The following is a 454,946-nucleotide window of genomic DNA, read 5'->3' on the forward strand; positions in this document are numbered from 1 at the left end:
GCCAGGTGGTCGGCAGCCGCCCGCCCGGCTCCGCGTCGCCGAGGAGTACGTCGGCCAGTGCGGCCCCGCCCTCCTGCCCGGGGAACCAGGTCAGCAGCACGGCGGCCACGTCCTCGCGCCACGGGAGCTCCACCGGGGAGCCGGCGTTGACGACGACCACCGTGTTCGGGTTGACGGCGGCGACGGCGCGCACCAGGTCGTCCTGGCGGCCGGGGAGGGTGAGGTCCTGCCGGTCGAAGCCCTCGGACTCCACGCGCTCGGTGGTGGCGACGACCACGACGGCGGTGTCGGCCTGGCGCGCGGCGGCCACGGCCTCGGCGATCAGCTCGTCGGCGTCGCGCCGCGGGCCGAGGTGGAGCAGCGAGAACATGATCGCCCGGAGCGGCAGTGCGGACATGTCGGGGACCTGGAAGGTCAGGGACACCTCGACGGGCTCGCCCTCGGTGAGGGTGGCGCGGGCGCGCTCGTTGGGGGCGCCGAAGAAGGCCTCGAAGGGGTCGGCCTCGTTGCCCATCTCCTGGACGCCGCTCCACAGCCGCTCGCCGCCGACGGCCAGGGCGAAGGCGCCGAGTCCGCGGGTGCCGAAGGCGTGCTCGCCGCTCTCGCGGGGCACGAAGGTGCCGCGGACCTCGATGCTCGCCATGGTCTCGTACGTGGCCCCCGCGGGCAGGTCGTCGCCGATCCACTGGACCTGGCCGGAGGGCAGGGCCCCCTCGCCGAGGACGGTCCCGGCGGCGTCGCGGCAGACGGCATGGAGCTCGAAGCCCTGGCCTGCGGGGGTGAGCTCGTCGGAGGGGTCGGCGCCGATGCTGTAGGTGAGGGCACCCTCGGGGAGGGCGGCGGTGAGGCCGTCGAGCGGGGAGACGATCCGCTCGGGGAAGACGGTGGCACTGCCCCCGCCGAGGACGCGGGCGTCGCGGGCGGCGGCGCCGGCGAGGGCGACGGTGCGGCCCGCGGACCCGTCGAGCGGCAGCGCCCCCTCGTTGCGGACCAGGACGAAGCCGCGGGCGGCGAGCTCGCGGGCCAGCGCCTGGCCGTCGATCGGGGCCGGGGCGCTCTCCACGGCGGCGGGGGCGCCTTCCAGGGCGCCGACGCGGGCGGCGAGGCGCAGGACGTTGCGCACGGCCTCGTCCACGGCGGACCCGGGGACCTCGCCGGCGCGGACGGCCTCGGCGAGGGCGGGGCCGTAGACGGTGGTGGGGCCGGGCATGGCCACGTCCATGCCGCCCAGGATGTCGCCGGCGGTGGAGCGGGCGGCCATCCAGTCGGAGACGTTGCAGCCGTCGAAGCCCCATTCGGCGCGCAGGACCTCGTTCACGAGGTACTGGTGCTCGGTCATGGTCGTGCCGTTGACCTGGTTGTAGGCGGTCATGATGCCCCAGGGGTGGGCATTGGCGACGATGGCCTCGAAGGGCGCCAGGTACAGCTCGCGCAGCGGGCGCGGTGCGATGACGCTGTCGACGGTGAACCGGTCGGTCTCGGCGTCGTTGCCGACGAAGTGCTTGACGGTGGTGCCGACGCCGCCGTCCTGGACGCCGTTGACGTAGCCGGAGCCGACGGCGCCGGTGAGGTACGGGTCCTCGGAGTAGCACTCGAAGTGCCGGCCGCCGAGCGGGGAGCGGTGCAGGTTGACGGTGGGCGCGAGGAGGACGTGCACGCCCTTGCGGCGGGCCTCCTGGGCGAGGAGCCGGCCGGCGCGGCGGGCGAGCTCCGGGTCCCAGGCGGCGGCGAGCGCGGTCGGGGACGGCAGGGCGATGGACGGGTCGTCGGCGGTCCAGCGCACGCCGCGGACCCCGATGGGCCCGTCGGAGAAGACCAGGGACTCCAGCCCGATCGCGGGGACGGCGGGCAGGGACCACATGTCCTGGCCGGCCAGGAGCCGGGCCTTGGTGTCGAGGTCCAGTTTGCCCAGCGCCGCCTCGACGGCGTCGTTGCGCATCTGATCGCGGACCTGATCGGGGACCTGATCGGCATCGGTCACGGCCGTGCCTCCTCGTTGAGTGCGGTTGCTCGGTGCGGTGCCCCCATCGTGGACCTGTTACCTGTTGAACGGTAGGGTTCGTAATCTGTTCGTGATATTCGAATGCCGTACGGTCCTGTGGGCAGGGCACAGCGCGTGAACGGGAAGGGGTGCCGGGCCGATGGTCAGGGCGAGGAGCGAGGAACGCCGGGGGGAGATCGTCCGCGCGGCCGTCGAGGTGATCGCGGAGCGCGGCTACCGGGGCGCGTCCCTGGCCGCCGTCGCCGAACGCGTGGGCCTGACCCAGCAGGGGCTGCTGCACTACTTCCCGACCAAGGAGGCCCTGCTGGTCGCGGTGCTGGAGGAACGCGACCGCTGGGACACGGGCGGCGGCTCGCGCTCCGCCGCCGACACCTGGCGGCTGGACCTGCTGGACTCGCTGGTCGAGTACAACGCCATGCGCCCGGGCATCGTGCAGACCTTCTCGGCGCTGCTGGGCGAGAGCGTCACCGACGGGCACCCGGCCCGGGAGTTCTTCACCGAGCGCTACGCCCAGGTCCGCTCGGAGATGGCGGCGGTGCTGCGCGCCGAGTTCGGCGACCGCCTGCCCTCCGGCCTCACCCCCGAGCAGGTGGCCCCGCTGCTGACGGCGGTCATGGACGGCCTCCAGTACCAGTGGCTGCTGGCCCCGGAGTCCGTGGACATGCCCGCCGCCTTCCGTTCCTTCCTGACCCTGCTGCGGGGGCCGCAGGCCTGAGGGGCGTCTAGTCGACCTGGAGCTCGCCCATCCGGCTCCAGCCGGTCGCACCCTCGATGGTGGTGCTGACGATCTCGGGCGTACGGGTCACCATCGGCCGCATGGTCTCCAGCGCGGCGCTGAAGTGCTCGGAGGTGACGTGCGCTTCGGCGGCGTCGTCCTGGAAGGCCTCCACCAGCACGTAGGTGTTCGGCTCCTCCAGGCTGCGCGACCACTCGAACCACAGGTTCCCGGGTTCGGCGCGGGTGGCGCGGGTGAACGGCGCGACCTTGTCGGGCCACGCGTCGACGTATTCGGGCTTGACGGGGAATTTCACCACAATGAAGATCACACCGGCATTTTATGCAGGTTGATCCACACCGCGGGCGGACTTCCCCCTACCCCGGCCGGGTCAGGGGCGCAGGGCGGAGAGGTCCCGGGCGGCGAGTTCCGGGCGGGACGTCAGTACGGCGTGGACCGACTGAAGGATCGGCAGCGGCGCGTGGGCGGCGGCCAGGGCCACGTCCTTCGCGGCCAGGGCCACCGGGAAGTCCGAGGAGTCGGCGTACGCACGGGCCACCGCACCCGCCAGCGGCCCGCGGGCCAGCTGACCGCGGACCAGTTCCTCCGGCAGGCCCAGGGCTCCGCCCAGCCTCAGGGCCTCGGCCACCAGCGCCACCCCGCCGACCGCCGCGTTGATCAGGACCAGCTTCAGCCCGGCGCCCGAGCCGAGCGGACCGCACCGCGTGACCTCACCCAGGGCATCGAGGACCTCCCGCACCGGACCGGGCAGCGGGTCACCGCCCGCCAGCACCCACAACTCACCCGTGGCCGCCCGGTCCACACTGCCCATCACGGGCGCGTCGGTCAGCGTCACCCCCGCCGGCAGCCGCCCCGCGAGCTCCCGCACCGCGTCCGGCCCGACCGTCGAGGTGTCGATCCAGTGGACTCCGGGCCGCAGGGCGGGCAGCACGCCCTCCGCGACGGCCCGCAGGGCCGCCGGATCGGCCAGCATCGTGACGACGACGTCCGCCTCGCGCACCGCCGCGCCGGGCGTGGCGGCGACCACCGCGCCGGCCGCCTCCAGCGGCAGCGCATGCTCGGGCGTCCGGTTCCAGACCGTCAGCCCGTAGCCCCGGGCGAGCAGGTGACGGGCCATCGGGGCTCCCATACGGCCGAGGCCGAGGAACGCGATCTTCTGTGCTGTGTCCATGCCCGTGACGCTAGGCGGGGCCCATCCATGCGACAAGCGAATGTCTAGCATGGCTCCCATGCCCAGTTCGCACAGCTTGTACGAGGTCTTCCTGAGCGTGGCCCGCCTGGCCTCCTTCACCGCCGCCGCCCGCTCCCTCGGCTACACCCAGTCCGCGGTCTCCCGGCAGATCCAGACCCTGGAGGACGAATGGGGCACCCCGCTCTTCGACCGCCTCCCCCGCGGGGTCCGCCTGACCGAGGCCGGCCACCTCCTGCTCCCGCACGCCGAGGCCGTCGGCGAGCGGCTGCGCACCGCCCGCGCCGAACTCGACGCGCTGCGCACCCTCGGCGCCGGGCGGCTGCGGATCGGCGCCTTCTCCACCGCCGACGCCGCCCTGCTGCCCCGCGCGCTGGCCGCCTTCCGGGCCCGCCACCCCGCCGTGGCCGTCGCCCGCACCGAGGGCCCCTCCGCCCGGCACCTCGCCCTGCTCGCCGCCGGGGACCTCGACCTCGCCGTCGTCGCGGACACCTCCGCGGAGCCGCCCCGCGACTGCACCCCGCACCACCTGCTCGACGAGCGGATGTACGTGGCCCTGCCGGCCGGCCACCGGCTCGCCGGACGCGCCGTCGTACGGCTGGCCGAACTGGCCGACGAGGAGTGGATCGCGGCCGACACCCGGCCCGAGGAGACCCTCATGCACTCCGCGCTGGCCGGCGGCTTCCGCCCGCGCACCGGTTTCGTCGCCGCCGACTGGATCGCCAAGCAGGGCTTCGTCGCGGCCGGGCTCGGCGTCACCCTGATCCCGGCACTCGCCGCCTCCTCGGCCCGGGCCGACCTCGCGCTCGTCCCCCTGCACCCGGACGACACGCCGCGCCGCCGGGTCTACGCCGCCACCCCGCGCGGGATCGCCCCCTCCCCCGCCGCCCTCGCCTTCCTGGCCCTGCTGAAGGAGGTCGCGGCCGGGCTGGCATCCTGACCCGGTGAAGATCGCCGCAGCGCAGCTGACCTGCACCCCCGCCGATGTCCGGACCAACGTCGCGCGGGCCGCGGACCTCGCCGCGGCGGCCCGCGATCAGGGCGCCGAGCTGGTGGTGTTCCCCGAGCTCGCGCTCACCGGCTACGAGCTCGCCGCGCTGGCCGCCGACCCGGGCCTGTGGACGGCCGCCGACGACCCGCGGCTGGATCCGCTGCGCTCCGCCGGGATCGCCACCGCGGTGAACGTCGCCCTGCCCACCGGCGGCCCGCGCCCCGCGATCGCGACGCTGGTCCACGACGCGGACGGCGCGCACGTGACGACGTACGCGAAGCAGCACCTCTACCGGCACGAGCAGGAGGTCTTCGAACGCGGCCGGGACGACGGGCGCTTCGAACTCGGCGGGATCCGCTTCTGCCTGGGCATCTGCTTCGACAACCACTTCCCCCGACTGCCCGGCAGGGGCGCCGTCGACGGCTGCCGGGTCCACCTGGCGAGCTCCCTGTACGGGACGGGCGACGGGATCCACGAGCGCGCCACCGTGTACCCCGGGATCGCGCGCGAGCACGGCCTGTACGTGGTCCTCGCCAACCACGTCGGCCCGGCGGGCCCGTGGACCGGCTGCGGCCGCTCGGCCGTGTGGGCCCCGGGCGGCGCCCTGCTGGCCGAGGCGGACGACCGTACGCCCTCGGTGGTCACCGCCTCGGTGTGATGAGGTGGGCGCCATGAACGACTTCGAGACGATCACGGTGCCGGAACGCCTCCACGGCTACCCGGGGGTGGCCTTCGGCGGCTACGTGGCGGGCGTACTCGCCGCCCGGGCCGCCGCGAAGGACGTACGGGTGGACTTCCGGCGGCCCGTGCCGACCGGGGCTCCGGTGCGGCTCGCCGCGACCGCGGACGGCGGCTGCGAGCTGACGGACGGCGAGCTGCTGCTGGCCGCGGCGACGCCGGTCGGGGCGCCCGGTGCCCACTGCCCCGAAGCCCCGTCCTGGGACCTGGCCGCGGCCGCGGCCGAGGCCTTCCGGGCGGACCCGCCGGACGGTCAGCCCGACTGCTTCGGCTGCGGCCTGGACCGGACGCCCGCCACCGGGCTGCGCCTGCACTGCGGTGCGGTGCCGGGTCGCGAGCTGGTCGCCGCGGCCTGGACGCCCGCGCCCGAACTCGGCGGCGCGGACGGGCTGCTGCCGCCCGAGCTGGTGTGGGGCGCGCTGGACTGCCCCGGGAACGCGGCCGGGCGGCTGCTCGACGGCCGCGCGGCCGGTGCGGTCACCGCCGCGCTGGGCGCCCGGCTGCTGCGGCCGGTGCCGGTGGGCGAGGGGCTGATCTCCTACGCCTGGATGGTGTCGTCCTCGGGCCGCAAGTACACCGTGGGCACGGCGCTGGCCACGGCCGACGGCGAACCGTGCGCCGTCGCCGAGGCGCTGTGGGTGCAGCCGCGCACGTAGGCGCTCACGCGGTTTCGGCCAGCAGGTGCTTGCCGCCCCACGCCCCCAGGGGTTTCAGGGCCGCGTTCAGGTCCTGGCCCAGCGGGGTCAGGGAGTACTCGACGCGCGGCGGGACCTCCTCGTACACCTCGCGGTGCACGATGCCGTCGGTCTCCAGCTCGCGCAGCTGCGCGGCGAGCACCTTCTCCGAGATACCGGGGACGAGCCTGCGCAGTTCGCCGAACCGGCGCGGGCGCTGGTCCAGCTCCCACAGGAGCGACACCTTCCATTTGCCGTCGATCACGGACATCGCCGCGGCGATCCCGCAGTGATCCGCACCGGGCCTCCGTGCCACCGCCATCGCGCACCCTCCCCACCTGCTCGCTCACCTCGGGGTAACCACCCACTCCGAAGTGCGTACTTGAGCGCCCTGCCGCCTGCCAACAGGCTAAACGCCATGACCGACACCACAGCACACCGTTCCCTCACCCTCCTCGGCCTCGGCGACATGGGCACCGCCCTCGCCCGCACCTGGCTCGCCGCCGGGCACTCCCCGACCGTCTGGAACCGCACCCCCGCCAAGGCCGGGGCGCTGGCCGCCGAAGGGGCCTACGTCGCCGCGACCGCGGCCGACGCGGTCGCCGCGAACACGCTGGTCGTGGTCTGCCTGCTGGACGACGCCAGCGTCGGCGCCGCCCTGGACGGCATCGACCTGACCGGCAAGGACCTCGTCAACCTCACCACCGGCACCCCGGGCGAGGCGCGCGCCCGCGCCGCCTGGGCCGCGGAGCGCGGCGCCCGGTACCTGGACGGCGGGATCATGGCCACGCCGACGATGATCGGCGTCCCCGAGGCCGGCGGGTACGTCTTCTACAGCGGCTCGCGCGCGCTCTTCGACAGCAGCCGGGCACTCCTGGAGGTCCCGACCGGGTCCCGCTTCGTCGGCGAGGACCCCGGGCACGCGGCCCTGCACGACGTGGCGCTGCTCAGCGCGATGTGGGGGATGTTCGCCGGCATCTCGCAGGCCTACGCGCTGACCGAGGGCGAGGACATCGCCCCGAAGGACCTGGCCCCGCTGCTGTCCGAGTGGCTCGGCGCGATGGGCTTCTTCGTCGGCAACGCCGCCGAGCGGCTGACCTCGCGGGACTTCACCTCGGGGGTGGTGTCCAACCTGGCCATGCAGGTCGCGGGCAGCGGCACCATGCTGCGCACCGCCGAGGAGCAGGGCGTCAGCGCCGAGCTGATCACCCCGTACGTGGACCTGCTGCACCGGCGGCTGGCCGCCGATCCGGCCGCGCACGGCGGGGAGGACACGACGGGGGCCATCCTGCTGCTGAAGCGGTAGGCGGCTACCGGAGGCCTGTGGCTACGAGTACGCGGGCGGCGGCGGTCCGAAGCCCGCGGGGGTGGTTTCGGGGGCCGGAGCCTCGTCGCTGCGCATGAGGTCACGTGCCATGAGGGTGGCCCCGGCCACCGCGCCCGGCATCAGGAACACCGCGACGAGCGGCACCAGGAACGCCAGCACCAGCGGCACCCCGAAGCCCAGCACCAGCATCCGCCGCGAGCGCAGCAGCTCCAGCCGGTCGGGCAGCTCCACCTTGCGCCGCTGCAGGGCCACGGCGGTGAGCTCCTGGGTCAGGAAGTACCCGGAGACGCAGAAGCCGAGCACCGGGATCACCGTCTGCCCGATCACCGGGATGAAACCGAGGACGAAGAGCAGGATCCCGTACAGCAGGACCCGTACGAGCACCTTCACGCTGTCCCGGGCCGAGACCCACAGCTCCAGCCAGAGCGGGAGCCCCGACCGCGGCACGTCGCCGCCCTCGCTGCGGTCGACCTGCTCGGAGAGGGACTCGTAGAACGGCTGGCCGATCAGCAGGGTCACGGCGGTGAAGGTGATCACCGCGAGGAAGAGCCCCAGGCCGAAGAACAGGGCGGTCAGGAAGCCGCGGAAGAGCGAGAGCCAGGGCGCGGACCAGTCGTCGGCGAAGGGGGTGGCCCAGGCGGTCAGGTCGTCGGCTCCGTAGCCGAGCCCGATCAGGGCGCCGGCGTAGAGGACGAGCGCGACGAGCCCGGGCAGCAGCCCGAAGCCCAGCCACCGGCCGTGGCCGAACACCCATCGCTGTCCGGCCAGCAGATACCGGAAGCCCCCCGCAAGATCACGCATGGGGCCAGTTTACGGCGAAGGCCGCACCCCGGTCGGGGTGCGGCCTTCGCGCTGCGAGCGCCGGATCAGACGGCGAGCTCGACGGTGATGTTGCCGCGGGTGGCCTTGGAGTACGGGCAGACCTCGTGGGCCTTCTCGATGAGCTCCTTGGCGGTGGCGGCGTCCACGTTCGGGATCACGGCGGAGATCTTGACGATCAGGCCGAAGCCCTCGTCGTTCTTGCCGATGCCGACCTCGGCGGTGACCGTGGAGCCGGAGATGTCGGCGTTCACGTTCTTCGCGACGACGCCCAGGGCGCCCTGGAAGCAGGCGCTGTAGCCGGCGGCGAACAGCTGCTCCGGGTTGGTACCGGCGCCGCTGCCACCGAGCTCCTTCGGCGGGTTCACGACGACGTCGAGCTGGCCGTCGTTGGTGGCGACGCGACCGTCACGGCCGTTCTCGGCGGTGGCGACAGCGGTGTAGGCGACGTCGGACTGCTGGATGGACATAAAGGAAAATCCTCCTGGTAATCGCCGTGAGTCGCGCCCACGATCACGACGGTGTGCAGTGAGCCTAACCGGTGAAGGAAACGATCATCTTTCCGGTGTTCTCGCCGCGCAGCATGCCGAGGAAGGCGGAGGTGGCGTTCTCGACGCCCTCGACGACCGTCTCGTCGTACCGCAGCTCGCCGGAGCGCAGCCATCCGGCGACGTCCTGGACGAACTGCTGCTGCAGCCCGTTGTGGTCGTTGACGAGGATGCCCTGCAGGCGCAGGCGCTTGCCGATGACCTGCATCAGGTTGCGCGGACCGGGGGCGGCCTCGGTGTCGTTGTAACCGGCGATCGCACCGCACAGGGTGGCCCGGCCGTTCACCTTCATCGAGGAGATGGCGGCCTCCAGGTGGTCGCCGCCGACGTTGTCGAAGTAGACGTCGATGCCCTCGGGGGCCGCGGCCGGCAGCTGCTCGGCGACGGGGCCGTTCTTGTAGTTGAAGGCGGCGTCGAAGCCGTACTTCTCCGTGAGCAGCGTCACCTTCTCGTCCGAGCCGGCGGAGCCGATCACGCGGGAGGCGCCCTTGATCCTGGCGAACTGGCCGACGAGGCTGCCGACGGCACCGGCGGCGCCGGAGACGAAGACGGAGTCGCCCTCCTTGAAGGAGGCGACCTCGAAGAGTCCGGCGTAGGCGGTCAGGCCCGGCATGCCGAGGACGCCGAGGTAGGCGGAGAGCGGGGCGAGCGAGGCGTCCACCTTCACGGCGTGCGCGGCGTCGAGGTCCGCGTACTCGCGCCAGCCGAAGGGGTGCAGGACGTGATCGCCGACGGCGAAGCCCTCGGCGGCGGAGGCGACGATCTCGCCGACCGCGCCGCCCTGCATCGGCTCGTCCAGCTGGAACGGCGGGATGTACGACTTCACGTCGTTCATCCGGCCGCGCATGTAGGGGTCCACGGACATGTACAGATTGCGCACGAGGATCCGGCCGGCGGCGGGCTCGGCGGACACGGGCACCTCGCGCAGCGCGAAGTCCTCGGCGACGGGCCAGCCCTGCGGGCGACGGACGAGGTGCCACTCGCGGCTGACGGCGGGGATCTGGGACATGCGGCGCTCCTGGTCAGAACGAAATTGCTTCACTAGGTGAAACAACCATGCGCCTAGATATTTCATGTTGTCAAGTAAATGGGTACGCTGGTTCCATGCCCAGTCGTCGCGTAGACCCAGTGACCATCGAAGTCGTCGAGCTCATCGCCGACGTCGTGGCCCGCTATCACACGGAGTACGAGCACGCGGCCGCCAGCCACCAGCTCACCGGCGCCCAGGCCAAGGTGCTGAACATGCTCTCCCTGGAGCCCATGCCGATGCGGCGCATCGCGCTGAAGCTGCGGTGCGAGCCCTCGAACGTGACCGGCATCGTCGACCGCCTGGAGACCCGCGGCCTGGTCGAGCGCCGGCCGGACCCGGCGGACCGCCGGGTGAAGCTGGCCGCCCCCACCGAGGAGGGCACGCTGACCGCGGAGCGGCTGCGCGAGTCGCTGGACTTCGCCCGCGAACCGCTGGCCGGGCTGTCCACGGAGGAACGGACGGTCCTGCGGGACCTCCTCAGGCGCATGCTGGCCTGACGCCACCGACGGGCCCGGGCCGGCCCTGCCCGACGGCTCCCCCGTCCGGGTCTCCACCGCCCCGCTCACGGCCTGGCGGACGGTCTGGGTCGCCGCGTGGATCGTCGGGCGCTTCCCCTAGAACCAGCCGCAGAAGATCCAGCAGTCCTTGGTCGGCGAGGGTGAGGGCGTGGGCGTCGGGGGCGGCGGGGGTGACGGTGCCTGCGTGCCCCGGGAGCCGCTGGGCGACGGCTTCCCCGACGCGGTTCCTCCTGCGGACGACCCCGGGCCGGGGGTACGGGACGCCGGGCCCGAAGTCGCCGGGGCGGGGGCGGACGAGGCCGGACCCGGCTGCGCGACGCTCCCGGAAGGCGCCGCGGCACCGGTCTTCTTCGTACCCGCGACGGTGGCCTTCGCCGTGGACTTCCCGGGCCCCGTGGGCGCACCGGCCGTCGGGGCGTCGGGCAGCGGGGCGGGCTGCTGCGGGCCGTCGTCGGTCAGCACCACCGTCGCGGCCCGGTCGGTGCGCTCCCCGTCGGTGGCCATGCGGGCCACCGCCATGGAGCCGCCGACCGCGATCAGCAGGCCGAGCGAGAGCGACAGCACGGTCCGGCGGCGGCGCCGGTGCGTGACCCGGCGGCGGGCACCGGCGCGCCGCTCGTTCGGCGCGGACAGGACGACGACCGAGTCGGCGAAGACCTCGGCCAGTGCGGTCGGCGGTGCGGGGGCGGGCGGCTCGGCGGCGGTCACGGCGGCCGGCGCGGCACCGGACGCGGTGGGTATCAGGTACTCGGCGGGGGTTCCGCATCCGGCGCACGCCAGTGCGCCGTTGAGGTGCCTCCGGCAGGCGTGGCAATAGTTCATGGCGCCCGCAGGCTACGTGGTCTGCGGCAACATCCGGATCCCGAGAACGTAAGGATCCTGTGTGGAATCGTTCCCTCCATGACATCTTTCGGGCCGACCGGATTCCAGTTGGTGCTCTTGCGGCGGATGGCCGACTTCCAGCCGGACCTTGCCGACGAGGCCCGCCGCCGACTGGGTGCCTCGCTCGCGGACCAGCGGGAGGCGAACAAGCGCTGGCAGGCGATGGCGCGGTCGCCCCGCTCCCGCGGGGCGCTGGCCCGGTACCGGTCGGTGCTCGGCCCGCCGGAGTCCGCCGAGCACCGCACGATCGGCGATCTGGAGTGCGAGGCCCTGCTGTGGCCGCTGCCGCTCTGGCCGGACCTGCGCTTCGAGGTGCTGGCCGCACCGGACGGGGCCGTGTGGAACGAGTGGCTGGTGCGGGCCCCGGGCGCGCCGGGGCCCGTACTGGAGTCGCCGGACGATCTGCGGCCCTGGTCGGCGACGGTCGACGAGGTCGCGCGGGCCTTCGCCCCGGTCCGGCCGATGGAGGGCACCGCGCCGACCCGCTGGCGCCTGGCCTTCGCCGCGAAGGGGCGGCCCTGCGTGGCGGAGTTCACCTACGGCCTGCTGCAGCGGTTCTCCCTGGCCGAGGGGGAGGACACGGCCTAGGAAGAGAGGAAGGCGCGGACCCCGGCCGAGGTGGCGTCGTCGCCGAGCAGGTCGTTGTGTCCCAGGCAGCCGACCGGCGTGTTGGCGGCTCCGGTCAGCGGGACGCTGTCGTCCGGGTTGACGACCTCGTCGCAGTTCGACCAGAAGGTCGCGTACTTCACCGCGCCCGGGGTCTCGTCCCCGCTGTTCAGGTTCTTCACCACGTACGACCCCGGGGTCATGTCCCGGCACGCCTGGTCCCACAGCGCGCAGGCCCAGGCGGTGGAGGTGCCGCGGTTGGGTCCGGCCAGCGAGACCCAGTGGTCCACGGCGGCCGCGCCGCCGCCGAACTTGACGTACCAGCGGCTGACCAGCGAGCCGAAGGAGTGCGCGACGACGTCGACCCGGGCGGCGCCGGTCTCCCGGCGGACCTGGTCGACGTAGGCGCCGAGCCGCCCGGCGAGGACCTCGTTGACCGACTGGTGGGTGTCGTAGCCGAAGGAGAAGAGCTCCGCGTCGCTGTACCCGGCGGCCCTCAGGTCCGCGCGCAGGGCTCCCCAGACACCCGGATCGGCGTTGTAGCCGTGCACGAGGACCACCGGATGGCGGGCGGAGGAGGCACGGGCCGGGGAGGCCGCCGGCAGCGCGAGGCACAGCGTCAGGAGTGCCAGGAGCACCGGGAGCGCCTGGAGTCTCTGTCGGGCCGTCAGCATCGGGTCCCCTTTACCTTGTTACGCGCGAGTAGCGCGTGCGGTGGGCGCATGGTGCTGCCTGTCGGTACAGAAATCCACCCCCATGCAGCCTCGACACACCCCCGGCCGGAGCAGCCCAACGGGCCATAAGACCGAATTGCCCGCGATGATATGAAAAGTGGCCGACACTTCCGTCGGTCCTCTAGCGTCAGCGCTCCCGGGAGGATCTGCCGTGACCGTCAGTCTTGAGCAGTTGCGCCGCTGCCACGTCGCCGTCGACCTGGGGGCGGCGAGGACCCGCGTGTACGTCAAGGGCGCCGGCCTCGTGGTCGACGAACCCAGCGTCGCCGCGGTCAACACGCGCACCGGCGCACTCATCGCCGTCGGCTCCTTCGCCGAACGGATGACGGGCCGCACACCCGACTACATCCGGGTCGTACGCCCCGTCTCCGGCGGCACCGTCGTCGACATCGAGATGGCCCAGCGGATGCTGCGTCACCTCCTCGGCGAGAAGCTGCGGCGCGCCCTGCGCCGCAAGCCGCGGCTGCGGGCCGCGGCCTGCACCCCCCACGACGCGGACCCGCTCGCCCAGCGGGCCACCGTGGAGACCCTCGTCGGGCTCGGCGCCCGGCGCGTCGAACTGGTCGACACCCTGATCGCGGCGGCCGTCGGCTGCGGACTCCCCGTGGAGCAGCCGACCGCGACGATGATCATGGTGTGCGGGGCCGCGGCCACCCAGGTGGCCGTCCTCTCCCTCGGATCCATCGTCACCGCCCAGCGGATCCCGGTCGGCGGCGAGGCCATCGACCACGCGGTCGTCCAGCACCTGCGCCACGCGCACGAGCTGATGCTCCCCAGCCAGGCCGTCCGGCCGCTGCAACTGGCCCTCCACGGCAACGGCCTCACCGCCGAGGGGCCGGCCTCCACCCTGATCCACGGCCGCGACGTGGCCACCGGACTGGCCCGCTCCGTCCACGTGGACACCGCGGCCGTACGGGACGCCATCCACACGCCGCTGACCGCCGTCCTCGACGGGATCGGCAAGGTGCTGCGGGACTGCCCGCCGGACCTGGTGGCCGATCTGACGGACCGGGGGATCATGATGGTGGGCGGCAGCGCCCTGCTGCCGGGCCTGGACCAGATGCTGCGGGACGCCACCGGAATGCCCGTCGCCATCGCGGAACGGCCCGACGTGTGCGCCGTACTCGGTCTCGGCGCGATGCTCGAAGGGAAGATCGCCCCCATGGTCCTCAACCCGCTGGCCGAATGAGGCCCCAGGAACCGAAAGAGCCCAAGGAGTCCGAGGAGTCCGAGGAGTCCTACGAGCCCGGGGAGCCGGACGGGCCGGGCGAGGAGGCTGCGCGCCTTCCGGCGCTGCTGGAAGCCGTCCTCAACGTGGGGTCCGAGCTGGAGCTGCACACCACCCTCCAGCACATCGTGGATTCCGCGACCGAGCTGTGCGCGGCCCGGTACGGAGCGCTCGGGGTCGTCGACCCCGAGCGCGTCCTGCTGACCCAGCTGTTCACGGCGGGGCTCACCGAGGAGGAGCGGGCCGCGATCCTGCACCTGCCGGACGCCCGCTCCGGCGTGCTCGGAGCACTCGTCAGCGACCCGCGCCCGCTGCTCGTGGACGACGTCACCGAGGACCCGCGGGCCGCCGGATTCCCGCCGGGCCACCCGCCCATGCACAGCCTCCTGGGCGTCCCGATCCGCGTGCACACGGAGGTCTTCGGCAACCTCTACCTCACCGAGAAGCGGGGCGGCGGGCCCTTCACCGACGAGGACCTCGCCCTGCTGCGCGTCCTTGCCTCGCAGGCGGGCATAGCGATCGGCAACGCCCGGCTCTACGACACCGCGCGCCGCCGGGAGCGCTGGATCGACGGCGCCGCCGCCGTGACCACGACGCTGCTCGCCGGACGCCCGGCGGCGGACGCCCTGCGGTGCGTGGCCGAACGGGCCCGGCTGCTGGCGGACGCCGCGGCCGGGGTCGTGCTCCAGCCGACCCCCGAGGGCGGCATGGAGATCGTGGCCGCCTCCACGCAGGGGGACCCCGGGGACCTGGTGGGGACGGCGATCGCCCCCGGTTCGCCGGTGCTGGTACAACTCCTCGGCGGTGAGCCCGTCTTCATCGACGACTCGGCGACGGACCCCCGGATGACCACGCACGTCCGGGAGCGGTTCGGGCCGAGCATGATGCTTCCGCTGCAGAGCGGCGGCCAGCTGATCGGCACCCTGGCCCTGCCCCGCGCCCGGGGCGGCCCCGCGTACGACGCGGTGGACCGGCTGCTCGCCTCGCAGTTCGCCTCCCAGGCCGCGCTGGCCCTCGTACTCGCGGACGCCCAGCACAACCGGGAGCAGCTGGCGGTGTACGAGGACCGCGACCGGATCGCGCGGGACCTGCACGACCTGGTGGTCCAGCGGCTCTTCGCCACCGAGATGATGCTGGAGAGCACCCGGCGGCGGGCCGCGAACGCCCCCTCCGGGGACACGGTGGGCGACGAACTCGGCCGGGCCGTGGACGAGCTCGACTCCACCATCCAGGAGGTCCGGACGGCCATCTTCGCCCTGCAGCAGCCGCCGACCGACGCCCCGACGACCTTCCGGGGACGGGTGCTGCGCGAGACGGGCGGGGCAGCGGCCGTGCTCGGCTTCCAGCCGTCGGTGCACTTCGCGGGCGCGGTGGACGCCCTGCTGCCGGATCCGGTGGCGGTCGACCTGCTCGGTGCCCTGCGCGGCGCGCTGGCCGCGGCGCACCGGCGCGGCGAGATCACCTTCATCGACGTGCAGGTGGAGGCGAGCCCGTCCCGGGTCCGCCTGACGGTGGCGGACGACGGCCGTACGGAGTCGGGCGAGCGGGGCACGACGGTGACGTGGGAGTCGGCACTGTGACTGCTGGTCACCGGCGTCCGCTCCGGGGCTGTGTTTCCATGATCCGGTGAACGACGAGAGTGCTCCCGCAGCCGGCGAACGGGCGGTCCGGCAGGTCCGGCAGGTCCGGCGTCGGACGGACGCCGACCTCGGCGCGTGCGTCCAGGTGCTCGCCGAGGTCCACGAGCGGGACGGCTACCCCGTGAACTGGCCGGAGCACCCCGCCAGCTGGCTGTCCGGGCCGGAGCTGCTCGAGGCCTGGGTGGCGGAGCTGGACGGGCGGATCGTCGGTCACATCGGCCTGTCCCGCGCCGCTGCGGACGACGCAGCGCCCGCACTGTGGAGCGGCCGCGAGGGCGTGAGCGGTGCGGCGGCCGCCGTGGTCGGCCGCCTGTTCGTCGCCCCGGCGGCCCGGGGGCACGGGATCGGCGAGCTCCTGATGGCCCGGGCGGCGCGGGAGGCCCGGGAGCGCGATCTGCATCCCGTGCTCGACGTCGTGGCCTCCGACGCCTCGGCGGTGGCCCTCTACGAGCGGCTGGGCTGGGAGCTGCTGGCCACGGTCGAGCAGCGGTGGAGCCCGGAGCGGACGGTGACCGTGCACTGCTACGCGGCAGCCGGGTGCCGGTACACCCCTTAGTACTGCCCCGGCCGGGTGGCGGCACGCAGGGCGATCCGGGTGTTGGACTGGGCCACCCCCGCCTCCCGTTTCATCCGGCGGAGCAGCCCGTCGAGGGCGGCGGGATCGGCGGCCCGGGCGCGTACGAGGTAGTCGTGCTCGCCGGTCACGTGCACGACCTCGGTGATCCCCGAGAGCTTGGCGATCTGCCGCTCGAACTCCTCGTTGGTGGTGTCCTGGCGCAGGGTGACGTCGATGAAGACGACGAGCCCGCCTGCGGTGTCGGCCGCCGGGTCCACGATCGTGGTGAACCCGCGGATCACCCCTTCACGGCGCATCCGTCGTACCCGGTCGGCGGTGGCGTTGGCACTGAGGCCGACGCGGACTCCCAGGTCCCGGTACGAGATCCGCGCATCCTGCTGCAGGATGCCGAGGATTTCCCTGTCGAGGCGGTCCATACCGCGATTCTCGCAGCCGGGCCCGGTATGCGCTCTCGTCCCCCGAAGGCCGGGCCCGACGCTCGCCCCATGAGTGAACTGATGACACCGACGCTCGCGGGCGCGGCCGCCGGCCTGGGCGTGGCGATGCCCATGGGGGCGATGAGCGTGCTGCTGCTGCAGGAGGCGATGCGCGGCCGCCGCACGGCGGTGGCCGCGGCCGCGGGAATCGCGGCGGTCGACCTCGGCTACGCGGCCCTCGCCACCGCCCTGGGGCCCTGGGTGGCCTCCCACATCTCCCCCGTCGAGGCCTGGGTCCGGCTGGCCTCGGCGGTGATCCTGCTGGTCATCGCGGCACGCGGCCTGGCCGGAGCCCGCCCGCCCGGCGTCGGCGCCGCTGCGTCCGACTCCGGGCTCGGCGCAAGCGCGGGGTCCGGTACCGGTGCCGGGTCGGGCGCCGGGCAGGTGGGCGTGTTCGTGCAGGCGCGGCCCGGGAAGGCCTTCGTCCGGTACGTCGGGCTGACCGCCCTCAACCCCACCACCGCGCTCTACTTCGCCGCCCTCACCACCGCCCAGGGCGCCGCGCTGCGGACCGGTGCGGCCGGGGGCGCGTTCCTCCTCGGGGTCGGCGCCGCCTCGCTCCTCTGGCAGCAGGCCCTCGTGACACTCGGCTCCCTCGCCGGAACCCGGATCCCGGACCGCGCCCGCATCTGGACCTTCCGCCTCGGCTACGGGCTGGTCGCCGCGTACGCGGTGAAGATCGCCCTCCCCCTCCCGTGACCGACCGGCCGACCGGCCGGCCGAGGTTTGCCCCCTGTGCCCTCCGGCGGCGAGACTCGGTCCCGTGGACATGGGGATCTCCGGTTTCGAGCCGTCCTTCCTGGTCGGGGTCGAGGCGGTCCGGCAAGCGCACGGCGCCCGGCTGGCGGCGCTCGTCGGCCGACGGCTGACGGGGTTCGCCCTGGTGCGTTTCGCCGAGGACGGGGACTGGTACGCGGACTGCCCGGTGGTGCTCGACTTCGACGGCACCCGGGTCGAGGTCTGCCACACGAAGTTCGACGAACTCTCGATCGGCTGGGGCACCATCCGGACCACGGCGGCGATCACGGGGTGGGCCGAGTCCGGGCTGACGCCCGAGTGGTCGCACCGTGACGCGCGACTCGAACCGTTCGTCGGCCAGGAGCTGCGCGACCTCGCGCTGATCGAATGGCGGCCGGCGGGCCGTGACCTGGCGGCGGGGACCCTGGCGGTGGAGTTCGTCTTCGACGTCGGCCGCCTGCGCATCGCCAACGCACTCGACGAGAACGGCATCGAGACGGGCCCGGCCCGACAGACCCACCTGCGGCACGGACCCGAGCACTGACCGGAACCCCCCGACGGTACGGGCCTGCGGAGCGCCCCGGCTCATCGCCGATCCGGGCGCGCCCTATTTCCGTCCGGCACCGGATCGCCCGTCGGACCGCCCGGCCGGTCCCGCGCCGCGCCGGTCGCCACCGCCCGCCGACGCCGGCCGGATCCAGCGCCGGGCGCCACGGCAGCACCCCGTCCAAGTACTGTCGGCCGTAGACGACTTCGACGACCGTCGACCGACGACCGACGACCCGACCTGGGGTGACCCCGTGACGACCCGCCTCTCGGCCCGCGCGGCCATCGCCTCCGTGACCGACCCCGGCAGCTTCACCGAACTCCCCGCGCCCCGGAGGGAGTCCCCCGCCGACGGCCCCCTGGAGTGGACCGGCTACGACGACTCCCGCGCCCGCGCCGTCGAGCGCACCGGCGAGCAGGAGTCCGTGGTCACCGGCACCGCCCGGATCGGCGGGCACGAAGCCACCGTCATCTCCTTCGAGTTCGGCTTCCTCGGCGGCTCGCTGGGGCAGCGCACCGGGGACCGGCTCGAAGCCGCGTACACCCACGCCCGCGAGCACCGGCTTCCCCTCGTCTCGCTCATCGCCACCGGCGGCTCCCGGATGCAGGAGGGCATGCTCGCCCTCACCCAGCTCCAGCGCGTGGCCCGCCAGTGCGTCCTGACCCGGGCCGCGGGGCTCCCGCAGCTCGCCGTGCTGCGCGATCCGACCACGGGCGGCGGCTGGGCCACCCTGGGGGCCGGGGCCGACGTCGTCCTCGCGCTCCCCGGGGCCCAGGTCGGCTTCGCCGGTTCCCGCGTGCGTCCGGCGGACGCGGATCCGGCGGCGTACTGCGCCGAGGGCCAGTACGCCGCCGGTCACGTGGACGCCGTGGTGCCCGCCGCCCATCTGCTGGGCACCCTCGCGAGCTGGCTCCGCGTCCTGGCCGCGCCCCGCTCCGGCGGGCCGGTCGAGCCCCCGGCCGCGCTGGCCGACGCAGCGCCGCCCGCCACCGGCTGGGACGCGGTACGGCAGGCCCGCGACCCCGGCCGGCCGCGCGCCGAGGCGTACCTGGACGCGTACTTCGAGCTCCGCCTGCACCTCTCGGGGGACCGGGCGGGTGGCACGGACCCGGGGATGCTGTGCGGGTTCGGGCTGCGGGAGGGCCGGGCCGTGGCCTACGCCGCCCAGTGCGGCACCGCCACCCGCCCTGCGGGCTACCGTACGGCCGCCCGCGTCATCCGCCTCGCGGACCGGCTCGGCATCCCGGTGCTCACCCTGGTGGACACCCCGGGCGCGGCCAACGACGCCGCCGCCGAACACGCGGGTGCGGGCGCCGCCATCGCCGACACCTTCGCGGCGCTGGCCGCGGCGACCGTCCCCGTCACCACCCTGCTGATCGGCGAGGGCGGCTCGGGCGGCGCCCTCGCGCTGGCCGCTCCGGGGAACACCTGGGTCACCCCGGACAGCTACTTCTCGGTGATCGCCCCGGAACTGGCGGCGGCCATCCTCAAGCGGCCCCCGTCGGCCGCGCCCGCCACGGCGGACCAACTCCGCGTCCGCCCCCAGGACCTGGTCGCCCTGGGAGTCGCCCGCGGTATCGTCGGCCCGGCCCGGGCCGTATCGGGCTAACGCCGCCCGTCCCGACGCTGCGGCAGCCGGACGTCCACCCGGTACAGCCGCGTCACCTGCTGGGCGAGCTCGTTGTCGTCGCTGGCCGGCAGCAGCCGGACGCGCCCGCGCCCGTCGTGGTCCGTGACGCCCATGCCCTCGATGTTGTCCACGAGCGGGTGGTTCTGCGGCAGCTTCGACGGCGCCCCCGGCGTCGGGCAGTCGTCGAAGTCCCCGATCGCCGTCTTCCGCGCGACCCGCAGGCCCGCGCCCTCCGTCAGCGTCTCCACCCTTGAGGTGTCCGTCGCGCCCAGGGGATCGGCGACGTACAGCCGTACGGTGATCGCGAACTCCCGGGTGAAGCCCCGCTCCAGCACGATCAGCCGACCGTCGCGCGTCGGCGCGAGCTCCACCAGCCCGTGCCCGGGATCCACCGGGTAGGCGTACTGCCGGCCGAGGACGAACTCTCCGTTCCCGTGCCGCTCCCAGGTCTGGATCCGCTGCAGGGTCCGGCCCTGCGCGTCCTTGCCGTCACCGGCCAGCGCCCCTCGACGCCCGCCACCAGGGTGCGTCCGCCGGGCAGCAGGGTCAGCGACTCGAAGGTCTGGTTCGCGGTCGCCCGCCCCTGCGGTGCGAGCCGGAAGGCGTCCGGGACCGGCAGCGTGCCCAGCACCCCACCGGTCCGGCCGCAGCGCCGGATCGCGGGCGCGAACTCGTCCGTGACCAGGTACGAGCCGTCCCGGTCGACGACGATCCCCTCGGAGTCCAGGGGCTGCCCGGCGCCGTCCGTCAGCGACAGCCGCTTCGTGGCCGTGGCCTTCGGGATGTCACCGCGCCCGACCTTCAGCGAGTACAGCGCCGACTTGTCGGAGAGGGCGGCGATCGTGCCGTCCCGGTCGACGGCGAGACCGGAGATGCCGCCGACCAGGCGCCCGTCGATCGTGGTCTTGTCGAGCGCGTCGGAATGGCCCGCGACGGAGAGGTACGGCGAGCAGGACCGGTTCCGCTCCGGGGCCTCGGCCGCCACGGCGGGCGGGGCGAGCCCCTTCACAACCGGCCGGATCGGGCGAACCTCGCCGGGCTGGTCCCGACGTGCCGCCCGAAGTGCCGGGTGAGGTGCGCCTGGTCGTAGAAGCCCGCGGCCGTCGCCGCGTCGGCCGGCCCCATCCCCGCCAGCAGCAGCCGCCGCGCCAGCTCCACCCGCCGCCCGGTGAGGTACGCGTGCGGGGGCAGCCCGTACGCCGCCTTGAAGCTCCGGATCAGGTGCGTGGGGTGGAGGTGCCCGAGCTCGGCCGAGGCCTCCGCCAGGGTGATCCCCTCGGCCACCCGCGCGTCGAGCAGCTCGCGCAGCCGTACGGCCACCCGCGCGGCCGGCACCGGCACCTGCCCCGGGCCCGTGCCCGTACCCGGCCCTTCGGCCGCGCGACCCGCCAGTCGGCGGTGCAGCCGCTCCCGCACGAAGGCCAGGCGCGACTGCGCCTCGAAGGGGTCCCGCTCCGCGAGCGCCAGGTGCAGCCCGTGCACGCGCTCGCGGAGCGCGCGGTCGGCCAGCAGCGGGGTGTCGACGGCGGCCCCGGTCAGCCGCTCCGGGAGCACCGAGGCGTCCAGGTACAGCACGCGCTTGCGGAAACCGGCCTCGGTCACGGTCCGCCCGTCGTGGCTCACCCCGGGCGGCAGCAGGACCACCGTGTCCGACACCCCTAGGCCGTGCCGCTCCCCGTCGAGGGCGAAGTCCACCCGTCCGCCGTCGAGGATCATCAGCGCCCAGGTGTCGTGCACGTGGGCCGGGTACGCGTGCTCGGTGAACCGGGCGTGGAAGACCTCGGCGATGCCGGTCACCGGCGGCTGCCAGGCGGACACGGTGCTGGGCGGACGTATCGCGGCCATGTCAGGAACGTACAAGACCGCCCGCTGGGGTGCCGACAGGCTGTCCACATGACGACACACAAGGTCAACATCGCCGAGAAGCTGGCCGGTTTCACCGAGCAGTGGGCGCCGCGGCGCATCGCCCGCGTCAACGACTACGAGGTCAAGGCCGCCCGGCTCCAAGGGGAATTCATCTGGCACACCCACGAGGACACCGACGAGCTCTTCCTGGTGGTCGGGGGCACCCTGACGATCCGCCTGCGCGACGGGGACGTGGTCCTGGGCCCCGGCGAGATGTACGTGGTCCCGCGCGGGGTCGAACACTGCCCGGCGGCGGAGGAGGAGGCGCAGATCCTGCTCTTCGAACCGACCGGCACCCCCAACACCGGCACCGAGGGCGGCGACCGCACCCGGGAACCGGTGGACGCGTAGCCCACCGGCCGCGGCACGACCGGGGCCGGCACGGGTCGGCCCGGGCGTCGGCCGCCGCCCGAGGGCGGCAGCGCACCGTCCGGCCCAGCGGTCCCGGCGGTCAGGCCTGTGGGGAGCGGGCGTCGTAGCGGGCGAAGTTGCGCCACCGCAGCGCGAGCAGACCCAGCACCAGTACGCAGGCCAGCCCGCCGCCCGTGACGGCCACGGTCGGGGAGACCAGGTCCGCGGTGGTCCCGGCGAGGAAGTCACCGAGCCGGGGCCCGCCCGCGACGACGATGATGAAGACGCCCTGCAGGCGGCCCCGCATGTCGTCGGGGGTGGCGGCCTGGAGCATGGTCGTGCGGAACACCATCGACGCGGTGTCCGCGTACCCGGCCAGGGCCAGGAAGAACATGCCCAGCCACAGGTTCCGGGTGAGCCCGAACGCCGCGACGGCCAGCCCCCAGCCGGCGACGGCCAGCAGGATCGCCAGCCCGTGCCGGCGGATGCGTCCCTGCCAGCCGGAGAACAGCCCGCCGAGCAGCGCCCCGGCGGCCAGCGCGGCGACCAGCAGGCCGACCGTACCGGGGCCGCCGCCGTACCAGAGCACGGCGATGGCCGGGAACAGCGCCTTGGGCTGGGCGAGCACCATGGCGGCCAGGTCGGAGAAGAAGGTCATCCGGATGTTCGGCCGGGTGCCGAGGAAGCGCAGTCCGTCGAGCACGGAGGCCCTGCCCCGGGCGCCCTCGGCCCGGTCGGGCTTCATCGACGGCAGCTTCCACATCGCGTAGAGCGCGGCGCCGAAGGTGACGACGTCGATCAGGTAGGCCGTCCCGTAACCGGCGACGGTGACGATGACCCCACCGAGGGCCGGGCCGACCATCGACCCGAAGGTCATGGTCATCGAGTTCAGGGCGTTGGCTGCGGGCAGCTGTTCGACCGGGAGCAGCCGCGGGATCATGGCGGACCGCGCCGGTCCGGTGAGCGCCCCGCAGACCGCCTGGAGCGCGACGACGGCGTACAGGAACCAGACGCGGTGGAAGCCGAGCAGCGCGGCGGCGGCGAGCACGACCGACAGTGCGGCGGCGCCCATCGAGCTGTAGAGGCCGAGCTTGCGCCGGTCCACGGTGTCGGCGATCGCGCCGCCGTAGAGGCCGAAGACGACGAGCGGGACGAGCGAGAAGAGGCCGACGAGCCCGACGGAGAAGCTGGACCGGGTGATGTCGTAGACCTGGAGCGAGATCGCGAGGGTGGTCATCGCCTGGCCGACCCACGAGATGGTTCCGCCGAACCACAGCCGCCGGTAGTCCGCGGATGCGCTCAGCGGGGTGAGGTCGGCGAATATGCGCTGCCAGAGCTGAGGTGGGGCGGTCGTCGGGGTCACAGCGGATGATAACCACCGGCCGTCCGCCGCCCTCCTTGAATTTCGGCCCCGCCACACACCGGCAACAGTCGCCACATCCGGCTCCGGACTCCCGGACCGGGCGGCGCATTACCGGTAACTCGCCACTATCACCGGACATTTGACCGAATCGACGTGCGCTCCTCACCTCGGGTTCAGCTCATGATGAAAAGACTCGTATGTCCAGGGAGGCGTAGTGATCGAACCTGGCAACAGCACCACGAGCACCGGCACGACGCAGAACACGGTGCGCCCCACCGTCCCCCTCACCGTCGGCGTCGAGGAGGAGTTCCTGCTCGTCGACGCCCGCAGCCTGCGGGTGGTCCCCGCCGCCCCGCTGGTCCTGGCGACGGCCGGCGGGCTGCCCGGCGAGCTCCACCCCGAGGGCACCCGCTACCAGGTGGAGATATCGACCCCGATAGCCCACTCGGCGGCCTCGCTGCGCGCCGAGCTCGCCGCCCTGCGGCGCACCGTCGGCCGCGCCGCCCGCACCCACGGCTGCCGGCTGCTGGCCGCCCCCTCGCCGGTCGTCGCCGTGGAGGGGCCGCTGCACCTGACCGACGACCTGCCGCGCCAGCGCGAGCAGCACCGCCGCTTCGGCGCGCTCACCGACACGCTGGTCAGCTGCGGCCGCCACATCCACATCGGCACGCTCGACGTGGACACGGCGGTGGCCGTGTCCAACCGGATCAGACCCTGGCTGCCCACGCTGATCGCGCTGGCCGCCAACTCGCCGTTCTGGGGCGGCCGTGACACCGGCCATGCCAGCTGGCGGGCGATGGCCTGGTCCGGCTGGCCCTCGGCGGGCCTGCCCCCGCACTTCACGTCCACGGCGCACTTCCGGCGCTCGGTTCAGACGCTGCTCGGCTCCGGGGCGGCCCTGGACACCAAGATGGTCTACTGGGACCTCCGCCCCTCCGGGCACTGGCCGACGCTCGAGATCCGGGCGCCCGACATGTCCCCGGACATCGACTCGGCCGTCCTGCAGGCCGAACTGGCCCGCGCGCTGGTCTCCACGGCGCTGCGCGAGATCGCGGAGCGCCGCCCCGAACCGGCCGTACGGGACGACGTACTGCGCCTCGCGCGCTGGCGGGCGGCCCACGACGGCCTGGAGGGCTTCGGCCTCGACCCGTACACGGGGACGGAACTCCCCGCGGCGGACCTCGCGGAGGCCCTGCTGGACCTGGTCGCCCCGGAACTGGCCGCCGCCGGCGACCTCGACCACGCCGCCAAGACCCTGGCGACCCTCCTGCGCGACGGCTCGGGCGCCCACCGCCAACGGATGGTGTTCGCCCGCCGCCAAGACCTCACGGACGTCCTGCGCCACCTCACGGACGAGACGGAGGACTTCTGACCCACCCGGCCCCGCCCCCGTACCCCCGGCACTCCGGAGCCGGGGGTACGAGTCCGCGGGTCCGCGGACGCTGCGATGCCGAACGCCGGAAGAGGACCGGCGCACGGCCGACCGTCCCGGGGAAGGAAGGCGGCCTTCTCCGAGCGCGGCGAACGATCGTTTCCATGAGCTCCGCCGGCGGTCGGATCACCGCCCGCAAGAAACGCCGAAGCCGCAGGTGCGATCGTTTCTGCACCTGCGGCTCGCAGTGGGGCGGGTGGGACTCGAACCCACGGCCGACGGATTATGAGTCCGCTGCTCTAACCGGCTGAGCTACCGCCCCTTCACGGCGTGGCGCGTACACGTGTGCGCGCCGTCTGCCGCAGCATAGCCGCTCATACGATCTCCTGCCTCGGATGCCTCGCATGATCGGCTTCGCCTGCTCAGAGAGACCGCGCCGAGGGCTGTCCGGTTCCCGGACGGGGCGACAAAGAAAAGAAGAGGACCCCTCGGGGTCCTCTTCCTCTTCCTTGCTCCCCCGGCTGGACTCGAACCAGCAACCCTCCGGTTAACAGCCGAATGCTCTGCCAATTGAGCTACAGGGGACCGCGCTCCCCCGACTGGACTCGAACCAGTAACCTGCCGGTTAACAGCCGGCTGCTCTGCCAATTGAGCTACAGGGGATTGCTGCGGTGCATCGAACAGCCCACCTCCGGCGTTGCCGGGGGGCGAGTGCCCGTTGCGAGTCATAGATTAGCGCAAGCAGGGGGGTGCTCCGCCAATCGGTATCGACAGCGGGCCGGGCACCACACGACGAAGGGTGACAGGCATGCGGTACAAGGTCACGTTCGTGGTCGGACTGGCCCTCGGGTACGTGCTCGGAACCCGGGCCGGACGCGAGCGCTACGAGCAGATGCGGAAGTCCGCGCGGCAGCTCGCCCAGAACCCCGCGGTGCGCAACGCCGCCGAGACCGCGGGGCACACCGGGCGGGAGTTCGCCGGGAAGGCCTTCACCGCGGTGAGCCACAAGGTCGGCGACGCCGTCCCGGACTCGCTCAGCGGGCGGGTACGCGGGCTGCGCGGCCGGGCCGGCGGCGCCGGCGAGGACGACTGGGGCACCAGCAACACCTGAGCACCACCCGTCCGCACGCTGGGGCCCACGGGATCCATGAGGTTCCGGGGGCTCCGGACCGGTCGACTCCGGCCCGCGTGCGGCAGAATTCACCGCATGGGGATAGTCGCCGGGCTGGACAGCTCTTCCGCGTTCACACGCATCGTCGTCTGTGACACCGAGACCGGCGCCGTGCTGCGCCAGGGGTACGCGCCGCATCCACAGCCCACGGGTGAACCGGACGGCGGTGCGAATCCCCACGAGACCGACCCGCAGGCCTGGCTCCTCTCGCTCGGCGAGGCCGCCGGCGGCGGGCTCCTCGAAGGGGTCCAGGCCATAGGGGTCTCCGCGCAGCAGCACGGCCTCCTGCCGCTGGACCCGCAGGGCGCCCTGGTGCGTCCCGCCCTCGTCGGCAACGACAAGCGCGGCCAGGTCGCCGCCGCCGACCTCGTCGACGCCCTCGGCGGCCGGCACGGCTGGGTCGAGGCGGTGGGCTCGGTCCCGCACTCCGCGCAGCCGGTCGCCAAGCTGGCCTGGCTGGCCCGCAACGAGCCCGAGACCGCCCGCCGGATCGCCGTGCTGATGTCCCCGCACGACTGGCTCGTCTGGCAGCTGCTGGGCCGCCCGGTGCGGCGGACCACCGACCGCGGCGGCGCCTCCGGTACCGGGTACTGGTCGGCGGCCACCGGGACCTGGCGCCCCGACCTGGTCGAGCTGGCGCTCGGGCACCGGGCCCTGCTGCCCGAGGTGCTCGGCCCGGCCGATGCCGCCGGGACCACGCCGGAGGGGCTGCTGATCTCCGCGGGCACCGGCGAGACGATGGCCGCCGCGCTCGGGCTGGGGCTGGGCCCCGGCGACGCCGTGGTCTCCCTCGGCGCCTCCGGTTCGGTGATGGCGGTGCACCACGAGGCGGTGTCGGAACCGGGCGGGCTCGTCACCTCGCTGGCCGACGCCAGCGGCATGCACCTGCCCGTGGTGAACACCTCCAATGCCGTACGGGCGCTGCGCGGCACCGCCGAACTGCTCGGCACCGATCTGGAGGGGCTGTCCGAGCTCGCGCTGAAGTCGACGCCGGGCGCGCACGGCCTCGTACTCCTGCCGTACCTGGAGGGTGAGCGGACCCCGAACCTGCCGCACGCCGCCGGCACCCTGTCCGGGCTGCGCCGGGACTCGATGAAACCGGAGCACCTGGCCCGGGCCGCCTTCGAGGGCATGCTGTGCGGGCTGGTGGACGCGCTGGACGTACTGCGCTCGCGCGGGGTCGAGATCCGCCGGGTGTTCCTGCTGGGCGCGGCGGCCGAGCTGCCCGCCATGCAGGCCGCGGCCCCCGGGCTGTTCGGTACGCAGGTCGTCGTACCGGCGCCGGCCGACTACGCGGCGCTGGGCGCGGCGCGCCAGGCGGCCTGGGCTCTCGGTGTGGCGCAGGGCACCCTGTCCCCGCACACCCCGCCGGTCTGGCCGGCTCCCGCGGCCCAGGTCTTCGAACCGGGCGAGGAGTTCGCGGCGTGGCAGGGGGTGCGCCAGCAGTACATCGCGACGCGGGAGCAGATCCACCCCGGGGCGTTCTAGCGACGGCTCGGTCCGCGGGCTGGAGACGGCCTGGTACGCGGGGCGGGCTGGTCCTTTTGACCGGCCTTTGCGAAATCCGGTGGGGATCACAGGGCCGGTTGGCCCAAGATGGGTTGAACCCCCTCGATCATGCCGACCGGAGCCTGCGCGTGCTCATACGACTTCTGCGGACCCATTTGGGTACGTACCGGAAACCCATCGCGGTGCTGGTCCTGCTGCAGCTGCTGCAGACCAGCGCCAGCCTCTACCTGCCCACACTCAACGCAGACATCATCGACAACGGTGTCGTCAACGGCGACACCGGCTACATCCTGCGCTTCGGGGCGCTGATGCTCGGTGTCTCCCTCGTCCAGCTCGTCTGCAACGTCGGAGCCGTCTACTACGGCGCCCGCACGGCCGCGGCCTTCGGCCGGGACGTCCGCGCCGCGATCTTCGACCGCGTGCAGAGCTTCTCGGCGCGGGAGCTGGGCCAGTTCGGCGCGCCGTCGCTGATCACCCGTACGACGAACGACGTCCAGCAGGTCCAGATGCTGGTGCTGATGACCTTCACCCTGATGGTCTCGGCCCCGATCATGTGCGTCGGCGGTATCGCCATGGCGCTCTCGCTCGACGTGAAGCTGTCGGGCGTGCTGCTCGCCGTCGTCCCGGTGCTCGGGGTCTCGGTCGGCGCGATCGTCTTCAGGACGCGGCCGCTGTTCCGCCAGATGCAGGTGCGCCTGGACACCGTGAACCGGGTCCTGCGCGAGCAGATCACCGGCAACCGGGTGATCCGCGCCTTCGTCCGCGACGGCTACGAGAAGGACCGCTTCCGCGAGGCCAACGCCGACCTGACCGGCGTCTCCCTGGCCGCCGGCAAGCTCCTGGCCTTCATGTTCCCCGCGGTCATCGTGGTCGTGAACATCTCCAGCGTCGCCGTCATCTGGTTCGGTGCGATGCGCGTCGACAGCGGCGGCATGGAGATCGGCCAGCTGACGGCCTTCCTCGCCTATCTGATGCAGATCGTCATGGCCGTGATGATGGCCACCTTCATGTTCATGATGGTGCCGCGCGCCGAGGTCTGCGGGGAGCGCATCCAGGAGGTCCTGGACACCGAGACCAGCGTGGTCCCGCCCAAGGACCCGGTGCGCGAACTCACCCGCCGCGGCCGCCTGGAGCTGCGCGGCGCCGACTTCCGCTACCCGGGCGCCGAGGCGCCGGTGCTGCGCGGGGTGGACCTGGTGGCCCGCCCCGGCGAGACCACGGCGGTCATCGGCTCCACCGGAAGCGGCAAGTCCACGCTGCTGGGCCTGGTCCCGCGCCTGTTCGACGCGACCGGCGGCGAGGTCCTCGTCGACGGGGAGGACGTCCGCGCGCTCGACCCGGACCTGCTGGCCAGGACGGTCGGCATGGTGCCGCAGAAGCCGTACCTGTTCTCCGGGACCATCGCCTCCAACCTGCGCTACGGGCGCCCGGACGCGAGCGACGAAGAACTCTGGCAGGCGCTAGAGGTGGCCCAGGCCAAGGAGTTCGTCTCCGCGCTGGAGGGTGGCCTGGAGGCGCCCGTCAGCCAGGGCGGGACCAATGTCTCCGGCGGCCAGCGCCAGCGTCTGGCCATCGCCCGCACGCTCGTGCAGCGCCCGGAGATCTACCTCTTCGACGACTCCTTCTCGGCCCTGGACTACGCGACGGACGCGGCGCTGCGCGCGGCGCTCGCCCGCGAGACCGAGGACGCGACCGTGGTCATCGTCGCCCAGCGGGTCTCCACGATCCGCGACGCCGACCGGATCATCGTCCTGGACGAGGGCCAGGTCGTGGGCGAGGGACGCCACCACGAGCTGATGGCCGGCAACGAGACCTACCGGGAGATCGTGCTCTCCCAGCTGACGGAGGCGGAGGCCGCATGAGCGGGCCCGGAGGACGGATGATGATGGGGCCGGCCCAGCGGTCCATGGACTTCAAGGGTTCGGGCAAGCGGCTGCTGCGCCAGCTCGCGTACGACCGGGCCAAGATCTGGGGCATGGTCGCGGCCGTCGTCGGCAGCGTCGGCTGTGCGGTGGTGGGCCCGAAGATCCTGGGTGAGGCCACCGACCTGGTGTTCGCGGGGATCGTCGGCCGGGAGATGCCGGCCGGGATCACCAAGCAGCAGGCGCTGGACGGTCTGCGGGCCAAGGGCCAGGACGGTATGGCGGACATGCTCGCCGGGACCGACTTCACCCCGGGGCAGGGCATCGACTTCGGCGCCGTCGGGGTCGTCGCGATCTGGGCGCTGGTGGTCTTCACCCTGGCCGGCCTGCTGATGCTGGTCGCCACGCGGCTGTCGAACCACGTCATGAACGGCACCGTCTACCGGATGCGCGAGGAGCTCCAGGCGAAGCTGTCGCGGCTGCCGCTGTCGTACTTCGACCAGCAGAAGCGCGGCGAGGTGCTGAGCCGGGCCACGAACGACATCGACAACATCGGGCAGACGATCCAGCAGACGATGGGCCAGCTGCTGAACTCGCTGCTGACCATCGTCGGCGTGCTGGTGATGATGTTCTGGATCTCTCCGCTGCTGGCGCTGGTCGCGCTGGTGACCGTACCGCTGTCGGTCTTCGTCGCCGCGAAGATCGGCAAGAAGTCGCAGCCGCAGTTCGTGGCGCAGTGGAAGGCGACCGGCGCGCTCAACGCCCACATCGAGGAGATGTACTCGGGCCACAGCCTGGTCAAGGTCTTCGGCCGGCAGCGGGAGTCCGCGGCCGTCTTCGCCGAGCAGAACGAGGCGCTGTACCGGGCCTCGTTCAAGGCGCAGCTGGTCAGCGGCATCATGCAGCCGGTGATGTTCTTCATCTCGAACATCAACTACGTGCTGATAGCCGTAGTGGGCGGGCTCCGGGTCGCCTCCGGCACCCTGTCGATCGGGGACGTGCAGGCCTTCATCCAGTACTCGCGGCAGTTCTCGATGCCCCTGACGCAGGTCGCCTCGATGGCGAACCTCGTCCAGTCCGGTGTCGCCTCGGCCGAGCGCGTGTACGAGCTGCTGGACGCGCCGGAGCAGGAGCCGGACGCCGAGGTTCCGGAGCGTCCGCAGGAGCTGCGCGGTCAGGTCACCTTCGACAAGGTGGCCTTCCGCTACGAGCCGGACAAGCCACTGATCGAGAACCTCTCGCTCACGGTCGAGCCGGGCCACACGGTCGCGATCGTCGGCCCGACCGGCGCCGGCAAGACCACGCTGGTCAATCTGCTGATGCGGTTCTACGAGGTCACGGGCGGCGAGATCGCCCTCGACGGGGTGGACATCGCGAAGATGACCCGCGAGGAACTGCGCGACGGCATCGGCATGGTGCTGCAGGACACCTGGCTGTTCGGCGGCACCATCGCGGAGAACATCGCCTACGGTGCTTCGCGCGAGGTCACGCGCGCCGAGATCGAGGAGGCGGCGCGGGCCGCCCACGCGGACCGGTTCATCCGCACCCTGCCGGACGGCTACGACACCGTGCTGGACGACGAGGGCGCGGGGGTCAGCGCGGGCGAGAAGCAGCTGATCACCATCGCCCGGGCGTTCCTGTCGGAGCCGGTGATCCTGGTGCTCGACGAGGCGACGAGCTCGGTTGACACCCGTACCGAGGTGCTGATCCAGAAGGCGATGGCGCGCCTCGCGCGCGGCCGTACGTCCTTCGTGATCGCGCACCGGCTCTCCACGATCCGCGATGCGGACGTGATCCTGGTGATGGAGAGCGGATCGATCGTGGAACAGGGCACGCACGAGGAGCTGCTGGCCTCGGGCGGCGCGTACGCGCGGCTGTACGCGGCGCAGTTCGCGCAGGCGGTGGCCGAGGTCGACTAGCGGTCGCTGCCGTACGTCGCTTGGCGGAGGGGCACTCGGGTACGGGACACGTACCCGGGTGCCCCTCCGCCGTCGTTAGCATGACGGCATGGCAACGGACGTGGTGATCCGCCCTGCTCGGGCGGAGGACGAACGCGAGATATCGGAGCTGCTCCGCTCGGTGTGGTCGCGCGTGAGCGAGCCCGGCCCCGAGCGCCCGGCCGGCGCGGCCCTCTTCGACGAGCGGCGCCCCGTGGAGGGCTTCCTGGTCGCCGAACGCGGTCGGCGGATCGTCGGGTACATCACCCACGCACCGGCCAGCCCCCTCGAAACCAATCGGCACGTCCGTCACATCCAGGGGCTGGCGGTCCTCGAATCCGCCCGCGGCAGCGGGGTCGGGCAGGCCCTCGTCGAGGCCGTCTGCGCGGCCGCCCGGGCCGGTGGTGCCCGCCGCATGAACCTGCGCGTGCTCGGCCACAACGGGCCGGCGCAGCAGCTCTACCGGCGGTGCGGCTTCACGGTGGTCGGCGTCCTGCCCGAGGAGTTCCTGCTGGACGGGGTCTACGTCGACGACGTCTGGATGAGCCGGAGCCTGTCCGACCCCCACGAGCCCGCGCAGCCGTAGTCGTAGCCGTAGTCGTGGCCGTAGCCGCGGGCCGGGCGACGGGGTGGGGGCGCCTGGCGGGGCGCCCCCCTTTCCGTTGGCCCGTCAGTCCAGGTAGCCGCGGAGCTGGTCGGCGAAGGCGTGGTCGCGCAGCTTGTTGAGGGTCTTGGACTCGATCTGGCGGATCCGCTCGCGCGTCACGCCGAAGATCCGGCCGATCTCCTCCAGGGTGCGGGGCCGCCCGTCGGCGAGGCCGTAGCGCAGCTGCACGACCTTGCGCTCGCGCTCGCCGAGGGTCGACAGGACGGCTTCCAGGTGCTCGCGCAGCAGGAAGAAGGCGGCCGACTCCACGGGCGAGGCGGCGTCGCCGTCCTCGATGAGGTCGCCGAGCGCGACGTCGTCCTCCTCGCCCACCGGGGCGTGCAGGGAGACCGGCTCCTGGGCGAGGCGGAGCACCTCCAGGACCCGCTCGGGGGTCAGCTCCAGGTGGACGGCCACCTCTTCGGCCGTGGGCTCGTACCCGCGCTCCTGGAGCATCCGGCGCTGGACGCGGACGACCCGGTTGATCAGTTCGACCACGTGGACGGGCACCCGGATGGTCCGGGCCTGGTCGGCGAGGGCCCGTGACATCGCCTGGCGGATCCACCAGGTGGCGTAGGTGGAGAACTTGTACCCGCGGGCGTAGTCGAACTTCTCGACGGCCCGGATCAGCCCGAGGTTCCCCTCCTGCACGAGGTCGAGCATGGTGAGTCCGCGGCCCACGTACCGCTTGGCGACGGAGACGACGAGCCGCAGGTTCGACTCGATGAGCCGGCGCTTGGCCATCCGGCCCATGACGACGAGCTTGTCGAGGTCGAGGGCGAGCTGGGAGTCGAGGTCGGGGGTGTTGCCGAGTTTCTCCTCGGCGAACAGGCCGGCTTCGACACGTCGCGCGAGGTCCACCTCCTCGGCGGCGGTGAGCAGCGGGATCCTGCCTATCTCGCGGAGGTACTGCCGGAACAGGTCGGCGGACGGGCCCGCTCCGCCTCCGCTGTCGCCACTGCTGCGCCTGCGCGGCACGGGCACCGGCTCGATCAGCTCCAGTACCTCGGGCTCTTCGTCCACGGCCTTGGCCTCCGAGGACTCGCTCACGTTCACGGTCAGGGTCCGGGTCTGCACGGGGGCGACCTCCAGGGCTCCGAGGACGGGGGCACCGCACCTCAGTGTGGGGTACGACACATCGCGGCCACGAGGGGCGTGCGAGCACTTTCTGAGTCCGGTGCGTGACCGGATGGTTACCCCCCGGCGGGAATCCCGATGCGGATCGTACGCATGTCCGAGATGATCGACTCCATGGCGGAGTACGAGACCCATGTGACGGTGCGCTGCGCGGACGCGGCGGAGCTGGCGCGCCTCGACGCGTGGGCCGGGGCAAGGGAGTTGAAGGTCACGCACATCCTGCTGGCCCGCGGCCGGATGGTGTCCCAGCCGATGCTGACCCTGCCGGACCGCACGGGCCACGAGCGGCTGGTGCCGCGGCTGCGGGCGGCCGGCTTCGACCCGGTCCGGGTCAAGGTGGAGACGGTCCCGTGGACCACGGCCTCCCCCGGCCCGGGCGGCGGCTACTTCGAGCACCACCTGAAGCTGCTGCTGCCCGCGGACTTCGACCGCGCTGCCCTGGAGTCCCTGGTCGTCCCGCACGGGGCCCACCTGTCCTGGAACGCCCGCCGGGTCCTGGCCGGGGGCGCGCACGAGCGGTTCGTGACCCAGCGGTGGCGCGGCACGGCGGCGGAGGCGGGGGCGGCCTGCGACGCGCTGGTCGCCGCGCTCGGCTCCGCCGGGTATGAAATCCGTTCGGAGGAACGGGAGTTCGTGCTGTACGACAGCGACCTGTCGGTGGACGACGGATGGATCGGCGAAGGGGTGACGGCATGACCGGGACGGGCGGGCAGGACGCGGTCGGGGACGACTGGAGGCGGCGCCGGATCGGCCTGCCGCGCACCTCCACGGCCGGACTGGACGCGGCGGGCCCCGAAGCCCGGGTCTTCGACCCGGCGCTGAAGCACTTCGCGGACGGCTACCGGATCACGGACGCGGCCGTGGACGACGCGCTGCGCCCGGCCTGGCGGGCCGCCCGCCGGACCGCGCTGGACGTGGTGGCCCGCGGCGTCGCCAGGTCGGGCTGGGCGGATTCGCTGGTGCTGCGCGGCAGCATGCTCATGGCCGGCTGGTTCGGGGCGGCGGCGCGGGAGCCGCACGACCTGGACTTCGTGGTGGTCCCGCAGGACTGGGCGATCGAGGAGCCGCGCACCGGGAAGCTGCTGGCCGCCGTCGCGGAGGCGGCCGAGCGGGCCGCCGACGAGCACGGCGGGCTGGTGATGGCCGCGGGCGCGGCGGTCTCCGAGGACATCTGGACGTACGAGCGGGTCCCCGGGCGGCGTCTGGTCCTGCCCTGGTCGGCCCCGGGACTGCCCGGGGGCCAGGTCCAGCTGGACTTCGTCTTCAACGAGCGGCTCCCGGCGGCGCCGGAGCCGGCCGATGTCGCGGGGGTGCGGCTGCGGGCGGCCACGCCGGAACTGTCGCCGGCGTGGAAGCTGGTCTGGCTGGCCACGGACATGTACCCGCAGGGCAAGGACCTCTACGACGCGGTCCTGCTCGCCGAGCGCTGCACGGCTCCGTACGAGCTGGTCCACACGGTCTTCCGGGAGTCGGGCGAGTACTTCCCGCCGCAGGCACCCTCGGACACCCCGCTGACCCTGGAGGCCTTCTCCGAGGTCGAGCGGGCCGACTGGGACACCTTCCGGGCCGACTACCCGGGGATCCCCGGCTCCGCCGAGTCCCACGCCGAGCGGCTCCTGGCAGCCCTGGAGCCGACCTTCGCGGGTCGCGGCTAGGCGCCGCCTAGGCCGGCTCGACGCGGACCGCGCAGACCTTGAACTCCGGCATGCGGGACGTGGGGTCCAGGGCCGGGTTGGTGAGGGTGTTGGCGCGGCCCTCGCCCGGCCAGTGGAAGGGCATGAAGACCGTGTCCGCCCGGATGGTGTCGGTGATGCGGGCCGGGGCGACGGCCCGGCCGCGGCGGGAGGTCACGGCGAGGGGGCAGCCGTCGACGGCGCCGATCCGGGCGGCCAGCCGCGGGTGGAGTTCCACGAAGGGGCCGGGGGCCGCCGCGTTGAGCTCGTCCACCCGGCGGGTCTGGGCTCCGGACTGGTACTGGGCGACGACCCGGCCGGTGGTGAGCAGCAGCGGGTAGTCCGCGTCGGGGACTTCGGCGGCGTCCCGGTGGGAGACGGGGACGAAGCGGGCCCGGCCGTCGTCGGTGGCGAAGCGGTCCAGGAAGAGGCGCTCGGTGCCCGGGGATCCCGCGGCGCCTTCGGGGCCCTCGGGGCAGGGCCAGAAGACGCCCTGTTCGGCCTCGATCCGGGCGTAGGTGATGCCCGAGTAGTCCGCGGGGCCGCCGGCCGAGGCGCGGCGCAGTTCCTCGAAGACCTCCTCCGGCTCGGTGGGGAAGCCCTTCTCGACGCCCAGGCGGGCGGCGAGTCCGTGCAGGACGTCCAGGTCGCTGCGGACCCCCGGCGGCGGGGTCAGCGCCCGGCGGCGCAGCAGGACTCGGCCCTCCAGGTTGGTGGTGGTGCCGGTCTCCTCCGCCCACTGGGTGACCGGGAGGACCACGTCCGCGAGGGCCGCGGTCTCGGAGAGGACGACGTCGGCCACCGCGAGGAAGTCCAGGGAGCGGATGCGGTCCTCCACGTGGGCGGCGCGGGGGGCGGACACCACCGGGTTCGAGCCCATCAGGAGCAGGGCCTTCACGTCCGTACCGAGGGCGTCGAGGAGTTCGTAGGCGCTGCGGCCCGGGCCGGGGAGGCTGTCGGGGTCGACGCCCCATACCTCGGCGACGTGGGCGCGGGCCGCCGGGTCGGTGAGCTTGCGGTAGCCGGGGAGCTGGTCGGCCTTCTGGCCGTGCTCGCGGCCGCCCTGGCCGTTGCCCTGCCCGGTGAGGCAGCCGTAGCCGGAGAGCGGGCGGCCGGCCCGGCCGGTGGCCAGGCACAGGTTGATCCAGGCGCCGACGGTGTCGGTGCCCTTGGACTGCTGCTCGGGGCCCCGGGCGGTGAGGACCATGGCGGATTCCGGGGCGCAGAACATCGCCACGGCCTCGCGGAGCCTGGGGACCGGTATCCCGGTGATGCGCTCCACCAGTTCCGGCCAGTGGGCCATCGCGGCGGCCCGGGCCTCCTGCCAGCCGGTGGTGCGGGCGGCGATGAACTCCTCGTCGGTCCGGCCTTCCGCGACGATCAGGTGCAGCAGGCCGAGTGCGAGGGCCAGGTCGGTGCCGGGGCGCGGGGCGAGGTGCAGGTCGGCCTGTTCGGCGGTGCGGGTGCGGCGCGGGTCGATGACGATCAGGGTGCCGCCGTTCGCCTTGAGCTCGGTGAGGTAGCGCAGGGCGGGCGGCATGGTCTCGGCCAGGTTCGAGCCGACCAGGATCACGCAGCCGGTGCGCGGGATGTCCGCCAGCGGGAAGGGCAGCCCGCGGTCGAGCCCGAAGGCCCGCTGGTGGGCGGCGGCGGCCGAGGACATGCAGAAGCGGCCGTTGTAGTCGATCTGCGAGGTGCGCAGCGCGACGCGGGCGAACTTGCCGAGCGCGTAGGCCTTCTCGTTGGTGAGCCCGCCGCCGCCGAAGACCCCGACGGCGTCGGGGCCGTACGTGCGGCCGGTGCGGGCGAGTCCCCCGGCGACGGCGTCGAGGGCCTCCTCCCAGGTGGCCGGCTCCAGCCGCCCGGCGTGGGTGCGGACGAGCGGCTCGGTCAGGCGCACCCGGGAGGAGAGCACGGCGGGCGCGGTGCGGCCCTTGCCGCACAGTGCGCCCCGGTTGACGGGGAAGTCGGCCCGCTCCTCCACCGCCACGGTGGCGCCGCCCGGGTCGGGGCGCAGCCTCATCCCGCACTGCAGGGCGCAGTAAGGGCAGTGCGTGTCGGTGGCGGAGTCGGAGGTGTGCATACGGTCCAGCGTGGGTCGGCGGTGTTACGCCGGCCGCCGCTGCGCGTTACAAGTCGGGGTGCTCCGCCTCAGCGCCGCCGGACGGCAGCGGTGAGGCCCGGCGCAGCGGGGGGGCGGTCGACGAGCTCGACGTACACGATCCGGCCGTCGACGACGTCAAGGTTCAGGAACCCGTTGCCCGGATCGAGGGCCACCATGCGGTGACCGGGACCGTACGGCGTGCCGGGCGGATGCCGGTGGGTGCGGAAGCTCTGGCAGAAGGCGTTGCGGCAGTCGCACTCCGCCAGCAGGCGGAGGTCGTACGCGCAGACGGCGAGCCGGTGCTCCCCTTCCGCCTCCAGCAGCCGCACGAGCTGCGCCGTCAGGTCGGGGAAGACGTCACGTACGAGGGGTCCGTCCTGTGCCACGGCGAGCTGTTCCACGGCGTCCTGTTCCACGAGCGGACGGTAGCCCGGGATCCCTCCGGCGGCACGCGGATATGCGGCCGTCCCGCCGGGGGGCGGCGCAGGGGTGGGTCACTGGCCCGTCAGGTACTTCACCGTCAGGCCCGCGGTCCAGCCGCCGTCGACGGCGAGTTCGGCGCCCGTCATGTAGCCGGCGGCGTCGGAGAGGAGGAAGGCGATCGCCGCGGCGATCTCCTCGGGGACGCCGACGCGGCCGAGCGGGGCGCCTGGGTAGTTGCCCGCGCCCGCCTGGATGCCGATCGGGGCGGTCATCGGGGTCAGGGTCATGCCGGGGTGGACGGAGTTGACGCGGATCCCGGCCTCGGCGAGTTCCACCGCGCCGATCTTCGACAGGCCGCGCACGCCCCACTTGGAGGCCCCGTACCCGGCGGTGAGCGCGAGGCCGGTCAGGCCGGCGGCGGAGGAGATGTTGACGATGGACCCGCCGCCGTTCGCGCGCAGCAGCGGGATCGCGGTCTTGATGCCGATGAACACGCCGACCAGGTTGATCTCGAGGACCTGGCGGAAGTGCTCGACGCTCTCGTGCTCCAGGAACCGGCCGGTGGAGATGCCCGCGTTGTTCACGAGGCCGTCGATGCGGCCGAACTCGGCGACCGCGTGGTCCAGCGCCGCCTGCCACTCGGCTTCGCTGGTGACGTCGTGCCGGACGAAGCGCGCCGCGCCGCCGAGCTTCGCGGCCGTCTCGGCGCCCTCCGCCTCCAGCACGTCGGTGATCAGCACCCGGCCGCCGCCGTCGACGACGGCCTGCGCGGCCGCGGCGCCGAGGCCCCGGGCTCCACCGGTGATGACGACGACCTTGCCGCTCAGATCCACCACAGCCACGGTTCCACACCCCTGTCGCTCTCGTACGGACTGACCGGCATATGACTAATCGGCATAACCGGCGCGGCCGTCAGTGTGTCAGAGCGTCCAGGGCCCGCGACACCCCTTCCTCCTTCGGTCCCAGGAAGCGCGGGGCGGGCTTGAAGGCCGCGTCCAGCGCCGCCTTGCCCGCCGCGAAGACCTCGCGGGTCTCGCCGTAGTACCAGGTGGCGTCGTGCACGTCGGCCACCCCGACGCCGTACGACTCCAGGCCCGCCGCCTGGCACAGGGCGACGGCCCGGCGGATGTGGAAGCCCTGGGTGACCAGCACGGCCCGGTCCACGCCGAAGATCTCCTTGGCCCGCACGCAGGAGTCCCAGGTGTCGAAGCCCGCGTAGTCGCTGACGATCTGCCCGTCCGGCACCCCGTGCGCGGTGAGGTACGTGCGCATCGCGTCGGGCTCGTCGTAGTCGTGCCGGCCGTTGTCCCCGGTGACGAGGACGACCTTGACCTTGCCGGTGCGGTACAGCTCGGCCGCGGCGTCGAGCCGGTCGGCCAGGTAGGGGGTCGGCCGCCCCCGCCACAGGCCCGCGCCGAACACCACGGCCACCTCGGCCGAGGGCGCGTCCGCCGTGGTCCGCAGCCGGTCGGCGGCCACCGCGTGCATCCACGCCGAGGGCAGCAGCGCCAGTACGCAGCCCGCCATGACGGCCTGCACCGCCCGCCGCCGGGTCCGTACGCTGCGCAGCGCCGCCACCGCCCGGCTCCACTCGACTCTCGGCAGGCGCGGTCGGCGCATCATCCATCCCCTGGTGTCTCGGCTGCTCGTCCGCTGGTCAGGACGCGTACCGGGGCCGTGCGGTTCGCCCGGGCCCCGATCTCCGGCGGGTACGCCGCCGGCCGCGCGGGCTCCGAACAGCCGCGCCGGCCGTCCTGTGAGCACACGGCAAAGACCCGTCATCCCCGCGCAACGCACCGGCAACCTCCGAAGCGGAGGATCGGTTCATGACGGAGCCGGTGCACCCTCCCGAGTTTCCCGCCCTCCCCTTCGACAGCACGGCCGAGCTGCTCGGCCGCATCACCCTCCAGCTGGGCACCCAGCTCAGCGGCCTGCGCCGACCCGGAGTCCGCCCATGCAGCCCACCCTCGTCGCCGTGGCCCACGGCAGCCGTGACCCGCGCGCCCTGCACACCGCCCTCGCCCTCCTCGAACGGGTCCGTGAACTCCGCCCCCGGCTCGACGTCCGGCTCGGCCACATCGAGCTGAACGAGCCGCTGCTCGACGACACCCTGGACGGCTTGTCCGGCTCGGCCGTGCTCGTCCCGCTGCTGCTCGGCCGCGGGTACCACGTCAAGCGCGACCTGCCCGCGGCCGCCGCCCGGGCCGGCCACCTGCTCACCCGCGTCGCCGCCCCGCTGGGCCCGCACCCGCTGCTCGTCGAGGCCCTGTACGAGCGGCTGCTGGAGACCGGCTGGACCCCGGCCCCCGGTTCGGCCGTCGTGCTGGCCGCCGCCGGTTCCCGCGACCCCGACTCGGCGGCCGACACCCGCCGCACCGCCGCCCAGCTCGGCGAACGCCTCGGCGGCGTCCCGGTGACCTGCGCCTACGCCTCCGCCGCCGCGCCGAGCGCGCCCGAGGCGGTCCGGGCCCTTGCCGCCCGCGGTCACCACCGGATCGCCGTGGCCTCGTACTTCGCCGCTCCCGGCCGGTTCGCCGCCCAGACCGCCGCGGCGGCGGCGCCCGGCCTCGCCGCCGCCCCACTGGGCGATCACCCGGCCCTGGCCCGGCTCCTGCTGCACCGGTACGACGAGGCCCGCGCGCTCCCCGCCGGGGGTGCCGTGCCGATCAGGCCGGAACTCGTCTCCGCCTGATCCCGGTTTGTCAGTTGTTCCGGTTACCGTCTCTGCATGGAAGGCACCACGCACGCCCTCACCGACGACCACCGCGGCCTCTACGACGCGGTCGACACCGAGCGCTGGGCCGCCGAGCCCGACAAACGGCCCGGCCGGACCGCCTTCCAGCGCGACCGCGCCCGGGTGCTGCACTCGGCCGCGCTGCGCCGCCTCGCCGGGAAGACCCAGGTCGTCACCCCCGGCAGCCGTTCCTACGACTGGGACGCGAGCCCCCGTACCCGCCTGACCCACTCGCTGGAGTGCGCCCAGGTCGGGCGGGAGCTCGGCGCCGCGCTCGGCTGCGACCCCGACCTCGTCGAAGCCGCCTGCCTCTCCCACGACATGGGCCACCCGCCCTTCGGCCACAACGGCGAGGAGGCGCTCAACGAGTTCGCCAAGGACTGCGGCGGCTTCGAGGGCAACGCCCAGTCCCTGCGCCTGCTCACCCGCCTGGAACCCAAGCGGTTCGTGCCCGATCCGGCGAGCGGGGAGCTCGTCAGCGTCGGCCTCAACCTCACCCGGGCCTGCCTGGACGCCGCCACCAAGTACCCGTGGGCCCGCGGGGACCACCCCACCGACCCCGACTCGGTGAAGTTCGGCGCGTACGAGGACGACCTGCCGGTCTTCACCTGGCTGCGCCGCGGCGCGCCCGCGGACCGCAAGTGCTTCGAGGCCCAGGTCATGGACTGGGCGGACGATGTCGCGTACTCCGTCCACGACTTCGAGGACGGCCTGCACGCCGGCCACCTCGACCCCAACATGCTCTACGCGGAACCCGAGCGCACGGCGATCTGGCAGGTGGCCATCGGCCGGTACGTCCCCGCCGACACCGCGCCCGAGGAGCTGCGGGCCGCCCTCGACCGGCTGATGGAGCAGGAGTGGTGGCCGCACGGGTACGACGGTTCGGCCGTCGCCCAGTCCCGCCTGAAGGACGCCACGAGCCAGCTGATCGGCCGGTTCTGCCTGGCCGCCGAGGGGGCCACCCGCGAGGCGTACGGCTCCGGCCGCCTCACCCGGTACGGTGCCGAACTGGTGATCCCGCGCGAGGCGCGCAACGAGTGCGCGGTGCTCAAGGCGGTCGCCGACCTGTACGTGATGCAGCGCGACGAGCAGGAACGGATCCGCGCCGACCAGCGCATCGTCCTGGCCGAACTCGCGGAGGCGCTGAGCGCCCGCGCTCCCGAGGGGCTGGACCCGCAGTTCCGGGCGATCTTCGATGCGGCCCCGGACGACAAGGCCAGGAAAAGGGCGGTCATCGACCAGATCGCGTGCCTCACCGACGCATCCGCCCGTTCCCTTCACGCACGCCTCACCCGGCGCGGCCGACGCGCCGAAAGGTGAGCTGATCGAGCCACTCCCCCTTCACGCGGCAGGCTCGGTGCGGGACGCTCGCATGTGCTCGCATGTGGCGGCGAGATTATGAGGAGGCATCAGGTGGTCGACGCACACCGGACATTCGTCATCGTCGGAGCAGGGCTCGCCGGGGCAAAGGCGGCCGAAACTCTGAGGTCCGAGGGGTTCACGGGGCGGGTGATCCTGATCGGCGACGAGCGTGACCATCCCTACGAGCGCCCCCCGCTGTCCAAGGGCTACCTGACCGGCAAGGACGACCGGGAGAGCGTCTTCGTCCACGAGCCGTCCTGGTACGCGGCCGCCGACGTCGAGCTGCACCTCGGCCAGCCCGCCGTCCACCTCGACCGGGACGCCAAGAAGGTGGTCCTCGGCGACGGCACCGTCCTGTACTACGACAAGCTGCTGCTGGCCACCGGCGCCGAGCCGCGCCGCCTGGACATCCCCGGCACCGGCCTGGCCGGGGTGCACCACCTGCGTCGCCTCGCGCACGCCGAACGGCTGAAGGGCGTACTGGCCGGGCTCGGCCGGGACAACGGGCACCTGCTCATCGCGGGCGCCGGGTGGATCGGCCTGGAGGTGGCCGCCGCGGCCCGCGGCTACGGCGCCGAGGTCACCGTCGTCGAGCCGGAGGCCACCCCGCTGCACGCGGTGCTCGGCCCGGAGATCGGCCGGCTCTTCGCGGACCTGCACGCCGATCACGGGGTGCGGTTCCACTTCGGGGCGCGGCTGACCGAGATCGTGGGCCACGACGGCATGGTGCTGGCCGCCCGGACCGACGACGGGGAGGAGCACCCGGCGCACGCGGTGCTCTCCGCGATCGGGGCCGCCCCGCGGACGGCGCTCGCCGAGACCGCCGGGCTGGCCCTGGTCGACCGGGAGCACGGCGGCGGGATCGCGGTGGACTCCTCCCTGCGCACTTCCGACCCGGACGTCTACGCGGTCGGGGACGTGGCCGCCGCCCACCACCCGGTGCTCGGGACCCGGCTGCGGGTGGAGCACTGGGCCAACGCGCTGAACGGTGGCCCGGCCGCCGCGCGGGCCATGCTGGGCCAGGAGGTCGGCTACGACCGGGTGCCGTACTTCTTCTCGGACCAGTACGACGTGGGCCTGGAGTACTCGGGGTACGCGCCGGCCGGCGGCTACGACCAGGTGCTGATCCGCGGGGACGTGGGCAAGCGGGAGTTCATCGCCTTCTGGCTGTCGGAGGGGCGGGTCCTGGCCGGAATGAACGTGAATGTGTGGGACGTCACCGAGCACATCCAGGCCCTGATCAGGTCGAAGACCGCGGTCAACCGCGAGGCGCTGGCGGACCCGTCCGTTCCGCTTGACTCCCTGGTGCGGGCCGAGGGGGCCTGACCGGATTGCCGGCGCCCGGCCGTAGACTTCACGGGTGGCAGGACGGATCAACGACGACGACGTGAAGGCGGTACGGGACGCGGTCCCGATCGACGCCGTGGTCTCCGAGTACCTCCAGCTGCGCAACGCGGGCGGCGGCAACCTCAAGGGCCTGTGCCCCTTCCACGACGAGAAGTCCCCTTCCTTCCAGGTCAGCCCCAGCAAGGGGCTCTACCACTGCTTCGGCTGCCAGGCGGGCGGGGACACCCTCGACTTCGTCATGAAGATCGACCACCTCTCCTTCTCGGAGGCGGTCGAGCGCCTGGCCGGCCTGGCCGGCATCACCCTGCGGTACGAGGAGGGCGGCTACACCGCCGGCACCAGCGGCCGCGGTGACCGCATCCGGCTGGTCGAGGCGCACAAGGCCGCCGCCCAGTTCTACGTCGACCAGCTGGACAGCCCCGAGGCGGAGATCGGCCGCAAGTTCCTGGCGGAGCGCGGCTTCGACCAGGCCGCGGCCGCGCACTTCAGCGTGGGGTACAGCCCGGCCGGGTGGGACCACCTGACCCGCTTCCTGCGCGGCAAGGGCTTCAGCGACAAGGAGCTGATCACCTCCGGGCTCGCCCAGGACAGCCGCAGCGGCAAGCCGATCGACCGCTTCCGCGGCCGGCTGATGTGGCCGATCCGCGACATCAGCGGCGAGGTGGTCGGCTTCGGCGCGCGCAAGCTGCGCGACGACGACAACGGCCCGAAGTACCTGAACACCCCCGAGACCGCGATCTACAAGAAGTCCCAGGTGCTGTACGGCATCGACCTGGCGAAGAAGGAGATCGCGAAGACCTCCCGGGCCGTGGTCGTCGAGGGCTACACGGACGTGATGGCCTGCCACCTGGCCGGGGTCACCACCGCGATCGCGACCTGCGGCACCGCCTTCGGCGGGGACCACATCAAGATCCTGCGCCGGCTGCTGATGGACAACGCCACCGCCGAAGTGATCTTCACCTTCGACGGCGACGCGGCGGGCCAGAAGGCCGCCCTGCGGGCCTTCGAGGACGACCAGAAGTTCGCCGCGGAGACCTCGATCACCATCGCCCCCGGCGGCATGGACCCCTGCGACCTGCGCCTCGCGCAGGGCGACGCGGCCGTGGCCGGCCTGGTGGAGGCCCGCACGCCGCTGTTCGAGTTCGCGCTGCGGCACATCGTCGCCCGGCACAACCTGGAGAACCCGGCGGGCCGGGCGGCCGCCCTGGACGAGGCCGCGCCCGTCGTCGCCAACATCAAGAACATCGCGATCCAGCACGAGTCGGCGGTCCAGCTGGCGGGCATGCTGGGCATCCGGGACGAGCAGTTCGTGGTCAAGCGGGTCGCACAGCTGGCGCGCTGGGCCCGCGAGCGCGGCCAGGGCGACGGACCGCAGGGCGGCCGGCCCGGCGGGAAGCCGCAGCGGGGCCGCCCGTCCTACGAGGACGTCCCCGCGCCCCCCGCCCAGCCGGCCGGGGGCCCCGCGCTGAACCTGCGCAGCCCGGCCCACCGCACCGAGCGCGAGCTGCTCAAGCTCGCCCTCCAGCGGCCCGCCCTGGTCTCCCCGGCCTTCGACGCGTACGGGATGGACGAGTTCACCGCCCCGCCCTACGCGGCCGTGCGCCAGGCGATCCTGGACGCGGGCGGCGCCTCGCTCGGCACGGAGGACTACCTGGCCCGCGTCCGCGAGGCCGCACCGAACGACACCGTGCGCGCGCTCGTCACGGAGCTGGCGGTCGAGGCCATCCACGCGAAGACGGTGGACGAGATCTACGCGGGGGTCCAGCTGGTCCAGGTGCGGCTGCGCGCCGTCGACCGCCGGGTCCACGAGATCCAGGGCACCCTGTCGCGACTGGGCCCGCAGGCTCCGCCGGAGCAACTGGCGGCCGTCCAGGAGGAGCTGTGGGTGCTCCAGCAGTACGGCCAGCGGCTGCGCAACCGCGGCGCCGAGGGCCTCTAAGCCTTCTCTTCCGGATCTTGCCGCAGCTCAGCGGCGCGCGAACCAGTCGCCGCCGGGGATCTCGGAGCCCGATTCCCGCAGGTCGCGGGCGATCAGCGGGGCGGCCAGATAGACCCAGGCGCGGACCGCGGTGCCGTCGGGGCGCAGGGCGGGCCGGGCGATCCGGTCGTAGACGTTCCCCGGGCGGCCCGGCCCCTGGTACTCCTCCAGCTGGTCCAGCGCGGCCAGCAGCTTCCCGTACTCGCCCGGCGCCGCCGTGATCAGCTCGCCGACGACCGCCGTGCCGGGGCGGTGGACCGCGTACGGATATCCCGGGCCGTCGTAGAGCGCCGCGTCCGGGAGGACGGCCGGCTCCTCCGAGGCCGTGCGGCCCCGCAGGAAGAGGTCGTGGTTGACCTCGCCCGGGCGCAGGGTCCCGTAGACGAAGAACGGGAGCGGATCGCTCGGGTCCGGTAGCCGTTCGACCGATGTCACGGGGCCCTCCCTCGGGTATGGCGCGGCAGTGCGCGGGCCGGGCGGACGTCCCGGCTCCCCGCGCCCCACCACCGTACGCACCGCCGGGGTCACCCGGACGGCGCGGGGCGCTCCGATGGCCGTAGCACCTGCACTGACCTGCGAGGACGACCCCTTGGCGGGCTGCGGGAAGGCTTACCTGACGGAACATCAGCAGGCGGCCGGGGGGCGGGCCGGGTTTCCTCGGAAACACGACCCCGTGTCTCCAGGAGAGTCCCCATGCGCCGACGAACCGCACACCTGCTGACCGCGACCGCGCTGACCGCCGCCGCGTTCACCGGGCCGGTCGCCGGCGCGGTCGCCGCAGCGGACCTCGGCGTGGTGGGCTTCGCACCCGGGGACTTCGCGCCGCTGGAGGTATGGCCCAAGTCCGCCGCCCCCGGCGCCACCGTCACCGTGAACACCAACGCCTGCGGCAGCGGAAGCCACGCGGACGGCGATGCCACCACGGTGGGCGGCGGCCGGTTCAAGCTGGTCCCGGGCACCCACAAGGAGGTGGTCGTGGGGCAGTTCCAGATCGCCCACGGCACCCGCGGCGGCACCTACGGCATCGGTGCGACCTGCGCGAACGGCAAGTTCGCCACCGGCAACCTGACCGTCACCGAACGCGGCCCGCAGGGCCACGTCAACACCGGGGTGGGCGGTGGCACGACCACCACCACCGACCCCGCCAAGATCGCGGCGGGGGTGGCCGTTCTGGCCGCCGCCGCCGTCGGCGGTACCTGGCTCCTGCGTCGCCGGGCGAGCGGCACGCGGAGCTGACGGACGCCCACCGCGGCTCCGGCCGCGGTCCGACCGGTACCGTCCCCCGTCGCCCGCCCCGCGAGGTCCCCCCGTTCGCGGGGCCGGGCGACGGCCAGTCACCCCGAAACGGAAGCCGAGGGGGTACGCATGGGTGGCGATTTCGGTGGCGCGCGGGGCCGCGACCGCCCCGGATCCGCAGCGCACCCCGGGCGAGCGGCCGGCCGGGCCGTACGCACCCCCAGCGCCCGCCACGGCGGACTCGTCGCGCTCGCCGCCTGCGTCGGCATCTGGCTGGTGACCAGCGGTTCACGTGAGCCCGTCGGACCGCCGCTGCCCTCCCCCGCCGAATCGCTGACCGCCGCCGGTGTGGTGGGCCCCGGGATCGCCCCGCTCCCCGGTTCCCCGCCGGCCCGGATCCGGATCCCCTCCATCCGGGTCGACGCCCCGCTGACCGGACTCGGGCTGGATCCGCGCGGCAGCCTCGAAGTGCCGCCGCCGGACCGGCGCGACCTGGCCGGCTGGTACCGCGACGGCACCACCCCGGGCGCCACCGGCACCGCCGTCATCGCCGGGCACGTGGACGACGCCGCCGGGCCGGGGGTCTTCTACCACTTGGGCGCGCTGCGTCGCGGGGCCTCCATCGAGATCCCGCGCGCGGACGGCCGTACGGCGGTGTTCACGGTGCACGCGGTCGAGGTGTACGACGCCAAGGCCTTCCCCGACACCCGCGTGTACGGGCCTTCGGCGCGCGCCGAGCTGCGGGTGATCACCTGCGGCGGCGGCTTCTCGCCGCGCACGGGCTACCGCGGCAACGTGGTGGTCTTCGCGCACCTCACCGGGACGTACTGAGGAGCGTCACCTAGGGGGTGTCTTGCCGGTCAGGCCGGGCTCGCGGTGCCTGACCGGCAAGACACCCCTAGCCCCACTGCTCGAAGCCGAGCTTGAGCACCAGCGCGCCCACCACCGTCAGCAGTACGCCGCGGACGAAGCCGCTGCCCTTCTTGAGCGCCATACCGGCCCCGATCATGCCGCCGGCCAGGTTGAACACCGCCATCAGCGCGGCCAGCTGCCACAGCACCATGCCCTGGTAGGCGAACATCGCGAGCGCCCCGGCGTTGGTGCAGCAGTTCACGATCTTGGCGGTGGCGGAGGCGGTGACCAGGTCGAGGTGGAGCAGTGCCGTGAGCGCGAGCACCAGGAAGGTACCGGTGCCGGGCCCGATGAGGCCGTCGTAGAAGCCGATGCCGAGGCCCGCGAGGCCGATGGCGAGCAGCACCCGCTGCCGGCTGACGGGCGCGGTCGAGGGAGCGGTGCCGAAGCCCGGCTTGAAGATCACGACGCCCGCGACGATCACGAGCACCACCATGATCAGCGGGCGGAGCGCGTCCTTGCTGATGCCGCCCGCGAGCGCGGCACCGCCCATCGAGCCGGCGAGCGCGGCCAGGCCGATGCGGACGGCCAGCTTCACGTTCACCGGGGCCTTGCGGGCGTACGTCACGGCCGCCCCGGCGGTGCCGACGATGGCCACGGCCTTGTTGGTACCGAGGACGGTGGCGGGGTGGGCGTTCGGCAGGCCGAGGAGGAGCGCGGGCAGGAGCAGCAGGCCGCCGCCGCCCACCACCGCGTCGATCCAGCCGGCCGCGGCCGCGGCCACGCACAGGACGATGATCATGGTCGTTGATATGTCAGGCACGGGTCGACCCTATGAAGCGGTTGGGTGCAGTGACCATCAATCTCCGGAAACTTTCGCAAAGGTTGAGCTTTGCCGGGCCGGCACGCGGTCCGGGGCCACCGGAGCCGCCGGGTCCACGGTCGCCGTCAGCACGGTCGCGGCCAGCACACTGGCCGCCCCCAGCCCCGCCGCCAGCCGCCGCGCGGGCGGTACGGAGGCCAGCGCGGCCAGGGCGACCCGCACCGGCGAGGGGCGCCGCGGCTTCCGGTGGCGGGCCACGGCCGCCGCCGCGGGAGCCTCGGCGGCGACGGGTACGGAGAGGGCTACGTGCAGCGGGTGACGCATGGGGGCGGTGACTCCTCGGGGAACGCGGCTCAGAAGCTGAAGCACTCGGAATGGACACGACCGGCCGGTACCCCGGCCCGCAGCAGCGCGGCCCGGGTCGCCTCGGCCATCCCCGACGGCCCGCACAGGTATACGTCGTGCTCGGCCAGGTCGGGCACCAGCGCGGCCAGCGCCTGCGGGGCCAGCGGGTCGTAGGCCGCCCCCGACGGTCCGAGCAGGTAGTGCAGACCGGCCTGCCGCTCGGCGGCGATGGCCTCCAGCTCGGCCCGCAGCACCAGGTGCTCCTCGGCCCCGGCCCGGTAGAGCAGGGTGATGTCCCCGGGGCCCCCGGGCAGCGTCTCGAACAGCGCCCGCATCGGGGTGATCCCGACCCCGCCCGCGATCAGCAGCACCTTGGGCCGGGTCCGCCGGGCGGCGGTGAGCGCGCCGAACGGCCCGGTGGCCAGCACCCGCGTCCCGGGGCGCAGCCGGCGGATCCGGCGGGAGTGGCCGCCGAGCCCCTTCACGGTGATCCGCAGGGCGTTCCCCCGGACCGGCGCGGACAGCGAGAACGGCAGGGCGGTGTGCCACAGCCGCCGCTGGAGGAACCGCCAGCGCAGGAACTGGCCGGGCTCCGCGCGCAGTTCCGCGAGGTGCTGTCCGTAGACGACGACGGAGACCACCCCGGGCCCCTCGACCCGGACGTCCGCGACCCGCAGCGCGTGCCGCAGCGCCTGCCGTACGGGAACCACGGCGCGGTACCAGAGCAGCAGGACGGCGACCACGGTGTGGGCGAGCGCCCAGAACCAGGCGGCCGCGGCCAGATCGGGCCCGGCGAGCTGGTGCCCGAAGGCGAGGGCGGCGGCGAGGTAGACCAGCAGGTGCACCCCGCGCCAGGTTTCGTGCGGCACCCGGCGGCGTACCGCCCGGGCGGAGGTCACACCGACCGCGGCCAGGAGGACGGTCCCGGCCGCCGCGGCGGCGAGCGCGGGGTACCCGAGCAGCTCCGAGACGGCGGAGACCACGTCGATCCCCTCGTGCACGGCGTATCCGAGCAGGGCGAAGAGCCCGTGCCCGAAGACGAGCAGCAGAACGTACCGGCCGCCGAAGGCGTGCCAGCGGGCGAGCCGGTCGGCGCCGACCCCGTGCTCGACGGCGGGTACCCGGGCCATCAGGAACAGCAGCACCAGCACCCCGTACCCGGCGAGCAGGCCGGACAGGTGCGCGGCAGTGGCGAACAGCGCGTCGGGCCGGGCCGAGGACCGCACCTGCGCCGCCCAGAGCAGGATCACCACCCCCGCACCGCCCAGCATCCCGCCCCTCACCCGCACCACCGCATTCCGCATGCGGATCACGCTAAGGCCGCAGGTGGCGGCCCTGACGACCCTTAAGGCGGCCTTGAGGAAGGCCTCACCGGCCCTTAACCCCGGCGCTGAGGTCGGCGTTCCGTCCGGGTAACAGAGGCGATGCCGTGGGGAAACAGCGGCCCCGCACGCTCGTGGCATGACCTCGGACCAGCGTGTGGTGGTGATCGGCGGCGGCCTCGCGGGCCTGCGGCTCGCGCAGCGGCTCGGCCCGGCCGCGGCCGTGACCGTCCTCGGCGAGGAGACCCACGTGCCGTACAACCGGGTCCTGCTCGCCGAGGTCCTCGCGGGCCGGTACGCCCCTGAGGTGACGGCCCTGCCGGCGCCCGGCCCGGCGCTGCGGCGCGGGGTGCGGGCGGTGCGCGTGGACCGCGCGGAGCGGGCCGTGCACTGCGACGACGGCTCGGTGGCCCGGTACGACACGCTGGTACTGGCCACGGGTTCGAACGCGGTGCTCCCGCCGCTGCGCGGGCTGTTCGAGCCCGAGGGGCGGGACCTCCCCGACGGGGTGCACGCCTTCCGCACGATGGACGACTGCCTGGCGCTCTCGGCGGCCGTGCGGCCCGGGGTCCGCGTGGTGGTGATCGGCGGGGGCCTGCTGGGCGTCTCGGCGGCCCGTGCGCTGGCCGCCCGGGGGGCGCAGGTGGTCCTCGCCCAGCAGGGCGAGCGGCTGATGGAGCGCCAGCTGGACGCGGACGCCTCCGCCCTGCTGCACGCGCACCTGACCGCACTCGGCGTCGAGATCCACACGGAATGCCGCGTCCGCGGCCTGAGGACGGCGCATCCGGCCCCTGCGGCGTTTGAGGAGCGGGATCCGGGGCGGAGCCCCGGCAGCGGCGCCGCGCGGGGGCATCGCAAGGTCACCGGGGTCGAGCTCGCCGACGGCTACCGGCTGGAGGCCGATGTCGTCGTGCTCGCCTGCGGCGTCCGCCCCCGCACCGGCCTCGCCCTGGCCGCCGGACTGGAGGTCCGCACCGGCATCGTGGTCGACGACCACCTCCGCACCGGCGACCCCCGCATCCACGCCATCGGCGACTGCGCCGAGCACGCCGGCCAGGTGTACGGCCTCGCGGGCGCCGCCCTGGAGCAGGCCGACACCCTGGCCGCGCTCCTCACCGGCGAGCCCGCGCAGTACACCGGCACCCGCGCCCTCACCCGCCTCACCCTCACCACCGAGGGGGACCGCTCCCTCGATCTCGCCGCCTTCGGCGAGACCACCCCCCTGCCCGGCGACGACGTGGTCCGCCTCGCCGACGCCACCCGCCGCACCTACCGCAAGGTCGTCCTGCGCGGCGACCGCCTCGTCGGCGGCGTACTGCTCGGCGAGCTCTCCACCGTGGGCGCCCTCGCCCGCACCTGGGAGGGCGGGGAATCACCGCACGACCTGTTCCACCTGCTCACCGACGACGGAGGCCACTGACATGACCGAGCCCCTGCCCACGATCGTGCTCATCGGGCACGGCATGGTCGGCCAGCGCTACCTCGAAGCACTCGCCGAGCGCGGGGTCACCGCCACGCACCGGATCACCGTGCTCTGCGAGGAGCCCCGGCCCGCCTACGACCGCGTGCACCTGACCTCGTACTTCTCCGGCAGCACCGCCGAGGACCTGTCCATGACGCCCGCCGGGTTCATGGAGGAGCACGGCATCGCCCTCCACCTCGACGACCCCGCCGAGCACATCGACCGGGCCGCCCGCAGGGTCACCTCCCGGTCCGGGCAGGTGTTCCCGTACGACGTCCTGGTGCTGGCCACCGGCAGCTATCCCTTCGTACCGCCGGTCCCGGGCAAGGACGCCCCCGGCTGCTTCGTCTACCGCACGATCGAGGACCTGCTCGCTATCGAGGAGTACGCGAAGAGCCGCGGCTCCGGCGCGGTCGTCGGCGGCGGTCTGCTCGGACTGGAGGCCGCCGGCGCCCTCCAGGGACTGGGCCTGGCCACCCGTATCGTCGAGTTCGCCCCGCGCCTGATGCCCGTACAGGTCGACGAGGGCGGCGGCGCGGCCCTGCTGCGCACCATCGAGTCCATGGGGCTGACCGTCCACACCGGCGTCGGCACCCAGGAGGTGGTGACCGGCGAGGACGGCCACGTCAGCGGAATGCGGCTCTCCGACGGCTCCACCGTCGACACCGACCTCGTCGTCTTCTCCGCCGGTGTCCGTCCCCGCGACCAGCTGGCCCGCGACTGCGGACTGGACGTCGGCGAGCGCGGCGGGATCGCGGTCGACGCCCGCTGCCGCACCTCCGACCCGCACGTCTACGCCATCGGCGAGTGCGCCCTCGCCGTCGACGGCCGGGTCTACGGGCTGGTCGCCCCCGGCTACGAGATGGCCGAGACGGCCGCCGACGACCTGCTGGGCCGCGCGAAGGAGTTCACCGGAGCCGACCTCTCCACCAAGCTCAAGCTCCTCGGCGTGGACGTGGCCTCCTTCGGCGACGCCCACGGCGCCACCCCGGACAGCCTCGACGTCGTCTGGTCCGACTCCCGCTCCGGGGTCTACAAGAAGCTGGTCGTCTCCCCCGACGGCGTCCTCCTCGGCGGGGTGCTGGTCGGCGACGCGGACTCCTACGGGCTGCTGCGCCCGCTCACCGGAAGCGTCCCGCCCGTGGCCCCCGAGCAGTTGGTGCTGCCCGCCGGGGTCGGCGCCCCGGTCGCGCTCGGCCCGTCCGCGCTCCCCGACCACGCGGTGATCTGCTCCTGCCACAACGTCACCAAGAAGGCCATCGCCGCCTGTGCCACCCTCGCCGAGGTCAAGAAGTGCACCAAGGCGGGCACCGGCTGCGGCAGCTGCGTCAAGGTGATCGGCCAACTGTTGCCGGCCGCCACCGACAAGGGGCTGTGCGGCTGCTTCCCCTTCACCCGGGCCGAGCTCTACGAGATCGTCCGCACCCGCCGGCTGACCTCGTACGAGGAGATCCTCGACGGCCACGGCCGCCCGGAGGCCCGCGGCGGCGACGGCTGCGAGGTCTGCAAGCCCACCATCGGCTCGATCATCGCCTCGCTCGCCCCGACCCTCGGGGCCAGCGGCTACGTCCTGGACGGGGAGCAGGCGGCCCTCCAGGACACCAACGACCACTTCCTCGCGAACATGCAGCGCAACGGGTCCTACTCCGTCGTCCCGCGCATCCCCGGCGGTGAGATCACCCCCGACAAGCTGATCGTGATCGGCGAGGTGGCCCGCGACTTCGGCCTCTACACGAAGATCACCGGCGGCCAGCGGATCGACCTCTTCGGGGCGAGCGTGGACCAGCTCCCGCGGATCTGGGCGCGGCTCGTCGACGCCGGGTTCGAGTCCGGGCACGCGTACGGGAAGGCCCTGCGCACGGTGAAGTCCTGCGTGGGGCAGACCTGGTGCCGCTACGGGGTCCAGGACAGCGTCCGGATGGCCATCGACCTGGAGCTCCGCTACCGGGGGCTGCGCGCCCCGCACAAGCTCAAGTCGGCGGTCTCCGGCTGCGCCCGCGAGTGCGCGGAGGCGCAGAGCAAGGACTTCGGCGTCATCGCGACGGCGAGTGGCTGGAACCTGTACGTGGGCGGCAACGGCGGGGCCACCCCGCGCCATGCCGACCTGCTGGCCCAAGACCTGTCGGACGCGGAACTGGTCCGGCTGATCGACCGGTTCCTGATGTTCTACATCCGCACCGCCGACCGGCTGGAGCGGACCTCCACCTGGCTGGAGCGGCTGGAGGGCGGCCTGGAGCACCTGCGGGACGTGGTCGTGCACGACTCGCTCGGGCTGTGCGCGGAGCTGGAGGCCCTGATGGCCGACCACGTGGCGCACTACCGGGACGAATGGGCCGAGACGCTCCAGGACCCGGAGCGGCTGCGCCGGTTCGTGTCCTTCGTCAACGCGCCCGGCGCCCCCGACCCGACCGTGAAGTTCGTCCCCGAGCGCGACCAGGTCAAGCCCGACCTGGCCGTCCTGACCATAGGAGGACCCGTCCGATGACCGTGGAACTGCAGGTTGCGCAAGGCTGGCTGACGGTGTGCGAGCTGTCCTCGCTCATCCCCGGGCGCGGGGTGGCGGCGCTGCTGCCCGACGGGACCCAGGCCGCGGTGTTCGTCGACCGCGCGGGGCGCCCGTACGCCATCGGCAACCAGGACCCCTTCACCGGGGCGCACGTGCTCTCGCGCGGGCTGGTGGGGACGGCGGGGGGCCGGCCCTTCGTGGCTTCCCCGCTGCTGAAGCAGCGCTTCGACCTGGAGTCGGGGCGCTGCCTGGACGACGAGGAGACCGCGGTCCGGACCTACCCGGTGCGGACCGCCGTGACCTCGTGACCGCAGGCGTTGGTGCCGTCAGCTCTGGACCATCGACGGGTCCATCCACATGATCTCCCAGGTGTGACCGTCGAGGTCGTCGAAGGCGCGGCCGTACATGACGCCGTGGTCCTGGGCGGGCCGGGGTTCGGTGGCACCGGCCGCCAGGGCCCCGTCCACCAGCTCGTCGACCGCGGTGCGGCTCTCGGCGCTCAGACAGAGCAGCACCTCGGACGTCTTCGTGGCGTCCGCGATCTCCTTGTGGGTGAAGTCCTTGTAGCGGGCCTCGGTCAGGAGCATCGCGACGATGGTGTCGCTGATGACCATCGAGGCGCAGTTCTCGTCGGTGAACTGGGCGTTGAAGGAGTAGCCCAGCTTGCTCCAGAAGGCCTTGCTGGCGTCCAGGTCCTTGACCGGCAGGTTGACGAAGATCATGGTGGCGGACATCGAGGTCCCTCTTCTCTCGTGTGTGGTGCCCGGTGCGTGCCGCCCGGTGCTTTCGAGGGGTAGACCGCGGGTCCCCGGGAAACTCATCGCTGCCCGCGAAGTTTCTTCGAATTTTCTTGTCGGCCTACGAAACCACAGGTCAGGCCACTGGCACGGGCTCAGCTCCAGCACCGCCGGCGGGATGAAGCCGGCGGCGGTCAGCTCGCGCACCGCGTGCGGGCATAAGGCGCCGCGCCGCGGTCGGCGCATTGCACGTCGAGCGGTCGCCCCTGCGTCACGGGGAGTTGGCGCCACGGCAACTGGCGGCTCCTAGGTTCCTCCACGCGTGCGACCCCGTGTCCGACCGGCTGCGGGGCCTTCCTCCCACAGGAGTGACCGTGGAACGTCGTACCTTCCTGCGCGGCGCGGTGATCGGTTCGTCGGCCGCCGCCTTCGGCGGCACGTTGATGCACGGGGCCGCCTACGCCGCCCCCGCCCAGCCGGGTGCCGGACCCTACGGGGCGCTCGGCACGGCCGACGCCAACGGCATCATGCTCCCCAGCGGCTTCACCAGCCGGGTCATCGCCCGCTCGGGCCAGACCGTCGGCGGCACCTCGTACACCTGGCACAACGCCCCCGACGGCGGTGCGTGTTTCACCGACGGCTCGGGCTGGATCTACGTGTCCAACTCGGAGATCAACCCCTCCGGCGGCGCGAGCGCGGTGAAGTTCGACTCCTCCGGCACCGTCACCGGCGCCTACCGCATCCTGTCCAACACCCGGCAGAACTGCGCGGGCGGCAAGACCCCCTGGAACACCTGGCTGTCCTGCGAGGAGGTCAGCCTCGGCTACGTCTACGAGACCGACCCGTACGGGGTGAACGCGGCCGTGCAGCGGCCCGCGATGGGCCGGTTCAAGCACGAGGCGGCCGCCGCCGACCCGGTGCGCCAGGTGATCTACCTGACCGAGGACGAGACCAACGGCTGCTTCTACCGCTTCATCCCGACCACCTGGGGCAACCTCTCCTCCGGCACCCTCCAGGTCCTGAAGGCCGGTACGGCCACCTCCGGCTCCTTCACCTGGCAGAACGTCCCGGACCCGGACGGTTCGCCGACCGCGACCCGCAGCCAGGTCTCGGGCTCGAAGAAGTTCAACGGCGGCGAGGGCTGCCACTACGCCAACGACACCGTCTGGTTCACCACCAAGGGCGACAACCGGGTCTGGCAGCTGAACCTCACGAACAACACGTACGAGCTGGCCTACGACGACTCGCTCGTGCCCGGCGGCGCGGCCCCGCTGACCGGCGTCGACAACGTCACCGGGTCCTCGTACGGCGACCTGTACGTCGCCGAGGACGGCGGCAACATGGAGATCTGCGTGATCACCCCGGACGACGTGGTGGCGCCCTTCCTGCGGATCACCGGCCAGTCCTCCTCCGAGATCACCGGCCCGGCCTTCGCGCCCGCCGGCAACCGCCTCTACTTCTCCAGCCAGCGCGGCACGAGCGGCAGCTCGTCCGGCGGCATCACCTACGAGGTGACGGGCCCCTTCCGCGTCTGAGCCCCACCGGCGCCCCCTACCAGCCCCGCCAGGGGGCACCTCCCAGCGGTAGCTGGGGGAGTTTGAGGCGCGGGGTCTGGGGCGGAGCCCCAGCAACGGCGCCGCGCCCGCACACCCGACCGCGCCCCGACGGGTTCGACCCCGCCGGGGCGCGGCCGCGTTCACGACGCCACGGCCCCACCCTTCAGCAGCGCCGCCCCCAACGGCGTCACGGTGTGCAGCACCGCGTTCCCCCGCCGCAGCGTGGTCACCAGCCCCGCCTCCCGCATCACGCAGGCGTGCTGGCTCGCGGAGGCCAGCGAGACCCCGGCCCGGCGGGCCAGCTCGCTGGTGGTCGCCCCGTCCCCTATGGCCCGCAGCACCACCGAGCGGGTGTGCCCGACCAGCTTGCCCAGGGTGCGCTGGCGCTGCTCCTCCACGGGCCGCGCCGCCTCACCCCCCGCCGGCGCCGAGGCCAACTGCGCCGCGGCCGGGTAGACCAGCACCGGCGGCAGCTCCGGGTCGTGCAGGGTCACCGCCGTGCGCCGGCAGAAGAAGGACGGCTGGAGCAGCAGCCCGCGCCCCCGCAGCCGTACGTCACGGTCCACGGGGTAGTCGCATTCCAGCACCGGGGCCCGCCAGCGCAGCATCGGCGGCAGCGAGGACAGCAGTTCGTCCGCCCCGCCGTCCAGCAGGGCCCGGCCGCGTGCGGCCCGCTCGGCCTCGATCTGGGCCTGGATATGCGTCCAGTACGGCTCCACGGCGGCCCGGTGGTACGCGCGGAGCTCGCCCATGAGCCGCGGCAGCTGCTTGTCACCGGCGTCCATGAACTCCCGCAGCCGCGGGGTCATCGGCGCTCCGGCGCCCAGCAGCTGCAGCTCGCGCCGCATGCGCTCGGGACGGATCCCGCGCAACGCGTCGAGGCCCACGTCCCACCCGTACTGCCCCTCCACAGGGGTCAAGAAATCGGGGAAATAGCCACGACTCGGTATGAGCATACCGAGCGTACGTGTTTCACTATTCAACCTGCTCCGGGTTTCCGTACGCCATTCACCGAACAACCGGGCATCGCGCCGGTCTCTTAAGCGGTGAAAGCTCAGAATCGTTTCCCACAACGCATCGGGACGCCCTGCCATCCGTACGCGTGCCAGGTCCACTCCAGTGAAATGGATACGCAGCACCGAACCCCCACCTGTGCAACCGCAATCCCCCCGCTCCATGAGTATGCATGCCGTCACACGTTGTCACCACGCCCTTTCGGCCACAGTTGAAACCCCTTTCGGCGGGGGCGTGACAACCGAAATCCTGTACTCCGCCGGGCACACTCCGGTGCGACCGAAACGCTCCGCGAAGGCCGTGGGGGGCTTTGCGGGGCCTGGCGGTCGGTCGCACCGGGAAGCGCCGACGTGCCCGGCAGAATGACAGCGGCGGTGGACGGGTGGGGATCCGTCCACCGCCTGCTGGCGTAAAGATTTGTTGAACAACAAAAATAGGCGCGCCCGCCCCCGGGCAGTCAGGGAACCCGGGGACAGGCGCGGTCTATGGGGCCCTTGGCGGGCCGTGGGTCAGCGGCTGTCGCTGCCCTTCGCCTCGGCGGCCGCACGGCCGGCCTCAAGGCGCGCCACCGGAATCCGGAAGGGCGAGCAGGAGACGTAGTCGAGGCCGACCTCGTGGAAGAAGTGGACGGACTCGGGGTCGCCGCCGTGCTCGCCGCAGACGCCGAGCTTGAGGTCGGGGCGGGTGGCCCGGCCCAGCTTGGCCGCGTGCCGGACCAGCGATCCGACGCCGTCCTTGTCGATGGTCTCGAAGGGCGAGACCCCGAAGATGCCCTTCTCCAGGTAGGCGGTGAAGAAGCTGGCCTCGACGTCGTCGCGGGAGAAGCCCCACACCGTCTGGGTCAGGTCGTTCGTGCCGAAGGAGAAGAACTGCGCGGCCTCGGCGATCTGGTCGGCGGTCAGCGCGGCGCGCGGCAGCTCGATCATCGTGCCGATGGTCAGCTTGAGGCTGGTGCCGGTCGCGGCCTCGACCTCGGCGATGACCGCGTCGGCCTCGTCGCGGACGATCTCCAGCTCCTGGACGGTGCCGACGAGCGGGACCATGATCTCGGCGCGCGGGTCGCCCTTGGCGTTCTTGCGCTCGGCCGCGGCCTCGGCGATCGCCCGGACCTGCATCTTGAACAGGCCGGGGATGACCAGGCCGAGGCGGACACCGCGCAGACCCAGCATCGGGTTCTGCTCGTGCAGCTTGTGCACGGCCTGGAGCAGGCGCAGGTCGTTCTCGTTGTGGTCCTTGCGGGACTCGGCGAGGGCGACGCGCACCGACAGCTCGGTGATGTCGGGCAGGAACTCGTGCAGCGGCGGGTCCAGGAGGCGGACGGTGACGGGCAGGCCGTCCATCGCCTCGAACAGCTCGACGAAGTCCTTCTTCTGCAGCGGCAGGAGGGCACTGAGTGCCTCCTCGCGCTCTCCGTCGGTGTCCGCGAGGATCAGTCGCTCCACGAGTTCACGGCGCTCGCCGAGGAACATGTGCTCGGTGCGGCACAGGCCGATGCCCTGGGCGCCGAAGCGGCGGGCGCGCAGCGCGTCCTCGGCGTTGTCGGCGTTGGCGCGCACGCGCAGGCGGCGGACGCGGTCCGCGTAGGCCATGATCCGGTGCACGGCGGCGACGAGCTCGTCGGCGTCGTCGGCGCCGGCGTGCATGCGGCCCTCGAAGTACTCGACGACCGGGGACGGTACGACGGGTACCTCACCGAGGTAGACCTTGCCGGTGGAGCCGTCGATGGAGACGACGTCGCCCTCTTCGATGACCGTGTCGCCGACCGTCATGCGGCGGCGCTTGGTGTCGACGTCGAGCTCCTCGGCGCCGCAGACACAGGTCTTGCCCATGCCGCGGGCGACGACGGCGGCGTGCGAGGTCTTGCCGCCGCGCGAGGTCAGGATGCCCTCGGAGGCGATCATGCCGTCCAGGTCGTCCGGGTTGGTCTCGCGGCGGATCAGGATGACCTTCTCGCCGGAGCGGGACCACTTGACGGCCGTGTACGAGTCGAAGACGGCCTTGCCGACCGCCGCGCCCGGGGAGGCGGCGATGCCGCGGCCGAGCAGGGTGGTCTTCGCACCCTCGTCGAAGCGCGGGAACATCAGCTGGGCCAGCTGGTGGCCGCTGACGCGCTGGAGGGCCTCGGCCTCGTCGATCAGGCCCTGGTCGACGAGCTGGGTGGCGATGCGGAAGGCCGCGCCCGCGGTGCGCTTGCCGACGCGGGTCTGGAGCATCCACAGCTGGCCGCGCTCGATGGTGAACTCGATGTCGCAGAGATCCTTGTAGTGGGTCTCCAGCGTCGTCATGATCGTCATGAGCTGGTCGTACGAGGCCTTGTCGATGGCCTCCAGGTCCGCGAGCGGCACGGTGTTGCGGATGCCCGCGACGACGTCCTCGCCCTGGGCGTTCTGCAGGTAGTCGCCGTAGACGCCCGCGTGGCCGCTGGCGGGGTCGCGGGTGAAGGCGACGCCGGTGCCGGAGTCCGGGCCGAGGTTGCCGAAGACCATGGAGCAGATGTTGACCGCGGTGCCCAGGTCGCTCGGGATGCGCTCCTGGCGGCGGTAGAGCTTCGCGCGGTCGGTGTTCCACGAGTTGAAGACGGCCTCGACGGCGAGGTCGAGCTGCTCGCGGGCGTCCTGCGGGAACTCGCGGCCGGCCTGCTTGGCGACGATCTTCTTGAAGCGGGTGACCAGCTTCTTCAGGTCGGCGGCGTCGAGGTCGGTGTCGACGGTGACCTTCTTGGCGGCCTTGGCCTCGTCGAGGGCTTCCTCGAAGAGCTCGCCGTCGACGTCCAGCACGGTCTTGCCGAACATCTGGATGAGGCGGCGGTACGAGTCCCACGCGAAGCGCTCGTTGCCGGCCTGGGCGGCGAGTCCCTTCACGGACTCGTCGGAGAGGCCGATGTTCAGGACGGTGTCCATCATGCCGGGCATCGAGAACTTCGCACCGGAACGCACGGAGACCAGCAGCGGGTCGTCCGACTGTCCGAGCTTCTTGCCCATCTTCGCCTCGAGGGCGGCAAGGTGGGCGCTGACCTCTTCGCGCAGCGCGGCCGGGGCCGTGCCGCTCTCGAGGTAGACCTTGCAGGCCTCGGTGGTGATGGTGAAGCCGGGAGGGACCGGCAGACCCAGGTTGGTCATCTCGGCGAGGTTGGCACCCTTGCCGCCGAGAAGGTCCTTGAGGTCGCGGTTGCCCTCGGTGAAGTCGTAGACGAACTTCTGATCTTTGTTTTCCGACACGGGTCTCGACTCCTCGAGGCTCGGTGGCTGCCCTGACGGCCAGGAACATACCCAGATCGAAGGCTTCTGGGTACGTCCACTTGGTCGTCATACGGCTGTAACCACCCGTGCGCCAGCAGATCGAAAGTAACTCAGGGGTAATCAGAAAGTACGAAGAGCCTTCACATCCCGAAGGGTGAGGGGGCTCCTGAGGCCTGATCGCACTCGGATGAGCGATCATCGATACATTTGCGTTCAAGTATTGAACGCACAAAGGGTGGCACCCAGTGCCACCCTTTGGAAGTCTTACCCGTGACTTCTGTGCTCATCTGAGCGAAACCCTTCCCATGCGTGGCGTATATCACGCACCACGGAGGGCGATTTGTCAGCCTCCGGAGGTGTCCAGTTCAGCGTCCTCGCTCACACCCGCGCAGTCGTACGGGTCCTTCAGCCAGCCGTCCGGCAGGACAACTCGGTTGTTTCCGGACGTCCGACCGCGAGGCCCGTCCGCGCTCTCCGGCCACGCTTGATCCAGATCGAGCTCGCTCAGATGAGCGTCCAGCTCGGCCAGGGAGGAGGTGACCGCGAGCTTCTTGCGCATCTCGGAGCCCACCGAGAAGCCCTTGAGGTACCAGGCCACGTGCTTACGGAAGTCGATCACCCCGCGCGCCTCGTCGCCGATCCACTCACCCAGCAGCTGCGCGTGGCGGTGCATGGTGGTCGCCACCTCGCGCAGGGTGGGCTTGTGGAAGTCCTCGGGGCGCCCCTCGAAGGCCGCCACCAGGTCGTTGAACAGCCACGGCCGCCCCAGGCAGCCGCGTCCCACGACCACGCCGTCGCAGCCGGTCTCGCGGACCATGCGCAGCGCGTCCTCCGCGCACCAGATGTCGCCGTTGCCGAGCACCGGGATCTCCGGCACGTGCTCCTTGAGCCGCGCGATGGCGTCCCAGTCGGCGGTGCCGCCGTAGTGCTGGGCGGTGGTCCGGCCGTGCAGGGCTATGGCGGTGACGCCCTCCTCGACGGCGATCCGGCCCGCGTCGAGGTAGGTGAGGTGCTCGTCGTTGATGCCCTTGCGCATCTTCATGGTGACCGGCAGGTCACCGGCGCCGGCGACGGCCTCGCGCAGGATCGCGCGCAGCAGGTTGCGCTTGTACGGGAGGGCCGAGCCGCCGCCCTTGCGGGTCACCTTGGGGACGGGGCAGCCGAAGTTGAGGTCGATGTGGTCGGCGCGGTCCTCTTCGACGATCACGCGGACCGCCTTGCCGACCGTGACCGGGTCCACCCCGTACAGCTGAATCGAGCGAGGCTTCTCGGTCTCGTCGAAGTGGATCAGCTGCATGGTCTTCTCGTTGCGCTCGACCAGGGCGCGGGTCGTGATCATCTCGCTCACGAACAGCCCCTTGCCGCCCGAGAACTCCCGGCAGAGGGTACGGAACGGGGCGTTGGTGATGCCGGCCATGGGTGCGAGCACCACCGGGGGCTGCACGGTGTGCGGGCCGATCGCGAGAGGCGGAGGGAGCGTGGTCATCCGCCCATTGTCCCGCATGCCGAGGGGGTGGGGGGGACGTAGCATCGGCGCATGATCGAGTCGAGTCCCCGGCAGCGCACGCTCGTCCTCGCGATCTGCTGCATGAGCCTGCTGATCGTCAGCCTCGACAACACCGTGCTCAACGTCGCTCTGCCCTCGATGCGCCGCGACCTGGACGCCTCGGTCTCGGGGCTGCAGTGGAGCATCGACGCCTACACCCTCGTACTGGCCTCGCTGCTGATGCTCGCCGGGTCCACGGCCGACCGGATCGGTCGCCGGAAGGTGTTCGTGGCCGGCCTGGTGGCCTTCACGGGCGGCTCGCTGCTCTGCTCGCTCGCCCCCGGCCTCGACTGGCTCATCGTTTTCCGGATGGTGCAGGCGGTCGGCGGCGCGATGCTCAACCCGGTGGCGATGTCGATCATCACCAACACCTTCACCGATCCCGCCGAGCGGGCCCGGGCCATCGGTGTGTGGGGTGCCGTCGGGGGCGTCTCCATGGCGGCGGGGCCCCTCATCGGCGGGGTGCTGGTGGACTCCGTGGGCTGGCGCTCGATCTTCCTGATCAATCTGCCGATCGGTCTGGCTGCGTTCGCGCTGACCCTGCGGCACATTCCCGAGTCCCGGGCGGCCCGGCCGCGCCGCCCGGACCCGCTGGGGCAGGTGCTGGTCATCGCCCTGCTGGGCAGTCTGACGTACGGGATCATCGAGGCCCCGGCGGCCGGCTGGCGCTCGCCGCTGATCATGGGGTGCGCGGTGGTGGCCTTCGCCTCGTTCGTGGGGCTGCTGATCCACGAACCCCGTCGCGAGGAGCCGCTGATCGATCTCCGGTTCTTCCGGAGCGCGCCCTTCAGCGGGTCGACCGTGATCGCGATCAGCGCATTCGCCGGGCTGGCCGGTTTCCTCTTCCTGAACACGCTGTACCTCCAGGACGTGCGGGGGCTCAGCGCCCTGCACGCCGGGCTCTACATGCTGCCGATGGCCGGCCTGACCGTCCTGTTCGCGCCGCTGGCCGGGCGGCTGGTGGGCAGTCGTGGGCCGCGGATCTGCCTGCTGATCGCGGGTGTGTCGATGGCGTCGAGCGGGCTGCTGTTCGCCCTGTTCGAGGCCGAGACGTCCAACCCGCTCCTGTTCACCGGGTACATGCTGTTCGGGCTCGGCTTCGGCATGGTGAACGCGCCGATCACCAATACGGCGGTGTCCGGGATGCCGCGGTCCCAGGCCGGGGTGGCGGCCGCCATCGCCTCCACCAGCCGGCAGACCGGCGGCACCCTGGGCGTCGCGGTGATCGGCTCGGTGCTGGCGGCCGGGCTGGCGAACGGCTCGGACTTCTCGGGCGCGGCCCAGCCGGCCTGGTGGATCATCACGGTCTGCGGGCTGCTCGTCCTGGTCGTGGGCGCGGCGACGAGCGGCGCATGGGCCCGCGCGACGGCGGAACGCACCGCCCGCACCCTGGAGGAGGCGGTCGGCGCCGCTGCCGTGACGGGTTCGCCGACCCCCTAGAGTCCTTCGCCCTGGCGGCTACTCGCTGCAGTTGAAGTCCTCGGCCGAGGTGTTGACCCGGTCGAGGAGGCCGCGCAGGAGATCGCGCTCCGCGGCCGACAGGCCCGCGAAGATGCCGCTCTCGACCTCGTCGAGGGCGGTGTTCGTCTTATGGAGGGCCGCTTCCCCGGCGTCGGTGATGGCCACGTTGTGACGGCGGCGGTCGGCCGGGTCCCGGCGGCGTTCGGCCAGGCCCTCGCCCTCCAGGTCGTTCAGGATCCCGACGAGCACGCTCGGGTCCACCTCCAGCCGCTCGGCGAGCGCCCGCTGGCTCATGGGGCCGCCTTCCAGGTGCATCAGCGTCATCGCGTGCCGGGGGGTGAGCCCGGCCGCGCCGAGTGCGCGCTTCATCCGCGTCTGGGTGACCGATCCGTGCCAGGCCAGCAGCAGGCCCAGCCGCTGGCGAGGGTGCGGTCCGTCCTGATCTGCCGTCATGGTCCACATCGTAGCAACCGGGAAATGATTGCGTTCAAGATATCGTTGATGCGATTCAATGGTTTTACATCATCGACCGTTGGAGATCTTCATGTTCATCGCCTACTCCGTCGTCGGCGTCCTGCTCGCCCTCGTCCTCGCCGCCTCCGCCACCTTCACCCTCCAGCGCAACGACCAGATCGTGGCGAGCATGCAGAAGGTCCAGGTCCCGGACTCGTGGCTGCCGCGCCTGGCCACACTCAAGGCCGCGGGCGCGATCGGCCTGGTGGCCGGCCTGTGGGTGACTCCGCTCGGCGTGGCCGCGGCGGCCGGCGTGACCCTCTACTTCGTCGGCGCGGTCATCAGCCACCTCCGGGTCAAGGACTACGAGCTGGCGCCGGCGGCCGTCCTGACCCTGGTCTCGGCGGCCGCCCTGGCGCTGCGTATCCTCGCCTGACACTGACGAGTGACAGATATTGAAATCTGTCACTCGTCATGCCATTCTCGTTCCATGACGAAGAACGAGAGCACCTACGCGACCGCCGACCGCCGCACTCTCGGCAGCACCGGCCCCACCGTCTTCCCGCTGGGGCTGGGTTGCATGGGGATGTCCGCCCTCTACGGGGAGGCGGACCGCGCCGAGTCCATCGCGACCATCCACGCCTATCTGGACGCCGCCCCCGACGGCACGCACACGCTGCTGGACACCGGCGACTTCTACGGCATGGGGCACAACGAGCTGCTGATCGCCGAGGCCCTGCGCACGGCGCCCGCCGAGGCCCGCGAGCGGGCGCTGACCAGCGTCAAGTTCGGCGCGCTGCGCACGGTCGAGGGCGGCTTCACCGGCTACGACGGCCGGCCGGAGGCCGTCAAGAACTTCCTGGCCTACTCGCTCCAGCGGCTCGGCCGGGACCACATCGACATCTACCGGATCGCGCGGGTGGACCCGGACGTGCCGATCGAGGAGACCGTCGGGGCCATCGCCGAGGCGGTCGAGGCCGGGCACGTGCGCCACATCGGCCTCTCGGAGGTCGGCGCGGACACCCTGCGCCGGGCCGCCGCCGTGGCCCCGATCTCCGACCTCCAGATCGAGTACTCGCTGATCTCCCGCGGGATCGAGGCCGAGATCCTGCCGACCGCCCGCGAGCTCGGCATAGGGATCACGGCGTACGGCGTGCTGTCCCGCGGCCTGATCAGCGGCCACTTCACCCGCGACCGCGCACTGGCCCCGGGCGACTTCCGCGGCATGAGCCCCCGTTTCCAGGGCGACAACCTCGACCGGAACCTCGACCTGGTGGAGGCGCTGCGCAAGGTGGCCGAGGGCAGGGGCGTGAGCGTCGCCCAGACCGCGATCGCCTGGGTACTCGCGCAGGGGCCGCGGCACGGGGTCGACATCGTGCCGCTGGTGGGCGCCCGGCGCCGGGACCGGCTCGCCGAGGCACTGGGTGCCATGGACGTCTCGCTCGACGCCGCCGACCTGGCCGCCGTCGAGGAGGCCGTCCCGGCGGGCGCCGCGTCCGGCGAGAGGTATCCGGCGGCCCAGATGGCCCACCTCGACAGTGAGCACTGAGCTGACGGTACGGTCGTACCCATGCCTCCCGCTGCTGCCGAGCCCCTGACTCCCGAGCGCATCCTCGCGACCACCGAGGAGGTGCTGCGCCGCTTCGGTCCCACCAAGGCGACCGTGGTGGACGTGGCCCGCGCCCTGGGCGTCAGCCACGGCAGCGTGTACCGGCACTTCCCGTCGAAGGCGGCGCTGCGCGAGGCCGTCACGGACCGCTGGCTCGCCAGGAGCGTGGTCATGCTGGAGGAGATCGCCTCGGCTCCCACCGGGAGCGCCCCCTCCAAGCTGGAGGCGTGGCTGGAGGCCCTCTTCGAGGCCAAGCGCCACAAGGCGGGCGACGACCCTGAGCTGTTCGCCACCTACACCGTGCTGCTCGCCGAGAACAGCGGCGTGGTGGACGCGCACCTGAGCGAGCTGATCGACCAGCTGGGCCGGATCATCGCCGAGGGCGTCGCGGCGGGCTCGCTCGCCGCCGACGATGTGCCGGCGGCGGCCCGCGCGGTGTTCGACGCCACCGGCCGCTTCCACGACCCGCAGTACGCGGCCGACTGGCTCTCGCCGACGATCATCACCGAGTTCGAGGCGGTCACCGCGCTCGTGATCCGGGGCCTGCGCGCCTGACACGGAGGCCGCCACCGGCCGGAATCAGTCGACCCGCACAAATTTGATGATCATTTTGGCGTGTTCGGGTTGTTCGCGTCCCGTCAATCTCCTTACGGTCCCCCTACCGCACTTCATCAGGCACGATCCAGGGGGAACCTTGTCCACTCCGGCAACTCACAACGCACGACCGGCACCTCCGAAGCGCTCGGGCGGCGCCGCCGCCCTCGGCTGGATCCTGACCATCGTGTTCAACGTGGTCGCGCCGATCATCACGTACAACACACTCACCAAGGACCACGGCTGGAGCGAGTTCTCCGCGCTGATGCTCAGCAGTGCCTGGCCGGTGCTCGAAAGCGTCATCAGCCTGGCCTGGCGGCGCAAGCTCGACGAGTTCGCCGTCGTCACGCTGGTGTTCCTGGTGATCACCGCCGTCGTCTCGCTCATCGGCGCACACTCGGCCCGCGCGCTGCTCATCAAGGACTCGGGGGTCACCGGGCTCTTCGGGCTGCTCTGCCTGGGGACGCTGCTCGCGCCTCGGCCGCTGATGTTCTACTTCGGCCGCAAGTTCGCCACCGACGGCACCCCGGAGAGCACCGCCTGGTGGAACGGCCTGTGGCAGTACGAGGGCTTCCGCACCACCTTGACCCGGATGACCCTGGTGTGGGGCCTCGCGTACATCGCCGAAGCGATCGTCCGCATCGTGCTGGCCTACACGCTCAGCACCAGCACCATGGTGGTGCTCAGCCCGATCATGATCTACGCGGTGCTGGCCGCACTCGGCGTGTGGACCACCATGTACGGGAAGCGGTCCCAGGCCGAGGGGGAGCGCCGCGCGGCCGAGGCGGCGGCCCAGGCGGCGGCGGCCTCCTGATCCGGGCCCGCCCCGCGAAAAAAGACCGGTGGCCCGGTGCGCTGCGAGCGCACCGGGCCACCGGTCTTCGTACGGCAGGACCTAGCAGCCGAGCAGACGGCTGCCGAGGTAGCCCTGGATCTGGTCCAGGGAGACACGCTCCTGCTTCATGGTGTCGCGCTCGCGCACGGTCACCGCGTTGTCGTCCAGGGTGTCGAAGTCGACGGTGACGCAGAACGGCGTACCGATCTCGTCCTGGCGGCGGTAGCGGCGGCCGATGGCGCCCGCGTCGTCGAACTCGATGTTCCAGTTCTTGCGCAGGTCGGCGGCGAGGCCCTTGGCCTTCGGCGACAGCTGCGCGTTGCGGGACAGCGGCAGGACGGCGACCTTGATCGGGGCCAGACGCGGGTCGAAGCGCATCACGGTGCGCTTCTCCATGACGCCCTTGGCGTTCGGGGCCTCGTCCTCGTTGTACGCGTCGAGCATGAAGGCGAGCATGGCGCGGTTGACACCGGCCGCCGGCTCGATGACGAACGGGGTGTAGCGCTCACCCGACTCCTGGTCGAGGTAGCTGAGGTTCTGACCGGAGGCGGCGGAGTGGGCCTTGAGGTCGAAGTCGGTGCGGTTGGCCACACCCTCGAGCTCGGAGAACTCGCTGCCACCGAAGTTGAAGCGGTACTCGATGTCGGCGGTGCGCTTCGAGTAGTGGGACAGCTTCTCCTTCGGGTGCTCGTACCAGCGGATGTTCTCCTCGCGGATGCCGAGGTCGCGGTACCAGTTCCACCGCTCCTGCATCCAGTACTCCTGCCACTGCTCGTCCTCGCCCGGCTTGACGAAGAACTCCATCTCCATCTGCTCGAACTCGCGGGTGCGGAAGATGAAGTTGCCCGGAGTGATCTCGTTCCGGAAGGACTTGCCCATCTGCGCGATGCCGAAGGGCGGCTTCTTGCGCGAAGTGGTCTGCACGTGGGCGAAGTTGGTGAAGATGCCCTGGGCGGTCTCGGGGCGCAGGTACGCCTTCGAGCCGGTGTCCTGGGTCGGGCCGAGGTGGGTCTCCAGCATGCCGGAGAACTGCTTGGGCTCGGTGAACTGGCCCTTCACACCACAGTTGGGGCAGTTGATGTCGGCGAGGCCATTGGCGGGTACACGGCCGTGCTTGGCCTCGTACGCCTCTTCAAGGTGGTCCGCCCGGTGGCGCTTGTGGCAGGAGGTGCACTCGGTGAGCGGGTCCGAGAAGGTGGCGACGTGGCCGGAGGCCACCCACACCTCGGGGGCCAGGATCACCGACGAGTCGAGGCCGACGACGTCCTCACGCCCGGTGACCATCGCCTTCCACCACTGGCGCTTGATGTTCTCCTTGAGCTCGACACCGAGCGGGCCGTAGTCCCAGGCGGCCTTGGAGCCGCCGTAGATGTCACTGCACGGGAAAACGAAGCCACGGCGCTTGCTCAGGCTGACGATGGTTTCGATCTTGTCGGCGGCCACGGTGCTCTCTTCATTACGAGGACGAACGGCGAAGTCTTTAGATTACCGGCGCCCACACCCCCCCTTTCAAATCGGTTCCCCTTCCACGCCTGCCCACCCGGGCCTCCGACCTGGGTTTTTGACAATCGTTTCCATCTTTGATGAAAATGGATGTCATGAACGTACGACGCCTCATACCCACCGCCGCCCTCGCCGGAGCCGTCGCCCTCGGCGCCACGGCCCTGACCGCCTGCTCCGGAACCGCCGCCGGCGCCGGTGGCGGCAAGGACGGCAAGGTCGGCGTGACGGCGTCGTTCTATCCCATGGCCTTCCTCGCCGAGCAGATCGGCAAGGACCACGTGAAGGTCGACAGCCTGACCAAGCCGGGCGTCGAACCGCACGACCTGGAGATCACCCCCAAGCAGACCGGGCAGCTCGGCGAGTCCGACGTCGTCGTCTACCTCAAGAGCCTGCAGCCCGCCGTCGACAAGGCCGTCGCCCAGTCCGGCGTGAAGAACGTCGTCGACGCCGCGACCCTGACCGAGCTGGAGGTCCACGGCTCCGCAGGCCACGACCACGGCGCCGAGGAGGCCCACGCCGAGGGCGGGGGCCACGACCACGGCCACGGCGAGGGCGGCAAGGACCCGCACGTCTGGCTCGACCCGGTCAAGTACGCGGAGATCGCCAAGGGCGTCGGCGCCGCCCTGGAGAAGGCCGACCCCGGCCACGCCGCGGACTACAAGAAGAACACCGACGAGCTCGTCGGCAAACTGGCCGCGCTGGACACGGAGTTCAAGGACGGCCTGCAGAACACCGCTTCCAGGACCTTCATCACCACCCACTCCGCCTTCGGCTACCTCGCCGAGCGCTACGGCCTCGACCAGGAGGGCATCTCCGGCGTCGACCCCGAGTCCGAGCCGAGCCCGGCCCGGATGAAGGATCTTCAGGCCGTCGCGAAGAAGGACAATGTCACCACCGTGTTCTTCGAGACCCTGGCCAGCGACAAGACGGCCAAGACCCTCGCGACGGACACCGGTCTGAAGACCGATGTCCTGGACCCGCTCGAAGGAATCACCGGCACGTCCCAGGGCGCTGACTACTTCGAGGTCATGCGGTCCAACCTCAAGAACCTCCAGAAGGCGCTCGGAGCCAAGTAGATGACAGCAGCAACGGAGGCGCGAGCCATGCAGTCCACCCCGGGACAGGCAGCGGAACAGCCGCCCGTCATATCCCTGCGCGGGGCCACGGCCTCGCTCGGCTCGCGCCCCGTGCTGCGCGGGATCGACCTCACCGTCCACCGCGGTGAGGTCGTCGCGCTGCTCGGTGCCAACGGCTCCGGCAAGTCCACGGCCGTCCGCGCCGTGGTCGGCCAGGTCCCGCTGACCGACGGAACCCTCAATCTCTTCGGCACGGACTTCAAGCGCTTCCGCGACTGGTCGCGCATCGGGTACGTCCCCCAGCGCACCACCGCCGCCGGCGGCGTCCCGGCCACCGTCCGCGAGGTCGTCTCCTCCGGCCGGCTCGCCCGCACCCGCTTCGGCCTCCTCCGCAAGGCCGACCACGCCGCCATCGAGCACGCCCTGGCCCTGGTCGACATGGACTCGCACGCCGACGTCTCGGTGGACGCCCTCTCCGGCGGCCAGCACCAGCGCGTCCTCATCGCCCGGGCGCTCGCCGTCGAACCCGAGCTGCTGATCATGGACGAGCCGATGGCGGGCGTGGACCTCGCCAACCAGCAGGTCCTGGCGAACGCCCTGCGCGCGCAGGTCGCCGCCGGCTCCACCGTCCTGCTCGTACTGCACGAGCTGGGCCCGCTGGAGCCCCTGATCGACCGTGCCGTCGTCCTGCGCGACGGCTGCGTCGTCCACGACGGACCGCCCCCGGAGGCCGTGGGGCAGCACGCCCTGCCCGGCCACGACCACGTACACCCCCACGCGGCGCACGACGCCGGGCCCCTGCGGACGGGACTGCTGAGCTGATGGACATCCTCGACTACGCCTTCATGCAGCGAGCGCTGATCGCGGCGGCCCTGGTCGGCATCACGGCCCCCGCCATCGGCACCTACCTCGTCCAGCGCCGCCAGGCGCTCATGGGCGACGGCCTCGGCCACGTCGCCATGACCGGTGTCGCGCTCGGCTTCGTGCTCCAGACCAGCCCGGTCTGGATGGCGACGCTCGTCGCCGTCGTCGGCGCCGTCGGCATGGAACTGATCCGGGCCCGCGGCAGGACCAGCGGGGACGTCGCCCTCGCCATGCTCTTCTACGGCGGCCTCGCCGGCGGCGTCATGATCATCAACCTCGGGGGCGGGCAGACGGCCAGCCTCCTGGGCTCCATGTTCGGCTCGATCACCACCGTCGCCGCCGAGGACGTGACCGCGATGGCGATCCTCGCCGCCTTCGTCCTCGCCGTGGCCATCGGCCTGCGCAGGCAGCTCTTCGCCGTCTGCCAGGACGAGGAGTTCGCCCGGGTCACCGGCCTGCCCGTGCGCGCCCTGAACCTGCTGATCGCGGTCACCGCCGCCGTCACCGTCACCGTCGCGATGCGCATCGTCGGCCTGCTGCTGGTCAGCGCGATGCTGGTGATCCCGGTCGCGGCCGCCCAGCGCCTCACCCGCAGTTTCGCCGCCACGCTGGGCCTGGCCATGGCCATCAGCGTGACCGTCTCGCTGACCGGCACGGCGGCCACCTACTACATCAACGTGCCCTCGGGCGCGACGATCGTGCTGCTCGCGATCGGCGTCTTCATGGTGATGACCGCCCTCTCCGCCCCTCTGGCCAGGCGCCGGGCCAGAGCCGCGCTCGCGGCCGAAGAGGTCTGCACGCGCGACGATGTGAAGGTCTAGCGGGCTGGCACAATGGCCGCAGGCCTATACGAGGAGGAACCGGTGGCGACTGCGCCTGGCGAGATGAATACCGCGCCAGTACGAGGACGATCCACCCGGCAGCGGGCCGCGGTCGCGGCGGCACTGGACGAGGTGGACGAGTTCCGCAGCGCCCAGGAGCTCCACGACATGCTCAAGCACCGTGGCGACTCCGTGGGCCTGACCACCGTCTACCGCACCCTCCAGTCCCTCGCGGACGCCGGCGAGGTCGACGTCCTGCGCACCAGCGACGGCGAGTCCGTCTACCGCCGGTGCTCCACCGGAGATCACCACCACCACCTGGTCTGCCGCAAGTGCGGCAAGGCCGTCGAGGTGGAGGGCCCGGCCGTGGAGAAGTGGGCGGAGTCCATCGCGGCCGAGCACGGCTACGTGAACGTCGCCCACACGGTGGAGATCTTCGGCACCTGCGCCGACTGCGCCGCCGCGGTCTAGAGCCGCCGCAGGTTCGCGTCCAGGATGGCCCGCAGCGCGTCGGCGTCGCCCGGTGCCTGGATGCCCCGCTTGGGCAGGACCGTCATGGACACCGCCTGCTTGTCGTCGCTCAGCATGACGAACGCGTCGGCCGTCTCCACGTACCTCGGCTGCGCGGCCCAGCCGATGCGCGACTCGCAGGACGCCGCCGTCACCAGGGCTCCCGAGCCGTCTATGACGGCCCGGGTCTCCCCCGACCTCTCCAGCAGTCCGCGGAAGGCCCGGGCCTGGATCCGCGGACCGAACAGGGTGATCACCCAGAGCACCACGCCGGCGGTCATCAGGCCCGTCGGCGCTCCGGCGACGGTCCCGTCGGTCACGATCACCAGGACGCCGAGACCGATCCCGAACGTTCCGGCGAGGGGAAACGCCCATCGCCTGCGCCGCCCCGCGGCCGTGTGGGCGTCCCGGGCACGGAGCGCCTGCGCGATGTCCGCCGTGGTGGTCCGGTAGACGAGCTCGACCGTCCGCTCGTCCCGCCGAACCGCCTGGTCATTCGTGTTCATGACAGCGGACCCTACCGGCGTGGTCGGGTCCGGCGGCCACGCGCCCCCGTCAGGCCGTGGATTCCGGCTGGTTCGGGACTGCGCCGCCGAAGCGGCGGTCGCGCTGGGCGTACTCCAGGCAGGCCGCCCAGAGGTTGCGGCGGTCGAAGTCCGGCCACAGCACGTCCTGGAAGACCATCTCGGCGTACGCGCTCTGCCAGAGCAGGTAGTTGGAGGTGCGCTGCTCGCCGCTGGGGCGCAGGAAGAGGTCCACGTCCGGCATGTCCGGGTAGTACATGTACTTCGCGAAGGTCTTCTCGTTCACCTTCGACGGGTCCAGCCGGCCGGCCGCCACGTCGCGGGCGATCGCCTGCGCCGCGTCCGCGATCTCCGCGCGGCCGCCGTAGTTGACGCAGAAGTACAGGGTCATGGCGTCGTTGTCGACGGTCTGCTCCTGCGCGACCTGGAGCTCCTGGACGACCGACTTCCACATCTTCGGCATGCGGCCGACCCAGCGGATGCGGATGCCCAGCTCGTTCATCTCGTCGCGGCGGCGCCGGATGACATCGCGGTTGAAGTTCATCAGGAAGCGGACCTCGTCGGGCGAGCGCTTCCAGTTCTCCGTCGAGAAGGCGTACAGGGAGAGGTTCTTGACGCCCATCTCCAGGCAGCCCTTGAGCACGTCGAGCACGACGCCCTCGCCGACCTTGTGCCCCTCGGTGCGCGGCAGACCGCGCTCCTTCGCCCAGCGGCCGTTGCCGTCCATGACGACGGCGACGTGGTTCGGGACCAGCTCGCCGGGGATCTTCGGCGGGACCGCACCGGACGGGTGCGGCTCGGGAACCTTGTACTCCCGGCGAGAGCGTCCCAGAATCCCGCGTCGTACCATGTGCCCAGCTCCTATTTCTCGACGTAACGCAAGGAGCGTAGCCCGCGCTCCAGATGCCAGTGCAAATAGGCGGAGACCAGCCCGCTGCCCTCCCGCACGTGACGCGCCTCGCACGCGTCGGCATGCCCCCAGTCGCCCGTCAGCAGGGCGCTGAGCAGGGCGATGGCCTCCGATGAGGGTACGACGCTGCCGGGCACCCGGCAGTCCCCGCATATGACCCCGCCCGCGGCGACGGAGAAGTGCCGGTTGGGTCCGTGGATGCCGCACTTCGCGCAGTCCTCGAAGCTGGGCGCGTAGCCGTTGACGGCGAGGGAGCGCAGCAGGAAGGCGTCGAGGATCAGGTGGGGCTCGTGCTCGCCGCGCGAGAGGGTGCGCAGGGCTCCGACGAGCAGCAGGTACTGCTGCACGGCGGGCTCGCCCTCGTTCTCGGTGAACCGCTCGGCGGTCTCCAGCATGGCGGTGCCGGCGGTGTAGCGGGCGTAGTCGGTGACGATGCCGTTGCCGTACGGGGCGATGATCTCGGTCTGGGTGCAGAGCGGCAGGCTGCGGCCGATCAGTTCGCTGCCGCGGGCGAAGAACTGCACGTCGGCGTGGGAGAAAGGTTCCAGCCGGGCGCCGAATTTGGACTTCGTGCGCCGGACCCCGCGGGCGACGGCCCGGACCCGGCCGTGGCCGCGGGTCAGCAGCGTGATGATGCGGTCCGCCTCACCCAGCTTCTGGGTGCGCAGCACGATGCCGTCGTCGCGGAACAGACTCATGCGCCCATTGTCCCGTACGGCGGCGCGACCACGGGCAGCGCGTGCCCGCCGTACACGGCAGCGGCCCCGGCCGGGCGCGGGGCCCGGCCGGGGTCACCCCTTGGGAGGGTCAGGAGGCGGGCGTCCGGGCTGCTTCGCCCTCGCCCGACCGGTCCGGTACGACTGCCTCGGACTCCTCGCCCGCCGTCGGCTGGGCGGGCAGTTCGACCTTGGGGGCGTCGTGGGCGTCGTGGGCGCCGTCCTTGCCCAGGCCGTTGAAGACCAGGTTCAGGACGATGGCGGCCGTGGCACCAAGCGTCACACCGCTGTTGAGGAGCGAGGACAGGTCCGGGTCCATGTGCTTGGTGAAGAGGACCGGGACGGTCGCGGGGAGCAGGGCGAAGGCGAGGGAGACGCCGACGATCAGCGCGTTCCTCTCCTCCTTCAGGTCCACCTTGGCCAGGGTCTGGATACCGGCCAGGGCGACCATGGCGAACATGACGGTCGCGGCGCCGCCGAGGACTCCGTGCGGGACGGCGGCGACGATCGCGGCGGCCTTGGGCAGCAGGCCCAGGACGATCATGAAGACGCCCGCGGCGACCACCACGAACCGGCTCTTCACCTTCGTCATCCGCACCAGGCCGACGTTCTCGGCGAAGGCCACGTACGGGAAGGAGTTGAGGACACCGCCGAGTGCGGTCGCGGCGCCGTCGGCACGCAGGGCGCGGGCCACGGTCTCGCTGTCGACCTCCTTGCCGACGATGTCACCGACGGCGTAGGTGTCACCGGTCGTCTCGACCATGGTGATCAGCATGACGATGAGCATCAGGACGATCGGGAACCACTCGAACTTCGGGGCACCGAAGTGGAAGGGGGTGGTGACGCCGATCCACTCGGACTTGCTCACGTCGCCGAACTTCGCGTCGCCGAGCAGGAAGGCGGTGGTGGTGCCGACGACCAGGCCGAGGAGGATCGAGATGCTGGAGAGGAACGGCTTGCCGATCTTCATCAGGATCAGGATGAAGAGCATCGTGCCGCCGGCGTAGGCGAAGTTCTTCGGGTCTCCGAAGTCGGGGCTGCCGAGGCCGCCGGCCGCGTCGTTGAGACCGACCGGGATCAGGACGATGCCCAGAACGGTGATCACCGTGCCGGTGACGACCGGCGGGAACAGCCGCATCACCGTCCGGAACGCCTTGGCCGGAAGCCAGGCGAAGGCGAAGGTGGCGATACCGGCGGTGATCACCGCGCCGTAGATGACCAGCAGGGCGGCGGTACCGCCGCCGGCGCCGAGACCGATGGCGATCATCGGGGAGACGGCGGTGAAGGTCACGCCCTGGATCAGCGGCAGGCGCGCACCGATCCGGCCGATGCCCCAGGCCTGGATGATCGAGGCGATACCGCAGGTGAAGAGGTCCGCGTTGATCAGGTAGACCAGCTGTTCAGGGCTCAGCTTCAGCGCGTTGCCGACGATGATCGGGACGATCACCGCGCCGGCGTAGAAGGCGAGTACGTGCTGGAAGCCGTACAGCGCGAGCTTGGGGAGGGGGAGCACCTCGTCGACCGGGTGCGTGCTCTGCTCTCCGTCGGTGGAAAGCCGGGCGGCGACACGTGCCATCTCAGCCTTGCCCTTCAAGGTAGGTAAGTGAGAGGAGATCTGGTTGTCCCTGGGCGTAGTGGGTCGCTAACCCGTTGGTACGCCAGGGTTGTCAGTGCGTTCACGGTGAAGTGAATCGAAGCCGCGCTGTGTTAACGGCGCCGTCTTGTCGTGTGACCGGAATTGAACGCCTGTGGGAGGCCTCACACATATCGTCGACTTCGACAAACTGTTGACGCTCAGGCCTGCTCGATCTGTAGGTTTCTCCAGTGGTGCGGAGCCTTCGGCAGGCGTATGCGCACAGCGGTGCGGAGCCGCGCCTTCCCGCCGCGCACCCGTGAAGCAGCTGCCCCGTGACGTGCGGATATGGGGTTTGCAGCCCTTCGGGCAGGCAAACTCGAAGGCGCTGTTCCGCCCGTCCGACTGGTGGACACATCGGGCGCGGAGCGCGCGCCGGCGCCCTTCACACGGCGTTCACGCGTCCCGAAACAGGCCCTGCGAGGCCGGATCGTTACGTCGTGGAAGGCCGTTTTGGGCGGAACAGGCCCCTCCGGAGTCCACGGATCGGACACGAGCGGCCCTGCGCGGTGAATGCGCACAGGGCCGCTCGCGTGAGATCCGCGGGAACGCCCCCTCAGGGGGCGCGTACCGCCGACAGCAGTCGGGTCACCTCGTCCGTGTCGATCCGCAGCGCCGAGCCGACCGTCGCGAGCACCTCGCGCTCGGCCGGGGTGTACGGGCCGTCCGCGAGTGCGATACGGGCCCCCTGCAGCAGGATCGATTCACGGCCCGGGCCGGCCAGGTGCGGAGCCAGCGGCTCCAGGGCCTCGTGGAGCTCTATCGACAGCGCGGCCCCGCAGCACTCCGGGACGTCGTACAGCCCGAGCCGGCCCTCGTCCGTGGACAGCGCCTCCACGAGGGACTCCAGCTGCTCCTCGGTGCAGTCCTGGAAGCCCGCGGCCCGTACGGCGCCCGCCGCGGCCTCCAGCGTGCCGCGCGAGGCCGTTCCGCCCGCGGTGAGCACGGCCAGCGCCACGGTGTGCACGGCGTCGCGCAGGAGGGCCGTGAAGCGGGTCGTGGTGAGGTGGTCCAGGACGTCGGTGGCGAAGCGCGCGCGGCAGCCCTGGCACTCGATGACGGGCCCGGCCTGTCCGCGGGGCAGCAGCGGCACGCCGAGGACGGTGAACCGGCGCCGCCCGGTCCGCCTGCGGTAATTGCGGTCCCCACCGCAGGCGGGGCAGAAGAACTCCCCGTCCCCCACGGTGCTCCAGGTGGTACGGGTGCCCCAGACCGTCAGCTTCCGGCCGTCCCCACCCCGAACTGGCAGCACGTCGCACCTCCGTAACCTTCCGGCAACATCGCCGGGTGGGCGTGATGTTAGCCACATCGGTGAGGATGCGTCAGTCGTGTGACAAGACAACATGTGCCGGGCCCCGGACTTGGCCGGTCTGCGCCCCCGGGGTCCCACCGCGCCCTCCCCGCCCCCTCTAGGGTTCGCCGCATGAACGAGAAGTCCTGTCTGGTCACCGGCGCCGCGAGCGGGATCGGCCGGGCCACCGCCCTGCTGCTGGCCCGCTCCGGGGCCCGGGTGACCGCGGCCGACATCAACGGCCCCGGGGTCGAGGCCCTGCGTACGGAACTGGCCGACGAGGGGTACGCGATCACCGCGGTCGCCGGTGACGTCGCCGATCCGGAGGCCAACCGCGCGATGGTCGCGGCCGCCGTCGGGGCGTACGGGCGCCTGGACGTCGCCGTGGCGAACGCCGGGGTGCTCCCCCTCTCCGACGTACGGGAGACCAGTCCCGAGGACTGGGACCACGTCATGGCGGTCGACGGCCGCGGAATGTTCCTGACCTGCAAGTACGCCATCGAGGCGATGACCGCGCAGCCGCGCCCCGGTGGGGCCCTGGTCTGCGTGTCCTCGATCTCGGGAGTGGCCGGGCAGGCCCGCCAAGCCGCCTACGGACCCGCGAAGTTCGTGGCGTCGGGGCTGACGAAGCACCTCGCGGTGGAGTGGGCCGCGCACGGGATCCGGGTCAACGCGGTGGCGCCGGGAACCATCCGTACGGAGCGGGTGATCGCGCTGAAGGACGAGCCGGGCGGGCCGGAGTACCTGTCGGAGATCACGGGGGCGCACCCGATGGGCCGCCTCGGGGAGCCCGAGGAGGTGGCCCGCGTCATCGCCTTCCTGGCCTCGGACGCGGCCTCGTTCGTGACGGGCGTGATCCTGCCGGTGGACGGCGGCTACCTGGCCCGCTGAGCCCGCCCCTGCCCTGCTCCGCCCCCGCCGCAGCGCCGCCGGGCCGGGTCGGGCCGGCGTGGGAACGACGGAACCCCGCCCCTCCGGAAGGGAGGGGCGGGGTTCACGTACGAGGGGTCAGCGGCCCGCGCGGTTGACGGCGGAGATGACCGCCTTCAGGGAGGCGCGGGTGGTGTTGGCGTCGATGCCGATGCCCCACAGGACACGGCCGTCGATCGCGCACTCGATGTACGAGGCGGCCACGGCGGAAGCGCCCTCGCTCATCGTGTGCTCGGTGTAGTCCAGCAGGCGGGCGTCGACGCCGATGCCGGCCAGCGCGTCGAAGAAGGCCGAGATCGGACCGTTGCCGGTGCCGTCCAGGACCGTCTCCACACCGTCCACGACCGCCTCGACGGTCAGCGTGTCCGTGCCGTCCTTGTCGGTGGCCGTCGAACCGGAGCGCAGCTGGATGCGGCCCCACGGGTTCTCGGGGTTGGGCAGGTACTCGTCGGAGAACACGTCCCAGATCGCCTTCGGCGTGACCTCGCCGCCCTCGGCGTCGGTCTTGGCCTGGATGATCCGGGAGAACTCGATCTGCATGCGGCGCGGCAGGTCCAGCTTGTGGTCGTTCTTCAGGACGTACGCGATGCCGCCCTTGCCGGACTGCGAGTTGACCCGGATGACCGCCTCGTAGGAACGGCCGACGTCCTTCGGGTCGATGGGCAGGTACGGGACCGCCCACTCGATGTCGTCGACCGTCTTGCCCTGGGCGGCCGCGTCGGCCTCCATGGCGTCGAAGCCCTTCTTGATGGCGTCCTGGTGGGAGCCGGAGAAGGCGGTGTAGACCAGGTCTCCCGCGTAGGGGTGGCGCGGGTGGACCTCCATCTGGTTGCAGTACTCGCTGGTGCGACGGATCTCGTCGATCTGCGAGAAGTCGATCTGCGGGTCGATGCCCTGGGAGAACAGGTTCATGCCCAGGGTGATCAGGTCGACGTTGCCGGTGCGCTCGCCCTGCCCGAACAGGCAGCCCTCGATGCGGTCGGCGCCGGCCATCAGGGCCAGCTCGGCGGCGGCGACGGCGGTGCCGCGGTCGTTGTGCGGGTGGACGGAGATGCAGACGTGCTCGCGGCGGGTCAGGTTGCGGGCCATCCACTCGAAGCGGTCCGCGTGCGTGGACGGCGTCGAGCGCTCCACGGTGGCGGGCAGGTTCAGGATGATCTCGCGGCCCTCGGCCGGCTGCCAGACGTCGCAGACGGCCTCGCAGACCTCCAGGGCGAAGTCCAGCTCGGTGTCGGTGAAGATCTCCGGGCTGTACTGGTAGCCGAACGTGGTCTCGGAGCCCAGCAGCTTCTCGGCGTACTCCATGACCAGGCGGGTGCCGTCGACGGCGATCTGCTTGATCTGCTCCTTGGAGCCGCGGAAGACGACCCGGCGGAAGGTCGGGGCGGTCGCGTTGTACAGGTGGACGGTGGCGCGCTTGGCGCCGACCAGGGACTCCACGGTCCGCTCGATCAGGTCCTCGCGGGCCTGGGTCAGTACGGAGATGGTGACGTCGTCCGGGATGGCGCCCTCTTCGATGATGGAGCGCACGAAGGCGAAGTCGGTGTCGCCGGAAGAGGGGAAGCCGACCTCGATCTCCTTGTAGCCCATGCGCACCAGCAGGTCGAACATCTCGCGCTTGCGGGCGGGGGTCATCGGGTCGATCAGCGACTGGTTGCCGTCGCGCAGGTCGGTGGAGAGCCAGCGGGGGGCCTTGGTGACGCGGGCGTCCGGCCAGGTGCGGTCGGGGATGTCCACCTGCTCGTACGAGCCGTACTTGTGGATCGGCATCCCGGAGGACTTCTGGGTGTGGGTCGCGTTGGTGATGGGCGTGGGGCGACCGACAAAAGGCTGCTGGCTCATGGCGTTGGGCTCCTCGCGTGTCCGCGTGTAGTTCGCTGGGACGGCCGACGGCGGTAGTGAAAACCGCAACACCAAACTCCGCGGGGAGGGGGTCGGCCTACGACTACAGACCCTCGCCGCGGCAGCTAAGGAGAAGCAGCCCGAAACGCATGATGGGCCGAGCCTAGCCGAGCCGCGCCGTGACGCGAGGACCTGTTTCAGTATGCAAGACCCGAGCGTCCGATTTGCACCAAATGTGAGCCAAGCCTCCTTCACTCCGCCCGGGTCCGGCCTTTCCGTCAATCCAGCGCCGCCACTTTCAGACAAGTGAATGAATCATGGTCGCAGGTAGTGACACCGCCATGACCCACTGCCACATTGCCGGGCATGGATGCCTCCCACACCCACCGCCATCACCCCGTCTTCTGCACGGTCGTACCCCCGCACCTCCTCGACAAGGCCGCCCTGTCCGAGGACTCCCGCCGCGCCGACCTCGCCCAGCGCACCCTGGAGCGCGACTCCCTGCTGCGCACCCGGCGCCGGATCACCGCCGTCCGCGGGATCGTCCCCACCCTCACCGCGCCGGCCTCCGACGATCCGGACCGGACGATCTACGACGCCCAGCACCGCACCAGGCTGCCCGGGACGAAGGTCCGCGGGGAGGGCGACCCGCTGAGCAAGGACGCCACCGTCAACCGCGCCTACGCGGGGCTCGGGGCGACGTACGAGCTGTTCCTGAAGGGCTTCGGCCGGCGCTCGATCGACGACTCCGGGCTCCCCCTGGACGCGACCGTCCACTACGACGAGGAGTACAACAACGCCTTCTGGGACGGGCAGCAGATGGTCTTCGGCGACGGCGACGGGGACCTCTTCCTCGACTTCACCGTGTCGGTGGACGTCATCGGCCACGAGCTGACCCACGGGGTCACCCAGTACACGGCGAACCTGACCTACCGCGGACAGTCGGGCGCCCTCAACGAGTCGATGTCGGACGTCTTCGGCTCGCTGATCAAGCAGTACTCGCTGGAACAGACGGCCGAGGAGGCCGACTGGCTGATCGGGGCCGGGCTGCTCGGCCCCAATGTCACCGGGGTCGCGCTGCGCTCGATGAAGGCACCGGGCACCGCGTACGACGACGACGAACTCGGCAAGGACCCGCAGCCGGCCACGATGGACGACTACGTGAACACCCACAGCGACAACGGCGGCGTCCACATCAACTCCGGCATCCCCAACCACGCCTTCTACATCGTGGCGACCGAGCTGGGCGGCAAGGCCTGGGAGCGGGCCGGGCAGATCTGGTACGACACCCTGACCGGCGGCGACCTCACCCCCAGGGCGAACTTCGCGGACTTCGCCCGGCTCTCGACCGCGGCGGCCGTGACCCGGTACGGGGCCGGCGGCGCCGAGCACCAGGCGCTCCAGAAGGCGTGGTCCGCGGTGGGTGTCCCGCTCGCGGGGTAGAGGGCACCCATGCGCATCCAGGTGATACGGACGGGCGGCTTCGCGGGCATCGAGCGCCGGGCCGAGGTGGACACCGCGGGCCGGCCGGACGAGAGCGAGTGGCGGGCCCTGGCCCAGCTCGCGCTGCGGCCCGGTCCTCCGGGCGACCCGGCGGACCGGGTGCGGGACGGCTTCTCCTACCGGATCACGGTGGACGGGCGGACGGTGGCCTGCGCGGAGCCGAACCTGTCGGACGCCCAGCGGGCGCTGATCTCGCGCGTGCTGAAGGAGGGCGCCTGAGCGGGTCCGGAAAGGGGGTGCCCGCGCGGCGCCGCTTTGTTTGGATGGCCGGATGACCGACCACATGATCGATTCAACGCTGTCCGAGCTGGAGCGGTACTACGACACGGTGCCCCGGGTGGGCGGGGCCCGCGCCGAGGACTTCGGCCCCCTGACCCTGTTCGTCCAGGAGGGCGCGGGCTGGCCGTACTACGCGCGGCCCGCGCTCGGCGGCCCCGGGGCGACCCGGGCCGACGTGGAGCGGGTCTGGCAGCGCCAGCGGGAGCTGAAGGTTCCCGAGGCCTTCGAGTGGGTGGCCGAAACCAGCCCCTCGCTACGGGCCGCGGTGGAGGCGGCGGGACTCCATGTCCACGCGCACCCGCTGATGGTCCTGGACCCGTCGGCCGAGGCCCTTCCGCCGCACCCGGAAGTCCGTCTCTTCGACGCCGACGACCCGCTGCTCGCCGCCGCCGTGACGGTCCCGGCCCTGGCCTTCGCGGCCCCGGGAACGGCGGTCGGCGAGGCGGGCCCCGCGGAACTGGCGGCGGCGCTGACGGAACCGGCGGCCGAGGCGGGCCGGGCCCGGGTGGCCGGGAAGCTGGCGGCCGGCAGCACGGTCCTGGCCGCGGCCGTACGGGACGGCGTGGTGCTCTGCGCGGGCCAGTACAACCCGGTCGGGGACGTCGTCGAGGTGGTCGGCGTCGGCACGCTCCCGTCGGCACGCCGCCAGGGCCTGGCCCTCGGGGTCACGGCCGCCCTGGTCGCGCAGGCCCGAGCGCGCGGGGCCCGTACGGTCTTCCTGTCGGCGGGCGACGAGGACGTGGCCCGCGTCTACGCCCGCATCGGCTTCCGCCGGGTGGCCACGGCCCTGATCGCCGAACCGCAGGCGTGACGCGCCCGCTCGGGCAGCAGGCTGCGTTCCTCTTTGCCAGGTCGGCAACAAAATTTGCCGTACGCCGTCGGGCGGGCGGAGCATCGGCCCCACCGGCACCCGTACTGGAAGAGGAAGCCATGACCGAGCACGCGCACACGCACACCCACACCCACCACCACCCCGAGCCCGGGGCGGCGGCCGGCGAGGAGTTCTGGGACGGCCGGTACGGGGAGAGCCACCGCATCTGGAGCGGCGAGGCCAACGCCATGCTGGGTGCACGAGGTGTCCGACCTCGCCCCGGGCCGGGCCCTGGACCTGGGGTGCGGAGAGGGCGCCGACGCCGTCTGGCTGGCCCGCCGCGGGTGGACGGTCACCGGGACCGACATCTCCGGGGTCGCCCTCGGCCGGGCGGCCGAGCACGCGGCGGAGGCCGGGGTCGGCGACCGCGTCTCCTTCGCCCGGCACGACCTGACGGAGTCCTTCCCGCAGGGGGAGTTCGACCTCGTCTCCGCGTGCTTCCTGCACAACTACGGGGACTTCCCCCGTGACGCGGTCCTGCGCACGGCCGCCTCCGCCGTGGCCCCCGGCGGCACGCTGCTGGTGGTCGGCCACGCGGGCTGGGCTCCGTGGCAGGAGGACCGGGAGGAGGCGCACTTCCCCACGCCCGCGGAGGTCCTCGCGCAGCTGGAGCCGGTCACGGCGGGCTGGGAGGTGCTGCGGGCCGAGGAGACCGAGCGGATCCAGAACCAGCCCGACGGAACGCCCGGAACCCGTACGGACAACGTGGTCCGGGTGCGCCGGCCCGCATAGCCGGACGGGCCGGACAGACGGCCGGGCAGCCGGACAGCCGGAACGACGAACGGACGCGGCCCCCGTGCGGGGCGGCGTCCGTTCGTCGTCGCTTCGGCGCGGTCCGCGCCTCAGAAACCGAGCTTGCGCAGCTGCTTGGGGTCCCGCTGCCAGTCCTTGGCGACCTTCACGTGCAGGTCGAGGAAGACCGGGGTGCCGAGCAGCGCCTCGATGTGCTTGCGCGACTTCATCCCGACCTCCTTCAGGCGGGAGCCCTTCGGGCCGATGATGATGCCCTTCTGGCTCGGCCGCTCGATGTAGACGTTGGCGTGGATGTCGAGCAGCGGGCGGTCCGCCGGACGGTTCTCGCGCGGGATCATCTCCTCGACGACCACGGCGATGGAGTGCGGGAGCTCGTCCCGTACGCCCTCCAGCGCGGCCTCGCGGATCAGCTCCGCGACCATGACCATCTCGGGCTCGTCGGTGAGGTCGCCCTCCGGGTACAGCGGCGGGCTCTCCGGCAGCAGGGGCGCGATCAGATCGGCCAGCAGCTGGACCTGGGTGTCCCCGACGGCCGAGACGGGAACGATCTCGGCCCACTCGAAGCCGAGCTCGGCGCCGAGCTGGTGCACGGCGAGGAGCTGCTCGGCCAGCTGCTTGGACTCCACCAGGTCGGTCTTGGTGATGATGGCGATCTTGGGGGTCTTCTTGATCCCCGCCAGCTCCTTGGCGATGAACTTGTCGCCGGGGCCGAGCTTCTGGTCGGCCGGCAGGCAGAAGCCGATGACGTCGACCTCGGCCCAGGTGGTCCGTACGACGTCGTTGAGGCGCTCGCCGAGCAGGGTGCGCGGCTTGTGCAGGCCGGGCGTGTCCACGAGGACGAGCTGGGCGTCGGGGCGGTGCACGATGCCGCGAACGGTGTGGCGGGTGGTCTGCGGCCGGTTGGAGGTGATCGCGACCTTGGTGCCCACGAGTGCGTTGGTGAGGGTCGACTTCCCCGCGTTGGGGCGGCCGACGAAGCAGGCGAACCCCGCACGGTGCGGGGCGGTGGACTCGGGGGAACGATCGCTCATACGGGCCATTCTCCCCGATGCGGCTCCCAGCGCCGACCAGATCACGGCAGCAAGGGTCGGCACAGCCGTCGGCGAGGGGTACTCGGCGAGGCCCGCACGGCCCTGAGCTGTGGTTCCGTCGGCCCGGGCGCGCACCGTGACCTCGGCCCATTCCGCTCTGGGCGCGCCCTCCCAACGGGCGCTGAGCCGCACTTCCTGACCCGGCAGCAGTTCGGCGGGCAGCCCGCCGAAGTCGCGGGCGAGGAGCGAGCGGCCGAAGGCGCCGGTGGCGGTGAGGGTCGCCCGGGGGCGCAGGGTGACATTGCCGATGTTGTGGAGCGTGTACGAGACGTCCGCGCCGGGGCCGCGACGGTGCACGGTGACCCCCCGGACGGTGAGGGCGGGGGCGGTGGGGCCGGTCACCCGCAGGTACAGCCGGGCGGCGACGGCCTGCTGTACGCCGATCCCCCGGCCGGTGTCGGCCGCGGCCGCCGGCCGTTCCTCCAGGGCCACGACGGCGCCGGGGTGGTCCCCCGGTTCCGCCCGGTCGGGAACGGTGAGGGTGAAGCGGACGGAGACCGACGAGCGGGCCGCCACGGTGACCCGCTCCCGGTCGAGCCTCGCCCACGCGGCGGCGGCCAGCCGCGGCTCGTCGGTCCGCGCAGGGCGAAGCCGCCGTCGCGGGCGGTGTTGTAGGCGTCGGCGGCGTACAGCCGGAAGCTGCGGGGCCGGTCGGTGCGGTTGGTGAGGGTGACGGCGTCGGCGACGGATTGGCCGGGCGCGGCGGCGAGGTAGAAGCAGGGCCGCTGCCCGGCGCCTGTCGCGGCGGGCAGCACGGACCACGGGCCGTCGTCCGCGGACTCGGCGGGCGCGGCGAACAGGAGGACGAGCCCGGCGGCGACGAGAACAGCCCCGCCGCCCATCGAGGCGCGGGGTCCGGGGCGGAGCCCCGGGAGACGGGGCGTCACGACAGGGTCAGTGTCAGGACCGCCGTGTACGCACCCGGCGGGGTGTACGGCGGCACCCGCAGGGTGACCGTGGCGTCGATCGTGAAGGTGCCGCCGACCAGGGGGGCGTCGGGGGTGGAGGCCAGGAGGGCCCCCTCCGGGCCGACCACGCCCGCGCTGCCCGGCGTACAGGTGCTCCGGCTCCCCTCGGCCGCCACGCACCTCGGGGTCCAGGACAGGGAGGCGCCCGGGATGCGGATCCCGCCGGGTCCGGTGAAGTCGGTGACCTTGCCGATCAGGGACCAGCCGGCCGGTCCGCCGCGGGCGTCGGTGACGGTCACCGTCCCGATCCGGCCGGGAGCGGCGCCGCCGTCGCCGTACGGGACCGCGCCCAGGGTGATGTCCTCGCCGGTCTGGGTCATGCCCAGGACTCCCGCCTCGACGGTGGCCGTGACCTTCTGCGTGGCGGCGGACGGCGGCGGAGCCGCGTCGATGACCGTGTACGCGGCCGGGCCCGAGCCCTGGCGCGCCGACCAGGCGCCGCCCTCGTAGGCGATCACCGCGGTGGTGGCCCTGTCCGTGACCGGCAGCTCGACCAAGGCCCGGCCCAGCTCGTCGGCGGTGGCGCTCACCCGGTCGGCGGTCTCGGCGGCGCCGGCCCGGCCGGCCACCGTGACGGCCGCGCCCGGCGGGAAGCCGGCGGCGGTGACCTTGACCCTGGCGCCCGGCCTGCCCTGGGCCGCGCCGAGGAAGACGCTGCGCAGGTTGGCCGTCGGCAGCCCGGTCGCGGTCAGGCGGGCGGAGACGGGGGCGGCGGACGCGGCATCAGCGGTACAGGTGGTGTCGAGGTCCAGCAGGTGGCCGGTGTGCAGGGTGTAGCCGCCCGGGGCGAGCGTGGTCTCGCCGGGTGCGGTGACGGTGAAGGTGCCGGTCATCGTGACGGCGGGGAGGGCCGCGCCCGCCGGGACGGGGTCGTTGCGCTTGGCCCCGACCACGGTGACCTCGCCGCTCTGGGCGCCCGCCAGCAGGATCCGGCCGGTCGGGGTCAGCACGTCGGCGGGGAGTTCGCCGCCGACCGGGTTGAGGGCGGGGGTCCGGACCACCTGGTAGGTCACGGTGACGGTGTCGCCGACCTGCGGGGCCGGGTTGTCGACGGTGATCCGCGCGGTGGTCGGCCCGTCCGCGGGCGGGAGCCCGGCCTCCTGGGGCGCCGGGCAGTGGGTCGGGAAGTCCACCTGGCCCGGGGGCGGCTCCCCCTCGGCCGCGGCGGGTGCGCTCAGCGCGCCCCCGGTCGTGGCCGCCAGCACGGCCATGCCCACGGCCGCCGGCCATCTCCGCTTCCGCGCCCCGATCCGCACTGCCCGCCCCCTGGGTTCCCGCGCGCCCGAGCCCGGCGCTGGGGGCCATTCACGAGCGGGGGGCGGGAGAAGTCAATGCGCGGGTCCGGCAGTAACTGATGGCCCATCAGGAGATGGCAGGTTGTCCGTCCCACCGGCCGCACGGAAGGTGCGCCGGTAGGCCGTCGGACTCACTCCCAGCGCCGCCTGCACGTGCTTGCGCAGGGACTGGGCCGTACCGAAGCCGCTGTCCCGCGCCACCTGCTCCATCGGCAGCTCCGTCTGCTCCAGCAGCTGCCGGGCCCGCTCCACCCGCCGGCCGAGGATCCACTGGCCGGGGCTGACGCCCGACTCCTCGCGGAACCGGCGCGTGAAGGTCCGTACCGACATGGCCTCCTGCCGGGCCAGGTCGGTCAGCCGGAGCGGTTCGTGCAGCCGGTCCAGCACCCAGGCGCGGGCCGCCGTGGTCGTGGCGAGCTGCGGCTCGGGCATCGGGCGCGCGACGAACTGCGCCTGCCCGCCCTCCCGGTGGGGCGGTACGACGGTCCGCCGGGCCACCTCGTTGGCGACGGCCGCGCCGTGGTCGCGGCGCACGATGTGCAGGCACAGGTCGACCCCGGCGGCGACTCCGGCCGAGGTCAGCACGTCCCCGTCGTCGGTGTAGAGCACGTCCGGGTCGACCCGCACGGCCGGGAAGAGCTGCTGGAAGTGCTCGGCACAGGCCCAGTGGGTGGTGGCGGGGCGCCCGTCCAGATACCCGGCCGCGGCGAGCACGTAGCCGCCCGTGCAGATGGAGACGAGCCGGGTGCCGGGCCGGATGTGGGCGAGGGCCGCCGCGAGCTCGTCGGTCAGCCGGCCCTCCTCGTACACCGCGCCCAGCTCGTACGAGGCCGGCACCACCACCGTGTCGGCGGTGGCCAGCAGTTCCGGACCGTGCTCGACGTGGATCGCGAAGTCGGCGTCCGTGTGCACCGGCCCCGGGGCGAGCCCGCACGTGAGGATCTCGTACAGCGGCCGCCCGGCCGGACCCTTGGCCCGCCCGAAGATCCGGTGCGGGATACCGAGCTCGAAGGGCAGCAGCCCGGTGAGGGCGAGGACGACGACCCGGTGCGCCTTCTTCTCCGACTCCATGGCCCGATCGTAGCGAAGCATGACAGTCAAGCCACTTTCCCGCGGTCCCCCGGTGGCCGGAAGCTTTCGGCGTGCCCCAGACAGCCCCCGCCTCCGCCCCCGTGGACCGCCGCTCCCCGCAGCGGCCCGCCCGCGTCCACCGCGCCTGGTTCGTCGCCGCCGTCACCTTCGTGACGATCATCGGCGCGGCCGGCTTCGCCTCCCTGCCCGGACTGCTCATCGAGCCGCTGCACGCGGAGTTCGACTGGTCGCGCGGGACCATCGGCCTCGCCGTCTCCGTCAACCTCGCGCTGTACGGGCTCACCGCCCCCTTCGCCGCGGCCCTGATGGACCGCTTCGGCATCCGCCGGGTCGTGGCCCTGGCCCTGCTCGTCATCGCCTCGGGCTCGCTGGCCACGGTGTGGATGACCGCGCCCTGGCAGCTCGTGCTGTTCTGGGGCGTCCTCGTGGGGCTGGGCAGCGGCTCCATGGCCCTGGCCTTCGCGGCGACCGTGACGGGCCGCTGGTTCACCGCCCGGCGCGGGCTGGTCACCGGCATCCTGACCGCGGCCGGGGCCTCCGGCCAGCTGGTCTTCCTGCCGCTGCTGGCCTGGCTGGTCGAGCACCACGGCTGGCGCCCGGCGACGGTGACGGTGTCCCTGTCGGCCCTGGCCGTCGTCCCCTTCGTGTGGCTGCTGATGCGCGACCACCCGGCGGACGTGGGGCTCGCGCCGTACGGCGGCACGTACGCGCCGAAGCCGGCCCCGGTTCCGGGCGCGGCCCGGCGCGCGCTGCGGGTGCTCCTCGACGCGGCCCGGACCGGCCCGTTCTGGCTGCTGGCGGGCACTTTCGCGATCTGCGGGGCCTCGACCAACGGCCTGGTCAAGACCCACTTCGTGCCGGCCGCCCACGACCACGGCATGCCGGTGACGGCGGCCGCGGGGCTGCTGGCGGTGGTCGGCGTGTTCGACGTGATCGGCACGGTGGCCTCGGGCTGGTTCACGGACCGCTTCGACTCGCGGCGGCTGCTGGCCGTCTACTACGCCCTGCGCGGGGTCTCGCTGCTCTTCCTGCCGATGCTGCTGGCGCCGTCGGTTCGGCCGCCGCTGCTCTTCTTCATCGTCTTCTACGGCCTGGACTGGGTCGCGACCGTCCCGCCGACGATCGCCCTGTGCCGCGAGCACTACGGGGACGACGGCGCGATCGTCTTCGGCTGGGTCCTGGCCTCGCACCAGATCGGCGCGGCGGTGGTGGCCTTCCTGGGCGGCCTGACCCGCGACCTCACCGGCTCGTACGACACGGTCTGGTACGCCTCGGGCGCGCTGTGCGCGATGGCCGCCCTGATGGCGATGACGATCCGCCGCCGCCGCTAGCCTCCGGCGGCCCCTCCGCCCTTGACCCCGCCCGGCCGAATGCCGAGTCACGCCGCCTCCGCGGACCCCTCCAACCTCGCCACTTCCAGCCTCGCCGGCGTTTGAGGAGGGGGCACCTCCCAGCGGTAGCCGGGGGAGGTCCGGGCGGAGCCCGGTGCCCGGCGGAGCCGGGTTTCCCGGGGCTCCGCCCCAGACCCCGCGCCTCAAACGCCGGCGAGGCTGACTTTGGCCGGGCCAAGGCTGGAAGTGGCCGGGCGGGAGTTTTCGGTTGCCCCTGCCGGGAGGCTAGGCGCCGGCCGGGGTCGTCGACCTCAGGGTGCCGTCCGGGGCCGCCAGCAGGACGGGGGTGTCCGGGCCGCCGAGGTCGCGGACGGCCGCGCGGTCGGCTTCGGCCGGGGTGTCGGCCGTGCTGACGACGGCCGCCGCCTCCAGGGACCGCGCACCGCTCGCCACCGCCATCGCGACCGCGGTCTGCAGCGCGCTCAGCTTCAGGGAGTCGAGCTCCACCGTCCCGGCGACGTACGTGCGGCCCGTCTCGTCCCGCACCGCCGCCCCCTCCGGCACCGCGTTGCGGGCCCGGGCGCTGCGCGCCAGCGTGATGATCTTGCTGTCCTCGGGGTCGATCCCGGTGCTCTCCGTCATGGTCGAAAGCATAGGGAGCGCCGCTGTCCGGCCGTACAACGACCCCGCCGGGGCCTCCGATCAGGGCCGGTCGAGCTTCAGGCGCTCCGCCCGCGGCAGACCCGCCACCACCAGGTCGTAGGAGTCCTCGACGAGCTCACGCAACACCGCGTCCGGGACCCCGCCCACCGTCACCGTGTTCCAGTGCCGCTTGTTCATGTGGTAGCCCGGCACGATCGCCTCGTGCTCCTCGCGCAGCCGCACCGCCAGCTCCGGGTCGCACTTGAGGTTGACCTTGAGCGGCTCCGCGTCCAGCGCCGACAGCGCGAACATCTTGCCGAGCACCTTGAACACCGAGGTCTCCGGGGTGAAGGGGAACTCCTCCACCGCCGCGTTGAAACCCAGGCAGAACGTGCGCAGTTGCTCCGGGGTCATTCCCCCTCCTCCTCCGCGGCCTCCGCCGCGGCCACCGGCTCCACCAGAACCGTCACGATCTTGTTCCGCCGACCCGCCGGGGATTCGGCGGTCAGCCGCAGCGGACGTCCGTCCGGCAGTTCCACCACCGCGGAGGCGCCCGCGATCGGCACCCGCCCCAGCGCCTTCGCCAGCAGTCCGCCGACCGTCTCCACGTCCTCGTCGTCGAAGGCCTCGACCTTGAACAGCTCACCGAGGTCGGTGATGTCCAGCCGCGCGGTGACCCGGTAGCGGTCCTCGCCGAGGTCCTCGACCGGCGGGAGTTCCCGGTCGTACTCGTCGGTGATCTCGCCGACGATCTCTTCGAGGATGTCCTCGATGGTGACGATGCCGGCCGTGCCGCCGTACTCGTCGATGACGACGGCCACGTGGTTGCGCACCTGCTGCATCTCGCGCAGCAGGTCGCCCGCGTTCTTGGTGTCCGGTACGAAGACGGCCGGCCGCATCGCGGTCGAGACCAGGTCGGCCTCGGCCTCCCGGCTGATGTGCGTCTTGCGGACCAGGTCCTTCAGGTAGACGATCCCGACTATGTCGTCCTCGTTCTCCCCGGTCACCGGGATGCGGGAGAAGCCGGACCGCAGCGCGAGCGTGGTCGCCTGACGGACCGTCTTGTACCGCTCGATGCAGACCAGGTCGGTGCGCGGCACCATCACCTCGCGCACCAGCGTGTCGCCGAGCTCGAAGACCTGGTGCACCATGCGGCGCTCGTCGTCCTCGATCAGCGATTCCTTCTCCGCGAGGTCCACCATCGCGCGCAGCTCGGCCTCGGAGGCGAAGGGCCCCTTGCGGAAGCCCTTCCCGGGCGTGAGCGCGTTGCCGATGAGGATCAGCAGCTGCGGGATCGGCCCCATGATCCGGGCCAGCGGTACGAGGACGTACGCGGCCGCGGTCGCCGTGTTCAGCGGGTGCTGGCGGCCGATCGTGCGCGGGGAGACACCCACGGCGACGAAGGAGACGAGCACCATGACGGCGATGGCCACGAGCAGCGCGGTCCAGTTCTCGCCGAACTCGTCGAGGCAGACGTAGGTGACGAGCACCCCGGCCGCCATCTCGCAGGTGACGCGGACGAGCAGGGCCACGTTGAGGTAGCGGGTGGGGTCGCCGGCGACCTGGGCGAGCTTCTCGCTCCCGCGCCGGCCCTCCCGCACGGCCTGCTCGGCCCGGAAGCTGGAGATGCGGGCGATGCCGGACTCGGCGCAGGCCGCGAACCAGGCCACCACGACCAGCAGCACCGCCCCGGTGATCAGCTGCGGGGCGTTCACGAGACGGTCGGAGCCGGGGACGGACCGGTCATGCCGCGCTCACCGCGCCAGCCGTCGACGATGGCCGCCTGGAGGCCGAACATCTCGGCCTTCTCGTCCGGCTCCTCGTGGTCGTAGCCGAGCAGGTGCAGCACTCCGTGGACGGTCAGGAGCTGGAGCTCCTCGTCCATGGAGTGCTGCGTCGGGGCTTCCTCGCCCTGCCGCTTGGCGACCTCGGGGCAGAGCACGATGTCGCCGAGGAGCCCCTGCGGGGGCTCCTCCTCGTCCTTGGTCGGCGGACGGAGCTCGTCCATCGGGAAGGACATGACGTCGGTCGGACCGGGCAGATCCATCCACTGGATGTGGAGCTGCTCCATGGCGTCCTCGTCGATGACGATGACGGAGAGCTCGGAGAGCGGGTGGATCCGCATCCGGGTGAGCGCGTAGCGGGCGATGTCGAGGATCGCCTGCTCGTCGACCTCGGTTCCGGACTCGTTGTTGACGTCGATCGACATGGTGCGCTGGGTTCTACTTCCGCTGGTAGCCGTTCGCGGCCTGCTGGCCGTCGTCGTACTTCTCGTACGCGTCGACGATACGGCCGACCAGCTTGTGCCGGACGACATCCTCGGACGTGAGCCGCGAGAAGTGGATGTCCGGGACCCCTTCCAGGATGTCCTGGACCTGGCGCAGACCGCTCCTGGCACCACCCGGCAGGTCGATCTGGGTGACGTCACCGGTGACCACGATCTTCGAGTCGAAGCCGAGCCGGGTCAGGAACATCTTCATCTGCTCGGTGGTCGTGTTCTGCGCCTCGTCGAGGACGACGAACGCCTCGTTGAGCGTGCGTCCGCGCATGTACGCCAGGGGGGCCACCTCGATCGTGCCCGCCGCCATCAGCCGCGGGATCGAGTCGGGGTCGATCATGTCGTGCAGCGCGTCGTAGAGCGGGCGCAGATACGGGTCGATCTTGTCGAAGAGGGTGCCCGGCAGGAAGCCGAGCCGCTCCCCCGCCTCGACGGCGGGCCGGGTCAGGATGATCCGGCTGACCTGCTTGGACTGCAGGGCCTGGACGGCCTTGGCCATGGCGAGGTAGGTCTTGCCGGTACCGGCGGGGCCGATGCCGAAGACGATCGTGTTCTTGTCGATCGCGTCGACGTACCGCTTCTGGTTGAGGGTCTTGGGTCGGATGGTGCGGCCGCGGCTGGAGAGGATGTTCTGGGTGAGCACCTCCGCGGGCGTCTCGGCAGGCCCGTCGCCATTGCCGTTGCCGCTCGCCTTGAGCATGGCGATCGAGCGTTCCACTGCGTCCTCCGTCATCGGCTGCCCGGTGCGGAGCACCAGCATCATCTCGTCGAAAAGCCGCTGGATCAGGGCGACTTCCGCCGCTGCACCGATCGCGCTGACCTGATTGCCCCGAACATGGATGTCGGCCTTCGGGAAGGCCTTCTCGATCACGCGCAACAGGGCGTCACCCGAGCCGAGCACGGTCACCATCGGGTGCGTGGCCGGAACGGTGAAGTGGGCTCGCGCCTGCCCCGGCGCGGGGATGTGGGCTGTCGGTGTCTGAGTCATGGGCCGGCACTGTGGCCTGCGCATACCTCCCGCTGAGGGGCCGCGCCGATCGACGACCTCCGGAGTACCAAGCGTACGTCTCCGCCGCGGCTTCCCCGAGAGGTTTTACCGCCCGATCGCGCCGCCTACACCGAGTGCCGGAAGCCGATCGTGGGTACGGCCCTGCGCCGGGCCGCCGGGGTGCCGCCCGGCGGGACGAGATCGTCCAGGAAGCCGTACCGGCCGCGCAGCTCCTGCGGGGCGTCCCGCCACCAGTGGGCCACCTCCGGCCAGCCGGGCGCGGACAGGGAGCCGCCGAACTCCTGCACCGACAGGGCCGCCGTCAGCCCGGCGAAGGCCAGCCGGTCCGCGAGCGGCCAGCCGGCCAGGGTGCCGGTCACGAAGCCCGCCACGTAGACGTCGCCCGCGCCCGTCGGGTCCAGCTCGTCCACCGTGATCCCGGGGACGTGCGCGGTCTCCCCGGTGCGGCCGTCCACCGCGTACGAGCCCTCCGCGCCCATCGTCACCACCGCGATCGGCACCTTCTCCGCCAGCGCCCGGGCCGCGGCTCTCGGGCAGTCGGTCCGGGTGTAGCGCATCGCCTCGCCCGCGTTCGGCAGGAAGGCCTCGCAGTGCTCCAGGTCGGCCAGGGCTCCCAGGTCCCACCGGCCGCTCTCGTCCCATCCCACGTCCGCGAAGATCCGCGAGCCGCGCCGGGCGGCCTCGCCGATCCACTCCTCGCCGCGGCCGGGTCCCAGCGCGGCCACGGCCGCGCGGGCCCGTGGCGGGCACTGCGGGAAGGGCCCGGGGCCCGCCGGCGGAGGGGCCTCGTGGCCGTGCGAGACCATCGTGCGCTCGCCCTCGTAGGCCATCGAGACGGTGACGGGGCTGTGCCAGCCGGGGATGGTGTGCGACATGGACAGGTCGATGCCCTCGCCCTGTTCGAGGGCGTCCCAGCAGTACTCGCCGTAGTGGTCGTCCCCGAAGGCGGCGGCCAGCGAGGTGCGCAGGCCGAGCCGGGCCAGGGCGGTGGCCATGTTGGCGACGCCGCCGGGGCTGGAGCCCATGCCGCGCGCCCAGGACTCCGTACCGCGTACCGGGGCCGAGTCGAGGCCCGTGAAGATGATGTCGAGGAAGACCGTTCCGGTCAGGAAGACGTCACAGCCGGGTTCCTGGGGGTCACGCAGCGGACCGAGCGGGTCCACTGCTGCTGCGCGGATTTCGTAGTCCCGACCGGTCACGGCGATCTCCCCGTTGTTTCTCGAAGGCCCGTTCCTGCATGACGTTTTCCCGTGGAAAGCTGCCAGCCCTGCCCGCCCCGGGCGGGACCAAAACCCAGTGTGGCGCAGATCACTCTCGGAAGGCCCTTCGTCACTCGGACCGCTCGGGCCGCTCGGGCCGCCCGGCGAAACGGCCCCGGCCCGGTCGCGGCCGGGACCGGGCGGGGACCGGGCCCGCCCGTCAGCCCCGCTTGGGCAGGGGCACCCGCACCAGGTCCGCGGCCACCGTGAGCTCGCCCTCGAAGCCGGCCGCGCGGGCCTGGCGCTCGAACTCGGCCGGGTCGGTGTAGCGCTGCGAGAAGTGCGTCAGCACGAGGTGGCGTACGCCCGCGTCCCGCGCCACCCGCGCCGCCTGGCCGGCGGTCAGGTGCCCGTGGTCGGTGGCCAGCCGTTCGTCCTCGTCGAGGAAGGTCGACTCGATGACCAGCATGTCGCAGCCCTCGGCCAGCGCGTCCACGCCCGGGCAGAGCCGGGTGTCCATGACGAACGCGAACCGCTGCCCGGGCCGGGGCTCGCTGACCTCCTCCAGGGTGACCGTCCCGAGCCGTCCCTCGCGCTGGATCCGGCCCACGTCCGGCCCCTTGATCCCGTGCCGGGCGAGCAGCTCGGGGACCATGCGGCGGCCGTCGGGCTCGGTGATCCGGTAGCCGAAGGACTCGACCGGGTGCGAGAGCAGACGGGCCTCCAGCGTGTACGAGGACCCCTGCGCCAGCATGCCGTCCCCGGCCACCGGCTCCTCGCGGAGCGGGACGGTCTCGCGGTAGGCCGTGGCGTAGCGCAGCCGGTCGAAGAACTTCTGTCCCGAGGCCGGGTAGTGCGCGGTGACGGGGTGCGGGACCTGGTCGAGGTTGATCCGCTGGATCACCCCGGCGAGGCCGAGGCTGTGGTCACCGTGGAAGTGGGTGATGCAGATCCGGTTGATGTCGTGCGCGGCCACCCCGGCGCGCAGCATCTGGCGCTGGGTGCCCTCGCCCGGGTCGAAGAGGATGCCCTCGCCGTCCCAGCGCAGCAGGTAGCCGTTGTGGTTGCGGTGGCGGGTGGGCACCTGGCTGGCCGTGCCCAGCACCACGAACTCTCGTACGGACACGTGCTATCCGGGGGGCCACTGGAGGCCGCGGCCGCCGAGGACGTGCGCGTGGGCGTGGAAGACGGTCTGCCCGGCGCCGGAGCCGGTGTTGAACACGACCCGGTAGCCGTGTTCGACGATCTTCTCGTCGAGGGCGACCTGGCCGGCCTCGCGCAGTATGTCGGCGGCGACACCCGGCTCGGCCTCCACGAGGGAGGCCGCGTCGGCGTAGTGCACCTTGGGGATGACGAGCACGTGCGTGGGCGCCTGCGGGTTGATGTCCCGGAAGGCGACCGTGGTCTCGGTCTCCCGTACCACGGTCGCGGGGATCTGCCCCGCGACGATCTTGCAGAACAGGCAGTCGGCCTGCGGTTCCCCGGCCATTGCTTCGCCTCCCGTGACGGTGATCGGTCCGGGCATCGTATCCAGCCGGACGCCCGCCGCGGGCACGGTCGCGTCAGGACCAGCGGCCCGTGCGGGCCAGCAGCACCGCCGTGGCCGCCGTCCCGGCCGTGGAGGTCCGCAGGACGGAACGGCCCAGGCGGTAGGGGTGGGCCCCCGCGGCGGCGAAGACGGCCAGTTCCTCCGGGGAGACGCCGCCCTCCGGGCCGACCACCAGCACGACGGAACCGGACTTGGGGAGCTCGGCCGTGGCCAGCGCCCCGGAGGGGGTGTCGCGGTCCTCGTGGAGCACCATCGCCAGGTCGGCGCCGGCCAGCAGCGCCGCCACCTGCTTGGTGGACATGGCCTCGGCCACCTCCGGGAAGCGCACCCGGCGGGACTGCTTGCCCGCCTCCCGGGCCGTGGCCCGCCACTTGGCCAGGGACTTGGCGCCGCGGTCGCCGCGCCACTGCGTGATGCAGCGGGAGGCCTGCCAGGGCACGATCGCGTCCACGCCGGTCTCGGTCATCGTCTCGACGGCCAGCTCGCCGCGGTCCCCCTTGGGCAGGGCCTGGACCACCGTGATCCGGACCTCCGGCTCCGGCTCCTCCGCGACGCTGTGCAGGTCCATGACGACCAGCCGGTCCTTGCCCTCGGCGGCCTTGACCACGCCCTCCGCCCAGTGGCCCCGCCCGTCCGTGAGGACCACGTCCTCGCCCGGGTTCAGCCGTTTCACGGACACCGCGTGCCGGCCTTCCGGCCCGTCCAGGACGAACTCCGGCCCCGCGGGGACCTCTTCCACCACGAACACCGGGGCGGTCATGACGCACTCCTCATCTGCATTGCCTTCAACGTGCTCTGTGCCTGGGCCAGTTCGGCCGCCAGCACCTCCACCAGCTCCCCCGCCGGCAGCGGTCGTGCCAGCCGGTGCCCCTGGCCCGCCCACAGGGCCATGCCCTGCGGGTCCCCGGCCGCGGCCGCGGCCTTGCGCAGCCCCGAGGTGAGGTGGTGGACCTGTGGGTACGCGGCCGGGGCGTACGGCCCGTGCTCGCGCATGAAGCGGTTCACCAGCCCCCGCGCCGGCCGCCCGGAGAAGGCCCGGGTCAGCTCGGTGCGGACGAACAGCGGGTCCGTCAGGGCCTTCTTGTGCACCGGGTCCGCCCCCGATTCCGGGCAGGCCAGGAAGGCCGTCCCGAGCTGCGCCGACTCCGCGCCCGCCGCCAGCAGGGCCGCGATCTGCGCGCCCCGCATGACCCCGCCCGCCGCGATGATCGGGAGCGCCACGGCCTCCCGTACCTGCGCCACCAGCGCGAGGAGGCCCACGGCCGCGGTGCCGTCGATCTGCGGGTCGTCCCGGTGGGTGCCCTGGTGGCCGCCGGCCTCGGTGCCCTGGACGCAGACCGCGTCCGCACCGGCGTGCTGGGCGCTGCGGGCCTCCTCGGCGGAGGTCACCGTGACGACGGTGTACGTACCGGCCTTGCGCAGGGCAGCGAGGGCCGCGAAGGCGGGACAGCCGAAGGTGAACGAGACCACCGGGACCGGGTCTTCGAGGAGGATGGCGAGCTTGGCGTCGTAGCCGTCGTCGCTGGTGCCGATGATGTCCTCCTCGGCGAGCGAGATCTCGTACCAGCTCGCCTCACCGGCCAGCTGCCCGCGGTAGGCCTCCACGGCGGCCGGATCGACGTAACCGGTCTGCGGCATGAAGAGGTTGACGCCGAAGCGGCGCCGGGTCAGCGCGCGCACCTGCTTGATCTCCTGGTACATCCCGTCGGCGGTCTTGTAGCCGCCGGCCAGGAAGCCCAGCCCGCCCGCCTCGCTCACGGCGGCGGCGAGCACGGGACAGGAGGCGCCGCCCGCCATGGGAGCCTGCACGATCGGATACGGGGAGAGACCGTTCGGTGCCGAGGACATGGACTGCATCGTGCCACGTCCGGCGCATGGGGCCGAATCACGGCATTCGCCTGGCATAGTCCGCTTCCCGGCCGTTCTCCGGCCGTCGCCGGGCCCCTGTGACGAGCCCGGCCGGGGAATCCCCAGGCCGGGCTCGTGACGGTGGACCGCGGTCGGTCAGCGACCGTTGAACGCGTCCTTCAGCCGGCTGAACAGACCCTGCTGACCCGGCGCGAACTGACCCATCGGCCGCTCCTCGCCGCGCAGCTTCGCCAGCTGGCGGAGCAGGTCCTCCTGCTGGGCGTCCAGCTTGCCCGGGGTGGTGACCTCGACGTGCACGATCAGGTCGCCGCGTCCGCCGCCGCGCAGGTGGGTGACGCCGCGCCCGTGCAGCGGGATCGCCTGGCCGGACCCGGTGCCGGGCCGGATGTCGATCTCCTCCAGCCCGTCCAGCGTCTCCAGCGGGCACTTGGTGCCCAGCGCGGCCGCCGTCATCGGGATGGTGACCGTGCAGTGCAGGTCGTCCCCGCGCCGCTGGAAGGTCGGGTGCGCCAGCTCGTGGATCTCCACGTACAGGTCGCCGGCGGGGCCGCCGCCGGGGCCGACCTCGCCCTCGCCCGCGAGCTGGATCCGGGTGCCGTTCTCGACGCCCGCCGGGATCTTGACCGTGAGGCTGCGGCGGGAGCGGACCCGGCCGTCGCCCGCGCACTCGTGGCACGGGGTCGGGACCACGGTGCCGAAGCCCTGGCACTGCGGGCAGGGGCGCGAGGTCATGACCTGACCCAGGAAGGACCGGGTGACCTGCGAGACCTCACCGCGGCCGCGGCACATGTCGCAGGTCTGCGCCGAGGTGCCGGGAGCGGCGCCCTCACCGGAGCAGGTGTTGCAGACGACGGCCGTGTCGACCTGGATGTCCTTGGTCGTCCCGAAGGCCGCCTCGTCCAGCTCCAGGTCGAGGCGGATCATCGCGTCCTGGCCGCGCCGGGTCCGCGAGCGCGGGCCGCGCTGCGAGGCCTGGCCGAAGAAGGCGTCCATGATGTCGGAGAAGTTGCCGAAGCCGCCCGCTCCGAAGCCGCCCGCGCCGCCGCCACCGCCCGAGGAGGACAGCGGGTCGCCGCCGAGGTCGTAGACCTGCTTCTTCTGCGGGTCCGACAGCACCTCGTAGGCCGCGTTGATCTCCTTGAAGCGCTCCTGCGTCTTCGGGTCCGGATTCACATCCGGGTGGAGTTCACGCGCGAGGCGCCGGAAGGCCTTCTTGATCTCGTCCTGCGATGCGTCGCGGCGCACGCCGAGAACGGCGTAGTAGTCCGTGGCCACTTACGACTCCGCCAGGATCTGTCCGACGTAACGTGCCACTGCGCGTACCGCTCCCATCGTTCCGGGGTAGTCCATGCGGGTCGGTCCGACCACGCCGAGTTTGGCGACTGTTTCGCCGCCCGAACCGTAACCGACCGAGACGACCGACGTGGAGTTCAGTCCCTCGTAGGCGTTCTCGTGCCCGATCCGTACGGCCATTCCCGACTCGTTGGCCTCGCCCAGCAGCTTGAGGAGCACGACCTGCTCCTCGAGTGCTTCGAGCACCGGCCTGATCGTCAGGGGAAAATCGTGTCCGAAGCGGGTGAGATTGGCGGTACCGCCGATCATCAGCCGCTCCTCGGCTTCCTCGACCAGGGTTTCGAGGAGTGTCGCGAGCACGGTGGAGACCGTGCCGCGGTCCTCGGCCTCGAAGGATTCGGGGAGGTCCTGGACGAGCGGGGGCACATCGGTGAAGCGGCGCCCGACGACCCGGCTGTTGAGCCGGGCCCGCAGGTCCGCCAGCGAGGTCTCCCCGAAGGGGCTCGGGCAGTCGATGAGCCGCTGCTCGACCCGCCCGGTGTCCGTGATCAGTACGAGCATCAGGCGTGCGGGAGCGAGCGAGAGCAGCTCCACGTGCCGGACGGTCGAGCGGGTCAGGCTCGGGTACTGGACGACGGCGACCTGCCGGGTGAGCTGCGCGAGCAGCCGCACCGTGCGGCCGACCACGTCGTCGAGGTCGACGGCGCCGTCGAGGAAGTTCTGGATGGCCCGGCGCTCGGGCGACGAGAGCGGCTTGACCCCCGCGAGCTTGTCGACGAAGAGCCGGTAGCCCTTGTCGGTGGGGATCCGGCCGGCGCTGGTGTGGGGCTGGGCGATGTAGCCCTCCTCCTCCAGCACGGCCATGTCGTTGCGCACGGTGGCGGGCGAGACGCCGAGCCGGTGCCGCTCCGTGAGCGCCTTGGAGCCGACCGGCTCCTCCGTCCCGACGTAGTCCTGGACGATGGCGCGCAGCACTTCGAGTCTGCGTTCGCTGAGCATCGCGCACACCTCCAGCTGTGGTCCGTTGCCGTGTTCTGCCGTGTTCGTTGGCACTCTGATCGTTCGAGTGCCAGAGAGCCCCCGCTCAGTGTACGGCCGGGCGGTAAGCCCCTGGCAAGGGAGGCCCGCCAGGGTAGCGTCGCGGTATGGACGTGCGTTGGGAAGAGTCCGGCTGGGAACGGCTGACCGGACGGGCCGGCCGGCGGCGGCTGCCGGTGTGGGACTGCACCGTGGGGCTGGTGGTGGGCGAGGATTCGGTGCTCCTGATCGACCCCGGGTCGTGCCTGCGCGAGGGGTCCGAGGTGCGGGCCGAGGCGGAGCGGCTGACGGGCCGGAGCGTGACCCATATCGCATTCACGCACGGTCATTTCGATCATGTCCTGGGCGCGGCCGCCTTCGCCGGGGCCGAGGTGTTCGGGGCGGTCGGGCTGGCCGCACTGCTGTCGACGGGACGCGAGGAGCTGCGCGGGGACGCGGTACGGCACGGGCTCGCGGAGGCGGAGGCGGCGCAGGCGGTGGACCTGCTGGTGCCGCCCCGGCATTCGGTGTCGGGCGAGTGGACGCTGGAACTGGGCGGCGTGCAGGTGCTGCTGGCGAATGTGGGGCCCGGGCACACCGGGCACGACCTGGCCGTCTTCGTGCCGGGCGAGCGCGAGGTGGTCTTCTGCGGGGACCTCGTCGAGGAGTCGGGCGAGCCCATGGCGGGCCCGGACGCCACTCCCGGGCAGTGGCCCGCGGCCCTGGACCGGCTGCTGTCGCTGGGCGGGGAAGACGCACTGTACGTACCGGGTCACGGAGCGGTGGTCGGGGCGGACTTCGTCCGTGCCCAACGCGCCACACTGGCGGCCCGTTTCGGCGTGTCGGAGGCGTGACGCGCGCGGCTCTCCTACTGTCGGCCGGATGCGCGAGTACTCCCCCGACCTGACCCCGCAGTGGAAGCGACCCAAGGCCGTGCCGGAGGTGGCGGCGGACCCCGACCTGGTGGTCGAGGTGGCCGGTACGGACTTCTGCGGCGCGGTGGTGGCCTGCGAGGCGGGCACGGTGACCCTGGAGGACCGCTTCGGCAAGCGGCGGGTGTTCCCGATGGAACCGCGCGGGTTCCTGCTGGACGGCGAGGTGGTCACCCTGATCCGCCCCGCGCGCCGGCCCGCCGGGCCGCTCCGGACGGCCTCGGGCTCGCTGGCCGTGCCCGGGGCGCGGGCGCGGGTGGCGCGGGCGGGCCGGATCTACGTCGAGGGCCGGCACGACGCGGAGCTGGTGGAGCGGGTCTGGGGCGACGACCTGCGGATCGAGGGCGTGGTGGTGGAGTACCTGGAGGGCATCGACGACCTCCCGGCCGTCGTCGCCGACTTCGCCCCGGCCGCGGACGCCCGCCTCGGAGTCCTGGTGGACCACCTCGTCCCGGGCTCGAAGGAGTCCCGCATCGCGGCGTCGGTGACCTCCCCGGACGTCCTGATCGTGGGCCACCCGTACGTGGACGTCTGGCAGGCGGTGAAGCCGTCCGCGCTGGGCATCCCCGCGTGGCCGGTGATCCCGCCCGGCCAGGACTGGAAGACGGGCGTCTGCCGGGCCCTGGGCTGGCCGGAGAACACGGGCGCCGCCTGGCAGCACATCCTGTCCCGGGTGACGTCCTACAAGGACCTGGAGCCGACGCTCCTGGGCTCGGTGGAACACCTCATCGACCACGTCACGGCCCCGTAGACCCGCCCGGGCGACCTTTCAGCCCCGCCGGCTCCCTCCCAGCCCCGCCGGCGCTTGAGGCGACCTTTCAGCCCCGCCGGCTCCCTCCCAGCCCCGCCGGCGCTTGAGGCGACCTTTCAGCCCCGCCGGCGATTGAGGCGCGGGGGTCCGGGGGCAGCGCCCCCGGCAACGGCGCCGCAGGCTGGTCAGTCCACCAGGTCCCGAACCACCGCATCGGCCAGCAGCCGCCCCCGCAGGGTCAGCACGGCCCGCCCCGCCTCGTACGGGCCCGCGTCCAGCAGCCCGTCCGCCAGGGCCTTGCGGGAGGCGGCGAGCCCGGCCGGGGCCAGCAGGGTCAGCGGGACCCCGTCCACCAGCCGCAGCTCCAGCAGGATCCGCTCCACCCGCCGGTCCTCCTCGGAGAGGAGCTCGCGCCCCGCGCCCGGGGAGCGGCCCTCCGCCAGCGCCGCGGCGTACGCGCCCGGGTGCTTGACGTTCCACCACCGCACCCCGCCCACGTGCGAGTGCGCGCCCGGCCCCGCGCCCCACCAGTCGGCGCCGCGCCAGTACAGCTCGTTGTGCAGGCAGCGCCCGGCCTCGGAGGTGGCCCAGTTCGAGACCTCGTACCAGGAGTACCCGGCCTCGGCCATGACCGAGTCCGCGATCAGGTACCGGTCGGCGTGGACGTCGTCGTCCGTCATCGGGACCTCGCCGCGGCGGATCCGGCGCGCCAGCTGCGTGCCCTCCTCGACGATCAGCGCGTAGGCGCTGATGTGGTCCGGCCCGGCGCCCAGCGCCGCCGCGAGGGTCGCCCGCCAGTCCTCGTCCGACTCCCCGGGCGTGCCGTAGATCAGGTCGAGGTTGACGTGCTCGAAGCCCGCCGCCCGCGCCTCCGCGACGCACGCCTCGGGGCGCCCCGGCGTGTGGGTGCGGTCGAGCACCTTCAGGACGTGCTGCTTGGCGCTCTGCATGCCGAAGGAGACCCGGTTGAAGCCCCCGGCGCGCAGCTCGGCCAGGTACTCCGGGTTCACGGACTCCGGGTTGGCCTCGGTGGTGATCTCGGCGTCCTCGGCCAGGCCGAATTCGTCCCGGATCGCCGCGAGCATCCGTACGAGGTCCCCGGCGGGCAGCAGCGTGGGCGTGCCGCCGCCGACGAAGACGGTCCGGACCTGCCGCGGGTCGTCCCCGAGCACCTTCCGCGCCAGCCTGACCTCGTCGATCAGGGTGTCGGCGTAGTTCTCCCGGGAGGCGAGCACGCCGCCGGTGCCCCGCAGCTCGGTGGCCGTGTAGGTGTTGAAGTCGCAGTAGCCGCAGCGCGTGGCGCAGTACGGGACGTGCAGGTAGAACCCGAGCGGCCGCTCCCCCGCGCCCACCAGGGCATGCGACGGCAGCGCGCCGTCTTCGGGCATGGGTTCACCATCGGGGAGTGCGGAAGGCATACCCCCATCATCCCGCACGAGAACGGCCCCGCCGCCGTCACGTCCAGCCCCGCCGTCGTCACGTCCGGCCCCGCCGGCGTTTGAGGCGCGGGGTCCGGGGCGGAGCCCCGGGAGCCGGCTCGCGGCCGACACCCGGGGCCGCCCGGGAACGGCGGGGTCCGCGGGGCGGTCCGCCGCCCCGCCCCGCCGGGCCCGCGGCAGGCGCTACGCCTCGCGCGACCCCTCGTACATCTCCTCGATCAGGTGCTTGAACTCACGCTCGACCACCGGTCGCTTCAGCTTCAGGCTGGGCGTGAGGTCGCCGTGCTCGACGTCGAGGTCGCGCGGCAGGAGCCGGAACTTCTTGATCGTCTGCCAGCGCTGCAGGCCCTCGTTCAGGGTCTGTACGTACGTCTCGATCAGGCGGTTGGTCTCCGGAGCCGCCAGGACCTCTCCGTACGCCTTGCCCTCCAGCCCGTTCTCGGCCGCCCAGGTCAGGATCGAGGGCTCGTCGAGGGCGATCAGCGCCGAGCAGAAGTTGCGGTCGGCGCCGTGCACGACGATCGTCGACACGTACGGGCAGATCGCCTTGAACTGTCCCTCGATCTCCGCCGGGGCGACGTACTTGCCGCCCGAGGTCTTGATCAGGTCCTTCTTGCGGTCGGTGATGCGCAGGTAGCCGTCGGCCGACAGCTCGCCGATGTCGCCCGTGTGCAGCCAGCCGTCGGACTCCAGGACCTCGGCGGTCTTGTCCGGCTGCCGGTGGTAGCCCTGCATGATGCCGGGGCCGCGCAGCAGGACCTCGCCGTCGTCGGCGATGCGGACCTCGGTGCCGGGGAGCGGCTTGCCGACCGTGCCGGTGCGGTAGGCCTCGCCCGGGTTGACGAAGGAGGCCGCGCTGGACTCGGTCAGGCCGTAGCCCTCCAGGATGTGGACGCCCGCGCCGGAGAAGAAGAAGCCGATCTCGGGGGCCAGGGCGGAGGCGCCGGAGACGGCGGCGCGCAGCTTCCCGCCGAAGGCCTCGCGGAGCTTGGAGTAGACGAGCGCGTCGGCGATCTTGTGCTTGGTGGTGAGGCCGAAGGGGGCGGTCGCCTGGCCGGTGCGGCGGAAGTTGTCCTGCGTGACCTTCGCGTACTCGCGGGCGACGCCGACCGACCACTTGAAGATCTTGTACTTGGCTCCGCCGGCGGCGCGGGCCTTGGCGGCCACACCGTTGTAGACCTTCTCGAAGATGCGCGGGACGGCGGCCATGTACGTCGGCTGCACGATCGGCAGGTTCTCGATGATCTTGTCGATCCGGCCGTCGACGGCGGTCACGTGCCCGGCCTCGATCTGCCCGGAGGTCAGCACCTTGCCGAAGACGTGGGCCAGCGGCAGCCACAGGTACTGGACGTCCTCCTTGCCGATCAGCCCGGTGGCGACCATGGCCTTGGCCATGTACGACCAGTTGTCGTGCGGCAGCCGGACGCCCTTGGGGCGGCCGGTGGTGCCGGAGGTGTAGATGAGGGTGGCGAGCTGGTCGGAGGTGATGGCCGCGACGCGCTCGTTGACCGCCTCGGGGTGCTTGGCGAGGTACTCCTTGCCGCGCGACTCCAGCTCGGCGAGGGAGAGGACCCAGCCCTCGGGGTCGCCCTCGGCGGCGATCGCGTCGTCGGCGTCCAGGACCACGACGTGGGCGAGCCTGGGCAGCTCGGCGCGGCGCTCGCGCGCCTTCGCCAGCTGCTTGGCGTCTTCGGCGATGAGCACCCGGCTCTCGGAGTCCGAGAGGATGAACGCCGACTCGTCAGCGTTGGTGCTGGGGTAGATCGTGGTGACCGCGCCGCCCGCGCACATCACGCCGAGGTCGGAGAGGATCCAGTCGACCCGGGTGTTGGAGGCGAGCGCGACGCGCTCCTCCGTTTCCAGGCCGAGGGAGATCAGCCCGGCGGCGATGGCGAACACCCGCTCGGCCGCCTGGCCCCAGCTGAGTGATCTCCAGTCGTCGGCGCCGCCCTGGCCGCCGGCCGCCGGTACCGGGTACCGGTAGGCCTCGTCGTTCGGCGTCGCTGCGACGCGCTCAAGGAAGAGCACCGCCACGGTGGGCGGGCGGTTCTCGAGATAGGTCTGTGTGTCGCTCACGACATCCTCCGGACCGATCCACGCGGTAGTGCGTGGGCGTGGGGCGCTGGGGAGCGCTGGGGACTGGCGGGGTTTGCAGCCGGTGGCTTTTTAAACTGGCGAGTAACCGTCGAGCAGTGATCAGACTAGAGCGCGACCGGCGCGCGCGTAAGGGCCCGCGAGCGGCCGCTTCATAACGAAAGAGGCCCCCGCACCTGAGTGCGGGGGCCTGTCTGCGTCGGGTGACGGCGGGGCTGCTACTTCTTCTTGCCGCCGGACTCGTCACTGGAGAGGACGGCGATGAAGGCCTCCTGCGGGACCTCCACGGAGCCGACCATCTTCATCCGCTTCTTGCCTTCCTTCTGCTTCTCCAGCAGCTTCCGCTTACGGGAGATGTCACCGCCGTAGCACTTGGCGAGGACGTCCTTGCGGATGGCGCGGATGGTCTCGCGGGCGATGACGCGGGAGCCGATCGCGGCCTGGATCGGCACCTCGAAGGCCTGCCGCGGGATGAGCTCGCGCAGCTTGGCGACGAGGCGCACGCCGTAGGCGTAGGCGGCGTCCTTGTGCGTGACGGCTGAGAAGGCGTCGACCTTGTCGCCGTGCAGCAGGATGTCGACCTTGACCAGGCTGCCGGACTGCTCGCCCGTGGGTTCGTAGTCCAGGGAGGCGTAGCCGCGGGTCTTGGACTTCAGCTGGTCGAAGAAGTCGAAGACGATCTCGGCGAGGGGGAGGGTGTAGCGGATCTCGACCCGGTCCTCGGAGAGGTAGTCCATGCCGAGGAGGGTGCCGCGGCGCTGCTGGCACAGCTCCATGATCGCGCCGATGAACTCGGTGGGCGCGAGCACGGTGGCCTTGACGACCGGCTCGAACACGTCCGAGATCTTGCCCTCGGGGAACTCGCTCGGGTTGGTGACGGTGACTTCCTTGCCGTCCTCCATGACCACCCGGTAGACCACGTTGGGCGCGGTGGCGATCAGGTCGAGGCCGAACTCGCGCTCCAGGCGCTCACGGACCACGTCCAGGTGGAGCAGGCCGAGGAAGCCGACGCGGAAGCCGAAGCCGAGCGCCGCCGAGGTCTCCGGCTCGTAGACGAGCGCGGCGTCGTTGAGCTGCAGCTTGTCCAGGGCCTCGCGCAGGTCGGGGTAGTCCGAGCCGTCGAGCGGGTAGAGGCCCGAGAAGACCATAGGCCGCGGGTCCTTGTAGCCGCCGAGGGCCTCGGTGGCGCCGTTGTGCAGGCTGGTGATGGTGTCACCGACCTTGGACTGGCGGACGTCCTTCACGCCGGTGATGATGTAGCCCACCTCACCGACGCCGATGCCGTCGGACGGGGTCATCTCCGGGGAGGAGACACCGATCTCCAGCAGCTCGTGGGTGGCGCCGGTGGACATCATCCGGATGCGCTCGCGCTTGTTCAGCTGGCCGTCGACCACACGGACGTACGTGACGACGCCACGGTACGAGTCGTAGACGGAGTCGAAGATCATGGCGCGGGCCGGGGCGTCCTTGACGCCGACCGGGGCCGGGACCGTGGCGACGACCTTGTCGAGCAGCGCCTCGACGCCGAGACCGGTCTTCGCCGAGACGCGCAGCACGTCCTCGGGCTGGCAGCCGATGAGGTTCGCCAGCTCCTCGGCGAACTTCTCCGGCTGGGCGGCCGGCAGGTCGATCTTGTTCAGGACGGGGACGATCGCGAGGTCGTTCTCCATCGCCAGGTACAGGTTGGCGAGGGTCTGCGCCTCGATGCCCTGGGCGGCGTCCACCAGGAGGACGGTGCCCTCGCACGCGGCGAGGGAGCGCGAGACCTCGTAGGTGAAGTCGACGTGCCCGGGGGTGTCGATCATGTTGAGGATGTGGGTGTTGCCCTGGCCCTCGCCCGTGGTGGGTGCCCAGGGCAGCCGGACCGCCTGGGACTTGATCGTGATGCCGCGCTCACGCTCGATGTCCATGCGGTCGAGGTACTGGGCGCGCATCTGCCGCTGGTCGACCACACCGGTGATCTGGAGCATCCGGTCGGCAAGGGTCGACTTGCCGTGGTCGATGTGCGCGATGATGCAGAAGTTGCGGATCAGCGCCGAGTCGGTACGGCTCGGCTCGGGCACGTGGCTGGGGATCGCGGGCACGCAGTGTCCTGATTCTCGGTCGCAGTCGGAAGCGTTTGCGGAGCGTCGGTCGGAGCGAAAGTCCGGCTCCCGTCGCTGTCGGCGGCGCGATGTCGGATCTATACGCAGACTCCCATGGTCCCATGGACGGGGCAGTGCGCTCGGTTTGGGCCGCCCGCAGCGTGCCTGGTAGCCTGGGCAGCTGTGTCTCGTATGCCCTCTCAGCTGTCGGGACACAATCCGAAGATCAAACTCTGAACCTGAAAAGGCTCTTTCGTGGCGAACATCAAGTCCCAGATCAAGCGGAACAAGACGAACGAGAAGGCGCGCCTGCGCAACAAGGCCGTCAAGTCCTCGCTCAAGACCGCGATCCGCAAGGCCCGCGAGGCCGTCGTCGCCGGTGACGTCGAGAAGGCCACCGTGGCTTCTCGCGCTGCCGCGCGTGCGCTCGACAAGGCTGTCTCGAAGGGTGTCATCCACAAGAACGCCGCCGCCAACAAGAAGTCGGCGCTGGCCACCAAGGTTGCCTCCCTGCAGGGCTGAGCTCCCTGATGTGATCGCCGGAAGGGACCCAGTGGGCCCTCTCTCCCGCTCCTGACCGGCACCCCGCTCCGCACACGAAGCGTTCGCCACGCGGGTGCGGCGCAACCAGAAGTAACCGAAGGCCCCGGCCGCCGCCCTTCCCCAGGGCGGCGGCCGGGGCCTTCGTGCTGCCCGGCGCGCTGGCCGGCGCTGCCGCGGGCGCTCGGTCGCAGAGGTGCCGAGGCGGCGCACGCGGTGCGGACGAGGATCCCGCGGGCCGGGGTGCGCACCGCGCTCCAGGCCGCCTCGGCGGTCAGCGCGTCGGTCCACAGGACGGCGCGCGGCCGGGAACGTCCGGGGCGCCGAGGATCTTGACGCTCCTACCGGCGCTGGGGGCGGGCCGCGCGGGCCACCGCGACGACGGCCTTCTCCAGGGCGTACTCGGGATCGTCGCCGCCGCCCTTGACCCCGGCGTCGGCGGCGGCCACGGCGCGCAGGGCGTCCGAGACCCCGTCCGCCGACCAGCCGCGCATCTGCTGGCGGACCCGGTCGATCTTCCACGGCGGCATGCCGAGGTCCCGGGCGAGGTCGCCGGGGCGGGCTCCGCGCGGGGCGGAGGCGAGCTTGCCGATCGCACGGACCGCCTGGGCGAGGGCACTGGTGATCAGGACCGGCGCCACCCCGGTGGACAGGGACCAGCGCAGGGCCTCCAGGGCCTCGGCCGCACGCCCCTCGACCGCCCGGTCGGCGACCGTGAAGCTGGAGGCCTCGGCCCGGCCGGTGTAGTAGCGGGCGACGACGGCCTCGTCGATGGTGCCCTCGACGTCGGCGCACAGCTGCGCGGCGGCGCTCGCCAGCTCCCGCAGGTCGCTGCCGATCGCGTCCACCAGGTTCTGGCAGGCCTCCGGGGTCGCCGACCGGCCGAGCGTGCGGAATTCGCCCCGCACGAACGACAGCCGGTCAGCGGCCTTCGTCATCTTCGGGCAGGCGATCTCCCGCGCGCCCGCCTTGCGGGCCGCGTCCAGCAGGCCCTTGCCCTTGACCCCGCCCGCGTGGAGGAGGACCAGGATGATCTCCTCGTAGGGCGCGGCGAGGTAGGCCTTGACCTCCTTGACCGAGTCGGCGGACAGGTCGTGGGCGTTGCGCACGACCAGCACCTTGCGCTCGGAGAAGAGCGAGGGGCTCGTCAGCTCGGCGAGCGTGCCGGGCTGGAGCTGCTCGGAGGCGAGGTCGCGGACGTCCGTGTCGGCGTCGGCGGCGCGTGCGGCCGCCACCACCTCGCGCACGGCGCGGTCGAGCAGCAGCTCCTCCTGCCCCACCGCGAGGGTGAGCGGGGCAAGCGGATCGTCGGTGGAGTTCTTCCTGGTGGCCATCGGCTCCAGCATCCCACGCCGCACCGACAGCCCTCCGCCCCGCGTGCCCGAGAATGGTCGCGTGAATGTGCGACATGTACTCGTCCTGCCCGACCGCGACGCCGCCGAGGAGGTGGCCCAGGAGGCCGTCGACCGCTTCGGCCTCCCGGAGGAGCCGCAGTTGGTGCGCGACGCGCTGGCCGGCGAGGACGACGCCGAGGACGCCCAGTGGCTGGTGGTCGTCGAGGACCCGCGCGAACGGCTCGACACCACCTCGCTGGACGACCTCGCCGCCGAGTACGAGGGCTGGCTGGAAGCCCCGTAGGGGACGTGCGCGTCAGGCCTTGCGCACGGCCTGGACGTCCAGCGTCACTTCCACGCTCGACCCGATGGCCGCGATCCCGTGCGCCAGCATCGACTGCCAGTTCAGGGTGAAGTCCTCGCGGTGCAGCTCGGTGGTGGCCCGGCAGGCCGCCCGGAGCTCGCCCTCCAGGCCCGTGCCCAGGCCCAGGTACTGGGTGTCCAGGGTCACGGACCGGCTCACCCCGTGGAGGGTCAGCGCCCCGGCGACGGTCCAGCCGCTGCCGCTGCGGTGGATGAAGCGCTCGCTGTAGAACTCCACCGTGGGATGGCGGACCGCGTCCAGGAAGTCCCCCGACCTCAGGTGGTCGTCGCGCAGCCGCAACCCGGTGTCGATGCTCGCCGCATCGATGATCACGTGCATGGAGGAGTCCTCCATGCGCTCGGCGATCCGTACCGCCCCGGCGAACGTGGTGAACCGGCCGCGGATCCGGGCCAGGCCGATGTGCTGGGCCGTGAACCCGATGGACGAGTGCGTCGGGTCGAGCTCCCAGTGGCCGGGCTGCGGCAGCAGCGGCGGCTCCACCGTGTCGAGGATGATCTCCGCGGTGCCGGGCTGCCCCGGGTCCCCCACGAGCGTCACCCCGTGGAAGGGCGCGTACCCCTCCGCGGTCACGGAGAGCCGGTACTCCCCTTCCGGGACAGCCACGGCGAAGCCGCCGTACGGGTCGGTCTCGCCGCTGACGATGCGGCGGCCGATCGGGTCGGTCACCTCGAACGCGGCCTGCCGGACCGGTCGGTGGACGGTGTCGAGGACCCGGCAGCTGAGCAGACGCGCCGTCGGCGGCAGCGTCAGTGTCGCGGATGTGGATGGGCTGGAACTCCCGGCCGTCTCCATCCCCCGTCGGCGACCGAACATGACTGATGCACCCCCGTGCTGTGTGGACTTGGACCGTTCTGGCGAAGACGCATTCGATCATGCTGTCGGGTTGTGGGCAAACAGAGTGGTCGCGCCCGGTATGGCCGCGCCGATTCCGCCGCCGGTTGGCCGGAAATGACCGTAGCCCAACTCCACTTCCGGCGACGGCGATCGAGCCGTCGGTGTCGGTGCGCAGCACGGTCGCACCCAACTCCCGCAACCGGGCGAGCGTACGCGGCGCGGGGTGTCCGTAGCGGTTGCCCGCACCGACGGGAACGAGCGCGAGCCGTGGCCGGATCCGGGCGTACAGCTCCGGGTCCTGGTGCGCGGAACCGTGATGGGCGACCTTGAGGACGTCCACCGGACCGAGGTCGGGATGGGCCCTCAAGAGGCCCTGCTGCGCGGGAGGTTCGAGGTCGCCGAGCAGGAGCAGGGTCAGCCCCGCGCCGCGCACCAGCAGGGCGACGCTCGCGTCGTTGGGCCCCTCGGGCGGCGGTCCGGCCGGCGGCGGCCAGAGCACCTGCCACTCGAACGCCCCGGCCCGGCGCCGCTCGCCCTGCACCGCCTTCACGATCGGCACACCGGCGGCCGCCGCGGTCCGCCGGACGAACTCGGCCTGCCCCGGCGGATCTTCGAGTGCGGTGGCCTGGATCACACCCACGGACCGGCCCCGCAGCACCCCGGACAGGCCTCCCACATGGTCGGCGTGAAAATGCGTCAGCAGGAGCAGCGGCACGCGGTGCACGCCCAGGGCGCGCAGACACTCGTCCACCGGTCCGGGCTCCGGGCCGGCGTCCACCACCAGGGCTTCCCCCGGGCCGACGGAGAGCACGGCGGCGTCTCCCTGCCCCACGGCGCACTGGACGTAGCTCCAGTCGGGCGGCGGCCAGCCGGAGAGCGTACGGGTGAGCTGCGGCGGCCGCAGTACGGCCAGGAGCAGCAGCACCGCCAGGGCGGAACAGAGCCACCCGCGCCCGCGGAACCGGGCACCGGCGATGACGGCGACGGCCAGGGTGGCGGCGGCCAGCAGGACGCCGCCGGTGAGCCCGCCCGGCCACGGCAGCTCCGCGCCCGGAAACCGGGCCCCGGCCCGGGCCACGCCCGCGATCCACCCCGCCGGCACCCCCGCGCACCGGGCGAGCAGCTCCGCGGCGGGCATCCACACCGGAGCCGCCGCGAGCGCGGCGAAGCCGAGCACCGTCGCGGGACCGGCCGCCAGCTCGGCCAGGAGGTTGCACGGCACCGCCACCAGGCTGACCCGGGCGGCGAGCACGGCCACCACGGGCGCGCACACCGCCTGTGCGGCCGCCGCGGCCCCCAGCGCCTCGGCGAGCCGCGGCCCCGCCCCACGGCGCCGCAGGGCGTCGCTCCAGCGGGGAGCGAGGGTGAGCAGCGCCCCGGTGGCCACCACGGAGAGCAGGAAGCCGGGGCTGCGGGCCAGCCACGGGTCGTACAGCACCAGCAGCAGCACGGCCGCGCCCAGGGCCGGGATCAACGACCTGCGCCGCCCGGTGGCGATGGCCAGCAGGGTGACCGCCCCGCAGGCAGCGGCCCGCAGCACGCTGGGCTCCGGCCGGCACACCACCACGAAGGCCAGGGTCAGGGCCGCCCCGCACAGGGCGGTCACCCGCAGCGAGAGGCCGAGCCGGGGTGCCAGCCCGCGCCGTTCGGCCCGCTGCGCCCGGGCCGGGGGCCCGATGAGCAGGAACAGCACCACGGTCAGGTTGGACCCGGAGACGGCCAGCAGGTGCAGCAGGTCGGTGGCCCGGAAGGCCTCGTGCAGATCGGGCGGCACCCTGGACGTGTCCCCGACGACCAGCCCCGGCAGCAGGGCCCTGGCATCCGGCGCGAGCCCCTCGGTGGCCTCGCGCAGCCCGGCTCGCAGCCGCCCCGCGATCCGCTGGACGGTGTCCGGGCCGCCGGTCACCCCGGGCGGGCTGTCACCGGCCGGGCGGAGCAGCGCCACGGCCCGCTCCCCGCCGCGCGCCGGGGCCAGCCGGGCGACCGCCGCCACCCGGGTGGAAGGCTGCAGCCGGGCCCATCCCGGATGCCCGGCCAGCACCCGCACCGGGGTCTCCACCCGGGTGCTCGCCCCGTCGGGCCCGGTCACCCGGGTCACCACCGCGTCCAGCACCACCACCGGCGGCCCGCTCACGCTCCGGGCGGCCTTCGGGTCGGAGCCGACCGTGAACTCCGCGAGGACGCGGGCGTGCTCATGGGCCAGCCCGGTCACCGGCCCGGCCCGGGCCTCGGCCCGCTGGAGTCCGGCCACCCCGGCGCCGGCGGCTCCGCACAGCAGGGCGGCCGCCGCGATCGGCGCGAGCCGCCACAGCGGCCCCGGACGCCGGCACGCACCCAGCATCAGCACGCCCGCGCAGACCATCGCCAGGCCCACCCCGAGGGCGGTCCGGTGGACGGGCATGTCCAGGGCGACGGCGGCCGCCGCCCAGGCGGCCGCGGCGGGCACCACGAGGCGGAGGTCCGGCGGGACCGGTCCCGCCGGGCGGTTCACGGCCGCACCAGCGTGCGCAGGTCGGCGAAGCGCCGCTCACCGATGCCGTCGACCTGGCGGAGCTCCTCCACGGAGCGGAAGCCGCCGCGGGCGGTACGGAAGTCGACGATGTGCTGCGCCAGTACCGGCCCGACCCCCGGCAGGCCGTCGAGCTGGGCGACCGTGGCCGAACCCAGACTCAGCGGGCCGGGACCAAGGCCTGAACCAGGACCGGAGCCGCCGCCCGCCCCGGCGGCCGGTGGCGGCTGTGCCGGGGCGCCGACGACCACCTGCTCGCCGTCCACCAGCACGCGGGCCCGGTTCAGCCCGGTCGTGTCGGTGCCGGGACGCACTCCACCGGCGGCGGCCAACGCGTCCTCCACCCGCGAACCGGCGGGCAGCCGCCGCACCCCGGGATCCCGGACCTTGCCGCTGACGTCGACGACGATCCGCGCGGCCCCGGCGGCCCCACCGGCTCCCACACCCGCGGCCGGAGCCCCCGCCGATGCGGTGGCCGCCGCCGGGACGGCTCCCGGAGCGAGCACCGCGGGCACGGTCACCGCCCGCGGCCGGGCCGACCAGTACTGCTGCCCGGCGAAGCCGACCGCGGCGAGCAGCACCACCCCGACGGCGGCCACCGCACGCGGCCGCACCTCGCAGCGCTCCTGCAGCCACAGCGGCAGCCGCTCCCGCACGGCCGGCCTCCACGCAGCCCCTGAGGGCAGCCCGGACGCCTCATCGGACGGTGCCCGGACATCCGGCCCGTCCGGGGCCTCGCGCGGCGTCTGGAGCGCCTGGAGCACTCGGGGCGGCGGGGCCGGGGCATGCGGCGGACTGCTGCCGCCCAGCAAGGCCTCGGCCCGTCGGCGCACCGCGCCCGGCTCCGGATGAGGAACCCGCCGGCCACGCCGCACCGTACGACGATGCCGGAGGCGGCCGTCGGAGCGTCGGCCGTCGGAAATACGGCTGTCGGAGCGACGGGGGCGGCCCGGGCCGGCCGTGGCGCCCGACGGATGCGAAGCACGCGTTCGAAGAGTCATGCCACGACCGTAGAGGCCGATCCCGCCCCCGGTTCGGATCACTCAATTCCGGTGGAAAAAAGCTCCGTTGTGGAAAACCGCGCCACCCGTTCCGGTGATCAGCGGGGCGAGACGACCGCCGCCAGCAGCCCAGGGCCGGTGTGCGCACCGATCACCGCGCCGACCTCGCTGACGTGCAGCTCGACCAGCCCGGGGATGCGCTCACGCAGCCGCTCGGCGAGCTTCTCCGCCCGCTCCGGAGCCGCCAGGTGGTGGACCGCCACGTCGACGTCGGCGGACCCGGCGCGCTCGACGGCCAGCTCTTCCAGGCGGGCGATGGCCTTGGACGACGTACGGACCTTCTCCAGCATCTCGATCCGCCCGCCGTCCAGCGTCAGCAGGGGCTTCACCGCCAGGGCCGACCCCAGGAGGGCCTGCGCGGCCCCGATCCGGCCGCCGCGGCGGAGGTAGTCGAGGGTGTCGACGTAGAAGTACGCGGCCATGTCCGCGGCACGCTTCTCGGCGGCCGCCACGGCCTCGTCCACGGACCCACCCGCCTCGGCCACCTCGGCCGCGGCGAGCGCGCAGAAGCCCAGAGCCATCGCGATCATGCCGGTGTCCACGACGCGCACCGGTACGGGTGCCGTCTTCGCGGCGAGCGCGGCGGCGTCGTAGGTGCCGGACAGCTCGGCGGACAGGTGCAGGCTGACGATGCCGGTCGCCCCGGCGTCCGCGGCCGCCCGGTAGGCCCGGACGAACTCCTCCGGGCTGGGGCGCGAGGTGGTGACCGAGCGGCGCTTCTGCAGGGCCAGGGCCAGGCTGCGCGCCGAGATCTCGGTGCCTTCCTCGAGCGCCTCGCCGCCGAGCACCACGGTGAGCGGGACGGCGGTGATTCCGTGCCGCGCCATGGCCGGTCGGGGCAGGTAGGCCGTGGAATCGGTGACGATGGCGACATGGCGGGACATGAGCCGGAGGTTACCGCCCGTGGGGGCATGACGGCAGCCTGGCCCCACGACGCGACCGTCGGCGGGTGGTCCCAGGGCGGCGAGAGCATACGGGACGGGCCCCGGGACCAGCCCCGGTACGAGCCCTCGTGGCGGGGCGCCTCAGGTGGTGCTCTCCGGTCGGCGCGCCTTCTGCCAGGGGTACTGCGGCGCCGGAGCGGCCGGGTTCAGGGCCTGCGGCTGGTCCGCGCCCCGCGCCGGGCTCGCCGCCGCAGCGGGCTGTCCCGCAGCGTTCCCCGGAGCCTGCGCCGGACCCGCCGCGGCCCCGTTCGCCTGCGCCGCGTCCCACGCCGCGGCCGCCGCCGCGAGGTCGTCCGCCGGCTCCCGCTGCCAGTCCCGCAGCGCGTCGGACTCGACCTCGATCTGCGCCGACAGCGTGGACAGGTCGTCCTGCGCGAAGCGCTGGGCCCGGTCCCGCGCGGCCCACCGCAGCGAGTCCGCGGCCTGCTTGATCTTGCCCGTGCGCTCCCGCAGGTCCGGCAGGCGCTCCGCGATCCGCCCGCGGTCGGGGTCCTGCTCCAGCCGCTTCAGCTCGTCGTCGAGCTCGCGCCCGTGCGCGCTCAGCCGCTCGAACAGCGCGATCGACTCGTGCAGCGAGGCGTCCGCCCGGACCCCGTCCTGCAGTGCCTGCTCCGTGGCGCGCATCGAGGTCCGCAGGTCGAGCCGCAGCTGCGCCAGCGCCCCCGTGACCCCGACCTGGCCGAAGCTCTTGGCGCGCAGGGTGGTGTCCTCCACGGTCCGCCGCGCCTGCGTGATGGTCCGGTCCACGCCGCGCTTGGTCGCCTGCACCACCTTGACGGTCGCGTACACACCCAACCCCAGGAAGGTGAAAAGCACCATCAGCGCGAAGATGATCAACGCGGCCTCCATGAGCATCCCTTCCCCAGTACCCCGACGGCTCGTTTCCGTCCCCTCCACGGTAAACGCCACGGGCAGGCCAGGGGTTCCAATCGAACCCCCAACCTGCCCGTACGGGATCCCCCCTATGCGGGGGCGCGCCCTCAGATGACGATGTTCACCAGCTTCGGCGCGCGCACGATCACCTTGCGGATCTCCGCGCCGCCCAGCGCCGCCACGACGCCCTCATCGGTCACGGCCAGCTGCTCCAGGTCCGCGTCGGAGATCGTCGGCGGCACCTCCAGCCGCGCCTTGACCTTGCCCTTGACCTGCACCACGCACGTCACGCTCTCGTCCACGACGTACGCCGGGTCCGCCACCGGGAAGTCCTGGTGGACCACCGACTCGCTGTGACCCAGGCGGTGCCACAGCTCCTCCGCGATGTGCGGGGCCAGCGGGGCGACCAGCAGCACCAGGGCCTCGGCCACCGAGCGCTCCAGCGGGCGGCCGGCCTTGGTCAGGGCGTTGTTCAGCTCGGTGATCTTCGCGATGGCGGTGTTGAAGCGCAGCCCGGTCAGGTCCGAGCCGGCCCCGTCGATCGCCTTGTGCAGCGCGCGCAGGGTCGCCTCGTCCGGCTCACCGTCCACGACGGTGACCGCACCGGTCTCCTCGTCCACGATGTTGCGCCACAGCCGCTGCAGCAGCCGGTACTGGCCCACCACGGCCCGGGTGTCCCACGGACGGGAGACGTCCAGCGGGCCCATCGCCATCTCGTACAGGCGCAGCGTGTCCGCCCCGTACTCCTCGCAGATCTCGTCCGGCGTGACGGCGTTCTTCAGGGACTTGCCCATCTTGCCGTGCTCACGCTTGACCGGCTGGCCCTGGTGGAAGTAGCCGCCGTCGCGCTCCTCGACCTCGGCCGCGGGCACGTAGACACCGCGCGCGTCGGTGTACGCGTACGCCTGGATCATGCCCTGGTTGAAGAGCTTGTGGAACGGCTCCGCCGAGGAGACGTGGCCCAGGTCGAACAGCACCTTCGACCAGAAGCGGGCGTACAGCAGGTGCAGCACCGCGTGCTCGGCGCCGCCCACGTACAGGTCGACACCACCGTGCGGTGCGCCCTCGCGCGGGCCCATCCAGTACTGCTCGATCTCCGGGTCCACCAGGGCCGAGGCGTTGTTCGGGTCCAGGTAGCGCAGCTCGTACCAGCAGGAACCGGCCCAGTTGGGCATGGTGTTGGTCTCGCGGCGGAAGGAGCGCACGCCCCGGCCGTCGCCCAGGTCCAGCTCCACGTTGACCCACTCGCCGTTGCGCGACAGGGGGGTCTCCGGCTTGGAGGTGGCGTCGTCCGGCTCGAAGGTGCGCGGGGAGTAGTCCTCGACCTCCGGCAGCTCCAGGGGCAGCATCGACTCGGGCAGCGGGTGCGCGACGCCGTCCTCGTCGTAGACGATCGGGAAGGGCTCGCCCCAGTAGCGCTGGCGGCTGAACAGCCAGTCGCGCAGCCGGAAGTTGACCGTCCCCTCGCCGATGCCGCGCTCGGCCAGCCAGTCGGTGATCGCGGCCTTCGCCTCGACGACGCCCAGGCCGTCCAGGGCGATGCCCTCGCCCGTCGAGTTGACCAGCTTCGCGTCGTAGGAGACGAAGGCGTCGTCCCACTCGGCGGGGTCGGTGCCGCGCCCGTCCGAGGGCTCCACGACGCAGCGCATCGGCAGCTCGAAGGCGCGCGCGAACTCGAAGTCGCGGCCGTCGTGCGCCGGGACGGCCATGATCGCGCCGGTGCCGTAGCCCATCAGCACGTAGTCGGCGATGAAGACGGGGACCTTGTCACCGCTGACCGGGTTGACCGCGTACTCGCCGGTGAAGACACCGGTCTTGTCCTTGGCCTCGGCCTGCCGCTCGACGTCCGACTTCGCGGCGGCCTGCTTGCGGTAGGCGCTGACGGCCTCCGCCGGCGTGGCGTGCCCGCCGGTCCACACCTCGTGGGTGCCCTCGGGCCAGGCGGCCGGGATGAACTTCTCCACCAGCGGGTGCTCGGGCGCCAGCACCATGTAGGTGGCGCCGAACAGGGTGTCCGGACGGGTGGTGAAGACGGTGATGGCCTCGTCGCCCAGCGCGAAGTCGACGCGCGCGCCCTCGCTGCGGCCGATCCAGTTCCGCTGCTGCAGCTTGATGGCCTCGGGCCAGTCCAGCGCGTCCAGGTCGTCGATCAGCCGGTCGGCGTAGGCGGTGATCCGCATGTTCCACTGGCTCAGCCGGGACTTGAAGACGGGGAAGTTGCCGCGCTCGGACCGGCCGTCGGCGGTGACCTCCTCGTTGGCCAGTACGGTGCCCAGCCCGGGGCACCAGTTCACGGGCGCGTCCGAGGAGTACGCCAGCCGGTACTCGTTCAGTACGTCGGCCCGCTCGGCCGCGGTCAGAGCGGCCCAGGCGCGGCCGCCGGGAACCTCACGGGAGCCGTCCTCGAAGGCGGCGACCAGCTCGGTGATCGGCCGGGCCTTCTTCGCGTCGGCGTCGTACCAGGAGTTGTAGATCTGCAGGAAGATCCACTGGGTCCACTTGTAGTAGTCCGGGTCGATCGTGGCGAACGACCGGCGCTTGTCGTGGCCCAGGCCCAGCCGGCGCAGCTGGACCTTCATGTTCTCGATGTTGGCCTCGGTCGAGACGCGCGGGTGCGTGCCGGTCTGCACGGCGTACTGCTCCGCCGGCAGGCCGAAGGCGTCGAAGCCCAGGGTGTGCAGGACGTTGTGGCCGGTCATCCGCTGGTGACGGGCGAAGACGTCGGTGGCGATGTACCCGAGCGGGTGTCCGACGTGCAGGCCCGCACCGGAGGGGTACGGGAACATGTCCATGATGAACTTCTTGGGCCGTGCGACCACCGCGGGGTCACCGGCCAGGTCACCGGTCGGGTTCGGGGCCTCGTACGTGCCCTGCGCGTCCCAGACGTCCTGCCAGCGTGCCTCGATGTCGGCGGCCATGGCAGCCGTGTAGCGGTGCGCCTCGGCCGCCTCGGGGGCCGGGGTGTTCGTCTCGCTCATGATTTCTGAAGCTCCATCGATCGTCTTCGCCGTCTCTGCCTGCCCAAACGAAAAAACCCCTCGCACAGGAGGGGACGCCGCGCCGATGCCGACCTCTCGTGGGTCGGCGCTGATCAGCGCGGCTCGGTAAGCAGAAGGCGTACGGCACGCATGGCGTCAGGGTACCGCAGCGGCCCCTCCCGACGCTCGGCCGTTCCACCCGTCGACACGGCACACAGGGGTACGGCGGCACGACGAGAAGCGGGCCACCCGATCCGGGTGGCCCGCTTCTTCACTGTGGAGCTAAGGAGAATTGAACTCCTGACCTCCTGCATGCCATGCAGGCGCTCTACCAACTGAGCTATAGCCCCTTGTTGTGCTTGCCGCTTCGGTTTCCCTTGCCGGTTCCCCTTGGCGACGTCCCAAACATTACACGGTCATGGCCCTGGTCCAAAAATCGGTTTCCACCAACCAGAGACCATGTCCGATTTGAGCCAGTTCGTCACGCCCGAGCGAACTGGTAGAACCGCTTGAGCGTGCAGTGCTCGTCGAGCAGCCGCCCGTAGATCGGCTCCCCTTCCAGCTCACGGTACGTCTCGATCGGGTCGCCTTTTATGATCAGCGCCCGAGCGCATTCCTCGCACCAGTACTGGTAGTCGGGGTTGACCGGGTCCATGTCCCGCACGATCGGCGTGCCGTTGTTGCACCAGTCGCACCGGCGCCGGTGTGCACCCATCCGTCAGCGACTCCCTCCCGCGTCGGGCCGTCGTCTCCCCCTCCGGCGGTCACGATTCTGCCATGCCGGTGCGGGCGAGGTCAGCAAACGCAAAGGGTACAAAAGCAAGGATCCCGCCCCCTGTTGGGGACGGGATCCTGATTGTGGAGCTAAGGAGAATTGAACTCCTGACCTCCTGCATGCCATGCAGGCGCTCTACCAACTGAGCTATAGCCCCGCTCTCCGCGGCGCTCCCCCCGTCTCCGGTGTTCTGCGCTGCGAACAAGAAGAACTCTAGCCTGTGACCAGCCGGAAAGTGAAATCCGGGTGGAAGCCCCGCCGGGGAGCGGCAGAAGGCCGCTCAGTCGTCGTCGCCGAGCACCGGTTCCGGCAGCGTGCCGGCGTTGTGCTCCAGCAGCCGCCAGCCGCGCGCGCCCTCGCCGAGGACGGACCAGCAGCAGTTGGAGAGCCCGCCGAGGCCCTCCCAGTCGGACGCGTTCAGGCCCAGCAGGCGCCCGATCGTCGTACGGATGGTGCCGCCGTGGCTGACCACGACGAGGGTGCCGGACCCCGGCAGCCGGCCGACGTGTTCCAGCACCACCGGCGCGGCGCGGTCGGCGACCTCGGTCTCCAGCTCACCGCCGCCGCGGCGGACCGGTTCGCCGCGCTTCCACGCCGCGTACTGCTCGCCGTACTTCTCGAGGATCTCGTCGTGCGTGAGGCCCTGCCATTCGCCGGCGTACGTCTCGCGCAGCGCGGCGTCGTGCGCCACCGTCAGCCCCGTCAGGGCCGCCAGCTCGGCAGCCGTGGCGGAGGCGCGCCGCAGGTCGGAGGCCACGATGGCATCCGGCTTCAGCGAGGCGAGCAACCGCGCGGAGCGGCGCGCCTGCGCCACACCCGCCTCGGTCAGCTCGATGTCCGTGGAGCCCTGGAAGCGGCGCTCCAGGTTCCACGAGGTCTGGCCGTGCCGCCAGAGGACGATCTTCCTGCCGGACTTGCCCGAGGTGGTCGTGCTCAGAACAGATCACCGTCCAGTTCGTCGTCGCCCGCCGCCTCGCGCAGCTTGGCGTGCTCCTCGGCCTTGCCGATGGTGAGCTTGGCGTCCTCGGGGAGCTCGATCTCGGGGCAGTCCTTCCACAGGCGCTCCAGCGCGTAGAAGACACGCTCCTCGCTGTGCTGGACGTGGACGACGATGTCGACGTAGTCGAGCAGGATCCAGCGGGCGTCGCGGTCGCCCTCGCGGCGCACCGGCTTGGCGCCGAGCTCCTTGAGCAGGCGCTCCTCGATCTCGTCGACGATCGACTTGACCTGGCGGTCGTTGGGCGCCGAGGCGAGCAGGAAGGCGTCGGTGATCGACAGCACGTCGCTGACGTCGTACGCGATGATGTCGTGCGCGAGCCGGTCGGCCGCGGCCTGGGCGGCGGCGGTGATGAGCTCGATGGAGCGGTCCGTGGCGGTCACTGGCCATGCTTTCGGGTTGGCGGGCAGATCCTTACAAGGGTCTCATGTACCGCCGACACCGCCCGCGCGCAGCGTCGCGCGCGGGCGAATGCCTCCCTCGGGGGCGCTCCGGAGCCTGGTCGGGAGCTGGCCAGGAGCTGGTCAGGACGCCTTGTAGTCCTTGCCCAGGATCACCACGATCTCCGCGTTCACCACGTTCTCGGCCTTCTTCACGGCCGTCTCGGGCAGTCCCAGCGTCTTGGCGACCTCGATCGCGCGGTCCCGCTGCGCGTCGTCCTGGTAGGTGATCTGCGAGGTGGCCGCCGTCTTGTCGGCCTTGCCGCCGTCGACGAAGGTGTAGCCGCCGTTCATCAGCGCCGCCTTCGCCGCGACCTGCGCCTTCTCGTCGCCGGTGGCGTCCTTGAGGCCGACGCGGGGGGTCGCACCGGGCTGCGCCGCGGCGCCGGAGCCGCCCAGCACCTCCTTGACGACCGTCTTGTTCGCGTCGTCCGTGAGCGTGCCGTCCGCCTTCACCGCGAGGACGTCCGTGCGGTACGCGCCCACCTTGGCGTGCGCGCCGAGCCGGGACAGCAGGGCCCCGAGGGTCTGCGCGTTCAGGGCCGGATCGAGGATCTGGCCGATGCTCTCGACGGTCACGGCCGCCGCCTTCGGGTCGCTCGGGACCTTGCGCAGCACCGCCTGGAGCACCTTGCCCACGCGTTCCAGCTGCTTGGCCTCCGGTTCGCCCTGTCCGCGGTACGTGGCGTAGGCCACGGCCATCGAGCCGCTCAGGCTCTGCTTCTGGCCCTGGGCCACGGCCGGGGTCTTGGCCGCGTCGTCGGCCGGGACCGCGGTGTCGGTGTCGACCTCGATGCCGCCGACCAGCTCGACCAGGTTCTCCAGGAAGGGGGTGTCCAGGCGCCAGGTGCCGCCGATGTGGGTGCCGAGCACGGAGTCGAGGGCCTCGCGGGTGCCGAGGCCGCCTTCCTCGACCGACTTGCCGAGCCCCGTCGGCGTCCCCTCCTGGCCGGTGACGGCCAGGGCGTTCGGGAGCAGGACGGTGGCGCCCTTCTTGGTGGTGACGTTGTCGACGAGCAGCGCCGAGGAGGTGCCGCCCTTCTTGGTGTTGTGCAGGTGGACGACGATGATGTCGCGCTTCTGCGCGGCGGCGTCGGCGGTCGCCGCGGTCTTCTTCTCGCCGGGGCCGTCGAGGAAGGGCAGCTTGCCCGCGTACCAGAGGTAGCCGAGTCCGCCGACGACGAACAGGGCGAGGACGACGATCAGCGCCACCACCCGGTTGCGGCCGCGGCGGCGGGCCTCCTCGCGGCGTTCGGTGCGGCTCTCGGTGAATTTGAGCCAGTCGATGACGTCCTCGGAGTCCTCGTCCGGCTGGTCGATGAAGGCGAACATCTCGGTGCGGTAGTCCCGGTCCGCCCCGGGCTCTCGGTCGGGCTCGCCGTCGTGGCCGCGGTCGCGCTGGTCGCCCCGCGCACCGCCCTCTTCGGCGTCCGGCCGGCGCGGCTCGGGGACCTGGGGGGCCTGCCGTTCGGCGGGGGCCGGGGGCTCCGGGGCGGTCTGCTGCGGGATCCACTGCTGGGTCTGCTGCGTGTCGTACCCGTAGGCGGGCGCCTGGGTGTACTCCTGCTGCCCGTACTCCTGGGCGGCCGGCTGCTGCGACTGCTGCTGCGGGTAGTACGGCTGCTGCTGTTGCGGCTGCTGCTGGCCGTAGCCCTGGTAGTCGTAGCCGTACTGCTGCTGCTCGTACGGCTGCCCGTACTGCTGCGGGGCGGCCGGAGCGGGCTGGGCGGGCTGCGCGGGCACCTGGCCGTACACCGGCCGCCCGTACGCGTCGTAGCCGACGAGCTGCTGCTCCTGGGCGGCATACGGGTCGTACGGATCCTGTCGGTCGTTCACCGCGGGGCCCCTCTCTCCGGAAGCTCAGGCTCCCCGGTACAGCTCACGCTTGTCGATGTAGCGCACGACGCCGTCCGGCACCAAATACCAGACAGGATCCCCCTGGGCCACCCTCGCACGGCAGTCGGTGGACGAGATCGCGAGCGCGGGCACCTCCACCAGGGAGACGCCGCCCTCGGGGAGCCCGTCGTCGGTGAGCACGTGGCCCGGCCGGGTGACTCCGATGAAGTGGGAGAGCGAGAAGAGCTCTTCGGCGTTGCGCCAGGTCAGGATCTGTGCGAGCGCGTCGGCACCGGTGATGAAGAACAGGTCGGCGTCGTCGTTCTGCGCCTTCAGGTCCCGCAGGGTGTCGATGGTGTAGGTCGGCCCGCCGCGGTCGATGTCGATGCGGCTCACCGAGAACTGCGGGTTCGAGGCCGTGGCGATGACCGTCATCAGATAGCGGTCCTCGGCCGGCGAGACGGCCCGCTGCGACTTCTGCCACGGCTCGCCGGTCGGCACGAACATCACCTCGTCGAGGTGGAAAAGGGCGGCCACCTCGCTGGCGGCCACCAGGTGTCCGTGATGGATCGGGTCGAATGTCCCGCCCATCACGCCGAGCCGGCGCTTGACCGGACCGGTAGGCATCTCCTGCTCTCCCATGAGCGCAGAGCCTACTGGCCCGGGGGACGCGTCGTTCTCGTCGGGTTCAGCGGGTCCGGCCGGTTCAGCGGTCGCGGTTCAGGCGCGTGGTGACCCAGAGCATCAGGATCAGGATGACGAAGGCACCGCCGCCGGTCAGGTACGGGTTCAGGCTGTCGTGGTTGCCGCCGTGCTCGGCCCCCTCCGAGGCGAGGACGACCAGGTTGTGGGCGGTGGTGGAGAGGCTCATCAGGCAGATACCTATCGAGTCGGGGAGCGGGCGGAGACTTCGCTCACATCGTATGCGGGGGCCTGGGGCACGCTCACGCCGACTCAGGCGTTGGAGAGGATAGACGCAGGGACGAGCAGTTCATCCAGGGGAGGGCGCTATGACGGAAACAGGGTTCGAGAAAGTACCGGCGCGGGACCGCAGGCGGTTCCCCGGCATCTCGTCGCGGGCGTACGAGCATCCGGCGGACCGCTCCGCGCTGGTGGCACTGCGCAAGCTGAGCGGCTTCGACACGGTGTTCAAGGCGCTGAGCGGGCTGCTTCCGGAGCGGAGCCTGCGGCTGATGTTCCTGTCGGAGTCGGTGCGGGTGGGCGAGACGCAGTTCCCGCACCTGTACGCGATGCTGCGCGACGCCTGCTACATCCTGGACCTGGAGAAGGTCCCGCAGATGTACGTGCAGCAGGACCCGAAGCCGAACGCCATGTGCATCGGGCTGGACGAGCCGATCATCGTGGTGACCACGGGCCTCGTCGAGCTGCTCGACGAGGAGGAGATGCGCGCGGTGGTGGGCCACGAGGTGGGCCACGCGCTGTCGGGGCACGCCGTCTACCGCACGATCCTGCTGTTCCTGACCAACCTGGCGCTGAAGATCGCGTGGATCCCGCTGGGCAATGTGGCGATCATGACGATCGTGACCGCGCTGCGGGAGTGGTTCCGCAAGTCGGAGCTCTCGGCCGACCGGGCCGGGCTGCTGGTGGGACAGGACGTGCAGGCCTCGATGCGGGGGCTGATGAAGATCGCGGGTGGCAACCACCTCCACGAGATGAACGTGGACGCCTTCCTGGCCCAGGCCGAGGAGTACGAGTCGAGCGGCGATCTGCGCGACTCCGTGCTGAAGATCCTGAATCTGCTGCCCCGCACGCACCCCTTCACCACGGTGCGGGCGGCCGAGCTGAAGAAGTGGGCGGAGAGCCGCGACCACCAGCGGATCATGGACGGCCACTACCCGCGGCGGGACGAGGACAAGGACACCTCGGTGACCGACTCCTTCCGCCAGTCCGCCGCGCACTACGCCGATTCGGTGCGCACCAGCAAGGACCCGCTGTTCAAGTTCGTCGGTGACCTCGCGGGCGGGGCGGCCGACGTGGGTGGCAAGCTCCGTGACAAGTTCACGGGCGCCGGGGCCGGCACCGCCCCGCAGGACAAGGCAGGGCCTACGGAGCAGGGCTGACGGGGGCGGACTGCGGGGGCGGGGGCGGCGGTGCGGACGGGGTCACGGCCTGGGTCTCGGGCGAGGCCAGGACACCGCACAGCCCGGCCGTGCGCCGCGGTTGGCCGCTGGCGTACGGGTCGCTCGGGGCCGGGCCGACCGTGGTCGGGCCTGCTCCGGCCAGGAGCGGGTGGAAGGCTCCGGCCGGGTCGGCGGAGCAGTCCTGCGGCCCGGCCATCACATAGGCCGAGGCCAGCTCCAGCCGCCGGGCCGTCAGGTCCTCCCGGTCGAAGCGCAGCCGCAGCTCGCGCCGGACGGTGAAGAGCGAGGCGCCGTCGGCAGCGGCCGGGGATCCGGTGGCGGGCCGTACGGCGTACACGAAGGTGTGGTCGGTGGTGACCTCCAGCATGTCCGGGGCCACCTCCTCGAAGGCGAGCGTGCCGCTCACCCGGACCCGGGAGTCGGCCACGACGGCGGTGGCCTGGTCGAAGCGGACCAGCCAGCCGGTGGCCGCGTGGCGGCCGTCGCCGGAGGGCGAGGTCATGCTGCGGTCGAACTGCGCCAGCTGGTCGGGGTCGAGCAGGACGCGCACCGGGCGGGAGGCCGCTCCGGCGAGGATGTCGGGGTCGAGCGAGGACTGCACCAGGTAGTCCTTGGCGATGGACAGCGCGGCGACGACCTGGGCGTCGGTGAAGTGGTGCGTGCGGCGCACGGCGGGCAGGGTGATGCCGGCCGCTCCGACCCGGTAGTCGGCGGCGGGGCTCTTCGCGTACAGCTCGGTGGGGCGCCCGCCGGGCACGTCACTGGTCGGCGCGAGCGGGACCACGGTGCTGCTGAGTGCCTGGGCGGGTCCCCCGGACGGGGGCACGTAGGGGTTGCGCAGCCCCATGTAGACGGCGAAGGCGAAGGCCGTGGCGATGAGCAGCACGAGCAGCATGCCCTGCCGTGCGCCCCGGCCGGGGGTGCCGGTCCGGGACGCGGAGCCGCCGCCGGACCAGATGGACCGGCTGCGCACCGCACGGGCGTGTTCGCCCATGCGTTCCTGGGCGGAGTACTCCTGGAGCCGGGCAGCCCGGACGAAGTCCTCGTCGAACACCACGGACCGGTACTCGTCCGAACGGAAGTCGTCGGACCGGAAGTCGTCGTCGCCCCCGCCCATGCCCTCGGGGGTGCTGTTGGGTGGATCTCCTGGCACGGCCATCGCTTCTCCCCGCTGTCCCCGCTACAGAGAAGCCCCCAGCTCCGGCGTATGCGAGTGGGGTCGTACCTTCAGGGTTGGCGAACGGAGGGGTACGTAAACGCGCCGACACCGGTGACTTCACCCCTGGGGGTGCTGGCGGGGGCCGGGGCGGGGTCCGCCTCGCCCGAGGCACTGCGGTAGACGGCGCTGAAGGCGAGCGCGACCATGCCGAGGCCCATCACGAAGGCGAGCACCCAGGCGACGGGACGCAGCCAGGGTGCGCGGCCGCGGTAGGGGCGCAGGCTGCCGCCGTAGGCCCCGTACGGGCCGTCCGGGTACCCGTAGCCGCGGTCGTGGTCCCAGCCGTGGTCGTCGTCGTACCCGTCGGGATGGCCGTATCCGTAGCTGTCGTAGTCGTCGTCGCCCGTCCAGCCGCCGGCCACGGCACGGGCGGCTTCGGCCTCCGCGCGCGCTCGGTCGGCCGCCCGCTGGCGCTCGGCGGCGCTCGGTTCACGGATCTCGGCGTTCCGGACGAAGTCCTCGTCGAACACCACGGAGGCGAAGTCGTACTCCGCGCCTCCGCGGTCGTCGTCGGGCTCCCCGTCGTCCGGGAACGGCTTGCCCCCCACGTCGTCCGGCACAGGACCAGCCTAGACCTGGGGGGCCTCCTTGGGCAGGGTGTGCGCCGAATTCCGGCCACGCCGTGCTCGAGGTCTCACTACCGAACGTGACCGTCGCCGGTGACGATGTACTTGGTGGAGGTCAGCTCGGGAAGGCCCATCGGGCCCCTGGCGTGCAGCTTCTGGGTGGAGATACCGATCTCCGCGCCGAAGCCGAACTGGCCACCGTCCGTGAACCGAGTGGATGCATTCACGGCGACCGTGGTCGAGTCGACCAGCTGGGTGAAGCGGCGCGCAGCGGCCTGCGAGGTGGTGACGATCGCCTCGGTGTGACCGGAGGTCCAGCGGCGGATGTGGGTGACGGCGTCGTCGAGGGAGTCCACGACCGCGGCGGCGATGTCGTAGGACAGGTACTCGGCGGCCCAGTCCTCGTCCGTGGCGGGCAGCGCGGTGACCTTGCCGCCCTCGGCGGCGGCGAGGACCCGGGCGTCGCCGTGCACGGTGACGCCGGCGTCGGCGAGCGCGTCGAGGGCGCGCGGCAGGAAGGCGTCGGCGATGTCGCGGTGCACGAGGAGGGTCTCGGCGGAGTTGCAGACGGAGGGCCGCTGGGCCTTGGAGTTGATGAGGATGTCCACCGCCATGTCCAGGTCGGCCCGGGCGTCGACGTACACGTGGCAGTTGCCGGTACCGGTCTCGATGACCGGGACGGTGGATTCCTCGACCACGGTCTTGATGAGGGAGGCACCGCCGCGCGGGATGAGCACGTCGACGAGGCCGCGGGCGCGCATCAGCTCGCGGACGGAGTCGCGCGACTCGCCGGGGACGAGCTGGATCGCGTCGGCGGGCAGGCCGGCGCTCACGACGGCGTCCCGCAGGATGGCGACGAGCGCGGTGTTGGAGGAGTAGGCGGAGGAACTGCCGCGCAGCAGCACCGCGTTGCCGGACTTGAGGCAGAGGGCGGCGGCGTCGACGGTGACGTTGGGGCGGGCCTCGTAGATGATGCCGACGACGCCGAGCGGGACGCGGATCTGCCGGAGGTCGATGCCGTTGGGGAGGGTGCTGCCGCGGACGACCTCGCCGACGGGGTCGGGGAGGGCGGCGACGTCGCGGACGTCGGAGGCGATGGCGGCGACCCGCTCCGGGGTCAGGGTGAGGCGGTCGATGACGGTCTCGCTGGTACCGGCGGCGCGGGCCTTGTCCGTGTCCACGGCGTTGGCCGCGATGATCTCGGCCGTACGGGCCTCCAGCGCGTCCGCGATCGCCAGCAGGGCGGTGTCCTTGGCGGACCGCGGGAGTGGGGCGATCGCCGCGGCGGCGGTACGGGACCGCTGCGCGGTGGCGAGGACGGGCGAGGTGGCGGTGGCGGCATCGAGCGAGGTCATGCCGCCCAGGGTAATCCCCCGGCGGTACCCCGCCGCTGGGGTTCCATCCCCCGAGACGGTGGGCGCCGGCCGTCCGGGGGGACCCCCGGCCGGGCTCCGCCCGGACCCCGGTCCTCAAGCGCCGGACGGGCTGAATGGTCCCGGACCGGCTGGACGGCCCCAAAGGGCTGGACGGTCCCAGAGGGCTGGACGGTCCCAGAGGGCTGGAGGGTCCCGGACCGGGGCTAGTACGGGTGGACGCCTACCGGGTGGGCCGGGGGCGGGCCGTAGCCCTCCGCCACGCGCTGGTGGTAGGTGGCGCGGTCGATGACCTCCAGGCCGACGATCTCCCAGGGCGGGAGCTGCGCCGTGGAGCGGTGTTCGCCCCACAGGCGCAGGGCGACGGCCGCCGCGTCGTGGAGGTCCCGGGCCTCTTCCCAGTAGCGGATCTCCGCGTGGTCGTCGGCGTACCGGCTGGTCAGCAGGAAGGGATGGTCGTGGGCCAGTTGCTCCAGCCCGCGCCGGACCTCGGACAGCGGGGCCGGCTTGCCGGAGACGCTCAGGGTCACGTGCCACAGGCGCGATGCGTGATCCTGCTCCTCCCCGCCACCGCCGCCTTCACCGTCCCCTGTACCGACGCTGGTCAGCGCTCGTCTCACCAGTCGCCTCCTGTCTCCGCCACGCGGGTCCGCCCGCCCTCCACAGTTGACCAGTCCACGGGCCGCCGCGCTCCGCTTTTGCCGAACCTCAGCCCTCCAGCAGGACCAGATCGTCCCGGTGGACGACCTCCCGCTCGTACGCGGGTCCGAGTTCCCGCGCGAGCTCGCGAGTGGAGCGGCCGAGGAGCTGCGGGAGCTCCTTGGCGTCGAAGTTGACCAGGCCCCGGGCCACGGCTCGGCCGTCCGCGGAACGCAGCTCCACCGGGTCCCCGGCGACGAAGTCGCCTTCGACCGCCGCGATCCCCGCGGGCAGCAGCGAGCTGCCGCGCTCGGTGACCGCGCGGACGGCGCCGTCGTCCAGGACCAGGTGCCCCTGCGGGGTCGACGCGTGCTGGAGCCAGAGCAGCCGGTCCGCGGAGCGGCGCCCGGTGGCGTGGAACAGCGTGCCGGTCCCCCGTCCGGCGAGGGCGTCGGCGGCCTGGCTCGCGGAGGTCAGCACCACCGGGATCCCGGCGGCGGCCGCGATCCGGGCCGCCTCGACCTTGGTGACCATGCCGCCGGTGCCCACGCCCGCCTTGCCGGCGCTGCCGATGGAGACGTGCGCGATGTCCTCGGGCCCGCGGACCTCTTCGATGCGCGTGGTGCCGGGCTGGGACGGGTCGCCGTCGTAGAGGCCGTCCACGTCCGAGAGGAGCACGAGGAGGTCGGCGCGGACGAGGTGGGCGACGAGGGCCGCCAGCCGGTCGTTGTCGCCGAAGCGGATCTCGTCCGTGGCCACGGTGTCGTTCTCGTTGACGACGGGGAGCGCGCCCATGGCGAGCAGCTGGTCGAGGGTGCGGTACGCGTTGCGGTAATGGGCGCGGCGGCTGGTGTCGTCGGTGGTGAGGAGCACCTGGCCGACGCGGACGCCGTACCGGGCGAAGGAGGCGGTGTAGCGGGCGACGAGCAGGCCCTGGCCGACGCTCGCGGCGGCCTGCTGCCGGGCCAGGTCCTTGGGCCGGCGGCGCAGGCCGAGCGGGGAGAGCCCGGCGGCGATGGCTCCGCTGGAGACGAGGACGATCTCCTTCTCGCCTCCGCTGCGGGCCTTGGCGAGGACGTCGACGAGCGCGTCCACCCGGTCGGCGTCGAGTCCGCCGGCCGCGGTGGTCAGGGAGGAGGAGCCGACCTTGACCACGATCCTGCGGGCGTCCACGACACCTTGCCTAGCCGCTGACACGTCTGTCCCCTTGCCCCTTGCCGAAATGCCCGTCGGCGAAATGCACGTCGCCGAGATGCCTGCCGTCTCAATCTACGGGGTGGGCGCGCGCGGCTGCTCGGGGGTTTCAGACCCTGGACGAGGACCCCGCCTCCACGGGCGGGGCCTCCTCGGCCCGGGCGGCACCTGGGACGAGGATCTTGCGGGAGAGCAGGAAGGTGAACGGGATGGCCACGACCGCCGCGACCAGCGGGGCGATCCGGGTGTCCATCCCGGCCCAGGTCACCAGCGCGTAGAGGCCGACGGACTGGATCACGAAGTTGGTGATGTTCGTCAGCGGGAACAGGAAGAACTTCTTCCAGGTCGGCCGGGTGCGATAGGTGAAGTAGGTGTTCATGAAGAACGAGCCGACCATCGCCAGCACGAAGGCGAGCGAGTAGGCGGCGAAGTACGGCATCCACGGGTGCAGGAGCAGGTAGACGACGAAGAAGGTGCCGGTGTTGACTCCGCCCACGAGGGCGAATCTGAACACCTGGCCGAGCTGGTCCTTGCGGCTCATCGGGCGCTGCGCTCCACGATCGTAGGCTCTGCGACCGGGGCCGCCGGCCGGTCATCGGTCCGCGGGAGCGGCTGTGCTCCGTGCGATTCCTTCACCAGGAAGTGCGGCCTGCGCTTGGCTTCGTAGTAGATGCGGCCGATGTACTCGCCGATCAGGCCCAGCATGATCAACTGTACGCCGCCCAGCCCGGTGATGATCGCCACGAGCGTGACGTATCCCGGGGACTCCACGCCGTTGGTGATCGCCATGATCGTGATCCACAGGGCGTACAGACCGGTCAGGGCGACCAGCGACACGCCGAACCAGATCCCGACCCGCAGCGGCTTGTTGTTGAAGGAGATCAGGCCGTCCATGCCGTAGTTCAGCAGGGCGCCGAACTTCCACTTCGTCTCGCCGGCCTCGCGCTGCGCGTTGCGGTAGTCGAAGTGGACGGTGTCGAAGCCGATCCAGGAGAACAGCCCCTTGGAGAAGCGGTTGTACTCCGGCAGCGACAGCAGGGCGTCCACGGCCGGGCGCGAGAGCATGCGGAAGTCGCCGACGCCGTCGGTGAGCTCCACGTCGACCCAGCGGTTGACGCCCCGGTAGTAGAGGCTGCTGAGGGCGGAGCGGAGTTTCTTGTCGCCCTCGCGCGTGCGGCGGGCGATGATCTGGTCGTGTCCCTGCCGGTAGTGCTCCAGCATGGTGGCGATGAGCTCCGGCGGGTGCTGGAGGTCCGCATCCATGATCACTACGGCGTCGCCCGTGGCCTCGCGCAGGCCCGCGAGCATGCCGGCCTCCTTGCCGAAGTTCCGGCTGAAGGAGACGTAGCGGGTCTCCTCGCCGTGCTCGGCGGCGATCTTCCGGAGCTTGTCGAGGGTGCCGTCGCGGCTTCCGTCGTCGACGTAACAGACCTCGTACTCGACGGGGAGGGCGTCCAGAACCCTCCGGATCTCCGCGTCGAAGCTGTCGATGACGGCTTCTTCGTTGAAGCAGGGGACAACTACGGACAGCTTCGTCATGAACACTTCCTGCTGGATCCGAACGGGTGATTGTCGGCGGCCGGACCCGCCTCTCACCTCTTCCTTAGAAGTATGCACGGCGAGGGTCCGGCGGGAGTCGGGCTGCGGGAGTCGAGGGCGGCACACGGTAGCGTGGACGAGATAAGCGGAATCAGCTGAACGTAACGAAACGAAGGGATCGAGGTGCACGTGCCCGACGTCTCCGTGGTCGTCATCGTCTACAACGACGCAGAGCGTCTGCCGACAGCAGTCCGGTCGGTTCTGGACCAGACCCTGCACAGCGTCGAAGTCGTGATCGTCGACGACTGCAGCAAGGACCGCTCGTACGCGGTCGCCCAGGAACTGGAATCTGCACATCCGGGGAGAGTGCGCGCCTTCCAGCTGCCGGAGAACAGCGGCGGCTGCGGTGCGCCGCGCAACCACGGCATCCAGCAGGCCACCGGAACGTACGTGATGTTCCTCGACAGCGACGACGTGCTGGAGCGCAACGCCTGCCGGAACATGCTGGACGCCGCCGAGCGGACCGGATCCGACCTGGTCGCGGGCATGTGCGTACGCGTCCACCTCGACAACCGGTGGGGCAAGACCACCGAGTGGTACCCCTGGATCTACTCGCGCACCCGCACCCTGGAATCGATCACCGAGTACCCCGACCTGCTGGTCTACGACACCCTCTCCACGAACAAGTGCTACCGGCGCGCGTTCCTGCTGGAGCAGGGCCTGGAGTTCCCGGTCGGCATCCACTACGAGGACCTGCTGTTCTCCGCGCAGGCCTACGTGGCCGCCCGCCGCATCACGCTGATCCCGAACCACGTCTACTTCTGGAACGTGGTCGAGAAGGCCGCGGCCCTGTCGATCAGCAACCGGCGCCACGAGATCGCGAACTTCGTCCACCGGATGGAGATCCACCGCCGCGTCGACGCCCTGCTGGCCGAAAAGGGCCACACGGACATCAAGTCCGCGAAGGACGCCAAGTTCCTCAAGCACGACCTCGTACTGCACCTGCGCGACCTGCCGCTGCTGAGCGACGAGTACCGCCAGGAGTTCGCCCGCCTCGCCAACGGCTACCTCGCGGGGATCGACCCGGCCGCGTACGAGAACGTCACCTACCTCCAGGCGATCTGCGCCTACCTGCTGGGCAAGGAGGACTGGGACAACCTCCTCCCGGCCGCCGACGCCATGACCAACAAGGGCCGGCTCACCTCCCCGCTCGCCGAGCGTGACGGCCGCGTCTACTGGTGCGCGCAGCACATCGACGGTCCCGACGGCGACGAGGCCCGCCGGATACTGGACGTCACCGAGCAGGCCTTCCACACCACGCCGCTCACCTCCCTCACCCTGGGCAACCGGCTGACCTCCTACGAGGACGACGGCCGCGGCACGGTCACCATGTCCGGCTCCGTCGTGAACCCGCTGGGCCGGATCCCGGCCGACGCCGACCTGAAGGCCACGCTCGAATTCCGGGCCCGCCGGCAGATCGGCGTGCGCTCCTTCAGCTTCCCGGTGGAAACGGTCCGCCACGCCGGTGACACGATCGAGTGGACCGGCACCGCCGACGTCGCGAGCACGGTCCGCCCGCTCGGCATCATCGATGCCGTCTGGGACGTCCGCCTCAAGCTGACCGCGGGCGGCGAACGGCTCACCACCCGGGTCGCGATCGGCGGGGTCGACCTGGAGTCGGCCGCCCGGCTGCGCGTGCGCCCGCGGCTGACCCGGCTGGTCTCCGACCGCTTCGGGCCCCAGATGACCAAGAAGGGCAACCTCAGCTACGTGCTGAGCGCCGAGGGCGCCGCCGCCGTCCGCACCCAGTCGCTGATCAACAACGCCATACAGGGCAAGGCGGCCGGCGTGGTCAAGCGGGGCCTGCGCAAGGCACTGCGGACCCGCCGCAACATGGGCTCCGGCGAGCAGAAGGTGAAGATCTACCACGAGGTCTTCTCGAAGCTGCCGATCAAGAAGGGCACGGTCGTCTTCGAGAGCCACATGGGCAAGCAGTACAGCGACAGCCCCAAGGCGATCTACGAGGAGCTGGTCCGCCAGGGCGCGCCGTTCGAGGCCGTCTGGTCGTACGCGGGCGCCAGGCCCACCGGCTTCCCCAAGGAGGCCACCCTGGTCAAGCGCTGGAGCTGGCAGTACCTGCGCGCCCTCGCCCAGGCCGAGTACTGGGTCGACAACCAGGGCTTCCCGCTGGCGCTGGCCAAGCGCCCGGGGACCACGTACATCCAGACCTGGCACGGCTCGGCACTCAAGCGGATGGGCTTCCACGAGCCCCGGACCAAGGCGCAGGGCCGGGCCGGCCAGGCCCGTTTCCAGGCGGCCGTCGACCGCTTCGACCACTTCCTGATCCGCTCCGAGCACGACACCCGCACCCTCGCCAAGGGCTTCCGGCTGCGTGACGAGGTGCTGCTGCGCACGGGCTACCCGCGCAACGACGCCCTCGTCGAGGCGCACCGGACCGAGTCGCACAGCGGTGAGCGGGTACGCGGGCCCCTCGCGGGCGAGCTCGGCATCGACCCGGACAAGAAGGTGCTGCTGTACGCGCCGACCTTCCGGGCGGGCGCGGACGGCGCGGTGGAGGGCTTCGCCTTCCCCTTCGACGTGGAGGAGTTCGCGGACCGCCTCGGCGACCGCTTCACGCTGCTGGTGCGGACCCACTACCTCAACAGCGTCTCGCTGCCGCCGTCCGTCGAGGGCCGCGTCATCGACGTGTCCCGGCACCACGACATCACCCCGCTGCTGGCCCTCGCCGACGGTCTGATCACCGACTACTCGTCCGTGATGTTCGATTACGCGGTCCTGGACCGGCCGATGCTGTTCTTCGCGTACGACTACGAGAAGTACGCGACGGACATCCGCGGCACGTACTTCGACCTGAAGGAGAAGGCCCCGGGCCCGGTGGTGGCCACGGCGGACGAACTCCTGCAGGCCCTCGCCGCCTTCGAGGAGGCCGACGTCAAGTACGCCCAGGCGCGGCAGCGGTTCCTCGCCGAGTTCGGCGAGTACGACCGCGGGGACGCGGCCCGCCAGATCGTAGAGAAGTTCTTCACCAGGAGCGGCAAGTGAGCCAGCAGACCGCCACCCCGGGCGGCCGTGACATCTTCATCGTCTCCAACAACGTCGACGAGATCGGCGGTGTGACGACCTGGTCGCACCAGATGGCCCGGCAGTTCACCGACCGCGGCCACCGGGTGCACATCGTGGGCATCGCGCCGGTCGCCGACGACATCCGGCAGAAGCTGCCGCAGGGCCTGCCGTACGAGATGACCACGCTCTACGACGCCCACCCGCCGTCGGCCCGCCGGCTGCGCGGGATCAAGGGCCGGCTGAACGCGCCCGAGCGGCGCCGCCAGGCGGCCCGCCGGGCGCAGATGCGGGTCAAGGCCGAGCGGCTGAGCGAGCTGCTGCGGGGAGCCCGCCCGGGCGGTGTCGTCATCGTCACCCAGGTCTGGGCGATGGAGTGGGTGGCGCTCGCCGACACCAAGGGGCTCACCGTCATCGGGATGAGTCACGAGTCGTTCGAGGCCAGCCAGAAGTCCACCCGCGGGGAGCGGGTCCGCCGCTTCTACCCGCAGGTCGACCGGCTGCTGGTGCTGACCGCCGAGGACGCGGACCTGTGGATCCGGGCGGGCATGGAGAACGTGGGGAGCATGCCGAACCCGCTGCCCTTCATGCCCGACTCCCCCGCGCCCCGCACGGAGAAGGTCGTGGCGTGCGTCGGCCGCCTCGCCTTCGAGAAGGGCGTCGACCTGCTGCTCGACACCTGGGCGGACGTCGCGCCGCACCACCCCGACTGGACCCTGCGGATCTACGGGGCGGGCGCGGAGGAGGCGACGCTGAAGGCGTACTGCACCTCGCTGGGCCTGGACGACTCCGTGGAGTGGATGGGCAGCACCGACGACGTGCTGGGCGCCCTGCGCGGAGCCTCGGTCTTCGCCCAGGCCTCACGGGCCGAGGGCTTCCCGATCACGCTGCTGGAAGCGATGGCGGCGGGCGTGCCGGCGGCCGCCTTCGACTGCGCGCCGGGCGTACGGGAGATCGTCGAGCACGGCGAGGACGGGCTGCTGGCCCGGCTGGGCAACACGATGGAGCTGGCCGGGCACCTGCGCGAGCTGATGTCCGACCGTGAGCTGCGCGACCGGCTCGGGGACAACGCCTTCCACGCGGTGCAGCGCTACTCCAGCCCCGAGATCACCGACCGGTGGGAAGAGCTGTTCTCCTTCCTGGAGCGCTGACCGCACCCTGCACGGCACCGATGTGAAGCAGCCCGCCCCGGACACTCCCGGGGCGGGCTGCTTCACTCACGGAACACGGGGTTCGCTCCGGCCGGTCAGGCCTTGTGGACGTCCCGGTGGGCGTCCTTGCGGGCCACCTTGTTGGCCTCCCAGCCCGCCCAGGCGGAGGTGACCATCTCACGGACGTCGTGCCGGGCCTTCCAGCCCAGCTCCCCGGTGATCTTGTCGGCCGAGGCCACGACCTTCGCCGGGTCGCCGGGGCGGCGCGGGCTGATCACGGGGGCGATGTCGTGCCCGGTGCTCTTGTTCATCAGCTCGACCATCTCGGCGACGGAGACGCCCTCGCCGCGCCCGATGTTGACGGTGAGGTCCTTGTAGTCGCCGGCCGCGGCCCACTCGGCGAGCTTGCGGGCGGCCGCCACGTGGGCCTCCGCGAGGTCCTCGACGTGGATGTAGTCGCGGATGCAGGTGCCGTCCGGGGTCGGGTAGTCGTCACCGAAGATCTTGGCACCCTGGCCGGCGTCGTAGCGCTCGAAGACCATCGGGACCAGGTTGAAGACGCCGGTGTCGGCGAGTTCGGGCGCCGCGGCGCCCGCCACGTTGAAGTAGCGCAGACAGGCGGTGGAGATGCCGTGCGCCCTGCCCGCGGCGCGCACCAGCCACTCCCCGGCCAGCTTGGTCTCGCCGTAGGGGCTCAGCGGCTTGCACGGGGTGTCCTCGGTGACCAGGTCCACGTCGGGCATGCCGTAGACGGAGGCGGAGGAGGAGAAGAGGAAGTTGCGGATGCCCGCGTCGGCCACGGCCTGGAGCAGGACGGAAAGGCCCTGCACGTTCTCGTGGTAGTAGTACATCGGCTTCTCGACGGACTCGCCGACCTGCTTCTTGCCCGCCAGGTGCACCACGCCGGTGATCTTGTGCTTGCGGATGACGTCCTCCACCGCCAGCCGGTCGAGGACGGAGCCGACCACCAGCGGGACACCTTCCGGTACGCGGTCCTCGTCACCCGTGGAGAGGTCGTCGAAGACGACGACCTCCTCCCCCGCGAGCCGCATCGCGCGGACGACGTGCGCGCCGATGTATCCGGCGCCACCGGTGATCAGAAACGTCATGTGTGTCTCCTTGGTCCTGTCCGACTTCGGGATGAAGAGCGCGGCGGTGTGCAGGTCTGCGGCAGGGGCCGCCTCCGGGGCCTCAGCCCGCCCCACGGCCCGCCCGGGCCCGGTGGAGGCGGTTGCGTACGAGGTACAGCGCACCCTCGGCGCCGGGCGCGAGGCGCAGCGCGAGGGCGCCGGCCCCCGTCCGGTAGGGCTGCGCCAGCAGAACACCGTACCGGCTGCTGGGCAGCGCCCGACGGCGGAGCAGTCGGCCCCGGGGGCGCAAGGAGGTGAACACCGAGCTCCCGTCGGCACACCGCACGCCCACCCCGACGTTCCACGCCTGCATCCTGCGCAGCCCCTGACGGCGGCCCGTGACGGCCAGGTCGGCGAGGCGGAACGGCAGTACGGCGACCCAGCCGCCGCTGCTGTCGGGGTACAGCTCGACCGGCTGCGCGAGGACCGCCTCGCCGCCCGCACGGGGCATGAAGCTCAGCTGCGCGGTGACGGGACCGGCCTCGGCGAGGCGCCCGTACAGGTCGTGCAGGCGGATCCGGACGGCGGCGCGGCCGGCCGGCTCGGCGTCGACGGTGACGGGCAGCTCGCCGACCGGCAGCACGGGCAGATCCGCCAGCTCGACCGGGAGCTCCTCGCTCCAGACCGGGACTCCGGCGGGACCGGTCGCGTACGGGGGCAGCAGCCGCGGCGGTTCGGCCGCCAGCCGGGTGAGCCGCTCCACATCGGCGGGCGGGGTCGCGGTGGCACGCAGCACGGAGACGATCCAGCGGGCGTGGGCCGCGGCGGACTCGATGTCGGCCTCGGGGAAGGTGTCGACGTACTCGCGGGTCAGGGTCCACCAGGCGGCCTGGTACTCGGGGTCCCGGCCGAGCTCGCGCAGGTACATGCGCAGGTCGTACTCCAGGAACTTCACCCGGCAGGCGCTGCCCAGCACCGGGGAGGCCTCGGCGAGGATCCCGGCGGCCGTGCGGTGAGCCTCGATGCGGGAGCGCCAGTTCCCGACGTCCTTGCGGTCCAGGGAGATCGACACCTGGGCGGCGCTGCGGCGCACGTGCCAGACGTAGACGAGGTCGCCGGTGACGGCGATGCGGGGGGCGGCGGCGAGCACGCGGGCGGTGAAGACGAAGTCCTCGTAGATGAACCGGCCGTCTGGGAAGCGCAGACCGTGTTCCTGGAGGAAGGCGCGCTCGTACAGCTTGTTGACGCAGAGGGTGTCGCGGACGAGCTCGGGCCGGTCCACCGGCCGCTCGATCACCTCGCCCGGTGTGTGCAGTCCGGGCATCCACGGGACGTCGTGGTGCTGGGGCAGCTCGCGCCGCACCGCAGCGCCGACGGTGACCGGGGCGCGGTGCTCCTCGGCGGTGCGCACCAGGGCGTCGGCGGCCCCCGGCGGCAGGATGTCGTCGCTGTCGAGGAAGAGCACGTATTGGCCGGAAGCAGCCGCGATCCCGTCGTTGCGCGGGGTGCCGCACCCCCCGCTGTTCTCCGTCCGGTGCACGACCTTCAGGCGGGGGTGGACGGCGGCCAGCTCGTCCAGCACCCGCGCGGTGCCGTCGGACGAGGCGTCGTTCACCGCGATCACCTCGGCGACCACCGGGCCCTGGGCGAGGGCCGAGGAAACGGCCTCGCCCACGAGCCCGGCGTCGTTGTACGCGATGACCACGACGGACACGGTGGGTAGGTTGCTGCTGTTCACCCGGAAGATCCTAGGCGACCGACGTAAAGGCGCCTTCAAACCTTCCGGGCACAAGTCCCTCGGGAGGGGCTCAGAAAGGCCGGAATTCGTCGTATTCCTTCTGCGCCGAGTCCCCGCGCTGGGCTTCCTTGTCCTTGCGGCGGGTGGTGGCCGGACGCGGGGCGTCCAGACGGTGGTCCTCGCCACGGCGGCCCAGCATCTCCGCGCCGGCCATCACGGTCGGCTCCCAGTCGAAGACGACCGCGTTCTCATCGGAGCCGATGGCCACGCCGTCACCGGCCCGGGCGCCGGCCTTCTTCAGCGCCTCCTCGACGCCGAGGCGGTTGAGGCGGTCGGCCAGGTAGCCGACGGCCTCGTCGTTGTTGAAGTCGGTCTGGCGGACCCAGCGCTCCGGCTTCTCGCCGCGCACCTTGTAGACGTCCTCGACCTCGTCGTAGGTGACGGTGAAGCCGGCGTCGTCCACGGCCTTCGGACGGATGACGATACGGGTCGCCTCCTCCTTCGGCTTGCGGGCGCGGGCCTTGGCGATGACCTCGGCGAGGAAGTAGGAGAGCTCCTTCAGACCCGTACGGGCGACCGCGGAGACCTCGAAGACCTTGTAGCCGCGGGCCTCCAGGTCCGGGCGGACCATGTCGGCGAGCTCCTGGCCGTCCGGGATGTCGACCTTGTTGAGGACGACGAGACGCGGACGCTTCTCCAGGCCGCCGCCGTAGAGCTTGAGCTCCTCCTCGATGACGTCGAGGTCGGCGATCGGGTCGCGGTCGGACTCCAGCGTGGCGGTGTCCAGGACGTGCACCAGCACCGAGCAGCGCTCGACGTGGCGCAGGAACTCGAGGCCCAGGCCACGGCCCTGGCTGGCGCCGGGGATCAGGCCCGGGACGTCGGCGATCGTGTAGACCGTGGAACCGGCCGTGACGACGCCCAGGTTCGGGACCAGGGTGGTGAAGGGGTAGTCCGCGATCTTCGGCTTGGCGGAGGAGAGCACCGAGATCAGCGAGGACTTGCCGGCGCTCGGGAAGCCGACCAGCGCCACGTCGGCGACGGTCTTGAGCTCCAGGACGACGTCGCCGGTGGTGCCGGGGACGCCGAGGAGCGCGAAGCCGGGGGCCTTGCGGCGGGCGGAGGAGAGCGCGGCGTTGCCGAGACCGCCGCGGCCGCCCTCGGCGGCCACGTAGGTGGTGCCCTGGCCGACGAGGTCGGCGAGGACGTTGCCCTCCTTGTCGAGGACGACGGTGCCGTCCGGCACGGGCAGGACCAGGTCCTGGCCGTCCTTGCCGGAGCGGTTGCCGCCCTCGCCGGGCTTGCCGTTGGTGGCCTTGCGGTGGGGGCTGTGGTGGTAGTCGAGCAGCGTGGTGATCGCCTGCTCCACCACCAGGATGACGTCGCCGCCACGGCCGCCGTTGCCGCCGTCGGGGCCGCCGAGCGGCTTGAACTTCTCCCGGTGAACGGAGGCGCAGCCGTGGCCCCCGTTACCCGCGGCGACGTGCAGCTCGACGCGGTCCACGAAGGTGGTCATGGGTGTTCCTCCAGATACATACGGGAATGTCCCGGGCAGGCCGTATTACTACCCCTGCCCATTAAAACGTGGTCTGTATGACAACGCGCCGAGGGCGGACCTCTCTTCCCGGCCTGCGCCGGAAAGAGCTGAGATCCGCCCTCGGGAAGTTACGAACGCGCTAGATCAGCAGGAGCTGGATCAGGCGGCCGGAACGATGTTGACGACCTTGCGGCCACGGTGCGTGCCGAACTGGACCGAACCGGCCTGCAGCGCGAACAGCGTGTCGTCGCCACCACGACCGACACCCGAACCCGGGTGGAAGTGGGTGCCGCGCTGGCGGACGAGGATCTCACCAGCGGAAACGACCTGACCGCCGAAGCGCTTCACGCCGAGCCGCTGGGCATTGGAGTCGCGCCCGTTCCGGGTGGACGATGCGCCCTTCTTGTGTGCCATGTCTCAGTCCCTCTTACTTCGCAGCCGCGGGGATACCGGTGACCTTGATCGCCGTGTACTGCTGGCGGTGACCCTGGCGACGGCGGTAGCCGGTCTTGTTCTTGTAGCGCAGGATGTCGATCTTGGCGCCCTTGTGGTGGTCCACAACCTCGGCCGTGACCTTGATGCCGGCCAGGACCCACGGGTCGCTGGTCACGGCTTCGCCGTCGACAACGAGCAGGGTCGAGAGCTCGACCGTGTCGCCAACCTTGGCAGTGGAAATCTTGTCAACCTCAACGATGTCGCCGACAGCAACCTTGTGCTGGCGACCACCGCTGCGCACGATGGCGTACACGCGGATCTCTCTCTCACTCGGGACGGATGCTCCTGAAGCCAGCCGCTCAGGCAAGCCCCGCCGAGAAGACGGAACCGCACCGATCCGGATTGGACGAGCGGCCTCTCTCGCCCGACGCTTGCGCGTACGGAACGTGAGGAAGGTGCTCAGGAGCGCGGCGTTCTGCAAGACACGCCGACGGTCTAGGTTACGGGGCCGGTTCCGGAGGGTCAAACCGGGCCCGTACGGCCGTGGGCCCCACCACTCGGCGGGGCCCACGGCCGCTGTGTCACTCAGCGGTGGATCAGGCTTCGGTCGGAGCCGACACGGACGGCGGGGTCTGCTGCTCCGCCGCCGCGGTCTTCTTCGTCGTCCGCTTCACCGCGGTCTTCTTGGTCGTGGCCGCCTTCTTGGCCACGGTCTTCTTGGCGGCCGCCGCCTTCTTGGCCGGGGCCTTCTTCGCCGCGGTCGCCTTCTTGGCCGGGGCCTTCTTGGCGGCCTTCTTGGCCGGTGCGGCCTCCTCGGCCACCGGTGCGGCCTCCTCGGCAGGCGCCGTGGCGGCTTCCTCGGCGGCCGACGCGGCCTCGACGACCACCACGGCGGCCTCTGCCGCGCCTGCCGGGGAACCGGCGGGTGCGGTGGCCTTACGGGTGGCACGGCGACGCGGACGGGCCGGAGCGGCCTCCACGACGGGGGCCTCCTCGACCTCGGCGACGGCGACGACCTCGGGCTCCGGCTCGACGACGGGCTCCGGCTCCGGCACGACGACCGGTTCCGGCTCCGGGGCCACCTCGGCCGCGGGGGCCGGGGCGCCCGCCGGGGCGGTGGCCTTGCGGGTCGCGCGGCGACGCGTACGGCCCTTCGGCGCGGCCTCCTCGACCGCCTCCACGACCTCGGCGACCTCGGCGACCTCGGCGACCGGTGCGGTCTCGGCGACGAACTCGGGAGCCGGCTCCAGCACCGTCTCGGCCGGCTCGGTCACCGGCTCGTCCACGACCACGGGGGCCGGGGCCTGGACCGGAGCGGCCGCACCGCGCGGGGCGCCCGCCGGAGCGGTGGCCTTACGGGTGGCACGGCGCCGGTTGCGGCGGCTGCTGATGCCCGCGGCGGCCTCGGCCTCGGCCGGGCTGCTGTAGAGCTCCTCGTCCGCGACGAACTCCGGCTCGGGCAGGGCGCGCGGCGCGGCCGCCTCGGCAGCCACCTCCGCCTCGGACTCGAACGCCTCGGTGTCGACGGGCTCGACCGTCTCGATCTCGTGGTCGTGCTGGTCGAACTCGGTGCGGCCACCGCGGCGCTTGGAGCGCTTGCCGTTGCCACCGCCGCCGATCGCGGTCGGCTGTTCCATGTGCACGATGACACCGCGGCCGTTGCAGTGGACGCAGGTCTCGGAGAAGGACTCCAGCAGACCCTGGCCCACCCGCTTGCGGGTCATCTGGACCAGGCCCAGCGAGGTGACCTCGGCCACCTGGTGCTTCGTACGGTCGCGACCCAGGCACTCCAGCATGCGCCGCAGGACCAGGTCGCGGTTGGACTCCAGGACCATGTCGATGAAGTCGATGACGACGATGCCGCCCAGGTCGCGCAGCCGCAGCTGGCGCACGATCTCCTCGGCCGCCTCCAGGTTGTTCCTGGTGACGGTCTCTTCGAGGTTGCCGCCCTGACCGGTGAACTTGCCGGTGTTGACGTCGATGACGATCATCGCCTCGGTCTTGTCGATCACAAGCGAGCCGCCCGAGGGCAGCCACACCTTGCGGTCGAGCGCCTTGGCGAGCTGCTCGTCGATCCGGTACGTCGCGAAGACGTCGACCTCGGAGGTCCAGCGGGACAGCCGGTCGGCCAGGTCCGGGGCCACGTGGTTCACGTAGCCGTGGATCGTCTCCCAGGCACCGTCACCACTGACGATGACCTTCGAGAAGTCCTCGTTGAAGATGTCGCGCACGACGCGGACGGTCATGTCCGGCTCGCCGTACAGCAGGCTCGGCGAAGAGGTCGAGATCTGCTTCGACTTCTTCTGGATGTCCTCCCACTGGGCCTGCAGACGCTCGACGTCACGGCGCAGCTCGTCCTCGCTCGCACCCTCGGCGGCGGTGCGCACGATGACGCCCGCGTCCTCGGGGACGATCTTCTTGAGGATGGTCTTCAGACGCGCGCGCTCGGTGTCGGGCAGCTTGCGGCTGATACCGGTCATCGAGCCCTCGGGCACGTAGACCAGGTAGCGGCCGGGCAGCGAGACCTGGCTGGTCAGGCGGGCACCCTTGTGGCCGATCGGGTCCTTGGTGACCTGCACCAGGACCGACTGGCCGGACTTGAGGGCGGACTCGATGCGGCGCGGCCCGTTGGCCATGCCGAGCGCCTCGAAGTTGACCTCACCGGCGTACAGGACGGCGTTGCGGCCCTTGCCGATGTCGATGAAGGCGGCCTCCATCGACGGCAGCACGTTCTGGACCTTGCCCAGGTAGACGTTGCCGACGTACGAGGTGGCCTCTTCCTTGTTGACGTAGTGCTCGACGAGCACGTTGTCCTCGAGGACGCCGATCTGGGTGCGCTCGCCGGACTGGCGGACGACCATGACGCGCTCGACGGCCTCACGGCGGGCCAGGAACTCGGCCTCGGTGATGATCGGAACACGGCGGCGACCCTGCTCGCGGCCCTCGCGGCGGCGCTGCTTCTTCGCCTCCAGGCGGGTCGAGCCCTTGATGGACTGGACCTCGTCGGAGGACTCGGCCTTCTCCCGCGCGGGGCGCGGCTCGCGGACCTTGACGACGGTACGCACGCCGTCCTCGTCGCCCGCTTCGGCGGCCTCGGCCGGACCCTCGCCGCTGCGACGACGGCGACGGCGGCGACGACGGCTGGAGCTGGAGCCGAGGGCCTCGTCGGCCTCCTCGTCCTCTTCCTCCTCGGCCTCGGCGGTGTCCTGCTCGGCGGCCTCGTCCTCGGCGGACTCGTCGAGGTCGGCGGCCTCACCGCGACGGCGGCGACGGCCACCGCGACGGCGGCGGCGCGACGGGCGCTCGCCCGACTCGTCGCCCTCTTCGAACTCGGCGGACTCCTCGTCCAGCTCGGCGGCCTCGGCCTCCGGCTCCTCCTCCGCGAGCACCTCGGGAAGGGAGACCGGGGCGGTCTCGGCGACCGGAGCGGACTCGGCGGCGCCGCGCCCACGGCGACGGCGGCGGCCGGCGGGCTGCGCGACGGGGGCCGCGGTGGCCTCGGCCTCGAACTCGTTCTCCTCTTCCTCCTCGACCTCTTCGGCCGGGGCGGCGGCACGAGCGGCCGCGGCGGCCATGGCAGCGGTCTCGGGGGTCTGGAACATCGGCTCCGCGAAGACCGGGGCCTGGAAGACGGCCACGGCGGGGCGCGCGGCGCGGCGGGCGCGGGCCGGGGCGGCGGGCTCGGCGCTCTCGGCGACGGGCTGCGGGGCGGCGGCCGGAGCGGCGGAGCGGGTGGCGCGGCGGCGGCCGCCGCGCTTGGGCGAGTCCACGGCGTCGGCGACGGTCACGGCGCGGGCGGCCTTGGGGGCCTCCTCCACGACGGGCGCCGGCTCGGCGGCGGGGGCCTCGGCGACGGGCGCGGCCTCGGCGGCCGGGGCGGTCACGGCGCGGGTGGCACGGCGACGGGCACGCGGCGCCGGAGCGGCCGGAGCCTCCTCCTCCACCACGGGCGCGGCCTCGACCACGGCGGCCGGAGCCTCGACCACGGCAGCGGCAGCGGCCTCGGCGGCCGGAGCCGCGACGGCGCGGGTGGCACGACGACGGGCACGCGGCGCCGGAGCGGCCGGAGCCTCCTCCTCCACCACGGGCGCGGGAGCCTCGGCGGCGGGAGCCTCCGGGGCGGCGACGGCGCGGGTGGCGCGGCGACGGGTCCGCGGCGCGGGGGCGGCGGGCTCCTCGGCGACGGGGGCGACGGCGGCGGCCACCGGCTCGGCGGCCGGGGTCTCGACGACGACCTCGGCGGCCGGGGTCGCCGGGGCGGCCACGGCGCGGGTCGCGCGGCGGCGGGGACGAGCGGGGGCGGCGGCCGGAGCGGCCTCTTCGGCGGGGGCGGCCGGAGCGGCCTCGGTCACCGGGGCCGTCTCGGCGACGGCGCCACCGGGCGGGCCCGCGGGCCGGGAAGCGGCACGGCGGCGACGGCGCGGCGGCAGGTTGTCGCTGGGGCTGCCGCTGTCGGCGTTACCAGCAGGGGTGGTGTCGTTTTCGTTGTTGAGCATTGCGGGCGGTTCTCCCGTCACGCTCCCGGGCGCCGCGGCTGACTTCCGGTCCGGCACGGCTCCGCGCAATGAGCGCGGAACCGGCCTCCGGGGCGCGTTCGCCACACGGGAGCTGTAGTCCATGGCCGCCGGTTCCGTACGTATGGTCCGTACGGCCTGGCGGAAGTCTTCAGGTCAGTGCGCGGCCCGACCCAGGTGGCTCCCGAGTACCAGGGCTGCGCGACGACGGCGTTCCTTACGCGGCGGGACCTTCCGGCGCCTTCGCGTCGGCTGCTACGGCGGCCGTGGGTGGAGCGGCCGTGTCAGCCTCGCGGTCGGGCGCGAGCGGGTCGGTCACCGTGCCGGACTCCTCGTCGAAGAGCCCCTGCGCCAGCCTGGTCACCGCTGAGGGGACCGGCGGCGCCAGGTCGGCCACAGCTCGGAGACCGGACAGGACGTCGTCGGGTCGCACGGCAGGTGTCAGATGCCGAACAACCAGCCGCAGTATCGCACAGGCATTGTCCAGCGGCCTATCAGCCGGGGCGGGAAGCGCTTCGAGACTGACGACCGCGCCACGGGTGTCGAAGGTCCGCATTCCGTTCTTGGTCCGGCGCTGCACCTCCACGTTCTCGGCGGCGAGGAAGACCGACACGGCCCGCTCGGCCTCGGCGAGCTCCACGCCGTCCAGGCGCAGCTCCCACACGGAGGCGGTCAGCCGGTCCGCGAGGCCCGAGGTGCGGGCCTCGACGGCGTCGATGATGTCGAGTCCGGTGGGCATCGACTCGTCGAGCAGCTCACGGAGCTTCTCGGGGTCGCGGGGCTCGGCGAGGGCGATCTCCAGGTACTCGGCCTCGCTGCCGGTACCGGTCGGGGCGGCGTTCGCGTACGAGACGCGCGGGTGCGGGGTGAAGCCGGCCGAGTACGCCATCGGCACCTCGGCGCGGCGCAGGGCCCGCTCGAAGGCGCGCTGGAAGTCGCGGTGGCTGGTGAACCGGAGGCGGCCGCGCTTGGTGTAGCGCAGTCGGATGCGCTGCACCACCGGTGCGGGAGGCGGGCCTTCGGGCTGTCGCTTGCCCAGTGGTTCTTCTCCTTGTGCGGGGCTCCGCGGCTCGCGCGTCGCCCTGAGGTCTGTCGACCCGCTCCGGCTCACCCCTGCCGTCGGGGCAGGGAGATCTCGTCAGCGGGTGCCGCGTCGGCGGCTGTCGTACTACCCAGAGTACGCTCCCGTGACCTCGCCGGTTCCACGGGAGGAGTACCGAAGAGCGCGCGGCGCACTGAGGCGCGGGCCTCGCGGACCGCGGCGCGGCCGGTCCGCCAGACCTCGCGGACGGCGTGCCCGGCGGGCGTCAGCACGTGCCGGTACACCCAGGACGCGGGCCACCCGATCAGCACCCGGCCGACCCACTTGAGCCCGCGCCACAGCGCGGCGGTGATCAGCCCGGCCACGTGCCAGGCCCAGACGAGGACCCGTCCGACCGGAGCGAGCACGTACCGGTACAGGGCGACGGCCAGCCACCCGAGGCCGACCCCGACGGGCCGCAGCAGATACCGGTACCCCGCGACCACCAGCCACACGAAGCCCTGCCCGACGGGCCGCAGCACGTACCGGTACACGGCGACCACCAGCCATACGAGACCCAGGCCGACGGGCCGCAGCACGTACCGGTGGACCACCGCGGCCAGCCAGGCGATCCCGCGGCCTACGGGCGCGAGCACGTAGCGCCACAGCCCGACCCACGGCCAGACGAACAGCGCCATGCCGAGGGCCCATCCGATCCAGCCGACGCCCTTGGCGAGGGGCGCCAGCAGGTAGCGCATGCCGCCCCGGCCCAGCCAGGCGAGCGCCTCGCCGAGCGGACGCAGCACGTACGCGCCCAGGAACCGCCCGGCCGGAGCGAGCAGGTGGTCGTACGCACCGCGGCACAGCCACGCCAGTCCCTGGCCGACCGGGGTGAGGACGTACCGCCAGAGCCCGACCCACGGCCAGACGAAGACCAGCTTGAACAGGACGGTCAGCAACCACCCGAGCCCGCGGAACAACGGCTCGAGGACATGGACGTACAGCGGCCCGAGGACGTGCCGGTGCGCGGCCCGGCACCCGGCGACCAGCAGTTCCCAGACCACTCGTACGGGCAGTACGACAAGTACGGCGACGATCTTGACGGGGACCCTGATGACGCCCACCAGGCACCCGTCGCCGCCGCCGGCCGGAGGTCGCTTGTCCGTTTCCATGCAGTCAAGGACACGACGAAGGCCCCCACCCGTTGCGGGCGGGGGCCTCTCGTGACCCAAGGGTTACTTCACGACGGACAACGGCAGCAGCTTCTTGCCGGTGGGTCCGATCTGGATGTGTGTGTCGAGCTGAGGACAAACGCCGCAGTCGAAGCACGGGGTCCAGCGGCAGTCGTCGACCTCGGTCTCGTCGAGGGCGTCCTGCCAGTCCTCCCAGAGCCAGTCCTTGTCGAGACCGGAGTCCAGGTGGTCCCAGGGCAGGACCTCCTCGTAGGTGCGCTCGCGGGTCGTGTACCAGGCCACGTCCACGCCGTAGGCGGGCAGGGTCTTCTCGGCCGCCTCCATCCAGCGGTCGTAGCTGAAGTGCTCGCGCCAGCCGTCGAAGCGGCCGCCCGACTCGTACACGGCGCGGATCACGTCACCGATGCGGCGGTCACCGCGCGAGAGGAGGCCCTCGACGATGCCCGGCTTGCCGTCGTGGTAGCGGAAGCCGATGGAGCGGCCGTACTTCTTGTCGCCGCGGATCTTGTCGCGGAGCTTGCCCAGGCGGGCGTCCGTCTCCTCGGCGGACAGCTGCGGCGCCCACTGGAACGGGGTGTGCGGCTTGGGCACGAACCCACCGATGGACACCGTGCAGCGGATGTCGTTCTGGCCGGAGACCTCGCGCCCCTTGGCGATGACGTTGACCGCCATGTCGCCGATCTGGAGCACGTCCTCGTCGGTCTCGGTGGGCAGGCCGCACATGAAGTACAGCTTCACCTGGCGCCAGCCGTTGCCGTACGCGGTGGCGACGGTCCGGATCAGGTCCTCTTCCGAGACCATCTTGTTGATGACCTTGCGCATGCGCTCGGAGCCGCCCTCGGGGGCGAAGGTCAGGCCGGAGCGGCGACCGTTGCGGGTCAGCTCGTTGGCCAGGTCCACGTTGAACGCGTCCACGCGGGTCGACGGCAGGGACAGGCCCACCTTGTCGTCCGTGTAGCGGTCGGCGAGGCCCTTGGCGATGTCGGCGATCTCCGTGTGGTCCGCGGAGGACAGGGAGAGGAGGCCGACCTCCTCGAAGCCGGTGGCCTTCAGACCCTTCTCCACCATCTCGCCGATGCCGGTGATGCTTCGCTCCCGCACGGGGCGCGTGATCATGCCGGCCTGGCAGAAACGGCAGCCGCGGGTGCAGCCGCGGAAGATCTCCACGGACATGCGCTCGTGGACGGTCTCGGCGAGCGGGACCAGGGGCTGCTTGGGGTAGGGCCACTCGTCGAGGTCCATGACCGTGTGCTTGGACACGCGCCACGGCACGCCGGAGCGGTTGGGCACGACACGGCCGATGCGGCCGTCCGGCAGGTACTCGACGTCGTAGAAGCCGGGGACGTAGACGTTGCCGGTCTTGGCGAGGCGCAGGAGGACCTCTTCGCGCCCGCCCGGCCGCCCCTCGGCCTTCCAGGTGCGGATGATCTCGGTCATGTCGAGGACGGCCTGCTCGCCGTCGCCGATGACCGCGCAGTCGATGAACTCCGCGATCGGCTCGGGGTTGAAGGCCGCGTGGCCGCCCGCGAGGACGATCGGGTGGTCGACGGTACGGTTGCGGGCCTCCAGCGGGATGCCGGCGAGGTCCAGGGCCGTGAGCATGTTGGTGTAGCCCAGCTCCGTGGAGAAGGACAGGCCGAACACGTCGAAGGCGGAGACCGGGCGGTGGCTGTCCACGGTGAACTGCGGCACCTTGTGCTCGCGCATCAGTTCTTCGAGGTCGGGCCACACGCTGTAGGTGCGCTCGGCGAGGACGCCCTCGCGCTCGTTGAGCACCTCGTACAGGATCATGACGCCCTGGTTGGGCAGCCCGACTTCGTACGCGTCCGGGTACATGAGGGCCCAGCGGACGTCACAGCTCTCCCACTCCTTGACCGTGGAGTTGAGTTCACCGCCGACGTACTGGATGGGCTTCTGCACGTGCGGAAGCAGGGCCTCAAGCTGAGGGAAGACCGACTCGGTCATCACGCGACTTTCGTGAAGCGGGCAGGGGGCAGCTATCTAGCGTACCCCGAGGCTCGGCCGCCCCCACCCACATGATCATCCCAGGCCGGCCCGCAGCGCTGGGTCGGAGAGCTCGGCCCAGACGTCCGGAAGCTCCCTCTCGCGCCGCTCGGCCAGGGCTTCCTCGCGCGCGTAGAGCACGCCCCAGGTGAAGGCGGACTCCCCCGCGCCCGTCGCCTGGACGGCGAGGCCGCGCAGGGCGCCGCGGGCCACCACGCTGTCCTGGTGGTCGCCGAGCAGGTTCTGCACGGCCTTCCCCGTCTTGGCCAGGTTCTTCGCCGGTCCGCCGAGTACGGGCACGGCCGACTCGGCCGCGTACCGGACCCGCTTGGCGGCCTTGCGGGCGTCGTGCAGGGCCAGGTCGCGCTGCTCGCCCTCGTCGAGGGAGAGGGCGCTCTCGACGCGGACGGCGAGGCGCGCGTAGTCGCGGAGCACCGCCTTGGGCAGGACCGCCTCCGGGGGCCGGGCGGCGGCCTTCAGCAGGGGTGGCGCGTCCAGTACGGCGTCGAGGGCGTCCAGCAGGGCCACGTAGCGGGCGCTGTCGAGCACGGCCAGGGCCCGGCGCCGCGATCCGGAGCGGCGGGCGGTGTTCCACACCCGCAGCCTGCTGCGGACCGGGCCGATCACGAGGGTGCGGGGCAGCTCGCCGAGCCGGGTCTGGATCCGCTCCAGCAGGACCTCCTGGTCGCGGTCGACGCCGAGCTCGGCGGCGAGCCAGCGCAGTTCCTCGCCGATGGGGTCGGTGGCGGCCCGGTCGATCACCTTGCGGTAGGTCTTGAAGGCGCTGCGGATCCGGCGGCTCGCGACCCGCATCTGGTGGACGGAGTCCGGCAGCCCGCGTCGCACGGCCGGGTCCTGGGCGACGAGCGCGTCGCGCTGTTCGCGCAGGTACGCGAGCACGTGCGCGCCCGTGGTGCCTTCCGGGCCGCCGCTCGCGGGCCGGGCCGGGGGCTCGGCCGCGGTCTCGGCGAGGGCGCGGGCGAGCTTCGAGGGGGCGTCGGAGACCCGGAGTCCGGCCCTGCGGAAGGTCTTCTCCACGGCGTCGAGCAGTTCGGGGTCGACGCCGTCGGCGAGTTCCACCTCGACCTCGGTCCAGGCGGCGGTGGCCTCGCCGCGCTCGGCCAGGACGGCGTCGGTGCTCAGTTCCGCGAGCAGGGCCCCGTCGGCGTCGAGCAGGTGGCTGACGCGGCGCGAGGAGACCAGCCTGACCTGTGGCTGGAGCCCGGCGCCGCGGACGCGGGAGCGGACGAGGGCGGCGAGGGAGGGCGGGACCGTGTCGCTGAGCGCGGCCCCGATCTCGTCGCGCACGCCCGGGGAGACGGGGAGTTTGAGGTGCCAGCCCTCGTCCGCGCCGCCCGTTCTGCGCCTCAGGGTGAGACCGTCGGCGGCGAGCCGCTGGTCGGGGGTGTCGTAGTAGACGGCGTCGAGGTCGACGGTGCCCTGGTCGGAGACGGCCGCGATGGCGGCCGTGCCCGTCAGGTCCGGCACCCCGCGCCGGGCAGATTTGGCCTTGGAGAACTCGAATTTCCGCTCGATTTCGCGCTTGGTGTCCGCCATAGACCGAACTTAGTCCTGAACGGATCACGTCGGCAGGGTGAACGGAACATCAGGCTGACAATGGCCGTTGCACCTTGATCGACTGCAGGAGGCCGATCGCCACCCACACCGCGAACATCGATGATCCTCCGTACGAGACGAAGGGCAGTGGGAGCCCGGCCACCGGCATGATCCCGAGGGTCATCCCGATGTTCTCGAAGGACTGGAAGGCGAACCAGGCGATGATCCCGGCGCACACGATCGTCCCGTACAGCTCGGTGGTCTCCCGGGCGATCATGCAGGCCCGCCACAGGATGACGCCGAGCAGCAGCAGGATCAGTCCGGCCCCGACGAAGCCGAGCTCCTCCCCCGCCACGGTGAAGACGAAGTCGGTCTGCTGTTCGGGCACGAACTGGCCGGTGGTCTGCGAGCCCTTGAACAGCCCGGAGCCGGTCAGGCCGCCGGAGCCGATCGCGATGCGCGCCTGGTTGGTGTTGTAGCCGACGCCGGCCGGGTCGAGCTCGGGGTTGGCGAAGGCCGCGAAGCGGTTGATCTGGTACTCGTCGAGTACGCCGAGCTGCCAGATCAGGATGGCGCCGCTGGCGCCGGCGCCGAGCAGGCCCACCACCCAGCGGTTGGAGGCGCCGGAGGCCAGCAGCACGCCGAGCACGATCACGATCATGACCATCACGGAGCCGAGGTCGGGCATCAGCATGACGATGCCCATCGGGGCCGCGGCGAGGCAGAGCGCCTTGACGACCGTGCGGTGGTCGGGGTGGGCGAGGTCGCCCGCGTCCACCCGGGTGGCCAGCAGCATCGCCATCACCAGGATGATCGTGATCTTCACGAACTCGGACGGCTGGAGGGAGAATCCGCCGCCGATGACGATCCACGCGTGGGCGCCGTTGATGGTGGCGCCGAGCGGGGTCAGCACGGCGAGGATCAGCAGGAGGGAGAGCCCGTAGAGGATCGGCACGGCGCCGCGCAGGGTGCGGTGGCCGAGCCAGACCGTGCCGATCATCAGCACGAGGCCGATGCCGGTGTTGAGGGCGTGCCGGGCCAGGAAGTAGTACGGGTCCCCCTGGTTCAGCGTGGTCCTGTTGCGGGTCGCCGACCACACCAGCAGGGCGCCGATGCAGGAGAGGGCGGTCGCGGAGAGGAGTATCGGCCAGTCGAGCCGGCGCACCACCGAGTCGCGGGCGGTGAGCTTGGCCATCGCCCCGCGCTCGGGCGCGTACCGGGAGACGGAGAACTTGTTGGCGGTCTGCATGTCTTCCCTTAGGGGGTGTCTTGTCGATCAGGGCGGATCAGGGAGCGGTGGCCGGTGCCGTGCATCGCAAGGCGGACGAGGGAGGCGACGCGGAGCGTCGCCGACCGAGGACAACGCGGCGAGGTGCGGTGCCGGCCGCCGCGAGCCCGCCCTGATCGGCAGGACACCCCCTAATCCTGGCGAGCCGCGGGCGGTGCGGGCGGCCCGGCGAGCACGGCCGGCTCCAGATCCTCGGGGGACGCCGGCACGTACGGCCGGATCTCCGGGGAAATGATGGAGCCGTCGGGCTCGATCCGGGGCAGCTTCGCCTCGGGGCCCAGCAGCAGGGCCTTCTTGAGGTCCTGCTTCCCGTCCATGGTCAGACCGTAGATGGCGTTGTAGAGGTTGCGGACGGCGGGGCCGGAGGCGCCCGAGCCGGTGCCGCCCTGGGAGATCGTCATGACGATCGTGAAGTCCTTGGTGTAGGTCGCCAGCCATGACGTGGTCTGCTTGCCGTAGACCTGGGCGGTGCCGGTCTTGGCGTGCATCGGGATCTTGTCCATCGGCCAGCCGCCGAACCGCCAGGCGGCGGTGCCGCCGGGTTCGACGACCGAGCGCAGGCCCCCGTCGAGGTCTCTGATGGTCTTGGCGTCGATCGGCAGCCGGCCGTGCGACTGGGGCTTGATCATCTCGATGTGCTTGCCGTCGGGGCTGATCACGGCCTTGCCGACGGTGGGGTTGTAGAGGGTGCCCCCGTTGCTGATGGCGGAGTAGGCGGTGGCCATCTGGATGGGGGTGACGAGGACGTCGCCCTGGCCGATGGCGAAGTTGATGCTGTCGTAGGCCTTCAGCTGGTTGCCTTCGAGGCAGCTCTCGTACGCGATCTGCTCGACGTAGGTGCCGCCCCGCTTGCCCTGCTTGCACCAGGCGTTCTTGTTGGCCTTCCAGAAGTTCTGCTTCCACTTCCGGTCGGGGATCCGGCCGGTGACCTCGTTCGGCAGGTCGATGCCGGTCTCGGAGCCGAGTCCGAACTCCCGGGCGGTCCGGTAGAACCAGTCGTGGGCGTCCTTCTTGGGGCTGAGGCCGCCGTCGCGCTGCCACTCCTTGTGGCCCAGGGCGTAGAAGACGGTGTTGCAGGAGAACTTGAGGGCGTCCCCGAGGGTGATCGGGCCGTGCCCCTTGGACTCGAAGTTCGCGAAGCTGCGGCCGCCGAGGCTGTAGGAGCTGCTGCAGTTGTACTTGTCGTCGAACTTGTAGCCGGCCCGGACGGCCGCGCTCGCGGAGACCACCTTGAAGATGGAGCCCGCGGGCGCCATGCCCTGGATGCCCCGGTTGAGCAGCGGGTAGTTGGAGTTCTTGCTGGTGAGCTTCGCGTAGTCCTTGCCGGAGATGCCGCCGACCCAGGTGTTGGGGTCGTAGTCGGGCTGGGAGGCCATCGCGACGATGCGGCCGGTCTTGGCCTCCATGACGACGACGGCTCCGGAGTCGGCCTCGTACTTGCGGCCGGTGATGTTGTCGGTCTCGTTGCGGACGACCTTCATCGCGTCCTGGAGCTCGTACTCGGCGACGGCCTGGACCCGGGCGTCGATGCTGGTGACGAGGGTGGATCCGGCCACGCCCGGGTCGGACTTGGTCTGGCCCATGACCCGGCCGAGGTTGTCGACCTCGTACGAGGTGACCTCCGCCTTGCCGCGCAGCTGCCTGTCGTAGGTGCGTTCGATGCCGGAGCGGCCGACCTGGTCGGACCGCAGGTGAGGCGAGTCGGAGTCCTTGGCCTTCTGGATCTCGTCGTCGGTGACCGGTGAGAGGTAGCCGAGCACCTGTGCGGTACGGGCCCCGCCGGGGGCCGGGTAGCGGCGGACCGCGGTGGGCTCGGCGGTGATGCCGGGGAAGTCCTCCGGGCGTTCGCGCAGTTGCAGCGCCTGCTGGGTGGTGGCTTCGAGCGTGACCGGGATCGGCTGGTACGGGGAGCCGTTCCAGCAGGGCGCGGGGGTCTGGGAGTCGCAGAGCCGGACCTTGTCCATGACCTCCCTGGGGCTCATGTCCAGGACGTCGGCGAGGCGGGTCATGACGCCCTTGCCCTTGTCCTTCATCTTCATCAGCGCGGTGCGGCTGGCGGAGACGACGAGGCGGGTCTCGTTGTCGGCGAGCGGGACCCCGCGGGCGTCGAGGATCGAGCCGCGCACGGCGGGCTGGACGACCCGCTGCACGTGGTTGCTCTTCGCCTCGTGGTAGTACTCGTCGCCGTTGCGGATCTGCAGGTACCAGAGCCGTCCGCCGAGGGTGAGGAACATCGAGAGGACGAGCACCTGGATCATGACGAGCCTGATCTGCACCCGGGAGGTACGGCCGGTCTCCGGAACGTTGGTCACGACTGCTCCTCCCTTACAGCTTTTTGACGCTCTTCACACCCTTGACCGCCTTGACCCCCTTTATACGGACAGCTTTGTTGGCCCGCGAGCGCGCGGTCTTCAGGCGCAGGCCGCCGCGCTGGCTGCCGATGCGCAGGCCCGTGCCGCCGGCCAGCCAGCCGGCGGAGACGTCGGCGGCCTTGTTGGCGGGGCCGCCGCCGGCCTCGACGGCCATCGGGTCGTTCTCGGCCTTCCGCGCCAGCGCCATGATCCACGGCACGGTGAACGGCGCGAGCAGCAGGTCGTAGAGGGTGGCGGTGAACACCAGCCCGGTCAGGCCCACGTGGCGGGCGGCGGTGTCGCCGACGAGGGCGCCCACGCTCGCGTAGAGCAGGGTGGAGCCGATCGCGGCGGCGACGACGGTGAGCATCGGGCCCCAGGCGGAACGGAACCGGCCGCCGTCGGGGCGGGTCAGCCCGGCGACGTAGCCGATGACGCACAGCACGAGGGCGTACCGCCCGGCGGCGTGGTCGGCGGGCGGGGCCAGGTCGGCGAGGAGACCGGCGGCGAAGCCGATGAGCGCGCCGCTGACGTGCCCGTACACGAGTGCGAGCGAGACGACCGTGAGGAGCAGCAGGTCGGGCACGGCGCCGGGCAGTTGGAGCCGGCCCAGGACGGTGACCTGGATGACGAGGGCGACCACGACGAGGGTGGCCGAGAGCAGGATCCGGTTGAAGCGCATGCGTGGTCTGCTCCTAGTCGTCGGCCGGCTTGGCGGGCACGGACGGGGTGACCGTGACGGTGACCGTCGGGGTGGGCTTGGGTGCCTCGGGCTTGGGCGGCAGGACTGCGTCGCGGGGGTCCTCGCGCGGCGGCATCACCACGACGCCGACGATGTCCAGGCGCGAGAAGCCGACGAACGGACGCACCCAGACGGTGCGGGTCAGGTCGCCGCGCGAGGGGTCGACCTTGACCACCTCGCCGATCGGCACGCCGGGCACGAAGGGCTTGTTGCCGCGCGAGCCGAAGGTGACGAGTCGGTCGCCGGGGCTGACCTTGGCCTTGCCGTTGAGCATCTGGACGGACAGGGCACGGTCGCCCTGGCCGGTGGCGAAGCCGAGTTCACCGGTCTTCTCCAGCCGGGTGCCGACGGTGAAGTCGGGGTCGTTGGCGAGGACGACGGTGGCGGTGTCGGGGCCGACGGTGCTGACCCGGCCGACGAGCCCGTCCCCGTTGAGGACGGTCATGTCGCGTTCGATGCCGTCCTTGCTGCCGGCGTCGATGGTGACGGTCCACGAGAAGCCCTGGGCCGCTCCTATGGCGATGACCTCGGCGCCCTTGATGCCGTACTGCCCGGCGCCGGCCCGCTTGAGCATCTCGTCGAGCTCGTGGATGCGGCTGCGGGTCTGGTCCTCGCTGCCCAGCTTGGCCTTCAGCGCGGCGTTCTCGCGCTCCAGCGTGGCGACGCGGTTGTGGCGCTCGCCGGAGTCCCTTACCGCCCCTATGGCGTTGGCGACCGGATCGACCGCGGTCGCCACACCTTCCTCGACCGGGCCGAAGACCGCTGCGGCGGCCTGCCGGGCACCGTCGACCGGCGACTCCTCGCCTGCCCTGATGTCCACCGTGATCAGTGCGAACGCGATGGCGATCAGAAGCACCAGGAGCAGCCGGCTTTCTCGTGTGTCCCTCACGTGCGGCGGCCGTGCCTTCCTCGTCGGATTTCTCTTTTGCCTGTATATCAACGATCCGCCGCACGGGCCCGGTAGCACCCGTACGGCGGATCCTTGTGTGTTCCGCATGGCCCCTCCGGCAAGGAGGGGCATCTGTCAGCGACGGGGCTGGGCGTCCAGGACCTGCTGGAGGGCCTCGAACTCCTCGACGCACTTGCCGGAGCCGAGCGCGACCGAGTCGAGCGGGTCCTCCGCGATGTGGATCGGCATGCCGGTCTCCCGGCGCAGCCGCTCGTCGAGGCCGCGCAGCAGGGCGCCGCCGCCGGTCAGGACGATGCCGCGGTCCATGATGTCGCCGGAGAGCTCCGGCGGGCACTTGTCGAGCGTGGTCTTGACCGCGTCGACGATGGAGTTGACGGGCTCCTCGATGGCCTTGCGGACCTCGGCGGCCGAGATGACGACCGTCTTGGGCAGGCCGGAGACCAGGTCGCGACCGCGGATCTCGGTGTGCTCGTCCTTGTCGAGGTCGTAGGCCGACCCGATGGTGATCTTGATCTGCTCGGCCGTGCGCTCACCGAGGAGGAGCGAGTACTCCTTCTTGATGTGCTGGATGATCGCATTGTCGAGCTCGTCGCCGGCCACCCGGATGGACTGTGCCGTGACGATTCCGCCGAGGGAGATGACGGCGACCTCGGTGGTGCCGCCGCCGATGTCCACGACCATGTTGCCGGTGGCCTCGTGGACGGGCAGGCCCGAGCCGATGGCGGCGGCCATGGGCTCTTCGATGATGTGCACCTGGCGGGCGCCGGCCTGCGTGGACGCCTCGATGACGGCGCGTCGCTCCACTCCCGTGATGCCGGAGGGAACGCAGACCACCACGCGCGGGCGGGCCAGGTAGCGGCGCTTGTGAATCTTGAGGATGAAGTACCGGAGCATGCGCTCGGTGATCTCGAAGTCGGCGATGACGCCGTCCTTGAGGGGCCGTACTGCGACGATGTTGCCGGGCGTGCGCCCGATCATCTTCTTCGCTTCCGAGCCGACCGCCAGGATGCCACCGGTGTTCGTGTTGATGGCGACCACGGACGGCTCGTTCAGGACGATCCCCCGGCCCCTCACGTACACCAGCGTGTTGGCGGTCCCGAGGTCGATCGCCATGTCACGGCCGATGAACGACATTTTGTTCCCCTTGTTCCCCATGAGGAGCGTCTGGCCTTCCAGTTGATAGCGGCTGCTGTCAGGTCGGCGAGGTGGGTGTGTGGGTGGAGGCCCCATCGTAGTGCCGCAAGTACGAAGACCGCGCGACGGGACTCCGGCAATCCCGCCGGAATGGATACCCGCCCCCTCAGTGGTGACGACGTGTCCTGCCCAGGCGTTCCCGCTTCGGCCCGGAAATACCGTGGGGCGACCGAAATTACTTCGGTCGCCCCAGGTCATGAGCGCTATTCGGCTGATGTTCCGTCAGGAAAGAGTGCTCAGAGCGCCGGGAAGAACAGCTTCAGCTCACGCTCGGCGGACTCCTCCGAGTCCGAGGCGTGGATCAGGTTCTCACGCGTGATCGTGCCGAAATCACCCCGGATGGAGCCCGGCGCCGCCGCGATCGGGTCAGTGGGTCCGGCCAACTGGCGGACACCCTCGATCACCCGCTCGCCTTCGACCACCAGGGCGACGATCGGGCCGCTCGCCATGAAGCCCATGAGGGGCTCGTAGAACGGCTTGCCCTTGTGCTCGCCGTAGTGCGCCTCCAGGGTCTCCTGGTCCAGCGTACGCAGCTCCAGTGCGGGGATGGTCCAGCCGGCCTTCCGCTCGATGCGGCCGATGATCTCGCCGACCAGACCACGACGGACGGCGTCGGGCTTGAGCAGGACGAGGGTGCGCTGGGTCATGTTGCGGCTCCTTGCGGCAAACGGGTGCGGTAGGGCGAATCTACAGGGCCGGTCGGGGGACCCGTCACGCAGCGTCAGGCGCCCCGGGCGCGCCCTGCGCCTCCTGGGCGGCCGCCCAGCGCGCCTTGATCGTGTCGATCTTGCGGCCGTAGTGCACGGAGCACCACCACAGCCCGGCGAACACCGCGCCGAGGAAGAACATCGTCGGCACGACGAACCCGCTCACGATCAGGCCGATCTGCAGGGCCCAGCCCAGCTGGACCGCCCCGGGACGCGAGAGCATCCCGCACAGCAGCACCGACAGCAGCATGGCGACCCCGCACACCGTCCAGACCGTGGCCTGGGTCAGATCGGGGTCCTTCATCGCCACGAGCCCCGCGAAGCCGATCACGAAGAACTCGCCGATCAGCGTGCTCGCACACAGCGTGCGCATCCCTCAGCCCCTCTTCAGCAGCAGGCGGGCCTCGCCCACCGTGATCACGGAACCGGTCACCAGGACCCCGGCCCCTCCGTATTCGGCCTCTTCCTCCGCCAGGGTGATCGCCGCCTCCAGGGCGTCGTCCAGCCGCGGCTCCACCTGCACCCGGTCCGCGCCGAAGACCTCGACCGCGACGGCCGCCAGCTCGTCCGCGCCCATCGACCGGTGGCTGGAGTTCTCCGTCACCACCACCTCCGCGAAGATCGGCTCGAAGGCCTCCAGCACCCCGCGGACGTCCTTGCCCTCGCTCGCGGCGACGACCCCGATCAGCCGGCTGAAGCCGAAGGACTCGGTGACCGCGTCCGCGGTGGCCGCCGCGCCCGCCGGGTTGTGCGCCGCGTCCAGGACCACCGTCGGGCTGCGCCGCACGACCTCCATGCGGCCCGGCGAGGACACCGAGGCGAAGGCCTTGCGCACGGTGTCCAGGTCCAGGACCCGGGCGTGCTCCTGGCCGACCCCGAAGAAGGCCTCGACGGCCGCCAGGGCCACCGCCGCGTTGTGCGCCATGTGCGCGCCGTACAGCGGCAGGAAGATGCCGTCGTACTCGCCGCCCACACCGCGCAGCGTCAGCTGCTGGCCGCCCACCGCGACCTCGCGCGAGACGACCCCGAACTCCATGCCCTCACGGGCCACCGTGGCGTCCACCTCGACGGCCTTCTTCAGCAGCACCTGCGCCGCGTCCACCGGCTGCTGGGCCAGGATCACGGTCGCGTCCTGCTTGACGATGCCGCCCTTCTCCACGGCGATCTCACCGGGCGTGGAGCCGAGCCGGTCGGTGTGGTCCAGGCTGATCGGGGTGACCACCGCGACGGACGCGTCGATGACGTTGGTCGCGTCCCAGCTGCCGCCCATGCCGACCTCGACCACGGCCACGTCCACCGGGGTGTCCGCGAAGGCCGCGTAGGCCATTCCGGTGAGCACCTCGAAGAAGGACAGCCGGTACTCCTCGGCTGCGTCGACCATCTCCACGTACGGCTTGATGTCGTGGTACGTCTCGACGAACCGCTCGGCGGTGATCGGCTCCCCGTCGAGGCTGATCCGCTCGGTGATCGACTGCACGTGCGGGCTGGTGTAGCGCCCGGTGCGCAGCTCGAAGGCGTTCAGCAGGGCCTCGATCATGCGGGCCGTGCTCGTCTTGCCGTTGGTGCCGGTGACGTGGATGGACGGGTACGCGCGCTGCGGCTCGCCCAGCACGTCCATCAGCGCCGCGATCCGCGACACCGAGGGCTCCAGCTTGGTCTCGCCCCAGCGGGTGGCGAGCTCCTGCTCCACCTCCAGCAGCGCCTTGGCGACCTCCGGGTCGACGGGCCGGGCGGGTACCGGGTCGCCCTGGGGCGGTCCGGCCTGGGCGCGCAGGGTGCGGCTGCCGGCCTCGATCACCGCCAGGTCGGGGTCGCGGTCGGACTCTTCCGCCACGATCTGGTCGAACTCGTCGAAGGTACCGGCGAGGTCGTCGTTGTCGTCGCGGTCGTGGCTCTCGGGCTGCTGGTCACTCACAGGGCCAGTCTACGGACGGGGACCCGGAGGACTTTCGGCCCGGCCGTTTCGGGACCTCCGGCGCCCGGAGCGACCGGATCGTTATGCAAGCCTTGCGGCAGGAGATAGGGGAATAAATGCCGCAGGCCAGCAGCAACAAGACAGTATCCAGCCGCGACATAGGGATCGACCTGGGCACCGCCAACACCCTCGTCTACGCACGGGGGCACGGGATCGTCCTCAATGAGCCGTCCGTGGTCGCCGTACGGGCCGGCACCACCACCGCCCTGGCCGTCGGCACGGACGCCAAGGAGACCATCGGCCGCACCCCCGGCTCCATCACCGCGATCCGCCCGCTCAGGGGCGGCGTGATCTGCGACTACGAGGCAGCGGAGGAGATGATCCGGCACTTCGTCCGCAAGGCCGTCCCGGGCCGGCGGCCCCGCACCCGCATGGTGATCTGCGTGCCCTCCGGCGTCACCCCGGTCGAGCGGCGGGCCATCGTCCAGGCGGCCACCCGCGCCGGAGCCAGGGTCGTGCACCTGATCGAGGAGCCGATGGCCGCGGCGATCGGCGCCGGGCTGCCCGTGGCCGAACCCCGCGGCTCCATGGTCGTGGACATCGGCGGCGGCACCTCCGAGGTCGCCGTCATCTCCCTGGGCGGCATCGTCACGTCCAGGTCGCTGCGCGTCGGCGGGGACCGGCTCGACGCGGCCGTCATGGACCACGTACGCAAGGAACACGGGCTGCTCATCGGGGAGCGCACCGCCGAGGACGTCAAGCTCGGCGTCGGATCGGCCTGGCCGGTTCCGGACCGGCCGGAGCTGGAGACGCGCACCTTCACCGTGCGCGGCCGCGAGAAGGTCGGCGGCATGCCCCAGACCCTCCGGCTGACCGCCCAGGACGTCCGGGCCGCGCTCGACGAGCCCATCGAGGCGATCATCGCCGCCGTGCGCACCACCCTGGAGGAGTGCCCGCCGGAGCTGTCCGGTGACGTGATGGAACACGGCATCGTGCTGACCGGCGGCGGAGCACTGCTGCCCGGCATGGACCTGAGGATGGCTTCCGCCACGGGCATCCCGGTCTTCGTAGCGGACGACCCGCTGGACTGCGTGGCACTGGGCTCCGGCCGCTGCGTGGAGGACCTGGACACCCCGGGCGCCCTGCCGGCCCCGGCCCGGGGCTAGGCCGTCTCTTCCGGATCTTGCCGGTCAGCCGCGCGGGAGGGTGGCGACGACCTCGTACGAGTCCCGCGTGCGCGTCGCCGTCAGGGTCCCGCCCAGGCTGCGTACGCGCTCGGACATGCTCGCCGTGCCCGAGCCCGCCGAGACGGGGGCCCGGCCCGGGGTCCGGGCCGGCAGCGCGTTGCTGACGGCTATCCGCAGCCGCGGGCCGTCCGTCGTGATCGACACCTCGATGGTCTGCCCGTGCGCGTGCTTGGCGGCGTTGGTCAGGCACTCCTGCACCACCCGGTAGACCGCCGCCTGCCGCAGCGGGGAGAGCCCGTGCGCGTCCTGGTCCATGACCAGCCGGACGGGCGAACCGGCGCGCCCGCTCTCCTCGGCGAGCGCCGGCAGCCCGTCCACACCCGGGGTCGAGGCCCGCTCCCCGCGCTGCACGATGATCTCGTTGAGCACCAGATGGGCCCGCCGGGCGGTGTCGGCCAGCTCCTCGAAGTCCGGCCCGTACGCCGTCTCGCGCGCCCGCATCGACAGCACCTCGGAGCGGACCGTGAGCAGGGTCAGCTCGCGCCCGACGAAGTCGTGGACGTCGCGGGCCACGGACGTGCGCTCCTGCTGGACGGCATGGAGAACGGCCGACTCGGCCCGCCGGGCGGTCAGCTCCCCGACCAAATCGTGCCGGTAGGCGGCGATGCCCACCGCGGAGGCGAGCACCCCGATGGGCACGACCAGGCTGAGGAACCCGCTGAGGGTCTGCCCCGCGGGCTCGGGCCAGCCCGGCAGGACGAACATGACCAGCGCGAAGGCGACGTAGCCGAGCGTGGCGAGGATCCCGGCCCGGCGCCCGCGGTAACGGCCGACCGAGTAGAGGGCGAACTGGATCAGGGTGAGCTCGTGCAGCCACCCGATGAAGAGCAGCGCGGCCAGGTACGAGATCCAGGGCTGCCGGCGGCGCACCAGCAGGGTGGTGCAGCCCAGGGCCAGGACCACGGCGGCGGCCGGCCCGCTCAGCGAGTTGTCGGCGGCGGCCAGACCCGGAAGGTCGAGGGCCATCAGGCCGAGGCAGGCGAGCGCGGTGAGCACGTCCACGGCCCGCGGCGACCCGGCCCAGCTCTCGGTGTGCCGGCGGCCGGAAGCCACCAGCCGGTCGAAGGCCGGGACGACGGGCTTGACGCGCATGCCCTCCATCATCCGTGGTCCGCGCTCCGGTTCGGATCACCCGGAACCGAAACCGGAGTGATTTAGGGCACTTCGGACAGCAGTCCGTTGTGGCACCGGTCCTCGCACGGGGAAGGGATACGGCGAAGGCCCCCGCGTCGACCGACGGCGCGGGGGCCTTCTCCTGTGCGTACGTACCGGCTGCTAGGCGGCCGGCAGGCCGTCCAGCTGCGCCTGGAGCCGGGCGATGTCCGCCTCGGCCTTGGCGAGCCGGCCCTTGATCTTGTCCACGACGTTGTCCGGGGCCTTGGCGATGAACGCCTCGTTCCCGAGCTTCGCCTCGGCCTGCTGCTTCTCCTTCTCCGCGGCGCCCAGGTCCTTCGTCAGACGCTTGCGCTCGGCGGCGACGTCGATGGTGCCCGACAGGTCGAGCGCGACGGTGCCGCCGGCGACCGGGAGGGTCGCGGTGGCGCTGAAGGAGTCACCCTCCGGCTGGAGGCGCAGCAGCTGCCGGATGGCCGCCTCGTGCGCGCCCAGCCCGGTGGCGCCGAGCTCCAGACGGGCCGGAACCTTCTGGCCGTCCTGCAGACCCTGCTCCTTGCGGAAGCGGCGGACCTCGGTGATCACCGACTGGACGGAGGCGATCTCCGCCTCGGCGGCCTCGTCGCGGAAGCCGCTGTCCTTGGGCCAGTCGGCGATGACGAGGGACTCGCCGCCGGTCAGCGTGGTCCACAGCGTCTCGGTGACGAAGGGGACGACCGGGTGCAGCAGGCGCAGCATGACGTCGATGACCTCGCCGAGGACGCGGCCGGAGACCTTGGCCTGCTCGCCGCCCGCGAAGAAGGTCGTCTTCGACAGCTCGACGTACCAGTCGAAGACCTCGTCCCACGCGAAGTGGTAGAGCGCCTCGCTGAGCTTCGAGAACTGGTAGTCCTCGTAGTACGCGTCGACCTGCGCGACCGTCTCGTTCAGCCGGGACAGGATCCACCGGTCGGTGGCCGACAGCTGCTCGACGGGCGGCAGCTCGCCCTCGATCGTGGCGCCGTTCATCATCGCGAAACGCGTGGCGTTCCAGATCTTGTTGGCGAACTTGCTGGATGCCTGGACCCAGTCCTCGCCGATCGGGACGTCGACGCCCGGGTTGGCGCCGCGGGCCAGGGTGAAGCGGACGGCGTCGGAACCGTACTTGTCCATCCAGTCCAGCGGGTTGACCACGTTGCCGAAGGACTTCGACATCTTCTTGCCGCGCTCGTCGCGGACCATGCCGTGCAGGGCGATGGTGTGGAACGGCGGGGTGCCGTCCATCGCGTAGAGGCCGAACATCATCATCCGGGCGACCCAGAAGAAGAGGATGTCGTAGCCGGTGACCAGGACGGCGTTCGGGTAGAACTTCTCCAGGCTTTCGGTCTGCTGCGGCCAGCCGAGCGTGGAGAACGGCCACAGGCCCGAGGAGAACCAGGTGTCCAGGACGTCGGTGTCCTGGGTCCAGCCCTCGCCGGTGGGCGGCTGCTCGTCCGGTCCGACGCAGACGACCTCGCCGTTCGGGCCGTACCAGACCGGGATGCGGTGACCCCACCACAGCTGGCGCGAGATGCACCAGTCGTGGAGGTTGTCGACCCAGTCGAAGTACCGCTTCTCCATCTCCTGCGGGTGGATCTTGACCTCGCCGTTGCGGACCGCGTCACCGGCGGCCTTGGCGAGCGGGCCGACCTTGACCCACCACTGCATCGACAGGCGCGGCTCGATGGTGGTCTTGCAGCGCGAGCAGTGGCCGACGGAGTGCGTGTACGGGCGCTTCTCGGCGACGATCCGGCCCTCGGCGCGCAGCGCGCCGACGATGGCGGAGCGGGCCTCCAGCCGGTCCAGGCCCTGGAAGGGGCCGTGGGCGGTGATGATCGCGTGCTCGTCCATGACGGCGAGGTTCGGCAGGTTGTGGCGCTGGCCGATCTCGAAGTCGTTCGGGTCGTGCGCCGGGGTCACCTTGACGGCGCCGGTGCCGAACTCCGGGTCGACGTGCTCGTCCGCGACGACCGGGATGCGGCGGCCGGTGAGCGGCAGCTCGATCTCGGTGCCGACGAGGTGCTTGTAGCGCTCGTCCTCGGGGTGGACGGCGACGGCCGTGTCACCCAGCATCGTCTCGGCGCGGGTGGTCGCGACGACGATGGACGCGTCGCCCTCGCCGTAGCGGATCGAGACGAGCTCGCCCTCGTCGTCCTGGTACTCGACCTCGATGTCGGAGATCGCGGTCAGGCAGCGGGGGCACCAGTTGATGATGCGCTCGGCGCGGTAGATCAGCTCGTCGTCGTAGAGCTTCTTGAAGATGGTCTGGACGGCCTCGGAGAGGCCCTCGTCCATGGTGAAGCGCTCACGGGACCAGTCGACGCCGTCGCCGAGGCGGCGCATCTGGCCGGAGATCTGACCGCCGGACTCGTCCTTCCACTGCCAGACGCGCTCGACGAAGGCCTCCCGGCCGAGGTCGTGGCGGGACTTGCCCTCCTTGGCGAGCTCGCGCTCGACGACGTTCTGGGTGGCGATGCCGGCGTGGTCCATGCCGGGCTGCCACAGCGTCTCGTAGCCCTGCATGCGCTTGCGGCGGGTGAGGGCGTCGATCAGCGTGTGCTCGAAGGCGTGGCCCAGGTGCAGGCTGCCGGTGACGTTGGGCGGCGGGATGACGATCGCGTACGGAGGCTTCTCGCTCTTGGCGTCCGCCTCGAAGTAACCGCGCTCTACCCAGCGCTCGTAGAGCTTCCCTTCTACCTCGGCCGGCGCGTACGTGGTCGGCAGTTCGGAGGTGGGGCTGCTGGGTGTCTGCGTGTTCTCGGTCACGGGGCACAGTTTAGAGCGGTAACAGTCCAGTCATGAAACCGGTATTCCCGGGGCCCGGCGCCCTTCCCGCGCCTGGCTTCCGTCAGGATGTGTGAAACGTATAAGCAACCTCATTGGGGGACGCGGGATGAGCTACAACCAGCCAGGGCCCTACGGGCAGCAGCCCCAGCAGCCGGGACCGTACGGGCAGCAGCCCCCGCCGCCGCCCGGCCCGTACGGGCAGCCCGCCCCGCAGCCCAACCCGTACGGGCAGCCCGCGGCCCCGCAGCCGGGCTACGGCTACCCGCAGCAGCCGGGCGTCCCCCCGCAGGGCTACCCCCAGCAGCCCCCGACGCCGGCGTACGGCTACCCGCAGCAGCAGGCCCCGTACGGCGGCCAGCCCCCGAAGAAGTCCAAGGCCGGCGTGATCATCGGCGTGATCGTCGCGGTCGCGGTGATCGCGGGCGGCGGCTGGTACCTCATGGGCGGCGGGGGCGGCAACATCTCCGCGGACACCAAGGGCTACAAGCTGGTCGCCCCGGAGTCGGTGGACGACTTCAAGAAGGACCCCAAGTACAAGGAGAAGAGCTTCTCCGACGAGGACCGCAAGGAAGCCGAGGCGGTGGGCGTCAAGAATCCCACCAAGGTGGGCATGGGTTACGAGACCGCCAAAGACCCGTCGAACCCGCTGGCCGGCAAACTCCTCAACTTCTCGGGCCTCTACGGCGAGGTGGCGGCCCCGGAGAAGGCCGTGGACGGCTACTTCGCCACGGCCAAGCTGGAGGCTGCCAAGAACGACAGCAAGATGTCGGTCGAGCTCATCGGCAGCCCGAAGACGATGAGTCCGGCCAACTTCAAGGGCGCCGTGATGAAGTGCCAGGAAGCCAAGTTCATCTCGAAGGACACGACGGTCAAGGGACCCAAGGAGTTCACTCTCCCGATCTGCATCTGGGGTGACTTCAGCACCGTCGGCACGGTCACCTCCATGGAAGTGGCGTCCCTGCTCAGCGGCAAGTCGGGCTACACCCTGGAGCAGACCGCGGAACTCGCCGCGAAGCTCTACAACACTTCACGCGTCAAGAAGTAGGCAGGACAGCGGGACATGCAGAAGGGGCGCCCCCGGTCGGGGGCGCCCCTTCTGCGTGGTGTTCGTTGCGGCTACGCCGACTTCTCGTGCGGGCCCTGGTCCTTCGGGACGATCCGGGGGACCAGCGTCGGGTTGACGTTGGAGCGGACCACCTCCGAGGTGATGACCACGCGGGCCACGTCCTTGCGGGACGGGACCTCGTACATCACCGACATCAGGACCTCTTCCATGATGGCGCGCAGGCCGCGCGCGCCCGTCTGGCGGAGGATCGCCTGGTCCGCGATGGCCTCCAGCGCCTCGCGCTCGAAGTCCAGCTCCACACCGTCGAGTTCGAACAGCCGCTGGTACTGCTTCACCAGCGCGTTGCGCGGCTCGATCAGGATCTGGAGCAGGGCCTCACGGTCCAGGTTGTGCACGGAGGTCAGCACGGGGAGGCGGCCGATGAACTCGGGGATCATCCCGAACTTCACCAGGTCCTCCGGCATGACCTCCTGGAACTGGTCGCTGGCCTCGATCTCGCGCTTCGAGCGGATCGTCGCCCCGAAGCCGATTCCCTTGGCGCCCGCACGCGACTCGATGATCTTCTCCAGGCCGGCGAAGGCGCCGCCCACGATGAAGAGCACGTTCGTCGTGTCGATCTGGATGAACTCCTGGTGCGGGTGCTTCCGGCCGCCCTGCGGCGGTACGGAGGCGGTCGTGCCTTCCAGGATCTTCAGGAGGGCCTGCTGCACGCCCTCGCCGCTCACGTCGCGCGTGATCGACGGGTTCTCGCTCTTGCGGGCCACCTTGTCGATCTCGTCGATGTAGATGATCCCGGTCTCGGCCTTCTTGACGTCGTAGTCGGCGGCCTGGATCAGCTTCAGCAGGATGTTCTCGACGTCCTCGCCGACGTACCCGGCCTCCGTCAGCGCCGTCGCGTCGGCGATGGCGAAGGGGACGTTCAGCATGCGGGCGAGGGTCTGCGCGAGCAGCGTCTTGCCCGAGCCCGTGGGGCCCAGCAGCAGGATGTTGGACTTGGCGAGCTCGATCGCGTCGTCCCGGCCCTGCGCGCCGCCGTTCTCGCCGGCCTGCACGCGCTTGTAGTGGTTGTAGACCGCTACCGAGAGCGCCTTCTTCGCCGGCTCCTGGCCGACGACGTAGCTCTCCAGGAACTCGTAGATCTCACGGGGCTTGGGGAGTTCCTCCCACCGGACCTCGGAGGTCTCCGCGAGCTCCTCTTCGATGATCTCGTTGCAGAGGTCGATGCACTCGTCGCAGATGTAAACACCGGGTCCTGCGATGAGCTTCTTCACCTGCTTCTGGCTCTTTCCGCAGAACGAGCACTTGAGCAGATCGCCGCCGTCACCGATGCGTGCCACGAGGTGCTTCCCCTTCGCCTGGGAGACGCCTGGTTCAGCGCTCCTGGTGCCTCATATCCGACGGTACCTTGCCGGGGGCCCCGTGCGGGGCCCCCTTGACGTGGTTCACATCGCCGAATCCGGCGATGTGCCCGCGTCAACTGGCGGCAAGGATCAGTGGGAGTTCTTGCGGGTCGAGACGATCTGGTCGATCAGGCCGTACGCCAGGGCGTCCTCGGCCGTCAGGATCTTGTCGCGCTCGATGTCGTCGCGGATCTTCTCGATCGGCGTCGTCGAGTGCTTGGCCAGCATGGTCTCCAGCTGGTCACGCATGCGCAGGATCTCGTTGGCCGCGATCTCCAGGTCGGAGAGCTGCTCGCGGCCGGTGCCACCGGAGGGCTGGTGGATCAGCACGCGGGCGTTCGGCAGGGCCATGCGCTTGCCGGGGGTACCGGCGGCCAGCAGGACCGCGGCGGCGGAGGCCGCCTGGCCCATGCAGACCGTCTGGATGTCCGGCTTCACGAACTGCATGGTGTCGTAGATCGCCGTCAGCGCGGTGAAGGAGCCACCGGGGCTGTTGATGTAGATGGAGATGTCGCGGTCCGGGTCCATCGACTCCAGGCACAGCAGCTGCGCCATGACGTCGTTGGCGGACGCGTCGTCGATCTGCACGCCGAGGAAGATCACGCGCTCCTCGAAGAGCTTCGCGTACGGGTCGTACTCGCGCACGCCCTGCGAGGTGCGCTCGACGAAGCGCGGGATGACGTAGCGGTTGTCCACCTGCGGGCCGGTGTAGAGGCCGCTCGCGGAGAGGTTGTTCTGCATCTGGGTGTTCACCATCCTGGTGGCGTTCTGCGGGCTGTCGGCTGACGGGTACTGACGGCGGGGCCTGGATCAGGCCCCGGTGCCGCCGCCGCCCGGCGCGTTGGACGCGGCCGAGATGATCTCGTCGATGAGGCCGTAGTCCTTGGCCTCCTCGGCGGTGAACCAGCGGTCGCGGTCACCGTCGCGGATGATCGCCTCCACGGTCTGGCCCGAGTGGAACGCGGTGATCTCGGCCATCCGCTGCTTGGTGCGCAGCAGGTACTGGGCCTGGATCTTGATGTCCGACGCGGTGCCGCCGATGCCGGCGGAGCCCTGGTGCATCAGGATGTCGGTGTTCGGCAGGGCGAAGCGCTTGCCCTTGGCGCCACCGGTGAGCAGGAACTGCCCCATCGAGGCGGCCATGCCCATGCCGATGGTGACGACGTCGTTCGGGATGAACTGCATGGTGTCGTAGACGGCCATACCGGCCGTCACGGAGCCACCGGGGCTGTTGATGTAGAGGTAGATGTCCTTCTCCGGCTCGGCGGCCAGGAGCAGGAGCTGCGCGGTGATCTTGTTGGCGATGTCGTCGTCGACCTGCTGGCCGAGGAAGATGATGCGCTCGCCGAGCAGCCGGTTGTAGACATGGTCGCCGAGGCCGCCACCGATGGACGGCTCACCCGCGGCGTAAGGCTTCAGATTCGTCACGTATCCACCTGCTCGTCTCCGACGGCCATGTGCCGTCTCAGCGTCTCGTTCTGGGGTCCGGTCCGGCCGGAGCGGACGGGTCCGCCGGCGCCCGGGTACTCACGTGCCCTCGTATTCATGGACCCTAACGCGCAGGTAGGACAACGCCATCCCGCTTCCCGAACTGTTCGCTCGGAGCGCAAGCTCCGGGGGCCTTACGGGGGCCATACCGGGGCTATGCCGGAGGGCCCGGACACGACCGTGTCCGGGCCCTCCGGGGCACTGCTCAGTGGGCTTCGCCCGAGGTGTTACTTGGCCTCTTCGGCCTCTTCGGCCTCGACCTCGTCGTCACCGTCGACGACGGCCTCGACGGTCTCGGCGGCCTGCTCCTCGTCCTCGTCGGACAGGTCCACGACCTCACCGTTGGTGTCGACGACCTTGGCGGCCTCGACGACGACCGCGAGGGCCTTGCCGCGGGCGACCTCGCCGACCAGCATCGGAACCTGGCCACCCTCGACCACGGCCTGGGCGAACTGGTCGGGGGACATGCCGGAGGAAGCGGCGCGGCGCATGAGGTGCTCGGTGAGCTCCTCCTGGTTGACGCCCAGCTTCTCCTTGTTGACCAGCGCGTCGAGGACGAACTGGGTCTTGATGCCCTTGATCGCCTGCTCGGAGGTCTCGGCGTCGAACTCCTCGACCGTCTTGCCCTGGAACTCCAGGTACTTCTCGATGGTCAGACCCATCTGGCCGAGCTGGTGGTGCTCCAGGTTGTGCTTGCGGGTCTGGACCTCGTCCGCGAGGAGCTTCTCGGGGATCGGGACCTCGACGAGCTCCAGCAGCTTCTCCAGGACGCGCTCCTGGGCCTGCGTGGCCTGGTCGTACTGCTTCATGTTCTCGAGGCGCTTGCGGCTGTCCGCCTTGAGGTCCTCGATGGTGTCGAACTCGCTCGCGAGCTGCGCGAACTCGTCGTCCAGCGCCGGGAGCTCCTTGGCGGAGACCTTGGTGACCTTGACGGTGACCTCGGCGTCCTTGCCCTCGGCGGAGCCGCCCTTCAGCTGCGAGGTGAAGGTGGCCTCGCCGCCGGCCTCCAGGCCGGTGACGGCCTCGTCGATGCCCTCGAGGAGCTCGCCCGAGCCGATGGTGTAGGAGACGTCGGAGGCGACGCCGTCGGGCAGCACCTCGCCGTCGACCTTGGCCTCGAGGTCGATGGTGACGACGTCACCCTCGGCGGCGGCGCGCTCGACGTCCGTGGTGGACGCGAAGCGGCCGCGCAGCTGCTCGACGGACTTCTCGACGTCCTCGTCGGAGACCTCGATGGCGTCGACCTCGACCTCGATGCCGGAGAAGTCCGGGATCTCGATCTCGGGACGGACGTCGACCTCGGCGGTGAAGGCGAGGACCTCGCCGTCCTTCAGCTCGGTGATGTCCACGTCCGGCTGGCCCAGCGGGTTCAGGTCGGCCTCGTTGACGGCCTCGGTGTAGAACTTCGGGAGCGCGTCGTTGACGGCCTCCTCCAGCACCGCACCGCGGCCGAAGCGCTGGTCGATGACGCGGGCCGGGATCTTGCCCTTGCGGAAGCCCTTCACCGTGACCTGCTGGTTGATCTTCTTGTACGCCGCGTCGAGGCTGTCCTTGAGCTCCTCGAAGGGCACCTCAACAGTGAGCCGAACCCGAGTCGGGTTCAGGGTCTCCACGGCGCTCTTCACGGTTCGGTCTCCTTGTGGCTGACTGCTGGGGATTCTGCCGTCGCGCTGTGATTCAGCGGTTCAGCGGACTTCGGCCCGGTACATCAGACACACGGGCACGCAGCTTGCATAGTAACCGCAAGCGGCAATCAGCCCACAACGCGATCTTGTGGAGACACTGCTGCTGGTCGGGGTGGCCGGATTCGAACCGACGACCTTCCGCTCCCAAAGCGGACGCGCTACCAAGCTGCGCCACACCCCGTCGGTGCGACACGTAGGGTACATGCCCGGAGACACTCTGATGCGCGGGGTTTCCGGAGGCATTTCGGGCGGACCTCCGCCACGGCGCCGAATGTGGTGTGCACCCACCGGGAGCGACCCGCTAGGATGCTGTCCGTGCCGAGGTCCCCGGACCTGCGGCGCGCGCGTTGCGGGTGTAGCTCAATGGTAGAGCACTAGTCTTCCAAACTAGCTACGCGGGTTCGATTCCCGTCACCCGCTCAGAAGTACGAAGGGCCAGGTCAGAGGGTGTTTCCTCGACCTGGCCCTTCGTCGTTCCCGGGGCCGTGACCAGGTCCGCGCGGGCGGTGCTGCGGACCCTGTACGTCGTCAACTCCCGTGTGCCGGCTGCCGCCGAGGCGGTGAACGCATGGCCCGTGTGCCGAAGATCATGGAGTCGCAGCCCCTTGCACCGTCCCGCCCCTCCCGCGCGGCCGGGCGTGCCGGTCCCCGGCGTCGGCGAGGTGGGTGTACTCGTACGCATCGAGTACCCGGCCCCGTCAACCGGTCCCGTCCGGCAGCACTCCCCTGCCACGCCGTCTCCCCCTGACGGGGTTGACGTCGCCGGGGTCAGAGCTTGATGTTCGCGATCATCGTCGCGAGGGAGTTCAGGAAGCGGTTCACGTCGTCCGCGATCGAGCTGGACGCGAGGAAGAAGCCGAAGAGCGCCGCGACGATGGCGGGCCCCGTCTTGATGTGGTTGCCGCGGATCAGCACCACCAGGATGACCCCCAACAGAACCACCACTGACAGCGAAATGGCCACTACTGATCACACCTTCGGTCGTCCCCTGGTCGGCCCGGGGCGCACGGCCAGGCACACCCCCACATGGACCATCCTCCCACCAACGGGCCTCGGCTATACGCCCCGTGACGGACCGCCGTGGTTCCGTTTCCGCCAACCACAAGTGCGACAGGAATATTTCGGGCGCGGGGCGCGGGTCACGGGGTGGGGAGGCCGAGGAGGGAACGGATATTCGCATACTTTGCGGACAGCCTCTCGCGCGTGGGACCGTCCAGCACGGAGAGGCGTACGGGGTCCGCGTTGTGCGCGAGGTCGGCCTCCTTGACCAGCAGGGCGCCGGGGGTGGCCAGGATGCGGGCCGCGTACTGCTCGACCGGTTCGCCCGGGCGTTTGGTGACCGCGAGGACCATGTCCTTCACCGTCTGCGGGAGGGCCGCCGCGTCGAGCCAGGTGAGGCTGAGGGCCTCGTCCTCGATGGCGTCGTGGAGCCAGGCCGCCGCCTGCTGATCGGCACTGCCCCCGCGCAGCCGCACGCCCTCGGCCACGGCCGCGAGGTGTTCGGCGTACGGCCGGCCGGCCTTGTCGGTCTGGCCCTCGTGCGCGCTGCGCGCCAGGGACTCGACCTCGATCAGAGTCAGGGGGCTGTTCGTCATGCGATCTCCCTTGCCGCTGCGCCGAGGGCCTCCGCTGCCCGGCGTACGTCCGCTTGCGTGGTACGCCAGTTGGAGAACGCAGCACGCACGGCGGCGGTTCCCCCGTAGACGGTGGGGGTGACGAACACCTCGGCGGCCACCGCCTCCCGCAGGGCGGTGAGGCGCTCGGGGGTGGGGGCCTCGGCGAGGGTGAAGCAGACGACGTTCAGGCGGACCGGGGCGAGGAGGGTGAAGGCGGGGTCCGCCTCCAGGGCGGCGCCCAGGGCGCGGGCGCAGGTGATGTCGCGTTCGACGATCTCCCGGTGGCCCTGGCGGCCGTACGCGCGGAGCGTGAACCAGGCGGCGAGGGCGCGCAGCCGGTGGGAGTTCTCCGGAGTGAGGTGGACGAGGTCGGGGTGGGCCCCGAGGGGGCCGAGGTAGGCGGCGGAGTTCTGGAAGACGCGGGCCTGCAGGTCACGCCGACGGGTGAACTGGACGGCGCTGTCGTAGGGGACGTTGAGCCATTTGTGCAGGTCCACGCAGACGGAGTCGGAGGCGTCGAGGCCGTCGACCAGGTGCGCGTGCTCCGGGGCGAGGGCGGCGAAGGCACCGAACGCGGCGTCGGTGTGCAGCCAGAAGTCGTGCCGCTCGCGCAGGGCTTCGATCGCCCGGAGGTCGTCGAAGTCGACGGTGTTGACGGTGCCCGCGTTGGCGACGACCACGGCCGGTCCGGGGGTGCCGGCCAGCGCCCGTTCCAGGGCCGCGGGGTCGACGGCCTCGCGGCCGGGCAGGGTGGGCACCCGGACCAGGGAGTTGCGGCCGAGGCCGAGGACCGAGAGGGCCTTGGCGATCGAGGAGTGCGGTGCGCCGGAGAGCACGCGGACCGGGCCGAGGGCCGCCGCGCCGTCCTCGGCCGGGGACACGCCGAGGCGTTCGCCGAGCCATTCGCGGGCGATGGCGAGGCCGGTGGTGTTGGACATGGTGGCGCCGGAGACGAAGGTGCCGGAGTGGGCGGCGGTCAGGCCGAAGAGGTCGCGGAGCCAGCCGACGGTCTCGCGTTCGAGGTCCTGGCCGCCGCCGTCGAGGGCCGAGTTGGAGTTCTGGTCGTGGACGGCGGTGAGCCAGTCCCCGGCGAGGGCGGCGGGGGTGGCACCTCCCGTGACGAAGCCGAGGTAGCGCGGTCCCGCGGAGGCCGACAGCCGCGGCTCCCAGCGGTCGCGGAAGGCGGCGAGCGCGGTGTCCGTGCCGGTGGCGTGTTCCGGGAGGGGTTCGGGGTCGTGCGGCTTTCCGGCGGCCGGTACGACGGGACGCGCGTCCAGGCTGGCGAGCGCGTCGGCGGCGGCGCCTCGGGTGGCGTCGAGGAGTTCGGGGAGCCGGGCGAGGTCGGCGGCGAGCGTGCGGTCCATGGGGGCACGTTAGGCGCGGCGGGGGCCGCTGGGGCGGGCCAATCCACGGGGAGTGGCCCGCGTGCCGCCGTAGGCTCACCGGATGATCGCGAAACGGTGGATGGGGCGGCGGATACCGGGCCTGGTCACGGCGGGGGTGCTGGCGGGGGTGCTGGCGGGGGCGGCGGGGTGCTCGACGCCACCGGCCCCGAGGGCGGCTCCGGGGCCGACCGCGGCAAGCGGACCGACCGCGGCAAGTGGACCGACCGCGGCGAGCGGACCGACCGCGGCGAGCGGGCCGGCGACGCCCGCGCCCGTCCGGGGTGCGCCCACTGCGCCGCCGGTCACGCAGGAGCCCTGCCCCGAGGGCGGGGTCCGGCTCGTCGAGCTGGCCGGGAACGCGGCCATGGGGCTGCGGGTGGCGGAGTTCCAGCTGGTCAACTGCGGTGCGCAGCCGTACGTACTGGAGGGCTACCCGCAGCTGTCGCTGCGCGACGACCGCAACGACCCGGTGGAGGTCGCGGTGGAGCACGGGTCGGCGGGGATCACCACGGGCACGCCGGACCTGGACGAGGCGCCGCGGCCGGTGACGCTGGCCCCGGGACAGGCGGCCTTCTTCGGGATCGTGTGGCGCAACCTCGTCACCGAGTCGGCGACGCCGGCCGTGACGGCGCGGATCGTGGAGGTCGAGCCCCGGCCCGGCGCCCCCCGGCTGTGGCTGCGGCTCGCCGCACCGGTGGACCTCGGGAACACCGGGAAGCTGGGGCTCGGGCCGTGGCGGCCGCCGGCCCGCTGAGCCTCAGGCGGCGGCAGCGGCGGCGGCCGGAGCGTGCCGGGCGGTGAGTGCGGTCATCCGGGCCGCGACGGCCGCCGCGGAGCTGCGCGGCAGCCGGTCCGCGATCAGGCCGTCGGCGAGGAAGAGCACCTGGTCGGCGTGGGCGGCGGCGGCCGGGTCGTGGGTGACCATGACGACGGTGGCGTGCAGGGCGTCGACGGCGTCCCGGAGCAGCCCGAGGACCTCGGCCGCGGTGGTGGTGTCGAGCGCGCCGGTGGGTTCGTCGGCGAAGACCACGTCGGGCCGGGTGACGAGGGCCCGGGCGATGGCCACGCGCTGCTGCTGGCCGCCGGACAACTCGGCGGGGCGGCGGCCGCCCTTGCCCGCCAGGCCGACGCGGGCGAGCAGCTCGGCGGCGTGGGCCCGGCCCTCGTGCGCGGAGCGGCCGCCGGCGAGCCGCATCGGGAGCAGTACGTTCTGCTCGACGGTGAGGGACGGCAGCAGGTTGAAGGCCTGGAAGACGAAGCCGAGGCGGCTGCGGCGGAGTTCGGTGAGCTCGTTCTCGTTCATCGCGGTGATCTCGGTGCCGCCGAGACGGACGGATCCCCCGGTGGGCAGGTCGAGTCCGGCGGCGCACTGCAGGAAGGTGGATTTGCCGGATCCGGAGGGTCCCATGACGGCGGTGAAGCTGCCGCGCGGCAGGCTGAGGTCGATCCCGCGCAGCGCGTGCACGGCACGGTCCCCGCGTCCGTAGGCCCGCCGTACGCCGCGCAGCTCGACGGCGGCCGTCGTGTCGTACGGCTCCTGCGCGGCCTGCCGGTCCTGCGCGGCCTGCCCGTGCTGCCCGTGCTGCCCGTGCTGACGCTTGCTCCGTCGGAGCCCCATGGTGTGCCGCCTCTCGCCGCCGTCCTGATCGTGGCTCCGACGCTACGGATCATGGTGGGCGGGCGGCCATGACGCCGCCCGGCGGACCGGTGGTGGGGCAAACCCCACCCCGCGGTCAGGCGGAGCGGCGGATGAGCAGCAGCGCGCGGTCGTCGTTGACGTCCTTGGCGACCTTCTCGATCAGGTGCCAGGCCGCGCCGTCCCAGCCGGCGGCGACGTAGCGGTCGGCCTCGCCGGTGAGGCGGTCGATGCCCTCGCTGATCTCCCGGTCGGAGGTCTCGACGAGGCCGTCGGTGAAGAGCATCAGGACGTCCCCGGGGCGCAGGTTCCCGCGGGCGGGGGTGAATTCGGCGCCGTCGTAGACGCCGAGGAGCGGGCCTTCCCCGGACTTCTCCTGCCAGCGGCCGGTGCCCGCCGAGAGCTGGAGGGCGGGGAGGTGGCCGGCCGAGAGGAGTTCGTAGTCGCCGCTCTCCAGGTCCAGGACGAGGTGGATGGAGGTGGCGAAACCCTCGTCCCAGTCCTGGCGGAGCAGGTAGCCGTTGGCGGCGGGCAGGAAGCCGTGGGCGGGCAGCGCGCCGAGCAGTCCGCCGAAGGCGCCGGAGAGCAGCAGGGCCCGGGAGCCGGCTTCCATGCCCTTGCCGGAGACGTCGGTCAGGACGATCTCCAGGGTCCGGCCGCCGTTGGTGCGGGCCGCGACCACGAAGTCGCCGGAGAAGGACTGGCCGCCGGCCGGGCGCAGGGCCATCTCGCGGTGCCACCCGCGCGGCAGGGCGGGCAGCTTGCTCTGCACGCGGATGCGTTCGCGCAGGTCGAAGAGCATGGTGCCGCCGCGCCGCCAGGGCACGCCGACGCGGCTGCGGAACTGGGCGATGACCAGGCCGAAGAACCCGCAGGCCGCGACCACCAGCACGGTGCCGGGGGTGACGCGGGCCGGGCCCTGGGTGTAGGGGCCGAGTACGAGGGCCTCGACGATCAGTGCGGTCGCGGAGGCGCCGTACAGGGCGAGGAGGCTGGCGGGGCGCAGCAGCAGTCCGCCGGCCACGATCGGCAGGACGAGCGCCGACGGCGAGAACCAGACGGGCAGCATCAGCGTGCCGCAGGCGATGGCGGGAATGGTGAGCAGGAGGCCGCCGAAGGCGAGCCAGTCGGAGGCGTCTCCACGGAAGTAGTCGACGGCTGATTTGCGCAGGGCTGTGCGGCACCGGTGCGACAGCATGCGCATCCGGGCCATGAGGGATTCCACGCGTGCTCCGGCCATTGCTTCGGGACCCTATCCATCCTGGCTGTGGATGCGCAGGGGTACCCCCGGACCGGGGGTCCGCGGGCGCCCGAAAACAGGTCGACTGAGCCGTAATGCCCTGATAGGGATGGCCACATGACTCTGGAGATGCGCGCATTGAAGGCTGATGAGTGGGATGTCTGGTACGACCACCTGGAACTGGCGTTCGGCGGCGTGCCCGAATCCCCCGAGGAGCGGGAGCTCTACAGGTCGCTGACGGAGGCAGAACGTTCGCTGGGCGTCTGGGACGGCGACACCTGCGTCGGCGCGGCCGGCGCGTTCACCTTCCGGGTCTCCGTGCCGGGCGGGGCGACCGTCCCGGCGGCCGGCGTCACGATGGTGGGGGTCTCCCCCACCCACCGCCGGCGCGGGGTGCTCACCTCCTTGATGCGGCGCCAGCTCGACGACGTCCGGGCGGGTGGCGAACCGCTCGCCGTGCTGACGGCCTCGGACCCGGCGATCTACGGGCGCTTCGGCTACGGCACGGCGACGTACGCCCTGGCGGTGGACATAGACACGACCCGCGTACGGCTGTCCGTGCCGCCGGGCACGGACGGGGTGCGGCTGCGCCTCGTGGACCCGCAGCGGGCACTGGCCGACTGCGAGCGGGTCTACGCGGCGCTGGTCCCGACCCGGCCGGGCATGACGGCCCGGCAGCCGGGCTGGGAGCGGCTGCCGCTGCTGGACCCGGATGCGATGCGCAGCGGCGGGTCACCGCTGAAGTGCGTGGTCGCCGAGCGGGAGGACGGCGAGGTGGTCGGGTACGCCCGCTACCGGGTCAAGCCCGACTGGGACCCGGCGGGTTCGGACGGCAAGGTCGAGGTGCGCGATCTCGACGCACTGGACCCGGCGGCCTGCGCGGCGCTGTGGCGCTACCTGTTCTCCATCGACCTGACCTGGACGGTACGGGCGCAGCGGCGGCCGGTGGACGATCCGGTGCTGCACCTGGTCAGCGACATCCGGCGGTCGCGGCCGCGGACGCGGGACTCGCTGCACGTACGGCTGGTGGACCTGGCGGCGGCGCTGGAGGCGCGGACGTACGGGGCGCCGGTGGACGTGGTCGTGGAGGTCCAGGACGCGTTCTGTCCCTGGAACGAGGGGCGGTGGCGGCTGGTCGCGGAGGCCGGGGGCGCCGCCCGCTGCATCCGCACCGCGGAGCCGGCGGACCTGGAGCTGTCGGTCCGGGAGCTGGGATCGGCGTACCTGGGCGGGATCACCCTGACCTCACTGGCGGGGGCCGGGCTGGTGCGCGAGCTGCGCCCGGGCGCTCTGACGGAGGCCTCGCGCGCCTTCGCCGGTGACGTGGCGCCCTGGCTGCCGCACGGCTTCTAGCAAGGGGCGGTGAATCGGGGCGGCCGCGTCAGCGGGACTGGCAGCCGGGGCACCAGAAGAGGTTGCGGGCGGCGAGGTCGGCGGTGCGGATCTCGCCGCCGCAGATGTGGCAGGGCATGTTCGCCCGCCGGTAGACGTACACCTCGCCGCCGTGGTCGTCGACGCGCGGCGGCCGGCCCATGGCCTCGGGCAGGTGCTCGTCGCGGACGGTGTCGATGCGGTTGTTGCGCACGCCCTCGCGCATCAGGGCGGCCAGGTCGGCCCACATGGCGTCCCACTCGCCGCGGGTGAGGTCCCGGCCCGGGCGGTACGGGTCGATGCCGTGCCGGAAGAGGACCTCGGCGCGGTAGACGTTGCCGATGCCCGCGACGACCTTCTGGTCCATGAGCAGGGCGGCGACGGTGGTGCGGGAGCGGGAGATCCGCTTCCAGGCCCGGTCGGGGTCGTCGTCGGGGCGCAGCGGGTCCGGGCCGAGCCGGTCGTGTATCGCCTTCTTCTCGCCCTCGCCGATCAGTGCGCAGGCGGTGGGGCCGCGCAGGTCGGCGTAGTGGTCCTCGTTCAGCAGGCGCAGCCGGACGGTGTCCGTGGCGGGCGGGGCCGGGGCGGGGCCGAAGCCGAGCTTGCCGAACAGGCCGAGGTGGATGTGGATCCAGGCGTCGCCGAGTTCCAGGAAGAGGTGCTTGCCGTGCGCCTCGGCGCCGTCCAGCTCGCGCCCGTCGAGCACGGCCGCGCTCTGCTCGAAGCGGCCCTGGGGGCTGCTGAGGCGGACCGGCCGGCCCGCGAACCGCTCGGCGTGGTCCTGGGCGAGGCGGTGGATCGTATGCCCCTCGGGCACGGCGGAGCTCCTCGGAAAGAGAAACCGGCCGTACCGGCCCCGGCGGGGGGCGGCACGGCCGGAAGCGGGATCAGCCCTGCGGGTGGTGGGCCGGGATCGGGGGGAGCTCGCCGGTGGTCTCGTAGGCGGAGAGCATGTCGATGCGGCGGGTGTGGCGCTCCTCGTCGGAGTACGGGGTCGCCAGGAAGGCCTCGATGAAGCTGACGGCCTCGTCCTGCGTGTGCATCCGGCCGCCGACGGAGATGACGTTGGCGTTGTTGTGCTCACGGCCGAGCTGGGCGGTCTGGACGCTCCAGGCCAGGATGGCGCGGACGCCCTTGACCTTGTTGGCGGCGATCTGCTCGCCGTTGCCGGAGCCGCCGATCACGATGCCGAGGCTGCCGGCGTCGGCGGCGGTCTTCTCCGCGGCGCGGAGGCAGAACGGCGGGTAGTCGTCCACCGCGTCGTAGATGTGGGGCCCACAGTCGACGGGCTCGTGGCCGTTGTTCTTGAGCCAGTCCACCAGGTGGTTCTTGAGCTCAAAGCCGGCATGGTCGGATCCGAGGTACACGCGCATGGGACGAGTGTGGCACGAGGAGGCCCGACAGCCCGCAGCGGGTGTCGCGTAAGTCACTTCTAAAGCTCAAGTAAACCCAAAGAACGCAGATGGGACAGGGCGGGGCCCACGCCCTGGACGTTCACACCAAGGCAACGATCCGGATTGAGGTCTTCCGTCCTGCGTTCATCTCAGGTTTGAATGCCGGGGCTCGCAACCCGAGAACCTAAGGATCCGTCCATGAGCTCCACGACGACCCTTCAGAAGGAAGGCGGCCCCACCGGCAACCCCGGTGACGGCCAGCCCTCCGACGGTCTGAAGGCCGGTCTCAAGAACCGCCACCTGTCCATGATCGCCATCGGCGGCGTCATCGGCGCCGGCCTCTTCGTCGGTTCCGGTGGCGGCATCGCCAAGGCCGGCCCCGCCATCCTGATCTCCTACGCGCTGGTCGGCGCGATGGTGGTCTTCGTGATGCGGATGCTCGGCGAGATGGCCGCCGCCAGCCCGAACTCGGGCTCCTTCTCGGCCTACGCCGACCGCGCGCTCGGCCGCTGGGCCGGCTTCTCCATCGGCTGGCTCTACTGGTTCTTCTGGGTCGTCGTGCTCGCCGTGGAGGCGACCGCCGGTGCCTCCATCCTGGAGAGCTGGATCCCGGCCGTCCCGCAGTGGGCCTGGGCGCTGATCGTCATGGCGGTGCTGACCGCCACCAACCTCGGCTCGGTCGCCTCCTACGGTGAGTTCGAGTTCTGGTTCGCGGGCATCAAGGTCGTCGCCATCGGCGCGTTCGTGATCGTCGGCATGCTGGCCGTCTTCGGCGTGCTGCCGGGCTCCGACAACCCGGGCGCGGGCTTCGCGCACCTCACCGACGCCGGCGGGTTCTTCCCCAACGGCTACGGCGCCGTCCTCACCGGTGTGCTGATGGTCGTCTTCTCCTTCATGGGCAGCGAGATCGTCACCCTGGCGGCCGGCGAGTCGGAGAACCCCCGCAAGGCGGTCACCCAGGCCACCAACTCCGTCATCTGGCGGATCGGCGTCTTCTACCTCGGCTCGATCTTCATCGTGCTGACCCTGCTCCCGTGGAACGACAAGTCGATCACCGAGAAGGGCTCGTACGTCGCCGCCCTGGACTCGATCGGCATCGCGCACGCCGGCACGATCATGGAGGTCATCGTCCTGACCGCCGTGCTGTCCTGCCTGAACTCGGGCCTCTACACCGCCTCCCGCATGGCCTTCTCGCTCGGTGAGCGCGGCGACGCCCCCAAGGCGTTCGCCAAGGTCAACAAGAACGGTGTGCCGGTCGCCGCGATCCTGGGCTCCACGGTCTTCGGCTTCGTCGCCGTCTACTTCAACTACGCCTTCAAGGACACGGTCTTCAACTTCCTCCTCAACTCCTCGGGCGCCATCGCGCTCTTCGTGTGGCTGGTGATCTGCTTCACCCAGCTGAGGATGCGCGGGATCCTGGTCCGCGAGGCCCCGGAGAAGCTGACCGTGAAGATGTGGCTCTTCCCGTGGCTGACCTGGGCCACCGCCGCCCTGATCACGTTCGTGATCGGCTACATGTTCGTGGACGACGCCAACCGCGAGGTCGTCACCCTGTCCACCCTGGTGGCCGGCGTGGTCGTGCTCATCGGTGTGGTCCTGGACCTCCGCCGCAAGCGGGCCCTGCAGGGCTGATCGCACGTGCACGTACGCCGGAGCCCGGCCCGCCTCCTCGAGGCGGGCCGGGCTCCGGTGCGTATCGGGGGCCGTTCAGCCGCGGCGGCCGGCCAGCTTCCAGGCGGCCGGCAGGGCGCCCATGGCCAGCGCGGCCTTGAGGGCGTCGCCGATCAGGAACGGGACCACGCCCTTCGCGACGGCCACGCCGAGGGACATCCCGGTGGCGGCCATCAGGTACGGCACGCCCACCGCGTAGATCACGGCCGAGCCCAGCACCATCAGGCCGGCCGTGCGCAGGACCGAGCGGTCGCCACCGCGCCGCGCGAGGGCGCCGACGACGGTGGCGGCGAGCAGCATGCCGAGCACGTAGCCGAAGGAGGCGCCGCCCGCGCCGGAGGTCCCGCCCGCGAACCACGGCACGCCGGCCATGCCGACGAGGGTGTACAGCGCCAGCGAGAGGAAGCCGCGGCGGGCACCGAACGCGGTGCCGACGAGCAGCGCGGCGAAGGTCTGGCCGGTGACGGGGACCGGGGAGCCGGGAACGGGAACCGCGATCTGGGCGGCCAGCCCGGTGAGCGCGGCGCCGCCGACGACGAGCGCGATGTCGCGGACGCGGCTCGCGGGCAGCAGGTCGGCGAGGACGGCGCCGGGCCGGAGGGAGACGGAGGCAGTGCTCATCGGGAGGCTCCACGGGGTGGGGGTGGCAGGACGATCACCGACGCTAGTGCGCGCTCCGCCGCCGCCCCACCGCCGCCCGGGACAAAGCCGCGCTCCCTGCTTTGGTGGGGAATTCACAAAGCCGATGACTCACACCCGAGTCGGCGTGATCCTCATCACGAGGAACATCAGACAGCACGTCCGTTTTGCACGGAAGACCGCCGCTCAGCGAGACTGTAGGATCCCGCCAATCCTGACGCGGGGCTCCCACCGCCACTGGGCCCGAACGAGAGTACGAGCACCCTTCATGCGTGAGCGCCTGGAAGAAGCACCTCCCCCCACGGGCGACCTGCCCGCGGAACCCCTCAGCCACAGCCTCAAGCAGCGCCACCTGACCATGCTGGGCCTCGGCGGCGTCATCGGCGCCGGGCTCTTCGTCGGCTCCGGCGCCGGCATCGGCATCGCCGGTCCCGCGATCATCTGCTCCTATCTGCTCGCGGGCGTGCTCGCGATGCTGGTGATGCGGGCGCTGGGCGAGATGTCGGCCGCGATGCCCGCCTCGGGCTCGTTCTCCGTCTACGCGGAGCGGGCGCTCGGGCGCTGGGCCGGCTTCTCGGCGGGCTGGCTGTACTGGTTCCTGCTGGTCGTGGTGCTGGCCGTGGAGGCCACCGGCGCGGCGAAGATCGCGAACGGCTGGCTGCCCTCGGTCGACCAGTGGGTCTGGGTGCTGCTGTTCATGGTGGTCTTCACCGTGAGCAACCTGGCCGCCGTGAAGAACTTCGGCGAGTTCGAGTTCTGGTTCGCCGCGCTCAAGGTCGGCGCGATCGTGCTCTTCCTGATCCTCGGCACCCTGGCGATCTTCGGCCTGCTCCCGGACACCGAGCCGATCGGCACGGCCAACCTCACCGGCCGGGGCGGCTTCTTCCCCGAGGGCTTCGGCGGAGTGGTCGCGGGCATGCTCGCCGTCATCTTCGCCTTCGGCGGCCTGGAGGTCGTCACCATCGCCGCCGCCGAGTCGGACGACCCGGCGCGTTCGGTGTCCCGGGCGGTGCGCAGCGCGGTGTGGCGCATCCTCTTCTTCTACGTCGGCTCGATGGTGGTCATCGTGACCCTGCTGCCGTGGGACTCGCTCAAGCCGGGCGAGAGCCCCTACGTCGCGGTGCTCGACTCGATCGGGATCCCGGCGGCCGGCCAGATCATGAACATCGTGGTGTTCGTGGCCCTGCTGTCGGCGCTGAACGCGAACCTGTACGGGTCCTCGCGCATGGTGTTCTCGCTGGCCGAGCGCGGTGAGGCGCCGCAGGCGCTGCTGAAGGTCTCGGGCGGCGGGGTGCCGCGCCGGGCCGTGTTCGCCTCGGTGGCCTTCGGCTTCGTGTCGGTGGTGCTCAACCTGCTGTGGCCGGACACGATCTTCCTCTACATGCTCAACGCGGTCGGCGCGGTGCTGCTGTTCGTGTGGGCGCTGATCGCCGTCTCGCAGCTGAAGCTGCGCCGCCGGATCGAGCGGGACATGCCCGAGCGGCTGACCCTGCCGATGTGGCTGTTCCCGTACGCGACCTGGGCGGCGCTGCTCGGGATGGCGGCGGTGCTGGTCCTGATGCTGTTCGACGATTCCGCTCGGCCCCAGCTGCTGTGGTCCTCGGGCGCGGCCGCGCTGGTCCTCGCCGTGGCGGGGATCCGCGAGCTGAGGGCCCGCAAGGCCTGACGGGGGACGTGCGGAGCGGGCCCTGCGTGCCGTGGCGCGCAGGGCCCGCCCTTCTCAGGTGCGCAGGTAGGAGGCGCCGTTGACGTCGAGGACCGTGCCCGAGCTCCAGGCCGCCTCGGGGGAGGCCAGGTAGAGCACGGCGGAGGCGATCTCTTCCGGGTCCGCGACGCGGCCGAAGGGGCTCTGCGCCCGGATGCCGGCACCCTCGGGCCCCTCCAGCCGGCCGGCGACCCGCTCGGTGGCGACGAAACCGGGTGCGACGGAGGCGACGGCGATGCCGTACGGGGCGAGGGACACGGCGAGGGACTGGCCCAGGGCGTGGATCGCGGCCTTGGTCGCGCCGTAGGCGGGGTGGTCGGGCTCGCCCCGGAAGGCGCCGCGCGAGCCGATGTTGACGATGCGTCCCTCGCGTCCCGCTTCGATCATGCGGCGCGCGACGCAGTAGCTCAGGTTGGCGGAGCCGAAGAGGTTCACGTCGGCGGTCCGCCGCCAGGCCTCCTGCCAGCCCTCGTACGAGGTGTCCGGCAGCGGGTGGGCGACCATCACGGCGGCGTTGTTGACCAGGACGTCCACGCCGCCGAGCGCCTCCTCGGCCTCGGCCGCCAGGGCCTCGACGCGGGCCGGGTCACCGAGGTCCGCGGCGACCAGTACGTGCCCCTCCCCCTCCAGGGAGGCGAGGGTCTCCTCCGCGTCCGCCCGCCGGGCGGAGCAGTGGACGGCGACCCGGTCGCCCTGCCGGGCGAAGGCGGCCGCGATCGCCCGGCCGATCCCCCGGGAGGCGCCGGTGACGAGTACGCCCCGGCCGGTGCTGCGAAGTCCTGTCACGGTCCGGCCCATCGACTGCCCCCTCGATCCGGTGCGTCCGCCGCATCCGGTGACCGCGGCGTCGCCGTGAGCGTACGGGCGTGATCACGAACCGTGAAGCCGTCGTCCGAATATCGGACGCCTGACGTCCGGCGATCGGACACTCGGCAGACTGGCGCAAATGAGCCAGAGCACCTTGACACCCCCCGAAGCACCGCAGACCGGCGCCGGATCGCCCCTCGGCAGCGGACTCAAGCAGCGCCACCTCTCGATGATCGCCCTCGGCGGTGTCATCGGCGCCGGACTGTTCGTCGGCTCCGGCGCCGGCATCGCCGCCGCGGGCCCCTCGATCGTGCTCGCGTACGCCGCGTCCGGGCTGCTCGTGATGTTCGTGATGCGGATGCTCGGCGAGATGTCCGCCGCCAACCCCGCCTCGGGCTCCTTCTCCGTGCACGCGGAGCGGGCGATCGGCCCCTGGGCCGGATTCACCGCCGGCTGGATGTTCTGGATCCTGCTCTGCGTGGGCGTGGCCATCGAGGCCATCGGCGCGGCGCACATCATGACCGGCTGGTTCCCGGGCACCCCCTCCTGGATGTGGGTGCTGGTCTTCATGGCGGTGTTCTGCGGCTCCAACCTCGCCGCCGTCTCGAACTTCGGCGAGTTCGAGTTCTGGTTCGCCGCCCTCAAGATCGGCGCGATCGCGCTCTTCCTGGGCCTGGGCGTGCTGGCCGTGCTCGGCCTGCTGCCCGGCACCGACTCCCCCGGCTCCGCCAACCTGCTGCACGACGGCGGCCTCCTGCCCCACGGCGTGGACGGCCTGCTGGTCGGACTGCTGGCCTCCGTCGTCGCGTACGGCGGACTGGAGACGGTGACCATCGCGGCCGCCGAGTCCGAGAACCCGGTCCAGGGCGTGGCCAGGGCCGTACGGACCACCATGTGGCGGATCGCGATCGTCTACGTGGGATCCATGCTGGTCATCGTCACCCTCCTGCCGTGGAACGACCCGGCGGTCACGGCGGACGGGCCCTACGCCGCGACCCTGGACCGCCTGGGCATCCCGGCCGCCGGCGAGATCATGAACGTGGTCATCCTGATCGCCCTGATGTCCGCGATGAACGCCAACATCTACGGCTCCTCGCGCATGGCCTACTCCCTCGTCTCCCGCGGCCAGGGCCCGAAGGCGCTGGGCAGGGTCAGCGGCGGGGTGCCGCGCCGGGCGGTCCTCGCCTCCTGCGGCTTCGGCTTCGTCACCGTGCTGCTGTCCTACTGGTACCCGGACACCCTGTTCGCCTGGCTGCTGAACATGGTGGGCGGGGTCATCCTGATCGTCTGGGGCTTCATCGCCGTCTCGCAGTTCGTGCTGCGCCGCCGGCTGGAGCGCGAGGCCCCCGAGAAGCTGGTCGTGAAGATGTGGGGCTTCCCGTATCTGACGTGGGTGGCGCTGGCGGGGGTGGCCGGGGTCCTGGCGCTGATGGCCCTGGGCGAGGACACGCGCGTCCAGGTGGTCTTCACCGGCGGGCTGACCGTCGCCCTCGCGGTGGCCGGATGCATCATGCAGCGCCGGGCGGCCGCCGCCCGCTGACAGTCCCTCAACCGCAGGTGGGCCCCGTGCGTTCGCACGGGGCCCACCCGTGTTTTACAGAGGTAACCCTTACATGTGAGGCGGAATAGATACTGCTAGCGTGCAGTTGCGCATTAATTGCAATAAGCGATTGGCACGCTGAGGGGACCGGATAACACGCATGGCCATCTACACGCTTCCTGAGCTTCCGTACGACTACGCGGCGCTGGAGCCGGTGATCAACCCGCAGATCATCGAGCTGCACCACGACAAGCACCACGCGGCCTACGTCACGGGCGCCAACAACACGCTGGAGCAGCTGGCGGAGGCGCGCGACAAGGAGAACTGGGGCGCCCTCAACGGCCTGGAGAAGAACCTCGCGTTCCACCTCTCCGGCCACATCCTGCACAGCATCTACTGGCACAACATGGCCAGCCCGAAGACCGGCGAGGGCGGCGGCGAGCCCACCGCGGCCGACGGCCTGGGCGACCTGGCCGACGCGATCACCGAGTCCTTCGGCTCCTTCGCGAAGTTCAAGAAGCAGCTGACCTTCGCGTCCTCCGCCACCCAGGGCTCCGGCTGGGGCGTGCTCGCGTACGAGCCCGTCAGCGGCCGCCTGGTCGTCGAGCAGGTCTACGACCACCAGGGCAACGTGGGCGTCGCCAGCACGCCGATCCTGGTCTTCGACGCCTGGGAGCACGCCTTCTACCTTCAGTACAAGAACCAGAAGGTGGACTTCATCGAGGCGATGTGGAACGTCGTCAACTGGCAGGACGTGTCCAAGCGCTACGCCGACGCCAAGGCGAACACCCCGCTGCTGATCCCCGCCAAGGGCTGATCGCAGCGCCACAAGCCCGTCCGCCTCGTGATCGTCTTCTCAACCTTCACCAGCGGGCGTGTCGAAACGGAAGACCCCCGTGAGGACGTGACTCACGGGGGTCTTCTGTGGGGTGCGCCGGCCGGTCCTACTCGAAGGACGGGCCCTTGGTGCGGGTGCGCTTGATCTCGTAGAAGCCCGGGGTCGAGGCGACGAGCAGGGTGCCGTCCCAGAGCCGGGCGGCCGCGTCGCCGCGCGGGGTCGGGGTGACGACCGGACCGAAGAAGGCGACATCGCCCTCGGCGCCCGGAACGGAGATCACCGGGGTGCCGACCTCCTGGCCCACCCGGTCGATCCCGTCGTTGTGCGAGGCCCGCAGCACCTCGTCGTACTCGTCCGAGTCGGCGTACGCGAGCAGCTCGGCCGGCAGGCCCACCTCGGCCAGCGCCTCGGCGATCACCTCGCGGGTCGGGCCCTTCTCGTCGTTGTGTATACGGGTGCCGAGCGCGGTGTAGAGCTTGCCGGTGACTTCCTCACCGTGCTTCTGCTGGGCCGCCGTCACGACGCGCACCGGGGCCCAGCCCTTGGGGCCGAGCAGCTCGCGGTAGGTCTCGGGCAGCTCGTCGAGCTTGTTCTCGTTGAGCACCGCGAGGCTCATCACGTGCCAGCGGACCTCGACGTCGCGGACCTTCTCGACCTCGACCATCCAGCGGGACGTCATCCAGGCCCAAGGGCAGAGCGGGTCGAACCAGAAGTCGACCGGGGTCTTCTCGCGCACCTGGGTGTCGGTCATGTCTCTCCTCAGTCTCGGCATGGGTCGCAAAAGGGCATCACTGGGCTCACGTTCCCCGTCACCAACCAGTACCGGGTGGCGCGCATTCCCTCGTGCGAGGATTCGACACAAGAACGCGATCACGCACGAAGGAGTGCACGTGCCCGGAGAGAATCTGTCCCGCGACGAGGCCCGCGAGCGGGCCGAGCTGCTGTCCGTCGACGGGTACGAGGTGGTCCTCGACATCCGGTCCGCGGTGGACGAGGCCGAGCCGGCCGAGGGTCCGCGGACCTTCCGCTCGGTGACGACGATCCGCTTCCGGGCGGCGGGTGCCGGCGCTTCCACCTTCGCGGACCTGATCGCGCCCTCGGTGAACGCCGTGACCCTGAACGGGCGCGCGCTGGACGTGGCCGCCGTCTTCGACGGCGCCCGGATCTCCCTCGACGGCCTGGCCGCCGAGAACGTCCTCGTGGTGGACGCGAACTGCGCGTACAGCCGGACGGGCGAGGGCCTGCACCGCTTCGTGGACCCGGAGGACGGCGAGGTCTACCTCTACACCCAGTACGAGCCGGCCGACGCGCGGCGGGTGTACGCGAACTTCGAACAGCCCGACCTGAAGGCCCCGTACCGCTTCGAGGTGACGGCTCCCGAGGGCTGGCAGGTGTGGAGCAACGGCGCGGAGGAGTCCCGCGAGGCGGGCGTCTGGCGGTTCGCGGAGACCGCGCCGATCTCCACCTACATCACGTGCGTGGTCGCGGGTCCCTACCACTACGTGACGGACTCCTACACGCGCGGGGACCTGACCATCCCGCTGGGCGCGATGTGCCGCAAGGGGCTGGCGAAGCACTTCGACGCCGATGACGTCTTCCTCGTCACCAAGCAGGGCTTCGACCTCTTCCACGAGCTCTTCGACTACCCGTACCCGTTCGGCAAGTACGACCAGGCCTTCGTGCCGGAGTACAACCTGGGCGCGATGGAGAACCCGGGGATGGTGACCTTCCGCGAGGAGTACATCTTCCGCGGCAAGGTCACCAAGGCCTCCTACGAGCGCCGCTCGAACACGATCCTGCACGAGATGGCGCACATGTGGTTCGGCGACCTGGTCACCATGAAGTGGTGGGACGACCTGTGGCTGAAGGAGTCCTTCGCGGACTTCATGGGCTGCTTCGCCCTGGTGGAGGCCACCCGCTTCGACCAGGCGTGGGTCACCTTCGCCAACAACCGCAAGGCGTGGGCCTACCGGGCCGACCAGCTGCCGTCCACCCACCCGATCACGGCCGACATCCGTGACCTGGAGGACGCCAAGCTGAACTTCGACGGCATCACCTACGCCAAGGGCGCGGCGGTGCTCAAGCAGCTGGTCGCCTATGTGGGACGGGAGGCGTTCCTGGAGGGCGCCCGGCGCTACTTCAAGGCCAACGCGTACGGGAACACCACGCTCGACGACCTGCTGTCGGTGCTCGCGGAGGTCTCCGGGCGGGATATGGCCGAGTGGTCGCGGGCCTGGCTGCAGACCGCCGGCGTGAACGCGCTGACCCCGGTGATCACCTACGACGCGGGCGGCCGGGTGACGGAACTGGCCGTGGTGCAGGAGGGTGACGAGCTGCGCCCGCACCGGGTCGCGGTGGGCCTGTACCGGCTGGAGTCCGACGGGACGCTGGTCCGCTACGCGCGGGCCGACGCGGACGTGTCGGGCGCGCGCACGGTCGTCGCGGAGCTGACGGGCGCGGAGCGGCCCGACCTGGTCCTGGTCAACGACGAGGACCTCACCTACTGCAAGGTCCGCTTCGACGAGGGCTCGCTGGCCACGCTGCGGGCGCACCTCGGCGACCTCACGGACCCGCTCGCGCGGGCACTGAGCTGGTCGGCGCTGTGGAACCTGACGCGCGACGGCCTGATGCCGGCGCGCGACTTCGTCTCGCTGGTCCTCGCGCACGCGGGCCGCGAGAGCGACGTCGGCGTCCTGCAGATGCTGCACGCGCAGGCCCTGACCTCGGTCACGCACTACGCGGCGCCCGGCTGGCGCGAGCAGGGCGGCCGGGAGCTGGCGGCGGGCGCGCTGCACGAGCTGCGGATCGCGGCGCCGGGGTCGGAGCACCAGCTGACGTGGGCCCGCTTCTTCGCGGCGAGCGCGGCGACGGAGGGCGACTTCCAGCTGCTGCTGGGCCTGCTGGAGGGCACGGCGCGGATCGACGGGCTGGAGGTGGACCAGGAGCTGCGCTGGGACTTCCTGCTGCCGCTGGCCGCGCACGGAGCGGTGGACGAGGCCGTCCTCGCCGCCGAGCTGGCGCGCGACGACACGGCCTCGGGCAAGCGGCACCAGGTGCGGTGCCTGGCGGCGCGGCCCTCGCAGGCCGTGAAGGACCAGGCGTGGGCGGCGGTCGTCGAATCGGACGCGCTGTCCAACGCGCTGGTCGAGGCGACGATCGCGGGCATGCAGCAGTCCTCGCAGCGGGGCCTGCTGGCGGGCTACGCGGGGCGCTACTTCGAGGTGATCGAACGGGTGTGGGCGGACCGGTCGATCCAGATCGGCATGGACGTGGTGAAGGGGCTGTACCCGTCGCTGCAGGACGACGCCGCCACGCTGGACGCCACCGACGCGTGGCTGTCGGCCCACCCCTCGGCTCCGCCGGCCCTGCGCCGGCTGGTCCTGGAGTCCCGCGACGACCTGGCCCGGGCCCTTGCCGCGCAGCGGTGCGACGCGGGAGCGGGCCACTAGTCCCGCGGCTCCGCTGCTGGGGCTCCGCCCCAGACCCCGCGCCTCAAACGCCGGCGAGGCTGAGCATTCAGCCCGTCCGGCGTTTGAGGACCGGGTCCGGGCAGAGCCCGGGAAACGGCGCCGGGCCGGGTCCCCCGGACGGGCGCACCCCATCGGCAGTCGAACGCCCGTACTTTAGCCCCAGCTTGTCCGGATTTGTCGACGAGCGTGTAACAGGGGTTAGCAGGGCCCTGGCCCGAGGGAATCACCGCGTCATGAACCACAACGCACCCCTCCCCCTCGCCCACCTCACGGGCAGCCGCCCCCGCGTGCTGACCCTCGCCCAGCTGCGCGAGCACGGCGTCACCGCCTCCGACGCGGCCGAGCGGCCCTGGCAGCAGATCCTGCCCGGGGTGTTCCTGCTCCACGCCGGGCCCGCGACCAGCGAGGAGCGGCTGCACGCGGCGCTGCTGTACGCGGGGCGGCGCGGCGGCGGCGAGGCCATGATCACCGGGCTGGCGGCGCTCGCGCTGTACCGGTTCAGCTCCGCGCCCCCGCTGCTCGCCCTGTCCCACATCGACGTCCTGGTGCCCGGCACCCGTCGGCTGCGCTCCACCGGGGACGTGCGGATCGTACGGACGCACACCCCGCCGAGGTCCCAGGAGGTGACCGGACTGCCGGTGGCGCCCGTCGCGCGGGCCCTCGCCGACGCCGTCACCCAGCTCTCCGACGCCGGCACCGTACGCCGCCTGCTGAGCGAGGCCGTCCGCGGCGGGCACTGCGAACCGGCCGCCGTCGTACGGGAGCTGACGGTGGCCCGGCTGCTGAACCGGCCGCACGTGGTCGACGCCGTCGAGTCGCTGCTCGCCGAGGGCCGGGCCATCGCCGAGGACCGGCTGTACCACGTGGTGCGCGGCTGCGAGCTCCCCGACCCGGTCTGGAACGTCGACCTGCGGCTGCCCGGCGGCCCGCACCTCGGCGGGGTCGACGCGTACTGGCCCGAGCAGTCCGTCGCCGTGGAGATCGACACCCGCGCCCCGCGCCAGGGCGAGGACGAGCAGTGGTCGGAGTCCGTGCGCAAGCGCGAGACGCTGGAGCGGCTCGGAGTGACCGTCATCCACATCACCCCGCGCAAGCTCCGCGACTGGCCCGAGCAGCAGGCCGCGGTCATCCGGACCGCCCTGACGGCCGCCGACGACCGGGAACCCGCCGCCTACCTGGTGGTACTGCCCAGGTGAGGCGAGTACTCCGGGATGCTCCAGCGCAGCCGCCCCGGGTGGACCGCCTCCACCACCGACTCCACGCGGAAGCGGACGTCCCGACTTCCGTCGGGCCCGAACTCCGTGGTGGCCCGGCCGCTGAGCTGGAGTACGGCCCCGGTCTCCCAGTCCGGGAAGAGGAGCCCGGCCCGCGGGTCGGCCGTCAGGTTCCCCAGGGTGAGGAACATGGCGTTGCCCGCGTAGTCCGGCCAGGCCAGCTCGACCGGCGAGAGCACCTCGACGAAGCCCGGCAGCCCGCCCCGGTGACTGGCGTCGACCCCGTCCGCCTCCGCCGTGGTGGCCACGAAGAAGGTGTCGGCGGCGCGTACGGCCCGCACCTGGCCGGGAGTGAGGGCGTGCCCGCGCCGCACGACACCGGCGCCTTCGGCGGCCAGGTCCAGCGGCTGCCGCTTCTGCAGGTACTTCGGGCAGTTGGCGAAGACCTGCTCGGCCCGGACCGCGAATCCGCGGCCGGTCACCTCCAGCGTCCCGTTCAGCCTCATCCGGCGCCGGGTGCGCGGGTCGAGCGCGATGGTGCCGACCCTCGTCCCGGCCGTGGCGAGCGCCCCGGCGAGCGGATCACCGGCGGGTAGCCCGCCGGCGACCGCGATCCGGTCGGGCCCGGTCGCCCGTACGAAACCCGGCGCGCCGGTGAGCAGGGAGGCCCACAGCCGCCCCGCGTCGTCGGCGGCGCCGACGACGAGATGCGGCTGCAGTTCCAGGAAGGCCGCGGCGACGTCCCGGATGCCCGTGCCGATCGAGCGGCCGACGTGCTCGGCGAGCTCGCGCACGCCGACCCGTTCCTGCACGGCCAACGAGCCCCAGTGGTAGGCCCCGGACATGAGAAGCACCTCCGTCGCAAGAAGCCGCGGCTAGAAGAAGCCGCAGGTGGGGGCGGATTCGGTGGGGGCGGGTGCGCCTTCCGCGCCGGTCGGGACCGAGATCTCCAGGCGGGTCCCGTCGGGGTCGTGGAAGAAGATGCCGCCCGAGGCCGCGCCCTCCCTGTGGGCGACGACGCCCTCGTAGGCGAACTCGACGCCCAGGTCGCGCAGCCGCGCCTCGTACTCCCGCACCTCTTCGATGGCACCGGCGGAGAACGCTAGGTGGTGCAGACCCGCCGCAGTGGCGGCGTACGCACCTTCGGCCTGCTGCCAGAGGGTCAGGACGAGCTCACCGTCCCGGCCGAGGAAGGCGAAGCGTCGGCCCTCCTCCTTGCCCTCGCCCAGCACCTCGAAGTCGAGCGCGCCCCGGTAGAAGGCGAGCGAGCGCTCCAGATCGGTGACGTTCAGGCCCACGTGCCCGGTGCGGAGCTTGCTGATGGCAGTCGTCATGACGGGTTCCTTCCCCGGAGGACTTCACGGCGTTTTCATGCCGTTCTAACCTTCTAAAGCAAGATTAAAGGTTAGGCGTACTCCCGTCAACCGGTCACGTACCCTTCAGGGGTTAGCAAGGCCCGAGGAGACGAAATGACGGCGGCGGACCCACGACCCCTGACCGGGGAGCCGGTCGCGCTCGACCTGCTGAACACGCGGTGGATGCGGGAGGGCGAGCTCACCGACCTGTTCGCCGGCGCCTTCGGGCTCGGCCGGGTCGAGGGGCTGCGGATCTGGCTGGAGTCCACCGGGCTGGCCGGCCGCTTCCGCGCCGACGCCTCGACCCTCGTCCACCTGATGACCGCCCGCGAGGCGCTGGCCCGCGCGGTGGCGGACCCGGCCGACGAGAGCGCCCGCACCCTGATCGACGCCGTACTGGAGCACGGCCGCATCCGCGCCACCCTGACGGCGGAAGGACCGGGCGAGCGCGCCGAGTTCGACGATCCGACCTGGGGGCCCGCCTGGACGGCCGCCCGGAACTACCTGGAACTGCTGGGCACCGCGCCCGACCGGATCCGCAAGTGCGCCTCCGAGACCTGCGTCCTGCACTTCCACGACACCTCGCGCAACGGCACGCGGCGCTGGTGCTCGATGGCCGCCTGCGGAAACCGGGCGAAAGCCTCGCGCCACTACGCGCGCACGCGCGAGCGCTGAGCGCGCGAAATCTGTCACACCCGCACCGGGACGCGACCGCGTCCCGGTGCTGACGCATGGCCGCCAAGTCGATAAATCGACCGTCCAACCCCTGCGATTCGCAGCACTGTGCCCCGGTAAGTCCGCGCTGGCGTATTCCTCGCACTGGCGAGGTTCCGCCATGACAGGTCTCGGTCAATGACAACTCTCCCCAAAGAGCTGTCGCTTAGGCCAAGCTGACCGGTCATCCGGCACCGAAATCCGGACCGTATCTTTCACTTACCAGGGATGCTGATGACCCTCGAATCCCCCAGCTCCATACCCGGGGCCAGACGCGTCGCGCGCGTCGCGGCCGCGGCCGGTCTGGTCGCCGCCCTCGCGGCCACCGGCGCCGGTCCCGTCTTCGCGGCGACCGGCGCGGACACCCCGGGCACCTCGCCCGCGGTCAAGTCCGCGGACCAGAAGCTCGGTTCGGCCGACGCCGAACTCCTTCAGCAGGCCAAGGCCAAGGGTGACGCGAACGTCACCGTCATGGTCGCGACCGCCCCCGGCCAGACCAAGCAGGTGGCGGACCAGCTCGGCTCGGTCCAGGGCGCCTCGGTGGGCCAGACGTACGACAACCTCGGTTACGTGCGCGCCACCCTGCCGACCGACAAGGCCGACGCCGCGCTGAAGGCGGCCGCCAAGCTGTCCTCGGTGCACGGCATCGACCTGCGGCACGAGATCCAGCTGCCCGACCCGCGCCCCGACGCGGACCGCGAGACCGGCACGGTGAAGAAGACCGCCGCCGAGACCTACGCGGCGCCGGACAAGAACACCCCCGCGAAGAACCCGTACAACCCGTCCTTCGAGACCGGTGCGGTCGACTTCGTGAAGGACAACCCGCAGGCCGACGGCCGCGGAGTGACCATCGGCATCATGGACTCGGGCATCGACCTCGGTCACCCGGCCCTGCAGAAGACCACCACCGGCGAGCGCAAGATCGTCGACTGGGTGACGGCCACCGACCCGATCACCGACAACGACGCCACCTGGCGCCCGCAGATCACCCCGGTCACCTCCAGCGGCGGCAGCTTCACCGCGGGCGGCCAGAGCTGGAAGGCTCCCGAGGGCAGCTTCCAGTGGAGCCGCTTCACCGAGTCGATCACCGCCACCGGCGACATGAAGGGCGACGTCAACCGCGACGGTGACACCACCGACCGGTTCGGCCTGCTCTACGACGCCGCCGCCGGCACCGTCCGCGTCGACACCGACCAGGACGGCGACTTCACGAACAACGAGCCGATGAAGCCGTACAAGGACGGCTACCAGATCGGCTACTTCGGCACGGACAACCCGGCGACCGACGTCGCCGAGCGCATCCCGTTCGTGATCCAGATCCGCAAGGACGTCCCGATGGACCCGCTCGGCGGCGACTGGGTCGGCAAGAAGGCCGACTTCGTCAACGTCGGCATCATCGAGTCCGAGCACGGCACGCACGTCGCCGGCATCACCGCCGCCAACAGCCTCTTCGGCGGCCAGATGAACGGCGAGGCGCCCGGCGCCAAGCTCGTCTCCTCGCGCGCCTGCTCCTGGTCCGGCGGCTGCACCAACGTCGCGCTGACCGAGGGCATGATCGACCTCGTCGTCAACCGCGGCGTGGACATCGTCAACATGTCCATCGGCGGCCTGCCGGCGCTGAACGACGGCAACAACGCGCGCTCCGAGCTCTACAAGAACCTCATCGACACCTACGGCGTCCAGCTGGTCATCTCGGCCGGCAACTCGGGCCCGGGCGTCAACACCATCGGCGACCCCGCCCTCGCGGACAAGGTCATCTCCGTGGGCGCGTCGGTCTCCAAGGAGACCTGGGCCGCCAACTACGGCTCCGGTGTGAGCACGAAGTACAACATGTTCCCCTTCTCCTCGCGCGGTCCGCGTGAGGACGGCGGCTTCACGCCGACCATCAGCGCCCCCGGCGCGGCCATCAACACCATCCAGACCTGGCTGCCCGGCGCCCCGGTGAAGGAGGCCGGCTACACCCTGCCGGCCGGTTACGGCATGCTCCAGGGCACCTCGATGGCCTCGCCGCAGGCGGCGGGCGCGAGCGCCCTGCTGATCTCGGCCGCCAAGCAGCACAACATCAAGCTGACGCCGGCCTCCCTGCGGGTCGCGCTCACCACGGCCGCCAAGAAGATCGACAACGTCCCCGCGCACGCGCAGGGTTCGGGTCTGATCGACATCCCCGGCGCGTGGGAGTCCATCCAGCGCGACGCGAAGGCCAACGAGTTCACCGTCAAGGCGCCGGTCGACACCGCGATCGACCAGTTCCTGAAGACCCCGGGCTTCGGCACCGGCCTGTACGACCGTGAGGGCGGCCTCAAGGTCGGCCAGAAGAAGGTCTACAACGTCGTCGTCACCCGCACCACGGGCGTCAAGTACGGCACCCGGCACGACCTGAGCTGGCGCAACAACGACGGCACCTTCAAGGTGGTCGGCGGCTACGACTACGTCACCCTGCCGCTGAACAAGCCCGTCACCATCAAGGTCGAGGCCAACGCCAAGACGGCCGGCGTCCACAGCGGCATCCTGCAGCTGGACGACGAGACCACCGAGGGCATCGACAAGCAGATCCTGACCACCGTCGTGGCCGCCGCCCCCCTGGCCGCGCCGTCGTTCGCCCTGTCGGACAGCTCCTCGGTGCAGCGCAACAGCCACAAGTCGTACTTCGTGACGGTCCCGCCGGGCGCCAAGAGCCTGGAGGTCGCCCTCGGCGGTCTCGCGGCGGGCAGCCAGACGCGCTTCATCGCGATCCACCCGCACGGCGTGCCGGTCGACCCGACGGCCACGACCAACTGCTACCCGAACTACGACAACCCGGCCAACACCTGCCGCCCCGACGTCCGCTCGTACCCCGAGCCGACCCCGGGTGTCTGGGAGATCGAGGTCGAGGCCCGTCGTACGTCGCCGGTGCTCGACAACCCGTTCAAGCTGGACGTCTCCGTGCTCGGCGCGGCCTTCGACCCCGCGGTCAAGGTCCTGCCCGAGGTGAAGCAGGGCACCCCCGCCCCGGTCCAGTGGAGCGTCAAGAACGCCGGCGCGGCCATCTCCGGCGGCAAGCTCGTCGGCGGTCCGCTCGGTTCCGCGAAGGTCGCCAAGCCGACCATCACGCCCGGTGAGACCCACTCCACCGAGATCGCGGTCCCCGCGGGCACCTCGCGCCTCGACGTCGCGATCGGCAAGGTGTCCGACACCGCCGCCGACCTCGACCTCGAGGTCTACAAGGACGGCGTCAAGGTCGGCTCGTCCGCCGACGGCGACTCCGAGGAGGCCGTGAGCCTGGTGAACCCGGCCGCGGGCACCTACACCGTCAAGGTGATCGGCTACGCGATCCCGTCCGGCTCCACCACGTACGACTACCGTGACGTGTTCTTCTCGGCCGCCCTGGGCTCCGTCCAGGTCGACGAGGCCGCCGCGGTGAACCTCGCCACCGGCGCCACCGCGCAGGTCTCGGCGAACGTCCTGGTCACCAGCGCGGCCCCCGAGGGCCGGCAGTTCTTCGGCCAGGTCCAGCTGCTCAACACCCGCGGCACCGCCGCCGGCACCGGCAGCGTGCAGATCGAGAAGGTCCTCCCGTAGGACCCTGCGGTACGGAAAACCCGAGGGGGCGGCGCTCTGACGAGCACCGCCCCCTCGGGCCGTTCCCCCCGGTCCGGCTACTTGCCGAGCGAGCGCAGCGACTCGGCGTAGGTGCCGACCGCGTGCGCGATCACGTCCAGGTTGGTGTCGAAGACCCCCAGGTCCAGGTTCTTCAGGTGGTCCCCCGCCCCGTGGTAGTTCGGGTCGTACGGGGCCCCGGCCGTGCCGCCGTAGCGCCCCGCCTGCTCGGCGGTCTTGATGCCCTCGGCGCCGGTGAAGGTGCCGCCCGCCGGGATGCCGTTCGCGATGAAGGGGCCGTAGTCGGAGCGTCCGTCGAAGTCACTGCCCTCGTGCGGCTTGCCCTTCCTGTCGAGGAAGCCGTTGATCAGTGCCTCGATCTCGGCCGAGCCCGCCGGTCCCGCTCCCGCGCCCGTCCTGTCCGAGTCGTCGCCGTCGTAGACGAACTGCGCCGGGTTCGGCGAGGCGATCATGTCGAAGTTCAGGTAGAGAGCAATGTCCTTCTTCTGCTTCTCGGACAGCTGCGCGACGTAGTGCTCCGAGCCGAGCAGGCCGAGCTCCTCCGCCGACCACCAGCCGAAGCGCACCTTGTTGGCGGGCCCCTTGCCCTTCTTGTTGGCGCCCTCGTCCGCGAGCTTGAGCGCCACCTCCAGCAGCCCGGCCGAACCGGAGCCGTTGTCGTTGATGCCCGGGCCCTCGGGTACGGAGTCCAGGTGGGCGCCCACGGTCACCACGCGGTCGGAGCGGCCGCCGCGGGTCTCGGCGATCACATTGCGGGTGGTCTTCTTCACGTGCTCCTGGTCCAGCTCCAGCCGCACGCTCACCTCGCCCTTCGCGGCGGCCGCGGTCAGCGCCTCGCCGTCGGCCAGCGTGATGCCGGCGCTCGGGATGATCCCCTCGTCGGGCGAGGAGAACCCGCCGCGCACCGGGGTGGTTCCGCTGTGGTTGTAGACGATCACGCCGAGGGCGCCGGCCGCGGCGGCGGCCCGCTGCTTCTCCACGAAGGTGCACGCACCCCGCTTGACCAGGGCGATCTTCCCCGCGAAGGCACCGGCAGGGTAGTCGTCGGCCGTGCAGCCGGGGGTTTCGTCGACCCGGGCCAGGGCGAGCGGCGCGGCCAGGCCGCCGGCCGGGGTGGACTTGGTGAAGGTGAAGGCGGCGGTGGCCAGCTCGCGGGAGTCCTGGCCGAGGACGGTGGTCTTCTCCGCCTTGGTGTGCGCCTCGTAGATGTCGAAGTCCTGGTACGAGACCTGGTACCCGGCCTTCTTCAGCGTGTCGTACACGTAGGCGGCGGAGGCCGCGTGGCCCGGCGTGCCGGCGGCGCGGTTGCCGCCGTTGGCGTCGGCGATCTGCTGGAACTTCCTCAGGTGGCGGTAGGCGCCCTTGGCGGTGACCTCCGCCACCAGCTCCTTGGCCAGCCTGCCCTCGCGCGGGTGGGCGGCCGCCGGCGTGGCGGTCAGCAGGACGGGCGCGGCGACGGCGGCGGCCGCGAGGGCGGCGAGCGCCGGTATGGACCGGCGGCGGTGGCGGATGGCACGCACGGTGGATCTCCCCGAATCGATGGTTCGTTCTGCGGTCGGTCATGTCCGGATAACGGTCACGACAGACCGGACGCTAACCGCCTCCGACCAGGCAAAACGGGTGTTCAGGGGCCCCGCAACACGCCCGCCACGAACTCGCCATGAGGGTTCACATCCAGGACACCGTCCGTACCTCGGACAATGGATTGGACAAGGCTCGTGGGGTCGAACGCATGATGGCTCCACGCGCGCCCGCGTCGTACGGAGCAAAAGGAGTCACCGTGAGGGTCGGAATCGTCGGAGCCACCGGTCAGGTCGGCGGAGTCATGCGCAGCATCCTCGCCGAGCGCAAGTTCCCGGTGGACGAGCTGCGCCTGTTCGCCTCGGCCCGGTCCGCCGGCTCGACGATCGAGTGGGAGGGCCGGGAGATCACCATCGAGGACGCGTCCACCGCCGACTACGCGGGCCTGGACATCGTGCTCTTCTCCGCGGGCGGCGCCACCTCCAAGGCCCTGGCCGAGAAGGTCGCCTCCCAGGGCGCCGTCGTGATCGACAACTCCTCCGCGTGGCGCAAGGACCCCGAGGTCCCCCTCGTGGTCTCCGAGGTCAACCCGCACGCGATCAAGAACCGCCCCAAGGGCATCATCGCGAACCCGAACTGCACCACCATGGCGGCCATGCCCGTGCTGCGCCCGCTGCACGAAGAGGCCGGCCTGACCGCGCTGATCGCCACCACCTACCAGGCCGTGTCCGGCTCGGGCCTGGCCGGCGTGGCCGAGCTCAAGGGCCAGGCCTGCGCGGTCTCCGAGGCCGCCGACCAGCTGACCTTCGACGGCGGCGCGGTGGACTTCCCCGAGCCCACCGTCTACAAGCGCCCGATCGCCTACAACGTGGTCCCGCTCGCGGGCAACCTGGTCGACGACGGCTCCTTCGAGACCGACGAGGAGCAGAAGCTCCGCAACGAATCCCGCAAGATCCTGGAGATCCCGGAGCTCAAGGTCTCCGGCACCTGCGTGCGCGTGCCGGTCTTCGCCGGCCACTCCCTGCAGGTCAACGCCCGCTTCGCGAACCCCATCAGCGTCGAGCGCGCCTACGAGCTGCTCAAGGACGCCCCGGGCGTCGAGCTCTCGGAGATCCCGACCCCCCTGCAGGCGGCGGGCAAGGACGCCTCGTACGTGGGCCGCATCCGCTCCGACGAGACGGTGGAGAACGGCCTCGCGCTGTTCCTCTCCAACGACAACCTGCGCAAGGGCGCGGCCCTGAACGCGGTGCAGATCGCCGAGCTCGTGGCCGAGGAGCTGCGCGGCTGATCCCGCTCACCCGGCGCGAGGGCGGCACCGCGACGGTGCCGCCCTCGCGCGCGTTTTTTCGCCCGTGGATTAGTCCGGGGCGGTGGCGCTGTCCGGATGGCAGGATGGCCGGGCAACGTCACCATCGAAGGAGATGAACGCGTGCCAGGCACGAATCTCACCCGTGAAGAGGCTCAGCAGCGGGCCAAGCTGCTGACCGTCGACTCCTACGAGATCGAACTCGATCTCAGCGGCGCACAGGAAGGTGGCACCTACCCGTCCGTGACCACCGTGCGCTTCCAGTCGGCCGAGGCCGGGAGCGAGACCTTCATCGACCTGGTCGCTCCGGCCGTGCACGAGGTCGTCCTCAACGGCACGTCTCTGGACGTCGCGGAGGTCTTCCACGACTCCCGGATCGCCCTGCGCCACCTGGCGGCCGGGGCCAACGAGCTCCGCGTCGTCGCGGACTGCGCGTACACGAACACCGGTGAGGGCCTCCACCGCTTCGTCGACCCGGTCGACCAGCAGGCATACCTCTACACCCAGTTCGAGGTTCCGGACGCGCGGCGGGTCTTCGCCAGCTTCGAGCAGCCCGACCTGAAGGCCACGTTCCAGTTCACCGTGACGGCCCCCGAGGGCTGGACGGTCATCTCGAACTCGCCGACGCCGGAGGCCGCGGACGTCAAGGACAACGTCTGGCGCTTCGAGCCGACCCCGCGCATCTCCTCGTACATCACCGCGCTGATCGTCGGCCCGTACCACTCCGTGCACAGCTCCTACGAGGGCCCGGACGGCCAGTCCGTACCGCTCGGCATCTACTGCCGCCCCTCGCTGGCCGAGTTCCTGGACGCGGACGCGATCTTCGACGTCACCCGGCAGGGCTTCGACTGGTTCCAGGAGAAGTTCGCCTACGACTACCCCTTCGCCAAGTACGACCAGCTCTTCGTGCCGGAGTTCAACGCGGGCGCCATGGAGAACGCGGGCGCGGTCACCATCCGCGACCAGTACGTCTTCCGCTCCAAGGTGACGGACGCGGCGTACGAGGTGCGCGCGGAGACGATCCTCCACGAGCTCGCCCACATGTGGTTCGGCGACCTGGTCACCATGGAGTGGTGGAACGACCTGTGGCTGAACGAGTCGTTCGCGACGTACACGTCGATCGCCTGCCAGGCGTACGCCGAGGGCTCGAAGTGGCCGCACGCGTGGACCACCTTCGCCAACTCCATGAAGACCTGGGCGTACCGGCAGGACCAGCTGCCGTCCACGCACCCGATCATGGCCGACATCCGTGACCTCGACGACGTCATGGTCAACTTCGACGGCATCACGTACGCCAAGGGCGCCTCGGTGCTCAAGCAGCTCGTCGCCTACGTCGGCACGGACGCCTTCTTCAAGGGCGTGCAGGCGTACTTCAAGGCGCACGCCTTCGGGAACACGCGCCTGTCCGACCTGCTGGGCGCCCTGGAGGAGACCTCGGGCCGCGACCTGACCGCCTGGTCGAAGGCGTGGCTGGAGACGGCCGGCATCAACGTCCTGCGCCCGGAGGTCACCACCGACGAGAACGGTGTGATCACCGCCTTCGGCATCCGCCAGGAGGCGCCCGCGCTGCCCGCCGGCGCCAAGGGCGAGTCCACCCTGCGCCCGCACCGCATCGCGGTCGGCCTGTACGAGCTCCAGGACGGCGCCCTCGTGCGCACCGACCGGATCGAGCTGGACATCGACGGCGCGCTCACCACGGTGCCGGAGCTCGTCGGCCGCACCCGTCCGGCGGTCTTCCTGCTCAACGACGACGACCTCTCCTACGCCAAGGTCCGCCTGGACGAGGAGTCCCTGGCCACCGTCACCGCGCACATCGGCGACTTCACCGAGTCCCTGCCGCGCGCCCTGTGCTGGGCCTCGGCCTGGGACATGACGCGTGACGGCGAGCTCGCCACCCGCGACTACCTCGCGCTGGTCCTCTCGGGCATCGGCAAGGAGTCCGACATCGGCGTGGTCCAGTCGTTGCACCGCCAGGTGAAGCTGGCCATCGACCTGTACGCCGACCCGGCGTGGCGCGAGGAGGGCCTGGCGGCCTGGACCGAGGCCACCCTGGAGCACCTGCGCGGCGCCGAGCCGGCGGGCGACCACCAGCTGGCGTGGGCGCGGGCCTTCGCGGCCAGCGCCCGCACCGAGGGGCAGCTGACCTACCTGTCGGCGCTGCTGGACGGCGCGGCGGAGATCGAGGGCCTGGCCGTCGACACCGAGCTGCGCTGGACGTTCCTGGAGCGGCTCGCCGCGACGGGCGTCGCCGGGGAGCCGGCCATCGCGGCGGAGCTGGAGCGGGACGCCACGGCGGCCGGCGAGCGCCACGCGGCGACCGCCCGGGCGGCGCGCCCGACGGCGGAGGCCAAGGCCGAGGCGTGGGCCTCGGTGGTGGAGTCCGGCGACCTGCCGAACGCGGTGCAGGAGGCGGTGATCGGCGGCTTCGTCCAGACCGACCAGCGCGAGCTGCTGGCCCCGTACACCGAGAAGTTCTTCTCGGCGGTCAAGGAGGTCTGGGAGACCCGTAGCCACGAGATCGCCCAGCAGATCGCGGTGGGCCTCTACCCGGGGCTGCAGGTCTCGCAGGCGACGCTGGACGCGACGGACGCGTGGCTGGCCTCGGCCGAGCCGAACGCGGCGCTGCGCCGTCTGATCTCGGAGTCCCGCGCGGGCGTCGAGCGCGCTCTGAAGGCCCAGGCCGCGGACGCCGCCGCTTCCGCTGGCGCTCAGCAGTAGGAAGCCCCGGGATCTGCCCGCACCCGTGGGAGCGACGCCTCCCGCGGGTGCGGCTCCGCTCCTGGGGCTCCGCCCCGGACCCCGCGCCTCAAACGCCGGCGGGGCTGAATTTCAGCCCGCCCGGCGTTTGAGGGCGCGGGCGCGGAGCGCACGCACGGAGTCCGGGGCGGAGCCCCGGCACCCTACCGCCGGGCCGAAGCCACTTCGCGCAAGGCCGCCAGGACGTGGGACAGCGCGGGCGCGGATTCGGCGCCCCGGCGGACCGCCGCGATCACGTGGCGGGTCGGGCGGTCGTGGGCCAGGACCCGGATCGTCCCGCCCGAAGCACGGCTCGACACCATCCGGGGGACCAGGGCCACCCCCATCCCCGCCTCCACCATCGCCAGGATCGCGGTCCAGCCGGACGCCGAGTGCGCCTGTTCCGGGACGAAGCCCGCCGCCTCGCACGCGGACCGGGCGATCTCCGACCAGGGGCCGCTGCCCCCGTAGATCCACGGGTCGCCGGACAGGTCCGCCAGCCGCAGGCCGGGCGCGGCCGCCAGCGGGTGGCCCGGCGGGAGCGCCACGTCCAGCGGGTCCTCCAGGAGCGCCACCCGGGTGAACCGGGGATCGCGCGCGGTCGGTGCGTGGGCCGTGAGGGACAGCGCCAGGTCCACGCCCCCGGCCGACAGGAGCTCGTAGGCCTCAGCGGCCTCCGTCTCCCGCACTCGGACCTCCACCCCGGGGTGGGTCCGCCGCAGCGCGGCCACCGCCGGGACCACGAGCGCCGGTACGGCGGTGGAGAAGGCTCCCACCCGTACCTCGCCCGTGTCCCCGGCGAGGTATCCGGCCAGTTCCGCGTCGGCCCGCTCCAGCTGCGCGAACACCGCCTCCGTGTGCCGCAGGACGAGGTGCGCCGCGTCCGTGAGCCGCACCCGGCGGCCCTCGGCCTCCAGCAGGACCACGCCCAGTTGCCGGGCGAGGTTCGTCAGTTGCTGCGAGACGGCCGAGGGCGTCATGTGGAGCGCCTCGGCCGCCCTGGTCACGGTCCCCTGTTCGGCGAGGGTCCGCAGGATCCGCAGCTTCTTGATGTCCCACTCGGTCATGGGCCCGAACCTACCGCCGGGCACTTCCCAGCCCGACTCCGCCGAGGATCAGCGCCATGCAGAGCAGCTGCGCCGGTCCGGTCCGCTCGCCCAGGAGCAGGAAGCCGAGCCCGGCCACGCACACCGGCTGGAGGTAGTAGACGACTCCCGCGCGGGCGGCCCCGATCATCGAGACGGCCTTGTTCCAGGCGAAGAAGGCGACGGCCGAGGAGAACACCCCGACGTACAGCAGCGGTCCGACCGTCCCGGTGGTGGCCTCGAAGCCGCCCTGGACGGAGACGGAGACGGCGTAGGCGGGTGCCAGCATCAGGGCGCCGAGCACGAAGGTGGTGATCAGGAAGGCCAGTCCGCCGAGTTCGGCGGGCTTGCGCTTGAGCAGGGCGCTGTACGTGGCGAAGGAGAGGGCGGCGGCGAACATCCACAGGTCGCCGGCGCCGAACTCGAAGCCTATCGAGCCGTCCCCGACGAGCAGCAGTACCCCGAAGGCGGCGAGCAGGATGCCGAGGGTCCGCCGCTTGCCGAGCCGTTCGCCGCCGAGGCGGGCGTAGAGCGCCATGATGACGGGCGACGCGGCCATGATCATGCCCATGTTGGAGGCGGAGGTGGTCAGTCCGGCCTGGTGCACGAGCGTGTTGTAGAGGGTGACGCCGAACAGCGAGGCGAGGGCTACGAAGCCGAGGTGCCGCCGGATCAGGGCCCGCTGCCGCCAGGCCTGGCGGGCGGCGAAGGGGGCGACGGCGAGCAGGGCGATGATCCAGCGCCAGAAGACCGCCTGGACGGGCGGGACGGTCTCGGCCATGCCCCGGGTGGCGACGAAGCTGCCGGACCAGACGACCGTCGCGAGCAGGGCGAGGAGCACGCCGAGCCCGGCGGCACCCTTCTTCCCCGTGCTGCCGGGCTTGGCTTGCGAGACGGTACGGACGCGGTCCATGACGGCCACTGTGGGTCTGCTCCTCGGAGTGGGCTGGCGGGGTGTCCGGACTACCGTCGCACTGCCTCATCCGTCAGGTCCATCGAAATGTTCTGATCATTCTTTTCAGTGGAACTGAACGGTTGGGGCTTGCGGGCGGCCGCCAGCTGACCGGCGACGGTGGCTCCGAAGGCGATCGCCATCCCGACGAGCTGGACCGGCGACAGCGCCTGCCCGAGGGCGGCCCAGCCGATGACGGCGGCGGTGAGCGGGGAGAGCGGGCCGAGCAGGGTGACCGAGGTGGCGCTGAGGGCTCCGATGCCGCGGAACCAGAGCCAGTACGCGATCCCGGTGTTGATCAGCATCATGTAGCCGTAGCCGAGGAAGGCCTTGCCGTCGAGCGCGGGCGGGGCACCCTCGACGAGGGCGGCGACGGGAATGATGAACAGTCCGCCCGCGGTGAGCTGCCAGCCGGTCATCGCCAGCGGCCCCACGCCCTCGGGGCGGCCCCAGCGCTTGGTCATCACGGTGCCGGCGCCCATGGAGGCGGAGGAGATCACACCGGCGACGATGCCGACCGCGTCGAGCCGGGCCTCGGCGGTCAGGACGACCATGCTCACGCCGAACGCCCCGACGACGGCGGCGAGCACGGTGCGCAGGCTCGCCCGCTCCCCGAGGACGAGCGCGGCCAGCCCTACGACGAACAGCGGGCCGGCGGCGCCCAGTACGGCCGCGACACCGCCGGGGAGCCGGTAGGCGGAGAGGAACAGCAGCGGGAAGAAGGCGCCGATGTTGAGGATGCCGAGGACGGCGGACTTCCACCACCACTGCCCCTTGGGCAGGGTGCGGGCCAGGGCGGTCAGCAGCAGTCCGGCGGGCAGGGCCCGCATGACCCCGGTGAACAGCGGCCGGTCGGGCGGCAGCAGCTCGGTGGCGACGGCGTAGGTGGAGCCCCAGGAGATGGGGGCGAGTGCGGTCAGGGCGACGGTGGCTAAACGCTTCATGGCGGGTGGCTCCTGGATCGGACGGGGGAAGCGGGTGGGTGGACCGGGCGGGGCCGGCTCAGGCGGCGGCCGCGGGGGCCGGTGCGACGGCGGCGGTCACGGGGGCCGGTGCGAGGGCGGCGGCCTCGCGGACCACCGGCGGCTCGGCGTGCACGGCCTCGGCGGGCAGGTGCCGCTCCAGCCGGAGCAGCGCCAGCGCGGCACCGAGGGCGGCGACGGCCAGGACGGCCCAGGGCAGGCGGCCGTCGACGGCGAGCAGGGCGGTGAAGAGGGAGGGGGCGAGCGCACCGGCCAGCGAGTAGGACAGCTGATAGGTGGCCAGGTAGCGGCCCCGGACGGCCTCGGGGGCGGCGGAGACCGACAGGGCGCCGCCGGAGGGGCTGTGGACGAGCTCGCCGAGGGTGTAGACGACGACGATGGCCAGCAGGGCGACCAGGGTGGCGCTCTGGCCGGGCCGCAGGGTGCCGAGCACGATCTGCCCGACGAAGGCGGCGGCGAAGAGCAGGGCGCCGAGGGCGGCCGAGCGGGTGCGGCGGGCGCCGGAGCGGCGGACCCGGCCCGCGATCAGCACGCCGATCCCGGCGCACAGCACGGTGTTGACGGTGAAGGCGGCTCCGGTGAGGGAGTCGGGGGCCCTCAGCCAGGTCGAGAGGTAGAGCGGGAAGAGGACGGAGAGGGCGGAGTAGCCCAGCGCGGTGAGGAAGTTGACGGCGGTGAGCCCGAGGAAGGGGCGGTCGCGCAGGACCGTCCGGTACCCGGCGGCCGCTGCGCCGGCCGGGCCGGCCGACGGGACGACCGGGGCCACCCGGACCGCCCGGACCCGGCCGACGAGCAGTCCGGCGAGGGCGAAGGCCAGGGAGTTGCCCCAGGCGGTGTACGTGAATCCGCCGGTGCCCCACAGGGCCAGCACCCCGGAGACGAGCAGGGCTCCCGCGCCCATCCCGGCGTTCTGCAGGGCCCGGGTGGACGCCTGGAGCCGGTCGCGGGCGGCGCCCCGCGCCACCTCGCCGATCAGGGACTGCTGGACGACGGAGAACGAGCGGTCGGCGAGCGCGGTGACGAGGGAGACGGCCGCGAAGGCGGGCAGGGAGCTCGCCAAGGGGTAGAGGGCGAAGCCGAGCGCCCGTATCCCGTAGAGCAGCAGGTTGACCCGCTTGGCGCCGAACCGGTCGACGGCCGCGCCGGCCAGCGGCATGAACGCCAGCCCGGCCAGCCCGGTGACCGTCATGACCAGGCCGACGACGGTGAGGGAGAGGCCGGTGACGTGATGGAAGAAGACCAGCGAGAAGGGGATGTACATACCGATCCCGACCGAGCTGATGCCGATTCCGAGGAGCAGCGACCGCTCCCCCGCGACCTTCGCTTCCCCTGACGCGGCTGTCTTCCCCATGAACACTGCCATGACCTCTCCCCCGGACTCGGTTGCTGATAAGTAGCTTACCGCTAAGCTACTTATCGTCAAGCAACTTTCTTGCGAACGATCTCGGGGAAGCCGGATACTGCACACATGAGTGACGACAAGGACGCAGTGGACGCGATCACGGCCCAGTGGTTCGCCGTGCGCCCCGACCTGGAAACGGCTCCCATGGCCGTCTTCGGACGCATCTACCGGATCACCAAGGCCATGGGCGACGCGATGGAGCAGTGCTACGCGCGCTTCGGCATCTCGCGCGGCGAGTTCGACGTCGTGGCCACGCTGCGCCGGTCGGGCGACCCGTACACGCTCTCGCCCCGGCAGCTCTCGGCCACCCTCATGCTCACCACGGGTGGCATGACCGGGCGTCTGGACAAGCTGGAGAAGGCCGGGCTGCTCTGCCGCAAGCCCGATCCGCACGACCGGCGGGGGCTCCAGGTGACGATCACCGAACGCGGCCTGGCACTGATCGACGAGGCCGTCACGGCCGGTCTGGAAGTACAGCGCGCCGCGCTCACCGGGCTGACCGACGACGAGGTCGCCGTGCTCACCGGCCTGCTCCGCCGGCTCCTGGCCGCCGTCTGAGGGTACGACAGGGCGCCGGGGGTCGTCGCACGGCCGAATCGAATCGGCGGTGCGGACCCCCGGCGCCCGGGAAAGTCTGCTGGTCCCGGCCCCGCGGGGCCGGACCGGCTCAGGCCTGCTTCGGCTTGCGGTCCGACTTGTCGAGGACCATCACGAGACCGATGATGCCGAAGAAGATCACGAGGGGCAGGGCCACGTACAGGCCGACCGTCTCACCGACGCTCAGACCCGGACCCGGGTCGTCACCGTCGTCGCGGGTGAGCGCGAGGGCGGGAGACGTCATCAGCAGCATCATCAGCGCGGTTCCGGCCGTGACGGCGCCGGCGCGCAGAGCGTTCTTCTTGTCCACGGTGCAAACGTAGCGAACACCTAAACCGGGCGCGCGCCCGGGGGTGCCGTACGAGAACGTGCACCCTCCCCCACCGCGCTCAGCAGGGCGTTCGCCCGGGGCGAGGACACCAGCTCCTCCAGGGTCAGCGGCCGCCCGGCGGCATCGGCGACCGGCAGCCGCCAATTGGGGTACTGGTCCCAGGTGCCCGGCAGGTTCTGCGGCCGCCGGTCCCCCACCGCGTCCGGCAGCCATACGCCGACCAGCCGCGCGGGGGTGCGCAGCAGGAAGGCGTACAGGGCCCGTACGGCGGCCTCCTCGCCCTTGGTGTCCAGCCCCAGCCCGTCCAGCAGCTCCAGCCACTCGGCGGTGTCCGCGGCGTCCTCGGCGCGCTCCAGCTCCGCCGGGCGGGTCAGCAGGCCTAGCCGGTCGCGCAGTTCCACATGGCCCCCGGCGAGCTTGGCGGCCGTGGGAGGCAGGTCGTGCGTGGTGACGGTGGCCAGGCAGTCGGCCCGCCAGGCCCGCGCGGCCAGCGGGTCCCCGGCGCCGTCCCAGTCCCGCTCGAACCAGAGCACCGAGGTACCGAGCACCCCGCGCCGGGCCAGCTCCTGACGGACCCGCGGCTCCACCGTCCCGAGGTCCTCGCCGATGACGAGCGCGCCCGCCCGGTGGGCCTCCAGGACCAGGATCGCCAGCATGGCCTCGCCGTCGTAGCTGACGTACGCGCCCTCCGCGGGCGGGGTCCCCTCCGGGATCCACCAGAGCCGGAACAGACCCATCACGTGGTCGATCCGCAGGGCTCCCGCATAGCGGAACACCCCGCGCAGCAGGGACCGGAAGGGGGCGTAGCCGGTGGCGGCCAGCACGTCCGGACGCCACGGCGGCAGCCCCCAGTCCTGGCCGCGGGCGTTGAAGGCGTCCGGCGGGGCCCCGACCGAGATGTGCGGGGCGTAGCAGGACGACCCGAAGACGTCGGAACCCTGCGGGTGCACCCCGACCGCGAGGTCGTGGACGATGCCGACCGCCATGCCGGCCTCCCGGGCGACCCGCTGGGCGGCGGCGAGCTGGCCGTCCGTCAGCCAGACCAGCCAGCGGTGGAAGTCGGCCCGCTCCTTCGGGTCCGCCTCCCCCGCGTGCCCGGCGCACCAGGCGGCGTGCACGTCCAGCGGCGCTCCCTGTTCGGCGCAGAACGCCCGGTAGGCGGCCTCGCGCTCGGGGGTGCGCGGGACGGCGTACAGCAGCTCCAGGGCGGACCGCTTGAGTTCCCAGACGGCGTCCCGGTCGATCAGCGCGCCCTTCTCCAGGACCTGGCGGCGCAGTTCCCCACCGCGGACGGCGAGCTCGTCGAGGGCCCGGCGGTCGGGGCAGTCGGCGTATTCGGGGACGTCCTCGATCCGCAGGTGGACCGGGTCCGGGAAGCGCCGCGAGGACGGCCGGTACGGGGAGGGGTCGGTCGGGGCCCCGGGCACGGCCGCGTGCAGCGGGTTGACCTGGATGAAACCGGCGCCATGGGTACGGCCCGCCCAGCGGGCGAGCTCCGCGAGGTCGCCGAGGTCGCCCATGCCCCAGGAGCGTTCGGAGAGCAGGGAGTAGAGCTGGACGAGCAGCCCGTGGGCCCGCTCGGGCGCGGCCGGGGCCCGCTCCGGGGCCACGACCAGGGTGGCCTCGGCGCTGCGCCCGTCGGGCGCCTCGGCGATGAGCCGGTGGACGCCCAGCGGCAGAGCGGGGCCCCACGCGAGCGCCTCCCCCGTCTCCTCCGCCACCACCCGCACCCGGGTGCCCGGGGGCAGCCCGGCGGGCTCCGGAGCCATCCGTTCCCCCTGCCAGAGCACCACCGTGGGCGGCAGCAGCCGCCCGGCCGCCTCCCGCGCGGCGGACTCGGCGCCCGCCCGGATGCTCGCCGCGTCGCCGGTGACCACCCCCAGCAGTCCGAGGACCGCCCTGACGGTGGCCTCCGGCACCGGGACGGTGACGTCCGCGGCGGGCCGGTAGTCGGTGGCGACTCCGTACTGGGCAGCGAGCCGGGCCAGGTCGTCCATCTGCGGGCGCTCCTTCGTGCGTGCGGGCATCAGGGCATGAAGATGTGTCAGATGATGGGGGCACAAGGGTGGTTCACAAGGGTGGGACGCCGCCGGGGAACACCGCCTCCATACCCACTCGGAGGCACCGCATTCCTGCCGCATCCGGGGCAGATCACCCACTCGCATTGACACTCCCGCCGCACGGATGGTGGGCTCAGGCTCATTCGTACGAGTGGGGGACGTCTCGGGACAAGGAGGCTCGGTGCAGCTCAGGGGTAGGAGGCGGAACACCGCCGCCGCTGTGGCGGTGATCGGCACACTGCTGGGCGGCGCCGTGTCCTCCGCGCCACCCGGGACGTTCGCGGCGCCCACCGCACCGGACCGCCCGGCGCCCGGGGCCAACCCCGGAGCGACCCCCGTGGCCGCCGCGGCCGGGCCGGTCCTCGACCCGGGTGCCGACACCCCCCGGGCGGCCTCCGAGGGCCCCGCCGTGTGGCCCCGGCCGCAGTCGATGTCCGCCGATCCGGCGCGCGAGCTGCCGCTGGGCACCGAGGCCGTACTCGTCGCGGCGGCCGACGCCGATCCGTACGCCGTCCGGGTGGTGCGGGACGCCCTGCGCGCGGCGGGCGTACGGACCGTCCACGAGCTCGCCCCCGGCGCTCCGCTGCCCGCACGGGGCACCGTCGTACGCCTCCAGGACGCGGACGCGGAACAGGCGCTGCGGGCGCTCGGCGCGGCCGCGCCGTCGGACCTGCCGACCGGGGGTTACCGGCTGGCCGCGGGCCGCCACGCCGGCCGGGACACGATCGCGCTGGCCGGCATGGGCGCGGAAGGACTCTTCCACGCGGCGCAGACGCTGCGCCAACTACTCGCGTCGGGCGGCGGGAAGATGCCCGGCGTGCTGGTGCGGGACTGGCCGGCCGCACCGGTGCGCGGGATAACCGAGGGCTTCTACGGGCAGCCGTGGACCCAGGAACAGCGCCTCGCGCAGCTGGACTTCATGGGCCGCACCAAGCAGAACCGGCTGCTCATAGCCCCCGGCGACGACACGTACCGCACGACGGGCTGGCGCCAGGACTACCCGCAGGAGCAGCAGGCGGAATTCCGTGCGCTGGCCGAACGGGCCCGCGCCAACCAGGTCGTCCTGGCCTGGGCGGTGACCCCGGGGCAGTCGATGTGCCTGTCCTCGGAGGCCGACCGGGCGGCGCTCGCGCGCAAGCTGGACGCCATGTGGGACCTCGGCTTCCGCGCCTTCCAGGTGCAGTTCCAGGACGTCAGCTACACCGAGTGGGGCTGCAAGGCCGACCGGGAGCGGTACGGGAAGGGCCCGGCGGCGGCCGCGAAGGCGCACGCGGAGGTCGCGGGCGGACTGGCGGCACACCTGGCCGCCCGGTACCCGGGAGCGCCCGCGCTCTCGCTGCTGCCGACGGAGTACTACCAGGAAGGCGCCACCACCTACCGGACGGCCCTGGCGGGCGCGCTGGACCCGCGGGTGGAGGTGGCCTGGACGGGCGTGGGCGTGGTGCCGCGCACGATCACGGGCAAGGAGCTGGCCGGCGCCCGCTCCGCCCTGGGGCACCCGCTGATCACCATGGACAACTACCCGGTGAACGACTGGGATCCGGGCCGGATCTTCCTCGGCCCGTACGCGGGCCGCGAGCCGGCGGTCGCGGGCGGTTCGGCGGCGCTGCTGGCCAACGCGATGCCGCAGGGCACCCTGTCGCGGATCCCGCTCTTCACGGCGGCGGACTTCGCGTGGAATCCGCGCGGCTACCGGCCCGGCGAGTCCTGGGCGGCGGCGGTGCGGGACCTGACGGGCGCCGACTCCCGCTCGCGCCAGGCGGTGGCGGCGCTGGCCGGGAACACCGCGTCGTCCGGGCTCAAGCAGGAGGAGTCGGCGTATCTGAAGCCGCTGGTCGAGCAGTTCTGGAAGGCCCGCGCCGCGGGTGATCCGGCGGCCGGGACCGAACTGCGCAAGGCGTTCACGGTCCTGCGCGAGGCCAAGGACCGGCTGCCGGCCCTGTCGGGCGAGGCGGGTCCCTGGCTGGAGCGCCTGGCGCGCTACGGGGCGGCGGGCGAACTGGCGGTGGACGTCCTGCAGGCCCAGGCCCGCGGGGACGGGACGGCCGCGTGGAAGGCCTCCCGGTCCCTGGCCGAGGTCCGGGCGACGCTGGCGCAGCCGGGATCGGCCCGCGTGGACAAGGCCGTCCTGGACCCCTTCCTGACGAAGGCGGTGGCCGAGGCCGACGCCTGGACCGGCATCGCCCGCAAGACCGGCACGGTGACCAAGGAGGCCGAGGCCTGGACCGTACAGCTGGACGCCCCGCGCCCGCTGTCGGCGGTGACCGTGATGACCGACCCGCTCCCCGCCGGGGCGCGGGGGGCCGCGGTGGAGGTGCACGTACCCGGCGAGGGCTGGCGCAAGGTCGCCGACGCCGCGGCCTCGGGCTGGACCCAGGTGGACACGGCCGGGTTGCGCGCGGACGCGGTGCGCCTGTCCTGGGCCGGGACCGGGTCCGCGCCCGCGGTGCACCAGGTGGTGCCGTGGTTCGGGGACGGCCCGCGGGCCCGCTTCGAGCTGGCGGACGGGGCGGCGGCCGACGCCGAGATCGGCGGCGCCGCGCAGCGGGTCTCGGCGCAGCTGTCCGCGCTGGGTCCGGGCGAGGTCCGCGGACCTCTGTCGGCGCGGCCGCCGGCGGGTATCGAGGTCCGCCTTCCGCAGGTCGCGGTGGCCCCGCGGGGCGGCCAGGTGTCGATCCCGCTGGAGGTCAGCGTCGCCGCGGGCACCCCGGCGGGCAGCTACCAGGTGCCGGTGACCTTCGACGGGGAGTCACGCACCCTGACGGTGCGTGCGGTGGCCAAGACCGGCGGGCCCGATCTGCTGCGGGCCGCGCGGGCGACCTCCTCGGCGAACGAGACCTCCGCCTTCCCGGCCTCGGCGGCCATCGACGGCTCCGCGGCCACCCGCTGGTCGTCCCCGGCGGTGGACGGCGCGTGGTGGCGGGCGGAACTGCCCGCCCCGGCGCGGGTGGGGCGGCTGGAACTGCACTGGCAGGACGCGTACCCGTCGGCGTACCGGGTGGAGACCTCCGCGGACGGGGTGACCTGGCGCCCGGCGGCGGCCGTGACGGCCTCCCGGGGCGGCCACGAGTCGCTCCGGATGGACGCACCGGACACCCGTTTCCTGCGGATCACGTGCGAGACCCGCGCGACGCGCTACGGCTGCTCCCTCTGGTCGGCGGAGGCCTACGCGGTCACCCCGTAGCCGCACCGTCCAGCCCGCTCTCCCGGCCCCGCCGGCACAGTCCAGCCCCGCCAGCATTTGAGGCGCGGCGTCCGGGGCCGAGCCCCGCTCCTCCAGCCCCGCCGGCGTTTGAGGCGCGGGGTCCGGGGCGGAGCCCCGGGAGGCCGGGCCGCAGGTCCCGCCGGGCGCAACCCCACACGGAACCGGCGGCCCTGCGGAGCTAACTGGCCGCGACCCCGATCCGCTCCAGCGCGTCCTCGGCCCCGTACGGCTGGAGATACGGCATCCACCGCGGATCCCGGTGCCCCGTGCCGATGATCCGCCACGCCAGCCCGGACGGCGGGGCCGGCTGGTGGCGCAGCCGCCAACCGAGTTCCAGCAAGTGCCGGTCGGCCTTGACGTGGTTGCACCGGCGGCACGCGGCGACGACGTTGTCCCAGGCGTGCTGGCCGCCCCGGCTGCGCGGAATGACGTGGTCGACGCTGGTGGCGACGGCGCCGCAGTACATGCAGCGACCGCCGTCCCGCGCGAACAGTGCGCGCCGGGTGAGTGGAACGGGCCCCCGGTAGGGGACCCGCACGAAGCGCTTGAGCCGTACCACGCTGGGCGCGGGGACGACCCTTGTCGCGCTGTGCAGATAGGCGCCGGATTCCTCCAGGGAGACCGCTTTGTTCTCCAGGACGAGGACGAGCGCGCGGCGGAGCGGTACGACGCCGAGGGGCTCGTACGACGCGTTGAGGACCAGGACGTGCGGCACGGACTGCCTCCTTGTACGCCGGCGGCGCGTGGCTCGCGCCGGGACGATCTGCTCTCCAGTCTCTCCTTAGGGCTGGTCGAAACGCCACCACTCGCCCGTAACGGGTCCGAGGTGTTTTCAACCACAGTCAGTCATCCCCAGGTGAGTCTGGTCTCTCCCTCGAACACGGCACCAAGGTGAAGGGATTGCCCCGTTAGTGTGGATGGCCTGCCCCGCATGTCCCCGGATCCGTCCGGGGGCTCCCCCCGGTTCCGCGGGCAGACCGCTACACCTGGAGGTTCCCGTCGTGCCCTGGCCCGCCGCTCTGCTGCCGTTGGCAGCCGACGTTCCGGACGCGCCCGCATCGGTCAAGGAGGCGCAGGAGAGCGTCACCGAGGCCGCCAGCTTCATCGAGCAGAACTGGGCCACCTGGCTGAGCATCGGCCTGCGGATCCTGCTGATCGTCGTGATAGCGGCGGTGATCCGCTCGGCGGTCCGCAAGGCGCTGACCAAGCTGATAACCCGGATGAACACCAGCGCCGAGGCGGTGGAGGGCACCGCTCTGGGCGGACTGCTGGTCAATGCGGAGCGGCGGCGCCAGCGTTCGGAGGCGATCGGCTCGGTACTCCGGTCGGTGGCCTCGTTCCTGATCCTCGGCACGGCCGCGCTGATGGTCCTGGCCGCGCTGAAGATCGACCTGGCCCCGCTGCTGGCGAGTGCCGGTGTGGCCGGTGTGGCCATCGGTTTCGGCGCCCGGAACCTGGTGACGGACTTCCTGTCCGGCGTCTTCATGATCATGGAGGACCAGTACGGCGTCGGCGACAAGATCGACGCGGGTGTGGCCTCGGGCGAGGTCATCGAGGTCGGACTGCGCGTGACCAAGCTCCGCGGGGACAACGGCGAGATCTGGTACGTGCGCAACGGCGAGATCAAGCGGATCGGCAACCTCAGCCAGGGCTGGGCGACCGCGGGCGTGGACGTGCAGGTCAAGCCCTCGGAGAACCTGTCCCGGATCCGCGAGGTGGTCAAGGAGGTCGCCGACGCCATGGCCAAGGAGTCCCCGTGGGACGAGCGCCTGTGGGGTCCGGTCGAGGTCCTGGGCCTGGACGAGGTGCTGCTCGCCTCGATGACCGTGAAGGTCTCCGCCAAGACCATGCCCGGCCAGCAGTTCGCGGTGGAGCGGGAGCTGCGCTGGCGGATCAAGGAGGCCTTCGACGCCGCGGGCATCCGGATCATCGGCGGTGCGCCGGCCCTCGACGAGGAAGAAGAGGCCCCGGCGGACCCGTCGGCCTCGGTCGCCGCGCCGTCCGCCCTCGCGAACCCGGCCTCCCCGCAGTCGCTGGCCACCGCCCCGATCCCGCCGCCGGCCGGCCCGCGCATCACCAAGTAGCCGCGTAGCCACGTAGCCGGACAGCGAACAACCGAACAGCCCAAGGGCCGCACGTCTCACGAGCCCCGCTCGCCCCGCCGCCCCGCAGGTCATCCGTGAAATGACACAGCCTGCGGGGCAGCGGCATTGACACACTTCAACAGGTGATAGGAAACTTACCTAACAGATCACCTCGGTGAGGGAGAGCCGCTCGATGCCCGCCGCCACGCCCGGAACGCCCAGCCTGTTGCGCGCCATGAACGACCGGGCCGCACTCGAACTCCTGCTGACGCACGGCCCGCTGTCCCGGACCCGCATCGGGCACCTGACCGGGCTGTCCAAGCCCACCGCCTCGCAGCTGCTCGCCCGCCTCGAAGCGGTCGGGCTCGTCGTGGCCACCGGCACGGACGGCGGACGCCCCGGCCCCAGCGCCCAGCTCTACGCGATCAACCCGCGGGCCGCCTACGTCGGTGGTCTCGACGTCACGCCGGAGCGGGTGCTGGCGGCCGTCGCCGACCTCACCGGCACGGTGGTCGCCACCCACGAGGTCCCCTACACCGAGGGCGCGGACGCCGTCACCCAGGTGACCGAGGCCCTCGACGGAGCCGTCGAGTCCGCCGGACTGCACCGCACCGGCCTGCGCCGGGTGGTCATCGGCACACCGGGCGCCTTCGACCCCCAGACCGGCCGCCTGCGCTACGCGAGCCACCTCCCCGGCTGGCACTCCCCCACCCTCCTGGAGGAGCTGGCGGCGGCCCTGCCGATGCCCGTCGAGTACGAGAACGACGTCAACCTCGCCGCCGTCGCCGAACAGCGGCTCGGCGCCGCCCGCGGCCACGAGGACTTCGTCCTGCTGTGGAACGAGGAAGGCCTCGGCGCCGCACTGGTCCTGGGCGGCCGGCTGCACCGCGGCTGGACCGGCGGCGCCGGCGAGGTGGGCTTCCTGCCCGTGCCGGGCCGGCCCCTGGTCCGGCAGGTCACCCGGGCCAACTCCGGCGGGTACCAGGAGCTGGCCGGTGTGGAGGGACTGCCCCGGCTCGCCGCGGAACTGGGCGTGGAGCCCGTGGACGCCCCCGCTGCGCCCGGGTCCCCCGGAGCACCGCACGGACCGGAGGTCGCCGCCGCCGTCGCCCTGCTCGCGCGGGCCGCCGCCGCCCCCGAGGGGGCGCACCTGCGGTTCCTCCAGTCGTACGCCACCGCGCTGGCCACCGGTCTCGCCTCGGTCGTCGCCGTGCTGGACCCGGAGATCGTGGTCCTGTCCGGGGCGGCGATCAGCGCGGGTGGCGAACCGCTGCGCGCGCTGCTGGAGGCCGAACTCGCCGAACTGGCCCCCTCCCGGCCCCGGCTGGTCCCCGGCGAGGTGCGGGAGCGGCCCGTCCTGTACGGCGCGCTGGAGAGCGCGCTGGCCGCCACCCGGGACGAAGTCTTCGACACCTCGGGCTGAACCGCCCGGCGCCCGCCGTCCGCGCCCTCCCCCGCACCACATCCCCCGGACCCCTGCACCCCGTACCCCGTACCCCGGCACCCGCACACCGGCACACCCGCACGGCCCACCGCCACCCCCACCGGCACCCCCCACGGAAGTTCCTCCCGCAGAGAGCGAGCCCCGCCATGCCCAGAACCGGACGCCTGACCACCGCGACCGCCGTCCTCGCGGCGATATCCGCCCTCGCCACGGCCTGTACGGGCCAGGGCGCGGACACCGCCTCCGACGATCCGAAGGCGGACGTCACCCTCAACTTCTGGCACGGCTGGTCCGCGCCGAGCGAGGCCAAGGCCATCGAGGAGAACATCGCCCGGTTCGAGAAGGCGCACCCGAACATCAAGGTCCAGGTCACCGGCAACATGACCGACGACAAGATCAACCAGGCGCTGCGGGCGGGCGGGGACAAGGCCCCCGACGTGGTCTCCTCCTTCACCACCGACAGCGTGGGCAAGTTCTGCAACTCCCGCGCCTTCGCCGACCTGAACCCCTTCCTCGCGAAGTCCGGGGTGGACAAGACGAAGGTCTTCCCCAAGACCCTGCTGGAGTACACGCAGTTCGACGGCAACCAGTGCACGCTGCCGCTGCTGCACGACGCGTACGGCCTCGTCTACAACAAGACCGCCTTCGCGGCCGCCGGCATCACCGAACCCCCGAAGACCTGGAGCCGGTTCACCGAGGTCGCGCAGAAGCTCACCAAACTCAAGGGCGACTCGTACGAGCAGGTCGGCCTGATGCCCACCTTCCACGGCTACGAGACCAAGCCGACGCGGCTCGCGGCGCAGTGGGGCGCCACGTACTTCGGCGCCGACGGCAAGTCCAACCTGGCCGGGGACCCGGCCTTCGCCAAGATGCTGACCGCGCAGAAGGACCTGGTGGACAAGCTCGGCGGCTACGAGAAGCTGGAGCGGTTCCGCAACACCTTCGGGGACGAGTGGAGCGCCGAGCACCCCTTCCACACCGGCCAGGTGGCCATGCAGATCGACGGCGAGTGGCGGGCCTCGATGGCGAAGGAGGCCGGCGTCCCCTTCGAGATCGGCACCGCCCCGCTGCCCGTCCCCGACGAGCAGGCCGCCGACTACGGCAAGGGCTACGTCGCCGGCACGATCATGGGCATCGCCTCCGGCAGCAAGAAGCAGAACGCCGCCTGGGAGCTGGTCAAATACATGACCACCGACACCGAGGCGGTGGTGGCCTTCGCCAACGCCATCCACAACGTGCCCTCCACGCTGGCCGCCCTGGAGTCCCCGAACCTGCAGGTGACCCCGGAGTTCAAGACCTTCCTCGACATCGCCCGGCACCCGAAGTCCAGCTCCACCCCGGCCAAGGCCGACGGCGGCACCTACCAGCTGACCTTCGAGGACTTCGCGTACGGGGTCGAGAAGGGCGACGTCACCGACATCCCCGCCGGTCTCGCCAAGACCGACCAGCAGATCGACACGGACATCGCGAAGGCGAAGTAGCCCGATGACCGGCGCCCACCCCCTGCGATCGAAGCGGCGGCGCTCCGCCCTGCGGACCGCGGCCTTCCTCTCTCCCTGGCTGATCGGCTTCGCCGTCTTCTTCCTCTACCCGCTGCTGTCCACCGTGTACTTCTCCTTCACGAGGTACGACGGCTTCCGGCAGCCCGCCTTCAACGGCCTGGACAACTGGAGCTACGTCTTCACGGACTATCCGCTCTTCTGGCCGGCGATGCGCAACACGCTGTGGCTGGTCCTGGTGATGGTCACCTGCCGGGTCGCCTTCGGCCTCGGCATCGGCCTGCTCATCACGAAGATCAAGACCGGGACCGGGGTCTTCCGGACCCTGTTCTACCTGCCCTACCTGGCCCCGCCCGTCGCCGCGACCCTGGCCTTCGTCTTCCTGCTCAACCCCGGCACCGGACCCGTCAACACCCTGCTGGACGCGGTGGGACTGCCCACCCCCGGCTGGTTCACCGACGCCGACTGGTCCAAGCCGGCCCTGACCGCCCTCGCCCTGTGGGGGGTCGGCGACCTGATGGTCATCTTCATGGCCGCGCTGCTCGACGTGCCGAAGGAGCAGTACGAGGCCGCGGAGCTGGACGGGGCCGGCGCCTGGGCGCGGTTCCGGCACATCACCCTGCCCAACATCTCGCCGATCATCATGTTCGCGGTGGTCACCGGGGTCATCCAGGCCATGCAGTACTACGCCCAGCCGCTGGTGGCGGGGAAGGTCGCGGCCGGGGTGATCGGCGGCTCGGGCCAGCAGTTCGAGCCGGGCTACCCGGACAAGTCCACCCTGACGCTGCCCCAGCTCGTCTACAACCTCGGGTTCCAGCGCTTCGACTACGGCACCGCGTGCGTCGTCGCGCTCGTCCTGTTCGCCCTCTCCATGGCCTTCACCGCGCTCCTGATGCGGCGCCGTGGCGGTCTGATCGGAGCAGGTGAATGAGCAGCGCGCACACCGGACGGAGATCCTCCAGGGCGGTACTGCACTGGGTCGGGGTGCACTCGCTCGGCGTGGCCGCCGCCCTCTTCTTCGTCCTCCCCTTCGTCTTCCTCCTCCTCACCTCCCTGATGGGCGACCGGCAGGCCCTGACCCGCGACCTGTGGCCCGACACCTGGGAATGGGGCAACTACGCGAAGGTGTGGCACACCCCGGGCTTCCTGACCTGGTGGCGCAACACGCTCCTGTACGCCGGACTCGGCACCCTGTTGACCGTGGTCTCCTCCGTGCCCGTCGCGTACGCGCTCGCCAAGTTCCGCTTCCGCGGACGACGGCTCGCGCTGCTCCTCGTGATCGCCATGATGATGCTGCCGCCGCAGGTGGTGGTCATCCCCATGTACCTCTTCTGGGCCAAGCAGCTCGACCTGTCGGGCACCCTGTGGCCGCTGATCGTCCCGATGGCCTTCGGCGACGCCTTCTCCATCTTCCTGCTCCGCCAGTTCCTGCTGACCATCCCCGACGAGTACCTGGACGCGGCCCGCGTCGACGGCTGCGGCGAGGTGCGCACCCTGCTGCGCGTGGTCCTGCCGATGGCCCGCCCCGGGATCGCCGCGGTCGCGCTCTTCCAGTTCTTCTGTGCCTGGAACGACTACTTCGGCCCGCAGATCTACGCCTCCGACAATCCCGCCGCCTGGACCCTCAGTTACGGACTGGAGTCCTTCAAGGGGGCGCACCACACCAACTGGAACCTGACCATGGCCGCGACCGTACTGGTCATGGCACCGGTGATCGTCCTCTTCTTCTTCGCCCAGAAGGCGTTCGTCGAGGGAGTCACCCTGACCGGCGTGAAAGGCTGACGACGATGAAACTCGCAGTGGTGGGCGGCGGTTCCACCTACACCCCCGAACTGGTCGACGGGTTCGCACGGCTGCGCGACACCCTGCCCGTCAGCGAGCTCGTACTGATCGACCCGGCCACCGAACGGCTGGAGCTGATCGGCGGCCTGGCCCGGCGGATCTTCGCCCGGCAGGGCCACCCGGGCCGCGTCACCACCACCTCCGACCTCGACGCGGGCATCACCGGGGCCGACGCGGTCCTGCTCCAGCTGCGCGTCGGCGGGCAGGCCGCGCGGCTGCGGGACGAGACCTGGCCGCTGGAGTGCGGCTGCGTCGGGCAGGAGACCACGGGCGCGGGCGGGCTCGCCAAGGCGCTGCGCACCGTCCCCGTGGTCCTCGACATCGCCGAGCGGGTCCGGCGGACCAACCCGGACGCGTGGATCATCGACTTCACCAACCCGGTCGGGATCGTCACCCGGGCCCTGCTGCGGGCCGGGCACAAGGCCGTCGGGCTGTGCAACGTCGCCATCGGCCTGCAGCGGAAGTTCGCGGCCCTGCTGGACCTGGCGCCGGCCGACCTCCACCTGGACCACGTGGGCCTCAACCACCTCACCTGGGAGCTCGGCGTGCGCCGGGGCGGCCCGGACGGCGAGGACCTGCTGCCGGGTCTGCTCGCCGCGCACGGCGAGGCCGTCGCCGGGGACCTGCGGCTGCCGCGGGCGGTACTGGACCGGCTCGGCGTCGTGCCCTCGTACTACCTGCGCTACTTCTACGCCCACGACGAGGTCGTCCGGGAACTCGGGACCAAGCCCTCGCGGGCCGCCGAGGTCGCGGCGATGGAACGCGAACTGCTCGCCCTGTACGGGGATCCCGCGCTCGACGAGAAGCCGGCGCTCCTGGCGAAACGGGGCGGCGCCTTCTACTCCGAGGCCGCCGTGGACCTGGCCGCCTCCCTGCTGGGCGACGGCGGGCCGGCCGTGCAGGTGGTCAACACGTACAACAACGGCACGCTGCCCTTCCTGCCGGACGACGCGGTCGTCGAGGTGCAGGCCCGCGTCGACGGATCCGGCGCCGTTCCCCTGGCGGTACCCCGGCTGGACCCGCTGTTCTCCGGGCTGATCTCGCACGTGAGCGCGTACGAGGACCTCGCGCTGGACGCGGCCGTGCACGGCGGGCGCGAGCGGGTCTTCAAGGCACTGCTGGCGCACCCGCTCATCGGCCAGTACGACCTGGCCGAAGGACTCACCGACCGGCTCCTCGCGCACAACAAGGAGCACCTGCCATGGGCGTGACCCTCGCCTCGGTGCTGGCGATCGACGCGGGCAACAGCAAGACGGACGTGGCGCTCCTCGCCCCGGACGGCTCGGTGCTGTGCTCCGGCCAGGCCGGGGGCTTCCAGCCGCCGCGCACCGGGGTGGCCGCGGCCGTCGACGTGCTCGCCGAGGCGATCGCCGACGCCGGGCTGCGCGCGGGCCCCGGGGCCGGGCCGCTGGCCGAGCGGGTGTCGGCGTGCCTGGCCAACGCCGACTTCGCGGTGGAGGAGCGGGAGCTGGCCCGGGAGATCGAGCGGCGCGGCTGGGGCCGTACGACGGCGGTGCACAACGACACCTTCGCGCTGCTGCGCTCCGGGCTGCCTACGGGCGCCGATCCGTGCGGGGTCGCGGTGGTGTGCGGGGCGGGCATCAACTGCGTCGGGATGACCCCGGACGGGCGGACCGCGCGCTTCCCCGCGGTCGGGCGGATCTCCGGCGACTGGGGCGGCGGGGGCGGACTGGCCGAGGAGGCCCTGTGGTTCGCGGCCCGGGCCGAGGACGGGCGGGGCGGGCCGACGGAGCTGGCCCGGGCACTGCCCGCGCACCTCGGGCACCCGTCGATGGCCTCGCTGATCGAGGCGATGCACCTGGGCCGGGTGCCGCACGCGCGGCGGCACGAGCTGACACCGGTGCTGTTCGCGGTGGCGGCCGCCGGGGACCCGGTGGCGCTGTCGCTGGTGCACCGGCAGGCGGACGAGGTGGTGGCCATGGCGTCGGTGGCGCTGGGACGCTTGGGTCTGCTGGGGCAGGAGGTACCCGTGGTACTGGGCGGCAGTGTGCTGGCGGCCGGACACCCGCAGCTCAACGACCGGATCGCGGCGGGCCTCACCGCACGCGCCCCGCGCGCGCGGACCTGCGTGATCACGGCCCCACCGGTGCTCGGTGCCGGCCTGCTGGGCCTGGACGCGCTCGGTTCCCCGCCCGAGGCCTATGAAAAACTCCGTGCCCATTTCGGGTGAACCCGCCCCGGAAGCCGTCCGGTCTGGAACCGTGGCGCCCATACGGACGTATTGACGGAGAAGGGGCAACGAAGGGGGGCCCTCGGGGACGGATCGCCCTGGATCCAGCACCGGGTGCTGTGGTCGACCGGCACTACGGCCATACTGCTGCGCAGGGGGTGCCTCCCAGCGTCGGCTGGAGGACGACAGGACCGAGGGGGAGGTCACGGTGGCGATCACATCACGCGCGCCCGCGCCCGGGGGTGGTACTTCCGTGCTGCCCTCCGGGCCGACGGCGCCACCGCCCGACGGGCCGCCCGGGCGGACCGCCTGGGCCGAGGGCGTGGAGCGGCTGCGCGAGGCGGCGACCACCGAGCCGGGCCGGCTGCGGATCATCGGCGCGGTACTGGCCGCCCTGATCGTGCTGTTCGGCACGGTGAGCGTCTGGGAGATCTCCGACCGGGCCTCGGCCGCCGACGACGTGGTGGGCCGCAGCCAGCCGCTGAGCGCGGAGGCGGCGAGCATCTACCGCTCCCTGGCGGACGCCGACACGACCTCCTCCAGCGGGTTCCTGCTGGGGGCCCAGGAGCCGCGTGAGGTCCGCCAGCGGTACGAGAAGGACATCGCCAACGCCTCCAAGCTGCTGGTGAGCGCGGCCGCCAACACCGGCGGCAACGAGGACTCCCGCCGGCAGATCACCGTGCTGAGCGAGCAGCTCCCGCGCTACACCGGCCTGATCGAGCAGGCCCGGGCCACCAACCGGCAGGGCCTGCCGCTGGGCGGCGCCTACCTCCGCTACGCCAACGAGCAGATGACCACCCAGCTGCTGCCCGCCGCCCAGCGGCTGTACGAGTCGGAGACCAAGCGGCTCTACACGGACCACGACGACGCCCGGTCCTGGCCGCTGGCCTCGATCGGTCTGGGCCTGCTCGCCGTCGGCGCCCTCGTCTGGGCGCAGCGGCGCAACTACCGGCACACGAACCGGGTCCTCAACCACGGACTGGTGGCCGCGACGGCCGCGTCGGTGGTCGTACTGCTGTGGCTGGCCGTGGGGCACACGGTGGCGCGGGCCTCGCTGAGCGAGGCCCGGGCGGACGGGCAGGAGTCGATGAAGGTGCTCAACGACGCGCGGATCGCCTCCCTGCAGGCGCGGGCCGGGGAGAACCTGACGCTGATCGCGCGGGGCGCCGTACTGGCCGAGGACAAGAAGTCCGACAAGTACGACGTGGACTTCACGAACAACATGAAGCAGCTGGACGCCGGGCTGGCGACCGCGCTGCGGCTCGCCGACGACGCGGCCGGCCGGGACCCCGTCAGCCGGGCGGCGGACGGCGTGAAGCAGTGGAAGCAGCGGCACACGGCGGCCCGGGAGGCGGACTTGAAGGGGGACTACGAGGCCGCGCTGCCCCAGGTCGTCGGGGACGAGAAGCACAAGGAGAGCAGCGGCGCCGCCTTCGACACGGTGGACGCCTCCCTGGAACAGGCCGTCGCCCACGAGCAGCGGGAGTTCACCCGGTCCGCCCAGGACGGGGTCGGCGCGCTGGGCGGGCTGGTGACAGGGGCCGCGACCCTGGCGGTCATCGGTGCGGCAGCGGCTCTGCTCGGCATCGGGCGCAGGCTTTCGGAGTACAGGTGAGCGCGATGCGGATACGAGCGAGGCGGGCCGCCGAAGGTCACGAGAACCACGGGAACGACGAAGCCCGGGAGAGCCGGCCGGGCCGGGCCGGGCGGGCGGCGACCGCCGGCGCGGCGTCCGGCATCCGCCGCGCCGCGAGCCGGCTGCGCGGCTGGGGCGGGGTGAGCGCGATGGCCGTCGCCTGCGCGACGACCGCCGCCGTCGCCCTGCTGCCGCTGGCCCACGCGACGCCCGACACCGGCCGGCCGGCGGTCCACCGGCCCGCGTCCATGGCGGCGGCCCCGGCCGCGCCCTGGGCCCTCACCGACACCTGCCAGGATCCCGAGGCCAGCCTGCGCCCCTCCGATGTCGACGGGGCGACCATCGCGCGGATCAAGGCGGCCGGCAAGCTCGTCGCCGGCGTGGACCAGAACAGCTTCCGCTGGGGCTACCGCAACCAGACCGCCGAGGGCAGCCGTCTCGACGGCTTCGACATCGACCTGGTCAAGGCCATCGCCAAGGACATCCTCGGCGACGAGAACGCGGTCATCTACCGGGCCATCCCGACCAGTCAGCGCATCCCCGCCCTCCAGGAGGGACGCGTCGACATCGTCGTGCGGACCATGACCATCAACTGCAAGCGGCTGGAGGACGTCGCCTTCTCGACGGCCTACTTCGAGGCCGGACAGCAGGTCCTGGCCCCCAAGGGCTCGCCGATCACCGGGTACGACCCCTCGCTGAAGGACCGGCGGATCTGTTTCGCGGCCGGTTCCACGGCGGAGGCGGCCCTGAAGGCCCAGTCGTACGGCTCGGTGCCGGTCACCGTCGCCAACCAGCTGGACTGCCTGGTCCGGCTGCAGCTGGGCGAGGTCGACGGCATCATCACGGACAACGCCCTCGCGGCCGGTCAGGCCGCCCAGGACCCCTCGGTGCAGCTGGTGGGCTCGCCCTTCACCCGCGAGTTCTACGGGGTGGCGATGAACAAGGACGCGTCGGACCTGGTCCGCCGGGTCAACAAGGTGCTGGAGAACTACCGCGCGGGCGGCGGCGACAGCCCCTGGATGAAGGCGTACCTCAAGCACCTGCAGCCCGTGCTGCCCGGCGTGACGGCACCCCCCGCACCCAAGTACCGGGACGGCTGAGGCCCGTGACGGTTTCGGACACGGGACCGGACGCGGGGCAGGATACGAGGACGCACACGGAGGCGGCGGAAGCGGAGGCACAGTCGGTGGAGGCGGGGTCTGCAGTGATGGACCGGGACGACGTCGACCGTGCCCTGGCCCGGCTGGGCGCGGAGCACGAGGCCGTCGAGACCTCGCTGCTCGCCCTGCAGGACCATGCCGGGCGCCGGCTGCTGGAGGGCGCCGCGCTGAGCGGGACCACCAAGGAGCGGTGGACGGCCGCCGACGCGGACATCACCCGGCTGTGGACGTACTTCGACGCCTACAGCGGGGCCCTGGCCGCCGCCCGGGAGGTACGGGAGCGGCGCCGCTGGCCGAACCGCGAGGACCTGGTCGAGCTGACCGAGCGGCTGCGCGGGCCGGGAGTGCTGATCGCCGGGGCCGCCGCCGAGGGCGCCGCGCTGGCCGAGCGGCTCTCGCTCGCCGAGCTGGTGGCCCGGATGAACGGCCTGTACGCGCGCTCGCTGGACGTGGTGGTCGCCGCCGACGCCGTGTGGTCGGCGCTGCCCGCCCGGATCGACCTGCTCGCCGCCGAGTTGCACCGCACCCGCTCGCTGGCCCACTCGGTGGGCGTGCGGCCGGGCGAGCACCCTTCCGGCGACGACCTGGAGGACATCACCGCCGAGCTGACGGAGCTGCGCACGCGGGTGATCGCGGATCCGCTGGCCTTCTGGCTGCCGGCGACGGGCAGTTCCGCGCCCGGCGGCGGCCGGCCGGACACCGGGCGCTACGACCGGGCCGCGCTCGCGCTGGAGGACGTACGCCGCGAGATCGAGGCGGTGCTCGACGTGCGGCAGGACGCCGAGCAGCGGCTGATCGCCCTGCGGGACGTGCTCTCGCGGGCCGACCGGACCCTGGCGGAGGCGCGGACCGCGCGCGGCGAGGTGCTGGCGAAGATCGCCGCGTCCGAGGTGCCCGCGGTGAGCGGCCCGCCCACGGTGCTCCAGGAGCAGCTAGCCGCGGCGGCCGAGCACCGGCGCCAGGCCCGCTGGCACCGGCTCTCGCCCCTGCTGGAATCGCTGGAGGAGCGCGCCGAGGAGGAACTCCGGCGGGCCCGTGAATCGTTGACCGCCGTGACGGCGCCACTGGCCGTACGGGCCGAGTTGCGCGGGCGGCTGGACGCGTACAAGGCGAAGGTGGCCCGTCACGGGATGGCGGAGGACCCCCTGCTGATCGAGCGGTACGACGCCGCCCGGCGGATGCTGTGGAGCGCGCCCTGCGACCTGCGGGCCGCCGAGCAGGCCGTCCTGCGCTACCAGCGGGCGACGGCGGAGTCACTGCTGCCGCCCCAGGACCGGCCCGAGCAACCCCGACACGAGCAACCACGACACGAGGAACAGCGGCCCGACGGGCCGGGGGAGGAAGACGCATGAGCCTGATCGGAACCGCGTGCGTTCGTCCCGACTGTCCCGGGGCGTACGAGGACATGGGCGGCGGCGAGGTCTACTGCGACACGTGCGGGCTGGCGCCGATCGGCTCGATCGCGGCGGGCGCGGACGAGCTGGTGTCGCCGCCGACGGGGATGACGAGCGCGGCCCGGGGCTCCCTGGGCTCCGGCGGGTCCCGCGGCTCGATGGGCTCGCAGGGCTCCCACGGCTCGGCGCGGTCCTCGGCCTCGGCGCGCTCCTCCCGGTCCTCCTCCTCGCGCCGCTCGGTGTCCGGGCGGCTGTCGCGCTCGGTGTCGGGGACGGCGTCCACCCGTTCGGTGTCGGTGCGCAGTTCGGGCTCGGCGGCCTCGGGCCGCAGCCGGCTGGGTGCCGGGCTGGTCAACGTGCCGGAAGTGCCGCGTCCGAATCCCTCGACCGCGGTCCTGGAGAACCCGGAGGTGCCGGAGCGAAAGCGGTTCTGCTCGCGCTCCGACTGCGGGGCCCCGGTGGGCCGCTCCCGGGGCGACCGGCCGGGCCGGACGGAAGGGTTCTGCACCAAGTGCGGGCACCCGTACTCCTTCGTGCCCAAGCTGCGCACCGGTGATGTGGTGCGCGGCCAGTACGAGGTGCTGGGCTGCCTCGCGCACGGCGGCCTCGGCTGGGTGTACCTGGCCGTGGACCGGGCGGTCGCGGACCGCTGGGTGGTGCTCAAGGGCCTGCTGGACACGGGCGACCAGGACGCGATGGAGGCCGCGATCTCGGAGCGGCGCTTCCTCGCGGAGATCGAGCACTCCAACATCGTGCGGATCTACAACTTCGTGGAGCACCTGGACCAGCGGACCGGTTCGCTGGACGGGTACATCGTCATGGAGTACGTCGGCGGCAAATCGCTGAAGGAGATCGCGAACGAGCGGCGCCGGCCGGACGGGCGGCGCGACCCGCTGCCGGTGGAACAGGCCTGCGCCTACGGCATCGAGGCGCTGGAGGCGCTCGGACACCTGCACAGCAGGAACCTCCTGTACTGCGACTTCAAGGTCGACAACGCGATCCAGCAGCAGGACCAGCTGAAGCTGATCGACATGGGCGCGGTACGGCGGATGGACGACACCGAGTCGGCCATCTACGGCACGGTGGGCTACCAGGCCCCCGAGGTCGCGGAGCTGGGCCCCTCGGTCGCCTCCGACCTCTACACGGTGGCACGGACGCTGGCCGTGCTGACCTTCGACTTCCAGGGCTACACCAATGTGTTCGTGGATTCGCTGCCGGATCCCGAGCACATCGAGGTGTTCCGGCGGTACGAGTCCTTCTACCGGCTGCTGGTCCGGGCCACCGACCCGGACCCGGGGCGGCGGTTCTCGTCGGCGCAGGAGATGGCGGACCAGCTGACGGGCGTGCTGCGGGAGGTGGTCGCCCTGCAGACGGGTCGGCCGCGGCCGCAGCTGTCCACCCTCTTCGGCCCGGAGCTGCGGGTTCCGGACACCCGGCTGTTCGCCGACGCGGCCGACACCGCCGTCTCCCGGCTGGGCTACCGGCCGATCGCCTCGCGGCGGGGCGGCGGACTGTTCGGGCTCGCCGGCCGCGGCCGGGGTGTGGCCGGAGCGCACGCGGCCGGAGCGCACGCGCCCGGCGGCGCCGCCGTGGCCGGGGCGACGGCCGCCGGGGCGCTCGGCCCGCGGGGCCGTACACCTGCCGGTGGGACCCCGCCCGGCGGCACGCCCGTGCCCGGGGCGGCCGGCGGCGGCGTGCCGGGTCCGTGGGGACCCGCGACCGGCGTTTCGGGGGCGGGCACGGCCGGGCTCGGGACCACCGCCACGCATGTGACGGGTGCGCCGGTGCCGGGTCCGCGACCCGCGCCGTCCGGCGAGGTCCAGCGCGCGGGGGCCGCACCGGTACCCGTACTCCTGTCCCCGGAGCCGGCCTCCGCGAGAGCGACGCCGCTCGACGCGCGCGACAGCGCGCTGGCCCTGCCCGTACCGCTGGTGGACGCGGCCGACCCGAACGTCGGTTTCCTGACGGGTCTGCTGGCCTCCGCGCCGGGCGACCTGCTGGGCGCACTGAGCGCGGCGCCGGCCGACTCGGCCGAGTTGCGGCTGCGGGAGCTGCGGGCCCGCCTGGAGCTGGGCGAGCTGCCCGAGGCCGGGCACACCCTGGCGGACCTGGAGGCCCGGCATCCGGACGACTGGCGGGTGGTGTGGGCCCGCGGCATCGCCTCGCTGGCCACCGGTGACGACGAGATAGCGGCCCTGTCCTTCGACGCGATCTACGACGCCTTCCCGGGCGAGCCCGCGCCGAAGCTGGCCCTCGGGCTGTGCGCGGAGGTGCTGGGCCAACTGGACAACGCCGCCGAGTACTACCGCCTCGTGTGGATCACCGACCCGGGGTTCGTGAGCGCGGCCTTCGGGCTGGCCCGCGTCCAACTGGCCACCGGGGACCGGGACGCGGCCGTGCGCACGCTGGAATCCGTACCGGAGTCGTCCATCCACTACACCGCCGCGCGGGTGGCGGCCGTACGCGCACGTCTGCGCGACCGGTCCCCTCAGGAGCCGCTGTTGGCCGACCTGGCGGCCGCCGCGGACCAGGTGGAGGCCTTGCGGCGGTTCGGACTGGACCCGGAGCGGCAGGAGCGGCTCGCGACGGAGGTTCTGGGCTCGGCCCTGGACTGGGTACTGTCGGGTGGTCGGGGTTCCGACCCCGGCCGGACCTCGCTGCTCGGCAGTCAACTGGACGAGCGGGGCCTGCGCTTCGGACTGGAGCGCTCGTACCGCGTCCTCGCACGGCTGGCGCGGCGTGGCGAGGAGAGGATCGAACTGGTGGAGCGGGCAAACCGTTTCCGTCCCCGGACGTGGGTGTGAGTGATGTCGATGCATCGGCTGTCGGGCTGCCCCAGCTGCGCGGAACCCCTGGAGGAGGGTGACCGTTTCTGCGGCGTCTGCGGCTACGCCGTGAGCGCTCCTCCCCCGGCCGCCGTGGACCACCCGACCATCCCTATCCCACCGGCACCACCGGCGCCGCCGGCACCACCGGCGCCATCGGCCCGGCCGGCCGCCGCGGGCGCCGCGGCGGGCGGTTACGGGAGCCCGGCCCCCGGTGTCCCGCACGCCGCCGCCGAGCCCGCCCCCGGCTGGGGCAGCGTGGCCGCGGCCGCGCCCACGCTGGTCGACGAGCCGGCCGCCTGGACCGCCACCCCGGCGGAACCGGATCCGGAACCGGAGCCTCGGCAGGGCCCGGCCGGGGTCACCTACGCGGCCTCCGGCCACGGGAACCCGTACGGCACCGGCACCCCGCCGGAAGGCACCCCGTGGGGCGCGGCGGAGCACCCGTACGGCGCCGCGGACGGCCCCGAGACCCGCCACGACCGGCCCGGGGAGGACCCCGGCACTCCCGCGGAGGGGGCGCCCTGGGGCCCGGGCGAAGCCCCGTACGAGAATCCGCCCCTGCCCGGCGGTGCGGCCGGCGGGAAGACCTGCGTCGCCTGCCGTGCCGGGCACGTCGACACCGACGGGTACTGCGAGCACTGCGGGCACGCGCAGCCCCGCGAGCGCGACCACATCGAGGAAGAGCTCGGGAGCGTCGCCGCCGTCACCGACCGGGGACTGCGCCACCACCGCAACGAGGACTCGTTCGCCGTGTCGGCCACCGCCCTGCCCGACGGCTCCGCCACCACCGTGGCCATCGTCTGCGACGGCGTCTCCTCCGCCAGCCGACCCGACGAGGCGTCGGCCGCCGCGGCCGTCGCCGCCAACGAGTCGCTGCTCGAAGCGCTCCCGCGCGGCGCCCACCCCCAGGAGGCCATGCACGAGGCGATCCTGGCCGCCGCCGCAGCAGTCAACGCCCTGGCCCCGGAGACCCCGGGCGCGCAGAACGCCCCCGCCTGCACCCTGGTCGGCGCCGTCGTCGGCGGCGGCCTGCTGACCATCGGCTGGGTGGGCGACAGCCGGGCCTACTGGGTCCCCGACGACCGCGCCGCCCTGCCCCGCCGCCTCACCGAGGACGACTCCTGGGCCGCCCAGATGGTCGCCGCCGGTCTGATGGGCGAGGCCGAGGCCTACGCGGACGTCCGCGCGCACGCCATCACCGGCTGGCTGGGGGCCGACGCGTACGACCTCGACCCGCACACCGCGACCTTCAAGCCCGACCACCCCGGTGTGGTGGTGGTCTGCACCGACGGACTGTGGAACTACGCGGAATCCGCGCGGGAGATGGCCCAGGTGGTACCCGCCGACGCCGCGACCCGCCCGCTGCACAGCGCCCAGGTACTGGTGGGGTACGCACTCGACGGCGGCGGCCACGACAACGTCACCGTGGCGGTGGTGCCGTTCGCCATGCACCCCGAGCAGGAACCGGGACCGGATGCGGAGCCGGGCCCGGCGGCAGGACCGGAATAGGAAGTGGAAGCGCGCCCGCAGGTCTGACCCGCCTGCCCGAGCCCCCTAGGAGTCCAACCGATGGCGAATTTCGCCAAGCCGATTGCCCCACGGTTCAGCGTGGAGGTGTACCAGAACGAGTTTCTCCCCGAGGGCGGACGGGACGTCCACGCCATCGTCACGGTCACCGCCACCGGCGGTGCCACCGCCACGCGCACGCCGGTCGCCGACAGCACGGCGGCCGTGGTGCTCATGGTCGACTGCTCGGGGTCCATGGAGTACCCGCCGGAGAAAATGCGCGGCGCCCGTGAGGCCACGGCTGCCGCCATCGACACCCTGCGCGACGGCACCGCCTTCGCCGTGGTCGCCGGTACGCACGTGGCCAAGGAGGTCTACCCCGGCCAGGGCCGCCTCGCGGTCGCGGACGCGACCACCCGCGCCCAGGCCAAGGAGGCCCTGCGCGGGCTGAGCTCCGGCGGCGGCACCGCCATCGGCACCTGGCTGCGCCTCGCCGACGGCCTGCTGCGCGGCTCCACCGCCGCCATACGGCACGGTGTCCTGCTCACCGACGGCCGCAACGAGCACGAGGAGCCGGCCGTGCTCCGCGCCACCCTCGACGCGTGCGCGGGCCGCTTCACCTGCGACGCCCGCGGGGTGGGCACCGACTGGGACGTCAAGGAGGTCACCGGGATCGCGCACGCCCTGCTCGGCTCCGCCGACATCGTGGCCGACCCGGCCCACCTCGCCGAGGACTTCACGCGCATGATGGAGAACGTCATGGGCAAGGAGGTCGCGGACGTCGCCCTGCGCCTGTGGACCCCGGTCGGCGTGGAGATCCAGTACGTCAAGCAGGTGGCTCCCGTCCTCCAGGACCTGACCGACCGCCGCACCGAGGCGGGCCCGCGGGCCGGCGACTACCCGACCGGGTCGTGGGGCGACGAGTCCCGCGAGTACCACGTGTGCGTCCGCGTCCCGACGGCCACCGTGGGCCAGGAGATGCTCGCCGCCCGCGCCACGCTCGTACTGCCCGCCACGGGGGGCGGGCCGGACGAGAAGCCGACCGTCCTGGCCCAGGGCCTGGTGCGCGCGGTGTGGACGAACGATCTGGCGGCGTCCACCGCCATCAACGCCCAGGTCGCCCACTACACCGGACAGGCGGAGTTGGCGGAGGCTATCCAGCAGGGCCTGGAAGCCCGCAAAATGGGCGATGTGGGGGGTGCCACGGCCAAGCTGGGGCGTGCGGTACAACTGGCGAGTTCCTCCGGAAACGCCGACACAGCACGACTCCTGGCGAAGGTGGTGGATGTGGTGGACGCGGTGGCGGGTACTGTGCGGCTGAAAGCGAAGGTCGCCGATGCCGACGAGATGACTCTTGACACGCGTTCGACGCAGACCGTCCGAGTGAAGAAGACCTGAGAACCTGACGTGATGACGCAGGGAGAAGAAGGGGGAAGCGCCGCCATGCCGACCTGCCCGAACGGGCACCAGTCCGCGTCCGACGACTGGTGCGAGGTCTGCGGCCATCGCATGGCTGCCTCGGAGGGACCGCCCCCGGTGCCCTCCTACGGCTACGGCTTCCCCCCGACCGCCGGTGAACCGACCGCCCAGGCAGAGCTCTGCCCGCAGTGCCGGACCCCTCGCGAGGCCATGGCCCCGTTCTGCGAGGAGTGCCGCTACAACTTCCTGACCCGTACTCCGACTCCGACTTCGTACGCGCCGCCGGCCCCGGAACCGGGACCCCAGGCGACGGGTGCCGGGGTCGGTGGCGGTGCCGGAGGCCGCGGTACGCCTCCGCCGCCCGTGCCCGCTCCCGGGACCTACTCCCAGGACCACTTCGAGTACCAGGGCTCGCGGCCGTCCCGGGTCAACCGGCCGGCCGAGCCGCTCCAGCGCGAGGACGACTGGCTGCTGCCGCCGCCCGCGCACGAGTCGCCGCTGGAGTACCAGCAGGCGCCGCAGCCTCCGCAGCCCCAGTACCAGCAGCAGCCCCCGCCGCCGCAGCGGGAGTACCAGCAGGAGTACCAGCAGCAGGGACCGCCGCCCCAGCAGCAGTACCAGCAGCAGCCTCCGCCGCAGCACCAGCCCTTCCCGCCCCAGGGCGGGGGCGCCTGGAGCGCGACGGTCGGCCCCGACCGCTCGTACTTCATGGCGATGATGCAGCGCAGCGGCCCCGAGGCCGCCGGGCTCAACCTGCCCGCCTACTCCCCGGAGCAGCACCTTCCGCTGTCCGGCGGCCAGATCACCATCGGCCGCCGCCGCGCCTCCACGGGCGAGTCCCCCGACATCGACCTGTCGGTGCCCCCGGAGGACCCGGGCGTCTCCCACCAGCACGCGGTGCTCGTCCAGCAGCCCGATCTCAGCTGGGCGGTGGTGGACCAGAACTCCACCAACGGCACCACCATCAACGGCGGCGAGGAGCCGATCCAGCCCTACGTCCCGGTCCCCCTCGCCGACGGCGACCGGGTCCACGTGGGCGCCTGGACGACGATCACGATCCGCCGCGGCTGATTCACCCCTCCCCCAGGGGCCACACGTACGGCCCCTGGGGATCGTCCAGCCACGACCATTGGCCCGCGGCGCTGACCGAGACCCCGAAGCGCTCCCGGGCCGGGCGGCCCTCGCGGCGCCACAGGTCCAGGGCCTCGCGGGGGTGCAGTGCGCCCGCGGTCAGCACGAGCATGAACTGGAAGCGCTCGTTCTCCACCAGCTCGTACGGAAGCCCGTACTCCGCACCGGCCGGGCCGGGCGCCGGGGCGGCCGTGGCCCCGCGCAGCGGGACGAAGTACGCCGAGGTGTGCAGGAAGTTACCCTCGGCGAACCCGGCGTCCCGGACGGTCAGCGCGATCAGGCCGGTCGACAGCGGCGCCAGGATCCGTGCTCCCGGACGGCACTGGCCGAGCCAGGCGTGCGGGATCAGCGGCAGCGTGCAGGTCACCATGATCCGGTCGAACGGGGCCCGGGCGGGGCAGCCGCGCGCCCCGTCCCCGGTGACCACCACCGGGTGGTAGCCGAGCTCGGCCAGGTGCGCCCGCGCGGACTCGGTGATCTCCTCGTCCAGGTCCACGGTGGTGACGTGCTCCTCGCCGAGCCGGTGGCAGAGCAGGGCCGCGTTGTAGCCGGTGCCCGCGCCGATCTCCAGGACGTCGTCGCCGTCGCGCACGTCCAGGGCGGCCAGCATCTTGGCCATCAGGGAGGGCTGGCTGCTGGAGGAGACCTGCAGGCCGTCGCGCATCCGCGTCGCCAGCGGGGTGTCGACGTAGACCCCGCGAAGCCAGCGGGCCCGGCGTTCGGGGTCGGGGTCCTCGGCCCACAGCCGCTCATGACCGGCGCCGCGGCCGGTCCAGAAGTACGGGACGAACACGTGCCGCGGCACGGCGGCGAACGCCGCCCGCCAGCGCGGGTCCTCCAGCACCCCGGCGGCGGTCAGCTCCCGCACCTGGGCGGCGTGCGCGGTCTCCCGCAGGTCCCGGGTCTCGGTGTGGGCGGTGTGTGCGGCCATGCATCCACTGTCCTGCGCCGGGACGCCGCGTGCGAGCGCGCGGGAGCCCGGGAGCCCGGGAGCCCGGGAGCCCGGGAGCCCGGGGGACGGTCCTAGGACCGCGGTCCTGGATCCGGGCGTCTGAGACGATGGTCGGGTGAATGAGATTCCGCGGGGCACGCTTCAGGAGCAGACCTTCTACGAGCAGGTGGGCGGCGAGGACACCTTCCGCCGCCTCGTCCGGCGCTTCTACGAGGGGGTCGCGGAGGACCCGCTGCTGCGCCCGATGTACCCGGAGGAGGACCTGGGCCCCGCCGAGGAGCGGTTCGCGCTGTTCCTGATGCAGTACTGGGGTGGTCCGACCACCTACAGCCAGCACCGCGGCCACCCGCGCCTGCGGATGCGGCACGCGCCGTTCCAGGTGGACGCTGCCGCCCACGACGCGTGGCTGCGGCACATGCGGGTCGCGCTGGACGAGCTGGGCCTGGCGCCGGAGCACGAGGCGCAGCTGTGGAAGTACCTGACGTACGCCGCCGCCTCGATGATCAACACGGCGGGCTAGGGAGTCGGACCCGGGGTCAGACCGGACGGACCTGGAGGGCGCCCAGGCCGCCGGTGACGCCGGGGCGGCGCATCGCGACGGATCCGTACGGGGTGCGCAGCCGCAGCCAGGTCCCGGCGGCGAGCAGCGCCACGGGGGCGGGGTCGCCGGGCAGCGGGGCGGGAGCGGAGGCGGGCACGGCGGCCCGTACCGGCCGCAGGAAGCCCAGGGACTGTGCGGCGTGCACGGCGCGCAGCGGGAGCTCGGTGTCACCCAGGGTGCGGGACCAGATCTCGCGGCCGATGCGGTCGCGCTCGGACCGGGTCCGGTGCTGCGGGGGCAGGGCCTCGTCCCGGGCCCGGAACTCGGCGACGGCGGCGGCCACGGCCGCTCCCATCGCCTCGGGGCCGGGCAGCCCCGGAACCTGGCGCCAGCCGCCGCGGGGCGGGAGCACGCCGGCCCAGGGCGGTCCGGTGACCGGCCCGGGCACGGTGGCCTCGGCCGAGGCCTCGTCCACGGACTCCAGCAGCTCACCGGCGGACACCGTCAGGTCCAGCGGCATCGCGACGGGTGCGGCGAGCCGCACCGTACGGATGGCCAGGATGTCGAAGGACGGCGGCCGTCCGAAGACGGCGAGCGCGCCGCCACCCGCCTGGAGGCGTACGGCGGCGGCGCGGTCGTAGTGCACCAGCCGGCCCAGGAAGGCGGCGAGGTCCGCCGCCTCCCCGGAATCGGCGAAGCGCAGCTGGTCGTTCATGCCGCGAGGGGCCCTTCCCGGCCGGTGCCGGACTCGGACCCGGCCGCGGGTTCGTCGAGGTACGCCTCGAGGAAGTGCTTCTCCTCGGCCGTGATGCGGCGGGGCCGCCCCTCGGCGAGGTTGTAGGGCACGACCACCGTCTCGGCGCGCACGTAGACCGTCTCGGGCCTGTCCTCGGTCGCCTCGTCCTTGACCTCGTAGCGGATGGTCAGGGACGCGGCCCCTATCCGGGTCACCCAGGACTCGATGAGGACCGGCTCGTGGCGGTGCACGAGGGGCAGCTTGTAGTCGATCTCGTGACGGGCCACGACGGACCCGCCAGTGAAGGACTCACTGCCCTCCCCCGGTGCGAGGCGGAACATGAAGTCGATCCGCGCCTCCTCCAGGTAGCGGAGGAAGACGACGTTGTTGACGTGCCCGAAGGCATCCATGTCCGCCCAGCGCAGGGGGCACCGGTAGTGGTGTCTGGCCATGACGGCGACCTCAGCCTCGGGTGAGCTTCTTGTAGGTGGCACGGTGCGGACGAGCCGCGTCCGGGCCCAGCCGCTCGATCTTGTTCTTCTCGTACGACTCGAAGTTGCCCTCGAACCAGTACCACTTGGACTCGCCCTCGTACGCCAGGATGTGCGTGGCGACCCGGTCCAGGAACCAGCGGTCGTGGGAGATGACCACGGCCGCACCGGGGAACTCCAGGAGCGCGTTCTCGAGCGAGGACAGGGTCTCGACGTCGAGGTCGTTGGTGGGCTCGTCGAGGAGCAGCAGGTTGCCGCCCTCCTTGAGCGTCAGCGCCAGGTTGAGGCGGTTGCGCTCACCACCGGACAGGACGCCGGCCGGCTTCTGCTGGTCCGGGCCCTTGAAGCCGAAGGCGCTGACGTACGCGCGGGACGGCATCTCGACCTGGCCCACGTTGATGTAGTCCAGCTCGTCCGACACGACCGCCCAGAGGGTCTTCTTGGGGTCGATGTTGGCGCGGGACTGGTCCACGTACGAGATCTTGACGGTCTCGCCGACCTTGATGGCGCCGGAGTCCGGCGTCTCCAGGCCCTGGATCATCTTGAAGAGCGTGGTCTTGCCGGCGCCGTTCGGGCCGATGATGCCGACGATGCCGTTGCGCGGCAGAGTGAAGGACAGGTCGTCGATGAGGACCTTGTCGCCGAACGCCTTGGTGAGGTTGTTGACCTCGACCACGATCGAGCCCAGACGCGGGCCCGGCGGGATCTGGATCTCCTCGAAGTCCAGCTTCCGCATCTTGTCCGCCTCGGCTGCCATCTCCTCGTAGCGGGCGAGGCGGGCCTTGGACTTGGTCTGGCGGCCCTTGGCGTTGGAGCGGACCCACTCCAGCTCTTCCTTGAGGCGCTTCTGGCGCTTCTCGTCCTTGCGGCCCTCGACCTTGAGGCGGGTGGCCTTCTTCTCCAGGTAGGTGGAGTAGTTGCCCTCGTACGGGTGGGCGCGGCCGCGGTCGAGCTCGAGGATCCACTCGGCGACGTTGTTCAGGAAGTAGCGGTCGTGGGTGACGGCCACGACGGCGCCCTTGTACTGGGCCAGGTGCTGCTCCAGCCAGTTCACCGACTCGGCGTCGAGGTGGTTGGTGGGCTCGTCGAGGAGCAGCAGGTCGGGGGCCTCCAGCAGCAGCTTGCAGAGGGCCACGCGGCGCTTCTCACCACCGGAGAGGGTGGTGACCGGCCAGTCGCCGGGCGGGCAGCCCAGGGCGTCCATGGCCTGCTCCAGCTGGGCGTCCAGGTCCCACGCGTTGGCGTGGTCCAGGTCGTCCTGGAGCTTGCCCATCTCCTCCATCAGCTCGTCGGTGTAGTTCGTCGCCATTTCCTCGGCGATCGCGTTGAACCGGTTGAGCTTGGTCTTGATCTCGCCGACGCCGTCCTCGACGTTCTCGAGCACGGTCTTGGACTCGTCGAGCTTGGGCTCCTGCATGAGGATGCCGACGGAGTACCCGGGAGAGAGGAAGGCGTCACCGTTCGACGGCTGCTCCAGACCCGCCATGATCTTGAGAACGGTGGACTTACCGGCGCCGTTCGGGCCGACCACACCGATCTTCGCGCCGGGCAGGAAGTTCAGGAAGACGTCGTCAAGAATCACCTTGTCGCCGTGCGCCTTGCGCGTCTTGCGCATGGTGTAGATGAACTCAGCCAAGAGAAACCGTCCGGCAGATCGATGGTGGGCAGATACACCCCATCTTGCCGTACGTCCATACCCTCGGGCGAATGGGTAGGTCAGTCGCCCCTGAGCTGGGGCACGCCCGCGGGGTGGGCCGCGGCTCACGGTCACCGTCGATCGGCGTCCAGGGGGCGGACCAGGGGGGCCACGGCCTCGCCCCCGGGCAGGATGGTGGGGAGTGCGGGGGCGCGGCCTCCGCCGGCCGTACGGAGGTACATGTGGACAACGCGCTGCTGGCGCTCGCCGGCGCGATCGTCGCGGTGACCGGCACCCTGCTCGCGCCGATCCTCTCGCAGCGCGTGCTCGCACGCGTGCAGACGGAGCAGTTCGAACGGCAGCAGCGGGCGGCCGACGCCCAGTGGGTGCGCGAGCAGCGCACGGCGGAGGTGGAGAAGCGGCAGGCCTGCTACGTCACGGCGAACTCCGGCTACCGCCGCTACCGCATCGAGCTCATGAAGTACCTGTGGCTCGTCCACAAGGGCGAGGCCACCGCGCAGGCGCGGGCCGATCTGGAGGAGGCGCGGCACTCCATGCACACCGCCTTCGCGGAGGCCCAGATGGTCGCCTCGGACGCGGTGCTGCGGGAGCTGGACGCGATGACGGCGACCCTGGCCGGCGCGTACAGCCGCACCCTGCACCTGGAGGAGGGCGACCCGTACCCCGGCTGGGCGTTCGAGGAGATACAGGCCGAGCTGCTGCGGCTGGGGGACCGCTGGAAGAGCATGCGCGGCCTCATGCGGGCCGACCTGGGCGTGGAGCCGGGACCGGTCGGCTCCTGACCGCGCGGCGGCCGGGCCCGGTCAGCGGGGCGGTCAGCAGGGGCGGTAGACGGTCAGGGCGTCGGGGAGCTGGTCGAGGACGAGGGCGGCCGGGGCCTCGGCGTACTCGCCGTCGTAGGCGAGCGGGGTGCCCGCGGGGATGTCCCCGATGCGCAGGCTGCGCAAGCGGGTGGCCACGTGGACGGGGGAACGGCTCAGCGGGCCCGTGAAGGCGGCGGCCAGCAGCCGGGGGCCGGGGCGGCCGCCGCCGTGGACGAGCCGCAGGTCCAGCAGGCCCTCGCCAAGGCTGTCGCGGCGGCGGGGCGTGGGGCCGGTGCCGTGGTAGGTGCCGTTGCCCGCAAAGAGGAGCCACACGCTCCGGGGCCGCCCGGCCAGGCGCAGCCGCACGGGCCGCTGGGAGCGCAGGACCCGCCAGGCGGCCAGCACCGCGGCCGGGCCGCCGCCGATGCGCGGGGCCCAGCGCAGCCGGTGGCCCAGCAGCTCCGGATAGGCGCCGATGCTGAAGTTGTTCAGGAAGTAGCCGCTCTCGCCGCCGGGCCCCGGGGAGAAGCGGCCCACGCCGACGCGGACGGCCTGTCCCTGCGCCACGGCCTCGCAGGTCGCCTCGGCTCCGGCGAGGCCGAGGTCCATCGCGAAGTGGTTGAGGGTGCCGCCGGGGAACACGGCGAGCGGCACCCCGGCCTCCAGTGCGGCGGTGGCGGCCGCGTTGACGGTGCCGTCGCCGCCGCAGATCCCGAGCACGGTGGCCCGTGAGGCCGCCTTCGCGAGCGTGGCGGGCAGTTCGGGGCCCTCGCACTCGATCACCTCGGCCGCGGGCAGGCGGGTGCGCAGCACGTCGAGGCCCTCGGCGGCCGTCCCGGACCCGTTGTTGACCACCACGGTGAGCCCGGCCCCGTCGGGCAGCGCGGGGGCCCCGGCGGCAGTCCGCTCGTCGCCCGGTACGACCCGGGCCTCCTGCGCGTCGCGCGCGAGGCGGCGTACGACGAACCCGGCGGCCACCCCCAGTGACGCGCCCACGAGCACGTCGGAGGGGTAGTGCACCCCGGTGTAGACCCGGGAGAACGCCACGGACGCGGCGACCGGGGCCAGGACGGCCCCCCAGCCGGGGGAGGCCAGCGCCACCCCGGTGGCGAAGGCGAAGGCCGACGCGGAGTGCCCGGACGGGAAGGAGGTGGTCTGCGGCTGCGTGGCCAGCTGCCGGGTCAGCGGCACGCCTTCCAGCAGCGGCCGCGGCCGGCGTACGGACCACTTGCCGATGGTGTTGATGGTCGCGGAGGCCAGTGCCAGCGAGGCGACCCCGCGCACGGCGGCCTTGCGGGCGCCGGCCGACCCGAACACCGCGATCGCCGCGGCGGCCCCGCCCCACAGCACCCCGTGGTTCGCGGCCCGGCCGAGCCGCGGCAGCACCCGGTCGGCCCCGGGCCAGTGCCGCCGGGCCACCGCGTCGAAGACCCGGCGGTCCCACCGGGCGAAGGTGCCGGACCAGGTCAGTGCGTGATCAGCCATCTTCTGCCCCTACCCCGAGCGGCGGATCCGAACCGGTCCCCGCGGCCACCCGGCCCATCGGGCCCGCCCCCTAGGGGGTGTCCTCCTCGTCCAGCGGGCGCTTGCGGAGCAGCAGCACCACCAGGCCGCCCAGGACCACCAGGCCCACCGCCAGGGAGGCGATGACCGGGGTGGCCGCCGAGCTGCCGCTGATCGCCAGCCGCTCCTCGTCCGGGGAGGTCGTCGCCACCGCCGCGGCCCGTGAGCCCAGTACCTCGGCCGCCGAGCCGGAACCGGCCTCCGGGGCCTCGCCCGGGGTGGCGGCCACCGCCGTCGCCGGGGGCTGCGGCCAGACCGCCGTGGCCGTGGCGGCGGCCGCGGACTCGCTGGAGCCGGCCACGATCTGGGCGTGGGCCGGCAGCTCGCCGGTGAAGACCCGCCCGACCGGCACCTTGGTCGTGCCCTGGACGGTGACCGAGGCCGTCCCGTCGGGGGTGCCCTCGGGCACCTCGAAGTAGAGCCGGCTCCCGTTGGCGGCGGTGGTCAGCGGCTGCCCCTCGGCGTCCACCACCCGCACCCCCATCGCGACGGCGGCCGCGTCCGGGATGACCGACACGCTCGGCGCCCCGGTCCGTACGGTGACCGGGCCGAGCCGGGTGCCCACCGCCCCCGACACGTCGCCCGGGTCCAGCCCGAGCGAGGCCGGCGGCTCCGGCAGCTGCCCGGCGGCCCGCTGCAGATAGTCGGCCAGCTTCTCGGCCGCCGGGTCCGCGGCCTCGACCTGCACCCCGTCCGCCAGCCGCCAGATCGCCACCTGGGTCCCGGCGGCCGCGCTCTGTGCCGTGAGGGCCCCGGCCCCGGCCGCCTTGGCGAGGCCGGCCAGGTCGTTGTGCTGCGGGTAGGAGTGCTCCAGGACCCAGCGGATCCGGCCCGCCTCCCGGTTCCCGGCGAGCGGGCTGCGGCTCCAGGCGCTCTCGGTGTACCGGGCCTGGGGCTGGGCGTTGCCCGTCACGCCGACTCCGTACGTCTGGAGCATTCCGCCGCCGTCGACCCGCATCTCGAAGAGCCCGGCCGGGATCTGGCGGACCGAGCCGTCCCCGGACCGCAGGACCGCCTGCCCGAACGTCTTCAGCCCGTCCAGCACGGCGCTCGCACCCTCGGGTGACCTGGGCGCCACCGGGCCGGAGTCGGCGGCCGCCCGCGCCGCGGGCGCGGCGGCGAGGGCCGCGGCCAGCAGGGCCACCGCCAGCGGCCGGCGCGCGGAGCCCCGTACCGCGGCGGGAGGTTCGACAGGAACCGGGGCAGGAGCTGGAGCAGGAGCCGAAGCTGTAACAGGCTCGCGCGCGGACGCAGGAGTGGGATCAGGAGCGGAGGATGCGGGAACGGCAATCGACACAGTCTTCCCCTTCGGGCCAATGACCCAGGTGCCCGTGAGTACCGGGGAATCCTATCCGCCTCGAACACTCAGGCCACCGCCGACTTCTGAGTGGCCATCAGCGGCGTGTCCGTCCGCACCACGCGCCGGAAGGCGGCGGTCCCGCGGTTCAGGTCGTGGCCGACGGCCGTCGCGTCGATCTCCGCGCAGAACCACCGGTTGCCCTCTCCGTCGGGCGGGTCCTCCCGCACCCGCAGCCGCCCGTGCACCACCAGCGGCTCGCCGACGGATACGGAACCGGCGAGGTTCACGGCGAGCGCCCGCCGCGCCCACACCGTGTAGAAGCTGGTGGCCCCGTCCGTCCAGGCGTCCTTGCGCCGGTCGAAGTACCTCGGCGTCACCGCGAAGCGGAACCGCGCCGCCGGACCGTTCACCGTCTCCTTGTAGTCGATCTGGGTCGCCACGTAACCCACCAGCGTCACCTGGGTGTCGTACATCCCGGTCGCCCTCCCCCATGGTCGCGGTCCGTACGGATCCGCACGGACCAGCCGTACGGAGCATCCGCACGGGGTACGAACCATGCTGGGGCAGGCCGCCGGTCCCCGCTCCGGCCTGTGGATTACTGCCGGGTTGTGGACAACCTGCTCCCCCCTGCGGCCACCGTGGCGTACTGCTCCCGCACCTCCCGGTAACGCAGCAGCTCCGCCGCCACCGGTTCCAGCACCCGGGCCCGGCCGCACCCGGCCGCCGCCTGCCGCAGCCGGCGCTCCGCGTCCTGCCCGTACCTCCGTGCCGGGCCCCGGGCCGCGATCGAGCAGGACCACTCCACGAGCGGCCCGCCGATGATGCCCGCCACCATCAGCAGCACGGGCGGCAGCAGCCTCGGCTCCAGGACCCCGACGATCTGCCCGACCAGCCACAGCCCGCCGAAGATCTGCAGGAGGGTCATGGCGGCCTGCCCCAGCACCGCTGCCGGCCACCACGTGGGCCGCGGCGGTCTGGCGCTCGGCACCGCGACCGCCGCCCCGAGGGTCACCGCGATCTCGTCCAGCGCCTCCGGCAGCCGGTCGGCGCCGCGCACCGCGGTCTCCCGGACCGCCTGCGCCCACGGCTCGGGCAGCCCGGACACCGCCTCGTCGGCGACCGCCCGCACCGCCTGCTCCACCCGCTGGCGTGCGGTCACCTCCTCCTCGACCGGGGCCTCGGCGACCACCTGACCGCGCCCGCCGATCGCCGCGAGGGCGGCCAGGCCCGCCAGGGTGCGCGGCGCGCGGCGGCCCTCGTACCAGCGCCACAGCCGCAGCCACGGCGTCCCGCACGCCTTCCCGGCATTGCGCCGCCACGCGCGCTCGGCGGCGAGCCCGGCCGCGTACGCCCCGACCGCCTCGGCGAGCCGGTCCTCGAACTCGGCGCGCGCCGCCTCCCCGATCTCCGGCCCGGGGTGCCCGTCGGCCACGTACAGCGGCCTCAGACGCGCGGCCGCGCGGTCGACGTCGGCGGAGATCCGCCGGGTAGCCGCGCCCTTCTCCTGGGTGAACTGTCCGAGGAGATCGCGCAGTTCCCCGACCCCCTCCCCGGTGAGTGCGGACAGCCCGAGGACGGTGGCGCCGGGCTCGCCGTGCTCGCCGAGGGCGATGCCGTCGTCGTCGAGGAGCCGGCGCAGGTCGTCCAGTACGAGGTCGGCGGCCTCCCCGGGCAGCCGGTCCACCTGGTTCAGGACGACGAAGGTCACCTCCGCGTGCCCGGCGAGCGGCCGCAGGTACCGCTCGTGCAGCACGGCGTCCGCGTACTTCTCCGGATCCACCACCCACACCACGGCGTCGACCAGCGCCAGCACCCGGTCCACGTGGTCCCGGTGGGCGCCGACCGCCGAGTCCAGGTCGGGCAGGTCGACGAGGACCATCCCGCGCAACGCCTCCGCCTCCGAGGTCTCGCGGGGCCGGCGTCGCAGCCGCCCCGGGATCTCCAGCCGGTCCAGCAGTCCGGCGGCTCCGTCCGACCAGCTGCACGCGATGGGCGCGGCGGTGGTCGGGCGGCGGAGCCCCATCTCGGAGATCTGCACACCGGCGAGTGAATTGAAGAGAGTGGATTTGCCACTTCCGGTGGCGCCGGCGATCGCGACGACCGTGTGCTGGGGCGACAGCCCGCGGCGCGCGGCCGCCTCGTCCAGGACCCGTCCGGCCTCGGCGAGGGTCTTTCCGTCGAGCCTGGTCCGGGACAGCCCGACCAGCTGGCGCAGCGCGTCGAGGCGCAGCCGCAGGGCCTGCCCCTCGGGGCTGAGCGGGGGCGCGGTCGACTTGCCGCCGTCGCTGCCCGCGCCGGAGACGGCCCGCACGAGGGCCTCGTCGCCCTCGTCACCCTCGTCACCCTCGCGCCCCTCCTCGTCGGGGTCCCCCTCGACGGCCCGGGGGCGCGAGCGCGCGATGAATCCGTCGTCCCAGCGGTCGTCGGTGCGGTCGGTCAGAGCGGTCACCGCGTCACCTCTCCTTCTGCAGTACGGACAGCGCGGCGATCAACTCGGCCTGTGGTTCCGGGGTCACTTCGAGCGCCTCCAGCGGGGCGAGCCGGCGGTCGCGCTCGGCGCGCAGCACCTGGTCGAGGTGGTCGCCGACCAGTTCCCCGCCCCGGTCGCGCAGTCGCAGGGCGGCCTGCGCGCCGATCCGTTCGGCGAGCTTCTCCCCGGCGGGCCGGGCCCGTTTGCCGCCGAGGAGGGCGGCGACGAGCAGGGCGGCCACGCCACCGGGGTCGGGTGCGGGCTGCCTGTCGCTCTTGGCCACCTCCTCCTCGGCGAGTTCCTCCAGGACCCGCCGCCAGCGGCGTACGGCCATGCCGATGCGCTCGCCCGCCTCCCGGTCGGGCGCGGGCAGCGAGACCGCGCCGGAGGCCGGTTCGCGCCGCCAGGCCTCGGCGATGCGCTCGTCGGCGGCGGCGACGGCGCACTGCAGGAGCGCGGCGAGGGATTCGGCGAGCGAGTCCAGCAGTTCGTCGGCGCTCGTGTCGAGCGGGTAGCCGCGCCACCGGGTCAGGGCGTCCCCGGCCAGTACGGCGCCGTGGTCGAGGCGGCCCCGGACCCGCTTGCCCTCCCGTTTGTACGCGTCCTCGACGGCCGAGGTCAGCCGTACGCATGCGGCGTGCTGGGCGGCGACGGCGGAGGCGAGCTCCGGCATCCGGCGCTTCAGCGAGTCCAGCGCGCCGAGCGCGGTGCGCCCGACGGCGTACTGCCGGGCGGCCGGGTCCTGCGCGTGGTGGGCGAGCCAGGCGAACAGCGGGGCGACGGCGCTGGCCGGCAGCAGTCCGCCGCCGCCGGTGGACTCGGGCAGCTCCGGGACGGTGAACCTCGGTACGTCGCCCAGCCCGGCCTTGGTGAGCAGGGCCCCGTACTGCCGCGAGACCTCGGCGAGCACCTGGTGCGGGACCCGGTCGAGGACGGTGATGAGGGTGGCCCGGTACTGCTTGGCGGTGCGCAGCAGGTGCCAGGGGACGGCGTCGGCGTACCGCGAGGCGGTGGTGACCATCACCCAGACGTCGGCGGCGCAGATGAGTTGGGCGGCGAGGGTGCGGTTCTCGACGACGAGGGAGTCGATGTCGGGGGCGTCGAGGATGGCGAGCCCGCGCGGCAGGCTGGAAACGGTCTCGATCCGCATCTCGCGGGTCGCATGGGTGTCGGCCGGTCCGCGGTCGCGGGCCCGGGATCTGGCGGCGGGGGGCATCTCCTCCTCCCCGTGCGGGACCCAGACCCGCATCAGGTCGGGCAGTACGCGCATTCCGGCGAACCAGTGGTGGTCATCCGGATGGCAGACGAGCACCGGTGTGCGCGTGGTCGGGCGCAGCACGCCGGCTTCGCTGACCTGTCGGCCTACGAGGGAGTTGACGAGGGTGGACTTACCGGCCCCGGTGGACCCGCCGACGACGGCGAGCATCGGCGCCTCGGGCGCCTTCAGCCGGGGTACGAGGTAGTCGTCGAGCTGCGCGAGCAGCTCGGCTCTGGTCTGGCGGGCGCGCGGAGCGCCGGGCAGGGGCAGCGGCAGACGCACGGACGCGACCCGGTCGCGCAGGGCGGACAGGGCATCGAGCAGCTGAGGCCGAACATCCAAGGTCACCACATGCGAAGAATGCCCAATTTAGGACCATTTTTGAAGCTTATACGTCCTCTGCGCGCCGACCGCGACTCCAGTGGGACATTCTGGGCACGACGGACGAGTGGGGCGCAGGCATAACGAGTGCACAACACCAGGGGCGCCGCGGCGCAAAAGCGATGCGAGAATCGCACCTGCCTGCGATTATCGGGACCGCTTCACCGAACCTCCACATCGTGGCTCGCGGGTGAAGCAACCGGGACAAGGCGACCGGAGCCCTATCCTTGACCCGGCACGGACCTCAGCCCCACCCCCACTGGGGGCTCCAGGCCCACCAAGGCCGCCTTCCGGCCCCCGTAGCTCAGTGGATAGAGCAGGTGCCTTCTAAGCACTTGGCCGCAGGTTCGAGTCCTGCCGGGGGCACCATTTCCGCACCACCCGAAGCCCTCCCTCTGCGGAGGGCTTTCGTGCAGGTCAGCGCACCTTACCGAGATATCGGTAGTCGCTTGATAAGGGCCGGAAGGCCGCGCGGTAACCCCGAACGGCAGTCCGGCCGTATCCGGCTGATTCCCGCTTTCTACGGGTGGCCACGGTGGATACGCGGTGGCGTTCTCGGGCAAGGGACCTCAGACCTCGGGGAGGTCTCCCCCTGCCTCGATGCGCTTCTTCAGGTCCCCTAGATGACCAACGATGCACCGGGCGTAGACGGCCAGCAGGACCGGGACGCTATTACCTGCCCATTCCGCCACCTGCGCCGGCGGAACGCCGTCGTTGAGCCAGTTCGTCAGGCACGTGTGGCGCAGGTCGTAGACACGCTTCCCCAGGGGTGACGCGATCTCCTCCGGGGTGAGGGTCTCCTGGCGAGCGGAACGCCATGCCCGCCGGATGACGGACCCGGCGAGCATCTCCCCCTTCTCACCCGGAAAGAGCAGGTCTCCCGGCTTCAGCTCATCCCGCTCGATGTGCTCTCGGAGGATCTTGGTCAACGCGGGCCGGCACGGAACCGTTCGCATGTCGTCCTTGGCCCTGCCCTTCAGCCCTCTCTCTTCGTGGATCGCGCCGTCGTTCGTCCAGTGCTTGCCCACTTCGGGTTGCGCAGTGTGGATCAGCAGCTCGCCCCACTGGTCGGCGGCCCCCTCCGGAGGAAGCCGGACGTCCATGACGTACATGGCCACCACCTCTTCCGGCCTCGGACCGGCGTAGTACATCGCGGCGAAGAAGGCATGGAGGCGAGGTCCACCACGAGGACGTCGGCGAACCCAGCCGAGCAGGCCGGCCGCTTGGCGGAGATTGATCAGAGAGCGCTTATCGACGGCGATGGACGTCTTCGGTGCCGCCCCTCGCCCCTTCGGCAAGGTGTTCGACCTCAGCACGTCCTGTTTCACGGCGTGCTCCAGCATCACGTTCAGCACGCGCCGATTGCGCTTGACGGTGCTGGCCGCTGTATCGGAGCCATCGAGCCGACTGGACACCGCCCGCAAGACCGCGTCCACCCGAGCAGAGTCCTCCCAAGCGGCCATGGACAGGCAGTTGCGCTCGACCCACTTGAGGATGGAGAGAACTTCGGGAGGAGCTTCGTTCCGCCGACGGGTGTTGAAGGCGAACTCCCGCAGCGCGGTGCGCACGACCACCGGGTCGTACGTGCTGGGCACGGGACTACGCAGGAGCGCCCCGGTGGCGGCCATCAAGACCTTGGACGTCGTCTTACGGCTGTTCCCGCTCGTCCGGTGCCACTGGAAATCCGCGAACTTCACGGCGAACTCGTACCAGCTGACAGAGCTTGCACCTGAAGCGTGCGAGAGCGGCCGCCCTGTCGACACGCTGAAGGCTTCACCGCGGCGGGTGGCGCTGACCAGCTCGGAGCGGAAGGCGTCAGCCAACGCCCGCGTTGCGAACGGAGCTCGCCATTCGCGTCCTCCCAGGAACCATCGAACCGTATACGTGGTGCCCTTGGCCTGCTTACGCGATCCGATCTTCCAGATCTTGACTTCGTACGTCGTGTCCATCAGGCGGCGTCCTCGCGATCGTTCAACCAGATGTCCAGGTCGCCTCGGCGTACGCGCAGTTCGCCGTTGGGGAGCTTGATGCAGCGGGGGGCGCGCTGCTTCAGCCGCCACTCGTAGAAGGTGGATCGCGAGATCCCGAGTTCGTCGCAGACCTCCGGGACCTTGAGCATCCCCCGCCTGCTGGTGTGCGTGGCCATGTGGGTTCCTTTGAACCGGCAGCAGGGCACGGCCGAGAAGTACCGGCCGTGCCCTGCTGAGGATGGGATGGGGGTTAACTGAGCTTCGGAAGGCGGACTAGCGGCGCCGAGGCTCGTCGGATCCAGTTGGGTTCACATTGCGTTGAGTCGCGACTCAAGCGACTCAGAGCGGCTTAGAGGGCGGTCTGAGCGGGGTTGAGTCGCTTGAGTCGCGACTCAGGGGAATGTGGATCGGACTGGTTGAGCGTGATCCCGGTGTAGGTCGGCACCTGCCGGCCGTACTCGTCGCGGGGGCGTTCCCGGTGGAGCTGAGGAACGACGGACTGGAGGTTGCGGCCGAAGACCTGCTTCGTTCCGGCGCGTACGCCGTTGTCCTCGGCCCATTCGCGCCAGACGTTCCACAGTGCGTCCACGGGCACGGCGCAGTCGGGCCCGGTGGCGCAGCGTTCGCGGACGAACGCGCTGGTGGGTGACGCAGTGTCCTGCATGATCGTGATCGCCTCCCGGGAGGAGGCGGGTTGGGTGATCCGGCCGGTCTCCTGGAGACGGGCGAGGCCACCAAGGGCCCAGTTCAGGATTCCGGGCATCTCCCGCTTGAGGGACTCGTCGAGGGTGGTGTCTTCCTTGCCGAGCCAGGAAACGGTCATGTTGAGGACGATGAACCGGCGGGCGATCACACCGCTGCTGTCGCCGAAGCTGGGGAGTTCGTTGGTGAGGATCATCAACCGGGTGGGCAGCTTCCCGGTCCACAGGTCGCGGTACTTGCGGTCGATGTCGATGGTGTCCTCGCCGGAGATCGTGAGGAGCCGCTCCACCACCTGACCTCCCTCGTTGCCGGTCAGGCGGGCGTCGGAAATGACTGCCAAGGGCTTGTCGACCAGTGAGGACAGTCCGAAGTTGGTGCCGAGGCTGGCGAGGGTGGGGCCGGCGATGTTCTTCTTGCCGACGAACTCGGTCAGGATCCGGGTGATGGTTCCTTTCCCAGATCGGGTGGGTCCCTTCATGAGCAGGATCTTCTGTTGGTCGGTGCGGCCGGAGAGGACGTAGCCGAACCACTCCTGCAATGCCTGGATGGCGCTGGGGTCGTCGGGCCAGAGCTGGTGCAGGAACTTCTCCCAGGCCGGTGCCGTGGCCCCCTTGTCGTAGGCGAACGGCACGGACACGAGGTTGAAGAACCCCGGCGTGTGGGGCAGGAGCGCCCGGTCTCGAATCCGCAGCAGCCCGTTCTCGCACGCCACGATCGGGCTACGGTCCCCCGCGGTTTCCTCCCGCTCGATCCACGAGGGCGCGTCCACCTCCGAGGGCAAGAGGGTGACGGCCGTGAGGGCGTCCAGGAGATTGCTCAGCTTGGTGCGGGTGGGCGCCCAGTCCTTGACCTCCGGCAGACCGTCCTTGTCGAGGCCGGCGACGTAGGTGGCGTGCTCCAACTGCTTGTAGAGGGTGGCGCGCATCTGCTGTTCCTCGAACTCGCGCCAGCAAGTTCCGGTCCAGCGCATCCACGCTCCCCGCCACCGCCGGCACAGCAGGCGCTCCTGCTCGTCCTGCCAGCCGGGCAGGATCCGGCGTGCGACGGCCATCGGGTTGGACGGAGCGGGCAGCTCCTCGGCGAGGCTCATGCGGCCTTCCTCCCTTCCTGGACGGGCGTGATGTGGGGGCAGGTGGTGCGGTGCTGCTCGTGGTCGGCGATCAGTGCGAGTGCCCTCCGCTGTCCGGCGGCGAACAGGTCCCGCCCGCATGCGCACCAGGACCGGACGGACGGGGTCACACCGCGTCCGGGGGCGACGATGTGGAGCCAGGCGACTGGTCGGCGCCCGTCGTCCCAGCGCGGGTCAGAGCAAAGGGCAGAGGGGACGCCTTCGGCGACGACCTTTGGCGCGCCACTCCCGCCGGTGGTGGGGGTCGGTTCGGCGGAGCGGGGGCCGGTGGTCACGATGCCCTCACCGCCGCGGCCTCGAAGCCACGCGTGACCGCGCGTTCGGCGTACGCCTCGGGCACGCCGACGCCGACGGCCGCGTCGATGATCTGGTCTCCGAGGACCTCCAGTCCGCAGGGCCCGGGGCATCGGGTGTGCTGGTTGGCGAGGAAGCGGGCGACCCCGTAGGCGGTGCTGCCGGCGCCCTGCTCGGGGCAGGCGGCGATCCTGGCGAGGCCCCGGGTGAGGCCGGTCCGGACGAAGGTGTCGTTGTGGCGGCATCCGGTGGCGACCGAACGGTCCCAGGTGGCGCGGGCCGGGGAGGAAGAGTCCACCTCCCCGCGAAGGGACCGAGTGGACTCTTCCCTCACGACCAGGGCCCGGACGACGTCCGGCAGGGCCGTGATGGGGCCGGTGCCGGGGCCGTACCAGCGGGCGTAGGACATGGTGGATTTGATGTCCACGCCGGGCCGGACCTTGTTGGCGGACTGCATGGCACCCCGGTAGATCCAGTGCTCCCCGCGGGTCGTCGCCACGACCTTGGTCGCGGGGAGGTGCTCGCGGGCCCAGGCCACGGCATCGGGGTTGTCGAGGTCCACGACGGTGAGGTGAGCCCCGCCGGGGTGGTAGGCGAGGGCGACCGCCTGGCGCCAGGCGGTCGCCCAGGCCGGGCCGGTGAGGATGTCGGGGTCGGTGGCGGCGGCCGCCCAGCCGTGGCAGGGGGCGGGGCAGTGGCAGGGCCCGGCAAACTTCATGTTCGGGCGGTCGCCGCATCGGCAGGGCCCGACGCCTTTGCTGCTGGTGCAGGCGGAGCAGTTCCCGAAGGGCAGCTTGCCCTCCCGCAACGGCAGAACGGGCAGCCCCAGCCCGGCGAGCCAGAGCGCGGTTCGTAGTTGAGTGGGTAAGGCAGGCCGGTTGGGGTCTCGCGGGAAGTCGGTCGGGTGGGTCATGCTGGTCTCTCCAGTTCTTGAGTGCTGGATGGGGCGGCCCCGGACTTTGGCGAGACGGGGGCCGCCCTTTGCTGTGCGTGTGGAGCGAGCGGGTCAGTGATCCCTAGAGGTTGGGGATGGCGTGGACGATGGCGGTGGCCATCTCGTTGATGGGGCCCGCGGCGCCGGTCGAGGCGAGGAAGAACCCGAAGCCGGCGGCGACGAACGCGCTCCCCGCGCTGAGGCTGTGGGAGCGCAGGAGGAAGTACAGGACGAGTCCGAAGAGCGCGACGAGTGAGACGGTGATGGCCATGCCGGAATCTCCTTTGACGGTGCTCGGGGTGTGCTGGGAGGCTGCGCGTGCTTCGGGTGCTGACAAGCTCGGGGTCTTGCCGGTGGCCGTGTCCGCCTAGCTCGCCCTGCCGAGCGGGGTCCGCCTTATGGCGTGCGGCCACCGGCCTTGCTGTCCGGGGTCAGCGGCTGCCGGCGCGGTGGACCTCACGGCTGTGGTTGTGCAGGCGGCGTCCGACGCGCAGGCGCTTGCCCTGGCCCTTGCAGCGGCGGCAGGGCTTGACCCGCTTGAGCTTCCCGGCACGGTTGACGGTGAGCTTGGCTCCGGCACCGTCGCACTTGCGGCAGGTCCCGAACGGGCTGGCCATGCATAACAGGGTGTAACCGGCGACGGTGACGAGGATGAGGGCGGTGCTAGCGATGAGCATGCGGGTCTCTTCCCATGGCTGGGGCGGTTTCCGGGGCTTTTCGCAGGTGGGCCGCTAGACGCTAGTTCCCTGGTCAGGGGCCTTATGGGCTGCTAGCGGGGGTGCTAGACCTAGCAGCGGCGCCTGCTAGGTCTAGCACCGGTTCGAGGGTCAGGCGGCGGCCCGATCGGCGTCACGGCGGGTGATGGCAGCGGTGATGTCGGCGCGCTTGATACCGCGCCGGTTCTTGCCCTCGCCCTCGTCGGTCTGGCCCCAGACCTGGCCGGGCTTGATGCCCCACGGCTTGAGGGCGGCGGTGACGTTCTCGCCCTTCCACCCCGCGTACGCGTCGGGCCGGAGGCCGGTGAGTCGGGCGGCGATCCGCTCGCACCACACCGCGTCCTCGTCGGTCGGAATGACCCCTAGGACGTCGGCGAGGATGTCGACGCCGGCTGTGGTCTCGGGGTCCTTGCCGATGGCGTGGCCGGTGACGTTGCCGTACTCGTCACGCATCTTGCGGGCGCGGGCGACGACCTGTTCGGCGGCGACCGCGTCCACGAACGCGGAGGCGACGATTCGCGGGTCGTCTCCCTCGCCGGCCATCCAGCAGATACCGCGGTCGGAGCGGGAGAACATCGTGGCCCGATACCCGGCCTTGTACATCGAGGTGCCCAGGATCATGTCGTTGGCGGGCTGCCCCATCACCTTCAGTGCGAACCGCAGGACCGCGTTCGCGCTGATCCCGGTGGGCAGGGACTTGGCGTCGGGGCGCTGGGTGCCGAACATGCCGACGATGCCGAGGGCGGGGCCGCGTTTGGTGATGTCGGTGCAGATGTCCTCGATCTCCTGGCCGTACTTCTCGTGCTCGAAGGGCACCTGGCACTCGTCCAGCCCGACGACGATCGGATGCAGCCCCAGCGACTTGTCACTGGCCAGCTCGGGGGTCACCTTCGACTCCGGGCACCGCGAGCGGGGCAGGGACTTGATGACCTTCGCCCGGCGGCGGAGCTCGTCCTTCAGCTCGCGCAGAGCGTGGACGACGTACTCGATGTCCTCGTCCTCTTCGCCGGCCCGGTAGCGGTGGCAGACCGGCTCCAAGGCGGAGAAGTCGCCGGTGCCCTTGAAGTCGAACGCGTAGAGCTGGGCGCGGGGGTCGAGGGCAGCGATGAGCAGGAGCAGCCGCATGAGGAACGTCTTGCCCATGCGGGGGATGGAGCCGACGACGACCGCGGCAAACATGAGGGTCACGGAGACGTCCCGCATGCGCTGGTCGTTGCCGAACACGACGGGCTTGAACAGGTCGACCTGCCCGGTCTTCAGGAGCGGCCAGGCGGGTTTGGTGGTCTCGTTCATCGGCTTGTCCCCGACCCACAGGATCAGCCGTCCCTCGTGCTCGGTCGGGTCGGGGGCGGGCCAGACGCAGCCGACCTTGCGCCGCAGGCCGGAGGCGAGGGGTTTGCGGGCCTCCATGATGTCCTCGGGCGTCACGCCGTAGGGGAGGTCGAGGTCGGCGCGGTAGCCGGGCCCGTCCCTCACGATCTCCGAGGTGAAGCGGAGCCCGTTCATGTCGCCGCCCTTCTTGATGGCGGCGGAGATCTTTGCGTTGCCGATGCTGTCCAGACCGCGCAGGACGATCGAGCCGGTCATCTTCTGCAGCTCGGTCTTCAGCACCGCAGGGCCGATCACCGGGGCATCGGGCTGCTGCCCGGCCAGGCCCAGCAGGAGGACCCCGCCGGCGGCGAACGCGTACAGGTAGACGGGCGCCAGGACGTACAGCCACAGGGCGAAGGCGAGGCCGAATACGGCGGCGACGAGGGTGACCAGTCCGCGCAGCCGGATGCGGCCCTGGCGGAGCCTGGCCAGGCGCATGTATTCGTCGACGTCCTCGGTGCGGACGGCGAAGTCACGCAGCGGGGCTGCCTCGCGGTCCCACACCCACCGGTTGGTGGAGGAAATGAACCGGCAAGCGCCCCGCGGCGACATCAGCGCCAGGCGGCCGGCGTAGACGGGCATCCGGACGCCGTGGAAGAGGGTGGCGTAGCCGAGGTTCGCGGCGGCGTGGCGGGCGGTGGCCGCGAAGTCCCGCCGGTTGGTCAGCCACCCGGCCAGGACCGGCTTGCGCTTCTCGTCGCGGACCTTGGGGTCGGGCAAGTTCGGGTTGTCGACCATCTTCGGGATCACCGGCTCGACGTCCTCGTCCGGGACGGCCCGCAGGTGCGTGGTCGGGGAATCGGTCATGCTGTGAACTCCTGCTCTCGCCTGTGGGCGGGTGGGTAGGGCCCCGGAGCGGCGCGGTTTCCTTGGCCGGGACGGCCGCTCCGGGGGCACAGCTACTTGCGGTTCTTGGCCTTCGCCGCGGCCTTACGGGCCGCCTTCGCAGCCGCGGCGGCCTCGGCCGCCTGGCGGGCCTCACGTTCGCGGGCGCCGTCGATGATCCGGTCGACCTTGCGCTCCAGGTCGCCCTGGTAGACGGTCTCGCTCGCGATACCGCGCTTGGCCATCCGCGCGATGTACCAACCGAGCTGCGCGGTCTCCTTGGCAGTGAACTTCGGTTCCTTCGCCATCACCGAACTCCTCCCGGGGCCGGTCTGTCCGGCTCCCCTCACCACCCGCCGTGGCGGGTGGATCGGGCAGCCGTCAGCGACGGCTGCGACGGGCGAGCCTGCGCGCGTTCTTCACCGCGGTGGCGCCCTCGGAGCTGCCGGTCGACTTCACGACCGTGTGGACACCCCACGCGAGGATCAGCGCGAGGAAGGCGAGCATCGCGATGTTCGCGGCAATCGCGGTGAGCGCCCCGACGAGCAGTGGACCGAAGTAGACGCCGGCCGCGACGGCTCCGGCGCCGATCCCGGAACCGAGCGCCAGGCGCTGAACGGTCCGGTCGGGTGGTGCCTGGTGGATGTGCTGGTGGACAACCTGCGGGCCGCTCTGGAAGGTGACGGGCATCTGGTCGGCGTAGACGTGGGTGCCGTCAGGGAGCCGGACGACGCGGGCGGGTTCGGGCAAGTGGTTCATGAGCGTCTCCCTTCGGGGAGATCAGGCGGCCGCGGCCGCTTCGTCGGCGTTCATGAGGGCGTGGAGGGCGGCGGTGGCCTGTTGGGGGACGACGCCGTTGCCGAGTGCTTTGAGCTGGGCGGTGCGGGAGAGTCCGGGGACGTCGGTGACGTGGCCGGCGGGCAGACCCATCAGCCACTCGACGAAAGGAGGGCTCAGTCGTCCCACAGGGTCAGTTGGCCGGGGAGCGGAGCGTCCGGCGACCCCTTCCCACCTGGCGATTGCGGGGGCGTAGGGGCCCCAATCCGGTGGGCCGCCGAGGGGAGCGTCAGGTCCCCCTTGCTGCCGCGCTGGTTCAGCCCGCCCTTGCTGCCGTCCGTCGCCCTCGGCGTCGGCAACAGCTTCGCGAACGACAGGTCCGACAGCGTGGGTGAACTGCTGCGCGGATTGCGGGCTGTCGCCTGCCGGGCTCCCTTGGAGTCGCCGACCACCGGCGTGGGCAGCAGCGAGACCACGTGCCGGAGGTTCATCCCGCCCCTGGCGGCGTGGCCGGGGCCGGCCGCCTCCGACGTCGAGGGGGTGGGCAGCAGGGAGGCGACGGCCGGCAGGCCGTCCGGGAAGCCCCGGCCCTTCGCATCCCGGGCCCTGGGTGTCGGCAGGCCAGGCGAGGAGGAAGAGACGGTTGCGCTGATGGGCCGCGCCGACGTCCGACGCGCGTACACAAGCCCACCGTGCATCGAACCCGAGGGCGGCAAGGTCGGCGAGGACGGTGTCGAATCCGAGGGAAAGGTGCCCTGCGACGTTCTCAAAGACCGCGTAGCGGGGTCGTAGAACGCCAAGGGCGCGGGCGATGCGGGGCCAGATGTGCCGGTCATCGGCGACTCCCTTGCGCTTGCCGGCGGTACTGAACGGCTGGCAGGGGTAGCCGCCGCAGACGACATCGACGGGTTCGACCTGGTGCCAGTCGACGGCGGTCAGGTCCCCTAGGTTCGGAACGTTCGGGTAGTGGTGGGCGAGGATGCGGGCGGCGCCCGGGTCGTTGTCCGACACCCACGCGGGCGTCCCGCCCAGGACGCTCTGGACGGCCATGTCGAGACCGCCGTAGCCGGTGCACAGCGACCCGATCCGCAGGCTCATCCGGCCACCGCCGCCGCGGAGTCCCGCTCCCGCTCCGCTTTCAACGTCTCCCGCACGATCCGGGCCTTCGCTGGCGACGTGCGCAGGGCCTTGCGGATCCCCTCACCGGTCAGCTTCTCGATCGGCCACGACTCCGTCAGGCTCCGCGCCTCCGCGAGCAGCTCGACTTCCGTCCGGGTCGGTCGGGTCGATCGGGCGGCGGCAGGGACTCGACCGGTCGCCCGACGAGGACGCGTCACCTCCGCGGCCACCGCGAGCTGCGGTCGGGCCTCGATCGTCTCGATCGGTGCGACGGTGGAAGAGTCCACCTCCTCCTGCGGCTCGGGCTGCTCGGCGGGGGGTTCGCCCTGCTCAGGGGTGGACCGATATGCGGGAGTGTGGATGGATTCTTGCTTGTCCGGTTCGATCGCGGGTCGGTGGTGAAGGACCTCGGCGACGAGGTCGGAGCCGAAGTAGATCGACCCGACCGGAAGCGACGTCGCCAGCAGCACGAGCGCCCAGTTCGCGGGATCCCAGTCGGCCAGTCGACCCCAGTCGACCGTCTCGCTGTGGAGGGCGGGAACCAGACCGTGGACGTAGTTCAGGACCAGTGAGGCGAGCGTGTACGCGGCGAGGACCCGCAAGGCGAACCGGCGGGCATCGCCGGTCAGCACGAGCGTCGCGACGAGGGTCAGGGCCATCAGGCCGTCGACCACGAAGGGGTAGAGGTTGGCTGCCGCGTCGTCCGCGCCGATGGCCTTGGCGATGTCGCGCAGGGCGTTCCAGGAGACCCTGAAGGCCATGCCGACCACGACCACCAAGGCGAGGACGAGCGCGCGTTTGGCGGTGCGGTTCACGGCGCCTCCCCGATGGGGCGGACATCGAACGAGCCGCGGAACTCGACGGCGTCCGTGTGGTCGTTGTCCATCTCGATCCACTCCCAGGCGGCGTCGTCCGCGGCCTCGTACCCGAGGCTGGCCAGGGCGGCGGTGCGCTCGGCGAGCGTGGGGGTCGGCGAGGTGCGGCCGAAGGAGTGGAGGGGCCAGTCGTCGGCGTGGCCCTCGACGATGATGTAGATCTCCCACTCACCGAAGTAGGAGTTCGCCAGGCGGGCGCTGTGTGTCATGCCGCACCCGCTTCCAGCGGCCGGACCTTCACCGTGCCCAGGAGGAGCACCCGCACCGGGTGCGGGTGGTAGTCCGGGCCGGTGCACTCCTCCCACTCCCACTCGGCGTCCTCGGCGAGCCCATAGCCGAGTTCCGTCAGCGCGTCGCGACGCTGGCGGACCGTCGGGATCTCCGTGGACGCCGGCCACGTGTAGGTGGGCCACTCACTGACCAGACCGGTCATGGCCACGTACAACTGCCAGCACGGTCCGGCCGTCAGTTCCGGCGCGGTGGTGCCGCAGCATCGCAGCGACATCTGCGCGCCGAAGATCTGCTTGCTCATGCCGCATCCCCCGCACCCGTCGTGCCAGCGGTGCGGTTGGCCAGGTCCCGCCGGGCCGCCAGGACCCGGTTACGGGCCCGGCGGATCCGGCGCTCATCCACCTCGGTGGGCGTGCGGTCGATCGTCATGATCTGCGCGTCGAGCAGGTCGACGCTCGCCAGGATCAACGGCATCTCGACGTCGATCGCGTCCAGCTCTGCGGCCGACGGCTCCAGCTCGTCGGACCACGGGGTAACACGGTTCTTAAGTGCAGCGATGGACTTCATGGGTCTTGCTCCTTCGAGAGAGGAACGGGACCCGAACAGCAGCCCCCGGCGCTCCAACGCCGGGGGCTGCACTGCATTCGGGGGTGGAACCAATCCGGCTCTCCTCGACCCCGCCCGTACGACGCCGCAAGGGCGCCGGACGGGCGGGGGAGGCAACCGGCCGCAGCAATTCCGCTGCGCGGATGAACCCGAACCACGGATCACCGGCTATCCCGGTGCGCATCGCGGCGGCTCAGGTGAAGACGCGAAGGGCAGCCGCCCGTGCCGGTCCAGCACGGGCAGCGCCCAGATTCTTCGTCGGGACACATCAACCTCCAACAGGGGGTCGGACGTGCGAAAGGGTGTCTCGCCTTCGGGAACACGAGCTCCCGTCTTAGGCATGCGAGACGAGTGACCTTTCGGTCTCGCCCTCCGGTTGACAAGGGATCCGGGGCCCTCCCCCCGTCCGTTGCGGGGCTCCTGGTCGTACATGCACGCCGAAGCTGAGCCCTTTCGGGCCATCTGGTGCGCACCAGAAGCATGGCATCTGGTGCGCACCAGATGCAAGCCCCTGGTTCGTTCCGGGCTTGCCGGTGTGTTCCGGTGTGTCTTCAGGAAACGGCTCAGACAGGGGGTCTCGGTAGCCAACAGGGGTTAACCTCAAGGGTGTTAACCCGCTCCCACCTGCGGCGATTTGGTTAAGCCCCCCAGGTGGCACGGCCATCGGAGGCGATGCACGTGGGCAAGGGATTACGAGTCGTTCGTACCGCGCGGGGATGGTCGCAGGAGCGGCTGATCTTCGAGATTGAGCGCTACGCGCGGCAGTACATGCTGAACGTCGCGTCGAGCGCGAGCCTGAAGACATACGTGTCGGAGTGGGAGAACGGCCGACGGGCCATCACAGAGCGGTACGCCGTGATCCTCCGGCCGCTGCTCGGGGTGACGGACGCCGAACTGGGCGGGGAGCCTGCACGCTCGGTCCCCCAGCAAGCAGACGGCTATGAGGACCTGTTGGGTCGTATCGACTCGGCGCGGAGCGTCAGCGATTCCATGGTGAGCACCTTCATGGACCAGACGGAGCTACTTCGCACCATGGATCGGCAGATGGGCGCATCGGGCCTGGTCGACCAGATGAACGGTCACCTGACGACGATGGAGGACGCGCTCACCTTCGCGGTCCTGCCAGGCACTCGCCGTCCCATCGCAACGGCCCTGGCAGGGGCGGCGACCTTGGCGGCCTGGCAGGCGTTGGACGCGGGTTCTGTGGAGCGCGCGTGGCGGCATTACGAGCTGGCGAAGCGGGCCGCGCAGGACGCTGACGCGCCGCAGTACTTGGCCCACGCCATGGGGGAGCAGGCGTACGTCCTGGGTGATGCCGGCCGACCCGAGATGGCGGTTGAGCTGATCCGGGACGCGCAGCTCACCCACGCGGAGCGGCAGTCGCCTCGCCTTCGGGCTTGGCTGAGCGCGGCCGAAGCCGAGCTGTGTGCTGCCGCTGGCATGCACGACGATGCCCGTCATGCGCTGGACCGGGCGGCGTCCGCGCTGCCGGAAGGCGTGAACCCTCGTGATTCCGACATGCTGAGCATCTTCCTGAACGCGGACCACCTGGCGCGCTGGCGGGGAAACGTGCTGGCACTACTGGGCGACAGCTCGGCCATGGGTGACCTGTACGCGTCTCTCCAGGCGACGGACCCCACATTCGTCCGAGCCAAGGCAGGACTGCACAGCGACCTGACCCAGGCGCACCTCGCCCGCGGCGAGTTCGACGAGGCCCGCTCGAACCTTCAGCAGGCGCGACTGCTGGCGAACCGCACGGGGTCCGTGCGGCACCGCCGGCGTGTGGAGCTACTTACGGGGCGGCTGTAGCACGCGACGCGAGGACGTGCAGCAGGGCGACCAGGGTTCCTGACCCCATGAGCTTGCCCTCGGCCATGAGTCGGGGGATGTCCGCGAGTGGCACCCAGGCGATCTGCCCAGCTTCCTCGATGTCCGTCGGTTCACCCACCTTCACCGCGCCCCGTGCCACGAAGATCTCGTGAGGCGAATCGACCATGCCGATCATCGGCTGATACGTCACGACGTGCTCGACGTTCGTCGGACGCCAACCGGTCTCTTCCTCGGTCTCGCGTGCCGCCGTCGTCGCCGCGTCCTCGCCTTCGTCCACGATCCCGCCGGGGAGCTCCCATCCCCACTGCTGCGGGACGAAGCGGTACCGCCACATCATCAGGACGCGTTGCTGATCATCGATCACGGCCGTGATCGCCACGTGGTGCAGGCGCACCACGTGGTGCTCGAACCGCTCGACCCCGGGGGGCTCAACGTCGACGAGGTCGAGGTTCACCCACCGGTTCTCGTAGACCGTCCTGCTGCCGTGGATCGTCCAGGGCTCCAGCTCTGCCGGCGTGGGTGCGGTCTCGCCACCCACGACTCGGTACGAGCTGCGGTCGTACGCCTTGATGAGGTGCTCGCTCGCCAATCGTGCGAGCACCTGCCGGAGGGCGGTACGGCCGATCTCCAGCTCAGCGCTCATGGTTCGCTCGGAGGGGAGCTTCTCGCCGGGGCCATACTTCCCCGTCTCGATCCACGATCGGATCGTCTGGTAGACCCTCGTCGACTTCGGTCCCATCCTCAGCGCACTCTCCCCGTTCGTCGGCCGGCACTGGCCAGCGTAGTCGGGGGCCAGCTCGGAGAACCCGGCCATGCCTGTCTCTCTTCCCGTCTGAGTTATTGGGCGACGAGCCCAGGGCGTCCGGAGGCTGCCCTGCAAGGCCCTCGTTGATGCTCGTGCTGGACGGAACCGACCCGAGCTTGATGCACGCCTGTCAGTTCTACCGAAGGACAGCGCGACCTCTCCGGCTCAAGCGATGATGCAGAGCATGGCCCCGGAACTGATCACCGCGATAGCCACCCTGGCGGGCGTGGCATTAGGCATCGCTGGCACCCTCTCTGCTGCACGCATCCAGGCGAAGGGGAGTCACGCTCAGGCGGACGCTACCTATCGTGCTGCCCAGACCACGGCGACCACGCAGTACGCGGCCACCCTTGAGCAGCAGAACCGAGGCGCCCAGAGGGCTGCGTATGTCGGCCTTCTAGCCGTCACCCGAGACTTCGTGCGGCGCGCAGAATACACGCGCAGCAACGAGGGGGACCGCGATCACTTGGCTCATGACCTGCGTGAACCTCTCGTGCAGGTAGAGACGGCCTTCGCCGCAGTAGAGCTGGAAGGACCCGAACCGGTGTTGGCCGCGGCCCGCGAGATCGCGGATGCATCATTTAGTTTCAAACAGTTGCTTGAACATCACGGCCACGTCTATCGAGCAACAAACAAGCTCTGGGCACGCCACTTTCACAGTCCCCTCAGCGAGTTTCCCGCCATCGAGTCCCTCGACCGATTGCGGTCCATCAACAGGGACCTCTCACCGCGTGACCGCGTCCACCTGCTCGCTAGCGAAGACATGCCCGCGCGGGCAGGGGAGATGGGAGAGGGTGGTAGGCGCTGGCGAGCAGAGTTTCTGCAAGCCCGGTCCCTGCTGCAGGTCTACGTTGAAGAGGGGATCATCACTGAGGTTGAGCGGGAAGCCATCCTTCGGCATTCCGGAACCTGGGAGCATAGCGTTCCGGACATGCTTGATGCGGCACAGGCGAAGCTAGACGCTGTGCTCGTTCGCTTCGTCCAAGAGGCCCGAACGCACCTGAATGCCACCGTCCCGCGCCATGACTAACGCCGGGCTGTTGTGTGCATGCACTCCGTCTCCGTGTCGGCTATCTATGAGGAAATTAGCGTGGGCCGTCAAGGGCGCCCCAGGACGCCCATCCACCACCCGCGAAGACCATGAATGCCTCATTCACCCCAGCCACCTGCAGCTGCGCCAGGACCCGATAGACTAATCTAGTCTTCCCGGTCGAGGATTTCCCACGCCTTTTCGAGTGGGCCATGCAGGCTTTCGTGCACGCTAAATCCGTCGACCCTGCCAAAACCAGCCTTCATCTCGTCATAGACTGGAACCAGGACATCTTGATCAAACCCAGATAGATTCGCATCGAAGGAAACATCCTGCGAGATTCTGCTAACCGGTCGAGTGAACCCCTTGAGCATACGACCGGGCTCATAGCCACCGATCTCGTAAACTTCGTCCCGGCTCACGAACCCGCCATTCCGAACAGCTCGCCTTATCGCAGACTCCTGCACTGGGGCTTGAGCTCGCAGCGCACGAAGCAACTGGCCGAGGAAGACGTAGTTCCAATTACTAACCCGTTCCTCCGCCTCGGATCTCGCATCGACCATCTCGACGTTCTGGACAGAGTCCTCTGTTACCGGAACCGCAAGGTAGTCTCGCGCAAGCACTAGCAACCGCTCAGGTTTGAGCATGTAGAGATGAGCGGACGTTTCGTCGCGAAGCTCCTCGGCGAGTTCATTGCGAGGACCGACCGGCGCGCCCTGACGAATCCACCACCAGTCTTCCTTCGAGTCGCCAGTAACAAAAAGGAAGTCGCCGCCACGGCGCTTTGCTTCCAACTTGATCTGACTCCAAACCAGGAAGTCCCCCGCCTCGGAATCATCGCCGCGTGAGTCCTTATCTTTATCCATATAGCCTGGCGGAATTTTCTTCTCCACCCGCCGCTTCCCCTCGATGATCGCGGCATCATAATCTGCCCTCACAAGGGGGAGACCCACCTTCCCTGCAAGCAGTATGGCGAGCTCAGAGATTACGCGATCCTTCGATGTATCCCGCTCCATGCCGAGACCGCTGCTATCAACCACCTTCTCCATCGATTCGATGACCTGATCAAATCCCTGGGATAGATTTCCCTCAAGACGGCGAAGCTCTGCCCGATCAAGCGATACTCGATTGGCCCAGGCGCGAAGTTTTTCCACCGCCTTGCTAAGATCCGCAAGGAGCGCTTTCTTTGACGATTCGAGCTGCTTCGCCGGGTCTTCGAGCGCTCTCTCTCGGTTACGCCAAAACTCGGCCATCACTTGATTAGGCACCCAGAGGCGTGTACCCATTTTCGCCAACGTCGACAGAAAAGCCTCTCGCGCGGCGTTGTTGTATCGATACAGATTCAGGAGGACGTTCGTATCTACGACGACCGTCCCGTTACTAAGAACACGCTTCCAGTCGTCTGGTGTAGGTGTCACGAAACCGGAGAACCCGTCAAAGATCCCCCTGCCCGTGGAATCGGCAGCTTCCAGCACCTCAGACGCATCTACATCAGTCACGGTTGACAGGCTATACACGCAGGTGACTAGCCGTAGTGGAATCCACTATCTCCCTAGCGCCGTTGAGGTGTCACGCCCCCTTCACGACGGTCTCGTTGTGGCGTCGAAGGAGGCGGGTACGTGGTTTCCGTCTCCCCTGGTTGGGGGTGAGTCATCGTGCTGTTCAACTCGTCCCCCCGGGCCCGCCGCACGGGGGGCCGGCCCGGTCGGCATGCTGGACGGCCGGGGATGCGGTGCGACGCACGAGCGCGCTTCCCTCAACCTCGTCGGAACCAGCCCGTCCGGTGGATGCACGGGACGCCGAACCGTGAGTCGCCACTTCCTCACCTAAAAGCGCAGGTCAGGGCGACCTGCGCAGGAGAGAAGGCCAGTCTCTTCTAAGCACTTGGCCGCAGGTTCGAGTCCTGCCGGGGGCACCACTTCCACATCGCCCGAAGCCCTCCCTCCGCGGAGGGCTTTCGTGCAGGTCAGAGCAGCCTAGGGAGCGCTTCGTAGCGCCAGGGTAAGGACTGATCTTCTCCCGGTCCCGGACCGGCGCCCGCAACGCCGCTCCGTCCGGGACCACTTGGGCCCCGCCCTGCGGTCGCGCCGGCGGGGACCGCATCCCGGTGGAGGAGCAGGCCGTGGGCGGCCGTGGTCCAGGATGCCGGCGCGGGCGGGCCGGGAGCGTTCGTCCGCGGGCAGGTGGCCCGAGCTGCTACGAGCTGCCGCGAAGCGCCCATCTCGCCGCGCTCCGCGCCGATTTCGGCCACGGAGCGCGGTCAGCGGGCCGTCAGCAGGGGGCCGCACCGTCCCACCACCGACGAGGGCGCCCGCCTCGCGTCGGCGGTGGAGATCAAGCCGGAGATCCACGCGGCCGCGGGCACGGACATGCCCGCCGGCCGCCATCGGCTTCCTGTCCGGGACCGGCGACGAGTACATCGTCGGCGAGGGCGGGCCGGAGGGGCAGCGCGGTCGTGGGCATCGACCTCGCGCCGGTTCCTCGGGCGGGACCCGGCCGCCCGGCCGCCGCGGCCGCGTCCTGACCTCCGCACCCCGACCGACTTGCGAGAAGGCCGGGGATGCGGTTGCGTCGAAGGAGATGAGTACGTGGTTTCCGTCTCCCCTGGGTTGGGGGTGAGCCATCGTGCTGTTCACCCATCGTGCGCAGGCCGGCGAGCGGCTCGCCGAAGCGCTCCGGCACCTGAAGGGGGAGGATCCCGTCGTACTGGGCCTGCCCCGCGGCGGGGTCCCGGTCGCCTACCGGGTGGCGCGCGCGCTCGGCGCCCCGCTCGATGTGATCGTGGTGCGCAAGCTCGGCGTCCCCTACCACCGCGAGCTGGGCTTCGGCGCCATCGGCGAGGGCGGCGTACGCGTCCTGAGCGAGGACATCGTCCTCGGCAGCCGCCTGGGACCGCAGGACATCGAGGCGGTCGAGCACGCCGAGGAGGCGGAGCTCGCCCGCCAGGCCAGGAGGTTCCGCGGGGACCGGCCGCGGGTGTCCCTGGACGGCCGGACCGTGATCGTCGTGGACGACGGGATCGCGACCGGGGCCACGGCCGCCGCCGCGTGCGAGGTCGTACGGGCGCAGGGCGCGGCGCGCGTGGTGCTGGCCGTTCCGGTGGCCCCGCCGGACGCGGTCGCCCGGCTGGGCTCCGCGGCCGACGAGGTGGTGTGCCTGGCCACGCCGCACGCCTTCCGTGCCGTCGGCGAGTGGTACCAGGACTTCTCCCAGACCCCCGACGAGGAGGTCGTCTTCCTGCTGGCGCGGGCGGCGGCCGACCCCGTCAGCCGCCCGCCCGTCCGGACCGCCGAGGTCGAGATCGACGCCGGCGGCCTCGTCCTGGCCGGTGACCTCGCCCTGCCTGAGGGCGCCGGGGCGGTCGTGGTGTTCGCGCACGGCTCCGGCAGCAGCCGGCACAGCCCGCGCAACCGGTCGGTGGCGGCGGACCTCAACCGGGCGGGCCTCGCCACCCTGCTCCTCGACCTGCTCACGCCCGGCGAGGAGGTCGACCGCGCCAACGTCTTCGACATAGAGACCCTGGCCGGGCGGCTCGCGGACGCCACCGCCTGGCTGCGCCGCCGCGAGCTCCTCCCGACGGGCTGGTTCGGGGCGAGCACCGGGGCCGCGGCGGCGCTGTGGGCGGCCGCGGAGCCGGGCTCTGAGATCGGCGCCGTGGTCTCCCGCGGCGGCCGGCCGGACCTGGCCGGTGCGCGGCTCGCCGCCGTACGGGCCCCCACGCTGCTGATCGTGGGGGGCCGGGACTCGACGGTGCTCGACCTCAACCGGCGGGCCCAGCGCGAGCTGCGCTGCGAGAACCGGCTGGTAGTCGTCCCCGGGGCCACCCACCTCTTCGAGGAGCCGGGAGCCCTGGACGAGGTGGCCGCCCTGGCCCGCGACTGGTTCACCCGCCACCTGGTACCGCAGTAGACCGGACCGGTGACCCTGTGGCGGTGACGGCAGCGGTGGCGCGGCACCGGCCGCAGGCGCGACCATGAGGAGATGGAGCAGGCGTCGGTGCAGGATGTCAGCACCCCGGGCCGCATCGCGTCGCCCGGTGAGGGCATCGGCCCGGACGAGCTGGCGCTCGCGGCCCGCAACCACGGGCTTCCGCTGGAGGCCCTGCGCTACGAGGTCACACCGCCCGGGCTGCACTACGTCTTGGTCCACTACGACATTCCCGCCGCCGACCCGGCCGGCTGGTCCCTCACCGTCGGCGGCCGGGTCCGCACCCCGCTGACCCTGGATCTCGCCGCCCTGCACGCGTTCCCCGCGGTCACCCACCGCGTCACCATGGAGTGCGCGGGCAACGGCCGGGCCCGTCTGACGCCCCGGCCGGTCAGCCAGCCGTGGCTGGTCGAGGCGGTGGGCACCGCCGACTGGACGGGCGTACCGCTGCGTCTGGTGCTCGCCCGGGCCGGAGTGCGGGAGGACGCCGTCGAGGCCGTGTTCACCGGCGCCGACCACGGGGTCGAACGCGGAGTCGAGCAGGACTACCGGCGCAGCCTGCCGGTGGCCGCCGCCACCGGGGACGACCCCGAGGTGCTGATCGCCTACGCCATGAACGGCCTGCCCCTGCCCCCGCAGCACGGGTGCCCGCTGCGGCTGGTCGTCCCCGGCTGGTACGGCATGGCGCACGTCAAGTGGCTGCGCGAGATCACCCTCGTCGACGCGCCGTTCACCGGATTCCAGCAGTCCGTGGCCTACCGCTACCGGCGGGCCGCCGACGCTCCGGACGCCCCCGGCGAGCCGGTCACCCGGATCGCGCCGCGCGCCCTGATGGTCCCGCCCGGATTCCCCGACTTCATGTCCCGCACCCGCGTCGTGCACCCCGGCCCCGTACCGCTGGAGGGGCGGGCCTGGTCCGGCCACGGGGCCGTCGACCGGGTGGAGGTGAGCGCCGACGGCGGCCGCTCCTGGATCCGGGCCGAGGTCGCGCCGCCGGGGCCGCACCGGTGGGCGTGGCAGGCCTGGTCCTGTGTCTGGGCGGCGGCGCCGGGCCGCCACACGCTCACCGTCCGCGCCACGGACGCCGAGGGCAGCACACAGCCCCTCGAACAGTCGTGGAACCGGGGCGGTTTCGGCAACAACCTGGTCCAGCACGTTCCGGTCCTGTGCTGCTGAGCGGCGGATGGCGCACGGCGGTGGCGGGCCGTCAGCCGAAGCGGCCCTCCACGTAGTCCGCGGTGCGCCGGTCGGAGGGGGCGGAGAACATCGCCGGGGTGGGCCCGTGCTCGACGATCCGGCCCGGGGTGCCCTGCTCGGCGAGGAAGAAGGCGCACTGGTCGGAGACGCGGGCCGCCTGCTGCATGTTGTGGGTGACGATCACGATGGTGACCTCCTCGGCCAGGTCCCGGATCGTCTCCTCGATGCGGCGGGTCGAGGTGGGGTCCAGGGCGGAGCAGGGTTCGTCCATGAGGAGGATCCGCGGGCGGACCGCCAGCGAGCGGGCGATGCACAGGCGCTGCTGCTGGCCTCCGGAGAGGGCGCCGCCGGGCTGGCGCAGGCGGTCGCGGACCTCCTTCCACAGCCCCGCCTTGCTCAGGCACTCCTCCACCAGGTCGTCCTTCACGGCCCCCGAGGCGCGCACGCCCGTGAGTTTCAGGCCCGCCGTGACGTTGTCGTAGACCGACATCGCGGGGAAGGGGTTCGGCTTCTGGAAGACCATGCCGATGCGGCGGCGGGCGTCCGTCAGCCGGCGGCCGCGGGCGTAGATGTCCTCGCCGTCGAGCAGGACCTCCCCGGCCAGTTCGGCGCCCGGGATCAGTTCGTGCATGCGGTTGAGGATGCGCAGGAAGGTCGACTTCCCGCAGCCCGAGGGTCCGATCAGGGCCGTCACCCGGCCGGCGGGCATCTCCAGCGAGACCCGGCTGAGGACCTTGCGGCCGCCGAACCAGGCGGAGATGCCGCGGGCGTCCAGGGCGGAGGCACCCGTGGAGGTGGCCTGGGGCAGGGTGAGCGTCTCGGTCATGGGGGCCTCGTTCACAGGAGGTTGGGCAGGAGCAGGGCGGCCTGGTCGGACACGGCGAGGCCGAGGGCGGCCAGTACGGGGAACCCCACCAGCCAGGTGTGTGCGCGGCCCCAGCGGACCCGGGCCCAGGCCAGGGCGGCCGCCGCGAGCAGCAGGGCCTGGCCCCACAGGATCAGCGGCATCCAGGCCGTGGACTGCCCGGCCATCGGCGCCTCGTCGGCGGGCAGCCGACCGGGGGCGCGTCCGCCGGACTGCTGGGCGGGCGAGACGAGTTCGGCGTCGACCTGGAGCACACCGCCCGGCATGTACGGGGTTCCGTCGGCGGTCATCAGGGTCAGCAGGCCCGCCTCCCCCGTCGGCCGGGCGGGTTGCGGGTCCCCGGCCCGGCGGACTCCGAGGACCCGGTAGGCGTGCTCGCCCTGCCCGGTGGTGACGGTGAAGGTCTCGCCCCGCTCCAGGTCGCCGATGTGGCCGAACGGACCGCCGTAGCCCGCCTGGCGGCCCATCAGGATGCTGGTTCCGGGCTGGCCGGGCAGCACGGTGTCGCGGCGGTGCCCGGGGCCCGATGCCAGCACCTCGGCGGTGGTCGCCTCGCGGACCACCTCCCGTACGCCGATCTGCGGGATGGCCAGCAGCGCGACGGGGGCGCCGGCCTCGGTCGGGCCCAGCGGGGCGGTGGCGTTGGCGAGCTTGTCGCGCAGCTCGGCGTACCCGACCCGGCGGTCGCGTTCGTGCCGGAGGTGGCCGAGCGGCCCGACCTCGGCGACGAAGCCGAGGAGGAGCGCACCCAGGATGGCCAGGGCGGCGCCGGCGGCCCACAGGCCGGGTCCGGCTGCCGGGGCGGACCCCGGCCCCGCCGGAGCACGGACGGCTCCGGCGGGATCGGGGCGCACGTCCACCGGCTCGGTGGCGGTGGCGGTCATCTGTCCTTCTCCGTCGCTCGGTTGCTGTTGCTTCGGCTGCTACGGCTGCTACGGCGGCTTCAGTTGCCCGGGGTGCGGGAGGCGCCCGGGAAGCTCAGCAGCCCGCGGCGACGGGCCCACCAGACGGCGGAGCCGCCGGTCAGCACCAGGCCCGCGGCGATCAGGGCGAGGGTGACGGCGTCCGTCCCCGTGTTGGCCAGGCCGCCGCGCGGGCCGGAGCCGCCGGTGGCGCTGCTGCCGGCGGTGCCGGCGGTGCCGCCCGCGGTGGTTCCCGTGCCGCCGGTGGTGACGTTGGTGGACAGGCCCAGTCCGGTGCCGCCGGTGGCGGTGGCCGTGGTGGTCGGAGTCGGGGTCGGGGTCGCGGAGGGGTCCGGGGTGGAGGTCGTGGTCGTGGTCGGCGTCGGCGTCGCGCTCGGGGTCGACGTCTGCGTGGCCGTCGGCGTGGGCTTCGGGGTCGGGGTCGGGGTCGGCTGGCCGCCGCCCGGGTCCGTCGTCCGGTACTCCGTGTTCGAGGTGAACCACATCGACCCGGTGAAGTCCCCGTACGTGTCGCTGCCGAAGGCCTTGCGGCACACCACCGTCAGGTCGTAGCGGCCCTCCAGGGTGGTGAAGCCGGCCTCGTTGGCGTAGTCGCGCATGGTCATCGTCAGGGGAACGACGATGCCGCCCGACGGCGCCTGCCCGTACGTGGAGATCGGGGAGTTGCCGACCACGTTCTTGCCCTCGGCCGGGAAGCCCTTGCCGGTGACCTTCACCAGGACGTTGGTGGCGGGCGCCGGGCAGGCCGCCGAGGTGGCCAGGTCGACGCTGGTGGTGTCGCTGCCCGTGGCCGGGTTGATCACCGCCGTGCCGGTCGGGGCGGCCTGGGCCGCCGCCCCGGGCAGGGCCGTGGCGGCCAGGGTCACGACGGCGGCGACGAGCACGGCGGCTCCGGCCGCGTCGCGCCGGGAGGGACGGGTGAAGTGCACGATGGGCTCCTTCTTGGCGATCTCGGGTGTGGTGCGCCGGCGCGCCGACGCGGTGGCCACCGCCCGGGCCAGGCGCCGGCGGCGCCACAGCCACAGCCCGCACGCGGTGATCGCGAGAACCAGGGCGAGCAGCGTCCACGGGACCGTCCACAGCGACGCCGAGCGGGTCAGGGACGGAAGTCTGGGGTCCACGCCTTCGCGGGTGGCGACCGCCTGGACGGAGACGACGGCGGAGGAGCGCAGCGTGGGCCTCACGCCGTCGGCCTTCGCCGTGATGGTCAGGGAGCTGCCGGGCAGCAGGTCGCCGAGGTCCTTCAGGCCGCCCGCGGTGACGGAGCCGCCGAACATGCCGTTGATCCGGACGGCCTGGCGGGCGCCGAGGCGGACGTTGCCGGTGTTGCGCAGGGTGTACGTGACGGTGGCCGAGCCCGTGCCGAAGGGGTTCGAGGTGCCCGCGTACGAGGCCTTCACGTCCTCCACGGCGAGGCGCGGGGTGAGCTCCCCGGCGAGGCGCAGGTAGACGCGGGTGCCGACGCGCTGGTCGAGGCGGACCTTGTTGCCCTGGGCGTCCTGGCCGCCGCCGGCGAGGGTGGCGACGATGCCGGCGGTGTGGTCGCCGGGGGTGGCGTCCCGGGGGACGGCGAGGGTGAAGGGCACGATGACGTTGGCCTTCGGCGGGACCGTGACCGTGTCCTTCTCCAGCTTGATCCAGCTGCCCGCGTCCTTCGGGGCCTGGCCGCCCGGGAGCAGGTCGAAGCCGCCGTCGGCGGTGTTGACGGCGTCGCTCGCGTAGACGGCGACGGTCAGCGGCTCGTCGCCGTAGTTCCATACGGCGATCTGGTCCCGCAGCCCCGCGCCGCCGGTGACCCCGTACGAGAAGTGGGCGCGGGCGTCGGGTTCCCTGGGACCGGCGGGCTGTACGCCGAAGGTGGACTTCCGGTCCTCCGCGGGCGCCGGGGCCGCGTGCGCCGCCGGTACGGCGAACAGCGCGAGCAGCAGGACCAGGAGGGCCGGCAGGGCCACCGGCACGACGGCGGCTGCGGACGGGCCCGGGCGGCGCCGGGCAGGGGCGGTGGAGGTCATGGCGCGGGCGTCCGATCCGGGCGTAGGGAGACGATCGGGGAGATCGAGGCGTCAGGGGCGGGGCGGGACGGGCGGCGTACTGGGAAGGGCCCGTTCCGCCCCGGGGCTCACGCCTGGATCAGATGGCGGTGAGGGTGAGGGTGGCGCTGTAGGTGCCGGCCACCGTGGAGGTCGGGACGTTCAGCGCCAGGTCGGCGGTGACGTGCGCGGTGCCGAGGCCGGCGCCGTTCGCGAGGGTGCGGGCGGACTTCAGGCCCGCGGTGCCCGCGTCACCGGTGCCGGCGCCGTGCGCCGCCGTGACGGCGGAGCCGGCCGTGACGGTCTGCGCGGGGGCCTTGTCCACGAGCTTCGGGGACCAGCCGAGGTTCTGGCCGTTGATCGCGTGCGTGGCGCCGTCGGAGAAGTCGGTGACCTGGCCGCTGATGGTCCAGCCCGGGTTGCCCGCACGCGTGTCGGTGAGGGTGACCGGGTTGATGGACCCGGCGGTGGTCAGCAGGTCGCCGTCGGCGTTCAGGACCGGCGAGGGCAGCGTGACCTGCGGGTTGGCGACGCTGATGACCAGCGCGCCGGCATTGACGGTCGTGGTGATGGTCTCGGAGGCGGTGACTCCGGTGAACGCGCCGACCGTGTAGGGAATCGCGCCCGAGTCGGAGCCGGTGAAGGCGCCCGCGTCGGCCGGTACGAAGACGGCGGTGAAGGAGTGGGCGCCGACCGGCAGGCTGCTGGTGGTCAGTACGGCCGTGCCGTTCGCGACGGGGACGGTGCCCAGGGTGGCGGTGGTGCCGCCCGCGGTGTCGGTGAACTTCACCGCGCCGGCCGCGCCCGCGGGCGTGACGGTACCGGTCAGGGTCACCGGGCTGAACTGCGGCGCGGTGGAAGCCGGGGAGACCGCGAGGGCGGTCGTGGTCGCGGCCGCCGGGACGGCCGTGACCGCGTAGGAGACGTGGGCCGAGGTCGAGCCGTTGTACGAGGCGCTCGCCGGGCTGAAGACGGCGGTCAGGTCGTGCGTGCCGGCGGCGAGGTTGCTGGTGGTGAGGGCCGCGGTGCCGCCCACGACGGTGACGGCCGTGCCGAGGTTGCTCGCGCCGTCCTTGAACTGGACGGTGCCGCCGGCGCCGGCCGGGGCGACCGTGGCGGTGAGGGTGACCGGGGTGCCGGCCTGGGCCGGGCCGGCCGGGGTGACCGCGAGCGCGGTGGTGGTGCCGGTCTTCACCGCCGGGTCGGTGTTCTGGTAGGTGGTGTTCGAGGTGAACCAGACCGCGCCGGTGTAGTCGCCGAGGCTGGTGCCGTTGAAGGCCGTCCGGCAGATGACCGTGAAGTCGTACTTGCCCTGCAGGGTGGTGAAGCCCGCCTGGCTGGCGTAGTCCCGCATGGTGGAGGTCAGCGGGATGACCATGCCGCCGTTCGGGGCGGTCGGGTAGGTGGTGATCGGGGAGTTGCCGACCACGTTCAGCCCGCCGGCGGGGAAGCCGGAACCCTCCACCTTCACCAGCACGTTGGTGGCGTTCGCGGGGCAGGCGCCGGAGGTGGTGAAGGCGATGCCGGACGTGTCGGCGCCGGTCGCCGGGTTGATCTCGATGGTGCCGATCGGGGCGGCGTACGCGGCGCTCGCGCCCGCGAGACCCGCCGCGAAGGCGGCGGTCACCGCGGCGACGCCCAGGGCCAGGGCCCGTGAAACTCTGTTCTTCAGCACAACGGTCTCCAGAATCAGAAGATCAAGGCTCGTTCGGGGATCAGCGATCGGTGATCAGCGATTGGGGATCGGTGATCGGTGATCACCGATCAGGGGGTCTGCTTGGTGGTGTCGCCGCAGTTCGGGTTCGTGGCGAAGCCGTAGGTGTTGATCACCGCGGCCTGCTTGCAGATCTCGGAGTTCGCGCCGACGAAGACCGTGCTCCAGGGCGCGGTGGCGACCTTGCCGGTCGGGATGACGTTGTAGACGTCGCGCTTCACGCCGAAGCCGCTGTTGAGCACGGTGGGCGCCAGGCCGTCGACGGTGCCGAGGATGGCGCGGCCGCGCAGGTCGGCGATGGTCTGCGAGGACTGCGACTGGTACTGCGCGATGGAGAACGGCACGATCGACTTGTCGTCGAGGACGCGGCCGTCGTGCTCCTGGACCGGGGCGCTGCCCTTCTTGTCCTTGATGCAGGGGTAGACACCCGCGACGACGTCGGCGTCGGTGATGCCCATCTGGGACTCCCAGAAGCTGCGGGTGCCCGAACCGGCCTGCGGCAGGTAGACGGTCATGTCGTAGTTGGGGCCCGCGCCCACGTAGTTCGGGTCGCAGTGGTAGATCGCCTTCAGGTCGGTCAGCGACAGCTTGCGCGGGATCGCCGAACCGGGGGTGATCGCGTAGCTGACGCCGTCCACCGCGAACGGGACGTACGTCAGGCCCGGGGCCGCGGCCGCCAGGTTGAGGGAGGAGGAACGGGCGAAGTCCAGACAGCCGTTGTTCGCCTGGAGGGAGGTCAGCAGCGCGGAGCGGCCGGCGCCGCTGCCGTTGGGGCGGGCGAGGGTGCAGTTCGGGTTGGCCGCCGGATCCTTGGTGGTGATGTTCGCGGAACCGGTGGCGTCGTACGAGCCGATGACCTTCTGGCCGTTCACGGTGATGGCCGCGGCCAGGCCGTTCATGACGTCCTGGGTGGTGTCGGAGCCGACACCGGACAGCTGGCGGTACTGCGGCGAGCCGGCCGGGTCGGCGAAGGCGATGCTGCCCCCGGTGGCGCCGAGCGCCAGTGCGGCCGCCGCGGCGGCGAAGGCGATCTTCTTCTTGTTCACGCGGGTTTACCCCTCAGCTAGGCTGCGCCCCGGGTGGTGCCCGGCACGCGTTGGGTGAAGTTCCGTTGGCGCGGACGAATCAGACGGTTGTGGCCGGGTATCACCTCCCTTCGTCGCGGTGGGCGGCGCCCGCGCGCAGCGCACGCAGGTGGGGCAGGAGACGGGGCCACAGGCGGGGCAGCAGCGGGCCGGCGAAGGCCGCGAGCGCGCCCACGAGCAGGCAGATCAGCAGCACGTGCCGGATGGCTCCGACCACCCAGCGCGGGGTGTCACCGGTGGCCCGCGCGGCGGGCGCCTGGCCCGCGGTGGCGGCGGGTGAAGCGGATGCGCCGGACGTGCCGGGCGGGGCCGGAGCGGCGGCGGCCGGAGCCGCGCCGCCCGCGGCGGATGCGGGGGCGGGGGCGGAGCCGCCGGTGGCGGTGGACCCGCCGGAGCCCGAGGCGGCTGCCGCGCCGCCGGCGGAACCCCCCGCGGCGGCCGACGTACCGCCGGAAGTCGTGGCTCCGCCCGCCTCGGCGCCCGCCGACCCGCCCGGAGCCGGCTTCTTGCCCGCCTCGGCCGTGACCTTGCGCGCGGCCTCGCGGGTCTGGGCCCGCAGGGCCTCGGGCAGCGGGGCGTAGCCGTGCGGCAGGGTTCCGGCGGCCACGCCCGGGGTCTGGCCCCGGTCGGCCGCGTAGGCGAGGAGGCTGCCGTAGTCCTTGCCCTCGGCCACCGTGAGGTCGGCGGGCACGGTCGCCGCATAGGTGAGGACGGTGAGCGGGTAGGCCGCCGGGTCCTTGGCCGCGGGGTCGGGGGAACTCACGCCGTTCGCGCCGTCCGGACCGGCCTTGCGGGCGCCCGCCGCGGCGATGAGACCGGCCGGTTCCGGGGCCACGAACCGGCCCGCCGCGTTGAGGAGTTCGGCGCGCACGAGGCCGTACCGGTCGGCGGTGGCGGTGTCGGTGACGGCGAGCACGGCCCGGGCGCCGGCCGGCTGCGGCGGGTCCTTCTTGTAGGCGGGGGGCGTGGCGGTCGCGTCCCAGGAGGTACGGGCGAGGGTGTCGCCGCGGCTCGCGGCGCGGGCGGCCGCGTGCATGTCGCTCGCGTACGGGTGCTTGTCCTGGATGCAGAGCGGGAAGGACGGCCGGTCGTCGAAGGGCTGGCAGTACGGGTCGCTCTTGGGGAAGCTGTCGACCGGCAGCGCCAGGTCCTTGTAGTGCGGGTTGACGGCCATGCCCGCGTAGGCGCGGTCCCCGTGGCTGCCCTCGTTGTCGGGCACCCCGGTCAGGAACTCCCGGGCCGCAGCGTCCTGCGCCACCCACTCCCACAGCTGGCGGGTGGTGTCGGCGAGCGGCTGCGGGACGAGGGCGTCGCCGAGCTTGCCGCCGAAGTCGAGGCCGGTGTAGTCGGGGTTGTGGCGGATGAACTCCGGGTCGCGGCCCAGGTTCTCCGGGTTCTTCGCGGTGCTCTCGGCGAAGCGCGAGTTGCCGTCCTTGTACGACTCGGTCAGCAGCTTCGCGACGAGCCGCGGGGTCAGGCGCAGGGAGCCGAGGCGGGTCCCGTTGCGGGCCTTGACCTCGTCGGGGGCGCCGAAACCGGCCTGGCTCTCGATGAAGTAGCCGATGGTGATGCCGGAGAGGGCGACCGGCGCGTAGACGGGTCTGCGGGTCTCGGAACCGGGGGCGGACGCGGCGGCGGGCCGGCCGAGGAAGACCAGGCCGGGGGTGCCGGAGAGGAGTTTGACGCGGGCCGTCTCGTCCGGGACCTGGGCGTAGCCGTAGATGGCCTTGCCGCCGGTCTGGCACAGGGCCGGCTGCCAGCGGGTGACGGCCTCGGCGGCCATCTCGCTGCCGAGGGTGCCGCGCTCCTCGGCGCCGATCGGGCAGAAGCTGCCGAGCGGTTCGAAGCCGAGGGGGACGACGAGGCGGTGCTTCCAGTTCGCCGGGCTGAGCGGGGAGGACTGGAGCTGTCCGCCGGACTGGCCGGTGTACGGGGTTCCGTCGATCTCGGTGGTGCCGCGCGGGACGACCACCAGCCAGCAGCCGCGGCCGGTGGTGGCGCCCTGCGGATCGCGGACGGCGGCGCCGCAGCCGAGGCCGGGGGCCTCGATGGCGGTCTGGGTCTCGAACCAGACCTCGCCGGTGCCGCGGGCGTTGGTACGGGCGTAGGGGACCTCGTTGGTGCTGTTGACGTCGAAGAACTCGTTCCAGTTGCCCGGGCTGACCGGGTCGTCGGCCACCGTGCGGAAGGGGGCGAAGGAGATCCCGCTCGGGGTGGGCGGCGGCAGCGGCTGGTTCTCCGCGTCCTTGAGGCGGTCGCCGTAGTTGAGCTGGCGGCTGTTGGTGTAGGCGCCGGCGGCCTGGTTGCCGGCGCCCGCGCCCAGCGCCGAGGAGCCGCCGAACTGGCACTGGTCGGTGGTGGGTCCGGTCGCGGCGTCGCCCCAGCACTGCATGATCTGGAGGTAGTTGGCGGCGTAGGCGGTGTCCGAGACGGTCGGCGCCCCGCCGGTCCAGGACACCTTGACGACCTGGTCGACGAGGTTGCGGGTCTGGCTGACGGTCACCTTGAGGGTGGCGAAGTCCCCGGAGCCGGTGACGGTCGCCCCGGATCCGTCGGCGGCCGGGCCGTCGGCGGCGTACGCCTGCTGCGCGCCGGGGCCCAGGGGGCCGAGCGGGCCGGTGGCGGCCACGACGGGCAGCAGGGCGAGGCAGAGCGCGCCCAGCGCGAGGCGGAGCCGCGGGGGTATGCGGAGTGTCCGGAGCACGCGGGATATCGGGAGCGTGCGGGACCGGGACATCGGGGGCATGCGGAGTCCGCGTGTCAAGGGGCCGCGCATCAGGGTGCCGCGCATCAGGGTGCCGCGCATCAGGGTGCCGCGCATCAGGAACCGCCTCCCGTGCGCCGCCGGGCCAGCTGCCGGGTGAGCAGCGGGGGCCCCACGGTGAGGGTGAGCAGGATCAGCGCGCCCAGCACCATCAGCGCGGTCTGGAGCAGCCCGCCGATGCCCGTGGCGGTGGTGACGGGGATGCCGAACAGGTCGCCCGCCCCGGCCGCGAGGGGCCGGCCCGTCTCCGGGTCGACGGCTCCCGCTCCGCCGTCGGCGCCCCCCTCGGCGCCACCGGAGCCGGCGCCGCCGTTGCCGGAGCCGCCGCTCGCGGCCGCCCCGCCGTCGGCCCCGCCCCCGCCCGTGGCGGAGCCGCCGGTGGCCGCGGCGCCTGTGCCGGACGAGCCCGAGCCCGTACCGCCGCCGCTACCGCCGGACGCGGCGCCACCGGAGCCGGAGCCGCCCGAGGCGCTGCCCGTCTGGGTGGGGGTCTTGTTGCCGCCGGTGCCGACCTCGCACTGGGTGGCGCCCTTCTTGTCGCACTCGGCGGGCTGGGGCGCGGTGGTGGCGAGGGTGTTGGTGCCGTCGGCGGAGAAGGTCGGGTTCTTGCAGTTCTTGATGTCGATGTTGGTGGCGGTGACGCCGGGGATGCGGCGGACCTGTTCCAGCCCGGCCTGCACGAGGTTGACCGGCAGCGGGGAGTAGCCGAGCCGGTCGACCGAGCGCTGGCCCTCGCAGAGGAAGTAGTAGGCGAAGGCGCCGAGCGCCTTGCCCTTCTGCGGGTTGAAGTTCGCTTCCTGCGCGGTCGGGATGATCATGTAGCTGTAGCTGGAGAGCGGGTAGTTGCGGCGGTCGCTGCTCTCGTCGTAGACCTGGGACAGGTCCTGGGTGAGGTCGGCCCCGATCCTGGCCTTGGTGAGCGAGACGGCGACGTTCTGGGCCGTGGGCTCGGTGTAGTAGCCCGACCCGTTGAGGATCTTGGCGACCGGGAAGCCGGTGGTGGCGACCGCGTAGGAGTACTCGACGTAGGTGATGGTGCCGACGTTGCCGTCCTGGGCGACGTAGCCGGAGACGCCGTTGGAACCGGACTGGCCGACGAAGCCGCGGCCGGCGACGACCGGGAAGTTGGAGGTCTGCCCGCAGGGGGTGGAGCGGCCGGCCTTGGCGCAGTAGGCGTCCCACAGGCCGCCGTGGCGCTGGGCGAGCCAGTTGGTCAGCTGGGCCGTGGTGCCGGAGCCGTCGGAGCGGACGACGGGGACGATCCGGCGGGCGGGCAGCGAGGCGGCGAGGGCGGGGTTGTCGGCCTTGATGGCGGCGTCGTTCCAGGTGGTGATGGCACCGGTGAAGATCTTGGCGACGACCTCGCCGGAGAGGCGGAGGTTGGTGACCCGGCGGTTGCCGATCTTGAGGTTGTACATGAAGGCCGTGCCGCCCGCGACGATGGGCATGTAGCCGAACTTCCGCGAGGGCGCCGGGTCCACGACCCCGGAGTCCTTGATGCCGTAGGGGATCTCGGAGACGGCGAAGTCGACCGTTCCGTTGCGGAACTGGTTGCGGCCGTCGGACGATCCCGTGCCGCTGTAGTTGACCGTCATGCCGTACTGCTTGACGTTGGCCCGCCACTGGTCGAGGGCGTTCTGGCTCCAGGTGGAACCGGCGCCGGACACCGGTACGTAGCTCTCGGCGGCCGCGGGCGCGGCGCCGGGCAGGGCGACGGCGACCGCGGCGAGGAGCAGGGCGAGCGCGCGGACGAGGACGCCCGCAGGGGCACGTCCGTGGTGGGCCGGGGGTCGTCCGGGCATCGGGAACTCTCCTGATCGGTGACGGATCGTACGAAGCGTGGTGCGGCGGGACGCGCGGGGCGCGGGCACGGCTACGCCCGGGGCGGAGGCTCGGTCCGCCGCTCGGCCGGCTGCGCGAGCGGGGCGCGACCTCCCGGAGCCGGCCCTCCCGGCCCGCCGAGGTCCACCCCCTGCGACGTCCCGGGCCCCTGCCACTTCCCGGACTCCTGCGGTTTCCCGGACTCCTGCGGCGCCCCCGGCCCGTGCGGCGCCCCCGGCGCCACCGGCTCCGAGGTCAGGTCCTGTTCGCGTTCCTCGGCCCTGGCCGCCATGCGCTCCGCGTCGCGCACCGAGGCGAGGACCCGGCGGTGCTGCTGGCCGCGGCTGAGCTGTCCTGGAGCCCGGCCGCCGATGACGCGGGCGAGCACGAACAGCAGCAGCACCAGGCCCATCAGCAGGGCGGCGCAGCCGAACCCGCGGGCGATCATGGTCTTGTCCGGGTAGCCGACGAGGCTGAAGGTGGCGAGCGGGAGCGACATCTGCGGCCCCTCGACGGGGTTGGCGTTCAGCCCGGCCGCGATGCCCGAGGTGAGCAGCACCGGGGAGGTCTCGCCGATGCCGCGGGCGGTGCCCAGGATCACGGCGGTGGTCAGTCCGGAGCGGGCGGTGGGCAGCACCACCGTCCACACGGTGCGCCACTGGCCGGCGCCGAGGGCGTAGGAGGCTTCCTTGAGCGAGCCCGGCACCAGCCGGATCACCACGTCGGAGGCCCGGATGACGATCGGCAGCATCATGACGGACAGGGCGAGGGCGGCGGCGAGGCCGGACTTGTCGTGGCCGAGGATCAGGATCCAGGTGGCGTAGACGAACAGGCCGGCCACGATCGAGGGCAGCGCGGTCATGGCCTCGACGATGGTGCGGACGAAGCGTGCGTAGCGGCCGGGGACTTCGTTGAGGAAGACGGCGCAGGCCAGCCCCAGCGGCACGGTGATCGCGAGGGCGATGCCGATCTGCTCCAGGGTGCCGACGATGGCGTGCAGGGCTCCGCCCTGGGTGAGCGGGTCCAGCGGGCCGGTGCCGGACATGTCCTCGGTGAAGAAGTTGAGGTGGGCCAGTGCCTCCCGGCCGCGCACGATGGCGTAGCCGACGACGAGCAGGAGGGCCGCCAGCAGCAGGGCGGCGATGCTGTGGACGAAGGCCTGGGCGAGGCGGGCGCGGACGGCCGAGCCGTTCTCGTCGAGGGAGACGAGGACCGCGTACAGCGCCATGAAGGCGAGGTAGAGGACGACGGTGAAGCCGAGCGGCGCGTCGAAGGGCAGCACCCGCCCGAAGAGGAGGGAGGTCAGGCCGAGTGCGGCGGCCGCGGCCCCGAGCAGCGCGAGTACGTCGCGGGCGTGCAGGGAGGAGGTGTTGCGGCGCTGTTCGGCGGGGGCGCCGGGGCCGTCGGGGACGTCCTCGGGACAGACGGTGCGGGGCGCTTCGGCGGCCGCGGCGGTCGGGTGCGTGGTGACGGTCATGCCTCGGCCCCCGCTCCGGAGCGGCTGCGGGCGACCACGGAGGACGCGATGAAGTTGACGACGAGGGTCATGAGGAAGAGGGCGAGGCCGGCGGCCATCAGGGCGGACATCCCGAACTCGCTGGCGGATCCGTAGCGCAGGGCGATGAGGGCGGACACGGAGTTGGCGCCGTTCTGGAGGAGGTGCCACTGCACCTCGAAGACCGGGGAGATGATCAGGTAGACGGCGATGGTCTCCCCCAGTGCGCGGCCGAGGCCGAGCATGGTGCCGCCGATGATCCCGCCCCTGCCGAAGGGCAGGACGACGGAGCGGATGACACCCCACTGGGTGGCGCCGAGGGCGAAGGCGCCCTCGCGTTCGCCCGGCGGGGCCTGGGCGAAGGCCTCGCGCATCACCGAGCAGGCGATCGGCGTGACCATCAGCGCGACGACCATGCCGGCGATGAAGGTGGAGGAGGTGTAGAAGGTGTTCGGGCTGAGCGGGTCGCGGGGGCTGTCCCCGTCGACGGCGAAGAGCGGGAACCATCCGAAGTAGGTGGTGAGCCAGCGGGACAGGCCCACGACGCTCGGCTGGAACAGGAACAGCCCCCACAGGCCGTAGACCACGCTGGGCACCGCGGCCATCAGGTCGACCAGGCTGATCAGGGTCTGCTTGAGGCGGCGCGGCGCGTACTCGGTGATGTAGAGGGCGGTGCCCGCGGCGAGCGGTACGGCGAAGACGATGGCGACGGCTCCGATGAGGACGGTGCCGGTGAGGACGGTCGCGATGCCGAAGTGGTGGGAGTCCGGCTCCCACGCGGAGGTGGTGAGGAAGTCCGGGCCGGCGTCGGTCAGGGCCTGCAGGGCGCGGCCGCCGAGGAAGACGCCGACCAGGGTCATGATCAGGAGGACCGTGGCGCCGGCCCCTCGGGCGGAGCCGCGGAAGATGCGGTCGGCCGGGTCGCCGCTCCTGGCGAGGGGGCGGGGCGCGTCCCCCCGCTCGGCGGGCTCGGGCGCACCGACGACGGTCGTGGTCGCGGTGGTCACAGCAGGCCTCCCCCGCGGACGGCCAGCCCCGGCACGTCACTTGCGCCGGGCAGGCGCAGGCCGCGCAGCCGCCGGGTGTAGGTGACGCCGGAGGCGACCTGGGCCTCGGTGACGGCGGACAGGAAGAGCTGGAGGCTGTGGCGGCATTCGCGCTGGCGGCGGAAGGTGCGGACGGCCACCGCCACGCAGCGCTCGTCGAGGGTGAGCTGCCAGGTCCAGGCGCCGGCGCCGGTGCCGGTGCCGGTGCCGGTCGTGCCGGCGCTGGCACTGGCGCCGGCACCGACGGTTCCGCCGGGGGTCCCGGTCCCGGGGGACATCACCACGAGTGCGCTGACCCGGGCTGCCTCCGTGCGCAGCCGCTGCACGGCGGAGCAGCAGGCCGTGAGGCTGCTGTGGACGTGCGGACTGCGGCCGAGTTCGTGGTTGTTGGCGCCGACGAGCCGCCAGGTCACCGCCTCGGGGCAGCCGCCGGTACCCCCCTGGTCCGCGGCGCGCCCGGGCCCCTGACGTCGTGCGACGTCCACCCACGACACGAACAGAAAACGTGGCCGAGACACCGGTCCGCCCCCTTCCCCACAAGCCGTGCGTGGCCTGAAATCGGCCATCCACCCATGGCCGCGGGCATGACAATCCACGGGGCGTAGGGCTGTCCGGCACACGGATCGGTGAAGCAGAGACGGAGAACGTGTGAACGAGCGGAGGGGGCGTGTGTGCGCCCTGTGATCCCTAGGAAATTCCGAGCAGCCGCACCGCTTGGTAGTAGGTCCAGGCGGTGCCGTCGCAGGAGTTCCTGCGGGGGCCCGAGTACTGCGCGCAGACCCGCTTCAGGTCCGCGTGGAACGCCAGGTCCAGCCGTGCTTTGGCGGCCGGAAACAGCCCTGCCGCGCGGTGGTTGCGGTAACCGAAGTCGTGGCGTGCGCAGGCGTTCGCGAAGGGGAAGCCGAGGGGGTTGTCGGGGGACGAGGTGCAGTGGTCCGTCGACCAGTCGAAGGCGTACGCGGCCCAGTCCGCCCGGTGCGCGCGGGCCTCGGCCCACGCCTGGTAACTGGCGGCGCTGGTCTGCGTCCAGCGGCTCAGCACCTGCGGCTTGTCGGCCGGGACCTGCGGTGCCGCCCAGGCCGCGGGGGCGAGGGCGAGCACCGCGGTGGCGGCGGCGGTGGCGAGGGCGGGGACGAGAGCGGGGACGAGGCGGCGACGGCGCATGGGGTTCCTCGGTGCCGGAGCGGACGGGTCACCTCCGGCCAACTCCCCCGGGCACCTCGCGGTTACTGCGCGTCGACGGAACCGGACCCGGCACCCTCCCAGGTATGAGCCCGTATGGGACCTGCGGCGCAGTCCCGGTTCGTCCTGAGGAGGGACGCGCGGCGGGGGCCGCGCGCCCAGACTGGAAGCATGAACCGCCGCCCGTTCGTCGCCGCCGCAGCCACCGTGGGAGTCCTCGCCACCGCCGCCTTCGCGCTGCCCAATCTGCCGCCCAACCCCGTGACCGAAACGATCGACAGCAAGGTGTACAAGGAGAAGGGCAAGCGCTTCGCGAGCGCCGCCGATGCCCCTACGCGCGAGAAGGCGCCGTTCGCCCTGCCGTCCTGGATACCCAAGGACGCCACCGACGTCCGCATACGGGTGCGCACGGGCGGCGAGGCCCGGCTGATCCGGTTCACGCTCGGCGCGACCCCGCTGGACGGCCCCCAGTGCGGCGCGGGCACGCCGAAGCCGGTGGACACCCCGGATCTGCACGCCAGGTGGTGGCCGGGCAGCCTGCGGGACGGTGTGCGGCCCGAGTGCCGGGGTCCCCACCAGTACCAGGTCGCGGTGCGCGGCAAGCGGGTCTACGCCTGGACGGACGGCACCCCGTCCCCGGGTTCCGCGGGACCCCGGGACGGTGCCGCCGCCACGCCCCGGACCCACGGCTGACCCACTTCCGCGCGCCAGGCCCGGCAGGGCCGGTCCGCTCAGTCGCGGGCCAGCGCCGCCGCGGTGGCCCGGGCGAAGCCGTCCGGGTTGTCGAGCATGATGTTGTGCCCGCAGTCGGGGACGGACACCACGGCCACACCCGAGGCCTGGAGCGCTTCGGCGCCCGGGAGCGGGCCGTCCGCCTCGGGCAGCAGGTAGGTGCACGGGATCTTCGACTCCAGCAGCAGCTCACGCATGGTGGGCGTGGTGCCGGCGGCCAGGTGGACGGCCGTGCGGTACAGGGCGGTCCGGCCGGCCAGCCGCATGGTGGACCACCAGTGCGCGCCGACCCTGTCCCGCACCTCGGCCCAGCCCCCGGCCAGGAACTCCTCCTCGGTGTAGGAGGCGATCCCGCTGCTGCCCGGCGCGGCGGGAACGGGCTGCCGCGGATCCAGGTTGGCGTCGACGAGCACCAGCCGGGACACCAGGTGGGGGTGCCGGTCCGCGAGCACGATGGCCACGGCCCCGCCCATGCTGTGGGCGATCAGTTCGGCGCCCTCCACCCCGGCCTCGGTGAGGGCGGCCGCCAGCGCGTCGGCATGCGCTTCGAGGGTGTAGCCGAACCCCTCGGGCCGGTCGCTGTGCCCGTGGCCCAGCAGATCGACCAGCAGCGAACGCCGCCCCGCCAGCAGCGGGTGGGTGGCGCTCGCCGCGAAGTAGGCGGGCGAGGTGGCCCCGAGCCCGTGCACGTACACCCGGGCCGGCTCCTCCCCCGCCAGCTCGACCCAGCGGATCCGGTCGCCCTCGGGCGTGACCACGGCGTTCTTCACGATGCTCCCCCTCAAGTCTTCGACAGCCGGAACAGGCTAGGGGGTGTCCCGGGCGACGGGCGGCTTCGTGGCCGCCACGCCGTGCCGCGCATCGGCTGACCATCCGTCATGCGCGCACTATCGTGGCCGCCATGGACATCCGCCGGGCCTCCACCCCCGCCGAGCTCGCAGCCGCCGAGTCCCTCTTCGACGGGCCTGCCCGCAAGGAGTGGTCCGAGCGCTTCCTCGCCGCCCCGGGACATCTGATGCTCATCGCCTACGTCGACGGCGTGCCCGCCGGAATGGTCTCCGGCATCGAGATGAGCCACCCCGACAAGGGCACCGAGATGTGCCTGTACGAGCTCTCCGTGGACGAGGGGTACCGCCGTCGCGGCATCGGACGGGACCTGACCCTGGCCCTCGCCGAGGAGGCGAAGGCGCGCGGTTGCTACGGCATGTGGGTGGGGGTCGACACCGGCAACGAGGCCGCTCTGGCCACCTACGACGCCGCCGGCGCCCGCGACGAGGGCGTCTTCTCGATGCGCGGCTGGCCCCTCACCCCGTAGCCGGGACGCGCCGCCTCCCCGGCAACCTCCGGCCCCTGCCCGGCGCTTAGGGTGTTCGCTGGTCGGCCCATCGGTCGGCCAGGGGATCGGGGGGAGGCCCATGAACAGCGCGACCGAGGTGTTCGAGCCGCTGCGGGCGGACGATCCGCCCACCGTGGCCGGATACCGCATCGCGGCCCGGCTCGGCTCGGGCGGCATGGGCCACGTCTACCTGTCGCACACCCAGGGCGGGCGACCGGTGGCGATCAAGGTCGTACGCCCGGAACTGGCCGAGGACCCGGCGTTCCGGCGGCGGTTCCGCCGTGAGGTGGAGGCCGCCCGCCGGGTCCGGGGCGCGTACACCGCCGAGCTGATCGACGCCGACGCGGACGGGACGCCGCCCTGGCTGGCCACCCTCTACGTACCCGGACCCTCGCTGTCGCAGGCCGTGGCCCGGCGCGGACCGCTGCCCGTGCCCGCCGTGCTGTGGCTGACGGCGGGCGTGGCCGAGGCCCTGCAGGCCATCCACGACGCGGGCATCGTGCACCGCGACCTGAAGCCGTCGAACGTGCTCCTGGCCGCCGACGGGCCCCGTGTCATCGACTTCGGCATCTCGCTGGCGTCCGACACCACCGTGCACACCGCCACGGGCGCCACCATCGGCACGCCCCAGTACATGTCCCCCGAGCAGGCGTCGGCGGGCGAGGTCACGGCTGCCGCCGACGTCTTCGCGCTGGGCCAGACGGCGGCGTTCGCCGCGCTGGGCGAGCCGCTGTACGGCACCGGCCCCTCCGCGACCGTCCTCTACCGGATCGTGCACTCCGCGCCCGACCTGTCCCGGCTGCCGCAGGAGCTGCGCCCGCTGATCGCCCGGTGCCTGGCCACCGATCCGCAGGAACGGGCGACCCCCGCGGAGATCGTGGCGTGGTGCCGGACGCAACTGGGCGAGGACGCCGATGCGGACGGCGGCCCCGCACTCTGGCGCGAGGTGACCGGACCGGAGCCGGCGGTCCCGGAGCCCGTGCCCGAGCCCGAGCCCGAGCCCGCATCAGTACCGGCTCCGCGCGCCCCGGTTCCCCTCTCCCCGCACACGATGAACCAGGTGTGGCAGCCTCCGCGGCCGACGGCTCCGGAAGGACCGGAGCAACGGCGCAGGCGCCGGCGGCGCAACGCGCTGCTCGCCGTCGCGTCGGTGGCGACGGCCGCGATGCTGCTGGGCACGCTCTGGACGGTGTTCGACCAGGCGGCGGACGGTCTGCGCGACCGGGCGAAGTCCCCTACGGCCGAGAAGACACCGGCGGGTGGGGCTCGCTCGGCGAGCAGCGACCCGACCAGCGGAGCCGCCGAATCCGCTCCGAAGCCGAGCCCGAGCCCGCCCGCGAGCGCACCCCCGAAGGCCTTCCCCTACCCCTCGCTGAGGCTGGACGAGGAGAACTCGATCGGCATCAAGGAACCGGTCGAGCGTGCCACTCGCGCCGGGGACCTGCGCCTCAACTGCGAACGGGTGAGCTGCACGCTGGAAAGCGACACCAGTGTGATCGCCCTCCTGTCGGGCGAGCCGCACGGCTCCCTCGACTCCTGCAGGACGGCCCTGGGAGGCAAGCCCACGAGAAGCCTGCCCCTGGCCTCGGCGGCGGGCGGCAGCGAGTTCTGCGTCAAGCACCAGTCGGGGGACATCGCGCTGCTCGTGCTCACGCTCAAGTCGACTCCGCTGATGAAGGAGCTGCCGAGCTTCCTGATGGCGGACATGACGGTCTGGCGCGCGGCCTGACGCAACGGTCGGCCGCGCGGGCGGGCCCGGATCCGAGTCCGGGCCCGGACCCGCCCGTGCGGCGGCGTGTCGTGCGCCCACCCGGCGCACCCTCCGCGCGCCCGCGCCGCCGCTCGCAGAGCATCGGCCGCATGACCGCAACCGCATTCGGCGCGCTCCTCCCCACCGCCGCCCTGCTTGCCGCCACCGTCACCGGCTCCCCTCCGGATCCCGGTCCCGATGCCACCTCCCCCTACGTCGTCGTCCTCAAGGACACCACCTCCCGCGCGCCGACCCGCGCCCTGGCCGCCGAGGCCGTGCACGCCGGCGACGAGGTCGGACCCGTCTACCAGGCCGCCCTGAACGGCTTCGCCGTCCGCACCACGGCCGCCCGGGCCGCCGCCCTGTCCGCCGACCCACGGGTGGCCTCGGTGGAGCCGGACGCGGAGTTCCACACCACCGACACCCCGGACGCCACCGGCACCCCCGAACCGCTGCCGGCGCCGCAGGCTCCCGCGCCCTGGTCCCTGGACCGCATCGACCAGCGCGAACTCCCGCTCGACGGTTCGTACACGTACCCCAGCAGGGCCGAGGGCGTCACCGTCTACGTCGTCGACACCGGGATCAACACCGGTCACGTGGAATTCGGCGGCCGCGCCCGCACCGGCTACAACGCGGTGTTCCTCGGCAGCTCCCGCGACTGCAGCGGCCACGGCACGCACGTCGCGGCGACCGTGGGCGGGGAGACGTACGGGGTCGCCAAGGGGGTCTCGCTCGTCGGGGTGAAGGTGGCCGACTGCCGTGGTTCCGCGAGCCTGTCGGCGATCCTCAAGGGTCTCGACTGGGTGGTGAAGGACGCCGCCAAGGCCCCCGCCACCCCGGCCGTCGCCAACATGAGCATCGGCGGCAGCCGCAGCTACGCCCTCGACACCGCCGTGGTCCGGGCCGTGGCCTCCGGGATCACCTTCACCGCGGCCGCCGGGAACGACGGCGAGGACGCCTGCGGCGGATCCCCGGCCTCCGTCCCCCAGGCCATCACGGTCGGCGCGACCGACGCCGCGGACCGGCGGGCACCGTTCTCCAACCACGGCCCCTGCGTGGACCTCTCGGCTCCGGGCGTGGGCATCACCTCGGCCTGGAAGGACTCCACCACCGCCACGGCCCGCGCCTCCGGCACCTCGATGGCCGCCCCGCACGTCGCCGGGGTCGCCGCGCTCATCCTGGCGCGCGGTACGGCGCGCACCCCGGCGCAGGTGTCCGAGGAGCTGCTGCACAGCGCCGTGTCCGACCGGATCACCGGGCTCCCGGCCGGCACCCCGAACCGGCTGCTCCACACCCCCACCGGACGCTAGGTCCCGTCGACCGCCCCGCTCCCCGCTCACCCCGACCGGTCGGTATCCGATGGGCCATCAGACCTTCCCTGATGGCCCATCAATTTCTGTGTGCTTCGGGGCAAAGCAAGTCATTGACTTCTCATCACGGCGACGCGTCAATATCGGCCACCGCACCGGCTCGGCCTCCCCCACACAGCGGGTGGGGGGAGGGGTTCGTCATGACGAAGGAGTCGCGACCCAGTGAGTACGAGAACGCATCGACGAAGAGTGCTGGCCGGGGCGGCTGCCCTGTCCCTGGCCCTGACGGGCACGGTGGCGGGTCTGGCGGGCTCCGCGCAGGCCGCGACCAGGACCACGGCCGTCTTCGAGAACTGCGACGCCCCGGCGCCGCAGCCCGACGGCTCGGGCAACCAGAACTGGACGGTCACCCTGCCCGACGGCGCCAAGGCCGGTGACGTCGTTCCGATCACCATCGACCCGGGCGCGAGCCCGCTGATCCCCGGGTTCTCCGTCACCACGGTGAACACCTCCAAGATCACCCTCAAGGTCGGCGCCACCACCCAGGTGGTCACCAGCCCGCCGGAGACCGTCTCGGTCATCGCCGGGCAGCCGCTCGACCCCAAGGCGTTCTCCGGGACGATCAAGATCCCGGACGGCACCGAGGGCACCACCGTCCAGGTCGCCCTCGACCTGGCGGTGACCGACGCGGACCTCTCCGGTTCCGTCTTCACCACCACCTGCACCCCGGCGCCGCGCCCGAGCGCCTCGCTCGGCTCGGTCGCGGTCGAGGCCCTGCCCAAGGACCCCGTCACCACGAAGCTGACGCCCAACAGCGGCCCGGCGGGCACCGCCGTCGCCGTGACCGGCGCCAACTTCCCGGCCGGCCCCGTCACCTGCTCCGCCCTGCTCGCGGGTGCGGTGACCGGTGACACCGGTGCGGGCACGGCCGACGCCTCCGGCGCGGCCACCTGCAACATCACGGTCACCAAGAAGGCCGACGCGATCAGGATCGACGGTTCGATCACCCCGTACAAGGCCTTCGTGTTCCTGGAGGAGCAGGCCGGTGTGAAGAACCCGGTCGACGTCGAGGTCCTGCCCGGCCCGCTGGCCCTCGGCCCGAAGGGCGGCCAGCCGGCCGTCAGCTTCGGCGCGGTCACCATCAACGGCAAGGCCCAGTCGGTGGTCGGCGTCTTCAACGCCGCGACCGTCCAGGACTTCCGCGGCGGTTCGCTCGGCTGGGACGTGACGGCGACGCGTACGCCGTTCCTGAACCAGGCCACCGGCCACTCGATGGCGAAGGCGCAGATCGGCATCCAGCCGTCCTGCACCGTGACCAACCCGGACAGCCCGAGCACCTGCACCGCGGGCACGCCCGGCGCGATCTCCGACGTCCCGATGAAGGTGGCCTCCCAGGCCGCCGGCGGGGACGAGCTGACCGGCGGTGAGTTCGCCGTCGGCGGCGCCGGGATGATCCAGCTCCCGCCCTTCATGTTCGCGGACACCTACCAGACGGTCGTGACCTTCTCGATCTCCTGACCCGTACGGCCGCTCGGCCCAGGGTGGTGCGGCGCTCCGGCGCCGCACCACCCCTTTCCCCTTTCCGCGCCCACTGGAGACCGCCCATGCGCACCCGCACCTGCAGCCTCAGCCGCACCCGTGGCCGCACCCGCACCCTCCTCTACGGTCTGCTCCTCGGCCTGCTGCTCGGCGGCGCGGGGCTGCTGCCGGCCACCGCGGCGAGCGCCGCGGACAACGGCACGTGGGGGGTGTTCCCGACGCCCGCGGCCGGTGCGGCGATGACCGACCGCGCGTACTTCTTCCACCAGGGCGCGGCCGGGAGCACGCTGAGCGACAGCGTGACGATCGTGAACTCCTCCGACAAGGAGCTGACGTTCCAGGTCTTCGCCGCCGACGCCGTGAACACCCCGGCGGGCGGCGCCTTCGCGCTGCTGCCGGTGGAGACGAAACCGAAGGACGTCGGCGCGTGGGTTTCGCTGGCGCCGGAGACGGCGAGCACCGTCACCGTGCCCGCCAAGGGCCGCAAGGACATTCCGTTCACGGTGAAGGTCCCGGCGGACGCGACGCCCGGTGACCACGTGGGCGGGATCGTCGCCCTGGGCACCGCCGTGGAGGGCGTGCAGCAGGAGGGCAAGGTCCAGGTCGGGGTGAAGCGCTCGGTGGGCGCCCGGCTCTACTTCCGGGTGCCGGGGCCGATCACGGCGGGGCTGAGCGTGGAGGACGTACGGGTCAGCCGCTCGGCGCCGCTGCTGCCCTGGGTGCGCAAGGCCCGCGCCACGGTCTCGTACGCGCTGGTCAACCGGGGCAACGTGGTCGTCGAGCCCAAGGTGGCGGTGTCCGCCGAGGGGCTGTTCGGGCGCGAGGTGCTGGACCGGCCCGCCCGCGAGCTGAAGCTGTCCCTGCTGCCGGGCCAGCGGATCGAACTGACCGAACCGTGGCCGGACGCCCCCCAGTCGGACTGGGTGACCGTCAAGGTCACCGCCGGCGCGGCGGCCCACCCCGATCTGGTCTCGGAGTCCGGTACCGACTTCGTCGCCGTTCCCTGGCCGGCCGTGGGCCTCCTCCTGGTACTGGCGGGCGCGGGCGCCACCGTGTGGGTGCTGCGCCGCCGCCGAGCGTCCGGCGAACAGCAGCAGTCCGTACCGGACCTGGCCCGGACGCACTGACCGCCACCGTTGCCCGCGAACCACGCCCTCCGGCGGAGAGCGACAGCAGCCCCCGGCCGGGGAAAGGCGGCCGGGGGCTGCTGGGAGTGCCGGGGGCGGGGCGGGCGGGTCAGTGGTTGCGGGGGAAGCCCAGGTCCACGCCGAGGTGGCCCTCGGAGGGGTCCGGCCAGCGGGTCGTGACGACCTTGCCGCGGGTGTAGAAGTGGATGCCGTCGTTGCCGTAGATGTGGTGGTCGCCGAAGAGCGAGTCCTTCCAGCCACCGAAGGAGTGGTAGCCCACCGGCACCGGGATCGGGACGTTGACGCCGACCATGCCGGCCTCGATCTCCAGCTGGAAGCGGCGGGCGGCGCCGCCGTCGCGGGTGAAGATCGCGGTGCCGTTGCCGAACGGCGAGGCGTTGATGAGGGCCACGCCCTCCTCGTAGGTCTCGGCGCGCAGCACGCACAGGACCGGGCCGAAGATCTCGTCGCGGTAGGCGTCGGAGTCGGTCTTCACGTGGTCCAGCAGGGACAGGCCGATCCAGTGGCCGTTCTCGTTGCCCTCGACCGTGAAGCCGGTGCCGTCGAGGACGACCTCCGCGCCCTGGTCGGCCGCGCCCTTGACGTACGAGGCGACCTTGTCGCGGTGGGCTGCGGTGATCAGCGGGCCCATCTCGGAGGTCGGGTCGTTGCCGGGGCCGATCTTGATCTTCTCGGCGCGCTCGCGGATCTTCTCGACGAGCTCGTCACCGATCGCACCGACGGCCACGACGGCGGAGATCGCCATGCAGCGCTCACCGGCCGAGCCGTAGGCCGCGGACACGGCCGCGTCGGCGGCGGCGTCCAGGTCGGCGTCCGGCAGCACCAGCATGTGGTTCTTGGCGCCGCCCAGGGCCTGGACGCGCTTGCCGTTGGCCGAGGCGGTGGTGTGGATGTGGCGGGCGATCGGGGTCGAGCCGACGAAGGAGACGGCCGCGATCCCGGGGTGGGCGAGCAGCGCGTCGACGGCCACCTTGTCGCCGTGGACGACGTTCAGCACACCCGCCGGGAGACCGGCCTCGGTCGCCAGCTCGGCGAGCTTGTTGGCGGCCGACGGGTCCTTCTCGCTCGGCTTGAGGATGAATGTGTTTCCGCAGGCCACGGCCAGCGGGAACATCCACATCGGGACCATCGCCGGGAAGTTGAACGGGGTGATGCCCGCGACGACGCCCAGCGGCTGGCGGATCGAGGAGACGTCCACCCGGCTGGAGACGGAGGTGGACAGCTCGCCCTTGAGCTGCGTGGTGATGCCGCAGGCCAGCTCGACGATCTCCAGGCCGCGGGCCACCTCGCCCAGCGCGTCCGAGTGGACCTTGCCGTGCTCGGCGGTGATCAGGGCGGCGATGGCGTCGCGGTTGGCGTCGAGCAGGGCGCGGTAGGCGAACAGCACCTTGGTGCGGGCGGCCAGCGAGGACTGGCCCCAGCTGAGGTAGGCCTCCCGGGCGACCTGTACCGCCGCGTCGACCTCGTCGGCCGAGGCGAGCGCTACCTGCGTGGTGACCTCGCCGGTGGCCGGGTCGGTGACCGGGCCGTAGTTGCCCGACGCGCCCTCGACGGTCTTGCCACCGATCCAGTGGTTGACGGTCTTCATTGCCTTGCTCCTTCACAGATGGCGACGTCGCTGCGCGGCTTGCCGGTCGTACTCTTCACGGGCCGTGGCAGCGGCCTTGCGGGTCGCGGTCTCGGCCACAGGAACATCCCACCACGCCTGTGCCGGGGGTGGGCCCGACACAGTGTCGGGCGTTCGGGTCTGTACGTAGACACATGTGGGGCGGGTCGCGATGCGGGCCTCGGCGAGGGCTTCGCGCAGGTCACGCGTGGTGCGGGCGCGGATCACGGCCATCCCGAGGGAGCCCGCGTTGGCCGCGAGGTCCACCGGAAGGGGGTCCCCCGTGTACTCGGAGCCGGGCGCCCGGAAGCGGTACGCGGTGCCGAAGCCCTCGCCGCCCACCGCCCCCGACAGGCCGCCGATGGAGGCGTAGCCGTGGTTGTCGAGGATCACCACCTTGATCGGGACGCCCTCCTGGACGGCCGTGACGATCTCGGTCGGATTCATCAGGTACGTCCCGTCGCCGACCAGCGCCCACACCGGCCGGCCGGGCGCGGCCAGCGCCACGCCGATCGCCGCGGGGATCTCGTATCCCATGCAGGAGTACCCGTACTCCACGTGGTACTGGTCCTGCGACCGGGCCCGCCACAGCTTGTGCAGGTCGCCGGGGAGGGAGCCGGCCGCGTTGATCAGGATGTCGGTGCCGTCGACGAGGGCGTCGAGCAGCCCGAGCACCTGGGCCTGGGTGGGCGGGGCGTCCTCGTCCGCCTCCGGGACGGCGTAGGCCCGCTCGACGCGGCTCTCCCAGCGGGCCCGCTCCGCCGCGTACCCCGCCCCGTACGCCGGGTCCGTACGGTGGCCGGCGACCGCGACCCGGAGCTCGTCGAGGCCCTCGCGGGCATCGGCGACCAGGGGCAGGGCGGCCAGTTTGTGGGCGTCGTACGGGTCCAGGTTGAGGCCGACGAACCGGACGGCGGGGTGCTGGAAGAGGGTCGCGGAGGCGGTGGTGAAGTCGGTCAGCCGGGTACCGGCGGCGATGACGAGGTCGGCGTCCCGGGCGAGCGCGGCGGCGGTGGAGGTGCCGGTGTGGCCGATCCCGCCCACGTCGGCGGGGTGCCCGTACGGCAGGACGCCCTTGCCCGCCTGGGTGACGGCGACCGGGATCCCCGTGGCCTCGGCGAAGGCGGCCAGCGCCGCACCGGCCTCGCTGTGCCGGATCCCGCCGCCGGCGACGATCAGCGGGCGCGCGGAGCCCCGTACCGCCTCGGCGGCGCGGGCCAGCTCGTGCCGGTCGGGACGGGGCCGGCGCACGCCCCACACGCGCTCGGCGAAGAACTCCTCGGGCCAGTCGTACGCCTGCGCCTGCACGTCCTGCGGCAGTGCGAGGGTGACGGCGCCGGTCTGCACCGGGTCGGTGAGCACCCGTACGGCCTGGAGGGCGGCCGGGATCAGGGCCTCGGGGCGGGTGATCCGGTCGAAGTGCCGGGAGACGGGGCGCAGGGTGTCGTTGACGGAGACGTCCCCGGCGTACGGGACCTCCAGCTGCTGGAGCACGGGGTCGGCGGGCCGGGTGGCGAAGGTGTCGCCGGGCAGCAGGAGCACCGGGATCCGGTTGATGGTGGCGAGGGCGGCGCCGGTGACGAGGTTGGTGGCGCCGGGCCCGATGGAGGTGGTGACGGCGTGCGCGGAGAGGCGGCCGCTCTGGCGGGCGTATCCGACGGCGGCGTGCACCATGGCCTGCTCGTTGCGGCCCTGGAGGAAGGGCATGGCCTCGGGCCCGGTCTCCAGGAGGGCCTGGCCGATGCCCGCCACGTTCCCGTGCCCGAAGATCCCCCAGGTGGCGGCGATCAGCCGGTGCCGGTGTCCGTCGCGCTCGGTGTACTGGCGGGACAGGAAACGGACGAGCGCCTGTGCGACGGTGAGCCTCACCGGTGGTCCTCCGTTCGGAGGAAGGGCAGCCGGGGGTCGACGTCCTGGCCGTCCCAGCTGCCGCGGATCCAGCCGTGGTCGGGGTGGTCCCGGATCAGCCACTCCCGGGTCCCGCCCGGTCCGGCCATCACGTTCAGGTAGTACATGTCGTGCCCGGGAGCGGCCATGGACGGCCCGTGCCAGCCGTCGGGGATCAGCACCGCGTCCCCGGTCCGCACCTCGGTGAGGATGTCGGTGTTCCCGGCCGGGGAGGGGGTGACGCGCTGGTAGCCGAGCCCGGGGGTGTCCCCGTGCGGGGCGATCTCGAAGTAGTAGATCTCCTCCAGGCGGGACTCCTCGCCGGGGTGGTGCTCGTCGTGCTTGTGGGGCGGGTACGAGGACCAGTTCCCGCCGGGGGTCAGCACCTCGACGGCGATGAGGCGGTCGCAGTCGAAGCCGTCCGGGCCGGCGGCGGCGAAGTTGTTGAGCTGGCGGGAGCAGTGGCCGGCGCCGCGGAGTTCCACGGGGACCTTCCCGGCGGGCCCGTACCGGGCGGGGAGCCGCCGCTCGCACCGCGCTCCGGCGAGGGCGAAGCGGCCGCCGTTCTCCGAGGCGACCTCCGCGTGCGCGTCCCGGGGCAGGTACGCGAAGTCACTGACCCCGTCGAACACCTCTGTCCGCCCGTGCAGTTGGAACACCTCCGGTCCGTTCCCGGGGCTCTGCCCCGGACCCCGCGCCTCAAACGCCGGCGAGGCTGGATTTGGCCCGCCCTGTCCGTCCTCCGGCCCCGCCGGAGGACGGGGGGCAGGGTTCAGGGCAGAGCCCCGCTCTTTCAGCCCCGCCGGCGTTTGAGGCGCGGGTCCGGGCAGAGCCCGGCAGCGGACCTGGCATCCGCCCGACAGCGGGAGCACGATCCACTCCGACTCGCCGCACGTGTGCGCGTACACCTCTCCCGGGGCCAGGTCGAGAACCATCAGCCTCGTCCATTCCATCTCCCACTCAGACACGACCGGCACGCCCCAGCACCTCCTCCACCTCGTGCGGGAACGGCATCGCGCTCGAACACGCCAGCCGCGAGGCGACGATCGCCCCGGCCGCGTTCGCGTACCGCATCACCCGCTCCAGTTCCCATCCCGCCAGCAGCCCATGGCACAGCGCCCCGCCGAACGCGTCGCCCGCGCCCAGGCCGTTGACCACCTCCACCGGCACCGGGGCGACCTCCGCCACCGTGCCGTCGCGGTGGACCGCCAGCACGCCCTCCGGGCCCCGCTTGACCACCGCCAGTTCCACACCCGCCGCGAGCAGCGCCCGCGCCGCCGCGTGCGGATCCGACGCGCCCGTGGCGATCTCGCACTCCTCCGCGTTCCCCACGGCCACCGTCGCCGACCGCAGTGCCCGCTCGTAGTACGGCCCCGGTTTCTCCCGCCACAGCATCGGCCGCCAGTCCAGGTCGAAGACCGTCGTCCCGGTCCGCGCACGGGCCTCCAGCGCCGCCAGGGTCGCCGCCCGTGAGGGCTCCTCGCTCAGGCCCGTACCCGTCATCCAGAACACGCGGGCCGCCCGTACCGCCGCCAGGTCCACCTCGTCCGCCGCGATCTCCAGATCCGGGGCCTTCGGCAGCCGGTAGAAGTACAGCGGGAAGCGGTCCGGCGGGAAGATCTCGCAGAAGGTGACGGGGGTCGGCAGTCCGGCGACCTCGGCGACCCACCGGTCGTCCACTCCGAACCCCCGCAGTTCGGAGCGCAGATACCCGCCGAAGGGGTCCGTGCCGGTACGGGTGATCACCGCCACCCGGCGTCCCAGCCGGGCCGCCGCGACGGCCACGTTGGTCGGGGAGCCGCCCAGGAACTTGCCGAACGTCTCGACCTCGGCCAGTGGTATGCCCGTCGTCAACGGGTAGAGATCCACCCCGATCCGGCCCATCGTGATCAGGTCGAACGCGAGCGGATCGCCGGTGCCGGTCACAGTCAGTCCTCCCATTGGTCCTCCACCCTAAGGTGGCCGTTATGACGTCCTCCCCGCCCGCGTTGACGCGTATCCGCATCGGTTCGGCTCCGGACTCCTGGGGTGTCTGGTTTCCCGACGACCCCCGGCAGACCCCGTGGGAACGCTTCCTCGACGAGGTCGCCGACGCCGGGTACGAGTGGATCGAACTCGGCCCCTACGGCTATCTGCCCACCGATCCCGCCCGCCTCGCCGAGGAAACGGCCAAGCGCGGGCTGCGCGTCTCGGCCGGAACCGTCTTCACCGGACTCCATCACGGGCCCGCCGTGTGGGAGGACACCTGGGAGCACGTGTCGCGGATCGCGGCGCTCACCCGGGCCATGGGCGCGGCCCATCTCGTCGTCATCCCCTCCTTCTGGCGGGACGACAAGACCGGGGAGGTGCTGGAGGACCGCACCCTGACCCCCGCCCAATGGCGTGAACTGACCACGCAGACCGAACGCCTCGGCCGGGAGGTCCTGGACCGGTACGGGCTGCGGATCGTCGTCCACCCGCACGCCGACACCCACATCGACACCCCTTCGAACGTGGCCCGCTTCCTGGACGCCACCGACCCCGGGCTCGTCTCCCTCTGTCTGGACACGGGGCACTACGCGTACTGCGGCGGGGACAGCGTGCAGGCCGTGGAGACCTTCGGCGAGCGGATCGGCTACCTCCACCTCAAGCAGGTGGATCCGCGGATCCTCGCCGAAGTCGTCGCCGAGGAGCTGCCTTTCGGGCCGGCGGTGGGCCGTGGGGTGATGTGCGAACCGCCCTCGGGGGTGCCCGCGCTGGAACCGGTGCTCGCGGCGGCGCAGCGGCTGGACGTGGACCTGTTCGCCATCGTGGAGCAGGACATGTACCCCTGTCCGCCCGACCGGCCGCTGCCGATCGCCCGCCGCACCCGCGCCTACCTCCGTTCCTGCGGCGCCCGCTGACCCTTCGGAAGGAAGAGGAGTACGACATGAGCACGCTCGGCATCGCCGTCATCGGCACCGGGAAGATGGGCGCCGACCACGTCCGCCGGATCGGGCGGACGGTGGGCGGGGCCCGTGTGGTGGCCGTGGCCGACCCGGACGGGGACCGGGTCAAGGAGGTCGCGGGCACCCTGGACGGGGCGACGGCGCACACCGACCCGGCGGCCGCGATAGCTGCACCCGGGGTCGAGGCCGTGCTGATCGCCTCGCCCGGACCCGCCCACGAGGAGGCGATCCTGTACGCGCTGGAGCGGGAGCTGCCGGTGCTGTGCGAGAAGCCGCTGACTCCGGACCCGGCGGGGGCGCTGCGCGTCATGGAGGCCGAACAGCGGCTGGGACGGCGCTTGGTGCAGGTGGGGTTCATGCGGCGGTACGACGCCGAGTACGTCCGGCTGAAGGAGCTGCTGGACGCGGGCGGAATCGGGCGGCCGCTCTTCCTGCACTGCCGGCACCGCAATGCCTCCTCGCCGTCGTTCTTCACCAGCGACATGCTGATCAGCGACTCGGTGGTGCACGAGGTGGACGCGGCCCGCTGGCTGCTGGGGCAGGAGATCGCCGCGGTCAGCGTGCTCTCGCCCCGGCCCACGGCAGCCGCTCCCGAGGGGCTGAGCGATCCCCGGCTGGTGCTGCTGGAGACCTCCGGCGGGGCCGTCGTCGACGTGGAGATCTTCGTCAACTGCGGCTTCGGCTACCAGGTGCAGTGCGAGGCGGTCGGTGAGGCGGGCAGTGCCCGGATCGGTGACGGACACGCGATGGTGGTGCAGTCGGCGGGCCGCTGGGGCGGCGCCATCGACCAGGACTTCACGGTGCGCTTCGCCGATGCCTACGACCGCCAGCTGCGGAGCTGGGTGGCCGCGGCCGCGCGCGGCCGGGTGGCGGGGCCCGACGCGTGGGACGGCTACGCGGCGGCCGCCGTCTCCGAGGCGGGCCTCGCGGCGGCGCGCAGCGGTGCACGGGCCGTCGTGGAGCTGGCGGAACGCCCGGCCCTGTACCGCTGACGCCCCGCCAACCCCTCGCCCGACCCCTGTGGCTCTTTTGTCACAGGGGTCTCCCTTCTGTCACGCATGTCCGCATTACGCGGGTCTTCCGTCACAGGAAGTAAACAGCCCCTCCCCTGCGATCACTCAGCGTCGTTCCCCGGGCACAACCCGAGTGATCGTCAGTGTCCACGCGTCGGCTCCCCGACGGCCTCCCGGCCGACCCCGCGGCGTGGACAAGGAGGTGTCCAGCATGAGCGACCGACAGCTGTGGTCGTACAAGGAGATCGCTGCTCACATCCGGGTCCAGCCGGACACCGTGCGCTCCTACCGCAAGCACGGGCTGCTGCCCGTGCCCGACCACGTGGAGGGGGGCAAGCCCTACTGGTACGCCGAAACCGTGCGCGCCTGGGTGGCCCGCAGGCCCGGGAACCGGGGCCGGCGCGAGGACTGACCCCCGCGGCGCCGGGTGAGGGGACCCCGCCGGGTCCCCTCACCCGGCGCCGAAGGGCACGGTCTAGGCGCCGGCCCCCACGGGTATCCGGTCCGGCTCCGGTGCCGGGGGCGCGGACTCGCCCTCGCTCAGGCCGAACCTCTCGTGCAGGCGGCGCAGCGGGGCGGGCGCCCACCAGGTGGCCCGTCCGGTCAGCTTCATCACCGCCGGGACCAGGAGGCTGCGGACGACCATGGCGTCCATGAGGACCGCCAGCGCGATCCCGAGCCCCAGCATCTTGGTGTTGGTCACCCGGGAGGTGCCGATGGCCACCATCACCACCGCCAGGATCACGGCCGCCGCGGTGATCAGCCCGCCGGTGCGGGCCAGCCCGGTCCGGACGGCGCTCTCGTGGTCCCCGGTCCGGTCGTACTCCTCCTTGATGCGGGATATGAGGAACACCCCGTAGTCCATGGAGAGCCCGAAGGCGATGCAGAACATCAGCACCGGCAGGGTGGTCTCTATGTCGCCGGTGGCGGTGAAGGAGAGGAGCCCGGAGAGGTTGCCCTCCTGGAACACCCACACCACCGCCCCGAACATCGCGGTCAGGCTGAGGGCGTTGAGCAGCACCGCCTGCAGCGGTATCAGCAGGCTCCCGGTGAGCAGGAACACCAGCAGCAGCGTGGCGAGGACCACCAGGGCCGCCGCCGCGGGCAGCGCGCCGGCGATGGCCTTCTGCGCGTCGACGAGGACGGCCGCCTGTCCGGTCACCGAGGTCTTGAAGCCGGCGTCCACGGCGCGGACCTCGTCCACCAGGTCCCGGGCCGTCTGCCCCACGGCCTCCCCCTCGACGGACACCGAGAAGGTGGCGTACTCGCTTCCCGTGGCGGAGCCGATCGGCCCGTCGACCCGGGTCACCCCGGGCAGGGCGGCCAGCCGGTCCCGGTAGGCCGCGAGGCGCTCGGGGCCGGGGGCTCCCTCGGCGAGCACGGTGATACCCCCGCCGGGGCTGCCCGGGAAGTTGTCGCGGATCTGCTCCTGCACCACGTGCGAGGGGGCGTCCTTCGGGAGCTGCCGGTCGTCGACCGTGCCGAACTCGACGCCCATGAAGGGCAGCCCGAGGAGCAGCAGGCCCACGGTGGTGGCCGCGGCGAAGACCGGGGCGCGCCGCATCACGAGGGCGGCCGCCCACCCCCAGACCCGGCCCGTCTCCGCGGGCCCGGTCACGGGTGCCTCCGCCCGGCGCCGCCGCCACAGCCGGCGCAGGTCGAGGGCGTTGACCCGATCGCCGAGGAGCACCAGGGCGGCCGGCAGCAGGATCAGTGCGGCCGCAGCCGCGAGCAGTACGACCGCGACGCCGGCGTAGGCGAAGGAGCGCAGGAAGTACATGGGGAAGAAGAGCATCGCCGAGAGCGAGACGGCGACGGTGAGCGCCGAGAAGAGCACGGTGCGCCCGGCGGTGCGCAGGGTGGCCCCGACCGCGGCGACCGGATCACGCCCGGCGGCGAGTTCTTCACGGAACCGGCGGACGATGAACAGGGCGTAGTCGATGGCGAGTCCGAGGCCGAGCGCGGTGGTCAGGTTCTGGGCGAAGACGGAGACGTCCGTGAACTCGGTGAGTCCGCGCAGTACCGCATTGGTGCCGAGGATGGCCACGATGCCGACGCCGAGGGGGAGCAGGGCGGCGACCGCGCTGCCGAAGACGAGGACGAGCAGGACGAGGGTGACCGGCAGGGCGATGAGCTCGGCGCGCAGCAGGTCTTCCTGAATGGTCCGGGTGACCTCGCGCTGGACCGCCGCGGGACCGCCGAGGGACACCCGCACCGGGCCGTGTTCGCCCTCGAAGCGCGGGGCCATGCGTTCCAGTGCCGCGGTGGCCGTCTTCTCGTCGCCCTGGACGCGGGCGACGATGAGCGCCTGCCGGCCGTCCTCGGAGCGCAGCGCGGGCATCTGGGCGCGCCAGTACGAGCCGACGCCGACGACCCCCCGTTCGGCGGCGAGTGCGGTCGCGAGCCGTTCGGCTTCGGCGGCCACGGCGGGGTCGTCGACCCCGGTGGTGCCCGCCGCGGCGTCGACGAGCAGGAGCAGATTGGGCTCGGAGTGCGGGAACTCCCGCTCCAGGGCCCGCGCGGCGTAGGTGGACTGGGCGCCCGGGTCCTCCCAGCCGCCGCTTCCCAGCCGGTCGGCGACGCCGCCGCCCGCGACCACGGCCAGGGCCGTGACCAGCAGGGCGAGCAGCAGCGTGAGCCGCGGCCGGGCCGTGACGAACCGGGTCCACCCCGCGTCCGCCCCGGAGGACGGCGGATTCTTGACTTCGGACATGACTCGGTGTCCCCTTCACCGTGATTGCCAGGCCACATAGACTGGCAAACACGAGCAGTCGCTCGCGTTTTCACAGAATGCGAGCGATCACTCGCGTTTGTCAATCACCCACGGGAAGCAGGGGATTGGACATGCCGGGGACACGCATGGGCAAAACCACCGAAAAGGAGATCAAGAGCTCTGCCGCCGAGGCCGCCATGGGCGCCACGGGCGCCGAGGTCGCCGCGGACGCCGTGGACGCAACCGGCACGGGCACCACCGCCGCCGCCCCGCGCCGCCGCCAGGCCCGCGGCGAGCGCCGGATCTCCCAGCTGCTGGCCGCCGCCGCCGGGGTGTTCTGCCGTACCGGCTACGCCTCGGCCAGCACCAACGCCATCGCCCGCGAGGCCGGCGTGTCGCCGGGCACCCTCTACCAGTACTTCCCCAACAAGGAGGCCATCGCGGTCGAGCTCGGCGGGCAGCTGCTCCAGCGCGCGCACGAGACCCACGGACAGGCCTTCCGCCCCGAGAACCTCCAGCGCCCCCTGCCCGAGCTGCTCGACGCCGTCCTCGACCCGGTCATCGCCTTCAACTGCGAGAACCCGGCCTTCTGGGCCCTCATGCACGGCACCGGCGTCCCCGGCATCGCCCAGGAACACGAGGAACTGCACGCCGGCCTGCTCGCCCGCATCGAGGCCGTGCTGCGCGACTTCTGCCCCGGGGCCCCGGCCCATGAGCTCACCCACACCTCGAACATGATCCTGGGCATCTTCAAGTCGTCCCTGGACCTGATCCTGGCCCACGAGGGCGACGAGCGCGCGGCCTACACCGCCGAGCTCAAGACCGTCCTGCTGCGCTACCTGGAGCCGATGATCACCAGGACTCCCCCTCACTGACCCGCCCGACACGCCCGGCCCGCCCGGCCCAATCGGCCCGCACCACCGCGGCAGCCACGGTCCGGGCGAGGCTTCCCGGGTGATCCGTATCGGCCATCTCCCGGCAGTTCGCCGATACCGGCCCGTTTTCCCTGCAGGATCGAAAAAGTGGGAGCCGCTACTCGCGTTGATACCCCCCAGGGGTATAGTCTCGAAGAGTCGGGAGGACGGTGGAGCCATCGGCCGCCCCTCCCGGTGACCGGCACACGCCCCTGAAGAGGAGAACGACATGACCGCCGAGACGGACACCCAGACCACCACCGTCTACCGGGTGACCGGCATGACCTGCGGACACTGCGAAGGCGCGGTGACCACCGAGATCTCCTCGCTGCCGGGCGTCAGCACGGTCAAGGCCGTCGCCGCGACCGGTGAGGTCACCGTGGTCTCCGCCGCCCCGCTCGCGGACGAGGACGTCCGCGCCGCCGTGGACGAGGCCGGCTACGAGTTCGCCGGTCAGGCCTGAGCGGCCCGCAAGACCCGCACGGCACCCGCGGCAGCCCCGCGGCACCCTGCCGGGCCGTGCCGGCCAGCTCATACTGGTCCCGTACGGCCCGGCCATCCCCTGGAGCCGGAACATGAGCAGCAGCACAGTGCACGACGGACCGATAACGGCGGTCGAACTCTCGATCGGCGGGATGACCTGCGCCTCCTGCGCCGCCCGCATCGAGAAGAAGCTCAACCGGATGGACGGCGTCGAGGCCACGGTGAACTACGCCACCGAGAAGGCCCGCGTCTCCTACACCGGTGACGTGCAGGTCGCCGATCTGATCGCGACCGTCGTCAAGACCGGCTACACCGCCGAGGAGCCCCCGCCGCCGCCCGCCCCGGAACCCGCCGAAGAAGCGCGGAGCGGGGGGACCGAGGCGACGGAGGCGACCACGGTTCCCGACCCCGCGCTCGTCGCACTGCGGCAGCGCCTGCTGGTCTCCGTCGCGCTCGCCCTGCCCGTCGTCCTGCTCGCGATGATCCCCGCCCTCCAGTTCGACAACTGGCAGTGGCTCTCCCTGACCCTCGCGGCACCCGTCGTCATCTGGGGCGGGTACCCCTTCCACAAGGCCGCCTGGACCAACGCCCGGCACGGCGCCGCCACCATGGACACCCTCGTCTCGGTCGGCACGCTGGCCGCCTTCACCTGGTCGCTGTGGGCCCTGTTCTTCGGCCACGCCGGCATGCCCGGCATGCGCCACGGCTTCGACCTCACCATCTCCCGCACCGACGGCTCTTCCGCCATCTACCTGGAGGTCGCGGCCGGCGTCGTCTCCTTCATCCTCCTGGGCCGCTACCTGGAGGCCCGCTCCAAGCGGAAGGCGGGCGCGGCCCTCAGGGCGCTGCTGGAGCTGGGCGCCAAGGACGTCGTCGTGCTGCGCGCGGGCCAGGAGGTCCGGATCCCGGTGGGCGCGCTCGCGGTCGGCGACCGGTTCGTCGTCCGCCCCGGCGAGAAGATCGCCACAGACGGCACCGTCGTCGAGGGCAGCTCCGCCGTGGACGCCTCCATGCTGACCGGCGAGTCCGTCCCGGTCGACGTCGCCGTGGGCGACTCCGTCACCGGGGCCACCGTCAACACCTCCGGACGCCTGGTCGTCGAGGCCACCCGGGTCGGCGCCGACACCCAGCTCGCCCGGATGGCGAAGATGGTGGAGGACGCGCAGAACGGCAAGGCCGAGGTGCAGCGCCTCGCCGACCAGATCTCCGGGATCTTCGTACCCGTCGTCCTGGTGCTCGCCATCGGCACCTGGATCACCTGGCTGCTGATCACCGACGACCCCACCGCCGCCTTCACCGCCGCCGTGGCCGTCCTGATCATCGCCTGCCCGTGCGCCCTGGGCCTGGCCACCCCGACCGCGCTGATGGTCGGCACCGGGCGGGGCGCACAGCTCGGCATCCTGATCAAGGGCCCCGAGGTCCTGGAATCCACCCGCCGGGTGGACACCGTCGTCCTGGACAAGACCGGCACCGTCACCACCGGCCGGATGACCCTCGACGGCGTCTTCACCGCCGCGGACGTCGACGAGCGCGAACTCCTGCGCCTCGCCGGGTCCCTGGAGCACGCCTCGGAGCACCCGATCGCCCGGGCCGTCGCCGCCGGGGCGGCGGAGCGGGCCGGCTCCCTGCCGGTTCCGGAGTCCTTCGAGAACGTCGCGGGGCTCGGCGTCCAGGGCGTGGTCGACGGACACGCCGTCCTGGTGGGCCGCGAGCAGCTGCTGGCCGACTGGTCGATCGAGCTGCCGGCCGCACTGGCGAAGGCCAAGGCGGCCGCCGAGGCCGCGGGCAGCACCGCCGTCCTGGTGGCCTGGGACGGCGCGGCGCGCGGGGTCCTGACCGTGGCCGACGCCGTCAAGGAGACCAGCGCCGAGGCGGTCTCCCGGCTGCGGGCGCTGGGCCTCACCCCGGTCCTGCTGACGGGCGACAACAAGGCCGTCGCCGCGACGGTGGCCCGCGAGGTGGGCATCGACGAGGTGATCGCCGAGGTCCTCCCGCAGGACAAGGTGGACGTCGTACGCCGCCTGCAGGCGCAGGGCCGTACGGTCGCGATGGTCGGCGACGGGGTCAACGACGCGGCCGCGCTGGCCCAGGCGGACCTGGGGCTGGCCATGGGCACCGGCACGGACGCGGCCATCGAGGCGGGCGACCTGACCCTCGTACGGGGTGACCTGCGGGTCGCGGCGGACGCGATCCGGCTCTCGCGCCGGACCCTGGCCACGATCAAGGGCAACCTGTTCTGGGCCTTCGGCTACAACGTGGCGGCCCTGCCGCTGGCGGCCGCCGGGCTGCTGAATCCGATGATCGCGGGGGCCGCGATGGCCTTCTCCTCGGTCTTCGTGGTGACCAACAGCCTCCGGTTGCGGTCCTTCCGCTAGTGGCCCTCCTCCTCACGGTCCCCACACTTCCTTCACGGGAGACGCAGATCACAGTGATCGCAACGTAACCATCCGGGGTCGTCGTGGGTCTAATGGGGCGGTGCCAAGAACGTCTTGGGGGACGTTTCACGAAAACCTGGGGAGGTTTCCGTGGGCATCAGCCGGCCGGGACACGTACCCGCGGGAGGCTTTGAGCGGCCCTCCCGGACGAACGGGTCCCGGCACACCGACGCCCCGGCTCGGGTCCCGTGGGGGGAATCCGTTTCGGGGAAAAGGGAAGCGCCCCGACCGTCGACCCGTGGGGGGATCGACGGCGGGGCGCTTCTCGCATGCTCAGGGTTGTCTGCGGTGCGCTCCGCGCGGCCGCACGCCGCGCGGAGGAAAGCCTCGGGTCAGCGGGCTTCCACGGGGACGAAGTCGCGCAGGACCTCGCCCGTGTAGATCTGGCGCGGGCGACCGATGCGGGAACCCGGCTCCTTGATCATCTCGTGCCACTGGGCGATCCAGCCGGGAAGGCGGCCGAGCGCGAAGAGCACGGTGAACATCTCGGTGGGGAAGCCCATCGCCCGGTAGATGAGACCGGTGTAGAAGTCCACGTTCGGGTAGAGGTTGCGCTCGACGAAGTAGTCGTCGGCCAGCGCGTGCTCTTCCAGCTTGAGCGCGATGTCGAGGAGCTCGTCGCTCTTGCCGAGCGCCGAGAGGACGTCGTGCGCCGCCGCCTTGATGATCTTCGCCCGGGGGTCGAAGCTCTTGTAGACGCGGTGTCCGAAGCCCATGAGGCGGACGCCGTCCTCCTTGTTCTTCACCTTGCGGATGAAGGCGTCGACGTCGCCGCCGTCGTTCTTGATGCCTTCCAGCATCTCGAGGACGGACTGGTTGGCGCCACCGTGCAGCGGACCCCACAGGGCCGAGATGCCGGCGGAGATCGAGGCGAACATGTTCGCCTGCGAGGAACCGACCAGGCGCACGGTGGAGGTGGAGCAGTTCTGCTCGTGGTCCGCGTGCAGGATCAGCAGCTTGTCGAGCGCGGAGACCACGACCGGGTCCAGGTCGTACTCCTGGGCCGGCACGGAGAAGGTCATGCGCAGGAAGTTCTCGACGTAGCCGAGGTCGTTGCGCGGGTAGACCACCGGGTGGCCGACCGACTTCTTGTACGCGTAGGCCGCGATCGTCGGGAGCTTGGCCAGCAGACGGATCGTCGACAGGTGGCGCTGCTTCTCGTCGAACGGGTTGTGGCTGTCCTGGTAGAACGTCGACAGCGCGCTGACCACGGAGGACAGCATCGCCATCGGGTGCGCGTCCCGCGGGAAGCCGTCGTAGAAGCGCTTCACGTCCTCGTGGAGCAGCGTGTGCTGGGTGATCTCGTTGCGGAACGACGCGAGCTGGTCGACGGTCGGCAGCTCGCCGTTGATCAGCAGGTACGCGACCTCGATGAAGGTCGACCGCTCGGCCAGCTGCTCGATCGGGTAGCCGCGGTAACGCAGGATGCCCTGCTCACCGTCGAGGTAGGTGATCGCGGACTTGTAGGCCGCGGTGTTGCCGTAGCCACTGTCCAAGGTGACGAGCCCGGTCTGGGCCCGCAGCTTCGAGATGTCGAAGCCCTGGTCACCGACGGTGCTTTCGACCACCGGGTAGGTGTATTCACCGTCCGCGTACCGGAGTACTACAGAGTTGTCGCTCACGTCATCCCTCACCGACGTAGTGCCTCTTCTTCGAGGTGCCCTGACTTCCTCTACCTTCCCCCATTTGGCGCAGGAGAGTGCACTCGGGGTCGGCCTTTGGTGCTTCTGGCGGCACTGAGTGCCGCCAACCTGCTCATCCTGCCCCCCCCGAGCCGGTTGCCGGAACCCCAAATGATCGATCATCTAGGTGATGTTTCCCACCGGTATCCGGCCGGACAGCCTGGCGGCGACCGCCGTGTACCTCCTGCCTGCGGAAACGGTACGCACCGCCTGGCCGAGGGCCTTGCGGGACCCGACGAGGACGACCAGTTTCTTCGCCCTGGTCACCGCCGTGTAGAGCAAGTTGCGCTGGAGCATCATCCAGGCCCCGGTGGTGACGGGGATCACCACCGCCGGATATTCACTCCCCTGTGAACGGTGAATGGTGACGGCGTACGCGTGGGCCAGCTCGTCGAGCTCCCCGAACTCGTACACGATCTCCTCGTCCTCCTCCGTCCGTACCGTCAGGCGCTGTTCGTCCACGTCCAGTCCGGTGACCACGCCCACGGTGCCGTTGAAGACGCCGTTGGCGCCCTTCTCGTAGTTGTTCCGGATCTGGGTCACCTTGTCGCCCACCCGGAAGACCCGGCCGCCGAACCTCTTCTCCGGCAGGTTCGGCCGGGCCGGTGTCATCGCCTGCTGGAGCAGTCCGTTGAGGTTCCCGGCGCCGGCCGGGCCGCGGTGCATCGGCGCGAGCACCTGGACGTCCCGCCGCGGGTCGAGCCCGAATCTGGCCGGGATCCTTCGGGCGGCCACGTCCACGGCCAGCACCCCGGCCGCCTCGGTGTCCTCCTCCGGGAACAGGAAGAAGTCCGGCAGCCCGTCCGTGATCGGCGGCAACCCGGTGTTGATCCGGTGGGCGTTGGTGACCACGCCGGACTGCTGGGCCTGCCGGAAGATCCGGGTCAGCCGCACCGCGGGCACCGGGCCGCCCTCGGCCAGCAGGTCCCGCAGCACCTCCCCGGCGCCGACCGACGGCAGCTGGTCCACATCGCCGACCAGCAGCAGGTGCGCCCCCGGTGCCACCGCCTTGACCAGCTTGTTGGCCAGCAGCAGGTCCAGCATCGAGGCCTCGTCGACGACGACCAGGTCCGCGTCCAGCGGGCGCTCCCGGTCGTACGCCGCGTCCCCGCCCGGTTTGAGCTCCAGCAGCCGGTGCACCGTGGAGGCCTCGGCCCCGGTGAGCTCGGCCAGCCGCTTCGCCGCCCGGCCGGTGGGCGCGGCCAGCACCACCTTCGCCTTCTTCGCCCGGGCCAGCTCGACGATCGAGCGCACGGTGAAGGACTTCCCGCAGCCGGGCCCGCCCGTGAGGACGGCGACCCGGCGGGTCAGCGCCAGCTTCACGGCGTCCCGCTGCTCGGGGGCGAGCGTGGCCCCCGTCCGCCCGGCGAGCCAGCCCAGGGCCTTCTCCCAGTCCACGTCCTGGAAGCCCGGCATCCGGTCGTCCTCGGCGTGCAGCAGCCGGCGTACCTGCCCCACCAGGGACAGCTCGGCCCGGTGGAAGGGCACCAGGTACACCGCGGTCAGCGGGTCCGGCCCGCCCTGCGGATCCGGTACGGGCTCCCGTACGACCCCTTCCGGGTCGGCGGCGAGCTCGGCCAGGCAGTCGATCACCAGCCCCGTGTCCACCTGGAGCAGCTTGACCCCGTCGGCGATCAGCCGGTCCTCGGGCAGGAAGCAGTGCCCCTGGTCGGTGGACTGGGACAGGGCGTACTGGAGGCCGGCCTTCACCCTTTCGGGGCTGTCGTGCGGGATGCCGACGGCCTGGGCGATGCGGTCGGCGGTGAGGAAGCCGATGCCCCACACGTCGGCGGCGAGCCGGTAGGGCTGGTTCTTCACCACGGAGATGGAGGCGTCGGCGTACTTCTTGTAGATGCGCACGGCGATGGAGGTGGAGACGCCGACGCCCTGGAGGAAGACCATGACCTCCTTGATGGCCTTCTGCTCCTCCCAGGCCGCGCCGATCAGCTTCGTCCGCTTGGGGCCGAGCCCGGGTACCTCGATCAGCCGCTTCGGCTCGCCCTCGATGACGTCGAGGGTGTCGGTGCCGAAGTGCTCCACGATCCGCTCGGCGATCTTCGGACCGATGCCCTTGATCAGGCCCGAGCCGAGGTAGCGGCGGATGCCCTGGATGGTCGCGGGGAGCACCGTCCGGTAGTTCTCCACGGTGAACTGCTTGCCGTACTGCGGGTGGGAGCCCCAGCGGCCCTCCATCCGCAGGGACTCGCCGGGCTGGGCGCCCAGCAGCGAGCCGACCACCGTCAGCAGATCGCCGCTGCCACGGCCGGTGTCCACACGGGCGACCGTGTACCCGCTCTCCTCGTTGGCGTAGGTGATGCGTTCGAGCACGCCGTCGACCACCGCCAGTTGCACCGCCCGCGGCGCCCCGTCTGCTGCTGCCATGACCCGAAGCTACCGGGCGGCGCCGACAGCGCGTCAGCCCTGTGGACAACGCGGACGGCAACGAAAAGGGGGTCCCGCCTCGCGGCCGGACCCCCTCACGGTTACCCCTCCCGTGTCGGACTTCCCGATCCCCCCAGATCCCTCCCCGGAAGCACCGACGCAACATACGACCCGCGATACGCCCGCAGGGTTGCATCCGGAACCACAGCTTTACGTTTCCGTTACCCAACGCCTACTCAAGGTGCTGGCGAATCAGCACAGAAGTAGCGTTTCAGGCATGACCGAATCCTCATTCCAGGACGATGTGCTGGGCGAACTCGGCGACGACAAGCTGACCGAGATCGCCGGCCTGCTCGGCACGGACGACTCCGGCGCCCGGGAGACCGTCTCGCAGACCGTCGGCGCGATGACCGGCGACCTCCGGCAGAAGGCCGACGCGGACGACGCCGACGGCGTGGCGGTGCGCCAGGCCATCGCCGAGGTCGCCGAGGCCGAGCCGCCACTGGAGGGCGTGGCCACGCTCGGCGGCCTCGGCGGCCTGCTCAGCGGCGGCATGATGGCCGGGGTGCTCGCCAAGGTGGGCAAGCCCGTGGCCGCCGCCGTATCGAAGCGGACCGGCATCCCCGCGGCCACCGTCAGCCGGGTGATCGAGATGCTGATCCCGGTCGTCCTGGCGGTCCTGGCGAAGCGCGCCTCCGGCAGGGCGGCGGGCACCGCGGCGCCCGGCGCGGCCCCCAGCGGCGCCCCGGGAACGAGCGGCGGCCTCGGCGACCTGCTCGGCGGTGGCAAGAAGTAGCCGGCAGGAAACAACCCCTGCGAGGTCCCACCGGCGCGCCCACCCCCTAGGGTTGCCCCATGGCTGAGAGCGTGCGGCTCCGCGACCCGGAACCGGGTGACCTGGGGTGGATCGTGCAGCGCCACGGCGCGCTGTACGCCGCCGAGTACGGCTGGAACAGCGACTTCGAGGGCCTGGTCGCCCGGATCGTCGCGGACTTCGCCCAGGACCACGACCCCCACCTGGAACGGGTGTGGATCGCGGAGCTGGACGGCCGGCCCGTCGGCTCGGTGATGTGCGTACGGGAGGACGGCGCGCCCGGCACCGCCCGGCTGCGGCTGCTCCTGGTCGACCCGCAGGGCCGCGGCCGCGGCGTCGGCACCCTGCTGGTCGACACCGTCGTGGCCTTCGCCCGCTCGGTCGGCTACCGCGAGCTGGTGCTGTGGACCAACGACGTGCTGACCGACGCCCGCGAGCTCTACCTGAAGGCCGGGTTCACCCTGATCGCGGAGCGGCCGCACCGCTCGTACGGAGCGAGCCTGACGGGACAGGACTGGCGGCTGCCGTTGCGGGAGGACTCCCCGCGCTGACGCCCGAACCGACCCCCGTACGGTTCGCGGCGCGCGCCGGGGCCAGCGAGGTCAGCGCCACCCCGCCCACCAGCAGTACGGCCGCCAGCCAGCGCAGCCCCGAGACGGACTCCCCGAGGACCAGGGCCGCGGAGGACATCCCGAACACCGGGACCAGCAGCGAGAACGGGGCCACCGAGGAGGCCGGGTAGCGGCGCAGCAGGTAGCTCCAGGCGGCGAACCCGAAGACGGTGGACACCCAGGCGACATAGCCGATGACGGCCGCCCCGGACCAGTCCAGGGCCCGCAGCGCGGCCAGGTCCCGCTCGGGGCCCTCCAGCAGCAGCGAGAGCGCGAGCAGCGGCAGGACCGGGACCGTGCACACCCACACCATGAAGTTCAGGGCGTCGGGCGGGGCGGCCTTGCGGGTCAGGACGTTGGACACGCCCCAGCAGGCGGCGGCCGCCACGACCAGCGTGAAGCCGAGCACCGGCCCGGAGGTCCCGCCGTCCACCGCGGCGACCGCGATCCCGGCGAGCGCCACGGCCATCCCGAGCACCCGCACCCGGCCCGGCCGCTCACGCAGTACGACGGCGGCGAGGACGGCGGTGAAGACGGACTGGATCTGCAGGACGAGCGAGGACAGCCCGGCCGGCATGCCGGCGTCCATGCCGGTGAAGAGAAGGCCGAACTTGGCGACGCCGAGGGCGATCCCGACCCCGACGATCCACTTCCAGGCGGCCTTGGGCCGCCCGACGAAGAACACGGCGGGCAGGGCGGCGACGAGGAAGCGCAGGGCGGACAGGAGCAGGGGCGGGAAGTGGTCGAGGCCGATCTGGATGACCACGAAGTTGAAGCCCCAGACGGCGGCGACGAGCACGGCGAGGGCGGTGTGTACGGGACGCATGCTTCGAGCATCGACCGCCGGACCATGTAGCACCAGCTCGGATGTCTTCCGGGATGGATGAAGCGTTGCTTACGGATACCCGCGGTGCGACGATGGGGGCATGCTCGATCTCGCCCGGCTGCGCGCCCTGCACGCCGTCTCCGTCCACGGCTCGGTCGCAGGCGCGGCGGCCGCCCTCGGCTACACCCCCTCGGCGGTCTCCCAGCAGATCTCCAAGCTGGAACGGGAGACCCGCACGACCTTGCTGGAGCGGCGCGGGCGCGGCGTCGCGCTCACCGAGGAGGCCCGCCATCTCGCCGACGCCGCCCAGGAGTTGCTGGCGATCGTGGAGCGCACCGAGACCACCCTGGAGGAGCGGCGCGGGCAGCCCGGCGGGCTGCTGACGGTGGCCGCGTTCGCCTCGGCGGCGCGCGGGCTGCTGCCGCAGGTGCTGGCCGATCTCGCCCGCCGGCATCCGGCGCTGGACGTCCGGCTCACCGAGGTGGACCCGCACCTGTCCGTGGAACTGGTGGCCCGGGGGGTCACCGATCTGGCGGTGGCCCACGACTGGGACATCGCCCCGCTGCCCGCACCGGAGGGGATCGAGCAGGCGGTGATCGGGGACGACCTCTGCGACCTGGTCGTCCCGGCCGGGCATCCCTTCACCACCCGCCGGGTCATCCGCCGCTCCGACCTCGGCGGCGAGCGCTGGGTCTGCCAGCCGCCCGGCCGGGTCTGCCACGACTGGCTGGTACGGACCCTGCGCACCGCCGGGTTCGAGCCCGACATCGCGCACGTCGCGGAGGAGAACCACACCATCGTCGCCCTGGTCGCGGCCGGGCTCGGGGTGGCCGTCGTACCCCGGCTGGGCACCGGCGCACTGCCGCCGGGGGCCGTGGCCGTACCGCTGGAACCGGGCCCCGTACGCAGGCTGTACGCCCTGTGGCGGACCGGGGCCGCCCGGCGCCCCGCGATCACCGAGGCCGTACGGAGCCTTCAGGAGCACTGGGCGGACCTGCAGGAGGCGTAGGCCGTGTCGGCCCGGGGCCTCGTCCGGGGGACCTTCCGAGTGTCCGTCACTCCCCGGGCGTACCGCGGCAGTAGGGTCCGGCGCGTGCCGTACCACGCCTCGCGCCGGAACCTGCTCGCCGCAGCCGCCATGGTCGCCGTCACGGCCGCCGGGGCGGCCTCCGCCGCGGTGGGCCCCCACCACGTCCCCGACGACGCGCGGCCCCCGGGCCGCCGCCCGGGCCGGGCGCGGCTGCGCGCCCTCGTGGACCGGATGAGCCTCGACGAGAAGGTCGGGCAGCTCTTCGTCTCACGGGCCTACGGGCATTCGGCGACCGACCCCGACCCGGCGGACGCCGAGCAGAACCTCGCGGCGTTCGGGGTGCGCACCGCCGCCGAGCTGGTCTCCCGCTACCACCTCGGCGGGATCGTCTACTTCGCCTGGGCCCACAACACCCGCGCCCCGCAGCAGATCGCCGCGCTCTCGGTCGGCCTGCAGCAGGCCGCCCTCACCACCGGTGCCCGGATCCCCCTGCTGCTCTCCACCGACCAGGAGCACGGCGCCGTCGCCCGCATCGGCAGGCCCGCGACCCTGTTCCCGGGCGCGATGGCGCTCGGCGCGGCCGGCTCCACCGCCCACGCCCTGCGGGCCGCGCGCATCGCGGGCTCCGAGCTGGCCGCCATGGGCATCCGGCAGGACTACGCGCCGGTGGCCGACGTGAACGTCAACCCGGCCAATCCGGTGATCGGCGTACGGTCCTTCGGCTCCGACCCGCACGCCGTGGCGGAGCTGGTCGCCGCCCAGGTCCGCGGCTACCAGGGGGCCGGGGTCGCCGCCACCGCCAAGCACTTCCCCGGCCACGGGGACACCGAGACCGACAGCCATGTCGGGCTGCCGGTGATGCGGCACACCCGGGCCGCCTGGGAGGAGCTGGACGAGCCGCCCTTCCGGGCCGCGGTGGAGGCGGGCGTGGACGCCATCATGACGGCGCACATCGTCTTCCCCGCGCTCGATCCCTCGGGGGATCCGGCGACCCTCTCCCGGCCGATCGTCACCGGTCTGCTGCGCGAACGCCTCGGCTTCGAGGGGGTGGTGGTCACCGACGCCCTGGACATGGCCGGGGTCCGCCAGAAGTACGGGAACGACCGTGTCCCGGTCCTGGCCCTGCTGGCGGGCTGCGACCAGCTGCTGAACCCGCCGGACCTGGGCCTCGCGCACCGCAGCGTGCGGGCGGCCGTCGAGTCGGGCGAGCTGACGCAGGCGCGCGTCGAGGAGTCGGTGCTGCGGATCCTGGAGCTGAAGGCCCGCCGGGGACTGCTCGACGAGGCGTACACCACGGGCCGGGAGGTGGACGCCGTCGTGGGCGTGCAGGAGCATCTCACCGCCGCCGACGCGATCGCGGCGGCCACGACGACCCTGCTGGCCGATCCCGGTGGGCTGGTGCCGTTCGATGCGACGGCCGGACCACGCCTGCTGGTCACCGGGGCGGACCCGGTCTCCCCCACGGGTACGACCGGACCCCCTATGGCCGTACTGGCCCGGGAGCTGACCGCCCTGGGCTGCCGGGCCACGGCGGTGCCGCCCGCCCGCGCCGTGGCCGCGGCGGCCGGTCACGCGGCGGTGCTGGTGTGCACGTACAACGTCCCGGAGGGCGAGAGTCCGCAGCGCACGCTGGTGACGGAGCTGATCGCGACCGGTGTGCCGGTGCTCTCGCTGGCGGTCCGCAACCCGTACGACCCGGCCCGGCTGCCGCAGTGCGCGGCGGAGCTGGCGACGTACTCGTGGACGGACGTGGAGATGCGGGCGGCGGCCCGGGTGCTCACCGGGGTGCTGCGGCCCGCCGGCCGCCTCCCCGTCCCGGTCCCGGGCCGCTACCCGCTGGGCCACGGGCTGACGCGCTGATCCCTCAGGCGCCGGCCCGCGGCCCACTGCCCGCCGTGCGTGCCGGTTACGGCCGCAGCTGCGGCTCGCGCTCCGGGTCGCGCTGGTCGAGCTGCGCGTCCGGCGCCGCCAGCGGCGCCGCCTTCCCCGCGTCGGCGAGCGCGGCGGCCGGGGCGACCCCGGCCCACTGCAGGATCCTCGAGGTGGCGAGGGCCTTCTCGCCGTCCATCAGCTTGGCGACGTTCGCCCCGTGGTTGGCGCCCGGCGCGATCATCACGTAGCTGTCGCGCACCCCGTAGCCGAGGCGGAACGGCTCGGCGCCCCACGGGTCGTTCTGCCCGTACACGAAGAGCATCTGGTGGGCGTTGTCGCGCACCCACTTGTCCACGTCCGCCATCACCCCCGGCTGGAAGGCCATGGGGATGTCGCGGGGCACGAAGTTGCGCGGCGGCTGGTAGCCGTAGCGGCTCAGGCCCTTCAGGTGCGACTGCTTGATGTCCGGGGAGCCGAGCTGCGTACCCGCCTGGTAGTAGTACGGCGTGTACGTCTCCAGTCCCTGGTCGGTGTAGGCGGAGAAGCCGGAGATCGTGTCGACCGTGTCCCAGATCTCCTGGTCGCTCGCGGTGGCCGCGGCCGGGATGGAGGCGCAGTCGGCGAGCAGGCTGTACTGCCAGAAGGCCCACACGTAGTCGAGGACGACGGCCTCGTAGGCCTTGTCGAGGTCGCCGACGGTGGTGAAGGTCCAGCCGTTCTCGGCGGCGGCGACCGCGTACTTGGCCTCCAGCGGCTCGCGGCGCACCAGCGCCTCGCGCTGGACGGCGTTGAGCTTGTCGCGGCACTCCTTGGTGCCGACCTTGGCGAAGAAGCGGTCGTAGGCCGAGTCCTCGTGGTTGACGACGTCGTTGGGCGCGACGTACGCGACGACACCGTCCATGTCGCGCGGGTAGAAGCGCTCGTAGTAGGTCGCCGTCATGCCGCCCTTGCTGGCGCCCGTGGCCAGCCAGTTCTTCTTGTAGATCTTCTTCAGGGCGGTGAAGATGCGGTGCTGGTCACTGGCGGCCTGCCAGATGTCCAGGTTGGACCAGTTGGCCGGGTCAGGCCGGGAGGGAGTGAAGAATCGATACTCCATGGACACCTGGTTGCCGTCGATGATGGTCGTCGGCTCGCTGCGGCGCGGGTTGGTGTTGACGTTGTAGCCGGAGGTGAAGAACACCGACGGCCGCGAGACGTCCTTGTGCAACAGGGTCAGGCGCTGCTTGAAGGTGCCCTTCCACGGCTGCCGGTGGTCCACCGGCTGCTCGTAGTTCAGTACGAAGAAGCGGTAGCCGGGGTACGGCTTCTCCTCGATCAGGCTCATCCCGGGAATGCCGAGGATCTGGTCCTTGATGTCCGTGGCGGCCGCGGGCTGCGCGGCTGTGGCCGCTTGAGCCATGGAGCCGGCCGCACCCATGGTGCCGATGAGCACCACGAGCGACAGCAGCCATCCGAGCGTCTTGCGCATTCACCCTCCCCTTGAGTTCACTTCGGTCGCCGTGAACCTAGCCGGGTCAACGCACCACTGACCAGACCCAGTTGGGCCTGTCCATCAGCACAGGATCCAGCCGGAATCCACAGATCCGGCCCCCACGCTCCCCTTTACATACACGCAGCGGTTGATCGCACCCACGGTGACCGGCCCGGCATATCGGGTGAATCGCCCGGCCTCCCGCACCGGGGCGCCCCCGCGCGGCTGAATGCTCACCGCCATCCGGCGCCGCTCGCCGGAGACCCGCGCCACCGTCATCGCGCAGGCCCGCTTGCGGCTCTTGTAGACCCGCACCTCGCCCGTCTCGAACGCCACCGTCCGGGCCAGCCGGCCACCGCAGCCCTCCGTCGCGGCCTGCGCCGCCGGCGGCGGCGTGCACAGCCCGCCCGCGCAGAGCCACAGCGCCACCGTGAACACCCCCAGGGACGCGCCCCGGCGGCCCCGCCTCCTCCACTCCTGCAACACCCTGCCCCCATCGGTCGTACGTACAGTGCACGCACGCACGTACGACGCCCGAACCCCCCGGATGGTTGCCGCGCGCAAGGGCCCGGCCCTCCGCCACCGGCCGCCCTCCCTCGTACGGGTGCATCCGCCACCCCCGGCGGGACAGCGGGAGTTCACGCCCGGAGGGGCGATTACGCTAGGTGATCCACCCCCCGCTCGCCGTGATCGCGGCGGTGGCGGCAGCCGTGAAAGGCCCTGAGATGACGAACGACCTGCTCGACCGCAAGCTGGCGCGCGCCTTCACGCACCTGGACGCCGACCGGAGCGGCGTGATCGACGCCGACGACATCATCGCGCTCGGCTCCCGGCTGCTGACGGCCCTCGCGGAGCCGGCCGACTCGCCCAAGGCGGAGCGGGTGATGGGCGGGCTGGCCGACTTCTGGCAGGACCTGTTCACCGAGCTGGACATCGACCGGGACGGCAAGGTCACGCCCGAGGAGTACAAGCAGGGCATGACCCGCCTGTACGCGCAGGGCGGGCCCGCCTACGACCGCTCGTTCCGCCCGATGATGAGCGCGATCCTGACGATCGTCGACACCGACGGCGACGGGCTCATCAGCCCGCAGGAGTTCCACCGGGCGCAGGAGGCCTTCGACACGCGGCTGAGCCCCGCCGACACCGAGGCGCTCTTCCACCGCATCGACGCGAACGGGGACGGCTCGCTGACGGTCGACGAACTGCTCGACGCGGTACGCGAGTACTACACCGGCACCGACGAGGACGCCCCGGGGAACCTGCTCTTCGGCGAGTTCTGATCCCGGGGCGTCCCCTGACGGGCGGTCCGCTCAGGCCGCGGCGCGCTCGTCCTCGCCGACGAAGGTGCGCCACAGCTCCGCGTACCGGCCGCCGCGCGCCAGCAGTTCGGTGTGGGTGCCGTCCTCCACCACCCGGCCGCGGTCCATGACCACGACCCGGTCGGCGCGCGCCGCGGTGGTCAGCCGGTGCGCGACCACCAGGGTGGTGCGCTTGCCCGCGAGCCGGTCCGTCGCCTGGTTGACCTGGGCCTCGGTGGCCAGGTCGAGGGCGGCGGTGGCCTCGTCGAGCAGCAGCACGTCCGGGTCGACGAGCTCGGCCCGGGCCAGTGCGATCAGCTGGCGCTGGCCCGCGGAGAGGTTGCGGCCGCGCTCGGCGACGGTGTGCAGGTAGCCGCCGTCGAGGGTGGCGATCATGTCGTGGGCGCCGACCGCGCGGGCGGCGGCCTCCACCTCGGCGTCGCTCGCACCGGGGATCCCGTAGGCGATGGCGTCACGGACCGTCCCCGGGAAGAGGTAGGCCTCCTGGGGGACGACGCCCAGCCGGTGGCGGTACGCCGTCAGGTCCAGCTCGCGCAGGTCGGCCCCGTCGGCGGTGACCCGGCCGGAGGTCGGATCGTAGAACCGGGCCACCATCTTGACCAGCGTGGACTTCCCGGCTCCGGTCTCGCCCACGAAGGCGACGGTCTGCCCGGCGGGTATCCGCAGGCTGATGCCGGCCAGGGCCTCGCCGTTCTCGCCCCGCTCCTCGGCCGTCCCGTACTGGAAGCGGACGTTCTCGAAGGCGATCTCCCCGCGCAGCGATTCCAGTGCGCGCGGCCGCTCGGGCAGCGGGGTGGTGGTGGGCTCGCGCAGCAGCCCCTGGATGCGGCCGAGAGCGACCGTGGCCTGCTGGTAGCCGTCGAAGACCTGGGAGAGCTGCTGGACGGGCGCGAAGAACAGGTCGATGTAGAGCAGGTACGCGACCAGCGCGCCGGTGGTGAGCGTCCCGGCCTCCACCCGGCCCGCCCCGACGATCAGCACGGCGGCCGCGGCGCCCGAGGACAGCAGCTGCACGAAGGGGAAGTAGACGGATATCAGCCACTGGCCGCGGACCCGGGCCTCGCGGTACGAGTGGCTGCGCTCGGCGAAGCGCTTGGCGCCCGAGCCCTCGCGGCGGAAGGCCTGGACGATGCGCAGGCCCGAGACGGACTCCTGGAGGTCGGCGTTGACCAGGCTGACCCGGTCGCGGGCGAGCTCGTAGGCGGCGACGGACCTGCGGCGGAACACGATCGTGCCGACGACCAGGACGGGCAGGGTCGCGAAGACGATCAGCGCGAGCTCGACGTCCAGGACGAGGAGCGCGATCAGGATGCCGAAGAAGGTGAAGACGGAGACCACGGCGGTGACGAGGCCGGTCTGCAGGAAGGAGCTCAGCGAGTCCACGTCGGTGGTCATCCGGGTCATGATCTTGCCGGTCAGCTCGCGCTCGTAGTAGTCGAGGCCGAGTCGCTGGAGCTGGGCGAAGATCTTGACGCGCAGGGCGTACAGCACGCGCTCGCCGGTACGGCCCGTCATACGGGTCTCGGCGAACTGCGCGGCCCACTGCGCGACGACGAGGGCGAGGGCGAGCCCGGCGGCCACCCAGACGGCGCCGAGCACGGCCTGTTCCACGCCCTGGTCGATGCCGTGCCGGATCAGGATCGGCAGCAGCAGTCCGGCCCCCGCATCCGCGGCGACGAGGCCGAGGCTGATGGCCAGCGGCGCCCAGAACCCGCGGAGCAGGTGGCGCAGTCCGTAGCTCTCCTCGGCGGCCGCGGCGCGGGTCTCGTCCACCTCGGGGAGGTCGTCGGCGGGCGGCAGCGCGGCCACCTGCGCGAGCAGTTCGGGGGTGGCGGGCATGCCGGAGACGGACCCGGCCATGGAATGCCCGGCTCCGGGCGCGCCACCCGCGGCGGGGGCGGCGCCGGGAACGGGGGCACCGGCAGCGGTGTCGGGCTCGTCCTGGCGGCGCCAGAGCTCGGGGGTGACCCCGCCGGCGACCCGGCGCTTGGCGTTGACGGGCTCCGAGTCGATCTCGGCCTCGAGCTCGATGCCGCGTTCGAGGTCCCGGTCGAGCTCGCGCTCGAACTCGGTCATCACCCGGGCGTCCGGGGTCCGCGGCGAGGCGGCGCCGAGCGCGTCCGGGTCGGTGAGCAGCCTGCGGTAGAGCGCGGAGCGGCTCTCCAGCTCCTCGTGCGTGCCGATGTCGGCGAGCCGCCCGCGGTCGAGTACGGCGATCCGGTCGGCCAGCGCGAGCGTGGAGCGGCGGTGGGCGATCAGCAGGGTGGTCCGGCCGGCCATGACGGAGCGCAGGGCCTCGTGGATCTCGTGCTCCACGCGGGCGTCGACGGCGGAGGTGGCGTCGTCGAGGAGCAGCAGCCGGGGGTCGGTCAGGATGGCGCGGGCGAGGGCGATGCGCTGGCGCTGGCCGCCGGAGAGGGTGAGCCCCTGCTCGCCGACCTTGGTGTCGTACCCGGCGGGCAGGGCCCGGATGAACCCCTCGGCCTGGGCGGCGCGGGCGGCGGCCTCGATCTGCTCCTCGGTGGCGCCGGGGTGCCCGTAGGCGATGTTGGCGCGGATGGTGTCGGAGAAGAGGAAGGAGTCCTCGGGGACCAGGCCTATCGCGCCGCGCAGGGAGTCGTACGTCAGCTCGCGGACGTCGTGGCCGCCGACGCGGACGGCGCCGCCGTCGGCGTCGTAGAACCGGGGCAGCAGGAGCGCGACGGTGGACTTGCCGCTGCCCGAGGACCCGACGACGGCGACGGTCTCGCCCTGCGCCACGGAGAGCGAGAAGCCGTCGAGGACGGGCCGCCCGGGGTCGTAGCCGAAGCGGACGTCGTCGAACTCGACGGTGGCGGGCGCGTCGGCGGGCAGCTCGTGGGTGCCCTCGTGGATCTCGGGCTCGGTGTCGATGAGCTCGAACACGCGCTCCACGCCGGCCCGGGCCTGCTGTCCGACGGTGAGGACCATGGCGAGCATGCGGACGGGTCCGACGAGCTGGGCGAGGTAGGTGGAGAAGGCGACGAAGGTGCCGAGGGTGACCTGGCCGTTGGTGGCCATCCAGCCGCCGAGGGCCAGCATGGCGACCTGGGCGAGCGCGGGGACGGCCTGCAGGGCGGGGGTGTAGCGCGAGTTGAGGCGGATGGTCCGCATCCGCCCGGCGAACAGCCGGCGGCCGGCTTCGCGCAGCTTGCCGGTCTCCTGCTCCTCCTGGCCGAAGCCCTTGACGACGCGGACGCCGGTCACGGCCCCGTCGACGACGGTCGCCACGGCGGCGGCCTGGCCCTGGGCCCACCAGGTGGCGGGGAAGAGCTTCTTGCGGCTGCGCTTGGCTATGAACCACAGGGCGGGGGCCATGAGCAGGGCGACGAGGGTCAGCAGCGGCGAGAGCCAGAGCATGATCCCGAGGGATATCCCGAAGAGCAGGAAGTTCCCGATCGTCATGGGCAGCATGAAGAGCAGGCCCTGGATCAGCTGGAGGTCGCTGGTGGCGCGGCCGACGACCTGACCGGTGTTCAGCTCGTCCTGCCGCCGCCCGTCGAGGCGGGCGATCGTGTCGTACATGTCGGTGCGCAGGTCGTGCTGCACGTCGAGGGCGAGCCGCCCGCCGTAGTACCTGCGTACGTAGGTCAGTACGTACACGAGCAGGGCCGCGGCTATGAGCATCCCGGCCCAGGGCGCCATGGGCTTGGTCCGGTCCCCGATGACGTCGTCGATGATCACCTTGGTGACCAGCGGCACGACCGCCATCACGGCCATACCGGCCAGCGAGGAGCCGAGCGCGAGCAGCACATTGGTCCTGTACCGCCAGGTGTAGGCCGCCAGCCGCTTGCCCCAGCCCTGTTTCTCCCCAGCCGCTGTCTCTGCCGCCGCCACGTGAGGCCTCCCCGTTCGTCCTGTCCTGCCGGAAGCGCCAACGCTCCGACCGGCGGATTTCATCCCGCCGCAACAATCGCACTCTCGTACGGCGGGGGCGCGCGGACCGCGTCCGACCGGGGCGGGGAGGCCGTGGGGAGGCCGTGGGGGGCGGCGCGGCAGCGAGGCGGACGCGGGGCCCGTCCCTGTCAAGTCACGACATCACGGATCTGGGCCGGGCAGGGCGTACTGCCGATGCTGGAAGTCGGCAGCCCTCCGACCACGGTGGCGCAGCGAAGGGATCCAGGACCATGTCCACTCACCACGAACACTCGACCGGCACCGGCACCGGCACCGGCACCGGCTTCATGCAGCGGACCGTCCGCACCGTCGTCCCCTACGTCACCGCGTTCCTCGTCGCGCTGCTCGCGGCGAAGATCGTCGGCCTGCTGACCGAGAACCCGTGGGCCCGGCTGGGCACGGCGCTGGGCGTGGCCGTGGTCAGCCTCCTCCTCCATACCTACGAGGAGAAGGAGGAGGGCCGCTCCGGCGGCTGACGCCGCGCTGACCCCTCAGAGGTGCGTCGGGGCGAACATCTTCAGGGTGGCCGGGAGGACCACCACCGAGGGGCCCGGGGTCCCGAGGGCCTTCGCGAGGTCCTCGCGGAGGGATTCCGGGGTGGTGGTGGAGGCCGGGACGCCGAAGGACTGCGCCAGCGCCACGAAGTCGGGGCCGGCGAGCTCGGTGCCGGTCCCGCAGCCGTACTCGCGCAGGATGCCGTAGCCGGCGTCGTCCACGATCAGCCAGGTGACGTCGAGGCCGTGCTGCTTCGCCGTGGCGAGGTCCGCGACGGAGTACATCGCGCCGCCGTCGCCGGACACCGCCAGCACCGGGGTGTCCGGTTCCGCGACGCACGCGCCGAGTGCCGCCGGGAAGGCGTAGCCGAGGCCGCCCGCGCCCTGGGCCGAGTGCATGGTGTTGGGGTGCTTCGGGTCGAAGGCGGACCAGGCCCAGTAGGACAGGATCGTCATGTCCCAGAAGGACGGGGAGCGGGGCGGGAGCGCGGCCCGGATCGAGCCGAGGAGTTCCTGTTCGAGGGCCACGTCCTGGGTGGCGAGGCGGGCCGCGATGTCCGCGAGGACCAGGCGCACGCGCTCCGGGGCGGAGGGGTCCTCGCGCTCGGACACCGTCTCCAGCAGGGCCTGGAGCGCCAGGCGGGCGTCCGCGTGGATGCCGAGGCCCGCGTGGTTGGACTCCAGCTTGCCGAGGTCCGCCTCGATCTGGACGACCCGGCCCGTCGGGAAGAACGTGTGGTAGTTCGACGAGAGCTCGCCGAGGCCCGAGCCGACCACGAGCAGGACGTCGGCGTCCTCCAGGAAGTCCGTCATGTGGCGGTCCTCCAGCCAGGACTGGAGGGACAGCGGATGGGTCCACGGGAAGGCGCCCTTGCCGCCGAAGGTGGTGACGACGGGCGCGTTCAGGCGCTCGGCGAGCTGCCTCAGCTTGCCCGCCGCGTCGGAGCGGACGACCCCGCCGCCCGCGATGATCACCGGGCGGGTGGCGTTCTCCAGCCAGTGGGCGGCGAGCGCCGTGAGCTCTGGCCTCGGCGCCAGCTCGTGCGGGGTCGCGTCCACGCCCGTGACCTGCGGGATGACGGTCTCGGCCCGCAGCACGTCCTCGGGGATCTCGACGAACACCGGGCCGTGCGGGGCGGTCAGGGCCGACTCCCAGGCCTCCGCGATCACGGAGGGGAGCTGGGAGGGGGTGCGGACCGTGTGGACGGACTTCACCACGTCCCGGAAGGAGGCCGACTGGTCCCGCAGCTCGTGCAGGTGCCCGCGCCGCCCGCCGCCCAGGCCCGCCACCGGAACCTGGGAGGAGATCGCGAGGACCGGGGCCGAGGCGGCGGCCGCCTCGGCCAGGGCGGGCAGCGCCATCAGCGCGCCCGGGCCGGTGGAGAGCAGCAGCGGCACCGCCTCGCCCGTGATCCGGCCGTACGCGTCGGCCGCGAAGCCCGCGTTGTTCTCCGTACGCAGCCCCACGAGGCGCAGGTCGGAGCGGCCGACCGCGTCGAAGAGGGCGAGCGCGTGCTGGCCGGGCAGGCCGAAGACGGTGTTCGCGCCGAGCGAGCGCAGCGTTTCCACGACCAGGTCCCCGCCCGTCCGGCCCGGCGGCGGCGCGAGCGCGGCCGCCCTCTGGGCGTCGGTGGGGCGGAGAACCAGGTCGTGGTCGTGCGTCACTTCGCTTACTTGCCCTTCGCCTGCGCGATCTGTCGCGACATGATCGTGGTCAGCTCGTACGCGGTGTGCGAGGCCGCGACCGAGGTGATCTCGGCGTGATCGTACGCCGGGGCGACCTCGACGACGTCGGCGGAAACGAGGTTGCAGGAGGACAGCCCGCGGATGATCTCCAGCAGCTCGCGGGAGGTCATGCCGCCCGCCTCCGGGGTGCCGGTGCCGGGCGCGTGCGCCGGGTCGAGCACGTCGATGTCGATGGAGATGTACAGCGGACGGTCGCCGATGCGCTGGCGCAGCTGGTCGGCGACCTCGTCGGCGCCGCGGCGGTAGACGTCGGCCGAGGTGACGATGCCGAAGCCCATCTTGGCGTCGTCGTCCAGGTCCTGCTTGCCGTACAGCGGGCCGCGGGTACCGACGTGGGAGAGCGCCTCGGTGTCGAGGATGCCCTCCTCGACGGCGCGGCGGAACGGGGTGCCGTGGGTGTACTCGGCGCCGAAGTAGGTGTCCCAGGTGTCCAGGTGCGCGTCGAAGTGGAGCAGCGCGACCGGGCCGTGCTTCTTCGCGACGGAGCGGAGCAGCGGCAGGGCGATGGTGTGGTCGCCGCCCAGGGTCATCAGGCGGGAGCCGGCGCCGAGCAGCTCGTCGGCGGCGGCCTCGACCGTCTCGACGGCCTCGTTGATGTTGAAGGGGTTCACGGCGATGTCACCGGCGTCGGCGACCTGGGCGAGCGCGAACGGGGAGGCGTCCTGGGCCGGGTTGTACGGGCGCAGCAGGCGCGAGGCCTCGCGGATGGCGTTGCCGCCGAAGCGGGCGCCGGGGCGGTAGGACACGCCGGAGTCGAAGGGCACGCCGACGACGGCGACGTCGGCGGAGCCGACCTCGTCGAGGCGGGGCAGACGGGCGAAGGTCGCCGGGCCCGCGTAGCGCGGGATACGGGAGGAGTCGACGGGGCCGCGCGGCTGCGTGCTCATGGCTGTGCCTCTTTTTCTCTGGCCTGACGTGTGCGGTACTTCGAGCGTAAGCGGGCCACCGGGGGGTGGGGAGTGTACGTTTCATCCATCCGGCAGAGTCGAAATGGATGGAGTATCCATGCCCAGCCCTCCCCGCGATCCGGAGTACGGCGACGGCCCGGTCGGGGAGCCGCTCACCCCGACCGTGCCCCTCGCCGCGCTGCTCGGCGACCGGGAGCTCGGCCTGCGCCACCTCGCCGGGCCGGCCGCCGCCGGGGTGCACGGGGTGCACGCCTCCGAGATGCCCGACCCCTCCCCGTACCTGCTCGGCGGCGAGCTGCTGCTGACCGCCGGGGCGGGTCCCGCCGACGACCCCGACGGGTACGTGGCCCGGCTGGCCGGGGCGGGGGCTGCCGCGCTCGGCTTCGGCGTGGCCCCGGTGCACGAGGAGGTCCCGGCCGCGCTGGCCGAGGCCTGCGCCCGGCACGGGCTGCCGCTGCTGGAGGTGCCGCCGCGGACCCCCTTCTCGGCGGTCGCCCGCGCGGTGGGTCGGCTGATGGCGGAGGCCCGGACCCGGGAGCTGCGCCGGGTCACCGAGGCCCAGCAGGCCCTGGCGGCGGCCGCGGCCCGACCCGACCCGGTCCCGGCGGTGCTGGCCCGGCTCGCGGCGAGCCTGGGCGGGTCGGTCGCCCTGTGGCCGGGCGGCCGGGCGGCGGGCCCGGAGCTGCCGGCTCCGGCATGGGAGGCCCTGTCCGCGCTGCTGACCCGCGTCGGCCGCGAGGGCGGACCCGCCACCGCCACCGATCGGGCGGGCGGACACCACCTGGCCGCCTACGCCCTGGCCGGGCGGGCCGCCCTGGGCACCGCGACCCCGGCCCGCGCACCCGGCGACCACACCGTGGCATCGGTGGCCGCCGTCCTGCTGACCCTGCTCACCGCCGAGCGGCCCGCCGGGGCCGAGGCGGCGGCCCTGACCCGGCTGCTCCTCGACGGGAATCCGGCCGCGGCCCTGGCGGCCGGACCCTGGTACGCCGTCCACGCCCGCGGGTCCGGGGACCCGCAGGCCCTCGCGGCCGCGCTGGGCACCGTACTGCTGGACCCGCACGAGGGCGGCGTACGGCTGCTCACGGACCGGGAGCCCGCCGCACAGCCCGGCTGGCGGCTCGGGGTGGGCGCACCGGCCGCGCCCGACGCGCTGGCCACGGCCGACGCCCAGGCCGCGCGGGCCCTGGAGCGCGCGGAGGCGGCCCGTACCCCGCTGGCCCGCCACACCGACCCCGGCTTCGCGGGCCTGGTCGGCGAGGCCGAGGCGCGCGCCCACGCCGAGGCCCTGCTGGGGCCGCTCCCCCCCGCCCTGCGGGAGACCCTGCACGGCTGGCTGGCCCACCACGGCAACTGGGACCGCACGGCCGCGGCCCTGGGCGTCCACCGCAACACCGTCCGCCAGCGCATCGGCCGCGCCGCCGAACTGCTGGACCGGGACCTGGACGACCCGGACGTACGGATGGAGCTGTGGTTCGCGCTGCGCGTCGCCGCCGGGTGAGGGCGGCGCCCGCCGGCGGCCCGCTCAGCCGGGGTGGTCGTCCGGCGGGCGGAAGGAGGCGAGCATCTCCAGGAAGCGGGCGGAGCCGGTGATCACCCCGGGCCGCCCGCTGCCGGGCGGGGCGGGCTCGACCCCGATCGACTCGATCCCGTCCTCCCCGATCCACAGCAGGCGCGAGCTCAGCCGGAACCCCTCCGGGGCGTCCTCCCACATCTGCCGTACGAGCGGGCCGTAGGCGATCACGCAGGTGTGCAGGTCCGGCCCCGCCACGGCCCACAGCATCAGGTGACCGTGGAAGGGGACCATCGCGAGGATGCCGAGCGGCGCCGGGCGGTCGATCAGATCGGCGGCCCGCAACAGGTGGGTGGAGGTCCATCCGCCGTCGGCCTCGACGTTCACCAGCGGGTTCTCGTCGTCGTTGTACCGGAGCGAGACCGGCGCGGCGTCCAGGTTGGCCATGGCGGCGGCCCAGACCTCGGAGCCGTCCACCTGCCAGGCGTCGAACTGCTCCGGCGGGACGGGTGCGGAGAGGGTGCCGCCCACCTGGATCACGACGACGGCCGCGAGCTCCTCGGTCAGGGCGACCGCCAGCGCGTGGCGCTCGGTCACCGTGTCGACGGTCACCAGCCTCGGCATGAGCAGGTTGCGGACCTCGGCGAAGCCCGCGCGCTCCAGTTCGCGGCGCCGCTCGGCGAGCCGCTGCTTCTGGTTCAGGAAGGAGACGGTGGCCGACCGCCAGTTCGTGTGCGGCAGCCCGCGGACCAGCTCGGCTATCTCCGCGAGGTCCAGCGGAGCTCCGGGCTCTCCCTCGGCGGCGAGCGAGAGGTGGCGGTGCTCCCCGAAGCGCATGGGCGGCCCGCTCCTGTTCCCGTCCAGGAAGACGTCGTTCAGGAGCTCCTCAAAGCGGTGCCAGTCGGCGGGGCTGAACCACGCGCACCAGTCCGGTACGCCCGCGCCGGCCTTTTTCGCTCTCCGGAAAAGTGGCATGCCGGGCAGGTTAGGGGAGGGCGAACCGGTACGTGAGACCACGAACAAGGCATTCTCGAGCGCATTCCGGCCACATTTCGGCCACCACGGCCCGGACGGGCCCCTCCGCCGGGATCGCCCCGGGGGTCGCCGCCGGAGGGCCGGGGGTGAGCCACCCCACCCTTTCTTCGGCCCCTCCGCTCTGGACAGCCAGTTTGACTGGCCGGTAACTTATCCTGAGCAAGCGCTTAGGCATGGCGGCGGACCGCCGCGACCGAAGGGAGCCGGCTGTGCGCCGTACCGTTTTCAACGAGGACCACGAGGCATTCCGCGAGACCATCCGCGCCTTCATCGAGGCCGAGGTCGTCCCGGTCTACGACGAGTGGTTCGCAGCCGGTCAGGCGCCGCGCGACTTCTACTACAAGCTCGGCGAGCTGGGCGTCTTTGGGATCAACGTGCCCGAGGAGTTCGGCGGCGCGGGCCTGGACACCCACAAGTTCGAGGCCGTCCTCTACGAAGAGACCTCGCGCGCGGGCGTCAACTTCGGCGGCTCCGGCGTGCACGTGCTGCTCGCCCTCCCCTACATCAAGATGCTGGCCGACATCGAGCAGAAGAAGCGCTTCCTGCCGAAGTTCGTCTCCGGCGAGGAGATGTGGGCGCTGGCGATGACCGAGCCGGGCACCGGCTCCGACGTCGCGGGCATGAAGACCACCGCCAAGCTCTCCGAGGACGGCACCCACTACGTCCTCAACGGCTCCAAGACCTTCATCACCGGTGGCGTCCACGCCGACCGCGTGATCGTCTGCGCCCGCACCTCCGCCCCGAGCGAGGACGACCGCCGCTTCGGCATCTCCCTCTTCGCCGTGGACACCAAGTCCGAGGGCTACTCCATCGGCCGCAAGCTCGACAAGCTGGGCCTGAAGACCTCCGACACCGCCGAGCTGGCGTTCGTCGACGTGAAGGTCCCGGTCGAGGACCTGCTCGGCGAGGAGGGCAAGGGCTTCTACTACCTCGGCCACAACCTGGCCTCCGAGCGCTGGGGCATCGCCTTCGGCGCGTACGCCCAGGCCGCCGCGGCCGTCCGGTTCGCCCAGCAGTACGTCACGGAGCGCACCGTCTTCGGCAAGCCCGTCGCGCACTTCCAGAACACCAAGTTCGAGCTGGCCGCCTGCCAGGCCGAGGTGGACGCCGCGCAGGCCGTCGCCGACCGCGCCCTGGAGGCCCTGGACGCCGGCGAGCTGACGCCCGCCGAGGCCGCCTCCGCGAAGCTGTTCTGCACCGAGGTCGCGCACCGCGTGATCGACCGCTGCCTCCAGCTGCACGGCGGCTACGGCTACATGAACGAGTACCCGATCGCCCGCCTGTACGCCGACAACCGCGTGAACCGCATCTACGGCGGCACCAGCGAGATCATGAAGTCCATCATCGCCAAGTCCATGGGCCTGTAAGGAATCCGGGCACCTACCCTTCCCCCATGAACCAGGCACTGACGACGCTCCTCGATCTGCTCGACCTCGAGCAGATCGAGGAGAACATCTTCCGCGGTACCAGCCGGCCTTCGCTGGTACCGCGCGTCTTCGGCGGCCAGGTCGCGGCCCAGGCCCTGGTCGCGGCCGGCCGGACCGTCCCCGCGGACCGCATCGCGCACTCGCTGCACTCCTACTTCCTGCGCACCGGGGACACCTCCGCACCCATCGTCTACTCGGTGGACCGGATCCGCGACGGGCGCTCCTTCACCACGCGCCGGGTCGTCGCCGTCCAGCACGGCCAGCCGATCTTCCACCTCTCCGCCTCCTTCCAGACGTACGAGGACGGCCTCGACCACCAGGTCGCCATGCCGTCCGCCCCGGACCCGGAGTCCCTGCCCACCGCGGCCGAGTCGCTGCCCGCGTACCGCGAGATCTTCCGCGACCCCGGCACCGTGGAGCGGCTGATCGAGACGCGGGAGGCGGTGGACCTGCGCTACGCGACGACCCCGCCCTGGGGCAGCATCGGCGAGCCGGTGGAGCCGCGCTCGCAGGTGTGGTTCCGTACGGCCGGCAAGCTGGACAGCGCCGATCCGCTGCTGCACACCTGCCTCGCCACCTACGTCTCCGACATGACCCTGCTGGACTCGGTGCTGCTCGCGCACGGGCGGGGCGGCTGGGCGGTGGGCGACGTGGTCGGCGCCTCGCTGGACCACGCGATGTGGTTCCACCGGCCCTTCCGGGCGGACGAGTGGCTGCTGTACGACCAGGAGTCGCCCTCGGCGGCCGCGGGCCGGGGCCTCGGCCAGGCCCGCATCTGGACGCAGGACGGCCGGCTGGCCGTGACGGTCATCCAGGAGGGCGTCGTACGCGTCCCGCGTGCGTGACCCGCGCCCGCCCGTCTCAGTCCCACCAGAATCCCCAGTGGTTGCTGCCGGTGACGGCCTCGTCGGCGTAGGCGCGGATGCTGCCGGAGCCCTGCCAGATGTTGTCGGGCGCGAAGGCGTAGTGCTCCGCCGCGACGGGGAGCGCGCGGGCGACCGTACGCGGCGGGGCCGCCACGGACACGTGGAGCTCGTCGAAGCCGAGGGCCACGACGCGGGCGCCGAAGCGGTCCTCCCAGGAGCGCAGGACCGCGCTGATGCGGGCGGTGTCGTTCTCGTGGTTGGTCGGGCCGCACCAGCCCATCGCGGCCGGTACGTCGGCCCCGCGGCCCGCGGGGACCAGCGCGAGCCGCGGGCTCGGCAGGTGGCCGCTCGCGATCAGCCCGTCCGCGAGCCCACAGGCGACGGCGTCCGGATCCGGCCCGTCCTCCGACCGGGCGAGCCCGGGCCAGTCGCGGCCGAAGGGAGCGATGAGCTCCTCCCCCTCCGCCCCCTCCTCGGGGTCGGGCACGACCGCGCTCCAGAACTCGCGCAGCACGGGCTCGACGTGGTGGTCGTCGGGGTCGGACATCCGCTCCGGCGAGAACTCCCGCTCCTGCCACCACCGTTCCAGCCCGCGCCGCCCCTGGAGCAGCACGGCCTGCAGCCCGGCGGCCGCGAGCGCGGGACTCCGGTGAGCGGCGAGCGCCCCGACCCCCACGGCCTCGTCGGACACCCACAGCAGCGGCGCGGACTCCCGCCACCACCCCCGCCGACCGGGCCTGTCGATGAGCACACCGCGCGGCAACTCCAGCCCGAGGGACCGCCCTTGGGGATCCTCGGCCAGGACGGACAGCGGGCTGCGCACCTTCGGAGACTTCGACATGCGGCGACCGTAACCACCACCACTGACAACCGCCGCCGCAGGCTACGGTGGCAGGCATGAGAAGGGGCGCTCAGTGAGTGACCGACCGCGACGGTCCGTCTGGTGGTTCACAGCGGCGGCAGGCCTCATCGTGGCCTTGCCGGTCGCATTCCTGGCAGACCTCGGCGAGAACCGTGAGGCCTCGCCGGCGGTCGGCGACGTGGAGGGGGTCTGGCAGGGCTCGGACGGTGGCCGGCTGACGGTTCGGGCCGATGGTTCGGCGGACCTGGAGCGGGTCACACGGCCCGGGCCGGACTGCGGGCGGTCCACCGACGCGGCGGGCCGTTCGTACACCGGGCCGGCGACGTGGGTCTTCGACACCTATCCCGACGAGAGGCCGGGGATCAGGTTCGACTACCAGGGACCCGCCACCGCCAAGCCGTGCAAGGCCTACCTGGTGGTCTTCTCGCTGAAGGACGGCACGAAGGGGTTCCTCCCCCAGGACCCGCCCGGCGTGCACTACGTACGGTCGGCCGGGCCGCTGGGCTGACCGACGCGGGGCGGGCAGGGCGCCGTCCCTTGCGGGTGGACCGGGGAAGCCCCGGCCCGGGATACCGGCCGGGGCTCTTTCGTGTCCGCCGCGCTATGCGTCCCGCAGGCCCGCCGCGTCCAGGAGGTACGCCACCATCGGGTCGTAGAAGCGGGGGTCGCGGACGTGGTCGTCCAGGGGGACCGTCACCTGGACCGCGCCTTCCGCCTCGCCGATGAACAGGGCCGGGTCGTTGCAGTCCGCGTAGCCCACCGCGTCCAGGCCCCGCTGGGCCGCGCAGCCCGCCCAGCCGTGGTCGGCGACGACCAGGTCCGGCAGCGGGCGGTTCTCGGCCGCCAGGCCGTCCAGGATCGCGGCCATCGGCTCCGGCGAGTGGGTGTGCCACAGCGTCGCGCCCCGCTCCAGGACCGCGACGTCGGCGAACTGCCACACCGAGCCCTCGTCCGCCACCAGCCCCTGCGGGATGACGACGATCTCGCAGCCCGCCGCCCGCAGGGCCGCCGCCGTGGCGCGGTGGACGTCCAGCAGGCCGCCCGGGTGGCCGGTGGCGAAGAGCACGCTCTGCCGGTCCAGCGCCGCCTTGCGCAGCCGCGCCGCCAGGCGGTCCAGGCCGGCCACGGTCAGTTCGGGGTCGATGGTGTCCTGGCCGAAGCGGAACTCGGGGTCGTCCACGACGCCGCACCGCTCCGCCATCACCGCGAGCACGTCCTGCTCGTCCGTCCAGCGGTCGCCCAGTTCCAGCCCGAGCCAGTAGTGCCGATCGCCGTTGGCGAGCTTGCGGTAGTGGCTCAGGTTGTTGTCGCGCGGCGTGGCGACCTGCCCCGCGATCCGGGTGCGGACCAGGTGGTCGATGAGTTCGGCGCGGGTGGGTACGGGCGTCTCTATCGGCTTCGGCATACGGGCCATTCTGCCGCCGCCGGGGCGGAGCCGGCGCGTCCATTCCGGTCGGCGGACGCCCCGGGTCACGCCGACAGCGCCCCGAACGCGCCGTGGGCGAGGCGCCGCAGCAGCGATTCCACCGCCTCGCGCCCCAGCGCCGCCAGGTGCGGGGTGGAGTTGAGCAGGCCGAAGACCGCGTGCACGGCGACCCGCACCTCCGCCTCGCCGACCTCCGGGTGCAGTTCCCGTACGACCTCCACCCACAGCTCCACGTACTGGCGCTGCAGCTGCCGCACGAGCTTGCGGTCGGCCTCCCGGAGCCGGTCGAGCTCCCGGTCGTGCAGGGTGATCAGCGCGCGGTCGTCGAGCGCGAAGTCGATGTGGCCGTCGATGAGGGAGGACAGCACCCGGGCCGGGTCGCCCGCCGCCTCCGCCACGCGGTGCCGGCCGCCGGTCAGCAGCCGCTCGCTGATGCCGACGAGCAGTTCGGCGAGCATGGCGTCCTTGCCCGCGAAGTGCCGGTACAGGCCGGGACCGCTGATGCCCACGGCGGCCCCTATCTCGTCGACGCCCACGCCGTGGAATCCACGCGCGGCGAAGAGACGAGCGGCCTCACTGAGGATCTGCTCGCGACGGGTGGGTGCGGCCGCTCTGGTGCTCATGGGAAACCATTCTAGACAGGGCCGTTAGCGGTCGTTAACCTGAGCTCACAAGCGTTAACGCTCATTAACCGCGTGGAACGAGCAAGGGAGCTCGACCGATGCAGCAGGCACCAGTGCTGACGAGCGCCGCGGACCCGGCGTCCGAGGCCTGGCGGACCAACGAGGCCGCCCACCGCGAGCTGACCGAGGGCCTGCGCGCCCGGCTCGACGCGGCCCGGCTCGGCGGCGGCGAGAAGGCCCGCGCCCGCCACACCGCCCGCGGGAAGCTCCTCCCGCGCGACCGCGTGGACACCCTCCTCGACCCCGGATCGCCCTTCCTGGAGCTGGCCCCGCTGGCCGCCGAGGGCATGTACGGGGGCGCCGCCCCCGCCGCCGGGGTCATCGCGGGCATCGGCCGGGTCAGCGGCCGCGAGTGCGTGATCGTCGCGAACGACGCCACCGTCAAGGGCGGCACGTACTACCCGATGACCGTCAAGAAGCACCTGCGCGCCCAGGAGGTGGCCCTGGAGAACCGTCTCCCCTGCCTCTACCTGGTCGACTCCGGCGGTGCCTTCCTCCCCATGCAGGACGAGGTCTTCCCCGACCGGGAGCACTTCGGCCGCATCTTCTACAACCAGGCCCGCATGTCGGGGGCCGGCATCCCGCAGATCGCCGCCGTCCTCGGCTCCTGCACGGCCGGCGGCGCGTACGTACCGGCGATGAGTGACGAGGCCGTCATCGTCCGCAACCAGGGCACGATCTTCCTCGGCGGCCCGCCGCTGGTGAAGGCCGCCACCGGCGAGGTGGTCACGGCCGAGGAGCTCGGCGGCGGCGAGGTCCACTCCCGGATCTCGGGCGTGACCGACCACCTCGCGGAGGACGACGCGCACGCGCTGCGGATCGTACGGAACATCGTGGCGACCCTGCCCGAGCGCGGGGCCCTGCCCTGGTCGGTCGAGGCGCCGGAAGAGCCCAAGGTGGACCCGTACGGGCTGTACGGTGCGGTCCCCGTCAACTCGCGCACCCCGTACGACGCCCGCGAGATCATCGCCCGGATCGTGGACGGCTCCCGCTTCCAGGAGTTCAAGTCCGAGTTCGGCCAGACGCTGGTCACCGGCTTCGCCCGGATCCACGGACACCCGGTCGGGATCATCGCCAACAACGGCATCCTGTTCGCCGAGTCCGCACAGAAGGGCGCGCACTTCATCGAGCTGTGCGACCAGCGCGGCATCCCGCTCCTCTTCCTCCAGAACATCTCCGGCTTCATGGTCGGCAAGGACTACGAGGCCGGCGGCATCGCCAAGCACGGCGCCAAGATGGTGACGGCCGTGGCCTGCACCCGGGTGCCGAAGCTGACCGTGGTGGTCGGCGGCTCGTACGGCGCCGGCAACTACTCGATGTGCGGCCGGGCGTACTCGCCCCGCTTCCTGTGGATGTGGCCCAACGCCAAGATCTCCGTGATGGGCGGGGAGCAGGCGGCCTCGGTGCTCGCCACGGTCAAGCGCGACCAGATCGAGGGCGCCGGCCAGGAATGGCCCGCCGAGGACGAGGAGGCCTTCAAGGCCCCGGTCCGCGCGCAGTACGAGGAGCAGGGCAACGCCTACTACGCCACCGCGCGGCTGTGGGACGACGGGGTCATCGACCCGATGGAAACCCGGCAGGTGCTGGGACTGGCCCTGACCGCGTGCGCGAACGCCCCGCTGGGCGACTCGGGCTTCGGCATCTTCCGTATGTGACGTGAGGACCTCACTGATGTTCAGCACTGTTCTGGTGGCGAACCGGGGCGAGATCGCGGTCCGGGTCATCCGCACCCTGCGGCAGCTCGGCATCCGCTCCGTGGCCGTCTTCAGCGACGCCGACGCGGACGCCCGCCATGTCCGGGAGGCCGACACGGCCGTCCGGATCGGCCCGGCCGCGGCGGCCGAGAGCTACCTGTCGGTGGAGCGGCTGCTGGATGCCGCCCGCCGCACCGGCGCCGAGGCCGTCCACCCCGGCTACGGCTTCCTGGCCGAGAACGCCGCCTTCGCGCAGGCCTGCGCCGACGCGGGGCTCGCCTTCATCGGGCCGCCGGCGAGCGCCATCAACCTGATGGGCGACAAGATCCGTGCCAAGGAGACCGTGAAGGCGGCGGGCGTACCCGTCGTACCGGGCTCCTCGGGCAGCGGCCTGACCGACGCCGAACTGGTCGCCGCCGCGGCGGAGATCGGTATGCCGGTGCTGCTCAAGCCCTCGGCGGGCGGCGGCGGCAAGGGCATGCGGCTGGTGCGCGACGAGGCGGTGCTGGCCGAGGAGATCGCGGCGGCCCGCCGCGAGGCGCGGTCCTCCTTCGGCGACGACACCCTGCTGGTCGAGCGGTGGGTGGACCGGCCGCGGCACATCGAGATCCAGGTGCTGGCGGACGCCCACGGGAACGTGGTGCACCTGGGCGAGCGCGAGTGCTCGCTGCAGCGCCGGCACCAGAAGGTGATCGAGGAGGCCCCGTCGGTCCTGCTCGACGAGAAGACCCGGGCGGCGATGGGCGCGGCGGCCGTGGACGCGGCCCGCTCCTGCGGGTACGTCGGCGCGGGCACGGTGGAGTTCATCGTGCCGGGCGGCGACCCGTCCTCGTACTACTTCATGGAGATGAACACCCGCCTCCAGGTCGAGCACCCGGTGACGGAGCTGATCACCGGGCTGGACCTGGTGGAGCAGCAGATCCGGGTGGCGGCCGGCGCCCGGCTGGGCTTCGACCAGTCCGAGGTGACGCTGACCGGGCACGCCATCGAGGCCCGCGTCTGCGCGGAGGACCCGGCGCGCGGGTTCCTGCCGTCCGGCGGCACGGTGCTGGCCCTGTCCGAGCCGGACGGCGGTGCGGTCCGTACGGACTCCGGGCTGACGGCGGGCGTGCCGGTGGGCTCCACGTACGACCCGATGCTGTCGAAGGTCATCGTCCACGGGCCGGACCGCCCGACGGCGCTGCGCATGCTGCGGGCGGCGCTGGCCGACACGGTGATCCTGGGCGTGCAGACGAACGCCGGCTTCCTGCGGAGGCTGCTGGCCCACCCGGACGTGGTGTCGGGCGACCTGGACACCGGCCTGGTCGAGCGGGACCTCCCGTCCCTCCTGCCGGAGGGGGTCCCGGACGAGGTGTACACGGCCGCGGCGCTGCTGGCGCAGCCCTCGGCGAAGCCGCAGCAGGAGCGATGGGTCGACCCCTTCGACGCCGCCAGCGGCTGGCGCCTGGGCGGCACCCCCGCCTGGACGGTCCACCACTTCCGCCTGCCCGGTCAGGAACCCGTACGGGTCGAGACGCGGCTCAGCGATTCAGCCTCGCCGGCGTTTGAGGCGCGGGGTCCGGGGCAGGGCCCCGGCGCACCGGTGCGGGCCCGGATCGTGGCCCGCACCACCGACGCCGTCACCGTCGAACTCGACGGCGTCACGCACCGCTTCAGCCACGCCGCCTCCCCGGAGGGGACCTGGCTCGGCCGCGACGCCGACTCCTGGCACGTCCAGACGTACGACCCCGTCGTGGCCAACCTCAGCGGGGCCGGACACGGCGGCGCCGACACCCTCGCCGCCCCCATGCCCGGCACCGTCACCGTCGTCAAGGTGGCCGTCGGCGACAAGGTCGCGGCCGGGCAGAGCCTGCTCGTCGTCGAGGCCATGAAGATGGAGCACGTCATCTCGGCCCCGCACGCCGGCACCGTCACCGAGCTCGACGTGACCCCCGGCAGCACGGTCGCCATGGACCAGATCCTGGCCGTCGTCACCCCCGACGAGGACGAGGAGGGGGCCGCGTGAACAGGCTGCCCATGAACGTCCCGGCGCCCGGCCTCCCGGCCCGGGTCCGGATCCACGAGGTCGGCGCCCGCGACGGGCTGCAGAACGAGAAGACGGCCGTACCCACCGAGGTCAAGGCGGAGTTCATCCACCGCCTCGCCGCCGCCGGGCTGACGACCATCGAGGCCACCAGCTTCGTGCACCCCAAGTGGGTGCCCCAACTCGCCGACGCGGAGGAGCTGTTCCCGCAGCTCGCCGATGTCACGGCGGACCTGCCGGTGCTCGTCCCCAACGAGCGCGGCCTCGACCGCGCGCTCGCCCTGGGGGCCACGCGCATCGCGGTCTTCGGCTCGGCCACCGAGACCTTCGCCTCCCGCAACCTCAACCGCACCGTCGCCGAGTCCCTCGCCATGTTCGAGCCCGTCGTGGCCCGGGCCAAGGAGGGCGAAGCGCACGTCCGCGGCTACCTCTCGATGTGCTTCGGCGACCCCTGGGAGGGCCCGGTCCCGGTCCACCAGGTCGTCTCCGTCGCCAAGGCCCTGCTGGACCTCGGCTGTGACGAGCTGAGCCTCGGCGACACGATCGGCGTGGCCACGCCGGGCCATGTCCAGGCCCTGCTCGCCGCGCTGAACGAGGCCGGTGTCACGACCGACCGCATCGGCGTGCACTTCCACGACACCTACGGCCAGGCACTGTCCAACACCCTCGCCGCGCTCCAGCACGGCGTGAGCACCGTCGACGCCTCCGCAGGCGGCCTCGGCGGGTGCCCGTACGCGAAGAGCGCCACCGGCAACCTCGCGACCGAGGACCTGGTGTGGATGCTCGACGGCCTCGGCATCGAAACCGGGGTCGACCTGGCCGCCCTCACCGCCACGAGCGTGTGGATGGCCGAACAGCTGGGACGCCCCAGCCCCTCCCGTACCGTCCGCGCCCTCTCCCACAAGGAGTAGTCACACCATGTCCCTCGACCACCGGCTCACCCCTGAGCACGAGGAACTCCGCCGCACCGTGGAGGCGTTCGCGCACGACGTCGTCGCCCCGAAGATCGGCGACCTGTACGAGCGGCACGAGTTCCCGTACGAGATCGTCGCCGAGATGGGCCGCATGGGCCTGTTCGGCCTGCCCTTCCCGGAGGAGTACGGCGGCATGGGCGGGGACTACCTCGCCCTCGGCATCGCCCTGGAGGAGCTGGCCCGCGTCGACTCCTCGGTCGCCATCACCCTGGAGGCCGGTGTCTCCCTCGGCGCCATGCCGATCTACCTCTTCGGCTCGGAGGAGCAGAAGAGCGAGTGGCTGCCGAAGATGTGCTCCGGCGAGATCCTCGGCGCCTTCGGCCTGACGGAGCCCGGCGCCGGCTCCGACGCGGGCGGCACCCGCACCACCGCCGTCAAGGACGGCGACGACTGGGTCATCAACGGTTCGAAGTGCTTCATCACCAACTCCGGTACGGACATCACCGGCCTGGTCACCGTCACAGCGGTGACGGGCCGCAAGGCGGACGGCCGTCCGGAGATCTCCTCGATAATCGTCCCGTCCGGCACCCCGGGCTTCACGGTGGCCGCGCCGTACTCCAAGGTGGGCTGGAACTCCTCGGACACCCGTGAGCTGTCGTTCGACGGCGTACGGGTCCCCCTGGCCAACCTGGTGGGCCAGGAGGGCCGCGGCTACGCGCAGTTCCTGCGGATCCTCGACGAGGGCCGGATCGCCATCTCCGCGCTCGCGACCGGTCTCGCGCAGGGCTGCGTGGACGAGTCGGTGAAGTACGCCAAGGAGCGGCACGCCTTCGGCAAGGCGATCGGCGACAACCAGGCGATCCAGTTCAAGCTGGCCGACATGGAGATGCGCGCCCACATGGCCCGCATCGGCTGGCGCGACGCGGCGTCGCGGCTGGTGGCCGGGGAGCCGTTCAAGAAGGAGGCGGCGATCGCGAAGCTGTACTCCTCGACGGTCGCAGTCGACAACGCCCGCGAGGCGACGCAGATCCACGGCGGCTACGGCTTCATGAACGAGTACCCGGTGGCCCGCATGTGGCGGGACTCCAAGATCCTGGAGATCGGCGAGGGCACGAGCGAGGTCCAGCGCATGCTGATCGCGCGCGAGCTGGGCTTCGCCGGCTGAGACCACCCGATGCCGAAGTCCGGCGTGGGCCCGTGCCCGCGCCGGACTTCGGCATGTCGGCGGGCGGTCACAAAAAGATCATGAGCATGACCGTGGGAACCAGGGTCACCAGGGCGCACACCGGCCAGTAGACCCGGGCGGCCGCCGTGTTCCACCGCCGGACGAAGTCGTTGGCGAACCACCACAGCAGCGCGAACGCGATCACGATCGGCCCCGCGATCACCAGCCAGAGCATCATGCCGTCGTTCTCCGTGGGCTCCCGCTGCGTCCAGCCGAGGTCGGCGAGCGGCCCGTTGACGGCGATGTACCAGACGAGCCAGACCGGCACGGCGCAGGGCACCCCCATCACCAGGTTCGCTCCTGCGGTTATCCACCAACGCCTTTGCATGCGCCCAGCATTCACTCCCGCGATCGCGGTCGATTTCCCAACTCGGGCGCGCACCGGGGGCGATACGGGTTCCGGGCGCCCTGGAGGGTGATCCACCTCACGATCGGATCCCGGCCGATCACTGGACATAGCCTTAGGTTAGGCTAACCTTCTCACCGAACGGCCCAGCGGCCACCCCTGCACGCACGAAAGCGGACATCGACATGCCCAAGTCCCGAACCTCCTCCTTCACCCGTCGCGGCTTCGTCGCGGCAGGTGGCGCCCTCGGCCTCGTCGCGGTCCTCGCCGCGTGCGGCGGCACCGACTCGGCGAAGGGCGACGGCAAGGACAACGGCGCCTCGGCGTCCGCCGCCTGGACCTTCAAGGACGACCTCGGCAAGGACGTCACCACCAAGGCCAAGCCGAAGAACATCGTCGGCTTCACCGGCACCGCCGCCGCGCTCCACGACTACGGCGTCCCGGTCAAGGGCGTGTTCGGCCCGACCACGACCGCCGACGGCAAGCCCGACGTCCAGGCCGGTTCGCTCGACGTCACCAAGGTCGAGATCCTCGGCAACGTCTTCGACCAGTTCAACGTCGAGAAGTACGCCTCGCTCCAGCCCGACCTCCTCGTCACCAACACCTGGGACGGCACCTATTGGTACGTCCCGGAGGCCTCCAAGGACAAGATCCTGCAGCTGGCCCCGGCCGCCGCCGTCTCCGTGGGCGGCGACACCTCGATGCCCAAGGCCCTGGAGCGCACGGCCGACCTGGCCAAGTCCCTGGGCGCCGACCTGGGTGCCAAGAACGTCGTCGACTCCAAGGCGCGCTTCGAGGCAGCCGTCACCAAGGTCCGCGAGGCCACCAAGGCGAACCCCGGGGTCAAGGTGCTCGCCGGCTCCGGCGCCGACGCCCTGTTCTACGCGTCCACCCCGGACACCGCGGCCGACCTGAAGTACTTCAAGGAGCTCGGCGTCGAGTTCGTCACCCCCGAGAAGCTGGACGAGGGCGGCTTCTTCGAGGCACTCAGCTGGGAGAACGCCGGCAAGTACAAGGCCGACGTCATCCTGCTCGACAACCGCACCGGCACCCTGCAGCCCGAGCAGCTGAAGGCCAAGCCGACCTGGAACGAGCTGCCCGCCGTCAAGGCCGGTCAGGTCGTCTCGCGCGTGACCGAGCCGATCTACTCGTACGACAAGTGCGCGCAGATCCTGGAAGACCTCGCGAAGTCCATCCAGAACGCCAAGAAGCTCGGCTGACCGCCTTTCACTCCGGCTGATTCCCAGGGGGACCTCTCCGCATGACCGCCACCGCATCCGACGCCCCGGCCGTCGCACACTTCCGGTTCTTCGAGCTCGAAGTGGTCCGCACGCGCCGTCTGGGCCACTCGTTCCTGCGGGTCACGTTCGGCGGGGAGTCCCTCGCGGGCTTCCGCTCGGGCGGCTTCGACCAGAGCCTGTCTCTCTTCCTGCCCGCGTCCGGCCAGGAGCACACGGTGCTCCCGTCCACGGACGAGGACACCTGGTTCGCCGCCTGGCGCGCGATGCCGGACGAGGAGCGGCCGGTGATGCGCTCCTACACGGTGCGCGAGCAGCGCCGTACGCCCGAGGGGGCGGACGAGGTCGACATCGACTTCGTCCTCCACGGGGACTGCGGCCCCGCGTCCCGCTGGGCGGGGCAGGCCGTGGCCGGCCGCCGGATCCTGGCGATCGGACCGGCCGTCGCGGAGAACAAGTCCGTACGCTTCCAGCCGCCGGCCGGCACCGACGAGATCTGGATGTACGCCGACGAGACCGCCCTGCCGGCCGCGGCCGCGATCCTGGACCGGCTGCCCGCCGGGACCCGGGTCAGGGCCTGGTTCGAGGTCCCGCACGAGGACGACCGGCTCGGCCTCCGGGCGCCCGCCGACGCGGACATCACCTGGATCGTGCGCGAGGGCGACGGCCGGGAGCGGACGGAGCAGGTGCTGGGCGCGCTGCGCGCGGCCGGACCCGCCGCGGCCGAAGCCCCGTACGCCTGGCTGGCGGGCGAGGCGGGCACGATCCGCGCGGTCCGGCGCCACTTCGTGCAGGAACGATCCGTCGACCGCCGCGCCGTGCGTTTCACGGGCTACTGGCGGCTCGGCGCGAGCGAGGAGCAGCTCCTCGCCGAGGCGTACGCGGGCCAGGCTCCGAGCGAGGACCCGGCGTCCGACTTGTAGTCAGTTTCCTTACCCCGCAGAGCAGTTGACATGGGCCCTGGCTTTCAGCCAGGGCCCATCTGCGTTTGGCGAAATACTAAGGTTAGGCTAACCTAATTCCCGTACGCCACACCCCACCCCCTCTCCACCCCCTGCCCGGAGGAAAGTTGATGCGCTCGCATCTGCTGAACGAGACGACCGCGGACCTCTACCGGCGCTCCGTCACCGAGGGCGTCGACCGTGTCGCCGCCAAACTCGCGACCACGCAGCGGCCCCACACCGGTATATCCGTCGACGAACTCGCCCCGGTCATCAACGGGATCGACCTGGACAAGCCGCTCGCGGACGCGGCCGCCGTCCTGGACGAGCTGGAGGACGTCTACCTGCGCGACGCGGTGTACTTCCACCACCCGCGCTACCTGGGCCACCTCAACTGCCCGGTCGTCATCCCCGCCGTGCTCGGCGAGGCCATCCTCTCGGCCGTCAACTCCTCCCTCGACACCTGGGACCAGTCCATCGGCGGCACGCTCATCGAGCGCCGCCTCATCGACTGGACCACCGAGCGCATCGGCCTCGGCCCCGCCGCGGACGGCATCTTCACCTCCGGCGGCAGCCAGTCCAACTTCCACGCGCTGCTCCTCGCCCGCGACGAGGCCTGCCGCCTCGTCATGAAGAAGGCGCTCGACGAGGGACGCGAGCTCACCAAGGCCGAACTCCTGCCGAAGCTGCGCATCTTCACCTCCGAGGCCAGCCACTTCAGCGTCCAGAAGTCGGCCGCCATGCTCGGACTCGGCTACGAGGCCGTCATCTCCGTCCCGGTCGACCGCAACCGCCGGATGGACACCGCGGTGCTCGCCCTGGAGCTGGAGGAGTGCGCCTCCGAAGGCCTCTTCCCGATGGCCGTCGTCGCCACCGCCGGCACCACCGACTTCGGGTCCATCGACCCGCTCCCCGAGATCGCCCGCCTGGCCGGTGAGCACTCCGCGTGGATGCACGTGGACGCCGCCTACGGCTGCGGGCTGCTGGCCTCCCCGACCCGCCGCCACCTCCTCGACGGCATCGAGCGCGCCGACTCGGTCACGGTCGACTACCACAAGTCGTTCTTCCAGCCGGTCAGCTCCAGCGCCATGCTGGTGCGCGACCGCGACACCCTCAAGCACGCCACGTACCACGCGGACTACCTCAACCCGCGCCGCATGGCCGAGGAGCGCATCCCCAACCAGGTCGACAAGTCCATCCAGACCACGCGCCGCTTCGACGCGCTCAAGCTCTGGGTGACCCTGCGCGTCATGGGCGCCGACGGTGTCGGCTCGCTCTTCGACGAGGTCATCGACCTGGCCGCGGCCGGCTGGGACGTCATCGACGCCGACCCGCGCTTCGAGGTCGTCGTCAAGCCGCAGATCTCCACCCTCGTCTTCCGCTACGTCCCCGAGGGCGACGAGATCCGCGCCGACCTGGTCGACGAGGCCAACCTGCACGCCCGCAAGGCCCTGTTCGCCTCCGGTGAGGCCGTCGTCGCCGGCACCAAGGTGGACGGGAAGCAGTACCTGAAGTTCACCCTCCTCAACCCGCAGACCACGACGGCCGACATCGCGGCCGTCCTCGACCTTCTCGCCGCACATGCCGAGCAGTTCCTGGGAGAATCCCTTGCCCTCCACCGCTGAGACCCACGACTTCATCGGCATCGGCGTCGGTCCGTTCAATCTCGGACTCGCCTGCCTGACCGCCCCGCTCGACGAGATCGACGGTCTCTTCATCGAGTCGAAGCCGCACTTCGAGTGGCATGCCGGGATGTTCCTGGACGGCGCCCACCTGCAGACGCCCTTCATGTCGGACCTGGTCACGCTCGCCGACCCGACCTCGCCCTTCTCCTTCCTGAACTACCTGAAGGACAAGGACCGGCTGTACTCCTTCTACATCCGGGAGAACTTCTACCCGCTGCGGGCCGAGTACAACGACTACTGCCGCTGGGCCGCCGACCGCCTCGACAACGTCCGGTGGTCCACCTCGGTCACCGAGGTCACCTACGACGAGCAGGCCGGCCTGTACGAGGTCCACACGGACCGGGGCGAGACCCACCGGGCCCCCCGCCTGGTCCTGGGCACCGGCACCCCGCCGCACGTCCCGCAGTCCTGCGAGGGCCTCGGCGGCGACTCCCTGCACAACTCCGCCTACATGCAGAACAAGGCGGAGCTGCAGAAGAAGAAGTCGATCACCCTCGTCGGCTCCGGCCAGAGCGCGGCCGAGATCTACTACGACCTCCTCGCCGAGATCGACGTCCACGGCTACCAGCTCAACTGGGTCACCCGCTCACCGCGGTTCTTCCCGCTGGAGTACACGAAGCTGACCCTGGAGATGACCTCCCCCGAGTACGTGGACTACTTCCACGCGCTCCCCGAGGACACCCGGTACCGGCTGGAGACCCAGCAGAAGAACCTCTTCAAGGGCATCGACGGCGACCTGATCAACGCCATCTTCGACCTGCTCTACCAGAAGAAGATCAGCATGCCGGGCCAGGTCCCGACCACCCTGCTGACCAACACCTCCCTCAACAGCACCGCGTACGACACCACCACGGGCACGTACACACTGGGGCTGCGCCAGGAGGAGCAGGAGCGGGACTTCTCCCTCACCTCCGAGGGCCTGGTCCTGGCCACCGGCTACAAGTACACGTTCCCGGAGTTCCTGAACCCGGTGCGCGACCGCCTGAACTTCGACGGGCACGGCCGTCTCGACGCCGCCCGCAACTACAGCATCGACACCACGGGCCGCGGGGTCTACCTGCAGAACGGCACCACCCACAACCACTCCCTCACCTCGCCCGACCTGGGCATGGCGGCGTACCGGAACGCGTACATCGTCGGTGAGCTCCTCGGCCGCGAGCACTACAAGGTCGAGAAGTCCATCGCGTTCCAGCAGTTCGCCGCCCCGGAAGGCACCCTCTGATGAGCACCACCGAACTCCTCTTCTCCCGCACCGATACGGAACTCGGTTCCTTCGCCGTGCGCCCCCTGGACCCCTTCGCCGACGCGGAGCTGCTCCACGGCTGGGTCACCCACCCGAAGGCCTCGTTCTGGATGATGCAGGACGCGTCCCTGCCGGACGTCGAGCGCGAGTACATGAGGATCGCCGCCCACGAGCACCACCAGGCCTTCATCGGCCTGCACGAGGGCCGCCCCGCGTTCCTCATGGAGACCTACGACCCGTCCGAGCTGGAGCTGGTCGGCCTCTACGACGCCCGGCACGGCGATGTCGGCATGCACTTCCTCGTCGCCCCGAGCGACACCCCGCTGCACGGCTTCACCCGCGCCGTCATCACCACGGTGATGGCCGCGATCTTCGCCGACCCGGCCGCCGAGCGCGTCGTCGTCGAGCCGGACGTCGCCAACACCGCCGTGCACGCCCTGAACGAGGCCGTCGGCTTCGTGCCGGAGCGCCAGGTCACCAAGCCGGAGAAGGAAGCCCTGCTGAGCTTCTGCACCCGCGCCCAGTTCGAGGCCGCCACGGCCGCCCAGGGGGTGTCCATATGAGCCTCGCCGACGCCGTCGCCCACCTCTCCCCCGAGCTGTGGACCCGCGCCAACCGCGCCCTGGTCCGCAAGGGCCTCGCGGAGTTCTCCCACGAGCGCCTGCTGACCCCGAAGCCGCTGGGCGAAGGCCTCTACTCGGTCCTCAGCGACGACTCCACCGTGGAGTACCGCTTCAAGGCCGTCCTGCACGCCCTCGACCACTGGTCGGTCGACGAGGCCTCCATCACCCGCCACCGGGGCGGCGCCGAGCTGGAGCTGGACGCCCTCGACTTCCACATCGAGCTGCGCGAGTCCCTGGGCCTGAGCCCCGAGGTGCTGCCCGTCTACCTGGAGGAGATCTCCTCCACCCTGGCCGGCACCGGCTACAAGTACACGAAGCCGCAGGTCTCCTCCGACGTCCTCGCGAAGTCCTCCTTCCAGGACATCGAGACGGGCATGACCGAGGGCCACCCCTGCTTCGTCGCGAACAACGGCCGGCTCGGCTTCGGCGTGCACGAGTACCTCTCGTACGCCCCGGAGACCGCCAGCCCCGTCCACCTGGTGTGGGTGGCCGCCCGCAAGGACGTCTCCACCTTCACGGCGGGCGCCGGCCTGGACCACGACTCCTTCATGCGCGAGGAGCTCGGCGACGAGACCATCGGCGTCTTCGCCGAGCGGATGACCGCGCTGGGCCTGGACCTGGCCGACTTCCACCTCTTCCCCGTGCACCCCTGGCAGTGGTGGAACAAGACCACGGTCACCTTCGCGGCCGAGATCGCGAACCGCCGCCTGGTGCTGCTCGGCGAGGGCCCGGACGCGTACCTCGCGCAGCAGTCGATCCGCACGTTCTTCAACCGGAGCGCGCCGCACAAGCACTACGTCAAGACCGCCATCTCGGTCCTGAACATGGGCTTCATGCGAGGCCTGTCGGCCGCGTACATGGAGGCCACCCCCGCCATCAACGACTGGCTGCACCAGCTCATCGAGGGCGACGAGGTCCTGCAGTCGGTGGACTTCTCGATCATCCGTGAGCGCGCGGCGATCGGCTACCACCACCGCCAGTACGAGCGCGCCACCGACCGGTACTCCCCGTACCGCAAGATGCTGGCCGCGCTGTGGCGCGAGTCCCCGGTGAACTCGATCCAGGGCGACGAGCGCCTCGCCACCATGGCCTCGCTCCTGCACGTGGACGCGGAGGGCAAGTCCTTCGCCGGCGCGCTGATCGCGGAGTCGGGCCTGACCCCGGCCGAGTGGCTGCGCCACTACCTGCGGGCCTACCTGGTGCCGCTGCTGCACTGCTTCTACCAGTACGACCTCGCGTACATGCCGCACGGCGAGAACACCATCCTCGTCATCGAGGGCGGCCTGGTGAAGCGGGCGATCTTCAAGGACATCGCCGAGGAGATCGTCATCATGGACGCGGACGCGGTGCTGCCGCCCGCGGTCGAGCGGGTCCGGGCGGACATCCCCGAGGACATGAAGCTCCTGTCGATCTTCACCGACGTCTTCGACTGCTTCTTCCGCTTCCTCGGCGCGATCCTTGCGGACGAGGGCATCTGCGACGAGGACACCTTCTGGCGGGCGGTCGCGGACTGCGGCCACGACTACCAGGAGTCGATGCCGCAGCTCGCGGAGCGCTTCCAGCGGTACGACCTCTTCGCCGAGGAGTTCCAGCTGTCCTGCCTGAACCGCCTCCAACTGCGCAACAACAAGCAGATGGTCGACCTCGCCGACCCGGCGGCGGCCCTCCAGCTGATCGGCAACCTCAAGAACCCCGTCGCGGCCTTCGCCCGGCGGTGACCCACGGGGCGGGGCAGGCATCGATACGGTCCCTCGATGCCTCCCCCGCCCCACCCCGGGATCCCGACGGCGTGACCGCGAAGCAACAATGGCCCCTTCGCGGTCACGCCTTCGTGTGTCCGCTCCCGTGGCCGCAGTCCGCGGCCCGAGTCCGTCTGGGAGCCCGCATGCCGTTCCGGATCCGCCCTGGCCGCACGGCCGCCCTGCTCCTGTCGGCCGTGTTCGTGGCCGGGGGGCTGTCCGGCTGCTCCTTCCTGTCTCCGTTCAAGACCTGCGAGGGGACCGAAGCCCGGATGAAGGAGCTGGAATCGCTGCCCCTGCTCTCCTCCCCGCCGCCCGGCGCGAGCGCCCCCCGCAGTTTCGACGGCGTCTCCTCCGAGTGCGCGGACGACAGCGGCGACGCCTGGCTGTCCGCCGGACGCCTCTACACGTATCCGGGCACCCGCCAAGAGGTCCTCGACCACTACCGCAAGGCCGCCGAGGCCGACGGCTGGCGGTTCGAGCCCGAACCGGTGCGCGGTCAGGAAACGTGGGGATCGTGCTTCACGAAGGGCGAGGACGGGCAGGCCAAGGTGCTCGCCCTCTCCTTCCCGCCCGCCCGCTTCCTCACCGAGTTCTACGGTCCCGAGACGGCCGCGGAGTTCGCCACGGGAGCCGGATTCGAGATAACGGCGGGCTCGGAGGCCGACGGGGCCAAGACCTCCTGCTCGCCCTGACCCCCTCCCCCACCGGTCACTGCCAGGGGACGTCCGGCGCCCGGAAGAAGGCGATGCCCTGCGCCTCCAGCCGGGGCGCCTGCGCGGCCAGGCGGCGGCTGTAGGACGTCCAGTCCAGGGCGGCCGCCGGTGACCAGCCCAGTTCGGCCAGGCCCAGCACCCGCGGGAAGGCCATCAGCTCCCAGTCCCCGCGCGTCGCGACGGTCTCCGTCCACAGCGGTGCCTCCACACCCAGCACCGCCGACTCCGGGACCCCGGCCAGGTACGCCCCCGGGTTCCAGGAGTAGGCGCGCCGCACCGGGACGTACCCCGCCCAGGCCAGGCCGGGCTTCGTCGCCGGGTCGTACTTCATGTCCAGGTACAGCCGGTCCGCCGGCGACAGGATCAGCGGGTGTCCCGCCTTCGCCGCCGCCGCCACGGCCGCCTTGTCCGCGGCCGCGGTCTTGTCGTGGCCCCAGTACTGGAGCACCGCGCCCCGGACCGGGCGGGCCGCCGCCAGCTGGTGCCAGGCCACCACCGTCTTGCCGTACCGCCCCACCACCGCCTGCGCCCGGTCCATGAAGGCCGCGTAGTCCGCCGCCGGCGTCGCGTGCGCCTCGTCGCCGCCGATGTGCAGGTAGCGGCCCGGGGTCAGCTCCGCCAGCTCGCCGAGGACCTCGTCGATGAACTCGTACGTCCGCTCCTTGGACACGCACAGCGAGCTGAAGCCCACCTTGACGCCGGTGTACCGCTCCGGGGCCTTCCCGTCGCAGTTCAGCTCGGCGTAGGAGGCGAGCGCCGCGTTCACGTGCCCCGGCATGTCGATCTCGGGGACCACGTCCACGTACCGCTGCCCCGCGTAGGCCACCAGCTCCCGGTACTCGTCCTTCGTCCAGTGGCCGCCGGGCCCGCCGCCGACCTCGCTGCCGCCCCCGTACTCCGCCAGCCGCGGCCAGGAGTCGATCGCCAGGCGCCACCCCTGGTCGTCGGTCAGGTGCAGGTGCAGGGTGTTGACCTTGTACTGGGCGAGCTGGTCCACGTACCTCTTCACCTGGTCCACCGAGAAGTGGTGGCGCGCGATGTCGACCATGGCCCCGCGGTACGCGAAGCGCGGCCGGTCGGTGACCGTCCCGCCCGGCACCGTGCCGGGACCCGCCACCGGTACCAGCTGGCGCAGCGTCTGCCCCGCGTGGAAGAGCCCGGCCGGGGTCCGCGCGGTGAGGGTGACCCCGGTCGGGCCGGACTCCAGCCGGTACCCCTCCTCGCCCACCCCCTGCGCCCCCTCGTCGATCCGGAGCCGGATCCCGTCCCCCTGCGCCCCGTCGACCACCGGCAGCGGCAGCCCGCTCGGGCCGCGCAGCTGCTCGGCGAGGAGCTCGCCCACCCGGCGGACCTCCTCGTCCGGGCCCCGGCCGGTACGGATGACCGTGCCCGCGCCGAAGGAGTACCCGGGGCCTTCGGCGTGCGCGGAGACGGGCGCGGGCAGCAGCCGTTCGAAGGGGGCGAGGGCCACCGGCGGGTCGTCCCCGGGCCGGGCGTCGTCACCGTGGGCGGAGGTGCAGGCCGTGACCAGGGCCGGGGCCGCGGCGAAGGCGAGGAGGGCGCCGAGCGTGCGTCGCAGGACTCTCATGCGCACAGGTATAGGCCAAGGGGCCCGTCCCGTCCGGTGAGTGAATCCGGGACGGGCGGAAATCATCCGAAGGAGGGCACAGCGAGCGCCTCACTGGTCCAGACCAGAGGGATCCTGCCCGGAATCGGGCAGGATCTTTGCGTTCATCGCCGTTAGCCGCCAATATCTACGAGTGCTCGATCGCCGCCCGTCGCATGACGACCTCGTCGACCACCTGGTGCGCAGCACCGCGCTGCAGCGCGGCGAAGCGGCCCGGGTGGTACTGGACGTGCTCGCCTACTTCGACGAGACGACCGAGGAGTTCGTCCGCCGCCGCCACCGGGAACTGCAGTCCGGCGGAGCGGTGAACGCGGAGATCTTCGAGCGGATCGCGGCCGAGCTGCCGCACCGCGCCGTGGCGCCGCCGGAGCTCTCGCTCCGGCAGTTGCGCCGCATCGTCTACGGCTGAGCCGGCCGCCGCCGCACGCGGCTCCGGACGAGTACAGAACCGAACTTCAGGAGGGGCAGAACCGTATGTGTGGAATCGTCGGTTACATCGGCAAGCGTGACGTGGCACCGCTGCTGCTGGAAGGCCTGGCACGGCTGGAATACCGCGGGTACGACTCCGCGGGCATCGTGGTCAACACCCCGAAGGCCCCGGCCCTGAAGGTCGTCAAGGCCAAGGGCCGCGTCCGCGAGCTGGAGTCCCGCGTCCCCAAGCGCTTCGCCGGCACCACCGGCATCGCCCACACCCGCTGGGCCACGCACGGCGCCCCGAGCGACATCAACTCCCACCCGCACCTGGACCCCGAGAACAAGGTCGCCGTCGTCCACAACGGCATCGTCGACAACTGCTCCGAGCTGCGCGCCAAGCTCGAGGCCGAGGGCGTCGTCTTCGCCTCGGAGACCGACACCGAGGTCATCGTCCACCTGATCGCCCGCTCCGAGGCCGACTCCCTGGAGGAGAAGGTCCGCGAGGCGCTCAAGGTCATCGACGGCACCTACGGCATCGCCGTCATGCACGCCGACTTCGCCGACCGCATCGTCGTCGCCCGCAACGGCTCCCCCGTGGTCCTCGGCATCGGCGAGAAGGAGATGTTCGTCGCCTCGGACGTCGCCGCGCTGGTCGCCCACACCCGCCAGGTCGTCACCCTCGGCGACGGCGAGATGGCCACCATCAAGGCCGACGACTTCCGCACCTACACGACCTCCGGCACGACGACGAACGCCACCCCGGAGACCGTGGAGTGGGAGGCCGCCTCGTACGACATGGGCGGCCACGACACCTACATGCACAAGGAGATCTCCGAGCAGCCCGACGCGGTCGACCGCGTGCTGCGCGGCCGGATCGACGACCGCTTCAGCACCGTGCACCTGGGCGGCCTGAACCTGGACCCGCGCGAGGCGCGCGGCATCCGCCGGGTCAAGATCCTGGGCTGCGGCACCTCGTACCACGCGGGCCTCATCGGCGCCGGCCTCATCGAGGGCATGGCCCGGATCCCCGCGGACGCCGAGCCGGCCTCCGAGTTCCGCTACCGCAACCCGGTCGTGGACCCCGACACCCTCTACATCGCGGTCTCCCAGTCCGGTGAGACGTACGACGTCCTCGCGGCGGTGCAGGAGCTCAAGCCTAAGGGCGCCCGCGTCCTCGGCGTGGTCAACGTGGTCGGTTCCGCGATCGCCCGCGAGGCCGACGGCGGCGTGTACGTGCACGCCGGCCCCGAGGTCTGCGTCGTCTCCACCAAGTGCTTCACCAACACGGTCGTGGCCTTCGCGCTGCTCGCCGTGCACCTGGGCCGCATCCGGGATCTCTCGGTCACCGACGGCAAGCGGATCATCGAGGGCCTGCGCAAGCTGCCCGCGCAGATCCAGGAGATCCTCGACGGCGAAGAGGACATCAAGAAGCTGGCGGCCGAGTTCGCCGAGGCCAAGTCGATGATGTTCATCGGCCGGGTGCGCGGCTACCCGGTGGCGCTGGAGGCCTCCCTCAAGCTGAAGGAGATCTCCTACATCCACGCCGAGGCCTACCCCGCCTCCGAGCTCAAGCACGGCCCGCTGGCGCTCATCGAGCCCTCGCTGCCGACGGTCGCGATCGTCCCGGACGACGACCTGCTGGAGAAGAACCGCGCGGCGCTCGAGGAGATCAAGGCCCGCAGCGGCCGGATCCTGGCGGTCGCCCACCGCGAGCAGGAGAAGGCGGACCACACCATCGTGGTCCCGAAGAACGAGGACGAGCTGGACCCGATCCTGATGGGCATCCCGCTCCAGCTGCTGGCGTACCACACGGCCCTGGCCATGGGCCGGGACATCGACAAGCCGCGCAACCTGGCGAAGTCGGTCACGGTCGAGTAATCGCCGCCCCCACAGCGAGGAACCCCCGTGCGCGGTGCGCACGGGGGTTCTCTGCCGTGGTGCCCGGACCGGCCCGGCCGATCCGCCGGCCGGGTCAGCTCGCGGCGACCGCGCCGCCGCTGCGGGCCTTGCCGAAGGCCATCGGCCAGTGGGCCAGCGCCGCGGTGGCGCCGTACCAGGCCAGCAGTCCGGAGACGGCGGCGACCCAGCCGCCCGCCTTCGCGAGCGTGCCGTTGTCCACGAACGCGCCTATCGCCAGCAGGAGCAGCGACAGGGTCAGCAGGGCGTAGACGCCCTGGCTGAACAGACCGCTCGCGGCGGCGACCGTGAGGGTCAGCGCGAGCATCGCGAACAGGACAAGAAACGTTCCGGCGGCTTCGTCGGAGACCGAACCGCCGGCGCCCTTGGCCCACGTGAACCAGAAGACGCCGAGGCCCGCGAACGCGGTGCCGTTGAACCCGTTGCCGCCGCGGTACTCCAGGAGCCCGAGGAGGAACAGGGCCGCGCCGCCGACGTACATGGCGAGCGACACGGAATTGGCGGCGGACACCCCGTCGATGACACCGGTGTGGCCGATACCGAATGCGAGAAGGGTGAGACCCAGGGCGATGTTCCCGAGGGTCGAAGTCGAGGCCGTGCTTCCCGCAGAGACACCATTGTCCACGGCGGGCTCCCTTCGATCTGCAGTTGTTTGCTGCGTCCCAGCAGCACTTATCTACCCTTTACACAGGGGCACAACCGCACAAGCGGCTTAACAAGCGGTCACGGAATGACAACAACCGGTCGCTGTGCGCGCTTGGCCAGTCGGCCGGCGACCGATCCGAAGATCCGGCCCACGATCCCGTGCGTCGAGCCGACCACGATGGCGTCGGCCGAATACTCCCGGCCGACCTCCTCCAGCTCGTGGCAGATGTCACCACCGCGCTCGACCAGGATCCACGGCACTTCGGCCAGATAGTCCGCGCAGGCCAGCTCCAGGCCGAGCACCTCGGTGCGGTGGTCCGGCACGTCGACGAAGACGGGCGGCTCGCAGCCGGCCCACACCGTGGTGGGCAGCCGGTTGGCGACATGGACGATGATCAGACCGGACCCGGAGCGACGGGCCATGCCGATCGCATAGGCGAGCGCGCGCTCACTGGACGTGGATCCGTCGAATCCCACAACGACCCCGTGCCGGAAGGCCGGATCGCAGTGCACGCGTGTCTGTTCCACCGCGCGCAGATCGGCGGCCGACGCGGGGTCGACGACGCGTTTGCGCTTGCGGTCCGCGGGTTCGGAGAATTCGTGACCGGCCATGGGTGTCTCGGCGAAGAGGTCCTTGGAGGAAGCAACAGGGGCGAAATCGGCGACGCAGTGTGACGGAGCTCTGTCCGGGAAGCATCTTCCCAAGCCCATACCCACCAGGGTACGGCGACACTCCTGTCCTGCACAGGGCATGCCGCCCTTGGAGAGCGTCCCAGGGAGCATGCCGGAGCGAACGCGCCTTGGCAATGTCCGCTGTCCCCTACAGCCAGTGACGAGGCGGGTCACAGCCACCCGTTGGCACAGTGACCGAGCCCCACCACCGGGCGTTGGGACATGCGTCCGACCAACAGGTAAGAGCCCGCAGGGAGCACGCCGTGCCCGGTCATCCGGTTCACCCCGTCCAGCCAGCTCAGCCGACGCCGTCCGCCCGGTCCCGCCAGAACGCCGACCCAGCCCCGCACTTCGCCCCGTCGCCCCGCTCGGCCCTTCACCCGTCCGTGCGTTCCGCCGGACACCCCCACGACGACCCCGCGGGTGACGTCGTGCGCTGGGCCGCCTTCAGCTGCCTGCTCGTCCCGGTGGTCCTCGTCGTGTACGGAACCTCCTTCGGCGGGGCAGCCGTAGCCACCCTCGGCCTGCTCGCCGTCACGGCGGCCTGCCGGGTCCTGCTGCGCCACTCGGAGAAGAACCGGCGGGCCGCGGCCCGGGTGTCCGCGGAGAAGTCCCTTCCGCCCGCCCACCGCGGCCGGCACTCGCGCGCCGGCGGCGGGATGCACCGCGGCTGCCGGGGCTCCGGCCCGGTCTCCCCGCACGACTGACTCATTCGCACACCCACACACGCATGTTTTCAGCCAACTTCCCGGCAGGGTGCCCTCCTTGCCGGAATGTCCCCCCGTCCCCCTCACCACCAGCGACGACGGACCCCGGGGGGCGTTCTGGCCCTACAGGTACTGGCCATGGCCGGGCGGCGCGCTTCCCGTTCGGGTAGCGGAGTGGAACGCTTACTGATCGAATGCTTTTCGCCAAGTTGAGAAGTCGACATAGCGCTGCGTGCTGAACTTGTCACGCCGACACCACGGGACGCAGTAGATTCGATCATGTATTTACGGCGGGGGATCCACGTGCAAGGCCGAGGGGAAACGTGCAGGTGCGACCAGACCAAGGAGTCGCGACACCCAAGGGGGGCTTAGCGCCATGAGCCAGGATTCCACCGCCGTCGTCGCAGCAGACGCCGGCCGGAAGCTCGCGGGGCGTCGCCGCAGGGAGATCGTCGCGGTGCTGCTCTTCAGCGGCGGACCGATCTTCGAGAGCTCCATTCCACTTTCCGTGTTCGGCATTGACCGGCAGGACGCGGGAGTTCCACGCTACCGATTGCTCGTGTGCGCCGGTGAGGACGGTCCGCTCAGGACCACCGGCGGACTCGAACTGACCGCGCCGTACGGGTTGGAGGCGATCGCCCGGGCAGGGACGGTCGTCGTTCCCGCCTGGCGCTCCATCACTTCACCGCCGCCGCCCGAGGCGCTCGACGCACTGCGTCTGGCGCACGAGGAGGGGGCCCGGATCGTCGGACTGTGTACGGGAGCCTTCGTGCTCGCCGCCGCCGGTCTGCTGGACGGCCGGCCCGCGACGACGCACTGGATGTACGCGCCGACGCTGGCCAAGCGGTACCCGTCCGTCCATGTCGATCCGCGCGAACTCTTCGTCGACGACGGCGACGTGCTCACGTCCGCCGGCACGGCGGCCGGAATCGACCTGTGCCTGCACATCGTGCGCACGGACCACGGCAGCGAGGCGGCCGGGGCCCTGGCCCGCAGGCTCGTCGTGCCGCCGCGCCGTACCGGCGGCCAGGAACGCTATCTCGACCGGTCGCTGCCGGAGGAGATCGGCGCCGACCCGCTGGCCGAGGTCGTCGCCTGGGCGTTGGAACACCTCCACGAGCAGTTCGACGTGGAGACGCTGGCCGCCCGCGCCTACATGAGCAGGCGCACCTTCGACCGGCGGTTCCGCTCGCTCACCGGCAGCGCTCCGCTCCAGTGGCTGATCACCCAGCGGGTGCTCCAGGCACAGCGGCTGCTGGAGACCTCCGACTACTCGGTCGACGAGGTCGCCGGACGCTGCGGGTTCCGCTCGCCGGTCGCGCTGCGGGGTCACTTCCGGCGGCAGCTGGGGTCCTCCCCGGCCGCCTACCGCTCCGCCTACCGGGCACGCCGGCCGCAGGCCGACGTGGCACAGGTGGCCGAGATCAACGCGGGTCCGGTTCCGCACCAGCGCACTCCGCAGCCCCACCGGGCGGCGGCGGCCCTGGCCGCGTCGGGTCCCACGGTGACGGAGCTGTACGCCCCGGGCCGGGTCCTGCGGGAACACGCGTGACCGCGAGCTGAGTACGACGCACGAGGGTCCTCCATCGGTCACCGCCGATGGGGGACCTTCCGCATATGCGGTCCGCGCCGTGGGGGACCGCATAAGGTGGGACACATGAACGATCGCATGGTGTGGATCGACTGCGAGATGACCGGGCTCTCGTTGACGGACGACGCACTTATCGAGGTGGCCGCACTGGTCACCGACTCGGAGCTCAATGTGCTCGGCGAAGGCGTGGACATCGTGATCCGCCCGCCGGACGCCGCGCTGGAGACCATGCCCGACGTGGTGCGCGAGATGCACACCGCCTCCGGCCTGCTCGACGAGCTGGCCGGCGGGACCACCCTCGCGGATGCCGAGGCGCAGGTCCTGGCCTACGTGCGGGAGCACGTGAAGGAGCCCCGCAAGGCGCCGCTCTGCGGAAACTCGGTCGGCACCGACCGCGGCTTCCTGCTGCGCGACATGGCCGCGCTGGAGAGCTACCTGCACTACCGGATCGTGGACGTGTCCTCGGTCAAGGAGCTGGCGCGCCGCTGGTACCCGCGGGCGTACTTCAACAGCCCGCCGAAGAACGGCAACCACCGGGCGCTGGCGGACATCAAGGACTCCATCACCGAGCTGCGGTACTACCGGGAGGCGGTCTTCGTACCTCAGCCCGGGCCCGACTCGGACACGGCCCGCAGCATCGCCGCCAAGCACGCCGTGCCGGGCGCGTAGCTCCGGCCCGGCCCCTCCGGAGGAGGACGCCGGGAAAGGGGGGAGCGAGCACCCTCCCGGACCCTGTACCCTTTTCTTCGGCCGGTCGGTTTTCCGACCGGACATGGTGGGTGTAGCTCAGTTGGTAGAGCACCTGGTTGTGGTCCAGGTGGCCGCGGGTTCAAGTCCCGTCACTCACCCTGCGGGAAGGCCCCGGTTCGCGGAAGCGGACCGGGGCCTTCTGCATGACCAGGGCTTCCGCCACGCCCGGGGCCGTCAGGACGACTCCCGGACCACCAGCCGGTTCGGCAGCACGGCGGCCGCCTCGCCCGTCTCCCCCGCGATCCTCCCCAGCAGCATCCGCGTCATGGTCCGGCCCATCTCCTCGATCGGCTGCCGGACGCTGGTCAGCGGCGGATCCATGTGCCGGGCCACCACCGAGTCGTCGAAGCCGACCAGCGCCACGTCCCGCGGGATCCGGCGGCCGGCCGCGCGCAGCTCACGCCGGGCGCCCGCCGCCATGACGTCCGAGGCGGCGAAGACCGCGTCGAGCCCGGGCCGGCGCTCCAGCAGGGCGCGCATGGCCCGCCGGCCGCCCTCCTCGGTGAAGTCGCCGACCGCGATCATCGGCTCGTCGACGGGGTGTCCGGCGGCGGTCAGGGCCTGCCGGTAGCCGTCGAGGCGGCACTGGGCCCCGTACACGTCCAGCGGGCCGGTGATCGTGGCGATGGCGCGGCGGCCCCGGCCCAGGAGGTGGCGTACGGCCTCGGCCGCGCCCGCCAGGTTGTCGGAGTCCACGCAGGGCAGGGTCTCGGCGGCGGAGCGGCGGCCGCTGATCACCGTCGGGATGCCGAGCTCGGCCAGCAGCTCCGGCAGCGGGTCCCCGGCGTGGACGGAGACGAGCAGCACCCCGTCGACACGGTGCCCGGACAGGTACTGGGCGAGCCGGCGGCGCTCGCGGTCGCTGCCCGCCAGGGTGAGGACGAGCTGGACCTCGGTGTCCGCGAGCTCGGCGCCGACCCCGCGGACCACTTCGGAGAAGTAGGGCTCGGCGAAGAAGCGGGCCTCCGGCTCGGGGATCACGAGGGCTATGGCGTCGGTGCGGTTGGCCGCGAGGGCGCGCGCGGCGCGGTTCGGTACGTATCCCAGCTCGGCCACGGCCGCCTCGACGGCGACCCTGGTGTGCTCGCTGACCTTGGAGGATCCGTTGATCACCCGGGAGACCGTGCCGCGCCCGACTCCGGCGTGCGCCGCGACCTCCTCCAGGGTCGGTCGTCCCCCACTGCGCCCGTGCCCGTTCATGACTTCCTCCCGGTTGTGAATCTACCTCTTGACGGCTGTGGGAGCGCTCCCACACTGTGTCACACGACACCTGGCACGTTTCGTCCTTCTGGGAGGAAGCACATGCGCGTCCGAGCCCGAGCCCGAGTCCGAAGAACCCTCGCCACGACCGTCGCCGCGGCCGGAACCGCGGCCCTGCTGCTCGCGGGGTGCGCGCAGGACCCCGCGAGCCCCGATCAGGGCGCCCCCGCCGCCGGCGCGTCCGGCGGCGCCGCACAGACCACCCTCACCGTCGGGGTCTTCGGGGCCTTCGGACTCCAGGAGGCCGGGCTCTACGACGCGTACATGGCGCAGAACCCCGGGATCCGCATCGAGCAGACCTCCATCGAGCGGAACGAGAACTACTACCCCCAGCTCCTCACCCACCTGGGCACGGGCAGCGGGCTCGCCGACATCCAGGCCGTCGAGGTCAACAACATCGCCGAGATCACCGCCACCCAGGCCGACAAGCTGCTGGACCTGGCCAAGGTCCCCGGCGTGGACAAGGCCGCGTACCTGCCCTGGAAGTGGGCCCAGGGCACCGCGAGCGCGGCCAAGGGCGGGGCCACGGTCGGCCTCGGCACGGACATCGGCCCGCAGGGCATCTGCTACCGCAAGGACCTCTTCGAGGCGGCCGGACTGCCCACCGACCGGACGGCGGTCGGGGCGCTGTGGGCGGGCGACTGGAACAAGTACCTGGAGGCGGGCCGGACGTACAAGGCGAAGGCCGGCGAGGGGAAGGCCTTCGTGGACTCGGCGTCGGGCGTGATGGCGGCGGTGACCGGGAGCAGCGCCCAGCGCTTCTACGACGACCAGGGCAAGGTCGTCTACAAGACCAACCCGGCGGTGCGCGGCGCCTTCGACCTGGCGGCCTCCTTCGCCACCGACGGGCTGAGCGCCAAGCTGCAGCAGTTCACCCCGGCCTGGGACCAGGGCTTCTCCAACGGCTCCTTCGCCACGGTCTCCTGCCCGGCCTGGATGCTCGGCTACATCCAGGACAAGGCGGGCCCGGCCGGCAAGGACAAGTGGGACGTGGCGCAGGCGCCGAAGCCCAGCAACTGGGGCGGGTCCTTCCTGGTGGTGCCGAAGGCGGGCAAGCACGCCGAGGAGGCGGCGAAGCTGGCGGCCTGGCTGACGGCCCCTGCGCAGCAGGCGAAGCTCTTCGAGAAGCGGGGCAGTTTCCCGAGCGCGAGCGCCGCGTACAAGCTGGCGACCGTGTCGGGCGCGCAGCACGCGTACTTCGGCGGCGCCCCGATCGGCGAGATCTTCGCGAAGGCCGCCGAGGGCGTGCCGGTGGCGGCGGTCGGCCCCAAGGACCTGGTGATCGCGCAGAACCTGGCGGACATCGGGATGCTCCAGGTCGACCAGAAGGGCCGCAGCCCGCAGGAGGGCTGGGAGGCCGCGGTGAAGGCGATCGACAACGCCCTGGACCAGTGAGGCACCGGTGACGGACGAGACGGCTGTGCTGTCCCCCTCCGCCGTAGGCCCGGAGCGGCCGACGGCGGAGGGGGGCGGCCGGAGCCGGCCGGGCCAGGTGTGGCGCTCGCGCCGCTACCGCTGGGACCTGCGCTGGAGCCCGTACGCCTTCGTGGCGCCCTTCTTCCTCTTCTTCGCCGCCTTCGGGCTGTTCCCGCTGCTCTACACGGGCTGGGCGGCGCTGCACCAGGTGGAGCTGACCGATCCCGACAGCATGACGTGGGTGGGGCTGCGGAACTTCACCCGGCTGTGGGACGACGAGTTCTTCTGGAACGCGCTGCGCAACACGGTGACCATCGGGCTGCTGTCCACGGTGCCGCAGCTGGCGATCGCGCTGGGGCTGGCCCACCTCCTCAACTACCGGCTGCGGGGCTCCGCCTTCTTCCGGGTCGCGGTGCTCACCCCGTATGCGACCTCGGTGGCGGCGGCCACGCTCGTCTTCGTACTGCTCTTCGGCCGGGACTACGGCATGGTCAACTGGGCGCTGTCGGCGGTCGGTTTCGGGGCGGTCGACTGGCAGAACGGCACCTTCGCCTCCCAGCTCGCCGTCTCCACCATCGTGATCTGGCGGTGGACCGGCTACAACGCGCTGATCTACCTCGCGGCCATGCAGGCCGTACCGGGCGAGCTGTACGAGTCCGCCGCGCTGGACGGGGCCTCGCGCTTCCAGCAGTTCCTGCACGTCACGGTGCCCTCGCTGCGCCCGACGATCTTCTTCACCTGCGTGGTGTCGACGATCGGCGCGACCCAGCTGTTCGGCGAGCCGCTGCTGTTCAACGGCGGGGCGGGCGCGACGGGCGGCTCGGACCACCAGTTCCAGACGCTCGGGCTGTACCTGTACGAGCAGGGCTGGGTGAACCTGCACCTCGGGCGGGCCTCGGCGATCGCGTGGGCGATGTTCCTGATCCTGCTGCTGATCGCCGGCGCGGCGCGGCTGCTGCGCGGCCGGAAGGAGGACTCCCGATGAGGTCACTGCGCGCGGGCCGGCTCACGTACGTGGTGCTCGCCCTGTTCACGGCCGGCTCGCTCTTCCCCCTCGTGTGGACGGCGATCGCGGCGTCCCGGAGCAATACGCGCCTGGCCCAGACCCCGCCGCCGTTCTGGTTCGGCGGGAACCTGGGGCGCAACCTCCAAGTGGCGTGGACCGACGCCCACATGGGCACCGCCCTGCTGAACACGGTGATCGTGGCGGGCACGGTCGCCGCGGGCACCGTCTTCTTCTCCACGCTCGCCGGCTTCGCCTTCGCCAAGCTCCGCTTCCGCGGGAGCCGGCCGCTGCTGGCGCTGGTGATCGGGACGATGCTGATCCCGCCGCAGCTGAGCGTGGTGCCGCTCTACATGCTGATCGCGAAGCTGTCGTGGACCGACCGGCTGCAGGCGGTGATCCTGCCGACCCTGGTGGGCGCCTTCGGGGTGTTCTTCATGCGCCAGTACCTGGTGCACGCGCTGCCGATGGAGCTGGTGGAGGCGGCCCGCACGGACGGGGCGAGTTCGCTGCGGGTGCTGTGGCACGTGGTGTTCCCGGCGGCCCGGCCCGCCATGGCGGTGCTGGGGATGCTGACCTTCGTCATGGCCTGGAACGACTTCTTCTGGCCGATCGTCGCGCTGACCCAGAACGGCAGCCCGACGGTGCAGGTGGCCCTGACCGGGCTGGGCCGGGGCTACATCCCCGACCAGTCGGTGATCATGGCGGGCGCGCTGCTGGGCACGCTCCCGCTGCTGCTGGTGTTCCTCGTCTTCGGCCGGCAGATCGTCGGCGGCATCATGCAAGGAGCGGTGAAGGGATGACCCAACTCCCGACCAACACGCACACGCACACGCACACGCACACGCACACGGAAGCGGACACGGACACCGGCGGGCGGGAACTGCGGTTCCCCGACGGGTTCCTGTGGGGAACGGCCACGGCGGCCTTCCAGATCGAGGGGGCCGCGAGCCTGCGCGGACCGTCCATCTGGGACACCTTCTGCCGTACGCCGGGCAAGGTGCACGGCGGTGACACGGGCGACGTGGCCGTCGACCACCACCGGCTGTGGCGGGAGGACGTGCGGCTGATGGCCTCGCTCGGGCTCGGCGCCTACCGGTTCTCGGTGTCCTGGCCGCGGGTCCTCGCCGGCGGGATCGGCTTCTACGACGCGCTGGTCGACGAGCTGCTCTCGTACGGGATCCGGCCCTGCGTCACCCTCTACCACTGGGACCTGCCGCAGGAGCTGGAGAGTGCCGGCGGCTGGCCCGAGCGGGAGACGGCCTACGCCTTCGCCCGGTACGCCGAGCAGGTCACGGCGGCGCTCGCCGACCGGGTGGAGCTCTGGACCACCCTCAACGAGCCCTGGTGCAGCGCCTTCCTCGGCTATGCCTCGGGGGTCCACGCCCCCGGCCGCACCTCCCCCGCCGACTCGCTGCGCGCCGCCCACCACCTCAACCTCGCCCACGGACTGGCCGCCGCGGCCCTGCCGGCCCGGGCCAGGGCCGGTATCGCGCTCAACCCCAGCGCGGTACGGCCGCTGACCGGCTCGGCGGCCGACCTGGACGCGGCCCGCCGGATCGACGCCCTGGCCAACCGGGTCTTCACCGGCCCGCTGCTGCACGGGGCCTACCCGCAGGACCTGCTCGCGGACACGGCCGCGGTGACCGACTGGTCCTTCGTCCGCCACGGCGACGAGGCGCTGATCCACCAGCCGCTGGACTACCTCGGGGTGAACTACTACACCCCGGCGGTGGTCTCGGCCGCCCCCGACGGGAACGGCCCGCGCGCCGACGGGCACGGGGCGGCGGCGCACTCCCCCTGGCCCGCCGCGGAGTCGGTCGCCTTCCACCAACCCCCGGGCGAGCGGACCGACATGGGCTGGTCGATCGACCCCACCGGCCTGTACGACCTGCTGATGCGCTTCACCCGCGAGGCGCCCGGGCTGCCGCTGCTGGTCACCGAGAACGGCGCGGCGTACGCCCCGGACCTGCACGACCCGCAGCGCATCGACTACCTGGAGGCCCACCTCGCGTCCGTCCACCGCGCCCTGGCGGACGGCGCCCCCGTGGAGGGCTACTTCCTCTGGTCGCTGATGGACAACTTCGAGTGGTCCTACGGATACAGCAAGCGCTTCGGCATCGTGCAGGTCGACTACGAGACCCAGGCCCGCACCCCCCGCTCCAGCGCCCACTGGTACGCCCGCCTGGCCCGGAAGGGCAGCTTCCACACCTACGGGGACGAGGCGTTCTAGGACGGCGGGCCGCCCGCACGGCGGTCGCAGGGGCTTCCGCGGCGCGGGTCGCCGTACTAGCGTCCCCCGTCAACGGGCAACGCAGTGCGCCGGAGACACGGGTGGGTCGGCGTGCGGATGGAGGTTGTCCGTGTCCCAGCCCGTCTCCGCGCCCGCGCGCCCGCCCGCCGGCTTCCGCGCGGTGCTCGCCCTCGGCGGCAGTGCTCTGCCCGTCCACGCGTTCCTCGCCCGGCTCCCCGCGGCCCTGTGCCCCACCGGAACGCTCCTGCTCATCAACACCCGCGACGGGATCGGCGACGCCGGCACGGTGGCCGCCGCGCTCTGGCTCGGCCAGGCGCTCGGCGGCCCGGTCATCGGCCGCCTCGCCGACCGGCGCGGCCACCGCCCGGTGCTGCTCCTGGCCTGCGGTGCGAACGCCGCCGTCCTGGGCGCTCTCGTCGCGGCCGTCCTCGGCGGTCTGCCGCTGGCCGCCCGCATCGCGCTCGCCGTCGCGGCCGGGCTGACCGTCCCGCAGGTCGGCCCGCTGGCCAGGGCCCGCTGGGCGCGGCTGGCCGGCGCGGACAAGGGGCTGCTCGGCTCGGCGCTGTCCTTCGACACCACGCTGGACGAGGTCGGGTTCATGGTCGGCCCGGCACTGGCCGGCATCCTGGCCGTCACGGTGCACCCGGCTTCGGCGCTCGTCCTCGCGGCCGCGCTGATCCTGGTGTCCGGCACCCTGTTCGCGGTGCACCCGACCGCTCCGGGCCCGGCCGCCGGGACCCCGGGCGCGCGGGCCCGCGTACGGCTGTGGACGCCCGGGCTGGTCCTGCTGTGCGTACTGGCCGTGCTGCAGGGGGCCGCGTGGAGCGGGGCCAACACGGGGGTCAACGCGCTCGCCGAATCCCTGGGGGAGCCGGGTGCGGCCGGACTGGTGTGGGCCGCCATGGCCGTGACCAGCTCGGTCGCCGGCATCGTGACGGTCGCCCGGCCCGGGTCGGCGGACCTCACCGCCCGGCTGCGGTGGACCATCGCCGTGCAGGCGGTCCTCACCCTGCCGCTGCTGGCGGTATCCGGGCTGTGGGGGGCCGCCTTCGCCGTCGCGGGCATCGGGGTGGCCGTGGCCCCGCACCTGATCGCGCTGTTCGGGCTGGTGGAACGGGCCGGCCCGGCGGAGCGGATGGGCGAGGCGATGACGGTGGTCGGCAGCGGCCTGATCCTGGGCCAGGCGCTGGCCGCGGCGGCCTCGGGGCCACTGGCGGGCGCCTACGGGTACCGGGCCGCCTTCGCCGTCTCGTGCGCGGCGGTGACCGCCTCCGCCGTGCTGGCCGCGGCGTCGTACGCGAAGCGCGGGTGAACCCTCACAAGCGGCTCAGGAGGGGCTCAGGAGGGGCTGAGAAGCGGCTCAGGAGGCGGCCTTCATCGCCGCCAGGCCCTTCGCCAGCTCCTCGGCGTTCATCACGGGAGCGACCTCGACCTCGGCGTTGAACTGCACGAACAGGTCCTCCATCAGCGGCGGCATCTGCGCGCTGTCCTGCAGGTCGAAGACCATCCAGCAGGAGCGCACGCCCTCGTGCAGGCCGAAGTAGGCCGCCTCCGGCTTGACCTTCTCCATCAGGGTCTTGATCGCCTGGGGCAGCGCGCCGGTCTTGACGCCCTCGTTGGTGGCTGCCGTGTCCATGTGCGCCCTGAGCATGACTCTCATGCGTGGCTCCTTCCGTCACGCCCACCCTCGGCGCGTGACGGGGGCGCGACAACATTTGCGCCCCCGTCCGGGTAGAGCTCAGGCGCCCTGGACGTGGAAGTTGAAGTCCGCGTGGCCGAGCGCACCCATCAGGCGGAGCCAGATGGGCAGCAGCATCTCGGTGCCCCGGGCCGTCTCGATGCCCCCGAGGTCGAGGACGCTCGCCTGCGGCCACCCGAAGGCGTACAGCAGTTCGCGTACGGACTTCTTGGCGTCCGCGTCCTCGCCCGAGAGGAAGACGTGGTGCTCGCCGGCGACCCGTGCCGGGTCCACCATGATCTGGCAGTTCATCGTGTTCAGCGTCTTGACCACCCGCAGCCGCGGGAAGGTGCGCTGGATCAGCTCGGCCAGGCTGTCGTCGTTGACCGGGTCCAGGACCGGCGGGAAGCCCCCCGAGAAGTCCAGCGGGTTCGCGATGTCGATCAGGACCTTGCCGTCGAGGTGGGCGGCGTCCGCCTCGGTCAGCGCGGCGATGCTCGCCTGCCCGCCGGTGGCGTTGACCAGGATCTCGCCGTCCCGCGCCGCCTGCGCGAACGTGGCCAGCCCGACCCCGGGGTGGGCCTCCTGCCACTGCGCGTACTCGGAGCGGCCGAGGGTGGCTTCCGGTTCCCTGGTGCCGATGACCACCTGGTGGCCCAGGCCGTCGAGCCGGGCGGCCACCGTACGGCCGACGATCCCGGTGCCGAGGACTGCGTAGCGCATTGCGGAGATCCATTCGTCGAACGGAGGCCGGGCCGTCCCGGCCCCTCCCGGGCCCGGTCAGCCCAAGATCCCGACATCGTAGAAGAACCGGTACCGGTTCGGGCCGTCCGGCAGGAACCAGTGGACGCCCTCCTGGAGGAAGACCGCCAGCATGCTCACGGCGATGACCATGCCCAGGAACCACAGCGCGCACATGCCCGCCGTGCGCAGCGGCCCCGGACGGACCGCCAGGACGGCGCGGTCGGCCGTCATGTGGGTGAAGGCCAGGACGACGCCGATGGCGACCACCGAGAGCTGGAAGAGGATCCACGCCCAGTGGTACAGGTGCAGGCCGAGCACCTCGCCGCCCTCCTTGTTCCCCGGCAGGACGTACAGCATGGTCTGCCGCCAGGACGTGAAGGAGCCCCCGATCGCCGCGACCAGGGACAGCCCCCAGCCCGTCATGTAGACGCGGGCCGGCACGGTGCCGCTGATCAGCGCCGCGCGGATGATGTACGCCGCGCCCAGGGCGGCCAGCAGCATGAACATCCGCTGCACGACGCACAGCGGGCACGGGATCTCCCCCCGCCCGAACTGGTGGTAGAGGCCGGCGCAGACGACCGCCGACCAGCCGAGGGCGAAGAAGCAGGCGAACCAGTACTGGACCCGGCCCAGCAGGCCGCTCTCCGGCGGCGCGTCCGGCACGAGGCTGTGCATCGTCGCGGCCACGGTCAGTAGCTCAGCTTCAGGGCGAGGCCGCTGGTGATGTGGTGCGCCGTCAGCAGGGTGACGGCGATCAGCACCGCCCACCACGCGCCGAGCACGACCGTCCGGGACGCGCCCCGGTACAGGGCGATCAGCGTGGCGAGGAGCCCGCCGAAGATCAGGGTGTCCATGCCGCGGACCGTACCGAGACGGCGACATCACGCCTGCGAGGCGCGCCCCCGGTTACGTCGGTTGCCGCGTCGGCCGCGCCCGGCCCGCCCCGCGCCGGGGCCGCCGAGGCTCCGGCCGTCCAGGCCGATCCAGACCCTGACCTCGGTCCCGCCGAGCACCGAGCGCCCCAGGCGTACGTCGCCGCCGGTCGACTCGGCGACCCGCCGCACGATGTCCAGGCCGAGGCCCGTCGACCCGTCGCGGCCGCCGTCGTTGCCGCGGCGCAGGGCCGCGTCCGGGTCCGCGATGCCGGGACCCGCGTCCGAGACGAGGACGATGACGGCGTCGCCCGCGTCGTGGACGTCCACCGCGAAGGGGGTGCCCTCGGGGGTGTGCCGGAAGACGTTGCCGAGCATGGCGTCGAGGGCTGCGGCGAGTTCGGGCCGCGCCACGGGGATCCGTACGGTACGGTCCACGCCCGCGAGCCGCACCTCACGGCCCTCGTCCTCCGCGAGCGCCGACCAGAAGGCCATCCGGTCGCGGATCACCTCGGAGGCGTCGCAGCCCGCGCCCGCCCCGGCTCCCGGGCCGGTGGCCGGGCGCTGCTCCCGGGCGGTACGGATGATCGTGTCGACCTCGCGCTCCAACTGCTCCACGGCGGCGCGGGTCTGCTCGGCGGCGGGACCGTCGCCGAGCGAGGCCGTGTTGAGCCGCAGCACCGTCAGCGGGGTCCGCAGCCGGTGCGAGAGGTCGGCGGCCAGTTCCCGCTCGTTGGCGAGGAGTTCGACGACCTGGTCCGCCATCGAGTTGAACGCGGCGGCCGCCGAGCGGAGTTCCTTGGGCCCGTCCTCGGGCACCCGGGCGCCGAGTCTGCCCTCGCCGAGCTGGTGGGCCGCGTCCGCGAGCCGCTCGGCGGGCCGGACCAGCCGGGCGCCGAGCCGGTCGGCGACCCCGACCGAGCCGATGATCAGGGCCAGCCCGACGCCCGAGAGCACCAGCCAGGCGGTCGCGACCCCGTTGCTGACCTCGCTCTCCGGTACGAAGATCTCCACGACGGCGATGTCACCGGAGCCGAGCGCGGTCGGCTGCAGCAGCGCCGAGCCGCCGCCCGCGACCGAGGCGGTCGTCCCCCGTCCCATCCGCCGGGTCTCCGCGACGGCGCGCTCCCCGGCCCGGCCCCGGCCGATGTCCACCGGCGGGCTGTCGCCGATCGCGGGCACGTGGACGGCCATCCGGCGGGCGGCGCCCATCTGGGTGGACTCCACCGCCTTGCGCAGCTGCACGGGGTCGGTGGTGATGGACAGGGTCGGGCCGATGCTGGCGGCCTGCCGCTCGGCGTTGGAGAAGGCCCGGTCGCTGGCCATCTCCTGGACGACGAGGCCCAGCGGTACGGCGAAGGCCACGACCACCATGGCCGTGACCGCGAGGCACACCTTGACGAGCGCCCATCTCATCGCGCGCTCACCGGGGCGGCTCCAGCTTGACCCCGACCCCCCGCAGCGTGTGCAGGTAGCGCGGCCGGGCGGCGGTCTCGCCGAGTTTGCGGCGCAGCCAGGACAGGTGGACGTCGATGGTCTGGTCGTCGCCGTACGACTGCTGCCAGACCTCGGCGAGCAGTTCGCGCCGGGCCACGACCACCCCGGGCCGGCCGGCGAGGAAGGCCAGCAGGTCGAACTCCCTGCGGGTGAGGTCCAGTACGGCCCCGTCCAGCTCGGCCTGGCGGCGCAGCGGGTCGATGGCGAGCCCGCCGACGCGCAGGACGCGCGAGGGCGGTTCGGCCCCGGCGGCGGCCCGGGCGCGGCGCAGGACGGCGGACATCCGGGCGGAGAGGTGCTCCACGGAGAAAGGTTTGGTCAGGTAGTCGTCGGCGCCGTCGTTGAGCAGCCGGACGATCTCCGCCTCGTCGTCGCGCGCTGTGGCGATGATCACGGGTACGTCGGTGATGCCGCGCAGCATCTTGAGCGCCTCGGACCCGTCCAGGTCGGGCAGTCCGAGGTCGAGGATGACCACGTCGAAGCGGTGGTGCGCGACCTCGCGCAGCGCCTCCAGGGCCGTGCCGACGCTCCGCACGGTGTGCGAGGCCTCGGTCAGGTGCCGGATGAGGGCGGAACGTACGAACTGGTCGTCCTCGACCACGAGCACACTTGCCATGGCCCGCACCGTAGTCCATCCGGGCGACCCAGCGGGGTGTCGGGCCACTCTTGTGGCGGGTGGTGCAGTATGTGCCCTGATGCGACGAGGACTTCTTCATGCGATGGCCTGGATGCTGGCGACCGGCGCGGCGGTGACGCTGTCGTGGTGGGGCGTGCACACCGTCATGTCGGGAACGGCCTACGATCCGCCGCTCGCGGTACCCCTGACCGGCCGTCCGCTGTCCTCGTCGACGCACGGCGCGCAGCCGTCCCCGTCCCCCTCGGAGCCCTCGGGGTCTGCTTCCCCCTCGCCCTCCGGGTCGCCCTCCCCGGACGCGTCGCCGAGCGCCGGGGCCTCCCCGGAGAAGTCCCCGAAGCCGTCGGCCACCTCCGGCCCGTACCAGCGGACGGAGGGCCAGGACACGGGGAAGGTGCAGGCCTATCCGGTCTCCGGCGGCCGCGTCGTCTTCTCCCTGGGCGCCTCCTCCGCCGAGCTGGTCTCGGCGACTCCGGCGACCGATTGGCGGATGCAGGTGTGGAAGACGGACTTCTGGATCCGGGTCACCTTCACCAAGGACGGCCGCGAGGTGTCGGTGTTCTGCACCTGGCACGACCATCCGCCGCTGGTCGAGATCGTCGACCCCTGAGGCGGCGGACAACCGTCTAGCGGAAGACGGAGGGCGGCGGCTGCGGCGAGGCCACCGCGGAGGCGTCCACGACGGGCGTCGCGCCGCCCGCGAAGTCGGCCAGGGCCCGGCCGTGCTCGACCCGGCCCGGGTGCGGGTCGCTCGCGACCCGGCGGGTGAATTCCGCGACGGGCAGCTCACGGTCGGCCGCCACCAGGACGGCGTTGCCGAACCGTTTCCCCCGCCACACCACCGGATCGGCGGCCAGCGCCAGCTCCGTGAACCGGGACGCGGCCGTCGCGATCTGGCTCCGCAGATGGGTCAGCGGCGGACCGTCCGCCAGATTGGCCACGTACCACCCGGTGGGCGCGAGGGCACGGCGTACGTCGTCCAGGAACTCGGTGCTCGTCAGGTGCGCCGGAGTACGTGCCCCGCTGAACACGTCCGCGATCACCAGGTCCGCCCAGCCGTCCGGGACCTTGGCCAGGCCCGCCCGCGCGTCCACGGCCCGGACCCGGACCCGCGCCTGCGGGTCCAGCGGCAGGTGCTCCCGTACGAAGGCCACCAGGGCGGCGTCGATCTCCACGACCTGCTGGGTGGAGCGGGGGCGGGAGGCCGCGGTGTAGCGGGCGAGGGTGAAGGCGCCGCCGCCCAGGTGCACCACGTTCAGGGGCTGCCGGGCGGGCGCGACGAGGTCGATCAGGTGGCCGATCCGCCGCTGGTACGCGAAGTCCAGGTACCCGGGATCCTCCAGGTCCACGTGCGACTGCGGGGCCCCGTCGATCAGCAGGGTCCAGGCCCCGGCCCGCTCCCGGTCCGGCTCCAGCTCCGCCCGGCCGCCGTCCACCTGCCCGACGACCGCCTCGGCGCCGCCGCGTCCGCGCTGCCTGCCCTTGTTCCTGTCCTTGCCTGCCACCACCCCATTGTGACGGGCGGCGGCGCAGGACCCGGCCCGGACGCTTCAGCGGCAGTTGTCCGCGGCCTCGATCAGCCGGGCCGCCTCGCCGAGCGCCGCCCGCAGCACGTCCGGATCGGTGACCGGCCCGACGGCCTCCGGCGGGAGCAGCCAGCCGGTGTCGCCCGGGGTGGGCGAGGCGGCGGCGTCGCCGAAGCGCATGCCGCGCCCGTTGGTCTGCGTACACGCGCTGCCCGGCAGGTCCCACGCGTCGGCGGTGCCGGACGGCACGAGGAAGCCGAGGGTGTCGCCGGATCCGTCGTGCAGGACGGGTCCGACCCCGCCGGCCTGGCTGGCCGCGCGGCGGATGATGTCCACCGCCTCCAGCCCCTGCCGCGCGGGAACGGTCACCAGGTCCAGGTCCGGGACCGCGCCGGGCTCGGACGCGGTGTTCGTTGCAGTGCTCTCCATGCCGGCCTCCACCAAGGGAACCCCTCCTCGATCCGTATCCGCATGGGTTCAACGCACGGGAACGTCAACGGGTGCGGTGGCAAGACGCCGCAAAGGATGGCAGTTCATGGCGGATCGCGGGTGAGATATCCGTTTTGTAGCCAAACATCGCATGAACACCCCCTCGCTGGCGGTACGTTCATGCGCGCCGGACCCCCCCGTCACAGCACCGGTGCTGCGTTCCTTGCCAGAGAGGTCACGTCCATGGCGGCGTCCCCCCACTCACCCAACTCCACGTTCCGGCGGCTGCGCGGGCAGCACTCCCCGGCCGAGTTCGCGGCCCTGGTACGCCGGGCGGCGAAGGAGATCGGAGAAACGGTTTCCTGCGACGCGCGCTACATCGGCCGCGTCGAGTCCGGCGAGATCCGCTGCCCCAACTACGCCTACGAGCGGGTCTTCCTCCACATGTTCCCCGGCCGCGCCCTGGCCGATCTGGGCTTCTCCCCCCGCGAGAGCGTCCGCGGCCGCTCGGCCCAGCGCGATCCCCTCTCCGTCCCCGTCCCCCGTTCCCCTTCCAGTGCCAAGGAGAGCGACGTGCTGCGTCGCGCGTTCATGGCGGGCGGCTCCGCGACCGTGGCGGCCGCGACGCTCAGCCTCACCCTGCTCGGCGACACCCGCCGACTCCCCTCCCGCGCCGGCGAGTCCGAGGCCGCCGCCGTCGAGGACGCGGTACGCCAGATCCGCCTGCTGGACGACCGGCACGGCGCCGACACCCTGTACCGGCGGGCCGCCGAACCCCTGCGCACCGCCTACGCGCTGCTCGACGCGGGAGCCACCCGGCAGTCCACCGAGGACCGGCTGCACTCGGGCGCCGGTGAACTGGCCGTCTCCGTCGGCTGGCTGGCCCACGACTCGGGCCGCTTCGACGACGCCCGCTCGCACTACGCGGAGGCCCTGGCGACGGCCCGGGTCGCGCGGGACGCGGGCCTGGAGGCGCACGCCTTCAGCAACATGGCCTTCCTGGCCCGGGACTGCGGCCGCTCCCGCGAGGCGGTACGGGCCGCCCAGGCGGGCCGCCGCGCCGCCCGCTCCCTCGGTTCCCCGCGGCTGCTGTCCCTGCTCGCGCTGCGCGAGGCGGGCGGCTGGGCGGGGCTGGCCGACCGCAAGGCCTGCGAGGAGGCGCTGGCCCGGGCGCACACGGAGTTCTCCCGGGGCGAGTCGGACGCCGACCCCGAGTGGATGTCCTTCTTCGGGCAGGCGGAACTGGAATCCCTGGAGGCGCGCTGCTGGTCGGCGCTGGGCGAGCACGCCCGCGCGGCCCGGCACGCCCGCCGCGCCGCCGACCTCCAGGACCCGCACTTCGCCCGGAACGTGGCCCTCTACACCGCCGAGCTGGCCGGCGACCTGGCCCGTGCGGGTGCCCCGGACGAGGCGGCGTGGGCGGGCGGCCGGGTTCTGGACCTCCTGGCGGAGGTCCAGTCGACGCGGGTCCGGTCGATGCTGTCGGAAACAGCCGGAGCCCTCGTCCCCCACCAGCGCTCCCCCCGCGTCGGCGCGTTCCTGGCCCGCGCGACGTGAGCCCTGCGGGCGGCTCGGCGGAGTACGGCTCGGCGGCACAGCTCCCTCTGCCGAGATGGGTCGCCTCAAACGCCGGCGGGGCTTCAAAGGGTGGGGCGGTGCCCCGCACGAGGGTCTCCTCGGCTCGGCGCGTTCGGGCTCGTCCCGGCCAGGCGGCCGTGGTCGCGCCTCGTCCTGCGGGGACCCTCCTGCGTGTCCCCGCCCCACGGCACGGCTACGACACGGACGGCCCTCCGCCGCCGAGGGGAGTGGGGACGTGGCGGGGTGTCCCCGCAGGACGAGGCGCGACCACCGGGCACAGCCGAGACACACAGCACGCGCCGAGCCGAGGAGACACCCCGGCGCGGCCCCACGGACCGACCTGCGCGGACAAGCCCGCCACACCCAGCCCCGCCACCCACCGAGGCACGGGCCCGCACTTTCAGCCCCGCCGGCGTTTGAGGCGCGGGTCCGGGCAGCGCCCGGCAGACAGCCCGCACCCAGCAAACGGCCGAGCCACCCCGCAGGGGCCCGGGCAGCGCCCGGCACACGACCCGCGCCCGGCAGACGGCGCGAGCACCGCACACAGCCGAGCCACCCCGCAGGGGTACCGCTACGCGAGGTGACCCGTGTCGTTCCAGCGTTCCAGCGCCGGCGCGCCATAGGCCCAGCCCAGCACCGACAGGGAGGTCGGCTCCAGCCGGATGCGGGCGCCGAAGGAGGCCTCGAAGCCCAGCCAGCGGGCGGCCAGCGTGCGCAGGATGTGCCCGTGCGCGAAGACCAGGACGTCGCGCTCCGCCGCGCGGGCCCAGGCGACCACCTCGTCCGCACGCGCCGCGACATCGGCGACGGACTCGCCGCCCGGGACGCCGTCGCGCCAGATCAGCCAGCCCGGCCGGACGGCCTGGATCTCGGCCGGGGTCATGCCCTCGTAGTCGCCGTAGTCCCACTCCATCAGCGCGTCCCACGGCTCGGCCCGGGCCCCGAAGCCCGCCAGGTCGCAGCTCTCGCTCGCCCGCAGGAGCGGGCTGGTGCGGACCTCCACGCCCGGCAGCCCCCGCCACGGGTCACGGGCCAGCCGCTCGCCGAGCAGCTTCGCGCCCAGCTTGCCCTCCTCCAGCATCGGCACGTCCGTGCGTCCCGTGTGCTTGCCGAGCTGGGACCACGCCGTCTGGCCGTGGCGGGCCAGCAGGATGCGGGGGGCCATGTGAATTCTCCCGGTTCAGTCGAGTCCGTCCATCATCCATCACCACGCCGCCACGGCCCCGCCCGGCCGCCCCCACCGCCGGTTTCCGCGCTAAGTCCACGATTGTCAGTGGCGGATGGGACACTTCCGCGGGTGAGCTCCTACCCGCCCAGCAGCCCCGCGCAGCCGACGACCCTGCGGCAGCGGCTCGCCGGCCTGCGCGGCCCCGCCGTGCCGCCCCGTCCGCTCGACGCCCGGGCGCTGGCGGCCCTCGCCGCCAATCCCGGCTGCGGCAGACGCGCCCTGCTCGACGGCGCCGGGGTGGACAAGACCGCCCTGGCCACGGCGCTCGGCTCGCCGGCCTCCTTCGGGCAGTCGCAGTTCGCCATAGTCCGCGGGAACTCGTTCGAGGCAAAGGTCAAGGGCGACGGCGGAGCCGAGCTGCTGCGGCTGGTCCACGCGCACCTCGCCCCCGCCGCCGAGCCCCCGGGGTCCCCCGGGGCCGGCGCCCGCGTTCCCGACCTGACCGCCGCCGGTCCCGAGGGCCGCGCCGCCCGGACCGCGCTCGCCCTGCGCGAGGCGACCGCGGCCGGCCGGGACACCGGGGCCTGGACGCTGCTGGACCACCCGATGCTCGCCCTGGAGGTGGCCGGCTCCCCCGCCTACCTGGAGCCCGACGCCGTCGTCGTCCACCCCGACGGCCGCTGGACCGTCGTGGAGATCAAGTCGTTCCCGATGATCGACGGCGCCGCCGACGCCGCGAAGGTGGGCGCCGCCGCCCGGCAGGCCGCCGTCTACGTCCTGGCCCTGGAGAAGACCGCCGGGAAACTGCCCGGTGCCGAGGTCGGGCACACCGTGCTGCTGGTCTGCCCCAAGGACTTCTCCAACCTGCCCACCGCCTCCCCCGTCGACATCCGCCGCGAGCGCTCCGTGACCCGCCGCCAGCTGGACCGGCTGACCCGTGTCGAGGAGCTGGCCGCCGCCCTGCCCGAGGGCCTCAGTTTCGACCCTGCGACGCGCACCGCCGAGGAGCTCGCCCTGGCGGTGTCGGCGGTCGACGCCGCCTACGCCCCCGAGTGCCTGGCCGCCTGCGAGCTCGCCTTCCACTGCCGCGACCGGGCCCGCGCCGCCGACCAGGTCACCGCGCTGGGCCGGTCGGTACGGGGGGAGCTGGGCGCGCTGACCACCGTCGAGGCCGCCCTCGCGGCGGCCGCCGGGGCCGGCTGCGCGGAGGATCCGACCGCAGCCGCGCTGCAGCGCGCAGCCCGGCTGCGCGCCGAGGCCCTGGACCTGGCCGCCGCCCGTCCGCCGCACCACGCCCCGGAGACCCCCGCATGCCCCTGCTGAGCACCCTGGCCCGGCTGGAGGCCGTACGCGCGGGGCGCGCCCAGCCGCTCGCGACCGTGCGGCACCGCCACCTGAGCGAGCGCCCGATGGTCTTCGTGCCGCTGACCACGGCCGGTGAGGCGGGTGCCCCGCTCGGCGCCATGGTCGGCACCGACCGGCACGAGCCGTGGGTGTTCGTGATACCCCAGCCGCGCGACCGCGACCGGCGCTGGGCCTTCCTCGCGGACCTGGCCGTACAGGTGCTGGCCCACATCGACGCGTACGCGGACGCCGTGGAGCCGGCCGAACGCAGCGAGACCGACCCGGAGACGGGCAAGCGGGTGAAGGTGGAGACCGAGCTGTGCGCGGACGCGCCGCAGCTGATCGTGCCGAGCCGGGCGGGCATCGAGTACGTACGGCTGCTGGGGCGCTCGATGCGGTTCCGGCGCACCGCCGAGGAGGACCCGGACAATCCGTATCCGGCGCCCTCGCAGGTGCCGATGCTCGGCCGCTGGTTCACCCACCTCGCCGAGCGCTCGCGGGTGCCCGGCTCCTCGATGCTGCTGTCGGCCACCGACCTGCTGTCGCGGCACTGGGCCACCGGCCAGAGCAACCTGGAGGACCAGCACCTGGGCGCGCTCCTGGGCTGGATCGACCCGCCCGAGGGCCGGTCGGGCGCCGAGGAGGCCCACCGGGCCGAGCTGGGCCGCGACAAGGACGGCCAGCTGCTGTGCCCGCCCGCCGGTCCGGCCACCGACCCGGCCTTCGACAACAAGCTGCTGGCCCCCGCCATCGCCCGGTACGACGCCGCGCGCACGGCCCTGGCGGCCGGCCCCGGCGACGACGACCGGCACGTCCGGGCGGCCGAGCAGGAGGTGCACCGGCTGGTCGAATCCCAGCTGTCGGGCACCTGGTGGAAGACCTGGGAGGCGATCGACCTGCTGCGCTCCCTGCCGCCGGGCGAGCGCGCGGAGGAACGCTGGACGCGCGACCGCTGGTCCTACACCGGCCACCGGGACCGCGTACGGGCGGGCGAGCCGCCGCAGCCGCGCCGCGACGACGCGGTGACGGCGGCCCAGAAACTGGCCACGCGGGAGACCGAACAGGTGCGGCTCGACGCCCAGGAGGCCTTGGACGACCCCCTGGTGATGGCGGGCCGACGGCTCGCGGGCGAGGCCTTCGCCGGTGAGGTCACCGAGGTGGTGATGGAGTGGACGGAGTCGAAGCGGCCGAGCCCGCGCCCGCTGGTGACCGTGGTGACGGAGGACCGGCCGCAGCTGGCGGACGAGGGCGGCGGGAAGGTGTTCCGCTCGCTGGACGGGCGCCCGCAGAGCGCACAGTTCGTCCGCTTCGAGGAGGGCGGGCGGCTGGTGCTGCGGCTGCTCGACAAGATGGGCCGCGGCCGGGACCCCGAGCCGGGGACGGTCCCGGAGAAGGGCGACCGGCTCTGCTGGACGCTCTTCGAGCACGACGCGCGCGGCGGCCCGAAACTCCCGGAGCCCGAGCAGACCCCGTGGACGCACGGCGGCCCGCCGGGGTCGGCGAGCGCGCTCCCCCTGCCCGACTCCGTGACCGACGAGGACCTGCTGTGACCACGACCGCACCCTTCGACCCGGGCGCGGCGGCCGCCCGGGCGACCGCCGCGATCCTGGCCGACACCCTGCACGGGACCGAGCGGGGCGTGGTCGTCGACTCCCCGCCCGGAGCCGGCAAGTCCACGCTCGTGGTCCGGGCGGCCCGGGAGCTGGCCGCGGCCGGACGCCGCCTGATGGTGGTGGCGCAGACCAACGCACAGGTCGACGACCTGGTGCTGCGCCTCGCCGACAAGGACCCGGAGCTGAAGGTGGGCCGGCTGCACAGCAGTGACGGGGACGCCTACGACCCGGCGCTGCGCGAGCTGCCCTCGGTGACCCTGTCGGCGAAGCCGAAGGATCTCGCGGAGCTGCCGATCACCATCTCCACGGCGGCCAAGTGGGCCTTCGTCAAGGACGTCGAGCCGTGGCAGCACGCCATCGTCGACGAGGCGTACCAGATGCGTTCGGACGCGCTGCTGGCCGTGGCCGGGCTGTTCGAGCGGGCGCTGTTCGTGGGCGACCCGGGGCAGTTGGACCCGTTCAGCGTGGTGGGCGCGGAGCAGTGGGCGGGCTTGTCCTACGACCCTTCCGCCTCGGCGGTGAGCACCCTGCTGGCGCACAACCCGCAGCTGCCGCAGCACCGGCTGCCGGTGTCCTGGCGGCTCCCGGCGACGGCGGCGCCGCTGGTCTCCCGCGCGTTCTATCCGTACACGCAGTTCCGCAGCGGTACGGGCCCGGGCGAGCGGCGGCTGTCGTACGGGGTGCCCTCGGACGGGTCGGGCCCGGACCGGGTGCTGGACGAGGCGGCCGAGGCGGGCTGGGGCCTGCTGGAGCTGCCCGCGCGGCACACCCCGCGCACGGACCCGGAGGCGGTGCGGGCGGTGGCCCTGGTGGTCCGCCGGGCCCTGGACCGGGGGGCGGTGACCTCCGACGAGCAGTCCCCGGCCCCGGCCCCGCTGACGGCGGACCGGATCGCGGTCGGCACGGCCCACCGCGACCAGGCGGCCGCGGTCCGCGCGGCGCTGGCCTCGCTCGGGGTCACGGGGGTCACGGTGGACACGGCGAACCGGCTCCAGGGCCGCGAGTACGACCTCACGGTGGTGCTCCACCCGCTGTCGGGCCGCCCGGACGCGACGGCCTTCCACCTGGAGACGGGCCGCCTGTGCGTGCTGGCCTCCCGGCACCGGCACGCGTGCGTGGTGGTGGCCCGGGCGGGCATAGCGGAGCTGCTGGACGACCACCCCTCGACGGAGCCGGTCCAGCTGGGCGTGACGGTCAAATTCCCGGACGGCTGGGAGGCGAACCACTCGGTGCTCGCCCATCTGGCCGAGCACCGGGTGTCCTGGCGGCCATAGGGAAGGCCCGCGGGGCCCGGTCGCCCCGTCACCTCACCCCGCCGTCGTGATCTTCGAGCGGTTGTGGAACCAGGAACCCCCCAATCTCATCCTTGAACATGTTCAAGTGATGGCGACCAGGGGGTTCTTCAGTTATGACCGCACGACGCAAGCGCCTCACGAGGTGGCTCGTGATCACCGGCACAACGGCCGTACTGGCCGTCGGAGGCTGGTGGGCGTCCCTGTGGTGGGCCGCCTTCGAGGGCGACCTGGGCGTGCCGTGCGACAAGGCGGCCCATTTCGCCCGCGCCGCCGAGCTGCCCGCAGGGACGCGCGACCGGAACTGCACCACGGGCCAGTGGATGAGCGCCTCGTACGAGCTGGACTTCCGTGCGCCCCGCCAGGAGGTGGCGGCATGGCTGCGCGCCTCCTATCCCGACACGGAGATCTCGGAGGAGTACTGCTCGAGCGCCGACGCGTGCGGGCATCCGCAACTGCACGGCCCCACGCCGTTCACGGACGAGGACGGCCACCGACTCGCGGACGGGGTGCGCATCGAGCTCGACTACGAGGACGGAGACGTCGCGCACGTACGGATCTCCGGATTCACCGTCTGAGACCCGCGGGCGCGGCCGACCGGCCGGTTCAGGGCTTTCGGCGGGTGCCCAGGCGGGCGTGGAGGGTCTCGCCCACCTCGGCCAGGGTGCGCAGCTGTTCCGGGGTCAGGGTGTCGATCAGGTGGCGGCGCACGGACTCCACGTGGAGCGGGGCCGCGTCCGTGATCATGGTGATGCCGGCGTCGGTGAGGACCACCTCCGCGCCCCGGCCGTCGGTGGCCACCTCCTCGCGGCGGACGGCGCCGCGCTGCTCCATGCGGGTGAGCTGGTGGGACAGCCTGCTGCGGGACCAGCGCATGAGCTCGGCCAGTGCACTGATGCGCATACGGTGGCCGTCGGTTGAGCCGAGCACCGAGAGGACGTCGTAGTCGGCCTCGGAGAGTCCGCTGTCCTGGCTGAGGTCGCGTGCGATCTCCGCGTTGACCAGCGGGAACATCCGTCGCCACGCGTACCAGGCGTCCTGTTCGGACTCGGTGAGCCAGCGGGGGCCTGGCTCCGGTGCGGGGGTCATGTCCGCCACTCTAGCCAGATCGGTGACACATCACTTATCTGGTTGACATGTCATTCAGATCCTGGGTTTCATCGGGTGACACATCAACAACCGCACCGAACGGGAAGTCCTCACCATGACCCGCCTGCACGTCATCTCCGCCGCCACCCGCCCGACCTCCGCCGGCCGCCCGCTCGCCCGCTGGGTCACCGAGCAGGCCCGCGAGCGCGGCGGCTTCGACGTCACCTCCGTCGACCTCGCCGAGATCGCCCTGCCCTTCCTCGACGAGCCCGAATACGCCTCCACCGGCAACTACGCGCATCAGCACACCCGCGACTGGAGCGCCCTGGTCGACTCGGCCGACGCCTTCCTCTTCGTCCTGCCGATGTACAACGGCGGCTTCACCGCCCCCTTCAAGAACGCCATCGACTTCCTCTACAACGAGTGGAAGGGCAAGGCGGTCGGCATCGTCAGCTACAGCGCCGGCCCCACCGGCGGCGCCCCGGCCGCCGAGATGCTGCTGCCGATCCTCAGCCGTCTGGGCATGCTGCCCGCCGAGCGCTCCGTCGCGATCCCCGGCATCCCCAAGCTGCTCGGCCCCGAGGGCTTCCAGGCCCCGGAGACGCTCGCGGGCGAGCTCGCCGGAGTCCTGGACGACGTGGCCGAACTGGTGGCGGGGCGCGCCGCCGAGGCCGTCACGGTGTGATCGGGGTCCCCACCGGGTGGTCGTACGCGGCGTGCGGCTGACGGCCGGTCAGCCCCACTCCTCGGCGACGGGCCGGGCGGCGCCGGCCTCGCACGGGGAAGCTCGGGATCGCGGTGCGGACACCGGCGCCGGCCGAGCGCCTGTGCGACTCCCTCGCCACTGAGCCCGTCGGCCTGCTCGTGCACCTCATCGGCCGTACGGGTGTTCCAGCCCGTCGCGCAGAGGTCTTGCGCGGCGTTGGACAATGGACGGTGGCCCGGAATCACCTCGTACGCGCAGCAGGAGGACACGCATGGCAGAGCCCGAGCGGACCGAGCGGCGGCTGCGGCCGGCGCCTCTGCTCTTCGAGCCCTCTGAGGCCGTGGCGGACCCCGAGCACTTCTTCGACCTGGAGTCGATAGAGGACCCGCGGGAGCTGCTGGTCCGTGCGACCGAGCTGACGCTGGCCTTCCGGGCCGCGCAGGACCGGGCGGTGGAGTTCCAGGCCCTGGCGGCGGCCCAGCTGGCGGATCCCCGCCGGTTCGACCGCCTCTCACCGGCGCTGATCGCCGAGCAGGCGGAGTGGACCGAGGACTACGCCCGCAAGATGATCGAGTTCGGCGAGACCCTCCAGCGCGGCACGGGTACGCCGTAGCGCCTGGAGCGTCGGAGGGGCCGGCCGTCCGGCCCCTCCGGCGTTCAGGGGGAGCGCACCATACTCCGGTGGCGGTCCCACTGTCCCCGTTTCCGGTAACTCGCGGATATCGGTCCGCTACGGCGGGTAGACACTGGCATATGACGACGCTGACGAAGGCTCCCGGCTGTACCGCCCTCCACGCGCGCGGCGAGCGCACCCGCACCGCACCCGCCACCCACGTCACCCACCAGGGCGCCGCCTGGCTCACCTCCGGAGCCGCCCACCCCCGGCGCACCCTGGCGGTGTGGGAGTCGCGGCCCGGGCTGCCCGCCACATTGCCCTGCGGTGATCCCTTCGACGTCGTCAACGTCCCGCTCGTCATCGGGCGCCGCATCCTCGACCTGCTCTGGGCCGAGGGTCCCGGCTCCGGCCCGGTCGCCGTGCACCGCGGCCGGATGCTGCTCTTCGCCGCCCCCGGCACCGCGCACCGGCTGCCCGCCCTGCTGGCGTGGGAGGAGTGGGGAGGCTCCCGCACCGCCCCGGCGCCGCTGTGCCACGGCCGGGGCGACGCCGTCACCGTGCCGCCGCTGGCCGCCACGCCCGGGCCGTCCCGGTGGCTCGTGGCCCCCGACGCCCGCGAGCCCTGGCTTCCCGGGCCCGAGGCCCTGCTCTGGGCCTTCGTACGGGCGGCCCGCAGCCCCGCACCGACCGGACCTGGGGATATCGATTTTTCGTTCCGCGGATCCTCCTGCTAATGTCTTCCTCGTCAGCAAGCGCCGCTAGCTCAGTTGGTTAGAGCAGCTGACTCTTAATCAGCGGGTCCGGGGTTCGAGTCCCTGGCGGCGCACAGACGGAAGAAGGCCCCCACGCAAGTGGGGGCCTTCTTCGTTGTCCGGCGGGGCGCGCCGCGGTCCGTCCCGCGGCGCGCCCGGCCGTCAGGTCGTGATCTTCACCGTGTACGCGCCGGACCGGGTGCGGTCCGCGACCTCGATGGTGATCCGCTCCCCCGGCACGGTGTACGTCTCGCCCACCTCCAGCGGCGCGTCCGCCAGGGGCGGGTACACCGAGCGGTCCCAGCAGGCCTCCGTCGACGGGTGGGCGTCCAGCACCTCGATCGGGCCGCCGCCCGACGACGCCTCGTTGCGCACCCGGTAGACCAGGACGCCCTCCGTGCAGGTGTCCCCGTCGTTGCCGGCGGAGCCCCGTGCCTCGACGGCGATCGCGCTGCCGGGGCCCGTACGGATCACCGCGAGCCGGGTACCGCCCGTTCCGCCGCTCGGCGGTGCCTGGGCCAGCGGCTGCAGGGTGTGCATCGAGGTGGCCGTCTGTACGCAGTCCACCTGGGAGGCGTCCAGCCAGCCCAGCTTCCACTTGTGCCAGGCGAAGAGGTCGGGGGCCATGCCGAACTGGCTGCCCATGACGTCCCAGTCCCCGACGTAGGTGTCCCAGTCGCCCTTGCCGTCCGTGGGCCGGTGGTAGAGGTCGGGCAGGTCGAAGACGTGCCCGGTCTCGTGGGCCAGCACGTTCCGGTCCGGCGGGTGGCGCTCGAAGACGGTGACGATCCGCCGCAGTTCCGTGCCGTCCGCGACGATCGGGTGCTCGAAGTTGACGACCTTCGTGGCGTCGGAGTCCACGCCGGGCGCGTCCGGGTCGGCGACGAAGTAGACGACGTCGTACTTGCGGAAGTCCACTTGGGCGTCGGCGGTGGCGACCGCGTCCCGCAGGTAGGAGGCCCGGTCCTCGGGGGCCCAGTCCCGCTTTATCCCGTACGCGGTGGACGGTTTGGGCATCTGGATCCACTGCTTCTGCGGGTGCGGGACCAGCCGGAACCGCCCGTACGAGGCCTGCTCGAAGAAGTCGCTGGTGGCGGGGAAGTAGTCGCCGACGATCTCCTCGGTCTTCAGGGCGCTGCGGTGGTCGGGGAAGGAGAGGAAGACCATGACGGCGTTGAGCTTGCGCACGGGTTTGGGGTAGGCGCCGTTCCAGGTGTCCAGGCCGAGGGAGTGGTGCGCCGAGGTGCGGGTCAGCGCGCAGGGTCCGACTCCCGGGGCGGCCACCGCGGGACCGGCGACGAGCGACATGGCGGCGAGCGCCGTCAGGGAGGTGAGCGCCGCAGCGGTACTTCGGATGCGGGAGCGTTCCACTCCCCCGGGTGTCTGCTGTCGCGCCACATCGACCTCCGGTGGTGGATTCGTACCTGTTCATCCACCTTGAGGCGATTGTCTTACTAATGCCCTGTTCCGCTGCCCCACACGAGTGAGTAGTACGGCAAGTCGGTGACCCTCGAACTTCACGCTCCTGCCTACAGAACGTCACGACCGATCACCTGAGAACAGCAGGGACCCCCTCATGCTCAGAGCCGCGCAGAAACGATCGCCCGGTCTTGCGCCGGCGATCCGTCATCACGCCGAACTGAACCGTCTCAACCGGTGGCGCCGCTGGATAGGGCCTCCCTGCAGCCTCTATGATCGGCACACTTTCCTGCGCGGACACTCACGAACACTGCGGGAGCCAACGGTGAGCGGAACCTCAGAAGGAACCGGTTCGGCGGCCGACAGCATCCGATCGGCCATTACGGAGCGTCACCCGTCAGTGCCGGCAGTGCCGTCGGCGTCGGCCACCCAGGCCGTGCCGGCGTCGTCGTACCGCGCCGACTCCGACTTGCGCGACTACCGGGCCGCCTTCAACGCGGCCCACCTCGCCATGGCCGTCGTCGACCGCGAGGGCTACGTGGTCGCCGCCAACCAGGCCTTCGCCGGACTGCTCGGCAGCGAACCGCACGCGCTCGTCCACCGGTCCGCCGCCGACCTGGTCGACCTGGCTGCGGAGGCCCGCACCTGGGCCGCGTACCAGGAGGTGCTCCGCGGCCGGCAGGCCCGGCTGCGCTGCACCCGCCGCCTCAAACACCCCGACGGGCACTCGCTCTGGACCGAAGTCACCCTCGGACCCGTCCCCGGCACCGGGGACGTCCTGCTGTCGGTGGCCGACATCAGCGACCGCCGCGACCTCCAGGCCCGCCTGCGCCACCTCCAGATGCACGACCCGGTCACGCGCCTGCCGAACCGCGCCCTGTTCTTCGAGCGGCTCTCCGCCGCCCTGGAGGCCGCCTCGTACGAACACGGTGGCGGCACCGGCCGGATCGGGCTGTGCTACCTGGACCTCGACGGGTTCAAGGCGGTCAACGACACCCTCGGCCACCGGGTCGGCGACCGGCTGCTCACCGCCGTCGCCGCCCGCCTGACCCAGTGCGCCGACCAGTCCGGCTACGGGCGCACCGGCGGGCACCTGGTCGCGCGCCTCGGCGGCGACGAGTTCGCCCTGCTGGTCGAGGACTCCACCGGCACCGAACAGCTCGCCGACCTGGCGCGGAGCGTGCTGGCCGCCGTACAGGAACCCTTCGACCTGGCCGGGCAGCGGCTGTCCGTCTCCGCCTCGATCGGCGTCGTGGAGCGGGCGGCGGCCGGCACCTCGGCGACCGGCCTGATGCAGGCCGCCGACACGACCCTCTACTGGGCCAAGGCGGACGGCAAGGCCCGCTGGACCCTGTTCGACCCGGAGCGCAACGCGCACCGCATGACCCGCCAGGCGCTCTCCTCCACACTCCGGCCGGCCGTGGAGCGGGGCGAGTTCGGGCTGGAGTACCAGCCGCTGGTGGACCTGGAGAGCGGCGCGGTGCGCGGGGTCGAGGCGCTGGTGCGCTGGAACCACCCGCAGTTCGGGACGCTCACGCCGAATCGGTTCATCGGGATCGCCGAAGAGGACGGTTCCATCGTCCAGTTGGGGCAGTGGGTCCTGCGGACCGCCTGTCGGCAGGCCCGCCGCTGGCAGATCGAACAGCCCAGCGACTCACCGGTCTTCGTGTCCGTCAACGTCGCCGTCCGGCAGGTCTGGGACTCGGACCTCGTGGGCGACGTCGCTGAGATCCTGGCCGAGACGGGCCTCGCCCCGCAGCTGCTGCAGCTGGAGCTGACCGAGTCCGCGGTGATGGGCTCGGCCGGGCGTCCCCTCCAGGCCCTTCAGGCGCTCAGCGACATGGGCGTGCGGATCGCGATCGACGATTTCGGCACCGGTTACTCGAATCTCGCCTACCTCAGCAGACTTCCTGTATCAGTTCTGAAACTGGACGGTTCGTTCGTGCGCGGGTTCCGCTACGAGGAGGGCACGCACCCGAACCCGGCCGACGAGACCATCGTCGAGGCCCTGGTCCAGCTCGCCCACAGGCTCGGCCTGACGGTGACCGCGGAATGCGTGGAGACCGCCGGGCAGGCCGCACGGCTGCGGCGCGTCGGCTGCGACACGGGCCAGGGCTGGCTCTACTCGCGGGCGGTGGGCCCGGAGCGGATCGCCGAGATGATCGGCACCAGACCGGGCACGGAACACCCCCGCTAGCCGTTCCACTTAACCGTTTTCGGGCTGTCTAGGGCCCCTTTCAGCGTTGGACAGGCCAGATCCCCCTTGTAACGATCCTCAGGCCAAAGGTTCTTGACCAAGTTCCTTGATCCGTGGGGGAAAGCACCATGAAACACACCCGTCCCGCACTCGCCCTGACCATCGGCGCCCTCGCCCCGGCCCTGCTGCTCGCCACCCCGGCCCTCGCCGCCGGCCAGGCCGCGGCGGCGCCCGCGAAGGCGGTCGCGGTCACCGCCGGGGAGTCGCCGTACGACACCATGTCGGACGCCGAACTGCGTGCCGAGGTCAACCACATCCTGGCCGGCAAGCCGGGCAAGGGCGTGACCAGTGCGGCCGACAAGGCCCTCGCCGGCACCACCGAGGACGTGCGCACCTTCCTGAAGACCGGCCTCGCGAAGGCCCAGGACGACGACAACGCGGTCGCCATCCTCCGCATCCTGGGCGGCAAGCCCGGCAAGGGCGTCACCCGCGAAGCCAACAAGGCCCTCGACGGCACCCCGGCCGACCGCACCGCCTTCCTCAAGACCGGCCTCGCGAAAGCCCAGGACGACGACAACACGGTCGCCATCCTCCGCATCCTGGGCGGCAAGCCCGGCAAGGGCGTCACCCGCGAAGCCAACAAGGCCCTCGACGGCACCCCGGCCGACCGCACCGCCTTCCTCAAGACCGGCCTGCGCCTGGCCCAGGCCGAGGACGACCGCGTCGAAGCCTTCCGTATCCTCGCCCGCCCGGGCATCAGCGAGGCCCTGTACGCGGCGGCCCAGAAGGCCATCGACGGCACCCCGGAGGAGCTCCGGTACTTCATCACGGTCGGCCAGTTCCAGGTCTGAGCGTGACAGGCGCCGGCTTCGTACGCCGGCCGCATTCGGGGGCGAAGGCCCTTGACCAACTTCTTTGATCTGTGGGGGAAACCATCATGAAGCTCACCCGTTCCGCGCTCGCCCTGACCGTCGGCGCCCTGGCCCCGGCCCTGCTGCTCGCCACCCCGTCCCTCGCCAGCGCCGCACCGGTGAAGGCGTCGGTCACGGCTCCGGCGAGCACGGTGCCCGGCTCCGACACGGAGAACGCCGTCGCCATCGCCAAGATCCTGGCGGACCCGGCGAGCGGCAAGGCCGTGATCCGCGAGGCCAACAGGGCCCTCAGCGGCACCCCCGAGGACCGCGTGGCGTTCCTGACCACGGGCTTCGCCAAGGCCCAGGACGAGGACAACAGGTTCGCCATCGCCAAGATCCTCGCCGGCAAGCCGGGCAAGGCCGTCACCCGCGAGGCCGGCAAGGCCCTCGACGGCACCCCCGCCGACCGCGTCACCTTCCTGAAGACGGGCCTGGCGATCGCCCAGGACGAGGACAACCGCGTCGCCATCGCCAAGATCTACGGCGACCCGGCCTCGGGCAAGGGCGTCAAGCGCGAGGCCATCAAGGCCTTCAACGGCACCGCCGCCGACCGCGCCGCGTTCCTGAAGACCGGCCTGCGACTGGCCCAGGCCGAGGACGACCGCGTCGCCGTGGGCCGCATCCTCGCCCGCCCCGGCATCAGCCCGGCCCTGTACGCGGCGGCCCAGAAGGCCGTCGACGGCACTCCCGAGGAGCTGCGCTACTTCATCACGGTCGGCCAGTTCCAGGTCTGACCGCCGTGAGCGGCCGCCAGGACCGGTAAGGGAAGGCCGGACCGCCCGATGGGCGGTCCGGCCTTCACGCACATGCTCGTCCGGCTATCCGCTCACGACCTTGTCGTAGCGCAGGGCGACGTAGCCCGAGGCGGCGTGGCCGGCGATGCGGCCGTCGGTGCCACCGTTGAGGTAGTCCTGACCGCGCATCATGTCGTCGTTGGTGTTGGCCTCGTGGATGTACGAGAACTTCCCCGCGGCCTTGTCGACCCACTTCTCGAAGAGCACCACGTGCCCGTCCAGGGTGTTCAGCGCGTCACCGGGCTGGAGGTCGGACTTGGAGATGGTGGCGGCGATGCCCGGCAGGCTCTGGGTCGTGTAGCTGGTACCGGCGTGCCAGACCATCGAGACGAAGCCGGAGCAGTCGGTGCGGTAGGTGTGGTCGCCGTCCGGGTCGGAGGCGTACGCGCCCTGGTTGTAGGGGATGTCACGGCTCAGCCAGTTCGCGGCGCGGCTCATGATCTCGCTGCGGGCGATCTGCCCGCCCTTGGTGGAGGGGGTGGGGGTCGGGGGCGCCGGCGGCTGGTAGGTGCAGTCGTTGGCGAAGGCGGAGAGCAGGCTCTGGGTCCAGCCGCTCGCGTCGACCGGGTCGGCGGGGTGGTAGGCGATGTCGTCACCCTTGCCGTCGGTGGGGTCGGCGTCGTGGTACCAGTACATCCCGCCGTTCGTACGGCCGTAGTAGAGGCCGCCGCCCGGCGAGACGAGGTTGTCGACCGCCGACCAGCCGGAGCTCTTGAGCACCGAGCTCTCCCAGTCCCCGACGCCGTTGATCTGGTACGAGAGCAGCCGTCCGTCGGCCGTGCTGGCGATGAGGACGTCGTCGCCGGCGGCTGCGAGGGTCTTGAGGACGAAGCCCGTGTCGATCACCGCGTGCTTGGCGATGTGGGCGGGCCCGCTGGGCTTGGCCTGGGAGACGTTGTAGCGGTGGAGCTCGCCGCCGACCGTGCCGTAGAGGTGACCGGCGCCGTCGTAGGTCAGCTTGTCGAAGGTCCAGCCGCTGTCCCAGATCTTGGTGACTCCGGCCAGGGCCAGGGCGCTGTCGTTGGTCTGGATGTCGACGCGGTACAGCTCGCCGGCCGTCGAGGTCACGAGGACGGTGTTGAAGTTGAGGGTGGCCATCGCCTTGGGCGTGAAGCCGAGGTTCGCGCCGATCAGGGTCTTGACGCGGTCACCGGTGTTGGGGGCTATCGCCGTGTAGGTGAGGCGTCCGTCGGGGAGGGTGCCGTAGACCGACACGTTGCCGCCGCAGATCGCGGCGGCCTGGGCCGGCGCCGAGGTGAGGGTGACCATGCCGAGGGTCGTGGCAGAGACGGCCAGGGTGGCGGCGAGGCGGCGCTTGAGGGACGACGAGGACATGGGTGTCTCCGGATTCTGGGCAGCCCTGACGTACGCGCGTCGGGCCGGGGAGGTGAGGGAGGGAGCGGGCGGAGAGCGCGGGGAGCGGGCGCGGGCGGGCGGGCGCGGCTCAGTACCAGTTGTTGTTCAGGAAGTGGGTCCAGGCACCGCACGGTGTGTCGTACCGGCCGTCGATGTAGGACAGGCCCCACTTGATCTGGGTGACCGGGTTGGTGCGCCAGTCGTCGCCGAAGGCGTCCATCTTGGAACCGGGCAGGGCCTGGGGGATGCCGTACGCCGTGGAGTTCGGGTTGTCGGCCCAGTAGCGCCAGCCGCTCTCCCGGTCCCAGAGCTGCTCCAGGCAGTTCCACTGGGTGGAGCTGTTCCAGACGCCGCCGTCGTGCTTGTTCATCAGGTCGCGGCCGGCCGCCTTCACGGCGGGAATGTCCCTGCCGTCGAGCGGGTCCGAGGTGGTGGTGCAGCTGAAGGTCTCCGGCTGCGCGGAGAGCAGCTGCTGTGTCCAGCCGCCGGTGTTGACGGGGGTGTCGTTGTGGTACGCGATGTCGCTGCCAGTGCCGTCGGCCGGGTTGGCGTCCTTGTACCAGTACATGGCGCCGGTGGTCTCGATCCGGCCGTAGTAGAGGCCGCCACCGGGCGATACGACCTGGTCGAAGCCGGACCAGCCGGAGGTCTTGAGGTCGTCGCGGTCCCAGGTGCCATCGCTGTTGATCTTGTAGGAGTAGAGCGCGCCCGCCGACGTGGTGGCGAGGAGGCGGTCGTCCCCGGCGGCCGTGAGGGTCTTCAGGACGAACCCGCCGCCGATCTCCTTGCGCTGGCCGATGTGCGCCGAGCCGGTCGGCTTGGGCTGTGAGACCAGGTACTGGAGCAGGACCCCGCCCGCCGTGCCGTACAGGTGGCCGTGTCCGTCGTAGGTGAGCTTGTCGTGGGTCCAGCCGCTGTCGAAGATCTTGACGGGCGGGCGCTCCAGGACGAGGGACTCGTTGTTGGTGAGGACGTCGAGGCGGTAGAGCGCGCCCGTCGTCGACGTCACCAGCACCGTGTTGAAGTTGAGGGTGGCCATCGCCTTGGGCTCGAACCCCAGGTCCGCCCCGACCCGCACCTTCTTCAGCGCGCCGGTGGCCGGGGTGATGGTGCTGAAGGTGAGACGGCCGTCGGGAAGGACGCCGTAGATCGAGGCGGTCCCGCTGCACGTGGTCGCGGCCTCGGCGGCCGGGGCGGTGGCGACGGCCGCGGCGGTGAGCAGGCCGGCGCCGAGGGCGGCGGAGAGGGCGGCCACCGCGCTCTTACGGGCAGCCTGACGGAGGGTGGTGGTCACTGCGTTCTCCTGGGGAACGGTCACGGTGCGGCTCGGTGGTGCGGTAGCCGTGCGCCCGCAGTGGGGCACGGGCGCCGTCGAGGATGGCGTGGGCCTGGGTGAGGGCCGCGGCTTCGGAGGCGGCCCGCAGGAAGAGGTAGACGTCCACGCCGTCGCGGGCGGCTTTGGCCCGCAGGTGTTCGAGTCCGTGCGCGGCGGGGGTGTGGGCCCAGATCAGATCGGAGACGAGCGCGAGCACGCCCTCCTGGTCCGGATCGGCACGGGGCCCTGAGAGGGAGGCTCGGACGACGCGCATCCCGGCTAGTCCCAGTTGATGCTGTCCTCGACCGACACGGGGGCGGTGTCCCAGTTGATGCTGCCGTCGTCGGAGGCACTGACGTGGCGGTTCTCGGCGGACGCGGTCACCGAGGTGGTGGTGACGGCACCGGCGCAGAGGGCGGCGAAGACGGCGGCGACAGCGGCGAAGCGGGCGGTACGGGACATGGTTTCCCCCAGGTCACAGGCTCGGAAGCGAGGCGTTCGGTGCGGTGTGCTGCGCGCTGGTCCGGATCGTCCTTGCGGCTCTGGCCTGAGTCGGGGAGTTCCCTCCCCGCCGTCCGGTGATCACCATGTTGCTGCCCCCGGGCCCCGCGAAGAAGAGGTTCCGGCTGTCACCAACGGGCCTGGCACCTTGGTGCCAGACTTCGCCTACGATCGCGGAGGCGGCGCCGGCCGGGCCGCCCAACTACCGCCGGGGGGCTGGGAGATGCTGCAGACACTGGGTCTCGGGGCCGATGTGGAAGCCGTGTACCGGGGCATGCTGGCCGACCCCTCGGGAGGGATCGCCGAGCTCAGCGCCCGCCTCGGCCTCACCGAGACCCAGGTCCGCGAGGGCCTGGACCGGCTCGTCGACCTCGACCTCCTCAGACCGTCACGTGACTGCCCGGGCGGGCTGCGCGCGGTGCGACCCGAGCTGGGTCTGGAGCTGCTGCTGCGCCGCCAGGAGGAGGAACTGGCCCGGCAGCAGCAGGAGCTGGCCCGCAGCAAGGCGGCCGCGGCGCAGGTGGTCTCGGAATTCGCGGAGCTCAGCCCGAACACCGAGGTCGACGGCGCGGAGCGGCTCGTGGGGATGGACGCCATCCATGGCCGGCTGGAACAGCTCGCCCACGACCTGTCCCGGGAATGCCTGGCGATCCTGCCGGGCGGCGCACTGTCCGAGGCCAGCCTGGAGGCCTCCCGGCCGCTGGACCGGCGGGCGCTGGCCCGCGGCATCGAGATGCGCTCGGTCTACCAGGACAGCGCCCGCAACGATCCGGCGACGCTGGCCTACGCGCGGTGGCTGACCGAAGAGGGCGGCCAGGTGCGGACGAGTCCGCTCCTGCCGCCGCGCCTCCTGATATTCGACCGGACGGTGGCGGTGGTCCCGATCGACCCCGACCACTCCCGTCTGGGCGCCCTGTGCACCAGCGCGCCCGGGATCGTGGCCTCCCTGACCAACCTGTTCGAGCAGACGTGGGACTCCGCCGGACCGCTCGGAGCCGACCGCCCCCGCCCCAGCGACACCCGCCCCACCGCGACCGAGCTGGAACTGCTGAAGCTCCTGGCCTCGGGCATGACGGACGAGGCCGCGGCGAAGCGGCTCGGGGTGTCGCTGCGCACGGTCAGGCGCCAGATGGCCGCCCTCATGGAACGCCTCCACGCGACGAGCCGCTTCGAAGCCGGCCTCAAGGCGGCCCAGCAGGGCTGGCTCTGACGGTCAGAGACTCCGGACGAACGTCGTGAATGCGGCTGCCGTGACCGTGAAGACCGGCCCGCCGGGGTTCTTGGAGTCCCGGACGGCCACTTCACAGGGCTGGGCAGCCACCTCGACGCAGTCGCCGCCGCTGCTTCCGCTGTACGAGGCCTTGCGCCAGGCGGCGGTGCCGAGCGGGGCGCACTCGACGCAGTCTCCGCCCGTATTTCCGCTGTAGCTGGACTTACGCCACAGCATGCCGGTCAGGTTCTGACTGCTCCCCATAACGCTCCTCCATTACCTGCGCGATCAACACCGCCGAGTCCTCTACGGAGAGTGCGGCGGCCTGCAAGTGAGCGTAACGAAGCGCGGCTTCCCTGACGGTGTCGGGGTTGGCCGTCATGTGGCCAGAGATGAGGTCTTCCGTGTAGACGATGTCCGGATCGCTGTCGAAGCGCAGTCCATTGAACGACCCGATCAGGCCTGCGTGTTCACCCGCCGCACACGGCAGCACCTGGATCTGAACCCACCGGTTCTCATGAAAGCTCAGCAGGTGGGCGAGTTGCGCACGCATCACCTGACGACCTCCTATCGGCCGGTGCAGCACTCCCTCGTCGAGCACTACCCAGACCATCGGCGACTTCTCCTGGCGCAGGATGCGATGCCGTTCCATTCGAGCCGCGACCAACTCATCCAGCCGCTCCGGCAATCCTGTCGCCAGCACCGCGCGTGCGTACGCCTCCGTCTGAAGGAGCCCGTAGACCAACTGCGACTGGTAGGTGGAGATGTACGCCGCCCGGGCCTCCATCTCCGCGTACGCCTGGAACCACACCGGCAGGACGCTCCGCAGGACCAGGCCCACCAGGCGGGAGAAGTGCCCGTCCGTACCCAGCGCCGCGTCCACCCGTTCCGAGAAGTCGCGGGTCGGGACCCGCTTGCCGTTCTCGATCATGCCGATCAGCGACCCGGTGCAGAAGATGATCGCGCCCAGCTGGGCCTGTTTCAGGCCCGCCTCTTCCCGCAGCCGGCGCAGCTCGTAGCTGTAGTAGTCCAGCGGCGAGGCACTGGGGTCGATGTCACGGACGACGGCCATGGGGACGGCACCTCCAAGCGGAGAACGAGCTTGTGGCCGAGAGTAGCGACGTCGACACGTACCGGTGTCGGGAATCCCGCAACCATGTCACACACCTCCGCCCCGCCCCCGGGAGAGTGGGGGCAGGGCGGAGGTGTCGCTCGGCGCGGGGTGGGGGGAGATCAGCAGGCGCCGAGGTCCTTCCAGACGCCCCACTCACCCGTGGTGCCCGGGGTCTCGTTCTGCGTCCACCACTGGGCCTTGTACTTGCGGCCGTTGTAGGAGACCTCGTTGCCGGCCGCGTAGATGGTGCCCGCGACGTACGCCGGGGTCGAGCCGCAGCCCGTCGGCGGAGTGGTCGGGGGCGTGGTCGGCGGGGTCGTGGGCGGAGTGGTCGGAGGCGTCGTCGGCGGGGTGGTCGGCGGGACCGTGGTGCCGCCGAGGGCGTCCGAGATCTGGTTGAGCAGGGTGGTGTTGTTGTCCAGGCCGAGCAGGGAGTACATCATCGCGCCGGCCAGGCCGCGCTGCTTGCCGTAGTCGACCCGGGCCTGGATGGACTTCTGGTTGAGGCCGGTGAAGAACTCGCCGTCCTTGTAGAAGTACGAGGCCTTGGCCTGGTCGTCCCAGAAGGTGGTCGCCGGGTTGTCGACGAGGCCGCCGAGCTCCTTGTAGTTGGCGATACCGGCCTGCTGGCTGGTGGGCCGGGCGCCGGAGGCTCCGGTCGCGGACTGGGCGAGGCCGTTGTTCGCCCCGGCGGGGACGCCCTTCCAGCCGCGGTAGTAGAACTCGTAGCCCAGCGTCAGCTTGTTGGCGGGGAAGCCGCCGGTGATCCCGTAGGCCGGGTTGCCGTCGATCCAGGAGTCGATCGCGTTGTCGATGCTGTACTTCTGGGTGCCCGGCGCGATCGGGTCGGTCGGGTCGTTGGCGCCGGAGTACAGCGGGGACTGGTGGTACGTCGGGCCGTCGCCGTCCCAGGCGCCGTGCATGTCGTACGTCATGATGTTCGCGTAGTCGAGGTACGCGCCGATCTTGTCCGTCTCGATGTACTTGATCTTGTCCTGGCCGGCCGGGAGGGCCGAGGTCAGCAGGTACTTCTTGCCGCCGTTGGCCTGGCCGTAGGCGTCGAGCTGCTCGCGGAACTCCTTGAGCAGGAGCGTGAAGTTCTGCTTGTCCTCGGGGGCGTAGTGGTTGCCGAGGTGGCCGCCGGACGAGCCCGGGTACTCCCAGTCGATGTCGATGCCGTCGAAGATGCCGGCCGCGACGCCCTGGCCGCCGTAGCCGCCCTCGACCGGGAGGTTGCCCTTGATGTACTGGTCGATGCAGGAGGAGACCAGCTTCTTGCGGGAGGCGTCGGTCTTCGCCGCGTCGCTGAAGTACTTGGAGTAGGTCCAGCCGCCGATCGAAATGTTGATCTTCAGGTGGGGGTACTTGGCCTTCAGCTGCTTGAACTGGTTGAAGACGCCGACGATCGGCTGGTCCCACTTGTCGGCGACCCCGCTGACGCTGTCCGCGGCACTGAAGGACTTCTGGTAGTCGGCGTAGGAGTCGCCCGCGCCGTCACCGGCGTTGGGGTTGTTGTCGTCACCCGCCGCCTTGTTCGCCTCGAAACAGGTGAGGTTGGTGGGGTGGATGTTGCCGAACGAGTAGTTGATGACGTCCAGCTTGCCCGCTATGCCGCGGGTGTCGAGGTGCTTGGGGTAGAAGGCGTTGCCGTACACGCTCCACTGGTCGTAGTAGGCGATACGGACGCCGCCCGCCGCGGCGCCGGCCGAGGCGTCGGCGGCCTGGGCGGTGCCGAGTCCCGCGAAGGAGGCCAGCGCTCCGGCGGCCAGCGCGGCCGTGGCGGCGGCTGCGATGAGTGGTTTACGGATGTGCATGAGCTGTCTCCGTGGGGGTGGGAGGGGAGTTCAAGCGGTTCGGGTGAGAGAAGTGATAGCGATCACTCCACCCCCACGTCAATGGTTCGGACCAAAGAAGGACTAGACCACTCAAGCGCTATTTCCCCAAGTCAGAGACTTGAGCGCACATCAGAAACCGCTCGCCACCCCGGGTGACGAGCGGTTTAAGGCTGCCTTCAGGCAGCTCCGCGCAAGGTTTCGGCAACAAACCAGCCAAACGCCGTTCGCACGCCGTCAATCGGCGGCGGGCGCCTCCACCGGCATGCCGTACACGTCCGCGATGAGCTCGTAGGAGCGCAAACGGGCCGCCCCGCTGTGGGCGTTGGAGGTCAGCATCAGCTCGTCCGCGCCCGTCCGCTTCGCCAGGTCGTCCAGCCCGGTGCGGACCTCGTCGGGGGTGCCGTGGACGACGTTCGCGAGCCAGCTGTCGACGAACTCCCGCTCCAGCGGGGAGAACGGGTACGCCGCCGCCTCCTCGGGCGTCGGGATCAGGCCGGGCCGTCCGGTGCGCAGGCGCAGCATCGACAGCGCGCCCGTGAGCACCTGGGCGCGGGCCGCCTCGTCGGTGTCGGCGGCGAGCGCCGAGACCCCGATGACGGCGTAGGGGGCGTCGAGGACGGCCGAGGGGCGGAAGCTCTGGCGGTAGAGGTCGAGCGCGGGCAGGGTGCCGGCCGCCGAGAAGTGGTGGGCGTAGGCGAAGGGCAGGCCGAGCTCGCCGGCGAGGCGGGCACTGAAGCCGGAGGAGCCGAGCAGCCACAGCGGCGGCCGGCCGGCGGGGCCCTGGACCGGGCCGGGTACGGCGTGCACGCGGGCGTACGGATGCCCGTCGGGGAAGTCGTCGTCGAGGAAGCGGGTGAGCTCCGCGAGCTGCCGGGGGAACTCGTCGGCGGCCTCGTCGAGGCGCCCAGGTCCGCGCAGTGCGGCGGCGGTGCGGCCGTCGGTGCCGGGGGCGCGGCCGAGTCCGAGGTCGATCCGGCCCGGGGCGAGCGCCTCCAGGGTGCCGAACTGCTCGGCGACGGCGAGCGGGGCGTGGTTGGGCAGCATGACCCCGCCGGAGCCGAGCCGGATGCGGGAGGTGTGCGCGGCGAGGTGGGCCAGGATCACGGCGGGCGAGGAGCTGGCGACGCCGGGCATGGAGTGGTGCTCGGCGACCCAGTGGCGGTGGTAGCCGCGGGACTCGGCGAGGCGGGCGATCTCGACGCTCGTGCGGAGGGAGGCGTGGGCGGTGCTGCCCGCGCCGACGGTGACGAGGTCCAGGACGGAGAGCGGTACGGTCGCCCGGCCCGGTGCGGTGGCGCGGATCGCGTGCCCGTGCGGGTGCGCGTTCGCCCGCGCGTTCGCCCGCGCGTTCGCGTTCCGGTTCGCCTCGCCGCTCCGGCTCGCGATGTCCTGTGCGTCGTCCCCTGCGTCACTCATCGTCGCTCCCGTTTCGCTCTCCTGTGCGTGCGGCATCAGTACGACACCGTACGAAGAACTCGAACCGTGGGCGGCCGCCCGGCATTCCCGGGGGGACTGGGCGAGGGTCATGCCTCTGGCATATGCCAATGGAGTAGGTCCAGGCAGACAGACATAATTGAGCCAGTAATCTCACCAACAGGCGCTCCACATGGGCCCCTTGGTGGCTATCGTGGTAGGGCAAGCGGTAACAACCTGCTAGGGGGAAACCGTGGCGCTGAAGCCCGAGCCGACCGCGCCATTCCACTCGGTGCAGTACGCACTACGCGTACTCGAAACGATCGCACGTCACACCGGTGGTGTGACGGACGTGCAGATCGCGCGTGAGACCGGCCTGCCCGCAGCCCATCTCGCTCCGATGCTGCTCATGCTGCGCCGGGAGGGATACGTCCTGCAGGTGTCCGACGGTGCATACGCCATAGGGGATTCCCTCGTCCTGCTCGGCTCCGGCATCGACCGGCAGCAGGCGCTCACCGACAAGCTCCAGGAGACCCTGGACCGGCTGCGCGACTCGGTCGGCGCGGCCGTCTACATCAGCCGGTACGTGGACGGCGAGGTCAGGATCACGCAGTTCGCGGACAGTCCCCGCACCCCGAAGGTGCACGAGTGGGTCGACTTCCGCTCCGCCGCGCACGCCAGCGCGGTCGGCAAGTGTCTGCTGACGCAGCTCGACCTGAACGGTCGGCGCGACCACCTGTCCCGGCACAAGATCGCCCGGCTCACGTCGAAGACGATCGTGAACGAGCGGATCCTGTTCTCCAAGCTGGACGCCCAGCCCGCCACCGTGCCCATGCTGGACCTGCAGGAATACGCCGTGGGCACGGTCTGCGCGGCGGTCCCGATCACGGCCGGGGCCTCGGTGGGCTGCCTGGCCCTGTCGATGCCGGTCGAGCACGCGCACCGGCTGCGGGCCGCGGCGGACACCTTGAACCGGAAGGCCGCACCGCTGCTGCTGTCGCTCACGCTTTAGGGGTGGCAGCAGGGCCGATGGGCCCGGAAAACACTTCGGGCGGTTCCCGGTGAAACCGGAAACCGCCCGAAGGACAGGTGCGCCGCCAGGGACTCGAACCCCGGACCCGCTGATTAAGAGTCAGCTGCTCTAACCAACTGAGCTAGCGGCGCCTGCTGACAGAGAAAATACTACCTGGTCCTCAGGGGTGCTCAAAACCATTAGCCGCGGAGGTACGCGAGGACCGCCAGGACCCGGCGGTGGGTGTCCTCGGCGGGCGGCAGGTCGAGCTTCCCCAGGATGTTCCCGATGTGCTTGCCGACGGCCGCCTCGGACACCACCAGCTCCCGGGCCACGGCCCCGTTCGACTTCCCCTCCGCCACCAGGCCCAGTACCTCCCGTTCCCGCGGGGTCAGCGCGGCCAGCGGGTCGCGGCGGCGGCGCAGGAGCTGGCGTACGACCTCCGGGTCCACCACCGTCCCGCCGCCGGCCACCGTGACCACCGCGTCGAGGAACTGCTCCACCTGCCCGACCCGGTCCTTCAGCAGGTAGCCGACGCCGCCGCCGTCCCCCGAATCCAGCAGGTCGGCGGCGTACGAGCGCTGCACGTACTGGCTGAGCACCAGCACCGGCAGGTCCGGGCGCGCGGCCCGGAGCTCCACGGCGGCGCGCAGTCCGTCGTCGGACAGGCCCGGGGGCATCCGTACGTCGGTCACGACGACGTCCGGGTGGTGGAGGGCCACGGCGCGGCGGAGCTCGTCCGCGTCCCCGACGGCAGCCGCCACCCGGTGGCCGAAACGCGTCAGCAGGCCGACGAGCCCTTCGCGCAGCAGGACCCCGTCCTCGGCGAGGACGATGTTCAGGGATTGCTCGTGGGGCTGATCACCGGGCACGGGATCTCCAGGCTCAGAACGGTCGGGCCGCCGGGCGGGCTGGTGATCGCCAGTGTGCCATCGAGGACCGCGATCCGGTCGGCCAGTCCGGTCAGCCCGGACCCGGCGGCCGGATCCGCGCCGCCGCGGCCGTCGTCGGTGACGGCTATGACCAGCGCGGCGCCGGTGTGCCGGGCGGTGACGGCGGCGCGGGCCGCGCCGCTGTGCCTGCCGATGTTGGCGAGGGCCTCGCAGACCGCGAAGTAGGCGGCGGCCTCGACGGACTCCGGGAGGCGCGGCAGGCCGGTGCCCAGATCGGTGTCCACGGGGACGGCGGAGCGCTCGGCGGCGTCGGCGAGGGCGCCGGTGAGGCCGTAGTCGGTGAGGACCTGCGGGTGGATGCCGTGGATCAGCTCGCGCAGTTCCGCGAGGACCTTGCCGGCCTCGTCGTGGGCGGTGGCGAGCCGGTCGGCGAGCGGGCCCGGGGGTGCGTCGAGGCGGGCGAGGCCGAGGGTCATGGTGAGGGCGACGAGCCGCTGCTGGGCGCCGTCGTGCAGGTCGCGCTCGATCCGGCGGCGCTCGGCCTCGAAGGCGTCGACGAGCCGGGCCCGGGAGCGGGTGACCTCGGCGAGCAGCCCCTGGAGCTCGCGCTCGCGGGGAGCGAGCAGGGCGCGGGTGAGGGCGGCGCGGGCCCCGGCGAGGGCGCCGAGCGGATGGAGGAGGGCGGGCAGCAGCACGGCCCCGGCGGCGGCGATCGCGAAGGCGGGCGGGTAGGAGGTGACCAGCCAGAGCTTGACCACCTTGACCTCGCCGTCGGCGGCGAGGGCGAGCTGGAGCGGGGTGGTGAGCAGGAGCAGCGGCAGGCCGAGCAGCGTCGCGACGACGGCGAGGTCGACCCACCAGAGCAGGAGGCCGTGCAGGACGGCGTAGGCGAGCTCGCGCCAGGTGGCCTGCTCGCGGTAGCGCAGCCGGGCCCAGGCGAGGAGGCCGGGTTCGGCGGGTGTGCGGTGGGGGGTGCCGGTGGGGGTGCGGTCGACGAGGCGCAGGCGGCGGCGCTCGACGGCGGCGACCGGTACGCCGGCGAGACCGAGGAGGGCGAGCAGGGGGAGGCCGACGAGGACGAGGCTGAGCGTGGCGCCGGCCGCGGCGAGGAGGACGAGGACGAGGAGGACGGGGATCCCGGTGAGGGCGCTCCCGGCGAGGTAGCCGGCGGCTCGCCAGGGCCAGGCGGACCGCAGGTACCGGCGGTGGGCCAGGGCGTGCCAGGGGGTACGGGGGTGATCGTCCATGCGGGCACGCTAGCCGCGGGCCCGGCGGGGTGACGATGGCCCTACCGGGCGTCCGCCGGGTATACCCAGCCCCACCCCGGGGCCCCGCCCGGACCCGCGCCTCAATCTCCCCCAGCTACCGCTGGGAGGTGCCCCCTGGCGGGGCTGGATTGCGCGGGCGCGCCTCAAAGCCCTGGGGCTCCGCCCCAGACCCCGCGCCTCAAACGCCGGCGGGGCTAAAAGATAGCCCCGCCGGCGTTTGAGGCGCGGGTCCGGGCAGAGCCCGGCAACGGCGGGGCGGGGGTCAGTGGGCCAGCAGGTCGGACCGGCCGTGGGACTCGTACTCCGCCAGGAGGGCGGTCAGGGCGGCCGCGTTCAGGCGGGTGTAGCCCCCGGCCGGGGAACGGTGCCAGACGGGGTCCGCACAGCGGAAGCCCTCGCGGCGGAGGGAGACGCGGTGGATCTTGTTCGTCGCCGTGGTCGGCATGGTCTCGACGATGCGGACGTAGCGCGGGGCCATCTTCGTGCCCAGGTCCGGCTGGCGGGAGAGGAAGGTCCCGAAGGCGGACGGGTCGAAGGCCGCGCCCTCCCGGAGGGCGAGGGCCGCCATGACCTGGTCTCCCGCCACCTCGTCCGGGACGGCGTAGACGGCGACCGCCGCCGCGTCCGTCCAGCGGGCCAGGATGTTCTCGATCATCGCCGCGGCGAGGTTCTCGCTGTCGACGCGGAGCCGGTCGTCGGTGCGGCCCGCGAAGTAGAGGAAGCCGGCTTCGTCGCGGAAGAAGAGGTCGCCCGTCCAGTACCAGCCGTCGCGGGTGCGGTCGGCCTCCGCGTCGGGGTTGCGCCAGTAGCCCTCGAACAGGCTGCGGCCGCGGTTGACCAGTTCGCCGATCGCCGCCGAGCCGTTGAGCAGGCGGCCGTCCGGGCCGAGGACCGCGGGCGGGCATTCGGCGCCCGTCTCCGGGTCGATCACCGCCAGGTCGTCGCCCGCGCCCGCCCGGCCCAGGGCGCCCGGCGGGGTGTCCGGGGCGCGCTGGACGGAGGCTCCGCCCTCGGTGGCCCCGTAGCCCTCCACCAGCCGGACCCCGAACCGCTCGGCGAAGCGGGCCGCGTCCACCGCCCCGGCCTCGGTGCCGAAGCCCAGGCGCAGGGTGTGGGTGCGGTCGTCGGGGCGGGGTTCGGTGGCCAGGAGGTACTGGACCGCCCGCCCGACGTAGGTGAAGTACGTGGCCCCGTAGGCCCGTACGTCGTCCAGGAACGCGGAGGCCGAGAAGCGGCGGCGCAGCGCCACCGGGGCCCCGCCGACGAGCGCCGGCAGCCAGTCGGCGATGACGGCGTTGCCGTGGAAGAGCGGCATGCAGATGTAGTGGACGTCGTCCGGGGTGACGGTGAACTGGCGGGCCAGGGCCGCTCCGGCGGCCGCGAGCCGGCCCTGGGAGCAGATCGCGGCCTTGGGGGCGCCGGTGGAGCCGGAGGTGAAGTAGAGGAGGAGGCGGGAGTCGGGGACGGGGGCCCCCAGCGCGGCTTCGCCGGGCTTGGCGGCGGCGTAGGGGGCGAGCAGGGCCTCGTACTCCTCGGTGCCGGTGACCAGGACGCGTACGCCGGGCAGGTCGAGGCCGCGCAGCAGCGGCAGGTGGGCGCGCTCGGTGATCAGGATCCGGCAGTCGGTGTGCAGGATGTCGCGAGCCAGTTCGGGGCCGCGCCGGGTGGGGTTGATCCCGGCGACGGCGGCCCCGGCGAGGGCCGCCGCGCCGAGCCAGAACGGGAACTCGGGGGTGTTGTCGAGCAGGACCCCGAGGTGCGGCTCGGCCCCCGGGGGCATGAGGTCGACGAGGAGCGCGGCGCGCGCGGCGGCTTCCTGGGCGGTCCGGTGGTGGGTGAGGACACCGCTCTCGTGTTTCAGCCCGGGCCGGTGGTCGCCCCATTGGCGCGCTATGAGCTCCGCGACGGTTTCGGGTGCAGTCGTCGTCCGCATGCCGCCGGAGGGTAGCTGACGTAACGTCAGAACTGAACGTCGGAGCAGGCGTAGAAGGCCATCGGGGTGTCGTTGACGGTCCAGACGGCCAGGATCAGGTGCCGGCCCGTCTTGCCGCTCGGCATGGCCCCCTGGTGGACGGTGGTCATGGCGGGGCGGGCGCCGTTGTAGGCGACCGTGAGGAAGGGCTGGGGTTCGAGGTCGGCGCGGGTGAGGGCCTTGGTGCCGGTCCAGCCGTTCTTGGTGACGTAGTACTTGAAGTCGGTGGTGGAGTGGTTGGCGGTGAACTGCCACCGGAAGGCGTAGCTCTGCCCGCTGGCCACCTTGGTGGTGGGCCAGGCGCCGCCGCGCGGGTCGTCGAGCTCGGAGAACTGGGAGAGTCCGCCGGAACATATCTTGCCGTCGGCGGGGCCGGCGGCCGGGAAGCCCTTGAAGCCCTCGACGCTCTGCGGCTCCCACTGGATCGCACCGCAGTCGGAGACGGTGCGGTTGGCGCAGAGCTTCTGGCGGCTGATCGGTGTGTCGGTGTAGCCGTGGCTGCTGGCGGTGGGGGCGCTGACGAGGGTGATCCCGGCGACGAGACCGAGGCCGAGCGCGGCGACGCCGGCCCGTTTGGGCATGCGGATGGGACGCATGATGCTCCTTGAACGTGGGGGGAGTTCCGTGAGAGCGCGCGCGTGTGGGGATTAGGTCTAGACCAAGTCCCAGATTATTGACGAGAGTTGGCCATGTCCAGACCAATGGGAAAACGGGTGGTCCGTTACCTTCCGGCCACCCGTTCCCGTACCGCTGAACGGCCGCTCCCTACTCGGAGCGGCCCGTGTAGAAGGCGACCGTGAGGTCCTTCACCAGCGCCTTGCGCTCGTAGTCGTCGAGCTCGACCAGCCCGCGCGAGGTCAGCCGGTGGACGGTGTCGTCGACGGCGTCCACGACCGAGCTCAGCACGGTGTCCCGGTGCTTGGCGTCGATCGCCGCGACCCGGCGGCGGCGCATGGCTTCGGCCACCTCGGCCGCGTACTCGATCCGGGTCGGCTGGGCCGAGAACACCTCGATCCCGACCGCCTCGGTCTCGGCCGCCAGCATCCGGGTCAGCGCGTCACCGACGGCCTCCGCGTCGCGCAGGGTCGGGGCGTCCTCGTGGAAGGCGTCGGCGGGCAGCTGCGACAGCACGCGGGCCATCGCCGATTCGACCTGCTCGGCCAGGTACTCCGTGTGGTCCTCGACGGCGAGGGTGGCGCGTGCGGTGTCCTTGACCTGCCAGACCACCTGGACGACGACCTGGAGCGCGAGGCCGCCCGCGTCCACGGCGGGCATCGGGTCGCTGCGCCAGTGGCGCAGGCGTACGTCGACCCGCCGGCGCAGGAGCAGGGGACTCACCCAGGTCAGGCCGGTACGCCGGACCGTGCCGCGGTAGCGGCCGAAGAGGGTGAGCACCCAGGCGTGGCCGGCGCGGGCCCGGCCGAGTCCGCCGAGCGACACGAGGGCGACGATCCCGAGGAAGGCGAGCGGCGGCCAGTGGGTGGCGCGCAGGCCGTGGTAGGCGCGGGGGGTCGCGCCGAAGGCGGCCACGAAGGCGGCGGGGACGACCCCGGCCCGCCAGAGCACGGCCGCGCAGCCGGCGAGGGCGAGCCCGCCGACGCCCACGCCGACCCAGCCGGGCAGCACCGGGCCGCGGTGCTCGCGGAGCCGGTCGTCGCCACGGGGGACCCGGCGGCCGGGGGCGGGGCGCGGGGCGCGGGCGGCGGATGCGGCGGCCGGGGGTGCCTGGGCGGGTGCGGGCACCACCGGAAGCTGTTGCGTACCGCGGAACGGGAGGTGCACCGGCACCTCGGTGACGGAGGTGCCCCGGTTGGCTCCGGGGCGCAGGAGGTCCGGGGCGGCGCCGGCCTCGTCCAGGCCGCGGGCCACCGCCTGGGCGACGATCTCGACCGGTCCGGGCCCGGGGATGCCGGAGTGCGGCGCCGGCGCCGCGTCCACGGGTTCGGGAGCGGCGACGGGCTCCGGCTCCGGCTCCGGCTGGAACGCGAACGCCGGCTCCGGATCGGGCTCGGGCTCCGGATCGGGCTCGGGATCGGCTACCGGTTCCGGCGCGACTTCGGCCACCGGTTCCGGCGCGGCCTCGGGGGCGGCCTCGGGCGCGGCCTCGGCCTCGGGGTCGGCCTCGGCGGTCCGCAGGCGCAGGGTGGCCGGCCCGGCCGGGGCCTCCGCGTCCTGCGGGTGCGGGATGTCCAGGCCCGCGGCGGCCGACGGGGCCGCGGCACCCTGGTCCGCCTCGTCGTACGGGTGGGCCCGGGCCGCCGGCACCTCCCACCCGTGCACCGGCTCGGGCGCCGGGCGGGCGGCCCGCGCCGCGGCCCAGCCGAACGAGGTCTCGGTGAGGACGGCGTGCTCCGGCGCGGCGGGGCCGCCCACCAGGGCGGACGGCGCGGCGGGCGGGACGGACTCGCGCGGAGCCGCGACGGCGACGGCCGCGTGCACCGGCTCCGGCACGGGCGTCGTCGACTCCGCGGCCCACACCGGGTGAGCTGCCGCCAGGACTGCGGGGGCGGGGGCGGGGGCGGCCGCGGGGGTCGGGGCAGGAGCAGGAGCAGGCGTGGGGGCGGGAGTGGGGGCCGGATCCGCCGCCCGGACCGCCACCGGGGCGGCCAGCGGCGGCACGCGGAGGGTGCCCGTCGTCGAGGTGGTGCGCGTGGGGAACATCGTTACCTCCGTCATGCGAACAGCCGGCGCCAGGTTTCCGGGCCCGGATAGCCGTTGGCCGAGGCGCCGGTCCAGCCCTGCGCACGCTGGAAGGCCTCGACGTTGCGGCGGTCGGCCTCGCTCCAGCGCAGGTCCGGACCGGATGTGTAGTACTTGCCGAAGCCCTTCTTCACCAGCTGGCGGCCGAGGGCCCTGATGGCCTCGTGCGACTGGCCCGGGCGGAACACCACGGCGCCCGGGTAGGCCCGTACGCCGCCCGGCCCCGGCGCGGCCCCCACCGTCGGCGGGATGTTCTTGCCCTGCTTCTCGACCAGCAGCTTCCAGGTGTGCGTGCCCGGAATGCCGTCGGCGTCGGCGCCCGTCCAGCCCTGTGCCCGCTGGAAGGCGGCGGTGGCGAGCTTGTCGTGGTCGCTCCACGTCCGGTCGGCCGCCCCCTTGGGGTAGAAGCGGTACGCGCCGCGCTCGATCAGCATCCGGCCGAGCTGGGCCACGTGGTCGTTCGTCTTGCCGGGGCCGAACTTGTCCGCGCCCGGGAAGACCGTCGCGTCCACCGGCTTGGAACCCGCCGGCGGCGGCTGGGCGCCCGGGGTGTCCGGGACGACCGGGACGACCGGGGTGTCCGGGAGGATGCCGGCCGGCACCCCGTTGAAGCGGTACGGGACGTACTTCGTCGGGTTGCTCCAGTACCCGTAGGGCGTGGCCAGCTTCCTCGTGTTGGGGCGCGTCTGCTCGTAGGCGATGTAGTGCGTGTGCGTCGAGTCGACCCAGCCGCCGAAGATGACCACGTGCGAGCCGTTGTTGGGGTCCGCCGGGTTGTGGAAGAGGAGCATGTCCCCCGGCAGCAGCTCATCCTTGGTGATCTTGGTGGCGAACTTGTCGAGGCTGCCGGTCCATTCGTTCGACCCGAGGTTCCAGACCATGGAGACGTAGCCCGAGCAGTCCTGCCGGTACCCGTCCGTCCAGTACTCGGACATGCTGTACGGGACCTCCGCGTCCAGCCACAGCTTCGCCCGGTTGATGATCGTCGCCCGGTCGATCCGCCGCACCGCGCCGGGCCGGGCCGGAGCGCCGGGCTTGCCCACAGGCCCGCCCTTGGGGCCGTGCAGCGGGGTCCGGCCGCCCTGCGGGGAGCTCGGGTCGTCCAGGGCCACCGGACCCGGGGTCGGAGTCGGGGCCGGGGTGGCCGCGGCCACCGCGGTGGTGGTGCCGCCGCCCAGGACCACTCCCGCGGCGGTGGCCAGCACCAGCGCCCGGCGGGCGCCGCGTGCGGCCGGGTGCCCCCCGTCCCGGAGCGGTATGGCCCGCGCGCGGGCGAGGGCGCGGCGGCGCTGCGCGCAGCCGCGGCACGCGCAGTCGCCCGCGGGCTCGTACTCCTCGAAGCCGGGCATCGGCATCGGCACATGCGTCGGAGGCTGCATCGTCATGCGGTTCCGTCCACTCCCCTGCTCGTCCACTCGTCCACCGGTCGGCCGGAGCCACACCTGATGAAGCATCAGGTGTGGCACGCGCAGACATATGGTGCACGATAAACCCCCCAAACATGGGTTAATCGGACAAGGCGGGCGTGGCTGGTCACGGGCACCCCCGGAGGTGGGGTAGAGTTTTCCCTGTCAGCAAGCGCCGCTAGCTCAGTTGGTTAGAGCAGCTGACTCTTAATCAGCGGGTCCGGGGTTCGAGTCCCTGGCGGCGCACAGACGGAGGAAGCCCCTCGCAGCGGAAGCTGCGGGGGGCTTCTTCGTTTCCTGCCGACCGTACCGCGGCGAGGCCCTCTAGGCCGCCGTACCCGGCGCGCCGGGGCGGGCTCCCACGCCCGTCAGGTAGGCGGAGACCACCACGTTCGCCGTGTACTCCTTGGCCGCCTTGTCGTACGTGCCCCCGCAGGTCACCAGCCTCAGCTCCGCGCGGCCCCGGACCCGCTGGCCGTAGGCCTTGTGCGCGTCGAAGGCCGCGCGCTCGTAGACCCGTACGTCCTCGATCGTGAACTCGGCGACCGAGCCGTCCGTCCGCACCACCCGTACCTTGTCGCCCGGCTGCGCGGAGCTCAAGCCGTAGAACACCGCAGGCTTGGACCGGGTGTCCACGTGCCCGACCATCAGCGCCGTACCGGCCGTCCCCGGCTGGGTGCCCCGGCCCCACCAGCCGACCGTGCCCGGCTGGTCGTACGGGGGCGGCTCGATCGCCCCGTCCTTGTCCAGGCCCCGGGGGATCACCGGGGCCTGGATGCCTATGGAGGGCACGTCGACGCGCTGGGGCGGGGCCGCGGCGAGCGGGGCGTGCGCGGCCGGCAGCCCCGGACCCACCGCCCCGCCGGCCTGACCGGCGGGCGGGGCCGGCGCCACGGTGAGCTGGCGGCCCCAGAGCCACAGGCCGAGCACCAGTACCGCCCAGGCGGCGAAGGTCAGCATCCGGCCGCCGGCGGAGGCCCTGTCCTCACTCACCGGAACTCACCGCCACTCACCGACACTCACCGGCTCCGGCCTCACTCGCCGCTGCGGCGGCGGCGCAGGGCCAGCGCCCGGCCCGCGACGGCCAGGGTGGCGACCGCGGCGAGGACGGCGCCGATCACCGTGTGCGGCAGGCCCGGTCCGTCGGCGCCGTGGGCCTTCTTGGCCTGCTCCGCCGCGAGCTCGGCGGCCATGCCGCCACCGCCCGCGTGGACCGGCCAGACGGGGGTGGCGTGGTGGGACGGGTGGCGGTACTCGGAGACCTGGACGGAGCCGCTGACCTTGTCGTGGCCGTCGCACGTCACCCGGACGGCGTGCCAGCCGGGCGAGGCGTGCGAGCTGATCATCGTGTCGCCGTAGAGCGGGCTGCGCCCGCCGTCCCGGCCGTAGAGGTCGACTTCCGACACGAAGGCGGCGGACTTGGCCGACCCGCGGGTGCCGTCACAGCCCTGGACGCGCAGCTTGACCTGCGCTCCGGGGTGAGCCGGATTCGGGTCGACGGTGACGCTGCCGCGGTCACCGCGGTCACCGCGGTCCTCCTCGCCCGCGAGGGCGATCGGCGCGGTCACCACCGAGAATGCCGCCAGGGCGACGGCCATCGCGGTGGCGCGGACAGCGATCGGAACACTGCGCATGGTGAACCTCCTCGACAAGGAGATTCACGCGCGGCGCGCCGCCGCGCATCCGGAGCGGCGCCGTACGTGTCGGCCGTACGCCCCAAACGCGGTACGCCCGTTCGGCCGTACGCCGTACGCGGGTACCGCGGTGTGCGGGTGCCCGCGCCGCGGGCACCCGGTACGCGTCAGACCAGGTCGACGAGGTCCGCGATCGAGGCGACCGTCTTGGTCGGGCGGAACGGGAACTTCTCGGTGTCCTGCTCGGTGGTCAGGCCGGTGAGGACGAGGAAGGTCTGCATGCCCGCCTCCAGGCCGGCCAGGACGTCGGTGTCCATCCGGTCGCCGATCATCGCGCTGGTCTCCGAGTGCGCGCCGATGGCGTTCAGGCCGGTGCGCATCATCAGCGGGTTCGGCTTGCCGGCGAAGTACGGCTTCTTGCCGGTCGCCTTGGTGATCAGCGCGGCGACGGCGCCGGTGGCCGGGAGCGGGCCCTCGGTGGAGGGGCCGGTCTCGTCGGGGTTGGTGCAGATGAAGCGCGCGCCCGCGTTGATCAGGCGGACCGCCTTGGTCATCGCCTCGAAGCTGTAGGTCCGGGTCTCGCCCAGGACCACGTAGTCGGGCTCGTGGTCGGTCAGGATGTAGCCGATGTCGTGGAGGGCGGTGGTCAGACCGGCCTCGCCGATGACGTACGCCGTGCCGCCCGGACGCTGGTCGTCGAGGAACTTCGCGGTGGCGAGCGCCGAGGTCCAGATGTTCTCGACGGGGACCTGCAGCCCCATGCGGCTCAGGCGGGCCTGGAGGTCGCGGGGGGTGTAGATCGAGTTGTTGGTCAGCACCAGGAAGGGCTTGCCGGACTCGCGCAGCCGCTTGATGAAGGCATCGGCGCCGGGGATCGGGGTGCCCTCGTGGATGAGGACCCCGTCCATGTCGGTGAGCCAGGATTCGATCGGCTTGCGCTCTGCCACTGGACTGTTCTCCGCTCTCGGTGACCTGCGACCTCTGGTCTCTACCACCCTATCGGGGCCGGGCCGTGGACGTCCTTGCCGTCCACAGCCCGGACCCGGGGGCCAGGAGCCGCAGGTCAGGGCCCGAAGGCCAGGACCCGGAGGCCAGGACCCGAGGGCCAGACCCGGGGAGCGGTCAGCCGAGTCGGACGTTGTCGACGGTCCAGAACCAGTTGTTGTTGCCGCTGTAGCGGAAGCGGACCTGCACGTCGGTGGCGCCGGCCGGGACCTGGAGGGCGACGGACTCGGACCTGGCGACGGCGTCGGCGGTGTAGGTCTTCACCACGGTCGGGGCCGCGCCGTTGTACGAGACCAGGACCTGGGCGGTCTGGCCGGCCTCGTGGCGGTAGTGCGTCTGGAAGGTCAGATTCCGCGTGCTGCCGCCGCTGACCGCCCACTTGGGGGTGACGAGGGTGGAGTCGAAGGTGCCGGTGTGGCTCTTGTCGTCCCACTCGTCGGAGTCGGCGACGGCGAAGACGTCACGGGAGCGGACGTTCAGCTCGCGCCACTGGTCGCGCTGCGACTGGCTCCAGAACTCGTCGGTCGCGAAGGCCCAGCCGGCCCACTCGGTGACACCGCCCGTGCCCATCTTGGAGTTGTCGACGGACCAGTCGGCGGGCGGGGTGTGCGTGAAGCCCTTCACCCCGGCCGGGATGCCCGTCTCGTCGACCCGGGCCTGGAGGTTCGGGCGCAGGGTGTCGAAGGGGTCGTCGTCCGGGGCGTTCAGCGGGACGCCGTCGAGGCCGGAGCCGCTGACGCCGACCTGGGCGAGCGCGGTGGCGGCTACGTCGGCCAGACGTACGTCGCCGCGTACGGAGCCGGCCGGGATGCCCGCGCCCTTGGCGATGACGAAGGTGCCGCGCTCCTGGATGGTCGAGCCGCCGTGGCCGCCGGAGTCGGTGTGGCCGTGGTCGGTGGTGACCAGGATCTTCCAGTTCTCCTGGGCGTACGTCGGGCGGTTCTTGACGGCGGTGAGGAGCTGGCCGACCAGGGTGTCGACGCGGGCGACGGTGTCGAGGTACTGCTGGCTGGCCGCGCCGTAGGAGTGGCCGGCCGCGTCGATCTCGCCGAGGTAGACGAAGGCGGCGTCCGGGTTCTGGTCGCGCAGTTCGGCGGCGGCAGCAGCAGCGATCTTCGGGTCCTCGGTACGGTAGCCGTCGCGGTCGCCCTTGAGGGAGAGGCGCTTGTCGACCTTCGCGGAGAAGATCGGGCCGTTCTGGTCGGTGGAGGTGATGGGCTCCCAGTCGGCGGCCGCGTACGTGTTGAGCGCCGGCTTGGCGTTCTCGATGCGGGTCAGGAAGTCCGGGTAGGCGGCGTAGTTCTTGCCGGTGAAGGAGTTGTCCTTCACGCCGTGCTTGTCGGGCCACACCCCGGTGGCGATGGTGGACCAGCCGGGGCCCGAGGAGGTGGCGGCCATCGGGCTCGCGTAGAGGGTGCTGCGGGCGGTCAGGCCCTGGGCCATCAGGCCGTTCAGGTGGGGTGCGTCGGCGGCCTTGACGCGGTCCAGGACCGCGCCGTCGATGCCGATGACGAGGACCTTGTCGGTGTTGGCCGCCGCGGCGGCGGCGCCGGCCGGGGTGGCCGCGACGGTGGCGGCGATCAGGGCGGAGGTGACGGCGGTCGCGGCGATGGCACGACGTCCGGGCAGGACAGGGGACACGTACTCCTCCTGGGAGCAAGTGAGCGGCGAAAGGAACGGGGTAGTTTCGGCGTTCGGCGTTCGGCGTACGTTCCGGTGTGCTGTGTTCCGGTGTGCACCGGGTCCGGACCGAAGGTGCGGTCTTCGGTCCAGACCCGTTACACAAAGGTCACTCTGACGGTCGGGGGTGGCCGGCAAGTAACCGGTCAGCTTCCGGTTGCCGACTTCCACGCGTCGACGTAGCCGGTGAGGTTCTTGTCGATGTCGGCCCAGTTCGGCTCGAAGATCTCCACGCCCGCCATCAGCTTGGTGAGTTCGACGGCGTTGGCGTCGGTCGGCTTGACGTCGGTGCGCGCCGGGAAGCCGCCGCCGACCCCGCTGACCAGCTGCTGGGCCTCCTCGCTGAGCAGGAAGTCGAGGAGCTTCTTGCCGTTCTCGGTGTGCGGGGCCCGGTCGACGAGGCCGGCCGCGTACGGCAGGGCGAAGCTGGTGGGCTTGCCGCCCTCCTTCGCCGGGAACCAGATGCCCAGGTTCGGCATGGACTTGGACTGCGCGAAGTTCATCTGGACGTCGCCGTTGGCCACGAGCAGCTCGCCCTTGTCGGTCTTGGGCGCCAGCTTGCTGGTGGAGGAGGACGGGCCGACGTTGTTGGCCTGGAGCTTCTTCAGGTACTCCATCGCCGGCTCCTGGCCGCCGAAGTCGTGCATCGACTTGATGAGCACGGCGGTTCCGTCGCCCGCGACGCCCGGGGTGGAGTACTGCAGCTTGCCCTTGTACTTGGCGTCCAGCAGCTCCTCCCACGTCTTGGGGGCCTCGGAGAGCTCCTTCTTGTTGTAGACGAAGCCGAAGTAGTTGTTGACGACCGAGGTCCACTTGCCGTCGGCGGCCTTGTCCGCGCCGTTGACCTTCTCGGAGCCCTGCGGCTTGTAGGACTGGAGCAGGCCCTTGCCGTCGGCCTGCTGGATGAAGGGCGGCAGCGTGATCAGTACGTCGGCCTGGGTGTTGGTCTTCTCGCGGACGGCGCGCTGCACCATCTCGCCGGAGCCGCCCTCGACGTACTTGACCTCGATGCCGGTCTTCTTGGTGAAGTCGGCGAAGACCTTGTCGTACCAGCCGTCGCCCTTCTCGCTCTTGAGGCCGTCGGCGCTGTAGACGGTGACGACCTTCTCGCCGCCCTCACCGTCCGCGGCCGGGGAGCCGCCGCCGCAGGCGGTGAGGGAGGAGGCGAGGGCGAGGCTGGCGGTGACGACGGTGGCGGTGCGGAGGAGTCTCTTGCGGGTCATGGAACTTCCTTACGGGGAAAGGGAGTCGGAAGGGTGGTCGCAGGGGAGGGCGGTTCAGCGGTAGGAGGCTCTGGTGCGGACGCGGGAGACGGCCAGGAGGACCAGCAGGGTGGTGGCCATCAGGACCACGGCGACGGCGGAGCCGCTGTAGAGCGAACCGCGGTCGGTGGCGGTGAAGATGCGGACCGGGAGGGGCATCCAGTCCGGCGGGTAGAGCATCATCGTGGCGCTCAGCTCGCCCATGGACAGGGCGAAGCAGAGACCGGCCGCGGCCGTGAGGGACGGCAGCAGGAGGGGGAGTTTGACCCGCCACAGGACGTACCCGGGACGGGCGCCCAGGGAGGCGGCCGCCTGCTCGTACGCGGGGTCGAGCCGTACGATCGCCGCCGAGACCGACTGGTGGGCGAACGCCGTGACAAGGATCGTGTGCGCCAGGATGACGATCGAGCTGGTGCCGTTGAGCAGGACCGGGGGCCGGCTGAAGGCGACGAGCACGGCGAGGCCGACGACCACGGACGGCACGGCGACGGGCAGCATGAACAGCGCGTCCAGGAACCGCTTCCCGCGCTTCCTCAGCGTGGCCGCGGCCAGCGCGGCCCAGGTGCCGACGGCGAGCGCGAGGAGGCTGGCGGCGAGGGCGGTGACCAGGCTGGTGGTCAGGGCCTGGAGGGATTCGCCGCGCACGGCGGCCGCGTAGTTCTCGGTGGTCGGTCCGGAGGGGAAGGCCCCGGACCAGTGGGTGGCGAAGGAGGCCGCGACCACGACGAGCAGGGGCAGGGCGAACAGCGGCAGGAAGAGGAGGCCGAAGAGGCCCCAGGCGGCCCAGCGGCCGCTCTTGCTATGCACCAGCACGCTTGCCCACCACCCGGTAGAGGCCGAACAGGCCGACGGATATCGCGATGTTGACGACGGCGACCACGCAGGCGGCCGCGTAGTCGGATTCGAGGATGGCCTTGCCGTAGATGAGCATCGGGAGGGTCGTGACGTCCTTGGCGCCGGTGAACAGGACGATCCCGAACTCGTTCAGGCACATGACCAGGACGAGGCTGCCGCCCGCGGCGAGGGCGGGGAGGGCCTCGGGCAGGATCACCTGCCGGACGATCCGGGCGGGCCGGGCACCGAGGCCGGCGGCGACCTCCAGCTGGGCGGTGTCCAGCTGGGAGAAGGCGGCGAGCAGCGGACGCATCACGAAGGGCGTGAAGTACGTGATCTCCGCGAGCAGGACGCCCCAGGGGGTGGCGAGGAAGTGGAAGGGCCCCTCGGCGGCACCGGTGAGGTCGGTGACGAGGCCGTTGGCCATGCCGACCGTGCCGTAGACGAAGAGGAGGGCGAGGGTGATGAGGAAGGAGGGGAAGGAGAGGAAGACGTCGATGAACTTGGCGACGGCGCGGGCCCCGGGGAAGGGCACGAAGGCGATGATCAGCGCGAGCACGAAGCCGAGTACGAGGCAGCCGGCGGTCGCACCGACGGCCAGCCAGACGGTGGTCCCGAGGGCCTCGCGGAAGCTCTGCGAGGCGAAGACGGAGGCGTACGCGTCGAAGGCGCCGCCGCCGTTCTCGGGGCTGAGCGACTGCTGGACGACGAGCACGAGCGGGTACAGGAACACCAGCCCGAGCACGACCACGGGCGGCAGGGCCCATAGCGCCGACTTCAGCCCCGCCGGCGTTTGAGGCGCGGGGCCGGGGGCGGAGCCCCGCTCTTCCAGCCCCGCCGGCGTTTGAGGCGCGGGGCCGGGGGCGGAGCCCCGATCCTTCAGCCCCGCCGGCGTTTGAGGCGCGGGGTCCGGGGCGGAGCCCCGCTCTTCCAGCCCCGCCGGCGATTGAGGCGCGGGGTCCGGGGCGGAGCCCCGGTGCTCGGCCGGGACGGGCACCGCGCGCCGCGTGGCCTCAGCCATCCGACACCCCCGCCCCCAGCAGCACGGCGTCCCGCGGCTCGAAGTGCAGCGTGACCCGGTCCCCCAGCGCGGGCGTCTCCCGCAGCTCGGGGAGGTCCGCCTTCACGCGGTGGCCGCCGACGTCCACGTACAGCCGGTGCGTCGAGCCGCGCCACTGCACCTCGGCGATGGTGCCGCTCAGCGTGTTCGGGCCGGTGCCGGTGCCGAGGCCGAGCAGGTGCGGCCGTACGCACAGGGTCGCGCTCGCCCCGACGGCCGCGCGGCCCCGGTCCAGGGCCAGGGGGTGCCCGGCGAACAGCACGCCCCCGTCGGCCACCGTCACCGGAAGCAGGTTCGCGTTGCCGACGAACGAGGCGGTGAACTCGGTGCGCGGGGCCCGGTACAGCTCCTGTGGGGTCCCGCAGTCCTGCAGCCGGGCCCGGTCCATGACGGCGATCCGGTCGGCCAGGGTGAGCGCCTCCACCTGGTCGTGGGTGACGTACAGGATCGATACGTCGGGCAGTTCGCGGTGCAGGCGGGCCAGCTCGGTGAGCATCCCGGAGCGCAGCTGCGCGTCGAGGGCGGACAGCGGCTCGTCGAGCAGGAGCACCCCGGGGCGGATGGCGAGGGCCCGGGCGATGGCCACGCGCTGCTGCTGGCCGCCGGAGAGTTCGCGGGGGTAGCGCCGCGCGTAGGCGGCCATGCCGGTGAGTTCGAGGGCCTCGGCGACCCGGCCGGGGATCTCGGCCCTGGGGGCCTTGCGGGCCTTGAGGCCGAAGGCGACGTTGTCCTCGACCCGCATGTGCGGGAAGAGCGCGTACTGCTGGACGACCATGCCGATGCCGCGCTTGTGCGGCGGGAGCGCGGTGACGTCCCGACCGCCGATCAGCACCCGCCCCGCGACGGGCCGTACGAAACCGGCGACGGCGCGCAGGGCCGTGGTCTTGCCGGAACCGGAGGGGCCGAGCAGGGCCATCACCTCGCCCGGTTCGACGGTCAGGTCGAGGGATTCCAGGACGGTGTTGCCGCCGTAGGCGACGCTGACCCCGTCGAAACGGATACCGCTCACGGCGACTCCAGGAGCAACGGGGGGAGTTCGGCGACGGAGGCCAGGACGTGGGTCGCGCCGTGTTCCGCCAGCGCCGCGCGGTCGTGGGCGCCGGTGAGGACGCCCGCCACGGTGCCAGCTCCGGCGCGGCGGCCGCTGAGCATGTCGTAGGCGGTGTCGCCCGCGACCACGACGTCGCGTACGTCGGCCACGGCGCCGGTGCGCAGGAACGCGGTCAGCACCATGTCCGGGTACGGGCGGCCGCGGCCGCCCGCGTCGGCGGGGCAGAGGGTGAGGTCGGCGAGGTCCTGCCAGCCAAGGGCGTCGAGGATGGCGTCCTGGGTGACCCGGGCGAAGCCGGTGGTCAGGACGACGGTGCAGCCTTCGGCGCGGAGCTGCTCGATCGCGGCGCGGGCACCGGGGAGCGGGGTGACGAGACCTCCGTCGACGAGGGCGCCGTAGGCCTCCTCGAAGGCGGAGTTGGCGCGGCGGGCGAGCTCCTCCGTACCGAAGAGGTGGCGGAAGACCGAGATCTTGGACTCGCCCATGGTGTCGAGGACGTACCGGAGCTTCTCGGCGTGGTCGGGGGTCCCGGGCTCGACGCCGAGACGCTCGGCGGCCTGCTCGAAGGCGCGCTCGACGAGGCCGCCGTCGGCGACGGTGGTGCCGGCCATGTCGAGGACGACCAGCTTGCGCCGGGTGACGTCGGTTGCGTGGGTGATGCTGCTGTCGCTGTCGCTCATCTGACTTACCAGCCCAGTTCGTTCGCGGTGGTCTCGGCTATGGCGGGCGAGCAGGTCATGCCGCGCCCGCCGGGTCCGGTCACCAGCCAGACGCCGTCGGCCACCTGCTGGCGGTGGACGACGCGGGTGGTGTCGGTGCACTGCGCGTACACGCCCGCCCAGCGGTGGCGGATCCTCGGCAGCGGGCGGCCGAGGAAGGACTCGGCCACGGCGGCGACGTGCTCGTAGGGGTCTTCGAGGGTGTCGAAGGCGAAGGGGTGCTCGTACTCGTGGGTGTCGCCGATGGTCAGTCCGCCGTCCCGGCGCTGGACCATCAGCAGCTGCATCTTGTGCTCGGCGGCGACCGGCGCCTGCGCCTGCTCGGCGTTGAGGGCGTCGAGCGCGGGGGACTGGTAGGCGGGGTAGTAGCGGAAGCTGTCGGCGTCCGCGACCGAGGTGGTCAGCGGCTCGCCGAGCGGGTCGGTCTGCATCATCTGGAGGCGGACGCGGCGCACGGGCAGGTCCGGGACCAGTTCGCGGACCAGGCCGGACAGCCAGGCACCGGTGGCCAGGACCACCGCGTCGGCGCGGTGGACGTCGCCGTGGTCGTCGCGGACGGCCGCGGCGCCGGCTCCGAGGCCCGCTCCGGCTCCGGCTCCGGCTCCGAGGCCCGCTCCCGCTCCGGCTCCGAGTCCGGCCACCTCGCGGACCTCGCGACCGGCGAGGAAGGTGTAGCGGCCGGCGGCGCGGGTGCGCAGGGCCTCCCGGAGGCGGAGCTGCGCGGTGCGCGGTTCGACGGCCGCGTCCCGCTCGCACCACAGGGCCGCCTCGAACGCGCCGCGCAGGGCCGGGTTGATCTCCCGCGCCTCGGCCGCGGTGAGCAGCTTGTAGCCGCGGGCGGCGGCGTCCGGGCGGGCCAGGGCCGCCTCGGCGACGGCGAGTTCGCGGGGGGTGCGGACGGGGGTGAGGGAGCCGTTGGCACGGAAGCCCAGGCCGGGCACCTCCGCGCCGATGCGCTCCCAGAGCTCGCGGGCCCGCAGGGCGGTGTCCAGCTCCTCTCCCCCGGCCCGTCCGCTGACCCAGATCTGGCCGAAATTACGCAGGGACGCGCCGCGGGCCTCCGCTTCTCGCTCGATCTGGACGACCTCGTGGCCGCGTTCGACTGCTTGCCAGGCGTGCATGGTGCCGACCACGCCGCCTCCGACGACTATGACTCTCACGCCGCCAACGGTGGGGCGGGGCCGTGACCCGGGAGGAGCGGTCCGGCAACGACCCGGTGAACAGCCCTCGACACTTGGACTAGACCCGTTATCTTTCTGTGATGTAAATGGATCCCGTTCCGTCCGGTACGGACCGATAGCTCCTGGGCTATTCGGCGCGCAGGCGGGTCGTGAAGCTGAACCGGTCACCACGGTAGAGCGAACGCACCCGTTCCAGCGGCCGGCCGTCCTGGTCCCGCGAGAAGCGGTGGATGAGCAGCATGGGGAGAGCGGGCGGGGTGCCGATCAGCAGGGCTTCGCGCGGGGTCGCCAGGACCGTCTCCAGCTTTTCGTCGGCCTCGCCGAAGGAGATGCCGAGGCTGTCGCGCAGGTACCCGTAGAAAGAGGAGTCCGGCTGGAAGTCGCTGTCCAGGCGGGGGACCCGGGCCACCCGGATGTACGTGCTCTCCAGGCCGACGCGCTCGTCGTCGGCGAGCAGGACCCGCTCCAGGTGCCAGACGGGCTCGCCGGGCTCGGCCCCGATGCCGGGAGCGACGTCGGGCGGGCAGGGGAACTGCTCCAGGCCGATGAGATGACGGCCCGGACGGCGGCCCTGGCGGCGTACGCCCTCGGTGTAGCTGGCGAGGGAGAGCGGCTGCTCCAGCTTGGGGCCGGCGACGACGGTCCCGCGGCCGGAGCGGCGCAGCCGGCCCTCCAGCAGCAGCTCGCGCAGGGCCTGGCGGACGGTCTCGCGGGACACCTCGTACCGCTCGGCGAGATCGCGCTCGGTGGGCAGCGTGCCGCCCTCGCCGAGCTCGTCGAGGAGCTCGGCGATCCGGGCCTTGACGGCGTAGTACTTGGGGATGCGGCCGTGCTCGGGAATGCCGGAACGCACGGGTGCGCCGGGGCGGTGCCGCTGGGTCTGTTCGTCCACGGTGGGACTCTATGCGGGGCGGTCGGCGCCGCGAGGTGACGGGGGCACGGGCGACACCCGGCAGGCCGGGTGCAGGCCCGGCGGTCGGTCGACGGGAGGCCGGCGGTCGGTCGGCGGGAGCCCGGCGGCAGGTCGGCGGCAGGCCGGCGGTCGGTCGGCGGCCGGTCGACGGGAGGCTGGCGGGAGGCCTGCGGGAGGTCGGCGGCCGGTCGACGGGAGATCGGCGGCAGGTCGGCGGATGGTTCAGCGTGCGGAACGGCGCAGTCGGCGGGCCCCCAGCAGCAGGCCGCCGCCGGTGGCGAGCGCGGCCACGGCGCCCGTGCCGTACGCCCACTCCCGCGGACCGGTGTGGGCGAGGGAGCCCGCCTCGACGGGATCTTCCGGCCCCTCGACCGAGAACCGGTAGCCGCCCGCCTCGCCGATCCAGTCGCCGTCGTCACCCTTGCGCTGGACGAGGGCGGCGTCGGCGACGACTTCGCCGACGGGCGCGTCGGGGGCGAAGGAGAGGCCCACCTTGACGGTCAGGGAACCGCCGGGGCCGACGGCGAAACCGGGGAAGGCGTCGCCGCCGTCGAAAACGGCGATGATCTCGTCCCGGTCGCTGCTCTCCAGGCTGACGGGGAAGGTACCGCCCGGGGCGTCGAACTCCATGCGCAGGTGCGCGGGGCGCAGGGTGCGGGCCTTGTCCGTGAAGACGACGATCGGGTGGATGGCCGTGCACTCGGAGTCGGTGGTGTTGGTCAGGTCCAGGTACCAGGTCTGCGGCCCGGCACCGGTGCGGTACACGGCCGGACCGCCGCGGATCCGCGCCCCGATGGGGAAGGCGCTGCTCTTCCCGTCGCCGCAGGTGGCCTGCGCGCGTGAGGGCAGCGCGGGTGCGGGGCGTCCGCCGCCCGCGCCGACGTCGGCTCCGGCGGTGGGCGCGGTGGTGGCGACCAGGGCGGCGGAGAGGGCTGCGGTGAGGGCAAGGGCTTTGCGCAGTCGCATGGAAGACCTTCGCTGCTCGCCGGACGGGACGATGATCGGACGAGGTGACAATCACCCCGGCCCTGCCCGCACCCTGCCACTCCCGCGCGACCCCTCATCGGGAGCCACGCCTGAGTTGTTCCGGTTTATGCCCGAATGGTGGACGAGGTCAAGTCCCTGATCACCCTTCAGGGCGCGGGTCCGGGGCGGAGCCCCACCATGTCAGCCCCGTCGGCCGTGTCAGTCCGGTCGGCCGTGTCAGTCGGGTCGCCCGTGTCAGTCCGGTCGGCCGTGTCAGTCGGGTCGCCCGTGTCAGTCCGGTCGGCCCCGGCAGTCCGGTCGGCCCCGGCAGTCCGGTCGGCCCCGTCGGCTCCGCCTGCCCCTCGGCGTTGGAGGCGCGGGCACCCGGCCCGCGCGCCTCAGCCCGGGCGCCCGAACAACGGCGCCAGCGCCAGCTCCGCCGCCCCCTCCGCCACACCGGCTCCCGCCAGGGCGACCACCGGCCGGGCCGGATCCAGCGCGCGGGCCGCGAGAACGGCCCCGACCCCGGCCACGAAGACCTCCGGCGCCGCCTCCACCACACGCCCGCCGAGCAGCACACGGTCCACGTCCAGCAGCGCGACCAGATTCGCCGCGCCCTCGCCCAGGATGCGTGCCGCCCTAGTGAGATCACCCCGGGCCACCGCCTCCAGGCACAGCGCCTCCACGCAGCCCCGCGCCCCGCACCGGCACGGCGGGCCGTCCAGCAGGATCACCTGGTGGCCGAACTCCCCCGCCGCCGAACGGGCGCCCCGGTAGACCCCGCCGCCCAGCCACAGCCCCGCGCCGAGCCCGGTCCCGACGTGTACGTACACACAGGTGCGGGACCCGCCGCCGATATACGCATCCGGATCCGGCCCGGCATCCACGCCACGCCCGGTGCCCACATCCGCGTCCTCGTCCTCGTCCTCGTCCGGCCAGGCGGCCCGGAGCCATGCCCCGGCGGCCGCGGCCGCACCGGCGTTCGTGTCCTTGTCCAGCAGCACCGGCAGGCCCAGTCGCCCCTCCAGCACCCCCCGCAGCGGGAAGCCCTTCCAGCTCGGGAACCCCGTCACCCGCCCCATCGCCCCGGCCCGGTGGTCGAGCGGCCCCGGTGCGGCCGCCCCGACGCCCAGCGGCGGCAGTCCGGTCGGGTCTCCAACCTTCCTGACCGCCCGTACGACCGCCTCCACCGCCGCCTCCGGCCCGGCCCCGAAGTCCAGCGGGCCACTGCTCTCGGCGACGACGCGGCCCGCCAGGTCCACCCGTACCGCACGGAGCTCGTCGCGGTCCAGGTGCACTCCGACGGCGTGGCGTACCTCCGGCACCAGCTGAAGCAGGGTGCGCGGCTTGCCGCCGGTGGACGCCGCGCGGCCGGCCTCCGCGATCAGCCCGTCCGCGCCGAGCCGTGCCGTGATCTTGCTGACGGCCTGCGGGGTGAGCCCCGTGCGGGCCGCGAGTTCGGCGCGGCCCAGGCCCGCCGGACCGGCGCCACGCAGCAGATCCAGCAGCAGCGCCTCGTTGTACCCGCGCAGCGCCGGCAGGTTCACCCCGCCGCGATGCTCCCCGCTACCCCTGTTCACTCGCCCATTGTCCACCCTCCTTGCACTTTGACAACACTGTCGCCAAAGTGGTCCCCATGAGCACCTCCGCCCCCACCGCCCCCCTCCGCGTCGGCCTCATCGGCTACGGACTCGCCGGCTCCGTCTTCCACGCCCCCCTCGTGGCTGCCACGGACGGACTCGCACTGGACACCGTCGTCACCTCCGACCCGGCCCGGCAGGCCCAGGCCCGCGCGGAGTTCCCCGACGTGCGCATCGCCGGCACCGCCGCCGAGCTGTGGGACCGGGACCTCGACCTGGTCGTGATCGCCTCCCCCAACCGGACGCACGTCCCGCTCGCCACCACCGCCCTCGAAGCCGGCATCCCGGTGGTCGTGGACAAGCCGCTCGCCGCCACCGCCGCCGAGGCCCGCGCGCTCGCGACCCTCGCGGACCGCAGCGGAACCTTCCTCTCCGTCTTCCAGAACCGCCGCTGGGACAACGACTTCCTCACCCTGCGCCGCCTCATCGCCGACGGAGAGCTCGGCGAGGTCCAGCGCTTCGAATCCCGTTTCGAGCGCTGGCGCCCGCAGCTGAAGGGCGGCTGGCGCGAGTCGGGCGCCCCGGAGGAGATCGGCGGCCTGCTCTACGACCTCGGCAGCCACGTCGTGGACCAGGCGCTGGTGCTGTTCGGCCCGGCCGTACGGGTCTACGCGGAGGCCGACCTGCGCCGCCCCGGCGCCGAGACCGACGACGACACCTTCATCGCGGTCACGCATGCGAACGGGGTCCGCTCCCACCTCTACGTCAGCGCGACCACCGCCCAGCTCGGACCGCGGTTCCGCGTCCTGGGTTCGCGGGCCGGCTACGTGAAGTACGGCCTCGACCCGCAGGAGGGCGCCCTGCGGGACGGGCTGCGGCCGGACGGTGTCCTGCCCTGGGGCGAGGAGCCCCCGCACCTGTGGGGGCGGCTGGGCTCCGGCGAGTCCCCGCTGACCGGCGGCGGGATCCCGGTCCCGACCGAGCAGGGCGACTACCCGGCGTACTACGCGGCGGTGGCGGCCGCGCTGCGCACGGGCGGGCCCGCGCCCGTGACGGCGGCCGAGGCCGCGCGCTGCCTCGACGTACTGGAGGCGGCCCGCCGGTCGTCCGAGCAGGGCGTGGCCGTGGAGATTCCCGCGGCGACGTCCGATTCCGACTGAGGACCGAAGCCCGCGAGACGAGGAACGACCGACGGCCGAGGCCGAAGCCCGAAGCCCGACGGCCAAAATCCGAACCCTGAACTCTGAACTCTGAAAACCGAAAGGGCGGGGCCGCCGATGGCGGCCCCGCCCTTCCCCCGTGCCCGGTGCGACCGGCTACGCGCCCTTGAACTCCTGGCGCTGACGGCCGAGACCCGTGATCTCCACCTCCACCACGTCGCCGGCCCGCAGGTAGGGCTTCGGCTCCGGCTGACCCATGGCCACGCCGCCCGGCGTACCGGTGACGATGACGTCGCCCGGGTACAGGGTCATGAAGTGGCTCAGGTACCGGACGACCTCGCCGACCGGGAAGATCTGGTCCGAGGTGTTGCCGTCCTGCTTGAGCTCACCGTTGACCCACAGCTTCACGTCCAGGACCTGCGGGTTCGGGACCTCGTCGGCGGTGAGCAGCCAGGGGCCGATCGGGGTGAAGGTCTCGCAGTTCTTGCCCTTGTCCCAGGTGCCGCCGCGCTCGGTCTGGAACTCGCGCTCCGAGACGTCGTTGACCAGCACGTACCCGCCGACGTGTGCGAGCCCCTGCACGGCGGAGTCCAGGTAGCGGGCGGTGCTGCCGATGACGACGCCGAGCTCGGCCTCCCAGTCGGTCTTCACGCTGCCGCGCGGGATCAGCACGGTGTCGTCGGGGCCGACCACGGTGTCCGGGGCCTTCAGGAACAGGATCGGCTCGGCCGGCGGCTCCGCACCGATCTCGGCGGCGTGCCCGAAGTAGTTCAGGCCGATGCCCACGACCTTGCCGATGCGGCCGACCGGGGCGCCGATGCGCAGGCCTTCGCCGCTCAGGACCGGAAGCTCGCCGGACTCGGCCGCGTCCCGCACCCGGGTCAGCACGGAGTCGTCGGCGAGCAGGCCGCCGTCCACATCCGTGATCAGGCCGGACAGGTCACGCAGGGTCCCGTCCCGGTCGAGCAGCGCGGGGCGCTCCGACCCTACGGGTCCGACACGCAGCAGCTTCATGGGCATTCTCCCGTGGTCGTGGGTGGTCGACCCAGGGGCGTGCCCAGGGCCGGCCGATGGGTTGCGGCCATCGGAGGATTTGGTCGATCCTCCAAGATGTCCACCCAATCCGCAAGACCCTGTTCACAGACTGGAACGCTCACCTCCACCCGCCGCCTGCTCCGCCCGCTCCTTGCGGTACTGGAGCCAGGCCCGCTCCGCCACCGACCACGCGGTGGTGGTCAGCAGGTAGAGCCCGGCGGCCAGCGGCACCACGGCGGCCGTGATCAACGTCCCGAACGACAGCAGGGGCAGTACGCCGCCCAGCTTGCGCATGACCTCCTGCTGCTCGGCGCTCACCTCGGCCATGACCCCGACCCCGGCCCCCGCCTTGGCCCCCGTCTTCGCCCCGGCCTTGGGGGCGACCCGGCCGCCCGGCTTCTTCGGGGCCGCGGCCGCTGCAGCGGCCGCCGCCGCTGCCGAGGCAGCCGTCCGACGCCCGCGCACCGCGCTCCAGGCGGCCACCACCGCGATCGCCCCGAACAGCCCGAGGAACACCAGCCCCTGCGCCCCGAACGGGCCGCCCTCGCCCAGCGCATCGGTCCACCGGGCCCCCAGCGGCGCGGCGAAGAGCCGGTGCCCGAGCAGCTCGTTCGCCTTCCCGCCCACCTCGGCGGAGGAGAACGCCTGGTACATCACGAAGAACACCGGCAACTGCAGCAGGATCGGCAGACACCCCGCCGCAGGAGTCGCTCCCCGGAAGGCGGCCCGGCTCAGCGGGTGCAGGGCGAGCCGTACGAGCACGGTGAACAGCACGATCGCGGCAGCGGTCGCGGACTGCGCCAGTACCGGCTCCAGAAGCCGGCCCAGCTCAGCAACAAGGTGGGTGAAAACGGACACGCGGGCCCTCCGAGGGGTCTCGTCGAACGTCGAAAGAGATGCATTTCGGCGTGACGACCCGCGAGGGGCGACAACAGTGTTCAGTCAGCAGAAGGCGAGGAGTACTGCGCGCCCCTACGCGGCCGTCGGGACGAGACGGCCGGGCGCCCTGGGCCTCGACCTGCCCGAGGCGTCGGGATCACGCTGCGGCAGGAAGGCCGTGCGCTGCTCGCGATCACGGATCGCGGTGCGTATTCGGTGCGGCGGCACGGGCCGCACGAGCCGCGCGGCGGCGGCGAGAGCCGCGGTGCCCACGGCGACGGTGGCCGCGAGGGCGACCACCACGGCGCCCAGCCCGCCCTCCCCGGCAAACAGCCCGAGGAGTCCCCCGAGCAGCACGAGCGGGAGCAGCAGCGCAAGGGCCCGCGAGGTCCGCGCGAACAGGGCGTAGGACAGCAGGTGGCCCCCGCGTCGTTGCCGAGCCATACGGACCTCCCCCTCTCCACTCCCACACGCGAACTCCCGTACGACACCGATACTAACCGGCCCCACCTACGGATCCATCGGCCGGAAGTATCGAGGTCAGGAAGACCTGAGTAGGGTCCCCCAGACCACCAGCCGGTACTTCGAGCTGTACTCGGGCGTGCAGGTGGTGAGCGTGATGTACGCCCCGGGCTCGCTGTACCCCTGGTCTGGTTTCACCACGCTGCGCGGTACGGGCGCGATCACCCCGGCGTCCCGCTCGGTGGTCTCGCTCAGGATCTTTCCGACCACGTACGTGAACCGGCGCCCGCGCAGGTCGACGATCAGCTCGTCGCCCGCCCGCAGGCGGTTGATGTACCGGAACGGCTCGCCGTGCGTGTTCCGGTGCCCGGCCAGCGCGAAGTTCCCCTGCGCCCCCGGCCCGGCGGTCCCCGGGTACTGCCCGGCGTAGCCCTTGTCCAGGACGGCCCGCTTGTCCACGCCCTGCGCGACCGGCACGACGAGCCCGAGGCGCGGGATGCGCAGCACGGCGTACGCCCGGTCCCGCTCGGAGCTCCCGGCGGCGGGCGGGGCGGCCCGGGCGGCCCGGGTCGCCGCGGGCGCCGCGGGCGCCGCCCCGGAATCCGCCGCCCCGCCCGGCTCCGCCCCCACCACAGGAGCGCCACCACCGCCGGGGTCGGCCCCTGAACCGACCCGGGAACCACTCTCGGGCCCCTCCCCCCAGGCCCGTTCCAGCGCCTGGACCTGCTCCTGCGCGGCGGCCGCGGCCTGCCGATTGGTCCACCACACCTGGTGCACCACCAGCAACAGGACCACCACCCCCACGGTGACGATCAGCTCGGCGCCCGCCCACAGCACCCCGGCGAGACCGGCCCGGCGCCCCCGCCAGCCGCTCCTCTGCACCACCACAGGTACGCGATCTCGCACGGGCGGCACCCTAAGTCCTCCCCCGCCAACTGACCAGCAGCAGTACGGTGTGAACCATGCGCCCCGACACGCCTGCAGAGCACATCGCCGAAGCCGAGCGCCTCATCCGCACGGCGACCCGCTACCCCGAGGACCAGGAGCCCTTGCTCCTCCAGGCCGCGGCCCACCTCGAACTGGCCGACGCACGCGACCGGGCGAGTGCCCTGTACGACCAACTCCTCTCCTCATCCCCCGCCGACCCCCACCTGATCAAGGCCCTGCAGGCGGCGAACCTCTGGGAGTACGGCCACGAGGCGGAGGCCCGCGCCCTCATCTCGGGCATCCGCGCCGCCTCGCCCAAGGACCCGGCGCCGTGGGAGGTCATCGCGGAAGCCCTGGAGGCCCACGACGAGTTGGAGGCCTCGCACGACTGCTTCACCGAGGCGGCCACCCTCCTCATCGCGGAGGACGCCCCGCTGACCCCGGCCACCACCGCCCTCCTGACGGGCCGCCACCGCGTACGCCGCCTCCTCGGGCTCCCGCACGACGACTGGGACATGGTCGCGGACACCCGCCACATCGGCCCGATCCCCCTCGACGAGCTCCACGACCCGAAGCGCATCTGGGCCCTGGGCTCCGACGACCCCGCCGAACTGCGCGCCGAGATCGCCCGCCTGCGCGCCGAACTGGGCGACCGCCGCGCGGCCCTCTCCCGCCCCTTCCCGGTGGCGATCCTGCACTGGCCGCAGCGCGAACTGTCGGAGCTGCTGACCAGCTACCCGACCCTCGCCTCCGAATACCCCTCGCACGAGGCCCACCTGAGGGAGATCGAGACCTCCCTCCGCGCCCTGGCCGCCTCGGGCACCACGAACCTGGGCATCGTCACGGCGAGCGTCCCCTCCTACGAGGCCTTCGCGGCATCGGAGAAGACCTCCCCGGCCTCCCCATCCCTCCTGGCCGAATACGCCACAACCCTGGCAGCCCGCGGCAAGGCCACCCCCTGGCCCCCAACCCCCACCGCCCCCTGCTGGTGCACATCGGGCAAGCCGTACGCGGAGTGCCACGGGAGCAGCAACTGAAACCGGGCCCCTCCGGCCCGCAATCCGTTTTCACCATGAAGGAATCCATGACCAGCGCATACGAGTCGGACCCCATATTCCAGACCAACCCGCTTCAGGTCCTGAATATTGTCACTCGCATTCAAAGCCAGGAGATCGCGCTTCCCGATTTCCAGCGCGACTTCGTATGGGATTCCACTCGAACTGCTGAGCTTCTCGGCTCCATCATGTCGCGCTACCCCGTGGGAACGCTCCTTTTCTGGGAGCAGGGCGAGGGGCAAACCTTCGCCAGTCGGAGTTTCGACGGCGCTCCGAGCACACCCAACAAGCCACCCGCAGTTCTGGTCTTGGATGGGCAGCAGCGCCTCACGTCGCTGTACCAGGCTCTGACGGGATCGGGCGACGAGCGATATTTCATCAAGGTCGACGAGTTCGTTGACATCCCGTCACGGAGCGTCCGCGAGGTGCCTGATGTGGACTTCGAAAAGGCGATCTTCTCCATGCCCGCTATAGCGAAGTCGGGTCGCCGCAGCCAGCTGCCAAAGGCGTCCCATCTCCCGATCGCCGAAGTTCACCAGTTCGACGACTGGCTGGACGACTATGCTGACACCATTGAGAACGATCAGGAAATACCGCTTACCGCGAAGGAGGCGAAGAGTCTCTATCGGGAGATGCGTGACAAGTACATCAGCCCGCTGAAGACCTACGGCCTTCCCGTCCTCACCCTTCCCAGTTCAACGTCCATGGACGCCGTCTGCACCATCTTCGAAACGTTGAACCGGACCGGAAAGCCGCTTGGCCCCTTCGAACTCCTCACCGCACGCTTCTTCCCCCAAGGAGTGAATCTTCGAGACCTCTGGGATGAAGCCGAGGCCAACCACCGGGCCCTGAAGGAGTTTCGCATCGACCCGTACAACGTGCTCCAGGCCATCTGCTTGCGAGTCCGCGGGAGCGCCCAACGATCCGACGTCCTCAAGAGGCTGACCGGAGATGACATCAAGGCCCACTGGGAGAGTACGACCGCAGGCTTCGCGGGCGTGATCGACATGATCCAGTCGGACTGCGGCGTAACCTCTCAGAAGTGGCTCCCGTACGGAATGCTCCTCACCCCCATGGCCGCCGTGTGGGACAAGCAGAAGGAACTGAAACCGCTGGAACGTTCCGAGGCGTTGCGCCGGCTCCAGCGGTTCTTCTGGGCGAGCACCTTCACCACCAACTACGACCAAGGCGCCAACAGTCAAATGGGCGCCGACTACTCACGGCTCTCCCAGTGGATCACCGCCGGCGACGGCGAGGCACCCGAGGCGATCAACGAGTTGCACATCAACTCGGCGACGCTGCGAGCCGCGACTGTGCGACGCAAGGCCCTCTACTCGGGCCTGGTCTGTCTGCTCGTCAAGAACAGGGCCGCCGACTTCCATACCGGCCAGAGCATGACGGCCACCCGTGCGCTGGAGGCCGAGTCGCACCACATCTTCCCGAAAGCCTTCCTGGCCAAGCAACAAGGTTCGGAAAGCTCCGAGTTGATGCTTAACCGCTCCCTCATCGACGGGGAGACGAATCGCATCATCGCGAGTCACGCTCCCAGCGCCTATGTCAAGAAGATGAAGATCGCATACGGCGAGCAGAGGCTGGCAGACGTACTGGCATCGCACGCCATCGCGAGTCATCAGGCCAGCGGCCTTCTGAACGATGATTACTCGACGTTCCTGGACGAGCGGCTGGAGATCGTCATCCAGCTGATCGAGGAAGCGACGGGAAAGACCATCCAGCGCGAAGCAACCCGCTAGCCAGCGCCCTGACCCCGCGGCGAACACTCGCACGAAAGCCGCTGCGCGGCAGGCGGGGCGCCCGCCCCGGCTCCAGGCCGACGGCCGCCGCACGGGATTCCGTGCCGCGTTCGCCCAGTCGGCCGTCGGCATCGACGAATTCGCCACCGCCTGGCTGATCCCCAAGGCCTTCTCCACCGACCGGGCCTACGGGCAGGTCACCGCGCGGCTCGGCCGGCAGCGCGTACGGAAACTGCTCATCGGCGCCCCCACGGGTGAGCTACCCGGCTATTCCGCCAGTACCGAGTAGAACGTGGGGGCGGACGCCACTCCCGGTGGCGTCCGCCCCCACGCCCGCTGTCATCAGACCGCGGTCCGACGGCCGCGCACGATCTCAGCCACCCGGCCGGCGGCGGCTTCGACCTTCTCGTGCTCCCAGACTCGAACCGCCAGCCATCCGGCCTCTGCCAACCGGGCATCCGTGTCGACATCCCGGCTTCGATTGCCCTCGATCTTTGCCCGCCAAAACTCCGCGTTGCGTCGAGGCCACGTCGCATGCTCCGGGCAACCATGCCAGAAGCACCCATCCACGAAGACCGCGACTCGGGCCGGGCCGAAGACGATGTCAGCCTCCCGGCGCACGCCCTTCACCGGACGCCGATGCACGCGGTACCGAAATCCCGCAGCGTGGAGAGCGCGTCGCAGCGCAACCTCCACCTGAGTGTCCCGGCTCTTCTGTCGACTCATCCGAGAGCGGACGTCGGGAGTCGTATCCAAGGGCTTCACGTCATCATTCTCGCGCCGCGCAGTACCGCAAACGGAGTCGATCTTCGAATTCAATGACCGGATGATCTGCTCGCCTGTGACAGCGACGCGCTCGTGGCCATCTCTCACAGGCCGAACCTGCCTCGCCAATCTCGAGGTTCCACTCGAGGCTAGCGGTCGGCCGCCGCGTAGGAGGCCGTGGCTACCGCGGCTGCCGCCGTGAAGACTGCCGGCCAGGCGCCGATCTTCTTTGCCAGGGGGTGTGATCCCGCGAACGCGGCGACGTAGGCCGCGCCGAGGAGGGCCGTGGTCGTCGGGGTCGTGCGGCGGTGCCATTCGCGGGCCGCGAGGGTGCCCGCGGCCGCGAGGACCACGCCGCCGAGCGGGCGTACGCCGGTCCAGCGGGCCGTGGCGTAGCCGCCGACCAGGCCGGCCGCCGCTAGTGCCGAGGTGGGAATCTGCGCCATCGTGGGGTCCTCCAGCCGTTCGAACGTCTCCGCACGAGGCTAACGCGCCCGCCGCGTGAAGCGGCGCGCGGTCGTCACGCCCAGGACCACGACGGCTCCGCCCAGGACGCCCGGCGGGACGGTGTCCTGGACGGTGCGGGGCAGGACGGCGATGACGCCCAGGGTGATGAAGAACGCCACCGCGCAGGCGGCGAGGCCGATCAGGGCTTTGCGCAGGAGAGAGCTGGACACACAGATTCAACGCCGGGCCGGGGCGCGGCGATACGGGCGGGCCGGAACACGGTACGGAAGTCGGATTTGTCGCACACCCTCCGGATCCGCGCAGGTGCCCTCCGTGGAACCTCCCGGGCGTAGATTCACTCTCCTACACGGGCGATACGACCGAAGCCGCCCAAGCCGGCCCAAGGAGCTGCAAACGTGATCTGCTACGGACCGGCCGTGCTGGACCTGTCGGACGAACTGGCCGACGCCTACAGCGAGGTGTTCTCCGCGCCACCGTGGAACGAGGACGAAGAAACCATTCGCCAGTTCTCCCTCCGGCTCCAGGCCGACAGCCGCCGCGCCGGTTTCCGTACCGCCTTCGCGCAGTCGCCCGCAGGCATCGACGGCTTCGCCACCGGCTGGCTGACCCCCAAGACCTTCCCCCGCGACCGCGGCTACGGGCAGGTCTCCGTGCAGCTCGGCCGCCAGCGCGTCCGGGAACTCCTCATCGGCGCCTTGGAGATCGACGAGCTCGCCGTACGCCCGCACGCGCGCGGGACCGGCACCGGGCGCGCCCTCCTCGCCGAGATCACCGCCGACGCCCCCGACGGCCGCGCCTGGCTGCTGACCGCCCGGGTGGCCACCGACACCGTCGCCACCTACCGGCGCCTCGGCTGGCACGAGGTCACCCCCCTGCCCGGCACGCACAACGGCGTCGTCGTCTTCCTCGCCCCGAACCACCCCTCGGCCTGAGCATCGGGCACGCCCCACCGGGCATACCCGGGGCATGATCGCCCACAGCGCTTCCCTCGCCCGCATCGCCCAGCGGCAGCTGAACATGGCCACCTACCGCCAGCTCACGCAGGCCGGGATCCCGGCCGGCACCATCAGCGGCCGCAGCCGCCGCGGAGGGCCCTGGCAGCGGCTCCTGCCACGGGTGTACCTCCTGCAGACCGGCCCGCCCGACACCCGGCAGCAGGCCCTGTCCGCCGTCCTGTACGCCGCCCACCCCGCGGCCGATCCGCTCTCCGGGTCCACCGCCGCGCTCACCGGCGGCGCCGCACTCGCGCTCCTGGGCATCCGCGACGCCCCGCCCGAACCGCTGGACGTCCTCGTCCGCGCCCCGCGCTCGCCGGCCGCCACCGGCCGGGTCCGGCCCTGCCCGACCTCACGCTGGCCCGCCACCATCCACATCCGCGGCATCCCCAGCGCCCGCCCGATCCGGGCCGCCGCCGACTTCGCGGCCCGTACGGACGACGCCGACGCCGATCTGGTGCGCTCCGTACTGGCCAACGTCGTCCAGGGCGGCTGGTGCCACCCGCACGACCTGCACGCCGAACTGCGCGCGGGCCGTGTCCGCGGCCGCCCCGCCGTACGGGCCGCGGCCGCGGAGCTCGTCGCCGGGGTCCGCTCGATCGCCGAGGGCCGCGCACGCGACACCCTGGCCGCGACCGACCTCCCGGCCCCGCTCTGGAACGCCCGCCTCCACGGCCCGGACGGGGCCTTCCTCGCCAGCCCGGACGCGTACTGGCCCGAGGAGGGCGTGGCGCTGGAGATCGACTCCGCGGAGTACCACTACACGCGCGACGCCTGGCAGGCCACCCTGCACCGGCGGCTGCGCCTGGAGGCCCGCGGCGTCCTGGTGGCCAGCACGACCCCCGGGATCCTGCGCGACAGACCGGCGGACGTGATCGCCGCCCTGCGCGCGCTCCTGGCACTGGGCGCCGCCCGCCCCGCGCCCCCGCAGGTCACCACCCGCGGGCACACCCAGCTGGAACTGCCGCTGCCGCCGTCCTACGCCCCGAATGCGCGGGACACCGTATAGATCAGCAGGCCCGCCAGGGCGCCGACCACCGTGCCGTTGATCCGGATGAACTGCAGGTCACGTCCGATGTGGGCCTCGATCTTGCGGGAGGTGTGCTCGGCGTCCCAGCCCGCCACCGTGTCCGTGATCAACGAGGTGATCTCGGTCCGGTAGGTGGTGACGACGTAGACGACCGCGCCCTCGATCCAGCCCTCCACCTTCGCCTGCAGGCGGCTGTCGGTGGCCAGACGCGCACCGAAGGAGATCAGCGAGGCGCGGACCCGCAGGCGCAGCTCGCTCTGCTCGTCCTCCGCCGCCGAGATGATCATCGACCGGATCGCCGACCACGCGGAGGCGATGACGTCCTGGACCTCGTCGCGCGCCAGGATCTCGGACTTGAGCCGCTCCACCTTGGCGCGGGTCTCCGTGTCCGACTGGAGATCGGCCGCGAAGTCCGCCAGGAAGCGGTCCACCGCCCCGCGCGCCGGATGCTCGGGCATGTCCCGCATCTCCGTGACGAAGCGGAGCAGCTCCTTGTAGACGCGCTCGCCGACCTTGCGGTCCACGAACCGCGGGGTCCAGCCCGGCGCCCCGCCCTGGACGGCGTCCGTGATCGAGGCCCCGTGCGTGACGAGCCAGTCGTGGGCCTTGGCGCAGATGAGGTCGACGGCGCGACGGTGGCCACCGTCCTCGACGACCCGCTCCAGGGTCTTGCCGATGCCCGGCGCGATCTCGGCGGCCTCGGCGCGCCGGGTGATGGCCTCGCCCACGACGGCCTGTACGTCGGAGTCGCGCAGCACGGTGAGCGCGCCGCGCAGGGCGGCGGCGAGCTCGGCCGTGACCCGGTCGGCGTGTTCGGGCTCGGCGAGCCAGGATCCGAGCCGGCCACCGATGCCGAGCGCGTGGAGCCGGGCCCGGACCACGTCGGAGGAGAGGAAGTTCTCCCCGACGAACTCGCCCAGGGAGACACCGAGCTGGTCCTTCTTGGTCGGGATGATCGCGGTGTGCGGGATGGGCAGGCCGAGCGGGCGCCGGAAGAGGGCGGTCACGGCGAACCAGTCCGCGAGCGCGCCGACCATGCCGGCCTCGGCGGCGGCCGCGACGTACGCGGCCCAGCCGCCGACGCCCCAGGCGTGCTGGGCGTACTTGGCGAGTACGTAGACCAGCGCGACCAGGAGCAGCAGGCCGGTCGCGGTGGCCTTCATCCGGCGGACCCCGCGGCGGCGCTCCTCGTCGGCGGCGCTGAACACGAACGCGCCGCGGGTACCTCCGGTGGTGCTGCGGTTCTCCACGTACTCCTGCCTTCCCCCGGGGGCGCCGGTTTTGTCTGCATAGCATCCGACTCCTGAGCGGGGCGAGGAGTTCCCGCCACGCCAGTCCGCTCCCGCGGGGGTGACGGTGACGACCCGGGGCACCCCGGACCCCTCGGCCCTACGGGCCCACTGCCGAAGCGGTCCCGCAGGGCGGGTCCGGGCCGGTCCGCGCCGTCCTGCGGGCCGGGTCCGGGCCCGGTCCGCACCGGTCTGCGGGCCGGGATCCCGGCGCGGTGCGGGTCGGTCCGCGGGGCCATTCCCTCGGGCGGGGCGGGCAGGTGCGGGCCGGTCCGCGGGGCCGGGGAGGGGTGTCTCCTCGGCTCGGCGCGTGCGAGCCATCTCGGCTGTACCCGGTGGTTGCGCGCTCGTCCTGCGGGGACACCCCTCCCCGTCCCCGCTCCCCACGCGTCGGGGCGGCTCCGGGGCACGGTCGGAGCCTGCCGTGGGGCGGGGACACGGCGGAGTGTCCCCGCAGGACGAGCGCGCACCACCGGGCACCACCGCGACATGCCGCACCGCGCGAGCCGAGGAGACACTCCGGCGGGGCACCGCCCCACACCACCCAGCCCCGCCGGCGCTTGAGGCGCGGGGTCCGGGGCAGAGCCCCGGCACCACCGACCGGCCGGAGCCGAACCGCAGAGCCCCGGCACCACCGACCCGCCGGAGCCGAGGAGCTACAGCTCCTTGCGGAGCGACGGGCCGTCCACCGGGCGCTTGCGCTTCTTGACCTTGATCTCCACGCCGCCCCAGAAGGCGAAGCCCGTCACGACCACCCGCGGCGCGCCCGGTTCGTACGGGCCCGGGTTGTCGCGCTGGTCGAAGGCGCCCATGAAGCCGAAGCCCCGGACGTCCAGTTCCACCCCCGGCGGCACCGTGATCTCGATGCCGCCCATGACCGCCACGCAGTTGATCACCACCTCGCGCTGCGCGAAGTCCGCCTCGCGCAGGTCCAGCTGCCCGCCGCCCCAGAACGCCACCGCGTCGAACCGCGCCGGCACCGTCCACCGGCCCTTGCGCTGGAAGCCCGACATGACCGCGACGGCCGTCGCCGAGCTGCCCCCGCCGCCGATCCGGCCCGTCCACGGCTCCGCCGCCGCCGTCGGCCGGGCCACCGGCCCGCCCCCCGGCCCGCCCGCCGGCGCCGGCAGGTCCCGCGTCAGCGGTTCCAGTTCCGCGTACGTCCGCGACTTGTACACCGCGTCGAGCCGCTCCTCGAACTCCTCCATGTCGAGCCGGCCCTCGGCGACGGCGTCCCGCAGACGCTCCACCACCCGGTCCCGGTCGGCATCCGACGCCCTCAGCTCCGGCAACGGCTTCTCCGGCCGCTCGTCACTCATGCGGACCAGACTATGCAGGGTTGTCGGGGAGTTGTATGGCCCAGCCCCTGAGATCGCCCCCGGATCGCCCCCGGCTTTCCCCTGATTCAGGAGAAAGTCAGCCGCGGCCCGCGTACATCCGCGCGATCACGTCCTCGATGTCCGGCTCCCGCACCGAGAGGTCCACCAGCGGGTAGTCCGCGGCCACCGCCGCCACCAGCGGCGCCGCCGACGCTCCCGCCGGGAACGCCAGCCACTGCCGCGGCCCCTCCACCTTCACCACCCGCGCCCCCGCCACACTGATCGGCGCGAGCTCCCGCTCCAGGTCCACCACCAGCGTCCGCTCGCTCTCCCCCGCCGCCCCCGCCGCGTGCAGCCCGCCCAGCAGCCCGTCGTACATCAGCCGCCCGTGGTCGATCACCATCACCCGCTCGCACAGCTGCTCGATGTCCTGGAGGTCGTGCGTGGTGAGCAGCACGGTCGTACCGAGTTCCTCGTTCAGCTGCCGTAGGAAGCCCCGTACCTTCGCCTTGCTCACCACGTCGAGCCCGATCGTCGGCTCGTCCAGGTACAGCACCTCCGGATCGTGGAGCAGCGCCGCCGCGATGTCCCCGCGCATCCGCTGCCCGAGCGACAGCTGCCGTACCGGTACGTCCAGCAGCTCGGCCAGGTCGAGCCGCTCCACGCAGCGCTCCAGGTTCTCCTCGAACCGCGCCCGCGGCACCCGGTACAGCCGCCGCATCAGCCCGTACGAGTCCTTCAGCGGCAGGTCCCACCACAGCGTCGTGCGCTGCCCGAACACCACCCCGATCCGGTGCGCGAGCCGCATCCGCTCCCGCGCCGGGTCGATGCCCGCCACCCGCAGCCGGCCGCCGCTCGGGGTCAGGATGCCGGTCAGCATCTTGATCGTGGTCGACTTCCCGGCGCCGTTGGGCCCGATGTAGCCGACCACCTCGCCCCGGGCGACCTCGAAACTGATCCCGTCCACCGCCCTGACCTGGCGTTTCTCCCGGCGCATCAGGCTCACCCGGCGCCGTACGTCAAAGACCTTCTCGACCCCGTCCAACGAGATCAGCGCATCCGCCACAGCTCTAGCTCCCCGTGCTTCGGTACGAACGGACTCCCGCGCGCCACGCCAGCGACGCGGGCAGGAACACCACGAAGGCCACCAGCGGGCTCAGGTACGCGACCCACCCGGGCAGGCCCAGCGGATCGGGCCGCCCCAACACGTGCAGCGCCGGAAGCCAGTTGACGAAGGCCAGCGGGACGATGAAGGTCACCCCGCGCAGCAGGTCCTTCGCGAAGACCGTCGGCGGGTACTGCAGCATCGTGCAGCCGCCGTAGGTGAAGGAGTTCTGCACCTCGGCCGCGTCCCCGGACACGAACTGGAAGGCCGCACCGGTCACCATCACGGCCCCGAAGATGGCCGCCCCGGCGAGCACCATCACGGGCACCAACAGCACCTTCCCGGCCGTCCAGTCCACCTCCAGGGTCCACACCGCCCAGCCCATCACCCCGAGCCCCTGCCCGATCCGGCCCAGCCGGCGCAGCGCGAAGCGGTCCGCCGCGACCTGCGCGAGCACCGGGACCGGCCGCACCAGCATCGTGTCGAGCGAACCGTCGCGGATCCGGGCGCCGATCCGGTCGGTGTTCCCCAGCAGCAGGTCCGCCAGGCCCAGGGAGGCCGAGCAGGACCCGTACAGCAGCGCGATCTCGGGCAGCGTGAAACCGCCGAGGGCGTCCACGTGGGAGAACATGATGTAGATCGCGACGAAGTCCAGGAGCGTGATCGCCGCCTGCCCGAAGGTCGTCAGGAAGAAGGACGTCCGGTAGGTCATGGTGGAGCGGATCCACATGCCCACGATGAGCCGGTAGCCGCGCAGCCCCTCCAGGGCCGGGCCGCGCCGCGGCGCCCCGGCCACCACGACGCCCCGCTCGCGCGCCCGGTCCCGGCCCCGGCCCCTCTCCCGGCCTCTCTCCCGGTCCGGCGCCCGCGCCGGTACCGCCTCCAGCTCCGCTTCGGCCTCAGCCACCCTGGACCACCACCTTCCGCGTCGCGGCCGACTGCAACAGCCGCCCCGTTCCCAGCAGTACGAGCGCCCACCCGGCCTGGAAGCCCAGCGCCTCGGCCGCGCCCCCGGCCCCCGCGTGCTTGCCCAGCAGGACGTCCATCGGCACCTGCAGCATCGCCGCCCACGGCAGGGTCCGCACGAACTCGCCGAACCCGCCCGGGAACACGGTCAGCGGCAGCAGCATCCCGGAGAAGAAGATCGAGGCGACGGTGGCCATGACGTTGATCCCCGCCCCGTCCATCAGCCAGAAGGCCACCAACCCCACCATGTAGCGCAGCGCGAAGCTCACCACCAGCGCCAGCAGTACGGACACCAGGAACAGCAGCCAGCGCAGCGGATCGGCGGGCAGCGCCAGCGGGAACGCCAGCGCCCCCGCCACCAGCGGCAGCACCCCGCGGCCCGCCAACTGGAAGCCAGCCCGGCCCAGATCGGCCGCGAGCCACCACATCTGGAGGTCCGCGGGCCGGTAGAGGTCGACCGCGATGTCGCCCGTCCGGATCCGCTCCTGGAGCTCCTCCTGGAAGCCGCCGCCGATCAGCGCGGCGGCGGCCAGCAGCGATTGGCTCACCCAGACGAAGGTCAGCGCCTGCGCCTGGTCGTAGCCGCCGAGCCCGGGCCGCTCGTCCCACAGCGCGATGTACGTGTACGCGACGATGAACCCGAACACGGTGTTGGTGAACACCCCGGCCGCGGTCGCCGTCCCGTAGGTGGCGTAGCGCCTGAATCCGCCTGCCACGACCGCCAGGTAGAGACCCACCGGCCGACGCGCTCCGTTCCGCACTCTCCGGCGCACCGTATCCCTCCGTTTCCCACGTCGTTCCTACGTCGGCCAAAGCGCGCGAGCTTAGTGCGGAGGGGCGAGCCACGCGACCGATTTATGCCCGTCCGGGGCGGAATCATCGGCCATCGGGTAGACACCATGAGGTACAGAAGTGGATATTTTGAACGGCGTCGAGGAGTCCTGGAGATGAGCGACCAGTCACCACCCCCGGGCTGGACCCCTCGCGACCCCGACACCCCGCCCGACGTGCCGCAGCCGCGGACGGAACCGCCGACACCACACCAGGCACAGCAGGCAGATCAGACACAGCAGACACGGCAGGCACAGCAGCAGTCGCCGCACCAGGGCGGACCGGGGCAGAAAGCCCGGCGCAGGAGAACCGGCTGGCGCCGCATCCTGCCCACCTGGCGCATGGTCCTCGGCGGCATCCTGCTCATCGCCCTGCTGATCGGCGGCGCCCTCGTGGCCGGCTACCTGCTGGTCGACATCCCGCCGGCCAACGCCGCGGCCACCGCGCAGTCCAACGTCTACCTCTACTCCGACGGCTCCCAGATCGCCCGCGACGGCGAGGTCAACCGCGTCAACGTACCGCTGTCGCAGATCCCCCGGACCGTGCAGGAGGCCGTACTGGCCGCCGAGGACCGGGACTTCTACTCCGAACGGGCGGTCGACCCCAAGGCGATGCTCCGCGCCGCCTGGAACACCGCGACCGGCAAGGGCACCCAGTCCGGTTCGACGATCACCCAGCAGTACGTCAAGAACTACTACTTGGGCCAGGAACAGACGATCAAGCGCAAGGTCAAGGAGTTCTTCATCGCGATCAAACTCGGTCGCGAGAAGTCGAAGAACTACATCCTCGAGGGCTACCTGAACACCAGCTACTTCGGCCGCAACGCGTACGGCATCCAGGCCGCCGCCCAGGCCTACTACGGCAAGGACGTAGGAAAACTCACCACCGCGGAGGGCGCCTACCTCGCCACCCTCCTCAACTCCCCCAGCGCCTTCGACGTCGTCTCCCACCCCCAGAGCCGCACCCGCGCCCTCGCCCGCTGGAACTACGTACTCGACGGCATGGTCAAGAAGGGCTGGCTGTCCCCCACCGAACGCGCGACGACACAGTTCCCCGAACCGGGCAAGGTCCGCGCGGCCGCCGGCCTCTCCGGCCAGCGCGGCTACCTCGTCGAAGCGGTCAAGGACTACATCGTCGACAACAAGATCCTCGACGACAAGACCCTCGCCGAAGGCGGCTACCGCATCACCACCACCCTCGACAAACGCCGCCAGAGCGCCCTCGTCGACGCCGTCGACGGCCAGATGGTCAGCAAGCTCGACCCCGCGAAGCGCAAGGCCGACCGGCTGGTCCGGGCCGGCGGGGTCTCCATCGACCCGGCCACCGGCAAGGTCCTCGCCATGTACGGCGGCATCGACTACACCAAGCAGTACGTGAACAACGCGACCCGCCACGACTACCAGGTCGCCTCCACCTTCAAGCCGTTCGTCTTCGCCACCGCCGCCGAGAACGGCTCCCGCACCCAGGACGGCCGCCGGATCACCCCGAACACGATCTACAACGGCGACAACAAACGCCCGGTCGTCGGCGGCCGCATCCGCTTCGCCCCCGAGAACGAGGGCCAGGTCTCCTACGGGAACATCAGCGTCAACACCGCCACCGACCTCTCCGTCAACGCCGTGTACGCACAGATGGCGGTCGACGTCGGCACCGCCAAGGTCAAGAAGACCGCCATCGACCTCGGCATCCCCGAGAACACCCCCAACTTCGTACCCGGCCCGGCCATGGCCCTCGGCACCCTGCAGGCCAGCGTCCTCGACATGACCCAGGCCTACGCCACCCTCGCCGACCACGGCCGACGCACCCCCTACACCTTCGTCGAGAAGATCACCAAGGGCGGCGAGACCATCCCCCTCCCCCCGCGCGCACCCACCCAGGCCATCAGCCGCGAAGCCGCCGACACCACCACGTCCATGCTGGTCAGCGTCGTGGACAACGGCACCGGCACGGCCGCCCTCGCCGCCGGCCACCCGGCCGCGGGCAAGACCGGCACCGGCGAACTCGACCGCTCGGCCTGGTTCGCCGCCTACACCCCGGACCTGGTCACCGTGATCTCGATGATGGGCCAGGACCCGGACACCGGAACCCTGGAATCCCTCTACGGCGCCCTCGGCGAGGCCCGCATCGGCGGCGGCGGCTACCCCGCCCGGATCTGGGCCGCGTACACCAAGACCGCCCTGGAAGGCACCGACCCCGTCGACTTCGACCTGGAACTCCAGCCCGGCGCCGCACCGCCCCCGCCGCCGCCCAGCCCGGAATCCAGCCCGCCGCAGGAGACCCCCGGCGAACCCTCGCCCAGCACCCCCGCGCGCCCGACCCGGCCCTCCCCGTCGAACCCGACGGGCGGCCGCAACCAAGGCGGACAGAACAACGGAGGCCAGAACCAGGGCGGCCAGGACAACGGCGGCCCGGTGAACGCAGGCCAGGACAACGGCGGCCAGGACAACGGCGGCACCACCCAGGGCGGCGACCAGGGCGGCACCACCCAGGGCACGCAAGGCAGCGCACAGGGCAGCACCCAGGGCAGTGCGCAGGGCAGCGACGGAGGCCCGGCCGAAGGCCCGCGCCCGCCGTCCGCGTTCCTGGAGTAGCCGAGACGGACCGGTCAGTGACCGGAGGTCGCCTTCAGCCCCACCACGGCGACCAGCAGCAGACAGATGAAGAAGATCCGGGCGGCGGTGACGGGCTCACCCAGCACCGCCATACCGAGCACGGCCGCACCGGCGGCGCCGATGCCCACCCACACCCCGTACGCCGTACCGATCGGCAGGGTCTTCGCGGCGTACGACAGCAGCACCATGCTCGCGACGATCCCGGCACCCGTGAACACACTGGGCCACTGCCGGGTGAAACCTTCGGTGAACTTCATGCCGATCGACCAGCCGACTTCGAGCAGACCGGCGACGAGAAGAAGAACCCATGCCATGACGGCACCTCCGAGACAACGAGCGGTACGGGGTGCGTCGTCTTGTCGTACCCGGTACGGCGCGTCTCGTCGGGGTTCTCCCCCACCGTAGCAAAAGGGCGCGAAAAGGGCCGGTGACCTGGGCCACCAGCCCTTCAGCACTTCAGCACTTCAGCACTTGGTCAACGCCTCAGAGGTACAGCCCGGTGGAGTCCTCCGACCCCTCCAGCCGCTCCGCGGCCACGGCGTGCAGGTCCCGCTCGCGCATCAGCACGTACGTCGCACCGCGCACCTCGACCTCGGCACGGTCCTCGGGGTCGTACAGCACCCGGTCACCGGGCTCGACCGTCCGGACGTTCTGCCCGACCGCGACCACCTCGGCCCAGGCCAGCCGCTTGCCCACCGCGGCCGTCGCGGGAATCAGGATGCCGCCGCCCGAGCGCCGCTCGCCCTCGGGCAGATCGGACTTCACGAGCACGCGGTCGTGCAGCATGCGAATGGGCAGCTTGTCGTGGGTGGTGTTCTCGCTCACGCCCCGAACCTACCTGCCCGCGCCCGTCCCGTACCCCTCAGGGTCATCCGCTCTTGCGGCGCGCCGACACCACGAGCAGCCCGACCAGGCTCACGGCGACCAGCGCGACGGGCACGATCCGGTCGACGCGCGGAGCCCCGTCGTCGTGGCGCAGGCCGTCGCGCACATCCGTCACGAACCGGTTCACCGCGGCGAAGGCCCGCCCGGCGGTCTGGTCGACGGACGAGGCGACCCGTGCCTTCGCGTCCCCGATGATCGTCTTCGGGTGCATGCGCACACCGATCTCGTCGAGCGTCTCGGCGAGCTGCTCACGGCGGCGGACGATGTCCGCCTCGATCTGTGCGGGGGTCCTGGCTTCCGGCACCGCGCTGCCTCCGTCGTCGTGGTCGTGTGGGGCGTAGTCCGCCATGAACAGTCTGTCAGCTTAGTCTCATGGCATACCGATCCCCTCCCGAGGAGAGTGTCACGATGAGCGAGCGACTCCAGCCGGGCGACACCGCCCCCGCCTTCACCCTGCCCGATGCGGACGGCAACGAGGTCTCGCTCGCCGACCACAAGGGCCGCAAGGTGATCGTCTACTTCTACCCGTCCGCGCTGACCCCGGGCTGCACGAAGCAGGCCTGCGACTTCACGGACAACCTGGCCTTCCTGACGGGACACGGCTACGACGTCATCGGCGTGTCCCCGGACAAGCCGGAGAAGCTTGCGAAGTTCCGCGAGAAGGAGGACCTGAAGGTCACCCTGGTCAGCGACCCGGAGAAGGAGACGCTGACGGCGTACGGCGCGTACGGCGAGAAGAAGCTGTACGGCAAGACGGTGACCGGGGTCATCCGCTCCACGGTGGTCGTCGACGAGGCGGGCAAGGTGGAGCACGCCTTCTACAACGTCAAGGCCACGGGCCACGTAGCCAAGATCATCAAAGACCTGGGCCTCTGACCCCCGCCCTCCCTCCGCAAACGGCCCGCGCCACCCGGCGCGGGCCGCTCCGTTTATCGGACGTAACTCCCCGCAATCTGGTCCGTTAATCCGTACGAGGCCACGAACGCGCGGCCGGAACGGAGGGGCCGGGGTGCCGATCAGCCCGTACACGCAGGAACGCCTCGCGGAGGCGGCGCGCACGTCGCGCACGCTGTCGGAGGCGCTGGAGAAGCTGGGGGTCGATCCGAAGAGCGGCTCGCGGCGCTATCTGCACGACCGCATGCGGAGGCTGGGCGTGGACACGTCCCACTTCGAGCGAGCGGAAGCCGTCAAGTGGACGAGGGAGATCCTGGCCGCGGCTGTCGCCGATTCGACGAACATGTGCCAGGTTCTGCGACACCTCGGCCTTGAGGTCGTGGGTGGCCACCACACGCACATCAGCCGGCGGGTCAAGGCATTCGGCATAGACACCTCCCACTTCGAACTGCCCTCTCCTGCCGGACGTCCCAAGACCCGGCGCAGCCCGGAGAGCCTTCTGGTCAAGCAGCACGGACCCGACGCCCGGCGCATGCAGAGCGAGCATCTGAAACGGGCGTTGGCCGCGCTGGGCGTGTCCGAGCTGTGCCAGATGTGCGGCACACCGCCGACCTGGCGGGGCCACCCGCTACCGCTGGAAGTGGACCACGTGGACGGGGACTGGCGGAACAACCTGCCCGAGAACCTACGGTTGCTCTGCCCCAACTGCCACTCGACCACCGACACATACCGTGGCCGAGCGAAGGGACGCCGTCGATGAGCACCGGAGAAGAACGCCACGCGCGCGAACGCCGGGACCACGGGCGCCGCGTCACCCCGGACCGGGAGGCGCTGCATGAGGCGGTCACGTCGTCGCATTCGCTGGCGGAGGTCCTCCGGCGCCTGGGCCACCGGTCCGGAGCCCACCGCGAGGCGCTGAAGCAGCGGATCGCCGAGGAGGGCCTCTCCACTTCCCACTTTCTCGGGCAAGCACATCGGCGTGGCAAGCCGGGGACCGTACCGATGAAGCCCGCGTCGGACATCCTGGTCAAGCATGACGGCAGGCGACGAACACGCACATACCTGCTGCGGCGAGCGCTTCGCGAGGTCGGGGTTCCGGAGCTCTGCGGCATGTGCGGAACGCCGCCCGAGTGGGGCGGGCGGCCCATGACCTTGGAGATCGACCACGTGAACGGCGACTGGAGCGACGACCGTCAGGAGAATCTGCGGCTGCTGTGCCCCAACTGCCACGCGATCACCAACACCTGGTGCCGGGGAGGCCTGCGCAGCCACTGAATCCGCTCCCGTGCACGGCGTGACGCGCAGTAGAGTGTCTCTGGCGCGCGCCCGTACGCCAACGGCTGAGCGGTGGTCTTTAGGTGGCCATGTATGTCGGTTCGAATCCGACCGGGCGTACCCAGTACAACGAGGCCTGGCCTCCCGGGACTCGGGAGGCCAGGCCTCGCCGCGTCAGCCCAGGAGGGCGCGGACGAAGGGGACCAGGGCGCGGAAGGCCTGGCCGCGGTGGGAGATGGCGTTCTTCTCCGCCGGGGTCAGTTCCGCGCACGTGCGGGTGTCGCCCTGCGGCTGGAGGATCGGGTCGTAGCCGAAGCCGCCCGTGCCGGACGGGGTGTGGCGGAGGGTGCCGAGGAGGCGGCCCTCGACGACGCGTTCCGTGCCGTCCGGGAGCGCCAGGGCCGCCGCGCACGCGAAGTGGGCCCCGCGGTTCTCGTCCGCGATGTCGCCGAGCTGGGCCAGCAGCAGGTCCAGGTTGGCCTTGTCGTCGCCGTGGGTGCCGGCCCAGCGCGCCGAGAAGATGCCGGGGGCGCCGTGCAGGACGTCCACGCAGAGGCCGGAGTCGTCGGCGACCGCCGGGAGGCCGGTGGCGCGGGCCAGGGCGTGGGCCTTGAGGAGGGCGTTCTCGGCGAAGGTGACGCCGGTTTCCTTGACGTCCGGGATCTCGGGGTACGCGTCCGCGCCGACCAGCTCGTGCGGCAGGCCGGCGTCGGACAGGATCGCGCGGAGTTCGGAGACTTTGCCCGCGTTGCGGGTGGCCAGGATCAGGCGGCTGGGCGTCGAGGTCATGCCTCCATTATCCGGGTCAGCCCGGGGTGCAGACCTTGGAGATCTCGCCGGCCGCGTCCGCCACCGGCTGGATGTCCGGGACGCTGTTGCCGCTCTCGATCGAGGTGCGGACGTTCTTGACGGCGGTGTTCATCGAGTCGATGGCCTTGCCCAGGTCGGCGTTGTCCGTCTGGTCGCCGATCTTCTTCAGGTTCGCCTCGATCTGGTTGAGCGCGTTCTGGGCGTCCTGGGGGCTGTTGCCCGCCTGGGAGACGGCCTGCTGGAGGTCGTTCGCGCCGTCCGTGATGGCCACGGCCGTGTTCGCGCAGTCCATCGCCGTGGAGATCGCGTCGCAGGCGGACAGGGCCGGGACGGTGAGTACGGCGGCCACGGCTACGGCCGCTATGCGGAGCTTCATGCGGTTCTCCCCCTGAGGGCTTGGACGCTACGAGGACGGGCGCACGGCTTCGAGACCGTGCGCCCGTATCTTCCTGGACGCCGGGCCGGGCCCGGCGGTTGCCGCTTACAGTTCGAGTGCGCCCCGCTGGATGGCTTCCAGGTCCGCGCAGCCGCCGGCGGCGAGGTCGAGGAGGGCGTTCAGTTCCTTGCGGTCGAAGGGCTCGCCCTCGGCGGTGCCCTGGACCTCGACGAAGCGGCCGTCGCCGGTGCAGACCACGTTCATGTCGGTCTCGGCGCGCACGTCCTCCTCGTAGCAGAGGTCGAGGAGCGGGACGCCGTCGACGATGCCGACGCTGACGGCGGCGACGGTGCCGGTGAGCGGCTTGCGGCCGGCCTTGATGAACTTCTTCTTCTGGCCCCAGGCGACGGCGTCGGCGAGGGCGACGTAGGCGCCGGTGATGGCGGCGGTGCGGGTGCCGCCGTCGGCCTGGAGGACGTCGCAGTCCAGGACGATGGTGTTCTCGCCGAGGGCCTTGTAGTCGATGACGGCGCGCAGGGAGCGGCCGATCAGGCGGGAGATCTCGTGGGTGCGGCCGCCGATCTTGCCGCGGACGGATTCGCGGTCGCCGCGGGTGTTGGTGGAGCGGGGCAGCATCGAGTATTCGGAGGTGACCCAGCCTTCGCCGCTGCCCTTGCGCCAGCGCGGGACGCCTTCGGTGAAGGAGGCGGTGCAGAAGACCTTGGTGTCTCCGAAGGAGACGAGGACGGAGCCCTCGGCGTGCTTGCTCCATCCGCGTTCGATGGTGACCGGGCGGAGCTGTTCGGGCGTACGGCCGTCGATGCGAGACATGGCTCCGAGCCTAGTCGGTGCCGACCTGGGCCCGTGCCGCTGTGCGAAGACCCCGTCCGGGGCTTCCGGGACGGGGTCCGCTGGGACCTGGCTAGGAGGTCCGGATCACATCATGTCTTCGATGTCGGCGGCGATCGGGTCGGCGTCGGTGCCGATGACGACCTGGATCGCGGTGCCCATCTTGACGACGCCGTGGGCGCCGGCGGCCTTGAGTGCGGCTTCGTCGACGAGGTCCGGGTTGATGACCTCGGTGCGCAGGCGGGTGATGCAGCCCTCGACCTCTTCGATGTTCTCGATGCCGCCGAGCCCGGCGACGATCTTCTCAGCCTTGGTGGCCATGTGTTTCTCCCTGAGTGTTTCGAAGAACGAGTCTCGGCGGCCAGTACGTGGCTACCCACCTGCACGGTCCGCTTTGTCACGGTAACGCACGGTTGGCCCATCTATGCAGGCACGTGACCGGCCTCTGCCGAATGATGACGATCAGCAGCAACCTGCCCCACAACTGGTCTACACCAGTGTGCCGTAAGTGTTGCGGCAGCCAAAACGGGCCGGTCAGGGAGGACGCCGATGAGCGTGAGCAGCTCCGAAGCAGCGCCACAGCCGAACTGGCGGAACAACCTGTTCCAAGGGCTGCAGAAGATGGGGCGCAGCCTTCAGCTCCCGATCGCCGTCCTGCCCGCGGCGGGCATCCTGCTGCGGCTCGGGCAGCCGGACGTCTTCGGCTCGGACGGCCTGCAGTGGACGGACGTCGCCAAGGTGATGGCGGGCGCGGGCGGGGCGCTGCTCGATCCCGATCTCGGCCTGCCGCTCCTCTTCTGCATCGGCGTCGCCATCGGCATGGCGAAGAAGGCGGACGGTTCGACCGCCCTCGCGGCCACGGCGGGGTTCCTCGTCTACCGGGGGGTGCTGCACGCGTTCCAGAAGGCCTGCCCGGCGGGGACCAAGGACATCGGGGGCGGCTGCCTGGGGCCGAACGACACCTTCGTGGCGTACACGTACCAGAACCCCGGGGTCTTCGGCGGCATCATCATGGGGCTGCTGGCGGCCTATTTCTGGCAGCGGTACCACCGGGTGAAGCTGGTGGACTGGCTCGGCTTCTTCAACGGCCGGCGGCTGGTCCCGATCGTCATGTCCTTCGTCGCGATCGCCTTCGCCGCGCTCTGCCTGTGGGTCTGGCCGCCGGTCGGTGACGCGCTGGAGAGCTTCTCCGACTGGCTGCGCGGGCTCGGTGCGTGGGGCGGTGGCATCTTCGGCGTCGCGAACCGCGCGTTGCTGGTGATCGGCCTGCACCAGTTCCTGAACGTGCCGGTGTGGTTCCAGTTCGGGTCGTACACGGCGCCGGACGGGAAGACGTACCACGGTGACATCAACATGTTCCTGCACGGCGACCCGACCGCGGGGCTGTTCCTGACGGGCTTCTTCCCGATCATGATGTTCGCGCTGCCGGCGGCGGCGCTGGCGATCACGCACTGCGCGAAGCCGCAGCGGCGCAAGGAGGTCGGCGGTCTGATGCTGTCGGTGGCGCTGACCTCGTTCGTCACCGGGATCACCGAGCCGCTGGAGTACTCCTTCCTCTTCGTCGCGCCCGCGCTGTACGCGGTGCACGCGGTGCTGACGGGTGTGTCCATGGCGGTGTCGTGGGGGTTGGGCGTCAAGGACGGCTTCAGCTTCTCGGCGGGTCTGATCGACTACGTCATCAACTGGAACCTGGCGACGAAGCCCTGGCTGATCGTTCCGATCGGTCTGTGCTTCGCGCTCGTCTACTACGTGGTGTTCCGCTTCGCGATCACGAAGTTCGACCTGGCGACGCCCGGCCGGGAGTCGGACGAGGAGATCGAGGCGATGCAGTCGGAGACCACCAAGGCCTGAGCCCGCTTCGCGGCAGGGTTACCGCACGGTCCGTCAAGGGCCTCCGGATCACGATCCGGAGGCCCTTCGGCACGCCTCTCGGTATGTGATCCAGGCCACAGGAAATCGAAGGTTCCTTATCTAACCCTCACCGTGTTACAACTGGTCTACACCATGAATTGGTGTAGACCACGACCGCTTCCCCCGGCGGCGTGTCCCCCTTTCTGAGACGTCGCCGTCCCTCTTGGTTCCACCCCTTGGCGGCGCCTTGCTCCCCCCGGAGGAAGTTATGAGTACGGCTACTGACGCCGCTGCGCCGCCCGCCAAGAAGCGGGGATCCGGCCTGTTCCAGGGTCTGCAGAAGGTCGGCCGCAGCCTCCAGCTGCCCATCGCCGTCCTGCCCGCCGCGGGCATCCTGCTCCGGCTGGGCCAGCCCGACGTCTTCGGCGCGGACGGTCTCGGCTGGGGCAAGGTCGCCACGGTGTTCGCCACCGCCGGTGACGCCGTCTTCAGCAACCTGCCGCTCCTGTTCTGCATCGGTGTCGCCATCGGCTTCGCCAAGAAGGCGGACGGCTCCACGGCGCTCGCCGCCCTCGTCGGCTTCCTCGTCTACAAGAACGTGCTCACCGCGTTCCCGGTGCACGAGGCCATCATCAACACCACCGAGAACAAGGGTGTCGACATCCCGGCGGTGTACAACAACCCCGGTGTCCTCGGCGGCATCATCATGGGTCTGCTCGCCGCGGTCCTGTGGCAGCGCTACCACCGCACCAAGCTGGTGGACTGGCTCGGCTTCTTCAACGGCCGCCGGCTCGTCCCGATCATCATGGCCTTCGTCGGCGTCATCGTCGGGGTGTTCTTCGGCCTGGTGTGGCAGCCGATCGGCGAGGTCATCTCCAACTTCGGTGAGTGGATGACCGGGCTGGGCGCCGCGGGCGCCGGCATCTTCGGTGTCATCAACCGCGCACTGATCCCGATCGGCATGCACCAGTTCGTCAACACCGTCGCCTGGTTCCAGATCGGTGACTTCACCAACGCCGCCGGCGAGGTCGTCCACGGTGACCTGAACCGCTTCTTCGCCGGTGACCCGGAGGCCGGTCTGTTCATGACGGGCTTCTTCCCGATCATGATGTTCGGCCTCCCGGCCGCCGCCCTGGCCATCGCCCACACCGCCCGCCCGGAGCGCCGCAAGGCCGTCACCGGCATGATGGTCTCGCTCGCCCTCACCTCGTTCGTCACGGGTGTCACCGAGCCCATCGAGTTCTCGTTCATGTTCATCGCGCCGGTGCTGTACGCGATCCACGCCGTCCTGACCGCCCTCTCCATGGCGATCACCTGGGCGCTGGGGGTCCACGCGGGCTTCACCTTCTCCGCGGGTCTGATCGACCTCGGTCTCGGCTGGAGCAAGGCGACCAACCCATGGATGATCATTCCGGTGGGTCTGGTCTTCGGAGCGGTCTACTACTTCGGGTTCCGCTTCGCGATCACCAAGTTCAACCTCCCGACGCCGGGCCGCGAGTCCGACGAGGAGCTGGCCGAGATGGCCAAGGCGGACGCCAAGTAGGCACCGCAGGAACGAAGGAGCCCCCGCTCTCCCGGAAGGGAGGGCGGGGGCTTCCGCGTTCGGGCCGCTCGGGGTCAGAGCTCGTAGACCGCGCCCGCGTGCGCCAGCTCGACCGGACCGTCGTAGACCGCGCGGGCGTCGGCGAGGTTCTGCTCGGGGTCGGTCCACGGCGGGATGTGGGTGAGGACGAGCCGGCCGACGCGGCCGCCCGCCGCGTACTCGCCCGCCTCGCGGCCGTTCAGGTGGAGGCCCGGGATGTCCTCCTTGCCGTGCGTGAAGGAGGACTCGCACAGGAACAGGTCGGTGCCGTCGGCGAGCAGGCCCAGCTCGGGGCAGGTGCCGGTGTCCCCGGAGTACGTGAGCGAGCGGCCGCCGTGCTCGATGCGGATGCCGTACGCCTCGACCGGGTGGGAGACCCGCTCGGTGCGGATCTGGAACGGGCCGATCTCGAAGGTCCCGGACTTCAGGGTGCGGAAGTCGAAGACCTCGCTCATCGAGCGCTCGTCGGGGACGTCGTCGTAGGCGGTGGTCAGGCGGCGCTCGGTGCCCTCGGGCCCGTAGACGGGGATCGTGCCGCAGCGGCCGCCCTCGTGCCGGTAGTAGCGGGCGACGAAGTACGCGCACATGTCGATGCAGTGGTCGGCGTGCAGGTGGCTCAGGAAGATCGCGTCGAGGTCGTAGAGGCCGATGTGGCGCTGCAGCTCGCCGAGGGCGCCGTTGCCCATGTCGAGGAGCAGCCGGAAGCCGTCGGCCTCGACGAGGTAGCTCGAACAGGCCGATTCCGCGGACGGGAACGACCCCGAGCAGCCGACGACGGTGAGCTTCATGGAGCGTGAACCTCCGAGGACGGTCCGTGGACGGAATGCGGGCCGTGCGTGCGTCGAGCGTAAGGCGCGAAACGTCCGGTCGCTCCTCCGCGGCAGGCCGTTGTGGGGGGAATCACCTGCGCTGTCACCCGGGGGAGCGACGGTGTGTACGGGCGTTGCCATGCCGGGGCGTTCCCGCGCGGCTACGGTCGAAGCATGGACACGTCCTGGTGGCCCGCGGTGGCCGCGGTGGTGGCCGTGGCACTGCTGGTGCTGGTCGCCGGGGGCCGCCCCGGGCTGCCCCGCCGGGCCCCGCCGGCGCACGGCACCGGTCCGCCGCCGCACCCGAAGGCGGGTGAACTGTGGTCCCTGGCGGACGGCCGTACGTGCCTGGTCCTCGCAGTGGGGTCGGTACGGGGCCACCGGGCGCGGGTCGCGTGGATCACCGGGAAGTACGACGACCGGCGGGCCGGGGTGATCCCGCTGCCCCCGGGGACGGTGGGGGCGCAGGGCCGGGCGAGCTTCCTGGAGGCGGACCGGCCGGCGGAGGTGTCGCTGTGGGAGTTCCGGGCCCGGATGGGGATGCTGGACCCCGCGGTGTGGGACGAGATCAAGGGTCTGGGAGGCGCGCGGTGACGCGGAAACCGGTGATCCGCCTGCGGCGGGTGTACGACCCGCCGGAGCCGGGGGCGGACGGGGTGCGGGTCCTCGTGGACCGGCTCTGGCCGCGGGGCCTGGCGAAGGCGGTGGCGGGGGTGGACGAGTGGCCGAAGGCGGTGACGCCGTCGGCGGAGCTGCGGAAGTGGTTCCACGACGGCGGTTCGGCGCGGGAGTTCCGGCGGCGGTACGAGGCGGAGCTGGCGGAGCCGGGGGCGGTGGCGGAACTCGGCCGCCTGCGGTCGCTGGCCGAGGCGGGCCCGGTCACCCTCCTGACCGCGGTCAAGGACCCGGCCTCAAGCCATGCGGCGATCCTGGCGGAGCGGCTGTCGGACTGACCGTGCGGCGCCGCTGCACGGGGCTCCGCCCCGGACCCCGCGCCTCAAACGCCGGCGAGGCTGATCTTTTTCAGTCGTCCGGCGTTTGAGGACCGGGTCCGGGCAGAGCCCGGGAAGCGGCTCTGTGCCTGGTACCGCGCGGGCAACCCCGCAGGGGCTTCGCAGGGGCTACGCCCAGAGTTGGCCCTGGAGGACCTCGATGGCTTCCTCGGTGGTCGCGGCCGTGTAGACGCCCGTCGACAGGTACTTCCAGCCGCCGTCGGCCACGACGAAGACGATGTCCGCCGATTCGCCCGCGACCACCGCCTTGCGGCCGACGCCGATCGCCGCGTGCAGGGCGGCCCCCGTGGAGACGCCGGCGAAGATCCCCTCCAGCTGGAGGAGCTCCCGCGTGCGGGTCACCGCGTCCGCCGAGCCCACCGAGAAGCGGGTGGTGAGCACGGAGGCGTCGTAGAGCTCCGGGACGAAGCCCTCGTCCAGGTTGCGCAGCCCGTAGACCAGGTCGTCGTAGCGCGGCTCGGCTGCGACGATCTTGATGCCCGGCACGTTCTCGCGCAGGTAGCGGCCGACGCCCATGAGGGTGCCGGTGGTGCCCAGGCCCGCCACGAAGTGGGTGATGGAGGGGAGGTCCGTGAGGATCTCCGGGCCCGTGGTGGCGTAGTGGGCGCCCGCGTTGTCCGGGTTGCCGTACTGGTAGAGCATCACCCAGTCGGGGTGCTCGGCGGCCAGTTCCTTGGCCACCCGGACCGCGGTGTTCGAGCCGCCGGCGGCCGGCGACGAGATGATCTCGGCTCCCCACATGGCCAGCAGGTCGCGCCGCTCCTGGCTGGTGTTCTCCGGCATCACGCACACGATGCGGTAGCCCTTGAGCTTGGCCGCCATCGCCAGCGAGATGCCGGTGTTGCCCGAGGTGGGCTCCAGGATGGTGCAGCCGGGGTAGAGCCGGCCGTCCTTCTCGGCCTGCTCGACCATGTGGAGCGCGGGGCGGTCCTTGATCGAGCCGGTCGGGTTGCGGTCCTCCAGCTTCGCCCAGATGCGGACGTCGTCCGAGGGCGACAGCCGGGGCAGCCGGACCAGCGGCGTGTTGCCGACCGCGGCCAGCGGGGAGTCGTAGCGCATTACTTCGATCCGCCGGCCACGGCCGGGAGGATGGTGACGCTGTCGCCGTCCTTGAGGGCGGTGGAGATGCCGTCGAGGAAGCGGACGTCCTCGTCGTTGAGGTAGACGTTGACGAAGCGGCGGAGCTGGCCGCCGTCGACGATGCGCTCCTCGATGCCCTTGTGACGGGTCTCCAGGTCGGCAAAGAGGTCGGCGAGCGTCGCGCCCTCACCGGAGACGGCCTTCTCGCCTTCGGTGTAGGTGCGGAGGATGGTGGGGATGCGGACCTCGATGGCCATGGCTGTCTCCAGTCGTCTGGGAGTGCGTGAGAAGCGTGGGAAGGTGCGGCGCGCGGTTCGTCGGCCCCCCGCGCGGAAGGGCTCTGGTGCTCAGAGCGCAGGACAGATGGCACTGGCGAGGCGGCACAGGTCGACGTGCAGCCGCGCCACGAGCAGCAGCCTGCCGGGCGTCTCGATGCTCACGTCGTGGGAAACCATGCGGTCATGTTAACGATTCCCGGTCCCCCGTTTGGAGTGTGATCCCGCATCGTGGACGTCAGCGGCTCACATGCTGGTCAGTAGGCGTCGACGACCTGCACTTCCTCCTCGGTGATCACTCCGTCGACGATCCGGTAGGAGCGGAACTGGAACTCCCCGAGGCCGTCCTTGTCCGCCGTCGAGACGAGCACGTAGTGCGCGCCGGGCTCGTTCGCGTACGTGACGTCGGTGCGCGAGGGGTAGGCCTCGGTCGCGGTGTGCGAGTGGTAGACGATCACCGGCTCCTCGTCGCGGTCGTCCAGATCGCGGTAGAGCTTCAGCAGATCCTTCGAGTCGAACTCGTAGAACGTGGGCGAGCGGGCCGCGTTGAGCATCGGGACGAACCGCTCGGGGCGGTCGGTGCCCGCCGGGCCGGCCACGACACCGCACGCCTCGTCGGGGTGGTCCTGGCGGGCGTGCTCGACGATCTGGTCGTACAGGGCCTGGGTGAGGGTCAGCATGAGCGACAGGATAAGCAGACGGGCCCTTCCGTACCGAGGAGTGGTACGGAAGGGCCCGCATGATGGACACGTCGCCCCGGGGGCAACGTCGTGGGGGCGCGGTTCCCGGCCGCGGCAGGCGGCCGGGACCCGCGGTCTCCGGGTGCTACGAGGCCTTGGTGAAGGCCGCGCCGCGCGGGTCGCGGGACTTCATGACCAGGTAGGAGACACCCAGGATCAGGCCCCACAGCGGGGCGCAGTACAGCGACACGCGGGAGTCCTTGTCGGCGCCCATCATCACGATGACCATGCCGATGAAGAGCAGTGCGAACCAGCTCGAGTACGGGGCGCCGGGGGCGCGGAACGCCGACTGCGGGAGCTCGCCGCGGTCGGACTTGGCCCGGTAGCGGATCTGGCAGACCAGGATCATGATCCAGGCCCACATGCCGGAGATGGTGGCGAAGGAGACGACGTAGTCGAAGGCCTTGCCCGGGGCGACGTAGTTGATCCAGACGCCCACCAGCATCAGCGCGGCGGAGAAGGTGGTGCCGACCAGCGGGGTGCCGCTCTTGGTGAGCTGGGTGAAGACCTTCGGGCCCTGGCCGTTGATCGCGAGGTCGCGCAGCATGCGGCCGGTGGAGTACATGCCCGAGTTGCAGGAGGACAGGGCGGCGGTCAGCACGACGAAGTTGACGATCGCGGCGCCGATGCCCAGGCCCATGCGCTCGAAGGCGGCGACGAAGGGCGAGACGCCCGGCTGGAAGTGCGTCCACGGGACGACCGACAGGATCATGATGAGCGCGCCGACGTAGAAGACGGCGATGCGCCACGGCACGGTGTTGATGGCCTTGGGCAGGGTCTTCTCGGGGTCCTTGGACTCGCCGGCGGTGACGCCGACGAGCTCGACCGCGAGGAAGGCGAACATCACGATCTGCAGGGTCATCAGCGTGCCGCCGATGCCCTTGGGGAAGAAGCCGCCGTCGTTCCACAGGTTGGAGACGGTGGCGGTGTCGGCCGCGTCGGAGAAGCCGATGGTGAGGATGCCGGCGCAGATCAGGATCATGCCGACGATGGCGGTGACCTTGACCATGGAGAACCAGAACTCCAGCTCACCGAAGAGCTTCACGGAGATCAGGTTGGCGGCGTAGAGGATGACCGTGAAGATCAGCGCGTAGGCCCACTGCGGGAAGCTGTCGTGGGTCCAGTACGACATGTACTGCGCGGCCGCGGTGACCTCGGTGATGCCGGTGACCACCCAGAACAGCCAGTACGTCCAGCCGGTGACGTATCCCCAGAACGGGCCCAGGAACTCGCGGGCGTAGTCCGAGAAGGAACCGGAGACGGGCCGGTACATGAGCAGCTCGCCCAGGGCCCGCATGATGAAGAAGATGACCAGGCCGGCGATGGCGTACGCCAGGATCAGGCTCGGGCCCGCCTTGGAGATCGCCTTGCCCGCGCCCAGGAACAGGCCGGTGCCGATGGCCCCGCCGATCGCGATCATCTGGATCTGGCGGGCGCCGAGCGTGCGGTGGTAACCCTCGCCGCCCTCACCCTGTCCGCCCTCGCCGGGCGTCTTGTCGTGCTGCTCGACCTGCACTGAGGTCATGTCTGGTGCGCCTTTCTCCACGCCGACCCGCGCCTTCATTGGCTGCGGATCGGGTCCTCGATCCCCCCGGATACGGATGGAGTTGCACGCCGGCGGTCAGCCGGTCAAAGCGAGCCGGGGGACATGGGTGGCGTCCCGTCGGCGATCGTGAAGATTTATCACGTGCTTACGGCCGCCCGAGGGGGAGAAATGTGGCGGAGGGCATCAAAAAATCACCCCAAAGTCCCGGAAATGGATCAGATCACCGCATGGCGGTGATCTGATCGTTATCCGGATTTGAGCGTCCGCTGAGCGAACGGTGTTCCCTCTTGAGGATTCTCAGAGGGTTTCGATCAAGGTTTCCTGGAGTCCGCCGAGCCAGAGGTAGGCCATCACCATCGGCTTGCGCGGGTCCTCGTCCGGCAGCCGGAACAGCACCGCGCTCTCGTCGTCCTCGGTGATGTCGAGGCGGGCCGCGATGGTCAGGCGCAGGTCGTTGAGCGCGCCGAGCCAGCGCAGCGGCAGCTCGCCGGACAGCTCCAGCACCGCCGCGCCGTCGCCGGCCGGGGTGAGCCCGTCCAGGCTGCGGACGACCGCCAGCGCGTCCTCGCGCTTGCGGGCGCGCAGGTCGTTCTCGGTGAAGCGGCGGAATTCCGCGGAGCGGGCCGCGAGCTCCTCGGGGGCGACACCCTTGTCGCCGGCCCCGTCGGGGGCCCCGTAGGCGTCGGGGAAGAGCCGGGCCAGCGCCGGGTCGGACGGGGGCTCGGAGGGGCCCTCGGCGAACAGCGCGGCGAGCGGGTCGGCGTCCTCGGCGGGCTCCGGCGCACCGGGGCCGATCAGCTCCAGCAGCTGGACGGCCAGGGAGCGCAGGATCGAGATCTCGATCTCGTCGAGCGCGATGGCGGCGCCGCCGCCCTTCATGGATTCGAAGGTGCCGCCCATCAGTTGCGGTCCTGCGAGAGGGTCGCCCACAGGCCGTAGCCGTGCATGGCCTGCACGTCGCGCTCCATTTCCTCGCGGGTGCCGCTCGAGACGACCGCCCGCCCCTTGTGATGGACGTCGAGCATCAGCTTGTGCGCCACGTCCTTCGAATAGCCGAAGTACGCCTGGAACACGTACGCCACGTAGCTCATGAGGTTGACCGGGTCGTTGTGCACCAGGGTCACCCAGGGGACGTCGGGTTCGGGGACCGCGAAGGTCTCTTCGGCGGATTCGGTGCGTTCGATCTCAACAGGAGCAACACTCACTCGTCCCATGCTGCCATCTCGACCGCACCACCGCCCAAACAGGGGCCGCACGGCCCGGTCCGGCAATCGCCGCCTACATCTCGTCACTTTGACGAAATGTGCGCTAGCATCCCAGCCATGAACCCTGCGGACCTGGGCCTGCCGGTGGACGTGCCGTCGACAGCGCTCTTCACGGACCATTACGAGCTCACGATGCTGCAGGCCGCCCTGGCCAACGGCACCGCCGACCGACGCTCGGTCTTCGAGGTGTTCACCCGGCGGCTGCCCGAGGGGCGCCGCTACGGGGTGATCGCCGGAACCGGGCGGGTGCTGGACGCGGTGGAGAACTTCCGCTTCGACGGCGCGGTGCTGGAATTCCTGCGCGAGCGGGCCGTCGTCGACATGCGGACGCTGGACTGGCTGGCCTCGTACCGCTTCTCCGGCGACATCTGGGGCTACCAGGAGGGGGAGGTCTACTTCCCCGGTTCCCCCGTCCTGCGGGTGGAGGGCAGCTTCGCCGAGTGCGTGCTGCTGGAGACCGTGATCCTGTCGATCCTGAACCACGACTCGGCGATCGCCGCGGCCGCCTCCCGGATGTCCTCGGCGGCGGGCGGACGCCCGCTGATCGAGATGGGCGCCCGGCGCACGCACGAGCTGGCGGCCGTCGCCGCGTCGCGCGCCGCGTACGTCGGCGGCTTCACCTCGACCTCGGACCTGGCGGCCGGATTCCGGTACGGCATCCCGACGGTCGGCACGAGCGCGCACGCCTTCACGCTGGTCCACGACGGCGAGCGGGACGCCTTCACGGCACAGGTGGACTCGCTGGGGCGGGGCACCACCCTGCTGGTGGACACGTACGACGTGGCCGAGGCCGTCCGTACCGCCGTCGAGGTGGCGGGCACCGACCTGGGCGCGGTCCGGATCGACTCCGGAGACCTGCTCCTGGTGGCGCACCGGGTGCGGCAGCAGCTCGACGAGCTGGGCGCGACCTCGACGAAGATCGTGGTCACCTCGGACCTCGACGAGTACGCCATCGCCTCGCTGGCGGCCGCTCCGGTGGACGCGTACGGCGTGGGCACCCAGCTGGTGACCGGCAGCGGGCACCCGACGTGCTCGATGGTCTACAAGCTGGTGGCGCGGGCCACCTCGGCGGACCCGAAGGCGACCCTGGCCCCGGTGGCCAAGAAGTCCACGGGCGGCAAGACCTCCATCGGCGGCCGCAAGTGGGCGGCGCGGCGGCGGGACGCGGAGGGCGTCGCGGAGGCGGAGGTGATCGGCGTGGGCCCGGTGCCGGCGGCCCTGGCCGACCACCAGCTCCTGACCCAGCTGGTCAAGGCCGGCGAGGTGGTCGCCCGCGAGCCGCTGGAGGCCGCGCGGGACCGCCACCGCGCCGCCCGGGCGGGGCTGCCGCTCTCGGCGACGCAGCTCTCGCGCGGCGAGGCCGTGATCCCGACGGAGTACGTCTAGCCCTCCGGGCCGGCTTTACGGGCCCTGCGCGGGACCTGCCCCTGCGGCGCCGCTGCGGGGGCAGGTCCCGCGCGCCTCAGTCGCCGGCGGGGCTGGAAGACCGGGGCTCCGCCCCGAACCCCGCTCCTCAAACGCCGGAGGGGAGGGGCTGAAGATCAGCCTCGCCGGCGTTTGAGGCGCGGGGTCTGGGGCGGCGCCCCAGTTTCGGGAAGGGGCGGGGTGGGGGAAGAGCCCCCCGCAGGGCCCGCCGCAGCACACCATCAAGCCGAAGGGCACGCGAAATGCACCGCGCACTGATCGTCGTCGACGTACAGAACGACTTCTGCGAGGGCGGCAGCCTCGCGGTCACCGGCGGAGCCGACGTCGCCGCCGCCGTCACCGAGTACATCGGCCAGGCCACGCCCGCCTACCGGCACGTCGTGGCCACCCGCGACCACCACGTCGACCCGGGGTCGCACTTCGCGCACCCGCCGGCCGAGCCGGACTACGAGACCTCCTGGCCCGTCCACTGCGTCGCCGGGACCGAGGGCGTGGGCTTCCACCCGAACTTCGCGCCCGCCGTGGCCTCGGGAGCCGTCTCCGCCGTCTTCGACAAGGGCGCGTACGAGGCCGCGTACAGCGGATTCGAGGGCGCCGACGAGAACGGGACGACGCTCGGCCAGTGGCTGCGGGACCGCGACGTCACCGAGGTGGACGTGGTCGGGATCGCCACCGACCACTGCGTGAAGGCCACCGCCCTCGACGCCGCCCGAGCCGGCTTCGCCGCCCGCGTCCTGCTGGACCTGACCGCCGCCGTGGCCCCGCACACGACCGCACGGGCCCTGGACGAGCTGCGTGCGGCCGGTGTGGCCCTCGTGGGCGGTCAGGCGGGCCACACCGCCCAGGGCGCCCTCTAGGGGGTGTCTTGCCGATCAGGCCGGGCTCGCGGGCCCTGGTCCGGCCCGATCGACAAGGCACCCCCTAGGTACCCAGCAGGGCCCGGATGGGGTGCCAGAGCTCCTGCGCCCGGTCCGGGGCCCCGCGCCACAGCAGGCCGTCCGGATGGTGCAGGACGGCCGTGACCTCGTCCGGGGTCGGCGGGTGCGCGTTGCCCCGCAGGTACACCGCCCGCATTCCGAGGTTCCGCAGCCTGGTCAGGGCGCGGGCCCGGTTCGCGGCGTGCACCAGCACGCGGACATTTCCACCTTCTCCGGACGGCCGCGGCAGCATGAGCGCAACCACCACACTGCCGCCCGGCAATCTCACGAAACCTCCGCCTGGCATGGCTGTCATCTCCCCCGTCAATAAGACACTCGTACCGGGCATCTAAACGCGAACGGCCGCCGCCCGCTAGAGGGCGACGGCCGATCATGCTTTGACCTGCAGTTTTACCGAGTTACTTCGAGGAGGGGCCGACCTCGATGGTCATGACCTCACCGTCGTAGGTCTCCTTCAGGATCTTGATCTTGGTGTTGGTGTCAGTGACCTTCACCGATCCGGTCGGGTTCTCGTCGTAGTAGTACTTGCCCTTGTGGTCGTCGAAGACGAGGTTCGCGGGCTTCGGCTTGAGGAAGAGCTCCTCGCCGTTCTTGTGCAGGGTGATCGCATCCGTCGAGTACGCGCTGAAGGTGGCGTCGTACGGCTGGATCTTGTTGCGGAGCAGGGTGCCGTCCGCCCACTTCATGGGCTTGGCGTTGGCGTCGATCGGCAGGATCAGGCCCTGGCCCGGGTGGACGCTGGTGTTGTTGTCCTTCTGGCTGGTGTCCCACTGCCAGATGAGCAGACCGTCCTGGTACGGGTAGTGCTCGACCCAGTCCGGCTTGGTGTTGCCGAAGCCGAAGTTGTACGGGCCCACCTTGAGGGTGGAGTCGTACGAGACGTAGCGGCGGTTCTCGGCGATGTAGCGCTGCGCGTACTCCTTGGAGAAGTCGGCACCGATGCGCGAGAAGCCCTTGCCGGTCCAGCCGTTGTCGCCGTTCTCGGCGCCGTCGGTGAACAGCGCGGAGCCGTCCGCGGTCAGCGAGATGGCGTCGGCCGTGAAGCCCTTGCCGCCCGCGCCGCCGTCCGTCTGGTAGCGGAAGCGGAGGTCGACCTTCTTGCCCGCGTAGGCGTCGAGCGGGAAGTTCAGGTTCTTCCAGGCACTCGAGACACCGGTGAGCGACGGGCTGCCGGAGGCGTCGGCCGGGATGGCCGTGCCGTCGGCGGTGCCGGCCAGCGCGGTCCAGGTGGCGCCGCCGTCCGTGGACACCTCGGTGTAGAGGTAGTCGTAGTCGGCCTCGATGTCCCACCAGCCCTTGAGGGACAGGGCGGCGGACTTCTTGCCCGTCAGGTCGACCGAGCGGGTCAGGGTGTTCTTGAGGTCGTCACCCATGTTGCTCCACCACTGGGTGGAGCCCTCGGCCGGCTTGACGACCTCGGTCTTGACCTGCTTCTTCGGCAGCTCGACGACCAGCGCCTGCTTGTCCTTGGTGTTGAACGCCGACACGCCCAGCTTGTGGGTGGACTTCGTCGCGGCCTTGGCCGTGTCGTAGTTCAGCCAGCCCAGCTGGAGCTTGTCCCAGGCGGTCATGTCGCCCGGGGTGTCGCCGATGGAGTCCTTGCCCTTGCCGAGCCAGGAACCGGCCGACATCAGGGACCAGAAACCGACGCTGTTGTCGCCGCCACCGGTGGTGTCGTAGAGGTCGGGCAGACCGAGGTCGTGACCGTACTCGTGCGCGAAGACACCGAGGCCGCCGTTCTCGGGCTGCATCGTGTAGTCGCCGACCCAGATGCCGGTGTTGCCGATCTGGGTGCCGCCGGCCTTGTTGTTCTCCGGGCCGGTCTTGCCCGCCGCGGTGCCGTAGGCGTACCAGCGGTGCGCCCACAGCGCGGACGTGCCCTGAACGCCGCCACCGGCCGACTCGTCCTCGCCCGCGTGGACGATCTGGAAGTGGTCGATGTAGCCGTCGGGCTCGTTGAAGTTGCCGTCGTTGTCGAAGTCGTAGCGGTCCCACTGGTCGTACTGGGACAGCTGCGCCTTGATCTGCGCGTCGGTCTTGCCGGCCTTCTTCTGGGCCTCCGACCATGCGGTGACGCCGTCCTTGACGGTGTCCCACACGTTGGCGCAGTTGGTCTGGCCGCAGTAGTTGGAGCCGTAACGGCCCTCGTTGTACGGGACCTTGACCCAGTCGGCGACCTCGCCCTCGACCGAGTAACGACCCGAGGAGGTCTTCTCGTAGTAGGTCTTCAGCGAGTCCTTGCCCTGACCCGTGGCGAAGTACAGGTCCTGGAAGTACTGACGGCTGAAGTCCTTGCGCCAGGCGGTGCTGTTGTCCTTGGCGCGGTCCGGCTGGGCGATCTGGTTGTGCAGCGGACCGGGGGTACCGCCGTACTTGGGGACCTCGGGCTTGGGGCCCGGGCCGTCCGGGTCGAACATGGTGGTGTTGTCGACCTGGTCGCCGAACTCGACGAGGATCGTGAAGATCTTGTCGGTCTTCTCGCGGCCGAGCTCGACGTACTTCTTGTCGTCCAGCTTGACGACCTTGGAGGCGCCGCGCTGCTCGACGCCCTTCTTGCCGGTCAGGACCTGGTCCAGGGCGGCCGCGCGCTGCTTGGCCTGCTGGTCGCTGAAGGGGCCCTTGAGGTCGTGCTCGACGACCTTGGAAGGCGACGTCGGGTCCTGCCGGTCGGCCGCCGGGGCGGCCGGCGCCTTGCCCTCGGCCTGAGCCGCGGTGACGGTGAAGAAGGTGGCGCTTGTCGCACAAGCGGCCATGGTCACGGTGACGGCGGCAGCACGTATCGCACGCCGTCTGGCGGAATTGCTGGTCACTTGATGTGTTCCCCTCCCGCGGCCGCAACGTTGGTCGGAACTTCTCCATAGGAGCGGGGGGTTCCGCGCGGCGCGCGTCTCAAGTGACGACATTTGACCGGAGGGAAGCAAGAAAAGACAGACCTTGACTTGACCCTTACAACTGCACTATGCGGTCAGGGAGTTCCGCTATCCGGACGTTCCGCAGCCATACGGGGCGAAGGGCCCTTCCCGACCCCACGAGTGGTCCGTCCCGTCCCCCTTTCTGCCCCTGCCGCCGCCCGGAAAATGATCCCGTGCGCCCCCTGTGCTCCGGCACCGTGTGTTAGGTCACGCTTACCGGCGGTCCGACTCGGGCATCTCCCGTCATAGAGTCACTTGACGCGCGAACTGGTTGAGCCGACTCCCCCTCCCCTCACCGAGGACGGATAACGCCATGCCGCGTCCGACTGCCGCACAGCTCGCGTACGGGTCCGCCACGGTCGTCGTGTCGACGATCGCCATGCTGCTGCTCTCGCAGACGAGCACCGGGCTCGGTGTCGCGGTCATCTCCGCTGCCGCGCTCGCCCTGGGTCTGCTCGTCGCGCTCACCGTACCCATCCCGCGGCGCCGCGGCCGCCACGCGGCGCGTACGGGGTCCTCCGCGGCCGCCGGGGCCTCCGAGGCCCGGGAGGGCGCCACAGGGGCCGCCCGGGCGCCCGAGTCCCGGCCGGCGACGGCCGAACACCCCGTACACCACTGACGGTTGACGCCCGACGCGGCGCGGGCGGCCGCCCCCGGAGGGACGGCCGCCCGCGTCGCGATGCGTGATGTCTAGCTCGTGGCCTGGACCACCACGGTCTTGGCGACCTTGTCGTGCAGGCCCTGCTTGTACGGCTTGTCGACCAGGATCGAGACGACCAGCGCGATCGGCCACAGGCAGGCGCAGCAGATCAGGGTCGGCAGCCAGAGCACGGCGGCGCGCGTCAGGGAGGTTTTGGAGTTCGGCACGCTCCCGTCGTTGAGCATCGCGACGCGCAGGCTCATCGCCTTCTTGCCGACCGTCCGGCCGTTCTTCTTGGTGAACCACCAGTCGTAGCCGACGTACGCGACGATCGAGATCAGGGTCATGATCAGGCCGCTGCCGCTGTAGGACTTGCCGACGACCTCGCTGAAGTCCTCGCCCTGGTCGGCGTTGAACCGGTAGCGGCTCGTGCCGAAGGCCAGCTGGATGAGGGCCAGCGGGATGGCGATGATCACGACGTCGATGATGCGCGCGAGGAGCCGCTTGCCGAAGTCGGCGAGCGGGGGCATCCCGGCGAGCGGGTCGGGCATGCCGTAGCCGCCGCTCCCGCCGTACGGGTCCCCGCCGCCGCCTCCGTACGGGGGCGGCGGGGGCGGGTATCCCCCGCCGCCGCCCGGGCCGCCGGGCGGGGGCGGCGGACCACCGCTGCCGGGGGGCGGCGAGTCGTACGGCGAACCGCCCGACGGAGGCGTCGGTTCCTGGGGCTTCTTGAGGAACGGGTCGTCCTCGGGCGGCTGGCCCGGCGGCTGGTCGGTACTCATGGCCCGAGTCGAACCCGGCTCCGACACCCTCGCAACGGGACCGCGTCCATTCGGGGGCCGGGTCGGGGCCGGGCCCGGTCCCGGGGGCCACCCGGGCCGCACGGGCGGGCTCAGCGGGCCACGTACGTCCTGGCCGCCTTGTCGTGCCAGGCCTGGCGGCGCGGGCGGTCCACTAGGCACCAGAGGCTGCCCGGGAGGCCGAGGAGTGCGTACACCAGCCAGCGGAGCAGGGCCGCGCCGAAGGTGGGCGGGCGCAGGGTGGCGGTGGCCAGGACCCGGACGCCCAGCAGCTTCTTGCCCGGGGTGCGACCCCAACGGGCGGTGGGCAGCACCTCGTAGAGGATCCCGAAGAGGAGGACGGCGCCGAGGACCAGGCCCAGGAGGCCGGCGATGGTTCCGTCGAGGAGCCAGACGGTGGTGGTGCGCCCGCTCGCCCGGGCGGCGTCCACCTTGGCCTCGACATGGGCGGCGGCCTCGGGAAGGAGGGGCCGGGCCACGGCCACCGCGACGGCGGCGTGCACGAGGGAGTCCAGCGCACGGGCCACGGCCCGGCGCGGCAGTCCGGCGGGGCGCACGGCCCGCTCGGCCATCCGCTCGAACACCTCCCGGGGCGTACGGGCCGCCGCGGGGCGGGAGCCGGAGCCGCCCGGGCGGTCCGCCTCGGGCCCGCGCGGCTCCCGGCTCTGCGGCTGCGGCTCGGCCTGCGACTGCTGCTGGGGCTGGGGCTCCGCCGGGGCGGGCGCCTCGGGCCGCGGCGTGATCCTCGGGCGCACTCCGGCGGGGCGCGGCGCCCACACCTCGGGCCGGTCGGCGGCAGGGGCCGCGGGGCGCGGCCGGGAGGGTGCGGGTACGGGAGCGGGGGCGGGCGCGGGAGTCGGCGCGGGCGCGTCGGCGACCGCCTCGGGCCAGGAGGAGGTGAGCCCGGACCCGCCGGACCCGCCCGCCCCGGGGGCGTCGGGCCACGCCGGAGCCGGAACGGTGGCCGGGGCCGCAGCCGCGGCGGCCGGGGAGGGGACCGACAGGATCCCAGAGGAGGCCTGCTCGGGCGGTCTCGCGGGCGCCGTACGGGCCAGGGAGATGCCCGCCGACCGCGGGGACGGTTCCGGTTCCGGTTCGGGTTCCGGTTCGGGCTGCGCGGCGGGTTCCGGATCCGGCGTGCTGCCCCACGACACCCGGTGGTCGCGGGGCCCGCCGAAGCCGGCCTGGTGCACGGGATCGGCCTGCCACACCACGGGCTCGGGGGCGAGTGCATGCACGGGGGCGGGGGCGGAGGCGGGGGCGGGCTCCGGCAGCGCCTCGGTCATGGAGGTCTCGTCGAGGAACACCGGCCCCGTCTCGTCCACCCGCGGGAGCTGCCCGCCGCGGGCGGCGGGTGGAGCGGGGGCGGCGACGGGGGCGGGCGCGGCGACCGGTGCGGACTGGGCGGCGGGTGCCGGCTGCGGGGCAGGGCGGCTCGTACCGGGAACCCAGGCCGCTCCGTTCCAGTAGCGGATGTACCCCGGGATGGACGGATCCGGGTAGTAGCCCTCGCGGGCCGCGTTCTCGCCGTCACCAGGGGAGGCCGTCATGTCCCCAACTCCGATCGTGGCTTGAGGCTTGTGCAAGGGAGGACCATAGCCAAGAACCGCCCCCCGACAGGTCCGGTAACGGGAGAATCCAAGCAAACGAGCGAACGTCACCCTGCACGACGGTTTTCGGTCAGTCGAAAGAAATCGGCCAATCTCCGGTTCGCTGCCCGAAGTCGCGTCATACCCGGGCACACTGCCGCTCTCTCCGGGTGTGGGGCCCCGTCCGGCCCCGCGCACCGAACCGAAGTGAGGCCGTCATGCACCACCCCGTCATCGAGCGCGAGCTGGAACTGAAACTGGTCCTGTCCCCCGAGCGCAGCATCGCCGTCCCCGCGCGGCTCATCTACCTCACGCACGACCCGTACGCCGTCCACATCACCTTCCACACCGGCTCGAACACGCCCGTCAACTGGACGTTCGCCCGCGAGCTGCTCGTCGAGGGGGTGTTCCGCCCCTGCGGCCACGGCGACGTCCGGATCTGGCCCACGAAGGTCGACGACAAGGCCGTGCTCTGCATGGCGCTCACCTCCCCCGACGGCGACGCCCTCCTGGAGGCCCCGGCGGGCTCCGTGTCTGCCTGGCTGGAGCGCACGCTGCGCGTCGTTCCGCCCGGCACCGAGACCGAGCGCCTCGCCCTGGACGACGCGCTGGCCGAACTGCTCACCCCGACCCCGGCCGACGACCTGTGGCTGCGCGACCCGTGGCCGTCGGACGAGTCGGCGGACGGGGACCTGTGATGCCGGGCGACCGCACGCCCGCCGGCCCCGGCCGCCCCGCCCGCACCCGCCCCGGCCGCGCCCGGCGGACGGCGTCAGAAGAGCTTGCCGGGATTGAGCAGCCCGAGCGGGTCGAAGGCCTGCTTGACGGCCCGCTGCATCTCCAGCCCCACCGGGCCGAGTTCGCGGGCCAGCCACTCCTTCTTCAGCACACCGACCCCGTGCTCGCCGGTGATGGTCCCGCCCAGGGAGAGGCCGAGCGCCATGATCTCGCCGAAGGACTCGCGAGCCCGCCGCGTCTCGTCCTCGTCCGCGGGGTCGAAGCAGACGATCGGGTGGGTGTTGCCGTCCCCGGCGTGCGCGCAGACCCCGATGAGCAGGTCCTGGGCGCGGGCGATGGCGGCCGTACCGTCCAGCATCTCGCCGAGCCGCGAGCGCGGTACGCAGACGTCGTCGATCATCGTCGCCGGCCGCAGCGCCTCCAGCGCGGGGAAGGACATCCGGCGGGCCTGGAGCAGCAGTTCGGACTCCGCCTGATCCTCGGCGGGGACGACGGCGGTGGCCCCGGCGGCCGTGCACAGCTCCCCCACGGCCGCGAGGTCCTCGGGGGCGTGCGGGGTGTCGAAGGCGGCCAGCAGCAGGGCCTCCGTGGCCTCGGGCAGCCCCATCTTCCCGAGGGCGTTG

Annotated in this window: 405 protein-coding genes, 13 tRNA genes, 7 pseudogenes and 1 riboswitch (2 of these 426 only partly in view); of the genes and pseudogenes, 170 read left to right on the forward strand and 255 right to left on the reverse strand. The window is 72.1% G+C overall.

The window, feature by feature from the left end:
* Window positions 1-1,939: the 5' portion of a beta-glucosidase family protein gene (locus JYK04_RS15385; protein WP_189737451.1), read on the reverse strand. 506 nt of this gene lie to the left of the window's left edge; 1,939 of the gene's 2,445 nt are visible here — the first part of the coding sequence; the start codon lies at window positions 1,937-1,939; its stop codon lies off the left edge, out of view.
* A gap of 202 nt (window positions 1,940-2,141) precedes the next feature.
* On the opposite strand from JYK04_RS15385, the gene JYK04_RS15390 reads away from it, so the two are divergent.
* Complete coding sequence (locus tag JYK04_RS15390; protein ID WP_189736726.1) at window positions 2,142-2,717, forward strand: TetR/AcrR family transcriptional regulator; 576 nt, start codon at window positions 2,142-2,144, stop codon at window positions 2,715-2,717.
* A gap of 7 nt (window positions 2,718-2,724) precedes the next feature.
* Here JYK04_RS15390 and JYK04_RS15395 read toward each other — a convergent pair whose 3' ends face one another.
* Window positions 2,725-3,048, reverse strand: a complete 324-nt coding sequence (locus tag JYK04_RS15395) for a putative quinol monooxygenase (protein WP_031145911.1) — start codon at window positions 3,046-3,048, stop codon at window positions 2,725-2,727.
* Window positions 3,049-3,108: 60 nt separating this feature from the next.
* Window positions 3,109-3,909 (reverse strand): NAD(P)-dependent oxidoreductase, encoded by an 801-nt coding sequence (locus tag JYK04_RS15400; RefSeq protein WP_189736728.1) that lies wholly within the window; start codon window positions 3,907-3,909, stop codon window positions 3,109-3,111.
* Window positions 3,910-3,958: 49 nt separating this feature from the next.
* Here JYK04_RS15400 and JYK04_RS15405 point away from each other — a divergent pair, with 49 nt between their 5' ends.
* From JYK04_RS15405 to JYK04_RS15415, 3 genes are read left to right on the forward strand one after another with little or no spacing between them, the layout of a single operon-like run.
* On the forward strand, window positions 3,959-4,867 hold the full coding sequence (locus JYK04_RS15405) for a LysR family transcriptional regulator (RefSeq protein WP_189736729.1): 909 nt from the start codon (window positions 3,959-3,961) through the stop codon (window positions 4,865-4,867).
* Between the two features lie 4 nt (window positions 4,868-4,871).
* The gene (locus JYK04_RS15410) at window positions 4,872-5,576 is read left to right on the forward strand and encodes a carbon-nitrogen hydrolase family protein (protein ID WP_189736731.1); all 705 of its coding nucleotides are present in this window, start codon (window positions 4,872-4,874) and stop codon (window positions 5,574-5,576) included.
* Window positions 5,577-5,589: 13 nt separating this feature from the next.
* Window positions 5,590-6,312 (forward strand): PaaI family thioesterase, encoded by a 723-nt coding sequence (locus JYK04_RS15415; RefSeq protein WP_189736733.1) that lies wholly within the window; start codon window positions 5,590-5,592, stop codon window positions 6,310-6,312.
* 4 nt (window positions 6,313-6,316) lie between these two features.
* Here JYK04_RS15415 and JYK04_RS15420 read toward each other — a convergent pair whose 3' ends face one another.
* Window positions 6,317-6,601 (reverse strand): winged helix-turn-helix transcriptional regulator, encoded by a 285-nt coding sequence (locus JYK04_RS15420; protein WP_229875210.1) that lies wholly within the window; start codon window positions 6,599-6,601, stop codon window positions 6,317-6,319.
* 147 nt (window positions 6,602-6,748) lie between these two features.
* Here JYK04_RS15420 and JYK04_RS15425 point away from each other — a divergent pair, with 147 nt between their 5' ends.
* Window positions 6,749-7,636, forward strand: a complete 888-nt coding sequence (locus JYK04_RS15425) for an NAD(P)-dependent oxidoreductase (protein ID WP_189736737.1) — start codon at window positions 6,749-6,751, stop codon at window positions 7,634-7,636.
* A 21-nt stretch (window positions 7,637-7,657) separates the two neighbouring features.
* Here JYK04_RS15425 and JYK04_RS15430 read toward each other — a convergent pair whose 3' ends face one another.
* The 3 genes from JYK04_RS15430 to JYK04_RS15440 form a co-directional block, all read right to left on the reverse strand.
* Window positions 7,658-8,458 carry an EI24 domain-containing protein gene (locus JYK04_RS15430; RefSeq protein WP_189736739.1) on the reverse strand — a complete coding sequence of 267 codons (801 nt, stop codon included), beginning with the start codon at window positions 8,456-8,458 and terminating at the stop codon, window positions 7,658-7,660.
* Window positions 8,459-8,523: 65 nt separating this feature from the next.
* Window positions 8,524-8,946 (reverse strand): organic hydroperoxide resistance protein, encoded by a 423-nt coding sequence (locus tag JYK04_RS15435; RefSeq protein WP_030657091.1) that lies wholly within the window; start codon window positions 8,944-8,946, stop codon window positions 8,524-8,526.
* 64 nt (window positions 8,947-9,010) lie between these two features.
* Complete coding sequence (locus JYK04_RS15440) at window positions 9,011-10,033, reverse strand: NADP-dependent oxidoreductase (protein WP_189736741.1); 1,023 nt, start codon at window positions 10,031-10,033, stop codon at window positions 9,011-9,013.
* A gap of 95 nt (window positions 10,034-10,128) precedes the next feature.
* Here JYK04_RS15440 and JYK04_RS15445 point away from each other — a divergent pair, with 95 nt between their 5' ends.
* On the forward strand, window positions 10,129-10,551 hold the full coding sequence (locus JYK04_RS15445) for a MarR family winged helix-turn-helix transcriptional regulator (RefSeq protein ID WP_189736743.1): 423 nt from the start codon (window positions 10,129-10,131) through the stop codon (window positions 10,549-10,551).
* Window positions 10,552-10,668: 117 nt separating this feature from the next.
* Here the strand turns inward: JYK04_RS15445 and JYK04_RS15450 are convergent, their stop codons facing one another.
* Window positions 10,669-11,394, reverse strand: a complete 726-nt coding sequence (locus JYK04_RS15450) for an SCO2400 family protein (protein ID WP_189736745.1) — start codon at window positions 11,392-11,394, stop codon at window positions 10,669-10,671.
* A 78-nt stretch (window positions 11,395-11,472) separates the two neighbouring features.
* On the opposite strand from JYK04_RS15450, the gene JYK04_RS15455 reads away from it, so the two are divergent.
* The gene (locus tag JYK04_RS15455; RefSeq protein ID WP_189736747.1) at window positions 11,473-12,042 is read left to right on the forward strand and encodes a hypothetical protein; all 570 of its coding nucleotides are present in this window, start codon (window positions 11,473-11,475) and stop codon (window positions 12,040-12,042) included.
* Here the strand turns inward: JYK04_RS15455 and JYK04_RS15460 are convergent.
* A complete protein-coding gene (locus JYK04_RS15460) occupies window positions 12,039-12,734 on the reverse strand; it encodes an esterase/lipase family protein (protein WP_189736749.1) in 696 nt (231 codons plus the stop codon). The genes JYK04_RS15455 and JYK04_RS15460 overlap by 4 nt on opposite strands.
* Window positions 12,735-12,945: 211 nt before the next feature.
* On the opposite strand from JYK04_RS15460, the gene JYK04_RS15465 reads away from it, so the two are divergent.
* Genes JYK04_RS15465 through JYK04_RS15475 form a run of 3 tightly spaced genes read left to right on the forward strand, consistent with a single transcriptional unit; the run spans window position 12,946 to window position 16,218 of the window.
* Window positions 12,946-13,983, forward strand: coding sequence for a rod shape-determining protein (locus JYK04_RS15465; protein ID WP_030715469.1), 1,038 nt, complete (start codon window positions 12,946-12,948; stop codon window positions 13,981-13,983).
* Window positions 13,980-15,602 carry a GAF domain-containing protein gene (locus JYK04_RS15470; protein WP_189736752.1) on the forward strand — a complete coding sequence of 541 codons (1,623 nt, stop codon included), beginning with the start codon at window positions 13,980-13,982 and terminating at the stop codon, window positions 15,600-15,602. Before JYK04_RS15465 ends, JYK04_RS15470 begins: the two co-directional genes overlap by 4 nt.
* A gap of 46 nt (window positions 15,603-15,648) precedes the next feature.
* The gene (locus tag JYK04_RS15475) at window positions 15,649-16,218 is read left to right on the forward strand and encodes a GNAT family N-acetyltransferase (protein WP_229875212.1); all 570 of its coding nucleotides are present in this window, start codon (window positions 15,649-15,651) and stop codon (window positions 16,216-16,218) included.
* Here JYK04_RS15475 and JYK04_RS15480 read toward each other — a convergent pair.
* Window positions 16,215-16,655 carry an Lrp/AsnC family transcriptional regulator gene (locus JYK04_RS15480; protein ID WP_189736753.1) on the reverse strand — a complete coding sequence of 147 codons (441 nt, stop codon included), beginning with the start codon at window positions 16,653-16,655 and terminating at the stop codon, window positions 16,215-16,217. The genes JYK04_RS15475 and JYK04_RS15480 overlap by 4 nt on opposite strands.
* A 69-nt stretch (window positions 16,656-16,724) precedes the next feature.
* On the opposite strand from JYK04_RS15480, the gene JYK04_RS15485 reads away from it, so the two are divergent.
* The 3 genes from JYK04_RS15485 to JYK04_RS15495 all read left to right on the forward strand — a co-directional run bounded on the left by JYK04_RS15485 (window position 16,725) and on the right by JYK04_RS15495 (window position 19,609).
* Window positions 16,725-17,414 carry a LysE family transporter gene (locus JYK04_RS15485; RefSeq protein WP_189736755.1) on the forward strand — a complete coding sequence of 230 codons (690 nt, stop codon included), beginning with the start codon at window positions 16,725-16,727 and terminating at the stop codon, window positions 17,412-17,414.
* Between the two features lie 70 nt (window positions 17,415-17,484).
* On the forward strand, window positions 17,485-17,997 hold the full coding sequence (locus JYK04_RS15490; RefSeq protein WP_202186110.1) for a hypothetical protein: 513 nt from the start codon (window positions 17,485-17,487) through the stop codon (window positions 17,995-17,997).
* A gap of 256 nt (window positions 17,998-18,253) precedes the next feature.
* The gene (locus tag JYK04_RS15495) at window positions 18,254-19,609 is read left to right on the forward strand and encodes a carboxyl transferase domain-containing protein (protein WP_189736759.1); all 1,356 of its coding nucleotides are present in this window, start codon (window positions 18,254-18,256) and stop codon (window positions 19,607-19,609) included.
* Here the strand turns inward: JYK04_RS15495 and JYK04_RS42390 are convergent.
* Both JYK04_RS42390 and JYK04_RS15505 read right to left on the reverse strand, forming a co-directional pair.
* Window positions 19,606-20,639, reverse strand: a pseudogene (locus JYK04_RS42390) (esterase-like activity of phytase family protein). The gene JYK04_RS15495 and the pseudogene JYK04_RS42390 sit on opposite strands and share 4 nt — an antisense overlap.
* Window positions 20,636-21,475: a helix-turn-helix domain-containing protein gene (locus JYK04_RS15505; protein WP_189736761.1), complete on the reverse strand. Its 840-nt coding sequence runs from the start codon at window positions 21,473-21,475 to the stop codon at window positions 20,636-20,638. The pseudogene JYK04_RS42390 and the gene JYK04_RS15505 overlap by 4 nt, the downstream one beginning before the upstream one ends.
* A 48-nt stretch (window positions 21,476-21,523) precedes the next feature.
* On the opposite strand from JYK04_RS15505, the gene JYK04_RS15510 reads away from it, so the two are divergent.
* Complete coding sequence (locus tag JYK04_RS15510; protein ID WP_189736763.1) at window positions 21,524-21,886, forward strand: cupin domain-containing protein; 363 nt, start codon at window positions 21,524-21,526, stop codon at window positions 21,884-21,886.
* 100 nt (window positions 21,887-21,986) lie between these two features.
* On the opposite strand, the gene JYK04_RS15515 is transcribed toward JYK04_RS15510, so the two are convergent.
* Window positions 21,987-23,249, reverse strand: coding sequence for an MFS transporter (locus tag JYK04_RS15515; RefSeq protein WP_189736765.1), 1,263 nt, complete (start codon window positions 23,247-23,249; stop codon window positions 21,987-21,989).
* A 214-nt stretch (window positions 23,250-23,463) separates the two neighbouring features.
* Between JYK04_RS15515 and JYK04_RS15520 the strand changes: the two genes are divergently transcribed.
* Entirely contained in the window at window positions 23,464-24,621 is a 1,158-nt protein-coding gene (locus tag JYK04_RS15520; protein ID WP_189736767.1) for a carboxylate-amine ligase, read from the forward strand.
* 248 nt (window positions 24,622-24,869) lie between these two features.
* On the opposite strand, the gene JYK04_RS15525 is transcribed toward JYK04_RS15520, so the two are convergent.
* The 3 genes from JYK04_RS15525 to JYK04_RS15535 all read right to left on the reverse strand — a co-directional run bounded on the left by JYK04_RS15525 (window position 24,870) and on the right by JYK04_RS15535 (window position 25,284).
* A tRNA-Ile gene (locus JYK04_RS15525) sits at window positions 24,870-24,943 on the reverse strand.
* A gap of 190 nt (window positions 24,944-25,133) precedes the next feature.
* A tRNA-Asn gene (locus JYK04_RS15530) sits at window positions 25,134-25,206 on the reverse strand.
* A 5-nt stretch (window positions 25,207-25,211) separates the two neighbouring features.
* A tRNA-Asn gene (locus JYK04_RS15535) sits at window positions 25,212-25,284 on the reverse strand.
* 145 nt (window positions 25,285-25,429) lie between these two features.
* Here JYK04_RS15535 and JYK04_RS15540 point away from each other — a divergent pair.
* From JYK04_RS15540 to JYK04_RS15560, 5 genes are all read left to right on the forward strand, one after another.
* Window positions 25,430-25,732: a YtxH domain-containing protein gene (locus JYK04_RS15540; RefSeq protein ID WP_189736769.1), complete on the forward strand. Its 303-nt coding sequence runs from the start codon at window positions 25,430-25,432 to the stop codon at window positions 25,730-25,732.
* Between the two features lie 96 nt (window positions 25,733-25,828).
* Window positions 25,829-27,280: an FGGY family carbohydrate kinase gene (locus tag JYK04_RS15545; RefSeq protein ID WP_189736771.1), complete on the forward strand. Its 1,452-nt coding sequence runs from the start codon at window positions 25,829-25,831 to the stop codon at window positions 27,278-27,280.
* 149 nt (window positions 27,281-27,429) lie between these two features.
* Window positions 27,430-29,163, forward strand: a complete 1,734-nt coding sequence (locus JYK04_RS15550) for an ABC transporter ATP-binding protein (protein WP_189736773.1) — start codon at window positions 27,430-27,432, stop codon at window positions 29,161-29,163.
* Window positions 29,160-31,082 (forward strand): ABC transporter ATP-binding protein, encoded by a 1,923-nt coding sequence (locus JYK04_RS15555; RefSeq protein WP_189736775.1) that lies wholly within the window; start codon window positions 29,160-29,162, stop codon window positions 31,080-31,082. Before JYK04_RS15550 ends, JYK04_RS15555 begins: the two co-directional genes overlap by 4 nt.
* 88 nt (window positions 31,083-31,170) lie before the next feature.
* Window positions 31,171-31,686, forward strand: coding sequence for a GNAT family N-acetyltransferase (locus tag JYK04_RS15560; protein ID WP_189736778.1), 516 nt, complete (start codon window positions 31,171-31,173; stop codon window positions 31,684-31,686).
* Window positions 31,687-31,770: 84 nt separating this feature from the next.
* Here JYK04_RS15560 and JYK04_RS15565 read toward each other — a convergent pair whose 3' ends face one another.
* Entirely contained in the window at window positions 31,771-32,883 is a 1,113-nt protein-coding gene (locus JYK04_RS15565) for an RNA polymerase sigma factor (protein WP_373297420.1), read from the reverse strand.
* Between the two features lie 93 nt (window positions 32,884-32,976).
* Here JYK04_RS15565 and JYK04_RS15570 point away from each other — a divergent pair, with 93 nt between their 5' ends.
* Window positions 32,977-33,579: a hypothetical protein gene (locus tag JYK04_RS15570; protein WP_189736780.1), complete on the forward strand. Its 603-nt coding sequence runs from the start codon at window positions 32,977-32,979 to the stop codon at window positions 33,577-33,579.
* Entirely contained in the window at window positions 33,576-34,538 is a 963-nt protein-coding gene (locus tag JYK04_RS15575) for a nucleotidyl transferase AbiEii/AbiGii toxin family protein (protein ID WP_229875215.1), read from the forward strand. The genes JYK04_RS15570 and JYK04_RS15575 overlap by 4 nt, the downstream gene beginning before the upstream one ends.
* Window positions 34,539-34,545: 7 nt before the next feature.
* On the opposite strand, the gene JYK04_RS15580 is transcribed toward JYK04_RS15575, so the two are convergent.
* The 4 genes from JYK04_RS15580 to JYK04_RS15595 all read right to left on the reverse strand — a co-directional run bounded on the left by JYK04_RS15580 (window position 34,546) and on the right by JYK04_RS15595 (window position 38,703).
* Window positions 34,546-36,639, reverse strand: coding sequence for a molybdopterin oxidoreductase family protein (locus tag JYK04_RS15580; RefSeq protein WP_189736784.1), 2,094 nt, complete (start codon window positions 36,637-36,639; stop codon window positions 34,546-34,548).
* A 68-nt stretch (window positions 36,640-36,707) separates the two neighbouring features.
* Entirely contained in the window at window positions 36,708-37,076 is a 369-nt protein-coding gene (locus JYK04_RS15585; protein ID WP_202186064.1) for a hypothetical protein, read from the reverse strand.
* 78 nt (window positions 37,077-37,154) lie between these two features.
* Window positions 37,155-37,919 (reverse strand): glucose 1-dehydrogenase, encoded by a 765-nt coding sequence (locus tag JYK04_RS15590; protein WP_189737458.1) that lies wholly within the window; start codon window positions 37,917-37,919, stop codon window positions 37,155-37,157.
* 76 nt (window positions 37,920-37,995) lie between these two features.
* Window positions 37,996-38,703 (reverse strand): SanA/YdcF family protein, encoded by a 708-nt coding sequence (locus JYK04_RS15595; RefSeq protein ID WP_189736786.1) that lies wholly within the window; start codon window positions 38,701-38,703, stop codon window positions 37,996-37,998.
* A 334-nt stretch (window positions 38,704-39,037) separates the two neighbouring features.
* Between JYK04_RS15595 and JYK04_RS15600 the strand changes: the two genes are divergently transcribed.
* From JYK04_RS15600 to dnaG, 4 genes are all read left to right on the forward strand, one after another.
* Window positions 39,038-39,775: a sirohydrochlorin chelatase gene (locus JYK04_RS15600; protein WP_189736789.1), complete on the forward strand. Its 738-nt coding sequence runs from the start codon at window positions 39,038-39,040 to the stop codon at window positions 39,773-39,775.
* 36 nt (window positions 39,776-39,811) lie between these two features.
* The gene (locus tag JYK04_RS15605; protein ID WP_189736791.1) at window positions 39,812-41,137 is read left to right on the forward strand and encodes a deoxyguanosinetriphosphate triphosphohydrolase; all 1,326 of its coding nucleotides are present in this window, start codon (window positions 39,812-39,814) and stop codon (window positions 41,135-41,137) included.
* A gap of 93 nt (window positions 41,138-41,230) precedes the next feature.
* A complete protein-coding gene (locus tag JYK04_RS15610) occupies window positions 41,231-42,505 on the forward strand; it encodes an NAD(P)/FAD-dependent oxidoreductase (protein WP_189736793.1) in 1,275 nt (424 codons plus the stop codon).
* 34 nt (window positions 42,506-42,539) lie between these two features.
* Window positions 42,540-44,465, forward strand: a complete 1,926-nt coding sequence (dnaG, locus tag JYK04_RS15615; protein ID WP_189736795.1) for a DNA primase — start codon at window positions 42,540-42,542, stop codon at window positions 44,463-44,465.
* Window positions 44,466-44,492: 27 nt separating this feature from the next.
* Here dnaG and JYK04_RS15620 read toward each other — a convergent pair whose 3' ends face one another.
* Complete coding sequence (locus JYK04_RS15620) at window positions 44,493-44,939, reverse strand: gamma-glutamylcyclotransferase family protein (protein ID WP_189736797.1); 447 nt, start codon at window positions 44,937-44,939, stop codon at window positions 44,493-44,495.
* Between the two features lie 258 nt (window positions 44,940-45,197).
* Here JYK04_RS15620 and JYK04_RS15625 point away from each other — a divergent pair, with 258 nt between their 5' ends.
* Window positions 45,198-45,740 (forward strand): hypothetical protein, encoded by a 543-nt coding sequence (locus tag JYK04_RS15625; RefSeq protein WP_229875216.1) that lies wholly within the window; start codon window positions 45,198-45,200, stop codon window positions 45,738-45,740.
* Between the two features lie 129 nt (window positions 45,741-45,869).
* Window positions 45,870-46,571 (forward strand): class F sortase, encoded by a 702-nt coding sequence (locus JYK04_RS15630; RefSeq protein WP_189736799.1) that lies wholly within the window; start codon window positions 45,870-45,872, stop codon window positions 46,569-46,571.
* Between the two features lie 67 nt (window positions 46,572-46,638).
* Here the strand turns inward: JYK04_RS15630 and JYK04_RS15635 are convergent, their stop codons facing one another.
* Genes JYK04_RS15635 through JYK04_RS15645 form a run of 3 tightly spaced genes read right to left on the reverse strand, consistent with a single transcriptional unit; the run spans window position 46,639 to window position 49,064 of the window.
* A complete protein-coding gene (locus tag JYK04_RS15635) occupies window positions 46,639-47,415 on the reverse strand; it encodes a sulfite exporter TauE/SafE family protein (RefSeq protein ID WP_030012032.1) in 777 nt (258 codons plus the stop codon).
* Between the two features lie 36 nt (window positions 47,416-47,451).
* Window positions 47,452-47,739 carry a hypothetical protein gene (locus JYK04_RS15640; RefSeq protein ID WP_189736801.1) on the reverse strand — a complete coding sequence of 96 codons (288 nt, stop codon included), beginning with the start codon at window positions 47,737-47,739 and terminating at the stop codon, window positions 47,452-47,454.
* Between the two features lie 29 nt (window positions 47,740-47,768).
* Window positions 47,769-49,064: a ferredoxin reductase family protein gene (locus JYK04_RS15645; protein WP_189736803.1), complete on the reverse strand. Its 1,296-nt coding sequence runs from the start codon at window positions 49,062-49,064 to the stop codon at window positions 47,769-47,771.
* Between the two features lie 157 nt (window positions 49,065-49,221).
* Between JYK04_RS15645 and JYK04_RS15650 the strand changes: the two genes are divergently transcribed.
* Genes JYK04_RS15650 through nirD form a run of 3 tightly spaced genes read left to right on the forward strand, consistent with a single transcriptional unit; the run spans window position 49,222 to window position 53,358 of the window.
* On the forward strand, window positions 49,222-50,502 hold the full coding sequence (locus JYK04_RS15650; protein WP_189736805.1) for an NAD(P)/FAD-dependent oxidoreductase: 1,281 nt from the start codon (window positions 49,222-49,224) through the stop codon (window positions 50,500-50,502).
* A 1-nt stretch (window position 50,503) separates the two neighbouring features.
* Complete coding sequence (gene nirB, locus JYK04_RS15655) at window positions 50,504-53,029, forward strand: nitrite reductase large subunit NirB (protein ID WP_189736807.1); 2,526 nt, start codon at window positions 50,504-50,506, stop codon at window positions 53,027-53,029.
* Window positions 53,026-53,358 (forward strand): nitrite reductase small subunit NirD, encoded by a 333-nt coding sequence (gene nirD, locus JYK04_RS15660; RefSeq protein WP_189736809.1) that lies wholly within the window; start codon window positions 53,026-53,028, stop codon window positions 53,356-53,358. The genes nirB and nirD overlap by 4 nt, the downstream gene beginning before the upstream one ends.
* An 18-nt stretch (window positions 53,359-53,376) precedes the next feature.
* Here nirD and JYK04_RS15665 read toward each other — a convergent pair whose 3' ends face one another.
* Entirely contained in the window at window positions 53,377-53,784 is a 408-nt protein-coding gene (locus JYK04_RS15665) for a VOC family protein (protein ID WP_189736811.1), read from the reverse strand.
* 377 nt (window positions 53,785-54,161) lie between these two features.
* Between JYK04_RS15665 and JYK04_RS15670 the strand changes: the two genes are divergently transcribed.
* A complete protein-coding gene (locus tag JYK04_RS15670; protein WP_189736813.1) occupies window positions 54,162-55,322 on the forward strand; it encodes an alkaline phosphatase PhoX in 1,161 nt (386 codons plus the stop codon).
* 161 nt (window positions 55,323-55,483) lie between these two features.
* Here the strand turns inward: JYK04_RS15670 and JYK04_RS15675 are convergent, their stop codons facing one another.
* From JYK04_RS15675 to dusB, 3 genes are all read right to left on the reverse strand, one after another.
* Window positions 55,484-56,482, reverse strand: a complete 999-nt coding sequence (locus JYK04_RS15675) for an ArsR/SmtB family transcription factor (RefSeq protein WP_189736815.1) — start codon at window positions 56,480-56,482, stop codon at window positions 55,484-55,486.
* Between the two features lie 384 nt (window positions 56,483-56,866).
* Window positions 56,867-59,575, reverse strand: a complete 2,709-nt coding sequence (gene ppdK / locus JYK04_RS15680; protein WP_189736817.1) for a pyruvate, phosphate dikinase — start codon at window positions 59,573-59,575, stop codon at window positions 56,867-56,869.
* A gap of 364 nt (window positions 59,576-59,939) precedes the next feature.
* Window positions 59,940-61,100: a tRNA dihydrouridine synthase DusB gene (gene dusB, locus JYK04_RS15685; protein ID WP_189737464.1), complete on the reverse strand. Its 1,161-nt coding sequence runs from the start codon at window positions 61,098-61,100 to the stop codon at window positions 59,940-59,942.
* A gap of 33 nt (window positions 61,101-61,133) precedes the next feature.
* Here dusB and JYK04_RS15690 point away from each other — a divergent pair, with 33 nt between their 5' ends.
* Window positions 61,134-62,582 carry an MFS transporter gene (locus tag JYK04_RS15690; protein ID WP_189736819.1) on the forward strand — a complete coding sequence of 483 codons (1,449 nt, stop codon included), beginning with the start codon at window positions 61,134-61,136 and terminating at the stop codon, window positions 62,580-62,582.
* 18 nt (window positions 62,583-62,600) lie between these two features.
* Here the strand turns inward: JYK04_RS15690 and JYK04_RS15695 are convergent, their stop codons facing one another.
* A complete protein-coding gene (locus JYK04_RS15695; RefSeq protein WP_229875218.1) occupies window positions 62,601-63,056 on the reverse strand; it encodes a MarR family winged helix-turn-helix transcriptional regulator in 456 nt (151 codons plus the stop codon).
* A 79-nt stretch (window positions 63,057-63,135) separates the two neighbouring features.
* Between JYK04_RS15695 and JYK04_RS15700 the strand changes: the two genes are divergently transcribed.
* The 4 genes from JYK04_RS15700 to JYK04_RS15715 all read left to right on the forward strand — a co-directional run bounded on the left by JYK04_RS15700 (window position 63,136) and on the right by JYK04_RS15715 (window position 66,073).
* The gene (locus JYK04_RS15700; RefSeq protein WP_229875220.1) at window positions 63,136-63,492 is read left to right on the forward strand and encodes a DoxX family protein; all 357 of its coding nucleotides are present in this window, start codon (window positions 63,136-63,138) and stop codon (window positions 63,490-63,492) included.
* A gap of 54 nt (window positions 63,493-63,546) precedes the next feature.
* A complete protein-coding gene (locus JYK04_RS15705) occupies window positions 63,547-64,605 on the forward strand; it encodes an aldo/keto reductase (RefSeq protein WP_189736823.1) in 1,059 nt (352 codons plus the stop codon).
* Between the two features lie 21 nt (window positions 64,606-64,626).
* Window positions 64,627-65,220: a TetR/AcrR family transcriptional regulator gene (locus JYK04_RS15710; protein ID WP_189736825.1), complete on the forward strand. Its 594-nt coding sequence runs from the start codon at window positions 64,627-64,629 to the stop codon at window positions 65,218-65,220.
* Between the two features lie 139 nt (window positions 65,221-65,359).
* Window positions 65,360-66,073 (forward strand): VC0807 family protein, encoded by a 714-nt coding sequence (locus tag JYK04_RS15715; RefSeq protein ID WP_189736827.1) that lies wholly within the window; start codon window positions 65,360-65,362, stop codon window positions 66,071-66,073.
* 81 nt (window positions 66,074-66,154) lie between these two features.
* Here the strand turns inward: JYK04_RS15715 and JYK04_RS15720 are convergent, their stop codons facing one another.
* The gene (locus tag JYK04_RS15720; protein ID WP_189736829.1) at window positions 66,155-67,537 is read right to left on the reverse strand and encodes a glycine--tRNA ligase; all 1,383 of its coding nucleotides are present in this window, start codon (window positions 67,535-67,537) and stop codon (window positions 66,155-66,157) included.
* A gap of 155 nt (window positions 67,538-67,692) precedes the next feature.
* On the opposite strand from JYK04_RS15720, the gene JYK04_RS15725 reads away from it, so the two are divergent.
* Genes JYK04_RS15725 through JYK04_RS15740 form a run of 4 tightly spaced genes read left to right on the forward strand, consistent with a single transcriptional unit; the run spans window position 67,693 to window position 70,829 of the window.
* Window positions 67,693-68,673, forward strand: coding sequence for a metal ABC transporter substrate-binding protein (locus tag JYK04_RS15725; RefSeq protein WP_189736831.1), 981 nt, complete (start codon window positions 67,693-67,695; stop codon window positions 68,671-68,673).
* Between the two features lie 27 nt (window positions 68,674-68,700).
* A complete protein-coding gene (locus tag JYK04_RS15730) occupies window positions 68,701-69,495 on the forward strand; it encodes a metal ABC transporter ATP-binding protein (protein ID WP_189737468.1) in 795 nt (264 codons plus the stop codon).
* Window positions 69,495-70,358 carry a metal ABC transporter permease gene (locus tag JYK04_RS15735; protein WP_189736833.1) on the forward strand — a complete coding sequence of 288 codons (864 nt, stop codon included), beginning with the start codon at window positions 69,495-69,497 and terminating at the stop codon, window positions 70,356-70,358. Before JYK04_RS15730 ends, JYK04_RS15735 begins: the two co-directional genes overlap by 1 nt.
* A 42-nt stretch (window positions 70,359-70,400) precedes the next feature.
* On the forward strand, window positions 70,401-70,829 hold the full coding sequence (locus JYK04_RS15740) for a Fur family transcriptional regulator (RefSeq protein ID WP_078959026.1): 429 nt from the start codon (window positions 70,401-70,403) through the stop codon (window positions 70,827-70,829).
* Here JYK04_RS15740 and JYK04_RS15745 read toward each other — a convergent pair.
* From JYK04_RS15745 to JYK04_RS15765, 5 genes are all read right to left on the reverse strand, one after another.
* Window positions 70,826-71,374, reverse strand: a complete 549-nt coding sequence (locus JYK04_RS15745; protein WP_189736835.1) for a YcxB family protein — start codon at window positions 71,372-71,374, stop codon at window positions 70,826-70,828. The genes JYK04_RS15740 and JYK04_RS15745 overlap by 4 nt on opposite strands.
* A gap of 49 nt (window positions 71,375-71,423) precedes the next feature.
* On the reverse strand, window positions 71,424-72,242 hold the full coding sequence (locus tag JYK04_RS15750; protein ID WP_189736837.1) for an isoprenyl transferase: 819 nt from the start codon (window positions 72,240-72,242) through the stop codon (window positions 71,424-71,426).
* A gap of 11 nt (window positions 72,243-72,253) precedes the next feature.
* Window positions 72,254-73,000 (reverse strand): DNA repair protein RecO, encoded by a 747-nt coding sequence (recO, locus tag JYK04_RS15755; protein WP_030757462.1) that lies wholly within the window; start codon window positions 72,998-73,000, stop codon window positions 72,254-72,256.
* A 109-nt stretch (window positions 73,001-73,109) separates the two neighbouring features.
* The gene (locus JYK04_RS15760) at window positions 73,110-74,594 is read right to left on the reverse strand and encodes a nucleobase:cation symporter-2 family protein (RefSeq protein WP_189736839.1); all 1,485 of its coding nucleotides are present in this window, start codon (window positions 74,592-74,594) and stop codon (window positions 73,110-73,112) included.
* A 613-nt stretch (window positions 74,595-75,207) separates the two neighbouring features.
* On the reverse strand, window positions 75,208-75,903 hold the full coding sequence (locus JYK04_RS15765; protein ID WP_229875224.1) for a TerB family tellurite resistance protein: 696 nt from the start codon (window positions 75,901-75,903) through the stop codon (window positions 75,208-75,210).
* Between the two features lie 171 nt (window positions 75,904-76,074).
* Between JYK04_RS15765 and JYK04_RS15770 the strand changes: the two genes are divergently transcribed.
* A complete protein-coding gene (locus tag JYK04_RS15770) occupies window positions 76,075-76,833 on the forward strand; it encodes an SDR family NAD(P)-dependent oxidoreductase (RefSeq protein WP_189736843.1) in 759 nt (252 codons plus the stop codon).
* A gap of 117 nt (window positions 76,834-76,950) precedes the next feature.
* On the opposite strand, the gene leuA is transcribed toward JYK04_RS15770, so the two are convergent.
* Window positions 76,951-78,714, reverse strand: a complete 1,764-nt coding sequence (gene leuA, locus JYK04_RS15775) for a 2-isopropylmalate synthase (protein ID WP_189736845.1) — start codon at window positions 78,712-78,714, stop codon at window positions 76,951-76,953.
* Between the two features lie 366 nt (window positions 78,715-79,080).
* On the opposite strand from leuA, the gene JYK04_RS15780 reads away from it, so the two are divergent.
* The 4 genes and pseudogenes from JYK04_RS15780 (at window position 79,081) to JYK04_RS15795 (ending at window position 82,099) form a co-directional block, all read left to right on the forward strand.
* The gene (locus tag JYK04_RS15780; RefSeq protein ID WP_189736847.1) at window positions 79,081-80,157 is read left to right on the forward strand and encodes a M4 family metallopeptidase; all 1,077 of its coding nucleotides are present in this window, start codon (window positions 79,081-79,083) and stop codon (window positions 80,155-80,157) included.
* A 9-nt stretch (window positions 80,158-80,166) separates the two neighbouring features.
* The gene (locus JYK04_RS15785) at window positions 80,167-80,436 is read left to right on the forward strand and encodes a protealysin inhibitor emfourin (RefSeq protein ID WP_189736849.1); all 270 of its coding nucleotides are present in this window, start codon (window positions 80,167-80,169) and stop codon (window positions 80,434-80,436) included.
* A 52-nt stretch (window positions 80,437-80,488) separates the two neighbouring features.
* The gene (locus JYK04_RS15790) at window positions 80,489-81,307 is read left to right on the forward strand and encodes a GNAT family N-acetyltransferase (RefSeq protein ID WP_229875228.1); all 819 of its coding nucleotides are present in this window, start codon (window positions 80,489-80,491) and stop codon (window positions 81,305-81,307) included.
* A 119-nt stretch (window positions 81,308-81,426) separates the two neighbouring features.
* A pseudogene (locus tag JYK04_RS15795) lies at window positions 81,427-82,099 on the forward strand (SAM-dependent methyltransferase).
* Between the two features lie 110 nt (window positions 82,100-82,209).
* On the opposite strand, the gene era reads toward JYK04_RS15795, so the two are convergent.
* The 3 genes from era to JYK04_RS15810 form a co-directional block, all read right to left on the reverse strand.
* The gene (gene era, locus JYK04_RS15800; protein ID WP_030384631.1) at window positions 82,210-83,160 is read right to left on the reverse strand and encodes a GTPase Era; all 951 of its coding nucleotides are present in this window, start codon (window positions 83,158-83,160) and stop codon (window positions 82,210-82,212) included.
* A gap of 934 nt (window positions 83,161-84,094) precedes the next feature.
* Window positions 84,095-85,390 (reverse strand): WxL domain-containing protein, encoded by a 1,296-nt coding sequence (locus JYK04_RS15805; protein WP_189737474.1) that lies wholly within the window; start codon window positions 85,388-85,390, stop codon window positions 84,095-84,097.
* 117 nt (window positions 85,391-85,507) lie between these two features.
* The gene (locus tag JYK04_RS15810; protein WP_189736851.1) at window positions 85,508-86,545 is read right to left on the reverse strand and encodes a GlxA family transcriptional regulator; all 1,038 of its coding nucleotides are present in this window, start codon (window positions 86,543-86,545) and stop codon (window positions 85,508-85,510) included.
* Window positions 86,546-86,616: 71 nt separating this feature from the next.
* On the opposite strand from JYK04_RS15810, the gene JYK04_RS15815 reads away from it, so the two are divergent.
* Window positions 86,617-87,897, forward strand: a complete 1,281-nt coding sequence (locus JYK04_RS15815) for an MFS transporter (RefSeq protein WP_189736853.1) — start codon at window positions 86,617-86,619, stop codon at window positions 87,895-87,897.
* Between the two features lie 285 nt (window positions 87,898-88,182).
* Here JYK04_RS15815 and JYK04_RS15820 read toward each other — a convergent pair whose 3' ends face one another.
* From JYK04_RS15820 to hrcA, 12 genes are all read right to left on the reverse strand, one after another.
* The gene (locus tag JYK04_RS15820; RefSeq protein WP_373297421.1) at window positions 88,183-88,551 is read right to left on the reverse strand and encodes a cytidine deaminase; all 369 of its coding nucleotides are present in this window, start codon (window positions 88,549-88,551) and stop codon (window positions 88,183-88,185) included.
* Between the two features lie 48 nt (window positions 88,552-88,599).
* Entirely contained in the window at window positions 88,600-88,953 is a 354-nt protein-coding gene (locus JYK04_RS15825) for an MmcQ/YjbR family DNA-binding protein (protein ID WP_189736857.1), read from the reverse strand.
* A complete protein-coding gene (locus JYK04_RS15830; protein WP_189736859.1) occupies window positions 88,950-90,254 on the reverse strand; it encodes a hemolysin family protein in 1,305 nt (434 codons plus the stop codon). Before JYK04_RS15830 ends, JYK04_RS15825 begins: the two co-directional genes overlap by 4 nt.
* Entirely contained in the window at window positions 90,251-90,748 is a 498-nt protein-coding gene (gene ybeY, locus JYK04_RS15835; protein ID WP_189736861.1) for an rRNA maturation RNase YbeY, read from the reverse strand. Before ybeY ends, JYK04_RS15830 begins: the two co-directional genes overlap by 4 nt.
* Window positions 90,749-90,761: 13 nt before the next feature.
* Window positions 90,762-91,805, reverse strand: a complete 1,044-nt coding sequence (locus tag JYK04_RS15840) for a PhoH family protein (protein ID WP_189736863.1) — start codon at window positions 91,803-91,805, stop codon at window positions 90,762-90,764.
* 125 nt (window positions 91,806-91,930) lie between these two features.
* On the reverse strand, window positions 91,931-93,025 hold the full coding sequence (locus JYK04_RS15845) for a carbohydrate kinase family protein (protein ID WP_373297422.1): 1,095 nt from the start codon (window positions 93,023-93,025) through the stop codon (window positions 91,931-91,933).
* 220 nt (window positions 93,026-93,245) lie between these two features.
* Window positions 93,246-94,151 carry a ribonuclease Z gene (locus tag JYK04_RS15850; RefSeq protein ID WP_189736865.1) on the reverse strand — a complete coding sequence of 302 codons (906 nt, stop codon included), beginning with the start codon at window positions 94,149-94,151 and terminating at the stop codon, window positions 93,246-93,248.
* Window positions 94,152-94,154: 3 nt separating this feature from the next.
* Window positions 94,155-94,514, reverse strand: coding sequence for a histidine triad nucleotide-binding protein (locus JYK04_RS15855; RefSeq protein WP_189736867.1), 360 nt, complete (start codon window positions 94,512-94,514; stop codon window positions 94,155-94,157).
* A gap of 73 nt (window positions 94,515-94,587) precedes the next feature.
* Window positions 94,588-95,334 carry a 16S rRNA (uracil(1498)-N(3))-methyltransferase gene (locus JYK04_RS15860; protein WP_189736869.1) on the reverse strand — a complete coding sequence of 249 codons (747 nt, stop codon included), beginning with the start codon at window positions 95,332-95,334 and terminating at the stop codon, window positions 94,588-94,590.
* A complete protein-coding gene (locus JYK04_RS15865) occupies window positions 95,331-96,422 on the reverse strand; it encodes a nitronate monooxygenase (protein ID WP_189736871.1) in 1,092 nt (363 codons plus the stop codon). The genes JYK04_RS15860 and JYK04_RS15865 overlap by 4 nt, the downstream gene beginning before the upstream one ends.
* A 156-nt stretch (window positions 96,423-96,578) precedes the next feature.
* The gene (dnaJ, locus tag JYK04_RS15870) at window positions 96,579-97,718 is read right to left on the reverse strand and encodes a molecular chaperone DnaJ (RefSeq protein ID WP_030010180.1); all 1,140 of its coding nucleotides are present in this window, start codon (window positions 97,716-97,718) and stop codon (window positions 96,579-96,581) included.
* Window positions 97,719-98,735 carry a heat-inducible transcriptional repressor HrcA gene (gene hrcA / locus JYK04_RS15875; RefSeq protein ID WP_189736873.1) on the reverse strand — a complete coding sequence of 339 codons (1,017 nt, stop codon included), beginning with the start codon at window positions 98,733-98,735 and terminating at the stop codon, window positions 97,719-97,721.
* Window positions 98,736-98,881: 146 nt separating this feature from the next.
* On the opposite strand from hrcA, the gene JYK04_RS15880 reads away from it, so the two are divergent.
* Both JYK04_RS15880 and JYK04_RS15885 read left to right on the forward strand, forming a co-directional pair.
* Entirely contained in the window at window positions 98,882-99,607 is a 726-nt protein-coding gene (locus JYK04_RS15880; RefSeq protein WP_189736875.1) for an MBL fold metallo-hydrolase, read from the forward strand.
* Between the two features lie 28 nt (window positions 99,608-99,635).
* Window positions 99,636-100,436, forward strand: coding sequence for a DUF3097 domain-containing protein (locus tag JYK04_RS15885; protein WP_189736877.1), 801 nt, complete (start codon window positions 99,636-99,638; stop codon window positions 100,434-100,436).
* 185 nt (window positions 100,437-100,621) lie between these two features.
* Here JYK04_RS15885 and hemW read toward each other — a convergent pair whose 3' ends face one another.
* The 3 genes from hemW to lepA all read right to left on the reverse strand — a co-directional run bounded on the left by hemW (window position 100,622) and on the right by lepA (window position 106,053).
* On the reverse strand, window positions 100,622-101,854 hold the full coding sequence (gene hemW / locus JYK04_RS15890; protein WP_189736878.1) for a radical SAM family heme chaperone HemW: 1,233 nt from the start codon (window positions 101,852-101,854) through the stop codon (window positions 100,622-100,624).
* Window positions 101,855-102,058: 204 nt separating this feature from the next.
* Window positions 102,059-103,951, reverse strand: coding sequence for an AMP-dependent synthetase/ligase (locus JYK04_RS15895; protein ID WP_189736880.1), 1,893 nt, complete (start codon window positions 103,949-103,951; stop codon window positions 102,059-102,061).
* A gap of 236 nt (window positions 103,952-104,187) precedes the next feature.
* Complete coding sequence (lepA, locus tag JYK04_RS15900; RefSeq protein WP_189736883.1) at window positions 104,188-106,053, reverse strand: translation elongation factor 4; 1,866 nt, start codon at window positions 106,051-106,053, stop codon at window positions 104,188-104,190.
* Window positions 106,054-106,308: 255 nt separating this feature from the next.
* Here lepA and rpsT point away from each other — a divergent pair, with 255 nt between their 5' ends.
* Complete coding sequence (gene rpsT, locus JYK04_RS15905; RefSeq protein WP_030384651.1) at window positions 106,309-106,575, forward strand: 30S ribosomal protein S20; 267 nt, start codon at window positions 106,309-106,311, stop codon at window positions 106,573-106,575.
* 359 nt (window positions 106,576-106,934) lie between these two features.
* Here the strand turns inward: rpsT and holA are convergent, their stop codons facing one another.
* A complete protein-coding gene (gene holA / locus JYK04_RS15910; RefSeq protein WP_189736885.1) occupies window positions 106,935-107,927 on the reverse strand; it encodes a DNA polymerase III subunit delta in 993 nt (330 codons plus the stop codon).
* Between the two features lie 61 nt (window positions 107,928-107,988).
* Here holA and JYK04_RS15915 point away from each other — a divergent pair, with 61 nt between their 5' ends.
* Entirely contained in the window at window positions 107,989-108,231 is a 243-nt protein-coding gene (locus tag JYK04_RS15915; RefSeq protein ID WP_030010254.1) for a hypothetical protein, read from the forward strand.
* A 12-nt stretch (window positions 108,232-108,243) separates the two neighbouring features.
* On the opposite strand, the gene JYK04_RS15920 is transcribed toward JYK04_RS15915, so the two are convergent.
* The 14 genes and pseudogenes from JYK04_RS15920 to JYK04_RS15985 all read right to left on the reverse strand — a co-directional run bounded on the left by JYK04_RS15920 (window position 108,244) and on the right by JYK04_RS15985 (window position 122,430).
* Entirely contained in the window at window positions 108,244-109,125 is an 882-nt protein-coding gene (locus JYK04_RS15920; RefSeq protein ID WP_189736887.1) for a YceI family protein, read from the reverse strand.
* A 136-nt stretch (window positions 109,126-109,261) separates the two neighbouring features.
* Window positions 109,262-111,487, reverse strand: a pseudogene (locus JYK04_RS15925) (ComEC/Rec2 family competence protein); the annotation flags it as partial.
* A gap of 146 nt (window positions 111,488-111,633) precedes the next feature.
* On the reverse strand, window positions 111,634-112,311 hold the full coding sequence (locus tag JYK04_RS15930; protein WP_308431033.1) for a ComEA family DNA-binding protein: 678 nt from the start codon (window positions 112,309-112,311) through the stop codon (window positions 111,634-111,636).
* Window positions 112,312-112,754: 443 nt separating this feature from the next.
* A complete protein-coding gene (locus JYK04_RS15935; protein WP_189736891.1) occupies window positions 112,755-113,600 on the reverse strand; it encodes a DegV family protein in 846 nt (281 codons plus the stop codon).
* 141 nt (window positions 113,601-113,741) lie between these two features.
* The gene (locus tag JYK04_RS15940; protein WP_189736893.1) at window positions 113,742-114,509 is read right to left on the reverse strand and encodes a hypothetical protein; all 768 of its coding nucleotides are present in this window, start codon (window positions 114,507-114,509) and stop codon (window positions 113,742-113,744) included.
* Window positions 114,510-114,640: 131 nt separating this feature from the next.
* Window positions 114,641-117,511, reverse strand: coding sequence for a leucine--tRNA ligase (gene leuS, locus JYK04_RS15945; RefSeq protein WP_189736895.1), 2,871 nt, complete (start codon window positions 117,509-117,511; stop codon window positions 114,641-114,643).
* 277 nt (window positions 117,512-117,788) lie between these two features.
* Window positions 117,789-117,861 (reverse strand) — tRNA-Ala (locus JYK04_RS15950).
* A 131-nt stretch (window positions 117,862-117,992) separates the two neighbouring features.
* The gene (locus JYK04_RS15955) at window positions 117,993-118,226 is read right to left on the reverse strand and encodes a hypothetical protein (protein WP_008738908.1); all 234 of its coding nucleotides are present in this window, start codon (window positions 118,224-118,226) and stop codon (window positions 117,993-117,995) included.
* Window positions 118,227-118,370: 144 nt separating this feature from the next.
* Window positions 118,371-118,443, reverse strand: a tRNA-Ala gene (locus tag JYK04_RS15960).
* A 123-nt stretch (window positions 118,444-118,566) separates the two neighbouring features.
* Window positions 118,567-119,223, reverse strand: coding sequence for a histidine phosphatase family protein (locus JYK04_RS15965; RefSeq protein WP_189737480.1), 657 nt, complete (start codon window positions 119,221-119,223; stop codon window positions 118,567-118,569).
* Window positions 119,220-119,666, reverse strand: coding sequence for a ribosome silencing factor (rsfS, locus tag JYK04_RS15970; protein ID WP_030008628.1), 447 nt, complete (start codon window positions 119,664-119,666; stop codon window positions 119,220-119,222). Before rsfS ends, JYK04_RS15965 begins: the two co-directional genes overlap by 4 nt.
* Window positions 119,667-119,807: 141 nt before the next feature.
* Entirely contained in the window at window positions 119,808-121,559 is a 1,752-nt protein-coding gene (locus JYK04_RS15975; protein ID WP_189736897.1) for an LCP family protein, read from the reverse strand.
* Between the two features lie 24 nt (window positions 121,560-121,583).
* On the reverse strand, window positions 121,584-122,201 hold the full coding sequence (nadD, locus tag JYK04_RS15980) for a nicotinate-nucleotide adenylyltransferase (protein WP_030008626.1): 618 nt from the start codon (window positions 122,199-122,201) through the stop codon (window positions 121,584-121,586).
* 64 nt (window positions 122,202-122,265) lie between these two features.
* Window positions 122,266-122,430, reverse strand: a complete 165-nt coding sequence (locus JYK04_RS15985) for a hypothetical protein (protein ID WP_189736899.1) — start codon at window positions 122,428-122,430, stop codon at window positions 122,266-122,268.
* Window positions 122,431-122,569: 139 nt separating this feature from the next.
* On the opposite strand from JYK04_RS15985, the gene JYK04_RS15990 reads away from it, so the two are divergent.
* Window positions 122,570-123,640: a M48 family metallopeptidase gene (locus JYK04_RS15990; RefSeq protein WP_189736901.1), complete on the forward strand. Its 1,071-nt coding sequence runs from the start codon at window positions 122,570-122,572 to the stop codon at window positions 123,638-123,640.
* On the opposite strand, the gene JYK04_RS15995 is transcribed toward JYK04_RS15990, so the two are convergent.
* The 7 genes from JYK04_RS15995 to JYK04_RS16025 form a co-directional block, all read right to left on the reverse strand.
* The gene (locus JYK04_RS15995; protein ID WP_189736903.1) at window positions 123,624-124,820 is read right to left on the reverse strand and encodes an SCO2583 family membrane protein; all 1,197 of its coding nucleotides are present in this window, start codon (window positions 124,818-124,820) and stop codon (window positions 123,624-123,626) included. The genes JYK04_RS15990 and JYK04_RS15995 overlap by 17 nt on opposite strands.
* Before the next feature lie 68 nt (window positions 124,821-124,888).
* Window positions 124,889-125,440: an SCO2584 family spore wall biosynthesis protein gene (locus JYK04_RS16000; protein WP_189736905.1), complete on the reverse strand. Its 552-nt coding sequence runs from the start codon at window positions 125,438-125,440 to the stop codon at window positions 124,889-124,891.
* 77 nt (window positions 125,441-125,517) lie between these two features.
* Window positions 125,518-126,801: a glutamate-5-semialdehyde dehydrogenase gene (locus JYK04_RS16005; RefSeq protein ID WP_189736907.1), complete on the reverse strand. Its 1,284-nt coding sequence runs from the start codon at window positions 126,799-126,801 to the stop codon at window positions 125,518-125,520.
* Between the two features lie 224 nt (window positions 126,802-127,025).
* Complete coding sequence (locus JYK04_RS16010; RefSeq protein ID WP_189737484.1) at window positions 127,026-127,493, reverse strand: hypothetical protein; 468 nt, start codon at window positions 127,491-127,493, stop codon at window positions 127,026-127,028.
* A 34-nt stretch (window positions 127,494-127,527) separates the two neighbouring features.
* On the reverse strand, window positions 127,528-128,655 hold the full coding sequence (gene proB / locus JYK04_RS16015) for a glutamate 5-kinase (protein WP_030008620.1): 1,128 nt from the start codon (window positions 128,653-128,655) through the stop codon (window positions 127,528-127,530).
* A gap of 106 nt (window positions 128,656-128,761) precedes the next feature.
* Window positions 128,762-129,193: a GtrA family protein gene (locus tag JYK04_RS16020; RefSeq protein ID WP_189736909.1), complete on the reverse strand. Its 432-nt coding sequence runs from the start codon at window positions 129,191-129,193 to the stop codon at window positions 128,762-128,764.
* Window positions 129,190-130,191: a glycosyltransferase family 2 protein gene (locus tag JYK04_RS16025; RefSeq protein WP_229875231.1), complete on the reverse strand. Its 1,002-nt coding sequence runs from the start codon at window positions 130,189-130,191 to the stop codon at window positions 129,190-129,192. The genes JYK04_RS16020 and JYK04_RS16025 overlap by 4 nt, the downstream gene beginning before the upstream one ends.
* Window positions 130,192-130,374: 183 nt before the next feature.
* Here JYK04_RS16025 and JYK04_RS16030 point away from each other — a divergent pair, with 183 nt between their 5' ends.
* Both JYK04_RS16030 and JYK04_RS16035 read left to right on the forward strand, forming a co-directional pair.
* Window positions 130,375-133,254, forward strand: coding sequence for a bifunctional glycosyltransferase/CDP-glycerol:glycerophosphate glycerophosphotransferase (locus JYK04_RS16030; protein WP_189736911.1), 2,880 nt, complete (start codon window positions 130,375-130,377; stop codon window positions 133,252-133,254).
* Window positions 133,251-134,423: a glycosyltransferase gene (locus tag JYK04_RS16035; protein WP_189736913.1), complete on the forward strand. Its 1,173-nt coding sequence runs from the start codon at window positions 133,251-133,253 to the stop codon at window positions 134,421-134,423. Before JYK04_RS16030 ends, JYK04_RS16035 begins: the two co-directional genes overlap by 4 nt.
* Before the next feature lie 95 nt (window positions 134,424-134,518).
* Here the strand turns inward: JYK04_RS16035 and galE are convergent, their stop codons facing one another.
* From galE to folC, 18 genes are all read right to left on the reverse strand, one after another.
* Entirely contained in the window at window positions 134,519-135,532 is a 1,014-nt protein-coding gene (galE, locus tag JYK04_RS16040; RefSeq protein WP_189736915.1) for a UDP-glucose 4-epimerase GalE, read from the reverse strand.
* Window positions 135,533-135,614: 82 nt separating this feature from the next.
* Window positions 135,615-137,231, reverse strand: a complete 1,617-nt coding sequence (locus JYK04_RS16045) for a glycosyltransferase family 2 protein (protein WP_229875233.1) — start codon at window positions 137,229-137,231, stop codon at window positions 135,615-135,617.
* A gap of 70 nt (window positions 137,232-137,301) precedes the next feature.
* Window positions 137,302-138,747, reverse strand: a complete 1,446-nt coding sequence (obgE, locus tag JYK04_RS16050) for a GTPase ObgE (protein ID WP_189736917.1) — start codon at window positions 138,745-138,747, stop codon at window positions 137,302-137,304.
* 180 nt (window positions 138,748-138,927) lie between these two features.
* The gene (gene rpmA / locus JYK04_RS16055) at window positions 138,928-139,182 is read right to left on the reverse strand and encodes a 50S ribosomal protein L27 (protein ID WP_030840805.1); all 255 of its coding nucleotides are present in this window, start codon (window positions 139,180-139,182) and stop codon (window positions 138,928-138,930) included.
* Window positions 139,183-139,195: 13 nt separating this feature from the next.
* Window positions 139,196-139,516 carry a 50S ribosomal protein L21 gene (rplU, locus tag JYK04_RS16060; protein ID WP_030013082.1) on the reverse strand — a complete coding sequence of 107 codons (321 nt, stop codon included), beginning with the start codon at window positions 139,514-139,516 and terminating at the stop codon, window positions 139,196-139,198.
* Window positions 139,517-139,799: 283 nt separating this feature from the next.
* Window positions 139,800-143,699: an Rne/Rng family ribonuclease gene (locus tag JYK04_RS16065; protein WP_189736919.1), complete on the reverse strand. Its 3,900-nt coding sequence runs from the start codon at window positions 143,697-143,699 to the stop codon at window positions 139,800-139,802.
* Between the two features lie 235 nt (window positions 143,700-143,934).
* Window positions 143,935-144,714: a TIGR03936 family radical SAM-associated protein gene (locus JYK04_RS16070; protein ID WP_189736921.1), complete on the reverse strand. Its 780-nt coding sequence runs from the start codon at window positions 144,712-144,714 to the stop codon at window positions 143,935-143,937.
* A 110-nt stretch (window positions 144,715-144,824) separates the two neighbouring features.
* Window positions 144,825-145,910: a hypothetical protein gene (locus JYK04_RS16075; RefSeq protein WP_189736923.1), complete on the reverse strand. Its 1,086-nt coding sequence runs from the start codon at window positions 145,908-145,910 to the stop codon at window positions 144,825-144,827.
* Between the two features lie 63 nt (window positions 145,911-145,973).
* Window positions 145,974-147,899 carry a TIGR03960 family B12-binding radical SAM protein gene (locus tag JYK04_RS16080; protein ID WP_189736924.1) on the reverse strand — a complete coding sequence of 642 codons (1,926 nt, stop codon included), beginning with the start codon at window positions 147,897-147,899 and terminating at the stop codon, window positions 145,974-145,976.
* 72 nt (window positions 147,900-147,971) lie between these two features.
* Window positions 147,972-149,492: a CYTH and CHAD domain-containing protein gene (locus tag JYK04_RS16085; RefSeq protein WP_189736926.1), complete on the reverse strand. Its 1,521-nt coding sequence runs from the start codon at window positions 149,490-149,492 to the stop codon at window positions 147,972-147,974.
* A 49-nt stretch (window positions 149,493-149,541) separates the two neighbouring features.
* Window positions 149,542-150,741, reverse strand: a complete 1,200-nt coding sequence (gene rodA / locus JYK04_RS16090; protein ID WP_189736928.1) for a rod shape-determining protein RodA — start codon at window positions 150,739-150,741, stop codon at window positions 149,542-149,544.
* Between the two features lie 170 nt (window positions 150,742-150,911).
* Window positions 150,912-153,092: a penicillin-binding protein 2 gene (mrdA, locus tag JYK04_RS16095; RefSeq protein ID WP_189736930.1), complete on the reverse strand. Its 2,181-nt coding sequence runs from the start codon at window positions 153,090-153,092 to the stop codon at window positions 150,912-150,914.
* Window positions 153,093-153,105: 13 nt separating this feature from the next.
* A complete protein-coding gene (mreD, locus tag JYK04_RS16100) occupies window positions 153,106-153,813 on the reverse strand; it encodes a rod shape-determining protein MreD (RefSeq protein ID WP_189736932.1) in 708 nt (235 codons plus the stop codon).
* A gap of 13 nt (window positions 153,814-153,826) precedes the next feature.
* Complete coding sequence (gene mreC / locus JYK04_RS16105) at window positions 153,827-154,762, reverse strand: rod shape-determining protein MreC (RefSeq protein ID WP_189736935.1); 936 nt, start codon at window positions 154,760-154,762, stop codon at window positions 153,827-153,829.
* 135 nt (window positions 154,763-154,897) lie between these two features.
* A complete protein-coding gene (locus JYK04_RS16110; protein ID WP_030008578.1) occupies window positions 154,898-155,917 on the reverse strand; it encodes a rod shape-determining protein in 1,020 nt (339 codons plus the stop codon).
* A gap of 296 nt (window positions 155,918-156,213) precedes the next feature.
* The gene (gene ndk / locus JYK04_RS16115; RefSeq protein WP_030008577.1) at window positions 156,214-156,624 is read right to left on the reverse strand and encodes a nucleoside-diphosphate kinase; all 411 of its coding nucleotides are present in this window, start codon (window positions 156,622-156,624) and stop codon (window positions 156,214-156,216) included.
* A 64-nt stretch (window positions 156,625-156,688) separates the two neighbouring features.
* On the reverse strand, window positions 156,689-157,057 hold the full coding sequence (locus tag JYK04_RS16120; RefSeq protein ID WP_189736937.1) for a DUF4233 domain-containing protein: 369 nt from the start codon (window positions 157,055-157,057) through the stop codon (window positions 156,689-156,691).
* A 3-nt stretch (window positions 157,058-157,060) separates the two neighbouring features.
* A complete protein-coding gene (folC, locus tag JYK04_RS16125; RefSeq protein WP_373297424.1) occupies window positions 157,061-158,599 on the reverse strand; it encodes a bifunctional tetrahydrofolate synthase/dihydrofolate synthase in 1,539 nt (512 codons plus the stop codon).
* A gap of 116 nt (window positions 158,600-158,715) precedes the next feature.
* Between folC and JYK04_RS16130 the strand changes: the two genes are divergently transcribed.
* On the forward strand, window positions 158,716-159,765 hold the full coding sequence (locus tag JYK04_RS16130) for a rod shape-determining protein (protein ID WP_189736939.1): 1,050 nt from the start codon (window positions 158,716-158,718) through the stop codon (window positions 159,763-159,765).
* 24 nt (window positions 159,766-159,789) lie between these two features.
* Here JYK04_RS16130 and JYK04_RS16135 read toward each other — a convergent pair whose 3' ends face one another.
* Both JYK04_RS16135 and JYK04_RS16140 read right to left on the reverse strand, forming a co-directional pair.
* The gene (locus JYK04_RS16135) at window positions 159,790-160,938 is read right to left on the reverse strand and encodes a sensor histidine kinase (RefSeq protein WP_189736941.1); all 1,149 of its coding nucleotides are present in this window, start codon (window positions 160,936-160,938) and stop codon (window positions 159,790-159,792) included.
* A gap of 183 nt (window positions 160,939-161,121) precedes the next feature.
* A complete protein-coding gene (locus JYK04_RS16140) occupies window positions 161,122-163,743 on the reverse strand; it encodes a valine--tRNA ligase (protein WP_189736947.1) in 2,622 nt (873 codons plus the stop codon).
* A gap of 127 nt (window positions 163,744-163,870) precedes the next feature.
* On the opposite strand from JYK04_RS16140, the gene JYK04_RS16145 reads away from it, so the two are divergent.
* Window positions 163,871-164,809 (forward strand): hypothetical protein, encoded by a 939-nt coding sequence (locus JYK04_RS16145; protein WP_189736949.1) that lies wholly within the window; start codon window positions 163,871-163,873, stop codon window positions 164,807-164,809.
* Window positions 164,810-164,880: 71 nt separating this feature from the next.
* On the opposite strand, the gene clpX is transcribed toward JYK04_RS16145, so the two are convergent.
* The 5 genes from clpX to JYK04_RS16170 all read right to left on the reverse strand — a co-directional run bounded on the left by clpX (window position 164,881) and on the right by JYK04_RS16170 (window position 169,584).
* Complete coding sequence (clpX, locus tag JYK04_RS16150) at window positions 164,881-166,167, reverse strand: ATP-dependent Clp protease ATP-binding subunit ClpX (protein WP_030008569.1); 1,287 nt, start codon at window positions 166,165-166,167, stop codon at window positions 164,881-164,883.
* A gap of 153 nt (window positions 166,168-166,320) precedes the next feature.
* Entirely contained in the window at window positions 166,321-166,986 is a 666-nt protein-coding gene (locus tag JYK04_RS16155; RefSeq protein ID WP_272933164.1) for an ATP-dependent Clp protease proteolytic subunit, read from the reverse strand.
* A gap of 54 nt (window positions 166,987-167,040) precedes the next feature.
* Window positions 167,041-167,658 (reverse strand): ATP-dependent Clp protease proteolytic subunit, encoded by a 618-nt coding sequence (locus JYK04_RS16160; RefSeq protein ID WP_030008567.1) that lies wholly within the window; start codon window positions 167,656-167,658, stop codon window positions 167,041-167,043.
* A 287-nt stretch (window positions 167,659-167,945) separates the two neighbouring features.
* Window positions 167,946-169,343: a trigger factor gene (tig, locus tag JYK04_RS16165; RefSeq protein ID WP_189736951.1), complete on the reverse strand. Its 1,398-nt coding sequence runs from the start codon at window positions 169,341-169,343 to the stop codon at window positions 167,946-167,948.
* 164 nt (window positions 169,344-169,507) lie between these two features.
* Window positions 169,508-169,584, reverse strand: a tRNA-Pro gene (locus tag JYK04_RS16170).
* 168 nt (window positions 169,585-169,752) lie between these two features.
* Here JYK04_RS16170 and JYK04_RS16175 point away from each other — a divergent pair.
* A tRNA-Gly gene (locus JYK04_RS16175) sits at window positions 169,753-169,823 on the forward strand.
* Window positions 169,824-170,171: 348 nt separating this feature from the next.
* On the opposite strand, the gene JYK04_RS16180 is transcribed toward JYK04_RS16175, so the two are convergent.
* The 3 genes from JYK04_RS16180 to JYK04_RS16190 form a co-directional block, all read right to left on the reverse strand.
* On the reverse strand, window positions 170,172-170,366 hold the full coding sequence (locus tag JYK04_RS16180; protein ID WP_030026959.1) for a membrane protein: 195 nt from the start codon (window positions 170,364-170,366) through the stop codon (window positions 170,172-170,174).
* A 176-nt stretch (window positions 170,367-170,542) separates the two neighbouring features.
* Complete coding sequence (locus tag JYK04_RS16185) at window positions 170,543-170,998, reverse strand: HD domain-containing protein (RefSeq protein ID WP_189736953.1); 456 nt, start codon at window positions 170,996-170,998, stop codon at window positions 170,543-170,545.
* Window positions 170,995-172,383, reverse strand: coding sequence for a pyridoxal phosphate-dependent decarboxylase family protein (locus JYK04_RS16190; protein WP_189736955.1), 1,389 nt, complete (start codon window positions 172,381-172,383; stop codon window positions 170,995-170,997). The genes JYK04_RS16185 and JYK04_RS16190 overlap by 4 nt, the downstream gene beginning before the upstream one ends.
* An 82-nt stretch (window positions 172,384-172,465) precedes the next feature.
* Between JYK04_RS16190 and JYK04_RS16195 the strand changes: the two genes are divergently transcribed.
* Window positions 172,466-173,158 carry a DUF4232 domain-containing protein gene (locus JYK04_RS16195; protein ID WP_189736957.1) on the forward strand — a complete coding sequence of 231 codons (693 nt, stop codon included), beginning with the start codon at window positions 172,466-172,468 and terminating at the stop codon, window positions 173,156-173,158.
* Between the two features lie 3 nt (window positions 173,159-173,161).
* Here JYK04_RS16195 and JYK04_RS16200 read toward each other — a convergent pair whose 3' ends face one another.
* Window positions 173,162-174,022, reverse strand: a complete 861-nt coding sequence (locus JYK04_RS16200; RefSeq protein WP_189736959.1) for an ABC transporter ATP-binding protein — start codon at window positions 174,020-174,022, stop codon at window positions 173,162-173,164.
* 115 nt (window positions 174,023-174,137) lie between these two features.
* Entirely contained in the window at window positions 174,138-175,280 is a 1,143-nt protein-coding gene (locus JYK04_RS16205; protein ID WP_189736961.1) for a PP2C family protein-serine/threonine phosphatase, read from the reverse strand.
* Between the two features lie 117 nt (window positions 175,281-175,397).
* Between JYK04_RS16205 and JYK04_RS16210 the strand changes: the two genes are divergently transcribed.
* Window positions 175,398-176,633, forward strand: a complete 1,236-nt coding sequence (locus tag JYK04_RS16210) for a GNAT family N-acetyltransferase (RefSeq protein ID WP_189736963.1) — start codon at window positions 175,398-175,400, stop codon at window positions 176,631-176,633.
* 28 nt (window positions 176,634-176,661) lie between these two features.
* Here the strand turns inward: JYK04_RS16210 and JYK04_RS16215 are convergent, their stop codons facing one another.
* Together JYK04_RS16215 and JYK04_RS16220 are read right to left on the reverse strand one after the other, a co-directional pair.
* Entirely contained in the window at window positions 176,662-177,468 is an 807-nt protein-coding gene (locus tag JYK04_RS16215) for an Fpg/Nei family DNA glycosylase (protein ID WP_189736965.1), read from the reverse strand.
* A gap of 70 nt (window positions 177,469-177,538) precedes the next feature.
* The gene (locus tag JYK04_RS16220; RefSeq protein WP_030010996.1) at window positions 177,539-178,024 is read right to left on the reverse strand and encodes a ribose-5-phosphate isomerase; all 486 of its coding nucleotides are present in this window, start codon (window positions 178,022-178,024) and stop codon (window positions 177,539-177,541) included.
* A 219-nt stretch (window positions 178,025-178,243) separates the two neighbouring features.
* On the opposite strand from JYK04_RS16220, the gene JYK04_RS16225 reads away from it, so the two are divergent.
* Window positions 178,244-179,677: an amino acid permease gene (locus JYK04_RS16225; RefSeq protein ID WP_189736967.1), complete on the forward strand. Its 1,434-nt coding sequence runs from the start codon at window positions 178,244-178,246 to the stop codon at window positions 179,675-179,677.
* A 75-nt stretch (window positions 179,678-179,752) separates the two neighbouring features.
* On the opposite strand, the gene JYK04_RS16230 is transcribed toward JYK04_RS16225, so the two are convergent.
* Window positions 179,753-180,337, reverse strand: a complete 585-nt coding sequence (locus JYK04_RS16230; protein ID WP_189736969.1) for a biotin transporter BioY — start codon at window positions 180,335-180,337, stop codon at window positions 179,753-179,755.
* Between the two features lie 286 nt (window positions 180,338-180,623).
* On the opposite strand from JYK04_RS16230, the gene JYK04_RS16235 reads away from it, so the two are divergent.
* Window positions 180,624-182,021, forward strand: a complete 1,398-nt coding sequence (locus JYK04_RS16235; RefSeq protein WP_189736971.1) for an amino acid permease — start codon at window positions 180,624-180,626, stop codon at window positions 182,019-182,021.
* Window positions 182,022-182,075: 54 nt separating this feature from the next.
* Here JYK04_RS16235 and JYK04_RS16240 read toward each other — a convergent pair whose 3' ends face one another.
* A complete protein-coding gene (locus JYK04_RS16240; protein WP_189736973.1) occupies window positions 182,076-182,858 on the reverse strand; it encodes an SDR family NAD(P)-dependent oxidoreductase in 783 nt (260 codons plus the stop codon).
* A 148-nt stretch (window positions 182,859-183,006) separates the two neighbouring features.
* Between JYK04_RS16240 and JYK04_RS16245 the strand changes: the two genes are divergently transcribed.
* Together JYK04_RS16245 and JYK04_RS16250 are read left to right on the forward strand one after the other, a co-directional pair.
* A complete protein-coding gene (locus JYK04_RS16245; protein ID WP_189736975.1) occupies window positions 183,007-184,407 on the forward strand; it encodes an amino acid permease in 1,401 nt (466 codons plus the stop codon).
* Window positions 184,408-184,567: 160 nt separating this feature from the next.
* Window positions 184,568-185,224 carry a superoxide dismutase gene (locus JYK04_RS16250; protein ID WP_030016698.1) on the forward strand — a complete coding sequence of 219 codons (657 nt, stop codon included), beginning with the start codon at window positions 184,568-184,570 and terminating at the stop codon, window positions 185,222-185,224.
* Between the two features lie 127 nt (window positions 185,225-185,351).
* On the opposite strand, the gene JYK04_RS16255 is transcribed toward JYK04_RS16250, so the two are convergent.
* The gene (locus tag JYK04_RS16255) at window positions 185,352-185,996 is read right to left on the reverse strand and encodes a mycothiol-dependent nitroreductase Rv2466c family protein (protein ID WP_189736978.1); all 645 of its coding nucleotides are present in this window, start codon (window positions 185,994-185,996) and stop codon (window positions 185,352-185,354) included.
* 139 nt (window positions 185,997-186,135) lie between these two features.
* On the opposite strand from JYK04_RS16255, the gene pepN (JYK04_RS16260) reads away from it, so the two are divergent.
* Complete coding sequence (pepN, locus tag JYK04_RS16260) at window positions 186,136-188,694, forward strand: aminopeptidase N (protein ID WP_189736980.1); 2,559 nt, start codon at window positions 186,136-186,138, stop codon at window positions 188,692-188,694.
* 254 nt (window positions 188,695-188,948) lie between these two features.
* Complete coding sequence (locus tag JYK04_RS16265) at window positions 188,949-189,911, forward strand: hypothetical protein (RefSeq protein WP_189736982.1); 963 nt, start codon at window positions 188,949-188,951, stop codon at window positions 189,909-189,911.
* Here JYK04_RS16265 and JYK04_RS16270 read toward each other — a convergent pair.
* The gene (locus JYK04_RS16270) at window positions 189,887-190,774 is read right to left on the reverse strand and encodes a pyridoxamine 5'-phosphate oxidase family protein (RefSeq protein WP_189736984.1); all 888 of its coding nucleotides are present in this window, start codon (window positions 190,772-190,774) and stop codon (window positions 189,887-189,889) included. The genes JYK04_RS16265 and JYK04_RS16270 overlap by 25 nt on opposite strands.
* Window positions 190,775-190,804: 30 nt before the next feature.
* Window positions 190,805-191,263: a VOC family protein gene (locus tag JYK04_RS16275; RefSeq protein ID WP_189736987.1), complete on the reverse strand. Its 459-nt coding sequence runs from the start codon at window positions 191,261-191,263 to the stop codon at window positions 190,805-190,807.
* Between the two features lie 135 nt (window positions 191,264-191,398).
* Here JYK04_RS16275 and JYK04_RS16280 point away from each other — a divergent pair, with 135 nt between their 5' ends.
* Window positions 191,399-191,959 (forward strand): CGNR zinc finger domain-containing protein, encoded by a 561-nt coding sequence (locus tag JYK04_RS16280; protein WP_189736989.1) that lies wholly within the window; start codon window positions 191,399-191,401, stop codon window positions 191,957-191,959.
* A 273-nt stretch (window positions 191,960-192,232) separates the two neighbouring features.
* Window positions 192,233-195,556: a S8 family serine peptidase gene (locus JYK04_RS16285; protein ID WP_189736991.1), complete on the forward strand. Its 3,324-nt coding sequence runs from the start codon at window positions 192,233-192,235 to the stop codon at window positions 195,554-195,556.
* Window positions 195,557-195,633: 77 nt separating this feature from the next.
* Here JYK04_RS16285 and JYK04_RS16290 read toward each other — a convergent pair whose 3' ends face one another.
* Entirely contained in the window at window positions 195,634-197,115 is a 1,482-nt protein-coding gene (locus JYK04_RS16290; RefSeq protein ID WP_189736992.1) for a M28 family metallopeptidase, read from the reverse strand.
* Between the two features lie 260 nt (window positions 197,116-197,375).
* Here JYK04_RS16290 and JYK04_RS16295 point away from each other — a divergent pair, with 260 nt between their 5' ends.
* Both JYK04_RS16295 and pepN (JYK04_RS16300) read left to right on the forward strand, forming a co-directional pair.
* Complete coding sequence (locus tag JYK04_RS16295; protein WP_189736995.1) at window positions 197,376-198,404, forward strand: aspartate-semialdehyde dehydrogenase; 1,029 nt, start codon at window positions 197,376-197,378, stop codon at window positions 198,402-198,404.
* A 141-nt stretch (window positions 198,405-198,545) separates the two neighbouring features.
* Window positions 198,546-201,140 (forward strand): aminopeptidase N, encoded by a 2,595-nt coding sequence (gene pepN / locus JYK04_RS16300; protein ID WP_189736997.1) that lies wholly within the window; start codon window positions 198,546-198,548, stop codon window positions 201,138-201,140.
* 182 nt (window positions 201,141-201,322) lie between these two features.
* On the opposite strand, the gene JYK04_RS16305 is transcribed toward pepN (JYK04_RS16300), so the two are convergent.
* Genes JYK04_RS16305 through JYK04_RS16320 form a run of 4 tightly spaced genes read right to left on the reverse strand, consistent with a single transcriptional unit; the run spans window position 201,323 to window position 205,541 of the window.
* Window positions 201,323-202,225 (reverse strand): LysR family transcriptional regulator, encoded by a 903-nt coding sequence (locus JYK04_RS16305; protein WP_189736999.1) that lies wholly within the window; start codon window positions 202,223-202,225, stop codon window positions 201,323-201,325.
* 10 nt (window positions 202,226-202,235) lie between these two features.
* Complete coding sequence (locus JYK04_RS16310; RefSeq protein WP_189737001.1) at window positions 202,236-203,156, reverse strand: DMT family transporter; 921 nt, start codon at window positions 203,154-203,156, stop codon at window positions 202,236-202,238.
* A 50-nt stretch (window positions 203,157-203,206) separates the two neighbouring features.
* Window positions 203,207-204,139 (reverse strand): EamA family transporter, encoded by a 933-nt coding sequence (locus JYK04_RS16315; protein WP_189737003.1) that lies wholly within the window; start codon window positions 204,137-204,139, stop codon window positions 203,207-203,209.
* 58 nt (window positions 204,140-204,197) lie between these two features.
* A complete protein-coding gene (locus tag JYK04_RS16320) occupies window positions 204,198-205,541 on the reverse strand; it encodes an MFS transporter (RefSeq protein WP_189737005.1) in 1,344 nt (447 codons plus the stop codon).
* A gap of 105 nt (window positions 205,542-205,646) precedes the next feature.
* Between JYK04_RS16320 and JYK04_RS16325 the strand changes: the two genes are divergently transcribed.
* A complete protein-coding gene (locus JYK04_RS16325; protein WP_189737007.1) occupies window positions 205,647-206,138 on the forward strand; it encodes a MarR family winged helix-turn-helix transcriptional regulator in 492 nt (163 codons plus the stop codon).
* A 109-nt stretch (window positions 206,139-206,247) separates the two neighbouring features.
* On the opposite strand, the gene JYK04_RS16330 is transcribed toward JYK04_RS16325, so the two are convergent.
* Together JYK04_RS16330 and JYK04_RS16335 are read right to left on the reverse strand one after the other, a co-directional pair.
* Window positions 206,248-206,487 (reverse strand): hypothetical protein, encoded by a 240-nt coding sequence (locus JYK04_RS16330; RefSeq protein ID WP_189737009.1) that lies wholly within the window; start codon window positions 206,485-206,487, stop codon window positions 206,248-206,250.
* Window positions 206,488-206,507: 20 nt separating this feature from the next.
* Window positions 206,508-208,535, reverse strand: a complete 2,028-nt coding sequence (locus JYK04_RS16335) for a 4-alpha-glucanotransferase (protein ID WP_189737011.1) — start codon at window positions 208,533-208,535, stop codon at window positions 206,508-206,510.
* A gap of 214 nt (window positions 208,536-208,749) precedes the next feature.
* Here JYK04_RS16335 and JYK04_RS16340 point away from each other — a divergent pair, with 214 nt between their 5' ends.
* Window positions 208,750-211,752, forward strand: coding sequence for a glycoside hydrolase family 84 protein (locus tag JYK04_RS16340; protein WP_189737013.1), 3,003 nt, complete (start codon window positions 208,750-208,752; stop codon window positions 211,750-211,752).
* A 199-nt stretch (window positions 211,753-211,951) separates the two neighbouring features.
* Here JYK04_RS16340 and JYK04_RS16345 read toward each other — a convergent pair whose 3' ends face one another.
* Complete coding sequence (locus JYK04_RS16345; RefSeq protein ID WP_189737015.1) at window positions 211,952-212,488, reverse strand: HNH endonuclease; 537 nt, start codon at window positions 212,486-212,488, stop codon at window positions 211,952-211,954.
* A gap of 286 nt (window positions 212,489-212,774) precedes the next feature.
* On the opposite strand from JYK04_RS16345, the gene JYK04_RS16350 reads away from it, so the two are divergent.
* The 10 genes from JYK04_RS16350 to JYK04_RS16395 all read left to right on the forward strand — a co-directional run bounded on the left by JYK04_RS16350 (window position 212,775) and on the right by JYK04_RS16395 (window position 224,981).
* Window positions 212,775-213,857, forward strand: coding sequence for a mechanosensitive ion channel family protein (locus JYK04_RS16350; protein ID WP_373297425.1), 1,083 nt, complete (start codon window positions 212,775-212,777; stop codon window positions 213,855-213,857).
* A 193-nt stretch (window positions 213,858-214,050) separates the two neighbouring features.
* Window positions 214,051-215,280, forward strand: a complete 1,230-nt coding sequence (locus tag JYK04_RS16355) for an ROK family transcriptional regulator (protein WP_189737017.1) — start codon at window positions 214,051-214,053, stop codon at window positions 215,278-215,280.
* 167 nt (window positions 215,281-215,447) lie between these two features.
* Window positions 215,448-216,782 (forward strand): ABC transporter substrate-binding protein, encoded by a 1,335-nt coding sequence (locus JYK04_RS16360; RefSeq protein WP_189737018.1) that lies wholly within the window; start codon window positions 215,448-215,450, stop codon window positions 216,780-216,782.
* Between the two features lie 4 nt (window positions 216,783-216,786).
* Window positions 216,787-217,731, forward strand: a complete 945-nt coding sequence (locus JYK04_RS16365; RefSeq protein WP_189737021.1) for a carbohydrate ABC transporter permease — start codon at window positions 216,787-216,789, stop codon at window positions 217,729-217,731.
* The gene (locus JYK04_RS16370) at window positions 217,728-218,582 is read left to right on the forward strand and encodes a carbohydrate ABC transporter permease (RefSeq protein ID WP_189737023.1); all 855 of its coding nucleotides are present in this window, start codon (window positions 217,728-217,730) and stop codon (window positions 218,580-218,582) included. Before JYK04_RS16365 ends, JYK04_RS16370 begins: the two co-directional genes overlap by 4 nt.
* 5 nt (window positions 218,583-218,587) lie before the next feature.
* Window positions 218,588-219,853, forward strand: a complete 1,266-nt coding sequence (locus tag JYK04_RS16375; protein WP_189737025.1) for a 6-phospho-beta-glucosidase — start codon at window positions 218,588-218,590, stop codon at window positions 219,851-219,853.
* Window positions 219,844-220,833, forward strand: coding sequence for an N-acetylglucosamine kinase (locus tag JYK04_RS16380; protein ID WP_189737027.1), 990 nt, complete (start codon window positions 219,844-219,846; stop codon window positions 220,831-220,833). The genes JYK04_RS16375 and JYK04_RS16380 overlap by 10 nt, the downstream gene beginning before the upstream one ends.
* A gap of 256 nt (window positions 220,834-221,089) precedes the next feature.
* On the forward strand, window positions 221,090-222,448 hold the full coding sequence (locus JYK04_RS16385; protein WP_373317598.1) for a hypothetical protein: 1,359 nt from the start codon (window positions 221,090-221,092) through the stop codon (window positions 222,446-222,448).
* 170 nt (window positions 222,449-222,618) lie between these two features.
* Window positions 222,619-223,569, forward strand: coding sequence for a glutamate ABC transporter substrate-binding protein (locus tag JYK04_RS16390; protein WP_229875292.1), 951 nt, complete (start codon window positions 222,619-222,621; stop codon window positions 223,567-223,569).
* A 107-nt stretch (window positions 223,570-223,676) separates the two neighbouring features.
* Entirely contained in the window at window positions 223,677-224,981 is a 1,305-nt protein-coding gene (locus tag JYK04_RS16395) for a coiled-coil domain-containing protein (RefSeq protein ID WP_229875237.1), read from the forward strand.
* A gap of 70 nt (window positions 224,982-225,051) precedes the next feature.
* Here the strand turns inward: JYK04_RS16395 and JYK04_RS42395 are convergent, their stop codons facing one another.
* On the reverse strand, window positions 225,052-225,378 hold the full coding sequence (locus tag JYK04_RS42395) for a hypothetical protein (RefSeq protein ID WP_425282269.1): 327 nt from the start codon (window positions 225,376-225,378) through the stop codon (window positions 225,052-225,054).
* 10 nt (window positions 225,379-225,388) lie between these two features.
* Here JYK04_RS42395 and JYK04_RS16400 point away from each other — a divergent pair, with 10 nt between their 5' ends.
* From JYK04_RS16400 to JYK04_RS16415, 4 genes are read left to right on the forward strand one after another with little or no spacing between them, the layout of a single operon-like run.
* A complete protein-coding gene (locus JYK04_RS16400; protein ID WP_425282270.1) occupies window positions 225,389-227,827 on the forward strand; it encodes a serine/threonine-protein kinase in 2,439 nt (812 codons plus the stop codon).
* 3 nt (window positions 227,828-227,830) lie between these two features.
* Window positions 227,831-229,360, forward strand: coding sequence for a PP2C family protein-serine/threonine phosphatase (locus JYK04_RS16405; RefSeq protein ID WP_189737033.1), 1,530 nt, complete (start codon window positions 227,831-227,833; stop codon window positions 229,358-229,360).
* Window positions 229,361-229,420: 60 nt separating this feature from the next.
* Window positions 229,421-230,755: a VWA domain-containing protein gene (locus JYK04_RS16410; RefSeq protein WP_189737036.1), complete on the forward strand. Its 1,335-nt coding sequence runs from the start codon at window positions 229,421-229,423 to the stop codon at window positions 230,753-230,755.
* A gap of 45 nt (window positions 230,756-230,800) precedes the next feature.
* Window positions 230,801-231,847 carry an FHA domain-containing protein gene (locus tag JYK04_RS16415; RefSeq protein WP_189737504.1) on the forward strand — a complete coding sequence of 349 codons (1,047 nt, stop codon included), beginning with the start codon at window positions 230,801-230,803 and terminating at the stop codon, window positions 231,845-231,847.
* A 1-nt stretch (window position 231,848) separates the two neighbouring features.
* Here the strand turns inward: JYK04_RS16415 and JYK04_RS16420 are convergent, their stop codons facing one another.
* On the reverse strand, window positions 231,849-232,838 hold the full coding sequence (locus JYK04_RS16420) for a methyltransferase domain-containing protein (RefSeq protein ID WP_189737038.1): 990 nt from the start codon (window positions 232,836-232,838) through the stop codon (window positions 231,849-231,851).
* Window positions 232,839-232,974: 136 nt separating this feature from the next.
* Between JYK04_RS16420 and JYK04_RS16425 the strand changes: the two genes are divergently transcribed.
* The gene (locus tag JYK04_RS16425) at window positions 232,975-233,379 is read left to right on the forward strand and encodes a globin (protein WP_030715938.1); all 405 of its coding nucleotides are present in this window, start codon (window positions 232,975-232,977) and stop codon (window positions 233,377-233,379) included.
* Between the two features lie 16 nt (window positions 233,380-233,395).
* Here JYK04_RS16425 and JYK04_RS16430 read toward each other — a convergent pair whose 3' ends face one another.
* Genes JYK04_RS16430 through ettA form a run of 3 tightly spaced genes read right to left on the reverse strand, consistent with a single transcriptional unit; the run spans window position 233,396 to window position 236,263 of the window.
* On the reverse strand, window positions 233,396-234,115 hold the full coding sequence (locus tag JYK04_RS16430) for a DUF8010 domain-containing protein (RefSeq protein WP_189737040.1): 720 nt from the start codon (window positions 234,113-234,115) through the stop codon (window positions 233,396-233,398).
* Window positions 234,112-234,588, reverse strand: a complete 477-nt coding sequence (locus tag JYK04_RS16435) for an acyl-CoA thioesterase (RefSeq protein ID WP_189737042.1) — start codon at window positions 234,586-234,588, stop codon at window positions 234,112-234,114. Before JYK04_RS16435 ends, JYK04_RS16430 begins: the two co-directional genes overlap by 4 nt.
* A 10-nt stretch (window positions 234,589-234,598) precedes the next feature.
* Complete coding sequence (gene ettA, locus JYK04_RS16440; protein WP_094744916.1) at window positions 234,599-236,263, reverse strand: energy-dependent translational throttle protein EttA; 1,665 nt, start codon at window positions 236,261-236,263, stop codon at window positions 234,599-234,601.
* 71 nt (window positions 236,264-236,334) lie between these two features.
* On the opposite strand from ettA, the gene JYK04_RS16445 reads away from it, so the two are divergent.
* Window positions 236,335-237,066, forward strand: coding sequence for a hypothetical protein (locus tag JYK04_RS16445; protein ID WP_189737044.1), 732 nt, complete (start codon window positions 236,335-236,337; stop codon window positions 237,064-237,066).
* Between the two features lie 33 nt (window positions 237,067-237,099).
* Here JYK04_RS16445 and JYK04_RS16450 read toward each other — a convergent pair whose 3' ends face one another.
* The 5 genes from JYK04_RS16450 to JYK04_RS16470 form a co-directional block, all read right to left on the reverse strand.
* Window positions 237,100-238,572: a bifunctional phosphatase PAP2/diacylglycerol kinase family protein gene (locus JYK04_RS16450; RefSeq protein WP_189737046.1), complete on the reverse strand. Its 1,473-nt coding sequence runs from the start codon at window positions 238,570-238,572 to the stop codon at window positions 237,100-237,102.
* Window positions 238,573-238,642: 70 nt separating this feature from the next.
* On the reverse strand, window positions 238,643-239,794 hold the full coding sequence (locus tag JYK04_RS16455) for a thioester domain-containing protein (protein WP_229875239.1): 1,152 nt from the start codon (window positions 239,792-239,794) through the stop codon (window positions 238,643-238,645).
* A 221-nt stretch (window positions 239,795-240,015) separates the two neighbouring features.
* The gene (locus tag JYK04_RS16460; protein WP_189737050.1) at window positions 240,016-240,423 is read right to left on the reverse strand and encodes a single-stranded DNA-binding protein; all 408 of its coding nucleotides are present in this window, start codon (window positions 240,421-240,423) and stop codon (window positions 240,016-240,018) included.
* Window positions 240,424-240,545: 122 nt separating this feature from the next.
* Entirely contained in the window at window positions 240,546-242,399 is a 1,854-nt protein-coding gene (locus tag JYK04_RS16465) for a GTPase (protein WP_189737052.1), read from the reverse strand.
* 4 nt (window positions 242,400-242,403) lie between these two features.
* Window positions 242,404-244,020: a dynamin family protein gene (locus JYK04_RS16470; RefSeq protein WP_189737054.1), complete on the reverse strand. Its 1,617-nt coding sequence runs from the start codon at window positions 244,018-244,020 to the stop codon at window positions 242,404-242,406.
* A gap of 332 nt (window positions 244,021-244,352) precedes the next feature.
* On the opposite strand from JYK04_RS16470, the gene JYK04_RS16475 reads away from it, so the two are divergent.
* Window positions 244,353-244,428: transfer RNA gene (locus JYK04_RS16475), tRNA-Arg, on the forward strand.
* A 200-nt stretch (window positions 244,429-244,628) separates the two neighbouring features.
* On the opposite strand, the gene JYK04_RS16480 is transcribed toward JYK04_RS16475, so the two are convergent.
* From JYK04_RS16480 to JYK04_RS16545, 16 genes and pseudogenes are all read right to left on the reverse strand, one after another.
* The gene (locus JYK04_RS16480; RefSeq protein WP_189737056.1) at window positions 244,629-246,008 is read right to left on the reverse strand and encodes a tyrosine-type recombinase/integrase; all 1,380 of its coding nucleotides are present in this window, start codon (window positions 246,006-246,008) and stop codon (window positions 244,629-244,631) included.
* On the reverse strand, window positions 246,008-246,205 hold the full coding sequence (locus JYK04_RS16485; protein WP_189737058.1) for a helix-turn-helix transcriptional regulator: 198 nt from the start codon (window positions 246,203-246,205) through the stop codon (window positions 246,008-246,010). Before JYK04_RS16485 ends, JYK04_RS16480 begins: the two co-directional genes overlap by 1 nt.
* A 173-nt stretch (window positions 246,206-246,378) precedes the next feature.
* Window positions 246,379-247,821: a DNA primase family protein gene (locus JYK04_RS16490; protein WP_189737060.1), complete on the reverse strand. Its 1,443-nt coding sequence runs from the start codon at window positions 247,819-247,821 to the stop codon at window positions 246,379-246,381.
* Between the two features lie 310 nt (window positions 247,822-248,131).
* Window positions 248,132-249,067: a bifunctional DNA primase/polymerase gene (locus JYK04_RS16495; RefSeq protein ID WP_189737063.1), complete on the reverse strand. Its 936-nt coding sequence runs from the start codon at window positions 249,065-249,067 to the stop codon at window positions 248,132-248,134.
* Window positions 249,068-249,170: 103 nt separating this feature from the next.
* On the reverse strand, window positions 249,171-249,359 hold the full coding sequence (locus tag JYK04_RS16500) for a hypothetical protein (RefSeq protein WP_189737065.1): 189 nt from the start codon (window positions 249,357-249,359) through the stop codon (window positions 249,171-249,173).
* A 160-nt stretch (window positions 249,360-249,519) separates the two neighbouring features.
* Complete coding sequence (locus JYK04_RS16505; RefSeq protein WP_308431034.1) at window positions 249,520-249,705, reverse strand: hypothetical protein; 186 nt, start codon at window positions 249,703-249,705, stop codon at window positions 249,520-249,522.
* Between the two features lie 210 nt (window positions 249,706-249,915).
* Complete coding sequence (locus JYK04_RS16510; RefSeq protein ID WP_189737069.1) at window positions 249,916-251,982, reverse strand: FtsK/SpoIIIE domain-containing protein; 2,067 nt, start codon at window positions 251,980-251,982, stop codon at window positions 249,916-249,918.
* A 92-nt stretch (window positions 251,983-252,074) separates the two neighbouring features.
* Window positions 252,075-252,308, reverse strand: a complete 234-nt coding sequence (locus JYK04_RS16515) for a DUF6257 family protein (RefSeq protein ID WP_189737071.1) — start codon at window positions 252,306-252,308, stop codon at window positions 252,075-252,077.
* A 73-nt stretch (window positions 252,309-252,381) separates the two neighbouring features.
* Complete coding sequence (locus JYK04_RS16520; protein ID WP_189737072.1) at window positions 252,382-252,759, reverse strand: DUF6251 family protein; 378 nt, start codon at window positions 252,757-252,759, stop codon at window positions 252,382-252,384.
* Between the two features lie 21 nt (window positions 252,760-252,780).
* Window positions 252,781-252,966: a hypothetical protein gene (locus JYK04_RS41205; protein WP_229875303.1), complete on the reverse strand. Its 186-nt coding sequence runs from the start codon at window positions 252,964-252,966 to the stop codon at window positions 252,781-252,783.
* The gene (locus tag JYK04_RS41210; protein ID WP_229875305.1) at window positions 252,954-253,268 is read right to left on the reverse strand and encodes a hypothetical protein; all 315 of its coding nucleotides are present in this window, start codon (window positions 253,266-253,268) and stop codon (window positions 252,954-252,956) included. The genes JYK04_RS41205 and JYK04_RS41210 overlap by 13 nt, the downstream gene beginning before the upstream one ends.
* A 184-nt stretch (window positions 253,269-253,452) precedes the next feature.
* A pseudogene (locus JYK04_RS41215) lies at window positions 253,453-253,875 on the reverse strand (DNA cytosine methyltransferase); the annotation flags it as partial.
* A complete protein-coding gene (locus JYK04_RS16530; RefSeq protein ID WP_189737077.1) occupies window positions 253,872-254,711 on the reverse strand; it encodes a DUF2637 domain-containing protein in 840 nt (279 codons plus the stop codon). The gene JYK04_RS16530 and the pseudogene JYK04_RS41215, both read right to left, overlap by 4 nt.
* The gene (locus JYK04_RS16535; protein WP_189737079.1) at window positions 254,708-254,980 is read right to left on the reverse strand and encodes a DUF6303 family protein; all 273 of its coding nucleotides are present in this window, start codon (window positions 254,978-254,980) and stop codon (window positions 254,708-254,710) included. Before JYK04_RS16535 ends, JYK04_RS16530 begins: the two co-directional genes overlap by 4 nt.
* Entirely contained in the window at window positions 254,977-255,303 is a 327-nt protein-coding gene (locus JYK04_RS16540; RefSeq protein ID WP_189737081.1) for a DUF6303 family protein, read from the reverse strand. The genes JYK04_RS16535 and JYK04_RS16540 overlap by 4 nt, the downstream gene beginning before the upstream one ends.
* Window positions 255,300-255,569, reverse strand: a complete 270-nt coding sequence (locus JYK04_RS16545) for a DUF6284 family protein (RefSeq protein WP_189737083.1) — start codon at window positions 255,567-255,569, stop codon at window positions 255,300-255,302. The genes JYK04_RS16540 and JYK04_RS16545 overlap by 4 nt, the downstream gene beginning before the upstream one ends.
* Window positions 255,570-256,286: 717 nt before the next feature.
* On the opposite strand from JYK04_RS16545, the gene JYK04_RS16550 reads away from it, so the two are divergent.
* Window positions 256,287-257,417, forward strand: a complete 1,131-nt coding sequence (locus tag JYK04_RS16550; protein WP_189737085.1) for a helix-turn-helix domain-containing protein — start codon at window positions 256,287-256,289, stop codon at window positions 257,415-257,417.
* On the opposite strand, the gene JYK04_RS16555 is transcribed toward JYK04_RS16550, so the two are convergent.
* The gene (locus tag JYK04_RS16555) at window positions 257,401-258,177 is read right to left on the reverse strand and encodes an NUDIX domain-containing protein (protein WP_189737506.1); all 777 of its coding nucleotides are present in this window, start codon (window positions 258,175-258,177) and stop codon (window positions 257,401-257,403) included. The two genes, JYK04_RS16550 and JYK04_RS16555, sit on opposite strands and share 17 nt — an antisense overlap.
* 250 nt (window positions 258,178-258,427) lie before the next feature.
* Between JYK04_RS16555 and JYK04_RS16560 the strand changes: the two genes are divergently transcribed.
* Window positions 258,428-259,273 carry a hypothetical protein gene (locus JYK04_RS16560; protein ID WP_189737087.1) on the forward strand — a complete coding sequence of 282 codons (846 nt, stop codon included), beginning with the start codon at window positions 258,428-258,430 and terminating at the stop codon, window positions 259,271-259,273.
* 167 nt (window positions 259,274-259,440) lie between these two features.
* On the opposite strand, the gene JYK04_RS16565 is transcribed toward JYK04_RS16560, so the two are convergent.
* Window positions 259,441-260,772 (reverse strand): PIN-like domain-containing protein, encoded by a 1,332-nt coding sequence (locus JYK04_RS16565; RefSeq protein ID WP_189737089.1) that lies wholly within the window; start codon window positions 260,770-260,772, stop codon window positions 259,441-259,443.
* A 1,126-nt stretch (window positions 260,773-261,898) separates the two neighbouring features.
* Between JYK04_RS16565 and JYK04_RS16570 the strand changes: the two genes are divergently transcribed.
* Both JYK04_RS16570 and JYK04_RS16575 read left to right on the forward strand, forming a co-directional pair.
* Entirely contained in the window at window positions 261,899-263,182 is a 1,284-nt protein-coding gene (locus JYK04_RS16570) for a phosphoribosyltransferase family protein (protein WP_189737091.1), read from the forward strand.
* Between the two features lie 72 nt (window positions 263,183-263,254).
* Window positions 263,255-264,376, forward strand: a complete 1,122-nt coding sequence (locus tag JYK04_RS16575) for a sulfite oxidase (RefSeq protein WP_189737093.1) — start codon at window positions 263,255-263,257, stop codon at window positions 264,374-264,376.
* 31 nt (window positions 264,377-264,407) lie between these two features.
* On the opposite strand, the gene JYK04_RS16580 is transcribed toward JYK04_RS16575, so the two are convergent.
* The 11 genes from JYK04_RS16580 to JYK04_RS16630 all read right to left on the reverse strand — a co-directional run bounded on the left by JYK04_RS16580 (window position 264,408) and on the right by JYK04_RS16630 (window position 279,304).
* Entirely contained in the window at window positions 264,408-265,223 is an 816-nt protein-coding gene (locus JYK04_RS16580; RefSeq protein WP_189737095.1) for a phosphate ABC transporter ATP-binding protein, read from the reverse strand.
* A gap of 11 nt (window positions 265,224-265,234) precedes the next feature.
* Window positions 265,235-266,146 carry a sortase gene (locus tag JYK04_RS16585; protein WP_189737097.1) on the reverse strand — a complete coding sequence of 304 codons (912 nt, stop codon included), beginning with the start codon at window positions 266,144-266,146 and terminating at the stop codon, window positions 265,235-265,237.
* Between the two features lie 59 nt (window positions 266,147-266,205).
* Window positions 266,206-268,197, reverse strand: a complete 1,992-nt coding sequence (locus JYK04_RS16590) for an LPXTG cell wall anchor domain-containing protein (RefSeq protein WP_189737099.1) — start codon at window positions 268,195-268,197, stop codon at window positions 266,206-266,208.
* A 118-nt stretch (window positions 268,198-268,315) separates the two neighbouring features.
* Entirely contained in the window at window positions 268,316-269,890 is a 1,575-nt protein-coding gene (locus JYK04_RS16595; RefSeq protein WP_202186065.1) for an Ig-like domain-containing protein, read from the reverse strand.
* Window positions 269,891-269,979: 89 nt separating this feature from the next.
* Window positions 269,980-270,975 (reverse strand): substrate-binding domain-containing protein, encoded by a 996-nt coding sequence (locus JYK04_RS16600; RefSeq protein ID WP_202186066.1) that lies wholly within the window; start codon window positions 270,973-270,975, stop codon window positions 269,980-269,982.
* 100 nt (window positions 270,976-271,075) lie between these two features.
* Window positions 271,076-273,835 (reverse strand): hypothetical protein, encoded by a 2,760-nt coding sequence (locus tag JYK04_RS16605; protein WP_189737101.1) that lies wholly within the window; start codon window positions 273,833-273,835, stop codon window positions 271,076-271,078.
* On the reverse strand, window positions 273,835-275,580 hold the full coding sequence (locus JYK04_RS16610) for a phosphate ABC transporter substrate-binding protein PstS (protein WP_189737103.1): 1,746 nt from the start codon (window positions 275,578-275,580) through the stop codon (window positions 273,835-273,837). The genes JYK04_RS16605 and JYK04_RS16610 overlap by 1 nt, the downstream gene beginning before the upstream one ends.
* A 71-nt stretch (window positions 275,581-275,651) precedes the next feature.
* Window positions 275,652-277,076, reverse strand: coding sequence for a phosphate ABC transporter permease PstA (gene pstA / locus JYK04_RS16615; RefSeq protein ID WP_189737105.1), 1,425 nt, complete (start codon window positions 277,074-277,076; stop codon window positions 275,652-275,654).
* The gene (pstC, locus tag JYK04_RS16620; RefSeq protein ID WP_189737108.1) at window positions 277,073-278,101 is read right to left on the reverse strand and encodes a phosphate ABC transporter permease subunit PstC; all 1,029 of its coding nucleotides are present in this window, start codon (window positions 278,099-278,101) and stop codon (window positions 277,073-277,075) included. The genes pstA and pstC overlap by 4 nt, the downstream gene beginning before the upstream one ends.
* Window positions 278,098-278,625: a hypothetical protein gene (locus JYK04_RS16625; protein ID WP_189737110.1), complete on the reverse strand. Its 528-nt coding sequence runs from the start codon at window positions 278,623-278,625 to the stop codon at window positions 278,098-278,100. Before JYK04_RS16625 ends, pstC begins: the two co-directional genes overlap by 4 nt.
* Before the next feature lie 202 nt (window positions 278,626-278,827).
* Window positions 278,828-279,304, reverse strand: coding sequence for a phospholipase (locus JYK04_RS16630; RefSeq protein WP_189737112.1), 477 nt, complete (start codon window positions 279,302-279,304; stop codon window positions 278,828-278,830).
* A gap of 189 nt (window positions 279,305-279,493) precedes the next feature.
* On the opposite strand from JYK04_RS16630, the gene JYK04_RS16635 reads away from it, so the two are divergent.
* The gene (locus JYK04_RS16635; RefSeq protein ID WP_189737114.1) at window positions 279,494-280,015 is read left to right on the forward strand and encodes a hypothetical protein; all 522 of its coding nucleotides are present in this window, start codon (window positions 279,494-279,496) and stop codon (window positions 280,013-280,015) included.
* Window positions 280,016-280,053: 38 nt separating this feature from the next.
* Here the strand turns inward: JYK04_RS16635 and JYK04_RS16640 are convergent, their stop codons facing one another.
* Window positions 280,054-280,824, reverse strand: a complete 771-nt coding sequence (locus JYK04_RS16640) for an alpha/beta fold hydrolase (RefSeq protein ID WP_189737116.1) — start codon at window positions 280,822-280,824, stop codon at window positions 280,054-280,056.
* A 101-nt stretch (window positions 280,825-280,925) separates the two neighbouring features.
* Between JYK04_RS16640 and JYK04_RS16645 the strand changes: the two genes are divergently transcribed.
* From JYK04_RS16645 to JYK04_RS16665, 5 genes are all read left to right on the forward strand, one after another.
* The gene (locus JYK04_RS16645; protein ID WP_373297431.1) at window positions 280,926-281,369 is read left to right on the forward strand and encodes a GNAT family N-acetyltransferase; all 444 of its coding nucleotides are present in this window, start codon (window positions 280,926-280,928) and stop codon (window positions 281,367-281,369) included.
* Window positions 281,370-281,469: 100 nt separating this feature from the next.
* Entirely contained in the window at window positions 281,470-283,119 is a 1,650-nt protein-coding gene (locus JYK04_RS16650; RefSeq protein WP_189737120.1) for a serine/threonine-protein kinase, read from the forward strand.
* Between the two features lie 131 nt (window positions 283,120-283,250).
* Complete coding sequence (locus JYK04_RS16655) at window positions 283,251-284,450, forward strand: S8 family peptidase (RefSeq protein ID WP_229875242.1); 1,200 nt, start codon at window positions 283,251-283,253, stop codon at window positions 284,448-284,450.
* Between the two features lie 222 nt (window positions 284,451-284,672).
* Window positions 284,673-285,968, forward strand: coding sequence for a hypothetical protein (locus tag JYK04_RS16660; protein ID WP_229875244.1), 1,296 nt, complete (start codon window positions 284,673-284,675; stop codon window positions 285,966-285,968).
* Window positions 285,969-286,054: 86 nt separating this feature from the next.
* A complete protein-coding gene (locus tag JYK04_RS16665) occupies window positions 286,055-287,116 on the forward strand; it encodes a WxL protein peptidoglycan domain-containing protein (RefSeq protein WP_189737124.1) in 1,062 nt (353 codons plus the stop codon).
* 109 nt (window positions 287,117-287,225) lie between these two features.
* Here the strand turns inward: JYK04_RS16665 and JYK04_RS16670 are convergent, their stop codons facing one another.
* From JYK04_RS16670 to iolC, 4 genes are read right to left on the reverse strand one after another with little or no spacing between them, the layout of a single operon-like run.
* A complete protein-coding gene (locus JYK04_RS16670; RefSeq protein WP_189737126.1) occupies window positions 287,226-288,725 on the reverse strand; it encodes a CoA-acylating methylmalonate-semialdehyde dehydrogenase in 1,500 nt (499 codons plus the stop codon).
* Window positions 288,726-288,737: 12 nt separating this feature from the next.
* A complete protein-coding gene (gene iolD / locus JYK04_RS16675) occupies window positions 288,738-290,612 on the reverse strand; it encodes a 3D-(3,5/4)-trihydroxycyclohexane-1,2-dione acylhydrolase (decyclizing) (protein ID WP_189737128.1) in 1,875 nt (624 codons plus the stop codon).
* Window positions 290,609-291,583 carry a 5-deoxy-glucuronate isomerase gene (gene iolB / locus JYK04_RS16680; protein WP_189737518.1) on the reverse strand — a complete coding sequence of 325 codons (975 nt, stop codon included), beginning with the start codon at window positions 291,581-291,583 and terminating at the stop codon, window positions 290,609-290,611. Before iolB ends, iolD begins: the two co-directional genes overlap by 4 nt.
* 7 nt (window positions 291,584-291,590) lie before the next feature.
* The gene (gene iolC / locus JYK04_RS16685) at window positions 291,591-292,571 is read right to left on the reverse strand and encodes a 5-dehydro-2-deoxygluconokinase (protein WP_189737130.1); all 981 of its coding nucleotides are present in this window, start codon (window positions 292,569-292,571) and stop codon (window positions 291,591-291,593) included.
* Between the two features lie 26 nt (window positions 292,572-292,597).
* On the opposite strand from iolC, the gene JYK04_RS16690 reads away from it, so the two are divergent.
* The 3 genes from JYK04_RS16690 (at window position 292,598) to JYK04_RS16700 (ending at window position 294,982) form a co-directional block, all read left to right on the forward strand.
* Window positions 292,598-293,512 carry a sugar phosphate isomerase/epimerase family protein gene (locus JYK04_RS16690; RefSeq protein WP_189737132.1) on the forward strand — a complete coding sequence of 305 codons (915 nt, stop codon included), beginning with the start codon at window positions 292,598-292,600 and terminating at the stop codon, window positions 293,510-293,512.
* Window positions 293,513-293,538: 26 nt separating this feature from the next.
* On the forward strand, window positions 293,539-294,549 hold the full coding sequence (locus JYK04_RS16695) for a Gfo/Idh/MocA family protein (RefSeq protein WP_189737134.1): 1,011 nt from the start codon (window positions 293,539-293,541) through the stop codon (window positions 294,547-294,549).
* 232 nt (window positions 294,550-294,781) lie between these two features.
* The gene (locus JYK04_RS16700; protein WP_189737136.1) at window positions 294,782-294,982 is read left to right on the forward strand and encodes a helix-turn-helix transcriptional regulator; all 201 of its coding nucleotides are present in this window, start codon (window positions 294,782-294,784) and stop codon (window positions 294,980-294,982) included.
* A 63-nt stretch (window positions 294,983-295,045) separates the two neighbouring features.
* On the opposite strand, the gene JYK04_RS16705 is transcribed toward JYK04_RS16700, so the two are convergent.
* Window positions 295,046-297,283 carry an MMPL family transporter gene (locus JYK04_RS16705; RefSeq protein WP_189737138.1) on the reverse strand — a complete coding sequence of 746 codons (2,238 nt, stop codon included), beginning with the start codon at window positions 297,281-297,283 and terminating at the stop codon, window positions 295,046-295,048.
* 146 nt (window positions 297,284-297,429) lie between these two features.
* Here JYK04_RS16705 and JYK04_RS16710 point away from each other — a divergent pair, with 146 nt between their 5' ends.
* From JYK04_RS16710 to JYK04_RS16720, 3 genes are all read left to right on the forward strand, one after another.
* Entirely contained in the window at window positions 297,430-298,158 is a 729-nt protein-coding gene (locus JYK04_RS16710; RefSeq protein ID WP_229875246.1) for a TetR/AcrR family transcriptional regulator, read from the forward strand.
* Window positions 298,159-298,426: 268 nt separating this feature from the next.
* Window positions 298,427-298,660, forward strand: a complete 234-nt coding sequence (locus JYK04_RS16715; protein ID WP_189737140.1) for a heavy-metal-associated domain-containing protein — start codon at window positions 298,427-298,429, stop codon at window positions 298,658-298,660.
* A gap of 112 nt (window positions 298,661-298,772) precedes the next feature.
* The gene (locus tag JYK04_RS16720) at window positions 298,773-301,055 is read left to right on the forward strand and encodes a heavy metal translocating P-type ATPase (RefSeq protein ID WP_189737142.1); all 2,283 of its coding nucleotides are present in this window, start codon (window positions 298,773-298,775) and stop codon (window positions 301,053-301,055) included.
* Window positions 301,056-301,447: 392 nt separating this feature from the next.
* On the opposite strand, the gene JYK04_RS16725 is transcribed toward JYK04_RS16720, so the two are convergent.
* Together JYK04_RS16725 and recD2 are read right to left on the reverse strand one after the other, a co-directional pair.
* Complete coding sequence (locus tag JYK04_RS16725; RefSeq protein WP_030010215.1) at window positions 301,448-302,737, reverse strand: citrate synthase; 1,290 nt, start codon at window positions 302,735-302,737, stop codon at window positions 301,448-301,450.
* A gap of 183 nt (window positions 302,738-302,920) precedes the next feature.
* The gene (gene recD2, locus JYK04_RS16730; RefSeq protein WP_189737144.1) at window positions 302,921-305,179 is read right to left on the reverse strand and encodes an SF1B family DNA helicase RecD2; all 2,259 of its coding nucleotides are present in this window, start codon (window positions 305,177-305,179) and stop codon (window positions 302,921-302,923) included.
* Window positions 305,180-305,456: 277 nt separating this feature from the next.
* On the opposite strand from recD2, the gene JYK04_RS16735 reads away from it, so the two are divergent.
* Window positions 305,457-305,975, forward strand: coding sequence for a DUF937 domain-containing protein (locus tag JYK04_RS16735; RefSeq protein ID WP_189737146.1), 519 nt, complete (start codon window positions 305,457-305,459; stop codon window positions 305,973-305,975).
* A gap of 56 nt (window positions 305,976-306,031) precedes the next feature.
* Window positions 306,032-306,544, forward strand: a pseudogene (locus JYK04_RS16740) (GNAT family N-acetyltransferase); the annotation flags it as partial.
* On the opposite strand, the gene JYK04_RS16745 reads toward JYK04_RS16740, so the two are convergent.
* Window positions 306,450-307,430 carry an EamA family transporter gene (locus tag JYK04_RS16745; RefSeq protein WP_189737149.1) on the reverse strand — a complete coding sequence of 327 codons (981 nt, stop codon included), beginning with the start codon at window positions 307,428-307,430 and terminating at the stop codon, window positions 306,450-306,452. The pseudogene JYK04_RS16740 and the gene JYK04_RS16745 overlap by 95 nt on opposite strands.
* 100 nt (window positions 307,431-307,530) lie before the next feature.
* On the opposite strand from JYK04_RS16745, the gene JYK04_RS16750 reads away from it, so the two are divergent.
* Window positions 307,531-308,439 (forward strand): LysR family transcriptional regulator, encoded by a 909-nt coding sequence (locus tag JYK04_RS16750; RefSeq protein ID WP_189737151.1) that lies wholly within the window; start codon window positions 307,531-307,533, stop codon window positions 308,437-308,439.
* A 129-nt stretch (window positions 308,440-308,568) separates the two neighbouring features.
* Window positions 308,569-310,320 carry a glycoside hydrolase family 3 protein gene (locus tag JYK04_RS16755; protein ID WP_189737524.1) on the forward strand — a complete coding sequence of 584 codons (1,752 nt, stop codon included), beginning with the start codon at window positions 308,569-308,571 and terminating at the stop codon, window positions 310,318-310,320.
* Between the two features lie 46 nt (window positions 310,321-310,366).
* Here the strand turns inward: JYK04_RS16755 and JYK04_RS16760 are convergent, their stop codons facing one another.
* The gene (locus tag JYK04_RS16760) at window positions 310,367-311,800 is read right to left on the reverse strand and encodes an alpha/beta hydrolase family protein (protein ID WP_189737153.1); all 1,434 of its coding nucleotides are present in this window, start codon (window positions 311,798-311,800) and stop codon (window positions 310,367-310,369) included.
* A gap of 84 nt (window positions 311,801-311,884) precedes the next feature.
* Window positions 311,885-312,289 (reverse strand): hypothetical protein, encoded by a 405-nt coding sequence (locus JYK04_RS16765; RefSeq protein ID WP_229875248.1) that lies wholly within the window; start codon window positions 312,287-312,289, stop codon window positions 311,885-311,887.
* A gap of 239 nt (window positions 312,290-312,528) precedes the next feature.
* Here JYK04_RS16765 and JYK04_RS16770 point away from each other — a divergent pair, with 239 nt between their 5' ends.
* The gene (locus JYK04_RS16770; protein ID WP_189737155.1) at window positions 312,529-313,083 is read left to right on the forward strand and encodes an EF-hand domain-containing protein; all 555 of its coding nucleotides are present in this window, start codon (window positions 312,529-312,531) and stop codon (window positions 313,081-313,083) included.
* 30 nt (window positions 313,084-313,113) lie between these two features.
* Here the strand turns inward: JYK04_RS16770 and JYK04_RS16775 are convergent, their stop codons facing one another.
* Window positions 313,114-316,977 carry an ABC transporter ATP-binding protein gene (locus JYK04_RS16775; protein ID WP_189737157.1) on the reverse strand — a complete coding sequence of 1,288 codons (3,864 nt, stop codon included), beginning with the start codon at window positions 316,975-316,977 and terminating at the stop codon, window positions 313,114-313,116.
* 290 nt (window positions 316,978-317,267) lie between these two features.
* Here JYK04_RS16775 and JYK04_RS16780 point away from each other — a divergent pair, with 290 nt between their 5' ends.
* The gene (locus JYK04_RS16780) at window positions 317,268-317,513 is read left to right on the forward strand and encodes a hypothetical protein (protein WP_189737159.1); all 246 of its coding nucleotides are present in this window, start codon (window positions 317,268-317,270) and stop codon (window positions 317,511-317,513) included.
* Window positions 317,514-317,528: 15 nt separating this feature from the next.
* On the opposite strand, the gene JYK04_RS16785 is transcribed toward JYK04_RS16780, so the two are convergent.
* Together JYK04_RS16785 and speB are read right to left on the reverse strand one after the other, a co-directional pair.
* Window positions 317,529-319,196 carry a thiamine pyrophosphate-binding protein gene (locus JYK04_RS16785; protein WP_189737161.1) on the reverse strand — a complete coding sequence of 556 codons (1,668 nt, stop codon included), beginning with the start codon at window positions 319,194-319,196 and terminating at the stop codon, window positions 317,529-317,531.
* 5 nt (window positions 319,197-319,201) lie between these two features.
* Window positions 319,202-320,164, reverse strand: coding sequence for an agmatinase (gene speB, locus JYK04_RS16790; protein ID WP_030013156.1), 963 nt, complete (start codon window positions 320,162-320,164; stop codon window positions 319,202-319,204).
* 118 nt (window positions 320,165-320,282) lie between these two features.
* On the opposite strand from speB, the gene JYK04_RS16795 reads away from it, so the two are divergent.
* Window positions 320,283-321,686 carry a PucR family transcriptional regulator gene (locus tag JYK04_RS16795; RefSeq protein WP_189737162.1) on the forward strand — a complete coding sequence of 468 codons (1,404 nt, stop codon included), beginning with the start codon at window positions 320,283-320,285 and terminating at the stop codon, window positions 321,684-321,686.
* A 24-nt stretch (window positions 321,687-321,710) separates the two neighbouring features.
* Here the strand turns inward: JYK04_RS16795 and JYK04_RS16800 are convergent, their stop codons facing one another.
* Entirely contained in the window at window positions 321,711-322,673 is a 963-nt protein-coding gene (locus tag JYK04_RS16800; protein WP_189737165.1) for a hypothetical protein, read from the reverse strand.
* A gap of 269 nt (window positions 322,674-322,942) precedes the next feature.
* On the opposite strand from JYK04_RS16800, the gene JYK04_RS16805 reads away from it, so the two are divergent.
* The gene (locus JYK04_RS16805) at window positions 322,943-324,100 is read left to right on the forward strand and encodes an acyl-CoA dehydrogenase family protein (protein ID WP_189737167.1); all 1,158 of its coding nucleotides are present in this window, start codon (window positions 322,943-322,945) and stop codon (window positions 324,098-324,100) included.
* A gap of 26 nt (window positions 324,101-324,126) precedes the next feature.
* Window positions 324,127-325,005, forward strand: a complete 879-nt coding sequence (gene tesB / locus JYK04_RS16810) for an acyl-CoA thioesterase II (RefSeq protein ID WP_189737169.1) — start codon at window positions 324,127-324,129, stop codon at window positions 325,003-325,005.
* Window positions 325,006-325,021: 16 nt separating this feature from the next.
* Here tesB and JYK04_RS16815 read toward each other — a convergent pair whose 3' ends face one another.
* A complete protein-coding gene (locus tag JYK04_RS16815) occupies window positions 325,022-325,867 on the reverse strand; it encodes a DUF4253 domain-containing protein (RefSeq protein WP_189737171.1) in 846 nt (281 codons plus the stop codon).
* A 136-nt stretch (window positions 325,868-326,003) separates the two neighbouring features.
* Here JYK04_RS16815 and JYK04_RS16820 point away from each other — a divergent pair, with 136 nt between their 5' ends.
* Window positions 326,004-326,396, forward strand: coding sequence for a hypothetical protein (locus JYK04_RS16820; protein ID WP_189737174.1), 393 nt, complete (start codon window positions 326,004-326,006; stop codon window positions 326,394-326,396).
* Window positions 326,397-326,489: 93 nt separating this feature from the next.
* Here JYK04_RS16820 and JYK04_RS16825 read toward each other — a convergent pair whose 3' ends face one another.
* Window positions 326,490-327,302, reverse strand: coding sequence for a phosphatase (locus JYK04_RS16825; protein WP_189737176.1), 813 nt, complete (start codon window positions 327,300-327,302; stop codon window positions 326,490-326,492).
* A 56-nt stretch (window positions 327,303-327,358) separates the two neighbouring features.
* Entirely contained in the window at window positions 327,359-327,937 is a 579-nt protein-coding gene (locus JYK04_RS16830; RefSeq protein WP_189737178.1) for an SACE_7040 family transcriptional regulator, read from the reverse strand.
* Window positions 327,938-328,035: 98 nt separating this feature from the next.
* Here JYK04_RS16830 and JYK04_RS16835 point away from each other — a divergent pair, with 98 nt between their 5' ends.
* From JYK04_RS16835 to JYK04_RS16850, 4 genes are read left to right on the forward strand one after another with little or no spacing between them, the layout of a single operon-like run.
* On the forward strand, window positions 328,036-329,652 hold the full coding sequence (locus tag JYK04_RS16835) for a carboxyl transferase domain-containing protein (protein WP_189737180.1): 1,617 nt from the start codon (window positions 328,036-328,038) through the stop codon (window positions 329,650-329,652).
* 16 nt (window positions 329,653-329,668) lie between these two features.
* Window positions 329,669-331,696, forward strand: coding sequence for an acetyl-CoA carboxylase biotin carboxylase subunit (locus JYK04_RS16840; protein ID WP_189737182.1), 2,028 nt, complete (start codon window positions 329,669-329,671; stop codon window positions 331,694-331,696).
* 11 nt (window positions 331,697-331,707) lie between these two features.
* Window positions 331,708-332,625, forward strand: coding sequence for a hydroxymethylglutaryl-CoA lyase (locus JYK04_RS16845; RefSeq protein ID WP_189737530.1), 918 nt, complete (start codon window positions 331,708-331,710; stop codon window positions 332,623-332,625).
* 7 nt (window positions 332,626-332,632) lie between these two features.
* Window positions 332,633-333,793: an acyl-CoA dehydrogenase family protein gene (locus tag JYK04_RS16850; RefSeq protein ID WP_189737184.1), complete on the forward strand. Its 1,161-nt coding sequence runs from the start codon at window positions 332,633-332,635 to the stop codon at window positions 333,791-333,793.
* A 67-nt stretch (window positions 333,794-333,860) separates the two neighbouring features.
* Here JYK04_RS16850 and JYK04_RS16855 read toward each other — a convergent pair whose 3' ends face one another.
* On the reverse strand, window positions 333,861-334,139 hold the full coding sequence (locus JYK04_RS16855) for a hypothetical protein (protein WP_244372139.1): 279 nt from the start codon (window positions 334,137-334,139) through the stop codon (window positions 333,861-333,863).
* A 245-nt stretch (window positions 334,140-334,384) separates the two neighbouring features.
* Here JYK04_RS16855 and JYK04_RS16860 point away from each other — a divergent pair, with 245 nt between their 5' ends.
* From JYK04_RS16860 to JYK04_RS16890, 7 genes are all read left to right on the forward strand, one after another.
* Window positions 334,385-335,419 (forward strand): ABC transporter substrate-binding protein, encoded by a 1,035-nt coding sequence (locus tag JYK04_RS16860; RefSeq protein ID WP_189737188.1) that lies wholly within the window; start codon window positions 334,385-334,387, stop codon window positions 335,417-335,419.
* Between the two features lie 41 nt (window positions 335,420-335,460).
* A complete protein-coding gene (locus JYK04_RS16865) occupies window positions 335,461-336,360 on the forward strand; it encodes a siderophore-interacting protein (RefSeq protein ID WP_189737191.1) in 900 nt (299 codons plus the stop codon).
* A 149-nt stretch (window positions 336,361-336,509) separates the two neighbouring features.
* Window positions 336,510-338,003: a pyridoxal phosphate-dependent decarboxylase family protein gene (locus JYK04_RS16870; protein ID WP_189737193.1), complete on the forward strand. Its 1,494-nt coding sequence runs from the start codon at window positions 336,510-336,512 to the stop codon at window positions 338,001-338,003.
* A complete protein-coding gene (locus tag JYK04_RS16875) occupies window positions 337,987-339,285 on the forward strand; it encodes a lysine N(6)-hydroxylase/L-ornithine N(5)-oxygenase family protein (RefSeq protein WP_229875252.1) in 1,299 nt (432 codons plus the stop codon). The genes JYK04_RS16870 and JYK04_RS16875 overlap by 17 nt, the downstream gene beginning before the upstream one ends.
* Window positions 339,285-339,869: a GNAT family N-acetyltransferase gene (locus JYK04_RS16880; protein ID WP_189737197.1), complete on the forward strand. Its 585-nt coding sequence runs from the start codon at window positions 339,285-339,287 to the stop codon at window positions 339,867-339,869. Before JYK04_RS16875 ends, JYK04_RS16880 begins: the two co-directional genes overlap by 1 nt.
* Complete coding sequence (locus JYK04_RS16885) at window positions 339,866-341,647, forward strand: IucA/IucC family protein (RefSeq protein WP_189737199.1); 1,782 nt, start codon at window positions 339,866-339,868, stop codon at window positions 341,645-341,647. The genes JYK04_RS16880 and JYK04_RS16885 overlap by 4 nt, the downstream gene beginning before the upstream one ends.
* Before the next feature lie 167 nt (window positions 341,648-341,814).
* The gene (locus tag JYK04_RS16890; RefSeq protein ID WP_189737201.1) at window positions 341,815-342,363 is read left to right on the forward strand and encodes a hypothetical protein; all 549 of its coding nucleotides are present in this window, start codon (window positions 341,815-341,817) and stop codon (window positions 342,361-342,363) included.
* A gap of 16 nt (window positions 342,364-342,379) precedes the next feature.
* Here the strand turns inward: JYK04_RS16890 and JYK04_RS16895 are convergent, their stop codons facing one another.
* Complete coding sequence (locus JYK04_RS16895) at window positions 342,380-343,972, reverse strand: beta-N-acetylhexosaminidase (RefSeq protein WP_189737203.1); 1,593 nt, start codon at window positions 343,970-343,972, stop codon at window positions 342,380-342,382.
* A 172-nt stretch (window positions 343,973-344,144) separates the two neighbouring features.
* Between JYK04_RS16895 and JYK04_RS16900 the strand changes: the two genes are divergently transcribed.
* Window positions 344,145-344,420: a hypothetical protein gene (locus tag JYK04_RS16900; RefSeq protein WP_030008735.1), complete on the forward strand. Its 276-nt coding sequence runs from the start codon at window positions 344,145-344,147 to the stop codon at window positions 344,418-344,420.
* 65 nt (window positions 344,421-344,485) lie between these two features.
* On the forward strand, window positions 344,486-346,303 hold the full coding sequence (glmS, locus tag JYK04_RS16905) for a glutamine--fructose-6-phosphate transaminase (isomerizing) (protein ID WP_189737205.1): 1,818 nt from the start codon (window positions 344,486-344,488) through the stop codon (window positions 346,301-346,303).
* Window positions 346,304-346,397: 94 nt separating this feature from the next.
* On the opposite strand, the gene JYK04_RS16910 is transcribed toward glmS, so the two are convergent.
* Window positions 346,398-346,967 carry an acetate uptake transporter gene (locus tag JYK04_RS16910; protein ID WP_189737207.1) on the reverse strand — a complete coding sequence of 190 codons (570 nt, stop codon included), beginning with the start codon at window positions 346,965-346,967 and terminating at the stop codon, window positions 346,398-346,400.
* Window positions 346,968-347,065: 98 nt separating this feature from the next.
* Window positions 347,066-347,599 carry a universal stress protein gene (locus tag JYK04_RS16915; RefSeq protein ID WP_030008732.1) on the reverse strand — a complete coding sequence of 178 codons (534 nt, stop codon included), beginning with the start codon at window positions 347,597-347,599 and terminating at the stop codon, window positions 347,066-347,068.
* Between the two features lie 446 nt (window positions 347,600-348,045).
* On the opposite strand from JYK04_RS16915, the gene JYK04_RS16920 reads away from it, so the two are divergent.
* The 4 genes from JYK04_RS16920 (at window position 348,046) to JYK04_RS16935 (ending at window position 350,805) form a co-directional block, all read left to right on the forward strand.
* Window positions 348,046-348,366: a hypothetical protein gene (locus JYK04_RS16920; protein WP_229875253.1), complete on the forward strand. Its 321-nt coding sequence runs from the start codon at window positions 348,046-348,048 to the stop codon at window positions 348,364-348,366.
* 376 nt (window positions 348,367-348,742) lie between these two features.
* Entirely contained in the window at window positions 348,743-349,918 is a 1,176-nt protein-coding gene (locus tag JYK04_RS16925; RefSeq protein ID WP_189737211.1) for a helix-turn-helix domain-containing protein, read from the forward strand.
* A 105-nt stretch (window positions 349,919-350,023) separates the two neighbouring features.
* Entirely contained in the window at window positions 350,024-350,626 is a 603-nt protein-coding gene (orn, locus tag JYK04_RS16930; RefSeq protein ID WP_189737213.1) for an oligoribonuclease, read from the forward strand.
* Between the two features lie 106 nt (window positions 350,627-350,732).
* A tRNA-His gene (locus tag JYK04_RS16935) sits at window positions 350,733-350,805 on the forward strand.
* Window positions 350,806-350,881: 76 nt separating this feature from the next.
* Here JYK04_RS16935 and JYK04_RS16940 read toward each other — a convergent pair.
* The gene (locus JYK04_RS16940; RefSeq protein WP_189737215.1) at window positions 350,882-351,907 is read right to left on the reverse strand and encodes a LacI family DNA-binding transcriptional regulator; all 1,026 of its coding nucleotides are present in this window, start codon (window positions 351,905-351,907) and stop codon (window positions 350,882-350,884) included.
* A gap of 102 nt (window positions 351,908-352,009) precedes the next feature.
* Between JYK04_RS16940 and JYK04_RS16945 the strand changes: the two genes are divergently transcribed.
* The 5 genes from JYK04_RS16945 (at window position 352,010) to JYK04_RS16965 (ending at window position 357,952) form a co-directional block, all read left to right on the forward strand.
* Complete coding sequence (locus tag JYK04_RS16945) at window positions 352,010-353,362, forward strand: ABC transporter substrate-binding protein (RefSeq protein WP_189737218.1); 1,353 nt, start codon at window positions 352,010-352,012, stop codon at window positions 353,360-353,362.
* A gap of 97 nt (window positions 353,363-353,459) precedes the next feature.
* Complete coding sequence (locus JYK04_RS16950; RefSeq protein ID WP_229875294.1) at window positions 353,460-354,368, forward strand: carbohydrate ABC transporter permease; 909 nt, start codon at window positions 353,460-353,462, stop codon at window positions 354,366-354,368.
* On the forward strand, window positions 354,365-355,189 hold the full coding sequence (locus tag JYK04_RS16955; protein ID WP_150257542.1) for a carbohydrate ABC transporter permease: 825 nt from the start codon (window positions 354,365-354,367) through the stop codon (window positions 355,187-355,189). The genes JYK04_RS16950 and JYK04_RS16955 overlap by 4 nt, the downstream gene beginning before the upstream one ends.
* The gene (locus tag JYK04_RS16960) at window positions 355,186-356,619 is read left to right on the forward strand and encodes a GH1 family beta-glucosidase (protein ID WP_189737222.1); all 1,434 of its coding nucleotides are present in this window, start codon (window positions 355,186-355,188) and stop codon (window positions 356,617-356,619) included. The genes JYK04_RS16955 and JYK04_RS16960 overlap by 4 nt, the downstream gene beginning before the upstream one ends.
* A gap of 130 nt (window positions 356,620-356,749) precedes the next feature.
* Window positions 356,750-357,952, forward strand: coding sequence for an MFS transporter (locus tag JYK04_RS16965; protein ID WP_189737224.1), 1,203 nt, complete (start codon window positions 356,750-356,752; stop codon window positions 357,950-357,952).
* Between the two features lie 48 nt (window positions 357,953-358,000).
* Here the strand turns inward: JYK04_RS16965 and JYK04_RS16970 are convergent, their stop codons facing one another.
* The 6 genes from JYK04_RS16970 to JYK04_RS16995 all read right to left on the reverse strand — a co-directional run bounded on the left by JYK04_RS16970 (window position 358,001) and on the right by JYK04_RS16995 (window position 362,047).
* Window positions 358,001-358,300 (reverse strand): hypothetical protein, encoded by a 300-nt coding sequence (locus JYK04_RS16970; protein ID WP_189737226.1) that lies wholly within the window; start codon window positions 358,298-358,300, stop codon window positions 358,001-358,003.
* 78 nt (window positions 358,301-358,378) lie between these two features.
* Window positions 358,379-359,041 carry an NADPH-dependent F420 reductase gene (locus JYK04_RS16975; protein ID WP_189737229.1) on the reverse strand — a complete coding sequence of 221 codons (663 nt, stop codon included), beginning with the start codon at window positions 359,039-359,041 and terminating at the stop codon, window positions 358,379-358,381.
* 57 nt (window positions 359,042-359,098) lie between these two features.
* Complete coding sequence (locus tag JYK04_RS16980; protein ID WP_229875259.1) at window positions 359,099-359,749, reverse strand: disulfide bond formation protein B; 651 nt, start codon at window positions 359,747-359,749, stop codon at window positions 359,099-359,101.
* Window positions 359,750-359,751: 2 nt separating this feature from the next.
* Window positions 359,752-359,916, reverse strand: a complete 165-nt coding sequence (locus JYK04_RS16985) for a DUF5993 family protein (RefSeq protein ID WP_189737231.1) — start codon at window positions 359,914-359,916, stop codon at window positions 359,752-359,754.
* Between the two features lie 27 nt (window positions 359,917-359,943).
* The gene (locus tag JYK04_RS16990; RefSeq protein ID WP_189737233.1) at window positions 359,944-361,350 is read right to left on the reverse strand and encodes a sensor histidine kinase; all 1,407 of its coding nucleotides are present in this window, start codon (window positions 361,348-361,350) and stop codon (window positions 359,944-359,946) included.
* A 7-nt stretch (window positions 361,351-361,357) separates the two neighbouring features.
* On the reverse strand, window positions 361,358-362,047 hold the full coding sequence (locus JYK04_RS16995) for a response regulator transcription factor (protein WP_030010722.1): 690 nt from the start codon (window positions 362,045-362,047) through the stop codon (window positions 361,358-361,360).
* Window positions 362,048-362,126: 79 nt separating this feature from the next.
* Between JYK04_RS16995 and JYK04_RS17000 the strand changes: the two genes are divergently transcribed.
* Window positions 362,127-362,675 carry a hypothetical protein gene (locus JYK04_RS17000; RefSeq protein ID WP_189737235.1) on the forward strand — a complete coding sequence of 183 codons (549 nt, stop codon included), beginning with the start codon at window positions 362,127-362,129 and terminating at the stop codon, window positions 362,673-362,675.
* A gap of 16 nt (window positions 362,676-362,691) precedes the next feature.
* On the opposite strand, the gene JYK04_RS17005 is transcribed toward JYK04_RS17000, so the two are convergent.
* Complete coding sequence (locus JYK04_RS17005) at window positions 362,692-363,570, reverse strand: spermidine synthase (RefSeq protein ID WP_189737237.1); 879 nt, start codon at window positions 363,568-363,570, stop codon at window positions 362,692-362,694.
* Between the two features lie 45 nt (window positions 363,571-363,615).
* Window positions 363,616-364,020: a hypothetical protein gene (locus JYK04_RS17010; RefSeq protein ID WP_189737239.1), complete on the reverse strand. Its 405-nt coding sequence runs from the start codon at window positions 364,018-364,020 to the stop codon at window positions 363,616-363,618.
* A 243-nt stretch (window positions 364,021-364,263) separates the two neighbouring features.
* Here JYK04_RS17010 and JYK04_RS17015 point away from each other — a divergent pair, with 243 nt between their 5' ends.
* Window positions 364,264-365,577 carry an NsdA family TPR-like regulatory protein gene (locus tag JYK04_RS17015; protein ID WP_189737241.1) on the forward strand — a complete coding sequence of 438 codons (1,314 nt, stop codon included), beginning with the start codon at window positions 364,264-364,266 and terminating at the stop codon, window positions 365,575-365,577.
* Between the two features lie 592 nt (window positions 365,578-366,169).
* On the opposite strand, the gene JYK04_RS17020 is transcribed toward JYK04_RS17015, so the two are convergent.
* A complete protein-coding gene (locus tag JYK04_RS17020; RefSeq protein WP_189737243.1) occupies window positions 366,170-366,763 on the reverse strand; it encodes a histidine phosphatase family protein in 594 nt (197 codons plus the stop codon).
* A 132-nt stretch (window positions 366,764-366,895) separates the two neighbouring features.
* Between JYK04_RS17020 and JYK04_RS17025 the strand changes: the two genes are divergently transcribed.
* The 4 genes from JYK04_RS17025 to JYK04_RS17040 all read left to right on the forward strand — a co-directional run bounded on the left by JYK04_RS17025 (window position 366,896) and on the right by JYK04_RS17040 (window position 371,593).
* On the forward strand, window positions 366,896-368,089 hold the full coding sequence (locus JYK04_RS17025) for a hypothetical protein (RefSeq protein ID WP_189737244.1): 1,194 nt from the start codon (window positions 366,896-366,898) through the stop codon (window positions 368,087-368,089).
* The gene (locus JYK04_RS17030) at window positions 368,077-369,660 is read left to right on the forward strand and encodes a hypothetical protein (protein WP_189737246.1); all 1,584 of its coding nucleotides are present in this window, start codon (window positions 368,077-368,079) and stop codon (window positions 369,658-369,660) included. The genes JYK04_RS17025 and JYK04_RS17030 overlap by 13 nt, the downstream gene beginning before the upstream one ends.
* Window positions 369,657-370,997: an AAA domain-containing protein gene (locus JYK04_RS17035; protein WP_189737248.1), complete on the forward strand. Its 1,341-nt coding sequence runs from the start codon at window positions 369,657-369,659 to the stop codon at window positions 370,995-370,997. The genes JYK04_RS17030 and JYK04_RS17035 overlap by 4 nt, the downstream gene beginning before the upstream one ends.
* Before the next feature lie 170 nt (window positions 370,998-371,167).
* A complete protein-coding gene (locus JYK04_RS17040; protein WP_189737250.1) occupies window positions 371,168-371,593 on the forward strand; it encodes a hypothetical protein in 426 nt (141 codons plus the stop codon).
* A gap of 28 nt (window positions 371,594-371,621) precedes the next feature.
* Here JYK04_RS17040 and JYK04_RS17045 read toward each other — a convergent pair whose 3' ends face one another.
* Window positions 371,622-372,104 (reverse strand): MarR family winged helix-turn-helix transcriptional regulator, encoded by a 483-nt coding sequence (locus tag JYK04_RS17045; protein ID WP_189737252.1) that lies wholly within the window; start codon window positions 372,102-372,104, stop codon window positions 371,622-371,624.
* 115 nt (window positions 372,105-372,219) lie between these two features.
* Between JYK04_RS17045 and JYK04_RS17050 the strand changes: the two genes are divergently transcribed.
* The 4 genes and pseudogenes from JYK04_RS17050 to JYK04_RS17065 all read left to right on the forward strand — a co-directional run bounded on the left by JYK04_RS17050 (window position 372,220) and on the right by JYK04_RS17065 (window position 374,252).
* Complete coding sequence (locus JYK04_RS17050) at window positions 372,220-372,789, forward strand: NADPH-dependent FMN reductase (protein ID WP_189737254.1); 570 nt, start codon at window positions 372,220-372,222, stop codon at window positions 372,787-372,789.
* Between the two features lie 292 nt (window positions 372,790-373,081).
* Complete coding sequence (locus tag JYK04_RS17055) at window positions 373,082-373,423, forward strand: hypothetical protein (protein ID WP_030012162.1); 342 nt, start codon at window positions 373,082-373,084, stop codon at window positions 373,421-373,423.
* A 140-nt stretch (window positions 373,424-373,563) separates the two neighbouring features.
* A pseudogene (locus JYK04_RS17060) lies at window positions 373,564-374,188 on the forward strand (bifunctional DNA primase/polymerase).
* A tRNA-Lys gene (locus tag JYK04_RS17065) sits at window positions 374,179-374,252 on the forward strand. Before JYK04_RS17060 ends, JYK04_RS17065 begins: the two are co-directional and overlap by 10 nt.
* Before the next feature lie 88 nt (window positions 374,253-374,340).
* Here the strand turns inward: JYK04_RS17065 and JYK04_RS17070 are convergent.
* On the reverse strand, window positions 374,341-375,576 hold the full coding sequence (locus tag JYK04_RS17070; RefSeq protein ID WP_189737258.1) for a M6 family metalloprotease domain-containing protein: 1,236 nt from the start codon (window positions 375,574-375,576) through the stop codon (window positions 374,341-374,343).
* Between the two features lie 346 nt (window positions 375,577-375,922).
* Here JYK04_RS17070 and JYK04_RS17075 point away from each other — a divergent pair, with 346 nt between their 5' ends.
* The 3 genes from JYK04_RS17075 to JYK04_RS17085 all read left to right on the forward strand — a co-directional run bounded on the left by JYK04_RS17075 (window position 375,923) and on the right by JYK04_RS17085 (window position 379,442).
* On the forward strand, window positions 375,923-377,794 hold the full coding sequence (locus JYK04_RS17075; RefSeq protein WP_189737260.1) for a putative bifunctional diguanylate cyclase/phosphodiesterase: 1,872 nt from the start codon (window positions 375,923-375,925) through the stop codon (window positions 377,792-377,794).
* A 128-nt stretch (window positions 377,795-377,922) separates the two neighbouring features.
* Window positions 377,923-378,645, forward strand: a complete 723-nt coding sequence (locus JYK04_RS17080) for an ALF repeat-containing protein (protein WP_202186067.1) — start codon at window positions 377,923-377,925, stop codon at window positions 378,643-378,645.
* An 86-nt stretch (window positions 378,646-378,731) separates the two neighbouring features.
* Complete coding sequence (locus JYK04_RS17085; protein ID WP_189737264.1) at window positions 378,732-379,442, forward strand: ALF repeat-containing protein; 711 nt, start codon at window positions 378,732-378,734, stop codon at window positions 379,440-379,442.
* Window positions 379,443-379,526: 84 nt separating this feature from the next.
* Here the strand turns inward: JYK04_RS17085 and JYK04_RS17090 are convergent, their stop codons facing one another.
* The 4 genes from JYK04_RS17090 to JYK04_RS17105 form a co-directional block, all read right to left on the reverse strand.
* On the reverse strand, window positions 379,527-380,837 hold the full coding sequence (locus tag JYK04_RS17090) for a tachylectin-related carbohydrate-binding protein (RefSeq protein WP_189737266.1): 1,311 nt from the start codon (window positions 380,835-380,837) through the stop codon (window positions 379,527-379,529).
* 109 nt (window positions 380,838-380,946) lie between these two features.
* Window positions 380,947-382,152 carry an aggregation-promoting factor C-terminal-like domain-containing protein gene (locus JYK04_RS17095; RefSeq protein WP_189737269.1) on the reverse strand — a complete coding sequence of 402 codons (1,206 nt, stop codon included), beginning with the start codon at window positions 382,150-382,152 and terminating at the stop codon, window positions 380,947-380,949.
* Window positions 382,121-382,447, reverse strand: a complete 327-nt coding sequence (locus tag JYK04_RS17100; RefSeq protein ID WP_189737270.1) for a hypothetical protein — start codon at window positions 382,445-382,447, stop codon at window positions 382,121-382,123. Before JYK04_RS17100 ends, JYK04_RS17095 begins: the two co-directional genes overlap by 32 nt.
* 5 nt (window positions 382,448-382,452) lie before the next feature.
* On the reverse strand, window positions 382,453-382,635 hold the full coding sequence (locus tag JYK04_RS17105) for a hypothetical protein (protein WP_189737272.1): 183 nt from the start codon (window positions 382,633-382,635) through the stop codon (window positions 382,453-382,455).
* Window positions 382,636-382,897: 262 nt separating this feature from the next.
* Here JYK04_RS17105 and JYK04_RS17110 point away from each other — a divergent pair, with 262 nt between their 5' ends.
* Window positions 382,898-383,884 carry a helix-turn-helix domain-containing protein gene (locus JYK04_RS17110; protein ID WP_189737274.1) on the forward strand — a complete coding sequence of 329 codons (987 nt, stop codon included), beginning with the start codon at window positions 382,898-382,900 and terminating at the stop codon, window positions 383,882-383,884.
* Window positions 383,885-383,887: 3 nt separating this feature from the next.
* Here JYK04_RS17110 and JYK04_RS17115 read toward each other — a convergent pair whose 3' ends face one another.
* From JYK04_RS17115 to JYK04_RS17130, 4 genes are all read right to left on the reverse strand, one after another.
* Window positions 383,888-384,148, reverse strand: coding sequence for a DUF397 domain-containing protein (locus JYK04_RS17115; protein WP_189737276.1), 261 nt, complete (start codon window positions 384,146-384,148; stop codon window positions 383,888-383,890).
* Window positions 384,108-384,956: a helix-turn-helix domain-containing protein gene (locus JYK04_RS17120; protein ID WP_189737277.1), complete on the reverse strand. Its 849-nt coding sequence runs from the start codon at window positions 384,954-384,956 to the stop codon at window positions 384,108-384,110. Before JYK04_RS17120 ends, JYK04_RS17115 begins: the two co-directional genes overlap by 41 nt.
* 161 nt (window positions 384,957-385,117) lie before the next feature.
* A complete protein-coding gene (locus tag JYK04_RS17125; RefSeq protein ID WP_189737279.1) occupies window positions 385,118-386,812 on the reverse strand; it encodes a glycosyl hydrolase family 18 protein in 1,695 nt (564 codons plus the stop codon).
* A gap of 255 nt (window positions 386,813-387,067) precedes the next feature.
* A complete protein-coding gene (locus tag JYK04_RS17130) occupies window positions 387,068-388,249 on the reverse strand; it encodes an LLM class flavin-dependent oxidoreductase (protein WP_189737281.1) in 1,182 nt (393 codons plus the stop codon).
* 250 nt (window positions 388,250-388,499) lie between these two features.
* Between JYK04_RS17130 and JYK04_RS17135 the strand changes: the two genes are divergently transcribed.
* On the forward strand, window positions 388,500-389,258 hold the full coding sequence (locus JYK04_RS17135) for an IclR family transcriptional regulator (protein WP_030012142.1): 759 nt from the start codon (window positions 388,500-388,502) through the stop codon (window positions 389,256-389,258).
* A gap of 78 nt (window positions 389,259-389,336) precedes the next feature.
* Here JYK04_RS17135 and JYK04_RS17140 read toward each other — a convergent pair.
* From JYK04_RS17140 to JYK04_RS17170, 7 genes are all read right to left on the reverse strand, one after another.
* Window positions 389,337-389,410 (reverse strand) — tRNA-Lys (locus tag JYK04_RS17140).
* A 48-nt stretch (window positions 389,411-389,458) separates the two neighbouring features.
* The gene (locus tag JYK04_RS17145; RefSeq protein ID WP_189737283.1) at window positions 389,459-390,130 is read right to left on the reverse strand and encodes a response regulator; all 672 of its coding nucleotides are present in this window, start codon (window positions 390,128-390,130) and stop codon (window positions 389,459-389,461) included.
* On the reverse strand, window positions 390,097-391,398 hold the full coding sequence (locus JYK04_RS17150; protein WP_189737285.1) for a sensor histidine kinase: 1,302 nt from the start codon (window positions 391,396-391,398) through the stop codon (window positions 390,097-390,099). The genes JYK04_RS17145 and JYK04_RS17150 overlap by 34 nt, the downstream gene beginning before the upstream one ends.
* 283 nt (window positions 391,399-391,681) lie before the next feature.
* Window positions 391,682-393,352 (reverse strand): AMP-binding protein, encoded by a 1,671-nt coding sequence (locus JYK04_RS17155; protein ID WP_189737287.1) that lies wholly within the window; start codon window positions 393,350-393,352, stop codon window positions 391,682-391,684.
* A gap of 26 nt (window positions 393,353-393,378) precedes the next feature.
* Window positions 393,379-393,972 carry a lytic polysaccharide monooxygenase auxiliary activity family 9 protein gene (locus tag JYK04_RS17160; protein WP_189737536.1) on the reverse strand — a complete coding sequence of 198 codons (594 nt, stop codon included), beginning with the start codon at window positions 393,970-393,972 and terminating at the stop codon, window positions 393,379-393,381.
* Between the two features lie 184 nt (window positions 393,973-394,156).
* Entirely contained in the window at window positions 394,157-396,052 is a 1,896-nt protein-coding gene (locus tag JYK04_RS41220; protein ID WP_229875260.1) for an SPFH domain-containing protein, read from the reverse strand.
* Between the two features lie 11 nt (window positions 396,053-396,063).
* Complete coding sequence (locus JYK04_RS17170) at window positions 396,064-397,446, reverse strand: peptidoglycan-binding protein (protein WP_189737541.1); 1,383 nt, start codon at window positions 397,444-397,446, stop codon at window positions 396,064-396,066.
* A gap of 223 nt (window positions 397,447-397,669) precedes the next feature.
* Here JYK04_RS17170 and JYK04_RS17175 point away from each other — a divergent pair.
* Window positions 397,670-397,743: transfer RNA gene (locus JYK04_RS17175), tRNA-Lys, on the forward strand.
* 78 nt (window positions 397,744-397,821) lie between these two features.
* Here the strand turns inward: JYK04_RS17175 and JYK04_RS17180 are convergent.
* The 13 genes from JYK04_RS17180 to JYK04_RS17240 all read right to left on the reverse strand — a co-directional run bounded on the left by JYK04_RS17180 (window position 397,822) and on the right by JYK04_RS17240 (window position 411,382).
* On the reverse strand, window positions 397,822-398,457 hold the full coding sequence (locus JYK04_RS17180; protein WP_189737544.1) for a class F sortase: 636 nt from the start codon (window positions 398,455-398,457) through the stop codon (window positions 397,822-397,824).
* Between the two features lie 74 nt (window positions 398,458-398,531).
* The gene (locus JYK04_RS17185) at window positions 398,532-399,131 is read right to left on the reverse strand and encodes a hypothetical protein (RefSeq protein WP_229875261.1); all 600 of its coding nucleotides are present in this window, start codon (window positions 399,129-399,131) and stop codon (window positions 398,532-398,534) included.
* 167 nt (window positions 399,132-399,298) lie between these two features.
* Window positions 399,299-400,078 (reverse strand): HAD-IIA family hydrolase, encoded by a 780-nt coding sequence (locus JYK04_RS17190; protein WP_030016791.1) that lies wholly within the window; start codon window positions 400,076-400,078, stop codon window positions 399,299-399,301.
* A gap of 175 nt (window positions 400,079-400,253) precedes the next feature.
* Window positions 400,254-401,777: an alkaline phosphatase family protein gene (locus JYK04_RS17195; protein WP_229875267.1), complete on the reverse strand. Its 1,524-nt coding sequence runs from the start codon at window positions 401,775-401,777 to the stop codon at window positions 400,254-400,256.
* Between the two features lie 185 nt (window positions 401,778-401,962).
* On the reverse strand, window positions 401,963-403,039 hold the full coding sequence (locus JYK04_RS17200) for a 2-aminoethylphosphonate ABC transporter substrate-binding protein (protein WP_189737290.1): 1,077 nt from the start codon (window positions 403,037-403,039) through the stop codon (window positions 401,963-401,965).
* Between the two features lie 54 nt (window positions 403,040-403,093).
* Complete coding sequence (locus JYK04_RS17205; protein ID WP_189737293.1) at window positions 403,094-403,891, reverse strand: ABC transporter permease; 798 nt, start codon at window positions 403,889-403,891, stop codon at window positions 403,094-403,096.
* Window positions 403,878-404,693, reverse strand: a complete 816-nt coding sequence (locus JYK04_RS17210) for a 2-aminoethylphosphonate ABC transporter permease subunit (RefSeq protein ID WP_229875295.1) — start codon at window positions 404,691-404,693, stop codon at window positions 403,878-403,880. The genes JYK04_RS17205 and JYK04_RS17210 overlap by 14 nt, the downstream gene beginning before the upstream one ends.
* Window positions 404,694-404,925: 232 nt before the next feature.
* Window positions 404,926-405,981, reverse strand: a complete 1,056-nt coding sequence (locus tag JYK04_RS17215) for an ABC transporter ATP-binding protein (RefSeq protein WP_189737296.1) — start codon at window positions 405,979-405,981, stop codon at window positions 404,926-404,928.
* A complete protein-coding gene (locus JYK04_RS17220) occupies window positions 405,978-406,703 on the reverse strand; it encodes a phosphonatase-like hydrolase (protein WP_189737299.1) in 726 nt (241 codons plus the stop codon). Before JYK04_RS17220 ends, JYK04_RS17215 begins: the two co-directional genes overlap by 4 nt.
* A 5-nt stretch (window positions 406,704-406,708) precedes the next feature.
* Entirely contained in the window at window positions 406,709-407,902 is a 1,194-nt protein-coding gene (locus JYK04_RS17225) for a TIGR03364 family FAD-dependent oxidoreductase (RefSeq protein WP_189737302.1), read from the reverse strand.
* 148 nt (window positions 407,903-408,050) lie between these two features.
* The gene (locus JYK04_RS17230) at window positions 408,051-408,815 is read right to left on the reverse strand and encodes a GntR family transcriptional regulator (RefSeq protein ID WP_189737305.1); all 765 of its coding nucleotides are present in this window, start codon (window positions 408,813-408,815) and stop codon (window positions 408,051-408,053) included.
* Between the two features lie 243 nt (window positions 408,816-409,058).
* Entirely contained in the window at window positions 409,059-409,802 is a 744-nt protein-coding gene (locus JYK04_RS17235; RefSeq protein ID WP_189737307.1) for a hypothetical protein, read from the reverse strand.
* Between the two features lie 398 nt (window positions 409,803-410,200).
* Entirely contained in the window at window positions 410,201-411,382 is a 1,182-nt protein-coding gene (locus JYK04_RS17240) for an ROK family transcriptional regulator (RefSeq protein ID WP_229875269.1), read from the reverse strand.
* Window positions 411,383-411,438: 56 nt separating this feature from the next.
* On the opposite strand from JYK04_RS17240, the gene JYK04_RS17245 reads away from it, so the two are divergent.
* Window positions 411,439-412,542, forward strand: coding sequence for a Gfo/Idh/MocA family protein (locus JYK04_RS17245; RefSeq protein ID WP_189737314.1), 1,104 nt, complete (start codon window positions 411,439-411,441; stop codon window positions 412,540-412,542).
* A 156-nt stretch (window positions 412,543-412,698) separates the two neighbouring features.
* Here the strand turns inward: JYK04_RS17245 and JYK04_RS17250 are convergent, their stop codons facing one another.
* The 4 genes from JYK04_RS17250 to JYK04_RS17265 form a co-directional block, all read right to left on the reverse strand.
* Entirely contained in the window at window positions 412,699-413,556 is an 858-nt protein-coding gene (locus JYK04_RS17250) for a fumarylacetoacetate hydrolase family protein (RefSeq protein ID WP_189737318.1), read from the reverse strand.
* 123 nt (window positions 413,557-413,679) lie between these two features.
* The gene (locus JYK04_RS17255) at window positions 413,680-414,435 is read right to left on the reverse strand and encodes a YidC/Oxa1 family membrane protein insertase (RefSeq protein ID WP_189737322.1); all 756 of its coding nucleotides are present in this window, start codon (window positions 414,433-414,435) and stop codon (window positions 413,680-413,682) included.
* A gap of 114 nt (window positions 414,436-414,549) precedes the next feature.
* Complete coding sequence (locus JYK04_RS17260) at window positions 414,550-414,900, reverse strand: DUF6412 domain-containing protein (RefSeq protein WP_189737325.1); 351 nt, start codon at window positions 414,898-414,900, stop codon at window positions 414,550-414,552.
* A 96-nt stretch (window positions 414,901-414,996) separates the two neighbouring features.
* The gene (locus tag JYK04_RS17265) at window positions 414,997-415,824 is read right to left on the reverse strand and encodes a class E sortase (RefSeq protein WP_189737328.1); all 828 of its coding nucleotides are present in this window, start codon (window positions 415,822-415,824) and stop codon (window positions 414,997-414,999) included.
* A 56-nt stretch (window positions 415,825-415,880) separates the two neighbouring features.
* Here JYK04_RS17265 and JYK04_RS17270 point away from each other — a divergent pair, with 56 nt between their 5' ends.
* Together JYK04_RS17270 and JYK04_RS17275 are read left to right on the forward strand one after the other, a co-directional pair.
* The gene (locus JYK04_RS17270; protein ID WP_189737331.1) at window positions 415,881-416,882 is read left to right on the forward strand and encodes an SEC-C metal-binding domain-containing protein; all 1,002 of its coding nucleotides are present in this window, start codon (window positions 415,881-415,883) and stop codon (window positions 416,880-416,882) included.
* Window positions 416,883-416,929: 47 nt separating this feature from the next.
* Complete coding sequence (locus JYK04_RS17275; protein WP_189737334.1) at window positions 416,930-418,651, forward strand: GmrSD restriction endonuclease domain-containing protein; 1,722 nt, start codon at window positions 416,930-416,932, stop codon at window positions 418,649-418,651.
* A 342-nt stretch (window positions 418,652-418,993) separates the two neighbouring features.
* Here JYK04_RS17275 and JYK04_RS17280 read toward each other — a convergent pair whose 3' ends face one another.
* From JYK04_RS17280 to JYK04_RS17290, 3 genes are all read right to left on the reverse strand, one after another.
* Window positions 418,994-419,470, reverse strand: coding sequence for a very short patch repair endonuclease (locus JYK04_RS17280; protein ID WP_229875271.1), 477 nt, complete (start codon window positions 419,468-419,470; stop codon window positions 418,994-418,996).
* Between the two features lie 95 nt (window positions 419,471-419,565).
* On the reverse strand, window positions 419,566-419,862 hold the full coding sequence (locus tag JYK04_RS17285; RefSeq protein ID WP_030012715.1) for a hypothetical protein: 297 nt from the start codon (window positions 419,860-419,862) through the stop codon (window positions 419,566-419,568).
* Window positions 419,863-419,901: 39 nt separating this feature from the next.
* On the reverse strand, window positions 419,902-420,093 hold the full coding sequence (locus JYK04_RS17290; RefSeq protein WP_189737336.1) for a hypothetical protein: 192 nt from the start codon (window positions 420,091-420,093) through the stop codon (window positions 419,902-419,904).
* 186 nt (window positions 420,094-420,279) lie between these two features.
* Here JYK04_RS17290 and JYK04_RS17295 point away from each other — a divergent pair, with 186 nt between their 5' ends.
* Both JYK04_RS17295 and JYK04_RS17300 read left to right on the forward strand, forming a co-directional pair.
* Window positions 420,280-420,816 (forward strand): GNAT family N-acetyltransferase, encoded by a 537-nt coding sequence (locus JYK04_RS17295; protein WP_229875274.1) that lies wholly within the window; start codon window positions 420,280-420,282, stop codon window positions 420,814-420,816.
* Window positions 420,817-420,850: 34 nt separating this feature from the next.
* Window positions 420,851-421,888: a hypothetical protein gene (locus tag JYK04_RS17300; RefSeq protein WP_189737339.1), complete on the forward strand. Its 1,038-nt coding sequence runs from the start codon at window positions 420,851-420,853 to the stop codon at window positions 421,886-421,888.
* Here the strand turns inward: JYK04_RS17300 and JYK04_RS17305 are convergent.
* The 5 genes from JYK04_RS17305 to JYK04_RS17325 all read right to left on the reverse strand — a co-directional run bounded on the left by JYK04_RS17305 (window position 421,858) and on the right by JYK04_RS17325 (window position 427,325).
* Window positions 421,858-423,159 carry a DUF445 domain-containing protein gene (locus JYK04_RS17305; RefSeq protein WP_229875275.1) on the reverse strand — a complete coding sequence of 434 codons (1,302 nt, stop codon included), beginning with the start codon at window positions 423,157-423,159 and terminating at the stop codon, window positions 421,858-421,860. The genes JYK04_RS17300 and JYK04_RS17305 overlap by 31 nt on opposite strands.
* A gap of 695 nt (window positions 423,160-423,854) precedes the next feature.
* Window positions 423,855-424,517, reverse strand: coding sequence for a DUF1707 SHOCT-like domain-containing protein (locus tag JYK04_RS17310; RefSeq protein ID WP_189737342.1), 663 nt, complete (start codon window positions 424,515-424,517; stop codon window positions 423,855-423,857).
* Between the two features lie 97 nt (window positions 424,518-424,614).
* Window positions 424,615-425,583, reverse strand: coding sequence for an ABC transporter ATP-binding protein (locus JYK04_RS17315; protein WP_189737345.1), 969 nt, complete (start codon window positions 425,581-425,583; stop codon window positions 424,615-424,617).
* Window positions 425,584-425,587: 4 nt separating this feature from the next.
* Window positions 425,588-426,421 (reverse strand): ABC transporter permease, encoded by an 834-nt coding sequence (locus JYK04_RS17320; RefSeq protein ID WP_229875296.1) that lies wholly within the window; start codon window positions 426,419-426,421, stop codon window positions 425,588-425,590.
* A gap of 100 nt (window positions 426,422-426,521) precedes the next feature.
* The gene (locus JYK04_RS17325) at window positions 426,522-427,325 is read right to left on the reverse strand and encodes an ABC transporter permease (RefSeq protein WP_189737348.1); all 804 of its coding nucleotides are present in this window, start codon (window positions 427,323-427,325) and stop codon (window positions 426,522-426,524) included.
* A gap of 210 nt (window positions 427,326-427,535) precedes the next feature.
* Between JYK04_RS17325 and JYK04_RS17330 the strand changes: the two genes are divergently transcribed.
* Window positions 427,536-430,010 carry a transglycosylase domain-containing protein gene (locus JYK04_RS17330; RefSeq protein ID WP_189737351.1) on the forward strand — a complete coding sequence of 825 codons (2,475 nt, stop codon included), beginning with the start codon at window positions 427,536-427,538 and terminating at the stop codon, window positions 430,008-430,010.
* A gap of 14 nt (window positions 430,011-430,024) precedes the next feature.
* Here the strand turns inward: JYK04_RS17330 and JYK04_RS17335 are convergent, their stop codons facing one another.
* From JYK04_RS17335 to JYK04_RS17345, 3 genes are all read right to left on the reverse strand, one after another.
* Window positions 430,025-430,345, reverse strand: a complete 321-nt coding sequence (locus JYK04_RS17335; protein ID WP_189737354.1) for a DMT family transporter — start codon at window positions 430,343-430,345, stop codon at window positions 430,025-430,027.
* A gap of 31 nt (window positions 430,346-430,376) precedes the next feature.
* Window positions 430,377-430,442: riboswitch (guanidine-III (ykkC-III) riboswitch) on the reverse strand.
* A 72-nt stretch (window positions 430,443-430,514) separates the two neighbouring features.
* Window positions 430,515-430,856 carry a GroES family chaperonin gene (locus JYK04_RS17340; RefSeq protein ID WP_030009035.1) on the reverse strand — a complete coding sequence of 114 codons (342 nt, stop codon included), beginning with the start codon at window positions 430,854-430,856 and terminating at the stop codon, window positions 430,515-430,517.
* A 43-nt stretch (window positions 430,857-430,899) separates the two neighbouring features.
* On the reverse strand, window positions 430,900-431,265 hold the full coding sequence (locus tag JYK04_RS17345; RefSeq protein WP_373297429.1) for a DUF3618 domain-containing protein: 366 nt from the start codon (window positions 431,263-431,265) through the stop codon (window positions 430,900-430,902).
* Window positions 431,266-431,324: 59 nt separating this feature from the next.
* Here JYK04_RS17345 and bcp point away from each other — a divergent pair, with 59 nt between their 5' ends.
* The 4 genes from bcp to JYK04_RS17365 all read left to right on the forward strand — a co-directional run bounded on the left by bcp (window position 431,325) and on the right by JYK04_RS17365 (window position 433,205).
* Complete coding sequence (gene bcp / locus JYK04_RS17350) at window positions 431,325-431,792, forward strand: thioredoxin-dependent thiol peroxidase (protein ID WP_189737357.1); 468 nt, start codon at window positions 431,325-431,327, stop codon at window positions 431,790-431,792.
* A 133-nt stretch (window positions 431,793-431,925) separates the two neighbouring features.
* Window positions 431,926-432,570, forward strand: a complete 645-nt coding sequence (locus JYK04_RS17355; protein WP_189737361.1) for an HNH endonuclease signature motif containing protein — start codon at window positions 431,926-431,928, stop codon at window positions 432,568-432,570.
* Window positions 432,567-433,085 (forward strand): HNH endonuclease signature motif containing protein, encoded by a 519-nt coding sequence (locus JYK04_RS17360; protein WP_189737365.1) that lies wholly within the window; start codon window positions 432,567-432,569, stop codon window positions 433,083-433,085. Before JYK04_RS17355 ends, JYK04_RS17360 begins: the two co-directional genes overlap by 4 nt.
* A 47-nt stretch (window positions 433,086-433,132) precedes the next feature.
* Window positions 433,133-433,205 (forward strand) — tRNA-Leu (locus JYK04_RS17365).
* 54 nt (window positions 433,206-433,259) lie between these two features.
* Here JYK04_RS17365 and rdgB read toward each other — a convergent pair.
* The 4 genes and pseudogenes from rdgB to JYK04_RS17385 all read right to left on the reverse strand — a co-directional run.
* A complete protein-coding gene (gene rdgB, locus JYK04_RS17370) occupies window positions 433,260-433,874 on the reverse strand; it encodes an RdgB/HAM1 family non-canonical purine NTP pyrophosphatase (RefSeq protein ID WP_030009030.1) in 615 nt (204 codons plus the stop codon).
* Window positions 433,875-433,890: 16 nt separating this feature from the next.
* Window positions 433,891-434,271 carry a hypothetical protein gene (locus tag JYK04_RS17375; RefSeq protein ID WP_189737369.1) on the reverse strand — a complete coding sequence of 127 codons (381 nt, stop codon included), beginning with the start codon at window positions 434,269-434,271 and terminating at the stop codon, window positions 433,891-433,893.
* A 105-nt stretch (window positions 434,272-434,376) separates the two neighbouring features.
* Window positions 434,377-435,102 carry a ribonuclease PH gene (rph, locus tag JYK04_RS17380; protein WP_030009028.1) on the reverse strand — a complete coding sequence of 242 codons (726 nt, stop codon included), beginning with the start codon at window positions 435,100-435,102 and terminating at the stop codon, window positions 434,377-434,379.
* A gap of 105 nt (window positions 435,103-435,207) precedes the next feature.
* A pseudogene (locus JYK04_RS17385) lies at window positions 435,208-435,450 on the reverse strand (PTS sugar transporter subunit IIB); the annotation flags it as partial.
* 219 nt (window positions 435,451-435,669) lie between these two features.
* Here JYK04_RS17385 and JYK04_RS17390 point away from each other — a divergent pair.
* Both JYK04_RS17390 and JYK04_RS17395 read left to right on the forward strand, forming a co-directional pair.
* The gene (locus JYK04_RS17390; RefSeq protein ID WP_189737373.1) at window positions 435,670-436,971 is read left to right on the forward strand and encodes a PTS transporter subunit EIIC; all 1,302 of its coding nucleotides are present in this window, start codon (window positions 435,670-435,672) and stop codon (window positions 436,969-436,971) included.
* 268 nt (window positions 436,972-437,239) lie between these two features.
* Window positions 437,240-438,514, forward strand: coding sequence for a PTS transporter subunit EIIC (locus JYK04_RS17395; protein WP_189737376.1), 1,275 nt, complete (start codon window positions 437,240-437,242; stop codon window positions 438,512-438,514).
* A gap of 74 nt (window positions 438,515-438,588) precedes the next feature.
* Here JYK04_RS17395 and JYK04_RS17400 read toward each other — a convergent pair whose 3' ends face one another.
* On the reverse strand, window positions 438,589-439,341 hold the full coding sequence (locus tag JYK04_RS17400) for an MBL fold metallo-hydrolase (RefSeq protein ID WP_189737379.1): 753 nt from the start codon (window positions 439,339-439,341) through the stop codon (window positions 438,589-438,591).
* Window positions 439,342-439,536: 195 nt separating this feature from the next.
* On the opposite strand from JYK04_RS17400, the gene JYK04_RS17405 reads away from it, so the two are divergent.
* Both JYK04_RS17405 and JYK04_RS17410 read left to right on the forward strand, forming a co-directional pair.
* Window positions 439,537-439,956 (forward strand): hypothetical protein, encoded by a 420-nt coding sequence (locus JYK04_RS17405; RefSeq protein ID WP_189737383.1) that lies wholly within the window; start codon window positions 439,537-439,539, stop codon window positions 439,954-439,956.
* Window positions 439,953-440,315 (forward strand): DUF488 domain-containing protein, encoded by a 363-nt coding sequence (locus JYK04_RS17410; protein ID WP_229875277.1) that lies wholly within the window; start codon window positions 439,953-439,955, stop codon window positions 440,313-440,315. Before JYK04_RS17405 ends, JYK04_RS17410 begins: the two co-directional genes overlap by 4 nt.
* 168 nt (window positions 440,316-440,483) lie before the next feature.
* On the opposite strand, the gene JYK04_RS17415 is transcribed toward JYK04_RS17410, so the two are convergent.
* The 7 genes from JYK04_RS17415 to clpS all read right to left on the reverse strand — a co-directional run bounded on the left by JYK04_RS17415 (window position 440,484) and on the right by clpS (window position 445,230).
* The gene (locus JYK04_RS17415) at window positions 440,484-441,434 is read right to left on the reverse strand and encodes a PLP-dependent cysteine synthase family protein (protein WP_189737386.1); all 951 of its coding nucleotides are present in this window, start codon (window positions 441,432-441,434) and stop codon (window positions 440,484-440,486) included.
* Window positions 441,434-441,712 carry a MoaD/ThiS family protein gene (locus JYK04_RS17420; RefSeq protein ID WP_030010597.1) on the reverse strand — a complete coding sequence of 93 codons (279 nt, stop codon included), beginning with the start codon at window positions 441,710-441,712 and terminating at the stop codon, window positions 441,434-441,436. The genes JYK04_RS17415 and JYK04_RS17420 overlap by 1 nt, the downstream gene beginning before the upstream one ends.
* Before the next feature lie 90 nt (window positions 441,713-441,802).
* Window positions 441,803-441,910, reverse strand: a complete 108-nt coding sequence (locus tag JYK04_RS42145) for a putative leader peptide (RefSeq protein ID WP_314252769.1) — start codon at window positions 441,908-441,910, stop codon at window positions 441,803-441,805.
* 77 nt (window positions 441,911-441,987) lie between these two features.
* A complete protein-coding gene (locus JYK04_RS17425) occupies window positions 441,988-442,410 on the reverse strand; it encodes a M67 family metallopeptidase (protein ID WP_150257610.1) in 423 nt (140 codons plus the stop codon).
* Window positions 442,411-442,555: 145 nt separating this feature from the next.
* Complete coding sequence (locus JYK04_RS17430; RefSeq protein ID WP_189737389.1) at window positions 442,556-443,995, reverse strand: amino acid permease; 1,440 nt, start codon at window positions 443,993-443,995, stop codon at window positions 442,556-442,558.
* Between the two features lie 318 nt (window positions 443,996-444,313).
* The gene (locus JYK04_RS17435) at window positions 444,314-444,916 is read right to left on the reverse strand and encodes a DUF2017 domain-containing protein (protein WP_189737392.1); all 603 of its coding nucleotides are present in this window, start codon (window positions 444,914-444,916) and stop codon (window positions 444,314-444,316) included.
* The gene (gene clpS / locus JYK04_RS17440) at window positions 444,916-445,230 is read right to left on the reverse strand and encodes an ATP-dependent Clp protease adapter ClpS (RefSeq protein WP_030010601.1); all 315 of its coding nucleotides are present in this window, start codon (window positions 445,228-445,230) and stop codon (window positions 444,916-444,918) included. The genes JYK04_RS17435 and clpS overlap by 1 nt, the downstream gene beginning before the upstream one ends.
* 108 nt (window positions 445,231-445,338) lie before the next feature.
* Here clpS and JYK04_RS17445 point away from each other — a divergent pair, with 108 nt between their 5' ends.
* Together JYK04_RS17445 and JYK04_RS17450 are read left to right on the forward strand one after the other, a co-directional pair.
* Entirely contained in the window at window positions 445,339-446,667 is a 1,329-nt protein-coding gene (locus tag JYK04_RS17445; protein ID WP_189737395.1) for a nicotinate phosphoribosyltransferase, read from the forward strand.
* Between the two features lie 281 nt (window positions 446,668-446,948).
* On the forward strand, window positions 446,949-447,563 hold the full coding sequence (locus JYK04_RS17450; RefSeq protein ID WP_189737398.1) for an isochorismatase family protein: 615 nt from the start codon (window positions 446,949-446,951) through the stop codon (window positions 447,561-447,563).
* Window positions 447,564-447,627: 64 nt separating this feature from the next.
* Here the strand turns inward: JYK04_RS17450 and JYK04_RS17455 are convergent, their stop codons facing one another.
* Together JYK04_RS17455 and JYK04_RS17460 are read right to left on the reverse strand one after the other, a co-directional pair.
* A complete protein-coding gene (locus tag JYK04_RS17455) occupies window positions 447,628-447,930 on the reverse strand; it encodes a hypothetical protein (protein WP_030011756.1) in 303 nt (100 codons plus the stop codon).
* 112 nt (window positions 447,931-448,042) lie between these two features.
* Entirely contained in the window at window positions 448,043-450,397 is a 2,355-nt protein-coding gene (locus JYK04_RS17460) for an immune inhibitor A domain-containing protein (protein WP_189737578.1), read from the reverse strand.
* Between the two features lie 472 nt (window positions 450,398-450,869).
* On the opposite strand from JYK04_RS17460, the gene JYK04_RS17465 reads away from it, so the two are divergent.
* The gene (locus JYK04_RS17465; RefSeq protein ID WP_189737583.1) at window positions 450,870-451,175 is read left to right on the forward strand and encodes a hypothetical protein; all 306 of its coding nucleotides are present in this window, start codon (window positions 450,870-450,872) and stop codon (window positions 451,173-451,175) included.
* Between the two features lie 71 nt (window positions 451,176-451,246).
* Here JYK04_RS17465 and JYK04_RS17470 read toward each other — a convergent pair whose 3' ends face one another.
* Both JYK04_RS17470 and JYK04_RS17475 read right to left on the reverse strand, forming a co-directional pair.
* Window positions 451,247-451,978, reverse strand: a complete 732-nt coding sequence (locus JYK04_RS17470) for an RDD family protein (RefSeq protein WP_189737401.1) — start codon at window positions 451,976-451,978, stop codon at window positions 451,247-451,249.
* A gap of 110 nt (window positions 451,979-452,088) precedes the next feature.
* Window positions 452,089-453,546: an RDD family protein gene (locus tag JYK04_RS17475; RefSeq protein ID WP_189737404.1), complete on the reverse strand. Its 1,458-nt coding sequence runs from the start codon at window positions 453,544-453,546 to the stop codon at window positions 452,089-452,091.
* Between the two features lie 257 nt (window positions 453,547-453,803).
* On the opposite strand from JYK04_RS17475, the gene JYK04_RS17480 reads away from it, so the two are divergent.
* Window positions 453,804-454,283, forward strand: coding sequence for an SsgA family sporulation/cell division regulator (locus tag JYK04_RS17480; RefSeq protein ID WP_189737407.1), 480 nt, complete (start codon window positions 453,804-453,806; stop codon window positions 454,281-454,283).
* A 74-nt stretch (window positions 454,284-454,357) separates the two neighbouring features.
* Here the strand turns inward: JYK04_RS17480 and JYK04_RS17485 are convergent, their stop codons facing one another.
* Window positions 454,358-454,946: the 3' end of an FAD-binding oxidoreductase gene (locus JYK04_RS17485; protein ID WP_189737410.1), read on the reverse strand. Its footprint extends 794 nt past the window's final position; 589 of the gene's 1,383 nt are visible here — the last part of the coding sequence; its start codon lies beyond the right edge, outside the window — the gene reads right to left on this strand; the stop codon is at window positions 454,358-454,360.

The organism is Streptomyces nojiriensis (assembly GCF_017639205.1).
Lineage (GTDB): Bacteria > Actinomycetota > Actinomycetes > Streptomycetales > Streptomycetaceae > Streptomyces > Streptomyces nojiriensis.

Bases quoted from the DNA above. Each gene is read 5' to 3' on its own strand.
- JYK04_RS15390 (WP_189736726.1), top strand. From the start codon at position 2,142: ATGGTCAGGGCGAGGAGCGAGGAACGCCGGGGGGAGATCGTCCGCGCG.
- JYK04_RS15400 (WP_189736728.1), bottom strand. From the start codon at position 3,909: ATGGACACAGCACAGAAGATCGCGTTCCTCGGCCTCGGCCGTATGGGA.
- JYK04_RS15405 (WP_189736729.1), top strand. From the start codon at position 3,959: ATGGCTCCCATGCCCAGTTCGCACAGCTTGTACGAGGTCTTCCTGAGC.
- JYK04_RS15415 (WP_189736733.1), top strand. From the start codon at position 5,590: ATGAACGACTTCGAGACGATCACGGTGCCGGAACGCCTCCACGGCTAC.
- JYK04_RS15420 (WP_229875210.1), bottom strand. From the start codon at position 6,601: ATGTCCGTGATCGACGGCAAATGGAAGGTGTCGCTCCTGTGGGAGCTG.
- JYK04_RS15425 (WP_189736737.1), top strand. From the start codon at position 6,749: ATGACCGACACCACAGCACACCGTTCCCTCACCCTCCTCGGCCTCGGC.
- JYK04_RS15430 (WP_189736739.1), bottom strand. From the start codon at position 8,458: ATGCGTGATCTTGCGGGGGGCTTCCGGTATCTGCTGGCCGGACAGCGA.
- JYK04_RS15435 (WP_030657091.1), bottom strand. From the start codon at position 8,946: ATGTCCATCCAGCAGTCCGACGTCGCCTACACCGCTGTCGCCACCGCC.
- JYK04_RS15440 (WP_189736741.1), bottom strand. From the start codon at position 10,033: ATGTCCCAGATCCCCGCCGTCAGCCGCGAGTGGCACCTCGTCCGTCGC.
- JYK04_RS15445 (WP_189736743.1), top strand. From the start codon at position 10,129: ATGCCCAGTCGTCGCGTAGACCCAGTGACCATCGAAGTCGTCGAGCTC.
- JYK04_RS15450 (WP_189736745.1), bottom strand. From the start codon at position 11,394: ATGAACTATTGCCACGCCTGCCGGAGGCACCTCAACGGCGCACTGGCG.
- JYK04_RS15455 (WP_189736747.1), top strand. From the start codon at position 11,473: ATGACATCTTTCGGGCCGACCGGATTCCAGTTGGTGCTCTTGCGGCGG.
- JYK04_RS15460 (WP_189736749.1), bottom strand. From the start codon at position 12,734: ATGCTGACGGCCCGACAGAGACTCCAGGCGCTCCCGGTGCTCCTGGCA.
- JYK04_RS15470 (WP_189736752.1), top strand. From the start codon at position 13,980: ATGAGGCCCCAGGAACCGAAAGAGCCCAAGGAGTCCGAGGAGTCCGAG.
- JYK04_RS15480 (WP_189736753.1), bottom strand. From the start codon at position 16,655: ATGGACCGCCTCGACAGGGAAATCCTCGGCATCCTGCAGCAGGATGCG.
- JYK04_RS15485 (WP_189736755.1), top strand. From the start codon at position 16,725: ATGAGTGAACTGATGACACCGACGCTCGCGGGCGCGGCCGCCGGCCTG.
- JYK04_RS15490 (WP_202186110.1), top strand. From the start codon at position 17,485: ATGGGGATCTCCGGTTTCGAGCCGTCCTTCCTGGTCGGGGTCGAGGCG.
- JYK04_RS15505 (WP_189736761.1), bottom strand. From the start codon at position 21,475: ATGGCCGCGATACGTCCGCCCAGCACCGTGTCCGCCTGGCAGCCGCCG.
- JYK04_RS15510 (WP_189736763.1), top strand. From the start codon at position 21,524: ATGACGACACACAAGGTCAACATCGCCGAGAAGCTGGCCGGTTTCACC.
- JYK04_RS15540 (WP_189736769.1), top strand. From the start codon at position 25,430: ATGCGGTACAAGGTCACGTTCGTGGTCGGACTGGCCCTCGGGTACGTG.
- JYK04_RS15545 (WP_189736771.1), top strand. From the start codon at position 25,829: ATGGGGATAGTCGCCGGGCTGGACAGCTCTTCCGCGTTCACACGCATC.
- JYK04_RS15555 (WP_189736775.1), top strand. From the start codon at position 29,160: ATGAGCGGGCCCGGAGGACGGATGATGATGGGGCCGGCCCAGCGGTCC.
- JYK04_RS15560 (WP_189736778.1), top strand. From the start codon at position 31,171: ATGGCAACGGACGTGGTGATCCGCCCTGCTCGGGCGGAGGACGAACGC.
- JYK04_RS15570 (WP_189736780.1), top strand. From the start codon at position 32,977: ATGTCCGAGATGATCGACTCCATGGCGGAGTACGAGACCCATGTGACG.
- JYK04_RS15575 (WP_229875215.1), top strand. From the start codon at position 33,576: ATGACCGGGACGGGCGGGCAGGACGCGGTCGGGGACGACTGGAGGCGG.
- JYK04_RS15580 (WP_189736784.1), bottom strand. From the start codon at position 36,639: ATGCACACCTCCGACTCCGCCACCGACACGCACTGCCCTTACTGCGCC.
- JYK04_RS15595 (WP_189736786.1), bottom strand. From the start codon at position 38,703: ATGCGCCGACCGCGCCTGCCGAGAGTCGAGTGGAGCCGGGCGGTGGCG.
- JYK04_RS15600 (WP_189736789.1), top strand. From the start codon at position 39,038: ATGCAGCCCACCCTCGTCGCCGTGGCCCACGGCAGCCGTGACCCGCGC.
- JYK04_RS15605 (WP_189736791.1), top strand. From the start codon at position 39,812: ATGGAAGGCACCACGCACGCCCTCACCGACGACCACCGCGGCCTCTAC.
- JYK04_RS15625 (WP_229875216.1), top strand. From the start codon at position 45,198: ATGCGCCGACGAACCGCACACCTGCTGACCGCGACCGCGCTGACCGCC.
- JYK04_RS15630 (WP_189736799.1), top strand. From the start codon at position 45,870: ATGGGTGGCGATTTCGGTGGCGCGCGGGGCCGCGACCGCCCCGGATCC.
- JYK04_RS15640 (WP_189736801.1), bottom strand. From the start codon at position 47,739: ATGCGTCACCCGCTGCACGTAGCCCTCTCCGTACCCGTCGCCGCCGAG.
- JYK04_RS15645 (WP_189736803.1), bottom strand. From the start codon at position 49,064: ATGCGGAATGCGGTGGTGCGGGTGAGGGGCGGGATGCTGGGCGGTGCG.
- JYK04_RS15650 (WP_189736805.1), top strand. From the start codon at position 49,222: ATGACCTCGGACCAGCGTGTGGTGGTGATCGGCGGCGGCCTCGCGGGC.
- nirB (WP_189736807.1), top strand. From the start codon at position 50,504: ATGACCGAGCCCCTGCCCACGATCGTGCTCATCGGGCACGGCATGGTC.
- nirD (WP_189736809.1), top strand. From the start codon at position 53,026: ATGACCGTGGAACTGCAGGTTGCGCAAGGCTGGCTGACGGTGTGCGAG.
- JYK04_RS15665 (WP_189736811.1), bottom strand. From the start codon at position 53,784: ATGTCCGCCACCATGATCTTCGTCAACCTGCCGGTCAAGGACCTGGAC.
- dusB (WP_189737464.1), bottom strand. From the start codon at position 61,100: ATGCGGGACAATGGGCGGATGACCACGCTCCCTCCGCCTCTCGCGATC.
- JYK04_RS15690 (WP_189736819.1), top strand. From the start codon at position 61,134: ATGATCGAGTCGAGTCCCCGGCAGCGCACGCTCGTCCTCGCGATCTGC.
- JYK04_RS15695 (WP_229875218.1), bottom strand. From the start codon at position 63,056: ATGACGGCAGATCAGGACGGACCGCACCCTCGCCAGCGGCTGGGCCTG.
- JYK04_RS15705 (WP_189736823.1), top strand. From the start codon at position 63,547: ATGACGAAGAACGAGAGCACCTACGCGACCGCCGACCGCCGCACTCTC.
- JYK04_RS15710 (WP_189736825.1), top strand. From the start codon at position 64,627: ATGCCTCCCGCTGCTGCCGAGCCCCTGACTCCCGAGCGCATCCTCGCG.
- JYK04_RS15725 (WP_189736831.1), top strand. From the start codon at position 67,693: ATGAACGTACGACGCCTCATACCCACCGCCGCCCTCGCCGGAGCCGTC.
- JYK04_RS15730 (WP_189737468.1), top strand. From the start codon at position 68,701: ATGCAGTCCACCCCGGGACAGGCAGCGGAACAGCCGCCCGTCATATCC.
- JYK04_RS15735 (WP_189736833.1), top strand. From the start codon at position 69,495: ATGGACATCCTCGACTACGCCTTCATGCAGCGAGCGCTGATCGCGGCG.
- JYK04_RS15745 (WP_189736835.1), bottom strand. From the start codon at position 71,374: ATGAACACGAATGACCAGGCGGTTCGGCGGGACGAGCGGACGGTCGAG.
- JYK04_RS15750 (WP_189736837.1), bottom strand. From the start codon at position 72,242: ATGGTACGACGCGGGATTCTGGGACGCTCTCGCCGGGAGTACAAGGTT.
- recO (WP_030757462.1), bottom strand. From the start codon at position 73,000: ATGAGTCTGTTCCGCGACGACGGCATCGTGCTGCGCACCCAGAAGCTG.
- JYK04_RS15760 (WP_189736839.1), bottom strand. From the start codon at position 74,594: ATGGCACGTGTCGCCGCCCGGCTTTCCACCGACGGAGAGCAGAGCACG.
- JYK04_RS15770 (WP_189736843.1), top strand. From the start codon at position 76,075: ATGAACGAGAAGTCCTGTCTGGTCACCGGCGCCGCGAGCGGGATCGGC.
- leuA (WP_189736845.1), bottom strand. From the start codon at position 78,714: ATGAGCCAGCAGCCTTTTGTCGGTCGCCCCACGCCCATCACCAACGCG.
- JYK04_RS15780 (WP_189736847.1), top strand. From the start codon at position 79,081: ATGGATGCCTCCCACACCCACCGCCATCACCCCGTCTTCTGCACGGTC.
- JYK04_RS15785 (WP_189736849.1), top strand. From the start codon at position 80,167: ATGCGCATCCAGGTGATACGGACGGGCGGCTTCGCGGGCATCGAGCGC.
- JYK04_RS15790 (WP_229875228.1), top strand. From the start codon at position 80,489: ATGACCGACCACATGATCGATTCAACGCTGTCCGAGCTGGAGCGGTAC.
- era (WP_030384631.1), bottom strand. From the start codon at position 83,160: ATGGCCCGTATGAGCGATCGTTCCCCCGAGTCCACCGCCCCGCACCGT.
- JYK04_RS15805 (WP_189737474.1), bottom strand. From the start codon at position 85,390: ATGGCCGTGCTGGCGGCCACGACCGGGGGCGCGCTGAGCGCACCCGCC.
- JYK04_RS15810 (WP_189736851.1), bottom strand. From the start codon at position 86,545: ATGGAGTCGGAGAAGAAGGCGCACCGGGTCGTCGTCCTCGCCCTCACC.
- JYK04_RS15820 (WP_373297421.1), bottom strand. From the start codon at position 88,551: ATGCTTTCGACCATGACGGAGAGCACCGGGATCGACCCCGAGGACAGC.
- JYK04_RS15825 (WP_189736857.1), bottom strand. From the start codon at position 88,953: ATGACCCCGGAGCAACTGCGCACGTTCTGCCTGGGTTTCAACGCGGCG.
- ybeY (WP_189736861.1), bottom strand. From the start codon at position 90,748: ATGTCGATCGACGTCAACAACGAGTCCGGAACCGAGGTCGACGAGCAG.
- JYK04_RS15840 (WP_189736863.1), bottom strand. From the start codon at position 91,805: ATGACTCAGACACCGACAGCCCACATCCCCGCGCCGGGGCAGGCGCGA.
- JYK04_RS15855 (WP_189736867.1), bottom strand. From the start codon at position 94,514: ATGGCCGGGGAACCGCAGGCCGACTGCCTGTTCTGCAAGATCGTCGCG.
- JYK04_RS15860 (WP_189736869.1), bottom strand. From the start codon at position 95,334: ATGACCGCCCCGGTGTTCGTGGTGGAAGAGGTCCCCGCGGGGCCGGAG.
- JYK04_RS15865 (WP_189736871.1), bottom strand. From the start codon at position 96,422: ATGTCCTCGGCACCGAACGGTCTCTCCCCGTATCCGATCGTGCAGGCT.
- hrcA (WP_189736873.1), bottom strand. From the start codon at position 98,735: ATGCTCAGCGAACGCAGACTCGAAGTGCTGCGCGCCATCGTCCAGGAC.
- JYK04_RS15880 (WP_189736875.1), top strand. From the start codon at position 98,882: ATGGACGTGCGTTGGGAAGAGTCCGGCTGGGAACGGCTGACCGGACGG.
- JYK04_RS15885 (WP_189736877.1), top strand. From the start codon at position 99,636: ATGCGCGAGTACTCCCCCGACCTGACCCCGCAGTGGAAGCGACCCAAG.
- hemW (WP_189736878.1), bottom strand. From the start codon at position 101,854: ATGCCTTCCGCACTCCCCGATGGTGAACCCATGCCCGAAGACGGCGCG.
- holA (WP_189736885.1), bottom strand. From the start codon at position 107,927: ATGGCCACCAGGAAGAACTCCACCGACGATCCGCTTGCCCCGCTCACC.
- JYK04_RS15920 (WP_189736887.1), bottom strand. From the start codon at position 109,125: ATGTTCGGTCGCCGACGGGGGATGGAGACGGCCGGGAGTTCCAGCCCA.
- JYK04_RS15935 (WP_189736891.1), bottom strand. From the start codon at position 113,600: ATGTCCCGCCATGTCGCCATCGTCACCGATTCCACGGCCTACCTGCCC.
- JYK04_RS15940 (WP_189736893.1), bottom strand. From the start codon at position 114,509: ATGGAGGCCGCGTTGATCATCTTCGCGCTGATGGTGCTTTTCACCTTC.
- leuS (WP_189736895.1), bottom strand. From the start codon at position 117,511: ATGAGCGAGACGAACACCCCGGCCCCCGAGGCGGCCGAGGCGCACCGC.
- JYK04_RS15955 (WP_008738908.1), bottom strand. From the start codon at position 118,226: ATGGGTGCACACCGGCGCCGGTGCGACTGGTGCAACAACGGCACGCCG.
- nadD (WP_030008626.1), bottom strand. From the start codon at position 122,201: ATGGGAGAGCAGGAGATGCCTACCGGTCCGGTCAAGCGCCGGCTCGGC.
- JYK04_RS15985 (WP_189736899.1), bottom strand. From the start codon at position 122,430: ATGAGCCTCTCCACCACCGCCCACAACCTGGTCGTCCTCGCCTCGGAG.
- JYK04_RS15990 (WP_189736901.1), top strand. From the start codon at position 122,570: ATGACGGAAACAGGGTTCGAGAAAGTACCGGCGCGGGACCGCAGGCGG.
- JYK04_RS15995 (WP_189736903.1), bottom strand. From the start codon at position 124,820: ATGGCCGTGCCAGGAGATCCACCCAACAGCACCCCCGAGGGCATGGGC.
- JYK04_RS16005 (WP_189736907.1), bottom strand. From the start codon at position 126,801: ATGACCTCGCTCGATGCCGCCACCGCCACCTCGCCCGTCCTCGCCACC.
- JYK04_RS16020 (WP_189736909.1), bottom strand. From the start codon at position 129,193: ATGAGCCGCAAGGACCAGCTCGGCCAGGTGTTCAGATTCGCCCTCGTG.
- JYK04_RS16025 (WP_229875231.1), bottom strand. From the start codon at position 130,191: ATGACGAAGCTGTCCGTAGTTGTCCCCTGCTTCAACGAAGAAGCCGTC.
- galE (WP_189736915.1), bottom strand. From the start codon at position 135,532: ATGACGTTTCTGATCACCGGTGGCGCCGGATACATCGGCGCGCACGTC.
- obgE (WP_189736917.1), bottom strand. From the start codon at position 138,747: ATGACCACCTTCGTGGACCGCGTCGAGCTGCACGTCGCCGCGGGTAAC.
- rpmA (WP_030840805.1), bottom strand. From the start codon at position 139,182: ATGGCACACAAGAAGGGCGCATCGTCCACCCGGAACGGGCGCGACTCC.
- JYK04_RS16065 (WP_189736919.1), bottom strand. From the start codon at position 143,699: ATGCTCAACAACGAAAACGACACCACCCCTGCTGGTAACGCCGACAGC.
- JYK04_RS16075 (WP_189736923.1), bottom strand. From the start codon at position 145,910: ATGGAAACGGACAAGCGACCTCCGGCCGGCGGCGGCGACGGGTGCCTG.
- JYK04_RS16085 (WP_189736926.1), bottom strand. From the start codon at position 149,492: ATGGCGGACACCAAGCGCGAAATCGAGCGGAAATTCGAGTTCTCCAAG.
- rodA (WP_189736928.1), bottom strand. From the start codon at position 150,741: ATGCAGACCGCCAACAAGTTCTCCGTCTCCCGGTACGCGCCCGAGCGC.
- mreD (WP_189736932.1), bottom strand. From the start codon at position 153,813: ATGCGCTTCAACCGGATCCTGCTCTCGGCCACCCTCGTCGTGGTCGCC.
- JYK04_RS16110 (WP_030008578.1), bottom strand. From the start codon at position 155,917: ATGTCGTTCATCGGCCGTGACATGGCGATCGACCTCGGGACCGCCAAC.
- ndk (WP_030008577.1), bottom strand. From the start codon at position 156,624: ATGACCCAGCGCACCCTCGTCCTGCTCAAGCCCGACGCCGTCCGTCGT.
- JYK04_RS16120 (WP_189736937.1), bottom strand. From the start codon at position 157,057: ATGCGCACGCTGTGTGCGAGCACGCTGATCGGCGAGTTCTTCGTGATC.
- JYK04_RS16130 (WP_189736939.1), top strand. From the start codon at position 158,716: ATGCCGCAGGCCAGCAGCAACAAGACAGTATCCAGCCGCGACATAGGG.
- JYK04_RS16135 (WP_189736941.1), bottom strand. From the start codon at position 160,938: ATGCGCGTCAAGCCCGTCGTCCCGGCCTTCGACCGGCTGGTGGCTTCC.
- JYK04_RS16145 (WP_189736949.1), top strand. From the start codon at position 163,871: ATGAGCTACAACCAGCCAGGGCCCTACGGGCAGCAGCCCCAGCAGCCG.
- JYK04_RS16155 (WP_272933164.1), bottom strand. From the start codon at position 166,986: ATGGTGAACACCCAGATGCAGAACAACCTCTCCGCGAGCGGCCTCTAC.
- JYK04_RS16185 (WP_189736953.1), bottom strand. From the start codon at position 170,998: ATGACGAACAGCCCCCTGACTCTGATCGAGGTCGAGTCCCTGGCGCGC.
- JYK04_RS16190 (WP_189736955.1), bottom strand. From the start codon at position 172,383: ATGGACCGCACGCTCGCCGCCGACCTCGCCCGGCTCCCCGAACTCCTC.
- JYK04_RS16195 (WP_189736957.1), top strand. From the start codon at position 172,466: ATGATCGCGAAACGGTGGATGGGGCGGCGGATACCGGGCCTGGTCACG.
- JYK04_RS16200 (WP_189736959.1), bottom strand. From the start codon at position 174,022: ATGGGGCTCCGACGGAGCAAGCGTCAGCACGGGCAGCACGGGCAGCAC.
- JYK04_RS16205 (WP_189736961.1), bottom strand. From the start codon at position 175,280: ATGGCCGGAGCACGCGTGGAATCCCTCATGGCCCGGATGCGCATGCTG.
- JYK04_RS16210 (WP_189736963.1), top strand. From the start codon at position 175,398: ATGACTCTGGAGATGCGCGCATTGAAGGCTGATGAGTGGGATGTCTGG.
- JYK04_RS16220 (WP_030010996.1), bottom strand. From the start codon at position 178,024: ATGCGCGTGTACCTCGGATCCGACCATGCCGGCTTTGAGCTCAAGAAC.
- JYK04_RS16225 (WP_189736967.1), top strand. From the start codon at position 178,244: ATGAGCTCCACGACGACCCTTCAGAAGGAAGGCGGCCCCACCGGCAAC.
- JYK04_RS16230 (WP_189736969.1), bottom strand. From the start codon at position 180,337: ATGAGCACTGCCTCCGTCTCCCTCCGGCCCGGCGCCGTCCTCGCCGAC.
- JYK04_RS16235 (WP_189736971.1), top strand. From the start codon at position 180,624: ATGCGTGAGCGCCTGGAAGAAGCACCTCCCCCCACGGGCGACCTGCCC.
- JYK04_RS16240 (WP_189736973.1), bottom strand. From the start codon at position 182,858: ATGGGCCGGACCGTGACAGGACTTCGCAGCACCGGCCGGGGCGTACTC.
- JYK04_RS16245 (WP_189736975.1), top strand. From the start codon at position 183,007: ATGAGCCAGAGCACCTTGACACCCCCCGAAGCACCGCAGACCGGCGCC.
- JYK04_RS16250 (WP_030016698.1), top strand. From the start codon at position 184,568: ATGGCCATCTACACGCTTCCTGAGCTTCCGTACGACTACGCGGCGCTG.
- JYK04_RS16255 (WP_189736978.1), bottom strand. From the start codon at position 185,996: ATGACCGACACCCAGGTGCGCGAGAAGACCCCGGTCGACTTCTGGTTC.
- JYK04_RS16265 (WP_189736982.1), top strand. From the start codon at position 188,949: ATGAACCACAACGCACCCCTCCCCCTCGCCCACCTCACGGGCAGCCGC.
- JYK04_RS16270 (WP_189736984.1), bottom strand. From the start codon at position 190,774: ATGTCCGGGGCCTACCACTGGGGCTCGTTGGCCGTGCAGGAACGGGTC.
- JYK04_RS16275 (WP_189736987.1), bottom strand. From the start codon at position 191,263: ATGACGACTGCCATCAGCAAGCTCCGCACCGGGCACGTGGGCCTGAAC.
- JYK04_RS16280 (WP_189736989.1), top strand. From the start codon at position 191,399: ATGACGGCGGCGGACCCACGACCCCTGACCGGGGAGCCGGTCGCGCTC.
- JYK04_RS16285 (WP_189736991.1), top strand. From the start codon at position 192,233: ATGACCCTCGAATCCCCCAGCTCCATACCCGGGGCCAGACGCGTCGCG.
- JYK04_RS16305 (WP_189736999.1), bottom strand. From the start codon at position 202,225: ATGACCGAGTGGGACATCAAGAAGCTGCGGATCCTGCGGACCCTCGCC.
- JYK04_RS16310 (WP_189737001.1), bottom strand. From the start codon at position 203,156: ATGGACCGCGTCCGTACCGTCTCGCAAGCCAAGCCCGGCAGCACGGGG.
- JYK04_RS16315 (WP_189737003.1), bottom strand. From the start codon at position 204,139: ATGAAGCGTTTAGCCACCGTCGCCCTGACCGCACTCGCCCCCATCTCC.
- JYK04_RS16320 (WP_189737005.1), bottom strand. From the start codon at position 205,541: ATGGCAGTGTTCATGGGGAAGACAGCCGCGTCAGGGGAAGCGAAGGTC.
- JYK04_RS16325 (WP_189737007.1), top strand. From the start codon at position 205,647: ATGAGTGACGACAAGGACGCAGTGGACGCGATCACGGCCCAGTGGTTC.
- JYK04_RS16335 (WP_189737011.1), bottom strand. From the start codon at position 208,535: ATGCCCGCACGCACGAAGGAGCGCCCGCAGATGGACGACCTGGCCCGG.
- JYK04_RS16355 (WP_189737017.1), top strand. From the start codon at position 214,051: ATGCCCGCCGCCACGCCCGGAACGCCCAGCCTGTTGCGCGCCATGAAC.
- JYK04_RS16360 (WP_189737018.1), top strand. From the start codon at position 215,448: ATGCCCAGAACCGGACGCCTGACCACCGCGACCGCCGTCCTCGCGGCG.
- JYK04_RS16365 (WP_189737021.1), top strand. From the start codon at position 216,787: ATGACCGGCGCCCACCCCCTGCGATCGAAGCGGCGGCGCTCCGCCCTG.
- JYK04_RS16370 (WP_189737023.1), top strand. From the start codon at position 217,728: ATGAGCAGCGCGCACACCGGACGGAGATCCTCCAGGGCGGTACTGCAC.
- JYK04_RS16375 (WP_189737025.1), top strand. From the start codon at position 218,588: ATGAAACTCGCAGTGGTGGGCGGCGGTTCCACCTACACCCCCGAACTG.
- JYK04_RS16380 (WP_189737027.1), top strand. From the start codon at position 219,844: ATGGGCGTGACCCTCGCCTCGGTGCTGGCGATCGACGCGGGCAACAGC.
- JYK04_RS16390 (WP_229875292.1), top strand. From the start codon at position 222,619: ATGGCCGTCGCCTGCGCGACGACCGCCGCCGTCGCCCTGCTGCCGCTG.
- JYK04_RS16395 (WP_229875237.1), top strand. From the start codon at position 223,677: ATGGACCGGGACGACGTCGACCGTGCCCTGGCCCGGCTGGGCGCGGAG.
- JYK04_RS16405 (WP_189737033.1), top strand. From the start codon at position 227,831: ATGTCGATGCATCGGCTGTCGGGCTGCCCCAGCTGCGCGGAACCCCTG.
- JYK04_RS16410 (WP_189737036.1), top strand. From the start codon at position 229,421: ATGGCGAATTTCGCCAAGCCGATTGCCCCACGGTTCAGCGTGGAGGTG.
- JYK04_RS16415 (WP_189737504.1), top strand. From the start codon at position 230,801: ATGCCGACCTGCCCGAACGGGCACCAGTCCGCGTCCGACGACTGGTGC.
- JYK04_RS16420 (WP_189737038.1), bottom strand. From the start codon at position 232,838: ATGGCCGCACACACCGCCCACACCGAGACCCGGGACCTGCGGGAGACC.
- JYK04_RS16430 (WP_189737040.1), bottom strand. From the start codon at position 234,115: ATGAACGACCAGCTGCGCTTCGCCGATTCCGGGGAGGCGGCGGACCTC.
- JYK04_RS16435 (WP_189737042.1), bottom strand. From the start codon at position 234,588: ATGGCCAGACACCACTACCGGTGCCCCCTGCGCTGGGCGGACATGGAT.
- JYK04_RS16445 (WP_189737044.1), top strand. From the start codon at position 236,335: ATGGGTAGGTCAGTCGCCCCTGAGCTGGGGCACGCCCGCGGGGTGGGC.
- JYK04_RS16450 (WP_189737046.1), bottom strand. From the start codon at position 238,572: ATGGCTGATCACGCACTGACCTGGTCCGGCACCTTCGCCCGGTGGGAC.
- JYK04_RS16460 (WP_189737050.1), bottom strand. From the start codon at position 240,423: ATGTACGACACCCAGGTGACGCTGGTGGGTTACGTGGCGACCCAGATC.
- JYK04_RS16480 (WP_189737056.1), bottom strand. From the start codon at position 246,008: ATGGACACGACGTACGAAGTCAAGATCTGGAAGATCGGATCGCGTAAG.
- JYK04_RS16485 (WP_189737058.1), bottom strand. From the start codon at position 246,205: ATGGCCACGCACACCAGCAGGCGGGGGATGCTCAAGGTCCCGGAGGTC.
- JYK04_RS16490 (WP_189737060.1), bottom strand. From the start codon at position 247,821: ATGAGCCTCGCCGAGGAGCTGCCCGCTCCGTCCAACCCGATGGCCGTC.
- JYK04_RS16495 (WP_189737063.1), bottom strand. From the start codon at position 249,067: ATGACCCACCCGACCGACTTCCCGCGAGACCCCAACCGGCCTGCCTTA.
- JYK04_RS16500 (WP_189737065.1), bottom strand. From the start codon at position 249,359: ATGGCCATCACCGTCTCACTCGTCGCGCTCTTCGGACTCGTCCTGTAC.
- JYK04_RS16505 (WP_308431034.1), bottom strand. From the start codon at position 249,705: ATGGCCAGCCCGTTCGGGACCTGCCGCAAGTGCGACGGTGCCGGAGCC.
- JYK04_RS16510 (WP_189737069.1), bottom strand. From the start codon at position 251,982: ATGACCGATTCCCCGACCACGCACCTGCGGGCCGTCCCGGACGAGGAC.
- JYK04_RS16515 (WP_189737071.1), bottom strand. From the start codon at position 252,308: ATGGCGAAGGAACCGAAGTTCACTGCCAAGGAGACCGCGCAGCTCGGT.
- JYK04_RS16520 (WP_189737072.1), bottom strand. From the start codon at position 252,759: ATGAACCACTTGCCCGAACCCGCCCGCGTCGTCCGGCTCCCTGACGGC.
- JYK04_RS41210 (WP_229875305.1), bottom strand. From the start codon at position 253,268: ATGAACCTCCGGCACGTGGTCTCGCTGCTGCCCACGCCGGTGGTCGGC.
- JYK04_RS16535 (WP_189737079.1), bottom strand. From the start codon at position 254,980: ATGACACACAGCGCCCGCCTGGCGAACTCCTACTTCGGTGAGTGGGAG.
- JYK04_RS16540 (WP_189737081.1), bottom strand. From the start codon at position 255,303: ATGAGCAAGCAGATCTTCGGCGCGCAGATGTCGCTGCGATGCTGCGGC.
- JYK04_RS16545 (WP_189737083.1), bottom strand. From the start codon at position 255,569: ATGAAGTCCATCGCTGCACTTAAGAACCGTGTTACCCCGTGGTCCGAC.
- JYK04_RS16555 (WP_189737506.1), bottom strand. From the start codon at position 258,177: ATGGGACCGAAGTCGACGAGGGTCTACCAGACGATCCGATCGTGGATC.
- JYK04_RS16560 (WP_189737087.1), top strand. From the start codon at position 258,428: ATGGCCCCGGAACTGATCACCGCGATAGCCACCCTGGCGGGCGTGGCA.
- JYK04_RS16575 (WP_189737093.1), top strand. From the start codon at position 263,255: ATGGAGCAGGCGTCGGTGCAGGATGTCAGCACCCCGGGCCGCATCGCG.
- JYK04_RS16580 (WP_189737095.1), bottom strand. From the start codon at position 265,223: ATGACCGAGACGCTCACCCTGCCCCAGGCCACCTCCACGGGTGCCTCC.
- JYK04_RS16585 (WP_189737097.1), bottom strand. From the start codon at position 266,146: ATGACCGCCACCGCCACCGAGCCGGTGGACGTGCGCCCCGATCCCGCC.
- JYK04_RS16590 (WP_189737099.1), bottom strand. From the start codon at position 268,197: ATGACCTCCACCGCCCCTGCCCGGCGCCGCCCGGGCCCGTCCGCAGCC.
- JYK04_RS16605 (WP_189737101.1), bottom strand. From the start codon at position 273,835: ATGCGCGGCACCCTGATGCGCGGCACCCTGATGCGCGGCACCCTGATG.
- JYK04_RS16610 (WP_189737103.1), bottom strand. From the start codon at position 275,580: ATGCCCGGACGACCCCCGGCCCACCACGGACGTGCCCCTGCGGGCGTC.
- pstA (WP_189737105.1), bottom strand. From the start codon at position 277,076: ATGACCGTCACCACGCACCCGACCGCCGCGGCCGCCGAAGCGCCCCGC.
- JYK04_RS16630 (WP_189737112.1), bottom strand. From the start codon at position 279,304: ATGCGCCGTCGCCGCCTCGTCCCCGCTCTCGTCCCCGCCCTCGCCACC.
- JYK04_RS16635 (WP_189737114.1), top strand. From the start codon at position 279,494: ATGAACCGCCGCCCGTTCGTCGCCGCCGCAGCCACCGTGGGAGTCCTC.
- JYK04_RS16650 (WP_189737120.1), top strand. From the start codon at position 281,470: ATGAACAGCGCGACCGAGGTGTTCGAGCCGCTGCGGGCGGACGATCCG.
- JYK04_RS16655 (WP_229875242.1), top strand. From the start codon at position 283,251: ATGACCGCAACCGCATTCGGCGCGCTCCTCCCCACCGCCGCCCTGCTT.
- JYK04_RS16665 (WP_189737124.1), top strand. From the start codon at position 286,055: ATGCGCACCCGCACCTGCAGCCTCAGCCGCACCCGTGGCCGCACCCGC.
- JYK04_RS16670 (WP_189737126.1), bottom strand. From the start codon at position 288,725: ATGAAGACCGTCAACCACTGGATCGGTGGCAAGACCGTCGAGGGCGCG.
- iolB (WP_189737518.1), bottom strand. From the start codon at position 291,583: ATGGAATGGACGAGGCTGATGGTTCTCGACCTGGCCCCGGGAGAGGTG.
- iolC (WP_189737130.1), bottom strand. From the start codon at position 292,571: ATGGGAGGACTGACTGTGACCGGCACCGGCGATCCGCTCGCGTTCGAC.
- JYK04_RS16690 (WP_189737132.1), top strand. From the start codon at position 292,598: ATGACGTCCTCCCCGCCCGCGTTGACGCGTATCCGCATCGGTTCGGCT.
- JYK04_RS16695 (WP_189737134.1), top strand. From the start codon at position 293,539: ATGAGCACGCTCGGCATCGCCGTCATCGGCACCGGGAAGATGGGCGCC.
- JYK04_RS16700 (WP_189737136.1), top strand. From the start codon at position 294,782: ATGAGCGACCGACAGCTGTGGTCGTACAAGGAGATCGCTGCTCACATC.
- JYK04_RS16705 (WP_189737138.1), bottom strand. From the start codon at position 297,283: ATGTCCGAAGTCAAGAATCCGCCGTCCTCCGGGGCGGACGCGGGGTGG.
- JYK04_RS16710 (WP_229875246.1), top strand. From the start codon at position 297,430: ATGGGCAAAACCACCGAAAAGGAGATCAAGAGCTCTGCCGCCGAGGCC.
- JYK04_RS16715 (WP_189737140.1), top strand. From the start codon at position 298,427: ATGACCGCCGAGACGGACACCCAGACCACCACCGTCTACCGGGTGACC.
- JYK04_RS16720 (WP_189737142.1), top strand. From the start codon at position 298,773: ATGAGCAGCAGCACAGTGCACGACGGACCGATAACGGCGGTCGAACTC.
- recD2 (WP_189737144.1), bottom strand. From the start codon at position 305,179: ATGGCAGCAGCAGACGGGGCGCCGCGGGCGGTGCAACTGGCGGTGGTC.
- JYK04_RS16735 (WP_189737146.1), top strand. From the start codon at position 305,457: ATGACCGAATCCTCATTCCAGGACGATGTGCTGGGCGAACTCGGCGAC.
- JYK04_RS16745 (WP_189737149.1), bottom strand. From the start codon at position 307,430: ATGCGTCCCGTACACACCGCCCTCGCCGTGCTCGTCGCCGCCGTCTGG.
- JYK04_RS16750 (WP_189737151.1), top strand. From the start codon at position 307,531: ATGCTCGATCTCGCCCGGCTGCGCGCCCTGCACGCCGTCTCCGTCCAC.
- JYK04_RS16755 (WP_189737524.1), top strand. From the start codon at position 308,569: ATGGTCGCCGTCACGGCCGCCGGGGCGGCCTCCGCCGCGGTGGGCCCC.
- JYK04_RS16760 (WP_189737153.1), bottom strand. From the start codon at position 311,800: ATGCGCAAGACGCTCGGATGGCTGCTGTCGCTCGTGGTGCTCATCGGC.
- JYK04_RS16770 (WP_189737155.1), top strand. From the start codon at position 312,529: ATGACGAACGACCTGCTCGACCGCAAGCTGGCGCGCGCCTTCACGCAC.
- JYK04_RS16780 (WP_189737159.1), top strand. From the start codon at position 317,268: ATGTCCACTCACCACGAACACTCGACCGGCACCGGCACCGGCACCGGC.
- speB (WP_030013156.1), bottom strand. From the start codon at position 320,164: ATGAGCACGCAGCCGCGCGGCCCCGTCGACTCCTCCCGTATCCCGCGC.
- JYK04_RS16795 (WP_189737162.1), top strand. From the start codon at position 320,283: ATGCCCAGCCCTCCCCGCGATCCGGAGTACGGCGACGGCCCGGTCGGG.
- JYK04_RS16800 (WP_189737165.1), bottom strand. From the start codon at position 322,673: ATGCCACTTTTCCGGAGAGCGAAAAAGGCCGGCGCGGGCGTACCGGAC.
- tesB (WP_189737169.1), top strand. From the start codon at position 324,127: ATGAACCAGGCACTGACGACGCTCCTCGATCTGCTCGACCTCGAGCAG.
- JYK04_RS16815 (WP_189737171.1), bottom strand. From the start codon at position 325,867: ATGTCGAAGTCTCCGAAGGTGCGCAGCCCGCTGTCCGTCCTGGCCGAG.
- JYK04_RS16825 (WP_189737176.1), bottom strand. From the start codon at position 327,302: ATGGCCCGTATGCCGAAGCCGATAGAGACGCCCGTACCCACCCGCGCC.
- JYK04_RS16830 (WP_189737178.1), bottom strand. From the start codon at position 327,937: ATGAGCACCAGAGCGGCCGCACCCACCCGTCGCGAGCAGATCCTCAGT.
- JYK04_RS16835 (WP_189737180.1), top strand. From the start codon at position 328,036: ATGCAGCAGGCACCAGTGCTGACGAGCGCCGCGGACCCGGCGTCCGAG.
- JYK04_RS16840 (WP_189737182.1), top strand. From the start codon at position 329,669: ATGTTCAGCACTGTTCTGGTGGCGAACCGGGGCGAGATCGCGGTCCGG.
- JYK04_RS16845 (WP_189737530.1), top strand. From the start codon at position 331,708: ATGAACGTCCCGGCGCCCGGCCTCCCGGCCCGGGTCCGGATCCACGAG.
- JYK04_RS16850 (WP_189737184.1), top strand. From the start codon at position 332,633: ATGTCCCTCGACCACCGGCTCACCCCTGAGCACGAGGAACTCCGCCGC.
- JYK04_RS16855 (WP_244372139.1), bottom strand. From the start codon at position 334,139: ATGGGGGTGCCCTGCGCCGTGCCGGTCTGGCTCGTCTGGTACATCGCC.
- JYK04_RS16860 (WP_189737188.1), top strand. From the start codon at position 334,385: ATGCCCAAGTCCCGAACCTCCTCCTTCACCCGTCGCGGCTTCGTCGCG.
- JYK04_RS16865 (WP_189737191.1), top strand. From the start codon at position 335,461: ATGACCGCCACCGCATCCGACGCCCCGGCCGTCGCACACTTCCGGTTC.
- JYK04_RS16870 (WP_189737193.1), top strand. From the start codon at position 336,510: ATGCGCTCGCATCTGCTGAACGAGACGACCGCGGACCTCTACCGGCGC.
- JYK04_RS16880 (WP_189737197.1), top strand. From the start codon at position 339,285: ATGAGCACCACCGAACTCCTCTTCTCCCGCACCGATACGGAACTCGGT.
- JYK04_RS16885 (WP_189737199.1), top strand. From the start codon at position 339,866: ATGAGCCTCGCCGACGCCGTCGCCCACCTCTCCCCCGAGCTGTGGACC.
- JYK04_RS16890 (WP_189737201.1), top strand. From the start codon at position 341,815: ATGCCGTTCCGGATCCGCCCTGGCCGCACGGCCGCCCTGCTCCTGTCG.
- JYK04_RS16895 (WP_189737203.1), bottom strand. From the start codon at position 343,972: ATGAGAGTCCTGCGACGCACGCTCGGCGCCCTCCTCGCCTTCGCCGCG.
- glmS (WP_189737205.1), top strand. From the start codon at position 344,486: ATGTGTGGAATCGTCGGTTACATCGGCAAGCGTGACGTGGCACCGCTG.
- JYK04_RS16915 (WP_030008732.1), bottom strand. From the start codon at position 347,599: ATGGCCGGTCACGAATTCTCCGAACCCGCGGACCGCAAGCGCAAACGC.
- JYK04_RS16925 (WP_189737211.1), top strand. From the start codon at position 348,743: ATGAGCCAGGATTCCACCGCCGTCGTCGCAGCAGACGCCGGCCGGAAG.
- orn (WP_189737213.1), top strand. From the start codon at position 350,024: ATGAACGATCGCATGGTGTGGATCGACTGCGAGATGACCGGGCTCTCG.
- JYK04_RS16940 (WP_189737215.1), bottom strand. From the start codon at position 351,907: ATGAACGGGCACGGGCGCAGTGGGGGACGACCGACCCTGGAGGAGGTC.
- JYK04_RS16945 (WP_189737218.1), top strand. From the start codon at position 352,010: ATGCGCGTCCGAGCCCGAGCCCGAGTCCGAAGAACCCTCGCCACGACC.
- JYK04_RS16955 (WP_150257542.1), top strand. From the start codon at position 354,365: ATGAGGTCACTGCGCGCGGGCCGGCTCACGTACGTGGTGCTCGCCCTG.
- JYK04_RS16960 (WP_189737222.1), top strand. From the start codon at position 355,186: ATGACCCAACTCCCGACCAACACGCACACGCACACGCACACGCACACG.
- JYK04_RS16970 (WP_189737226.1), bottom strand. From the start codon at position 358,300: ATGAGAGTCATGCTCAGGGCGCACATGGACACGGCAGCCACCAACGAG.
- JYK04_RS16975 (WP_189737229.1), bottom strand. From the start codon at position 359,041: ATGCGCTACGCAGTCCTCGGCACCGGGATCGTCGGCCGTACGGTGGCC.
- JYK04_RS16985 (WP_189737231.1), bottom strand. From the start codon at position 359,916: ATGGACACCCTGATCTTCGGCGGGCTCCTCGCCACGCTGATCGCCCTG.
- JYK04_RS16990 (WP_189737233.1), bottom strand. From the start codon at position 361,350: ATGAGATGGGCGCTCGTCAAGGTGTGCCTCGCGGTCACGGCCATGGTG.
- JYK04_RS16995 (WP_030010722.1), bottom strand. From the start codon at position 362,047: ATGGCAAGTGTGCTCGTGGTCGAGGACGACCAGTTCGTACGTTCCGCC.
- JYK04_RS17000 (WP_189737235.1), top strand. From the start codon at position 362,127: ATGCGACGAGGACTTCTTCATGCGATGGCCTGGATGCTGGCGACCGGC.
- JYK04_RS17010 (WP_189737239.1), bottom strand. From the start codon at position 364,020: ATGGAGAGCACTGCAACGAACACCGCGTCCGAGCCCGGCGCGGTCCCG.
- JYK04_RS17015 (WP_189737241.1), top strand. From the start codon at position 364,264: ATGGCGGCGTCCCCCCACTCACCCAACTCCACGTTCCGGCGGCTGCGC.
- JYK04_RS17020 (WP_189737243.1), bottom strand. From the start codon at position 366,763: ATGGCCCCCCGCATCCTGCTGGCCCGCCACGGCCAGACGGCGTGGTCC.
- JYK04_RS17030 (WP_189737246.1), top strand. From the start codon at position 368,077: ATGCCCCTGCTGAGCACCCTGGCCCGGCTGGAGGCCGTACGCGCGGGG.
- JYK04_RS17045 (WP_189737252.1), bottom strand. From the start codon at position 372,104: ATGACCCCCGCACCGGAGCCAGGCCCCCGCTGGCTCACCGAGTCCGAA.
- JYK04_RS17050 (WP_189737254.1), top strand. From the start codon at position 372,220: ATGACCCGCCTGCACGTCATCTCCGCCGCCACCCGCCCGACCTCCGCC.
- JYK04_RS17055 (WP_030012162.1), top strand. From the start codon at position 373,082: ATGGCAGAGCCCGAGCGGACCGAGCGGCGGCTGCGGCCGGCGCCTCTG.
- JYK04_RS17080 (WP_202186067.1), top strand. From the start codon at position 377,923: ATGAAACACACCCGTCCCGCACTCGCCCTGACCATCGGCGCCCTCGCC.
- JYK04_RS17085 (WP_189737264.1), top strand. From the start codon at position 378,732: ATGAAGCTCACCCGTTCCGCGCTCGCCCTGACCGTCGGCGCCCTGGCC.
- JYK04_RS17090 (WP_189737266.1), bottom strand. From the start codon at position 380,837: ATGTCCTCGTCGTCCCTCAAGCGCCGCCTCGCCGCCACCCTGGCCGTC.
- JYK04_RS17100 (WP_189737270.1), bottom strand. From the start codon at position 382,447: ATGCGCGTCGTCCGAGCCTCCCTCTCAGGGCCCCGTGCCGATCCGGAC.
- JYK04_RS17105 (WP_189737272.1), bottom strand. From the start codon at position 382,635: ATGTCCCGTACCGCCCGCTTCGCCGCTGTCGCCGCCGTCTTCGCCGCC.
- JYK04_RS17110 (WP_189737274.1), top strand. From the start codon at position 382,898: ATGCTGCAGACACTGGGTCTCGGGGCCGATGTGGAAGCCGTGTACCGG.
- JYK04_RS17115 (WP_189737276.1), bottom strand. From the start codon at position 384,148: ATGGGGAGCAGTCAGAACCTGACCGGCATGCTGTGGCGTAAGTCCAGC.
- JYK04_RS17120 (WP_189737277.1), bottom strand. From the start codon at position 384,956: ATGGCCGTCGTCCGTGACATCGACCCCAGTGCCTCGCCGCTGGACTAC.
- JYK04_RS17125 (WP_189737279.1), bottom strand. From the start codon at position 386,812: ATGCACATCCGTAAACCACTCATCGCAGCCGCCGCCACGGCCGCGCTG.
- JYK04_RS17130 (WP_189737281.1), bottom strand. From the start codon at position 388,249: ATGAGTGACGCAGGGGACGACGCACAGGACATCGCGAGCCGGAGCGGC.
- JYK04_RS17150 (WP_189737285.1), bottom strand. From the start codon at position 391,398: ATGGACGATCACCCCCGTACCCCCTGGCACGCCCTGGCCCACCGCCGG.
- JYK04_RS17155 (WP_189737287.1), bottom strand. From the start codon at position 393,352: ATGCGGACGACGACTGCACCCGAAACCGTCGCGGAGCTCATAGCGCGC.
- JYK04_RS17160 (WP_189737536.1), bottom strand. From the start codon at position 393,972: ATGCCCAAACGGGCCGGCGTCGCCGCGCTCGGCCTCGGTCTCGTCGCC.
- JYK04_RS41220 (WP_229875260.1), bottom strand. From the start codon at position 396,052: ATGTTCCCCACGCGCACCACCTCGACGACGGGCACCCTCCGCGTGCCG.
- JYK04_RS17170 (WP_189737541.1), bottom strand. From the start codon at position 397,446: ATGCCGATGCCCGGCTTCGAGGAGTACGAGCCCGCGGGCGACTGCGCG.
- JYK04_RS17180 (WP_189737544.1), bottom strand. From the start codon at position 398,457: ATGCTGACCTTCGCCGCCTGGGCGGTACTGGTGCTCGGCCTGTGGCTC.
- JYK04_RS17185 (WP_229875261.1), bottom strand. From the start codon at position 399,131: ATGCGCAGTGTTCCGATCGCTGTCCGCGCCACCGCGATGGCCGTCGCC.
- JYK04_RS17200 (WP_189737290.1), bottom strand. From the start codon at position 403,039: ATGACCCGCAAGAGACTCCTCCGCACCGCCACCGTCGTCACCGCCAGC.
- JYK04_RS17220 (WP_189737299.1), bottom strand. From the start codon at position 406,703: ATGAGCGACAGCGACAGCAGCATCACCCACGCAACCGACGTCACCCGG.
- JYK04_RS17235 (WP_189737307.1), bottom strand. From the start codon at position 409,802: ATGCGACTGCGCAAAGCCCTTGCCCTCACCGCAGCCCTCTCCGCCGCC.
- JYK04_RS17245 (WP_189737314.1), top strand. From the start codon at position 411,439: ATGAGCACCTCCGCCCCCACCGCCCCCCTCCGCGTCGGCCTCATCGGC.
- JYK04_RS17250 (WP_189737318.1), bottom strand. From the start codon at position 413,556: ATGAAGCTGCTGCGTGTCGGACCCGTAGGGTCGGAGCGCCCCGCGCTG.
- JYK04_RS17260 (WP_189737325.1), bottom strand. From the start codon at position 414,900: ATGGCTCGGCAACGACGCGGGGGCCACCTGCTGTCCTACGCCCTGTTC.
- JYK04_RS17270 (WP_189737331.1), top strand. From the start codon at position 415,881: ATGCGCCCCGACACGCCTGCAGAGCACATCGCCGAAGCCGAGCGCCTC.
- JYK04_RS17275 (WP_189737334.1), top strand. From the start codon at position 416,930: ATGACCAGCGCATACGAGTCGGACCCCATATTCCAGACCAACCCGCTT.
- JYK04_RS17285 (WP_030012715.1), bottom strand. From the start codon at position 419,862: ATGGCGCAGATTCCCACCTCGGCACTAGCGGCGGCCGGCCTGGTCGGC.
- JYK04_RS17300 (WP_189737339.1), top strand. From the start codon at position 420,851: ATGATCGCCCACAGCGCTTCCCTCGCCCGCATCGCCCAGCGGCAGCTG.
- JYK04_RS17310 (WP_189737342.1), bottom strand. From the start codon at position 424,517: ATGAGTGACGAGCGGCCGGAGAAGCCGTTGCCGGAGCTGAGGGCGTCG.
- JYK04_RS17330 (WP_189737351.1), top strand. From the start codon at position 427,536: ATGAGCGACCAGTCACCACCCCCGGGCTGGACCCCTCGCGACCCCGAC.
- JYK04_RS17335 (WP_189737354.1), bottom strand. From the start codon at position 430,345: ATGGCATGGGTTCTTCTTCTCGTCGCCGGTCTGCTCGAAGTCGGCTGG.
- JYK04_RS17345 (WP_373297429.1), bottom strand. From the start codon at position 431,265: ATGGCGGACTACGCCCCACACGACCACGACGACGGAGGCAGCGCGGTG.
- bcp (WP_189737357.1), top strand. From the start codon at position 431,325: ATGAGCGAGCGACTCCAGCCGGGCGACACCGCCCCCGCCTTCACCCTG.
- JYK04_RS17360 (WP_189737365.1), top strand. From the start codon at position 432,567: ATGAGCACCGGAGAAGAACGCCACGCGCGCGAACGCCGGGACCACGGG.
- rdgB (WP_030009030.1), bottom strand. From the start codon at position 433,874: ATGACCTCGACGCCCAGCCGCCTGATCCTGGCCACCCGCAACGCGGGC.
- JYK04_RS17375 (WP_189737369.1), bottom strand. From the start codon at position 434,271: ATGAAGCTCCGCATAGCGGCCGTAGCCGTGGCCGCCGTACTCACCGTC.
- rph (WP_030009028.1), bottom strand. From the start codon at position 435,102: ATGTCTCGCATCGACGGCCGTACGCCCGAACAGCTCCGCCCGGTCACC.
- JYK04_RS17390 (WP_189737373.1), top strand. From the start codon at position 435,670: ATGAGCGTGAGCAGCTCCGAAGCAGCGCCACAGCCGAACTGGCGGAAC.
- JYK04_RS17395 (WP_189737376.1), top strand. From the start codon at position 437,240: ATGAGTACGGCTACTGACGCCGCTGCGCCGCCCGCCAAGAAGCGGGGA.
- JYK04_RS17400 (WP_189737379.1), bottom strand. From the start codon at position 439,341: ATGAAGCTCACCGTCGTCGGCTGCTCGGGGTCGTTCCCGTCCGCGGAA.
- JYK04_RS17405 (WP_189737383.1), top strand. From the start codon at position 439,537: ATGGACACGTCCTGGTGGCCCGCGGTGGCCGCGGTGGTGGCCGTGGCA.
- JYK04_RS17415 (WP_189737386.1), bottom strand. From the start codon at position 441,434: ATGCGCTACGACTCCCCGCTGGCCGCGGTCGGCAACACGCCGCTGGTC.
- JYK04_RS17420 (WP_030010597.1), bottom strand. From the start codon at position 441,712: ATGGCCATCGAGGTCCGCATCCCCACCATCCTCCGCACCTACACCGAA.
- JYK04_RS42145 (WP_314252769.1), bottom strand. From the start codon at position 441,910: ATGGTTTCCCACGACGTGAGCATCGAGACGCCCGGCAGGCTGCTGCTC.
- JYK04_RS17425 (WP_150257610.1), bottom strand. From the start codon at position 442,410: ATGCTGACCCTCACCCAGGCCCTGTACGACCAGATCGTCGAGCACGCC.
- JYK04_RS17430 (WP_189737389.1), bottom strand. From the start codon at position 443,995: ATGACCTCAGTGCAGGTCGAGCAGCACGACAAGACGCCCGGCGAGGGC.
- JYK04_RS17435 (WP_189737392.1), bottom strand. From the start codon at position 444,916: ATGGGCGGCACCTTCGAATCCATGAAGGGCGGCGGCGCCGCCATCGCG.
- clpS (WP_030010601.1), bottom strand. From the start codon at position 445,230: ATGGGACGAGTGAGTGTTGCTCCTGTTGAGATCGAACGCACCGAATCC.
- JYK04_RS17445 (WP_189737395.1), top strand. From the start codon at position 445,339: ATGAACCCTGCGGACCTGGGCCTGCCGGTGGACGTGCCGTCGACAGCG.
- JYK04_RS17450 (WP_189737398.1), top strand. From the start codon at position 446,949: ATGCACCGCGCACTGATCGTCGTCGACGTACAGAACGACTTCTGCGAG.
- JYK04_RS17455 (WP_030011756.1), bottom strand. From the start codon at position 447,930: ATGCCAGGCGGAGGTTTCGTGAGATTGCCGGGCGGCAGTGTGGTGGTT.
- JYK04_RS17460 (WP_189737578.1), bottom strand. From the start codon at position 450,397: ATGGCCGCTTGTGCGACAAGCGCCACCTTCTTCACCGTCACCGCGGCT.
- JYK04_RS17465 (WP_189737583.1), top strand. From the start codon at position 450,870: ATGCCGCGTCCGACTGCCGCACAGCTCGCGTACGGGTCCGCCACGGTC.
- JYK04_RS17470 (WP_189737401.1), bottom strand. From the start codon at position 451,978: ATGAGTACCGACCAGCCGCCGGGCCAGCCGCCCGAGGACGACCCGTTC.
- JYK04_RS17475 (WP_189737404.1), bottom strand. From the start codon at position 453,546: ATGACGGCCTCCCCTGGTGACGGCGAGAACGCGGCCCGCGAGGGCTAC.
- JYK04_RS17480 (WP_189737407.1), top strand. From the start codon at position 453,804: ATGCACCACCCCGTCATCGAGCGCGAGCTGGAACTGAAACTGGTCCTG.